439 protein-coding genes, 6 tRNA genes and 10 pseudogenes (2 of these 455 only partly in view) are annotated in these 448,177 nt (G+C 63.5%); 225 read left to right on the plus strand and 230 right to left on the minus strand.

Annotated elements, in window-relative coordinates; genetic code table 11:
• Positions 1-55, plus strand: partial view of a PIN domain-containing protein gene (locus HBNXHr_RS02455; protein WP_275883035.1) — the final stretch only. 362 nt of this gene lie to the left of the window's left edge; only the last 55 of its 417 coding nucleotides appear in the window; its start codon lies off the left edge, out of view; its stop codon occupies positions 53-55.
• A 264-nt stretch (positions 56-319) separates the two neighbouring features.
• Here HBNXHr_RS02455 and HBNXHr_RS02460 read toward each other — a convergent pair.
• Positions 320-392, minus strand: a tRNA-Pro gene (locus HBNXHr_RS02460).
• A 121-nt stretch (positions 393-513) separates the two neighbouring features.
• Here HBNXHr_RS02460 and HBNXHr_RS02465 point away from each other — a divergent pair.
• Positions 514-801: an amphi-Trp domain-containing protein gene (locus tag HBNXHr_RS02465; RefSeq protein ID WP_015788863.1), complete on the plus strand. Its 288-nt coding sequence runs from the start codon at positions 514-516 to the stop codon at positions 799-801.
• 27 nt (positions 802-828) lie between these two features.
• Here HBNXHr_RS02465 and trmY read toward each other — a convergent pair whose 3' ends face one another.
• On the minus strand, positions 829-1,425 hold the full coding sequence (trmY, locus tag HBNXHr_RS02470) for a tRNA (pseudouridine(54)-N(1))-methyltransferase TrmY (RefSeq protein WP_275883036.1): 597 nt from the start codon (positions 1,423-1,425) through the stop codon (positions 829-831).
• Positions 1,426-1,547: 122 nt separating this feature from the next.
• On the opposite strand from trmY, the gene HBNXHr_RS02475 reads away from it, so the two are divergent.
• Together HBNXHr_RS02475 and HBNXHr_RS02480 are read left to right on the plus strand one after the other, a co-directional pair.
• Complete coding sequence (locus HBNXHr_RS02475; protein WP_275883037.1) at positions 1,548-2,030, plus strand: hypothetical protein; 483 nt, start codon at positions 1,548-1,550, stop codon at positions 2,028-2,030.
• Complete coding sequence (locus HBNXHr_RS02480) at positions 2,023-2,517, plus strand: hypothetical protein (RefSeq protein WP_275739148.1); 495 nt, start codon at positions 2,023-2,025, stop codon at positions 2,515-2,517. The genes HBNXHr_RS02475 and HBNXHr_RS02480 overlap by 8 nt, the downstream gene beginning before the upstream one ends.
• Positions 2,518-2,616: 99 nt before the next feature.
• Here HBNXHr_RS02480 and HBNXHr_RS02485 read toward each other — a convergent pair whose 3' ends face one another.
• The 8 genes from HBNXHr_RS02485 to HBNXHr_RS02520 form a co-directional block, all read right to left on the minus strand.
• Entirely contained in the window at positions 2,617-2,745 is a 129-nt protein-coding gene (locus tag HBNXHr_RS02485) for a hypothetical protein (protein WP_275739150.1), read from the minus strand.
• Positions 2,746-2,891: 146 nt separating this feature from the next.
• The gene (engB, locus tag HBNXHr_RS02490; RefSeq protein WP_275739152.1) at positions 2,892-3,509 is read right to left on the minus strand and encodes a GTP-binding protein EngB; all 618 of its coding nucleotides are present in this window, start codon (positions 3,507-3,509) and stop codon (positions 2,892-2,894) included.
• A gap of 142 nt (positions 3,510-3,651) precedes the next feature.
• Positions 3,652-4,710, minus strand: a complete 1,059-nt coding sequence (locus HBNXHr_RS02495) for an ABC transporter permease (protein ID WP_275883038.1) — start codon at positions 4,708-4,710, stop codon at positions 3,652-3,654.
• Positions 4,707-5,516 (minus strand): ATP-binding cassette domain-containing protein, encoded by an 810-nt coding sequence (locus tag HBNXHr_RS02500; protein WP_275883039.1) that lies wholly within the window; start codon positions 5,514-5,516, stop codon positions 4,707-4,709. The genes HBNXHr_RS02495 and HBNXHr_RS02500 overlap by 4 nt, the downstream gene beginning before the upstream one ends.
• A 31-nt stretch (positions 5,517-5,547) precedes the next feature.
• Positions 5,548-6,711, minus strand: a complete 1,164-nt coding sequence (locus HBNXHr_RS02505) for a substrate-binding domain-containing protein (protein ID WP_275883040.1) — start codon at positions 6,709-6,711, stop codon at positions 5,548-5,550.
• 259 nt (positions 6,712-6,970) lie between these two features.
• Positions 6,971-7,645 (minus strand): Sjogren's syndrome/scleroderma autoantigen 1 family protein, encoded by a 675-nt coding sequence (locus HBNXHr_RS02510; RefSeq protein ID WP_275883041.1) that lies wholly within the window; start codon positions 7,643-7,645, stop codon positions 6,971-6,973.
• Positions 7,646-7,719: 74 nt separating this feature from the next.
• Complete coding sequence (locus HBNXHr_RS02515) at positions 7,720-9,024, minus strand: polysaccharide deacetylase family protein (RefSeq protein WP_275883042.1); 1,305 nt, start codon at positions 9,022-9,024, stop codon at positions 7,720-7,722.
• 86 nt (positions 9,025-9,110) lie between these two features.
• Positions 9,111-10,361, minus strand: coding sequence for a polysaccharide deacetylase family protein (locus tag HBNXHr_RS02520; RefSeq protein WP_275883043.1), 1,251 nt, complete (start codon positions 10,359-10,361; stop codon positions 9,111-9,113).
• A gap of 235 nt (positions 10,362-10,596) precedes the next feature.
• Here HBNXHr_RS02520 and HBNXHr_RS02525 point away from each other — a divergent pair, with 235 nt between their 5' ends.
• Positions 10,597-12,189 carry a solute carrier family 23 protein gene (locus tag HBNXHr_RS02525; protein WP_275883044.1) on the plus strand — a complete coding sequence of 531 codons (1,593 nt, stop codon included), beginning with the start codon at positions 10,597-10,599 and terminating at the stop codon, positions 12,187-12,189.
• 18 nt (positions 12,190-12,207) lie between these two features.
• On the opposite strand, the gene HBNXHr_RS02530 is transcribed toward HBNXHr_RS02525, so the two are convergent.
• The 4 genes from HBNXHr_RS02530 to HBNXHr_RS02545 all read right to left on the minus strand — a co-directional run bounded on the left by HBNXHr_RS02530 (position 12,208) and on the right by HBNXHr_RS02545 (position 17,174).
• Positions 12,208-13,587 carry a sugar porter family MFS transporter gene (locus HBNXHr_RS02530; protein WP_275739169.1) on the minus strand — a complete coding sequence of 460 codons (1,380 nt, stop codon included), beginning with the start codon at positions 13,585-13,587 and terminating at the stop codon, positions 12,208-12,210.
• A 230-nt stretch (positions 13,588-13,817) separates the two neighbouring features.
• On the minus strand, positions 13,818-15,410 hold the full coding sequence (locus tag HBNXHr_RS02535; protein WP_275883045.1) for a DUF5305 family protein: 1,593 nt from the start codon (positions 15,408-15,410) through the stop codon (positions 13,818-13,820).
• A gap of 53 nt (positions 15,411-15,463) precedes the next feature.
• On the minus strand, positions 15,464-16,606 hold the full coding sequence (locus HBNXHr_RS02540) for a signal peptidase I (RefSeq protein ID WP_275739173.1): 1,143 nt from the start codon (positions 16,604-16,606) through the stop codon (positions 15,464-15,466).
• 232 nt (positions 16,607-16,838) lie between these two features.
• Positions 16,839-17,174, minus strand: coding sequence for a hypothetical protein (locus HBNXHr_RS02545; RefSeq protein ID WP_275739177.1), 336 nt, complete (start codon positions 17,172-17,174; stop codon positions 16,839-16,841).
• A gap of 310 nt (positions 17,175-17,484) precedes the next feature.
• Between HBNXHr_RS02545 and HBNXHr_RS02550 the strand changes: the two genes are divergently transcribed.
• From HBNXHr_RS02550 to HBNXHr_RS02560, 3 genes are read left to right on the plus strand one after another with little or no spacing between them, the layout of a single operon-like run.
• Positions 17,485-18,174, plus strand: a complete 690-nt coding sequence (locus HBNXHr_RS02550) for an ABC transporter ATP-binding protein (RefSeq protein WP_275883046.1) — start codon at positions 17,485-17,487, stop codon at positions 18,172-18,174.
• Complete coding sequence (locus HBNXHr_RS02555) at positions 18,174-21,125, plus strand: FtsX-like permease family protein (protein WP_275883047.1); 2,952 nt, start codon at positions 18,174-18,176, stop codon at positions 21,123-21,125. The genes HBNXHr_RS02550 and HBNXHr_RS02555 overlap by 1 nt, the downstream gene beginning before the upstream one ends.
• The gene (locus HBNXHr_RS02560) at positions 21,122-22,846 is read left to right on the plus strand and encodes a hypothetical protein (protein WP_275883048.1); all 1,725 of its coding nucleotides are present in this window, start codon (positions 21,122-21,124) and stop codon (positions 22,844-22,846) included. The genes HBNXHr_RS02555 and HBNXHr_RS02560 overlap by 4 nt, the downstream gene beginning before the upstream one ends.
• On the opposite strand, the gene HBNXHr_RS02565 is transcribed toward HBNXHr_RS02560, so the two are convergent.
• Positions 22,847-23,854, minus strand: a complete 1,008-nt coding sequence (locus tag HBNXHr_RS02565; RefSeq protein WP_275883049.1) for a MoxR family ATPase — start codon at positions 23,852-23,854, stop codon at positions 22,847-22,849.
• 171 nt (positions 23,855-24,025) lie between these two features.
• Between HBNXHr_RS02565 and HBNXHr_RS02570 the strand changes: the two genes are divergently transcribed.
• Entirely contained in the window at positions 24,026-26,122 is a 2,097-nt protein-coding gene (locus HBNXHr_RS02570; RefSeq protein ID WP_275883050.1) for a hypothetical protein, read from the plus strand.
• Positions 26,123-26,137: 15 nt separating this feature from the next.
• Here the strand turns inward: HBNXHr_RS02570 and HBNXHr_RS02575 are convergent, their stop codons facing one another.
• Together HBNXHr_RS02575 and HBNXHr_RS02580 are read right to left on the minus strand one after the other, a co-directional pair.
• Positions 26,138-27,250 (minus strand): DUF4350 domain-containing protein, encoded by a 1,113-nt coding sequence (locus HBNXHr_RS02575; RefSeq protein WP_275883051.1) that lies wholly within the window; start codon positions 27,248-27,250, stop codon positions 26,138-26,140.
• The gene (locus tag HBNXHr_RS02580; RefSeq protein WP_275883052.1) at positions 27,247-27,525 is read right to left on the minus strand and encodes a hypothetical protein; all 279 of its coding nucleotides are present in this window, start codon (positions 27,523-27,525) and stop codon (positions 27,247-27,249) included. The genes HBNXHr_RS02575 and HBNXHr_RS02580 overlap by 4 nt, the downstream gene beginning before the upstream one ends.
• 104 nt (positions 27,526-27,629) lie before the next feature.
• On the opposite strand from HBNXHr_RS02580, the gene HBNXHr_RS02585 reads away from it, so the two are divergent.
• Positions 27,630-28,187, plus strand: coding sequence for a metal-dependent hydrolase (locus HBNXHr_RS02585; RefSeq protein WP_275739191.1), 558 nt, complete (start codon positions 27,630-27,632; stop codon positions 28,185-28,187).
• Here HBNXHr_RS02585 and HBNXHr_RS02590 read toward each other — a convergent pair.
• Genes HBNXHr_RS02590 through HBNXHr_RS02600 form a run of 3 tightly spaced genes read right to left on the minus strand, consistent with a single transcriptional unit; the run spans position 28,184 to position 30,964 of the window.
• The gene (locus tag HBNXHr_RS02590; protein ID WP_275883053.1) at positions 28,184-29,062 is read right to left on the minus strand and encodes a hypothetical protein; all 879 of its coding nucleotides are present in this window, start codon (positions 29,060-29,062) and stop codon (positions 28,184-28,186) included. The two genes, HBNXHr_RS02585 and HBNXHr_RS02590, sit on opposite strands and share 4 nt — an antisense overlap.
• A complete protein-coding gene (locus HBNXHr_RS02595) occupies positions 29,059-29,541 on the minus strand; it encodes a hypothetical protein (RefSeq protein ID WP_275883054.1) in 483 nt (160 codons plus the stop codon). Before HBNXHr_RS02595 ends, HBNXHr_RS02590 begins: the two co-directional genes overlap by 4 nt.
• On the minus strand, positions 29,531-30,964 hold the full coding sequence (locus HBNXHr_RS02600; RefSeq protein ID WP_275883055.1) for a DUF58 domain-containing protein: 1,434 nt from the start codon (positions 30,962-30,964) through the stop codon (positions 29,531-29,533). Before HBNXHr_RS02600 ends, HBNXHr_RS02595 begins: the two co-directional genes overlap by 11 nt.
• A 75-nt stretch (positions 30,965-31,039) precedes the next feature.
• Between HBNXHr_RS02600 and HBNXHr_RS02605 the strand changes: the two genes are divergently transcribed.
• The 3 genes from HBNXHr_RS02605 to HBNXHr_RS02615 all read left to right on the plus strand — a co-directional run bounded on the left by HBNXHr_RS02605 (position 31,040) and on the right by HBNXHr_RS02615 (position 34,601).
• Entirely contained in the window at positions 31,040-32,014 is a 975-nt protein-coding gene (locus HBNXHr_RS02605; protein ID WP_275883056.1) for a glycosyltransferase family 2 protein, read from the plus strand.
• Positions 32,015-32,021: 7 nt separating this feature from the next.
• A complete protein-coding gene (locus tag HBNXHr_RS02610) occupies positions 32,022-33,455 on the plus strand; it encodes a flippase (RefSeq protein ID WP_275883057.1) in 1,434 nt (477 codons plus the stop codon).
• A 258-nt stretch (positions 33,456-33,713) separates the two neighbouring features.
• Complete coding sequence (locus tag HBNXHr_RS02615; protein ID WP_275883058.1) at positions 33,714-34,601, plus strand: hypothetical protein; 888 nt, start codon at positions 33,714-33,716, stop codon at positions 34,599-34,601.
• Between the two features lie 48 nt (positions 34,602-34,649).
• Here the strand turns inward: HBNXHr_RS02615 and HBNXHr_RS02620 are convergent, their stop codons facing one another.
• Positions 34,650-36,197, minus strand: a complete 1,548-nt coding sequence (locus HBNXHr_RS02620; protein ID WP_275883059.1) for a hypothetical protein — start codon at positions 36,195-36,197, stop codon at positions 34,650-34,652.
• 207 nt (positions 36,198-36,404) lie between these two features.
• On the opposite strand from HBNXHr_RS02620, the gene HBNXHr_RS02625 reads away from it, so the two are divergent.
• Positions 36,405-37,580 (plus strand): glycosyltransferase family 4 protein, encoded by a 1,176-nt coding sequence (locus HBNXHr_RS02625; protein WP_275883060.1) that lies wholly within the window; start codon positions 36,405-36,407, stop codon positions 37,578-37,580.
• Here the strand turns inward: HBNXHr_RS02625 and HBNXHr_RS02630 are convergent.
• Complete coding sequence (locus tag HBNXHr_RS02630) at positions 37,562-38,110, minus strand: glycosyltransferase (protein WP_275883061.1); 549 nt, start codon at positions 38,108-38,110, stop codon at positions 37,562-37,564. The genes HBNXHr_RS02625 and HBNXHr_RS02630 overlap by 19 nt on opposite strands.
• A 24-nt stretch (positions 38,111-38,134) precedes the next feature.
• Here HBNXHr_RS02630 and HBNXHr_RS02635 point away from each other — a divergent pair, with 24 nt between their 5' ends.
• The gene (locus tag HBNXHr_RS02635; protein ID WP_275883062.1) at positions 38,135-38,527 is read left to right on the plus strand and encodes a hypothetical protein; all 393 of its coding nucleotides are present in this window, start codon (positions 38,135-38,137) and stop codon (positions 38,525-38,527) included.
• Between the two features lie 98 nt (positions 38,528-38,625).
• On the opposite strand, the gene HBNXHr_RS02640 is transcribed toward HBNXHr_RS02635, so the two are convergent.
• A complete protein-coding gene (locus HBNXHr_RS02640; RefSeq protein ID WP_275883063.1) occupies positions 38,626-39,888 on the minus strand; it encodes a sulfatase in 1,263 nt (420 codons plus the stop codon).
• A gap of 198 nt (positions 39,889-40,086) precedes the next feature.
• On the opposite strand from HBNXHr_RS02640, the gene HBNXHr_RS02645 reads away from it, so the two are divergent.
• Together HBNXHr_RS02645 and HBNXHr_RS02650 are read left to right on the plus strand one after the other, a co-directional pair.
• Positions 40,087-41,211, plus strand: a complete 1,125-nt coding sequence (locus tag HBNXHr_RS02645) for a glycosyltransferase family 4 protein (protein ID WP_275883693.1) — start codon at positions 40,087-40,089, stop codon at positions 41,209-41,211.
• Between the two features lie 55 nt (positions 41,212-41,266).
• Entirely contained in the window at positions 41,267-42,811 is a 1,545-nt protein-coding gene (locus HBNXHr_RS02650; protein WP_275883064.1) for an alkaline phosphatase family protein, read from the plus strand.
• Here the strand turns inward: HBNXHr_RS02650 and HBNXHr_RS02655 are convergent.
• Both HBNXHr_RS02655 and HBNXHr_RS02660 read right to left on the minus strand, forming a co-directional pair.
• Positions 42,799-43,647, minus strand: a complete 849-nt coding sequence (locus HBNXHr_RS02655; protein ID WP_275883065.1) for a polysaccharide deacetylase family protein — start codon at positions 43,645-43,647, stop codon at positions 42,799-42,801. The two genes, HBNXHr_RS02650 and HBNXHr_RS02655, sit on opposite strands and share 13 nt — an antisense overlap.
• 15 nt (positions 43,648-43,662) lie before the next feature.
• Complete coding sequence (locus tag HBNXHr_RS02660; RefSeq protein WP_275739219.1) at positions 43,663-45,006, minus strand: glycosyltransferase family 2 protein; 1,344 nt, start codon at positions 45,004-45,006, stop codon at positions 43,663-43,665.
• A gap of 730 nt (positions 45,007-45,736) precedes the next feature.
• Here HBNXHr_RS02660 and HBNXHr_RS02665 point away from each other — a divergent pair.
• From HBNXHr_RS02665 to HBNXHr_RS02675, 3 genes are all read left to right on the plus strand, one after another.
• The gene (locus tag HBNXHr_RS02665) at positions 45,737-46,819 is read left to right on the plus strand and encodes a DUF1616 domain-containing protein (protein WP_275883066.1); all 1,083 of its coding nucleotides are present in this window, start codon (positions 45,737-45,739) and stop codon (positions 46,817-46,819) included.
• A gap of 180 nt (positions 46,820-46,999) precedes the next feature.
• Complete coding sequence (locus HBNXHr_RS02670) at positions 47,000-49,567, plus strand: hypothetical protein (protein WP_275883067.1); 2,568 nt, start codon at positions 47,000-47,002, stop codon at positions 49,565-49,567.
• Between the two features lie 95 nt (positions 49,568-49,662).
• Positions 49,663-50,790 (plus strand): ORC1-type DNA replication protein, encoded by a 1,128-nt coding sequence (locus HBNXHr_RS02675; RefSeq protein ID WP_275739225.1) that lies wholly within the window; start codon positions 49,663-49,665, stop codon positions 50,788-50,790.
• A gap of 47 nt (positions 50,791-50,837) precedes the next feature.
• On the opposite strand, the gene HBNXHr_RS02680 is transcribed toward HBNXHr_RS02675, so the two are convergent.
• From HBNXHr_RS02680 to malA, 3 genes are all read right to left on the minus strand, one after another.
• Positions 50,838-51,125 (minus strand): hypothetical protein, encoded by a 288-nt coding sequence (locus HBNXHr_RS02680; protein ID WP_275883068.1) that lies wholly within the window; start codon positions 51,123-51,125, stop codon positions 50,838-50,840.
• 107 nt (positions 51,126-51,232) lie between these two features.
• A complete protein-coding gene (locus HBNXHr_RS02685) occupies positions 51,233-55,753 on the minus strand; it encodes a glycoside hydrolase family 15 protein (RefSeq protein WP_275883069.1) in 4,521 nt (1,506 codons plus the stop codon).
• A gap of 140 nt (positions 55,754-55,893) precedes the next feature.
• Positions 55,894-57,906, minus strand: coding sequence for an alpha-amylase MalA (gene malA / locus HBNXHr_RS02690; protein ID WP_275883070.1), 2,013 nt, complete (start codon positions 57,904-57,906; stop codon positions 55,894-55,896).
• Positions 57,907-58,011: 105 nt separating this feature from the next.
• On the opposite strand from malA, the gene HBNXHr_RS02695 reads away from it, so the two are divergent.
• Positions 58,012-58,368, plus strand: a complete 357-nt coding sequence (locus HBNXHr_RS02695; RefSeq protein WP_275739233.1) for a hypothetical protein — start codon at positions 58,012-58,014, stop codon at positions 58,366-58,368.
• 20 nt (positions 58,369-58,388) lie between these two features.
• Here the strand turns inward: HBNXHr_RS02695 and HBNXHr_RS02700 are convergent.
• A pseudogene (locus HBNXHr_RS02700) lies at positions 58,389-58,682 on the minus strand (universal stress protein).
• 74 nt (positions 58,683-58,756) lie between these two features.
• Positions 58,757-59,806 (minus strand): glycosyltransferase family 4 protein, encoded by a 1,050-nt coding sequence (locus tag HBNXHr_RS02705; protein ID WP_275883071.1) that lies wholly within the window; start codon positions 59,804-59,806, stop codon positions 58,757-58,759.
• A 168-nt stretch (positions 59,807-59,974) separates the two neighbouring features.
• Between HBNXHr_RS02705 and malQ the strand changes: the two genes are divergently transcribed.
• Positions 59,975-61,483, plus strand: a complete 1,509-nt coding sequence (malQ, locus tag HBNXHr_RS02710; protein WP_275883694.1) for a 4-alpha-glucanotransferase — start codon at positions 59,975-59,977, stop codon at positions 61,481-61,483.
• Positions 61,484-61,517: 34 nt separating this feature from the next.
• Here malQ and HBNXHr_RS02715 read toward each other — a convergent pair whose 3' ends face one another.
• The 3 genes from HBNXHr_RS02715 to HBNXHr_RS02725 all read right to left on the minus strand — a co-directional run bounded on the left by HBNXHr_RS02715 (position 61,518) and on the right by HBNXHr_RS02725 (position 65,769).
• Positions 61,518-62,525, minus strand: a complete 1,008-nt coding sequence (locus HBNXHr_RS02715) for an NDP-sugar synthase (protein ID WP_275739239.1) — start codon at positions 62,523-62,525, stop codon at positions 61,518-61,520.
• A 161-nt stretch (positions 62,526-62,686) separates the two neighbouring features.
• A complete protein-coding gene (locus HBNXHr_RS02720; protein WP_275883072.1) occupies positions 62,687-63,289 on the minus strand; it encodes a hypothetical protein in 603 nt (200 codons plus the stop codon).
• A 281-nt stretch (positions 63,290-63,570) separates the two neighbouring features.
• Complete coding sequence (locus HBNXHr_RS02725; protein ID WP_275883073.1) at positions 63,571-65,769, minus strand: glycoside hydrolase family 3 N-terminal domain-containing protein; 2,199 nt, start codon at positions 65,767-65,769, stop codon at positions 63,571-63,573.
• Between the two features lie 242 nt (positions 65,770-66,011).
• Between HBNXHr_RS02725 and HBNXHr_RS02730 the strand changes: the two genes are divergently transcribed.
• Positions 66,012-68,762 carry a cellobiose phosphorylase gene (locus HBNXHr_RS02730; protein ID WP_275883074.1) on the plus strand — a complete coding sequence of 917 codons (2,751 nt, stop codon included), beginning with the start codon at positions 66,012-66,014 and terminating at the stop codon, positions 68,760-68,762.
• Positions 68,763-68,795: 33 nt separating this feature from the next.
• Entirely contained in the window at positions 68,796-72,029 is a 3,234-nt protein-coding gene (locus HBNXHr_RS02735) for a hypothetical protein (RefSeq protein WP_275883075.1), read from the plus strand.
• Positions 72,030-72,050: 21 nt separating this feature from the next.
• Here HBNXHr_RS02735 and HBNXHr_RS02740 read toward each other — a convergent pair whose 3' ends face one another.
• The 5 genes from HBNXHr_RS02740 to HBNXHr_RS02760 form a co-directional block, all read right to left on the minus strand.
• Positions 72,051-73,226 carry an MFS transporter gene (locus tag HBNXHr_RS02740; protein ID WP_275883076.1) on the minus strand — a complete coding sequence of 392 codons (1,176 nt, stop codon included), beginning with the start codon at positions 73,224-73,226 and terminating at the stop codon, positions 72,051-72,053.
• A gap of 201 nt (positions 73,227-73,427) precedes the next feature.
• Complete coding sequence (locus HBNXHr_RS02745) at positions 73,428-73,709, minus strand: DUF2795 domain-containing protein (RefSeq protein WP_275883077.1); 282 nt, start codon at positions 73,707-73,709, stop codon at positions 73,428-73,430.
• A gap of 1,012 nt (positions 73,710-74,721) precedes the next feature.
• Entirely contained in the window at positions 74,722-75,225 is a 504-nt protein-coding gene (locus tag HBNXHr_RS02750) for a type IV pilin N-terminal domain-containing protein (protein ID WP_275883078.1), read from the minus strand.
• Between the two features lie 4 nt (positions 75,226-75,229).
• Positions 75,230-75,745 carry a type IV pilin N-terminal domain-containing protein gene (locus HBNXHr_RS02755; RefSeq protein WP_275883079.1) on the minus strand — a complete coding sequence of 172 codons (516 nt, stop codon included), beginning with the start codon at positions 75,743-75,745 and terminating at the stop codon, positions 75,230-75,232.
• Between the two features lie 540 nt (positions 75,746-76,285).
• Positions 76,286-76,358: transfer RNA gene (locus HBNXHr_RS02760), tRNA-Gln, on the minus strand.
• Positions 76,359-76,565: 207 nt separating this feature from the next.
• Between HBNXHr_RS02760 and HBNXHr_RS02765 the strand changes: the two genes are divergently transcribed.
• Together HBNXHr_RS02765 and HBNXHr_RS02770 are read left to right on the plus strand one after the other, a co-directional pair.
• Entirely contained in the window at positions 76,566-77,249 is a 684-nt protein-coding gene (locus HBNXHr_RS02765) for a helix-turn-helix domain-containing protein (protein ID WP_275883080.1), read from the plus strand.
• 91 nt (positions 77,250-77,340) lie between these two features.
• Complete coding sequence (locus tag HBNXHr_RS02770) at positions 77,341-77,484, plus strand: hypothetical protein (protein ID WP_275739260.1); 144 nt, start codon at positions 77,341-77,343, stop codon at positions 77,482-77,484.
• On the opposite strand, the gene HBNXHr_RS02775 is transcribed toward HBNXHr_RS02770, so the two are convergent.
• Complete coding sequence (locus HBNXHr_RS02775) at positions 77,479-78,246, minus strand: hypothetical protein (protein ID WP_275883081.1); 768 nt, start codon at positions 78,244-78,246, stop codon at positions 77,479-77,481. The genes HBNXHr_RS02770 and HBNXHr_RS02775 overlap by 6 nt on opposite strands.
• Positions 78,247-78,346: 100 nt before the next feature.
• Between HBNXHr_RS02775 and HBNXHr_RS02780 the strand changes: the two genes are divergently transcribed.
• Positions 78,347-78,946 (plus strand): IMP cyclohydrolase, encoded by a 600-nt coding sequence (locus HBNXHr_RS02780; protein ID WP_275883082.1) that lies wholly within the window; start codon positions 78,347-78,349, stop codon positions 78,944-78,946.
• A 95-nt stretch (positions 78,947-79,041) separates the two neighbouring features.
• Here HBNXHr_RS02780 and HBNXHr_RS02785 read toward each other — a convergent pair whose 3' ends face one another.
• Positions 79,042-79,710, minus strand: a complete 669-nt coding sequence (locus HBNXHr_RS02785) for a hypothetical protein (protein ID WP_275739266.1) — start codon at positions 79,708-79,710, stop codon at positions 79,042-79,044.
• Between the two features lie 111 nt (positions 79,711-79,821).
• Here HBNXHr_RS02785 and HBNXHr_RS02790 point away from each other — a divergent pair, with 111 nt between their 5' ends.
• Positions 79,822-80,214: a helix-turn-helix domain-containing protein gene (locus HBNXHr_RS02790; protein WP_275739268.1), complete on the plus strand. Its 393-nt coding sequence runs from the start codon at positions 79,822-79,824 to the stop codon at positions 80,212-80,214.
• A 15-nt stretch (positions 80,215-80,229) separates the two neighbouring features.
• Here HBNXHr_RS02790 and HBNXHr_RS02795 read toward each other — a convergent pair whose 3' ends face one another.
• Complete coding sequence (locus HBNXHr_RS02795; RefSeq protein WP_275883083.1) at positions 80,230-80,934, minus strand: queuosine precursor transporter; 705 nt, start codon at positions 80,932-80,934, stop codon at positions 80,230-80,232.
• Positions 80,924-81,100, minus strand: a complete 177-nt coding sequence (locus HBNXHr_RS02800; RefSeq protein ID WP_275883084.1) for a ribbon-helix-helix domain-containing protein — start codon at positions 81,098-81,100, stop codon at positions 80,924-80,926. Before HBNXHr_RS02800 ends, HBNXHr_RS02795 begins: the two co-directional genes overlap by 11 nt.
• Positions 81,101-81,196: 96 nt before the next feature.
• On the opposite strand from HBNXHr_RS02800, the gene HBNXHr_RS02805 reads away from it, so the two are divergent.
• Positions 81,197-81,763, plus strand: a complete 567-nt coding sequence (locus tag HBNXHr_RS02805) for a flavodoxin domain-containing protein (RefSeq protein WP_275883085.1) — start codon at positions 81,197-81,199, stop codon at positions 81,761-81,763.
• 95 nt (positions 81,764-81,858) lie between these two features.
• Positions 81,859-83,067, plus strand: coding sequence for an inorganic phosphate transporter (locus tag HBNXHr_RS02810; RefSeq protein WP_275739276.1), 1,209 nt, complete (start codon positions 81,859-81,861; stop codon positions 83,065-83,067).
• Positions 83,068-83,148: 81 nt separating this feature from the next.
• On the opposite strand, the gene HBNXHr_RS02815 is transcribed toward HBNXHr_RS02810, so the two are convergent.
• Positions 83,149-85,329 carry a twin-arginine translocase subunit TatC gene (locus tag HBNXHr_RS02815; protein WP_275883086.1) on the minus strand — a complete coding sequence of 727 codons (2,181 nt, stop codon included), beginning with the start codon at positions 85,327-85,329 and terminating at the stop codon, positions 83,149-83,151.
• 129 nt (positions 85,330-85,458) lie between these two features.
• Here HBNXHr_RS02815 and HBNXHr_RS02820 point away from each other — a divergent pair, with 129 nt between their 5' ends.
• The 3 genes from HBNXHr_RS02820 (at position 85,459) to HBNXHr_RS02830 (ending at position 88,105) form a co-directional block, all read left to right on the plus strand.
• Positions 85,459-87,222, plus strand: a complete 1,764-nt coding sequence (locus HBNXHr_RS02820) for a twin-arginine translocase subunit TatC (protein ID WP_275883087.1) — start codon at positions 85,459-85,461, stop codon at positions 87,220-87,222.
• Positions 87,223-87,360: 138 nt separating this feature from the next.
• Complete coding sequence (locus tag HBNXHr_RS02825) at positions 87,361-87,774, plus strand: MarR family winged helix-turn-helix transcriptional regulator (protein ID WP_275883088.1); 414 nt, start codon at positions 87,361-87,363, stop codon at positions 87,772-87,774.
• Positions 87,775-87,889: 115 nt separating this feature from the next.
• A complete protein-coding gene (locus tag HBNXHr_RS02830) occupies positions 87,890-88,105 on the plus strand; it encodes a hypothetical protein (RefSeq protein WP_275883089.1) in 216 nt (71 codons plus the stop codon).
• Between the two features lie 152 nt (positions 88,106-88,257).
• On the opposite strand, the gene larE is transcribed toward HBNXHr_RS02830, so the two are convergent.
• Entirely contained in the window at positions 88,258-89,103 is an 846-nt protein-coding gene (gene larE / locus HBNXHr_RS02835) for an ATP-dependent sacrificial sulfur transferase LarE (protein ID WP_275883090.1), read from the minus strand.
• 413 nt (positions 89,104-89,516) lie between these two features.
• Between larE and HBNXHr_RS02840 the strand changes: the two genes are divergently transcribed.
• The 4 genes from HBNXHr_RS02840 to HBNXHr_RS02855 all read left to right on the plus strand — a co-directional run bounded on the left by HBNXHr_RS02840 (position 89,517) and on the right by HBNXHr_RS02855 (position 94,955).
• The gene (locus tag HBNXHr_RS02840) at positions 89,517-90,548 is read left to right on the plus strand and encodes an LLM class flavin-dependent oxidoreductase (RefSeq protein WP_275883091.1); all 1,032 of its coding nucleotides are present in this window, start codon (positions 89,517-89,519) and stop codon (positions 90,546-90,548) included.
• A 101-nt stretch (positions 90,549-90,649) separates the two neighbouring features.
• Positions 90,650-92,449 carry a PAS domain S-box protein gene (locus tag HBNXHr_RS02845; RefSeq protein WP_275883092.1) on the plus strand — a complete coding sequence of 600 codons (1,800 nt, stop codon included), beginning with the start codon at positions 90,650-90,652 and terminating at the stop codon, positions 92,447-92,449.
• Positions 92,450-92,596: 147 nt separating this feature from the next.
• Positions 92,597-92,824 (plus strand): DUF2892 domain-containing protein, encoded by a 228-nt coding sequence (locus tag HBNXHr_RS02850; RefSeq protein WP_345799499.1) that lies wholly within the window; start codon positions 92,597-92,599, stop codon positions 92,822-92,824.
• A 136-nt stretch (positions 92,825-92,960) separates the two neighbouring features.
• Entirely contained in the window at positions 92,961-94,955 is a 1,995-nt protein-coding gene (locus HBNXHr_RS02855; RefSeq protein ID WP_275883093.1) for a helix-hairpin-helix domain-containing protein, read from the plus strand.
• Positions 94,956-94,977: 22 nt separating this feature from the next.
• Here HBNXHr_RS02855 and HBNXHr_RS02860 read toward each other — a convergent pair whose 3' ends face one another.
• Positions 94,978-95,685: a TOBE domain-containing protein gene (locus tag HBNXHr_RS02860; RefSeq protein WP_275883094.1), complete on the minus strand. Its 708-nt coding sequence runs from the start codon at positions 95,683-95,685 to the stop codon at positions 94,978-94,980.
• A gap of 87 nt (positions 95,686-95,772) precedes the next feature.
• Between HBNXHr_RS02860 and HBNXHr_RS02865 the strand changes: the two genes are divergently transcribed.
• From HBNXHr_RS02865 to HBNXHr_RS02875, 3 genes are all read left to right on the plus strand, one after another.
• Positions 95,773-96,756, plus strand: a complete 984-nt coding sequence (locus tag HBNXHr_RS02865; RefSeq protein ID WP_275883095.1) for an extracellular solute-binding protein — start codon at positions 95,773-95,775, stop codon at positions 96,754-96,756.
• Positions 96,757-96,868: 112 nt separating this feature from the next.
• Positions 96,869-97,621, plus strand: a complete 753-nt coding sequence (locus tag HBNXHr_RS02870; RefSeq protein WP_345893719.1) for an ABC transporter permease — start codon at positions 96,869-96,871, stop codon at positions 97,619-97,621.
• Positions 97,618-98,640, plus strand: a complete 1,023-nt coding sequence (locus tag HBNXHr_RS02875) for an ABC transporter ATP-binding protein (RefSeq protein WP_275883097.1) — start codon at positions 97,618-97,620, stop codon at positions 98,638-98,640. Before HBNXHr_RS02870 ends, HBNXHr_RS02875 begins: the two co-directional genes overlap by 4 nt.
• Positions 98,641-98,649: 9 nt before the next feature.
• On the opposite strand, the gene HBNXHr_RS02880 is transcribed toward HBNXHr_RS02875, so the two are convergent.
• The 9 genes from HBNXHr_RS02880 to HBNXHr_RS02920 form a co-directional block, all read right to left on the minus strand.
• On the minus strand, positions 98,650-99,051 hold the full coding sequence (locus HBNXHr_RS02880) for a universal stress protein (protein ID WP_015788778.1): 402 nt from the start codon (positions 99,049-99,051) through the stop codon (positions 98,650-98,652).
• A 120-nt stretch (positions 99,052-99,171) separates the two neighbouring features.
• Positions 99,172-99,660: a tRNA (N6-threonylcarbamoyladenosine(37)-N6)-methyltransferase TrmO gene (tsaA, locus tag HBNXHr_RS02885; RefSeq protein ID WP_275883098.1), complete on the minus strand. Its 489-nt coding sequence runs from the start codon at positions 99,658-99,660 to the stop codon at positions 99,172-99,174.
• Positions 99,661-99,669: 9 nt separating this feature from the next.
• Positions 99,670-100,422 (minus strand): type 1 glutamine amidotransferase, encoded by a 753-nt coding sequence (locus tag HBNXHr_RS02890; RefSeq protein WP_275883099.1) that lies wholly within the window; start codon positions 100,420-100,422, stop codon positions 99,670-99,672.
• 110 nt (positions 100,423-100,532) lie between these two features.
• Positions 100,533-101,603, minus strand: coding sequence for a 2-isopropylmalate synthase (locus HBNXHr_RS02895; protein ID WP_275883100.1), 1,071 nt, complete (start codon positions 101,601-101,603; stop codon positions 100,533-100,535).
• Between the two features lie 21 nt (positions 101,604-101,624).
• On the minus strand, positions 101,625-103,088 hold the full coding sequence (locus HBNXHr_RS02900) for a nitrogenase component 1 (protein ID WP_275883101.1): 1,464 nt from the start codon (positions 103,086-103,088) through the stop codon (positions 101,625-101,627).
• A 59-nt stretch (positions 103,089-103,147) separates the two neighbouring features.
• Positions 103,148-104,599, minus strand: coding sequence for a nitrogenase component I subunit alpha (locus HBNXHr_RS02905; protein ID WP_275883102.1), 1,452 nt, complete (start codon positions 104,597-104,599; stop codon positions 103,148-103,150).
• Complete coding sequence (locus HBNXHr_RS02910) at positions 104,596-105,483, minus strand: radical SAM protein (RefSeq protein ID WP_275883103.1); 888 nt, start codon at positions 105,481-105,483, stop codon at positions 104,596-104,598. Before HBNXHr_RS02910 ends, HBNXHr_RS02905 begins: the two co-directional genes overlap by 4 nt.
• Entirely contained in the window at positions 105,483-106,361 is an 879-nt protein-coding gene (gene nifH / locus HBNXHr_RS02915; protein ID WP_275883104.1) for a nitrogenase iron protein, read from the minus strand. Before nifH ends, HBNXHr_RS02910 begins: the two co-directional genes overlap by 1 nt.
• 355 nt (positions 106,362-106,716) lie before the next feature.
• Positions 106,717-107,454: a beta-ketoacyl-ACP reductase gene (locus HBNXHr_RS02920; protein WP_275883105.1), complete on the minus strand. Its 738-nt coding sequence runs from the start codon at positions 107,452-107,454 to the stop codon at positions 106,717-106,719.
• 181 nt (positions 107,455-107,635) lie between these two features.
• Between HBNXHr_RS02920 and HBNXHr_RS02925 the strand changes: the two genes are divergently transcribed.
• On the plus strand, positions 107,636-107,809 hold the full coding sequence (locus tag HBNXHr_RS02925; RefSeq protein WP_275739321.1) for a DUF5786 family protein: 174 nt from the start codon (positions 107,636-107,638) through the stop codon (positions 107,807-107,809).
• 79 nt (positions 107,810-107,888) lie between these two features.
• Here HBNXHr_RS02925 and HBNXHr_RS02930 read toward each other — a convergent pair whose 3' ends face one another.
• Positions 107,889-108,746, minus strand: coding sequence for a YkgJ family cysteine cluster protein (locus HBNXHr_RS02930; RefSeq protein ID WP_275883106.1), 858 nt, complete (start codon positions 108,744-108,746; stop codon positions 107,889-107,891).
• A 141-nt stretch (positions 108,747-108,887) separates the two neighbouring features.
• Between HBNXHr_RS02930 and HBNXHr_RS02935 the strand changes: the two genes are divergently transcribed.
• Positions 108,888-110,639 carry an ATP-dependent DNA helicase gene (locus HBNXHr_RS02935; protein ID WP_275883107.1) on the plus strand — a complete coding sequence of 584 codons (1,752 nt, stop codon included), beginning with the start codon at positions 108,888-108,890 and terminating at the stop codon, positions 110,637-110,639.
• Positions 110,640-110,967: 328 nt separating this feature from the next.
• Here HBNXHr_RS02935 and HBNXHr_RS02940 read toward each other — a convergent pair whose 3' ends face one another.
• Together HBNXHr_RS02940 and HBNXHr_RS02945 are read right to left on the minus strand one after the other, a co-directional pair.
• Complete coding sequence (locus HBNXHr_RS02940) at positions 110,968-112,065, minus strand: class I SAM-dependent methyltransferase family protein (protein WP_275883108.1); 1,098 nt, start codon at positions 112,063-112,065, stop codon at positions 110,968-110,970.
• Positions 112,058-113,194: a 60S ribosomal export protein NMD3 gene (locus HBNXHr_RS02945; RefSeq protein WP_275883109.1), complete on the minus strand. Its 1,137-nt coding sequence runs from the start codon at positions 113,192-113,194 to the stop codon at positions 112,058-112,060. Before HBNXHr_RS02945 ends, HBNXHr_RS02940 begins: the two co-directional genes overlap by 8 nt.
• A gap of 144 nt (positions 113,195-113,338) precedes the next feature.
• On the opposite strand from HBNXHr_RS02945, the gene HBNXHr_RS02950 reads away from it, so the two are divergent.
• The 6 genes from HBNXHr_RS02950 to HBNXHr_RS02975 all read left to right on the plus strand — a co-directional run bounded on the left by HBNXHr_RS02950 (position 113,339) and on the right by HBNXHr_RS02975 (position 117,443).
• Positions 113,339-113,650 (plus strand): DUF6516 family protein, encoded by a 312-nt coding sequence (locus HBNXHr_RS02950; RefSeq protein WP_275883110.1) that lies wholly within the window; start codon positions 113,339-113,341, stop codon positions 113,648-113,650.
• Positions 113,634-114,047: a transcriptional regulator gene (locus HBNXHr_RS02955; protein ID WP_275739332.1), complete on the plus strand. Its 414-nt coding sequence runs from the start codon at positions 113,634-113,636 to the stop codon at positions 114,045-114,047. Before HBNXHr_RS02950 ends, HBNXHr_RS02955 begins: the two co-directional genes overlap by 17 nt.
• 73 nt (positions 114,048-114,120) lie before the next feature.
• Positions 114,121-114,999: a zinc metalloprotease HtpX gene (gene htpX / locus HBNXHr_RS02960; RefSeq protein WP_275883111.1), complete on the plus strand. Its 879-nt coding sequence runs from the start codon at positions 114,121-114,123 to the stop codon at positions 114,997-114,999.
• A 298-nt stretch (positions 115,000-115,297) separates the two neighbouring features.
• Positions 115,298-115,834, plus strand: a complete 537-nt coding sequence (locus tag HBNXHr_RS02965; RefSeq protein ID WP_275883112.1) for a helix-turn-helix domain-containing protein — start codon at positions 115,298-115,300, stop codon at positions 115,832-115,834.
• Positions 115,831-116,358: a hypothetical protein gene (locus HBNXHr_RS02970; RefSeq protein WP_275883113.1), complete on the plus strand. Its 528-nt coding sequence runs from the start codon at positions 115,831-115,833 to the stop codon at positions 116,356-116,358. Before HBNXHr_RS02965 ends, HBNXHr_RS02970 begins: the two co-directional genes overlap by 4 nt.
• A gap of 68 nt (positions 116,359-116,426) precedes the next feature.
• Positions 116,427-117,443 (plus strand): SGNH/GDSL hydrolase family protein, encoded by a 1,017-nt coding sequence (locus tag HBNXHr_RS02975; RefSeq protein WP_275883114.1) that lies wholly within the window; start codon positions 116,427-116,429, stop codon positions 117,441-117,443.
• A gap of 27 nt (positions 117,444-117,470) precedes the next feature.
• Here the strand turns inward: HBNXHr_RS02975 and HBNXHr_RS02980 are convergent, their stop codons facing one another.
• The 3 genes from HBNXHr_RS02980 to HBNXHr_RS02990 form a co-directional block, all read right to left on the minus strand.
• Positions 117,471-117,803, minus strand: coding sequence for a DUF424 family protein (locus HBNXHr_RS02980; protein ID WP_275883115.1), 333 nt, complete (start codon positions 117,801-117,803; stop codon positions 117,471-117,473).
• A gap of 1 nt (position 117,804) precedes the next feature.
• On the minus strand, positions 117,805-118,560 hold the full coding sequence (locus tag HBNXHr_RS02985) for a tetratricopeptide repeat protein (protein ID WP_275883116.1): 756 nt from the start codon (positions 118,558-118,560) through the stop codon (positions 117,805-117,807).
• A gap of 412 nt (positions 118,561-118,972) precedes the next feature.
• Positions 118,973-119,437, minus strand: coding sequence for a hypothetical protein (locus HBNXHr_RS02990; protein WP_275883117.1), 465 nt, complete (start codon positions 119,435-119,437; stop codon positions 118,973-118,975).
• Positions 119,438-120,641: 1,204 nt separating this feature from the next.
• Between HBNXHr_RS02990 and HBNXHr_RS02995 the strand changes: the two genes are divergently transcribed.
• The 7 genes from HBNXHr_RS02995 to HBNXHr_RS03025 all read left to right on the plus strand — a co-directional run bounded on the left by HBNXHr_RS02995 (position 120,642) and on the right by HBNXHr_RS03025 (position 124,785).
• The gene (locus tag HBNXHr_RS02995) at positions 120,642-121,082 is read left to right on the plus strand and encodes a nucleotidyltransferase domain-containing protein (protein WP_275883118.1); all 441 of its coding nucleotides are present in this window, start codon (positions 120,642-120,644) and stop codon (positions 121,080-121,082) included.
• Between the two features lie 59 nt (positions 121,083-121,141).
• Positions 121,142-121,699: an RNA 2',3'-cyclic phosphodiesterase gene (gene thpR / locus HBNXHr_RS03000; protein ID WP_275883119.1), complete on the plus strand. Its 558-nt coding sequence runs from the start codon at positions 121,142-121,144 to the stop codon at positions 121,697-121,699.
• Positions 121,700-121,873: 174 nt separating this feature from the next.
• Entirely contained in the window at positions 121,874-122,677 is an 804-nt protein-coding gene (locus HBNXHr_RS03005) for a ZIP family metal transporter (RefSeq protein WP_275883120.1), read from the plus strand.
• Between the two features lie 49 nt (positions 122,678-122,726).
• Positions 122,727-122,879: a 50S ribosomal protein L39e gene (locus tag HBNXHr_RS03010; RefSeq protein WP_275739348.1), complete on the plus strand. Its 153-nt coding sequence runs from the start codon at positions 122,727-122,729 to the stop codon at positions 122,877-122,879.
• The gene (locus tag HBNXHr_RS03015; protein ID WP_275739350.1) at positions 122,876-123,154 is read left to right on the plus strand and encodes a 50S ribosomal protein L31e; all 279 of its coding nucleotides are present in this window, start codon (positions 122,876-122,878) and stop codon (positions 123,152-123,154) included. Before HBNXHr_RS03010 ends, HBNXHr_RS03015 begins: the two co-directional genes overlap by 4 nt.
• A gap of 3 nt (positions 123,155-123,157) precedes the next feature.
• Positions 123,158-123,823 carry a translation initiation factor IF-6 gene (locus HBNXHr_RS03020; protein ID WP_275883121.1) on the plus strand — a complete coding sequence of 222 codons (666 nt, stop codon included), beginning with the start codon at positions 123,158-123,160 and terminating at the stop codon, positions 123,821-123,823.
• 41 nt (positions 123,824-123,864) lie between these two features.
• Complete coding sequence (locus tag HBNXHr_RS03025) at positions 123,865-124,785, plus strand: NAD-dependent epimerase/dehydratase family protein (RefSeq protein ID WP_275883122.1); 921 nt, start codon at positions 123,865-123,867, stop codon at positions 124,783-124,785.
• A gap of 3 nt (positions 124,786-124,788) precedes the next feature.
• On the opposite strand, the gene HBNXHr_RS03030 is transcribed toward HBNXHr_RS03025, so the two are convergent.
• The 11 genes and pseudogenes from HBNXHr_RS03030 to HBNXHr_RS03085 all read right to left on the minus strand — a co-directional run bounded on the left by HBNXHr_RS03030 (position 124,789) and on the right by HBNXHr_RS03085 (position 142,366).
• Positions 124,789-126,222, minus strand: coding sequence for a sugar transferase (locus HBNXHr_RS03030; RefSeq protein WP_275883123.1), 1,434 nt, complete (start codon positions 126,220-126,222; stop codon positions 124,789-124,791).
• A 106-nt stretch (positions 126,223-126,328) separates the two neighbouring features.
• Positions 126,329-126,955: a hypothetical protein gene (locus tag HBNXHr_RS03035; RefSeq protein WP_275883124.1), complete on the minus strand. Its 627-nt coding sequence runs from the start codon at positions 126,953-126,955 to the stop codon at positions 126,329-126,331.
• A gap of 37 nt (positions 126,956-126,992) precedes the next feature.
• Complete coding sequence (locus tag HBNXHr_RS03040) at positions 126,993-128,708, minus strand: DUF4330 family protein (protein WP_275883125.1); 1,716 nt, start codon at positions 128,706-128,708, stop codon at positions 126,993-126,995.
• 116 nt (positions 128,709-128,824) lie between these two features.
• Positions 128,825-130,633 (minus strand): glutamine--fructose-6-phosphate transaminase (isomerizing), encoded by a 1,809-nt coding sequence (glmS, locus tag HBNXHr_RS03045; RefSeq protein WP_275883126.1) that lies wholly within the window; start codon positions 130,631-130,633, stop codon positions 128,825-128,827.
• Positions 130,633-131,826, minus strand: coding sequence for a bifunctional sugar-1-phosphate nucleotidylyltransferase/acetyltransferase (gene glmU, locus HBNXHr_RS03050; RefSeq protein ID WP_275739361.1), 1,194 nt, complete (start codon positions 131,824-131,826; stop codon positions 130,633-130,635). The genes glmS and glmU overlap by 1 nt, the downstream gene beginning before the upstream one ends.
• 102 nt (positions 131,827-131,928) lie before the next feature.
• Positions 131,929-132,792, minus strand: coding sequence for a CheF family chemotaxis protein (locus tag HBNXHr_RS03055; RefSeq protein ID WP_275739363.1), 864 nt, complete (start codon positions 132,790-132,792; stop codon positions 131,929-131,931).
• A 216-nt stretch (positions 132,793-133,008) separates the two neighbouring features.
• Positions 133,009-135,513: a BGTF surface domain-containing protein gene (locus HBNXHr_RS03060; protein WP_275883127.1), complete on the minus strand. Its 2,505-nt coding sequence runs from the start codon at positions 135,511-135,513 to the stop codon at positions 133,009-133,011.
• 446 nt (positions 135,514-135,959) lie between these two features.
• Positions 135,960-138,857: an endo-1,4-beta-xylanase gene (locus tag HBNXHr_RS03065; RefSeq protein ID WP_275883128.1), complete on the minus strand. Its 2,898-nt coding sequence runs from the start codon at positions 138,855-138,857 to the stop codon at positions 135,960-135,962.
• Between the two features lie 151 nt (positions 138,858-139,008).
• Positions 139,009-139,866 carry a CheF family chemotaxis protein gene (locus tag HBNXHr_RS03070; protein WP_275739370.1) on the minus strand — a complete coding sequence of 286 codons (858 nt, stop codon included), beginning with the start codon at positions 139,864-139,866 and terminating at the stop codon, positions 139,009-139,011.
• Positions 139,867-139,952: 86 nt separating this feature from the next.
• Positions 139,953-141,484: pseudogene (locus tag HBNXHr_RS14295) on the minus strand (lipopolysaccharide biosynthesis protein).
• A 69-nt stretch (positions 141,485-141,553) separates the two neighbouring features.
• Positions 141,554-142,366, minus strand: a complete 813-nt coding sequence (locus HBNXHr_RS03085) for an undecaprenyl-diphosphate phosphatase (protein ID WP_275883131.1) — start codon at positions 142,364-142,366, stop codon at positions 141,554-141,556.
• Between the two features lie 132 nt (positions 142,367-142,498).
• Between HBNXHr_RS03085 and HBNXHr_RS03090 the strand changes: the two genes are divergently transcribed.
• From HBNXHr_RS03090 to HBNXHr_RS03105, 4 genes are all read left to right on the plus strand, one after another.
• Entirely contained in the window at positions 142,499-143,848 is a 1,350-nt protein-coding gene (locus HBNXHr_RS03090; RefSeq protein ID WP_275883132.1) for a tRNA pseudouridine(54/55) synthase Pus10, read from the plus strand.
• Complete coding sequence (gene rnhB / locus HBNXHr_RS03095) at positions 143,845-144,594, plus strand: ribonuclease HII (protein WP_275883133.1); 750 nt, start codon at positions 143,845-143,847, stop codon at positions 144,592-144,594. Before HBNXHr_RS03090 ends, rnhB begins: the two co-directional genes overlap by 4 nt.
• 705 nt (positions 144,595-145,299) lie before the next feature.
• Complete coding sequence (locus HBNXHr_RS03100; RefSeq protein WP_275739380.1) at positions 145,300-145,560, plus strand: AbrB/MazE/SpoVT family DNA-binding domain-containing protein; 261 nt, start codon at positions 145,300-145,302, stop codon at positions 145,558-145,560.
• Positions 145,557-145,934, plus strand: coding sequence for a PIN domain-containing protein (locus HBNXHr_RS03105; protein ID WP_275883134.1), 378 nt, complete (start codon positions 145,557-145,559; stop codon positions 145,932-145,934). Before HBNXHr_RS03100 ends, HBNXHr_RS03105 begins: the two co-directional genes overlap by 4 nt.
• 220 nt (positions 145,935-146,154) lie before the next feature.
• On the opposite strand, the gene HBNXHr_RS03110 is transcribed toward HBNXHr_RS03105, so the two are convergent.
• The 3 genes from HBNXHr_RS03110 to dapA are packed head-to-tail and all read right to left on the minus strand — an operon-like array spanning position 146,155 to position 148,703.
• Positions 146,155-146,982: a 2,3,4,5-tetrahydropyridine-2,6-dicarboxylate N-succinyltransferase gene (locus HBNXHr_RS03110; protein WP_275883135.1), complete on the minus strand. Its 828-nt coding sequence runs from the start codon at positions 146,980-146,982 to the stop codon at positions 146,155-146,157.
• 1 nt (position 146,983) lies between these two features.
• The gene (gene dapB, locus HBNXHr_RS03115; protein ID WP_275883136.1) at positions 146,984-147,748 is read right to left on the minus strand and encodes a 4-hydroxy-tetrahydrodipicolinate reductase; all 765 of its coding nucleotides are present in this window, start codon (positions 147,746-147,748) and stop codon (positions 146,984-146,986) included.
• 31 nt (positions 147,749-147,779) lie between these two features.
• Complete coding sequence (dapA, locus tag HBNXHr_RS03120) at positions 147,780-148,703, minus strand: 4-hydroxy-tetrahydrodipicolinate synthase (RefSeq protein ID WP_275883137.1); 924 nt, start codon at positions 148,701-148,703, stop codon at positions 147,780-147,782.
• Positions 148,704-149,033: 330 nt separating this feature from the next.
• On the opposite strand from dapA, the gene HBNXHr_RS03125 reads away from it, so the two are divergent.
• Positions 149,034-150,722 carry a histidine kinase N-terminal 7TM domain-containing protein gene (locus HBNXHr_RS03125; RefSeq protein ID WP_275883138.1) on the plus strand — a complete coding sequence of 563 codons (1,689 nt, stop codon included), beginning with the start codon at positions 149,034-149,036 and terminating at the stop codon, positions 150,720-150,722.
• Between the two features lie 16 nt (positions 150,723-150,738).
• Here HBNXHr_RS03125 and HBNXHr_RS03130 read toward each other — a convergent pair whose 3' ends face one another.
• From HBNXHr_RS03130 to HBNXHr_RS03145, 4 genes are all read right to left on the minus strand, one after another.
• Positions 150,739-151,899, minus strand: a complete 1,161-nt coding sequence (locus HBNXHr_RS03130; RefSeq protein WP_275883139.1) for a nicotinate phosphoribosyltransferase — start codon at positions 151,897-151,899, stop codon at positions 150,739-150,741.
• Positions 151,900-151,959: 60 nt separating this feature from the next.
• Complete coding sequence (locus HBNXHr_RS03135; RefSeq protein WP_275883140.1) at positions 151,960-153,702, minus strand: Hvo_1808 family surface protein; 1,743 nt, start codon at positions 153,700-153,702, stop codon at positions 151,960-151,962.
• Positions 153,703-153,793: 91 nt separating this feature from the next.
• The gene (locus HBNXHr_RS03140; protein WP_275883141.1) at positions 153,794-155,629 is read right to left on the minus strand and encodes an Hvo_1808 family surface protein; all 1,836 of its coding nucleotides are present in this window, start codon (positions 155,627-155,629) and stop codon (positions 153,794-153,796) included.
• A 175-nt stretch (positions 155,630-155,804) separates the two neighbouring features.
• Positions 155,805-157,589, minus strand: coding sequence for an Hvo_1808 family surface protein (locus HBNXHr_RS03145; protein ID WP_275883142.1), 1,785 nt, complete (start codon positions 157,587-157,589; stop codon positions 155,805-155,807).
• Positions 157,590-157,732: 143 nt separating this feature from the next.
• Here HBNXHr_RS03145 and HBNXHr_RS03150 point away from each other — a divergent pair, with 143 nt between their 5' ends.
• Positions 157,733-158,305: a cysteine hydrolase gene (locus HBNXHr_RS03150; RefSeq protein ID WP_275883143.1), complete on the plus strand. Its 573-nt coding sequence runs from the start codon at positions 157,733-157,735 to the stop codon at positions 158,303-158,305.
• Complete coding sequence (locus HBNXHr_RS03155) at positions 158,305-158,784, plus strand: GNAT family N-acetyltransferase (RefSeq protein WP_275883144.1); 480 nt, start codon at positions 158,305-158,307, stop codon at positions 158,782-158,784. The genes HBNXHr_RS03150 and HBNXHr_RS03155 overlap by 1 nt, the downstream gene beginning before the upstream one ends.
• Before the next feature lie 51 nt (positions 158,785-158,835).
• Here HBNXHr_RS03155 and HBNXHr_RS03160 read toward each other — a convergent pair whose 3' ends face one another.
• Entirely contained in the window at positions 158,836-159,906 is a 1,071-nt protein-coding gene (locus HBNXHr_RS03160; RefSeq protein WP_275883145.1) for an aldose 1-epimerase, read from the minus strand.
• A gap of 112 nt (positions 159,907-160,018) precedes the next feature.
• Between HBNXHr_RS03160 and HBNXHr_RS03165 the strand changes: the two genes are divergently transcribed.
• A complete protein-coding gene (locus tag HBNXHr_RS03165; protein WP_275883146.1) occupies positions 160,019-161,464 on the plus strand; it encodes a dihydroorotase in 1,446 nt (481 codons plus the stop codon).
• A 66-nt stretch (positions 161,465-161,530) separates the two neighbouring features.
• On the opposite strand, the gene HBNXHr_RS03170 is transcribed toward HBNXHr_RS03165, so the two are convergent.
• A complete protein-coding gene (locus HBNXHr_RS03170; RefSeq protein WP_275883147.1) occupies positions 161,531-162,238 on the minus strand; it encodes a helix-turn-helix domain-containing protein in 708 nt (235 codons plus the stop codon).
• Positions 162,239-162,404: 166 nt separating this feature from the next.
• Here HBNXHr_RS03170 and HBNXHr_RS03175 point away from each other — a divergent pair, with 166 nt between their 5' ends.
• Positions 162,405-163,439: an ATP-binding cassette domain-containing protein gene (locus HBNXHr_RS03175; RefSeq protein ID WP_275883148.1), complete on the plus strand. Its 1,035-nt coding sequence runs from the start codon at positions 162,405-162,407 to the stop codon at positions 163,437-163,439.
• Entirely contained in the window at positions 163,436-164,368 is a 933-nt protein-coding gene (locus HBNXHr_RS03180) for an ABC transporter permease (protein WP_275883149.1), read from the plus strand. Before HBNXHr_RS03175 ends, HBNXHr_RS03180 begins: the two co-directional genes overlap by 4 nt.
• Before the next feature lie 69 nt (positions 164,369-164,437).
• On the opposite strand, the gene HBNXHr_RS03185 is transcribed toward HBNXHr_RS03180, so the two are convergent.
• A complete protein-coding gene (locus tag HBNXHr_RS03185; protein ID WP_275883150.1) occupies positions 164,438-165,217 on the minus strand; it encodes a DUF5806 family protein in 780 nt (259 codons plus the stop codon).
• A gap of 113 nt (positions 165,218-165,330) precedes the next feature.
• On the opposite strand from HBNXHr_RS03185, the gene HBNXHr_RS03190 reads away from it, so the two are divergent.
• Positions 165,331-165,699 carry a universal stress protein gene (locus HBNXHr_RS03190; protein WP_275739414.1) on the plus strand — a complete coding sequence of 123 codons (369 nt, stop codon included), beginning with the start codon at positions 165,331-165,333 and terminating at the stop codon, positions 165,697-165,699.
• Positions 165,696-166,256 carry a GNAT family N-acetyltransferase gene (locus tag HBNXHr_RS03195; RefSeq protein WP_275883151.1) on the plus strand — a complete coding sequence of 187 codons (561 nt, stop codon included), beginning with the start codon at positions 165,696-165,698 and terminating at the stop codon, positions 166,254-166,256. Before HBNXHr_RS03190 ends, HBNXHr_RS03195 begins: the two co-directional genes overlap by 4 nt.
• Here the strand turns inward: HBNXHr_RS03195 and HBNXHr_RS03200 are convergent.
• The gene (locus HBNXHr_RS03200) at positions 166,253-166,705 is read right to left on the minus strand and encodes a universal stress protein (RefSeq protein WP_275739418.1); all 453 of its coding nucleotides are present in this window, start codon (positions 166,703-166,705) and stop codon (positions 166,253-166,255) included. The two genes, HBNXHr_RS03195 and HBNXHr_RS03200, sit on opposite strands and share 4 nt — an antisense overlap.
• A gap of 153 nt (positions 166,706-166,858) precedes the next feature.
• On the opposite strand from HBNXHr_RS03200, the gene HBNXHr_RS03205 reads away from it, so the two are divergent.
• Positions 166,859-167,317, plus strand: coding sequence for a universal stress protein (locus HBNXHr_RS03205; RefSeq protein ID WP_275739420.1), 459 nt, complete (start codon positions 166,859-166,861; stop codon positions 167,315-167,317).
• A gap of 2 nt (positions 167,318-167,319) precedes the next feature.
• Positions 167,320-168,387, plus strand: a complete 1,068-nt coding sequence (locus HBNXHr_RS03210; protein ID WP_275883152.1) for a recombinase RecJ — start codon at positions 167,320-167,322, stop codon at positions 168,385-168,387.
• Between the two features lie 59 nt (positions 168,388-168,446).
• Here HBNXHr_RS03210 and HBNXHr_RS03215 read toward each other — a convergent pair whose 3' ends face one another.
• Both HBNXHr_RS03215 and HBNXHr_RS03220 read right to left on the minus strand, forming a co-directional pair.
• Positions 168,447-168,869, minus strand: a complete 423-nt coding sequence (locus tag HBNXHr_RS03215; protein ID WP_275883153.1) for a GtrA family protein — start codon at positions 168,867-168,869, stop codon at positions 168,447-168,449.
• Positions 168,869-170,317 (minus strand): sulfatase, encoded by a 1,449-nt coding sequence (locus HBNXHr_RS03220; RefSeq protein WP_275883154.1) that lies wholly within the window; start codon positions 170,315-170,317, stop codon positions 168,869-168,871. The genes HBNXHr_RS03215 and HBNXHr_RS03220 overlap by 1 nt, the downstream gene beginning before the upstream one ends.
• Positions 170,318-170,666: 349 nt before the next feature.
• Here HBNXHr_RS03220 and HBNXHr_RS03225 point away from each other — a divergent pair, with 349 nt between their 5' ends.
• Positions 170,667-171,095 (plus strand): zinc ribbon domain-containing protein, encoded by a 429-nt coding sequence (locus tag HBNXHr_RS03225; protein WP_275739428.1) that lies wholly within the window; start codon positions 170,667-170,669, stop codon positions 171,093-171,095.
• 119 nt (positions 171,096-171,214) lie between these two features.
• Here the strand turns inward: HBNXHr_RS03225 and HBNXHr_RS03230 are convergent, their stop codons facing one another.
• A complete protein-coding gene (locus HBNXHr_RS03230; protein ID WP_275739430.1) occupies positions 171,215-171,808 on the minus strand; it encodes a TetR family transcriptional regulator C-terminal domain-containing protein in 594 nt (197 codons plus the stop codon).
• Positions 171,809-172,036: 228 nt separating this feature from the next.
• Here HBNXHr_RS03230 and HBNXHr_RS03235 point away from each other — a divergent pair, with 228 nt between their 5' ends.
• From HBNXHr_RS03235 to HBNXHr_RS03245, 3 genes are all read left to right on the plus strand, one after another.
• On the plus strand, positions 172,037-172,216 hold the full coding sequence (locus HBNXHr_RS03235; RefSeq protein WP_275883155.1) for a hypothetical protein: 180 nt from the start codon (positions 172,037-172,039) through the stop codon (positions 172,214-172,216).
• Positions 172,216-173,700 (plus strand): MATE family efflux transporter, encoded by a 1,485-nt coding sequence (locus HBNXHr_RS03240; protein ID WP_275883156.1) that lies wholly within the window; start codon positions 172,216-172,218, stop codon positions 173,698-173,700. The genes HBNXHr_RS03235 and HBNXHr_RS03240 overlap by 1 nt, the downstream gene beginning before the upstream one ends.
• 120 nt (positions 173,701-173,820) lie before the next feature.
• Entirely contained in the window at positions 173,821-174,069 is a 249-nt protein-coding gene (locus HBNXHr_RS03245) for a hypothetical protein (protein ID WP_275883157.1), read from the plus strand.
• 19 nt (positions 174,070-174,088) lie between these two features.
• On the opposite strand, the gene HBNXHr_RS03250 is transcribed toward HBNXHr_RS03245, so the two are convergent.
• The 18 genes from HBNXHr_RS03250 to HBNXHr_RS03335 all read right to left on the minus strand — a co-directional run bounded on the left by HBNXHr_RS03250 (position 174,089) and on the right by HBNXHr_RS03335 (position 190,510).
• Positions 174,089-174,526 (minus strand): DUF5807 family protein, encoded by a 438-nt coding sequence (locus tag HBNXHr_RS03250; RefSeq protein ID WP_275883158.1) that lies wholly within the window; start codon positions 174,524-174,526, stop codon positions 174,089-174,091.
• 121 nt (positions 174,527-174,647) lie between these two features.
• Positions 174,648-176,393 (minus strand): archaellar assembly protein FlaJ, encoded by a 1,746-nt coding sequence (flaJ, locus tag HBNXHr_RS03255; RefSeq protein WP_275883159.1) that lies wholly within the window; start codon positions 176,391-176,393, stop codon positions 174,648-174,650.
• Complete coding sequence (locus HBNXHr_RS03260; protein WP_275739440.1) at positions 176,393-178,066, minus strand: type II/IV secretion system ATPase subunit; 1,674 nt, start codon at positions 178,064-178,066, stop codon at positions 176,393-176,395. The genes flaJ and HBNXHr_RS03260 overlap by 1 nt, the downstream gene beginning before the upstream one ends.
• A 12-nt stretch (positions 178,067-178,078) precedes the next feature.
• Positions 178,079-178,840 (minus strand): ATPase domain-containing protein, encoded by a 762-nt coding sequence (locus HBNXHr_RS03265; RefSeq protein ID WP_275883160.1) that lies wholly within the window; start codon positions 178,838-178,840, stop codon positions 178,079-178,081.
• Positions 178,837-179,286, minus strand: a complete 450-nt coding sequence (locus tag HBNXHr_RS03270; RefSeq protein WP_275739444.1) for a flagellar protein G — start codon at positions 179,284-179,286, stop codon at positions 178,837-178,839. Before HBNXHr_RS03270 ends, HBNXHr_RS03265 begins: the two co-directional genes overlap by 4 nt.
• On the minus strand, positions 179,279-179,734 hold the full coding sequence (locus HBNXHr_RS03275) for a flagellin (RefSeq protein ID WP_275883161.1): 456 nt from the start codon (positions 179,732-179,734) through the stop codon (positions 179,279-179,281). The genes HBNXHr_RS03270 and HBNXHr_RS03275 overlap by 8 nt, the downstream gene beginning before the upstream one ends.
• Positions 179,718-181,481, minus strand: a complete 1,764-nt coding sequence (locus tag HBNXHr_RS03280; protein ID WP_275883162.1) for a FlaD/FlaE family flagellar protein — start codon at positions 181,479-181,481, stop codon at positions 179,718-179,720. The genes HBNXHr_RS03275 and HBNXHr_RS03280 overlap by 17 nt, the downstream gene beginning before the upstream one ends.
• A gap of 252 nt (positions 181,482-181,733) precedes the next feature.
• Entirely contained in the window at positions 181,734-182,249 is a 516-nt protein-coding gene (locus HBNXHr_RS03285; RefSeq protein ID WP_275739451.1) for a chemotaxis protein CheD, read from the minus strand.
• Positions 182,249-183,466 (minus strand): chemotaxis protein CheC, encoded by a 1,218-nt coding sequence (locus tag HBNXHr_RS03290; protein ID WP_275739453.1) that lies wholly within the window; start codon positions 183,464-183,466, stop codon positions 182,249-182,251. The genes HBNXHr_RS03285 and HBNXHr_RS03290 overlap by 1 nt, the downstream gene beginning before the upstream one ends.
• Positions 183,467-183,826 (minus strand): chemotaxis protein CheY, encoded by a 360-nt coding sequence (cheY, locus tag HBNXHr_RS03295; RefSeq protein ID WP_275739455.1) that lies wholly within the window; start codon positions 183,824-183,826, stop codon positions 183,467-183,469. It abuts the gene before it with no gap.
• 141 nt (positions 183,827-183,967) lie between these two features.
• The gene (locus HBNXHr_RS03300) at positions 183,968-186,022 is read right to left on the minus strand and encodes a hypothetical protein (RefSeq protein ID WP_275883163.1); all 2,055 of its coding nucleotides are present in this window, start codon (positions 186,020-186,022) and stop codon (positions 183,968-183,970) included.
• Positions 186,019-186,531 carry a hypothetical protein gene (locus tag HBNXHr_RS03305; RefSeq protein WP_275739459.1) on the minus strand — a complete coding sequence of 171 codons (513 nt, stop codon included), beginning with the start codon at positions 186,529-186,531 and terminating at the stop codon, positions 186,019-186,021. The genes HBNXHr_RS03300 and HBNXHr_RS03305 overlap by 4 nt, the downstream gene beginning before the upstream one ends.
• 1 nt (position 186,532) lies before the next feature.
• Positions 186,533-187,189 (minus strand): hypothetical protein, encoded by a 657-nt coding sequence (locus HBNXHr_RS03310; RefSeq protein ID WP_275739461.1) that lies wholly within the window; start codon positions 187,187-187,189, stop codon positions 186,533-186,535.
• A 120-nt stretch (positions 187,190-187,309) separates the two neighbouring features.
• Positions 187,310-187,930 carry an archaellin/type IV pilin N-terminal domain-containing protein gene (locus HBNXHr_RS03315; protein WP_275883164.1) on the minus strand — a complete coding sequence of 207 codons (621 nt, stop codon included), beginning with the start codon at positions 187,928-187,930 and terminating at the stop codon, positions 187,310-187,312.
• A gap of 211 nt (positions 187,931-188,141) precedes the next feature.
• Positions 188,142-188,426 carry a hypothetical protein gene (locus HBNXHr_RS03320; RefSeq protein WP_275739465.1) on the minus strand — a complete coding sequence of 95 codons (285 nt, stop codon included), beginning with the start codon at positions 188,424-188,426 and terminating at the stop codon, positions 188,142-188,144.
• 121 nt (positions 188,427-188,547) lie between these two features.
• Complete coding sequence (locus tag HBNXHr_RS03325) at positions 188,548-188,883, minus strand: helix-turn-helix domain-containing protein (RefSeq protein WP_275739467.1); 336 nt, start codon at positions 188,881-188,883, stop codon at positions 188,548-188,550.
• A 385-nt stretch (positions 188,884-189,268) separates the two neighbouring features.
• A complete protein-coding gene (locus tag HBNXHr_RS03330; RefSeq protein ID WP_275739470.1) occupies positions 189,269-189,994 on the minus strand; it encodes an ATPase domain-containing protein in 726 nt (241 codons plus the stop codon).
• A gap of 90 nt (positions 189,995-190,084) precedes the next feature.
• The gene (locus HBNXHr_RS03335; protein ID WP_275883165.1) at positions 190,085-190,510 is read right to left on the minus strand and encodes a chemotaxis protein CheW; all 426 of its coding nucleotides are present in this window, start codon (positions 190,508-190,510) and stop codon (positions 190,085-190,087) included.
• 259 nt (positions 190,511-190,769) lie between these two features.
• Between HBNXHr_RS03335 and HBNXHr_RS03340 the strand changes: the two genes are divergently transcribed.
• The 5 genes from HBNXHr_RS03340 to HBNXHr_RS03360 all read left to right on the plus strand — a co-directional run bounded on the left by HBNXHr_RS03340 (position 190,770) and on the right by HBNXHr_RS03360 (position 196,866).
• Positions 190,770-191,834 carry a chemotaxis response regulator protein-glutamate methylesterase gene (locus HBNXHr_RS03340; RefSeq protein ID WP_275739474.1) on the plus strand — a complete coding sequence of 355 codons (1,065 nt, stop codon included), beginning with the start codon at positions 190,770-190,772 and terminating at the stop codon, positions 191,832-191,834.
• 6 nt (positions 191,835-191,840) lie between these two features.
• A complete protein-coding gene (gene cheA, locus HBNXHr_RS03345; RefSeq protein ID WP_275883166.1) occupies positions 191,841-193,847 on the plus strand; it encodes a chemotaxis protein CheA in 2,007 nt (668 codons plus the stop codon).
• A gap of 41 nt (positions 193,848-193,888) precedes the next feature.
• The gene (locus tag HBNXHr_RS03350) at positions 193,889-194,704 is read left to right on the plus strand and encodes a protein-glutamate O-methyltransferase CheR (protein ID WP_275883167.1); all 816 of its coding nucleotides are present in this window, start codon (positions 193,889-193,891) and stop codon (positions 194,702-194,704) included.
• A gap of 1 nt (position 194,705) precedes the next feature.
• A complete protein-coding gene (locus tag HBNXHr_RS03355) occupies positions 194,706-195,932 on the plus strand; it encodes a HEAT repeat domain-containing protein (protein ID WP_275739482.1) in 1,227 nt (408 codons plus the stop codon).
• 70 nt (positions 195,933-196,002) lie between these two features.
• Positions 196,003-196,866 (plus strand): CheF family chemotaxis protein, encoded by an 864-nt coding sequence (locus HBNXHr_RS03360; RefSeq protein ID WP_275739483.1) that lies wholly within the window; start codon positions 196,003-196,005, stop codon positions 196,864-196,866.
• 27 nt (positions 196,867-196,893) lie between these two features.
• On the opposite strand, the gene HBNXHr_RS03365 is transcribed toward HBNXHr_RS03360, so the two are convergent.
• The 4 genes from HBNXHr_RS03365 to HBNXHr_RS03380 all read right to left on the minus strand — a co-directional run bounded on the left by HBNXHr_RS03365 (position 196,894) and on the right by HBNXHr_RS03380 (position 199,563).
• Positions 196,894-197,769 carry a CheF family chemotaxis protein gene (locus tag HBNXHr_RS03365; protein ID WP_275739485.1) on the minus strand — a complete coding sequence of 292 codons (876 nt, stop codon included), beginning with the start codon at positions 197,767-197,769 and terminating at the stop codon, positions 196,894-196,896.
• A gap of 143 nt (positions 197,770-197,912) precedes the next feature.
• A complete protein-coding gene (locus tag HBNXHr_RS03370) occupies positions 197,913-198,296 on the minus strand; it encodes a 30S ribosomal protein S6e (RefSeq protein ID WP_275739487.1) in 384 nt (127 codons plus the stop codon).
• Between the two features lie 88 nt (positions 198,297-198,384).
• Positions 198,385-198,834, minus strand: coding sequence for a CopD family protein (locus HBNXHr_RS03375; RefSeq protein WP_275883168.1), 450 nt, complete (start codon positions 198,832-198,834; stop codon positions 198,385-198,387).
• A gap of 90 nt (positions 198,835-198,924) precedes the next feature.
• The gene (locus HBNXHr_RS03380; RefSeq protein WP_275739491.1) at positions 198,925-199,563 is read right to left on the minus strand and encodes a chemotaxis protein CheC; all 639 of its coding nucleotides are present in this window, start codon (positions 199,561-199,563) and stop codon (positions 198,925-198,927) included.
• Positions 199,564-199,669: 106 nt separating this feature from the next.
• Between HBNXHr_RS03380 and HBNXHr_RS03385 the strand changes: the two genes are divergently transcribed.
• On the plus strand, positions 199,670-200,713 hold the full coding sequence (locus HBNXHr_RS03385; protein ID WP_275739493.1) for a phytoene/squalene synthase family protein: 1,044 nt from the start codon (positions 199,670-199,672) through the stop codon (positions 200,711-200,713).
• Between the two features lie 33 nt (positions 200,714-200,746).
• Here HBNXHr_RS03385 and HBNXHr_RS03390 read toward each other — a convergent pair whose 3' ends face one another.
• From HBNXHr_RS03390 to HBNXHr_RS03420, 7 genes are all read right to left on the minus strand, one after another.
• Positions 200,747-201,925 carry a cystathionine gamma-synthase gene (locus tag HBNXHr_RS03390; RefSeq protein WP_275883170.1) on the minus strand — a complete coding sequence of 393 codons (1,179 nt, stop codon included), beginning with the start codon at positions 201,923-201,925 and terminating at the stop codon, positions 200,747-200,749.
• A complete protein-coding gene (locus HBNXHr_RS03395; RefSeq protein WP_275883171.1) occupies positions 201,922-202,905 on the minus strand; it encodes a cysteine synthase family protein in 984 nt (327 codons plus the stop codon). Before HBNXHr_RS03395 ends, HBNXHr_RS03390 begins: the two co-directional genes overlap by 4 nt.
• 402 nt (positions 202,906-203,307) lie before the next feature.
• A complete protein-coding gene (locus HBNXHr_RS03400; RefSeq protein WP_275883172.1) occupies positions 203,308-204,714 on the minus strand; it encodes a DHH family phosphoesterase in 1,407 nt (468 codons plus the stop codon).
• Between the two features lie 222 nt (positions 204,715-204,936).
• A complete protein-coding gene (locus HBNXHr_RS03405) occupies positions 204,937-206,505 on the minus strand; it encodes an ATP-binding protein (protein WP_275883173.1) in 1,569 nt (522 codons plus the stop codon).
• Between the two features lie 476 nt (positions 206,506-206,981).
• Positions 206,982-207,716 carry a uroporphyrinogen-III synthase gene (locus HBNXHr_RS03410; RefSeq protein ID WP_275883174.1) on the minus strand — a complete coding sequence of 245 codons (735 nt, stop codon included), beginning with the start codon at positions 207,714-207,716 and terminating at the stop codon, positions 206,982-206,984.
• A 39-nt stretch (positions 207,717-207,755) separates the two neighbouring features.
• Positions 207,756-208,877: a hydroxymethylbilane synthase gene (gene hemC, locus HBNXHr_RS03415; protein WP_275883175.1), complete on the minus strand. Its 1,122-nt coding sequence runs from the start codon at positions 208,875-208,877 to the stop codon at positions 207,756-207,758.
• A gap of 84 nt (positions 208,878-208,961) precedes the next feature.
• Positions 208,962-209,507: a CDP-2,3-bis-(O-geranylgeranyl)-sn-glycerol synthase gene (locus tag HBNXHr_RS03420; protein ID WP_275883176.1), complete on the minus strand. Its 546-nt coding sequence runs from the start codon at positions 209,505-209,507 to the stop codon at positions 208,962-208,964.
• A gap of 120 nt (positions 209,508-209,627) precedes the next feature.
• On the opposite strand from HBNXHr_RS03420, the gene HBNXHr_RS03425 reads away from it, so the two are divergent.
• A complete protein-coding gene (locus HBNXHr_RS03425) occupies positions 209,628-209,825 on the plus strand; it encodes a zinc finger HIT domain-containing protein (protein ID WP_275883177.1) in 198 nt (65 codons plus the stop codon).
• On the opposite strand, the gene HBNXHr_RS03430 is transcribed toward HBNXHr_RS03425, so the two are convergent.
• Together HBNXHr_RS03430 and pyrF are read right to left on the minus strand one after the other, a co-directional pair.
• Positions 209,816-210,523, minus strand: a complete 708-nt coding sequence (locus tag HBNXHr_RS03430) for a sensor domain-containing protein (protein WP_275883178.1) — start codon at positions 210,521-210,523, stop codon at positions 209,816-209,818. The genes HBNXHr_RS03425 and HBNXHr_RS03430 overlap by 10 nt on opposite strands.
• Before the next feature lie 73 nt (positions 210,524-210,596).
• Complete coding sequence (gene pyrF / locus HBNXHr_RS03435; protein WP_275883179.1) at positions 210,597-211,451, minus strand: orotidine-5'-phosphate decarboxylase; 855 nt, start codon at positions 211,449-211,451, stop codon at positions 210,597-210,599.
• 142 nt (positions 211,452-211,593) lie between these two features.
• Between pyrF and HBNXHr_RS03440 the strand changes: the two genes are divergently transcribed.
• Positions 211,594-212,253 (plus strand): HAD family hydrolase, encoded by a 660-nt coding sequence (locus tag HBNXHr_RS03440; protein ID WP_275883180.1) that lies wholly within the window; start codon positions 211,594-211,596, stop codon positions 212,251-212,253.
• A gap of 109 nt (positions 212,254-212,362) precedes the next feature.
• Positions 212,363-213,694: a hemolysin family protein gene (locus HBNXHr_RS03445; protein WP_275883181.1), complete on the plus strand. Its 1,332-nt coding sequence runs from the start codon at positions 212,363-212,365 to the stop codon at positions 213,692-213,694.
• A 139-nt stretch (positions 213,695-213,833) separates the two neighbouring features.
• Here HBNXHr_RS03445 and HBNXHr_RS03450 read toward each other — a convergent pair whose 3' ends face one another.
• Positions 213,834-214,199 carry a hypothetical protein gene (locus HBNXHr_RS03450; RefSeq protein ID WP_275883182.1) on the minus strand — a complete coding sequence of 122 codons (366 nt, stop codon included), beginning with the start codon at positions 214,197-214,199 and terminating at the stop codon, positions 213,834-213,836.
• Positions 214,199-214,639: a DUF2240 family protein gene (locus tag HBNXHr_RS03455; protein ID WP_275883183.1), complete on the minus strand. Its 441-nt coding sequence runs from the start codon at positions 214,637-214,639 to the stop codon at positions 214,199-214,201. The genes HBNXHr_RS03450 and HBNXHr_RS03455 overlap by 1 nt, the downstream gene beginning before the upstream one ends.
• Before the next feature lie 166 nt (positions 214,640-214,805).
• On the opposite strand from HBNXHr_RS03455, the gene HBNXHr_RS03460 reads away from it, so the two are divergent.
• Together HBNXHr_RS03460 and HBNXHr_RS03465 are read left to right on the plus strand one after the other, a co-directional pair.
• Entirely contained in the window at positions 214,806-215,006 is a 201-nt protein-coding gene (locus tag HBNXHr_RS03460) for a ferredoxin (RefSeq protein WP_275739515.1), read from the plus strand.
• A gap of 149 nt (positions 215,007-215,155) precedes the next feature.
• The gene (locus tag HBNXHr_RS03465; protein ID WP_275883184.1) at positions 215,156-215,527 is read left to right on the plus strand and encodes a 30S ribosomal protein S8e; all 372 of its coding nucleotides are present in this window, start codon (positions 215,156-215,158) and stop codon (positions 215,525-215,527) included.
• A 12-nt stretch (positions 215,528-215,539) separates the two neighbouring features.
• Here the strand turns inward: HBNXHr_RS03465 and HBNXHr_RS03470 are convergent, their stop codons facing one another.
• A complete protein-coding gene (locus tag HBNXHr_RS03470; protein WP_275883185.1) occupies positions 215,540-216,544 on the minus strand; it encodes a PhoU domain-containing protein in 1,005 nt (334 codons plus the stop codon).
• A gap of 357 nt (positions 216,545-216,901) precedes the next feature.
• Here HBNXHr_RS03470 and HBNXHr_RS03475 point away from each other — a divergent pair, with 357 nt between their 5' ends.
• The 5 genes from HBNXHr_RS03475 to phoU all read left to right on the plus strand — a co-directional run bounded on the left by HBNXHr_RS03475 (position 216,902) and on the right by phoU (position 222,265).
• Entirely contained in the window at positions 216,902-217,894 is a 993-nt protein-coding gene (locus tag HBNXHr_RS03475) for a PstS family phosphate ABC transporter substrate-binding protein (protein ID WP_275883186.1), read from the plus strand.
• 50 nt (positions 217,895-217,944) lie between these two features.
• Positions 217,945-218,949, plus strand: coding sequence for a phosphate ABC transporter permease subunit PstC (gene pstC / locus HBNXHr_RS03480; RefSeq protein WP_275883187.1), 1,005 nt, complete (start codon positions 217,945-217,947; stop codon positions 218,947-218,949).
• The gene (gene pstA, locus HBNXHr_RS03485) at positions 218,949-220,631 is read left to right on the plus strand and encodes a phosphate ABC transporter permease PstA (protein WP_275883188.1); all 1,683 of its coding nucleotides are present in this window, start codon (positions 218,949-218,951) and stop codon (positions 220,629-220,631) included. Before pstC ends, pstA begins: the two co-directional genes overlap by 1 nt.
• A 2-nt stretch (positions 220,632-220,633) precedes the next feature.
• Positions 220,634-221,497, plus strand: coding sequence for a phosphate ABC transporter ATP-binding protein PstB (gene pstB / locus HBNXHr_RS03490; protein WP_275883189.1), 864 nt, complete (start codon positions 220,634-220,636; stop codon positions 221,495-221,497).
• Positions 221,498-221,584: 87 nt separating this feature from the next.
• Positions 221,585-222,265, plus strand: a complete 681-nt coding sequence (gene phoU / locus HBNXHr_RS03495) for a phosphate signaling complex protein PhoU (RefSeq protein WP_275883190.1) — start codon at positions 221,585-221,587, stop codon at positions 222,263-222,265.
• A gap of 126 nt (positions 222,266-222,391) precedes the next feature.
• On the opposite strand, the gene HBNXHr_RS03500 is transcribed toward phoU, so the two are convergent.
• The 5 genes from HBNXHr_RS03500 to HBNXHr_RS03520 form a co-directional block, all read right to left on the minus strand.
• Positions 222,392-223,126 carry a class I SAM-dependent methyltransferase gene (locus HBNXHr_RS03500; RefSeq protein WP_275883191.1) on the minus strand — a complete coding sequence of 245 codons (735 nt, stop codon included), beginning with the start codon at positions 223,124-223,126 and terminating at the stop codon, positions 222,392-222,394.
• A 53-nt stretch (positions 223,127-223,179) separates the two neighbouring features.
• Positions 223,180-223,863 (minus strand): DNA repair and recombination protein RadB, encoded by a 684-nt coding sequence (radB, locus tag HBNXHr_RS03505; RefSeq protein WP_275883192.1) that lies wholly within the window; start codon positions 223,861-223,863, stop codon positions 223,180-223,182.
• Between the two features lie 77 nt (positions 223,864-223,940).
• Positions 223,941-224,849 (minus strand): hypothetical protein, encoded by a 909-nt coding sequence (locus HBNXHr_RS03510; protein WP_275883193.1) that lies wholly within the window; start codon positions 224,847-224,849, stop codon positions 223,941-223,943.
• A gap of 58 nt (positions 224,850-224,907) precedes the next feature.
• Complete coding sequence (locus tag HBNXHr_RS03515; RefSeq protein ID WP_275883194.1) at positions 224,908-225,261, minus strand: type II toxin-antitoxin system PemK/MazF family toxin; 354 nt, start codon at positions 225,259-225,261, stop codon at positions 224,908-224,910.
• Positions 225,258-225,494 carry a hypothetical protein gene (locus tag HBNXHr_RS03520; RefSeq protein WP_275883195.1) on the minus strand — a complete coding sequence of 79 codons (237 nt, stop codon included), beginning with the start codon at positions 225,492-225,494 and terminating at the stop codon, positions 225,258-225,260. The genes HBNXHr_RS03515 and HBNXHr_RS03520 overlap by 4 nt, the downstream gene beginning before the upstream one ends.
• Before the next feature lie 99 nt (positions 225,495-225,593).
• Here HBNXHr_RS03520 and HBNXHr_RS03525 point away from each other — a divergent pair, with 99 nt between their 5' ends.
• Positions 225,594-226,331: a hypothetical protein gene (locus HBNXHr_RS03525; RefSeq protein ID WP_275883196.1), complete on the plus strand. Its 738-nt coding sequence runs from the start codon at positions 225,594-225,596 to the stop codon at positions 226,329-226,331.
• Between the two features lie 25 nt (positions 226,332-226,356).
• Here HBNXHr_RS03525 and larC read toward each other — a convergent pair whose 3' ends face one another.
• Entirely contained in the window at positions 226,357-227,631 is a 1,275-nt protein-coding gene (gene larC / locus HBNXHr_RS03530; RefSeq protein WP_275883197.1) for a nickel pincer cofactor biosynthesis protein LarC, read from the minus strand.
• A 98-nt stretch (positions 227,632-227,729) separates the two neighbouring features.
• Between larC and HBNXHr_RS03535 the strand changes: the two genes are divergently transcribed.
• Entirely contained in the window at positions 227,730-228,614 is an 885-nt protein-coding gene (locus HBNXHr_RS03535; RefSeq protein WP_275883198.1) for a ketopantoate reductase family protein, read from the plus strand.
• Here the strand turns inward: HBNXHr_RS03535 and HBNXHr_RS03540 are convergent.
• The 5 genes from HBNXHr_RS03540 to HBNXHr_RS03560 all read right to left on the minus strand — a co-directional run bounded on the left by HBNXHr_RS03540 (position 228,611) and on the right by HBNXHr_RS03560 (position 232,420).
• Positions 228,611-228,976 carry a NifU family protein gene (locus HBNXHr_RS03540; protein WP_275739548.1) on the minus strand — a complete coding sequence of 122 codons (366 nt, stop codon included), beginning with the start codon at positions 228,974-228,976 and terminating at the stop codon, positions 228,611-228,613. The two genes, HBNXHr_RS03535 and HBNXHr_RS03540, sit on opposite strands and share 4 nt — an antisense overlap.
• Positions 228,977-229,026: 50 nt before the next feature.
• On the minus strand, positions 229,027-229,347 hold the full coding sequence (locus HBNXHr_RS03545; protein ID WP_275883199.1) for a DUF5783 family protein: 321 nt from the start codon (positions 229,345-229,347) through the stop codon (positions 229,027-229,029).
• Positions 229,348-229,438: 91 nt separating this feature from the next.
• Positions 229,439-229,720: a hypothetical protein gene (locus tag HBNXHr_RS03550; RefSeq protein WP_275739552.1), complete on the minus strand. Its 282-nt coding sequence runs from the start codon at positions 229,718-229,720 to the stop codon at positions 229,439-229,441.
• A 67-nt stretch (positions 229,721-229,787) separates the two neighbouring features.
• Positions 229,788-230,651: a 2-oxoacid:ferredoxin oxidoreductase subunit beta gene (locus HBNXHr_RS03555; protein ID WP_275883200.1), complete on the minus strand. Its 864-nt coding sequence runs from the start codon at positions 230,649-230,651 to the stop codon at positions 229,788-229,790.
• Complete coding sequence (locus HBNXHr_RS03560) at positions 230,648-232,420, minus strand: 2-oxoacid:acceptor oxidoreductase subunit alpha (protein WP_275883201.1); 1,773 nt, start codon at positions 232,418-232,420, stop codon at positions 230,648-230,650. Before HBNXHr_RS03560 ends, HBNXHr_RS03555 begins: the two co-directional genes overlap by 4 nt.
• Positions 232,421-232,640: 220 nt before the next feature.
• On the opposite strand from HBNXHr_RS03560, the gene ftsZ reads away from it, so the two are divergent.
• The 8 genes and pseudogenes from ftsZ (at position 232,641) to HBNXHr_RS03600 (ending at position 237,991) form a co-directional block, all read left to right on the plus strand.
• Positions 232,641-233,801, plus strand: coding sequence for a cell division protein FtsZ (ftsZ, locus tag HBNXHr_RS03565; protein ID WP_275739556.1), 1,161 nt, complete (start codon positions 232,641-232,643; stop codon positions 233,799-233,801).
• A gap of 97 nt (positions 233,802-233,898) precedes the next feature.
• Positions 233,899-234,072: a protein translocase SEC61 complex subunit gamma gene (locus HBNXHr_RS03570; protein WP_275739558.1), complete on the plus strand. Its 174-nt coding sequence runs from the start codon at positions 233,899-233,901 to the stop codon at positions 234,070-234,072.
• Complete coding sequence (locus tag HBNXHr_RS03575; RefSeq protein WP_015788653.1) at positions 234,072-234,509, plus strand: transcription elongation factor Spt5; 438 nt, start codon at positions 234,072-234,074, stop codon at positions 234,507-234,509. Before HBNXHr_RS03570 ends, HBNXHr_RS03575 begins: the two co-directional genes overlap by 1 nt.
• A gap of 134 nt (positions 234,510-234,643) precedes the next feature.
• A pseudogene (locus HBNXHr_RS03580) lies at positions 234,644-234,742 on the plus strand (transcription elongation factor Spt5); the annotation flags it as partial.
• A gap of 492 nt (positions 234,743-235,234) precedes the next feature.
• Positions 235,235-236,233, plus strand: coding sequence for an ABC transporter ATP-binding protein (locus HBNXHr_RS03585; RefSeq protein WP_275883202.1), 999 nt, complete (start codon positions 235,235-235,237; stop codon positions 236,231-236,233).
• A complete protein-coding gene (locus HBNXHr_RS03590) occupies positions 236,230-237,063 on the plus strand; it encodes an ABC transporter permease subunit (RefSeq protein ID WP_275883203.1) in 834 nt (277 codons plus the stop codon). Before HBNXHr_RS03585 ends, HBNXHr_RS03590 begins: the two co-directional genes overlap by 4 nt.
• Positions 237,064-237,070: 7 nt before the next feature.
• Positions 237,071-237,700, plus strand: coding sequence for a hypothetical protein (locus HBNXHr_RS03595; protein ID WP_275883204.1), 630 nt, complete (start codon positions 237,071-237,073; stop codon positions 237,698-237,700).
• A 3-nt stretch (positions 237,701-237,703) separates the two neighbouring features.
• Positions 237,704-237,991, plus strand: a complete 288-nt coding sequence (locus HBNXHr_RS03600) for a transcriptional regulator (RefSeq protein ID WP_275883205.1) — start codon at positions 237,704-237,706, stop codon at positions 237,989-237,991.
• A gap of 18 nt (positions 237,992-238,009) precedes the next feature.
• Here HBNXHr_RS03600 and HBNXHr_RS03605 read toward each other — a convergent pair whose 3' ends face one another.
• From HBNXHr_RS03605 to HBNXHr_RS03615, 3 genes are all read right to left on the minus strand, one after another.
• Positions 238,010-241,147, minus strand: coding sequence for a PAS domain-containing protein (locus HBNXHr_RS03605; protein WP_275883206.1), 3,138 nt, complete (start codon positions 241,145-241,147; stop codon positions 238,010-238,012).
• 216 nt (positions 241,148-241,363) lie between these two features.
• A complete protein-coding gene (locus HBNXHr_RS03610) occupies positions 241,364-242,341 on the minus strand; it encodes a phosphoadenosine phosphosulfate reductase family protein (protein ID WP_275883207.1) in 978 nt (325 codons plus the stop codon).
• A 74-nt stretch (positions 242,342-242,415) separates the two neighbouring features.
• Positions 242,416-242,994 (minus strand): hypothetical protein, encoded by a 579-nt coding sequence (locus tag HBNXHr_RS03615; protein ID WP_275739572.1) that lies wholly within the window; start codon positions 242,992-242,994, stop codon positions 242,416-242,418.
• Positions 242,995-243,237: 243 nt separating this feature from the next.
• Here HBNXHr_RS03615 and HBNXHr_RS03620 point away from each other — a divergent pair, with 243 nt between their 5' ends.
• From HBNXHr_RS03620 to HBNXHr_RS03630, 3 genes are all read left to right on the plus strand, one after another.
• Complete coding sequence (locus tag HBNXHr_RS03620) at positions 243,238-244,638, plus strand: NAD(P)/FAD-dependent oxidoreductase (protein ID WP_275883208.1); 1,401 nt, start codon at positions 243,238-243,240, stop codon at positions 244,636-244,638.
• Between the two features lie 385 nt (positions 244,639-245,023).
• The gene (locus HBNXHr_RS03625) at positions 245,024-246,052 is read left to right on the plus strand and encodes a PQQ-binding-like beta-propeller repeat protein (protein WP_275883209.1); all 1,029 of its coding nucleotides are present in this window, start codon (positions 245,024-245,026) and stop codon (positions 246,050-246,052) included.
• A gap of 145 nt (positions 246,053-246,197) precedes the next feature.
• On the plus strand, positions 246,198-247,373 hold the full coding sequence (locus HBNXHr_RS03630; protein WP_275883695.1) for a PQQ-binding-like beta-propeller repeat protein: 1,176 nt from the start codon (positions 246,198-246,200) through the stop codon (positions 247,371-247,373).
• A gap of 173 nt (positions 247,374-247,546) precedes the next feature.
• Here the strand turns inward: HBNXHr_RS03630 and HBNXHr_RS03635 are convergent, their stop codons facing one another.
• Complete coding sequence (locus HBNXHr_RS03635; RefSeq protein ID WP_275883210.1) at positions 247,547-247,885, minus strand: 2Fe-2S iron-sulfur cluster-binding protein; 339 nt, start codon at positions 247,883-247,885, stop codon at positions 247,547-247,549.
• 84 nt (positions 247,886-247,969) lie between these two features.
• Between HBNXHr_RS03635 and HBNXHr_RS03640 the strand changes: the two genes are divergently transcribed.
• Positions 247,970-248,413, plus strand: a complete 444-nt coding sequence (locus HBNXHr_RS03640; RefSeq protein ID WP_275883211.1) for a hypothetical protein — start codon at positions 247,970-247,972, stop codon at positions 248,411-248,413.
• 460 nt (positions 248,414-248,873) lie between these two features.
• Positions 248,874-250,241, plus strand: coding sequence for a geranylgeranyl reductase family protein (locus HBNXHr_RS03645; RefSeq protein ID WP_275883212.1), 1,368 nt, complete (start codon positions 248,874-248,876; stop codon positions 250,239-250,241).
• Between the two features lie 52 nt (positions 250,242-250,293).
• Here the strand turns inward: HBNXHr_RS03645 and HBNXHr_RS03650 are convergent, their stop codons facing one another.
• Together HBNXHr_RS03650 and HBNXHr_RS03655 are read right to left on the minus strand one after the other, a co-directional pair.
• Positions 250,294-251,571 carry an amidohydrolase gene (locus tag HBNXHr_RS03650; protein WP_275883213.1) on the minus strand — a complete coding sequence of 426 codons (1,278 nt, stop codon included), beginning with the start codon at positions 251,569-251,571 and terminating at the stop codon, positions 250,294-250,296.
• 64 nt (positions 251,572-251,635) lie between these two features.
• Positions 251,636-251,962, minus strand: coding sequence for an uS10/mL48 family ribosomal protein (locus tag HBNXHr_RS03655; RefSeq protein WP_275883696.1), 327 nt, complete (start codon positions 251,960-251,962; stop codon positions 251,636-251,638).
• 195 nt (positions 251,963-252,157) lie between these two features.
• Here HBNXHr_RS03655 and HBNXHr_RS03660 point away from each other — a divergent pair, with 195 nt between their 5' ends.
• Positions 252,158-252,580, plus strand: coding sequence for an NUDIX domain-containing protein (locus HBNXHr_RS03660; RefSeq protein WP_008527220.1), 423 nt, complete (start codon positions 252,158-252,160; stop codon positions 252,578-252,580).
• A gap of 11 nt (positions 252,581-252,591) precedes the next feature.
• On the opposite strand, the gene HBNXHr_RS03665 is transcribed toward HBNXHr_RS03660, so the two are convergent.
• The 3 genes from HBNXHr_RS03665 to HBNXHr_RS03675 all read right to left on the minus strand — a co-directional run bounded on the left by HBNXHr_RS03665 (position 252,592) and on the right by HBNXHr_RS03675 (position 253,782).
• Positions 252,592-252,921, minus strand: coding sequence for a hypothetical protein (locus HBNXHr_RS03665; protein ID WP_275883214.1), 330 nt, complete (start codon positions 252,919-252,921; stop codon positions 252,592-252,594).
• A 146-nt stretch (positions 252,922-253,067) separates the two neighbouring features.
• Positions 253,068-253,307, minus strand: coding sequence for a hypothetical protein (locus tag HBNXHr_RS03670; RefSeq protein ID WP_008527215.1), 240 nt, complete (start codon positions 253,305-253,307; stop codon positions 253,068-253,070).
• A 184-nt stretch (positions 253,308-253,491) separates the two neighbouring features.
• A complete protein-coding gene (locus tag HBNXHr_RS03675; RefSeq protein ID WP_275883215.1) occupies positions 253,492-253,782 on the minus strand; it encodes a hypothetical protein in 291 nt (96 codons plus the stop codon).
• 176 nt (positions 253,783-253,958) lie between these two features.
• Here HBNXHr_RS03675 and HBNXHr_RS03680 point away from each other — a divergent pair, with 176 nt between their 5' ends.
• Positions 253,959-254,648, plus strand: coding sequence for a hypothetical protein (locus HBNXHr_RS03680; RefSeq protein ID WP_275883216.1), 690 nt, complete (start codon positions 253,959-253,961; stop codon positions 254,646-254,648).
• A gap of 65 nt (positions 254,649-254,713) precedes the next feature.
• A complete protein-coding gene (locus HBNXHr_RS03685) occupies positions 254,714-255,763 on the plus strand; it encodes a DUF5787 family protein (RefSeq protein ID WP_275883217.1) in 1,050 nt (349 codons plus the stop codon).
• A gap of 21 nt (positions 255,764-255,784) precedes the next feature.
• Here HBNXHr_RS03685 and HBNXHr_RS03690 read toward each other — a convergent pair whose 3' ends face one another.
• Both HBNXHr_RS03690 and HBNXHr_RS03695 read right to left on the minus strand, forming a co-directional pair.
• Positions 255,785-256,273: a DUF5797 family protein gene (locus tag HBNXHr_RS03690; protein WP_275883218.1), complete on the minus strand. Its 489-nt coding sequence runs from the start codon at positions 256,271-256,273 to the stop codon at positions 255,785-255,787.
• A 75-nt stretch (positions 256,274-256,348) separates the two neighbouring features.
• Positions 256,349-256,798 carry a Mut7-C RNAse domain-containing protein gene (locus tag HBNXHr_RS03695; RefSeq protein ID WP_275883219.1) on the minus strand — a complete coding sequence of 150 codons (450 nt, stop codon included), beginning with the start codon at positions 256,796-256,798 and terminating at the stop codon, positions 256,349-256,351.
• A 134-nt stretch (positions 256,799-256,932) separates the two neighbouring features.
• Between HBNXHr_RS03695 and HBNXHr_RS03700 the strand changes: the two genes are divergently transcribed.
• The gene (locus HBNXHr_RS03700; RefSeq protein WP_275883220.1) at positions 256,933-258,999 is read left to right on the plus strand and encodes an alpha-glucuronidase family glycosyl hydrolase; all 2,067 of its coding nucleotides are present in this window, start codon (positions 256,933-256,935) and stop codon (positions 258,997-258,999) included.
• A 167-nt stretch (positions 259,000-259,166) separates the two neighbouring features.
• Here the strand turns inward: HBNXHr_RS03700 and HBNXHr_RS03705 are convergent, their stop codons facing one another.
• The 3 genes from HBNXHr_RS03705 to HBNXHr_RS03715 all read right to left on the minus strand — a co-directional run bounded on the left by HBNXHr_RS03705 (position 259,167) and on the right by HBNXHr_RS03715 (position 262,175).
• Positions 259,167-259,472: a hypothetical protein gene (locus HBNXHr_RS03705; RefSeq protein ID WP_275883221.1), complete on the minus strand. Its 306-nt coding sequence runs from the start codon at positions 259,470-259,472 to the stop codon at positions 259,167-259,169.
• 328 nt (positions 259,473-259,800) lie between these two features.
• Positions 259,801-261,168, minus strand: a complete 1,368-nt coding sequence (uxaC, locus tag HBNXHr_RS03710; RefSeq protein WP_275883222.1) for a glucuronate isomerase — start codon at positions 261,166-261,168, stop codon at positions 259,801-259,803.
• Positions 261,169-261,215: 47 nt separating this feature from the next.
• Positions 261,216-262,175 (minus strand): mannonate dehydratase, encoded by a 960-nt coding sequence (locus tag HBNXHr_RS03715; RefSeq protein WP_275883223.1) that lies wholly within the window; start codon positions 262,173-262,175, stop codon positions 261,216-261,218.
• Between the two features lie 154 nt (positions 262,176-262,329).
• Between HBNXHr_RS03715 and HBNXHr_RS03720 the strand changes: the two genes are divergently transcribed.
• On the plus strand, positions 262,330-263,121 hold the full coding sequence (locus HBNXHr_RS03720) for an SDR family NAD(P)-dependent oxidoreductase (protein WP_275883224.1): 792 nt from the start codon (positions 262,330-262,332) through the stop codon (positions 263,119-263,121).
• Positions 263,122-263,260: 139 nt separating this feature from the next.
• On the plus strand, positions 263,261-265,612 hold the full coding sequence (locus tag HBNXHr_RS03725; protein ID WP_275883225.1) for a glycoside hydrolase family 3 N-terminal domain-containing protein: 2,352 nt from the start codon (positions 263,261-263,263) through the stop codon (positions 265,610-265,612).
• 62 nt (positions 265,613-265,674) lie between these two features.
• On the opposite strand, the pseudogene HBNXHr_RS03730 reads toward HBNXHr_RS03725, so the two are convergent.
• The 6 genes and pseudogenes from HBNXHr_RS03730 to HBNXHr_RS03755 all read right to left on the minus strand — a co-directional run bounded on the left by HBNXHr_RS03730 (position 265,675) and on the right by HBNXHr_RS03755 (position 270,315).
• Positions 265,675-266,164 (minus strand): annotated as a pseudogene (locus tag HBNXHr_RS03730) (hypothetical protein).
• The gene (locus tag HBNXHr_RS03735) at positions 266,157-266,846 is read right to left on the minus strand and encodes a nucleotidyltransferase domain-containing protein (protein ID WP_275883227.1); all 690 of its coding nucleotides are present in this window, start codon (positions 266,844-266,846) and stop codon (positions 266,157-266,159) included. Before HBNXHr_RS03735 ends, HBNXHr_RS03730 begins: the two are co-directional and overlap by 8 nt.
• Positions 266,847-267,022: 176 nt before the next feature.
• Entirely contained in the window at positions 267,023-267,505 is a 483-nt protein-coding gene (locus HBNXHr_RS03740; RefSeq protein ID WP_275739612.1) for a hypothetical protein, read from the minus strand.
• Between the two features lie 3 nt (positions 267,506-267,508).
• Positions 267,509-268,099 (minus strand): Rrf2 family transcriptional regulator, encoded by a 591-nt coding sequence (locus tag HBNXHr_RS03745; RefSeq protein ID WP_275739614.1) that lies wholly within the window; start codon positions 268,097-268,099, stop codon positions 267,509-267,511.
• Between the two features lie 105 nt (positions 268,100-268,204).
• Positions 268,205-268,753, minus strand: coding sequence for a hypothetical protein (locus tag HBNXHr_RS03750; protein ID WP_275883228.1), 549 nt, complete (start codon positions 268,751-268,753; stop codon positions 268,205-268,207).
• Between the two features lie 104 nt (positions 268,754-268,857).
• The gene (locus HBNXHr_RS03755; RefSeq protein ID WP_275883229.1) at positions 268,858-270,315 is read right to left on the minus strand and encodes a glycoside hydrolase family 4; all 1,458 of its coding nucleotides are present in this window, start codon (positions 270,313-270,315) and stop codon (positions 268,858-268,860) included.
• A 210-nt stretch (positions 270,316-270,525) separates the two neighbouring features.
• On the opposite strand from HBNXHr_RS03755, the gene HBNXHr_RS03760 reads away from it, so the two are divergent.
• The 5 genes from HBNXHr_RS03760 (at position 270,526) to HBNXHr_RS03780 (ending at position 277,179) form a co-directional block, all read left to right on the plus strand.
• A complete protein-coding gene (locus HBNXHr_RS03760) occupies positions 270,526-271,707 on the plus strand; it encodes an ABC transporter substrate-binding protein (RefSeq protein ID WP_275883230.1) in 1,182 nt (393 codons plus the stop codon).
• 139 nt (positions 271,708-271,846) lie between these two features.
• Complete coding sequence (locus tag HBNXHr_RS03765) at positions 271,847-272,728, plus strand: transketolase (protein WP_275883231.1); 882 nt, start codon at positions 271,847-271,849, stop codon at positions 272,726-272,728.
• A complete protein-coding gene (locus HBNXHr_RS03770; RefSeq protein WP_275883232.1) occupies positions 272,725-273,657 on the plus strand; it encodes a transketolase family protein in 933 nt (310 codons plus the stop codon). Before HBNXHr_RS03765 ends, HBNXHr_RS03770 begins: the two co-directional genes overlap by 4 nt.
• Positions 273,658-273,679: 22 nt before the next feature.
• Positions 273,680-274,336: a fructose-6-phosphate aldolase gene (gene fsa, locus HBNXHr_RS03775; RefSeq protein WP_275739625.1), complete on the plus strand. Its 657-nt coding sequence runs from the start codon at positions 273,680-273,682 to the stop codon at positions 274,334-274,336.
• 143 nt (positions 274,337-274,479) lie between these two features.
• Positions 274,480-277,179 carry a PAS domain S-box protein gene (locus HBNXHr_RS03780; protein WP_275883233.1) on the plus strand — a complete coding sequence of 900 codons (2,700 nt, stop codon included), beginning with the start codon at positions 274,480-274,482 and terminating at the stop codon, positions 277,177-277,179.
• A gap of 16 nt (positions 277,180-277,195) precedes the next feature.
• Here the strand turns inward: HBNXHr_RS03780 and HBNXHr_RS03785 are convergent, their stop codons facing one another.
• The 4 genes and pseudogenes from HBNXHr_RS03785 to HBNXHr_RS14300 all read right to left on the minus strand — a co-directional run.
• Positions 277,196-278,035, minus strand: a complete 840-nt coding sequence (locus HBNXHr_RS03785; protein ID WP_275883234.1) for an aldo/keto reductase — start codon at positions 278,033-278,035, stop codon at positions 277,196-277,198.
• A gap of 66 nt (positions 278,036-278,101) precedes the next feature.
• The gene (locus tag HBNXHr_RS03790) at positions 278,102-278,788 is read right to left on the minus strand and encodes a triose-phosphate isomerase (RefSeq protein ID WP_275883235.1); all 687 of its coding nucleotides are present in this window, start codon (positions 278,786-278,788) and stop codon (positions 278,102-278,104) included.
• 77 nt (positions 278,789-278,865) lie between these two features.
• Positions 278,866-279,831, minus strand: coding sequence for a patatin-like phospholipase family protein (locus HBNXHr_RS03795; RefSeq protein ID WP_275883236.1), 966 nt, complete (start codon positions 279,829-279,831; stop codon positions 278,866-278,868).
• A gap of 23 nt (positions 279,832-279,854) precedes the next feature.
• Positions 279,855-279,975, minus strand: a pseudogene (locus HBNXHr_RS14300) (D-beta-hydroxybutyrate dehydrogenase); the annotation flags it as partial.
• 73 nt (positions 279,976-280,048) lie between these two features.
• Between HBNXHr_RS14300 and HBNXHr_RS03800 the strand changes: the two are divergent.
• On the plus strand, positions 280,049-280,492 hold the full coding sequence (locus HBNXHr_RS03800; RefSeq protein WP_275883237.1) for a hypothetical protein: 444 nt from the start codon (positions 280,049-280,051) through the stop codon (positions 280,490-280,492).
• 358 nt (positions 280,493-280,850) lie between these two features.
• Here the strand turns inward: HBNXHr_RS03800 and HBNXHr_RS03805 are convergent, their stop codons facing one another.
• The 3 genes from HBNXHr_RS03805 to HBNXHr_RS03815 all read right to left on the minus strand — a co-directional run bounded on the left by HBNXHr_RS03805 (position 280,851) and on the right by HBNXHr_RS03815 (position 282,480).
• Positions 280,851-281,603, minus strand: a complete 753-nt coding sequence (locus HBNXHr_RS03805; RefSeq protein ID WP_275883238.1) for a DUF6293 family protein — start codon at positions 281,601-281,603, stop codon at positions 280,851-280,853.
• A 272-nt stretch (positions 281,604-281,875) separates the two neighbouring features.
• The gene (locus tag HBNXHr_RS03810) at positions 281,876-282,253 is read right to left on the minus strand and encodes a hypothetical protein (protein WP_275883239.1); all 378 of its coding nucleotides are present in this window, start codon (positions 282,251-282,253) and stop codon (positions 281,876-281,878) included.
• Positions 282,254-282,255: 2 nt separating this feature from the next.
• Complete coding sequence (locus tag HBNXHr_RS03815) at positions 282,256-282,480, minus strand: hypothetical protein (protein ID WP_275739643.1); 225 nt, start codon at positions 282,478-282,480, stop codon at positions 282,256-282,258.
• Positions 282,481-282,776: 296 nt separating this feature from the next.
• On the opposite strand from HBNXHr_RS03815, the gene HBNXHr_RS03820 reads away from it, so the two are divergent.
• The 4 genes from HBNXHr_RS03820 (at position 282,777) to HBNXHr_RS03835 (ending at position 286,561) form a co-directional block, all read left to right on the plus strand.
• Positions 282,777-282,998: a hypothetical protein gene (locus HBNXHr_RS03820; RefSeq protein ID WP_275883240.1), complete on the plus strand. Its 222-nt coding sequence runs from the start codon at positions 282,777-282,779 to the stop codon at positions 282,996-282,998.
• Between the two features lie 89 nt (positions 282,999-283,087).
• A complete protein-coding gene (locus HBNXHr_RS03825; protein ID WP_275883241.1) occupies positions 283,088-284,419 on the plus strand; it encodes a sulfatase-like hydrolase/transferase in 1,332 nt (443 codons plus the stop codon).
• A 385-nt stretch (positions 284,420-284,804) separates the two neighbouring features.
• Positions 284,805-285,494, plus strand: coding sequence for a hypothetical protein (locus HBNXHr_RS03830; RefSeq protein ID WP_275883242.1), 690 nt, complete (start codon positions 284,805-284,807; stop codon positions 285,492-285,494).
• 65 nt (positions 285,495-285,559) lie between these two features.
• On the plus strand, positions 285,560-286,561 hold the full coding sequence (locus HBNXHr_RS03835; RefSeq protein ID WP_275883243.1) for a transposase: 1,002 nt from the start codon (positions 285,560-285,562) through the stop codon (positions 286,559-286,561).
• A gap of 389 nt (positions 286,562-286,950) precedes the next feature.
• On the opposite strand, the gene HBNXHr_RS03840 is transcribed toward HBNXHr_RS03835, so the two are convergent.
• Positions 286,951-287,181: a hypothetical protein gene (locus HBNXHr_RS03840; RefSeq protein ID WP_275883244.1), complete on the minus strand. Its 231-nt coding sequence runs from the start codon at positions 287,179-287,181 to the stop codon at positions 286,951-286,953.
• A 193-nt stretch (positions 287,182-287,374) separates the two neighbouring features.
• Here HBNXHr_RS03840 and HBNXHr_RS03845 point away from each other — a divergent pair, with 193 nt between their 5' ends.
• The 3 genes from HBNXHr_RS03845 (at position 287,375) to prs (ending at position 290,047) form a co-directional block, all read left to right on the plus strand.
• Complete coding sequence (locus tag HBNXHr_RS03845; RefSeq protein WP_275883245.1) at positions 287,375-287,758, plus strand: helix-turn-helix domain-containing protein; 384 nt, start codon at positions 287,375-287,377, stop codon at positions 287,756-287,758.
• On the plus strand, positions 287,759-289,126 hold the full coding sequence (locus HBNXHr_RS03850) for a dihydrolipoyl dehydrogenase (protein ID WP_275883246.1): 1,368 nt from the start codon (positions 287,759-287,761) through the stop codon (positions 289,124-289,126).
• A gap of 78 nt (positions 289,127-289,204) precedes the next feature.
• Complete coding sequence (gene prs / locus HBNXHr_RS03855) at positions 289,205-290,047, plus strand: ribose-phosphate diphosphokinase (RefSeq protein WP_275739650.1); 843 nt, start codon at positions 289,205-289,207, stop codon at positions 290,045-290,047.
• A gap of 28 nt (positions 290,048-290,075) precedes the next feature.
• Here prs and rpe read toward each other — a convergent pair whose 3' ends face one another.
• Both rpe and HBNXHr_RS03865 read right to left on the minus strand, forming a co-directional pair.
• Entirely contained in the window at positions 290,076-290,726 is a 651-nt protein-coding gene (gene rpe, locus HBNXHr_RS03860) for a ribulose-phosphate 3-epimerase (protein WP_275739653.1), read from the minus strand.
• Positions 290,727-290,784: 58 nt separating this feature from the next.
• On the minus strand, positions 290,785-292,722 hold the full coding sequence (locus tag HBNXHr_RS03865) for a methyl-accepting chemotaxis protein (RefSeq protein ID WP_275883247.1): 1,938 nt from the start codon (positions 292,720-292,722) through the stop codon (positions 290,785-290,787).
• A 148-nt stretch (positions 292,723-292,870) separates the two neighbouring features.
• On the opposite strand from HBNXHr_RS03865, the gene rpiA reads away from it, so the two are divergent.
• Positions 292,871-293,557, plus strand: a complete 687-nt coding sequence (gene rpiA / locus HBNXHr_RS03870; protein ID WP_275739656.1) for a ribose-5-phosphate isomerase RpiA — start codon at positions 292,871-292,873, stop codon at positions 293,555-293,557.
• Between the two features lie 11 nt (positions 293,558-293,568).
• Here the strand turns inward: rpiA and HBNXHr_RS03875 are convergent, their stop codons facing one another.
• On the minus strand, positions 293,569-294,240 hold the full coding sequence (locus HBNXHr_RS03875; RefSeq protein WP_275883248.1) for a ThuA domain-containing protein: 672 nt from the start codon (positions 294,238-294,240) through the stop codon (positions 293,569-293,571).
• Between the two features lie 226 nt (positions 294,241-294,466).
• Here HBNXHr_RS03875 and HBNXHr_RS03880 point away from each other — a divergent pair, with 226 nt between their 5' ends.
• From HBNXHr_RS03880 to hflX, 3 genes are read left to right on the plus strand one after another with little or no spacing between them, the layout of a single operon-like run.
• The gene (locus HBNXHr_RS03880; protein ID WP_275883249.1) at positions 294,467-294,811 is read left to right on the plus strand and encodes an HTH domain-containing protein; all 345 of its coding nucleotides are present in this window, start codon (positions 294,467-294,469) and stop codon (positions 294,809-294,811) included.
• A 3-nt stretch (positions 294,812-294,814) separates the two neighbouring features.
• Complete coding sequence (locus HBNXHr_RS03885; RefSeq protein ID WP_275883250.1) at positions 294,815-295,276, plus strand: PIN domain-containing protein; 462 nt, start codon at positions 294,815-294,817, stop codon at positions 295,274-295,276.
• Between the two features lie 57 nt (positions 295,277-295,333).
• Positions 295,334-296,653 carry a GTPase HflX gene (gene hflX, locus HBNXHr_RS03890; protein WP_275883251.1) on the plus strand — a complete coding sequence of 440 codons (1,320 nt, stop codon included), beginning with the start codon at positions 295,334-295,336 and terminating at the stop codon, positions 296,651-296,653.
• Positions 296,654-296,667: 14 nt separating this feature from the next.
• Here the strand turns inward: hflX and HBNXHr_RS03895 are convergent, their stop codons facing one another.
• Complete coding sequence (locus HBNXHr_RS03895; RefSeq protein ID WP_275883252.1) at positions 296,668-297,114, minus strand: acyl-CoA thioesterase; 447 nt, start codon at positions 297,112-297,114, stop codon at positions 296,668-296,670.
• A 170-nt stretch (positions 297,115-297,284) separates the two neighbouring features.
• Between HBNXHr_RS03895 and HBNXHr_RS03900 the strand changes: the two genes are divergently transcribed.
• Positions 297,285-297,794: a phosphate-starvation-inducible PsiE family protein gene (locus HBNXHr_RS03900; RefSeq protein WP_275883253.1), complete on the plus strand. Its 510-nt coding sequence runs from the start codon at positions 297,285-297,287 to the stop codon at positions 297,792-297,794.
• A 121-nt stretch (positions 297,795-297,915) separates the two neighbouring features.
• Here HBNXHr_RS03900 and HBNXHr_RS03905 read toward each other — a convergent pair whose 3' ends face one another.
• Complete coding sequence (locus HBNXHr_RS03905; protein ID WP_275883254.1) at positions 297,916-299,370, minus strand: NAD(P)H-hydrate dehydratase; 1,455 nt, start codon at positions 299,368-299,370, stop codon at positions 297,916-297,918.
• Between the two features lie 109 nt (positions 299,371-299,479).
• On the opposite strand from HBNXHr_RS03905, the gene HBNXHr_RS03910 reads away from it, so the two are divergent.
• Entirely contained in the window at positions 299,480-299,632 is a 153-nt protein-coding gene (locus tag HBNXHr_RS03910) for a hypothetical protein (protein WP_020936015.1), read from the plus strand.
• A 26-nt stretch (positions 299,633-299,658) separates the two neighbouring features.
• Here the strand turns inward: HBNXHr_RS03910 and HBNXHr_RS03915 are convergent, their stop codons facing one another.
• Both HBNXHr_RS03915 and HBNXHr_RS03920 read right to left on the minus strand, forming a co-directional pair.
• The gene (locus HBNXHr_RS03915) at positions 299,659-299,937 is read right to left on the minus strand and encodes an acylphosphatase (RefSeq protein WP_275883255.1); all 279 of its coding nucleotides are present in this window, start codon (positions 299,935-299,937) and stop codon (positions 299,659-299,661) included.
• A gap of 57 nt (positions 299,938-299,994) precedes the next feature.
• The gene (locus HBNXHr_RS03920) at positions 299,995-300,915 is read right to left on the minus strand and encodes a DNA glycosylase (RefSeq protein WP_275883256.1); all 921 of its coding nucleotides are present in this window, start codon (positions 300,913-300,915) and stop codon (positions 299,995-299,997) included.
• Positions 300,916-300,999: 84 nt separating this feature from the next.
• On the opposite strand from HBNXHr_RS03920, the gene HBNXHr_RS03925 reads away from it, so the two are divergent.
• Positions 301,000-301,503, plus strand: a complete 504-nt coding sequence (locus HBNXHr_RS03925) for a DUF555 domain-containing protein (RefSeq protein WP_275883257.1) — start codon at positions 301,000-301,002, stop codon at positions 301,501-301,503.
• Positions 301,504-301,650: 147 nt separating this feature from the next.
• On the opposite strand, the gene HBNXHr_RS03930 is transcribed toward HBNXHr_RS03925, so the two are convergent.
• Positions 301,651-301,890 (minus strand): UPF0058 family protein, encoded by a 240-nt coding sequence (locus HBNXHr_RS03930; protein WP_275739670.1) that lies wholly within the window; start codon positions 301,888-301,890, stop codon positions 301,651-301,653.
• A 275-nt stretch (positions 301,891-302,165) separates the two neighbouring features.
• On the opposite strand from HBNXHr_RS03930, the gene HBNXHr_RS03935 reads away from it, so the two are divergent.
• On the plus strand, positions 302,166-302,570 hold the full coding sequence (locus tag HBNXHr_RS03935; protein ID WP_275739672.1) for a translation initiation factor IF-2 subunit beta: 405 nt from the start codon (positions 302,166-302,168) through the stop codon (positions 302,568-302,570).
• A 45-nt stretch (positions 302,571-302,615) separates the two neighbouring features.
• Here the strand turns inward: HBNXHr_RS03935 and HBNXHr_RS03940 are convergent, their stop codons facing one another.
• Complete coding sequence (locus HBNXHr_RS03940) at positions 302,616-302,795, minus strand: hypothetical protein (RefSeq protein WP_275739674.1); 180 nt, start codon at positions 302,793-302,795, stop codon at positions 302,616-302,618.
• 88 nt (positions 302,796-302,883) lie between these two features.
• Entirely contained in the window at positions 302,884-303,294 is a 411-nt protein-coding gene (trxA, locus tag HBNXHr_RS03945) for a thioredoxin (protein ID WP_275739676.1), read from the minus strand.
• 247 nt (positions 303,295-303,541) lie between these two features.
• On the opposite strand from trxA, the gene HBNXHr_RS03950 reads away from it, so the two are divergent.
• Positions 303,542-303,946 carry a helix-turn-helix domain-containing protein gene (locus HBNXHr_RS03950; RefSeq protein ID WP_275739679.1) on the plus strand — a complete coding sequence of 135 codons (405 nt, stop codon included), beginning with the start codon at positions 303,542-303,544 and terminating at the stop codon, positions 303,944-303,946.
• Between the two features lie 123 nt (positions 303,947-304,069).
• The gene (locus HBNXHr_RS03955) at positions 304,070-304,876 is read left to right on the plus strand and encodes a DnaJ domain-containing protein (protein ID WP_275883258.1); all 807 of its coding nucleotides are present in this window, start codon (positions 304,070-304,072) and stop codon (positions 304,874-304,876) included.
• A 26-nt stretch (positions 304,877-304,902) separates the two neighbouring features.
• Here HBNXHr_RS03955 and menD read toward each other — a convergent pair whose 3' ends face one another.
• Together menD and HBNXHr_RS03965 are read right to left on the minus strand one after the other, a co-directional pair.
• Positions 304,903-306,657 (minus strand): 2-succinyl-5-enolpyruvyl-6-hydroxy-3-cyclohexene-1-carboxylic-acid synthase, encoded by a 1,755-nt coding sequence (menD, locus tag HBNXHr_RS03960; RefSeq protein WP_275883259.1) that lies wholly within the window; start codon positions 306,655-306,657, stop codon positions 304,903-304,905.
• A complete protein-coding gene (locus tag HBNXHr_RS03965; protein WP_275883260.1) occupies positions 306,654-308,009 on the minus strand; it encodes an isochorismate synthase in 1,356 nt (451 codons plus the stop codon). Before HBNXHr_RS03965 ends, menD begins: the two co-directional genes overlap by 4 nt.
• Before the next feature lie 210 nt (positions 308,010-308,219).
• Between HBNXHr_RS03965 and HBNXHr_RS03970 the strand changes: the two genes are divergently transcribed.
• Positions 308,220-308,750 carry an amino acid-binding protein gene (locus tag HBNXHr_RS03970; RefSeq protein ID WP_275739686.1) on the plus strand — a complete coding sequence of 177 codons (531 nt, stop codon included), beginning with the start codon at positions 308,220-308,222 and terminating at the stop codon, positions 308,748-308,750.
• Positions 308,750-309,709, plus strand: coding sequence for a homoserine dehydrogenase (locus tag HBNXHr_RS03975; protein ID WP_275883261.1), 960 nt, complete (start codon positions 308,750-308,752; stop codon positions 309,707-309,709). Before HBNXHr_RS03970 ends, HBNXHr_RS03975 begins: the two co-directional genes overlap by 1 nt.
• Before the next feature lie 43 nt (positions 309,710-309,752).
• On the opposite strand, the gene HBNXHr_RS03980 is transcribed toward HBNXHr_RS03975, so the two are convergent.
• A complete protein-coding gene (locus HBNXHr_RS03980) occupies positions 309,753-310,238 on the minus strand; it encodes an SHOCT domain-containing protein (RefSeq protein ID WP_275883262.1) in 486 nt (161 codons plus the stop codon).
• A 272-nt stretch (positions 310,239-310,510) separates the two neighbouring features.
• Between HBNXHr_RS03980 and tuf the strand changes: the two genes are divergently transcribed.
• The 3 genes from tuf to HBNXHr_RS03995 all read left to right on the plus strand — a co-directional run bounded on the left by tuf (position 310,511) and on the right by HBNXHr_RS03995 (position 312,283).
• Positions 310,511-311,782: a translation elongation factor EF-1 subunit alpha gene (gene tuf / locus HBNXHr_RS03985; protein ID WP_275739691.1), complete on the plus strand. Its 1,272-nt coding sequence runs from the start codon at positions 310,511-310,513 to the stop codon at positions 311,780-311,782.
• On the plus strand, positions 311,779-312,090 hold the full coding sequence (gene rpsJ / locus HBNXHr_RS03990; RefSeq protein ID WP_198408540.1) for a 30S ribosomal protein S10: 312 nt from the start codon (positions 311,779-311,781) through the stop codon (positions 312,088-312,090). Before tuf ends, rpsJ begins: the two co-directional genes overlap by 4 nt.
• A gap of 121 nt (positions 312,091-312,211) precedes the next feature.
• Positions 312,212-312,283, plus strand: a tRNA-Ala gene (locus HBNXHr_RS03995).
• Positions 312,284-312,651: 368 nt separating this feature from the next.
• Here HBNXHr_RS03995 and HBNXHr_RS04000 read toward each other — a convergent pair.
• Complete coding sequence (locus tag HBNXHr_RS04000) at positions 312,652-312,927, minus strand: hypothetical protein (protein ID WP_275883263.1); 276 nt, start codon at positions 312,925-312,927, stop codon at positions 312,652-312,654.
• Between the two features lie 282 nt (positions 312,928-313,209).
• Here HBNXHr_RS04000 and HBNXHr_RS04005 point away from each other — a divergent pair, with 282 nt between their 5' ends.
• The 4 genes from HBNXHr_RS04005 to HBNXHr_RS04020 all read left to right on the plus strand — a co-directional run bounded on the left by HBNXHr_RS04005 (position 313,210) and on the right by HBNXHr_RS04020 (position 318,361).
• Positions 313,210-314,064, plus strand: coding sequence for a hypothetical protein (locus tag HBNXHr_RS04005; protein ID WP_275883264.1), 855 nt, complete (start codon positions 313,210-313,212; stop codon positions 314,062-314,064).
• A gap of 332 nt (positions 314,065-314,396) precedes the next feature.
• Complete coding sequence (locus HBNXHr_RS04010) at positions 314,397-315,650, plus strand: hypothetical protein (RefSeq protein ID WP_275883265.1); 1,254 nt, start codon at positions 314,397-314,399, stop codon at positions 315,648-315,650.
• Positions 315,651-315,811: 161 nt separating this feature from the next.
• On the plus strand, positions 315,812-316,915 hold the full coding sequence (locus tag HBNXHr_RS04015) for an aminotransferase class V-fold PLP-dependent enzyme (protein ID WP_275883266.1): 1,104 nt from the start codon (positions 315,812-315,814) through the stop codon (positions 316,913-316,915).
• A 231-nt stretch (positions 316,916-317,146) separates the two neighbouring features.
• A complete protein-coding gene (locus tag HBNXHr_RS04020) occupies positions 317,147-318,361 on the plus strand; it encodes an inorganic phosphate transporter (RefSeq protein ID WP_275883267.1) in 1,215 nt (404 codons plus the stop codon).
• On the opposite strand, the gene HBNXHr_RS04025 is transcribed toward HBNXHr_RS04020, so the two are convergent.
• Both HBNXHr_RS04025 and HBNXHr_RS04030 read right to left on the minus strand, forming a co-directional pair.
• Complete coding sequence (locus HBNXHr_RS04025; RefSeq protein WP_275883268.1) at positions 318,362-318,688, minus strand: hypothetical protein; 327 nt, start codon at positions 318,686-318,688, stop codon at positions 318,362-318,364.
• Between the two features lie 117 nt (positions 318,689-318,805).
• Positions 318,806-319,465, minus strand: coding sequence for a hypothetical protein (locus HBNXHr_RS04030; RefSeq protein WP_275739701.1), 660 nt, complete (start codon positions 319,463-319,465; stop codon positions 318,806-318,808).
• Between the two features lie 443 nt (positions 319,466-319,908).
• Here HBNXHr_RS04030 and HBNXHr_RS04035 point away from each other — a divergent pair, with 443 nt between their 5' ends.
• On the plus strand, positions 319,909-320,355 hold the full coding sequence (locus HBNXHr_RS04035) for a zinc ribbon domain-containing protein (RefSeq protein ID WP_275883269.1): 447 nt from the start codon (positions 319,909-319,911) through the stop codon (positions 320,353-320,355).
• A gap of 469 nt (positions 320,356-320,824) precedes the next feature.
• On the opposite strand, the gene HBNXHr_RS04040 is transcribed toward HBNXHr_RS04035, so the two are convergent.
• Positions 320,825-320,897, minus strand: a tRNA-Asp gene (locus HBNXHr_RS04040).
• Between the two features lie 279 nt (positions 320,898-321,176).
• Here HBNXHr_RS04040 and HBNXHr_RS04045 point away from each other — a divergent pair.
• From HBNXHr_RS04045 to HBNXHr_RS04070, 6 genes are read left to right on the plus strand one after another with little or no spacing between them, the layout of a single operon-like run.
• On the plus strand, positions 321,177-321,404 hold the full coding sequence (locus HBNXHr_RS04045; protein WP_275739705.1) for a DNA-directed RNA polymerase subunit H: 228 nt from the start codon (positions 321,177-321,179) through the stop codon (positions 321,402-321,404).
• A 1-nt stretch (position 321,405) separates the two neighbouring features.
• Positions 321,406-322,971, plus strand: coding sequence for a DNA-directed RNA polymerase subunit B'' (locus tag HBNXHr_RS04050; RefSeq protein ID WP_275739707.1), 1,566 nt, complete (start codon positions 321,406-321,408; stop codon positions 322,969-322,971).
• A 1-nt stretch (position 322,972) separates the two neighbouring features.
• The gene (rpoB, locus tag HBNXHr_RS04055) at positions 322,973-324,799 is read left to right on the plus strand and encodes a DNA-directed RNA polymerase subunit B (protein WP_275739709.1); all 1,827 of its coding nucleotides are present in this window, start codon (positions 322,973-322,975) and stop codon (positions 324,797-324,799) included.
• Between the two features lies 1 nt (position 324,800).
• On the plus strand, positions 324,801-327,842 hold the full coding sequence (locus HBNXHr_RS04060) for a DNA-directed RNA polymerase subunit A' (protein ID WP_015788546.1): 3,042 nt from the start codon (positions 324,801-324,803) through the stop codon (positions 327,840-327,842).
• A 10-nt stretch (positions 327,843-327,852) separates the two neighbouring features.
• Entirely contained in the window at positions 327,853-329,103 is a 1,251-nt protein-coding gene (gene rpoA2 / locus HBNXHr_RS04065; protein WP_345799500.1) for a DNA-directed RNA polymerase subunit A'', read from the plus strand.
• 3 nt (positions 329,104-329,106) lie between these two features.
• Positions 329,107-329,535: a NusA-like transcription termination signal-binding factor gene (locus tag HBNXHr_RS04070; RefSeq protein ID WP_275883270.1), complete on the plus strand. Its 429-nt coding sequence runs from the start codon at positions 329,107-329,109 to the stop codon at positions 329,533-329,535.
• 79 nt (positions 329,536-329,614) lie between these two features.
• Here the strand turns inward: HBNXHr_RS04070 and HBNXHr_RS04075 are convergent, their stop codons facing one another.
• Both HBNXHr_RS04075 and HBNXHr_RS04080 read right to left on the minus strand, forming a co-directional pair.
• A complete protein-coding gene (locus HBNXHr_RS04075) occupies positions 329,615-330,229 on the minus strand; it encodes a translation initiation factor IF-2 subunit beta (protein WP_275883271.1) in 615 nt (204 codons plus the stop codon).
• A 100-nt stretch (positions 330,230-330,329) separates the two neighbouring features.
• A complete protein-coding gene (locus tag HBNXHr_RS04080; RefSeq protein WP_275883272.1) occupies positions 330,330-331,331 on the minus strand; it encodes a glycosyltransferase family 4 protein in 1,002 nt (333 codons plus the stop codon).
• A 132-nt stretch (positions 331,332-331,463) separates the two neighbouring features.
• Here HBNXHr_RS04080 and eif1A point away from each other — a divergent pair, with 132 nt between their 5' ends.
• Positions 331,464-331,748, plus strand: coding sequence for a translation initiation factor eIF-1A (gene eif1A, locus HBNXHr_RS04085; RefSeq protein WP_275739718.1), 285 nt, complete (start codon positions 331,464-331,466; stop codon positions 331,746-331,748).
• A 51-nt stretch (positions 331,749-331,799) separates the two neighbouring features.
• Here eif1A and HBNXHr_RS04090 read toward each other — a convergent pair whose 3' ends face one another.
• A complete protein-coding gene (locus tag HBNXHr_RS04090; RefSeq protein ID WP_275883273.1) occupies positions 331,800-332,213 on the minus strand; it encodes a dCTP deaminase in 414 nt (137 codons plus the stop codon).
• 128 nt (positions 332,214-332,341) lie between these two features.
• Between HBNXHr_RS04090 and HBNXHr_RS04095 the strand changes: the two genes are divergently transcribed.
• The 3 genes from HBNXHr_RS04095 to HBNXHr_RS04105 all read left to right on the plus strand — a co-directional run bounded on the left by HBNXHr_RS04095 (position 332,342) and on the right by HBNXHr_RS04105 (position 334,122).
• Complete coding sequence (locus HBNXHr_RS04095; RefSeq protein WP_345893720.1) at positions 332,342-332,980, plus strand: NAD(P)H-binding protein; 639 nt, start codon at positions 332,342-332,344, stop codon at positions 332,978-332,980.
• Between the two features lie 341 nt (positions 332,981-333,321).
• On the plus strand, positions 333,322-333,852 hold the full coding sequence (locus HBNXHr_RS04100) for a hypothetical protein (RefSeq protein ID WP_275883275.1): 531 nt from the start codon (positions 333,322-333,324) through the stop codon (positions 333,850-333,852).
• Between the two features lie 84 nt (positions 333,853-333,936).
• On the plus strand, positions 333,937-334,122 hold the full coding sequence (locus HBNXHr_RS04105) for a hypothetical protein (protein ID WP_275883276.1): 186 nt from the start codon (positions 333,937-333,939) through the stop codon (positions 334,120-334,122).
• A 162-nt stretch (positions 334,123-334,284) separates the two neighbouring features.
• Here the strand turns inward: HBNXHr_RS04105 and HBNXHr_RS04110 are convergent.
• The 4 genes from HBNXHr_RS04110 to HBNXHr_RS04125 all read right to left on the minus strand — a co-directional run bounded on the left by HBNXHr_RS04110 (position 334,285) and on the right by HBNXHr_RS04125 (position 336,981).
• Positions 334,285-334,358: transfer RNA gene (locus HBNXHr_RS04110), tRNA-Thr, on the minus strand.
• Between the two features lie 11 nt (positions 334,359-334,369).
• On the minus strand, positions 334,370-334,852 hold the full coding sequence (locus tag HBNXHr_RS04115; protein WP_345799501.1) for a GNAT family N-acetyltransferase: 483 nt from the start codon (positions 334,850-334,852) through the stop codon (positions 334,370-334,372).
• 100 nt (positions 334,853-334,952) lie between these two features.
• Positions 334,953-336,317: an NAD(P)/FAD-dependent oxidoreductase gene (locus HBNXHr_RS04120; RefSeq protein WP_275739724.1), complete on the minus strand. Its 1,365-nt coding sequence runs from the start codon at positions 336,315-336,317 to the stop codon at positions 334,953-334,955.
• A 61-nt stretch (positions 336,318-336,378) separates the two neighbouring features.
• Positions 336,379-336,981, minus strand: a complete 603-nt coding sequence (locus tag HBNXHr_RS04125; protein WP_275883277.1) for a response regulator — start codon at positions 336,979-336,981, stop codon at positions 336,379-336,381.
• Between the two features lie 225 nt (positions 336,982-337,206).
• On the opposite strand from HBNXHr_RS04125, the gene HBNXHr_RS04130 reads away from it, so the two are divergent.
• Both HBNXHr_RS04130 and HBNXHr_RS04135 read left to right on the plus strand, forming a co-directional pair.
• Positions 337,207-338,172: a D-2-hydroxyacid dehydrogenase gene (locus tag HBNXHr_RS04130; RefSeq protein ID WP_275883278.1), complete on the plus strand. Its 966-nt coding sequence runs from the start codon at positions 337,207-337,209 to the stop codon at positions 338,170-338,172.
• Positions 338,173-338,252: 80 nt separating this feature from the next.
• Positions 338,253-339,263: an NADP-dependent oxidoreductase gene (locus HBNXHr_RS04135; protein ID WP_275883279.1), complete on the plus strand. Its 1,011-nt coding sequence runs from the start codon at positions 338,253-338,255 to the stop codon at positions 339,261-339,263.
• A 293-nt stretch (positions 339,264-339,556) separates the two neighbouring features.
• On the opposite strand, the gene asd is transcribed toward HBNXHr_RS04135, so the two are convergent.
• A complete protein-coding gene (asd, locus tag HBNXHr_RS04140) occupies positions 339,557-340,594 on the minus strand; it encodes an aspartate-semialdehyde dehydrogenase (RefSeq protein WP_275883280.1) in 1,038 nt (345 codons plus the stop codon).
• 125 nt (positions 340,595-340,719) lie between these two features.
• Here asd and HBNXHr_RS04145 point away from each other — a divergent pair, with 125 nt between their 5' ends.
• Together HBNXHr_RS04145 and HBNXHr_RS04150 are read left to right on the plus strand one after the other, a co-directional pair.
• Positions 340,720-341,904: a hypothetical protein gene (locus HBNXHr_RS04145; protein ID WP_275883281.1), complete on the plus strand. Its 1,185-nt coding sequence runs from the start codon at positions 340,720-340,722 to the stop codon at positions 341,902-341,904.
• Positions 341,905-342,183: 279 nt separating this feature from the next.
• Complete coding sequence (locus tag HBNXHr_RS04150; protein ID WP_275883282.1) at positions 342,184-342,699, plus strand: hypothetical protein; 516 nt, start codon at positions 342,184-342,186, stop codon at positions 342,697-342,699.
• A gap of 197 nt (positions 342,700-342,896) precedes the next feature.
• On the opposite strand, the gene HBNXHr_RS04155 is transcribed toward HBNXHr_RS04150, so the two are convergent.
• From HBNXHr_RS04155 to cofD, 5 genes are read right to left on the minus strand one after another with little or no spacing between them, the layout of a single operon-like run.
• Positions 342,897-343,088, minus strand: coding sequence for a 30S ribosomal protein S17e (locus HBNXHr_RS04155; RefSeq protein ID WP_275739739.1), 192 nt, complete (start codon positions 343,086-343,088; stop codon positions 342,897-342,899).
• A 24-nt stretch (positions 343,089-343,112) separates the two neighbouring features.
• The gene (locus HBNXHr_RS04160) at positions 343,113-343,709 is read right to left on the minus strand and encodes a DUF447 domain-containing protein (RefSeq protein WP_275883283.1); all 597 of its coding nucleotides are present in this window, start codon (positions 343,707-343,709) and stop codon (positions 343,113-343,115) included.
• Entirely contained in the window at positions 343,706-344,548 is an 843-nt protein-coding gene (locus HBNXHr_RS04165) for a triphosphoribosyl-dephospho-CoA synthase (RefSeq protein ID WP_275883284.1), read from the minus strand. Before HBNXHr_RS04165 ends, HBNXHr_RS04160 begins: the two co-directional genes overlap by 4 nt.
• A complete protein-coding gene (locus HBNXHr_RS04170; protein WP_275883285.1) occupies positions 344,545-345,330 on the minus strand; it encodes a tRNA-dihydrouridine synthase in 786 nt (261 codons plus the stop codon). Before HBNXHr_RS04170 ends, HBNXHr_RS04165 begins: the two co-directional genes overlap by 4 nt.
• Positions 345,327-346,319 (minus strand): 2-phospho-L-lactate transferase, encoded by a 993-nt coding sequence (cofD, locus tag HBNXHr_RS04175; RefSeq protein WP_275883286.1) that lies wholly within the window; start codon positions 346,317-346,319, stop codon positions 345,327-345,329. Before cofD ends, HBNXHr_RS04170 begins: the two co-directional genes overlap by 4 nt.
• Before the next feature lie 126 nt (positions 346,320-346,445).
• On the opposite strand from cofD, the gene HBNXHr_RS04180 reads away from it, so the two are divergent.
• The 4 genes from HBNXHr_RS04180 to HBNXHr_RS04195 all read left to right on the plus strand — a co-directional run bounded on the left by HBNXHr_RS04180 (position 346,446) and on the right by HBNXHr_RS04195 (position 349,985).
• A complete protein-coding gene (locus tag HBNXHr_RS04180; RefSeq protein ID WP_275883287.1) occupies positions 346,446-346,973 on the plus strand; it encodes a protein phosphatase in 528 nt (175 codons plus the stop codon).
• Between the two features lie 153 nt (positions 346,974-347,126).
• Positions 347,127-348,350, plus strand: a complete 1,224-nt coding sequence (locus tag HBNXHr_RS04185) for an HD domain-containing protein (RefSeq protein ID WP_275739751.1) — start codon at positions 347,127-347,129, stop codon at positions 348,348-348,350.
• Between the two features lie 70 nt (positions 348,351-348,420).
• Entirely contained in the window at positions 348,421-349,440 is a 1,020-nt protein-coding gene (locus HBNXHr_RS04190) for an amidohydrolase family protein (protein ID WP_275883288.1), read from the plus strand.
• 86 nt (positions 349,441-349,526) lie between these two features.
• The gene (locus HBNXHr_RS04195) at positions 349,527-349,985 is read left to right on the plus strand and encodes a universal stress protein (protein WP_275739754.1); all 459 of its coding nucleotides are present in this window, start codon (positions 349,527-349,529) and stop codon (positions 349,983-349,985) included.
• A 79-nt stretch (positions 349,986-350,064) separates the two neighbouring features.
• Here the strand turns inward: HBNXHr_RS04195 and ndk are convergent, their stop codons facing one another.
• The 4 genes from ndk to rpl7ae are packed head-to-tail and all read right to left on the minus strand — an operon-like array spanning position 350,065 to position 351,555.
• Positions 350,065-350,547: a nucleoside-diphosphate kinase gene (ndk, locus tag HBNXHr_RS04200; RefSeq protein ID WP_015788518.1), complete on the minus strand. Its 483-nt coding sequence runs from the start codon at positions 350,545-350,547 to the stop codon at positions 350,065-350,067.
• Entirely contained in the window at positions 350,544-350,954 is a 411-nt protein-coding gene (locus tag HBNXHr_RS04205) for a 50S ribosomal protein L24e (RefSeq protein ID WP_275883289.1), read from the minus strand. Before HBNXHr_RS04205 ends, ndk begins: the two co-directional genes overlap by 4 nt.
• A complete protein-coding gene (locus tag HBNXHr_RS04210) occupies positions 350,954-351,181 on the minus strand; it encodes a 30S ribosomal protein S28e (protein WP_275739758.1) in 228 nt (75 codons plus the stop codon). The genes HBNXHr_RS04205 and HBNXHr_RS04210 overlap by 1 nt, the downstream gene beginning before the upstream one ends.
• A gap of 11 nt (positions 351,182-351,192) precedes the next feature.
• Complete coding sequence (rpl7ae, locus tag HBNXHr_RS04215) at positions 351,193-351,555, minus strand: 50S ribosomal protein L7Ae (protein ID WP_275739760.1); 363 nt, start codon at positions 351,553-351,555, stop codon at positions 351,193-351,195.
• A 285-nt stretch (positions 351,556-351,840) separates the two neighbouring features.
• Here rpl7ae and tmcA point away from each other — a divergent pair, with 285 nt between their 5' ends.
• The 3 genes from tmcA to ilvD all read left to right on the plus strand — a co-directional run bounded on the left by tmcA (position 351,841) and on the right by ilvD (position 357,627).
• Positions 351,841-354,129, plus strand: a complete 2,289-nt coding sequence (gene tmcA, locus HBNXHr_RS04220; RefSeq protein WP_275883290.1) for a tRNA(Met) cytidine acetyltransferase TmcA — start codon at positions 351,841-351,843, stop codon at positions 354,127-354,129.
• Between the two features lie 213 nt (positions 354,130-354,342).
• Positions 354,343-355,818, plus strand: a complete 1,476-nt coding sequence (locus HBNXHr_RS04225; RefSeq protein WP_275883291.1) for an MATE family efflux transporter — start codon at positions 354,343-354,345, stop codon at positions 355,816-355,818.
• 69 nt (positions 355,819-355,887) lie between these two features.
• Entirely contained in the window at positions 355,888-357,627 is a 1,740-nt protein-coding gene (gene ilvD, locus HBNXHr_RS04230; protein ID WP_275883292.1) for a dihydroxy-acid dehydratase, read from the plus strand.
• A 6-nt stretch (positions 357,628-357,633) separates the two neighbouring features.
• Here the strand turns inward: ilvD and HBNXHr_RS04235 are convergent, their stop codons facing one another.
• Positions 357,634-358,299, minus strand: coding sequence for a helix-turn-helix domain-containing protein (locus tag HBNXHr_RS04235; RefSeq protein ID WP_275883293.1), 666 nt, complete (start codon positions 358,297-358,299; stop codon positions 357,634-357,636).
• Between the two features lie 82 nt (positions 358,300-358,381).
• Between HBNXHr_RS04235 and HBNXHr_RS04240 the strand changes: the two genes are divergently transcribed.
• The 3 genes and pseudogenes from HBNXHr_RS04240 to HBNXHr_RS04250 all read left to right on the plus strand — a co-directional run bounded on the left by HBNXHr_RS04240 (position 358,382) and on the right by HBNXHr_RS04250 (position 360,453).
• Positions 358,382-359,740: a cytochrome P450 gene (locus HBNXHr_RS04240; protein WP_275883294.1), complete on the plus strand. Its 1,359-nt coding sequence runs from the start codon at positions 358,382-358,384 to the stop codon at positions 359,738-359,740.
• 139 nt (positions 359,741-359,879) lie between these two features.
• Entirely contained in the window at positions 359,880-360,176 is a 297-nt protein-coding gene (locus HBNXHr_RS04245) for a CopG family transcriptional regulator (RefSeq protein WP_275883295.1), read from the plus strand.
• Positions 360,166-360,453, plus strand: a pseudogene (locus HBNXHr_RS04250) (type II toxin-antitoxin system RelE/ParE family toxin). The gene HBNXHr_RS04245 and the pseudogene HBNXHr_RS04250 overlap by 11 nt, the downstream one beginning before the upstream one ends.
• On the opposite strand, the gene HBNXHr_RS04255 reads toward HBNXHr_RS04250, so the two are convergent.
• Complete coding sequence (locus HBNXHr_RS04255; RefSeq protein ID WP_275883296.1) at positions 360,450-361,541, minus strand: aminopeptidase; 1,092 nt, start codon at positions 361,539-361,541, stop codon at positions 360,450-360,452. The pseudogene HBNXHr_RS04250 and the gene HBNXHr_RS04255 overlap by 4 nt on opposite strands.
• Positions 361,542-361,648: 107 nt before the next feature.
• On the opposite strand from HBNXHr_RS04255, the gene HBNXHr_RS04260 reads away from it, so the two are divergent.
• Entirely contained in the window at positions 361,649-362,143 is a 495-nt protein-coding gene (locus tag HBNXHr_RS04260; protein WP_275739777.1) for a hypothetical protein, read from the plus strand.
• Positions 362,144-362,188: 45 nt separating this feature from the next.
• Here HBNXHr_RS04260 and HBNXHr_RS04265 read toward each other — a convergent pair whose 3' ends face one another.
• From HBNXHr_RS04265 to HBNXHr_RS04280, 4 genes are all read right to left on the minus strand, one after another.
• The gene (locus HBNXHr_RS04265; protein WP_275883297.1) at positions 362,189-362,671 is read right to left on the minus strand and encodes a halocyanin domain-containing protein; all 483 of its coding nucleotides are present in this window, start codon (positions 362,669-362,671) and stop codon (positions 362,189-362,191) included.
• 79 nt (positions 362,672-362,750) lie between these two features.
• A complete protein-coding gene (locus tag HBNXHr_RS04270) occupies positions 362,751-363,050 on the minus strand; it encodes a hypothetical protein (RefSeq protein WP_275739781.1) in 300 nt (99 codons plus the stop codon).
• A 75-nt stretch (positions 363,051-363,125) separates the two neighbouring features.
• Entirely contained in the window at positions 363,126-363,407 is a 282-nt protein-coding gene (locus tag HBNXHr_RS04275; protein WP_275883298.1) for a hypothetical protein, read from the minus strand.
• Positions 363,404-363,781, minus strand: a complete 378-nt coding sequence (locus tag HBNXHr_RS04280; protein WP_275739785.1) for a helix-turn-helix domain-containing protein — start codon at positions 363,779-363,781, stop codon at positions 363,404-363,406. The genes HBNXHr_RS04275 and HBNXHr_RS04280 overlap by 4 nt, the downstream gene beginning before the upstream one ends.
• A 422-nt stretch (positions 363,782-364,203) precedes the next feature.
• Here HBNXHr_RS04280 and HBNXHr_RS04285 point away from each other — a divergent pair, with 422 nt between their 5' ends.
• The 5 genes from HBNXHr_RS04285 (at position 364,204) to HBNXHr_RS04305 (ending at position 368,845) form a co-directional block, all read left to right on the plus strand.
• The gene (locus tag HBNXHr_RS04285; RefSeq protein ID WP_275739787.1) at positions 364,204-364,461 is read left to right on the plus strand and encodes an Htur_1727 family rSAM-partnered candidate RiPP; all 258 of its coding nucleotides are present in this window, start codon (positions 364,204-364,206) and stop codon (positions 364,459-364,461) included.
• On the plus strand, positions 364,458-365,660 hold the full coding sequence (locus tag HBNXHr_RS04290; RefSeq protein ID WP_275883299.1) for a TIGR04347 family pseudo-SAM/SPASM protein: 1,203 nt from the start codon (positions 364,458-364,460) through the stop codon (positions 365,658-365,660). The genes HBNXHr_RS04285 and HBNXHr_RS04290 overlap by 4 nt, the downstream gene beginning before the upstream one ends.
• An 84-nt stretch (positions 365,661-365,744) precedes the next feature.
• Complete coding sequence (locus HBNXHr_RS04295; RefSeq protein WP_275739791.1) at positions 365,745-366,431, plus strand: PHP domain-containing protein; 687 nt, start codon at positions 365,745-365,747, stop codon at positions 366,429-366,431.
• A 2-nt stretch (positions 366,432-366,433) separates the two neighbouring features.
• Positions 366,434-367,543, plus strand: coding sequence for an asparagine synthase-related protein (locus HBNXHr_RS04300; protein ID WP_275883300.1), 1,110 nt, complete (start codon positions 366,434-366,436; stop codon positions 367,541-367,543).
• 465 nt (positions 367,544-368,008) lie between these two features.
• On the plus strand, positions 368,009-368,845 hold the full coding sequence (locus HBNXHr_RS04305; protein ID WP_275883301.1) for a CAP domain-containing protein: 837 nt from the start codon (positions 368,009-368,011) through the stop codon (positions 368,843-368,845).
• 323 nt (positions 368,846-369,168) lie between these two features.
• Here HBNXHr_RS04305 and HBNXHr_RS04310 read toward each other — a convergent pair.
• Positions 369,169-369,240, minus strand: a tRNA-Ala gene (locus tag HBNXHr_RS04310).
• Between the two features lie 289 nt (positions 369,241-369,529).
• Here HBNXHr_RS04310 and HBNXHr_RS04315 point away from each other — a divergent pair.
• The 4 genes from HBNXHr_RS04315 to HBNXHr_RS04330 are packed head-to-tail and all read left to right on the plus strand — an operon-like array spanning position 369,530 to position 371,994.
• Positions 369,530-369,994, plus strand: coding sequence for a 30S ribosomal protein S15 (locus tag HBNXHr_RS04315; RefSeq protein WP_275739796.1), 465 nt, complete (start codon positions 369,530-369,532; stop codon positions 369,992-369,994).
• Positions 369,995-371,143 carry a recombinase RecJ gene (locus tag HBNXHr_RS04320; protein WP_275883302.1) on the plus strand — a complete coding sequence of 383 codons (1,149 nt, stop codon included), beginning with the start codon at positions 369,995-369,997 and terminating at the stop codon, positions 371,141-371,143.
• On the plus strand, positions 371,136-371,381 hold the full coding sequence (locus HBNXHr_RS04325) for a KEOPS complex subunit Pcc1 (protein WP_275739800.1): 246 nt from the start codon (positions 371,136-371,138) through the stop codon (positions 371,379-371,381). The genes HBNXHr_RS04320 and HBNXHr_RS04325 overlap by 8 nt, the downstream gene beginning before the upstream one ends.
• A complete protein-coding gene (locus HBNXHr_RS04330; protein WP_008527913.1) occupies positions 371,374-371,994 on the plus strand; it encodes a 30S ribosomal protein S3ae in 621 nt (206 codons plus the stop codon). Before HBNXHr_RS04325 ends, HBNXHr_RS04330 begins: the two co-directional genes overlap by 8 nt.
• A 39-nt stretch (positions 371,995-372,033) precedes the next feature.
• Here the strand turns inward: HBNXHr_RS04330 and HBNXHr_RS04335 are convergent, their stop codons facing one another.
• Positions 372,034-372,468: a plastocyanin/azurin family copper-binding protein gene (locus HBNXHr_RS04335; protein WP_275883303.1), complete on the minus strand. Its 435-nt coding sequence runs from the start codon at positions 372,466-372,468 to the stop codon at positions 372,034-372,036.
• A 125-nt stretch (positions 372,469-372,593) separates the two neighbouring features.
• On the opposite strand from HBNXHr_RS04335, the gene HBNXHr_RS04340 reads away from it, so the two are divergent.
• The 3 genes from HBNXHr_RS04340 (at position 372,594) to HBNXHr_RS04350 (ending at position 376,456) form a co-directional block, all read left to right on the plus strand.
• The gene (locus HBNXHr_RS04340; RefSeq protein WP_275883304.1) at positions 372,594-373,301 is read left to right on the plus strand and encodes a protein sorting system archaetidylserine synthase; all 708 of its coding nucleotides are present in this window, start codon (positions 372,594-372,596) and stop codon (positions 373,299-373,301) included.
• Positions 373,302-373,421: 120 nt separating this feature from the next.
• Positions 373,422-374,693 carry a HEAT repeat domain-containing protein gene (locus HBNXHr_RS04345; RefSeq protein WP_275883305.1) on the plus strand — a complete coding sequence of 424 codons (1,272 nt, stop codon included), beginning with the start codon at positions 373,422-373,424 and terminating at the stop codon, positions 374,691-374,693.
• A 71-nt stretch (positions 374,694-374,764) separates the two neighbouring features.
• The gene (locus HBNXHr_RS04350) at positions 374,765-376,456 is read left to right on the plus strand and encodes a phospholipase D-like domain-containing protein (protein ID WP_275883306.1); all 1,692 of its coding nucleotides are present in this window, start codon (positions 374,765-374,767) and stop codon (positions 376,454-376,456) included.
• Positions 376,457-376,498: 42 nt separating this feature from the next.
• On the opposite strand, the gene HBNXHr_RS04355 is transcribed toward HBNXHr_RS04350, so the two are convergent.
• Positions 376,499-378,424 carry an OB-fold nucleic acid binding domain-containing protein gene (locus tag HBNXHr_RS04355; RefSeq protein ID WP_275883307.1) on the minus strand — a complete coding sequence of 642 codons (1,926 nt, stop codon included), beginning with the start codon at positions 378,422-378,424 and terminating at the stop codon, positions 376,499-376,501.
• Between the two features lie 186 nt (positions 378,425-378,610).
• On the opposite strand from HBNXHr_RS04355, the gene HBNXHr_RS04360 reads away from it, so the two are divergent.
• The 3 genes from HBNXHr_RS04360 (at position 378,611) to HBNXHr_RS04370 (ending at position 380,086) form a co-directional block, all read left to right on the plus strand.
• A complete protein-coding gene (locus tag HBNXHr_RS04360; RefSeq protein ID WP_275739813.1) occupies positions 378,611-379,120 on the plus strand; it encodes a Mov34/MPN/PAD-1 family protein in 510 nt (169 codons plus the stop codon).
• Positions 379,121-379,549 (plus strand): FAD synthase, encoded by a 429-nt coding sequence (locus HBNXHr_RS04365; RefSeq protein ID WP_275739815.1) that lies wholly within the window; start codon positions 379,121-379,123, stop codon positions 379,547-379,549.
• Between the two features lie 84 nt (positions 379,550-379,633).
• Entirely contained in the window at positions 379,634-380,086 is a 453-nt protein-coding gene (locus HBNXHr_RS04370; RefSeq protein WP_275739817.1) for a hypothetical protein, read from the plus strand.
• A 13-nt stretch (positions 380,087-380,099) separates the two neighbouring features.
• On the opposite strand, the pseudogene HBNXHr_RS04375 reads toward HBNXHr_RS04370, so the two are convergent.
• The 4 genes and pseudogenes from HBNXHr_RS04375 to HBNXHr_RS04390 all read right to left on the minus strand — a co-directional run.
• Positions 380,100-380,222 (minus strand): annotated as a pseudogene (locus tag HBNXHr_RS04375) (pyridoxal phosphate-dependent aminotransferase); the annotation flags it as partial.
• Between the two features lie 29 nt (positions 380,223-380,251).
• Positions 380,252-381,571 carry a hypothetical protein gene (locus HBNXHr_RS04380; protein ID WP_275883308.1) on the minus strand — a complete coding sequence of 440 codons (1,320 nt, stop codon included), beginning with the start codon at positions 381,569-381,571 and terminating at the stop codon, positions 380,252-380,254.
• Between the two features lie 6 nt (positions 381,572-381,577).
• The gene (locus HBNXHr_RS04385) at positions 381,578-382,237 is read right to left on the minus strand and encodes a hypothetical protein (RefSeq protein WP_275883309.1); all 660 of its coding nucleotides are present in this window, start codon (positions 382,235-382,237) and stop codon (positions 381,578-381,580) included.
• A gap of 60 nt (positions 382,238-382,297) precedes the next feature.
• Positions 382,298-383,452: a pyridoxal phosphate-dependent aminotransferase gene (locus HBNXHr_RS04390; protein ID WP_275883697.1), complete on the minus strand. Its 1,155-nt coding sequence runs from the start codon at positions 383,450-383,452 to the stop codon at positions 382,298-382,300.
• Positions 383,453-383,616: 164 nt separating this feature from the next.
• Between HBNXHr_RS04390 and HBNXHr_RS04395 the strand changes: the two genes are divergently transcribed.
• The 10 genes and pseudogenes from HBNXHr_RS04395 (at position 383,617) to HBNXHr_RS04435 (ending at position 392,473) form a co-directional block, all read left to right on the plus strand.
• On the plus strand, positions 383,617-385,488 hold the full coding sequence (locus HBNXHr_RS04395) for a flippase activity-associated protein Agl23 (protein ID WP_275883310.1): 1,872 nt from the start codon (positions 383,617-383,619) through the stop codon (positions 385,486-385,488).
• 101 nt (positions 385,489-385,589) lie between these two features.
• Positions 385,590-386,786 (plus strand): 5-(carboxyamino)imidazole ribonucleotide synthase, encoded by a 1,197-nt coding sequence (locus HBNXHr_RS04400; RefSeq protein WP_275883311.1) that lies wholly within the window; start codon positions 385,590-385,592, stop codon positions 386,784-386,786.
• 67 nt (positions 386,787-386,853) lie between these two features.
• Positions 386,854-387,492 carry a 5-(carboxyamino)imidazole ribonucleotide mutase gene (gene purE / locus HBNXHr_RS04405; RefSeq protein ID WP_275883312.1) on the plus strand — a complete coding sequence of 213 codons (639 nt, stop codon included), beginning with the start codon at positions 386,854-386,856 and terminating at the stop codon, positions 387,490-387,492.
• Positions 387,493-387,629: 137 nt separating this feature from the next.
• Complete coding sequence (locus HBNXHr_RS04410; RefSeq protein WP_275739827.1) at positions 387,630-388,037, plus strand: NADH-quinone oxidoreductase subunit A; 408 nt, start codon at positions 387,630-387,632, stop codon at positions 388,035-388,037.
• A 1-nt stretch (position 388,038) separates the two neighbouring features.
• Entirely contained in the window at positions 388,039-388,734 is a 696-nt protein-coding gene (locus tag HBNXHr_RS04415) for an NADH-quinone oxidoreductase subunit B (RefSeq protein ID WP_275739829.1), read from the plus strand.
• Positions 388,731-390,410 (plus strand): NADH-quinone oxidoreductase subunit D, encoded by a 1,680-nt coding sequence (locus HBNXHr_RS04420; RefSeq protein ID WP_275739831.1) that lies wholly within the window; start codon positions 388,731-388,733, stop codon positions 390,408-390,410. Before HBNXHr_RS04415 ends, HBNXHr_RS04420 begins: the two co-directional genes overlap by 4 nt.
• On the plus strand, positions 390,410-391,477 hold the full coding sequence (locus HBNXHr_RS04425) for a complex I subunit 1 family protein (protein WP_275883313.1): 1,068 nt from the start codon (positions 390,410-390,412) through the stop codon (positions 391,475-391,477). Before HBNXHr_RS04420 ends, HBNXHr_RS04425 begins: the two co-directional genes overlap by 1 nt.
• A gap of 49 nt (positions 391,478-391,526) precedes the next feature.
• On the plus strand, positions 391,527-391,988 hold the full coding sequence (locus HBNXHr_RS04430) for an NADH-quinone oxidoreductase subunit I (RefSeq protein ID WP_015788468.1): 462 nt from the start codon (positions 391,527-391,529) through the stop codon (positions 391,986-391,988).
• 117 nt (positions 391,989-392,105) lie between these two features.
• Positions 392,106-392,192, plus strand: a pseudogene (locus HBNXHr_RS14305) (NADH-quinone oxidoreductase subunit I); the annotation flags it as partial.
• A 107-nt stretch (positions 392,193-392,299) separates the two neighbouring features.
• The gene (locus HBNXHr_RS04435) at positions 392,300-392,473 is read left to right on the plus strand and encodes a DUF4177 domain-containing protein (protein WP_015788467.1); all 174 of its coding nucleotides are present in this window, start codon (positions 392,300-392,302) and stop codon (positions 392,471-392,473) included.
• Positions 392,474-392,525: 52 nt separating this feature from the next.
• Here HBNXHr_RS04435 and HBNXHr_RS04440 read toward each other — a convergent pair whose 3' ends face one another.
• On the minus strand, positions 392,526-393,011 hold the full coding sequence (locus HBNXHr_RS04440; protein ID WP_275883314.1) for a DUF456 domain-containing protein: 486 nt from the start codon (positions 393,009-393,011) through the stop codon (positions 392,526-392,528).
• Between the two features lie 158 nt (positions 393,012-393,169).
• On the opposite strand from HBNXHr_RS04440, the gene HBNXHr_RS04445 reads away from it, so the two are divergent.
• The 11 genes from HBNXHr_RS04445 (at position 393,170) to HBNXHr_RS04495 (ending at position 404,658) form a co-directional block, all read left to right on the plus strand.
• On the plus strand, positions 393,170-394,276 hold the full coding sequence (locus HBNXHr_RS04445) for an ABC transporter ATP-binding protein (protein WP_275883315.1): 1,107 nt from the start codon (positions 393,170-393,172) through the stop codon (positions 394,274-394,276).
• A complete protein-coding gene (locus HBNXHr_RS04450) occupies positions 394,273-395,103 on the plus strand; it encodes an ABC transporter permease (RefSeq protein ID WP_275883316.1) in 831 nt (276 codons plus the stop codon). Before HBNXHr_RS04445 ends, HBNXHr_RS04450 begins: the two co-directional genes overlap by 4 nt.
• A gap of 147 nt (positions 395,104-395,250) precedes the next feature.
• On the plus strand, positions 395,251-395,523 hold the full coding sequence (locus HBNXHr_RS04455) for an NADH-quinone oxidoreductase subunit J (protein ID WP_275739842.1): 273 nt from the start codon (positions 395,251-395,253) through the stop codon (positions 395,521-395,523).
• Positions 395,520-395,840, plus strand: coding sequence for a hypothetical protein (locus HBNXHr_RS04460; RefSeq protein WP_275739843.1), 321 nt, complete (start codon positions 395,520-395,522; stop codon positions 395,838-395,840). Before HBNXHr_RS04455 ends, HBNXHr_RS04460 begins: the two co-directional genes overlap by 4 nt.
• Positions 395,840-396,142, plus strand: a complete 303-nt coding sequence (gene nuoK, locus HBNXHr_RS04465; protein WP_275739845.1) for an NADH-quinone oxidoreductase subunit NuoK — start codon at positions 395,840-395,842, stop codon at positions 396,140-396,142. The genes HBNXHr_RS04460 and nuoK overlap by 1 nt, the downstream gene beginning before the upstream one ends.
• Before the next feature lies 1 nt (position 396,143).
• Complete coding sequence (nuoL, locus tag HBNXHr_RS04470; protein ID WP_275883317.1) at positions 396,144-398,162, plus strand: NADH-quinone oxidoreductase subunit L; 2,019 nt, start codon at positions 396,144-396,146, stop codon at positions 398,160-398,162.
• Positions 398,162-399,694 carry a NuoM family protein gene (locus HBNXHr_RS04475; RefSeq protein WP_275883318.1) on the plus strand — a complete coding sequence of 511 codons (1,533 nt, stop codon included), beginning with the start codon at positions 398,162-398,164 and terminating at the stop codon, positions 399,692-399,694. Before nuoL ends, HBNXHr_RS04475 begins: the two co-directional genes overlap by 1 nt.
• Positions 399,694-401,184: an NADH-quinone oxidoreductase subunit N gene (locus tag HBNXHr_RS04480; protein ID WP_275883319.1), complete on the plus strand. Its 1,491-nt coding sequence runs from the start codon at positions 399,694-399,696 to the stop codon at positions 401,182-401,184. The genes HBNXHr_RS04475 and HBNXHr_RS04480 overlap by 1 nt, the downstream gene beginning before the upstream one ends.
• A gap of 202 nt (positions 401,185-401,386) precedes the next feature.
• Positions 401,387-402,343 (plus strand): hypothetical protein, encoded by a 957-nt coding sequence (locus tag HBNXHr_RS04485; protein ID WP_275883320.1) that lies wholly within the window; start codon positions 401,387-401,389, stop codon positions 402,341-402,343.
• 127 nt (positions 402,344-402,470) lie between these two features.
• Positions 402,471-403,442, plus strand: a complete 972-nt coding sequence (mvaD, locus tag HBNXHr_RS04490) for a phosphomevalonate decarboxylase MvaD (protein ID WP_275883321.1) — start codon at positions 402,471-402,473, stop codon at positions 403,440-403,442.
• A gap of 52 nt (positions 403,443-403,494) precedes the next feature.
• Positions 403,495-404,658 (plus strand): FAD-dependent oxidoreductase, encoded by a 1,164-nt coding sequence (locus tag HBNXHr_RS04495; RefSeq protein WP_275883322.1) that lies wholly within the window; start codon positions 403,495-403,497, stop codon positions 404,656-404,658.
• Here HBNXHr_RS04495 and HBNXHr_RS04500 read toward each other — a convergent pair.
• Both HBNXHr_RS04500 and HBNXHr_RS04505 read right to left on the minus strand, forming a co-directional pair.
• A complete protein-coding gene (locus HBNXHr_RS04500) occupies positions 404,645-405,652 on the minus strand; it encodes a chemotaxis protein CheW (protein WP_275883323.1) in 1,008 nt (335 codons plus the stop codon). The genes HBNXHr_RS04495 and HBNXHr_RS04500 overlap by 14 nt on opposite strands.
• Entirely contained in the window at positions 405,649-406,560 is a 912-nt protein-coding gene (locus HBNXHr_RS04505) for a ParA family protein (RefSeq protein ID WP_275883324.1), read from the minus strand. Before HBNXHr_RS04505 ends, HBNXHr_RS04500 begins: the two co-directional genes overlap by 4 nt.
• A 201-nt stretch (positions 406,561-406,761) precedes the next feature.
• On the opposite strand from HBNXHr_RS04505, the gene HBNXHr_RS04510 reads away from it, so the two are divergent.
• A complete protein-coding gene (locus HBNXHr_RS04510) occupies positions 406,762-407,259 on the plus strand; it encodes a FlaD/FlaE family flagellar protein (protein ID WP_275739861.1) in 498 nt (165 codons plus the stop codon).
• A 326-nt stretch (positions 407,260-407,585) separates the two neighbouring features.
• On the opposite strand, the pseudogene HBNXHr_RS04515 reads toward HBNXHr_RS04510, so the two are convergent.
• Positions 407,586-407,885, minus strand: a pseudogene (locus tag HBNXHr_RS04515) (IS5/IS1182 family transposase); the annotation flags it as partial.
• A gap of 124 nt (positions 407,886-408,009) precedes the next feature.
• Here HBNXHr_RS04515 and HBNXHr_RS04520 point away from each other — a divergent pair.
• Positions 408,010-408,741: a hypothetical protein gene (locus tag HBNXHr_RS04520; protein ID WP_275883325.1), complete on the plus strand. Its 732-nt coding sequence runs from the start codon at positions 408,010-408,012 to the stop codon at positions 408,739-408,741.
• Between the two features lie 391 nt (positions 408,742-409,132).
• Here the strand turns inward: HBNXHr_RS04520 and HBNXHr_RS04530 are convergent.
• The 4 genes and pseudogenes from HBNXHr_RS04530 to tenA form a co-directional block, all read right to left on the minus strand.
• Positions 409,133-409,581: pseudogene (locus HBNXHr_RS04530) on the minus strand (thiaminase II); the annotation flags it as partial.
• Positions 409,582-409,624: 43 nt separating this feature from the next.
• Entirely contained in the window at positions 409,625-411,148 is a 1,524-nt protein-coding gene (locus HBNXHr_RS04535; protein ID WP_275883328.1) for a sodium:solute symporter family protein, read from the minus strand.
• A complete protein-coding gene (locus HBNXHr_RS04540; RefSeq protein ID WP_275883329.1) occupies positions 411,142-411,891 on the minus strand; it encodes a TenA family protein in 750 nt (249 codons plus the stop codon). The genes HBNXHr_RS04535 and HBNXHr_RS04540 overlap by 7 nt, the downstream gene beginning before the upstream one ends.
• Positions 411,888-412,553 carry a thiaminase II gene (gene tenA, locus HBNXHr_RS04545; RefSeq protein ID WP_275883330.1) on the minus strand — a complete coding sequence of 222 codons (666 nt, stop codon included), beginning with the start codon at positions 412,551-412,553 and terminating at the stop codon, positions 411,888-411,890. Before tenA ends, HBNXHr_RS04540 begins: the two co-directional genes overlap by 4 nt.
• Positions 412,554-412,976: 423 nt before the next feature.
• On the opposite strand from tenA, the gene HBNXHr_RS04550 reads away from it, so the two are divergent.
• From HBNXHr_RS04550 to HBNXHr_RS04570, 5 genes are all read left to right on the plus strand, one after another.
• Positions 412,977-414,467 (plus strand): NAD(P)/FAD-dependent oxidoreductase, encoded by a 1,491-nt coding sequence (locus HBNXHr_RS04550; RefSeq protein ID WP_275883331.1) that lies wholly within the window; start codon positions 412,977-412,979, stop codon positions 414,465-414,467.
• Positions 414,460-415,812, plus strand: coding sequence for an FAD-dependent oxidoreductase (locus tag HBNXHr_RS04555; RefSeq protein WP_275883332.1), 1,353 nt, complete (start codon positions 414,460-414,462; stop codon positions 415,810-415,812). Before HBNXHr_RS04550 ends, HBNXHr_RS04555 begins: the two co-directional genes overlap by 8 nt.
• Positions 415,813-416,208, plus strand: coding sequence for a DUF1667 domain-containing protein (locus HBNXHr_RS04560; RefSeq protein WP_015788447.1), 396 nt, complete (start codon positions 415,813-415,815; stop codon positions 416,206-416,208).
• 115 nt (positions 416,209-416,323) lie between these two features.
• Positions 416,324-416,869 carry a hypothetical protein gene (locus HBNXHr_RS04565; protein WP_275883333.1) on the plus strand — a complete coding sequence of 182 codons (546 nt, stop codon included), beginning with the start codon at positions 416,324-416,326 and terminating at the stop codon, positions 416,867-416,869.
• Between the two features lie 317 nt (positions 416,870-417,186).
• Positions 417,187-418,053: a hypothetical protein gene (locus tag HBNXHr_RS04570; protein WP_275883334.1), complete on the plus strand. Its 867-nt coding sequence runs from the start codon at positions 417,187-417,189 to the stop codon at positions 418,051-418,053.
• A gap of 152 nt (positions 418,054-418,205) precedes the next feature.
• Here HBNXHr_RS04570 and HBNXHr_RS04575 read toward each other — a convergent pair whose 3' ends face one another.
• On the minus strand, positions 418,206-419,153 hold the full coding sequence (locus tag HBNXHr_RS04575) for a zinc-dependent metalloprotease (protein WP_275883335.1): 948 nt from the start codon (positions 419,151-419,153) through the stop codon (positions 418,206-418,208).
• A 95-nt stretch (positions 419,154-419,248) separates the two neighbouring features.
• Between HBNXHr_RS04575 and HBNXHr_RS04580 the strand changes: the two genes are divergently transcribed.
• Both HBNXHr_RS04580 and HBNXHr_RS04585 read left to right on the plus strand, forming a co-directional pair.
• Entirely contained in the window at positions 419,249-419,665 is a 417-nt protein-coding gene (locus HBNXHr_RS04580; RefSeq protein ID WP_275883336.1) for a cupredoxin domain-containing protein, read from the plus strand.
• Positions 419,658-420,800 carry a YeeE/YedE thiosulfate transporter family protein gene (locus tag HBNXHr_RS04585; protein ID WP_275883337.1) on the plus strand — a complete coding sequence of 381 codons (1,143 nt, stop codon included), beginning with the start codon at positions 419,658-419,660 and terminating at the stop codon, positions 420,798-420,800. The genes HBNXHr_RS04580 and HBNXHr_RS04585 overlap by 8 nt, the downstream gene beginning before the upstream one ends.
• A 27-nt stretch (positions 420,801-420,827) precedes the next feature.
• Here the strand turns inward: HBNXHr_RS04585 and HBNXHr_RS04590 are convergent, their stop codons facing one another.
• Positions 420,828-421,061, minus strand: a complete 234-nt coding sequence (locus HBNXHr_RS04590; protein ID WP_015788442.1) for a hypothetical protein — start codon at positions 421,059-421,061, stop codon at positions 420,828-420,830.
• 81 nt (positions 421,062-421,142) lie between these two features.
• Between HBNXHr_RS04590 and HBNXHr_RS04595 the strand changes: the two genes are divergently transcribed.
• The 4 genes from HBNXHr_RS04595 to purF all read left to right on the plus strand — a co-directional run bounded on the left by HBNXHr_RS04595 (position 421,143) and on the right by purF (position 424,078).
• Positions 421,143-422,222 carry a M20/M25/M40 family metallo-hydrolase gene (locus HBNXHr_RS04595; RefSeq protein WP_275883338.1) on the plus strand — a complete coding sequence of 360 codons (1,080 nt, stop codon included), beginning with the start codon at positions 421,143-421,145 and terminating at the stop codon, positions 422,220-422,222.
• Positions 422,223-422,286: 64 nt separating this feature from the next.
• The gene (locus HBNXHr_RS04600; RefSeq protein ID WP_275739890.1) at positions 422,287-422,472 is read left to right on the plus strand and encodes an LSM domain-containing protein; all 186 of its coding nucleotides are present in this window, start codon (positions 422,287-422,289) and stop codon (positions 422,470-422,472) included.
• Positions 422,469-422,642, plus strand: coding sequence for a 50S ribosomal protein L37e (locus HBNXHr_RS04605; RefSeq protein WP_275739892.1), 174 nt, complete (start codon positions 422,469-422,471; stop codon positions 422,640-422,642). The genes HBNXHr_RS04600 and HBNXHr_RS04605 overlap by 4 nt, the downstream gene beginning before the upstream one ends.
• An 8-nt stretch (positions 422,643-422,650) precedes the next feature.
• Positions 422,651-424,078: an amidophosphoribosyltransferase gene (gene purF / locus HBNXHr_RS04610; RefSeq protein ID WP_275739894.1), complete on the plus strand. Its 1,428-nt coding sequence runs from the start codon at positions 422,651-422,653 to the stop codon at positions 424,076-424,078.
• Positions 424,079-424,127: 49 nt separating this feature from the next.
• Here purF and HBNXHr_RS04615 read toward each other — a convergent pair whose 3' ends face one another.
• From HBNXHr_RS04615 to HBNXHr_RS04640, 6 genes are all read right to left on the minus strand, one after another.
• Positions 424,128-424,682 carry a DUF420 domain-containing protein gene (locus tag HBNXHr_RS04615; RefSeq protein ID WP_275739896.1) on the minus strand — a complete coding sequence of 185 codons (555 nt, stop codon included), beginning with the start codon at positions 424,680-424,682 and terminating at the stop codon, positions 424,128-424,130.
• A 56-nt stretch (positions 424,683-424,738) separates the two neighbouring features.
• On the minus strand, positions 424,739-424,888 hold the full coding sequence (locus HBNXHr_RS04620) for a hypothetical protein (RefSeq protein WP_275739898.1): 150 nt from the start codon (positions 424,886-424,888) through the stop codon (positions 424,739-424,741).
• A gap of 113 nt (positions 424,889-425,001) precedes the next feature.
• Positions 425,002-426,015 (minus strand): deoxyhypusine synthase, encoded by a 1,014-nt coding sequence (locus HBNXHr_RS04625; RefSeq protein WP_275883339.1) that lies wholly within the window; start codon positions 426,013-426,015, stop codon positions 425,002-425,004.
• 66 nt (positions 426,016-426,081) lie between these two features.
• Positions 426,082-426,651 carry a SprT-like domain-containing protein gene (locus HBNXHr_RS04630; protein ID WP_275883340.1) on the minus strand — a complete coding sequence of 190 codons (570 nt, stop codon included), beginning with the start codon at positions 426,649-426,651 and terminating at the stop codon, positions 426,082-426,084.
• Positions 426,652-426,757: 106 nt separating this feature from the next.
• Positions 426,758-429,850 (minus strand): glycosyl hydrolase, encoded by a 3,093-nt coding sequence (locus HBNXHr_RS04635; RefSeq protein WP_275883341.1) that lies wholly within the window; start codon positions 429,848-429,850, stop codon positions 426,758-426,760.
• A gap of 441 nt (positions 429,851-430,291) precedes the next feature.
• Positions 430,292-431,059, minus strand: coding sequence for a Nif3-like dinuclear metal center hexameric protein (locus HBNXHr_RS04640; protein WP_275883342.1), 768 nt, complete (start codon positions 431,057-431,059; stop codon positions 430,292-430,294).
• 177 nt (positions 431,060-431,236) lie between these two features.
• Between HBNXHr_RS04640 and HBNXHr_RS04645 the strand changes: the two genes are divergently transcribed.
• Positions 431,237-432,343: a PQQ-binding-like beta-propeller repeat protein gene (locus HBNXHr_RS04645; protein ID WP_275883343.1), complete on the plus strand. Its 1,107-nt coding sequence runs from the start codon at positions 431,237-431,239 to the stop codon at positions 432,341-432,343.
• 46 nt (positions 432,344-432,389) lie between these two features.
• Here the strand turns inward: HBNXHr_RS04645 and HBNXHr_RS04650 are convergent, their stop codons facing one another.
• The 5 genes from HBNXHr_RS04650 to HBNXHr_RS04670 form a co-directional block, all read right to left on the minus strand.
• The gene (locus tag HBNXHr_RS04650; RefSeq protein ID WP_275883344.1) at positions 432,390-433,151 is read right to left on the minus strand and encodes a hypothetical protein; all 762 of its coding nucleotides are present in this window, start codon (positions 433,149-433,151) and stop codon (positions 432,390-432,392) included.
• Positions 433,152-433,210: 59 nt separating this feature from the next.
• Complete coding sequence (gene speB, locus HBNXHr_RS04655; protein ID WP_275883345.1) at positions 433,211-434,032, minus strand: agmatinase; 822 nt, start codon at positions 434,030-434,032, stop codon at positions 433,211-433,213.
• Positions 434,033-434,407 carry a translation initiation factor IF-5A gene (locus HBNXHr_RS04660; RefSeq protein WP_275739912.1) on the minus strand — a complete coding sequence of 125 codons (375 nt, stop codon included), beginning with the start codon at positions 434,405-434,407 and terminating at the stop codon, positions 434,033-434,035.
• A gap of 75 nt (positions 434,408-434,482) precedes the next feature.
• The gene (locus HBNXHr_RS04665; RefSeq protein WP_275883346.1) at positions 434,483-436,225 is read right to left on the minus strand and encodes an AarF/ABC1/UbiB kinase family protein; all 1,743 of its coding nucleotides are present in this window, start codon (positions 436,223-436,225) and stop codon (positions 434,483-434,485) included.
• Positions 436,226-436,241: 16 nt separating this feature from the next.
• Positions 436,242-436,598 carry an Hsp20/alpha crystallin family protein gene (locus HBNXHr_RS04670; RefSeq protein WP_275739916.1) on the minus strand — a complete coding sequence of 119 codons (357 nt, stop codon included), beginning with the start codon at positions 436,596-436,598 and terminating at the stop codon, positions 436,242-436,244.
• A gap of 201 nt (positions 436,599-436,799) precedes the next feature.
• On the opposite strand from HBNXHr_RS04670, the gene HBNXHr_RS04675 reads away from it, so the two are divergent.
• From HBNXHr_RS04675 to HBNXHr_RS04695, 5 genes are all read left to right on the plus strand, one after another.
• Entirely contained in the window at positions 436,800-437,711 is a 912-nt protein-coding gene (locus HBNXHr_RS04675; RefSeq protein ID WP_275883347.1) for a hypothetical protein, read from the plus strand.
• Between the two features lie 215 nt (positions 437,712-437,926).
• Complete coding sequence (locus HBNXHr_RS04680) at positions 437,927-439,789, plus strand: ABC transporter substrate-binding protein (RefSeq protein WP_275883348.1); 1,863 nt, start codon at positions 437,927-437,929, stop codon at positions 439,787-439,789.
• A gap of 59 nt (positions 439,790-439,848) precedes the next feature.
• Entirely contained in the window at positions 439,849-440,859 is a 1,011-nt protein-coding gene (locus HBNXHr_RS04685; RefSeq protein ID WP_275883349.1) for an ABC transporter permease, read from the plus strand.
• On the plus strand, positions 440,840-441,997 hold the full coding sequence (locus tag HBNXHr_RS04690; RefSeq protein WP_275883350.1) for an ABC transporter permease: 1,158 nt from the start codon (positions 440,840-440,842) through the stop codon (positions 441,995-441,997). Before HBNXHr_RS04685 ends, HBNXHr_RS04690 begins: the two co-directional genes overlap by 20 nt.
• Positions 441,994-444,207 (plus strand): ABC transporter ATP-binding protein, encoded by a 2,214-nt coding sequence (locus HBNXHr_RS04695; RefSeq protein ID WP_275739925.1) that lies wholly within the window; start codon positions 441,994-441,996, stop codon positions 444,205-444,207. The genes HBNXHr_RS04690 and HBNXHr_RS04695 overlap by 4 nt, the downstream gene beginning before the upstream one ends.
• Positions 444,208-444,310: 103 nt before the next feature.
• On the opposite strand, the gene HBNXHr_RS04700 is transcribed toward HBNXHr_RS04695, so the two are convergent.
• Together HBNXHr_RS04700 and HBNXHr_RS04705 are read right to left on the minus strand one after the other, a co-directional pair.
• A complete protein-coding gene (locus HBNXHr_RS04700) occupies positions 444,311-444,571 on the minus strand; it encodes a hypothetical protein (protein WP_275883351.1) in 261 nt (86 codons plus the stop codon).
• Positions 444,572-444,699: 128 nt separating this feature from the next.
• On the minus strand, positions 444,700-445,467 hold the full coding sequence (locus HBNXHr_RS04705) for a hypothetical protein (RefSeq protein ID WP_275883352.1): 768 nt from the start codon (positions 445,465-445,467) through the stop codon (positions 444,700-444,702).
• A gap of 125 nt (positions 445,468-445,592) precedes the next feature.
• On the opposite strand from HBNXHr_RS04705, the gene HBNXHr_RS04710 reads away from it, so the two are divergent.
• Positions 445,593-445,766 carry a hypothetical protein gene (locus HBNXHr_RS04710; RefSeq protein WP_275883353.1) on the plus strand — a complete coding sequence of 58 codons (174 nt, stop codon included), beginning with the start codon at positions 445,593-445,595 and terminating at the stop codon, positions 445,764-445,766.
• A 69-nt stretch (positions 445,767-445,835) separates the two neighbouring features.
• On the opposite strand, the gene HBNXHr_RS04715 is transcribed toward HBNXHr_RS04710, so the two are convergent.
• Positions 445,836-446,030: a cold-shock protein gene (locus HBNXHr_RS04715; protein ID WP_008526685.1), complete on the minus strand. Its 195-nt coding sequence runs from the start codon at positions 446,028-446,030 to the stop codon at positions 445,836-445,838.
• Between the two features lie 109 nt (positions 446,031-446,139).
• The gene (locus HBNXHr_RS04725; RefSeq protein ID WP_345893718.1) at positions 446,140-447,312 is read right to left on the minus strand and encodes a lycopene cyclase domain-containing protein; all 1,173 of its coding nucleotides are present in this window, start codon (positions 447,310-447,312) and stop codon (positions 446,140-446,142) included.
• A 137-nt stretch (positions 447,313-447,449) separates the two neighbouring features.
• Here HBNXHr_RS04725 and HBNXHr_RS04730 point away from each other — a divergent pair, with 137 nt between their 5' ends.
• A protein-coding gene (locus HBNXHr_RS04730; protein ID WP_275883354.1) for a DASH family cryptochrome crosses the window boundary here: on the plus strand, positions 447,450-448,177 show its 5' portion. The gene runs 709 nt beyond the window's last position; 728 of the gene's 1,437 nt are visible here — the first part of the coding sequence; it begins with the start codon at positions 447,450-447,452; its stop codon lies off the right edge, out of view.

Below are 448,177 nucleotides of genomic sequence, written 5' to 3' on the forward strand. Positions count from 1 at the left end.
GACGAAGCACGTGATCGACGTCGAAGAGTATCGCGAGCCCGAACACGACCACTAACTCGTCTCGGCTACTTAGTTACTCACTTGGGCAATCAGCAAGCGGATTTTTGGCTTCGGACAGCTCAGCCACGTTACTCTCCCCCGAAACCGGCCGCTACGTGTCTATGAATCCGGGAAAAGCCGATATACGTAGTGGGCCGGCGCGAATGTCGAACTCGGGAAGACGGTCGCGCTCACTTCGCTCGCGCGCTGCGACTTCCCTGCTCGAATTCGCGCGGCTACACGGACTTCCCGCTCACGAGTTTGTTCGCGGGAAAGGTAGTGGGCCGGCGCGAATTCGAATCGCGGTTACGGCCACCCGAAGGCCGAAGGATACCAAGCTACCCCACCGGCCCGCGCTCTATAGTTGCCGAGGTTTGCCTTTAACTCTTGCGAGACTGGCCGAGTCGGGCGAATCAGCTATCGTGGCGTGTTGACGCTGCAACACTTATCCCCGCCGGGCACCTTTTACCCTGTATGCCCGAAGAAGTCCTCTTCGAAACCGAGCAGTCAATGTCCCGCGCAGACATCGCCACGTACCTCCGCACCGTGGCCGACAACCTCGAGGGCGGCGACGCGATCACGCTGGAAGCCGGCGACCAGTCGGTGACGCTCGAACCACCCGCCCAGCCGACCTTCGAGGTCAAAGCCGAACGCGAGGGACCGGTCGATGGCTCCGGGGAACTCTCCATCGAACTCGAACTCGAGTGGGACGAGAACGCCGACGGTGGGACCGAGGGAGACGGCGAACTCCGGATCGAGTAAGCTCCCTCACTAACGACGTGCGATCGATCAATAGCGCTCGTAGCCGTCGGTATCGAGATAGTTGTGGACGACGCTGATCGCGTGATCGGCGTGGATCGCGTTCGGCCCGAGACTGACTCGTTCGGCGTCTAACTCATCGAGCAATGCTTGCTCTTCCGCGGTGAAATCCCGGTGATCCGAGAGGACGAAAACGGGATCCTCTGGGGGTGCCGACTCGACAATCGGCCTTCCGTCCTCATGAAGCTGGAGTAGCGTCCCCTCCCCGGCGGCGTCCCGGAGGGCGGCCTCGACGCCCCGCCGGGAGAGAGAGATTCCGGGCGACGTCTCGACCGCCTGGTGGCCGATCGCGCCCTCGCGCTGTTCGAGCGCGCTCCGAACTCGGGCGGCTGTGCTCCGCTCGTCGGGGTTGAGTCCCTGCAATTTCGCCCCCTCGAAGCGAAGGGTGAACTCGTCATCGAGAATCAGCCGAAATCGAACGTCCCCACGAAGGCCGTGCGAGCGGAGCAAGGCCGCAGTGATCGATCGGCTGAGCAGATCGAGGCGGCCGGCCCCACCCGGCAGATCATCGAGCGGAAAGTCGGGCGTCGTCGGCGCTTCGTGTCCGATCACGACGAACTGGCGCATGGACTGGGATGGGACGTAGCGATGCTTACGTGCGTCGGTTGTCTGTCCTCCGCAGCTTCCTCTTGGGTCGAGTCGAAACCGGAAGGAAAACCTACATTGCCCGCCCCATCTCACCCATCCTCGTGAAACAGTGGCAGCGTGGCCTGCTCGTCCTCGGGCTCGTCGGACTCCTCGTAGGCATGGGCGTCCACTACGGCGCGGCCGAAGACGACCACTGGCCCTACCCCGACGAAGACGACCTCGCCGGTCAGCCGGCCGAACACGTCGGCGAGGAGGTGTTCCTCTTCGGGACGGTGACAGCCGTCGACGCCGACGCGGGGACGGCGACCATCCGCGTTGAGGCCGATTCGGGTTCGTTCTCGCTGTCGGTCCAGTCGTTCGACCGGACCGTCCAGCCCGGTGGCGTCGTCCAGGTGCTTGGCGAACTTACGACTGAGCGCACTGTCGACGCCGAGCGCGTCGTTGTGGTCAACGCCACGGGTGGTGCGGAGTGGTACAAGTACGGCGTCTCCGTGATCGGCGCAATCCTCGTCCTGCTCGCGTTCTTCAGATACTGGCGCGTCGATACGGACACCTGGACCTTCGAGGTGGGCCACGATGGCTGACCTGCTGTCGACCGTTCTCGTGACCTACGCGGCGTTTACGGTCGCCAGCTGGCGAATCGATGGACTGGACCGCCGCTGGATCGTCGTTGCGATGGGCGGGGCCGCAATCCCCGATCTCGTGAAGGTTCAAATACTCGTCGACGCAGATGTGATCGGGAACGCACTCGGCGTTCCGTTCTCATATTCACCAGTGGCGAGTATCGCAGGCGTGGTGGTCGTCGCAGGTATCATCGCACTCTTTTTCGGCGAGCAGTGGCGACGGCAGGCTTACGCCGTTCTGCTTGCCAGTGGGGGTTTCTCGCTCGTGATCGACGGCCTGCGTGTCTACGCCGATGGGTTCGCGAACTTCTACCTGTATCCGCTGTGGATCCGCCCGCCGACGCCGGGACTGTTTGTCTCCGCAGACCCTGCTGTGCTGGTCGTTGCGTTGCTGGTGAGTGGGGTCACGTTCGGCATCGACCGATGGCTCACGACAAACCCGTCCTGATTCGCCGACGAACAGTTTCGGCGGTGGTCGTCCGGGAATCCTCGCTGGGCGAGGACAAAACGCAGAGACACAATGTACCACCGCAATCGTTCCGGCACTTCAGTCGTCGGCGGCGGTGTCTACTGGGGGCTCACGCTGCTCGCTCATCGTCTCCCAGATCTCCGCACAGCCACACCCGTCCTCGACATCGTCGAGATGGTCGTCGTCGGCGTCGTGTGTCTCGCTCATGTGTTACTCAGATCCTTAGTAACACAATTTGACGACAGCAATATATATCTTTCGGGAGCTCGATCGGTCGAGTCCGTCGGCTGCCGGGGCGCTGCTCGTGGACCGAAGCTTCGGTGGGGGAGAGAAAACCAGCCGTCGGGGCCGACTCAGAAGAACTGAAAGAGGTCGTCGCGCTCGGCCTCGTGTAGGTGCTCCCGGACAGCTTCTTTGAGGGGGCCGATCGAGCCGCGTTTGGCGCTGATCGGGGCGATCGTCCCCTGCCATTGTTTCCAGGGGGGATGAAGCCCCAGCCGGTCGCACAGTTCGTTCAGGCGTTCGTCCCGGTCGTCGACCTTGTCCATCTTGTTGACGGCCACCACGGGCGGGATCCCAACGTCTCGCAGGAAGTGAAACAGTTCCACGTCGTGGGGAATCTCGTCGGGACCGGAGTGACGGTCGATGATGTCGATGACGCTCTTGCCATCGACGACCAAGACCCCGACGAGGATCGCGTCGGCGTTGGCTTCGACGTATCGGACGACGTCGGTTTTGATCTGCTCGCGGACCTCGTCGGGGACGCCTTTCATGTAGCCGAATCCTGGCAGATCCGTTAGCACGAAGTCCTCGCTCGTCCAGTCGTAGTGGTTGGGTTCCTGCGTGACCCCAGGGCGCTGCCCGGTGTCGAAGGTGTGGCCGGTAAGCTCGCGCATGAGGGTCGACTTGCCCACGTTCGACCGTCCGGCGAGGACGACCTCCGCGCTCCGGTCCGGTCGTGTCTCGAACATACCGCTCCTATCCTGTCGAGCGCGAAAAGGCTGTCCTGTTACTCTCAGGGGTGCGCCCGGATGATAGGGGTCTGCCGAATGTTTCGAGTCGGACAGCTTTTCCCCAACTGCCGATCCTCTTTGTCAAACGCGGCGCTGCATCTCACTCCCGGAGGAAAATATCGATCATGACGGCACTGATAATGACCACACCGGTCAGTGTCTCTTGGATATCCACCGACATATTGTTCACGACGAGTAGGACCGGGATGACGCCGATCACCAGCGACCCGATGAACATTCCGGAGATGCTGCCTTCGCCGCCAAAGAGGTTCGTCCCGCCGATGACGACGGCGGCGATGATCAACAGCTCGAATCCCCGACCAGCGGACCCGAACATTGCGCCGTAGTAGGATATCGCCAGCACGCCGGCAAAGGCTGTGACGGTGCCGGTAATGACGAAGGTCGCGATCTTGACACGGTCGGTGTCGATCCCGCTTCTGTCCGCGGCGGACTCGTCGTCACCGGTCGCATAGACGTGATGGCCAAACCGTGTCTTCTGAAGGATCAATCCGAAGACGATGAGCAACCCGAGCATCCAGAACACCTGATAGGTAATCTCGACACCGGCGACCTTGATCGAGCCGCCAAAGAGGTCGAGCCACCCGAGTTCAATCACGCCGAAGGGATCGATATCCGGGAGGCCATCGGGGAGTTGTTGGGAGCCACCGGCGGTAAGCATGTAGGCTACCCCCCGGAGAATACTCATCATCCCGATGGTCGTGATGAGCGAGGGGATACCGATCTTGGTCACGATGACGCCGTTTGCCAGCCCGACGGTCGCGCCGATGAGGAGGACGGCAACCAGTGCCGCCGGCACCGTCAATCGGTACTCGGTGAGCAACATCGCGAAGGTCAATCCACCCACGCCGTACAGTGCCCCGACCGAGAGATCGAACTCGCCACCGATCATGAGGTAGGTCATCCCGATCCCGATGATCACGTACGGGGTCGCCTGTCGCAGCAAGCGGGAGACAAGCCCGCTAAAGCTCCCCCAGTTGAAAAACAGGTCCGGTTGCGTCACGCCGATGAGTCCAAACAGGAGAAGAAAGCCCATCAGGACGCCGATCTGGCGGCGCTGGAGGAGTCCCTTGAGCCGTGAGCCGGTTTCGCGACTCACGGTTCTATCCGTCGAGCCGGTCTCCTCTGGGTTCTCGCTCATACCGGGGCCTCCTCGTCGGACGCCGCGATATCGAACTCCGCGACGGCATCCTCGTCTTTGGCGCCCATCATCAGGGCGATGATCTCGTCGCGTGTCGCCGACTCCGCGTCACGGACGCCCATCAACCGACCCTGGGCGAGCACGGAGATCCGGTCGGCGACGGTGAGGACTTGCCGGATGTTGTGACTGATGAGGATGATCGCCAAACCCTGCTCTCGGAGTTCGTCGATGACCTGAAGGACGTTGCGTGCCCCCTCGATCGAGAGGGCACTGGTCGGTTCGTCGAGAATGAGGATGTCCGGATCGGACTGCAGCGCACGGGCGACCGCGACTGCCTGCTGTTGGCCCCCGGAGAGGTCTTGGACTTTCGCGCCGGGATCGACGGGAATTTGTACCCGGTCGAGGCTCTCCCGGGCTCGGTCATACATCTCTTTCCTGTCGACGACGCCGAAGTATTTCCCGAGGAAGTCCGACCGAACCGGCTCGTGGCCCAGGAACACGTTGGCGGCGACTGTCTGTTGTTCGGCCAGCGCCAGATCCTGATAGACTGTTTCGATCCCCCGCTCACGGGCGTCGCTGTAGTCCTCGAATTCGACAGTCCGGTCGTCGATCAGGATCTCACCGCTCGTCGGCTGGTGGACGCCACAGAGCATCTTGATGAGTGTCGACTTCCCGGCCCCGTTGTCGCCGACGATCGCCATGACTTCCCCGTCACGAAGAGCGAAGTCCACGTCTTCGACCGCGACGATGTTTCCGAAGTGTTTCGTGAGCCCGACAGTGCGCAGTAGTGAATCGTCTTTGGACATAGTTGCCGTGTGGGTGGCTGTTTCGGCAGCGCTACACACCGTGGTAGTTCAGTAATTCGCCCCAGTTGCGCCGTTCGAGGGCGAAGTCGATCACGTCCTGGTCGATGATCTCCGCGCCGGTCAGGTACTCCTTGGGCGGCATGCCCCGTTCCAGATACGCGAACGCCTGGAGGACGGGGAAATACCCCTGGCTGTAGGGGTCCTGGCCGGTCGTATAGTTCATCACCCCATCCTGGATATACTCGAGCGTGTTCTGGTCCAGATCGAACCCACCGATGATCATGTCCTCCGCCATGCCCTGCTGGTCGGCGGCCTGGCCGATGAACCACGAATAGACGCCGCTGCCGACCATGCCATCCAGGTCTGGATTCGCCGTGAGGTGGTTTTCGACCGCCGAGACGCCGTCGCTGGCGGCATCGCCGTACTCGACTCGTTCGGTGAGTTCGATGTCTGTCCGCTGTTTGATGGCGTCCTCCGCGCCGTTGGCACGCGAGACCATCCCGCTATGGCCTTGGTCGGCCAGCCCGACTGTGACTTTACTCGCGTCGTCCGGCAGTTTCTCTACGAGCGCCATCCCGTTGGCATACCCCGAGGAGTACTGGTCTTGGCCGACAAAGGGCAATGCGCGACCGAACTCATCGCGCATGAACTGTCGGCCCTCCCCGCGAAGACTGTTGGTGTTGAACGTCAACACCACGATGTCGTTGTCCAGGGCGTCGTTGATGACGGTATTGTATGCTTGCGTGTTGGTGACCGTCGTGATGATCACGTCCGGTTGAGAGGCGACGACGTTCTCGAGGATGTTGACCTGCCCTTGCGCATCGAATCCACCGGAGGGGCCGGTAAAAGTGGCGTTCCATCCCAGCTGGGTCGCCGCGTCGTGAAGCCCGCCGATCGCGGGGTTCCAGAACGAGATCGCGCCGTTGTGACAGACCATCGTTACGTCTCGCTCCGGCGGATCCCGTGTGAAATCCAGGTCCGTCGGCGGCGGGTTCAGATCGATCCGCTGATACGAGGGCGCGGCCCCATCACCACTTCCATTCCCTTCTCCGTCAGTTTCCGCTTCAGTATCTCCCTGCTGGAGGCACCCTGCCAGCCCGCCGACAGCTGAGAGTGCCCCGAGTTGTTGCATCACCCGGCGACGTGAGATACCTCTTCCAGCACTGATACGCACCTGATTGTCATCTGTTGGCATGACAATTGTTGTCCTAACGCCAGGATATAATATCTATTGATTGTTCATTATGTATTGTATGTCTCTCGGGTTGTCTTTGCACCGTCCCGGTGTCTCCCCGCAGATTCGATGGATGCCACGGGGCGATCTCATGGTTCGGCCAGTGACGGACCGGTCGGTCGTCACTGACGGACGCAGTGTATTACCCGTTGCCAGCAAATACGACAGTCCAGGTATTCTTTCGTCTCCCGGTTTCCGGTGGTCACGCGCTCAGCCTCGCTCACCGCGTGCCATCCAGGGCGGCCAGCGCCTCGGCGGCCTCGCGGGCGGCTTCGAGCGCGTCTGTGGCACGGCGGGGATCGTCGGTCGCTTCGGCCTGCCGGGCGAAGGTAGACAGCGTGGCGACGAGTGAATCCCGGGCATCCTGGAGGTCGCCAGCATCACGGGTGGGCTGTGGACTCGCCCCGGGTTCGAGTCCCGGTACGTCGACACGCTGGTCGTGTTGGGGACCAGTCTCGCCCCTAGCGTGCCCTGGCGTCTCGGGTTGGGGTGGCTCTTCGTGCGCTGGACTCGTTGGCGACTCGACAGGCGGCTGGGCCGATGCTTTGGCCGTCTCTGGCTCCGACTGGGGTTTCGTGTCTCCCGTCTGGGCCCCTGACTGGGCACCTGTCTGGGCCCCTGCGTTCGTCGTTGCGTCCTGGGTTTCGGCCGTGCCGTCCGTGGCTTCGGCCTCACTGGCCGCGTTCTCGCCGGCCGATTGCTGACAGGTTGGACAGAACTCCTGGCCGTCGTACCGGAAGATGGGATCACCACACCGCTCGCAATGGGTGTCCGTCATCGTCGCCCCCTGCAACAGCAACTCGCTCATCTGTTCAGTTGCCTCGCGTTTCTTTCGATCGTGCTCGAACTGTTCGCGGAGCCGTTCGCGTTCGGCTTCCTCGTCGAAGTCGCTCATGTGTCTAGAGGGCCGGTCAATGGACAAAGACGTTGCGACCGACTCCCAGTCGGCTCAGAACCGGTTCGAACTACCTACGGTGATAGCGTCAGGGATTCCTCGTCCAGCGCGACCTCGTAGTACCCGTGGGTGTTCCAGTCGAGTTCGGTCCCGTTCTGGGACAGTGTCCCGCCGTCGACGGTCACACGCAGGTGTCGGCCTTCCGGGAAGTCCTCGGGCACTGTCCACTCCCAGACAGTTTCCTCGCCTGATTCGGTGACATCGGCGGAGGCGAACAACTGTTGACCGCGCCAGTACGCGCCGACGGTAGCGAGGGTGTCGATCCAGACGTCGCCGGCGGATTTGGCGTGTTCGATACTGTCGATGATCGCATCGATCTCGACCGGCGCGTACCACTCCTGAGTGGTCGGCGTGATCGAGTGAAAGACGAGTATCTGCCACTCACTGTTTGCCCGAGCGCCATCGATCAGGTCGATGAAGGTCTCGGCGGTGTCGCCCTCTTCGGCCACGTAACACGGCAGGTCGTACGGGTCGCTGTTGTCGTTCGGGCTAATCTCACCGCCACCAAGCTTTCGGTTGAGGAAGAGATCGGACTGCTCGGCCGGCTCGATCCACTCGCTGTCGCCGTAGGGCGCTGCCATCGTCCAGACGTCTTCCTGTCCCAGCGTGTCGATGATGTATTGGTTACACTGCTCGATCTCGGCTGCTGGATCCGAAAGTGGCTCGCCGAAGGAGCTCTCGGTCATATCGCCGTACGGATGGCTGACGGTTTGATTTCCGAGCTCGTGGCCATCCTGGCGGGCTTGCGTCCACCCCTCCTCGAACCCCGCGACGTCCTCGTTGACGTTGATTGCGAGATAGAACGACATGTTCATCTCTGTCCCCGCGAGTGCATCGTAGTGTTCGAGCTGCGAGGGTTGGCCGTTGTTGTATGAGTAGGTGACGGCCCCGTTGAATCCGGCCCAGTCGAGCACTTCCAGGCCTCCTGGGTCGCCGGTCGGCTTCGGGACCCCGTTCCGGTCGGGCGTCGGCAGCGGCGCCAGGGGCCCGTTGGCCGACTGCGGGACATCCGGGTCCAGTTCCGTCTCGGTCTCCGTCTCCGTTTCTGTCTCCGTGTCAGTTTCCGTCTCGGTCTCCGTTTCAGTCTCTGTTTCGGTCTCCGTGTCGGCTTCCGTTTCAGTCTCGGTTGGCGTCTCTGTCCCTATATTCACCATCCCCGATTGGTCCGGCGTAATCGTCCCATCCGGCGGTGTCTCTCCCTGGTTGGACGTATTGTCCTCTTGACACCCGGCCAGCGTCGTCAGTCCAGCTGCCCCCGCGATCGTCAGAAATCGACGACGGTCGATTACGGATCGTTCCCCCGTATCCTGGTCAGTCATGCACGGTCCCAAATTCAGACTCACTCTATTTGGGCTTTAGTATTTTGTCTATATTTGTCAGCCGCCTCGCGCGTCTTTTGATCCCCCTACGTCGACAACGTCAGGGACGCCTCGTCCAGGTCGACCTCGTAGTACCCGTGGGTGTTCCAGTCGAGTTCGGTCCCGTTCTGGGACAGTGTCCCGCCGTCGACGGTCACGCGCACGTGTCGACCCGCCGGGAAATCCTCGGGCACTGTCCACTCCCAGATGGTTTCCTCGCCCGACTCCGCAACCTCCGCGGATTCGAGGAGTTGGTGACCGCGCCAGTACGCGCCGACGGTAGCGAGGGTGTCGATCCAGACGTCGCCGGCGGATTTGGCGTGTTCGATACTGTCGATGATTGCATCGATCTCGACCGGCGCGTACCACACCTCGTCGGTCGGCGCGATCGTATGAAACAGGAAGATCTGCCACTCGCCGGCCTCGCGAGCGTCGTCGATCAGATCGGTGAAGGTCTCGGCGGTGTCACCTTCCTGGGCCATGTAACACGGGAGATTGTACGGATCGGCGTCGTCGTCCGGAGTGACGGCTCCGCCACCGACCCCTCTGCTGAGGAAGAGATCGGACTGCTCGGCCGGCTCGCTCCAGCCGGTGTCGCCGTAGGGGGCTGCCATCGTCCAGACGTCCTCCTGGCCCAGCGTCTCGATGATGTACTGAGAACACTGCTGAATCTCCGTCGCTGTGTCCTCGACGGGCTCGCCGAAGGAACTCTCGGTCATATCGGCGTACGGATGGCTGACGGTGTGATTCCCGAGTTCGTGGCCGTCCTGAGCGGCCAGGGTCCAGCCACCTTCGTATCCATCGAAGTCTACGTTGCTGGTGAGATAGAACGTCATGTTCATCTCGGTCGCCGCGAGCGCGTCGTAGTGCTGGAGGTTCGAGGGTTGGCCGTCGTCGTAGGTGTAGGTGACGGCCCCCTCGAATCCGGCCCAGTCGAGCACTTCCAGGCCCCCTGGCTCGCCGGTCGGCTTCGGAACCCCGTTCCGGTCGGGCGTCGGCAGCGGCGCCAGGGGCCCGTTGGCCGACTGCGGGACATCCGGGTCCAGTTCCGTCTCGGTCTCCGTTTCTGTCTCCGTGTCGGTCTCTGTTTCCGTTTCAGTCTGTGTTTCCGTTGTTGTTTCCGTGTCGGTCGTTGTTTCCGTCGGCGTCGACGTATCAGTCGATTCCGTCGGTGTGTTCTGACCTTCTGTCGTCGCTTCCTCACAGCCAGCGAGCGTTGTGAGTCCAGTCGCCCCCGCGATCGCCAGAAACCGCCGACGATCGACCGCCGTCGGTTCCCCCGTATCTTGGTCTGACATACAACAGTCCGAATTTTCGGACCCGTTCGATAAACATTGTGGTATTTTATCTTCATAGTTCTACAATAGTAATTTTTCGACAACACTTTCGAGATTATATGATCGATATAGGGGTCTACTGACGTTCGGCCGAGGTTCTGACGGGGGCTGGCCCCCGATATGGCACGTGGCACGATCGAACGAAGCGACCGTTCCGACAGTTTTTCAATCCCCTCTGTGCAGGTAGGCGACAGGCATGGGTAACACGGAGTCAGTGGACGAAACCGACTCGCTCGTGGAGTATGGCATCGAAGACCGACCGCCCCTTACCCGTTCTCTTCTGCTCGGTGTCCAGCATTACCTGACGATGATCGGCGCGAACATCGCCGTGCCCTTGATTCTCGCCGGAACGATGGGGATGCCTGGCCACGTGGAAGCGAAGTTCGTCGGCACCTTCTTCGTCGTCAGCGGGATCGCGACGCTGGCACAGACCACGTTCGGGAATCGGTATCCCATCGTGCAGGGCGCACCGTTCTCGATGCTCGCGCCCGCGATCGCCATCGTCGGGGCAAGTCTTACACTCCCCGGAATGGCCGATTGGAACGCCAAACTCCTCTTCCTGCAGGGTGCAATTATCAGTGCCGCGGTGGTCGAGGTGGCCATTGGCTACTTCGGGCTCGTGGGGAAGATCCGGGAGTACATCTCCCCGGTGGTGGTCGCGCCGGTCGTCACGTTGATCGGGCTGTCACTGTTTTCGGCACCACAGATCACTGACGTCAATGCCACCGTCCCGGGTGCACAGCAAAACTGGTATCTCCTTCTGTTGACGCTCGTGTTGATCGTCCTTTTCTCACAATATCTCAAAAATCGGAGTCGTCTGTTCAGTCTCTTTCCGATTTTGCTCGGCATCACGGTTGCGTGGCTGGTCGCGGCGATCGCGTCGGTCGCCGGGATCATCTCGTCAGGAGCGCCGGGTTTTGTCGATTTGGCGGCGATTCAGGGCGCGGATCCGATCCTGGTGCACTATCCACTGATGTGGGGCCTGCCGCGATTTGAACTGTCCTTCGCGATCGGGATGTTCGCGGGCGTTCTCGCGTCGATCATCGAGTCCTTCGCCGATTATCACGCCGTCGCCCGACTCTCGGGGGAGGGCGCGCCGTCGAAACAGCGGATCAATCACGGCATCGGGATGGAGGGGCTCGCGAACGTCTTCTCCGGGCTGATGGGGACCGGCGGATCGACCTCCTACTCCGAGAACATCGGCGCGATCGGGCTGACTGGCGTCGCCTCCAGATACGTGGTTCAGATCGGCGCGGCGGTCATGATCCTGGCCGGGTTTGTCGGGTACTTCGGCACGCTCGTCGCGACGATTCCCGACCCGATCGTCGGCGGGCTCTACATCGCCATGTTCGGCCAGATCGTGGCTGTCGGGCTCTCGAACCTGAAGTACGTCGATCTGGATTCCTCGCGAAACCTCTTCATCGTCGGGATCGCCATCTTCGCCGGGATGGCGATCCCCGCGTATATGGGCAACATCGACGCCGCGGCGGCCTCGATGGAGATTTCCGGATTCGAACTCTTCCGTCAGGGACTGATCGATGTCCCGCTTCTGGGGCCCGTCTTCGGTACCGAAATCGTCTCACAGACCGTCTACATCATTGGTGGCGTCCACATGGCCGTTGGCGGGATCATCGCGTTCATTCTCGATAACACGGTGCCGGGGACACGCGAAGAACGTGGCCTGGTCGCCTGGGAGGAGATGACTGAGAGCGACGACTCGTTCACGTCGGCAATCGAACGTGCCTCCGATCGTGTGGGGAGCGACCGCTGGCCGTTTTCCGGGGATTGAGCTGTCGCCCCGTCGCCGTTAATCGCCGACGCTGATGTTTTCGCGCAGGTCGTTCTCGATGGCTTCCAGCGTCCGCCCTTTCGTTTCGGGGACGAGCCCGTAGGTGAACGCGAACGCGACCGCGCTGAAGACGCCGAACAGCCAAAACGTCACCGACGGGCCGACGTTGGCCGTCAGGACCGGAAACGACAGCGCGACGGCGAGGTTCGCAACCCAGTTGGTGACCGTCGCGACCCCTTCGGCAGATCCGCGAACGGCCAGCGGATAGATCTCCGAGATGAGCAACCAGAAGACCGGCCCCAGCCCGATCGCGAAGAAGGAGATGTACAGCATGAGACAGACTGTCGCGGTAATGCTGAGCACCCCCGAGAGGCCCGGCAGGTAGAAGACGACCCCGAGGATCGCGAGCGTGACGGTCATCCCAGCGGTCCCGACCAGGAGGAGTGCTCGCCGGCCGACCCGGTCGATATAGGCGATCGCGACGACAGTCATCACCACGTTGACGACGCCGATCCCGACGGTCGCGAGGATCGAGGCCGCGCTGTCGAAGCCGGTCGCCTCCAGGATCGTCGGCGCGTAGTACATCACCGCGTTGATGCCGGTGATCTGCTGGAGGATTGCCAGACCGATCCCGACGATCAGGGCGGGGCGAAGCCACGGTTCGAGCAGTTTTCGGAGTCCAGCTTCGGTCTCACGTTCGACGGTCTCTTTGATCTCTTCGAGTTCCTCCTCGACGCTTCCCTTCCGGGTGCGCTGGAGGACGGCTTTGGCGCGTTCGCGCTGCCCGTGGCTGTAGAGCCATCGTGGACTTTCGGGCATCTTGAGGACACCGATCCCGAGGATGACTGCGGGGATCATCCCCGCGCCGAGCATCCACCGCCACGCGCCGTTGCCGGCGAAGAGGTAGTTCACGAAGTAGGACCCGAGAATACCGATCGTGACCATTAGCTGGTGCATCGAGGTCAGCCCACCGCGGATCCGCGGCGGTGCGATCTCGGAGATGTACAGCGGCCCAACGACTGACGCGAAGCCGATCGCGAGGCCGTCGATGAGTCGCCCCGCAACGAGCACGGGCACGGTCGGCGCGACCGCCATCAGGAACGAGCCCGTGAAGAAGACGCCCGCCGAGAGCATGATGAGCCGACGTCGGCCGATTTGGTCGGCGAGCCGTCCGCCGAGCGCCGCGCCCGCCGCCGCGCCCGCCATCGCCCCGCTCACGACGATGCCCTCGACCAACGCCGACATCTGGAAGCTCTCGTTGATGAACAGGATCGCCCCGGAGATGATGCCGGTGTCAAAGCCGAACAGGAGGCCGTTCAGCGCGGCCATCGCCGAGACGAGATAGACGAATCGGTCCCCGTCGCCACTCAACACGTTGGTTACTACGGATGTCGACATACACCCAGGGGCTCGCCAGTTGCCACGCAAAAGCGCTACGGCAATTCCCACAGGCTACTGCGGGGAACAATGCTGTCAGTTTTCCATTCGCGGAACCGTCCGAAAAATCAAATCGCTCGGTGGACATTTGACCGGTTCTCAATACCCTTGCGAACCCCTCTCAGTGCCGTTTTGGGCCGTCTTTCGGATTCGGCGGGCCCGCGCGACGAGCCGATTTCGGTGGTTCGCCGCTAGTCCTCTGAATCGCTTCCGATCAATCCCTGTAATGTTGTCAGGCGCTCCCTCAGTGTCGGGCGCTCCTGGTCGTCTGCTTCCCCTGGCTCGTCAGACTCCTCGCTGTCGGCCCCTACAGGATCGGCAGATTCCGCCTCGCTGTCGGACTCTCCATCGTGCTCAGATTCGCCGGGCTCATCAGCCTTGTTTTGCCTGTCAGGCTCCTCGCCGGCATCCGGCGGTCCTTCGCCGTCGGCGTCCGCCGGCTTGTCGGGTTCGTCATCCCGGTCGGGTGCTGTCTCACTGCCGGCGTCTGCTGACTCATCCGCGGCTTCATCGCCGTTGGCGTCCACTGGCTCGTCGGACTCTGTACCCATGTCCGGATCTCTCTGTTCGTCGGCCGGTTGTTCACGGCCGGATTCGCTTTCAGCGTCGAGTTCGCCGAGGGGCTCGGTCGTGTCCCCTTCGCCGGCACTGAACGGACTGTGGGACGCGACTCTTTCGACGAGTGGGTCCCGATGTTCCCGTTCCCGATCGGGTTTCGCCGGCGGTTCGAACCGGAACCGCTGGCCGTCGGCAAACACGTAGAACGCGCCCGTTCGCGTGTCCTCGATGACGCGGCTGTCGGTATCGATCGCGACGTTGACGAGTCCCGCAAGCGAGTCCGTCTCGGCCGTCGCCCCGCCGCGGGCGCCGGTACTGACCGCGCCGGTCGAGATCCACTCGTCGAACGACGCCCGGTCGGATCGGAACGCGAGCCATTCCCGTTCGCGATCCGAGATCGAAAGACGGCCCGTTCGAGTGGCGTACCCGAGTCCGAACACGCCCACCAGCCCAGCGATGAGCAACACAGGACCACCCATTTTTCGAAGCGGCCCGTACGTCGCCTGGACAGTGACTTCCTTCCGTTCTTTATCCGACTTCCGGACCGTCCCGGGATCCTCGATACCATAGACACCGCCGCTCGGATCGATCGGCAGGCGATACGTTCTGGTGGTGTTGACCTCCTTTCCGTTTCTGGTCCCCGAAAGCGCCACCTCGGCGACGACTTCGAGTTCGAGCTCGCCCGGTGTTCCGCCGAGGTTCTCGTCGATGCGCTCGACCTCGGCGGCGGCCCCACTCACGTTCAGCGAAAACGGGCTCTCGATCGTCTCGCCCGGGGATAGCGAATATCGGTGGTCCCGGTTCAGCTGTCGGTTTATCTCCCAGTAGACCGTTTCGGACGCCTCCCGTTGACTCTCGGCCGATCGGAGCTCCAGAGCTGTCCTGACTGTCACACTCAGGTCACCGCCGTCGGTTGCGGTGTACGTGTACGTCAGCGCCCCCGCCAATCTGGGTGTCGTCTGCGTAAAGTACGCCGATCGGTTTTCGAGCCTTTCACCCGTCTCAAACGCCGCTGTTCCGTTCACGACGGTCGCGTGATGGTGAAACTCGCCGGCCGACTCCCATTCGGATACCGTCTCCGTCACGGTCTCCGTCCCGGGCTTGGCATGGGTCGTATACGTGAGATACCCCCCCACAGCACCGACCATCACCACCACAGCGACGACCAGCGTGAAATTGTCGGCGATACCCCTCCGGATCCGAAGCCCCCGCCCCCGATCGCGCATATAAGTTCAATTTCCGATGACTATGATATAATGGTTGGGGATGGATCGGGGTTTCACCGGCGGGAAAGAACGCGTTTGAGCCGGGACGGCGTCTCGCGGGATCGGGAGCGAACCCGGCCCGAGGCGACCACGACCGTCCCGAGCAGGTACAGCGATCCACCGAGCAGGAGATCGATTGCGACGATCGGCGCCCACGGATGGAACGCATACAGGGTGGCGATCATCCCTTCCGGGAGGACGAGCAGGTACCGATGTTCGACGAGGTAGTGACGATAGTAGCCAGTTTCGGGCGGGGCCGAGAGGCGAAGCGTCGCGTTGACGGTCGAGTGCCCCCCGATGACTGTCCGCTGTGGCTCGATATCGATCCTCTCGCTTGTCGGTTCGATATACGTTACCATCGGTACGAACCCCCCATTCCCGAGTTGATATCTGGTTGATTCGGTCGTGTTCTGCTCGATGACTCGTATCCCTGGGGCGTCGCTTTCGGCGCTCACGACGCCGAACTCCTGTGGACCGGCGGGCAGAACCATCGTCGCTGTGGCCGACAGGACCACGGCGGCTGCGAAGATCCCCACGATCAATCTGACGTCCACACCCGTCTTTCGGGACGTGTCACGTCCCGACGATCGGTCGCTGCCCACGAGTACGTCGGCCACGTAGCCGAGTACCGATGCGCCGGCCAGCAGATAGGCCAGTCCCTGCGTCCCAAGCAGCGACCGGATGCCAAGGAGCGTGGCGAGGTGTCGTTGGAGTGTCCCGAGGACGTGCTGGATCGTGCTCACGGCCGTGCCGATAGCAGGGATCGAGAGAACATTCCCGCCCGGTTGCCACGCGGTGGCGACGATCTGTGTCTCGCTGACTACCGGCTCGTTGCCGTCCTGATCGGTGAACGGGTTGGCGTCGCCACGGGTGATATATCCCCGGTCAGTTTTCTCGACGACGCGATGGGTCGCAAGTCCGCCACCCTGGATTGTTTCGGCCTGGAATGTAACGACATCTCCCTTTTCGACCGGTCCGGCAAGCGCCGACGGGATGGCCACGAACCCGTCCCCCGGATCGAGTGTCGGTTCCATGCTCCCCGTCGTGACGTATCCCAGTAGCACCGGCTGGCCGAGCACCTGCCCGGCGACCATCGCGACCAGGAAGATCGCGATGACTGCCTTTCCCACCCCCGCTAGCACCCCCCGCAGTCCCATTGTCGAAGGCTTGCCCCTCATCCTATAAAATAGTTGGTGCACGGACACGATATCGATGGGTGTGTCCGGCCGATGTACCACCTCGATCTATTCTCTGGATGCTGATATGCTCACGTATCGGGGAACTCACGGCCCGGCCCTGCTTTCACTGAGCAGATGGGTGGCCTATGACGCGTGCCTGGGGGGACCGCAATGGCTCGGGGACACGACTTTCGGGCCGACTGACAACCGGTCAGAACCGATTCCGACGTACGCCGTTCCTCTTTGCCGAACGATTCGATCGTCTGAACCGATTCAGGAGGGAGCCAGCCACCGACTGGACACCCAACCCAAGGACAGTCGTCATGTAGACCCCAGTCAGAAAGTACCACGGCTTTCGGCTAATCCCGCCCCAGCCGATGTGTGCGGCGTTTCCGAACGCGAAATACACGCCGAAAAATAACAGCCCGTACGCGATTCGCTTGTCGTCCCTGTAGGCGAAAACCACGAGCAGTCCGAGAAGGACGCCGAGCTGAAACGTGTGAATATCCATATACGAACTGAATATCTCGCCCAGGATTTCGACCATTCGTCAGTCACAGGTCGCCGAACTACGGATAAAAGCCCTCTGCCGTTATTATTGATTCCGATAATGCAATCGATTTTTGGATGATATACTCATTACATCTTCATATTCGGTTCTGACTCCAAAATAATATGTTTGAAGAACAATATCCAATTATATAATGATTTATATTGGGTCCGGTGGGCTGGGATCGCCGTCAGCTTCAGCACCCGCCCACTCGTCATACCCCACAGCCACACCGCTTTCGCCTTCCGGGCTGGTCGTGACCGATCTTTCCATACAATTGATATTGGAGCGGGACGGAGTATGGACTGTGTCTGGAACCGTCTTGGCCGCGACGGATCTGCGGGTGAGACGCGGGAGTAGTGACGTGATCGCTGGGCTCTCGTTGACTGTTCGAGATGGCGAGACGGTTCTCATACAGGGAAAAAGCGGGAGCGGGAAGTCGACGCTGTTCGAGGTATTCGGCCTGTTGTCCGATTGTTCGTCGGGTGAACTCCACATCGACGGCGTCGACGTACGGGACCTTTCGAGACGGGAGCGAGCGCTCTTCCGGCGGGACCGACTCGGGATGGTGTATCAGGATTTCCAACTGGTCCCCGACCTGACCGCCCGTGAGAACGCCCGTCTCCCACAAAGTCACGGGGGCGGACACGATCCTGCATGGCTGGAGACGATCTTCGAGCGCCTGGAGATCGGCGGGATCGGCGATCAGTATCCCGCTACGCTGTCGGGTGGCGAAAAACAGCGGGTCGCGATCGCCCGTGCGGTCGCCAACAAGCCCGGGATCGTCATCGCCGACGAACCCACCGGGCAACTCGACCCGGAAACGACCGATCGCGTCATCGCGCTGCTGTTCGAGGCCCAGGAACTCGCGGGGACGACGTTGTTGACTGTGAGTCATGACCGACGAATCACTTCCCGTTTCGAGCGTGTCTATCGACTTGCCGAAGGCACGCTCCATCGACTCGAGACGGGCGAGGAGAAACCGGGTCTGGAGTGATGAGTCACAGACGCCAGTTGCTGGCGCGGTATTCGCGCCGCGATCGGCTGTCGATGGTTGTCATCGGCGTCTCGATCGCGTTTCTGACCGGGAGCGCGTTGCTCCTCGTGAGTGCGACCGACCAGTTGGGGACGATCGCTGCCGACTTCGACACGACGGGCTACGTGACCGGGTATCAGTCGATCGAGTCGGCGGCCCGAACTGCCGGGAGTGACGCGGTGTTTCCGATCGCGACGGTACCGATCGACGGCACGAACGTGACTGTCCTGGGTGTTCCACCGGGGGCCAACGAGACGATCACCGCGGCGACGCCGGATGCCGGTCTCGCGAGCGCCCTCACGAACGGTCCACGGACCGTCGAAGTCCGGGGAACGACCGTGAAACAGATCCAAATCTCGGGGAGGCCGAGCATCGGGATGATCCCCGACAGCTGGTACCTCGCCGAGAGCACCCTCGTCGAACAGTTCACTACCGACGGCGCTGTCGTGGTCGAGACCGGTGCCAACGCCGTCGAGCGGACGGGCGTCCGTGGCGGATCGATCCCGCTACGCGGGGCCGCACACTTTTTCGTCAGTGGGACGCGGGACGCCCTCTCGCTGTTCGGCGTCATCGTCGCCGGCGTCGCCGGCCTGGTGGGCGTGATCGTCTTCAGCGTCACTCGCATGAGCGTCCGGGACCGGGCGAAGACGATCCGGGTCGTCCGGGCAACGGGCGGAACCCCGCGGGCGGTCCGCGCGCTGTTTACGGCCCGGGCCACGATCGTGACGCTTGTCGGGATCACGATCGGCTATGCGGTCGGGCTCATCGCCGCTCGCGTTGCGGTCAACGTCTCCGTCTTTCTTGGGGTCCCCGTCTCGTTGAACCTCTCGCTTTCCTGGCCGGTACTGCACGTGTTGGTTCCCCTGTACGGGGGCGTCTTGCTAACGGGTGCACTGGCCGGGTATCTCGCGTCTCGACCGGTCAGCCGACTGGCGCCCGTTCAAATCCGCTCGTCAGGTGGCGATGCCCCCACTACTGGTCGCGGGGTTCGTGACCGACTGCCGGGCTGGCTCCGTCCGACGTTGCTGGGCTTTCGGGCGGTGATCCCGACGATCGCGACGATCACCGTCTTTCTGACACTGCTGATCGTCCTCGTTTCGGCGGGCACGGCCATGGCCCCGATGGTCGATTCCGAAGCCGCGACGATCGCCGAGCCGGGTTCCAGTCATCCCGTCGCAAGCGAGGTTCCGGAATCGTTTGCGACCGTCCTTGAGGGCCGGGGCATCGCTGCGAGTCCGGAGATCTTGCTGTTCTCGATCGCCGATGGGAAACCGACGCTGATGCGTGGCGTCAATTTCTCGTCGTTCGCAACTGTCTCGGACGCGTCGCTGGTGACCGGTCGCGCCCCGCGGTCGTCGGACGAAGCGGTCGTCGGTGCGGCCATCGCCGCGCGGCGAAATCTCTCGGTCGGCGACACCGTCCTGCTGGGTGGCAGCACGCGGTCGGCGTTTACCCGAACGACGATCGTCGGGGTCTTCGATGCGCCGGGGTTCTACGGGAGCCAACTGCTGGTTTCGCTGTCGACCGGACGCACCCTCAGCACACGCGGGCCACGCCAGGTCCACGTCGTCCGGGCCTCCCGGCTGCCGGACGTAACCGGCAGCGGGATCGAAGTCGTCGACGTCTCCACGCCGGGGACCGTCGTTCAGGGCCGGGACTTCCGGACGAGCATCACCGCGATCAACCTCGGCCGGACGAACGCAACGCGGTCGATCACGATCCGGGTGGCGAACGCGTCCCGGAACGTCACTCTGTCCGTCCCGCCGGGTGGTCGAACGGAACGATCGGTGACGTTGTCGATCGGACGACCCGGTTCGTGGTCGCTTGTCGTCGGATCCACGAACCAGTCGATCACGGTCCAAAAACCGGACGCACTTCGGGTCTGGTTCCCCGAGCAGGTCCGCGTCGGGAGCACACCACGGGTCGAAGTCGCCACTGCAACCGGTGAGCCGGTTGCCAATGCGACCGTGACACTGGGGAACCGAACCGTTCGAACGGATTCGGCTGGCGTCGCCCGGATCACGGTTCCGCCCGGCGGGACTCACCTTTCTGTGACCGCCGGGAGCCGAGAGGTGACCGAACCCGTCACGGGACGTAGCGACCGATCGGGGGGCGAGGACCCACTTCTGGCTGCTCTCTCGATCGAACCCGAATCGCCCGGCTTCCGGACTCAACCGACTGCCAGCGTCCGGCTCGAAAACCCCTGGAATCGGACACTCTCGACGACGCTGACGATCCGGGGGCCGACAACAAGCCACCAGCGCGCGGTTACGCTCGATCCCGGGGCCACGACGACGGTCTCGGCACAGCTATCACGACAGCCGCCGGGCGAATACGCCGTCACAGTCACCGACGAGGCGGGGGCTGTACTCGCCCGCCGGTCGATGGTCGTAACGGGTGACGAGCGACTCGTGGCCGCGCTTGCAACTCACGGCCAACAGGGGAGTACGCCGTTTTCACGCGCCGTGTCGCTGTTATTTGGGAATCTCACGCTTCTCGTCGGCGCGATCGTCAGCCTGGGTGCACTCATGACTGTCGGTGGGCTAACGGCGATCTTCTCCCGGGGCATTCATGCCCGACGGCGGACGATCGGCATCTACCGGGCGACCGGGGCGACGCCGCGACAGGTTTTCACGCTCGTGGTCCGTGACGCCGTCGTGATCGGCACGGCCGCGCTGGGAGTGGCGTTTCCGCTGGCCTATCTCGTCCTCACGGGGCTCACCTGGACCGACGTGCTGACGGTGTTCGGCGTTTCGATCCGGCCGCTGTTTGTCCCCTGGGTCGTTGTCATGGGCATGGCAATTGTTCTCAGTCTCGTGGTTTTCGGTGCGGTCCTCGCCACGGCGACACTCCTCAGGGCACCCCCGGCGAGGGCACTCACTGGCGAGCGGACGGGAGGGGACGGTCGATGACTGGTCCCGATGGTGGCTCGCCGGCCGACGCAACCGTCACCGGGGCGCTCGCCCGTCCCTCGAAAGTCCAGTATGTCCTCGGGCTTTTCGCCGTGTTCAGCGTCGCGGTTGCCCTTCGGATGGGGCCGTTGTACCGGTCGCCGCTCCCGTTCAACCCCGACGGCATTGTCTACGCTGGCCTCGTCAGGGAGACGATCAGTACTGGTTCCCTGCCGATAGATGGACTCCCTGCTGATAGCGTTCATTTCACGGCGATGCTCGCTCTCTGGGAGACGGTCGTCGGCCACCCGGCCAGATATCTCTCACAGCCGATGATCGCCATCGTCGGGGCAGTGCCCTCTCTCGTCGGGGCTGTCTTCGCGCATCGACTGACCGGCCGATTCGCCTGGTCGCTTTCGGAACGCCGGCTAGCCGGCTTGCTCGCCGGCGTCCTGCTCGCGGTCGATGGCGTCTATCTCCACCGGTCGATGCCCGTCGACGAACAGACGATCGGGCTCCTGGTCGTCCCGCTCGCTGCACTCGTCCTGGCTCGGTCGGTCCAGACTGCAAACCGCCGTTGGTATCTCGTTCTCGGGATGCTCCTCCTGAGTTTGCCGCCGTTGCACAATCTCGATAGCGTGGTCGCGCTGTTCGTCCTCGTCCTGTTCGTCGTTGTTCGTCGACTCAGCGCTCGCAATCTCGGCGTCGGGAGCCTGATTGCCGTCGTCTTTCTGGGCTACTTCGTCGGCTATTCGTGGGGCATCCCCGCGTTCACGCCGGCAACCGTTATCCAGTCACAGCGGGTCAGCTATGCCCCCGGACTGTTACTCGCCTGGCTGCTTCTCGTCGGCCTGGTGCTGGCACGCTTTGCCCGTCTCGGAAGCCGGACACAGCGATTGTTGCTCTCCGGGGCCTTCGCGAGCTTCGTTGTGATCGCGGCTGTCAACGCTGTCCAGCCCGTGTTTCCGGGTATGGGGACGACGCCCGAGACAGTCGTCTTGCTGGTGGCCCCCCTGCTGGTTCCACTGACGATCGCGGCCTGGGCGGTCCCCCTGGGCGACCGCTCGGCCCCGGAATGGGTCGCGCTGTTGGCACTGCTCGGTGCCGGGTTCGCCATCGCGGGGATGTCCTTTACGGCGGCGCTCACCCCCGAATACTACAACACCGCGTATCGTGTCCAGACGTTCCTTCATCTGCCGATAGCCGTCTTCACTGCGGTCGGGACCGGGACACTCCTGCGTCGTGCGGCTGTGAGCGTATCGTCCCCGTCGTGGCGACAGGTGTTGACGACGGTAATGGTCGTCGGGGTCGTCGGCTGTATGGCGCTTTCCATCCCGGTCGCGTTCGGTGGTTTAGAGTATCTCCCGTACAAGGGCGTCACGACCGCCGGGGAGTTCGATGCCGCGACATTCAGCGTCTCGTCGCTGCCGGAGTGGGCCAGCGACGATCACATCTCGCGTGTCTCCCGGTACTTCACGCCCCACTCATCGGGCGCGAACGCGGCGGTCCGCCGCGTCACACCGGTCTTCGACTGGATCACGGGCGGGCCCCCGCCAGACTGCCCGACAGTCGTCCAGTCCTCCTGGACAACGACCGGCGCACAGGTGTTTCCCCAACAACCGGTCGTGATCGATCCATCCCGACTCTCGACGTTCCTGCAGGTGAACGATCGGATCTACAGTAATTCGGCACCGGATCCGATCACGATCGTCCGTCCGCCCGGCCCGTCGAAAACCTGTTGACTAGCTTTTCGACGAGGGCTCGACTTCGTTGTCCTGCCGGTGTTGGGCCGTGTCATCCGGCTCCGCTACGTCCGTCACCGGCACTGACTCCAGAAGCGAATCGATCACTGCATCGATGCTTCGATCGGTCAACTCGGCGTCCGTGCTGCGGATCAAACGATGGCGCAAGACCGGCTTGGCGAGTTGCTTGATGTCGTCGGGGAGGACGTACCCCCGGCCGTGAATCGCTGCGCGAGCCTTCCCGGCGTCCATTAGTGTAAGCGTGGCTCGTGGTGACGCCCCGATGTCGATGTCGGGTGAGGACCGGGTGGCTTCGACGATGCCGAGAATGTACGCCTTGACGGTGTCGTCGACGTACTGCTCGGTCACTTGCTCACGGAGCGAACGGATACGTTCCTCGCTGATGACCTGCTGGATACGGTCTGCATCGAGCAGCGGGTTCGCATCGAAGCGATCGAGCAACTTTCGCTCGTTGTGCTGATCGGGTATATCCACGAGCAATTTAAACTGGAAGCGATCGCGCTGGGCTTCCGGGAGTTCGAACGTCCCTTCCATCTCGATGGGGTTCTGGGTCGCAATCACCATGAACGGATCCGGCAGGGAGAGGGTGTCGCCGTCGATCGTCACGTGGCTCTCCTGCATGGCCTCGAGCAGTGCGGACTGTGCCTTCGGCGTCGCCCGGTTGATCTCGTCGGCGACGACGATGTTCCCGAAGATCGGCCCCCGCTGGAGTTCGAACTCGCCGGTCGGTTCGCGATAGATCCGTGTCCCCGTGATGTCCGCCGGGAGGATGTCCGGCGTCATCTGGATGCGTTTGTACGTCAATCCGCTGGCTTCCGCAAACAGATTCGCGATGGTCGTTTTGGCCACGCCCGGGACCCCTTCGAGTAGCACGTGACCACGCGTCAGCAACGAGATGGTGAGCCGCTCGACGATCTCTTCGTTCCCGACCAGGACAGTCCCGATTTCCTCACGCAGCGCATCATATACTGCCTCCGCGTCACTCATTGTCTACAGTTCTGTTGAGATGACAGTAATATGTTTGCCATCCGGCGTGGCGCGTACATCGCTGACCGAACGGGCGAAACAAACAGGGTGTCAGAACCAGTGTATTCGAGTGTGACTGCACACGCCCGGTGGATTGCCGTTGTCTGCTGTCTCATCATTGGTGTCAGTGGGATGGCTATCACTGTCGGGGCGGCAGCTACCGGGGATGTCACGGCGGCCCAGCCGGTCGCGGAGCAATCCCCGTCGTTCGGGACGATCGTACAGCAATCACCCGCCGGGGAGGCGGAAAACGGCACCAGCGAGAATCGGACCGACCATCACAGAAACCCGACGAACGTGTCCGGGGACGGGTCCCCGTCTGCAGTCAAACGCTGGCTCGCCGGATCGATGGCGGGACGGCTCGAAGGCAGCGCGATCAATTTGAGTCAGGGCAACTACCAGCTGGCGAGTTCGGTGCTAGGCGAGGGGTTCGGTGACGACCTGGACCGGTACGTCAACGTTGCGGGTGACACCGATTCCCGCCAGGACGATCAGGTCGCGAGGACGTTCAACGAGACTCACCAGACCCAAAAACAGTATACTGCGCAAGTCAGCGAGTTCGAACGGTTGTCCGCGGCGTATCAGGCTGCCAGAGAGGCGGGTGAGATTGAGCGGGCCCGTCGACTCGCAAAGCGACTCGCACGACTGGCCACAGCAATCAACGAGACCGGCCGGACTCTCGTTGGGCGATACGACGCATTATCGAATGCCACTGGGGCTTCACTCGACGACGGACGGCAGGCTGTTTTGGACACAACAAACCGGACGGTAGCAGACGCCCAACGGGTGGTAGATCTCTCCCTGGTCCGGACGGAGCTTCGAATCACGTCGGTTTCGCCGACAGCGTCCTACGACGAGCCACTCGTAATTACGGGGCGCTACGTGGCGGCCAACGGCACAGCCGTCGGTGACACCGCGGTCGCGCTGGCTGCCCCCGGTCCCGGCTCCCAGACGACCACGGCGGCAAATGGGAGTTTCCGACTCACCCATCGTCCGACCGACCTCGAAACTGGCGTCCGGAACCTCACGGTCACTGCCACCCCCGACGACGCCTCGGTGTATCTCCCCGCTACCACGTCGATCTCCGCCGATATCTCCTCGATCGAGCCACGGATTACATTCGCTGCCGTCTTCGACCGGATCGCGTACGACGAGTCGCGAGCAGTCGCCGTCGATGTCACCGTGAGTGATCGCCCCGCCGGTGGCGTGCCAGTCGAGATCACGCTGGACGGAACGACACTTGCAACCGGCCGAACGACCGAATCCGGGACGTTTCAGTCCACTGTGGGACTCCCGGCAACCGTCCAAAACGGGACGATAGAACTCACCGCCCACGCTGGGGCGGCCGGACAGGCACTCTCCGAGGTGAGCGCGACTCGGAGGGTCGTCGTCGAACCGACGCCGACGACGCTGTCTCTCGATACGGCCAACGGCAGCGTGATTCGCGTTCAGGGCAGACTGACGACTGTCGACGGTGGTTCGGTCCCGGACCAACCCCTGGATCTCAGCGTCGACGGAGTAGTGGTCGAGACCGTCCGAACCAACGCGTCAGGTTGGTTCGCCGCCTCGACCGACGGGAACGGTGTAGCGATCGGGGACGCAGTGACCGTCACCGCCGTCTACGACCAACCGACCACGAACCTGGGACCATCGCAGGCGAGCGCTATCGGTGAGCGGACACCGCGGGGACTGAACGGACAGGAAGGGGCTGCGGGGCCGAATGATTCGGGCGGCGGGCTAGCCGGACTACCGTGGGGTCGCCTCTTGAATCCGATCGTCGTGGGTGCTGGCGTCGTTTCCGTCGCGAGCTTGCTCGTCGCCGGGTATTTCTGGCGTCGGCGTTCGCCAACACGGGCGGAACCAGCGCCACAGTCCGATCAATCCGGGACGGAGACCACACAGTCACCGGCACCGACCACGGTGACCTTAGCGGACGTCGAGACGGTGCTGGAACGCGATGGGGCCGACGCAGCCGTCGTCTCTCTGTACACGGTTGTCGGCCAATACGCTTCCGCGGACACGCGTCCGGACCGAACGCCGCGCGAGCGCTATCGTGCTGTCAGGGACACACTGTCAGCCGAGCAGTCGAGTACTTTCCAGCGGGTGACTGCCCTATACGAACAGGCGGTGTTCGCCCCGGAAACCGTCTCCCCGGACCGGATCAAGGATACGATCGCCGCGGTCAGGCAAGGATTCGTCGACGACGGCAACGCGCCGGCCGACGACTAAGGTTGATTCCGGCGATCAGGGGTCGTCGTCGACGGGTTCTTGGTGTCCGGATCGCCGCGCAGCGAGCTGTGTGGCGATCCGGGTGACGCGATCGCGATCCCAGTCCGGGTGTCGCTTCGAAACGAGGTCGACGATTTCCGATTCGGTGAGCTCGATGTCCTCGACCGTCGGTGAGCGCCGACCGAACCGATCGCGGATGTCCCGTCCACACTTGCGTAGCAGGACGACGCCACCGACGAGCGCCGTTCCGAACAAGAACTGTGCGAGTGGGCTCGACCGGATCACGTCGAGTGCCTGGACGAGCGGGGGCACCTCGCCGGAGTGAGTGTAATCGAACCGCACCCGCTCGCTCGCACTGAACAGCGCCTGTGCGAACGCCCGGTTGTCCCCGCGATCGAGCATCGAGTTGATGAACACGCTTGGATCGCTGAGGGTCAGGACAGTCCCGTTCTCGAGGGACTCTCGCGTGAGGATCGGATACGCTCGCATCGACTCCTCGTCGTCGAGGTCACCGTCCCGGTTCTCGTCGGCGTAGGCGTACGCTGAGGTCTCCGCCATGATAGCTCCATCGGTGCCGTTCGGCATCACCACCCACGAGGGGTAGTTCAACGCGAGTTCGTCGACACCATCGATCCCGCCCTCGACGCCGTCGACTCTGCCCTCGGCCGACTCACTGACGGTCGTCGCCAGCGGGAAGGCCGGCGAGCGCCCGTGATTGCGCTCGTCACGGAGTACGGTCCCATCGATCCGGGCCGTAGCCTTGATTCCGGCGAGCAACTCGTTCGCGCCGGGTCCGAAGTCTCCACTGACGAGAAGGGTTCCGCCACGTCTGACGAAGGCGTCAATCCGTTCGAGTTCCGCAGACGTGTAGGGCTCGCTCGGGCCGAGGACGACTGCGAGCGTCCCATTCCCCGGCAATCGGTCGTACGTACTCGTGTTCCCGAGGACGGCACTGTCGGTGGTTGCATCGGCGACCGCTCGAAGATCCGCCGTCCCATCCCAGCCGTAGTTGAACGCGCCGAAGGCTGTCGCTGACGTCGCGGCGCCAAACAGAATCACAACGACAACGGCGATCGTCAGGGCCAAAGCGACGGCTTCCGGAACGGTGACGTTACGCAAGCGTTTCATCGGAACACCCCCTGTGGGAGGACCGCGAGAACCCGTCTGAACACGAGATACGTGAAAACGACGAGGCCGAGCAGGATCACCCACCTGAGTCGGGTTCGCCACCGCGGCGTGAGATTGAACGGGGCGGTGAGTGCAGTCACGACGAGGACGCCGATCAGCGTGAGGACGAAGTACAGCTCATAGGAGAGTGACTGCAACGTCACGAGGACGAGCAGCACGCTCACTGCCCAGGCGAGCACGCCCACGAGATACTGTTGCCGTCGCCTCGTTGTCACGATGGGACCAGCGTGGCGCGACCGGTTAGATGCTGCGATTCAAATCATCTCGAAATCTGTGCAAAAACCAAGAGCTTTCAATCGGGATGCCGGCTTCAATAGTAATGTGGCCGTGGGGACACGCAGCCGTCGGATATCTGTGTTACGTCGGGATCGCCACGATCACCGGCGACCGTCGGTACGGACTGCCGGTTGTGGCCGTGCTGATCGGGACCCAGTTTCCCGACCTCATCGACAAACCGCTTGCCTGGACGGTTCCGTTGTTGCCGGCCGGTCGTTCGCTGGCCCACTCGCTGCTCACGACCGGGCCGGTTCTCGTTGGCGTGCTGGTGATCGCACTTCGCCTTGCCGTCAGTCGGTCTCAACTGGTGGCCGTCATCGGATTCGCGCTGGGTCACGTCACCCACGTCCTCGGGGATGGGCTCTATCCGTTTGTCGACGGCGTCTACGGCGACCTTTCGTACCTGGCCTGGCCGGCTCTTCCACTGCCGGAATACGAGACTGGCCGGAGCTTTCTCGCGCACTTCCAGCAGTTCGAGCTGACTGGCCCCGTCCGCTTCGAGTTCGCCCTCGTCGCCCTCGCGGCCATCGTCTGGGCGATCTTGCGGGTCCGGTCGGATTCCCGCTCCGCCTGGCTCCAACGGCCCTCGGAGCGCAATTAGTCGACCGCGTCGGGACGGTCGCTTCTGTCTCCCCAGACACACCGCACGATCCCGTCGGCAGCGTCGGGAAACTCGATCCGCACCGGCTCCTCGAGATGTCTCGTGAGCCCTGTTGCAAGCAGCGAGACGACTGGTTGGTCGAACGCCCCGACGTGACCACACGTACTCCCCGCGATCTCGAACCGCGCCTCGTTTTCCGCCGGGCGGATCGTCGCTTCGACGCGTCGTGCCAGCCCGAACTGCTCGACGACGGCATCGCCCAGCTGGGTCGTGAACTGTTCGAGATCCGCTGTTTCGGCTGCTATCGTTTCGAACTCCTCGTAGAGTGGTCCCCCAGTCGGGTGCAGCGAAACGCCGCGCTCGCGTTCGTCGCCGGTCACGACGAACACCGACCGGAGGGCCTGTCCGTCGGGGATCGTATAGTGGCGGTGAGCCGGGACGTACAACCGCGTGTCCCGTTCGCCGAGGGGCACGTAGAGGCGTGTCTCCTGGAGCCCGAGTTCCGTGACGATACTGGCCCCGTTCTCGGCAGTCGCGTCGAAGATCCGCTCGGTGACGCTGGCCGCGTGGAACGTTTCCGGCGTGATGAATCGGGTCAGGACTGCCGCGAAGATTCCAGTGGCACCGAACGCAGCGAGAACCGTCTGCACATTCGGGAGCAGCAAAGCGCCACCGAACGAGACGAGCCCAATCCCAACGAACGCGATGGCGGTTCGACGATAGGTGGTCCGTTTGGCCTGCTGGAACTGTTCACGGAGCCGGTCGTTCTCGGCTCGCAAGACCGCCAGTTCGGCCTCACTAACTCTGTCAGACTCGCCACCGTCGTCAGATTGCCTGCTCGGTTCGACCGTGTCCTCCGGTGTGTGCATACTCATCCTGTCTCACCGTCGACGAGCCCCAGCGCAACGAGCTCGTACCGATGGATGGCGTAACTACTCGTGGCGACGACCGCAAAGAGCGCACCCGCCGCGACGAGTACCGACTCGCTCCAGACGAACGCCACCAGTGTTGTGCCCGAGAGGATAACGCCGAACCCCGTCCCGGTGAGTATCGTGTGGATCGAGAGTCCCTGTTCTGCGAGCACTGCCAGGACCAGGAGTATTGGTCCACTTTCGATGATTGCAATCATTCCAAGCGGGGCGTTCGGAGCGACGACTCCGACACCGACTTGTGTCAGTGCAACCGCCGCGATCCGTGCGTCGAGCATCCATAGGAGGATTCCAACACCGAGCGTTGCCACCGCGAGCACGGGGCTGCCTGATCCCAGCCCCAGCCCAGTAGCGAGCCAGCCGAGTGTAGCCAGGATTGCGGCAAGCCCGGGAATGGTCGCCCCGGGAGTTTCGCTATGACTCATGGGGGACCTCCTGGCTCCGTCGTGAGCGGCCGGCACGCAATGTCGCGTCGAGCCGATCACCCGGCACAACCTCGAACGCTTGGGTCCGTGGGTATCGGTCGAGTTTCCCTCGGAACTCCTCGAAAGCGACGTATCTCCCGTAGGTCGTTTCCATCTCCGCGAGTGCGTACGCTTCGAACAGTGCGTTCGGGGTCAGAAAGGCCATGACCTGATTGCCGCGCTGGACCGCGAGTTTCACGGCCTCTTGCAGTTCTTCTCGATGCGTGTCGTCAGTCGCGATCACGAACAACCGCGTCTCTTCGGTGTTGCTCACTTGATTGACTGCCCCGAACAGCGGCTCGTCAGTGACCCGTTCGACGTGTGCTTTGCGTGAGGCGTAATAGGGCCGGAGCGTCGTTCCATACGTCGTTGTGTCGCCTTCAAGCACCGCTCCGACCGTGTTCGCCTGTCTTGTGGCTCGGTGTTTCCGGTCGCTTGGGGACTGTCGTTCCGACGGCGTGAGTTCGTACAGTCGGGTTCGGATCGACTCGTACTGATCTCGTGTGAGTGATGGAGTGGCCCGTGCGGTGATTCCGCCCTCGTCGAGCGTCGTGAGTCCGATCGGATCGTCGAGTCGCTCGGCGACGTCGGTCATCGCTACCAGTATCGTCCGCAAGTATTCGAACTTCGTCCGGCCCTCCTCGCCATCGGCAAGCGTGGCGCGGTGATCGACGACCAGCATCGTCTCGCGGTCGGCCTGGGCCTCGAACTCCCGAACGTACGTCTCGTTGAGTCTGGCGGTTGCCTTCCAGTCGATCCGGTTCGAGGGGTCGCCGGGGACGTACTTCCGAAGTCCCGCCGGATCGAGACCACTCCCGCCGCGTCGGGCACGACGGCTGCCGTACGTTGCGGCGATTTCGCTCCCGCCGGCACCGACCCGGAGATTCCGGGGAACGTGTGGATCAACGACGAGTTCGGGTGTGGCTCCGATCGAAACCGTCTCTTCGAAGCGGCCATGCCGGTCCCGGAGCGTGACGGTGGGTGCAGGGAGTGTGAACGTCCCGGCGACCGGCCAGGCAAGCTCGAACGTGGCTGTGATTTCGCTGTCGGTTGGGGCTACGGTGTGTCTCCCCGGCTCACCTCGCACCCCGGTCGGGGCTTCGGGCGCGATCTCCATCTCCAGCGCCGTGAACTCTCGCTGGACGCGGAGCGTGACTGTCGTCGATGCGTTGACCGACTCGCGATGCTGGGGGAGTATCTGGTCGACTGTCGTCGTCTCGACCGTGCGTGCGAGCCGGCGGGTAAAGCGGTACTGCTCGGTCAGGAGCCACGCCGAAAGCAGGACAGCACCCGAAAGTAACGTCGGCGCAGCGAACACGACCGCCAGTGCTGGGAGGATGGCGATCGTGGCACAACTGGCACCAAAGCGACGCGTGGCTCGCATTATACTGCAGTTGTCGGAGACGACATTGAAAGTGTTGGTGGAGAATCAATCGCGCCCGTCACGTTTTCCCGTGCGATGCGCAACCGCTCTGGGCTATCCGGGGCTCTGATTCAGATTGCGATAGATTCACTCAGCCGCTGGCGAGCGCTTGCCACGATCAACTGCTCTCAAAACCAATCAACCAGTCTGGAAGATACGAATGGCAAATCAATAGAACTAATTGTCCAACTGATGACTAACCCGGTAATGGTGCAGGTTGCCGTTATCATTCCGTATAGTCCGACACACACCGCACCTGAACAGTTAGCCCGCGCGACGCGATCTGCATCACAGCAATCGGTTTCGACGGAACTGTACGTTGTTCACGATCTCGAACAGCAGGGGCCTGCGTGGGCTCGAAACAAAGGGTTGGATGAAGCCACTGAGCGCTATATCGCCTTTCTGGATGCTGACGACGTCTGGAAACCGAACAAACTCCAGCGCCAGCTTGATCGACTCGGCGAGACCGATGCAGGCCTCTGTGTTGAGGGACCGCCGATCTCACAGCGGGCGTTCGTCCGGGGGGTTCTTTCCAACGAGATACTTTCACTTACGTCGTCTATCATTATCGACAGCGACCAAGTTGCTGTTCGCTTTGATGAAGGCCTCGACCGTCGTGAAGACCATCTGTTCATGCTAGGGGCAACCAGCCAGGGCGGAGTCTGCTTTGTCCCGGATCTCGTCGAGATCAACAAGCACGGCCGTGGCCTGACCAACGAGACGACCTTCGAGATGCACATCCGGTCAGGTCACGAACTTGCCGAGAAAATCGAAGCTCAACTCCCCGAATTTGCGGAGTATTTACCATCTCTCCGGCAAGGGCTCCGGTTCGCTGTCGCCCGCCATGAGTTTATCGACGGCTATTATCTCCGTGCATGCCGTGGGTTTCTTTCGGCGGCGGCGATCGATCCACGTTCTCCGAAGGCAACGAAAGCACTCGCAGCAAGCCTCCTCTCGCTCGTTGAGCCCATTTTGCGGCAAGTTGGCCTGAGTGTGTGGTCGCCAGAGTGATCTATCCATGAACGTCCCCCGAACAATCAGCAAACTCTTTGGCTGGTCAGTCATTGCGAACATTGTCTCACTTGCTGGCATTACGTACTTCGCCGGTCAACTGGGGAGTGCAGGTATTGGTTCGTTTTTCCTTTTTCAATCCCTGATCCAACTCGCGGCGCTTGCCGGCGGCTTCGGTATTAATATCGGTGTCGAGAAGGAGATCGGCCGGGGCCGGCCCGTTCATATCGTTTTTCCCGCGGCACTTGTGATCGTTGCCGGTATTCTGGTAGTGATGGGCGTGGTCTTGTTTTTTACTGCCCCCTATCTCGATTCGTACCTCGGCGTTTCGGTTGTCCCGGTGCTCTTTCTTGGGATTGTCCTCCGACAATTGTTTGCCGTACTACAGTCAGCGTTGCGTGGTGCGCAACTCGTCGAAGAGACCGCTGTGTTCTCCGCGCTCCGAAAAATCGTTTGGATCGTCGGTGGCATTGGATTTTTGGAGGGAGGATATTCGGTCCGTGCACCGATTTATTCGAGTATACTCGGACTTCTCTGCGTAGTTGGGATTGCTGTATATCGGTTACGTCCACGAATGCAGCGGCCAGAACTAGCGGACGTGAGATCGGTTGCATCAGTCGCGAAATGGGCGTGGATAAGTAGTGTCGGCGGTGCGGTCTATAATTGGATGGACGTCACTTTACTCGGAGTATTCCTAGGTCCCGCTGCCGTTGGGGTGTACGAAGTGGTGTGGCGGGTTGCCAGCGCAACGTTATTGTTTACCCAGGCAGTCCGACGGACGGCGTTCCCTCGCATTGTTCGGGCGGGTGGGAATGCCGATTTTGCGTCGGTGGAAGCGTTGATCACGCGCTTCATGACTCCTTCCCTCTATTTCGTATTGCCTGGTTTTGTCGGTACGCTTGTTGTCGGCCGGGAATTACTTGGGATCGTGTTCGGTCCGGAGTTCGCAGCAGGAGGCCTGATATTGGTCATTTTGATGGTAGAGAAGATCCAGCGGGCGGTATCGGTTGTCCTCATCGGGCCGGTATATGCGATTGACCGTGAGGATATTGATGCAAAATCAACGGCAGCAGGTATCGTCTCCAATCTGATATTAAACCTGGCATTGATTCCGGTGTTCGGAATTGTGGGGGCCGCAGTGGCGACGATGCTTTCGGAAACGCTAAACTTTGGAATCCACGCGTGGTGTCTTCGAAAATACGTGTCATTGCGGATCCCGTGGCGGGAAATTGGCTCCTGCCTTGGTGCAGCTGGTATCATGGGGATCGTCATTTGGGGTGTGAAGCTGATGTATCCGGTTGAAACAATTGTTTCGCTCACAGCCGTTATCGGACTAGCTATTGTGACATATGTGAGCGTGACTGCCTTCGATCCAGTCTTGCGTTCGAAAGGCCGAAGCAGTATTGCGTCAGTCCTGAACACGGAACAAGATGCCCAATAGCGTTTAGAACACCTCCCACGAAATCGTAAAACCCCTGCTTACCGCCGACTCGACCTACTGTTTTCTTGGTGCCACGTAACCGACTCTCCCGTAGAACCAGTTTCCTGTTGGTTTTTTTATTAAATCGTGCTACTACAACTGGTGGTACTCCCCTACATAGCAGATATATTTTTATGACTTCACGTTAACGCCTATATTATGAGATAAAAAACATTTAGCACCATCAAAAACATCTATGCCTGCTACTTTGTTTGCTGGATGACCCTCACCTCCTACGTCGAAGTCGGGGCCAATATTTTCGACGAGGAATGGGATTTAGCGATCATCCTGGATGGCTGCCGTGTCGACGCCTTAGAGCAAGTCGCGGACGAGTATGCGTTTCTTACCGACATCCAGACCGCCACATCACTCGGCTCGTCGTCGAAAGAATGGATGGTGAATACGTTCCAGGAAACCCACCGAAGTGAGATCGCTGAAACGATCTACATCACTGGCAACGGCTGGGAGAACGATGTCCTCCGGGAGGACGTCCCGTTCTCCAATTGGACGGTCACGAAGGGAACGTGGGCCAACGACAATCGATTGGTCGACCGATTGCTTTACCGTCCAACCGCCACCGAGGCGGATTTCGAGCACCTCATTCATCAGCAACTGACAGACATCAACGGTGTCGACGCGTTCTGCCCGAAAGAGCTGACTGACTTGACAATAAAGGCGGGCAGGGAAAACGACGCGGAACGCGTGCTCGCCCATTACATGCAGCCTCACCAACCGTATATCCATCGCGCCGCCGCCGGGAATCCGGCCACTGAAATCGACAGCGATCCGTTTGGACACCTCGGTGAGGGCAACGACGATGCCGTCTGGGAGGCGTACCTCGACAACCTCCGGCATGCCTTAGATCAGGTAGCCGTTCTACTGGCGAATTTCGACGGCGATGTCCTCATCACCGCGGATCACGGCGAAATGTTCGGCCGACCACCGTTTGCAGGCCATGGTGAAGGGATCCCTCACCCGGCATTGAAACGTGTTCCCTGGGTGAAAACGACAGCTAGCGATCAGTCGACCCGGCAGCCGGACGTCGAGATGTCAACAGAGCAGATAGACAATACAGCGGAGCGACTTTCGGCTCTTGGATATCTGTAGTGGACTTCTCACGGATCGTCGACTCGAGCGCGTCTCTACGACGGTACATCAATTACAGAATTCTAACGATATAGCCCCCGCTGAATAGATTTTGTGATTCCGTCGCTCTGCAATGGGGGGTGCTTCTTCACGATCGACGCGATAGCCTTGGCAAGTGTCTGTCTCGCTGATCGCCCGAATGTCATCCGTAGCGAACTTCCAGAGTCCGGACTCCCAGACGTAGATCGCGTGGCTTTCATATGCCGAGATCCACTCGCTTGCCGACCATTGTTGTCGGGTGTAGTGGCCTTCAGTAACAGATGTCCGATCCGGGTTTGAATACATCACCCAGGGGGCGATCGACGCTACCTGTGTGACAATAAACAGTATTGCGAGGAGACTGATTAGCAACGTTTTCATCGGTCTGCGGTCTGCCGATGTGTATATAACGCCGACTGCACTCGCGGATAGTGGAATGAGGAGAAACGAGAGAAACCGGATCGGATCGACCGCGGTCAAACGCCCCATCGACAGCGAGACGGCGTAGAGAATCGCCACCACGCCGGCTGCTGCTCCTAATCCTTGTACCCACCCGGGGAGCCTGCGTTTTGATACGATTCCACACGCGATGATACTCGCGAAAAGACCGAGAACGACTATTGCCATCGACGCAATCGTTTCGCGGACGCCGCCGGCACTCCCACTAATCCCTGCCACCTCGCCGCCAGTCGACGTTACCACCGACTTGATTACGCTCACGATTATCCATTCGGAGAAATCCAGTGTCAAGAAAACAAAAATCAGGGTGAATGAAAGTATCCCAAATATAACGAACGGGCCAACACTTGACCGGGGTTGAGTAATTGTCTTCAGCCGGTCCGGAGTCAAGCCAAATGCACCGATACTAACCGCAAGAGACCAGCAAAGCAACGAAATCAACAACATCGAAATCGATAGATGATGAGTGAGTGTGACCGCACAAATGAATATAAACCCCAGGAGATCGGTTCGCTTCGACCGACTCCACACTGTGAGCATGATGACTAGGGCAACGAAGACAATTCCGAGCGATTCGGGGACGAATTTCGACTGAAACCCGATCAGCGTTCGTGTCGAGCCGAAAATGAGTGCCCCCAAGCCCGCTCCGGACGAGGAAATCACATCCCGCAACGCCAAAAACAGGGCAACGGGAGCTATGAGACTAACTAACGGCACATACTTTGCAGCCACTTCCAGGGGGATGAAATTGGACAGGCCGGCAGTTAGCATATACATTAGCGGATACGAGTAGTTGTGTTCAAATGTACTATATCCGGGAGTATGCTCCAGTAACTCCGTTGTAAGCAGCAGATTATTATACGGATCATGTCCGTAGAGGCCGATCTCAACCGGGTCCACGACGATCAACTTCGCGAGAAGTACAGTCAAGAGAATCAGCGACAGGATCTGAACATCGGTGAGTCGGCCGATTGAAACTGCAAGCGTTGTCCAAGCGAATATCCCCACGAGAAGAATGTACCCTAGCCACAGGTTCATTTGAGGTCTGAAGACTATGAAGGTGGCAATCGCCAATAAGGAAAAATATATCGAGAAGACGCTACGTGCTGGAATCCGCATGGTACTGAGTTAATGTAGATCGATTTTAAAATAGTATTGGTTGTCCATATGTAACGTGCTTATTGGGATGTTGGATCAGCAGTCCTCATCGCGCGACGGTCATCTCCATGGTGGTCGGCGCCAGCTCCCACCCCGTTGTTCAATATCGTCCGGGAGCAAGAGGAAGAGTTACAGTCATTGAATCTACCTTTTTGATTGAGTGGTTCCATGAACGTCGCATTCGTCACCGCTGAATACCCGCCGAAGAATATTGGGGGTGCGGGCATCAGCAGCAAACTCATCGTCGATGAACTACGGCGGCAGGATGTCTCTACTGACGTCTTTGTTCTCAACGGGGACGACCGGCAAGTGAACCGGATCTCATCAAACCGGTACGAACATCCAAGCGGTGGGGCCTATCCCGTTCCCGAGGAGATCGGGGAGAACCTGAGCGTCCTTCATACACTTTCAGACTTGGCGGAGTATGATGTCGTTCATTCCTATAACACCGGTCATCTTCCCGCCGTCGTCGCACGCGCTTCCCCGCCAGTCGTAGCCACCATCAACAACCACATGTGGGTCTGTGTCGACCCGACACAGTTTTTGAAAGACGGGTGTCCACCGTCAAATCCGCGGCAAGTGTATCGATATGCGGGGACGGCCGGCTATTCCGGGATCCGACGGATCGGGCGGGTTGGCCTTGAGTACCTCGGTCGGTCCATGGCGAAACGGGCCGATGCGATCACTGTTCAAAACGAGGGTATGAAACACGTTCTCAGCCGGTGTGGCTACGCTGTGGATACCATCTCCGTCATTCCCAATTTAGTCGATCCCCAGTTCTTCGTCGAGAACGATGGGACGGAGGCCGACGAGAAGCGGACACTCGTCTTTTTGGGACGACTCGTCGAAAACAAAGGTCCAGTGCACGCGGCGAACGCCTTCGTTGATCTTCCCCGGGACATTCATCGCAACTGGGAATTTCACATCTACGGGCAGGGCCCACAAGCGTCCACAATCGAACGACTGATTGACACCAGCCCGGCGGAGGTCGATATCGAGCTCAAATACTCGCCATACCCGGAATTACCCGCTGTGTATCGGAGTGCAGATGCCCTCTTTCATGCTTCGCGATACACTGAACCCTTCTCACGGACGTGGTTAGAGGCGATGGCGTCGAACACGCCGATCATCTGTTCGAGGAATCCGAGCTCGGAAGCAGTCTTGTCCGACGTGGCAGTGCTGTATGACCTCTTCGACGAGGGTGAGCCACAAGCGACGTTGGCCGACGTATTGAGGCGAGACGACCTTCAGCGCCTCGCGCGGAAGGGGAGAGAACTGATCGAACGCTATCGACCTGCCGTCGTTTGCACCGAGTATATCGACCTCTACGAGGACGTGATCTGATTTTCGCCATTTTGGGATCGCCCGGCATAGACGGTTGTCGTGCGACCGGCGACCGATTCCCAGGAGAACTGCCGGGACGTCTGGGCGAATGCATCTATGACGCGCCTCTGGACCTCCCGCTCGGAGTCGAACTTTCGAATTCGATCGGCCACTGCGCTCCCATCCCTCTCGGCTAGAAAGGCGTCTTCACACTCGATCATGTGCCGGAACGCGGGACAATCCGTCACGATCGCCGGGACGTGCCAGCTAAGCGTGTGGCTGAGTATTCCGGACATCGACGTATGGTGTTCGTAGGCGAGCACTACCACGTCCGCCTCCTGAAATGCTTCGAATAAGGTTTCCTCCGGGACGAACTCCGTAACCCATTCGATCCGGTCGTTGACTCCAAGCTGGTCGGCTATGGACCGGATTTCGCGAAAATATTCCTCGTTCCCGATGCCCCCGACGATTCTCAGTTCGACGTTCTCGATGGACGGGAGTGCACTTATCACAACCTCGTGTCCCTTTATGGGGCGAATCCCGCCTGGCAAGAGGATCGTGTCGATCTCCCGTGGATGTCGATCGACGTTGTCGCGTGCGACGACTCCGTGTTCGATAACGGTCACTTTCGGGTGGTGTCGCTTCCAGATCAGTTGCTTTCGACCGTCCGTATGTACGATGACTGTATCGACAAAGCAGTACAGCAGTTGATGATACAGGAACAGCAGCGTTGGGGCAGGGAGGTTGTCGAAGCGTTCGTGTTGTGTCATTACGACCCGGGTCCGCAACAGGATGCAGATACCCAACAGCAGCGGGAACGAGAGCAGATATCGACCGAAGGCGTACTGCACGTGGACGACATCGCGCCTGAACAGATTGCTGAGCAGCGTTCGATTCAACAGCGCGATCCCGCTTCCTCGGAGATGAATCGGCTCGTTGTCCCACGGGACGACTGCAACGTCGCATGAGTTGCGGAGCTTTGGAACGAGAGCCCGGCTGTAGGTTGCCAACCCGCCATTCCGATTCCAGGGGGAGATAAACGTAACTGTCGGTGGCTCGCCAGTCATTATTTATACCCGAGCGCTTCGAGTCGTCGCTCGATGTTTCCATCAACGTTTTCAGACGGACGCTTCCCATCGCCAGTCTCCCGTCGGATCCGCTCTTGGACGTGCGTTTCAAGTTCGGAACGCAATCCCTGATCGGCACAGTCCGCGTACTCGACGGCATTGGACCCACAGTCACGCTCGCACCTGCAGGTTTCCTGGTGTGTCCGTACCGCATATCGCTTGAGATGGCTGTGATTGTCTTCCCCCTGAACCTGAAGAAAGACGGGCCGATCCCCGTCTCGGTCCGCAAGCGCTGATTCTCCCGGGAGATCGGCGTCCCTTCCAATCATATCCAGTATCGTGGCTGCGATATCAAGTGTACTCGTCGGCGCTTCGAGCACGCTGGCTTTGTTCCCGGGCGGTTGCACGATCATCGGCACGTGTGTGAGTTCGTCATGCAAATACCGGGGATGCCCATAGCACCCATGTTCCCCGAAGGCCTCCCCGTGATCGGCTGTGATGAGGACGATCGCATCCTCCAGTAGCTCACGCTCCCGAAGCGACGCTAAAAACCGTCCGATATATTCGTCGTTGTATTTTATCTCCCCATCATATAGGTCAATCAAAAGGCGTTGCTCATCGTCAGTGATCGATTCCGGGTCGTTGATAGCTCGCTTGTAGAGACGTTGTGCTTCCCGTCCGGAGATCTCACGGTCGGCGTACAGCGTTGCGTATTCCGCTGGTGGATTATACGGTCCGTGTGTGTCCAGGTAGTGGTTCCAGAGGAAAAACGGCTCCCCGGTATCGATGGAGTCGAGCCACGCAAGCGCCCGTCGATTGATTTCTTCCGCTCGCGCGTAATGCCGGTTCCGGAGCTTATCAAGTGCCCGCTGAGCGAGCGCAATGATTTTGTGTTGTCCCAGGTAAAGGTCGTCGTCAAACGTGTCGAATCCCCGGTCGAAGTTGTAGGACCGAGACAGGTATGGATTCGAGTGAAAGCCGGCGGTTGCATACCCGTGTTCCGAGAGCCTCGATGCGATCGTATTCGACACGAGGTGGTATTTCGAATCGATCGCGACATCCGGGTACTGGCCGGTCATCAACGCGGGGACTGCTTCTCGGGTGTGGGAACTCACGCTATACGCGTTCCTGAACCGCACCGATCCCTGTGCAAACTCGTCGAGTTCCGGCGTGGTGTTTCGTCTGTACCCATAGCAGCCGAGGTGATCTGCTCTGAGAGCGTCACATGATATGAGTATCACGTTGTTCGAGGACCCGGTCATTTGAACTATCCTATTGTTGGTTGTGTGATTTATTTGTTCTTTTTGATTTAGGAGAATTCAGTATGGCTCTTTTATCTGGCCCCACTATCCCGGCTGCAACGCAGAGGAGGCATCGCCCCGATCTTGACAAGTTACTGTACTTTCATAGGGTATATCAAACAGTGCTGAAATACTGTACGTACTCAGATGCGCATCCTGATGATCAACAAGCGCCCGCCCTATCGGAACACGGGCGCCGAGAAGGTATTATGGGGGATCGCCCGGAAACTGGTTGAGGCGGGCCATTCCGTGACGATTTTTTGTCCGACCCCTGCAGACCGGGAGAGCGAAACACATCCCGAAATCGACTTCCGATATGTGTCTACAGGCGGTGGCCCGGACAGAAGCATGATCGAATTCTTCCTGAAAGGCCCCCGGACGTATCCATCGGTATACCGCGACGTTTCTCCGGATCTCGTCTACGACAATCCATCGCCGTTTCCGTTCCACCTTGCCCACCTCTATGGGGACGCCCAGCGAATTACAAAGCTGCATGGGATCTATCGACGTCTCGCGTTCTCCTGTAAGGATCATCCGCTGGTGAAGGTCGGCACAGCTGTCGGTGATGAACTGTATCGGCTCTTTCGCGGTGAAGTTATCACGACAAACTCACTCTCGACAGCCCACCGAGCCAGACAGGTCTTTACTACTGACTCGAATCGTATCATCGCGAATCCGATCGGTATCGACGCTGCTGAATATACGTTCTCGATCCGATCCGATGAGAAACACGTGCTGAGTCTCTCGGAATTGCGCACCAGAAAACAGATCAACGTGCTCCTCAGGGCGTGGAAATACGTTGAGTCGGCCCACCCGGACGCCAGATTGACCGTCGCCGGTGACGGCCAGCAGCGGGACTCCCTCGAACGATTGGCAACCGACCTTGATTTGGAAACCGTCACTTTCGAGGGATGGGTCACGGAGGAACGAAAGCACGAACTGTTGGCGTCCGCAGCGATTTATGCGCTTCCGACGCTCTACGAGGGGTTCGGGTTGGCTAATCTCGAAGCGATGGCGTCCGGTTGTGCTGTCGTGAGCACTGATACATGGGGGGTCCGGGATTATCTTCGGGATGGGGAAAACGGGCGGCTCGTCCCGACAAAAGACCCGCCAGCGCTCGCGACGGTCATTGATTCATTACTGAGTGAGCCTGCACAGATCGAACGACTCGCAACCGCCGGCCGCGAGACTGCGGCCGAATATTCGATGGCGGAGAGCATTACTCGGGAAGTCCGACTCCTCGAACAGATTCACGAAGACGGAGATATGTTCGCCGAAGCGTGATCGCCTGGGTGATGAACCGGATGGGTTTTTAATTTAGGCCGATAATGGGTTCGTAATGACACGTACAGTTGTCATCGGGCTGGATGGCTCCAACTGGCCGCTCGTCCAGCCCTGGATCGATGCGGGTCGACTCCCGAACTTCGCCACCCTACAAAGCGAGGGGTGCCACGGCATTTCCCGCTCGCATCTCCCCCCGGTAACCTGCCCGAACTGGAAGTGCTACGCTTCGGGCAAGAACCCAGGTAGGCTCGGCGTTTACTGGTGGGAACGCATTGACACGGAGGATCAGGCGATGCAGCTTCCGGATGCAACGGACTTCATTGCTCCGGAGATCTGGGACTACCTCAATGACGAAAACGAAACAGCCGGGGTCATCAACCTCCCGATGTCCTACCCACCGCGGGACATAGATGCATTCATGATCGCCGGCGGTCCCCGATCGAGGGAGCAACACTACACGATACCCGAGACCTTGGAGGCGGAGATCGAAGAGCGGTTCGACTATCGCGTCCATCCCGAGAACGTACTGACGACGAACGAAAACGCGGACGCGGAAGTCGAGATGGTCTATGACTTACTGCGGACGCGGCTCCGTACGGCACGGACACTCCTCGAAGAACGCGACCTCGAGTTTCTTCACGTCACACTCTTTCATCTCAACGTTCTCCAGCATTACTTCTGGGACGCACAGGAGACCAGGCGGGCCTACGAGATCATCGACGAAGAACTGGAACCGTTTCTCGACGGTGAGTACAATCTCGTCCTGCTGTCGGACCACGGGTGTACCGATATCGATACCGTCTTTTACGTCAATACGTGGCTTGCGGAACACGGGTATCTTTCGACAAAAACCAGCGTATCGTCCAGACTTCACGATGCGGGTCTCACACAGGAACGCATCGCGAACATTATCCGAACGGTAAACCTCGAAAAGTACATCCGGCCGCTCGTTCCACGGTCGATCATCGAGCGATTCCCGACCGACGACGGCGTCGTTCGTGAAGCGAAACTCAACATGGTGGACTGGGGGAATACAACGGCGATCGGTAGCGGCCAGGGACTGATCTACGTGGTCGCGGACACCGACCGGGAACGGGAACGTATTCTCTCCGACCTGGAAGCGGAGCTATCGGCTGCCACGGCGTTGAACGGGGAAGCGATCACACGGGCGGTTCACCGCCGAGAGGATGTCTATGAAGGTCCGCACGTAGAGACGGCCCCGGACCTGATCTTCGATCAGCGCCCCGGCGTTCACACCAGTGAGGCGATGGGGCGGGACGAAGTCATGTCCGAGCCGACGAATTGGCGTGGCGAGAACGTCCCGGATGGCATGGTTCTGTTCCACGGTGAGGATATTCAGGCGGGTGAACTCGATCCGGTCCGGATAACGGACATCGCGCCGACGATCCTTCACTGGATGGGGCACCCTGTGCCAACCGACATGGACGGTGGGGTCGTGGATGCCGTGTTTACACCCGACAGTGACCCTGGAACACGTGATGTCACGCACCGTCCGCCGTTGCGTACCCAGGACGGGGCAAGCGAAGCGCTCACCGACGACGTGGAGGACCGGCTAGCGCAGATCGGCTATCTGGAGTAGTCGGTCCCGTTCGGCTGTAAGCTATCCGCAAGTCCGTCGAGTGTTTCGAAGGCATACCCGGCCTGTCTACTGCGTCGGAGAAATCGATCCAGCAGCTCGAACCCATGGTCGTTCCGCGCATAGATCGTCTTGTACAGCGGTGACAGCTCGCTGTAGGAGGGGGGCGTCACCAGGTCGTGCATGTGAACGTTGAAGATCAGCGTCCGCGGTGGCCTGCGTTCGAGGAGTACGGCAAACGGTTTGCCGAGGACTCGGACGTACGAAAGGGCCGTCGGGATCCGAACGGAATCAGCGTATACCGTAAACGGGATCTCGACGAGTCCAACGTCGGGGAGTACATGCGGTCGGGTCGGGAGATCGGTGTTGTCGAAGTGATTCGGCCGCCACGACGGAAACACACTCGCATCGAACCGGTACCCGTGGTCGGCCAACAGTTCATAATCGGCCGGTGTGATGTTCCCGTTCGGAAACCGATAGCCAGTCGGTTGCTCCCCGAAGAACTCCACGTAGCGCTCCGTACTTCGTGTGAGTTCCGTGCCGATCGATGTTTCCGACCGTGGTCTGTGCGTGTGGGAATGTGGGTGAAACGCCACCTCGGTTTGACTCGTCTGTAAGGTCTCAACCACGTCCGGCTTGACCTGGAGGAGTTCGGTCTGGACGAACGTTGTCAGCGGGACTCCGTGTGTTTCGAGCAAGTCAACGAGCCGATCAACGTGTTCGACGGCTCCATACCGGTTCTCCGATAGCGCCGTGCCGAAATCGCACTCGAAATCGAGCGTCAGATAGACTGTCTGTTCGTGTGGCCAGTCGCGAAGGTCACGCTCAGTCTCACTCATATCGTCTCGGTGCGTTTAATCGAGGTGCTGGTTCAGCGAGTGTAAGATAATCGCCGTAAATGAAGCGAAGACGCCTGCCAATCCGAAGAACACGGATGCGATTGCGATCCCCATCGGAAACGTTCCGGTGGCGATATAGTTCGAGAATGTCCAGTAGCCGAACCCGATGCCAAGCAGCGACAGACAGAATCCGGGGATCCCCAGAATCGTCACCGGCCGGTCCTGCTCGATGGTCCGTAGAATGTTCATCACGAGCGTGATCCCATGTGAAATCGGGTTGATGTTGCTCGCGTCTTCGACGTCGTAGTTCACCTCGGCCCCCGCTTCTTCGATATCGAAGTTATTGTGGTGGGCATGGTACAGGATGTCCGTACTTGCACTCATCGTGTCGCCGATATCGTCAGCGTCCGCCAGGCTGTCGATCGCGACGCCTGAATACAGCCGGAACCCGCTCTGGGTATCCGTGATCCAGGACGCCGGTCGAACCACGCCCAGGCTCAGGTTTGTCAATATGTTTACGACGCCGAGTCCGAAGCGCCGGTATAGCGGCGCATCGGTCCAGCCTCCGTCGGAAAATCGACTGCCGATGACGATTTCCGCGTCGGTTGCCTGTTGTGTTTCGACCAGCGCCGGAATCTCCTCCGGGTCGTGCTGTCCGTCGGCATCGACGATCACGAGCGAGTCAGCGTTTACTCGCGACGCGTTCTCGAAAATCGTCTTCAGCGCGCCACCGTAACCCTGGTTGGTTTCGTGTTCGATAACTGTCGCCCCGGCGCTGTCCGCCCGTTCCACCGTTCGATCGTCGCTTCCATCGTCGACGACGAGTACGTCATCGGCGTTTGGTTGTGCATTCGCGACCACATCGGCGATCGCCTGTTGTTCATTGTAGGCCGGGATTCCGACCAGAACGTGTGGCTCAGGGGGGAGCGGCGGTTCGTATGACGCTTCGATAACATAGTCTGCTCCGGTCTGCAGTCGTTGGGCACTTCTCTCGAAGTCAATCCTGTATTCGAGATCATCTTTGAGCAGGACTCCAGGATAGCCCGTCGTCCGTGCAAACAACGTAACGAGGTCGACAGGGTCCGCATCTGCTCGTTTCTCCGGTTGGATCACTGGCACCTCGAGTTGGGCAATGATGTCCTTGATCAGGTCAGGAATCGTTACCGAGGAGTAGATAATCACGTCGTGGTTTGCCTGCTGGGCCCGTAGAATTGAGCCGGCAAGCCGGTCCAGGTCGGTGGTCTTCCTGAATTGAATGCCAACAACGGGGCTGTCAGTCGTTGTCTGTTCCTGGGAGAAGGTATCGACGATCGAATCGGGGCTCCCCGCTTCGTGCTCGGATATATCCTGGAATTTCATTGTTTCTCGTGTGCAGTCACTGGGGTCTCTGTTTTCGGACACCGCCTTTTGATAATATTGACAAATATACCGCTTTAGAAAGGCGACTGGTCGACCCAACTGCCCCGCGACGATCTACTGGCAACACGATGTCATTGATTCGGTCTTGCGTTGCTGGCTGTTGGTACTGTTTTCCGAGCAGCAGCCGGGTTTCACTTGGCTTGTGTTGCCCGATACTTCTCCCGTAAACAACCGATAATGGCTCTCTCTGACCGACTCTCGGCGTCAGGGGTGCACGACATTGTGACCGACTGAACGTCGGATCTCGAGTTGAGCGGGGAGACCAACTCATTGACGATATGTTAGTAATGAATGTATTTAGTACTTGTTCTATAGTGGGGTATTTGCCAGAATACACATACTCTAATTTCACGTGATAGGACTTGTATACGAAATATGCCAATATCGGATTTAAATATCAATTCGTCTATTTGGGGGATGGGCGCAAACGATCGCTTGCATGTCAACCGAGGGACTACGTCGGCTTGATGGGCCGATCACGTTTCGGCGTCCGGGGTCACTGATCGGCACGCTTCGTCCCGATTCCTGTCCGATCAACTGCATCTCGAACGCGATCAATCCGCTCTCATACGTTACAGGATCTCACAATGTGGGCCGCTGGTCGGTTCGTTCAGTTCCGGGTAGCCGGACAACCGACCATCTTATTTACGTTCACCGAGTTCCTTCCGGTATGGTATCACGTTCGGACTGGCGGTTACTACTGCCCGAGCGAGTCCGACGCCTTCCGTTCGATCTGGCGTTCGTCTTTACGTCCGTCGTCGCGGTCAACGTGGTTGTCTTTCTCCCCTTTCTGCGGGAGACACCACTCGTTGTGTTCGGGGTTCCGTTTGTTCTGTTTGTTCCCGGGTACGCGTTCATCGCGGCACTGTTCCCGGAACGTAGTCAGCGGCCTGCGGAGGGGAGGGCCGAGACGCCGGACGGATCTCGATCCACGACTGACCGGGGGATCGACGGAATCGAACGTGTCGTCCTCTCCGTTGGATTGAGTACCGCGGCCGTTCCGCTGCTCGCACTCGTGCTCAACGTTACGCCGTTCGGAATCCGTCCCGTTCCGATCATGGTGACAGTCAGCCTGTTCACTGTCGTGATGACAATCATCGCCGCGTACCGACGCCGGAAGCTTCCACAGGAGCAACGCCTTCGAGTCCCGTACCGCCAGTGGACCGAGCTGGCCAGAACGGAACTGTTCGCTCCCGACAGTCGGACTGACGCCGCGTTGAACGTCCTCCTTATCGTGAGCATTCTGCTCGCGACAGCCAGTGTCGCCTACGCCGTCGCCGTCCCCAAACAGGGCGACGGGTTCACTGCAACGTATTTGCTCACGGAATCCGACGACGGCGACCTCGTCGCCGACAATTACCCGACGAACTTCACGGTCGGCGAGCCACAGTCACTGATCGTCGGTGTCTCCAACCACGAACACGAACGGACCGACTATACGGTCGTGGTGGAACTCCAGAACGTGACGCTGCTCACGAACGAGTCGGCCCAGGTCGATCGGATCCGACAGAATGCGACTCGATCGGGTGCCGTGTCGATCCACGTGGATCGGACCGTCGAACTCGACCGATTCACAGTCCCGCTCTCTCACAACGAGACCTGGCACCACGAGCACGCGGTCACGCCTCCGTTCGCCGGGGACGACCTTCGGCTGACCTATCTGGTGTATCGCGGCGATCCACCGGCAGATCCATCGACGAAGTCGGCCTATCGGTGGCTCGCACTTCGGGTCGATGCCGCCCCTGACACGTAGCGAGCGCACGCCCACCCGAGGGGTGGAGACCGTCAAACCGCGTGTGCGGTTGCTCCCCGACGCTACACAGCTATCCGCTCCATACCCAACGTCTATGTAGACCGAAATCTTGTTAATTGATAATGAGGATACTATGTCCGGATCAGTGACTGTCGGGTGTCCATCCACGGGGTATCGAACATGAGCGTACTCAAACAAGTTGCTACCGTCGTCGTGGCGATCGTGATGGTCCTCTCGATCGCCGGGGCGAGCGCCGCCTTCGCGGTCAATGGGACGATTCTGAACAGCGATCACATCGCCGGGACGTTCGAGGACGAGGGTGTCTACGAATCGGTGGCGGCGGACGGCCGCGAGCGGATCAGCGGGGACCTAGACGACACGTTCGAACAACGAGCCGACGATATTCCGGCGGGGATCACCTTCGATATCGACGGTCAAGCCGCCGCCGAGGCGGCACTGACGGAGGCGTACGTCGCCGGGGAGTTCGCCACCAACATCGACCAGTTGCTCGCCTATCTGAAGGGTGACACCGCGAAGCTCTCCCTCCAGGTCGACCTGGTTCCGGTCAAAGAGTCGCTGGGCGAGTACGTCGCGAACGACACCATCACCGTCGACACGGTCGCCCTGGCGAACGAACGGGGGATCAACGTGACGACGGCCGGGGTGACGGTCGACAGCGAGCTGCTCGCCCGGCTGAACGAAGACCGGGCGGGCTACGAACAGACCCGGATCCAACTCCGATCACAGGCTGTCGAGGGGGCGGACGTTCCGGTCTCTCTCGATGCCAACGGATCTGTCGTAGTCGATACTGCCACGTTCCTTCGACAAACGGCGTTCGACGCGGAACAGGACGGTGTCACGGTCGACACCGCGATGCTCCTCCGGATGAATGCAAACCAGTCCGGGTACGCCCACGCCCGGGTCGATATTCGATCCCAAGCACTCCGACAGACGGATATTCCCATGACAATCGCCGACGACGGCAGCGTTGCGGTCAATACAGTCAATATCAGCCAGGAGGTTACTTTCACGTCGAGTCAGGACGATGTGGCGATCGACGACGGGATGATCGCCCGGCTGAACGCAAACCAGTCCGGGTACGACGCCGTTCGTGTCGAGGTCCGCTCACAGGCACTTACGGCGTTCCCCGTCGACGTCGACGGCAACGGCACGGTCGTCGTCGAGACGGTCGACATCGCCCGGGAGATCGATTTCGAGTCCGACACTGCCGACATCGACGTCACTAACGACATGATCGAGCGGCTGAACGACGGGTCGGACGGATACGCGGCGGTCCGGTCGGACATCCGTGACCAGGTCCGGGACGAACTGCCACCGATGGCGACGTCCGCTCAGGTCGATTCCGCCCTGCGGGAGATCAATACCGAACTCACGGCGAGTGCGACCAGCCAGGCCCGTACTGACTACGGGGATAACGTCACCGAAGAGACGCTCGATGACATTATCGCGTTGCAGAACACGGTCATCGATGGGCTGACCGATCCCGATCTCACCGACTACGACGACTATGCAACCCGACGCGACGACAACGAAGCCACGCTTTCGGATTCGTTCGGTCGCGAACTCGACGATGGGCTCCGGGAGGCCAACGACGCGATCAAGACGGACGCCGCCGAGCAGGCCCGTACTGACTACGGGGACTCAGTCTCGAACGAGACGCTTGGTGACATCGTTGCCCTCCAGAATACAGTCATCGACGGCTTGACCGACCCTGATCTTGCGGACTACGAGGCGTACGCAAACCAGCGCGATGCCGACGAGACTGCCCTGGAGGAATCCCTCACCACTGAGTTAGAAGACCGGCTCGGAGATGTCAACGAAGAGATCAAGGCGGACGCTGCCGCGGAGGTCCAATCCGAGTACGGGGACGACGTCTCCGCGGAGACGCTGGCAAACATCACCGCATTGCAACATACCGTCATCGACGGGCTCACGCGACCAAATCGGACGTACGACGAGTACGCAAGCCAGCGTGACGCCGACGAAGCTGCCCTGGCGGCTTCGTTCGACCGTGAACTCGACGACAAACTCAGAGACGCCGGGACAGAGGTCAAAGAAGATGCCGCAGATCGGATCCGGAATGAGTACGGCGATGACGTGTCAGGGGACACCCTCGATGATGTCATCGCGCTGCAAAACACAGTCGTCGATGGATTGACTGACCCTGATCTCACGTACGACGCGTACGCCAGCCAGCGTGACGACGCCGAGGCTGCCCTGGAAGCGTCACTCGCCGCCGAACTTCGCAACCGGATCGACGACCAGGTCGACGATCGCATCGCACTCGGGAACGTCACCGGCGAGGGGGCCGACGCGCTCTCGACTGTCCGGAGTGGCGTCGGATTGGTCGGCTCGCTCGGACTCGTCCTGGGACTCCTCTTTTTGGCACTGGTCGGCGTCGTCTACGCCGTCACCCGATCGATCCATCGGACGGTCTCGACGGCGGGGTATTCACTGCTGGTCGCCGGCATTGTCGGCGTTGCCGTCGGGATCCTCGCGAACGCTCCGGTACTGGATCTCGTCGATACCGCCCTCGAATCGTCCGAGGACGAGCTGTCCGGCACCGGCGTCGGCGAGGCGATCCGAAGCATCATCGAGAGCCTGTTCGGTGCGCTGACGATGCAATCGGCCGTGCTTGCAATCGTCGGCGTCGTGCTCGTCGCGTTCGTCCTCGCCGACAGGCGTGGCAATCTCGAGGCACTGAAAGAGCGGGCGCGCGGTTCCTGACCCCTCGCTTTTGAAGCACCGTCTCCGTCCCGAATACACCCCTTCCGGAACCCACCCGCCAAGAGTTAAGTAGCGTCCGGGGCGTCCTGCAAACGATGACCGACGACCCCGAGGAGGGGATGCTCTCCTGGGACGAATCCGTCTTCCGGGACGAGCACGTCTTCGAGATCGACTACGTCCCCGAGACGTTTCGCCACCGCGAGAGCCAGATGGAGAGCCTGAAATACGCCCTCCGGCCCGCGGTGCGTGGTTCCCGCCCGCTGAACGTCATCGCTCGGGGCCCGCCGGGGACGGGCAAGACGACGGCGGTCCAGAAACTCTACGGCGAACTCGGCTCCCAGACGGACGTCCGGGTCGCCCGCGTCAACTGTCAGGTCGACTCGACGCGGTATGCGGTGTTCTCGCGGCTCTTCGAGAGCGTCTTCGAGTACGAACCGCCGGCCAGTGGTATCTCCTTCAAGAAACTGTTCGGCCAGATCACCGAGAAACTCGTCGACGAGGGGGAGGTCCTGGCCGTCGCACTGGACGACGTCAACTATCTCTTCTACGAGGGGGAGGCCTCGGATACGCTCTATTCGCTCCTTCGCGCCCACGAGGCCCACTCCGGGGCGAAGATCGGCGTGGTCGTCGTTTCCTCGGACCTGGATCTGGACGTTATCGAGGAATTGGACGGGCGCGTCCAGAGTGTCTTCCGCCCGGAGGAAGTCTACTTTCCGAAATACGACGAGCCCGAAATCGTCGATATCCTCGACGAACGCGTCGAGCGCGGGTTCCACGAAGGCGTCGTCGACGCGCCGATTCTGGATCGCGTGGCCGAACTCACCGCCGAGCAGGGCGGGGACCTCCGGGTCGGCATCGACCTGTTGCGCCGGGCGGGGCTGAACGCCGAGATGCGTGCGAGCAAACACATCGAGGGAGAGGACGTCGAGGCGGCCTTCGAGAAATCCAAGCACGTCCACCTCTCCCGGCACCTCACGGGCCTCTCCGACAGCGAGCGTACCCTGCTGGCGGTGATCGCCGATCACGAGGGCGAACTCGCGGGCGACGTCTACGAGACTTTCAACGAGGAGACTGATCTCGGGTACACCCGGTATTCGGAGATCATCAACAAACTCGATCAACTCGGACTGATCGAGACCAGCTATACGAGCGTCGATGGCCGCGGGCGCTCGCGTGAACTTTCCCTACAGTACGAACCGGACGCCATCAAAGATCGGTTATAGCCCACGACCGCTCTCCGGAGGGGCCGTCGGCTGTTGGTCGTCCCGTCTCAGTCCTCTACCGCAACGTCGACAGGGCTGTCAGTCTCTTCGGGTGCGTCGATGGCGACCTCGGGTTGCTCATCCTCGTCAGTGAGTGCCCAGGCGAGCACCGAAACGACGATCGACACCACGATGCTCGCGATCACGAGCCGACCGATCGATCGACCGTCGTCGGCGTCGGCAGCCTCGTCCGCGACGGTCGCTTCGGGTTCCGGTTCGTTCTCGTTGGCCATGCCGGGGCCGATTCTCGCGTTGTCGAGGTGGACCTCGAACAGTGTCAGGTTTTCTAGTACCATATCGACACTTCGCCCGGGACTGGTATATACCTGCCGTGCGCGACGCACGTGCGCCGGTGGCGTGTCGACGACCGAACTGATCGGAAAGCGTGCGGGCCGGCCCCCGCTCAGATTCGGAGCCGGCGGACTGCTGTCGTTGCGTCGCTGAGGGAGTCGTCGCTCGCGGCGGCGACGATCAGTCGGCTCTCGCCGTGGTCTACGTCAAGCGTCCCCTCGAAGGTCCCATCTTCGACCCGGATGCGCGTCGAATCCACCGGGCTCTTGACTGCCACTACCTGCCCGTCGGTCTCGCCGAAGACCTCGATACTGTTGCCGCGAAACGTCGTTTCGACCCGCAGGTCGGGACGCTCGGCGTCGTGTAGGCCCCGCTCGCGGAATCGGTCGGCGACGACTTCGGGCGTCTCGACGGGTTTGCCGGCGTCGATACCGTGGGCCAGCCGGACGTACTGGGCCATCGCCCAGGCCAGCGGCGTCGCCGACCCGGTCCCTTCGCCGAACTCCCAGCCGTAGTCGGTTTCGACATCCCGGTCCCAGACCTGCTCGGCGATCATCCGCCCCTCGTTGGCGAAGGTGGCCATCGCCCGCAGGCACCCTGCCGCGCCGAGGTCCGTCTCGGTATGGAGCTCGAACTCGCCGCGTTCGCCCGTCAACAGCGGCCATAGCCGCCCCTTCCCCGAGTGCTCGACCGACCAGGGGGCACCCTTATCACCCCGTTCGCGCTCGCCGTAGCCGTCGCCGTTGTACCGATAGAACCCGGCGGCCTCGCCCACGTCGACGCGGATCGTGTCGTCGACTTCCACGAGTGAGTTCCCGATCACGGGATCGTCGGCGGGCGTGATGCCCAACCGGACGAGCTCCAGAAAGCCGGCGTCGAGGACGTCGCGTTCGTCCAGTGTGGGTCCGTCGTTGGCCAGCGTCCGGAGGTAGCCGGCGTCCGGGTCGCCGTCGGCCGTCACCCGCACGTAGTACGGTGTCGTCGTGTGCCGATCCGTCCCGGTCGTCGTCGCGGTCCAGGAGTCGACCGACCTCGCCCACTCGTCGGCGACCGCCTGCCAGACCAGCGCGTCGGCGTCGTGATCAGTCTCGGCAGCGAGCTGACTCGCACAGGTCAACCCGGCGATCTCGGCTGCGATCGACGACGGCGAGTATCCCGACTCTTCCTCCCAACGTTCCTGGGCGGAGTCGGGGCCGTTGCGGGCGACGTAGTCGGCCGACCGGGCAACGTTGACGTAGTCGTAATCGGTGTCGGCAAAGCCGATCCCCTGGTTGGCGAGCTGGTAGGCCATCACCTGCGGGAACGAGATGTTGTCCATCTGTTCGCCACCCCACCGCGTCCGCCCGTCGACGTAGGTGTTCTGGGGGATAAAACCACGTTCGTCCTGCTGGTACTCGTAGATGTACTCGAGTTGGGCCTGGGCGATATCGAGCGCACCGACGGCCTCGAAGACGGTGAACACCTGATAGAGATCCCGTGACCACACGAAGTTGTAGCCGTACCCTTTCGGTTCGTCGGCGGGGACGGCCTCGCCCCAGGGAACCGATGGCGAGGCGATCGACGCGCCGTGGAAGGTCTTGTCCTCGACGGCGTAGAGACTCATCAGCGACGTGCGGTACTGGGCGGCAAGCGTCTCGTCGTCCGCGACGGCCCCGGGGAGGGGCTTGTCCGCCACGAAAGTCCGCCAGGTGTCGTCGTAGGCCGTGCCGACGGTCCCGAAGCCGCGTTCGAGCGCGCCAGTGGCCTCACCGAGCGCGGCAGCCGTATCCGCGTGCCGGGCGAATCCGAGTGCGATCGTCCCGGCCGTTCGGGTGCCGGTCCCCAACCGGCCAACCAGGACGACGTTCTCGCCGTCGACAGTCTCTCGGGCCGGCGGTAACTCGCCGTCACGGTACAGCGCCCGGAGTTCCTCGCTGCCGGCCGTGGCGACTGTCGCCCACTCGAAGCGACTTGCCGCTGCCATCGCGATCGCCACCGAGTACGCCTCCCCATCGGCGTCAGCCAACAGCGTGCCGTCGGTCTCGCCGGTGTAACCCGTCGGATCGCGGGCGACCAGGTGATGGTCGCCCCGGTTGCCGAGTCTGATCCCCCGGTCGGCCACGGCCGTATTGGTGAGTGCGACGTCCGTGACTGCGTAAATCTCGTATTCGGTGTCGTCGGTCGCCTCGAACGACACGTCGGCGACGAGGGCGTCGTGGCTGGGATCGGTGACGTACTCGACGGTGAGTTCCCAGGTATGGCCCTGGCCGTTGCCCCCCTCCTCGAAGACGTGACGGAACCGAAGTGATTCGTCGTCTATCGGCTCGACGCGTCGTTCTAGGGTGTCTTCGGAGCGACGGTCCTCTTTGTGGGTTCGGATCGTGTATTCGCCGTCCGCCGACCGGACCAGGAAATCAAGCGTCCGGACGTTCATGAGGTCGACCCGCGGGAATCGCACTTCCGTGAGGGCTCCGCGGGTGAGTGTCGACCAGACGCGCGAGGGGTCGGCGGTATCGTGGTCGGCCGCGGTCACCAGCCCGAGTTTCTCGCCGGTCGTCCAGGTGGGTTGTTCGTCCGGTCCCTCGATCGCCGTTCGGGCCGGGAGTGCGGCCTGGTCGTCGAGCAGCGCTGTTGTGTGCAACCGCAATGCGTGTGCCCATCCCAGCGGTGCGGCGCTGTCGAGGTCGCCGCTGTCGAAGACCTGTTCGGCGAGGTAGCCCGCTTCCGTCGTTAGTGCCCCGTCCTCGTCGAGTAGCTCGTAGAGCTCGGCCGCCTGGTCGAGGAAGCGATCACCGTCCCGGTCGTGCGCGTCGAGCAGGACGGCCAGTTTCGCGGCGGCCACCGCCCCCCAACTCGTCGAGACCGACCAGATCTTCTCGTGGCCCTGGTCGTCACGACGCCACTGATCGCCTTCGTACCGGGCCAGACCAGCGACCGGACTCCCGTCAGGATCCCGATACAGCGTCCCGATCGTCGTCTCGACGTGAGTTTCGAGGCGATCGACCAACTCCTCGCCCAGGATCGTCCCCTCGACGTGATCGTACGCGTCGACCGCCTCGACCAGCGCCAGCCCGGCGCTATCGAGCCGACGGTCGGGTTCGGCGTCGTCCAGCCGCATCACGTAGGCCCCCATCTCGTCGTCCCAGAGAGTCGAGAGCCCGGACAACACCGCTTCGGCTCCACTCAGTGCCCGCTCGCGGATCGGCTTTCGAATCGGTGCTCTGGCGACTGACGACAGCGCCTCGATATAGGTGGCCGCCGTGTGGAGTGACTGCCCGGTGGCGTCCTCCCAGAGTGTCTGACAGGGAGATGGCAACCCGTTGTCGTCGATGTCCCGCACCAGCGCGTCGACGGCTTCGACGATCGTTTCTCGGATGGAAACGGTCACGTCGTCCTCGAGGTCGCCCTGGCGCTCTCGAAGCAGCGTTGCCAGGAACGCCGTCACGGAGGCGGTCTGGTCGGCCTGGTACTCCAGGGACTCGTCGTTGTGTTCGACGTTCGCGTTCGCCCAGCCCGGTGCTAGCGAGCCGTCCGAGGCCCAGACGCGGTGGGGCCAGGTCCCGTCGGGAAGTTGCTGGCGGCACTGAAAGCGGGCGCTGCGCTGGAGTGCGTCGAGAACGTCCATCTGGAGGCGGTCCCCGGCCGCAAGCAGTCGGCGAGCGATCTCGGCGTCGTCACGGAACCAAACGTAGCCATAGCCTCCTGAATTGGCGAAGAACGTGTCGAACTCCGGGGCTGCGATGTGGCCCCCGTCTTTCGCTTCGAGCAGGTCAAGCACTCGCATGTCCGTCCGAACCAGCGACGAACGGGGCGTCTCCTGGGGCACGGTGACGAAGGTGCGGTCGCGGGCCGCTTCCCGGAGGGCGTCAGCGCTCGCGTGCTCGCGCGCACAATTGCGGAGATCCGCAAGCGCCGTCCCCCGGTTGATCTCGGCGTGATCGGAGAGCTGGCTCACCAGCGTCGTCCGGTTGCTCCGGCCGGCCCGTTTGAGGGGTGCACTCACCAGGAAGTCCCCGCTGAGGCGGGTCTGGTCGTAGGCCTGTGTCGCCGTCCCGCGCGGGAACGAAACCGGCTCATCCCCCAGGATCTCCTCGAACTGCTCGGGGCGCTGGCCCTTGATCGATTCGAGCCCCGTCGAGGCCGCCAGGTAATCGTGTTCGCGCCGGTGATAGACTTCCAGCGCCCGCGTGCCGTCGGGCCCGCCGTCGTCGTGGATCAACGCTCCGACGCCCCCCTCCTTGCCTTCCGGGGCCAGCGTGAGGAAGGCGACCAGGCTGGCCGCTTCCGGGACGGCACCCCGAAGTTCGACGTGGGTGACGTGGGCCCGCCCGAGTGTCAGGTCGTACTGGTGGACGGTGTAGGCACCCGCGTCGTATTCCGTCTCGACGAGCCTGGTGTCCCGGTAGTAATGCTGGCGGATCGTCTCCAGGTCGTCGAACCACTGGACGCCCTCCGCCGTTTCGATCCCAAGCCGCGAGCGATCGAGGCCGTACAGCCCCGACAGCGGCGAGGAGTAATCCCGTATCGATCCGTCCGGCTGGACGTGGACCAATCGGTCCTCGTACCCCGAAAAGGATCCGTCGATGGTCTTGCTCTCGTCGGGAAAACGCCCGCTTTCCCCCTTGTATTCGTTGAGCGCCGTCTTCAGCCGCATGCCTACCTACAACGTACAGGCGCAGATAAACTTGCCACTCTGTTTAACTGACGTTTCCATTCGAATATACGTCCCACGTCGGTCCGCGGCGGCAACTGGCCCCCGACTGGTCGTCCACCCAGTGGCCACACAGCGCTCCGTTACGCCAGGACTGTGTCCGGGTCCGCCGGGATCACGGCGACGGTGTCGACCGTCAGCCCCCCGGCTGTCCCGATCGACCGTCCGGAGACGGCGTCGCGTGTCCCGGTGGCCGCTGGCAGGGCAACTGTCGCTGTCCCGGAGCCAAAGTGCAACACGACGGCGACCGCGTCGTCGGTATGGACGCGTCCGAACGCGACGACACGATCAGCGTCGCCATCCTTGATGTCGTACTCGACTCGCTTGAAGTCCCCCTCGGGGCCGAGTGCCGGTTCCTCACGGCGGGTCGTCGCCAACTGCCGGACGAACGATTGCAGCGCCTCGTCGGTGTGATCCCAGGCGAGGTCGTCGCGCTTGCCGCGCTGGCCGAACTCCTGGCCGGCGTACAGCATCGGTGCCCCGGGAAGCGTAAAGAGTGCGCCCGCGGCGGCTGCGGCGGCCGCCCGGCCACACTCGACGATGTAGCGCGTCTCGTCGTGGTTTTCGGCATAGAGCATGAAGCCGGCGTGGGGTGGGAATCCGATCTCCGCACGCTCGTCGACGGCGTCGAGGATCTCTTCCGCCGGCGCGCCGTTCCCGACTCGTCGGAGAGCGGCGTAGGTCGTCGAGTCGAAGTGCATGTCGAAACACCCGCCCTGGAAATCCGGGATGTACGGGATCGTCTCGTCGAGTAGCAGGAAGTCGTCGTCGATCGCCTTCGCCCGGTCGTGGACCTCCCGCCAGAAGGTGTTCGGGACGGCCCACGCCATGTCGATCCGGAAGCCATCGACCAGCGGTGCCCACTGATCGATCGCGTCAAGGAGGTGCCGGCGGACCGGCAGGTGGGTGAAATCGAAGTTCGCGATGTGTTCCCACTCGAAGTACGTCTCTGGCTCGCCGGGGCCGCGCCACTCGTACCACTCGTGATACTCGCTGTCGGGATCGGCGACGGCCGCCTGGAAGTGGGGATGAGTCCGCGCCGAGTGGTTGCACACGAGGTCGAACAACACCGCGATCCCGCGGTCGTGGGCCGCTTCGACCAACCGCTCGTAGTCCGACCGTGTCCCCAGATCCGCGGCGATCGAGAAGAAATCCGTGATGTTGTACCCGTGGGGCGCGTGATCGTTCTCCAGGACTGGCGTCAGCCACAACGTATTGACGCCCAGCGACTCGATGTGGTCCAGGCGATCGATGATCGCGTCGAACGCGGACCGCTCGTCGCTTCCAGCACCCTCCCCGTCATCGTCCGCGTTCTGGCCCGCGAAGGTTCGGACGTAGATCTCATAGATGACCGCGTCTTCGGCCCACGCCGGCGGATCGTACAGATGGCTCGCGGAGACATCGCCAGCCGAACTCACCGCCGTTCCCGTCGCCTCGCCGCGCGCGAACTCGACGGCGTCGGGGACGCTGTAGCCGGTGTCCCCGACCGAAACAGCGTGCACCCGGAGTCGATCGCCGATTCCAGCCAGGGGAACTCGGAGTTCGGTGTCCGCGATGGCGACCGCATCCCGGCCGACGGCGTCCCGATCGTCGAGCAGAAACTCCACGTCGAGATCGGACGGCGTTTCCGTCCCGTCGGGATGGGGGATCGGCGTGGCCCGGACGACGGCTTGTGCGCCCTCGATGGCGGGTTCGAGCCGAACGCGCGGTCGGCCGCCGTCGCCAGTCGGGACCGAGACGCCGCCACTCCCGGACCCCCTGCTCACGCCCGACCGGCCGCTGGCGCCCTCGCCGCTCTCGAAGCCGCTTTGGCCGGCCGAAACGCCTGATTCGCCCCCGGTCGCCGGCGCGCGTGACGAACCGAACGCACGAACGGTGAGTTCGTGGCCGCCGTCCGGTGCCGAGAGGTGGACGACGTAGGTCCCTTCCACGTCGGGTTCGAGGTGCTCGACGGCGGCGTCACCGACGGTTACTGTCGATCCGTCCGGTCGGTTCGCTACCGTCCAGGCGTAGGCCGCATCCGGGTCGGGATCGCGGGGGGCGAGTTCGATCGCCTCGCCAACGGCGACGAAGCGAGGTGGGCCAGGGTGGTGCATCCTACCTCGTAGCTAGATGACAGACGCCTTTGTCCTTGTGGTGGTGACAGACACTGCCTTCCACCCGTCAGAACGCTTAAGTCCGGACTCGCCGGACATGTACCCATGGGTTCAGGTGCGTCATCGGGTGGGTCAACCGCGGAGACGCCCGTCAGTGTCACGACCGAGATCGAGGACGGTCGAACGATCGTGACTGTCTCGGGGGCTCGGAACGTCATCGTCGTCGTCAACTCCGCGTCCGGCGAGCGCGTTTATCTGCCGCCCGGCGAGACTAACGACGCGGGTGAATCGAGTCCATATCGTCCGACGGACAGCAGCGATAGCCCCTACGAAGGAATAGCGGACGACAGTCCCTACGGCTCGCGCCCCCAGCCGGACGCCACCCTCGGCGTCAATCCAACGGCCAACGGGTTTCGCCTAGTCCATCCCGAACCCGCCGATGACGTTCGATTTCTTCGGTGACGACTCCCCGTTGAGGCGATTCAGCGAACGACCGTCACCGGGACCGGTGCCTCACTGACCACGCTGGTCGCCACTGTCCCGAGCAGGCGGCGGCCTGTGTCTGTGCCGCTTCGATCACCCGCGCTGCCCTGGCTTGGGCCTCGTCGATCCGCTCATCTTCTCGGCATCACGCCGGCTTCACTCATCCCCGCATCGAGCGGCGTGATCACGTTCAGGACAGTAATCGGGCACTCGAATACCGCCAGGGCGTGTTCGAGTGCCGCTTGCGCCAGCGGCGAGCCGTCGAGCGCCACGAGAACGTGCGATGGAGCCACGATCCGCTCTTTGTTCCGGATGGCCTCGTCCGCTCCGTCGATACGTGGTCTTTCACCGTTCGGACCGACGACCGCTACGCGTCGAGGATATCGTGATAGAACTCGATGTGCTCGTCGGCGACGGTGTCCCAGGTCCGCTCCTCGTAGGCGGGGAGGGGGCCGGCGTCGAGCGCGCGTCTGATTCCGTTCGCGATCGAACGGGAGTTCGGTTCGACCTCGACGATACACCCCTCGGGCAGGATCTCGGCCGCCCCCGACTCGCAGGCGACGACCCGGGTCCCGACAGAGAGGGATTCGACGATGGTGATACCGAAGGGCTCCGACAGCGACGGCGAGACGAAGACATCCGCACTCGCGTAGTAATCACCCAGTTCGGCCTCGGGTACGTAGCCGACGAACTCGACCATCGCCTCGATCCCCAGGATCTCGACGAAGCGCTTGAGGCGATCGGTCAAGTGCCCGGTGCCGCCGATGACGAGGGTGACCTCCTCGGCGTCGAGTCGGTCAAGCGCGTAGACGAGATGTTCGATCCCCTTCTGGTGGGTATGTCGCCCCACGAAAAATAGCATCTGTCCGTCGATCCCCAGCTCGGCGGCGATATCGCGGCCGGTCGTCTCGACCGAGGAGAAGCCGTTGTAGATCACCTGCGGGTCGCCGTCGTACTGTTCGCGGACTGACCGACGGAGGACCTCGCTCACGGCGATGAGGTGATCCGCCCCCTCGACGATGCGCTGTTCGGTTCGAATTTCCCGATCAGGGGGATTTCGATTTCGGTCGGACGTCAGTGAATGAAACGTCGTCACCCACTCGACGTCGTGGGTACTCGCGGCCCGGGACGCCGGTCCGTAGCCGAACCAGTCGTGAGTGTGGACGATGTCGGCGTCAGCGGCGCGGTCGGCGAACTCGCCTGCGAGTCGGTTGATCCGATCCGCGACGTCGCCCTCTCCCGTCGGGACGCCGTGGATCCCGTCGCGATCCGGCGCGTACTCGGCCGGCAGCACGAGTTCGATCTCGACATCGTCGCGGGGTTGGAACTGCTCGAACAGTTCCCCGACAGCCGTGTCGAGACCGCCGCTCACGTTCGGCGGGAACCCCCAGCCGAGCATCAGCACCTTCGGTACCATTCGTTGTGAATGGTTGCGGTGGCGGTTACTTCACTGTTCGCTTCACCGAAACGGAATGTTCGGCCGAACCCCGGCCGGATTTTCGACGCCTGCCCCTCCCGGGCTGGATAAGGTGTCCGGCCCCCGCCACCCTAAATAGTCAGGGAGGTGACAGTCACCGACTTCTTGGTGTGGGCCTTCGAACCGTCGGTCATGTTCGATCGGCAAAGCGGTGTGTTCCTGCATCTCACCTCACTCCCCGGCCCGCACGGCATCGGCGACCTCGGTGCTGGTGCCCGGACGTTTCTGGACGTGCTTGAGCGCGCCGAACAGTCGCTGTGGCAGTTCTGTCCCGTAACGCCGACGGTGGGGGTGCACGGCCACTCGCCATACGCTTCGCCGTCGGCGTTCGCCGGGAACCCGCTGCTCGTCGACCTGACCGCCCTCGTCGATCGCGGCTGGCTTGGGGCGAATGCGATCGAAGATCCGCCGGCCGATCCCCACACGGTTCACTACGACGACGTGGCTGCTTTCAAGCGTGACCGGCTCCGCATGGCTTTCGAAGGGTTCGAGGCGGACGCAAGCGAGGACGCGCGGGCGGCCTTCGACGCGTTCCGGGAGCGCGAATCGACGTGGCTCGAAGAGTACACCGTGTTCGCGGCGCTGAAAGCGGCCCACGACGGGGCACCCTGGGTCGAGTGGCCGGCTGACCTCGCCGGACGCGACGCTGGGGCACTCGCCGCCGCGCGCGAGAACCACGCCGACGCGATCCGGTATCACGCTTTCGTCCAGTGGATTTTCGACGAGCAGTGGCGTGACCTCCGGGCCGCGGCCGATGAGCGCGGTATCTCGCTGGTCGGCGACCTCCCGATCTACGTCGCCTGGGATTCGGCGGATGTCTGGGCGAATCCGGGGGCCTTTCAACTCGACGAGGCGGGACAGCCGACTGCGGTGGCGGGCGTGCCGCCGAATCCCGGCGACGACGGCCAGCGGTGGGGCAACCCGGTTTACGACTGGGAGACACTCCGGGCCGACGAGTACGGCTGGTGGCGGCATCGACTGGATCGGCTGCTCTCCCTGGTGGACATCGCCCGGATCGACCACTTCAAGGCCTTCGACGAGTACTGGGCGATTCCGGCTGACGCCGATGATCCGGCAGCCGGCGAGTGGCAACCCGGTCCCGGCGCGGACTTCTTCGAGACAGTCCGTGCGGAACTGGGTGAGTTGCCGTTCATCGTCGAGGATCTGGGCTTTCTCGACGAACGTATGGTCTCCCTCCGGGATCAATTCGAGTTCCCTGGTATGCGCGTGCCTCACTACGCCGACTGGTGTCAGGAAGGCCATCGCTACAAGCCGACCGTCTACCCGGAGCACTGCGTCGCCTACACGTCGACCCACGACACGGACACCGCTGTCGGCTTCTACGAGACCCTCCCGGCCGACCAGCGCGAATGTCTGGAGTACGCACTGGCGACCGACGGCGAGGGGATCGCCTGGGACCTGATCGAGGCCGTCTGGCACTCCGAGGCGACACTGGCGCTGACAACCGTTCCGGACCTTCTCGAACGGGACAGCGAGGCGCGACTGAACCGCCCCGGGACCGACGAGGGCAACTGGACGTGGCGGGTGAGTGCCGACGAACTCGACGGGGATTTCGTCGACCGCCTGGCGTCGATCACCCGGACGGCTCTCCGCTAGTTCGGCACTCGCTCACATTTTCGCCCCGACCCGATCACTCCGAGTCGCGGTGCTGTTCCCACACCCAGGGGTCGGGTGGCGTCTGGGTGAGCGAGGTGTGGGCACCGATCTGGGCGTTCGAGAGGTTGACGTCTTCGAGCTCGGTTTCCTCGTCGATGAGCGAGGAGATGATCCGGCAGCGTTCGAGGGATGCGTCCGGGAAAACGACCGACTGTTCGAGTTTCGAGTTGACGACCGTCGCGCCCTCCATGACGTGGACGTTCTCCCCGAGGTCCGACCCCTCGACCGTCGCGTCGGGATGGACGAGCGTCCCACCGTCGAGATACCACGCGACGGCGTCGAGATAGCCCTCCGGCGTCCCGATGTCGAACCATGCCCCCTCGAAGGGGAACGCGTACACCGGTTCGCGCTCGATGAGCCACTGAATGAACCAACCGGGTTCGTCGGGATTGTTATCGCCCGAGAGATACGTATCGAAGAGTCCCACCGTCTCGGCGGGGAAGGCATAGCACGCGATCGAGACGAGGGTGCTCGCCGGATCGTCGGGTTTCTCCTGGAACGCGACGACGCGGTCGTCCTCGACGTCGATCACGCCGTACTGGGTTGCGCTCTCCAGGTCGCCGACGTCGTAGGCGGCCAGCGTCGGCCCGTCGTTGGCCTCGAAGGCGTCGACGAACGCCGAGATGTCGAAGCTGATCAGGTTGTCCCCGGCGATCACCAGCGTGTCGCTGTCGATGCCCTCGCGCTCGACGAGTTCGCCAAGCGCCCCGACGACACCGAACTTTTCGTCCTCCGCGCGGGCCTCCTCGACGGAGACGCGTGGCTTCTCGAAGGGCGAGTCGGCCAGGTGGTTGCGGAACTCCTCGGCGAACTCCTCGTTGGTCGAGACGTAGACGTCCTCGATGCGGTCGTCGGCTTCGAGTTCCCGGAAGATGCGATCGATCACCGTCGTGTCGCCGATCGGCAGGAACATCTTCGGCCGGTTCCGGGTGATCGGCCACAGTCGTGTCGCGAACCCGCCGGCAAGTACAACGGCATCCATATCGTGACACATGATACCAACGTACTTTTGTGTGCCGGTGGCCGCAACGTCTGTTCGACGACATCACTCGGCGTAGACTTCGAGTTCGAACTGCCCGGTGTCGCTCTTTCCCGGTGGAGTTATCCACCGGGTGTGTGATCATCTCGTTTTGCCAAGTTCGCTTAGGCTTCTTCGCCTGGATAAAATTTAACCGTGATGTACTTGCCCGTCGGAACGGCAAAATTCGCAGAAGCAGTGATTTCATTCCCCGACGTATCATATTCATTTTTTGTCAAACCTGACTGGATTCCGCCAGACCAGTAATTCTGTGTAATTTTCGTATCTGCATCAATAAACTCTATACCGTACTCGAAATTTTGATTATAAGCCTTCAACTTGTGTGATGATGCGGCTGCAGACCGGGTAACTGAGATTTGGAGTGGCCAAAATTCCAGTGCTCGTTGCCCATCTGGTTCGGGATACACTCCAATGTATTCGATTGGCGCTTGGAACGTATATGAGTCTGTATCGCCGCTAGAAACGATCCCTTCCACCTGTTGTCCCTCATTATCTATAATTCTATCTCCGGTTTCAACATCACTTCCGAGCTCAATTGGTGGGAATTCATTGTCCTCGCTAGAGAGTCCACCTTGATTCACTTGGTATTGCCATTCACCGTATTGCGCACTCACTTCCACTTTCCCACTCACGAAGTCCTCTGCGGTAGATTGTTCGTAGCCACCTTCCGGAAGAGGATCCGCCGCTCCAGTACCGGTCGCAGCCATTCCACCAGCGATTCCGACCGCACCGATAGCAGCTGATCGGAGGAACTGTCGTCGACTGGGTTTTTTCTCTCTCATAATCCATTTTGGATGTCCTGGCCCATTATTATAATATTTTTCTATATGGTTCTGATATTTCGTCTTCGGTGTAACTAATAATCTCGTCCATACCTTTCTCCCCAATCAGCAGGAGCCGACTGGGCTGATGACAGGCCACCGGCGTCAGGAGATAACTGTCCCGTGGGTCGTCGCCGGCCGCAACGACACTGGTCCCCTCGATACCCCTATTCTCGGAGTTCGAACCGCGCGGTGTCGACGATATCGTCGGCGGCATGGCCGACCATGAGATCGAATTCGCCGGGCTCGGCTGCCCACTCTTCGTCGGCGGTCCAGAACGCCAAGTCGCTCTCGTCGACTTCGATGGTCACCTCGGCGCTCTCCCCGGGCTCGAGTTCGACGGTTTCGAAGCCGACCAGCTCTTTCCGGGGCCGCGACCGGCTGCCGACGCGGTCATGGACGTACCACTGGACGACGTCGCGGCCGGCGACCTCGCCGGTGTTCTCGACCGTGACGGTCGCTCCAAGCGTCTCGCCGGGCGCGAACTCGTCGGTCGAGACTGTCAGATCGGTGTAGGCAAAGTCGGTGTAGCTCTCGCCGTGGCCGAAGGCGTACAGCGGCTCGTTGGGCACGTCGAGGTACTTCGAGGCGTAGTCTCTCACGCCCTCTCCCGGCGGCCGGCCCGTCGGCAGGCGGTCGTGGGCGACCGGGATCTGGCCCTCGTTGTAGGGGAAGCTCATCGGCAGATGGCCGCCCGGGACGGCCTCGCCGAACAGCGTCTCGGCGACGGCCGGGCCGCCCTCGACGCCGGGATGCCAGACGTCGAGGATCGCCGGCACCGACTCGGCCAGCCACTCGATCGCGAGCGGCCGGCCGTTCATGAGCACGGCCACGACAGGCGTGTCGGTCTCTCCGAGTGCTTCGAGCAGCCGCCGCTGGTCGCCGGGCAGGTCGATCTGACTCCGGCTCGCGGCTTCGCCCGTGATGTCGGCCGGCTCGCCCACCACGGCGACGGCCACGTCGGCGTCGGCCGCCGCGTCGACCGCCGTCTCGATCGATTCGTCCGTCACCTCGCCGGGAAGGCTGTACCCGGGCGCGTACGGGACCTCGCGGTCGAGGAACGATTCGAGACCGTCCCGGATCGTGATGACGTCTTCAGGTCGCCCCTCGAAACTCCAGGCTCCGAGGGCGTCCTCGGCGCTGTCGGCCAGCGCACCGATCACGGCGACGTCGTCGGCCGGATCGAGCGGGAGCCGGTCGTCCTCGTTTTCCAGCAGGACGAAGGACTGCCGGGCGGCCTCGCGGGCTGTCTCACGGTGCTCGTCAGCGAGCATCGCCTCCTCGCGACGCTGTTCGTCGAAGTACCGGTAGGGGTCCTCGAAGAGACCAAGCAGGCCCTTGACGGTCAAAACGCGCCGGACGGCGTCGTCGAGTCGAGCTTCGCTTACGTCCCCGTCGCGGACAAGGTCGGCGAGTTCGTCGACGACGACCTCGCTCGCCATGTCGATGTCGGAGCCGGCCTGGATCGCCTTGCGCGCGGCCTCTCGGCGGTCACCCGCGGTCCCGTGCTGGATCTGCTCGCGGAAGGACGCCCAGTCCGAGACCACCAGCCCCGGGAAGTCCCACTCGCCCTTGAGGATCCCGTCGACGAGCGATTCGCTGCCGCTCGCCGGGATCCGCTCGTGGACGTTGAAGGCGTTCATCATCGACCCGACGCCTTCCTCGACGCTGGCCGCGAACGGCGGCAGGTGGCGCTCGCGCAGGGCCGTCTCGGAGACGTTGACGGTGTTGTACTCCCGACCGCCCTCGACAGCGCCGTAGCCGGCGAAGTGTTTCGCACACGCCAGAACGGTGTCCGGCGCGCTCAGGTCCTCACCCTGGAATCCGCGGACGCGTGCCCTGGCGAAGGCACTCCCGAGTACCGGGCTCTCGCCGGCCCCTTCCATGACCCGGCCCCACCGTGGGTCACGCGAGACGTCGACCATCGGCGCGAACGTCCAGTTGTGTCCGTCGGCGCTCGCTTCCGTGGCGGCGATCCGTTCGGCTCGCTCCGCGAGGTCTGGGTTCCAGGAAGCGGCCTGTCCCAGCGGGGTCGGGAAGACGGTCCGGTACCCGTGGATGACGTCGTAGCCGATCAGGAGGGGGATCCCGAGGCGACTCTCCTCGACGGCGCGTTTCTGCAGCCGGCGTTTCGTCTCGAGGTCGGTGACGTTCAGCAACGACCCGACCTCGCCGTCGGCGATTGCGCCTTCGAGTTCGTCGCCCTCGTCTTCGGTCCCCGTGATGAAGTGTACGGAGCGCTGGTTGAGCTGGCCGACTTTCTCCTCGACGGTCATCGCTTCGAGTAGCGACTCGACGTGTTCGTCGATCTCCGCCCGGCGGTCGTCGTCGACGTACTGACCGAGCCGTTCGTCCGAGAGTTGCATGCTACTGATCACTATCTCCCGTGCCCATTTAATCTTTGCAGAATAATTTCATCCCAAAAGCAGCCACGATGCTTGAAGCCGGCCCGGTCAGCCGCTGAACCCCTTGGTCATCCGAAAAATATACGTTCATCAATACATCATATATCCGTTAAGTTGGGGGCGACACATCTGTCATCAAATACCTGCTGTCCCGGGGAAACGCGTTAGAAAGTTATTCAAGTCCCGTTTCCGTCATTCGATGTATGGCGAAGCGACACTTACACGATATCGATACGAACGTCGACTCCTGGGAGTTCGTCGACGACGCGGGGACGTTTCGACTGGACGACCCCCAGCGGTCGAGTTACCTGTATTTCCCGCTGGTCAACGAGGCGGGCATCATGTCGGCGATCACGCCGAAGCTCCACGGCGACGTCAACGCGAGCCAACACGAGTTCCTGACGCCGCCGACCGCCGTCGAGGACCTCCACAACAAGCGCTCCGCCCGGAACTTCTGGGTGTACGAACACGGCGCGGGGCCGTGGTCGGCCGCCGGCAACAGCGCCACACAGATTCCCGAAGAACGCCCCGGTGGCGCGGAGTCCGTCTCGATGGAGGGCGGCCTGCTGTATCACGAGATTACCCGCGAGAACGACGAACGCGGATTGCGCGCCGAGATCACTAACTTCGCGCCGGTCCGCGACGACATGGTCGAACTCATGCGCGTGGCCGTCACGAACACCGGCGATGACGCGAAGACGATCACGCCGACGGCTGCCGTCCCCATCTACGGTCGCTCTGCGGACAACATCCGGGACCACCGCCACGTCACGTCGCTGCTTCAGGAGACCTGGACCGAGGAGTACGGCGTCCTCGTGCGTCCGACCCTCTCCTTCGACGAGCGGGGCCACACGCGAAACGAGACGACCTACGGCGTCCTCGGCACGGAAGCCGACGGGACGGCCCCCGAGAGCTTCTACCCCGTCGTCGAGGACTTCATCGGCGAGGGTGGTAACCTCGAGTGGCCGGAAGCCGTCGTCGAGGACCTCGAGGGCGTCCCGGCCGGCACCGAGGTCGACGGCTACGAGAGTCTCGGCGGCCTCCGCTTCGAGACGACGGAACTCGAACCCGGTGAAACCGCCGAGTACGTCGTCATGCAGACTATCTGGGCGGACGACCCCGACCCTGCAACCCTGGTCGAGCGCTATGGCTCCAGCGAGGCCGTCGCCGCGGAACTCGCCGCCTGTCAGGATCACTGGCGCGAGAAATCCAGCGCCGTCGAGTTCGACACCGGCGACGACACCTTCGATCAGTGGATGCGGTGGGTCACGCTCCAGCCCGTCTTCCGTCGCCTCTTCGGCAACTCCTTCCTGCCGTATCACGACTACGGCCGCGGCGGCCGTGGCTGGCGTGACCTCTGGCAGGACATCCTCTCGCTGTTGCTGACTGAACCCGACAACGTCACCGACCTGCTGTACAGTAACTTCGCGGGCGTGCGCTTCGACGGGTCGAACGCGACCATCATCGGCGACGAACCGGGCGAGTTCACGGCCGACCGGAACAACATCCCCCGCGTCTGGATGGACCACGGTGCCTGGCCGTGGCTGACGACCCGCTTCTACCTGGATCTCAGCGGCGACCTACAGTTCCTGTTGCGCGATCAGCAATACTACAAGGACCTCCACGTCGATCGGGCCAGCGAGCAGGACGAGCAGTGGTCGCCCGAAGACGGAACGGAACTCTACACCGACGACGGCGATGTCTACGAGGGCACCGTTCTGGAGCACCTCCTCGTCCAGCACCTCACGCAGTTCTTCAACGTCGGCGAGCACAACGTGATGCGCCTAGAGGACGCCGACTGGAACGACGCCATGGACATGGCCCCCGAACGCGGCGAGAGCGTCGCGTTCACCGCGCTGTACGCCTGGAACCTGCGCGACATGAGCGACGTCCTCGAAACACTGGAGGCCGAACTCGGCGTCGAGGAGATCGAGATCGCCCGGGAGATGCAGACGCTGCTCGATACGCTCTCCGAGCCAGTCGATTACGACGACCCCGAGGCAAAGCAGGCGCGACTCGACGCGTACCTCGACACCTGGGAGCGGACGGTCTCCGGCGAGAAAACCACCGTCGCGATCGACGACCTGGCGGCCGACCTGGAAGACAAGGCCGAGTGGCTCTACGAGCAGCTGCGCGACCAGGAGTTCATCGCGAACGAAGACGGCTACCAGTGGTTCAACGGCTACTACGACGACAGCGGCCGGCGTGTCGAGGGCGATCACGACAACGGCGTCCGGATGACCCTGACCGGCCAGGTCTTCACCCTGATGGGCGGGGTTGCGACCGACGACCAGGCCGACGCCATCGTCGAGGCCGCCGACGAGTACCTCTACGAGCCGAAGATGCGGGGCTACCGGCTGAACACCGACTTCGACGAACTCAAGACCGACCTCGGGCGTGGCTTCGGCTTCGCGTTCGGGCACAAGGAGAACGGCGCGATGTTCAGCCACATGGCCGTCATGTACGCAAATGCCCTGTACCGCCGCGGGAAGGTCGAGGCCGGCCACAGGGTCCTCTCGGGCATCTACGAGCAGAGCACGGACTTCGAAGTCAGCCGGATCTACCCTGGCATCCCGGAGTACTTCAGCGAGCGCGGCCGCGGGATGTACACCTTCCTGACTGGCTCGGGGAGCTGGCTGCTGTTGACGACCGTCACCGAGGTCTTCGGCGTGAAGGGCCGACTCGGCGACCTGCGCCTCGAACCCAAACTCCTGGCCGAGCAGTTCGAGGACGGCGAGGCGACGGTGACCTGCCAGTTCGCTGACCGCCGACTCGACGTGACCTACCACAACCCTGACGCCGCCGACGTCGACGACTACGAGATCACCGAGGTCACGCTGAACGGGGATCGCGTCGAGTTCGAACGCACCGACGACGGCGTCGTGATCGACCGCGACGCCCTGACTGCCCTGGACAGCGAGGCCGTCCACGACGTCGACGTCACGCTCGAATAGGGAGCGACGGTCAGACACCACCTACACACAACCATGGACCGACATTCATTCGACGACCGCGACCGATTCGTCATCACCGACTACGCCGACCGCGACCCCTTCGCCAGCTTCCTGCCCGGCATCGCCGGCGAGATGGGCATCCCGCTGTGGGTCCTGTACGTCAACCGCGGGCAGGCCATCACCAGCATGGGCGTCGGGGACAAGGACGGCGCGATTACCGAGTTCCTGCCGGCGAACAAGGCCTACCGACAGACCCACGAGGTCGGGTTCCGGACGTTCCTCGATGTCGACGGGACGTTCTACGAACCCTTCGCACCTGACTCCGATGGCGACCGCCAGATGCACGTCGGCGCGAACGAACTCGAAATCGTCGAGACTCACGACGCGTACGGCCTGGAAACGACGGTCCGGTATTTCACCGTGACCGAAGAGCCGTTCGCCGGACTCATCCGGGAGGTCACGATCGAGAACGTCGGCGCGGAGCCGATCGACCTCTCGGTGCTCGACGGCCTGCCCGTCGTCGTGCCCGCCGGCGTCGAGGACGCCGAACTCAAGAACGTCTCCCGGACTGCCGAAGCCTGGATGGCCGTCAAGCATCTCGACTCGGGCGTCCCCTTCTATCAGGCCAATCCCACCATGGGCGAGGACGCGACGCTCGAAGCAGTCGAGGGCGGGCACTTCTACACGGCCGTCAGCGACGGCGAACGCCTCGATCCATTCGTCGATCCGGACGTCGTCTTCGGGCAGGACACCGCGCTGGATCGCCCCGACCCGTTCCTCGAAGGCGGCCTCGACGCGCTCATAGAGGCCGACCAGATCACGGTCGGGCGGACGCCGTGTGGCTTTTTTGGCACCGAGGGGACACTCGAACCGGGCGAAACGCTCTCGCTCTCGGCACTCGTCGGCCACGCCGCCGACCACGATGGCGCACTCGACCACGCCGCGCGTCTCGACGCCGACTTCGTCGCCGAGCAGCGCGAGCGCGCGAACGAACTCGCTCGCGACCTGACGGATCACGTCGCCGTCGAGACCGCCGACGACACGTTCGACGCCTACACCCGCCAGACGTTCTTCGACAACGTCCTCCGTGGCGGGTGGCCGGTTCTGCTCGGCGAGGACGACGATATCGTCCAGCACGTCTACTCGCGCAAACACGGCGACCTCGAACGCGACTACAACGACTTCTACGTCGCCCCCGAGTTCTACTCCCAGGGCAACGGCAACTTCCGGGACGTCCTCCAGAACCGCCGGGAGGACGTCTGGCTGGAACCCGGCGTCGAGGACTTCAACGTCGTCTCCTACATGAACCTCCTCCAGGCCGACGGCTACAACCCGCTGGTGCTGGAGGGCAATCGCTTCTTTGTCGAACCCGACGATCGCGAGGCGATCCTCGAGCTGGTCGAGGGTCCGGACGCCGTCAAAGAGACGCTCGAAGACGCGTTCACCCCTGGTGGACTTCTCACCGCCGCGATCGTCGAGGACGGCGGGCTGACGGTCGAGCCCGACGAGTTCCTCTCGGTCGCCCTCGAGCAGGCGACCCGGCACTTCGAAACCGCCTTCGGCGACGGCTACTGGGTCGACCACTGGACGTACAACCTCGATTCGATCGAGAAGTACCTCGACATCTACCCCGACCGCAAAGCCGACCTGTTCTTCGGCCGCGAGGAGTACACCTTCCAGGACACCCACGTCAAGGTCCGCCCACGGACGCTGAAGTACGTCGAGATCGACGGCGCGGTCCGGCAGGCCAACCCGCTCGAATTCGACGACGAGAAGCGCGAACTCATCGAATCCCGTGACGCCCGGCCGTTCGCGGTCCGGACGGCGGACGGGCACGGCGAGGTCTTCGAGACGACTCTCCTCGGAAAACTGACCACCCTCGGGCTGGTGAAGTTCGCGACGATGGACCCGCAAGGCATGGGCATCGAGATGGAAGCCGGCAACCCCGGCTGGGACGACGCGATGGCCGGGCTGCCGTCGATCTTCGGCTCGTCGATGCCCGAGACGTACGAACTCTCACGGCTGCTCGCGATGGTCCGGGACGCCATCGACGACGCTCCCGAAGACGTCGACAGTCTTACACTCCCTGTCGAGATCTACGACCTGCTGGAGGCGGTCCGTGAAGCCCTTTCGTGGTACCGCGAGACCGACCGCGCCGAGCGCGATCACGCCTACTGGGACCGCGTCGCGACTGCCCGCGAACAGTACCGTGACCGCGTCCACTGGGGCTTCGACGGCGAGACCGTCGACGTCACGCTGTCCGAACTCGACGACGCACTCGCGGCCTTCGAGGCGAAGGTCGAGCAGGGCATCGCTCGTGCCAAGGACCGCAACGACGGCGAGGTCCCGACGTACTTCCGCTTCCACGTCGAGGAATACAGCGAACGCGAGGTCGGTGACGTTCCGGAAGACCTCGACCACGCCGGTCCGTTCGTCGAGGTCGAATCCTTCGAACCCGAGGCTCTCCCGCTGTTCCTCGAAGGCCCGGTTCGCGCGCTCAAGAGCGGTGCCGAGGCCGACAACGCCGCGGCCATCTACGAGCAGGTCCGGGACAGTGGGCTCTACGACGACAAACTCGGCATGTACAAGGTCAACGCCGACCTCTCGGGCCAACCGTTCGACATCGGCCGCGCCCGCACGTTCACGCCGGGGTGGCTCGAGAACGAGTCCATCTGGCTCCACATGGAGTACAAGTACCTCAAGGCCCTGCTCCGGGCCGGCCTCTACGAGGAGTTCTTCGCGGACTTCCGTGCGGCGGCGATTCCCTTCCAGGATCCCGAGCAGTACGGCCGCAGCCCGCTGGAGAACTCGTCGTTTCTCGTCTCCAGCGATCACCCCGACGAGTCGCTGCACGGCCGCGGGTTCGTCGCCCGGCTGACCGGCTCGACCGTGGAGTTCCTCAGCATGCTCCATCACATGCTGTTCGGCGAGCAGCCCTTCGCGCTCGAGGACGGCGAACTCACGCTGACGCTCGATCCGAAACTCCCTGCCTGGCTGTTCGACGACGGCCGGCTCACGGGCACGTTCCTGGGTGAGACCACCGTCGAGTACCGCAACCCTGCGAACGAAAACACGTTCGGCGACGGCGTCTCTCCGGCGAGCGTGACCGTCGAATTTGCCGACGGCAAGGGACACAGTCCCTCGGACAGCTGGACGGCGTCCGGCGACGGCGAGACAGTCGAGGTCGACGGTGCGACGATCGGCGAACCGTACAGCCGACGGATTCGTAACGGCGAGGCCGAGCAAATCATCGTCGAACTGCGCTGAGACCGACTGGCTGGCCCCGACTCAAGCGTCCGCGGCCCACGGCTGTCCGTCAGCCATCCGATAGACGCTTCTCGCCGCCACCAGCGCGATCGCGATCTCGAGTCCGCCGGCGGTCAGGAACGCCGCGAGAAAGCCGTAGCGATCGGTGACGACGCCGCCGACGAGAAAGCCCGAGAGCATGCCGAGGCTGCCGAAGACGTTGAACCCGCCCATGGCCGCGCCGCGCTCGCTCGCCGGGACCAGATCGGTGACCAGGGCCATCGTCGCCGGCGCGACCGCCGCCCCGCAGACGCCGACGACGACCATCAACGCCGCCGCGAGGACGAACACCGGCGCGAGGCCGACGGCGATGATCGTGACGCCGTAAAGAAGCGACCCGACGACCACCGGGACAAACCGACCGACTCGATCCGAGAACTGTCCCATGTGGTACTGCAGGGCCGCGAAGGGCAAGAAGAACAGCGCCAGCGTCACGCCTGCCACTGCCGGCCCAACGTCGAAGGCATCGGTGAAGTACGCGACGCCAGTGAGCGCGAAGAAGCCGGCCGTCAGGCGATCGATGAACCCGAACGCGTAGGGCACGAACAGCGCCGGCCGACCGCGTAGCCGATCGAGAAGCGGTGCGAGTTCGATGCTACCCTCGGGCGTCCGGTCCGGGACCGTCGCCGCGAGCAGCGCTGCGCCGCCCAGGACGGCCGCACCGGCGTACAGTGGGGCCAGCGGGTCAACCGTGGACAGCAAGCCGCCAGTGGTCGATCCCAGCGCCGCACCGGACCCGATCGCGGCACCGGCAGCCCCCATGTTCCGCCCGTGGCCGCCTGTGAGGTCCATCAACTTCGTGATCGACAGCGAGAATGCGCCGATGGTGAACGCACCGCCGAGGACCCGTAGCGCCAGCACACCGCCGAAAGCCACGCCGAAGTCCGGTGCGAACGCCACGGCGAGGTAGCTGGCCGCGCCGCCCGCAGCGCCGGCGACGACCAGCGGCGTCCGTCGGCCGATGGCGTCGCTCGCCAGGCCCCACACGACCGCGACGCTGACGAACGCGCCGAACTCGGCGACCAGAAACCACGTCCGGGCCAGGATGGAGCTACCACCCCCTAAAGCGCGGACGACCTCCTCCAGGCCGGGATAGAGCAACACCTGCGAGACCAGTACCGCCCAGACGACGACCGCGAGACGCGTCCGCTCGGTCATAGGCGGTGTCCGGGTAACTGCCATCCGTCGTCGCGCTGCCCAGCACCGCTATCCGGGGCCGTCACAGCGGGCCAATCAGCCAGCACCCTCATCACCTGACTGGATGGGTCCGCCACGTTTCAATGGTCGGCCTCAACTCTTCCGGCGACGTGCCCGCCCCCACTCTTCTCCCCCGTCGGACCACGTCCGGGATCGATCGCGCTACAGCGACACTGGCTCGTACCACTCGGCGTCCGGGAGCGGTGGGTCACGATCGCTGTAGTACTTCCGGCCGATCGCCCCCTCGCTGACCGACGACAGCACCGTCTGGCGTGCCTCCCGCTGGCTCCGGAGCGTTCCGGCCTCACACCGATCGATGGCCTCGCCGACCGTCTCCTTGCCGGTCTGCAACGCCAGTACGTGATCCCCGCAATGCTCGACGACGTCCGCACACTTCGCCGGATATGACACGTCTTCGAGGGCTTGTTCGACATCGAGGTACATCACGACCCCGTTATGCGGGCGCGTTAATTGATACCATGCCATTATATAGTGGTCCTTTATATGTTCGTGTGACAGGACGGGTTCAAGTACCCGGATTGACCAGTGGGGATCGGCCTGTCCGCCGGGACGAACTCCACAGGTGGCCGTCATCCGGCGGCTGTTTGGTGTCTCTCCGCTGGTGGTCTCGCGATCCGCGGGAATCGGTGCCGTCCCGCGTGTACCCTCCATGGATGGCCGAGCGACGAGCGTTGTCAGACGGTGAAAAGCGCTTACAGGCCATCGACGCCGCAAAACGATCCACTCGTTTAACAGGCCTCTCCGCTCACTGTCGAAATGGGCCGGGACGCCCCCGTCCCCGGCCAGGATAGGTCTTGGACCTGTCTGGATCTCCATGCACGGTGGCGCGACGAGTTCGCCCCCCGAACTCGCCGCCCACCGCGTATCGACGCCGGGTTCGACCCCCTTCCCGGCATCCCCTTTCCCCTTTTCGTGAACTCATAGGGCGGTGTTCAGATAAGCACCGAGTAAGAAGCCTGTTTTCTCTGCTAATCAGCCAAATCCTGGCGGAATGAAAGGGCGAGCCAGTTTCGGGAACCCCGACGAAGTAAGCACTGCAGGGCGCGTAGCGCCCGAAGCGCGCAACGAGTCGCGGGACCGAAACTGGCGAGGGCTTTCAGAGTGGTTTCCATCTTTTCAGATCCTTATCTGAACACTATCACTCATAGGCGTGCCTGTTCTGGGCCTGTTGCTCGTTGACGGGAGTCGCCACTGTGTCTCCGAAGGGGTCGTGCCTGGGGTGCAGCCGGAATGTGACGTGGGTGTTCGGTCCTGTAGGGGATCGCACGCACGGGGAGGACACAACCATACTACTGCGAGCGGATAGACACGTATCGTGAGCAAGCCGACGTGTTTGCGCGTGCCTGCGGGAGGCTCGGCTACGCGATATGGGATACTTCGTCCGTTGCGAGCGTGTGAGAAAAAACCGCGAGAAAATAGATGCTACGGCGCTACGTCAGGGTTCGTAGGTGTTGATGACCTGGCTCTGGTCGCCTTCTGGGTCTTGCCAGATGAGTTCGACCGTCGCACCGGAGAGATCCAGCGTGTCCGGAGAGGCAGCACTCCAGTCGCTGCCCCCAGATGGGTCAAAGTCATTTTCGTCCATAACGACCTCATCTGAAGCGCCCATGTCGTCGGACCTACCCAAGTCGTCAGCAAAATTGAGATCGACATCCGAATTTGTCGTGTTGCCGACGCCACTAACGGAAAGCACGTATTCACTAGGCACGGCTTCTCCGCCGCCTTCATGCGTCAACGTGAAGCTATCGTGTCCCGTCGTCTGAATATCAAAGCTCGCGTCCCAGTTCGCGTTCGCGGGCGTACTCTCGCTTGGCCCCATGTTCATCACGAAGGTCGCGATCACTGCGGCCAGGATCACAGTAATCGCCACCATCAGGATTACGCCGATGACCGGCGAGACACCACGATCGTCGTCGAAGAGATAATCTTTCAGATTCATGGGTTTATGGCTCGTAGGTGTCGATAATTTGAGTCTGGTCGCCCTCAGGGTCTTCCCAGATCAGCTGAATCTCATTGATATCTGTAACTACACCACTATCCAGGTGAACATAGCTAGCGGGGAGATCCGCATCAGCGATTGTCGTAGAGCCACTCGCATTGAAGACTTTCACAGTATCTGATGCGGACATTTCGGAGCCTGAGCTGTAGCCATCAACGTCTGTAAATTGGATTGTTTCGGATGATCCGGCCACGTCAATTTTTAGCTTATATTCATCTACTGCAGCCGCACCACCACCTTCATGCGTCAACTGTGAGTAGATATCCACGTCACCCCCGGACGTGGCTTTTTCTTCACTCCAGTCCCAGTTCGCGTTCGCGGGCGTACTCTCGCTTGGCCCCATATTCATCACGAAGGTCGCGATCACCGCGGCCAGGATCACGGTGATCGCCACCATCAGGATGACCCCAATTACTGGCGATACGCCTGTGTCGTCGTCGAGTAGGGATTTCAAATCCATACAGTGATAGGATACACAACAGGGTATAAAAATCGGGACGGATCGTTTTGGGGTCGACAGGCTTTTTCAGCCCGTGTAATTACCGTCTCACTCCAGTATCACCGTCTGATAATGGCTCGCCGTATGGCGATTCAGTGAACAGACGCCCCGTGTTACACGATTGCTCCGGGTCGGCGGATTCGATCCGTGATTTTGCGGGGGTCTTGCTGGCATTGCACCGCCGAAAAATACTTTTGAACTTACAATTGGTGGTGTAACGACCATCTCCACCAGTCCGTCACCGGCAATGCTGCCGTGGTGGGTGCCGCCTGCTCAGGACGTCTGTTCGTCGCAGAAGTAGTCCTGGGAGGATTCGAACCGTCTGAAAGCTCGCTCCGCTCGCTTTCCGGGGTTCGAATCTCAGGGACATTTGCGACTCACGATGTTGTTCGTCGCAAAATAGTCCTGGGAGGATTCGAACCTCGGTCACTCCGCGCCGCTCCGTTCCCTGCTTCGAATCCTCGTAGATACTTCTCGCTCACGAGTTTGTTCGCGAGAAAGTAGTCCTGGGAGGATTCGAACCTCCGTCGAGGGCCCCAGAAGCCCGCATGATTGGCCACTACACCACAGGACTTCATCCGTGTATATCCGGTTGTCGTACTTGAGTTTTGCGAACCGTATCTCCCGTTAACCGACCGGGGCATATCACCTCCCGCCTGCCGCTACGCCCGGCGTCTCGACGTGTTCCTTTCGATGGCAATTCGCACAAGGAACCTCGAAGCCGGCGATTTCGGTCCGGACAGTCGAAATACGCTTGTCATTTCCCGCCCTACGCTGCGGCATGGATCGCCGGACCATCATCGCGGAACTCGACGTCACCTCCCCACGGGTTGTGCTCGGCCCGACGCTCGCGAGCGACTGCGACGTCACCGTCTATGCCGAACGGCTGCCCGTCTCCCACGAGGGGACGACCTGGTTTCACGTGACCGTCCTGGCTGCGGACTTCGACGCGTTCGAGGAGGTCCTCGCGACGGATCCGACTGTCGCCAACAGTGAGGTCTTCGCTGCCTACGGCGACCGGCGGACGTACCGGCTTACGATCGCGCCGGAGGTGCCGGTGCTGACCGAACACGTCGCCAGTTTCGGCGACGAACTGCTCGACCTCCGCTCGACGGCCGACGGCTGGCGCGTCCGCATTCGGACGACCGACCGCGGCTCGATTCGCGAATTTCTGGCGTTCTGTGCCGAGCAGGACATCGACTGCCGACTTGCTCGGGTCTTCGAAGCGAGCGATCCGGTCGGCGAGATGGCCGTGCCCGTCGAACGCGACGCCTTCGACCTTCTGGCGACCGCTTTCGACGCCGGCTACTTCGAGGTCCCACGCGAGACCTCACTTGCCGAACTCGCCGACCGCTTCGACGTCTCCGAGTCGACGATGTCCGTCCGACTCCGCCGGGCGCTGGGTCACGTCGTTGCAAGTCTCGTCGCCGCGGACGCATCTGCCGAGACGACTGACAGCGAGTAATCGGGTTTCGAGGCCACCGGCGCCTTGCTTATAAAGTCCGGAATATTTCGACAGAGATGGCATCCGATGGTACCGCCTACCATATACTGTCATGAAACGGAACGTAACTATCGATGCCCGTGGCGGCCAACACGATCGCCCTGACGTTCGGCTAACCGTCGAGATCGCCGGACGGCGACTCGTCTATGCGGAAAGCGATCTCGAGTCCGTCGGCTTTACCGCAAACGAGTTATAAGGAGACCTCTTCGAGCGAGTCGGATTCGGCGGTGACCTCCTGGTTGAACGCCGCGACGAAACCGGCGAAGTTCGGGGCGTGAGCGCGCAGGTCATGCGCCGAGGGGGGCTGATACTGTGAGAGGAGATAGATCCCGCCTTCGCCGCCGACCCGGAGGTAACTGGTCCGGCCGTCCTCCCACTTGAGTTCCCAGCGTGAGCCCCCGGAGCCGGAACTACCGCGTCTCGATCCGCCGGAGCCACCGTTGTCTGTCACGCGTGCCGAAAACGTCCCGTAGTCGCCGCCCTCGTAGCGCTGGAGCTGGCGCGCCATAGCGTCGGTCGCCTCGCGCATCTGGCCGAGGATCCGTTCGCGTTCCGCGACCACGCTATCGACCGATTCGATGGCGGGGAAGTCGCTGTTCACGTCGTCGAGCACGCCCGCGAGCGAGCGGACGTGGTCGTTGAACGCCGCCACGAACGCGTCGTAATCCGCCATCGCCGTTGCGAGGGCGTCCGGCTCGGGCGGTTGCTGGGTCGAGACGACGTAGACGTCCGCCCCCCGACCGTCGAAGCGGAGGTACTGGACGTCGCCGGCCTCGTATTTGAGTGTCCAGGTCCCCGCCTCCGTCTCGAAGTCCGCCTGGCCGTAGTCGCCACCCTGCAGTCGGGCGAGTTCGCGGGCGATCCGGCCGGCGTGTTCGGTGACTTCGGCGACCACCTCGTCGCGGCGCTCGGCGGCGGCCTCGGTCCCGACGATCTCGCTGTCCAGACCAGTCGTCATTGCCACTGGAGAGGAACTCAGAGCGGATAACGCCACCGAGTCCGATGCTGTCGATCGCGGAACCGACACCTACTTTCCGGTCTGCGTCTCAGGAGGGAACATGTACGTCGGACGATTCGTCGTCGTAGCCCCGGAGGTCGGCGCGTATCGCGTCTCCTCCCGCTCGTTTCCCAACCGCAAGGCCGTCGATCGCGACGGGACGATCACCGTCGCGCCGACGGCAGACGCCCCCGAGACGGACAACCCTTACATCTCCTACAACGCGGTCCGGCTGACCGACCGCGGCGCGGTGATCGGCAACGGCAGTCATGTCGATCCCATCGCCGAGAAACTCGCACTGGGGACGCCGGCCCGCGACGCCCTGGCCGAACCCCTCAAGGCGCTGGACTTCGAGAAGGACGACTACGACACGCCCCGGATCGCCGGCATCGTCGGCGTTAGCGAGGACGATCCCACTGCTGGCGAGGCCGGCGCAGCCATCGGGATCGTCCGTCGGGACGCGCTGGTGGTTGAGGCCGTCGAGGAGCCGACGCTCGTGGCGACCTACGAGCGTGACGACCCGGTCCCGTTCGAGCTCGGGGCGAGTGACGCCGCGGGCGCGGCGCGAGAACTCTACGACCACGAGTTCGAACACGCGGTCTGTGCGGCCGGTGTTTCCGGGTCGGCGGGCGACTACGAGACGGCGATCGTCAACGAGTGATCGACGGGTAGCGTCAGGTCCGTTTTTTCAGCGGTGTCGATACCACGTCAACCGGAGTCAGATCCGTCCCGGGCGACAATTCGGTAGTCACACATTCAGTCGAGACGATCAAGCGAGCCGTGGAGTTCCTCGTTTTGGATGTGGGTGCAAAACTGTGCACAGAGTCGACAACAGTCGATACCGTCAGTAAACGTTCGGACGCTGGTGTCCCAGCGAGCGTGCACGGATCCAAGCATCGCACTCCGCACTGATGGTTCGGTCGCGACCATGATCCGTCGCGTTCGCTCCGGTGGAATCGCATCTGTTGCAGGTCCGTACATATCATCTGTCGATAACAAATCTTCGAGAACACTCCCGATCTCGATGCCGACACCGAGGTTGTCACCGACCTGTGGGGCGATAAACACTATTGCATTGCTTGCCCGTGCAAAGGCGATACTCTGACTCGCTGCATCCATTTCATCGAGCGGGATCCCGACGTCAATAGCCAGAAACGCGTTGAAGCCACGTTCGCGCAGGCAGTCTCTCGTTTCTTCTAGGAGCCGCAGGACTTCGTCTTCGGCGTATTTACCACTGTCTTGGTCCCACGTGGCAAACGATGGGGCATCAGTTTTGACGTCGGCGTCAGACGGTAGCAACGAATCGACCTCGAACGTTCGGTATGGCCCCATCAGATAGACGAGAAACCGCTCTCTCCTGACCGGGGCGAGGGAGTCCGAGTCGCCGACAGCACGAGGAAGGTTCTCGATAATCCGCTGTCGCATTCGTGTTGAAATTACTTAATGATGGTATATAAATCTTCGTCTTTTCAAGAACTCTCTAGTCAAGAACGACTAAGTATGTGGCATCCGATTACTGAACTGAGACAGTTCCAAATGTCAGAGACTGATCGCCACCAGACAGACGAGGTTCGTCAGCCGGAGCCCCCGCTGCCGGAAGAGAGCGGATTGACGCTCGAGGAGTACCTCGCGATGCAACAGGCGATCGGCCACCAGACGCGGTTTCGAATCGTGCGCGCACTTGTCGCTAATGACGAACTGAGTGCCACCGACCTCAAGTCGACGGTCGAAGCCGAGCCCGGGAATTTCCACTACCACCTCGAGCAACTGGTCGACGTCGGACTCGTCGACAAACGGAAGCGACGAACTGCCGATAGCAAGGGATTTTTCACCTACTATCGACCGACAGCGATGGGTCGTGGCATCCTCGAGTATGGCGTCGAGGAGCTGATGCGGCGCGAACGCGAATTCGACGACGCCTACTCGTAGATGCCGTGAAAGTGATCAGTCGCTCGGGACGACGTTCGGCCCCACCTCGCGGTCCCGGACGAAATGGACGACCGCGTAGACGAACGGCGTGTCGAACACCGCGACGCCGATTTTGACGAGGTACTGACCGACGATCAACCCGGCGGCGTCACCCAGTGGTATCCCCTTGAAGAGGATGAAGGCGACGGTGATGAAGATGACCGTGTCGACGAACTGGCTCGTCGCCGTCGACCCGACGTTGCGCAGCCACAGGAGTCGGCCGTCGGTGCGGTCCCGAAGCCAGTGGAACGTGAAGACGTCGAGGTTCTGGCTGACGAGGTAGGCGAGCATGCTCCCGGCGACGACGCCCGTACTCGATCCCAGCACGCTGGCGAACGGTGACTGGTCGACGGGCGAGCCGACAAAGATGGGTGCTTCGATCGCGAGCCATACCAGCCCAAGCAGGACGAAGTTCATCGCGAAGGCGACGTTGACCAGTTTGGTCGCCTCGCTGCGGCCGTACAGTTCGGCGTAGCAGTCCGATGCGAAAAAGGTCACCGCGTAGGCGAAGGCGGCCGCGGGGACGATCAGCGTCGACCCCCTGAGCGGGATCGAGAACGGGATATCGATGCCGACGAGCTTACTCGCGGTCACCTGGGAGGTGATCAGCGCGGTCACGAAGACCGCGATCAGACCGAGCCGGGCCACCGGCAACGGCGGTGCGGATCGCTCAGTGCTCATCGGTCTGCCTCCCCTGGCGCTCGTCGATCTCGTCGAGTAGATCCAGTGTCTTCCGGATCGAGGCCCGGATCGCCTCCGAACGGTTGACGAACTTGCCGTCCTCGCCGACGTGATCGTCGAGATCCGAGAGCAGTTCCTGGGGCACTTCGACGCTTATCTTGGGCATACTGGGGACTTCTCTCAAGAATACTTTAGCCTCGCGGTTCGCTCGCGACACTCGTCACTCAGATATCTATTTACCCGCCGCAGTCGTAGATCCCCTATGCCAACTATTCTCGTGTGCTACGGAACCAGCGAGGGCCAGACCGAGACGATCGCCGAACGGATCGGCGACCGGCTCACCGAACGTGGCCACCGCGCGCCCGTCCGGAACGTGGCCGAGAACGACCTCGACCCGACCGGCTACGATGCCGTCGTGATCGGGTCGTCGATCCACATGGGGAGTCACCAGTCAAGCATCGAGGGGTTCGTCCGCGAAAACCGCGAGGCGCTCGCCGGTCGTCCGACGGGGTTCTTCCAGGTGTCGCTATCATCCGCCACCGACGACCCGGACCGGCGTGCCGAGGCCGCGGGCTACGTTGAGGACTTCGAGGACTCGACGGCGTTTCATCCGGACCGCGTCGGCCTGTTCGGCGGCGCATTGCGGTACTCGAAGTACGGGTTCCTCAAGCGGTTGTTGATGAAGCAGATCGCAAAGCGGGCAACGGGGGATACGGACACCTCGCGGGACTACGAGTACACTGACTGGGACGAGGTTGAGGCCTTCGCCGAGGACTTCGCTGCGTTCGTGGAGGGACGCCTCGGCGAAGCCCCGCCGCGGACCGAGTGAGCGGTCGCCCGCGAACCGGGGGTGTTGGCGACCGTGAGTTTGATACGAGAACCGACAGTATCTACTGACAGAGCGGACACGTTTCAGGTAGACAGATGGTCGAAGCACTTCTCGTCGTCGGGATCGTCATCACCGCGTTCGTCGCGTACAACATCGGCGGCGCGACGACCGGCCCAGCCTTCGGTCCCGCGGTCGGCGCGGGCGCGATCGGCAAGGTCGGCGCGGCCGCGCTGATGTCCGTTAGTTTCTTCGTCGGCGCGTGGACGATCGGCCGGGAGGTCGTCGACACGCTCGGGACGGAACTCGTCACCGATCCGACGATCTTCAGCCTGCCGGTCAGTATCACTGTCCTGTTTTTCATCGGCGGGGCGCTGTTGATCGGCAACCTCTCGGGTGCGCCCGCCTCGACGTCGATGACTGCCGTCGGCGCGATCGCGGGGCTCGGCATCGCCTCCGGGACGCTCGATCTCACCGTCGTGGGCGAGATCGTCTCCTGGTGGATCGTCTCACCGGTAATCGGCTTCTGGATCTCCGCGGTCATCGGCCGATACTTCTATACGCACCTTCGACGACTCATCGCGATCGATCAGTCCGAGGGACCACTGTTGACGCTCGACCGTGAGGGTGGGCTCCCCCGACCCGCTCCCGGCCCGAACACGTCCCGTCGTGAGATCGTCGGGACTGTCGTTCTCGTCGCGATCGGGTGTCTGATGGCCTTTAGCTCCGGGACGAGCAACATCGCCAACGCGATCGCGCCGCTGGTGGGTTCGAACGAGCTCAAGATGAACCCCGCTATCCTTCTCGGCTGTGCGGCCGTCGCCGTCGGGGCCTTCACGATCGCTCGCCGGACCATGGAGACGCTTGGCAACGACATCACCGATCTGCCGCTGACCGCGGCAATCGTCGTCGCTGTCGTCAGCTCGACGATCGTGATCGCGCTATCGGCCGCCGGCGTCCCGGCGAGTTTCGTCGTGATCGCGACGGTGAACATCGTGGGCCTCGGATGGGGGCGGGCGACCCGAGTCGTCAAGATCGAGGACGCTGTGGTCGGCGACGAAACCCCACCGGTGTCGGTCGGGGCGCTGGCTGCGGACGACGACGCCCCGACGGTGGGGAAACCGGAGCTGATCGAGGACGAACACGACCCGGAGCCGATCGGGGATGAACCTATGCAGGAATCTCCCGCCGAGTCGGACCTCTTCGATCCATCGACGACCGCACGGGTCCTGCTCATGCAGAATCTGGTCCCCGCCCTCGCGACGATCGCTTCCTTCGGGACGTTCGAACTGCTGTTTGTCGTCTGATACTCGGCTGACGTCGTTCCGGCAGGTATTCTGACCGCCGCTGGTCTCGGTGGCTCTTTTCGGCCGAAACGGGTTTGCCAGTCAGGTCGTCGCTGGGGTCAGTGGCCCCTTTCGTCTCCCGCCGAATGTATACAGCCAGAGGATGCCCAGCCCCAGGAGATACGAAAGCGATGCCGGAATCGCAACCAACAGTAGCGAGAACATCCCGCCGGGGGTGACCACCATCGCCAGCGCGAACAGCGCCAGGACGACCACGCGCCATCGGGCGGCCATAGTCTGATACGAGACGAGGCCGCCACGGTGAAACAGCAGCATCGTGACCGGAATCTCGGCGAGCAGGCCGATCCCCACAGTGGTGAACACCAGCAACCACCCGAAGGTATTGACCCGATACTTGACGACCATGTGTGCATCGATCGCGTCGGCGGCGAGCCACGACATGACTCTGGGTGCGATGAAGCTATACCCGATGTAACTTCCCAGGCCGATGCCGACAACGAGTGACCCGCCCCAGACCAGGAGCGTCCGTCGGTCACCGGTCACCCACTCGCGGTCTTTCAGGGCCGGCCAGACGTAATAGCAGACCAACGGGAGAATGGCCACCACGCCAAGCAGTGTGCTGACCTTGAGCTCGAACACGAGGTGCTCGACGGGATGCAACACGGCGATATCTCCCTGAGCGATCATATCGGCCGGGAGTCGCCGGAGGAAGTCCTTTCGGATGTAGTTGATGCCACCCATATAGAGTGCCCCGAACGCTGCGATAAACACCGCCATGAAGACGGCAACGAGGACGAACATCTTCGAGGTGAGTGACTCCAGAATGAACCGCAGATCGTAGTAGTACCCGCCGATATCGTCTTCGGTCGTTTCGTCTTCGGTGAACGCGTCGACGACTCCCGTTGCCGTACCCGAGACGATTCCCGAGTCGTCCGAGCTCTCTTCGTCAGCTTCGTCCGCGTTTTCCTCCTGTTGGGCACGCTCGTTGGCCTCGTCGAACCGTTCGAGGATGAGTTCGGCCTTCTCGTTGTTGCCGTTCTCTAAGGCCTGGTTGATGTAGCTGAGCGCCTCGTGCTCTTCGAGCGCTTCAAACGCTTCCGGTGGCGCGGCCTCGATCCCGGCCCGGTCGAGGTTTGTAAGATCGATCTCGGTTGGATCTCCCATCGTCGCCATCGCGATGCCGGCCTCCTGCTGTACTTGCTTGGCGACCGATCGATACCCGACCCAAGCGACCACGGGCACTGCAAGAGTGGCCGCGACCAGTGCCGCTGCGTACGACTCCGGGAGTCCCAGGGCGGTTCCGATCGTCGGGACCGGTCCGAGGTTGCCAGGAGCGATTGCGAGCCCCTCGTTGATCACACTTACGCCGCCCGCAGCGAAGAAGCCATAGACAACCGCAAAGGACGCGATCGCCGCCCCAGCGAGAACGTTCCACCGCTCACGGAGCGTGGCCGTCACGTTGACCTGCCCGCGTGATCGTTTGGCACCGACGACGAGTTTCGTGATCCGCAGACTGACGGCATAGAGCGCGACCAGCGGCGTCGCCCACATCAATTGTGTCAACGGTTCCGGTGGCGTAAACATCGCCCCTGCCGCATAGAGGCCCAACACGGCGTGCTTCCAGCGGTCCCTGAACGTCTCGTAGGGGACAATCTCGGCGTACGCGAGCGTACTCATCACCAGCGGGAGCTGGGCTGCGATGCCAAACGAAAGCGCCAGCAGGAAGATAAACTCGACCCACTTGACGATGTGATACGTCGGGACGAATCCGGCCTTGATCGCGTTTGACGCCAGAAAGCTGAACATGATCGGAAAGAAGACGGTATAGGAGTATGCGACCCCACCGACAAACAGCACTAGCGTGGCCATCACCAGCAGCACGAGCTTCCAGCGGGCAATCGGGGCCTGTGGCAACCAGCCCCGCCGTCTGAGCGCGTCACGCGAGAAATACAGGAACAACGGAACTGAAAACAGTGCGCCGACGATGAGCCCAATCTTCACCTGCAATAGAATGACATCGAACGGGGAAACGACGACGACGTTGGTTCCCTCGCGGACTTCATCAGTCATGCCCGCGAACAAATCCGCTTTGAGTCGATCCCACACGTACGTCTGCAGTATCCAGATCGTCCCCACGAGTCCGAAGACGAACGCGATAAAGACCTTCTGGATATCCTGCTGTGCAGACCGAAGCATCGCTCCCAACGTTTCTCGACCACTCGCAAGTGTGCGACGTGTACCGTCGTCGATCGCTCCGGACATCTTCGTTCGGGGGACTAACGAACTCGCCGTTATCAATTTATTCATCGACGTATCGGTCTGCCGGTGTGACTCCGTTCTGCGGACACGAAAAGAAGGCTTACAATAGGGGGGTGCAAACTCGCCGAAACGATGACCGACGGCGACAGTCCTGACGACGAGGACGACGCTCCGAATGGCGGCCATGATGCTGCCGACACCTCGAGCGATACCGCCGTCGATTCGGGCGACACCCGGGACGACGATACCGGAAGTCCAGCGGAACCAGACGATCAATCCGACGAGTCGACGGACGGTCCTGTCCCCGATGGGACCGACTCGGACCAAGCCGAACCTGCAACTGTCGAGGACACTGACGCCACCGCGGCCGATCGCGGTGATCGCTCCAGCAGCGCTGGTGAGGCAGTTTCCGATGGCGAGAGTGACACCGATTCGAGCCAACAACGCGAGGCGACAGCAGACGGCGACACGACAGACCAAGACAACGACCTAGCTACGGATCCCGAGGATATCGCGGCTGGGCCGACCGAACCGGTCGGGATCGAAGACGAACCGTCCCGTCAGGAGCCGCCACGGGAGACCTTCGACTCTGATCCCACCGAGACGACGGCCGAAAGCACAGCCCCGGATGACGAAGAAATGCCGCTGGCCGATCACATCGAGGAGATGGTCCGCCGGCTCGGCGTCGTGCTCGTGTTGATGGCTGGCGTCAGCGCCGTGGTCTTTCCCTTCGGCGAGCAGATCATCAACACCATCTGGTATTCGTTCCTGCCGGGAACCTTCGAACAGTGTCCGACGACGGGTTCGGTCGTGACTAATACGGGCGCGACGATCAGGCCGGCCTGTCCACGGGTGTACAATCCGCTTGCGACGATCCTCGCGCGATTCAAGGTGGCGACGCTGGCCGGGTTCGTCGTCGCGCTTCCGGCGTTTGTTTACGAGACGTACCTGTTCATGCGCCCCGGTCTGTTCCCCCGTGAGCGTCGGTACTATCTCGCTGCTGTGCCAACGAGTCTCGTGCTCGCCACGGTCGGGCTGGCCTTTGCCTACCTGCTTGTCCTCCCCGCGATCTTCACGTACTTCCTGTATTACTCCGAGAGCGCGGCGGACATCGCCTTTGGCTTGACAGAGACCTTCGACATTATGGTCCTGATGATGGGCTTTTTCGCTGCCATCTTCCAGATTCCACTGTTCATCATGCTCGCGATCATGATGGGTGTGACCTCCCGGCAGTGGCTGGCCGACCGCCGGTTGCTGTTCTGGGCGGCCTTCGGCGGGATCGCGTTCATCTTCAATCCTGACCCGACCGGGATGGCCCCGTTCATCGTCGCGGCGACGATGATCGCGCTGTTCGAGGGGACGCTTCTCCTGTTGTCCTGGACCGGCAGCGAAGGGCTGGTCCCCGCTCCGGATGCAGTGTCGGCTCGCCGACCCTACGCCTGGCTGCTCGCGGTGGTCACCGGCTACCTCGCCAGTGACGCCCCGCTTCCGGCGGGCTATTACGACCAACTCCCCGGATTCGTCACTGGCTTCATCGAGAGCAACGGTCTGGTCGGGATAACGCCGCTCGTCGTCGGTGGCGCACTCATTGCCGTCTACGAGGTCTTGACGGTGCTCCTGCGGCAGTATCTGCCGATGGGGCGGGTCAAACTGGCACTGTTTACCGGTCGTATATCGGTACTTCGGTTCCGTGCACCGGTCTGGCTCCTCTCAATTGTCGTTGGCTACTTCGCGAGTCCGGAGCCGTTCCTGCTCGATCGCGCGGGTGAGATCGCGCTCGCGCCGATCGAGGCGGCCGCGCTCGCCGGCGGGTTGATCGTCGCCTTCGAGATGACCCTCGCGATCTGGCGCTTCGTTCGGCCGGAGGAGGGCCAGCGTCTGCCCCTCGAGCGGTGATCGACTGCAGTCGGTTGGCCAACCGTCACGCAACTGTCCGACGATTGTGAGCGATGTTTTCGCGTCCCGGTCAGGCCAGTTACCGTGTGAACTGACCGAAATACTCTTATACTACAATTGACTACATTTGATTACAATATGCCGGTCCTCCTCAACGATCACGATTCCGACCTTACCCTTCGGCCAGGGACAACGAAGTCGGATATCGTCGCGTACCTCTATCGAAACCCCGAGTGGGGATATTCCCCGAAGGACATCACGGAATCCCTTGACATCCCGCGAGGGACCGCCACGACGACACTCAAACGGCTGTACGACGACGATTACGTCGGGAAAACCGACGACGGCTACTACCACGCCCTGAGCGAACGAGATGACATTCGACGGTATGTCTCTAGCCTTGAGCAGGCACATCGACTGTTCGGTCACCACCGCGATGCGGACGCCACGCCGGAAGCGCCCGAGAAACAGATCGCTGAAGACCGCACTGACGAGGAACTTGATGCCGAACTTGCGGCGTTAGAAGACGAGATCGGCGACAGCGATGAGTAAACTATCAGCAGGAGACGTGTGTTGGGCACAGGACCCGACGGGAGCTCATCCGAAGCGACCGATCATCGTACTCGCTCACGAGACACACCCGTTCAGTGCGACTGACTGTACGGTGATGTGTGTCGGGACGAGCGCCGGCAAGTACCAGCAAACGACACCAGAACTTGAAGACGAACATCTCAGGGACATCTCTTTCACCGACACGTCATATCTGATGCCGTGGGCGCTGTACACGATCCCACCGGGGACGATTAACGGACAGACGAGGGGAGAACTGACGGAAGAGGGGCGGAGACTCGTGAAGAAGTCACTCATCTCACTCATGCCGTGACTGGTGGGCAGTAAACCCGGCCACGGTTTGCGTGCAGTTTCCGACACACACCGGGAGTACGTCGCTCTCGCTGCTCGTTCCTCCCCGCTCGTAGTTTCCGAGGCCTCCCTTGGGTTGGCCTCGCCCTCGCTGCTCGCGGCTTCGCCGCTCGCTCATTCCGAGGGCTCGCTTCCCTCGCCCTCGCCAGGACTCACACTCCCCGTCCGATACCCCTCTAGATCCAGCGTGACGTGCTCGAAGCCCAGATCGCCGATGTGCTCGCGCGCCGCGGCAACGAACTCCGGATCGAGCGCCGCCTCGAGTTCGCCCTCGCCGACCTCGATCCGGGCGATGCCGTCGTGATCGCGGACGCGGAACTGCTCGAAGCCCCACGTCCGGAGGACGCGTTCGGCCTGTTCGATCCGGGTAAGTTTCTCCTCGGTGACCTCCAGGCCGGTCGGGATCCGGGAAGAGAGACACGCCATCGACGGCTTCTCGGCGACCGAGAGGTCGTAGTGGCGGGCGACTTCCCGGACCTCGTCTTTCGTGATGTCGTGCTCGAGCAGCGGTGAGGTCGCGTCGAGTTCCTCGACGGCCTGCAATCCGGGGCGGTGTCCCTCGCCGGGGTCGGCGGCGTTCGTCCCGTCACAGACGGTCTCGATCCCGAGTTCCTTCGCCCGGTCGTACATCGCGGAGAGGCGCATCGACCGGCAGTGATAGCACCGGTCGCCGTCGTTTTCGATGAACGCCTCGCTTTCGAGTTCGGAGAACTCGACGATATCGTGACGGATACCGATCTCCTCGGCGACACGCTTGGCTTCCTGCAGTTCGGCCTCGGGGAGCGTCTCGCTTCTGGCGGTGCAGGCGACCGCGTCCGCGCCCAGTGCGTCTTCGGCGATCGCGGCGACGACGCTCGAATCGACCCCGCCCGAAAATGCCACGAGGACGCCATCGCGCTCGGCCAGGTCGGCGCGGGCCGCCGCGAGTTTGTCCTCGACGGACCGCTGGGTGGATTCCATTACACCGCGGTACGGAATGGACGCGCAAAAGCCCGTTGTCCCGTGGTGGGGGTGGTCTTTGGTTAATCGAGTCACGGTTGGGAACAGCCAGAAAGCCCCACCCAAGGCCGGTTGGTCAGCCGGCATGGGCAGGACTGAAAGGGGCGAGGCGTGCGCGGCGGTGCAACCGCCGCGACCATTCAAGGCCGGCTCGCCGGCCTCGCGCTCGGCGACGGCGCGAACGGGCAAGCACTGTCGTCCGAGAGAGCGAAGCGCGCGACCGGCGCACCGAGCCGACCGCATCGGGGCATTCTGGCTGTTCCAGGCGATCCCTGCGAAACGACACACTACCCAGGGCGGGGCGACGGGACAGCCCCCGGCCACGAAACTGCCGGGAGCCCAACGGTTACCCCCCGGCGTCCCCGCCTTCCACTATGGATCTCTCGCTGGTCGATCTCTCGCCGGTCCCCGAGGGCGGCACCGCGACCGATGCCTACGCGAACACCGTCACCGCCGCGAAACAGGCCGAGGAACTCGGCTACTCGCGGGTCTGGGTCGCAGAACACCACGCCATGGGCGACACCCTCGCCGGAACCACGCCCGAGGTACTGCTCGGCCATCTCGCGGCCGAGACCGACTCGATCCGGCTTGGCTCGGGAGCCGTCCTGCTCAATCACTACAGCCCCTACAAAGTCGCCGAGGTTTTCGGCGCGCTCGACGGCCTCGCGCCGGGCCGAATCGACGCCGGACTCGGACGGGCCAACGGCTCGCCGGCTGCCGATCGCGCCCTCGGGACCGAGCGCCGGGTCGAGAACCCCGACGCCGAGCACCGCGAGAAGATCGAGTCCGTCGTCGCCCACCTCTACGACGCATTTCCCGACGACCACGCCTACAGCGACCTGAAAATCCCCCGCTCCGGCGAGGAGCCGCCGGTCCCGTGGGTGCTCGGATCGAGCCCGTCCAGTGCGAAAGTCGCCGGGCAACTCGGCTTGCGGTACTGTTTCGCGGCGTTCATCCGCCCGGGCTTCGCGACCCAGGCTTTCGAGACCTACCGCGAGCATTTCGAGCCCGCCGACAGCGACGGCGGCCTCGACGAACCCACGGGGATGGTCGCCGTCAACGCCATCGCCGCCGAGACCGACGCGCAAGCGGCGCGCAAGCGGGCGGTGGCCGAGGCGTCCTTCCAGCGGATGGCACGCGGGGTCGTCGGCTCGACGCCCTCAATTGAGGAAGCGATCGACGAACTCGGCGGCGTCCCGGACCCGACACCGGCCACCCTCGACCCTGGCGAGTGGCCGCGGGCCATCTCCGGGAGTCCCGAAACGCTGTCCGGGTTGCTCGAACAGCTGTCGGACCGGGTCGGCGTCGAGGAGGTCATGATCCAGCAGGTCGTCGCCGATCACGACGACGCGCTGCGCTCGCACGAACTACTGGCTACAGGGGTTGATCTCTCACCTCGCCCCTGACTGGAGCGGGCACATCGTCGGCTTGACGTGTGGCTTGTCACGGGCTCGCAAGTATACCGGCGGAAGGCAGAATTAAGCATATCTGGACCCTAGATATGGTAATGGAAACGGGTGACGCGATCGCTCGAAAAGCCTTCGAGAAGGCGGCCACCATCATGGTCGTCCTCGACGCTGACGGGGTCATCCAGCGCATCAACGACCGTGGGTGTCAGGTACTCGGATACGATCGGTCGGCCCTGCTTGGAGCAGACTGGTTCGAGACAGTCGTCCCTGCGGGTAGTGATGTCGATCTGGACGCTTTGCTTGGGGCCGTTCAGGGAAACGAGTCTGTCGACATCCACGAGAATACGGTCCGGACCGACGACGGCGAGATTCGATGCATCAAGTGGCACGTCACTGGCCTTCGGGACGACGCGGGGAACGTCACGGAACTGCTCGTCTCGGGATCGGACATCACCGAGCGCGAGGAGACCGAACGCCGGCTCCGCCGGTACGAACAGACCGTCGAGAGTTCGACCAATCAACTCGCAGTCGTCGACCGGGAGTACACCTACGAGTTGGCCAACCGAAACTACCGGCGATTCCACGGCCTGGGCGAGGAGATCCCGGCTGAACTGACGATCGCCGACGTCTACGGGACCGAAACCTTCGAAGCGATCAAGCCCGCCGTCGACCGGGCGCTGGCCGGCGAATCGCTGGCCTACGAGACCACGCGTCCCGGCCCGGACGGCGACGATCGCACGTTCGACGTCCGGTACTTCCCGCTCGTGGCTAACGACGACACGGTGGAGGGTGCCGTCGCCGCGTTGCGGGAGGTCACCGAACAGCGGGCACGCGAGCGCGAGCGTCGGGAAACCAGAGACACTTTCGAGGGCCTGTTCCACGGGATCAACGACGCCGTTTTCGTTCACGATTTCGACGGTCAGTTTCTCGCCGTCAACGAGACAGCCCGTGAGCGGCTCGGATACGACGAGGGTGAACTCCTCGGGATGACGCCCCAGGATATCGACGCCAGCGAACACGCGGACTCGATCGACGAGCGGATCGAAACGATCCTCGAAGAGGGGGAGCTGACCTTCGAGGCCGTCCACATCACGAAGGCCGGCGAGCAAATCCCTGTCGAGATCACGTCGAGTCTGGTGACGTACTTCGGCGAGGAGGCGATTTTGAGTGTTGCCCGGGACATCACCGACCGCAAGGAGCGAGAACGACAGCTCGAGCGAGAGGTCGATCGGCTCGCGGAGTTCGCCGGTGTCATCTCTCACGACCTCCGAAATCCGCTGAACGTCGCCCAGAGCCGGATCACGCTCGCGGCTGAGGAGTGTGACGAAGACCACGAGCACATCGCCCCTGTTGTCAACGCATTGGATCGCATGGAGACCATCATCGAGGACACGCTCATGCTTGCCCGGCAAGGCGAGACCGTCGGCGAGACCGAACCGGTCGCCATCGCGGACGTCGTCGGGCAATGCTGGGACGCGGTGGAGACTGCAGACGGGACACTCGAACTCGCGACGGAGTTCACGGTTCGTGCCGATCGTGATCGCCTCCAGCACGTTTTCGAGAACCTCTTCCGGAATGCCGTGGAACATGCTTCCAGGAGCCCTCACTCGTCTTCGACTCCCAGGGATGCGATCGAGCACGGTGGCGATGACGTGACGATCCGTGTCGGTCGGATCGGGGACGACGGCTTCTACGTCGAAGACGACGGCCCCGGAATTCCCGCGGCCGATTACGAGACTGTTTTCGAGCCTGGGTTCTCGATCCAGGACGAGGGAACGGGCTTTGGATTGACCATCGTCCGTCAGATCGCCGAGGCCCATGGGTGGACCGTTGACGTGACTGACGGGGCGGCCGGTGGCGCGCGCTTCGAGTTCACTGGTGTCGACATTGTCGAATGACCGGACTGGTGGTCACGTTCGAGTGATTCCACGGGCTGATCTGGGATGTCGAGCACACAGCGGCAAGTCAGCACGATGCTGGAGGGACTCTGCTTCTCGATATTGTCACAGCCACCCACAACAGGTAAATGGTCAGCCGCCGAACGTATGGGTACAATGGAACCAAACGTCGGCTCACTGGATCGAAGCGTCCGCATTGCGATCGGTATCGTCCTCGGGATCGTCGGGGCTGCCGTCTTCGCCGGCCCGCTGTCCAGTCTGGGAACGATCGTCGGCGCGATCGCGCTGGTCGCCGGGGCAGTCATGCTCGGGACGGGGCTGACCCGCCAGTGTATGCTCTATCGGCCGCTTGGCATCGACACCTGCGAACGATAGTTCCCGGCGGACACAGAACTATCGGACGAGCCGTGGCCGGAAACGAGACGGCCGTTCTCTCTCAGTGCTGGGGCAGTGACTGGGCGATCGGGCAGGACGTGAGGTTTTTTCTCACGGGGCGTCGAGACATCGATAGATGGACCTGACGGCGATCCCCGGCGTCGGCGAGAAGACCGCCGCATCGCTTGCCGAACTCGACGATCCAGCGGCGGCGATCGAGAACGGCGACGTCGCGGCCGTCGCGCGGGCACCCGGCATCAGTCAGGGTCGTGCCGCCCGGATCGTCCGCGCGGCGATCCGCGAGCGCCACGGCGACGCGGGCGAGTTCCTGGCGACGGCGCGCGCCCGGGAACTATACCAGTCTGTGCTGGACTTGCTCGAAGCCCGCACAGTGACCGACTACGCGGCTGCACGGCTCGAAACGCTGTATCCAAGCGCCAGCGACTCACGTATCGCGGAAGTCCGCGCCCTGAGCGAACGTGCGATGGAGCGCGATCCCGACGAAGCCGTCCTCGGGGTACTCGACGACGTCGAACCGCTCGAAAGACCGGGCGACGTCCGAGTTCGTGATCGATGTCTCGCGACGACAGACGGCGAGACCTACGCGCAAGCCCGCGAGGCGATCCCGGAGTTGAGCGTCGAAGTCGTCGAGGATAGCCGTGATCTGGCGGAACTCGCCCGCGGCTATGCGACAGTCGTAGCGCTCGACGATTCCTTCGCCGGTGTTGACGTCGAGGGAGACGTCCGCGTCGAACCGGATGCACTCGACGATCCGGCGTCAGTCGTGCCCGAGCGTCCGATCGCCTTTTTCGCACACAACCGCGACCGCATCCTCGCTGCGATCGCCGTCCACCGGACGGTTGCTCTCGACGCATCTTGTGACCTCGACACGCTCGAAGCCGCGCTGGATCGACTCGATGCGGAAGGGATGCCGACTGGCGACGACGAACTCCGGCGGCTTCAGACGGCTGTCGACGACCTCGACGCCGCCGTGAGCGAGGCCGAATCGGTCGCCAACGACCGCCTCCGGGAAGCGATCGAAGCGCAGGACGTCACCATCGAGGGGGCGGACCTGCTCTCGCTGGTCGAGCGCGGTGCGGGCGTCGACGAGGTGCTTTCGAGGGAACTGGCCGACGAATACGACGACGCCGTCGAAGCGGCCCGCGAGCACGTGATCGACACACTGGATCTGCGGGACGTCGCTGACATTGCGAAGCGGGCGTTCCCGGACGAACCCACGTTTCCGGTCGAGCGTGAGGAAAGCGTCGTCTCCCGGCTCCGGGAGGAGCTCACGACCGCCCGCGATCGGCGGGCCGAGCGGCTCAAGCGGGAACTGGCCGACGACCTGGCGTCGATGCGCGAACCAGCCGAAGCGCTCGTCGACGCCGCACTCGAACTCGACGTCGAACTCGCCATCGCCCGCTTGGCTGCCGATTTCGACGCCTCAATGCCCGACATCGGTGGCGATGGAATCACGATCGAGGGCGGGCGATCGCCGCTACTCGACGTGGACTTCGAGGACGTGGAACCGGTCGATTACGCGGTCGACGGCGTTCGCCTCCTCTCGGGGGTCAACAGCGGCGGGAAGACCTCGACGCTTGACCTGCTCGCCCTGATCGTGATCCTCGCGCACATGGGGCTGCCGGTGCCCGCCGAACGGGCCCGCGTCGGGCGGATCGACGCCCTCCACTACCACGCCAAGACCCAGGGGACGCTCGACGCCGGGGCCTTCGAGAGCACGTTGCGCTCCTTCGGCGAACTGGTCACCGACGCCGCAAGCGAGGGGGAGACGCTCGTGCTGGTCGACGAACTGGAGAGCATCACCGAACCTGGCGCGAGCGCGAAGATCATGGCCGGCATCCTCGAGGCGCTGGCCGAGCGCGACCAGACGGCCGTGTTCGTCTCCCACCTCGCCCGGGAGATCCGCGAGACGGCCGATCAGGACATCGGCGTCGACGGCATCCAGGCGCTGGGACTGGTAGACGGCGAGTTACAGGTCGATCGGACGCCCCGGAAGGACACGCTGGCGCGTTCGACGCCGGAACTCATCGTCGAGAAACTCGCGGAGGATGGTGGGGACGGCACTGGCGTGGCGGAGTTTTATGGCGACCTGCTGGCGAAGTTTGAGTAACGGGCCCGATGGCTCGCTCCGATCACCGCGGTACGGCCCGCGTCGCCGCTGCCTTGAACGCCGCGACGACCGCGACACCGGGTGAAAGCTCCAGGTTCGCGACGCTCGTCCGGGTGACGGTCACGCGCAGGCGAATATCCGACGCGACCTCGACGGTGACGTGGGCGATGGCTTCACCGTAGTCGATCGCCGCGACAGTGCCGTGAAACCGGTTGCGGGCGCTGGTGTCGGCGGCCGGCGGTGCCGTATCCGGGCGGTGAAGCGTGATCGCGTCCGCGCGAAAGAGGACCTGGACGGCCTCGCAGTCCTCGGCCAGCAGCGCGCGGACGGTCCCCGCGTCGGTTTCGACGGTGGCGAGTTCCCCCTCGCGGTCGAGGACGCGACCGTCGATGGCCACCTCCTCGGTCCGGGCCGAGTCGTCGAGGACGGCCTCCAGGCGCTCGAAGCGAGCAAGCAGCTCCCGGGCGTCCTCGGTCAGCCGGCTGCCACCCCCTCCCGAACCGCCGCGCCGGCGCTCGACGAGTCGCCCGACGGCCGACTCCAGATCCGTCAGGCGGGCGTGGGACCGCGAGTACGATCGGCCCAGCGCGTCGGCGGCGGCGTTCAGCGACCCCTGCTCGTCGATCGCCCGGAGGAGCGCGGCGTCCGCCCTGTCGAAGGCGACGCCGTCGATCCGGAGATGGGCCTCGAAGCCCGCATCCATGTCCCACCCTTCAAATGGACGGCCCATAGCCCTGTCGACCCGGTGTCGTTGCCTCGATTCCTGGGTTCGGGACAACCGTTATGTTCCTGCAGACACACCGCCGTTATGTCTTCGATGAAACAACGCGCGAAGGGGGCCGACGGGACCCGGACCAGTGGGAAATCTGTCCCCAGTGCCGTCGCCGGAACACACACGCGTCGGGGCATCCTGACCGGCGTGGCCGGGCTCGCGACGGGTTTGCTGGCCGGCTGTCTGGGGGGCGAGCGGACGGCATCGGTCCTGGCGGCCGGCAGTCTCGCGTCGGCCTTCGGTGAGACGGTCGGGCCGGCTTTCAAGCGGGAGCGGGGGTACGCCTTCGAGGGGGAGTACCGTGGTTCGAACGCCGTCATGCGGATGGTGGCCGACGGCCAGCGCAATCCCGACGCGGTCGTCAGCGCCGACGCGGGGTTGCTCCGGGAGCGTCTCCGGCCGGAGACGGCCGACTGGGACGTCGTTTTCGCGACCAACGCAGTGGTCATCGCCTACAACCCATCCACGCCGACCGGGTCCCGCCTGGCCGACGGCGAGCCCTGGCCGACCGTCCTGGCCGACGCCGACGCCGAAATCGGCCGGACGGACCCGGACCTCGACCCGCTTGGGTATCGGGCTGTCCAGCTGTTCGACCTCGCGGCGCGGTACTACGATCGCCCGGAATTGGCCGATCGACTGCGCGCGAACACGACGGTCGACCCCCAGGAGGCTCACCTGCTGGCGGCCGTCGAAACCGGCGACCGGGCGGCCGCCGTCGCCTACCGGAACATGGCTGTCGACCGCGACCTCCCGTTTCGCGACCTGCCGCCGGAGTTGAACTTCGCGGACCCCGCGCTCGCCGACCACTACGCCACCGCCACGTACACGACCGAGGAGGGCCGGGAGATCCGGGGGCGGCCGATCCGGTATAATGCGACTGTGCCCGCCGGCGCGCCCCGGCCCGAGGCCGGACGGGCGTTCGTCGGCTTCCTGGCGCGACGGCCCGACCTATTGGAACGGGCTGGCCTGGTCGTGCCGGCAGCGCTCCCACGGGCGAAGGGGGACCCACCCGGGGGTGTCGTGCCGTGAGTCGGGCCGTCCCGACCGGGGTGTGGTCGCCGTGAGTTACGCCGATCGGCTTCCCGCCTTGCCACCCGGCCGTGAGGAGTGGGGGTTCGACGCACGGAGACAGCGGGTTGGCCTGGCGCTGTTCGGTGCCGTCCTCCTCGCGGTGCTGGCGGTCCCGTTCGTCGGGTTCTTCGCCTTCGTGGGCGTCCCGGCCCCGGCGGCGTTCACGGACCCAGACGTCCTCTCGGCGATCCGGGTCTCGCTGCTGACGGCCCCTGTCTCGACGGCCATCGCGACGGTGTTCGGCGTCCCGCTGGCGTACGTCCTCGCCCGCGAGCAGTTCCCCGGCAAGCGGATCGTCGAGGCGCTGGTCGTGTTGCCGCTGGTCACGCCGCCAGTCGTTGGCGGGACGATGCTGCTGTCGGCCGTCGGCCGGTTCACGCCGCTTGGGCGGGCGACCGCCGCAGTCGGTCTCGACATCACGGGCGGGTACGCGGGCGTGATCCTGGCCCAGACGTTCGTCGCCGCGCCGTTCCTGATCGTGACCGCGCGCTCGGGCTTTGGGGCCGTCGACGAGGACCTCGAACGGGCCGCGCGCAACCTCGGCAAGGGGCCGCTGGCGACCGTCCGGGAGGTGTCGTTACCGCTCGCTCGCGGGAGTATCCTCGCCGGGATCGTCCTCACTTTCGCCCGGGCGCTGGGGGAGTTCGGCGCGACGATGATGGTCGCCTACCAGCCACACACACTGCCGACCCAGATCTGGGTGACGTACATTTCGGGCGGCGTCGAGGCGACAGCCCCACTGGTGATCGCACTGCTGGCTGCTGGGCTGGCGGTCGTCGCCACCCTGCAGTACGTCGGCGCGTCGATCGGGGTCGATCGATGACCCTACGCGTGTGCGATCTCCGGGTCGATTACCCGGCGACGGCCGTCGGCCCACTCTCGTTGACGGTCCCGCCCGGCGTGACCGCCGTGCTTGGTCCCTCGGGGACCGGGAAATCGACGCTGTTGTCGGCGATCGCTGGCTTCGAGGAGCACGGCGGGACGGTTATCCTCGACGGCGAGCGGCTGGACGGCCGCCCGCCGGAGGACCGAGCGGTCGGGATGGTCTTCCAGGACGGGGCGCTGTTCCCGCATCTGTCCGTCCGTGAGAACCTGGCTTTCGGTTCGAACGACGGGGACGACATCGAGACGGCGGCCAGCCGACTCGAAATCGACCACCTGCTCGACCGAGCTCCCGAGACGCTCTCGGGCGGGGAACGACAACGCGTCGCACTCGCCCGCACGCTCGTGGCCGATCCCGACGCGCTCCTGCTGGACGAACCGCTGTCGAGCCTCGATGCCCCCATTCGCCGGCGGCTACGCGTCGTGTTGCGCGAGGTGCTGGCCGATCTGGCGGTGCCCGTGCTCTACGTCACCCACGACAGACAGGAGGCGACGATCGTCGGCGACCGGCTGGCGGTACTGGTCGAGGGCGCGATCGTCCAGACCGGCCCGGTCGAAACAGTCGTCGAGTCGCCAAAGACACCACAGGCGGCCCAGTTTGTCGGCTACGAGACACTCATCGACGGGACCGTCGTCGAGCGGGGCGATGGCCGGGCAGTCGTCGATGTCGGCCCGACGACAGTTCGGGTTCCCGACGATGTCGGGGTCGACGAGGTGACGATAGCGGTCCGGCCCGCCGACGCGACGCTCGCGCCGTCGAATCCAGCAACGGCACTCGACTGCCGGGTCGTCTCGATCACCGCCCAGCACGGCGACGCGCTGGTCGATTGCGCCTGGCCCGGCGGCGATCCGATCCGGGCCCGGGTCGATCGGGCGGCAGTCGCGGACCTGTCGGCGGGCGATCGCTGCCGCGTCGGGATCGATCCCGAGGCGAGTCGGCTCCTCCCACAGGAGGGGTGAGCGGGCTCGCTACTTCGAGCGGCCGGTGATCGTCACCGGCAAGTCGGCGTCGAGCACGACCGCCTGGGTGACGCTGCCGTACAAAAGCGAGCCGAACGGCGAGCGCTTGCGACCGCCCAGGACGAGTTGGTCAGCGGGGAGTTCCTCGGCCACGTTCAGGATCTCCGAGGCGGGATCGCCGATCCGGGACTCGACCTCGTATTCGACGTCGGTCCCTTCGAGACGCTCGATCGCCGCCTCGCCGCCGGGGACGTCCGCCACCGTCTGCCCATCGGCGTCGGCCTCGTCGGCGAAGACGTACAGCACCGTCACGTCGACGGATTCGGCGGCATCAGGCAGGGCCTTGACGGTCTCGGCCTGGGCTGTTCCACGGGCGCGACTACTGTCGACCGGCATCAGTACCGTGTACATCAATCGACGAACTCGACCAGAAAGCGGAAATAATAACCGGAAAATGGCAATAGTTGCGACGTCGTTTGGGCGTCCAACCGGCAATATGAAAATAAATCAAACGTATGTCGAACGTCTCCGTCACCGAAAGCGGTCGTCCGCCCGGCGCTGCTCGACCGCGTCGTCGCTCGCAGCGATCCAGCCGTCCTCGACGCTGTCGGGCACGTCGAAGCGGCCGACCAGCGGTTTCACGTCGAGCAGCGGGGTCCCGTCGACCACGTCGATGCCCGAGACGTCGATGGTGGGGCCGTCGACGGCCTCGATCCGAACGACCGAGAGGCCCACGTTGTTGGGTCGCCGCGGGGCGCGCGTGGCGAAGAGGCCCCGCGGCCGGTCGTCGAGGAACGGCTCGACGGAAAGGGGCGCGTCCGCGGGCGATTCGTGGAAGTGATAGAGGAGGATGCAGTGCGAAAAGCCCCCGAGGTCGGCCAGGCCCTCGACGTACCTTTCTTCGAGTTCGACGGTCCCCCGGGCATCGGACCCGGCCGGCTGGATCGGCATATCGACCGCCGACTCGAACGGCGAGTGGATCGTGCCGATCGGTTCGTAGGTGATGGATTCGTCGGACATGGCTGTCGCTCACCGCCCGGGCCCGTCAATCTCCCGGTCCGACCCCGGGTTAGTCGCGGAACCGGGCGGTGACGAGCATTGTTCGGCCAGTCCGTCCAGCAGAGTGTAGCAATACGAGCGCAGGTCTTCGAGCCGGTCGGCCGCCGGGAGTAGGGTTTCCGGATCCTGGACGGACGGTCCCGGGTCGACCTCGGTCGCTTCGATCAGCGCCGCGATGCTTTCGGCAGTCGCCTCCGGGTGACACTGGAACCCGACGACCCGATCTTCGGAGACGAACGCCTGATTCACGCAGGCCTCGCTGCCGTAGAGTCGATCGGCCTCGTCCGGGATCGCGAAGGTGTCGCCGTGCCAGTGGAACACGGGGAACCGATCGGGCAAATCCGCCGTCGGCGGCCAATCGCGGGCGCGATCGGTCGCCTCGATCGGGTACCAGCCGATCTCGCGGCGGTCGTGCTCGCGAACCTCGGCCCCCAGGACCTGCGCGAGCAACTGCCCACCGAGACAGATCCCGAGGACGGTCTTGCCGGCCGCGATCGCCTCGGCGATCAGCCGTTTCTCCTTGGCGAGCCAGGGATGGGCCTCGGTGTCGTGGACGCTCATCGGCCCGCCCATGACGACCAGCCAGTCGAACTCGGCAGGTTCGGGCAGCGAATCGCCGTCGTAGAGGTGGGCCCCCTCGATCGTGTGGCCACGGTCGCGGGCCCATTCGGCAATTCGACCGGGGCCCTCGTGTGGAACGTGCTGGAGGTACTGAACGTGCATGAGCGGGGCGTCGGCCGGAAGAGGTCTCACGGTTGTCGTTCGCGCAAATACCGCCAGACTCGATCGGGATAGGCGGGCCTTTGGCCGCCACTGACAGGCGACCGAGCGGGTCAGCGGTGGTCGTCCTCGCGGGCAGGGCCGGCACCGTCGGCCCGGTCGGCCAGCGCCCGCGCGGTACTCCCGGAGTGCTTGCCCAGCGCGATCCGGCGGGACTGGCCGACGGCCGAGGGGTCCAGCCCCTCGTAGGTCGCCGGGTCCTCCAGCAGGGCGTCGACGTGGATGCCGGACTCGTGGGTGAAGGAGTGCTCGCCGACGACGGGCTGGGTGGCCGGGATTTCGAGGCCGCTCCGTTCGGCGACCGTCCGCGCGAGGGTCGACAGCCCCGTGGTGTCGATCCCGGTCTCGACGCCGTGGATCGCCTCCAGCGCCACGACAACCGCACCCAGGGGTGCGTTCCCGGCACGCTCGCCGATGCCGGTGACGGTCACGGCACCGACGTCGGCCCCGGCGGCCAGGCCCGCCAGCGTGTTGGCGACGGCGAGCCCGCAGTCGTCGTGACAGTGGACGCCGACCTCGGTGTCATCGGCGAGTGACTCATCGACCGCCCCGACCAGCCGAGCGATCGCGGTCGGACTCGCACCGCCGGTCGTGTCCGGCAGATGAACCCGCGAGGCACCGGCCCGCTCGGCTGTCCGGGCGAGTTCGCGCAAGCGATCGATCGGCGTCCGGGTCGCGTCCTCCGCCGAGACTGTCACCGCGATATCGCGGGCGAGCGCGTGTCTGACCATCGACCCGACACGATCCAGCAGGCCGCCCACGTCCCAGCCGGTCTTGGCGTCGAGGTGGCCGTCGCTGGCCGGCGCGACGATCGTCACGCGGTCGACGCCGCAGTCAGCCGCCGCGTCGATGTCGTCCGGATCAGTGCGGGCCAGCGCCAGCGTCTCGGCGTCCAGGCCCGCGGACGCGATCTCGGCGACGGCCTCGCGTTCGGCCGGCGAGATCGCAGGGAATCCCAGCTCGATCTCCGGGACGCCCGCGCGGTCGAGCCGGGTTGCGATCTCGAACGTCTCCTCCGCGTCGAACGTGACGCCCGGGGTCTGCTCGCCGTCCCGGAGCGTGGTGTCGTACAGCGTCGGCTCGCCGTCGATGTCCGGATTGTACGGACTCGTGTTTGCGTTCATGGGCGACGCGTGGATGGCACGCTAGCGCACCCCACCCTCCAGGTCGGTATCCAGCGTCGTGTTCGAGACGAGTCGCTCGTTGCCCCCGCGGAGGAAGGCGTTGACCACGTCGTCGAGCAGGTTGATCGACCCGCGGTAGCCGACCGTCGCGCGGCGATGGTAGCCAAAGCGGTCCTCAACGGGGAACCCGGTGCGCACCAGCGGGATGTCCTGCTCGTCGGCGAGGAATTTGCCCTTCGACGGGCCGACCAGCAGATCGACCGGCTCGTCGTCGAGCATGTCCTCCAGTTCCTTGAGATCGGACTCGTGGCGGACGTGCAGGTCCAGATCGTGGCGATCGGCGACCGCGAGCATGTCCTCGGTCCACGCGTCGGATTCAAAGGACGTGAGCGCGTGGACCGGTTCGGACCCGGCCTCGGCGAGGAACTCCGTGATCCCCTCGATCCAGTCCGGGTCGCCGAAGACGCCCACGCGCAGCCCCGAGAGGTACATGTGCGCGTCGACGATGGCGTCGAGCAGGCGGGCGCGCTCCTTTTTCAGACGCTCGGAGCGATCGAGGCCGGTGATCTGGGTGACAGCCTCGACGAACCGGTCGGTGTTGCGCACGCCGACCGGCATCGGCCCGACGCTGACCTGCTGGTTGTACTCCTCGCCGAGGAGCCGTGCGCCTTCGCCACCGACGTGCTTCTGGATCGCGACCGTCCCCCGGGAGTTGGCGGCGTCTTCGAGGTCCTCGATCGGCGTGCCGCCGGGCGGATGGTCGAGGTCCTCCTCGTAGAGCCCGCCGTCAAGTGGATCCGAGTAGTCGGTCAGCCACAGCGGGTTCGCGCCGATCTCCTCCAAGATGTGCCGAAGTTCGCGGATGTCGCCCGGATCGACCCAGCCGGGGATCACGTTCAGCCGGTTGGTCGGCTTGCCGGGTTCGGGGAAGCGCTGGACGACCTCGGTGACGAAGTTGTCCATCCCGGTGATGTGGGTGCCGACGTAACTCGGCGCGTTGACCGAGAGGATCGGCACGTCCACCTCGGGGTTGGTCGCCTGGTACTCCATGACGATCCCCTCGATGTCGTCGCCGATCGTCTCGGAGAGACACGTCGAGATGCCCGTGATCATCGTCGGGTCCACCCGCTCGTAGATGTTCTCCAAGCCCTCGATGAGGTTGTCCGCCCCGCCGAAGACCGTCGAACCCTCCGTCAGCGAGGTGACGCCCGTCTCGACGGGCTCCTCGAAGTGGCGGTTCATCTCGTGGCGCGGGTAGGTCGCACAGCCGTTCGACCCGTGAATCAGCGGGACGCCGCCGTGGACACCCAGCGTGCCGATCATCGCGCCGATCGGCGCGCACATCCGCACCGGATTGATGAACCCGGTGCGGTCCTGCGAACAGGCTTCGGCCTCGTCGGGGACGCCTTCGGGGATGTCGTCGGTGCTCGCGGCTCCGCCGCTCGCATTCTCCGAGGCTTCCCGCTGGTCAGCCTCGCCGCTCACGGAGGCCCACCTCCGTTCGCACTTCCCGAGGTCTCGCTCTGCTCGACCTCGCTGCTCATTCAGTCCGCCACCCCCGAGGCGTCGCCGACGTGATCGAGCACGTCCGGGCTCCCGTCGCCGCCGAACGGTTCGGCTTCCTCGCCGACGAGATCCCAGACGGGGTTGTTGACGGCCTTGTCCATGTCCTCGGCGAACCCGAGCAGGCCGCGGAAACCGGCGTAGGGCCCCGAGTCGTAGCTGTGGCCGTTGACGAAGCTGATCCCGCGCTTGTACGCGAGGAACTTCTCCTTGTTGCCCGAGATGAACAGGTCGATGTCGTAGTCAGCGAGGATCTCCTCGAGTTCGGGGCCGTTGGGGTTGTCCACGACCAGGGTGTCTTCGCCGACGCGCTCGAAGATCTTGCGATGGTCGTCCGCGTGGCCGAACGTCGAGCCCACGGCGACGACGTCCATGCCCAGGTCCTCCTCTAACATCGGCGGCCAGTGCCAGCACCGCGGGCCACCCTGGTAGATGAACACCCGGTTGCCTTCCAGGCGATCGCGGTAGTACTGGAGTCGGTCGTCGATAGCATCGAGTTCGGACTCGATGACTTCCTGGCCGCGCTCTTCGATGTCGAAGAAGTCGGCGACCTTCTCGATGGCTTTGGACATGTGGCGGGTCCCCCAGAAGGAGACCTCGATCGAGGGCGTCCCGTAGGCGTCCTCGATCATGTCCGTGATGTAGCCAGCCGAACGGGCGCAGTGAACGACGTTGAGGCTTGCCTTCGGCATCTGGCGGATGCTCTCCAGATCGCCGTCGCCGGTGAACGTGACGTTGATGTCCAGGCCCAGCTCCTCAAGCGGCGGCCGGATGACTTCCAGGTCACCCTTGATGTTGTACTCGCCGACGATGTTGATCGTCATCTCCTCGCGTTCGGGCGTCTCGGCGGGGTCGATCAACTCGTCGAAGATGACGTTGTTGCCGACGTGGTGGCCCTTCGACTGGCTGACCCCCGAGAACCCGGCACACGGGAAGAACGTCACCGGCACGTCGTCGTCGATTTCCTCCTCGGCGCGCTTTGCCACGTCGAAGCCGTCGTCACCGATGAGAGCCGGTGAGCAAGTGTTGTACACGAAGATACCCTCGGCGTCGGGGAATTCCTCGTGGGCCTCGAGGATCGTCTCCAGCAGGCGGTCCTCCCCGCCCATGATGATCTGGTTCTCCTGGAGGTTCGAGACGAAGACGTTGTCCATGTGCTGACTCGTGTCGCTGGCCAGGTGGGGCCGGTAGCCCCAGGAGTAGTACGCACACCCTGTCGGGCCGTGGGTGACGTGCAGGACGTCTTTCACGGGCCCGCCGACGACGCCCCGACAGCCGGCGTAGGTACACCCGCGCTCGGTCATGTCGCCGGGCGTCGTCGGTTCGTTGCTGTCGATACACTCCCCCGGGTTCTCCGGGTCGTACTCCTCGGATCCCTTCTCGACGACGTGGTCGTCGCGGTCCGGGATCGAATCGTTGCAGTTCAGTCTCATGGCTGTCCTCCGCTGACGTTGACTGACGCGAGCGAGCGGTCGTCGGCCAGCATGCCGGCCGCGTCGGCCCGGCACTGCTGGCAGTTGCGGAACTGGTTGAGGTGGCCGCCACACGCCTCACGGACGGCGGCCACCTGCTGGTGATCGGGCGATTCGTGCTCGGCGAACTCGGCCATCGGAATGAGTGGCGTGACGTTGTGGACGTAGGCCCCGAGGTCGGCCGCTGTCTCGGCCACCGCCGGCAGGTGGTCCTCGTTGACGCCGGGGATCAGGATGGAGTTGACCTTCACGACCATCCCGCGATCGACGGCCGTGCGGATCCCCCGCAGTTGCTGGAAGAGGAGCAACTGGAAGGCCTCCGCGCCCTGATAGACCGTCCCGTCGTAGGTGACGCCGCCGTAGATCTCCTCGCCGATCGCGGGATCGACGGCGTTGACCGTGACGGTCACCGTCTCGACGCCCAGGCGGTCCAGGCGGTCGATCCGGTCGGGCAGGAGCAGACCGTTCGTCGAGATACACCCCTTCAATTGCGGATGGCGCTCGTTCAGCAGTTCCAGGGTCTCGAAGGTCTCCTCGTTGGCCAGTGAGTCGCCGGGGCCGGCAAAGCCCGCGACGGTTATCCGCGGCTCTTCGTCGAGGATCTCGCCGACGCGATCGACCGCCTCCTCGGGCGAGAGGACATCCGAGGAGACGCCCGGCCGGTTCTCGTTCGGGCAATCGAAGCGCCGATCGCAGTACCCACAGGAGACGTTGCAGTCGGGGGCGACCGGCAGGTGGATCCGGCCGAACTCCTTGTGGGTGCCGTCGCCGTAGCAAGGGTGATCGGCTGTCGCGGACTCCTCGGCCGCTTCAACGTGCGGGTCGTCGGGTGGCTCCGCGTCCATCAGTCGGCGGCCTCCCCTTCGGCGGCGTTGGGCGTGACGACGCCGTACTCGCGCATCAGCGATTCGAGTTCCGCCTGCTCCATCGGGTCCGGGACGGTGTAGGTCTCGTTGGTCTCGATCTTCTCGGCCAGTTCCTCGTACACCTGGGCCTGCTCGACGGAGTCGTCCCAGTCGATGACCGTCTTCTTCTGGATCTCGGCGCGCTGGACGTCCTTGTCCCGGGGGATGAAGTGAATCATCTGGGTGTTGATCCGGTCGGCGAACTCCTCGACGAGTTCGCGTTCGCGTTCGACGTTCCGGGAGTTGCAAATGATCCCACCCATCCGGGCGTAGCCCCGATTGGCGAACTTCTGGACGCCGATGGCGATGTTGTTGGCGGCGTACAGCGCCATGTACTCCCCCGAGACGACGATGTAGATCTCGTCGGCGTAGTCCTCGCGGATGGGCATCGCAAAGCCGCCACAGACCACGTCGCCCAGCACGTCGTAAAAGACGTAATCGAGGTCGTCCTCGTAGGCCCCCTTCGCTTCCAGGGCCTCGATGGCGGTGATGACTCCCCGGCCGCCACAGCCGACGCCGGGCTCTGGCCCACCGGCCTCGACGGTCTTGACGCCCTCGTAGCCGTCGATCATCAGCTCGTCGAGGTTCAATTCCTCGGGGTCGCCCGCCTCCCGGACCTGATCGAGGACCGGCTCCAGGCGTTCGCCCCGGCGGAGCAGGCGGGTGCAGTCGGCCTTGGGGTCACAGCCGACGTTGAGGATGTTGTGGCCCTTGTTAGCGAGTGCTGCGGCGGTGTTCTGCTGGGTCGTGCTCTTGCCGATACCGCCCTTACCGTAGATAGCGATCTGCCGGGGTTCGGTGTCCGCGTCGTCACTCATCGGGCGTCACCCCAGTTCTCGTGCATTCGATCCTTTCGGACGTCGATTCGTTCGGTTCGGTAGTCGTTGCGTACATCGTGCGTTCCTCCCGGAAGCCGGCAATGGTTTCCGGCTCTCGGACATCCGGGCCTCTCGCGAGAGGGAACATAAAACGTTCGGCTAATTTACATCCACAATCTAGCGATACTAGGAGAATATAATGCCGCTATCCTATATGATTGACCAATTAATTGCGGAAATTGACAAGATACTCAAAAAACGTTCGATAACAGCGATAATAGATAATCGGTTTTATCTCGACAGCAGAACGATCGGACGTGAGCGTCGGGCGTCCAATGTACAGCCCGAACCGTCCCTAAAGATCCATCCCGCCGTTGACGTCGATCACCTCACCCGTGATGAACGACGACCGCTCGCTCGCGAGGAAGGCAACGACGTCGGCGACTTCCTCGACGTCGCCGATCCGGCCGAGTGGGGTGTCTTCCTCGACCTGCTCGATGATCGACTCGGGCAGGTCGGTCACCATGCTCGTCTCGATGAACCCGGGGGCGACGCAGTTGGCCGTCGATCCCTCGCGGGCGAGTTCCTGGGCGAGCGTCCGGGTGAACCCGAAGATGCCGGCCTTCGCCGTCGCGTAGTTGGCCTGCCCAAGATTACCGCCCTTGGCGACGATGCTGGAGATGTTGATCAGGCGACCGCTCTCAGCGGCCGCGATGTCGTCGTAGAAGGTCTGGGTGCAGTGAAAGGCTCCGTCCAGGTGGACGTCGAGAACGGTGTCCCACTGCTCGTGGCTCATCTCCTTGAAGAAGACGTCCTGATTGATGCCGGCGTTGTTGACCAGCACGTCGACTGTCCCGAAGGCGTCTTCGACGTCCTCGGCCATCGCTTTCACCTGTTCGGGTTCGGTGACGTCGGCCTTGACGGCGATCGCCGATCCGCCGGCGTCCTCGATCGTCTCGACGACCTCACGGGCGGCTTCTCCTGAACTCCGGTAGTTGACAGCGACCTCACAGCCCGCGTTGCCGAACCGTTCGGCGATCCCACGGCCGATTCCTCGCGATGCGCCGGTCACGACGCAAGTCTTCGCTTCCATATTGGCCGATCAACGTGACGAGTGAAAACGATTCGCTGTGACGCAAATTTAGCCAGACGCACTCTGGTGTCACCAAGTGCCTGCCCGGCCTGTCCCGTCGTGGTGGATACCATGTGGAACTCTCCCGTGTGAGACCGTTACATTGATAGGGGTATATCGTGAACAACCAGCGTGGTACACAATGTCGATGGGCGCGTACGATGACGAGGAACACGAACGCCGTGAACGCAAGAACAGTTCGGTCGACGCGAGTTTCGACGACGACCGGACGGACTACCACGGCAGTGTCGACTACGAAAGTGAGGACTCGACCGAGGAACTGCTGGAGACGTTCAAGGAGATCCAGTCCGACTGATTTGCCGTGCAAATTGGTACTGTCTGTCCCCAACCAGTAGCGATGACGCTCTCTTTGTTCGGGCCCCGCTCGAACGCGATCACTGACTTCCGTCCCACCCGGGCGTGGGCGTGGCTCCGCGCCGGGTTTCGATCGTCCGTGCGAGCGTCGGATCGGCAGCGCTGGTTTCCGCCCGTCGTCGCCACTCGGCTATGGCCTCACTGATCCATGACTCGGCGGTCGCTGCCCGCTCGCGAACCTGCTCGTACCGCCTCGGCTCGACCTCTAAGGTGCCCGGACTCGACGCTGCCGCGACCGCGATGAACTCCGCGCGGTCGTCCCGCGTCGATTCGCCATCGCGAAGCCCCGTGATGGCGTCCCCGATCCGATCCGGATCCGGATGTGCGAAGACTGTCTCCCCGATCGCCGCGGGACCGAAGTTCGGCGTCGCATCTTCCGGGGGCTCGTCGTCGAGCAATCGATCGCCGCCGTGTTCGGCCTCGACGCGTTCACACTCCGTTTCGACATCGAGGACGAGGTTCTCGCCAGGGTAGATTTCGCAGGTCTCGGGATACCGGTCGGTGTTGTGGATTCGACACTGCAACGTCGTCGGGTCGAGGAAGATGCAACTCGACAGCCAGCTCGGTTCGTGGCCGAACGGAGCTACTGGCTTCGGGACCGACCGCAGCCCGACGAAAAACGCCGGCCGGCCGTCGATCGCTGCCACCGAGACCCCGCCGACGTCGATGCCATCCTCGCTCGCGAACAGTCTGGGGACGAGTGCGTCGGCCAGCCCCTCCTCCACGAACCCGCGGATCGCCTCACGATGGAGGGGGACGAGGTTGTACTCGTCGTCGAGTGGTTCGTAGGGGCCGCGCCGCTCGTGATCGATGTCCCCCGCGGCGAGCGGCCGCCAGTCGAGACAGCAACCCGCACACCCCTTGCAATCGACCTCCATGTCCTGGCAGACGCTATCGTGAACCAAAGACGTGTGGGTGGGATCGGATCACTCGACCACGGGACCGGGCGACGGCGGGTGTTCGGGTGATCGACGCTGTCGATCGGTGTGCTTAGGATCGTCCGTCCATTTCCCAGGAGCGTGGATCCCTCCCGTATCGAATCGGCGTTTCCCGCACCCTCCTATCGCGGCAACCAGGAGGACGCCCTGCGTCGTATCCGGGCGGCCTTCGAGGACGGCAACGACGTCGTGCTCGTCCGCGCCCCGACGGGCAGCGGCAAGTCCCTGCTGGCGCGGGCGATCGCCGGCTGTGCCCGCGGGGGGAGCCAGGCCAGCGCGACCGACCCGATCGGGGCCTACTACACGACCCCGCAGGTCTCCCAGCTCGACGACGTGGCGAGCGATCCGCTCCTCGACGACCTTTCGATCATCCGCGGGAAAGGAAACTACAAGTGCATCCTCTCGGGGGAGACAGACACCCCCGTCACCCAGGCACCTTGCGCTCGCGAGCGCGAGTTCGACTGCCAGGTCAAACACCGGTGTCCATACTTCTCGGATCGCTCGATCGCCGCCAACCAGTCGATCGCGGCGATGACGCTCGCCTATTTCATGCAAACCGCCGGCTCGGACGTCTTCGGCACGCGCGACGTGGTCGTGATCGACGAGGCCCATGGCCTGGGCGAGTGGGCCGAGATGTACGCCGCGATCGATCTCGCGCCCGACACGGTCCCAGTCTGGGACGAACGCCCGCCCCCTGAGATCGACGACGTCGAGACGGCCGCCGACTACGCCGCCGGCCTCTCGCGGGTCTGTGATCGCCGACTGACCGACCTCCGATCGCAGGTCGAACTCGAACCCGAGGAGGCCGCCGAACGCGACCGACTCGAGGAACTCCGGTCGGACCTGACGTGGTTCCAGGAGGCCGTCCGCGATCCCGATAGCCCGACGACGTGGGTCGTCGACCAGCCCGACGGCGAGGGCACCCGGACGACGTGCAAGCCACTCAATCCCGAACGCTTTCTCTCACACACGGTCTGGGATCGGGGGAACAAGTTCGCGCTCCTCTCGGCGACGATCCTCAACAAGGAGGCGTTCTGTGCGAGCGCCGGTCTCGACCCCGACCGCGTGGCGCTGGTCGACCTCGAACACACCTTCCCCGTCGAGAACCGGCCGCTGGTCGACGTCACGCAGGGGAAGATGACCTACGAGGAACGCGATGCGACGATTCCGAAGGTCGCCGAGACGCTCGTCTCGTTGATGGCCCGTCATCCCGAAGAACCTGGGCTGGTGCACTGTCACTCCTACGCGATCCAGGATGCCCTTGCCGACGAACTCGAGGCGCTCGGCGTCGGCGATCGGGTCCGCTCTCACGACAGCGAGGACCGCGACGGCCAACTCGCCGCCTGGAAGCGCAGCGACGACCCGACGGTCTTTCTCTCGGTGAAGATGGAGGAAGCGCTGGATCTGGACGGTGATCTCTGTCGGTGGCAACTGCTCTGCAAGGCTCCCTACCCCAACACGCGGGATTCGCGGGTCGCGCGTCGCCTGGAAGACGGCGACTGGGCGTGGTACTACCGGAGTGCGCTCCGGACGGTGATCCAGGCCTGCGGGCGGATCGTCCGCTCGCCCGAGGATCACGGGGTGACCTATCTCGCGGATTCGAGCCTGTTGGATCTCTTCGATCGCGCCCGGACCGACATGCCGGGGTGGTTCGCCGACCAGGTCGATCGGATGGAGCGCCCCGATCTCGCCGATCCGGATCCTGACGCTGCGCTCGCTGGACTGACCGACGGCCGGTCGAGCGGTCGGTCGGGGTCGGGGGGCTCGCGCCGCTCACGACGCAGTTCCCGGTCGGGATCGAATCCCGTCGCCGATGTCTGGGACACGGAGTGATTTTGGGTCACATGTTGTCGGCTTTCGACGGGGGACGCTGCGACGAATCGTCCCGTCGATCCCGAGTGCGTCCGCAGTCACGATCGGGCAAACCACGGAACTGGAACGACCCGCTACTCGATGTAAATCCGCTTGACGGATTCTCGAACGGGATCGGTGTTTGCCGGGGCACTCGACGCACTCAAAACAGGCTGGACGCCGCGTAGGCGAACGACGACCCGACCATCAACACCACGAGGATGATCGCGAGGATCTGCTGTCGGTCCATATCGGGGCTTGAGCGCCGGGACGAATAGGTGTTACCCTCTCGGGACTGAAATGCTCACCCTCACCGGATCCGTGCGTCCACGACGACGTGTTCGACGCCCTCGCTGTAACTCTTCACCCGACGAGTGTCGAGTACTTCGACCGACCGGTCTCGATCGCTCGCGGCCGCCTCCAGCCGATCGATCGGCCGGTCGAACACCAGGTCTTCCGGCGTCGCTTCGTGAAGGTGCACGGTTCCCCTTGATTTCAGCGCGTCGAGGGCACTGTCGAGGTACTCGTAGGCGTCGTAGTAGCCCATGACGACGCGATCTGCACTGACCCCATCGACCACATCACGACAGTCGGCCCGATAGGGCTGGACACGGTCGGTCACGTCGTTGAGCCGGGCGTTCTCCAGCAGGTACTGGAACGCGGTCGGGTTGCGCTCGACGGCGACCACGTCCCCGCCGGCCCGGGCCATCGGCAGCGTGAAGTAGCCGATCCCGGCGAACATGTCGAGGACGGTCTCGCCGTCACTCACCACTTCGGCCATGCCTGCCCGCTCCTCCTTGTTGCCCGGCGAGAACATGACTTTCGCGAGGTCCAACGCGTAGCGCGTGCCGTGCTCGGTGTGGATCGTCTCCGTATCGCCCTCGCCGGCGAGCACGGACACGTCCGGCTCGCGGTGCTCGCCGGCGATCCCGTGGCGTTCGAGGACGGTGTCGGCCTCACTGTGGAGGTCCAGCAGCGCCTCGCCCAGTTCCTCGGGCCGCGGTGCGTCGCCGATCTCGACGAGGATCACGCTCCCGACGACGGCCCACGACGACGGCGCACGGTCGACCTCCGCTCCGGTCCACCCGCGCTCGCGGAGGTGATCGGCCAGCGTCCGCAGTCGAGGATCGCCGACCTGCCGGACGACTTCGTGAAAGTCGACGGTTTCGGGGACGGCCGTCACGGGGATCGAGACGCCGCCGTCGCCGTAGGCCCGGACGCGCCGGTCTGCGTCGTAGACGCCCTCGTCGGTCAGGGCGTCGATGGCTTGCTGGGCGCGGGGTTTCTCGACGACGACGGCGAGCTCACCCTCATATTCCCCGGTGAGAACCCCGGACCCTTCACTTTCGCCGGTGAGAACCCCGGACACCTCCTCTTCGTCGTCCGGAATCGGACTGTCGTCACTCATCGTTGATCTCGTCCGCCTCGTCGCTCGGGAGGACGTGCAACCCGGCTCGCGATTTCAACACCGGTACCGTCTCAGCGTCGGCGTCGAGATAGTCGGGCCGCGGGATCGATTTGGTCTCGTAGGTCTCGGGATCGAGCACCTGGACGGCGTGGTCGTCCTCGATCGCCACCAGCGTCGTCTCGACGCCGTCGGATTGATCGCCAAGCCGTCGGGCGTCGGGCGCATCGCCTGCCTCAAAGCTCGCCTCGTAGGCGTCGCCGGTCTTCAGCCGCGTTCCCTTGAGGTTGCCCTGGACGCTCCGAACCAGCACCGGTCCCTCGTCGTCCTCGGGATCGATTATTTCTCCTGGCCGGTAGGGCGGCAGACGAACGGCGTAGGTCACCCGGTAGACTTCGTTGCCGTCCTCGTCCTCGGTGATCAGCGTTTCCGAGTCCGAAAAGGAACCGCCGAACTCGCCGACGATCCGGCTGGCGATCTGCTTGCCGATGTTCGTCGTCGAGACCTTGATGTTCACCCCGTCGTCGTCCTCGCCCACCTCGGTGACGAACGCGTCACGAGCGCCCGTCGCCTCCATGTCGGCGACGATTTCGTGGGCGATCGCTTCGGCACGTTCGATCTCGTCGTCGGTCGGCGTCCGGTCGCGTGCCCGCACCTGGACGGTCGATGCGTAGGACCCACCGGCGATCCGGCCACACCGCGTGCAGACTTGCCGGGAGACCTTCACGGGGACGACCACCTCCTCGGTGACCGCCGTCCCGCGGACGACCCCCGAAAACGTCGCGTGCATCCGGATCGTGTTGCGGTCGACCTGCTCGGGCGCGACCTGCCAGGAGACGTCGGTCGCATCGAGGTGGACACCCAGCGACTCGCTGGTTTCCTCGATCGCGACGTCGGTGTAGTCCTCGGCACCGACGTCGAGCCAGCGGTTGCCCCGGTGGACGGCCCCACACCGCGAACAGACGCGGACCTCGATCCGCTCGGGCGCCTCCACGAGGTCGAACTCCTCGAAGTAGCAGGCGTCACACAGCACGCTGTCGGGATCGTGCGCGTCAGGCTGACCCGGCCGCTCGGTCGGGTCGCTCTCGATCGCATCGCCACACCGCGGACAGAACGCACCCGATCGCGTCATTACACTGCGGTAGGGGATTGGTCTGTAAAAACGGCGCGGGTTCGAATTTAGCCGACAGAACGTAGCGCTTTGATCGGTGCTTATCTGAACACCGCCTTGTATTCCGCACCAACAATTAAGATGTTGCACTTCGTAACAACAACCGTGCCCGGAGATGATCCCGCCCAGCCCGTCATCGAGGTCACGAAGGACTTCGGTGACCGCTATGCTGAGATCAATGCCTACCGGGTGCCCGAATCAGATCGGTATCCGGAAGGGATCAAGTACTCGATGCAGTATGGCAATGCTGCAGGGGAAACGATCCTTCGCTACGACAACTTCCCTGACCACCCGGATACGGCACGCCATCACAAGCATACGGCCGACGGGAGTGTCGATGACGTCGAGTTCAACGGGCTGGAGTCTCTCTTCCAGCAGTTCAAATCAGAGGTAATCGAACATGGCCACGACTGGTAACGATACTGACCGTACGCTTCACGTTCGCTTTCGCGAGGGTGACGACGAGCAACTCTCGGACACGCTCGCCGCCCTCGACCGAGGCGAGACACCCGATCCGCATCTCGAAGTGGTCTACACGGACCCCGCGGACGTACACAGCGTAACACGACCGAAATCACTGGAACTGCTGCGGGCGATTGTCCAGCACGAACCCGGGAGTATTCGTGAGACTGCACGCCTCGTCGAACGTGACGTGAGTCAGGTCCACCGTAATCTGACCGAACTTTCGGAGTTGCATTTGATCGATCTCGTCGAAGAGGGCCATGCCAAACGGCCGGTCGTGTGGTACGACGCGATCGATATCGATCTCCCGCTGGTGGCATCGGCCAGTGATTCGGACGAAGCTGTCGTGTAGTTTCTCCGTTGGGCATTCTGCCGACACCGTCACCCGGAGAGGTTTTCTTTCCCGATCACCTACGAGTGCGTGTATGCAGTGGCAACCGGACTGGGGGCTGCGCGGGCGCATGGTCGTGACGATGTTCCTGCTGTTCGCCCTCTATATCGTGTTCGTGGGGGTGCTTTCGAGCGCCGGCGTCGGCCTCGTGGGTATCGTCGTCGTGATGGGACTGTTCTCGTTCGGTCAGCTGTTCTTCAGCGACAAGCTCGCCCTGCGGAGCATGGGCGCGAAGAAAGTCGAGGAGAACGAGTATCCCGAACTCCATAGCAGCGTCTCCCGGCTGGCCCAGCAGGCTGACCTGCCGAAACCCGACATTGCGGTGGCAGACTCGTCGGTCCCGAACGCCTTCGCCACCGGGCGCTCGAAGAAGAACGCGACGGTCTGCGTGACGACGGGTATCATGGAAACCTTAGAGCAGGACGAACTGGAGGGCGTCATCGCGCACGAACTCGCCCACATCAAGAACCGCGACGTCGTGGTGATGACGATCGCTTCGTTCCTCTCGACGATCGCCTTTATGATCGTCCGGTGGGGCTGGCTGTTCGGCGGCGGACGCAACCGCCGGGGCGGTGGCGGCGGGATCTTCGTCGCCATCGCCGTCTCGCTGGTCGTCTGGATCGTCTCCTACGTCCTGATCCGCGCTCTCTCCCGGTACCGGGAGTACGCCGCCGACCGAGGCGGGGCGATCATCTCCGGCCAACCTTCGGCGCTGGCCTCGGCGCTCGCGAAGATCGACAACCGGATGGACCGCGTTCCCAAGGAGGACCTCCGAAGCCAGTCGGAGATGAACGCCTTCTTCATCGTCCCGATCTCGAAGGGGATGATCGCCAACCTCTTTAGGACCCACCCCTCGACGGAGAAGCGAATCGATCGCCTCCAGGAACTCGAACGCGAGATGGAAACGGTTTGAGAGCCGGATTCTTCCTGTCGTCGCCCCGTACGGCGGTGTTCAGATAAGCACCGAGCAAAGAGTTTGTTTCTCCTGCTTTTCAGCCGGATCCTGGCGGAATGAAAGGGCGAGCCAGTTTCGGGAACCCCGACGAAGCAAGCACTGCAGGCCGCAGCGCGGCCGAAGCGCGCAGCGAGGCGCGGGACCGAAACTGGCGAGGGCTTTCAGGGCAGTCTCACTCTGGTTAGATCCTTATCTGAACACTACCCCCCGTACAGTCGGAACTCTTATATCGAATTATGTATAACTCATAACTAGGATGGCCCAGTCCCCACCACAGTCGGGTCAGTCACCCATTCGGCAGCTACAGACAGTTGCCGACCTCCTCGAAACGCCGGCACTCGCCCGGGTTTACGCCCAGGTTTTACGGGACGGTCCGGTCACTGTGTCCGATATCGTCGACGGAGTCGACATCCCGCAGGGGACCGCCTACGAGTACGTCCGGAAGCTCGAAACGGCCGGATTGCTCGAGAAAACCCGCGACCGGCGTCCGTACGAATACGACGCCGAGCCGATCGCCCTCACGCTCTCGGCTGCCGAGGAGACGCGAACGATCACGCCGGCACTCATCGCGGCCGTTGCCCGTCGCGAAGCAGACGAGGACATCGACGTGTACATCGATCGACACGGTCTCGACGGCCTCGCTGTCGCGCTCGAGTACGCCTTCGAGTACGTCGAGGGCACGGTCAACTATCGCATTGCGGCCCGGGAACTCGATCTCTCACCCCTCGAAGCCGAGATCATCTTACAGGCGCTCGAACCAGTCGCCACCGAGTACGCTGACGAACGTACATGACGACTGTCTACGTCGCTGATACTGGTGTTTTCGTTCGCTGTGGCGGGCCTGAGAAAGACAAGTTCCAGCGGCTTCGCCGGGCTGTTCGACAGGCAGACATCTCCCTGCGAATTCCACAACGCGTCTACGAGGAACTCGGTGGCGATACTGCTGCGGAGGAATATCCTTCGGGAGACGTGCCGTATTCGGCTGGGATCCGATCGGGCTGGATCGTCGTCGCCGACGAACTCGACTACACCAATCCGTTGGTTTCGACGGTGATGGACGAGACACGCAGATTCATCGCCAGCGAGACCGACCGCGACGAGGATCGTATCGAGAAGGCGGACACGGCTCTCGTTGGGCTTGCCGGACAACTTTTGGATGCCGGCGAGGCGGACCGCATCGTGCTGTTGACGACGGACAAACCGGCGGGACGAGCGGCTGTGCGCTTACTTCCTACCCACGGCTTCGAGGACTGTATCGAGTTCCGATACGTTAGCGAAGCGTTTCTGGAGACGATCACTGCCGACGAATTTCGTTGAGATTCCGCATTCCGAAGGCGGCATATCGGAGTTATTTTCCTGCGACGGTGAGAACCTACGGCGTCCGCATGCAACTCGAGGCCTTTCCGTCCGTGTCTTTGCACAACGTCGCCGAACTCGCCCCGGCCGACTGGACCAACGGCGGCGGCCACCTCCAGCGGGTCCCGCGTTCGGTGGCCGCGAATCTCAACGTCATGGCCCGCGACCGCGTCCAGAGCCCGACGGGCAGTGAGATCCGATTCGTTCCGAAGAATGACGACGCGACCGTCGAGGTGACGCTCTCGGCCGCCGGCGAGACGACCGTCCAGCCGTTCTGGGGCCCGTTCCAGGGGGCCGAACCGTTCGAGATCGGCCCGGACCCCTCGACGCACACCTTCTCCGTCCCGGACCGCGTCCGGAACCTCGATCCGGCGGCTGCCGAAGACGCCGCGTATGACACCCGAATCTGTCGACTCCGCTTCGACGCGTGGTCCCGTGTCGCACTTCACGACGTCGCCGGTGACGCTCGTCCACCCCGAGACGCAGAACTCCCCGAAACCCGGTATCTCGCTTACGGCACCTCCATCACCGAGGGGGCGCTCTCGAATCCACACCTGGCGTACGTCGCCACCGCCGCTCGACAGCTGGGCGTCGATCCGATCAACCTCGGCATGGCCGGCTCGGCGTACTGCGAACCGGCCATCGCCGACCACATCGCCGGTCGCGAGGACTGGGACGTCGCCACGATCGCCGTCTCGGTCAACATGTCGAATCGGGGATTCACTGTCGAGCAGTTCCGTGAGAGCGCCGACCAGCTGCTCGATACCGTCGCCGACGCACACCCCGAGAAGCCGATCGCCGCCATTTCGCTGTTCCCGTATCACGCCGACGTCGTTGCGGGCGACGACCCCGAACGGGCGGCGGCCTACCGGGAGACGCTTGAGACACTCGTCACCGAATCGGCCCACGACAACCTTTCGTTTATCGACGGCTCGAAGCTCCTCTCGGTGCCCGGGCTGATGGACGACATCCTTCACCCCGGCGACGCCGGGATGGTCGAGATCGGGCACAACCTCGCCGACGAACTCGCGCCGCTGGTGGAGTGAGTCACAGGCCACGCCGCTGTCGAGCAATCACATCCACAGCAACTGTGCGTGACGGGTCCCGTCGATGTCGAGAACGTTCGCCTCATCGACGAATCCCTCCTCGATAGCCACCCCGACGGCTGTCTCACCGACGAGATTCGCTGTGTCACACCGGGCCAGACTCGCGGCGACCGCCTCGGCGCTTGCGGGGTCGCCGCCGTAGAATTCCTCGGTCACCGCAAGTGAGAGTTCGCCGTCTTCGAAGGTCTCGCCCAGGACGGCCTTGTCGCATACCGAAACGAGCAGGCCCTCCTCGGTCTCGCGCTCGGTGAGCAGGAGTTTGGCATCCGCCGGCACGTCCGTTCCCTCGTCGTCGGTCATCTTACTCGTAGAGTTCCGTCTGTGCGCCGTCGTCGATCAACTCCTCTTCGGTCTCCTGGCGGAGTTCTTCGGCCTCCTCGACGAGCTCCTCGGCGCGTTCGTCCTCGCCGACTTCCTCGTGGGCGCGGGCTTTCTCCTCTAAGAGGGTCGCGTTGCGGAACCCGAGCCGGATGGCGTTGTCGAAGGCGTCGATGGCTTCCTCTGCGAGGCCGCGTTCGAGCAGGAAGAAGCCGCGGTTGTACCACGCCTGCGGGAATCGGGGGTCGATCTCGACGGCGCGCTCGGCGTGTTCGAGCGCCTGCTCGGAGCGGCCGGACTCCCAGAGCGCGTACGCGAGGTTGGTCTCGGCCGTCGCGGCGTGCTCGGAGTCGGGATCGATCTCGATCGCCTCCCGGTAGGCCCCCATCGCGGCGTCGTACTCCTCGAGTTCGGCGTGAGCGGCGCCCTTGTTCGTCCAGGCCTCCTGTGCGACCGACTCGTCCTCGGCGTAGCGGGCGGCGCGTTCGAGGGTCTCGGTCGCCTCCTCGAAACGCTGGATCCGGGTGTAGCTGATGCCGACGTCGAGCAATTCCTCGGCGTCGACTTCGTCCCCGCCGATCGATCGCTCGTCGAGGAGGTCGCTCACGACGCGGGAGTCGACCGGGTCGACGCTGTCGGGGTCGACGTTGAGTTCCGGCGGTTCGAGGTCGAACCCCTCGTAAGGCTCTGAAAAGCCCTGGCCCTCCGAGAACTCGTGGTCGTCGGGTTCCTCAGTCATGTAGACCGTCTATGGCAGTCGAATGGTTAAGGGCTACGTCCGCGAGACGGGCGATCGAGCACGGAACGGGCGGCTGTACCGACTACTTCAGTGTTTAACTCGGGGGGAACCCGACTTGGACGAATGATCGACAGAAACCTGATTACTAAACCGAGGGCTGACTACCATCGACCCCATTCTCGAGGAATATCTCGCGTCGGTAATACAGATAGCCGGCGATCACGATGATTCCAACGAGTATCTTGATGCCGAGTGGCGGCTTCGCTGCACCACTCCGTGTAACTGTCGTATCGTTTCAATACAACTCTCACCGATCACGACAGGCTATGCTGCGTCAAACACGCGAGTCAGTGGCTGACGGCAAAGCGGGCGAAAACAGGCCGGATGGTGGGGCGATTCAGGTTCTGTTCCGTCACGTGAAGACGTAGGCCGATCCAACGAATTCATAGCCCGTCCGACTGAGGAAAACCGTCTTGCCATCATCCGAGAGAGTTACCCAGTGATCGAACATGTGTGTCTCGTCCTCGCCGCCTCCACTGGGACCGAGAGTGCCCTCACGGAACCATTTCCCGTTCGATCTGGTGTACATATACGCGGGTACCGTCTCGGTCTTCGTTTTTGGAGTCGTGGTACCGACGACGGCGGTTGAGCCGTCGGCCGCGATCGAAACGGATCCCCCGAGTGTCCTGTATTCGTCTGTTTCGTCGACAGTGAGTTTCGTCTGCCAGGACCATGGGCCGCTCTCGCGTTCGAAGACCAACACTGAACCGGTCGCCTCGTGTCCGGATTCATCGTCAGCGTCGAATACCTTCTCTCTCGGTACGCCAACCAGGGCGGTCGAACCGTCGTCCGTCAGTGCGACCGAATAGCCCATCATCAGTCGAGAGCCTCTGTCGGGGACGAACATCGCCTGCTGTGACCACTCCCCCCCGGACCGTTCGAAAACCGCTGCTTTCCCCCGATACGTTGGAACCGATTTTCCCTCGCGGGGAGCCGCGATTACGTTGGACCCGCCTGCCAGCGGACTTGTTCCGACGCTCTCACTGGCAGAACTGTCTTCGGCGTGGGGTGAACGGACGTACGGCGGACCCTGTGGCGAAGAAGTGGACATGTATGCCCCGACGAGTGCCGTTTCACCGTCGTTTGAAAGCGCGACCGAATATCCGTGATGCCGCCAGAGTATCTCTTCCATCCGGTGAAGCGTCCCCTTCCGGGACCATTCGCCATCGGAACGATCGTAAACGATAGCTGATTTCGGCGTACAGAGAAGCGCAGTCGTACCGTCTCCCGACAGCCCCACCGCTGAGCCGAATTGCGGTCCCTCTTGGCTTCTCTCCGGCGTTATTGTCCTCGTCCGGGACCACGAGCCGTCGGTGCGCTCGAAGACGAAGACCGCACCCGGGTTCGCACTGTTTGGGGCGTCGTAGCCGTACGCCCCTACGAGAATCGTTGTACTGTTGTGGTCGATAGCGACTTCGAAAAGCCCTCTTTGTATGTCACGATTGAGGATCGGAAGGGTTGTCCGAGACCATGATTCTTTGACGCGTTCAAAGACGTAGGCTGCATGGACGGTTTCACTTGCCGGTGGCTCTTCGAAGCGGGTGCCGATGACGACGGTCGATCCGTCTCCCGACGACGCCATTGACTGAAAGAAACTCGCGCTGTCACTATCCGCGGGCTGAAATGTATCGGACTGGGCCGAAGCGCCCGGGGCGACGACGCTCTCGCATCCGGCTAGCGCTGCTACGCTTGCCGTCCCGATGAGTCTCAGGGCGTTTCGGCGATTGTAATTCACATTTGGAAATGATATTGGTAGATAAAAGATCTTGGGGCGACGGAATGGGCGGTGTTTAGATAAGCACCGTACAAACAGCCAAATCCTGGCGGAATGAAAGGGCGAGTCAGTTTTGGGAATCGCGGCGAAGTAAGCACTGCAGGCCGCAAGGTGGCCGAAGCGCGCAGCGAGTCGCGGGACCGAAACTGGGAGGGCTCAGAGTGGGTTCCATCATTTCGGATCCTTATCTGAACACCGCCAGCGTTTGCGCCCGAATTATTTTGTACGCCGGGACGTACTGTGAACTATGACGAACGACCGTGCGGACCCCTCAGTCGAGGGTTCCGTGGATATCGAGGGAATCCGACGGTATCTCGCGGAGACGGACGTGGCCTTCGCAGTGCTGTTTGGGTCGTTTGCCACCGGCTCTTCTCGTGATTCTTCGGACGTCGACGTTGCCGTTCAATTTCCAGCGGCGATGACACCGAAAGAGCGGTTCCATCGGCGAAACCGCATCGACGCCGAACTGCAGGCGTATGCTGACCGGTTCGTCGACGTGAGCGACATCGAGAACCTCCCGCTGCCTGTCGTCCGTCGCGCACTTCAGGACGGCATTCGACTTGTCGGTGATCAGGAAGACATCGACGCGTATCGCGGGCGGATCGAAGCCGAATACGAGACCTCAGCTGCCAAGCGGAAACGTGAACGTCAGGAGTTCATCGACCGGCTTGCCAAAGGAGAGCTATAAATGGTTGATGAGGAGATTGTCGTGACCAAGTTGAACTCGACGGCAACTGACTGTCTCCTATGAGCAAGCGACTGTTCGTCAGCATCGACCTCGACGGCCTCGCCGAGGCGATCGCGGCCGTCCAGGATCGCTTCGAGGGTGCTTCGGGGCTGAACTTCGTCGATCCTGCACAGGCCCACGTCACGCTGAAGTTCCTGGGCGATACCGACCCGGACCGCCTCCCCGAACTCACCGATGAACTCACCGCGGCAGTCGAAGAGAGCGGCGTCGCCCCCTTCGAGGCCCGATTTGGCGGGCTCGGCGCGTTCCCCAGCGAGGAGTACATCACCGTCGTCTGGGTCGGCGTCCGCGAGGGCGGCCCGGCGATGACAGCCCTCAACGAAGCCATCGAGGATCGAACCGTCGCGATGGGCTTTGACCCGGAAGACCACGAGCTCACGCCCCACGTCACCATCGCCCGGATGGACCACGCTGGCGGGAAGGAGCAGGTCCAGACCGTCCTTCGCGAGGCCGATCCGACCGTCGGACCCCTCGATGTTTCCGAGGTCTGCCTGACCGAGAGCGTCCTCACCGACGATGGCCCCGACTATTCGACGCTCGAATCGTTCGAACTGTGACGCCTGTGGTGTGTAATATAAGAAATATGGTGTATTCTGGAACAGGGAACTGCCAATAAATATCGGCTCTCATTGGATTAGATGGCTATTTAGTCCGGACAAACGACTTAGGCCAACCAAAATTGGTTGGTATATTGATAATTCTTAAGTGCGTCCCGGCCCAACCATCGTCCAATGAGTTTGCTGGCGAATCTGACGCTGGTGTTCGTCGCGGGATTGATCACCGCGCTGGCGACCGGGCTGGGCGCGCTGCCGTTTTTCCTGGTCGAGGACATCAGCGACCAGTGGTATGTGGCGCTGTGGGGCCTCGCCTCGGGGATCATGGTGGCCGCGTCGCTCTTTGGCCTGATCTTCGAGGGGCTCGCCGAGGGGACGGCGATCGAGATCGCGATCGGGATGGCCGCGGGCGTCGTGTTGGTTGTCCTCGCCCATCGCGTCCTCGACGGTGCGGAGATCGACCCCCAGGAGTACGCGGAGGCCGATTACAAGAAGCTCGTGCTCATCCTCGGCATTCTGACCGTCCATAGCTTCCCCGAGGGCGTGGCCGTCGGCGTCTCCTTCGCCGAACTGGGTCTGGAGGGCGCAGAAGGGCCGATGATCCTCGGCGTGACGGTTCCGATCCTGGCGGTCTTCATGACGATCGCCATCTCGATTCACAACGTCCCGGAGGGGACGGCGATCGCCATCCCGCTACGGTCGATGGACGTCGGCGAGTGGCGGATGGTCTGGTGGGCAGTGTTTTCGAGTCTCCCCCAGCCGATCGGTGCCGTCCTTGCGTTCGCGTTCGTCCGGGTCGCCAGGGACTTTCTCCCCTACGGCTTTGGGTTCGCTGCGGGGGCGATGATCTACCTCGTCCTGACGGAGTTCATCCCCGAGGCGTTGGAGACGGGTTCGGATTTGTGGTATCAGGGCCGGGTCGAACTGACTGCCGGCGTCGTCGTCGGGGTGGCGATCATGGTTCCGCTCGCGCTGGTCTGAGACCCGAAAGAACACAACTATAAACGACGACAGCGAACGATGGCCTACAATGGGTAAGAAATCAAAGGGCAAAAAGAAGCGGCTGGCGAAACTCGAACGCCAGAACAGTCGCGTCCCTGCGTGGGTCGTGATGAAAACCGATCAGGACGTACAGCGGAACCCGAAACGACGCCACTGGCGACGGAACGATACTGACGAATGAGCGCCGAAGAATTCGAGGAGCGGGTCGTCACCGTCCCGCTTCGTGACGTCCAGGCAGTACCGAACGGCGAACGAGCCGGCACGGCGATGTCGCTCATCCGCGAGCACCTCGCACAGCACTTTTCGGTCGCGGAGGATGACGTCCGTCTCGACCCGTCGATCAACGAGGAGATCTGGTCGGACGGCCGTTCGAACCCCCCGAGTTCGATCCGCGTTCGTGCTGCGCGCTTCGAGGAAGCGGGCGAAAGCGTCGTCGAAGCCGAACCCGCAGAGTAACCATTGCTCCGCACGGCCTTCGCCGGATCGGCGTACGTCGGTGTCTACGCACGCGCTACTGACGAGTACCTCCTGATCCGGCCCGACGCCGAGGAAGACGTCACCGAGGCCTTTGGTTCGGAACTGTCTGTCCCGATGGTCGAGACGACGATCGGCGGGGCTGGCACCGTCGGCGCGCTCGCCGTCGGCAACGAGAACGGGCTGCTCGTCACGAGTCGCGTCACGGATCACGAACGCGACCACATCCAGGACGTGATCGACGTGCCCGTCGTCGAACTTCCGGGCCGGATCAACGCGGCCGGGAACGTGGTCCTCGCCAACGACAACGGTGCGTTCGTCCACCCTGACCTCCCCCGGGACGCCGTCCAGGCTGTCAAGGATGCGCTCGACGTGCCGGTCGAACGCGGCGATATCGCCGGTGTCCAGACGGTCGGGACGGCTGCGATCGCCACCAACCGCGGTGCGCTGTGTCATCCCAAGGCGACCGACGCCGAACTCGACCGGGTCGCCGAGGTACTGGACGTTCCGACGGACGTCGGGACGATCAACTACGGCGGCCCGCTGGTCGGCTCCGGCCTCGTCGCCAACGCCGAGGGCTACGTTGTCGGCCAGGACACGACCGGCCCGGAACTCGGCCGGATCGAGAGTGCCCTCGGGTACGTCGACTGATATCAGTAGTTTCTTGGGCCCATTCGTTCACTACTACTGTCATGAGTGGGTCCAGCGTAACCGGACAAACCGTGGTAATCACTGGGGGGGCGGGGTTTATCGGCAGCCATCTCGCCGATGCACTCGTCGAAACAAACGATGTGATCGTTCTCGATGACCTCTCGACAGGGGCACGCGAGAACGTCCCCGACGGCGCGACGTTCGTCAAGGGCGACGTTCGTGATCCGGCGACAGTCGCCGAGGTCACTGACGGTGTTGACCTGATCTTTCACGAAGCCGCCGTCGTCAGTGTCGAGCAATCGATCGACGAGCCCGAATTCTGTCACGACGTCAATTTCGACGGCACGCTTCAGATACTCGAGGCGGCAAGACGGGAAGATGCCCGCGTCGTCTTCGCCTCAAGTGCAGCGATCTATGGCGAACCGACGTCCCTGCCGCTCACGGAATCCGAGCCGGTGGCTCCACAGTCGCCGTACGGGATCGATAAGTGCTCAGCCGACCAGTACCTCCGGACCTATCACGACCTCTACGGCCTCGAAACGGTCGCGCTCCGGTATTTCAACGTCTACGGACCGCGCCAGACGGCGAGCGATTACAGCGGCGTGATCAGCATCTTTCGCGAGCAAGCCCAAGCCGGCGAGCCGATCACTGTCGACGGCGACGGGACACAGACCAGGGACTTCGTCCACGTTGCGGATGTCGTTCAGGCGAACCTCCGGGCAGCGACGACCGAGCACGTCGGCACTGCGTACAACGTCGGGACTGGCGAAGAAACCTCGATTCGGACGCTCGCCGAAACGACCCAGCGGGTCACCGACAGCGACTCCCCGATCGTTCATCGCGATCCGCGGCCGGGCGATATTGCACATAGTCGGGCCGACGTCACGAAAGCCCGCCAACGGCTGGGATACGAACCGTCGGTATCTCTCGAAGACGGCCTGGCAACGCTGGTCGGTGAGTGATCGTCACCTCTGGTCGCTATCGCCGCCGGCGATTGTCCGAGTAACGTCCGTCAATACGTTCCAGATCTGTCGAACGACGATCTGGACGTCGAACCAGAACGACTGTTCACGGATATACTGGAGATCGTACCGGAGCTTCTCGATCGGTTCGATGCTCGTGGCCTGATGTATCTGTGCGAGGCCGGTGAGTCCCGGTTTGACGAACCATCGTTTTCGCCAGGCGTCGACGGTCGTCTCCAGGTACTGTTCTTCCTCTTCTGTCCAGACGGCACGAGGTCCCACGACGCTCATGTCCCCGACGAGAATCGACCACAACTGTGGGATCTCATCGAGATGCGTCTGCCGAAGGAACCGCCCGACCCGGGTAATCCGATCGTTCGTGTCGTCGTCGGTCGGTTCGATCGACGCCCCCTCCGGCACCATACTCCGGAACTTATAAATAGTGAACGTATCCCCGAACGTGGCTGTTCGATTCTGACTGTAGAATATTGGACCGCCGTCGTCGAGTTTGATCGCCACCCCGACGACGGCGATAACTGGAGAGAGAACGACGAGTCCGCCCACGGCGAACGCGATATCGAAGAGCCGCTTGATAAGGTGGTCCTGCCAGTCCCACGGTTCCAGGTCGACGTCGACCAGTTCGCCGCCGGCCGTTCCGTCGGTCAGTACGACATCGGCGTGATCACGATGGACTTTCGCGGCGACGCCGTACTCGTAGCAAGTGTCCAGCGCCCCGAAGAACTCCGCACGATCCGGGCGATCGAACGCGAGGATGGCCGTGTCCACATCGTAATCGAACAGGATCTCGTCGAGACGCGAGAGGCCGCCGAGATACGTTAGGTCCCCAATCGCGTCGGACTCTTTCCCGCCGTCTGTCTGAGGACGCATCGGGGTGAGATCAGTATTCCCCACGTACGCCGAGGGTGGTGAGACATAGCCGATCACGGCCCCGTCGACTGCGGCTAAGATATCTTTGATCGTCTCTGGGTCGTCGCCGATGATGACTGTCCGTTCACCAGTTCCCGCCGGACGGCGGCGGATGGCGACAAACCAGAGCGGGAGCACGAAGAGGAGAAGCCCCCCAGCAACCAGCAGCGTCGCCCGCGGAAGCCGGTAGGTGTAATCGAAGTAACCTATCGTCGCAAGCGAGAGGAGGGCAAGTATCGTCCGGCGGACAGCGTCCATCCACGTATCGAGGATCCGACGCGGGCGCGGCTTGTACAGCGGAACCATTGCCACGAGAACCACAACTGTCGTCGTCGTCGCCTCAAAAAGGAGTTCGGGCCCCGTCGCTGGCGCAGTAACGAGCGTCCGGATTACCGGCATCGTCTCAAGCAACGCCCGCATCAGGGGGCCATTGACGACGACGACAGCGAGAAAAGCGAGAACGGCGGTTCCCAGGAGACTTCCCACCCGATACCGCCAGTGGCCGTTCATCACCCTGGCGTCTGATGGCGACACGGATAAAGTCTGTGACAGGTGTAACGACAGGACGAAGGCGGAACTCGCCGACGGACTCTCGGTGATTCCGACTTCCGATCGCTCAGGAATCTTCCCTGCGCTCACTCGATAGATTCGGTGGTTCAGGCGGTTCCACCAATGTCACGAGTATGTCGTATATTCGCGTCTGGGTGATTGCTTCGGCGGAGTGTGTGAGGCGAGTTCCTGCGAGCGCGAGACTCGCGATGATGAGCTGCACACCGATTGCCCCTGATGGCGTTCCGCTACCGATCAACAGACTCAGATTTGCGACGACCGCTGTGAGCCCAATCGTACTGATCACCTGAATCGGGTGGGCGCGGAGGACATCAAGCAGTCGACCGGTCACCACTGACAACACTGAGTTGTCCCAGTGTGTGAGTAGCCCGGCCATTAGCCAGTCGAGAATACCCAACAGCGGTCCGACAATCACCGTTTCCCGAAGGTCGATCACGATCACGTCGGGCTCCGGCTCCGCCGTGACCCACCGGTAGAGCCAGGATGCTCGAACGGCACATTGGACTCCGCGAACGAACCGCCCGACGACACTCCTACTAATAGCAGCCCAGGCCACTGCTTGCGTTCGACGGACTGCCGCCGTGCCGCTTGCCGTGGACAACGCACTCCTGAGTCGCGCCGCTCCCTCGGAGATAGTCGCTACAGTCCGGGAGTCTTGAACGTTCAGTCTCATCGATCGGTTCCGTGACGTGATGGCCCCTGCATCGGAATCATTCGGCGTCGAGATCGACGATGGTCGCCTCGACTGTCGTCACACCGAGGTCGAGTGTGATTCGGTCGCCTTCCTGAACGGTCCGACCCTTGAATCGGACGGCCCGGTCGTCCTCTCGAACTTGTAACGCGGCAGTGAGCGTGACGTCCTTGTTCACGGGATGTTTACGCTCGTAGATGTTCCCGTCGTCGCTCGTAAGCGTAATCACGGCCGGCTGAACCGCCACGTCGTTGATCTCAGCGATCGTCTGTCCGGCATTGGTCTCGCCCAATCCCGCGGTGACACTGTCTGCTCGGCTGGGGGCGATGTTCGTCATCTCGAGTGTGACTGTTCGGGTTGTTGCTTGACCCGGTTGTGCAAGTGTACCGGGTTGTACGATCTGACCGTCGAATTCGTATGCAACGGTTCGGAACGGCAGTGTAACTCCTCTTTCAAGCGACCGGTTCGTGCCGAATTGTGGCCGCTCACCGTATCCGAGTGCCCGGACCGTAAGTCCCACGTACACCCGTTTTCGGTCCGGATTGGCCGTCCCGTAGATAGCGACGTTCTCAAGGGTTGCAAGCGTCCGATCGCTGACGCGATACGTGTCGCCTTCCGTCATCTCCCTTGCGACGGCGGTGTCAACCACGTCGGTCACCAGCACGTCTTCGGTGGTCACTTGGAGATCCGCAGTCCCGACACGACGAACCTCACTGCTAAACTCGTAGTGGTCTGTTCGGAACGGGATCGTGGCCCCTTTCTCGATCGGCTGGGAACCAAATTTATTTCGCTCACCGTAGCCGAGCGCCTCGATCGAGAGACCCACGTGAACGCGTTTGCGATCACGCTCGTTCGTATCGTAGGCGATGACGTCCGAAACCGTCGCGACCGCCCGTCCGGCGACCTCGTAGGTATCGCCCGTTTCGATCCGACGGGCGGTGTCGGCATCCACGACGCCGGTCGCGAGTACCGATTCTGTGGTTCGATTCAGCCCGCCACCCACGCGTTCGATCGAACTACTGAACTGCGTGCCAGCGAGCGGAAGCGTTAGCACCTTTCCAGTCTCGATTCGCGTCTCGCCGAACCGGTCTGTCTCCCCCATGGTGTACGTCCGGACGCTGGCGTCGACATACACTGTTCGCTGCCCAGGTCTCTCGGCGTCGAACGCCATCATGTCCTGAATTGTCGCGATCCGGTTGCCGGCGACTCGTATCTCATCGCCCGCGGAGATCTCGTCGGTGACGGCATCGGTGACTGTCCCGCGGAGGACGACTTGCCGGTCGGCTGTCGGGAGTTCCGGCCCGGAACCGACGTCGCGGATCGTCCCGTTCAGAACGTAGGTGGGGTTTTCTACCCCAAGCCGTCGGCCTATCCTGAGTGGCTCGCCGTCGACCGTCGGCGTCGAGTTCGCGCCGTGAGTGATGCCGAGTCGGATCACTGTGTTAGTCCCGTTCCCGGCCGACGCGAAGTAGGTGTCAGTGACGTTCGCGTTCTCGTATGCACCGTCGAGCGTAGCGTTATCGCCAGACTCGACTGCCTCGACGACGTAGTCCGGCTGGACGCCCACGTCGAGCGTCACGTATTGGGTCTCCGTCGGCCCTGTCGGTCCACCACCACCACCACCCACAATCAGCGCGACACCAGCGAGACCGACGGCGAGAACGAGCAACACTACGAGAGCATCGACAACGTTTACGATCCCGAACAGTCGCCCCTGTTTGTCGATGATCTCCATGCTGTGTCAGCGCTCGGCCAGAATCTGTAAAGGGGTTTCGCTTGCGGAGGTGCCGATAAGACGTGTTCCCGTTTTTGTCTCAGCGTCCTCGTTTCAGAGGAGGACAGACTCCATCCTTACTCGACGGTCACGCTTTTGGCCAGGTTCCGGGGCTTGTCGATCGGCCGGCCGAGTTTTGCGGCTGTATGGTAGGCCGCGAGTTGCAATTGGACGTTCGTCAGTACCGCGGCCGTTCGCGGGGAACTTTCCGGGACCGAGAGGACGTGATCGGCGTAACGTTCGACGTCGCTCTGCCCGTCGGTGACCGCAACGACCGGTGCGTCCCGCGCCTCGACTTCCTTGACGTTGCCGATGGTTTTGCGTGCCTGTTCGCCGTCGCCGGTCACCATCGCAAACACCGGCGTGTTCGCCGTCACGAGCGCGAGCGGGCCGTGTTTCAACTCCCCGGCGGCGAATCCCTCCGCGTGCTTGTACGTGATCTCCTTCATCTTGAGTGCGCCCTCCAGGGCGACGGGGTACTGGAGCCCCCGACCGAGGAAGAAGTAGGCGTCGCTGTCGAGGTATTCCTCGGCGACCGCTTCGGCCCGTGATTCGTCGAGGACTTCCTGGACGTCGGCGGGGAGGTCCCGTAGCGCGGCGATGGACTCCCGGTCGTCCTTGGAGGGAACCATCCCGGTTGCGAGCAGGTTCAGCGCCGTCAACTGGGAGGCAAAGGTCTTGGTCGCGGCCACCCCGATCTCCGGGCCGGCCTTGATGTAGAAGACGTGATCACATTCCCGCGAGGCTGTCGAACCCACGACGTTGGTGACTGCGAGTGTGGTCGCGCCCTGTGAACGGGCCGCCCGCAACGCCGAGAGGGTATCGGCGGTCTCGCCGCTCTGGGTCACGCCGATGACCAGATCGTCGCCGACCGGCGGCGGCGCACTCGCGTACTCGTGAGCCAGGAACGCCTGGGCGGGGATACCGGCGTCACGGAACAGCTGTGCGCCGTATAGCGCCGCGTGATAGCTCGTCCCACAGGCCACCAACTGGACGCCGCGTGGATTGAGATACGCCAGGTCGCCGATATCGACCTCGCCGGCGAGTTCGTCCACCCGTTCGGAGAGGCCCTGGCGCAGTGACCGGGGCTGTTCGTTGATCTCCTTTTGCATGAAGTGATCGTACCCCGCCTTGCCCGTCTCCTCGGGATCCCACTCGATGATATCGACGGGCTTCTCGACGACGTCGCCGTCGATCGTCGAGACTGTCCAGCCGTCGGGATCGAGGCGGGCGAATTCACCGTCATCCAGATAGACCACACGGTCGGTGTACTCACGGAACGCCGGGACGTCGCTGGCGAGATAGTAGGCGTCGGCTGGCCCGTCGCCCTCGGCGCTACCGAGGCCGAGCACAAGCGGGGAGTCGTTACGGACCGCAAAGACCGACTCGTGGCCGGCGATCACGACGGCGACGGCGAAACTCCCCTCCAGTCGAGAGACGGCGTTTCGCACAGCGGTCTCGGGCTCAGCGCCCGCCTCACGGGCTTCCTCGATCAGGTGCGGGACGACTTCGGTATCCGTCTCGCTCTTGAACTCGTGGTCGGCACCGAGCTCGTCTTTGAGTTCCTGGTAGTTCTCGATGATCCCGTTGTGGACCACAGCTACGTCGCCGGTACAGTCGGCGTGCGGATGGGCGTTTTCGTCAGTCGGCGGCCCATGGGTGCTCCAGCGGGTGTGGCCGATCCCGACCGGCCCGGACGGCTGCTCGAGTTCGACTGCCGCCCGGAGTTCGTCGATCGTGCCCGAGCACTTGGTGACCTCGATGTCGCCGTTTCCCAGGGCAACGCCTGCCGAGTCGTAGCCGCGGTACTCAAGCGTCGAGAGTCCCTCGACGAGGACGTCGGTCGTCTCCGCGTCACGACCGACACAGCCGATGATACCACACATCAGCGCCGCACCTCCGCACCTTCCGTAACGCAGCCCTCGACGCTAACGCCGGTCGCGAGGTGGGCGTTCGGGCCGACCAGTGTCCCCGGCGCGAAGCTGACGTTCCCCTCTGCGGTGACTCGGTCGGCCAGCAGCGCACCGAGCGGTTCGTCCTCGAAGATCTCCGTGCCGACTCGCACTTCCGAGGGGCCGCCCGAGACGACGGTGTTTGGACCGACGGTGACTGCCTGGCCGATGACCGCATCGAGCAGGGTCGATCCCGGGCCGACGCGTGCGTCGTCGTCGAGGACGGTTGTCCGAAGCGTCGCGTTCGAACCGACGGTCGCGTTCCGGCCGAGCGCGACGTTCGGTCCGACTACCGCACCCGGGCCGATCTCACAGTCCGGGCCGACAACGGTCGGCGGTTGGATCGTTGCCGCCTCGTGGACGGTCGCACTCTCGTCGATCCAGACTCGTTTGTCCGATTCCGGCGGATTGATCCGTCCGTTTGCGAGGACCTCCTGTGCCAACTCCAGCAGGTCCCACGGGTAGGTCGCATCGACCCACGTCCCGTTCGTCTCGACGGCACCGACGCCTTCCTCGTCTACCATCCGCCCTAACGCGTCGGTCAACGTGAGTTCGCCGGCCTCCCGGGGCGTCGCTTCGATCACGTCGAAGATTGATGGCCCGAACGCGTAGACCCCCGCGTTGATATAGCGATACTCGCCGGCGTCCGGCTTTTCGACGATATCGGTTACCGTCCCGTTCTCGACGACCACTGCCCCGTAATCCGTTGGATCGGGCTCGTCAAGAACGGCCAACGTCGCCCTGTCGTCGCTCTCAGCGAACCGGTCTGTGACGTCCCCGATAATCGTCGGATCGATCAGCGTGTCGCCATTGACGACCACTACCGGCCCCTCGATGGCTTCCCGGGCCTGCAGCAGCGCATGGCCCGTGCCGAGCTGTTTCTCCTGGTGGACGTATATGATTGGGCACCCACGGTAGGTCGGTCCGACGTGATTCTGGACCCGGTCACGTTCGTACCCGACGACGATGACGATTTCGTTGATCCCGTTCTCGACTAACGCGTCGAGGACGTACTCCAGGATCGGTCGGTTCGCCGCAGGGAGCATCGGCTTTGGCCGATTTCGCGTCAACGGACGGAGTCGTGTCCCTTCGCCGGCCGCAAGAACAACTGCTGTATGGCAGCACATATTGGATACAAGCGGGGACTTGATTTTAATCTGATGGGTTTCCGCAAGTGCTGTCCTGTCCGTCCCCTCACGAGCGCAACTGGATGAGTCCACTCGTCTCAGTCATTGCGATCCCATCTCTTCGCTGGCGACCTGTCGGCCCCGGGACGTCATCTCGACTTCGGTCCGCTCGCGGATCGTCTCGATCACGTCGAGTTCGATCAGCCGATCGAATATCGCCTCGATGTCTGTGACGTCTTCGTCGACGAAATCCGGCAGGTCAAAGGGTGAAACCCCCGAGTGTAGCGCCATCACGATCTGTTGCTCGGTCGGCGAGAGGTCGAGGTTTGCACGGTTTCGTTCGACACCCTCCTCGAAGATCGCTTTCAGGATCGTCACCTGCTGGCCTTCACCGGCGATGTGGGTTTCGACGCTCCGATCCTCGCTGTCGGTGTGTTCGACCTCGAAGATCCGTCGTTCGCCACCGTCGACCGTTCGCTCGTCGGTCTCGACGTCACCGATATCGTCGCGCTCGATGGTGACATACTGGCCGTCAGCGACTGCGATCTGTACCGCCTCGTCGGTGAGCTTGATCTTGGCCCGTTGCCACTCAGCACCCTGGACAACGCCGCCTTTCACCGCTGGATGCTGGACATAGATGATCGTATTGTCGAGGAACGCCCGGTAGAGATCCGTCTCGAAGGCGTCCTGTTCGGGTGCCCGGAGGAGGATGATGTCGTCTTCCAGATGGAGCGTGACGTAACTCGCAACGCCGGCCGCGTTCTGGTTGACATCGTAGCGGCCACCGATGTCGTCGATGTCGCCCAGGGGGAGCACCCGTTTCTCGTCGGTGATGAGGGCGATGCGCTCGGTCGTGAGGACGATCCGGCATTGCGTCCAGTCGGCATCCTGGATGTCCCTGCCCTCCGTGACTGCCTGCAGGTACTGCCCCCGGTCGTCCATCAGTTTGCGCTCGCCCTCACTCATCGTTTGGTCTCGCTATCCTGACGCTACACCGCCCGGGTGATTATGCGTTACGGCCCTGGGACTCTCTATCGGTATCCACGTATTGACAGGTACTGGAGCACGTGTGTTTGAGAGCGCTCTCGACGACGGTCCCGCCGTTGTTCGACGTAGCAGCCAAAAAATGAAAAACTGCGCGGACAACCGCTTTCGGCGGTCAGTCGTGATTAGATGGACGCTTTACTGCTGGCGGCGGACGGCGAGCAGTGCGGCACCCATCAGGGCGACCAGCGCGATCACAGCCGTGAAGCCGGGACCGCCGGTGGTCGTGGTTTCATCGTCAGATTCGAGCTGCTCGTTGAGGTCCTCGATCGTGGAGTTCTTCTCATCGAGCAGACTCTGGAGATCCTCGTTGTTCGCTTCCAGGGTCTGGACCGAGAGGTTCAGCGAGTCAAGCTGTTCCTGAAGGTCAGACATTGCGGTGGTCTGGTTGAGGACTTGACTCTCGAGCTCCGCGATCGTGGAGTTCTTCTGTTCGAGCAGTTCCTGGCTTGCGCCGCCACTCTCGTTGACCTGCGTGCGCAGTTCTTCGATGGTGGCGTTCTTCTGCTCGAGCATCATCGTCGTCTCGTTCAGGAGCGTCTCGAGTTCGGAGACGCGCTGTTCGAGCTGAGCGACGTTGCCGGAGGTTTCCCACTCGGGCGTGTCTGCGAAGACGGCGTCGACTTCCACGCCGTAGGCTGCCGAGACAGTGATCGTCGCGTTGTCGCCAACGCTGCGGTCACTGAAGTCGTAGCTGACGTTCCACGTGCCGTCTTCACTGACTACCACGTTCTCGGCGATGGCGAGCGAGCCACCGGCGAGGACGCGGACGTCGAACTCGCTACCGGGTGCGACGTTCGCACTGCCGCGGATTTCGGAGTCTTCCCCGGGCACTATCTGGTAGGGTTCTTCGACCGTGTTGGGACTGGCGTCCGCATCGACGAACTCGAAGCTCGCCGAGACGTCGCCGTCGTTGTCCCAGTACGTGTTCCTGTCAGCGTTGATGTCGAGGGTGCCATCGAACATCTGGCCGACGTTCTTGTCTTCGAGTTCGCCCTTGTCGAGGATGAAGTAGATTCGGTCGTTGTCATCGCTCGCGAGGACTGTGCCGCCGATGTCGCCGGGGTTGTTCTGGACAGCCTCTTCGACCGACCAGTTGATGCCCGCTGCGGTACTTTCGCCTGCTTCAATGGCACCGAAGACACCACTGGCGTCGAAGGCGACGACGACTTCGTCAGAGTAGCCGTCGTCCGTGTTGTCGTTAGCGACTTCGCTGGCCTCGGTCGTGTTGCCTTCGATGGCGGCGACCTGAGTTGCGTCGTCGTCGTAGTTGCTACCGTCGAAGGCGTCGTGACCTTCGGGACCGACGAGGACGGTTGCGCCCTCAAGCTCCGGCTGCCGGAGGTTGAGCGACGCGGCGTCCTCGGCTGCACCCGAGTCATCGCCGTCCTGGGCGATGAACAGCGTGAAGGTACCGGGGTAGATCGGCTCGCCGTAACCGAGGGTGGCGGAGTCGTCGTCACCTTCGGCACTGGCCGTACCCGTGTACGTGTTGATGAGGACGGTCACGGAGCCATCGCCGTCACCGTCTGTGACGTCGATCGTTTCCTCGTCGAAGCCTTCTCCGTCGAGCAGAAGGTCGACTTGGTCCGTGCCCGTGATGCTGAGGTCGATCTCGACGATGTCACCAGCAGTCTCCTGGTAACCAGCCGAGCCGAGCTCGAGATTGGTGTCAGGCTTCTCGTTGACGGTGACGTCACCGAGGTCAACGATAATGCCTGTGTCGAGGTGGACTGCCTCGGCACTGAGGGTATCTACGGCCAGGTCTTCGGCGGTGAAGTCGGCGGACGCTTGACCGTCACTGCCGATGGTACGGAACTCGACGACATCGCCAACCTGGAAGGCGACCTTACGGTCGATTCGGTTGGATTCGGCCGAAAGCGTCGTCGTGCCGTCGTCCTGCGTGATCTCGGTATCGCTGATGGACGCCGAGAAGTCGAACGGATCGAACGACAGGTCGTACGTAGTCGCCCCTCCGTCCGGATCGAACGTGAAGTTGTATCCCGTGTCAGTGTCTGCCAGGTCACTGGTTTCGACGACCAGGACATCGCTGTTCGTTCCGGTCCCTCGTTCGCGGAGGAACGTTCCGTTTTCAGCGATGGAGATGACAGTTTCTGGGTCGTCAGCGACCAGAGCGATCCGTTCGCCCTTGTACGCAGTTTGGTCAGATGCCGACGGCGCAGATTCACCAATTGTTGTCGTCGTTTGGGTCACGTCAACCGTCGAGTTGACGAGGCCGTACTGACTTTCGATGCCGACCTGGGTGATGTTCACCGGATTAACCGATCCGTTGAAGGTAAGGTCGACAGCACCGTTATCGGCCGTGGCACCGTCAATCGCCAATCCAGCCGTTGTGGCATTTACCATGCCATTGTCACCAACGTCGTCCCCTCGGAACGAGACGTTGAATTCCGTGGCGTTGGCGGAATTGATCGACGTGTTGAATGCCACTTCAACGGTTGTCGTTGTGTCGTCAGTGTTATCCGCATAATACGATACCGCTCCCGTAGCCTCCGCCGCCGGGGCGGAGCCTGTATTTGCCGCTGCGGCTGCACCACTGAACGCGACGGTTCCAGCGAAGACGCTGAAGACCATCAGCGCTGTGAGGAACAGCGCGCGAAGTTTCTCTGTTGTATCTGTCATAGTTGTCGTGTGTCTCTGTCCCCGTCAGCGCCCTGCCACCGAGGACGCACTGCACCTGCCCCCAGTGGTAGACGGGACTGACGGTTCACGTTGTAATCCATCTACCACATATGATAAATGCTTTCTGGTTCAGACCAGGTGTGTCCAACCCCCGCAACCGGCCCGAGTGGGCTCAATCCCCCTATTTTCGCCGCTTTCTCACCTACTCTCAACGGGCGTCTCCACAAAGCATTTAAGAGGGGTATCGATATCGCCCGGAAATCGCGTGAATTCACGTCATTCTGTAGGCCGGTCGTATTTCCGTGTTTCGACACCCGGCGGTCGACTACTCGTCGACCGTCCTACAAAATTTCATTACGCACGCAATAGGTCGTCCGGATCGTCGAACGCCGAATCCAACAACTGCGAGCAAAAGCGGTACCGACGACGGATCCCGGGCGTCGTCGTTACTGGTAGAGCTTCCGGAACAGCGCGAGGGCGTCGCCGACGTCGACGCTGCCGTCGCCGTCGAAGTCGTAGGCGTCGGCGTTGGCCCGCACTGACTCGTGATTGCGATTGTTCAACAGCGAGCGCACGTCTGCGATGTTGGCGTTGCCGTCGCCGTTGACGTCCTCGTGGAGGCCGTCGCCGTCGGGATCCTGGGACGGGCCGCTGCCGCCGGGCAGCGTACCGGGCGCGGTCTCCTCGCCGTCGTCCGCACCGTCGTCTTCCTCACCGTCGCCGTCTTCGACCTCGCCGATTGTGACCGTCACGGTGTCGGTGCTGTCGTCGATCTCGATCTCCCGTTCGGCGGTCTGCTCGCCGTGGGTCGCCGTGATCCGGTAGGTGCCCTTGAATCCGTCGGTCGCGTAGACGCCGTCGGCGTCGGTGCTGCCGGCTTTCTCTGTCCACCACTCGTCGAAGACCAGGTCCTGCCAGACGCCGAAGGACGGTTTCTCGTTCCACTGGGCGTCGAAGAAGGGCGCGTCGTCCCGCCAGTGGAGGTCGTCCTTGAAGCCCCACACCATGAAGGTGTCCACGTTCGGATGGCTGAACGTCACCTTGAGGAACTGCTTGAAGAAGGTGGCCTTGTCGGCCTCCGTCCAGGTCTCGTCGGCCATGTCGAACTCGGTGATGCGGATGCCCGCACCGTGGCCGGTATACAGCTCCAGGGCATCCCAGATCTCGGTCGGGGTAAGCGCCATCGACTGGTTGAAGTGTGATTGCAGGCCGATCCCGTCGAGCCCGACGCCCTCTTCGACCAGGAACTCGGCCATTCGGTTGTGGTCCTGGCGCGTTTGCTCGATGGGGCCCTCGATGGTGTTGTAGTCGTTGATCGCGATCCCGACATCGTCGGGGGCGACGTCCTCGGCGTGGTTGTGCCACTCGGCGAGGACCGGTGCCTCGACGGGGTTGATGTCGAGTTCCTCGTCAGGACCGACACCACGGACTGCCTTGATGAACCCGGGCACGTGAGTGGTCTCGTTGTGGACCTCCCACTCGTCGATGACGCTGCCGTAGTCCTTGAAGTCCGCGTAGTGGTTGATGATCTCCTCGATGTGCTCGAACGTTCGATCGCGGACGTACTCCGGATCGAGTTCGGGATCGTCTACCTCCGACCACTCCCGGCCCATCGCCGCGACAACATCCGCCGGTACGGCGTACGAGTCAACGGCCGCCCATAGACAGACGTGGCCACGGATGGACATGTCCTGTTCGACGAGCCACTCCGTGGCCGCGTCGGCGGTGTCCTGTGCCTCCTCGAAGAAGCGCCACTTGTGGTGGTTGCCCAGGACGGCGGTGTTGAAGTTCTCCGTGATGACCTCGCGGTATTTATCTCCGGGCTCGGTGTTCGGGATCAGGTGATCGGCGGTGACCTCCGTCCCGAAGTTGAAGTCGTGTTCCTGCATGGCGACCTCGACATCGGCACCCTCGACGGCGTTGCCGCCGTCGTCGACGACTTCGACCCCGAAGTCGGTCTTGCGATGGTCCTCGATCCGGGCGTCGGCTTCTTCCTCCCACTGCTCGCTGATGGCCTCTTCCCAGGCGGGGAGGTCACCGACGGCTACTCCCTGCGCGAAGTCGATGACGGCGAGGCCGCCGATGTCGACGGTCTGGGCCTTTGCGCCGAGCCAGATCTCGGTCCACCATTCGCCGGATGCAGCGTCGCTGCCGTACTCGATCGGGAAGTAGTACCGCTTCCACTCGCCGGTGAGCGAGGGGCCCGATTTGGTGACGTAATTGGACGACTCGTTGCCCGTTCCCGTCGATTTGTAGGTGATCGTGGAATCGCCTTCCGGATCGCGCATGTACGCGACGCCGAGCAGCACGTCGCCGCTCGATAGCCCACGGTTCCCGTAGGACTTGAAGCTGATCAGCCAGTCGTCCTCGGCTGGTTCGGTCACTTCGATCCGGGTCGCCTCCGAGAACGGCACGTCGTCGCCGCTGACGTCCAGGGACTGCTGGTTGGCGAGGTCCGCACTGCCGCCGCCGAGTTCGTACGTGTCGAAGACGGCCGCCTCGGTCGTGCCGTTGACGAACTGACCGGCACCGCCGAGGTTGTATCCCTTGAGGTCGCTGATGAGCTCCGAGTAATAGGCGTCGTCAGTCTCCGACCACATCTCGTAGCCATCGCCCGTACTCGGCGCGCCGCTTGGGAGATCGCCGACCGCGACGTCTGCGTCACTGTAGTCGATCAGCGCCATCCCGCCGAACTCGACGGTCTGCTGGGCCATTCCAAGCCAGAATTCGACGTATGGGGTGCGAGAAGTTCCCGGCTGGGCCCCGACTTCGATCGGGAAGTAATAGCGGGTCCACTCCTCGCCCGGCTGGACAGTCGTGGTGCCAGTGATGTAGTTGGCATCCTGGTATTGCGTGTTGCCGTCCTCGTCCACGTACCGATATTTGAAGAAGCCCTCCGTCTCCGCGTTCTCCGACTCGCTGCGGATGTACCCGACGCCGAGGAGGACGTCCCCTTCCTCGAAGGACTGTTCTTCGAGGAATCGCTGGTAGGAGTACGTCCAGGAGTCCGCGCCTTCCTCGTTGACTTCGATGCGGACGCCCTGGGTGATCGGGACCGAGTCGTTGTCGACGGAGATCTCCGAGAGGGTGCCGCTGTCACCGGACTGGAACTCGAAACTGTCGATCGTCTCCTGTTCTGTTGCCCCATACCGGAACGACCCGGCAGGCAGATCGTACTTCTCCTGGAGCTCGCTCCGTAGTGTCTGGTGATAGTCGTCGAGATGATTGTCGGCCACCACCGACCCGATTGACCCCGATCCAACCGCCGTTGCCGCCCCGAGTGCCCCGACGGACTTCAGAAACGTCCGTCGATCGCCATGAATGTGTAATCGATCGTCTGTCATCTGTGTATAGCGCTCGATCTGTTCGTCACGATTTTACTTAGTGTTTTGGGAAAAATAGTCGTTGAATCGCCCAACTCGCCTTCGACATTCACAGAACTTTATAATTTTCTGATATTATTTCCCGTCTCGGAACATGTCGACGACGTTGCAGTCACTGCTCGTTCATCGCCTCGCTGGCCATATTACGGCCCTGGGCGTTGAGCGAGACCTCGGTACGAGTGCGCACCTCGTCGACCGCCCCGACTTCGAGGAGTTTCCCGTAGATCTCTTCGACTTCATCGACGCTGAGACCGACGAAGTCGGCCATTTCGAACGGGGATACCCCCGAGTAAAGCGCCATGAGAACTTGACTCTCCGTCTCCGTGAGTTCGTATTCGTCGTCACGCTCGGCGACGCTGACTTCGAAGAGTTTCCGGAGCACTGACGTGTGCCGTTCGGTCCCCGAGAGGTGGGTCTCGACACTTCGACCATCGTCGTCGGTGTGTTCGATCTCGACGACCGGTCGCGTCTCGCCCATGACCGATCGCGTCCCTGTCTCGACGGTCCCCACGTCGGCGAAGTCACTGGTGACCCGCTCGCCGCCGGGAAACGTCAGCGTAACCTCCTCTTCAGTGGCCGAAAACCGGGCTTTCGTCCATTCGGCGTCGTCCTGGACGACCCCGCCCACGACTGCCGGATGATTGACGAGGACGACTTCACCGGCGAGATTTGCCCGACAGTACGTGCTCGGAAAATCACTCTCGCTCGTCGGTGATATCTCGATCACGGTCGAGCCGACCCGGAGCGCGATCGCGTCGGTGGCAATCTCGATCGCATCGAGATCGTTCGGGATCGTCACCCGCCCGTGAGGCAGCGACCGATTCGACCCGTTGCCCGCCAGAACGAGCCGCTTGTCGGTCAGGACGATGCGTGAGGACTGCCAATCGGGATCGTTGACCCGCTGGCCGTCGCGGCGGACCTGCCGGTAGTCTCCGGCAACGTCCAGGATTTTTTGTTCTTCCTCACTCATGGGCCCGCGTGCCTACCCGGAAGTTAGCCACTCACGGGCATATAAGTTCTCACCGCCGAGTGCGATATCGTCCACAGTCGGTGGCGTTACCGCGATAACCGCTCGCCCACCCTTTCCCGATATCGGCCGGCGAGTTCGGCGACGACGAGCCGGTCACGCGGATCGACCCCCAGGACGGCCAGCGTCCCGAAGTAGGCTCCGATCCCGACGAAGCTACCGAGCCCTGCCACGGCCACCCCGTCGCCGAGGGACCGGACGCCAAAGAGGACCGCGAGCATGACGAGACCGGCCGCGATCGGCGTCCGGAACGCCGCGTCGAAGGGCCACAATCCCTCGAAGCGTCTGAGCAGCAGGACCTGCAGGCCGTTCTGGACGGCGATCGCCAGCGACGTGCCAAGGGCCGCCCCGGCGAGGCCGAACGCCTGGATAAAGGTATACGTCAGGGCGACGTTGAGCACCGCCAGCAGCCAGTCGAGTGCCATCCGGGCGTACTGGTGGTCGGTCATCATCAACAGCCACCCGGTCGCGCCGACCGCGCTCCCGACGAAGACACCGCCGAGGTAGACCACCAGCGGAACGTATCCACGGACGAACGGCTCACCGAACACGCCGAGGAATACCCGTCCGTAGACGACCTGGATCGCGAGGATTGGGACCACAGTCGTGACGATCAGCCGCGTGGCCGAGCCGTAGACGGCGTTCAACGTCTCAATCTTCCCCTCGCGTAGAGATCCGAGGCGACCGGTGGGAGCAACTGGTTGAACGACAACAACGGGATCCACGCGATGGCGACCAGCACGAGCACGACGTTGTAGATCCCCGCCGCCACCGCTGTCAGCAACGCGCCGACCAGCAGGAGGTCGACCCGGTTTTGAAACACCTTTCCGAGGCTGCTCATCGCGACCGGCGCGGCGTGATCGAAAAAGCGCCGAGCTTCGGCCCCAGCGCCCCGTAACGACGGCGTGATACCGGTCGATCGAACGGTGATCGGGACGCCCACCACGACGAGGATCGCCATGCACGCCACGATCGTTCCGGCGACGCCCACGACCGAGAATCCGAGGGAGAGCGCCACGAGCGCCCCGACTAACCGCGCGGCTGGCCGGAGGATCTTGTTGAATAGCACCTCCCCGCGGGCTGAGCCTGCCGCCCGGAAGGTCGCGGCGGCAATCATCACGACCCCGATCAGCCCGACGAGCGTTCCGAACAGTCCCATCGCACGAGGGAAATCGGGGTGATCGAGCGTGAGACGGTTGAGCCACGGGGCCGCGAGCCAGACGCCGACCGCGATCGCCAGCCCGAAGCCCCCCGTCGTGGCGTAGGCCAGGCCCGTGACCCGCGACTGGGTCGCTGGCTGGTCCTCGGCGGCCGGGAGGTATCGCTGCAGCGTCGGCACGCTTCCAAAAGTGACCAGCCGCACGAGCAGCCCCGCGATCCGCCACGAAAGCGCGTAGACGCCGTAGACGACGGGGTCGAGCCCGCGCGCGAGGACGAACTCCGTCGCCGTCGCCAGCGCTCGCTGGATCGAGACGCCACCCGACGTGACGACCGCCCCGTGGACGATCGTCACCAGCGCCTCGCGCTCGTCGTCAGGTATCTCCGAATCAGTTTCACTCACAGCTCGATACTACTTCGGGGGAATCAGCTCCCGCAAGTAAACGATTCGAAAGCCGTCTCACCTTCGATTCTACACCACTGCGATCGCGAGACCGCTGGCGACCGCGAGCAGCCCGAACGCCGTACAGACGGCCCAGAACGCCAGCCGACGAACCAGCGCGACCAGCGTTCCGACGGTCAGATAGCCCACGACCGCGCTGACCGCGAGTGCGACGACCGCCGCGACCGGCTCGATCCCGGGCAGCCCGGTCTCGACGAGCACCAGCACGCCGGCCGCCAGGGCGGCGGGGATCGACAGCAGAAACGACAGCCGGAGCGATCCCTCGCCGTCGTGGCCCCGGAGCAACAGCGCGCTCACGGTTGTCCCGGACCGGGAGACACCGGGCAGAATGGCCAGGCCCTGAAGCGCGCCGACGAGGACGGCGTCCACCGCGTCCGGATCCGCCCGCCGCCCGCCCGACCCCTCGGCGACGTACTGGATCAGCCCCGTCGCGACCAGCAACGCGCCGATGAGCGCGACGAACGCGCCGCCCGACAGCGTCGAGACCAGTTCTTCGAGGCTGAGATAGGCGATCCCGCCGGTCGCGAACGAGGTCGTCATCGCGAGCACGACAAAGGAGAGGTCAGCACCGGCCGGCGCGAAGGCCGTCTCGGGTCGCCATTCGCGGACGTCCCCGAGGAGATCCCGGACGTCCGCCCGGTAGTAGACTGTCGCCGCGAAAGCGGTCCCGACGTGTAAGAAGAGCGCGAACTGCGTCGCCTCCAGGGCGGTGTCGCCGACCGCCGTCCGGGCCAGTGCCAGCGCGCCCTCGCTCGACACCGGGAGCCACTCCAGGGCACCCTGGACGGCACCTAGCAGTGCCGCGAGTAGCGTTTCATCCATGACTGCATCGCCGGACAGCCGATACAAAGCCGGTTCGGTTCGTGGCGTGGACGGCTCGGAATAGCGAGCGGCCCTGATCGTGGCCGAGCGTGACTCGAAAGGGAAATACGCCCCTGCCGATACACTCCCCCTATGGATCTCCTCGCATTCGCCCGGGCCGCGCGAGCAACTGGCCCGATCTGTGACGCGTGTCTCGGCCGGCCGGTCGCCGACCGGAGTTTCGGACTCACGAACACCGAGCGCGGCCGTGCGTTACGGACCACCGTCGCACTGGACGACGACGAACCGATCGACGCTCCCGACGAGTGCTGGGTGTGTGAGGGTGCCTGCGAGGATTTCGACGACTGGGCCGACCGCGCCGCCGACGCCATCGCCGAGTACGACTTCGACACCTACCAGGTCGGGACGCGCGTCCCCGCACTGATCGAGGAGAACGAGCGCCTGCTCAGAGAGGACGCCGGCCTCGAAGCTGACGCGGGCGAACCGCTCAAGGGGGAGTTCAACCGCGAGGTCGGCAAGCGTCTGGGCGGGCAGATCGACGCCGCGGTCGACTTCGAACGCCCTGACGTTCAGCTCCTGCTCGACCTCGAAGCCGATAGCGTCGAGGTCCAGGTCAACTCCGCGTTCGTCTACGGTCGCTATCGGAAGATCAAGCGCGACATCCCCCAGACGGAGTGGCCCTGTAACGACTGCAACGCCACCGGCACCGTCGACGGCAAGCCCTGTGAGGGTTGTGACGGGACGGGCTATCGCTACGACGAGAGCGTCGAGGAACTCACCGCGCCGGTCGTCCGCGAGGCGATGGACGGTTCCCGGGCGGTCTTCCACGGAGCCGGTCGCGAGGACGTCGACGCGCGCATGCTCGGCACCGGTCGCCCGTTCGTGATAGAGGTCAAAGAGCCCCGAACCCGCGACGTGGACGTCGAGGATCTTCAGGACGACATCAACGACTTCGCCGACGGGAAGGTCGAGGTCGAGGGGCTCGCGCTCGCGACTCACGACATGGTCGAGCGCGTCAAGGAACACGACGCGAGCAAGACCTACCGGATGACCGTCGCGTTCGAGGAGGATGTCGACCGGGAGGACTTCGAATCGGCTCTCGCGGAACTCGAAGGGAAGACGATCGAGCAGCGGACGCCAAACCGCGTCGCCCATCGCCGCGGCGACATCGTTCGAACCCGTGACGTCTACGCCATCGATGGCAAACTCGACCCGGACGGCGAAGGGATGGAACTGGCTGTCGGAGCGGAAGCCGACGACTCCGGCACGTCCACAGCCAACCACGCCACGATCGAGGTCCACGGCGAGGGCGGCCTCTACGTGAAGGAACTCGTCTCCGGCGACGAGGGGCGAACCGAACCCAGTCTCGCCGGGCTGCTCGACATCGCTGCCGAGGTGACGGCACTCGATGTCCTCGATGTCGAAGGCGAGGACGAACCGTTCGAACGCGAGCCGTTCTTCCGGGACGCCCGAGCGGAATGACGGGGAGTGGCGACGGTTCGACCGCCGGTGAGGACTCCGCCGACGCGGACGAGCACGCGCCCGGCGAGCGAACGTGCCTCGATGACTGGACCGACGACGGGAGCGATCTCCGGGCCGGCGTCGACGAGGCCGGCAAGGGGCCGGTGCTGGGATCGATGTTCGCGGCCTGCGTCGTCGCCGACCCCGCCGATCTGCCCGACGACGTCGACGACTCGAAGGACCTCTCGGCCGAGCGCCGCGAGGAACTCGCGGCCGTCGTTCGCGATCGAGCGCACGCCGTGGCAGTCAGCGAGATCCCGGTCGCGCGGATCGACGACCCCGAGACCGACATGAACACGCTCACCGTCGCGGCCCACGCCGAAGCACTCGAACCAGTCGCCAGCGACGGACTCACCGCCTACCTCGACGCCGGTGACACCAACGCCGTCCGCTTCGAGCGCCGTGTCGCCGACCGGATCGAGGCCGATCTCGATCTCCGGGCCGAGCATGGCGCTGACGCGTCCTATCTGATCGTCGGGGCGGCGAGCATCATCGCCAAAGTCGAACGCGACGCCCATGTTGCGGAGCTTGCGGCCGAGTACGGCGACCTCGGCAGCGGCTACCCCGGCGATTCGACGACCCGGGACTTTCTGGAGGACTATATTGAAGCACACGGCGAACTCCCGGCGTGTGCGCGAGAGTCGTGGCAGACGAGCCGCGACGTCCGTAACGCGGCCGGGCAGGCCGCTCTCGATGATTTTGATTGATGGGCATATTCAGGGGGTGGTGTTCAGATAAGCACCGATCAAAGAGCCTATTTCTGCCGGCGAATCGGCTAAATCCTGGTGGCCTGCGAAAATCGAAGATTTTCGGGCGACCAGAAGACTACGTCTTCTGGTAAAATGAAAGGGCGAGGCACGCGTGGCGGCTGCGAGGCGGTTGCACCGCCTCGAATGGAGACGGCGACGCCGTCTCCCTGCCGCCACGGTTTGCGGAGGTCGGCGACGCCGACCTCCCTTTCCGGGAACCCCGGCGACGCAAGCCGCGAGGCGGCAGAGCCGCCTTGCGAGGCGGTTTCACCGCCTCGAACTCGCGGCGCACAGCGCCGCGCATGGCCCGTGCGAACGGGCGCTTCGCGCCCGTGAGCAGACACTGCAGGCCGCAACGCGGCCGAAGTCGTTCGAAAGACCTGCGGTCTTTCGTGATGACGAGAGAGCGAAGCTCTCTCGAACCACGCACAGCGAGCCGCGGGACCGGAACTGACGAGGGCTTTCTGGCTGGTTTCAATCATCTCGAATCCTTATCTGAACACTACCATTCAGGGTGCGAACATCCGGCTGCCTTCTCCCACGACGATATTCCTGCACCTTCGCGCTGTGATCGCTGTCTATTCCCAAATAGATTCGACCGTACGGGATCTCAGTGAGGATTGTGGGAAGATTTTTACCCACTCCCCAACTAGTCATACCCACATGAGCAAAACCGCCGAGGCCGACGATCGGGGGCGGATCGTCATTCCGCATGAAATCCGAGAGAAGCACGGCGATCGGTATCGGGTCGTTGAACTCGATGATCGGGTCGAACTCATTCCGATCAACCGGGATCCAATCGAAGGGCTTCGAGATGCCGTCGGCGATACGTTCGACGGAAATTCGATCGCCGAGATCAAAGAGCAGGCACGGACGGCCGCCAGGGAAGCTGCGGTCGAGGATCTCTCGGACTCGTCGCAATGATCTACGCCGATACCGACTTTTTCATCGCGCTGGTCAAAGACGACGACTGGCTCCAGGAGCGTGCTGTCTCGATCGCCCGGGAGAACGATGGGCAGATCTACACGTCACGGGCAACGCTGCTCGAGTTGTTGATGATCTCCGACCGATTCGCGTTCGATCGCTTCGAGGCACTCAGCTACGTCCTCGAAATCGCGGACGTTCCCGAGGACGAATCCGTTCTCTTTCAGGCGGCGGATTACATGGAACAGTACGACCTCACGGCATTCGACGCCTACCACGTCGCCTATGCTGACGCCGATCCCATCGTCTCCTCGGACAAAGCGTTCGACGACCTCACCGACGACCGTATTCCGATCGAAGCAAAATCCCAGTAATTGCGTTCCTGCACGCGGATGCTCTTCCCGCAACGCGTTTTCTCTCTTACTCCCGCAACGCGTCCTCTCGCTCGGCTCCTTCCAGCGTCTCGCTCCCACCTTTTTCATCGTCGGGTGCGCCTTCGGCGCACCACTCCTTGAAAAATCTGGACCAAAAAGGCGCTCACTCCCTTCGGTCGCTCGCGTGAACCGCGTGCCGCAGGCACGCGGATGCTTTCCGTTACTCCCGCAAGGCGTCCTCCCGCTCGGCTCCTTCCAACGTCTCCTCCTCGACGTGGGTCGCAACCACGGCCGGCTTGAACGCGCCGCCGTCGAAGAGGTCGTGCTCGCCGATGGAGGACTCGACAAACCGCTGGAATGCCCGACGTTCGGGCGGCAACTCGCCGTAGAGAATCTCCTCCTCGACTAAGTCATAGACGGGAATCCGGGGGGATAACAGCGTATCCTCGCCGACCACCGAGTTCTCGCCGACGACGAACCCCGAGGTGACACGACTGCCGGCTCCCAGTGCCACGCCGTCCTCGACGATCACCGGCGCGTCCTCGACGGGTTCGAGCACGCCACCGATGACGGTGTTCGCGCCGAGTTTCACGTCGTCGCCGATCTGAGCGCACGACCCGACGACATCGTTGGAGTCCACGAGCGTGCCGTCGCCGACGTGCGCACCGATGTTTACGAACGCCGGACTCATCAGGATCGCATCGCTGCCCACGTAGGCACCGCGTCGGATGACGGTCCCGTCAGGTGTGTTTCGGGTGCCACGCTCGCCAAGGTCAGCGGTCTCCCGAAGCGGGAGCACGTCGTGGTAGGTCACGTCGCCGTACTCGCGGGCCTGGGTGTCCCGCAGAGTAAAATTCAGCAGGATGCCCTGCTTGACCCAGGCGTTGGCTTCCCAGCTATCGCCTCGTTTTTCGGCCGCCCGAACCTCACCGGCCTCCAGTGCTTCGAGGAAGCGATCCAGGGTGGCCTGCTGGTCCTCAGTGAGATCAGCAGGTGTCAGGTCGTCCGATCGATCCCAGAGCGTCTCGATATCGCTTTCCAGACTCATGTTAGCCCTCGATTACGTCCCCGAAGGTATAGAATCCCTGGTCGCGGCTAGCGACCCAAACCGCGGCGTCAAGTGCGCCAGCGGCGAAAACCCCGCGATCCTCAGCGCGATGGGTCAGCGTCACCACTTCGTCGTTGCCCGCGAACATGAGTTCGTGCTCGCCACGGACATCACCGGCTCGTCGGACGTGGACGCCGACTTCTCCTGCTTCGCGCGGGTCGATACCTTCGCGGCCGTAGACCTCCTCGAAGTCCTCCTCGCGTTCCTCGGCGAGTGCTTCGAGCAGCGTCTTCGCCGTGCCGCTCGGCGCGTCCTGCTTGCCGTTGTGGTGGGTCTCGGTCAGTTCCACATCGTAGCCGGGCAATGCTTCCGCGGCTGCCCGGACGGTCGACAACAGTGCCTGGATCCCGCGGGCGAAGTTCGCGGCCTTCAGGACAGCCACGTCTTCGCTTGCAGCCTCCAGTTCGTCGAGTTGCTCGTCCTCGAAGCCGGTCGTCCCGGTCACGAGCGGGACGCCCGCCTCGGCGCAGGCGTCGGCGAAGGCGACGGTCGCCTCGGGGACTGAGAAGTCGACGATCGCGTCGGGTTCGTGCGTCGCCAGCAGCGCCCCGATATCAGCCGGTTCGTGGACCGGGGTGCCGGCGACCGTCCCTTCGTCCGTGGCGTCGACGGCGAAGCCGACCGTCACGTCCTCGCGATCGCCCGCCGTCTCGATGACTGTCCGTCCCATGCGACCTGCCGCGCCGGTGACGCCAACTCGTATCATACCCCTCGCTCCGTCCTCGGTCCCGGAATGGTTATCGATCCGTCGTCTCGACCGGCGTCTCGACGTCGATCGGGTCGAGCTCGTCGAGCACGTCCCGGAGGTGGGCCCGGTGCTCATCGGCGAGCCGGGTCAGGGGCGACCGGAGTTCCGGCGAGCCGTGGCCCCGGATCGCCATCGCCTCCTTGACCGGGATCGGGTTCGTCTCGATGAACAACGCTCGGGCGAGCGGCCCGAGTTCGTGATGCAACTCCCGAGCGCGTTCGAAGTCACCCGCCAGCGCCGCCCCGACCATCGCACAGGTCCGGACCGGCTCGACGTTGGCGACGACGCTGATCGCCCCGCGCGCGCCGATCGACAGCATCGGCAGCGTCAGCGCGTCGTCGCCCGAGAGGACGGTGAAGTCCTGCTCGCGGGTCCGTTCGACGATCTCAGTGATCTGGCCGAGATCGCCAGAGGCGGCCTTGAACGCCTGAATGTTCTCGTGGTCGGCCAGCGCGACCGCCGTGTCGGGGTCGATGTTCCGGCCCGTCCGTGAGGGGACGTTGTAGACGATCTGTGGCAGGTCGATCTCGTCGGCGATGGTCAGGTAATGTTCGCGGAGCCCGCGTTGTTCGGGCTTGTTGTAGTACGGCGAGATGAGCAGGAGGGCGTCCGCCCCGGCGTCTCGCGCTCGGCGGGACAGTGAAAGTGCTTCGCGGGTGTTGTTGCTCCCGGTGCCGGCGATGACTGGGACATCCTCGAGTGCTCCGGCGACGGCCTCGATCACTTCGACGTGTTCGTCGTGGGATAGCGTCGCGCTCTCGCCGGTCGAGCCGACGGGGACGACCCCGTCGACGCCGGCCGCTTCGAGCCGCCGGGCGTTCGCCCGCAGTTGGTCGAAATCGATGCGTTCGTCGTCTTCGAAGGGTGTCGTCATCGCGGGGTAGACGCCTTCGAACAGTGGTTGTGGTGGCATGGATGTGCGTGAAGTACTGGGTGATTACGGCGCTACATCAAAAAACCGACCCGAAACGAGGTCGCTACCCTCGCCTCGAGCCACTCAGGCTCGCTTCAGCTTCGGACGCGACGTGTGCCGACAACCCCTTTCGTTCCGATCGGCCCCCTCCCCGTGACTCGGCTGACCGATTGTAGCCTGCAGTCGGGGTGTCGGCGTCATGTGTCTATTTCTCCCGCCGGATGACTTAGTGGTTACGTTCGTGACTGCTTGCGAACATGAGTTATTGATTGTGAGAATTAGGTCGGCACAGTCTTCCGTGTATACACCAACCATCGGGAAGTACAGCGTATGGACTGGCAGTTGACGCTCGGTGCCGCGCCGTTGTTCGCTGCGACGCTGGTTGCCACAGCTGTCGCTGTCGCCGTCTACAGGAACCGCCACGCGCCGGGAGCGCGCGCACTTGCCGTGATCGCCGTGTTCGCCGGGTGGTGGTCGCTGTCGGCCGGTCTCGAACTCCTCTCGACGGACCCGCTCACGAGCGTCGTCCTGACGAAAGCGTCCTACTTCGGGATCGTCATCGTCCCTGTCGCCTGGGTAGTGTTCGTCCTTGCGTACACAGGCCGGTGGGCCTGGCTTTCGCGTCGCCGGATCGCCCTGCTCAGTGTCGTCCCCACGATCACCGTCGTGGCGGCGATCACGAACGATCCCGCCGGTATCCACTCTCTCTTCTGGCGCGATCTCGCGATTGTCACGGACGCCACGGGAGCGATCCCGGAATCACGATACGGCCCGCTGTTCTGGATTCACGCTGCGTACTCCTACTTGTTGCTTGCTATCGGGTCGTACTTGCTGATCGAACTCGTCGTCACCGCGGATCTGCTCTACCGGGCACAGGCGAGCGTCCTGTTGATGGCTGTCCTCGCGCCGTGGGGTGCGAACGTACTGTACCTCTCCAACCTGATCCGGACGCCGTACGATCCGACGATCCTCGGGATCGTTCTGACCTGTTGTCTCCTGCTGGTGACAGTGTATCGTCACCGCTTTCTCGAAATCGGCCCGGCAGCGAGATACCTCGCTCGAACCGAACTGATCGAGACGCTCGACGACCCGGTTGTCGTGATCGACAGCGAGCGTCACGTCATCGAATTGAACCCCACGGCGGTGGATGTGTTTGGCGTCGAACGCACGGACGCGATCGGTGGTGATCTGGCCGCTGTCAGCTCGAAACTGTGTGACTGGCTCGACAGCGACCGCGTCGAGGAAACGATCGTCTACGAAGTCGGGAACGTCGACCGGTACTACGATGTCCAAGCTACCCCACTGCCCCAGGGAACCAGCACGGACTCGGGGGCGCTGCTCGCGCTGCGGGACGTGACCGCCCGCCAGCACAACCGCCAGCAGGTCAGTGTGCTCAACCGACTGCTCCGACATAACCTCTCGAACGCCGTTACGACGATCCACGGAAACGCTGAGTACGCCGCCGCCAGAGCCGACGACGACGAGGTCCGCGACCGAATCCGGGTCATCAGGGACAACGCCGCCGCGATGATGGACAAACAGGAGAAACTCGATCGGATTCTCCGAACGTTCGAACGCGAACGGTACACGTGTACGTCTCTTGACACCCTGTTGGGGGAGGTCGTCACAGACGTCCAAACGGCACATCCAGCCGCCCGGATAACCGTCGACCTCCCCGACGCAACACTTTCGTTCGACGGCAAGGAACGACTCCGGTTCGCCCTGAAGGAACTGCTGACGAACGCGATCGAGCACACCCCGGGTGACGCCCCGACGGTGAGCGTCACCGCGACCGTTGTCGAGGACCAGGTCCAAATCACGGTCCGGGACCAGGGTCCGGGCATCCCGGATCACGAACTCGAACCGATCACCGATGGGCAGGAGACCCAGCTATCACACGGCAGCGGCGTCGGACTCTGGCTCGTCTCCTGGATCGTCCACTCACTCGATGGTGCTGTCGACTTCGAAACCGGCGAGGACGGGACGACGGTCACGTTGACTGTGCCCGGTCGTGAGTGATCGCACGGACGGTGGGTCAGTCGCCGTCCCCGAAACCCACCGCGTCGGCATCTTCCCGTACCCGACGCGTTGCGTCGTCGATGTCGAATTCCCGGACTAGCTCGCCGTCTCGAAGCAGTGGCTCGAACAACGATTCGGCGTCGGTCGGTCCCGGCCGGCCGGCGAGGCCGACCTCGTGGCCCCCATCGGGCGTCCGATAGACGGCCTTCTTCCCCGAGAGCTTGCCCCGCTTGGCGACCGGCTCGCCGTCGATCGTGACGATGTCCAGCGCGAAATCCTTCGGATCTGCGTTGGAGACGTACCCGCCGACGCCGAACCCGTCGGCAACGTCTCGGAGTGCTCGAAGGGTTGTGGGATCGAGCCCGCCGCTGAGGAAGATGCCAACGTCGTCGTGTCCGCGGGCGTCGAGCTCCCACCGGACTTCCTGGACGATCCGCCGGAAGTCCCCGCGGCGTGAACTCGTGGTGTCCAGCCGGATGCTGTCGAGGTCGGGAACGGCTTCGACGGCCCGGATCGCCTCCTCGACTTCGTCGCTGTAGGTGTCACACAGCGCGACCCGCGGGACGTCGGGGCCAACAGCTTCGTCGAAGGCCCGCCAGGCGTCCTCCTGGTTGCCCCGGCCAAAGCAGATCACCAGCGCGTGGGGCATCGTCCCGCCGGCCTCGTAGTCGATGACTTCGCCGGCGGCGACGTTGGAGATACCGTCGAGCCCCCCGAGTAGTGCGCTGCGTTCGACCATCGCGCCCAGCGACGGGTGGACGTGCCGGGACCCGAAGCTCAACACTGTCGAGTCGGGAGCGGCCCGGCGAGCACGGAGTGCGTGTGTCGCGATCCCGGTGGGGTGGGAGAGAAACCCAAGCAGTGACGTTTCCAGGCGAGCGAACTCCCGATACCGGCCTTCGATCCGCATTACCGGCCCGTGATCGAACAGTTGCCCTTCAGGAAGCGCGTCGACGTCGATGGGGTGTCCTTCCAGCAGGTGGGCGGCGTCTTTCAGCCCGGCGAGGACGGCAAACTCGCCGGTCGGGAACTGGTCGGCCGAGACCTCCGCGACGACCGACGGATTCTTCCCGGCGTGTTCGAGCGCTTCCATCGTCCGATCGAAGTAGGCGTCGGTCGCCCGTCCCGCACTGATCGCCTCGGGGCCGACGATGTCGAACGGCGTCTTCTCGGTCATCCTGCCCGTCGATTCTCGTCGCGTACAAAAAACCTCCCGGGTCGCCGCGTCGCGCTCGTGTTACCGCCGGCGGAGTGCCAGCAGTGCGACGGCGAGAAGACCGATCAGCGCACCCGTGGCGACGAATCCGGGGCCGTTCGTCGTCGTCGTGTCGGTTGGCTCGTCGGTGTCCGTCACCCCATCGGTGGTCTCGTCGTCCGTCGCCGTCTCGTCGGTAGACTCCGTGGTCTCGGTCTCGCTGTCGCCTGTGGCCGTCCCGTCGTCGGTCGCCGTTTCCGTCGGCTCTTGGACGTCCGGCGCCATCGCGTGCACTGCTGAGAGTTCCCCGACACTCGGCGCGTTGACGATCGTGAACGTGTCGCCGTCCCGATTCAGGTAGAACGCGTCGTTGAACTCCTGGTCGTCGGGAATATGGTAGACGTTCTCGTGACCGTCGACGGATTCAGCGCCGTGGAACGCAAGGAGTTGCTCGTAGCCCTCCTGGAACTGTCCGGCGTCCGCCGGCGAGTCCCAGAGCATCTTGTAGACGTAGCCAGTCTCGTTGGTCGCACTCGACTCGTCGGTCACGTATGGCATGAGTTTGTCGCCGTCCCAGCCCGCCGTGTAGGTGTGATTGTAGTCGTACGGGTCGAACTCGTCGACGCCGCCGCCAACCTGGTTGATGTGGCTATTGTAGGGGATGATCCGATTCGAGAGCGATTCGTAGCTCGGATACCAAAGCGCCACAAACAGCCCTGCCTCACCGAAGGAGGCGTGGTTGATACTCCCGTTGATCGCAAGCGGCCGCCAGCGGTCGTCGCTGGTGTCCTCGATCGACACCGGTGTCGGCTCGTCCTCGCCGTATTTCTCGGGGTGGATCGTCTGCTCGGTCGAGTTTGGTGGGCTCTCGTAGACCGCGTTCACCGCGTCCCAGCCGTCCGATTCGTGGATGTCCCGCACGAACGACGGGCCATCACTGTAGGGCTGGAGCGTGATCTGGAGGAGACCGATGTGGATGTCGGCGGTTGACCCGCCCTGTGATCCCTCGGGCATGATACAGTCGCCTTGCCATTCACCCTCACACCGTTCCTGGTAGAGGTAATCGACGTAGTTGCCGTCGCCTTCGATGATCCCGTCTTTCGCGTTGTGGAGCTCCTGGGTCGACTGGTTGAACGACGAGATGTTGAACCGCTGGTCCTGGAGGGCGTGAAACAGCTCCTGGGCGAGGGTGATCTCGTTCATCTTCGGCGTCGACGTGTTCTCCGAGACAATCTTGATCTCGCCGGCTGACGGGTCGTAGAACCCGCCCACGCTCCCGGCCTGATTCTGCCCTTGGACGCCGATCGCGTCGGTCGACTCGTTGACCATCAACAGCGCCTCGTACTTGACGTTCTGGTGGAGACGGGTCGCGGTGGTCACGTTCGCCGTCTGATTTTCGACCCGCTCGCTGAACTGCTCACGGGAGATCACTTCGACCGGCGGGGCCTCCTCGAACTCCAGGCGACGGATCTCCTCGACGCGTGCCATCCCGCGGGCGACCACCGCGTCGAGTTCAGAGTCGTTCAGCCCATCGTCGGGCGTGACGGCAATCGATTCGTTGTACCAGTAGCCGTTCTCCCACCCGAGGACGTCCGACTCGGGATCGGGCGGATGCTGGTCGGCGAGCGTGGCATCGTCCGTCGTCTTCGAGAGGTGCGTGGTGTTCGGAGGGCTGTCCGTCTGGGCGGTGGCGGCTGCGTTCGGGGACCCGGCCGCCGCGGCGACTGGCACGCCGGCCAGTGCGACCGCGAGGACCACGGCGATAATCCGTGTTCGGTGGACCATACCCCGTCTGGGGGCGAGTCGGTTAAAAATTCTCGGTGCCGATGGTCGCCTGACCAGCCCCAGGCGGAATTTCCACCCAGCTTGGCTCGTGTCAGTCTGGACGGGTAGCCATCGAGATGAGCGCGACGAGCGCGAGGACTGCCGCCCCGAAGGTAAATCCGGGGCCCGAGGCCGTCGTCGTCTCGGTCGACTGTTCGTCGGTCACGTTCCGGTTCTCGGTGGCTTCCGACTCGTCTCCGGTCTCGTCACCGCTCTCTGTCGGGGTATCCGGCTCCTCGATTGCTGTCTCAGTATCCGTGGTCGTGTCGTCTGTCGTCTCATCGGATTCTGTCGTCGATTCGTCCGCTTCTGTCGTCTCGCCTGCGGGCGTCGACTCTTCGGTTTCAGATGTCGTCTCTTCCGCTTCGGGGGCTGCTCCCTCCCGGACGGCCGAAAGTTCCTCGACGTTCGGTGCGTTGACGATCGTGAACCGATCGCCGGTCCGATTCAGGTAGAAGGCGTCACTGTACCCACTTTCGTTGGGGATCCGATATGTGTCGTTGCGTCCATCGACGGACTCCGCGCCGTGGACTGTGAGGAGGCGTTCGTATCCTTCCTGGAACTCTTGGGCGTCTTCCGGCGAGTCCCAGACCGTCTTGTAGACGTAGCCGGTCTCGTTGGTCCCACTTGAGTCGTCGGGTACGTACGGGATCAGTTTGTCACCATCCCAGCCCGCCGTGTACGTGTGGTTGTAGTTGTACCGATCGAAGTCCTGGATCTCGCCATCCGGCCCGTAATTCATGTGGTTCCGCAACGGGATGATCGAGACGGCTCCCTGGGTTTGCATCGCCGGGTACCACAGCGTCACGTACAGCCCGGCCTCGCCGACGGACGCGTAATTTGGGCCACTCTCAACCGAAAGCGGCCGCCACTCCTCGGCACTTCGATCCGGCACAGTGACATTCGCGGGTGTATCCCTGGGGTACTTTTCGGGGTGAATCGTCTGCTCGGTCGAGGCCGGCACTTCGTCGTAGACCGCGTTCACTGCCTCCCAGCCGCCCTCCTCACGGAGGTCTTGGACGAACGGCGGGCCATCGATATAGGGCTGTAAATATATCTGTAAGAGCCCATAGTGAAAGTCGGGCGTCGAGGTCGATTCTGCAGTGTTCGGCATGAGACAGCTGCCGGCCCACTCGTTCTGACAGCGCTGCTGGTAGAGCCGGTCGACGTAGTTGCCATCTCCTTCGACGATACCATCCTTGGCGTTGTGCGCTTCCCGTGTCGTGTGGTTGAATATTGCCTGCCCGAATTGCTGATGCTGGAGCGCGTGATAGAGCTCCTGGGAGAGGGTGATCTCGTTCATCTTCGGTGTCGAGGTGTTCTCCGAGACGATCCTGATTTGTTCCGACACGGGGTCGTAGAATCCGCCGATGCTACTGCCCTGATTGTCGGCCTCTACCGCCACTGCATCAGTCGACTCGTTGACCATCAACAGGGCTTCGTACGTGACGTTCATCCGCAATCGCTGCGCATCGGTCTTCGTCTCCGTACTGTTGTCGACAGTCGCTTCGAATTCCTCTCGACCGATGACCTCGACAGGGACGGTCTCCTCGAATTCGAGGCGTCGGATCTGCTCGACGCGGGCCATACTCCGGTTCACAACCGCCCCGAGTTCGGACTCGTTCAGCCCGTCCTCGGGCGTGACGGCAATCGTCTCGTTGTACCAGTAGCCGTTCTCCCACCCGAGGACGTCTGCTGCAGGGTCCGACGGGTGGGTCTCGTTCGGTTCCGTTTCGTTCTCGCTTGCCTGGGGTACGTCGCCGACTGTGAGTGAGTCACTCGTCGTCGGGGTCGGTGCGTCGGTCGCTGCCGCCGTCGCGACCGTCACCGGCTGGAGGGCCAATGCGATCACTACGACAGCGGCCATGAGTTTGGTGCGGGAAACCATGCGATCGACGATCGATCCCCCGTATACTGATAACCAGTTGCTGAACTACAGAATCTGAAGTCGACTCCGTCCCGTGAAAAGCGGGATCAGCCAATCGATCCGCCAGACCGAACTTCCAGCCGGCCTGGTGAGGTATTCACCGAACTCGATACTGATAAAATAGTGGTGGCCCGGATCAGCGACGGCGAGAGACGACCAAAACGAACCCGACGAGCGCGAGGATTGCCGCCCCGAGCGTGAACCCGGGACCGGAGGCTGTCGTCGTTTCGGTCGACTGCCGGTCGGTTCCGTCCTGGCTTTCGGTCGTCGAATCGTCCGTCTCGGCCGCCGTGTCAATTTCGGCAGTAGAGACGTCTGTCCCGGTCGCTTCGTCAGTGTCCGTCGTCGAATCGTCCGTTTCGGTCGATCCGTCTGTCTCGGTCGTCTCCTCGATTTCAGGAGCGGACCCCTCCCGGACCGCCGAGAGTTCCTCGACGCTCGGCGCGTTGACGATCGTGAACGTGTCACCGGTCCGATTCAGGTAGAACGCGTCGTTGAACTCCTGGCTGTCGGGGATCCGGTAGACGTTCTCGTAGCCTTCGACGGAGACCGCGTCGTGGAACTCGAGGAGTTGCTCGTACCCGTATTGGAACTCCTCGGCGTCGTCCGGCGAGTCCCAGATCGTCTTGTAGACGTAGCCAGTCTCGTTGGTCGCACTCGACTCGTCGGTCACGTACGGCACGAGTTTGTCGCCGTCCCAGCCGGCCGTGTACCTGTGATCGTAGTTGTATGGATTGAGTTCGCCGGGCCTGTCGTCATTCACGATATTGGTGTACGGGATGATATCGATCGCACCGTTGGTCTCGGAGCCCGGATACCACAGCATCATGTACAACCCTGCCTCGCCGAAGGAGGCGTAGTTGACTGTCCCGTTGATGTCGAGCGGTCGCCACCGGTCGTCGCTACGGTCCTCGATGGACACTGACGTCGGTGCGTCTTTGCCGTACTTCTCCGGGTGGATCGTCTGCTCGGTCGATGCGGGTGGGTTGTCGTAGATCGCGTTCACCGCGCTCCATCCACCCAACTCCTGGATGTCCCGGACGAACGCCGGACCGTCGCTGTAGGGCTGATACGTGAGCATCTGGAGGCCGACGTGGGTGTCGACGTCGGCGTTCGATCCGCTTTGTGATCGCTCGGGCATGATGCAGGTTCCGTTCCACTCGTTCTCACACCGCTTCTGGTAGAGATAATCGACGTAGTTGGCGTCGCCCTCGACGATGCCATGTCTGGCTCTGGTTTCTTCCGTGGTGGTCGGGTTACCTACCGAGGAGAGATTGAACTGCTGATCCTGGAGGGCGTGGAACAGTTCCTGTGAGAGGACGATCTCGTCCATCTTCGGCGTCGTGGCGTTCTCGGAGATGATCTTGATCTCTTCGTCGCCGTAGTATCCGAGCCAGGCGGCCCGGTTCTGCTCCGCATCGCGGATCACATTGGCCGACTCGTTGACCATGAACAACGCCTCAAACATGGTGTTCGCGCGCAAGCGCCGTGCGGTAGTCGCGTTCGACTGGTTCACGACCTGCTCGCTGTGTTCCTCTCGGGAGATCACTTCGACCGGGATCGTCTCCTCGAATTCGAGTTGTCGGACCTGCTCGACGCGGGCCATGCTCCGGGCCACAACCGCGTCGAGTTCCGACTCGTTCAACCCGTCCTCGGGTGTGACGGAAATCGACTCGTTGTACCAGTAGCCGTTCTCCCACCCGAGGACGTCTTTCTCGGGGTCCGGCGGATGCGTCTCGTTCGTTTCTGTCCCGTTCGTCTCCGTTTCGTCGTGTGTCGTCTCGGGGACGTCACCGACTGAGAGTGGGTCACTCGCTGTCGGCGTCGATACGTCGGTCGCTGTCGCCGTCGCGATCGTCACGGGCTGGAGGGCCAGTGCGACGACGACGATAGCCGCCATGATCTTGGTGCGGGAGACCATGCGATCGAACGTCGCACGCCCCCGATATTAAATACAACTGAACAACTACATACTCTGAAAGCTAACAGCGAACGCCGAAGACGGACCGTCTGCACGCCGACGCCCGAACGTCTTTTGCCCGGCCAGCCGTAGGCTGGCACGCCATGAAATTCGATCCGGACACGACCGCTGTCGTCGTCGTGGACATGCAAAACGGCTTCTGTCATCAGGAGGGGAGTCTCTACGCACCGCCGAGCGAAGACGCGGTCGACCCCTGCGTCGAACTGGTCGATCGTGCGGGTGAAATGGGCGCGTCGGTCGTCTACACCCGCGACGTTCACACCGACGAGCAGTTCGAAGACGCCCACTACTACGACGAGTTCGACCGGTGGGGCGAACACGTCCGCGAGGGGACCTGGGACGCCGAACTCGTCGCGAAGCTCAAATCCCGCGACGCCGATCTGATCGTCGAGAAACACACCTACGACGCCTTCCACGAGACCCAACTCGACGGGTGGCTCAGGGCCCACGGGATCGACGACCTGCTGATCTGTGGGACGCTGGCGAACGTCTGCGTCCTCCATACGGCCGCCAGCGCCGGACTCCGGGATTACCGCCCGGTCCTCGTCGAGGACGCCGTGGGCTACCTCGAGGAAGACCATCGAGAGTACGCCCTAGAGCACGCCGACTGGCTGTTCGGCGAGGTAATGGATCGCGAGTCGGTCGAATTCGCCTGATGACCGGGCGTTCCAGCGACTCGATCGTCCGGCGATTCCGGCCCGGCGACGGTCCCGACGTGCAACGGGTCCACCGGGAGGCGCTCCGGGCGGCGGGGACGGATCCCGAAGATGTTCCTGGCAACCAGGATCTCCGGTGGATCGCGGAGACGTACCTCCGGAGCGGGGAGTTCCTGGTCGTCGAGCGCGACGGCCGGGTCGTCGCCTGCGGCGGCCTCCTCGTCGAGGGCGGGACGGCCGAACTCATGCGGATCGCCGTCGATCCCGCCCACCAGCGATCGGGCTACGGGACCGCGATCCTCGATGGGCTAGAGGCGGCTGCCGCCGAACGGGGCTGTGATCGGGTCGTCCTGACGACGGCGGCTCGACAGGCCGCGGCGACGCAGTTCTACGCCGATCGCGGGTACGAGCGACGGGACACCCGCCAGGTTGAGAGCTACGAATTGATCGTCTTCGAGAAGTTTCTATACGCTGTCTGAACGGTGACGGCCGGGAAGCACGAGCAGGCCAGGCAGACGAGAACCGGGCGATTATCGAGTCTCGACCGTCCCGTCCGGACCGACGCGCTCGACGCGATCTTCGCCGCCGAAGGTCGTCGCGACGAACGACGTCTCGACCGTCTCGCCCGGGCCGAGCGTCTTCATCGTGCCGTTCTCGCGCTGGGCGTCCGGATAGGAGTGGCCGGGATGGGACGTCGTCGGTTCGAGGCCGGCCGTGTAGTTGCGCCCCCAGAAGGGCGCGGCCTCCACGCCGCCGAAGGGTTGCCAGTACCACAACGACTCGAAGAGGTCGGCCGGCCAGTGGATACCGAAACCCAGGTCGAGCTCCGGATTGGTGACGGCGTACCATCCCTCCTCGAACCCGCGCAGGTACGCCATGTCGTTGTGCCGGGCGTCAGTCGACGGGAACCTCTCTAGGTCGACCGTCCCCCCGTCAGCAGCCGGTGCCTCGGGCCACTCGAAGGTGGCACCGCTCTCGAGTCGGTTGTACTCGTTGCCGGGGTCGTAGTCCTCGACGTACCCCTTTTCGGCCGGGACGTCGAGGTGGGCCTGTGGCCCGATCAGCGGTTGCCCCAGCGTGAGGTGTTGCTGCCAGGCGTATTCGAGTTCGAACGCCCCCTCGTTGGTGACCGACTCCTGAATCTCGAGGCGGGCGGCGTCGGCCGGTAGCGTCAACTCGCGAGTGATCGAGAAGGGATACTGCCGGAGGTCCGTCGTGAGTTCGAGGGTCACGGCCGTCTCGTCGTCGCGGGCGATCGACGCCTCCCAGGGCACGAGTGCGGTCTCGCCGTGGTGTTCGTAGGTGCCGCCCGGGAACTCGAGCGGCCCGGCCGCGACGGGGAGGTTGACTTGCCACCCGCCCGGGTAGTGTTCGTCCCACGACGGTTCGGCCCCCTGGAGGACGCTCGGGGGCGGCGACCACTCGTGATCGGCGTGCCAGAGTACGTCGACGTCGGTCCGCTTGTCCCTGAACTCCAGGATGTCCCCGCCCTTGCCCTGTAAGACCATCACGCGCAGGTGACGGTTCTCGAGGACCGAGGCGTCGATCCCCCGGTAGGCGTAGTCCGTCGAGATCCGCGGTCGCTTGTTCCAGTCGTCCATGCCGGGACCTCAAGTGCCACGGGCTAAGAACCTGCGAACGTCCCGGGGTCTCTGCGCACCTCGGCTGTCTTACTCCGGGACACTTAGGGTCGCGGGGCATCGATCCGAATCCATGCTCATCAGGAATGCGACGCTCCCTGACGGCCGCCGCCGGGACGTTCGCCTCGACGGTGAACAGATCGCGGCCGTCGGCGAGGGCCTCTCGGGGGAAGACGATACTGAAATCGACGCGACGGGCAAGCGCCTGTTGCCGGGCATGATCGACACACACGTCCATTTCCGACAACCGGGAGCGGGCCACAAGGAGACCTGGGCGACCGGCTCGCGGAGTGCGGCCGCCGGGGGGGTGACGACTGTCGTCGACCAGCCCAATACCGACCCGCCGACTGTCGACGGCGATGCGTTCGACCAAAAGGCCGGTCTGGCAGCCGACTCGATCGTCGACTTCGGCCTCAACGGTGGCGTCTCGCCGCGGTGGGATCCCGACTCGCTGCTTGACCGCCCACTCTTCGCCCTCGGCGAGGTGTTCCTGGCGGACTCCACCGGCGACATGGGGATCGACGAGCGACGCTTCCGGGAGGCGCTCGCGGCTGCCGCCGAGGCTGACGTGACCGTTACCGTCCACGCCGAAGACGAGAGCCGGTTCAATCTAGGCGCGCGCGACCGGACCGACGCCGACGCCTGGTCGGCCTATCGATCGGCCAGAGCCGAGATCGACGCCGTCGAGCGCGTTTGTGCGCTCGCCAGCGAGTACGATGTCGACGTTCACATCGCCCACGCGAGCACGCCGGAGGCGATCGACGCCGCCGGCGAGGCCGGCGTGAGTACCGAGGTGACGCCCCATCACCTGTTTCTCTCCCGATCGAATCTCAATGATCTGGGAACGCATGGCCGGATGAACCCGCCCTTACGCCGCGAGAAGCGCCGCGAGCGCGTCTACGACCGCGTTCGAAACGGCCAGGTCGACATCATCGCAACGGATCACGCCCCCCACACTAGCGGGGAGAAGGACGCCGGCATCTGGGACGCCCCGAGCGGCGTTCCGGGTGTCGAGACAGCTCTGCCGCTGTTGCTAGAAGAGGCCCGCCGCGGTCACCTCTCGTACGAACGCGTCCGGGATCTGACGGCCGCGAACCCGGCCGCGCTGTTTGACCTGCCGAGGAAGGGGCGGATCGCCGAGGGATATGACGCCGACCTCGTACTCGTCGATCCCGAGGCCACCCGGGAGATTCGGGCCGACGATCTCCACACGACGTGTGACTGGACGCCCTTCGAGGGCTGGAGCGCTGTCTTCCCGGAGCGCACGATAGTCCGGGGAGCCATCGTTTACGAACGAACCGATGGCGAAGAGAGCTTCCAGGACCAACAAGGTCGAAACGTCCGACTGGAGCGTCCCACAGCGGACACTGACGATGAAATCGAGACGGGAGATCAGGGCGAGGCCACCGAACAGGCGGATACTGCGGGCGAAGCAACTGCGGAAATGCTCCCCGACGAATTGGTCGACAGTGATGACCAATCCCCGGAAGGGGTCGACAGCGCTGAATCAGCGGAATAGACCACCGACGCTACCTGCCTGACGGATCGGCCGACTGCACCGAATCACCATGGACGACCCGCACGGTCACTGCCGCTCGACGGTCTCGCTCAGCACCCCGCGAACGAGTGTCGCTTCCGCCCGTCTGAGGTGTTCGCCGACCGTCCCGCGGGAGACGTCACACGCCTCGGCGATCTCCCGCTGTGTCGCCGTCCGTGGGATCTCATAGTAGCCCAGTTCGAGGCCGGTCCGGAGGATCTCCTGTTGACGATCGGTCAGGCGCTGAGCCGGGTCGTCCTGATCGGCCCGGTACTCCCCCGAGCGTTCAAGCCGGAGGCTCGCTCCCGGCGGATCGGCGTCGAAGATCGCTTGCAGCGCCGACTCCGTGCCAAGCACCGTCACGCGAAGGCCCTCGGGGGTCATCTTGGCCGGCCAGTCGACCGTGATCGCCTCGCGATCGATGACCTCGATCAGGGCCTGCTCGGTGGGATTGGGCTCGTACCGCACCGAGACTAGCGGGGCCTCGCCCTCGCTCACCGAACAGGAGAGCACCCCGGGATACTCGTCGTCGATCGCTTCGAGCCGATCCGAATCGCCCCGGAACTGGGCGACGACAACGACGGTCCCGTCATCGAGGAGATTGATGTATTCGATCGTCTCCTGCGTGGCGACGTGAGCACCGTGCAGCCAGACCTCCCGCGGATCGGCCGATCCACTCCCGCCGTAGTGCTCGTCGTAGTCCTCGGCCTGGGCGGGGTCGTCGGTCGGCGAGATGACGACGGTCGCGTACCGCATGCAACCGGAGAGAATTGCCGCGGGAGATATAATTCCTGTGTGTCAGGTAGGCCTATCGTCGCCAGGAGCCGGGCAGGTCCGATCAGCCACTTTCGAGGGGGTGGTATAGCTCCCCCGTGCATGCTCGGGATAACGCCGAGGGGGCCTCCGGTCCCCATTCTGTCTGATGGTAGCTCAGACCGACGGGCAGACACGAAATAGGAACGCGATAGAAGCGACCGATCTCGCGGTGACATACGCGGACGGAACCCGGGCTGTCCGGGGGATCGACCTCGCCGTCGCGGAGGGCGAGTGTTTCGGATTCCTGGGGCCGAACGGGGCCGGCAAGACCACCGTTATCAAAGCGCTGGTGACGCTGCTTGGAACCACCCGAGGATCGGTGCGGATCAACGGCTTCGACCCGCATGATTCGCCGCGGGCGGTGCGGGCCTCGATCGGGTACATGGCCCAGGAGACCAGCGTCGACGAGACGCTCACCGCCCGGGAAAACCTGGCGTTCGCCTGCGATCTATACGGCGTCTCTCGCGGGGAGCGGGCCGATCGGATCGCGGACGTCCTCGAACTCGTCGGCCTCGAAGCCGACGCCGATCGCCAGGTGGGCACGTTCTCCGGGGGCATGGCGAAACGGCTCGACGTCGCGACCGCGCTGGTCCACGAGCCACCGATCGTCTTCCTCGACGAACCGACGACCGGACTGGACCCGCGCTCCAGAAACCGTCTCTGGGAGCACGTCCGGGCGATCAACGACCGCGGTGTGACCGTCTTTCTCACGACCCAGTATCTCGCGGAGGCCGACGCCCTCTGTGATCGGATTGCGGTCCTCCAGGACGGATCGATCGTCGCGACCGACACGCCAGCCGCACTCAAGGCCGCTATCGGCGGCGACGTCCTCGAGGTCACACTCGCGGACCCGAACGACGAGCGACGGGCCGAGGCCCGCCGGATCGCTCGCGACGTGGGCTTTGACCCGTCGGCTGTCGAGCCGACCGACGACGGGATTTCGGTTACCGCCGACCGCGCGCGATCGGCCGCCCCCGACCTCCTCGTTGCCCTCTCGGAGGCGGGTCTGGCCGTCACCGGGTTCGAGGTCCATTCGCCCACGCTCGATGACGTGTTCCTCTCGCTGACTGGCGAGGACGCCGGCGAGGAGCCGACACAGCAATCCCGGGCGGCCGCCGTCACGCCGGGAGGTGACCGATGAGCGCATCCGCCGACGATGCGAGCGCGGCTGCTGAAGGCCGCCAGCGCGCATCCGGCAACTCAGTTCCCGGTGACGTCTGGATCACGTTCGTCCGCTGGGTCCGCAAGACCGTCCGGAACCCGTATCTCGTGGTCGGCGCGCTGTTCACGCCGGTCCTGTTGCTCGTGTTGTTCACAGAACTGTTCGGCGAGGTGACCGTCGGCCCGCTCCAGTCGGCGCTGGGCGAGGACGTCTCCTATATCACCTACCTCGTCCCGGCGGTCGCGATCCTCTCGGCGATGGACGCGGCGGCGTTTTCGGGGATGGGGCTGGTCGAGGACATCGAGAGCGGGATGTTCGAGAAGACCCTCGTCGCGCCGATCCACCGCAGCGCGATGGTCTTCGGGAAGACGCTCGCGGACGTCCTCCAGATTCTCGTCCAGACGGGACTGATCCTCGTGATCGGGTACGTCGCCCTGTGGATCGATACGGGTGGCGCGCCGGGGCCATACGTCCGGACCGGGTTCGTCGGCGTCCTCGCGATCGGACTGGTCGTCGTGCTCTTCTCACTGTGGTACGCCGCCGTTTCGAACATCGTGGCGCTGGTGACGCGTGACGCGGAATCGACGTCGCTCTGGACAAACGTCCCCCAGTTGCCTCTCCTCTTTGTCTCGACGGCGTTCCTGCCGGCCGACTTCCTGCCCGGGTGGATGGAACTCGTCGCGACGGTCAACCCCGTCACCTACGGCGTCGAGGCCGTCCGGGCGATCGTGCTCGGCCAGGACACCCTCAGCGTCCTCGAGGTATCGGCGTTCGGTGGCCTCTGGAACACGCTCGGCCCGGCGCTCGCGGTTATCATTGGCCTGGATCTCGTTCTCGGCGGCATCGCCGCCGTCTTCTTTCACCGCGCGACGAGTGCGAGCGTCCGGGGCGGGCGGGCCGACGACTGACTGTCCAGTCGGCCGGGCGTCGACTCGGCGCATTCAAATACGTCGTCCATCTCCGCGGCCGTGCGGGAGTCACTCGCCGTCGACGGCGACTTCGAAGGTATGCCCGCACTCGGGGCACTCGGCCTCGTCGTGGCGCAGCGCGACACTTTGATCGCGAACTTCGCGCATGACTTCAGAGATGCGATCTTCGGCTTCGAGTTCCTCGCCGACGCTCAACTCGACGCCTTCGACTTCCAGGAGGAACTTCGCCACTTCCGTGGCTTCGTACATCAGATCGTCGAGTTCGTCGGCGGTGAAGAAGTCGCTCATCGCCCCATAGAGGAAGGTTGCGCCGGCCATCCGGACCTTCTCTTCGAAGGAGGCTCGGGCCTGATTGACCGCCTGGGGCGAGTAGGTATCGGTCATAAAGGGGACGAGTTCGGGCAGGTTCTCGCCGATCTTGGTCATCTCGACGCCGGTCTCGGTCCGGAAGTCGGCACACAGCCGGGCGATCGCCCACTCGCGGGCAGTGATGTAGGTACGTTCCCGGAGGAAATCGTTGGCGCGCTCGTAGGTGCCGCCGTCGATTTTCTGGAAGCGTTCGTACGATCGGACGTCTTCGGGAACGCCGTCGGGTTCGTCCGGGGATTCGTCGTCGGCTTCGTCCGCGTGAGCACGTGACGCCTCTTCCGGGTCAGTCTGTGGTTCCTCCTCCTCTTCCGGATCGGCCCTCGTTGCCGCGTCGGTCGCATCGGGCTGTTGGGCCGTGGTTTCATTTGCGCTCGCCGCGGGGTCGGAATCCTCGTCCGCCGGAGACGACGAGCCGTCGTTTGCGCCTTCCTCGTCTGCGGGCGGTGAGCGGTCGTCCATGCGGTGACGTTCGGCCCCGGTATGAAAAACATGTCGTCGCTGCCCCCCGTTACCTCTTTGGTACGCGTAGCGAGGAACAGAGACTTTTTAGGCGCTACCCCAATGGGAGACATATGAAAATCCTGTTGGGAGTCGGCGGGAGTGAACGCTCCCGACGCGCGCTCGAGGACACCGTCGAGCGGGTACAGGAAACTGGCGAGGCACTCGCGGTGGCGATATTCGACGCCGAGGACGTCGACGCGACGGCGACCGAGGTCGAGTCCGACGTCCGTGAGACTCTCGAATCGGCGGGCGTCGAGGCGGAGATCCACCGCCTGTCGGGACATCCCGCCGGAGAACTAGTCGGGCTCGCCGACGAGGGGGACTTTGACAGGCTGGTGATCGGCGGCGGGACTCGCAGTCCGCTCGGGAAGATTCAGCTCGGGTCGATCGCCGAGTTCGTGATACTCAACGCCGAAACCCCGGTGACACTCATCCGATGAACGACGATCGTTCCTATCCGGCGGAGGTATCCGGGCCGTTTCCGACGCCGCCCCATCGCTTCGTCGACGGGGAAGACCGGGAGATCGTCGTCCGCGTCGCTGACGACGACCGGGAAGCGTTAGTCGCGATGTACGAGGCCTTCGACTCGGAGGACCGGGCCCAGGGGATCCCGCCGGTCGACGAACAGTCGATCCGTCGGTGGCTCGAACGCGTCTTCGAATCCGACTGTCTGAACGCGATCGCCTGGCACGACGACGACCCGGTCGGCCACGCGATGTTAGTCCCGGACGAGGAAGGCGCCCACGAACTCGCAATCTTCGTCCTCGGGACCCATCAGTCCGCGGGCATCGGCACGGAGTTGCTCCAGACCCTGCTTGGCTATGGGAAACGCGAGGGCATCGAGCGCGTCTGGCTGACGGTCGAACGCTGGAACGAACCCGCGATCGGGCTCTACCAGAAAGTCGGCTTCGAAATCAGAAACACCGAGAGTTTCGAACTGGAGATGGCGATCCGGATCGCCGATCCCGGTGACGACTCGTCGGCCGCCGACCCCTAGACGGAGAGGACGGGCTGGCTTGCATACGAGAGGACGTACTCGGCAACTTTTCCGAGCATCGCCCCCGGTTCGTCGATGGCACACTGTCGCGGGATGACGATGAAGTCCGCCTCGATGTCCTCGGCGGCATCAAGGATCACGCTGACTGGATGACGACGTAGCGAACTCGCCGAGTACCCGAAGGCGGTCGACTGCGAGAGCGCGATGTCGTGGCCGTCAGCATGCACCTGTTCCCGGACCGCGCGCATGAACGCCCGATGTTCGTTCGCGACGCTATCGGCTTCGATGTTGCCGTGTTCGAGTCCCGCGGCGACTGCTTCGTCGATCACGTGCAGGACGTGTAATTCGGCCCCGTAGCGGGCTGCGATCGGCAATGCGTGCTCGATCGCCTGCTCCGATCGGTCGGTCCCGTCGACCGGAACCAGCACCGTGTCGATTTCGACGGCCATTACGCCAGCCTGCGAGTGGAGCCATCAAAAAACCCACTGGGCGTCTCGCCGTGCTTGCGCTCCGCCCCGATCGGTCCGCATCGGTCCAAGCCCACCGGGGGTTGCGGGCGGCGGTCGCTGAACCTTTATACGAGCCGACCGTCCCTTTGCTCCATGTACGATACTGTCGTTTTGGCGACTGACGGTTCCGGGAGTGCCGATCGAGCGGTGACGGTCGGCCTCGATCTCGCCCGTCGGTTCGATGCCACGGTCCACGCGCTCTATGTGACTGACGCGGGCGAGGTCACCGCCTCGCCGGCGGCAGTCCGGGACGATCTCGAGGACGCCCTTCGAGCGCACGGTCAGGACGCGCTTGCGCAACTCTCCGGACAGACAGACCAGCCCCTCGTCACGGCTGTCAGGGAAGGCCGACCCGCCGACGAAATCTGTGCCTACGCCGCGGACATCGGGGCCGACGTCGTCGTGACTGGCACGCGCGGCCGTCACGGCGAGCATGCCTTCCTGCTTGGCAGCGTCGCTGAAGCCGTCGTGAGACGCTCGCCCGTCCCCGTGTTGACCGTCCGACAGCTCGAAGGCACCCAAGCTACTGCCGCGACACGACAGGAGGCCTAAGCGTGGACGACTGGCTTATCGACGACGACCGTCTCTCGATCGAGCGCAAGTCGATCCTCCCCGGTGAGGGCTTCTTTCATCCTGACACTGTCGAGGAGGCTGAACGCGAACGTGAGGCGACAGAGACGCTCGCCGACGCCGGGACGGTCGTCATTGCCGACCCCGACGCCGATGGGCTCGCCTGCGTCGCATTGATCCGGGAAGCGGCCGGCGAGGCGGCACTCCTGGAGGCGAGTCCGCACAACCTCGCCCGTGCCTTCGAATGGACCGCCGAGTACCTCGAACCCGGCGCGGACGTCTTCGTCTGTGATCTCTGCCCCGACGACACTGAGGACATCGCAGGGCTGGCCGACATTACAGCCCGCGCTGGGTTCGTCCGGTGGTTCGATCACCACCAGTGGGACGACGACCTCGCCGCCGCCGTCGAAGACGCCGGCGTGGATCTCACTGTCGGCGAGTCCGAGGAGGCGTGTACCGCCGACGTCGCACTGGCCGAACTCGACGCCGACTTCGACGATCGGTTCGTCGATCTGACGGCCGTCACCCGTGATCACGACCTCTGGATCCGCGACGATCCCCGAAGCGACGACCTGGCCGATCTCGCCCACTGGACCGAACCTGCGGAGTACATCGATATCGTCCGCGAGCACGGTGCCGACCTCCCGGCCGAGGCCGAGGAGTTGCTCGCCGAGCGCCGCATCGAGAAGGAAGCCCTAGTCGAGAAGGCCGTCGAGCGCGCCCAGTTGCGGGAGGTCGGCCCCTGGACGGTCGGCGTGACCTACGGCCGGTGCTCACAGAACGAGGTCGCAGAGGCACTCCGCGAGCAGGGGGCCGACGCCGCGGTGATCGTCAAACCAGCCGGCTCGGCGTCGATCCGCGGGACCGACACCTTCGAGCGCGCCCATGAGGTCGCCGCCCAGGTCAACGGCGGCGGCCACCCCAAGGCAGCCGGCTGCAAGCCCGACGTCTACGACGATATGCTGGATTACGCACACCACTGGACGACGAGAGGTGCGGTGGCAAAGCAGGCGATTGTGGACGCGTTCCGGCGGTTAGAGATCGAAGAGTAGTACCGCGAGCAATGCGAGACGCGACCGACGGGAGCGTTTCTGGTGGCGTTTGACGCGCCTTACCCCCACGTCCAGTGGGTGTCGAGTGCGAACCGATAGAGTCCGCTGACGCCGATCGCGACGGCGTTGGCCAGCAAGTACGGGATGGCTGCCCACTCGACCAGGACGAACAGCCCGACGAGCTGGATCGGGATTGCCGTCCCGCGGACGACGTTCGTCTTGAGGAGGCCGTAGAGATACTCGGCGACGCCGGTGTTTTGCATCGTCTGAAACGTCCAGGCGTTGTTGAGGACGTACGAGAGGACGATCGTGAGTTCGATCGCAACCACTGCCCCGATGAGATACTCCAGGTTCCCGAACTCGACGAACACCCAGAGCAACACCATCTGGACGCCGGCCGCGAACGACCCGACGATGAAGAATCGCCGGAGCCGTGTGGCGTAGGGCCCGCTGTGAAGCGCTCTGAGTGTTGATCGTACCATCATCGGTAGCCCAGTGCTTTCAGGCGTGTCTGTAGGTCATCGTCGACTTCTGCGTCCGTCTCCGCGCCCGCTTCGGCCGACCCCGCCGCCCCGCCGCGGATCCTGCTCGCGTGCTCGTCGACGATGTCGGCAAAGTCCTCGACGATCCGTCGTTCCTCGTCGGTCATGTCCGCCGAACGGTCGTCCTGCTGGGTCGGATCCGACGGCCGATGATACAGCTCCGTCGCCCCTGTATCGACGTTCTCGATGTACGTCCACTCCCGATCCCGGACGCTGACGAGCAACTCGCCGTCGTCGAGCGAGCGCGGGATCGGCTGGCTCGTCACCTCTTCGCCGCGGACAGTGATCGAGACGACCGGCTCCTCAGCCGGTGGCTCGCCGTCCAGTAGCGTCGGGACGAGTGAGTGGCCCTCCCACGCCGGATGGGCGTCTACCGAGAGGAGGTCGGCCACCGTCGGCGGGATCGAATCGAGCCCAACCTGCCGGTCGACCCGTCTGGCCGGCGTCCCGGGTACGTCGACGAGCAGCGGAACCCGGATTAGCTCGTCGTAGAGCTTCGGATAGTGGGCGAGATGCCCGTGGTCCTGGAACTCCTCGCCGTGATCGCCGGCCAACATGACCGCGGTCTCATCGGCGACGCCGGCTTCCGAGAGCGTCTCCAGGACCCGACCGACGCTGGCGTCGATCTGCCGGACGGCAGCCTGATAGAGCGTCCGAAGGTCCGCGAGGGTTCGCTCGCCGACTTCCCAGCCCAGCCCGGTCCGGGCGTGGGCGTGGAGCATCCGGTGGGTCCCGAACAGATCGCTCGAGACGTCCCGGATGTACCGCGGAGCCGGGACGTACGGCGTGTGGGCGTCCATGTAGTGAATCCAGAGGAAAAACGGCTCGGACGTGTCTTCGAGGAACGACTGGGCGGCGTGCTCGACGTCGAACATTCGAGAGGTGTCCAGAAATGGCCGGGCGTCGGTTTCCCGCCGGAGCCAGGAACCGATCCGCCGGAGCGGGGAGGCCGCGAACTGGAGCCACGCCTCGACCGTCGGATGGGTCGCCAGGTACCGGCTGTAGATGCTCGAACCGACGCTGGCAACGAAGGGTTCGAACTCGTCGAACCCCTCGTCGTAGCCCCACTGGGACGTGAGAAAGCCGTTGGCGGCGTTGAACCCGGCCGTCGCGACGCCCGCCTCGGAGAGCACCGACGCGAGCGACGGTGAGTCGGCGATTCCGACCCGATCCGAATCGGCGAAAACTGGCCGGGACGCGAGCATCGACGGGAACGAGAACGGCGTCCAGTTGCCGTTTGCGAAGGCGTGCTCGAAGACGGTCCCGCGCTCGGCGATCCCGTCCATCACCGGCGTGTGTTGGCCCCCGTCGTACGCCCCGAGTGCGTCCGCTCGGAGCGAGTCGACCGTGATCAACACGACGTTTGACGGCTCCCCGGTGGCTTCCATTTGTCTATCGTGGCCTCCGTCGGTCCGCCGGCGATCAACTCGTCTCAGAGCTAGCTGCCAGCGCGGATCCCCTGCCGTTCGCACTCGCGTCGTCGCTGCGTTTCCGATGTGGTTGCCCCGTCCACACAGTAATTACACGGTTAGTCGCCCTCTTTAGCGTTCTGGTCTGTTTGACGACCATTCTTTGCCGTCGGCACGCCGCCGAACGGCATGCGTGACTGTATCAACCACCCATTGTTATCTCGTCACATTTCTGAATTGTAACGTTTGTGGTGGCTCGAGTGCACTTGCAGTGATGCCCGTCTGGTGAACAGAATGCTTATGGCTGACTAACCGTTCAGTTATCAGTATGAGACAGCCGAGTGAGCGAAAGCGACCGTGGCTTGCGGCCCTCCTTTCGTCGTTGGTCACCGGACTGGGGCATCTCTATCTGGGGCGATGGCGTCGTGCGCTGGGATGGCTCGTCGTGGTGACCGGTGTGGGACTGTTTTTGGTGGATCCGACAGCCATCGCGTCGCTGGCAGCCGGGTCTGTCCCGGACCCGGTGGCTCTCGGGCCACTGTTCGTCGTGAGTCTGCTTTCCGTTCTTGATGCGTACATCTTGGCACGCGCCCAGAACGTGATGCAGCGAGTCAGCAACACCGTCGAGGGGGCACGAACTCATTGTCCGAACTGCGGAAACGAACTCGATCCCGAACTCTCGTTCTGTCACTGGTGTTCGACGGAAATCGATCGGTCCACTGAATCGCAACCGGACCCGATTACCGAACGGACGTGATCCGTTCGTTGTTCCGACTGCGCGCTATTCGACACTGAGGGGCCCGATACAGACGACAGCACGGTCTCGACTGCGTTCGGTCATACTCGGATAGTTCGGACTCTAACGGGTTCTACGCGTTATGCAAAGAGAACAGCCTCGATGTATTCATCGGCCGCCCGTCGCGCCGTCGAAAGCGTGTCTGTCTCGCCGTGGATGACGGCCCGTGTCCTCGCGCCGTCGACGATCGTCATGATCGCTCTCGCGACGTGCTCGGAGTCGGCCTCGACGAAGACGCCTGCCTTGATCCCGTGGTCGATCACCGTCTCCAGCAAGTACCGGACGTACTCGTCGTTCTGCCGGAAGCGGTCCTCGAAGGCGTCGTTGTACGGTGCCTGGCTCCGCATTTCCAGCAGGGCGATCAGGAAGTTCCGGTGGTCCTTCGGATCGACGAGCAACTTATCGAGCAATAATTCGAGTCGTTGCTCGGGCGCAGTCGTCTCGACTTCGTGAATCGTCTCGACGAACTGGTCGATGACGTAGTCCAAAAACGCCGCGAGCAGGTCGTCTTTGGTGTCGTAGTGATAGTGTATCGCCGCCGTCGACTTGCCGTACTCGTCGGCGATCCGTTCGATCGTGAGATCCGCGTACCCGTGTTCCCGAAGCGCACGATAGGTTGCGCGCATGATCGCCTCGTCGGTCTCGGAAAACGACCGTTCGAGCGGGTCGGCCATCGTCTTGACGTACGTCGGATCCTAATTAACTGTTTTGACTTACACGTCAGTGACATTTGCCCACAATCCCGCCGGTATTGGGTCTCTAAAGGGGAAGATTCTCGATTCTGGACGATTCTCGTCCGCTCCCAAAGACTTTTGACTAATTGGTTAGTAAGTACTGTATCTACTGTGATCGTCGACGATTCACTCAGGACCTTCTCTGAAGAGACGCATTGTCGGGTCTGTGTGCAGCCTGTGACGGACCGCGGGCGGGACGCGGGGACCATCCCGGAAACCGGACCCCCATGGCGTCGGTTCCGTCATCCAGTCCGGGAGGCCCCCTTCGGCAGGCCGCTGAACGGGCCGGGCGTTCGAGCCATCGGCCGCGAACTGTTCACCCCTGACCTGCTGGACGGGTGTCGATAATGGGTGTTCGGGACCGCCTCGGCGCGCTGTTCAAGGGGCCCGAGGAGTTCGACCTCACGTCGGGAGCCATCGGCAAACCGTTGTTTTTCCTGTCGATGCCCATCGTCATCACGAACCTGTTTCAGACGGCGTACAACCTCGCGGATACGTTCTGGCTGGGGCAATACAGCACCGACGCGCTGGCGGCGATCAGTTTCGCGTTCCCGATGGTGTTTCTGGTCATCTCGCTGGGTATGGGAATCTCGGTCGCGGGGAGCATCCTCGTCGCCCAGTACACCGGCGCGGACGAGGAGCGAGAGGCCGAATACGCCGCGTCCCAGACGGTCACCTTCGCCGTCCTCGCTTCACTTCTGCTGGGTGGGGCCGGCTATCTCTTCGTCGATCAGTTCCTGGCGATCATGGGCGCGTCGGCGTCCGTGTTGCCCCTCGCGACGAGTTACATGGAGGTCATCTCGCTGGGGCTGGTGTTCATGTTCGGCTTTGCGGTGTTCGTCGCCCTCATGCGCGGGTGTGGCGACACGATCACGCCGATGGTCGTCATGTTCGGGTCAGTCGTCGTCAACATCGTCATCGATCCGTTCCTGATCTTCGGGTGGACCGTCGTCGAAAACGTCCCCCTCGTCGGGACGATTTCGTTCCCTGAACTCGGCATTCAGGGGGCGGCCGTCGCGACGGTGTTCTCCCGAGCGCTCGCCCTCGTTGTTGGGCTCGCAATCATGTTTCGCGGGACCCGCGGGCTCGAAATCCACCTCAGCGATATGGTCCCGGATCTCCACTATTTCCGCCGACTCGTCCGGATCGGGCTTCCCGCATCGATCGAGGGGACCGGCCGCGCGCTCTCGATGAACCTGCTTCTGTTCGTCGTCGCGACGTTCTCGGATCCGGTGGTCGCGGCCTACGGCATCGGGACGCGGATCTTCTCGGTCGTGTTCCTGCCGGCGACCGCTGTCGCTCGCGGCGTCGAGACGATGACCGGCCAGAACATCGGCGCGAACAGGCCGGCCCGCGCTCAGCGGGCTACTCGGCTCGCCGCGACGTTCCTCTTCGGTGTCCTCACCGTCGTTGGACTCGCCGTCTTCGCCGTGCCAGAACCGATCGTCTCGGTGTTCGTGGGTGCCGGCCAGGACAACGCCGAGGCTGTCGTCTCCGCCGGGTCACAATTCCTGCGATACGTCGCACTTTCGTTCGGCTTCATCGGCATCCTGCGGGCCTACACGGGAAGTTTCCGGGGTGCCGGCGAGACGCTGACAGCCGCAGCGATCGCCGTGGTCACGCTCGGGGGAATCCGGTTCCCCGTCGCCTGGGTGGGTGCCGCCGCGCTCGGTGCCCCCGGTATCTGGGTCTCGTTTGCCGTCTCGAACGTCGTCGGGGCGGCTGTTGCCTACCTATGGTATCGTCGCGGGACCTGGCGCGAGGGTGATCTGACGGAGACGAAGATCAGCACTGACGGGACCGCCATCGAGCCGACCGCGACGGACGACTGATACTGACCCCGGGAGGGGAGCCGTCCTGGCCTCCCTTTCCAGTTCTGCCGGCCGAACTGCGTTGGTGGCACGGCAGGTTTATATTGACTGACCGGTTAGTCAGTCTATCGGCTGTTCGAAATGGACGAAACGACTCCATCGGTACGAGAGCGGTTCCGGGACGCAAACGAGGATGGCCGGCTGTACCTCTGGGGCGGGATCATCGCAGCTGCGATCTCGCTCCTTATCCTGCCGATCGTCGGGCTACTCGCGATCTACTGGGGGTACAAGCTTCATGCCGAGGCAGGACGGACTGTCCCGGCGGTCGTCATCGCCGGGGCCGGCGCGACCGGCGTCCTCTACTGGATAGCCTATCTGGCGACGCTGTGAGCGCCCGTCCTGCAATCGGTCACGCCGTCTCTTCGGCGAGCCACTTCTCGCTGTAGGTCTCCCCGCAGGTACAGACGGCGTAGGCGTGGATCACGTCACCGTCGGCGTAGAGCCCGCCGACCTCCTCGTTTTGGGCTTCGGCGAACGCGAACACGAACTTGGCCGTGTGATCGGCTTCGGGGTCCTCGCCGCTCACCGGGCAATTGCCACCGGTCAGATCGTCGTGAATCTCGCCCGGCGTATCCATCGCCTGCTGGGCCAGCCCCATCGGATCCATCCCGACGACCGATTGGAACGCGCTCCGGCCTTCTTCACCCGGGAGAACGAGGACGATACCGTTCTCGACAGTCGTTGCGTGGTCTTCGAGTGATTCGAGGTTCGAGACGCTGTCCTCGTGGAGAAAGAAGGCGATGTCCTCGGGGCGTTCGCCAGCCAGAAACTCCGTCGTATCGGTCATACCTCGACGAAGTCGCCGAGGGCCAAAAGGAACGTGATCCGGGCGCTGACGGTGCCTGCTCCGGAGCAGCCCAGCGTGATTTGGAAGTCAGCGGCGCCCATCCTCGCGAGCTTGGCGGGGATCAGATGCTAATGACGCTGGAGACGACGAACTTCGTGAAGATCGCGACCAGCGCCCCGATCCACGACAGCGCGACGAAGTGCATGTAGCTGTTGAGCTTGTGGCCGCCGTCGGTCGTCCGGATCATCAGCGACGACAGCAGGGCGTTGAAGATCACGACGGTGATCAGCAGGAACTCGATGATCGGGATCTGGTACACCGAGGTGTGAATGAGCGAGCCCACCTCGAAGTTGCTCGACCCCGTCTGCAGGTTCAGGCTCATCTCCGAGAGGATGTTGACGACCTGCAGCCCGATGAAGAAGGCGAAGGTCGCGGCCGCGGAGATGCCGTACAGCACGCCGATGAGCGTCGTCGTCTCCTGGTCGCGTTGCTGGCGCAACTGCAGGACCTCGTTCATGTTCTCGCTGATGAGTTCGCCCAACTGTTTCGGGCTGCCACCCATCTTCCGGCCGATGAGGTACATCTCGCTGAACGTCTGGATCAGGTACGATCGGGACTCGGCGGTGAAGTGTCGCCAGGCCTTCTCGGGTTCGATCCGCATGTTCAGCCGTTTATAGAGGTTGTCGATGTTCTCGCTGAGCGGCCCGAATTCCTTCTCACGGAGGGATTCGAGGACCGCGCCTGTCGTCGACTGCTTGGCACCCTCGGTTGATCCGAGCGCACGGATGAAACTGGGATACTCCTGATCACGGGCCTTGATCTTCTTTTCCTCCCGTCGGATGACGAGCCCGGGGATGAGCAGCGGTGTGATCGGGAAGACCGCGTAAATCGACAGTGGCACCGGATCCCAGAAGAAAACGAGCATGTCGAGCGTGAGCGGACTGATCCCGGCGAACCCGCCGAAACTGATGAACCCGAACACGAACGTCAGCCCGACACCGACGGCAAAACTCACGTTGAGTCTGCGTTCCATCGGCGAGGTGATCTCTTCGGGGTGATACCAGACCGGATCGTAGGGAGCCAGCGAGCGGATCGCGACGAAAAAGCCAGTCTGGACGAAGATGAACAGCACGATGACAGCGCTGACGGTCATCATCGGGTTCGTCCCCGTCAGGATCGGGAGGACGACCGCGAACACCAGGGCGAACGTCATCGAGAGGATCATCGACAGGTAGAGGTCTTTCATCACTTCGAGGTTGCCAAGCGTCCCCTCGTAGAGCGTCTTGTAGTTCTCGATGATCATGTCCTGCTCCGAGAGCAGATAGTCGTCGATACTTTGGCCCGCACCCATGGTGTAGGCAAGTCGGTCGAAGAAGTCCGCCAGGGCGTCGCTCGGGACTTCTTTCGCCCGGCGGCGACACGCGTCGTCCAGACTCAGGTTCCAGGTGTCGACCAGCTCGACGACCCGTCCCATCTCCGTTGCGAGTTCGCCGTACTCCTCTTCCTCGGCGAGCGCCCGGAACACCTCCATGCGGTCGATCTTGGTCGTCGAGAGGACCGTCATGTGTGTGACCATGAGGTGAAACCGGTTGTTCAGCGCCTGTTTGCGCTGGGAGAGTCGCACTTTCGGGTAGAACACGGCGGCCCCCAGCAACAACAGCCCGAGCAGCGGGAAGGGCACCTTGATCGCCAGCGGCAGGTTCACCAGCACCGCGACGCCGAGGGTGCCGAGAAAGAAGACGAACGCGGGAAGCAGGATGCCGAGCAGGTATCGCTGGATCGGGATCCCCATCCCGCGGTAGGATTCCAGTAGCGAGGCTATCGTCCCGGAAATCGTCAGGTCGAGGGTGGCTTCTTCGGAGGCCATCAGTCTTGGCGGTGGATGTCGAAGGGGAGTCCCTCGACGCCGTCGCGCTGGAAGTTCTCGATCAACTCGTTGACCTCGTGATAGCCCAGCACGTTCTCCTGGATCGCCCGCTTGATGATGTTCGCCCGGAACTGCAGGTCGTCGTAGATGTCACGGGTGTCCTCATAGCCCAGCAGCGTCGCGATCTGCTCTTCCAGCACGAAGGAGTTGTTCATCCCCTGGAAGACGATCTCGTCCTCGACGGGGTCCCAGTAGAAGCTCTGGCGGGTGACGACCCCGTCCATCTCCTTGGAGTAGCCTTCGATCTCCTGGACCGACGTGACCCGACGGAGGACATCGTCGCCCTGCTTGACCCGGTTCTGGAACAGCGCGATGTCGGCGTTGTCCATGAACGTCTCGGGGACGTTGATCGGGTCGCCCGTGAACCGTTGGATCATCGAGACGATGTCGCTCGCGTGGAACGTCAGCATGACCGGGTGGCCGGTCTGGGCGGCCTGGAAGGCCATCCGCCCCTCCTCGCCACGGACCTCGCCCACGATGATGTAGTCGGGCCGCGAACGCAGGGCGGCGGCGACGAGGTCGAACATGTCGACGTCCGTCCCTTCGTCGTCGCCCTCGCGGGTCAACAGTTGCTGCCAGGTGTCGTGCGGGGGGAGGACCTCCGAGGTGTCCTCGGCGGTGTAGATCTTCGAATCCCGCGGGATGAACGACATGATGGAGTTCAGCGTCGTGGTCTTCCCTGACGCCGTCTCCCCGACGACGAACACCGTCTGCTCGTTTTCGAGAGCGAGCCAGAGGTAGGCCGCCAGTTCCGGAGAGAGGGTGCCCCACTTCGTAATCTGGAAGATCGACAGGGGCACCTCGTCGCCCTGGCGGATGGTCAGAGAGGGCCCCTTCAGCGAGACGTCGTCGGAGTAGATGATGTTGATACGCGACCCGTCGGGCAGCGTCGAGTCGATGATCGGGTCGCTGTCGGAGACGGGGTCGCCGATGCGCTCGCCCATGTTGCGCAGCCACTGCTCGTACTGGCCGTCCTCGCCGAAGTCGACGGTCGTCTTGATGAGGCTGTACACCGAGTGATCGACGTAACACTCGTGGGGACCGATGACGTGAATGTCCTCGTTGGCCGGGTCCCGCATCACCGGCTCCAGCGGTCCGAGCCCGACGATGTCCCGGTTGAGCCGGTAGCGGATGTTCTCGTAGGTCTCCTCGGTGACGTCGACCTTCCCGAGGTTGGTGATGTCGCCCAGCCGACTCATGACGCCGTTGCCGCTCTCGCGGCTCTTGACGTTCGTAGTCTCCTGGAGGAGTTCCTCGATCCGGTCGTCGTACTCGGCCTCCTCGCTGGGCGCGGGTTTCATCACGCTGCGTTCGAGCAGCCGGTTGCGGACTTTCTCGAAGACCGTCCGCTCGTCGTCCGCGAGTTCCGGTTCGATCGCGTAGTACTTGATGTCCTGGCCGATGTCGCCGTAGATGTGGGTGTAGATCGGGCCGCCGACGGGATAGAGGATGTTCGGGCGGTTGGTCTCGTACTCGCCGTCGGCCTCCTCGACGAACATCGGGAACTCGCCGGTGATCTGCTTGAACTTCTGGAGGTGATCACGGAGATGTGGCCGCCTGGCTGCGTGCTGGCGGAGTTCGTCCGACGGTTTGGGTCTGCCGTGATCTGTCATGTGTAGTCCTCGTTAGGCGACGCTGCGTGATTCGATGACGATGCCCGTCCCCGAGCGGACGGAGTAGCCGATGGTATCGCCGACCTGTTCGCCCATGCCGGCGAAGCGTTTCACCGAGATCTGTCGGCGGACGTCGTTACCGACCTCAACCATTTCGAGTTCGATGAACACGTCGGCGATCGCCCTGAAGGGGCCGATCGCGTCCTCGTCGAGCGTCGAGGGGTCGACTGTGAGCATGATGACCTTCCCCTCGGCGATGACGTCCCGGAAGAAACTGATGATCTCGAGGGCGGCCTGGCGCTCCTCGTTCTGGCGGACCAGGGCCTCGAACTTGGGGTCGTTCCGGAGGATGGCGTCGAAGGTGTCGATGATGATGACGTCCGTGTCCCACATCACTTCGGCGTCCATCAGCCGTTTGAGAAGGTCCATTCGATCGCTCTCCTCGTCGCCGCCCTGGAAGGTGTTGGAGTCGCCGATGTCGGCGTGCAAGAACAGCAGGTTCTCGTCGAGGAGATGCTCGACCATGCCGTAGTCGAGGCTATGCATCTGATCGAGGAAACTGCCAACGGTCAACTCCGTCGAGAGCATCGTGACCGTCTGGCCCTCCTCACAGAGCCCATACGAGAACCGCTGGCTCATGGCTGATTTCCCGGCCCCGTAATCCCCTTCGACGAGGACGATGCTGCCGGGCGGGATGCCGCCACCGAGTTCCTTGTTCAGTCTGTCGCGCTCGTCGAGACCAAGCGAGTACAGGTCAGTCGTTGCGATGCTCATGTGTTGAACTCGAACACCTCCCTGTCGCCGTTGATCGTCACCTGGACGCGGTGATCGCCAGTCGAGAGATCCGGTGCCGAGATCTCCATCCGGATGACGTTGCCCGGCCGCCAGTAGTCGCCGTCGACGACCGTAAAGCCAATATCGGTCCAGTAGGCCCCGTCGACGAGCACGTCCATCCCGGTTCCATCGGCCGGTAACCGCTGGGAACCGGTGTTTTTGACGTACAGCGTGATGTTTCCGTCCCCGTCGATGTCGTAAATCTGGGCACCGCTGTCGCTGATGATCTCGACTTCCGTCCGGACCTCCTGGCTGGCGTCGACGCCGAGATCGTCGACCGCGCCGCTGAGCTGACCGACGGTACTGGTGATCGTCCCCGCGACGCTCGCCGCAACGAGGATGCTCGCGATGAAGATGATCAAGTGCGACGCCGAGACGCTAGCCACTCAGACCCACCTCCGTATCAGCGATGCCCGGGCCGCTGATGACTTTCAGCCGGTCGGGCTGGTTCGGAACGGTCATGTTTGCGGTGAGTCGCTCGCCAGTCGCCCAGATGTCGGTCGAACTGTCGCCACCGACCGCCCGATCGAGAAACGCCGTTTGCAGGGCTCCATCGACCATAAAGTCCGTATCCCCGACACTCAACCCGGTCGCCCCGGTGTTCTCGACGGTCGCGTTCACGTAATATAGCCGATTTCCGGTGAGGTTGTACGCTACCGTCACGTCTGTCAGATTGATCGCCGTATTCTGCTGGGCGAGCAGATCGTCCTGGGCGGCCGACCGGGCGTCGTTGACTGCTTCCATCGAGTTCGAGGCGGCGCTGTAGAAGGTTCCAAAGGCGACGAAAAACGCCACCAGGAGGATCGCCGCCGAACCACTAACGCTGAATCCCATCGGGGCCACCTCCGGTCTGGCGTGGCACCTGCTGGAGGGCGATCGACTCGGCACCGCCGCCGTTGAGCTGGCTCACGTACCGCAGACTCCTGGTGTGGTGGTCGATAGTCAGGCTCGCGGCCTCGCCACCTTCGTCGAAGCCTTTGAGGTACGCCCGCAACTGGTCGGCGACGGACTCGTCGATCCAGTCGATGCGCTCGTAGTAGTCGATAGCCTCCGCCGTATCTCGAACGCCGACCTCCTCGACTAAGAACTCGAGCCACTCGACGACGATCAAGTCGGCGAGGAACCCATCGGGGAGCGCCGTGAGGTACGGCTTCCCGTCGTCGTCGTCCGCTGTCTCTGTCTCCGCCTCGGCGGTCGTCTCGCCCGCCGTCGTGTCGGCTTCTGGCTCGGTCGGTTGCTCGTGGTCGACGGCCTCTTCGGTCGCCGTCTCTTCGGTGGCCAGTTCCTCGGTCGCCGTCTCCTGGTCCGGATCGGCGGTGTCGTCGACCGGCTCCGCTGTCTCCTCGACCACAGTCTCCTCGACGGTCTCCGTCTGTTCGACGTCGTCTGCTTCGTTCCCGTCGTCCTCGATGACCGTATCGAACAGTTCGTCATCGGCAAGCCCGTCGTTTGCGTCGTCGGCTTCGTCCGTTGCGGTGACCGCTTCGTCTTCGCCGCCCGCGTCTTCCAGGATGTCAGTCGCATCGTCTTCGAGGAGTTCGTCGGCGTCGTCCTCGACATCCTCGACCGATTCTCCGGGACTCGCTTCGCCCTCCTTTTCCTCGCCTTCGGCCCACTCGGCATCGCCGGATTCGTACTCGTCTTTGAGTTCCGCGAAGGACTTTCCGCCTTCGCCGTCTCCGTCATTTTCCTCATCGTCGGTGTCGCCACCGTCATCCATCTCGAAATCGTCGTCGAATCCGTCATCGATGTCGCCGAACTCGTCGTCGTCCATCTCGAAATCGTCGTCGAACTCGTCTTCGATCGCGTCACCACTTCCTCCGGCGTCTTCGTCCGTGCCGAGGACGTCGCCAACGTCGGTATCGGCTTCCAGATCGTCGCCATCTTCGACCAAGTCCTCGTCGAAGAACCCCTCTGCGTCAGCGTTGGCGATCCCTTCGTCGAGATCTTCTTCCTCGGTCTGATCGCCGCCGTCGTCGAACAGACCGAAGGACTCGTCGCCGGGGCCGCCCAGTCCGCCCGCGTCGATGTCGTCCGCGAACGGATTGACCCCACGGGTCACCATCTCGTAGATGTCAAGCAGCTTTCGAACGTTCTCCTCGACGTCGTCGACCGTCTCCGAGATCTGCTCGTTCTCGTTTCGGACCGTGTTGACCGTCGAAGAGAGGCTCCCGACTTCAGTTTCGAGCTCGTCGAGACGGTGCTGGAGTTCGTCGGTGTCCGCACCGCCACCGCCCTCCATACCGCCGAACTCGTCGTCCTCGAACTCGCCGAAATCGTCGTCTCCCCCGCCGAACCCGCCACCCAGATCGTCCAGATCGTCGCCACCCTCCTCGGGCATCAACCCGTCGTCGCCGCCCCCGTCGACGGAACTGCTAGCGTCCCCCTCGTCGGAGAGGATCGAGTCGAAGACAGACCGGATACTCATTCCGAGCGCTCCCGTCGTCAGGATGGCGACGGCGAGTGGCTCGGCCGACACCGAGCCGACCGACTCGACGATCCAGCCGCCCGTGGCGTCGAGGAGGGGTTGACCCACCTCGCCGACCACAGCCCCGGACTGGAATAGCGAGAGAGTACTCATTGGGAAGATTATTCCCGTACGCGCCCTTCAATCTACCGTCTAGAGTATCATATTTGATAACTGATGGTTTCCTTCAGCAATATTGTCCAGAAATTAGCGTCTGACGCCTCGCGATTATGCCCATACCTTCTCGCAGAGCGGCCCTGGTATCGATATTGGGAACGCCCTGGGAGTCGGTGTGGCAGCCGGGGCGGTATGACTGTTTATTTATGTCTCACTGGAACTGGACTACGCACCGACTGTTATACCGGCTCAGAGTCGCTTTGACTCTCTATTTGCACTTTTGACGATGAGTTCGCCGGTTTCACCTTCGAGTCTGATCGAGCGCCCGTGGTCGCCGCCTACGTCCTCGCCGACGATCGGGATATCCAGTTCCGAAAGCGTCTCTTCGACGACGTTCGCGTTCCGGACGCCGATACCGGACCCGTTCTTCGAGAAGTCGAGCATGTCGCTCCCGCCGGCGATCTTCGCGATCATGCTCGATCGGTCCGCGCCGTGCGCCTCGAGTTCGCTGACCAGCGTCTCGACGCCGGTGTCGGCGAACTTCGCCGGGTTGCCGCCGTTGACTTCCTCGGCGACCGGGAGCATCACGTGAACCAGTCCCGAGACGCCGGTCTCCGCATCGTGAAGCGCAACCCCGATACACGAGCCCAGGCCGCTGGTCGTCAATGTCGCCCCGTCCGTCGAGACGTCGTACTCGGCGATCCCGACCTTGATTCGTTCGGGGGTACTCGTCTGCTCTGTCCCCGATCCGTCGTAGACCTTCATCACTGGAATATTTCCTCGGGATCCGCGTCAGTCTTTTCTGCCCGTTCGACCGCCAATGCTTCGAGTGCCTGCCGGAGTTCCTCGTCGTTTGGCAACGCGTAGATCTCACTTTCGAATTCGACGTCCTCGGTCTGCATCCGCGAGTCGATGACGAAGGCGTGGTCCTGCTGCTGGCCGACCTGGGCTGCCAGCGGGTCGATGATGGCCCGCCCCATGTCATGAACCAGCCGCGGCGGCGTATGATCGACCGACGTCTGGAGGACGTTTGCCCACCCGTCGACGAATCCACTGGTCATGATGTTGCCCAGCTCTTCGATCGCCGCCGTGTGTTGATCGGTGAGCCCGTCGCCGTCGACTTCGGTCGGCATCAGCGCCTCGGCCGCGTTTTTCGCCGAGGCTTCATCGAACAAGACGAGCAGGAAGCCGCTCGGGAGCCCGGTGAACTCGACGGCCGTCCCGACGTACTGGTCGGTACCGACCTGCTTTGGGACGTCCTCGATCCGAGCGAAGTTGATCTGGGACACTTCCGCTTCGACGTCGATCCCGGTCATCATCGAGACGTTTTCGGCTGCCTGCCTGGTACCCTCCCTGGTCATGCGGTTGAAGACGTGGAGTTTGTCCACCGGGATCGCGTCTTCCTCAGCGTCGACGTGGTCCGCCATGACCTCCGTGAGCGAGTCTTGATCCGGCAACATGTAGATGTAGAAGTCGACGGACTCGTCGACCCACTCGATCTCACTTTTGAACACGAACACCTGGTCGTCCGGGGTGGCCGTATCCGATGTGGGTAGGATCCCCTTGCCGGTCCCTTCTATGTACGTCGGTGGGGAGTGTTCGATCGTGGTCTCGAGGTAATCAGCCCACCCGTCGATAAACCCACTCATCATGATGTTGCCGATCTCCTTGACCCCACTTTTCGCCATGTCCCCGCCAGCGCCGTCCCCGGGCAGTAATGCCCCCGTCAACGTTTCACTACACGCCTGGTCGAGCACCAGTACCGTCTGGCCCGACAACTCCCCCTCGAAGTCGAATTCGACGCCGACGAACGCCTGTTCGCCGAGCGCTTCGCCGACGTTTGCCCGATCCATCAGCGTGATCTGGGTCACGTCCACGTCGGCGTCGATCCCGGTCATCTGGGACATCGACGCTGTCGCTTGCTTTGCCCCTTCGTGGGCGAGTTCATTGAACGTCCCGAGCGACTGGATGTCGACGTTCATCTATGAGGGGACAACGTCCTCGATGGCTTCCATGACGCTTGGCTTCTGGAACGGTTTCGTGATGTATCCGTCCGCGCCGGCCTTGACGGCCTCTTTCATCTTCTCCTCCTGGCCGACGCTCGTACACATGATCACGTTCGCATCGGGACTCTCTGTCTTGATCTCGTCGGTGGCCTCGATGCCGTCCCTGATCGGCATCACGATGTCCATCATCACGAGGTCGGGATCGTTTTCCTTGTACGCTTCGACGGCTTCGACGCCGTTCTCGACCTCGTCGACGATCTGATGATCCTCCTCCAAGATCTCGCGTAGCAGGTTCCGCATGAACTCCGAGTCGTCCGCGATCAATACTTCTGGCATGGGTTCTACTTCCCAGGTTGGCGAATTGCCGGGATAAATGCTTCCGTACCATTATCGTGTTTGATAGCAAACGCCGGCGTTCCCGCCGGAATTCGACGGTGTATTTACAGACTATTCGGAAGCGAAAAGCCGGGTGGGAACTCAAAAGACCGGGATCATGGCTGACAGCCACTCGGCGACCGGGAGTGCAAACTCGCCATACGTGAAGTATTCGATCCCGGCGAGGACATAAAGCGTCGTCCCGGCACCGCCGGCGGCCCCGATCGCTGCCCCGACTGGCAGGTCGCGATCCAGGACGGTATCGACGACGACCACGAGCGCCACGACCCCCGCGACCGCCAGGTTCAGCAGTGCGTGAAACTGCATCGCCTCGCCGATCGCCGGGTCGAGTGCGACGAACGCCACGGTGACGCCGGCGACCCCGGCCACCGAGGCCCCGAGGTATGCGTCGAGGAACTGCCGGATATCCGTCCTGAGGCTACGCCGGACGGCCGGCAGTCGCATCACGCCGTAGATCGCCACGGGCATGATCGGGACCAGATATCGCATCGTAATCTGAGAGTAAAGCGGGAGCTGAGGCAGGAACAGGAGCGTAAAGGCGACGACGAGCGTCCCCGCGAAGAGGTCTGTCTGGTATCGCGGGGTCGAGCGGATCGCCGCCAGCTGTTCGGGAAGTCTCTCACGTCCGCTTTCCAGCCCCCGTTTGCCGAGGACGATCGGGATCGCGATCAACGTCCCGAGCATCGGCGCGACTTCCAGAACAGTCAGTTCAATCGCTTCCTGGTCGTTGATGCCATACTGGACACCGGGGATGTGGCCACTTCGCAGGATGACGTGACTGAATCGGCCGATGTCCCCGAAAACGATGTTGATCCCCTCTGTGGCGTAACCCCATAACTCCCCGAGCCGTGCGATGGTCACTTCGACGCCGACGATCACCGCCGTCAGGACCGCGTTGAGAAATCCGATCGTGGTGCTCACTACGCCAGCTACCAGCCCAATTGCGCCACCGAGCAAGCCAGTGATCCGAGACCACATTCCCGGTCCGGGAGCCTGGGTGTCGCCCGGAGCGCCGGGAGTGGTCGTCTCAGCCGGTGTCGTCGTCCCTTCCGGCGTTGGGGCGGATTCACCACCAGTATCGACGATCACGTCGCCCCCGGGCCCGAGTTCGGCGATGTTTCCAACCTTCCACAACATCCGTGGTGGAGTGAACGGTGACCCGGTAATGAGGAGATTTGTCAATCCGAACGGCAACAGCGAGAGGACGAAGACGGCTCCGACGGCCATCAACTCTCGAACGCCGTTACGTTGCGCAGTCACGAGATCGAACGGCACGAGCACCACCAGCACAACCAGCGCCTCGGCGGCGTGCAACCATGCGAGCACCCCGACGGCGGCGTACGCCAGCGCTCGCGACGGAAGCGTTTGATCCGCGTTCCGACTCCGGCCGAACGCGAAGACGACGACCGCGACCAGTGCCGCCGACATGACGTGGCGTTTGGGGATCGTCGCCCAGAACGCGATCGGGAGCGCGAGCGGCGCCAATAATCCCCCGGCGAGGCCGACCCGTCGCCCGTGGAACTCGCAACCGAGTCGATATATTGCGACGGCGACGACTCCCGCCGCCAGGAGCGAGAGCAACTGAAGGGCGAGCAAGCCATTCCAACGCGGATCCAGCGGCGTCGACAGCCTGACGTTCGCGACGAACAGCCCCAGCGCGAGCAGCGTTCCCACGAGTGTCACCCGGGACCGATCCAGTACGCGGCCGAGTTGCGATGCGAACCCAGCCACGAGAAGGCTCCAGGCCCCTGCCAGGACCAGTCGCAATTCGGCGATTACCGAGGCCCCTTCGAGGAGCCAGTAAAAGGGCAACGCGAGTGCTGCCTGCCCGTAGTTTCGGCCGAAGACCTGCCCGCCGTGCCGGTACAATCCCGGTTGGGAGCCCAGCGTCAGCGAGTATTCGATGTGAGCAATGTTGAGACGACCCTCGGACAGGTTGATGACCGTATTCGCAATGGCGTACGTGTCCGTGATGAAAAAGCCGACCCGCCAGAGAGCCGCCAGCGAAGCGATGACTCCCAGAAACAGCGTCAGCCCGACTCGATCACCGAACAGGACTGGGACGGCACGGTGACGTACCTCTCGCCCGAGTGCACTGATCCGCTCGCGAATGTCGGCCGTCCGCTCCCGATTCACTGTTCCACCTCGATCGTGACGGATTCGTTGAAGACGGTTCGATCGGTCGACAACGACTGGACGCGGACGCTCAGAGCCCCGTCGTAGCGGTCGGCCGAGAGCTGTCCGGGGACGAACGCCACGTCGTCCAGCCGGACGGTGATGTCACCGGGACCAGCAAGCAGCCGGGTCTCCGCGTGGTCAACATCGAGTTTCGGGACGACCAGGCGGTAGACGATCCGTGGTTCGCCCTCGACGGCGTCGATTGACAGCTTCGCGTCAGGGATTCGGAGGTAAGAGACAGCGGTCCCGAAACGGCCCGGGGTGATCTGAACCGCGTCCGCATCGACAGCCACGGTCGAGACCGTCGCGTTACCGTCGCCGATCGTCGCCGGCGGACCGCTTCCGCCGAAGGACAGTCCGGGCACGAGCGGGCCGGAGAACACGAGTGTGACGATCACGACGCCGATCAGCAACTGCTGGCTCAGACTGACCGGATCGCCGAACAGTGGATCGAACGCCCGGGCCATCTCAGAGTTCGAAACCGTCCTCGCCGATCGCTTCCATGAGTTCCCCGATCGTATCGTCCGGGCCGAGCCCCCGAGCCTTGATCGCTGCCGAGAGACTTTCCGTCGGGTAACTGATCGGCACGTTCGATTCGGTGAGCAGGATGCCGAGGATCTCCTCGACGGGCGTCTCGCTGTCGATGTGCTGGGCGTACCACAGGATCAGGCTCTCGAAGATCGTCACCACGTCGTTGGACATCATCCGGCGCTGGGACACCCGGCCGTCGAAGGTCGCCGTGACGTGAAAGCCGTACCGGGAGTCCGCCGTGTTGAACGAGTCACGCAGCCACGCCTCGACGTCCGCTTCAGTTAGTTCGCCCGTGGCGGTCGCGTCGTCCTGCCACGGCTCGCCCGACGATTGCGAGGTATCACTGGCTTCGTGCGACGGTGGTGGCGACTGTTGTTCGGGTTCCTCGTCGGTGTCGCCTGCCGGTTGGCTGGGCGACGACTCTGTGGTCGTCTCGCTCGTTTCGATCCCGTCGACGTCGCCGATCGGATCGTTCGGGGAAACGACGTACCGACCGTCTTCGATCTCCGCGACGTGCTCGTCGTCGGAGATGTCGAGCTCCTCGGGGGCGAGCACGCGACCGTCGTCTTCGTCGTTGTCGTCCCCTGGTGGCATGTGTGATACTCTATGTCGGATTCCTATAACTCCGTCGGCGTGACGGCAGTGTAATCGGCGAGATTCCGTCTATCATGTCCCGTCACGCTGCGATCCGACGAAAGCAAAAAGACGTGTAGCTTAGAGGTTGACGGCGGATTTACCCGAGAGCGAATCAGGCACGACCAGCGTCACCGTGGTCTCACCGCCCGAGGAGGTACTCATCGTGATCGTGGCCGTGTCGCCACCATCGAGCGGCTGCATCGTACCCGAACCACTGAGGTTGAACAACAACACTGCACGATCTTGCTGCGAGTTCAAGGTGTCGTCAGCGCTTATCGAGCCATCGTCATCCTGGAATGTGGTGTATCTGAAGGTTTCGTCGTTGGCGTCAGCTTCTTCCGTATTACTGTTGGCAACTAACTTGTACGCACCACCTGCCTGGGTCCACTGGATCGTCATTTCTTCCAGATTTACGGCATCAGCCCCAGATGCAAGTCGGGTTGTCATGTTAACGTGGCCGACCTGCGCAGGACTGGTTCCCTCAACAACACCCTGCGTTCCGACGTGGACCAGCCGATTGGTAACCTGCTCGGCTGCCTGTTCGCCACTTTCTTCCGCGCTACTCTGGAGAAACCCGGCCGTGTTGATCAGCACGCCCGCGGCGATCGCGGCGACCAGCACCATCGCGATGAAGACGATGAGTGTGCCGATCCCGACCTGGGCTCGCTCGTTCGGTTTGTCGCTTTTGCGTTCGAACATTGTGTGCTCCGCCTGGGTTGCTCCCAGACTCTACTTCGAATGTTCCCGTACACCCTCTTAAGAATAACTTCCAAATTATCTCTTCTGAAAACCGGAATGCACGGATGAAAACCACTGGTTCAATAGGTGAGAATGTGGAACGGGACAGGTTTCCCGGAAGGAAACATCCGGGGGGATCTCCACACGGTACTAGTTTCGTGGTCCTGACCACTCACGCTTCGTAGGTGACGAGACTGTACATCACGAAGAGATAGCCGAAGGTCGTCAACCCGCTGTTGACCAACAGGAGTCCGCGCGTGCCATCGAAGTCAGTCACGAACGCGCTGATCATCGTGGCCGCCGCACCGGCCACTGCCAGGGCGAACCCAAGCGAGAGGTGTAACATCGCTCGACGTGATGTCTGGGCGTACGCACGTACTGCCATGCCGACCATCGTGAGTCCCGCAACTACGAAGACGAGGGTCAAAACTGCATAGAGGAGTTCAAGTACTGGCACTATCAGAGGGTTTCCGAGCACCCGTATTAAATCATTCCTCGAAAATATCTGCTTTGATAACGATCGACAGCGGCCTGGAGCTCCGGTATCGTAGATGGCGTCGGTCCGCTCGGTTCACGAATTACGACTCCGAGAGCGTCCGCCACGCCTCGTCGAGTTTGTTCGTCACTTCCGAGCGTTCTTCGACGTCGACCATCAGCGACTCGTCGAATCCGACCTCGATCGAATCGACGTTTCGCCGGTAGACTTTGATCCGTCGTCGATCGTCCGAGAGGACGTTATCGTGGAGTTCCAGCAAATCATGCTCGGTGAGCTCGTCGATCCGTCGATAGCAGGTCGCGATCGGGATGTCGAGTTCGTCGCTCAGATCCTGTGCCGACTTTGGCTCGTCGGTCGCGTCCAATATCTCGGCGCTGTACTTGTTCCCCAGCGTCCGCAGTAACTCGACCGATGCCATCGTTATCAGATAATGAATCAGGCCGAAAATAAAAGTATCGACGATGAAAACGCGGTGAAACAGCTATCGCAAGTCACATTCCGATTCTGTCACGAGCGTCCGCCAGCGTGGCTTTACCCATCGTTCTCACCAATTAGAATGCGGAATCAACGAGTGATACGGTCCGAAATAGGGTGAGGATTCACATTCCGGGTTTCCGTTGGTGGTGGCTCCCGTTCGGATGTGACCAGCGACTGATGTGTGCTTGGACCCAGAACTTCGAGGCGGCTCGCCCGCCCATTCACAGTGGTGGCTCGGAGTCGTTCATCCACCCATTCACAGTGGTGACTCGGAGTCGTTCATCCACCCATTCACAGTGGTGACTCGGAGTCGTTCATCCACCCATTCACAGTGGTGACTCGGAGTCGTTCATCATCGAGAACGCACTCGCGTTGTCGTGCACCTGAATGCCGCCGTGGGCGATCTCCATCGGGAAAATGTCCGTCTCGATCTCCTGTTTTCGCATCTTCGCGACCCAGACGTACCGATTAACGCCCGATTCCGTCGGGGTCTGAATGAGGTAGATGTTTCCATCCGTCAGGAAGTTCTCCAGGCCGATGTCGGTGTCGGGGAACACGGAGGATTGCTCGTTGGTCAACAGGCTGGTGAGGCCGTTCTGTTTTAGGATGTCTGTGAACTTCAGCAGATAGGTCCGGCGCTCGGCGTCGTCGTCGAAGAACAACTCGAACATGGCAAGCGAGTCCAACACGAGTCGGTCGTACTCGCCGTCCTGGATGTCATCGAGGAGGATGTCGAGCGTGTCGGTGAAGTTGTTCTCCTGTAGCAGCCGTCGTTTGTCGTAGACTTTGATGTCGCCGCGGTCCTCGAATTCGGCCCACTGGTCGAACCCGATCGACTCGGCCGCCGCTTTGAGGTCCTCACGGTTTTCCTCGAAAGACAGGAAGATCCCGCGTTCGTCGGACTCCCTGACGCCGTTGTATATGAACTGCAGACCGAGGATACTCTTGCCGGCCCCTGGCGTCCCGACAACCAGCGTCGTCGAGTTCGTGACGATGCCGCCGTTGAGAATCGAATCGAGTCCGTCAATGCCAGTTTCGGTGAGTTCTACCATCGTGGATACCCCGTGGGCGTTGCCATCTATGCCACGTTGGGGTGCCATCACTGAAAAAGGCTTCCAGATCGTCTCAGCTAAATAACCGTTTTACTCGGCATGTACCGCGACCGGATCGACCCAGATGATAAACCCGTCCTCGCGCTTGACGACGCCCTTGATCGACGCCGAGTCGGACCCGCCGGGCGAGCTGTCGACGTCGGCCTCGTCGATCTGTCTGACCTGCTGGACCTCATCGACGAGCCACCCTGCCGCCTCCTGATCCTCGATGATTTCGGGATCGAAGACGATGATCCGCCGCTCTGCCCCCTCGTCATCGATGCCGAATACGACTTTCGGGTCGACGATCGACGTCGTGCGTCCACGGAGGTCCATCACGCCCCGGACGTGCCGTGGCGAGTTCGGGACGCTCGTGACATCCCCGACATCGACGATCTCGGTGACGTGATCGATACTCACGCAGTACGTTTCCGATCCGAGCTCGAACTCGAGTACCTGGCCTAACGTGTCTGACATCTGTATATTCCCTCCCGGCGGCGCGTCGAAGTTCACTGCTGGTACCGACTGCCACCGACTGGCGCTACTGTGGATTTCGGCAAAACTACCTTAAGTGTGTCCACCAGGTTATCAACGTTGATTACGACGGCGGAGTCTTTATTTGCCCTGTTTAGCAAGGTCTCACCGGAGACAGCCACAATGTTCGGACGTCGGCCACCCGGCTGCCGTTCGGTCGGTCACATTTAAATCCGCCGCCACACAGGTCAGCACACGCAACATGTCATCACGATCATCGCCCCGGGCCGTCGTCGCCGACGACTCTCATTTCATGCGGAGCGTCATTTCCGATATCCTTGCGGAGGGTGGGATCGAGGTCGTCGCGACGGCCAGAGACGGCCGGGAGGCGATCGATGCCGTCGGCGAACACGACCCTGATGTTGTGACGATGGACGTCGAGATGCCCGAGATGAACGGCATCGAGGCGGTCGAGCGGATCATGGCCGAGCAGCCGACGCCGATCCTGATGCTCAGCGCCCATACCGACGAGAACGCAGACGTCACCTTCGAGGCCTTAGAGAAAGGGGCCGTCGACTTTTTCACCAAACCCGGCGGCGAGGTGTCGATGGAGATGTCGCGACTGAAAGATCAGCTGGTCGAGATGGTGCTGTCGGTCGCCGAAGTCGACGTCACGACCGACGCCGGTCGGACCGAACCGGCCAGCCGTTCCGAGCCGACCCTCGCGCCGGGTGACGTTCTCGAAGACGCGACGCTGGTGATCGGCTCCTCGACGGGAGGGCCGACGGTCGTCGAACAGATTCTCTCGGAACTGCCGGCCGCAGCGGAGCTGCGCATCCTCATCGTCCAGCACATGCCGACGGACTTTACCGGCCGGTTCGCTGCGCGGCTGAACAAGCGAAGCGAGTACGCCGTCCGGGAAGCCGGCGATGGTGACCGGATCGGCGGCGGCGAGGCGCTGGTCGCTGCCGGCGGCCGGCACATGGTCGTCTCGAACTACCGGAGCGGTCGACTCCGGGTGGCCCTGACCGACGAGGACCCGGTCAACAGCGTCCGCCCGTCGGTCGACGTCACCATGGAGAGCGCCGCCGAGGTCATCGACGACCCACTGGTCGGCGTTATTCTTACCGGCATGGGAACTGACGGCGCGGCCGGCATTCGAGCGATCAAGGCTGCCGGCGGCGCGACGTTTGCCCAGGACGAAGCGTCCTCGGCAGTGTACGGGATGCCGAAACGGGCCGTCGAAACCGGACAGGTCGACGAGATCTGCCCGCTCGATGACCTATCGGATCGGATACTTGAAGCGATACAACTGGAGGGACACTAACCGCATATGGACGAACAATATCTCGACGCCTTCATCCGCGAGAGCGAGGAGGCAATCACGGAGTTGAACAACTCGTTGCTCGAACTCGAATCGGATCCCAGCAACCAGGCGGCGATGGATTCGATCTTCCGGACCGCCCACACGCTGAAGGGGAACTTCGGCGCGATGGGGTTCGACGACGCAAGTAACCTGGCTCACGCCATCGAGGACCTGCTGGACGCCATGCGTCAGGGTGAAATGGACGTCACACCGGAGATCATGGATCTGGTGTTCGCGGGCGTCGACGAGATCGAAGCCATCGTTACCGAGATCGAAGAACACGGCGAATCGTCCGCCGATACAGCCGACCGGGTCGAGGACATCCGAGCGGTCATCGAAGACGGCGCTGACGCTGCCGGTGCGACGGCCGGCGACGGGGCGGCGTCCGGCTCGGACGGTGCCACCGGGGCAGACGATTCGGCCAGTGGACCGGCTGTATCGGACCACTCGATCGACGTCGAACCGATCCTCGATCGCGTTGACGTGTCCGTTCCTTCGGACGGGCCCGTCACGCTCGCCGCGGTCGACATCGGCGACGGCAACATGCAAGGTGTCGACGCGATGCTTGCGTTGGATGCCATCGAGGACGCACTCGAGGTCGTCGCGACCGATCCAAGTGCCGACGATATCGAGAACGGCGACTTCGAGGAGACCTTCTCGGTGTTCGTCGCCGCCGACGAATCGACCGTCGGCTCGGCGCTTGCCGATATCGGCCCCGTCGAATCGTCGACGGTGCAGGACGTCACGCAGGCCGTCAGGGAAGCGGACACGGCGGATTCGACCAATGAGTCAGCCGACACCGGATCGGCAAATTCGAGCGCAGCCGACACGTCCGTCGACGAGATCAAGTCCGTCCGCGTCGATGTCGATCAACTCGACGATCTCCACGGGCTGGTCGAGCAGCTTGTGACTAGCCGGATCAAACTTCGCCGGGCGGCCGAACAGAACAACGTCGATTCGACCGGCGAGACGCTCAACGAACTCGACAAGATCACGGCGAGCCTCCAGAACACCGTCATGGACATGCGGTTGATCCCGCTGCGGAAGGTCGTCGGGAAGTTCCCCCGCCTGGTGCGGGATCTCTCGCGGGACCTCGGCAAGGAGATCGACTTCTCGATCGAGGGCGAGGACATCGAACTCGACCGGACGATCCTGACCGAGATCTCCGATCCGCTGATGCACATCCTCCGGAACGCCGTCGATCACGGGATCGAACCGCCCGAAGAGCGCGAACGCAAGGGCAAGCCTCGCGAGGGCTCGATTACATTACGGGCGTCCCGCGAACGTGATCACGTCGTTATCACGGTCGAGGACGACGGGGCGGGCTTAGACGTCGAGGCGATCCGCGAGCAGGCACTCGAGAAGGGCATCCGCTCGGCGGAGGAACTCGACCGGATGGACGACTCGGCGATCTACGATCTCACCTTTCATCCCGGGTTCTCGACCGCCGAAGAGGTCACGGACACGAGCGGCCGTGGCGTCGGCATGGACGTCGTCCACGAGACGGTTTCCCAACTCGATGGCTCGGTCAACGTCGAGAGCGAATCCGGCGAGGGGACGACGGTCTCGCTTCGCCTCCCGGTGACGATGGCGATCGTGAAGGTCCTGTTCATCCAGGTCGGCGACGAGCAGTACGGCATCCCGATCAAGAACGTCGACGAGATCACTGCCGCGACCGAAGCCCGCGAGATCAACGGCGACGAGGTCATCAAACACAACGACGAGATCTACCCGGTCATCCACCTCGACGAGGCCTTCGACGTCCCGGGCGAGACGAAAAACGGTGACGGCATGTTGATCCGCGTCCGGGAGTCCGAACGCAAAGTCGCCCTCCACTGTGACGAGGTCAACAGCCAGGAGGAAGTCGTCGTCAAGCCACTGGAGGGCCTGCTTTCGGGGACGCCCGGTCTCTCCGGGACTGCCGTGATCGGCGACGGAAACATCGTCCACATCCTCGACGTCGTGACGCTGTGATCGCACATGCTTAGTGATACCCAACCCCAACCGAGAGGACGATGAGCCGCCGATCAGGATCACAGCGTGGGTTCACCTCGCTGCTCGAGTATATCGGTTCCGAGCTCGACTTCGAGTCGGACTTTTACAACGACGCGTACCTCGATCGACGTATCACGGCCCGGATCCGCCGGACTGACAGCGAGGACTATCGTGCCTACGAGCGGTTGTTGAAACGCGACGGCGAGGAAGCCGACGCGTTGCTGGATTCGCTGTCGATCAACGTCACCGGCTTTTTCCGGAACCCCGAGGCCTGGGAGCAACTCCGCCCGGTCCTCCGGGAACTGACTGACACCCACCGGACGGTCCGGGTCTGGAGCGCCCCGTGTGCCGACGGTCGGGAGCCGTACTCGCTGGCGATGCTGGCGAGCGACGACGACCGCATCGACGAGCGACGACTCGACATCCTGGCGACGGACATCAACCCGGACATCCTGACGGAAGCGCGTGCTGGCGTCTACGAGGCGTCACAGACGACCGATATCGAGTCCGAACTCGAACCGCTATCGAACGCCTCGACGTACATCGATCGCGACGGCGATACGTTCACCGTCCGTGAGTCGATCCGGGAGATGGTCTCCTTCGAGCAACACGATCTCATCCGCGGGGACCCGCAGGGCGAGTTCGACCTCATGCTGTGTCGGAACTTCCTCATCTACATCGACTCGTCGTACAAGCGACCGATTTTCGAGACGATCAGCGAGTCTCTCCGGAGTGGCGGGTATCTCATGATCGGGATGACCGAGACGATCCCGGCCCAGTGTCGTGAGACGTTCGAATCGGTCGACAAACAGCGCCGGATTTACACCAGGACGTAGCATGTCACTGTTCGAACTCCAGCGCGAAGGCGACGTCCAGGAGCTCATCAGGCTCCTCCGGGAGAGCGACAACGAGGACGTTCGGACGCGTACGGCGTCGATGCTTGGGGAGTTCGACGACCACATGGACCGGCGTGACGTCGTGAGCGCGCTCGTCCAGGCTGCCGAATCCGACGATTCGAGCGCGGTGACGGCAGCAGCCGTGGACTCGCTGGACGAACTCGGCCAGGACGCCATCGAGGCACTCATCGAGTCGATGGCCGGCGTCGACTTCGACGATGAAGGGGCAGACTGGGTTCGTGCGAAGGCCTTCATCAAGGCCCTCGACGCCGAGGTGCCCGAACTCCGGATGGCAGCCGCAAACGGGCTCGGGCAGTTCGGTGACAGCGACGCGATCGAACCGCTGGTCGGACGGTTTACCGACCCCGACCCCCGGGTCCGTGCACGGGCCGCCAGAGCGTGCGGATCGATCGGCGACCCCCGGGCCACTGACCCGCTGGAATCACTCCTGACGGACGACGCCGTGGTGGTCCGGCGGGAAGCTGCCGAGGCGCTCGGCCAGATCGGCAACCGCCAGGCGCTGGGGGCCCTGCTGGACCTCTATGACGACCCCTCCGAGCGTGTCCGACGGATCGCGGTCAACGCCTTCGGGAATTTCGAAAACGCCACCCCGGTCGACGCGCTGGTCGGGGCGCTCGGCGACGATGCGGCGGTCGTCCGGCGGACGGCCGTCTATTCGATCATTCAACTCCTCGCGAACGTCCCGACCCAAAAGAGCCACGAGATCCGCGAGACGATCGTCGACCGGCTGAGCGAGACTGACGACGCGAGCGTGGTAGCTCCGCTGGTCGAAATCTTAGAGGAAGGGACCCAGGACGCCCAGCGCCGGAACACGGCGTGGCTGCTTGGTCGTGTCGTGACCGAACCCGACGAGAGAGTGCTTGACGCGATCGTGACGGCACTCGATGACGACGATCAGATGACTTCCCAGTTCGCGGCGACGAGTCTGACTGAACTTGACGACGACAGCGTCGAAGACCGACTCCTCGACGTCGTCACTGATACTGATCGACCCACTCAGGCTCGGACGCAAGCGATCTTCGCACTCGGCAAGATCGGTGGAGACCGGACGCGCGAGACGCTCGACACGCTGCTCGACGAGACCGACGAGGAGGAGATCCGCAAACGGGCGTTCTCGGCCATCTCGAAGCTCGGAGGCCGACTGTGATCGCCTGTCAAGACGGCCGAGACGTTAATATGGCCGGCACCCAACCACCCGACACGGGTTGTCGACACCGATGAGTGAAGGCGAACGCAAACTCGCCGACAGTCGGGGAAAGTTCGTCCAGGTAGTCGAGAATGGCCGGAAACTCAACGACGTCGAGTGGATCCCTGGCCGGATTTTGCTGTCGAACAAGCGGCTTGTCCTGGCGAGCAACGACGGCAAAAAGACGATCCCGATCGCGGAGATCCGGAGCGTCAAAACCCGACAGAACGTCAACAAGGCCATCGCCAACGTCTCGGGCTACGTCTCGGTCCAGACTGGCGGTGACGTCTTCTTGCTCTCGCCCGCCGACGAGGAGTCCTTCGCTTCCGCGATCTACAGCGCCCGCCTGGATCAACAGGTCGTCCTCGCGAAACACCCCGCCGTCAAGGGCGGCGTCGTCCAGGACACGTCCTGGGAGAAAGCCCGCATCAAAGTCTCCGAGGCCTCGGTCGAACTCGCGATCTCCAGCGGCCAGTTCGTCGAGATCGACCTCGATGACGTCGGGACGATCGAGGAGACCGAGCGGACCGTCCTCGAAAAACAGCGAAACGTCCTCGAAGTCGAACACGCCATCGACGGGACGAGCGTCAAGACCTACCTCTCGGGATCCCCGAGCGACTGTTCCATCCTCGCGTCGCTCCTTCGCTCGGGCGATCAACACGTCGACTCGGACATCGAACTCACCGACGACGAACGGGAAGTGTTGATGGCGCTTTACTCGGGCGTTTCCCCCTTCGAGATTCCCGACTTCGTGGGTCTCGATGTCGAGGACGTCGAGGCCATTTTCGAGCAACTGGCCGAGCACGGCGTCGTCAAGAAAACACGCACCCGCCGGGAAGTCGGACTCAAACCCCGCGGTCGCTCGATCGCCAGCGACGTCATCGCCGATCAGTGACGCCGGTAGCCCGGTCAAACCAGCCCGTTACTCGTTGACGTCTTCGAGATGGCGGTTGACGACGACCCGCCCTTTCGACGTCAGCGCCGGTCCCGCGTCGCCGGTCGTGAGGAGTTGTTTTTCCTCAAGGTCAGTTACCAGCATCGTCACCTCGCTGGCCTCACGGTCGAGGACGTTCGCCAGCGGAATCCCCTCCATGTCGCCCGTCGAGTAGACGGCGACCAGGAGTTCGATCTCGGGGTCCGAGAGCTCGATATCCTTGAGTTCGCCCATCAGATCGGAGTACTCCAGTCGGAGGTAACGTCCGAGGAGGCTGAGCATCCGGGCGGAGGGCATCGCCGCGACGGTCGTAATCGCCTCTCCGTCGGGCATGTGCCGGACGGCCAGGACGGCACGTTCGGAGCCGGCGATCTCTCTGGTCGAGCGCTCGAACTTTGTGACTTGTGCGAGTGTCACGGTGAAGGAGTCGTTTTGGCGCTTGAACTGCACGCCCTTCGGCTGCAAGAACAGTTTCGCGGGGACGTACTCGGCATCGGTTACCCGCCCACCGATCTCGGCCGGGTGCTGTACCGTCGAGTCGGTTCCATTCAGCAGCGCCTTGAACAGCACCGTCGAGAACTTCTCGATCGTCTCGTCGTCCGCCTCGACGACGGCGACGAACCGGCTGTCACTCTTCTCGAAGGCGATCGTCACCGTCGAGTCGAAGAAGTCACCGAGATCGGGCGGGACGTGCCCCACTGCCACGTCGAAGATCGAAGACAGCGGGATCGTCGTCTTTGACTCGTCGGCCGCAAGCACCAGCCGCTTCTGACTGAGGAGCACCCGCCCCTTTACCGGCTCCGACCGGGCTGACCGTTCGGAGTTGAACGAGGCGACGAAATCCGCGATGACTGATTCCGACATGGATTCTCGTCTATCTACGCCTCGATAGGATTGGCCAACTATTGAGCGTTACGTGCGAATATCAATCGAGAGAATGCAACGCGTCGCCGGTCCGGTGGTCCGGACGGCACACTGGTCTCCCGACGATTCCGTCGGTCCGACTGTTACTCCGCGGTGAGCAACTCGCTGACGTCCCCGTCGCCGTGCTCGACGATCGTCGCGTTGACCTGCCTGACTGCGTCGCTGATCTCCCGCCCGCGAACGGTAACGCGTTTGCGTTCGCCGTCGCGCTCGGGGTTGAAACCGGTTCCACCTTCGAGCAGGATGGACTTGAGGTTCGGCCCGAGCACGTCTTCCCGAAGCGGACGGCCGGCGTCGTCGGAGCCGCCGGTCACCTCGAGGGTGAACCCGTCGAGACCGATCGCGCTTCCCTCGACCTCGTCGCCGAGTTCTCGACCCACGAAGCGGTTCGCGTCCTGTCCGTCAATGTCGACCTGATAGGTTTCGCCCGTGTCCGGATCGGCCACGGCGACAGTGAACTCAACCATACCCGAATCAAACCGGCCGCGCTAAAAAAGCCCGTCGGAACGCGGCGGTTGCCGGCCGGGACGGCTCTCGATGTCGTCTCCGGGCGCCTCACCAGGGTGCGACCAGCGCGCCGGCGTCGACGAACAGCGCCACGGCGACGACTGACGCCGCGAGGAAGAACGGACGCGCGTCGGCAGCGGGCGTGCGGACCTTCCGTTCGTCCGTCCCGTCGGCGAGTCGCGCGGCACCGATCTCCGAGAGGGCTGCGAGGGCGAGCCACAGCACGACCATGCCGACCACGAGGTGGCCCCGCGTCGTGCTGAACAGGGAATCCATGTATCCGTTGGCCGCCTGGTGACCGCCGGTCAACAGCGTCACGACCGCGCTCGCACGCGCGATCCGCTTGAACTGCGTGGTGAATCGCGACAGCGGTTCGCTATCGAGAGCCCCCTCCCTGGCCGCCGGCAGGACGGCAATAGTCATGAAGACGACGCTCCCCGTCCACACCGCAGCGAACAGCAGGTGGACGCTGCTTACGGCCACGTCTGCGAGTGTCATGGGCAAGCCAACGGCCCCGACCCCCATCAAAACACGGAATCAACACCGTCGACGCTCCTCGAAACACGGGATCGGGACTGAGGTTCCCCCTCAAAATACGGGATCGGCTTCGGTGTCGGAATCGTCGATCTCCCCGAGTTCGAGTTGATCCAGCAGGTTGACGAACGACCCCGGATCGGGGATCAGAAACAGCCTGATCTTGAACGCCTCGTCACGGTCGGTCACGTCCACGAGGCTGTCGAGGACGATCGACAACGAGTCCACCCGAACGTGAGAGAGGGCGTCCTCGGCGATCTCTTCGCCCCCGGTGAACCGGAGCGTCGGCGTCCCCATGTCGATGGTCGTCCCCAGCGTGTTGGCGATCCCGTCGATGAAGCCCGACGTGAGGATGTTACAGACTTCCTGGAGTGCGCTCTCCTGTAACTGGTTGAACTCCTCGTCGACGGTCGTCCCGGTGAGTAACTCGGCCATTTCACGGCCTGTCTCCTCGTAAAACGTAAGCAAGAAGACCCCGTACGGCGGCTCGTTGAGACGGATGCTGGCGCTGTAGATCGGATCGGTTCCGATCTCCCGGGCGATATCCGGTGGTTCGACGAACGCCAGACTCTTGATCTCGACCGTCGAGTCGACGCCGGCCAGCGATCCGAGCGAGGTGGCCGCGTTCTCCGCGCCGGCCTTGATCAGCTGGTTGATGACCCGCAATTTCCTGATGTCGATGAGCAGCGGCATCTGGTCGGTCCTACCCACACCGAACCGACACTTAGTGATTGTGTCTGACGGGACTCGGTGCTCGGATTTTTTTGTCTGGGGGGTCTATCTCCTCACGTTGATATCAATGGATTCCGGACCACCCCCTGACCTTGAGTGGTGTTACGAGGCTGTACAGGGGGTCTCTCGTACGTTTGCGCTGACCGTCGAGGCACTCGACGAGCCGATGGCATCCCAGATCGGGCTCGGGTATCTGCTCTGTCGCGTCGCCGATACCGTCGAAGATGCCGGCCATATCCCGCCTGATGAGCAGGTGTCGCTGCTCGCCACGTACGATGCCGCGCTCGATCCCGACAGCCCTGAAACGATGGTCGATTTCAGGGCCGCTGTCGATCCGTGGCTCCCGGAACCGGAACGCTCGGCGGACTGGACGGTCGTCGCGCGCGCACCGACGGTGTGGACCACGTTCGCCGATCAACCGATGGATGTCCAGGCGGCGATCGTCCCGCCCGTCAGGGAGATGGTCGACGGAATGGCGGATTTTCTCTCTCGACATGCCGACACCGGCGGGCTCCGACTTTCGGACTACGCGGAACTCGATCGGTACTGTCACTACGCCGCCGGGACTGTCGGGACCCTTATCACAAACCTTCTCACACGCGATGGGGTCTCACCTGACCGGACCGAAGCGCTGTACGACACTGCTGGATCGTTCGCTCGGCTCCTCCAACTCGTCAACGTCGCCAAGGACGTCCACGCGGACTTCGAGGAGGAGAACAACGTCTACTTGCCGGCGACGTGGCTGGCCGCGGAGGGCGTCGACCAGGAACACGTCCTTGCAGAGCGCAACCGCGATTCGGTTGCCCGGGTGGTCGAACGCACGGCCACGCGCGCCCGCTCGTTTCTGGATGACGCCCAGTCCTATCTCGAAACGATGCCGCTTTCTCACGGTAATACGCTCGCCGCCTGGTCGGTCCCGTACCTGCTGAGCGTCGGGACGCTCCGGGAACTCGAAAACCGACCGGGCGACGCGCTTACCGAATCGGGCGTCAAAGTCGATCGCGAGGAGGTATTCGCCGTAATGGCCGTTGCGAGCGACACCGACCATGAAAAACTCGGTGACCTCCGTTCCTCGATCGCGCGGGAACCATATCATCTCGTCGTCGAGTGATTGCGCTCGTTTGCCGACTGGCTCCGGTATGTCCTATCCGTCGATCGCAACTGAAAGCGCTTGCTCCAGGTCGGCTCGCAGGTCCCCGACCCCTTCGAGACCGACGCTGAGTCGAACGAGGCCGTCAGTGATGCCGTTTCGGCGTCGTTCCGCCGCCGGGACCGCGGCGTGAGTCATCGACGCCGGGTGTTCGATCAAGCTCTCGACACCCCCCAGACTCTCGGCCAGCGTGCATACGTCCGTGTTCGAGACGAACGTCTCGACCGCTTGCAGTGGCGCGTCGAGGTCGAAACTCACCATCCCACCGTAGTCATCCATCTGTCGCGTGGCAACGTCGTGGTGGGGATGTGTGGCGAGGCCCGGATAGTGGACTGTTTCGACGGCCGGTTGCTCGGCGAGCCACGATGCCAGCCCCATGGCTGTCTCGGAGTGGCGGTCCATCCGGACGGGGAGGGTTTTGATCCCGCGGAGGACGAGGAAACACGCGAAGGGGTCCGGCGTCGCCCCGACGCTGTTCTGGTAGAAGCCCAGTCGCTCGTCCAGTTCGGCGTCGTCGGTGACCAGTGCGCCGCCGACGACGTCGGAGTGACCACCGAGGTATTTCGTCAGCGAGTGCGCCACGATGTCCCCGCCGTGCTCGATCGGCCGCTGGAGATACGGCGTCGCGAACGTATTGTCGACCGCGAGCAGCGCGTCGTTCGCGTGGGTGACGCGTGCGACGGCCTCGATATCCAGCACTCGTAGAAGCGGGTTCGTCGGCGTCTCGATCCAGACGAGTTCGGTCGTGGGTCGCATCGCCGCATCCAACTCGTCGGGGTCGGTCGCGTCGACGAATGAGAATTCGAGGTCGTAGTCCTCGTAGACCTGTGTGAACAGCCGGTGGGTCCCGCCGTAGACGTCCTGGCCGACGACGACGTGGTCGCCGGCTTCGAGCAGGTTCAGGACCGTATTGATCGCGGCCATTCCGCTCGCGAACGCCCGCCCATGAGAGCCGCCTTCGAGGCTGGCAAGGTTGTCCTCCAGGGCCGTCCGGGTCGGATTCCCCGTCCGGGAGTACTCGTAGCCGCGGTCCTGGCCGGGGGCGTCCTGGGCGAACGTCGATGAGGCGTAGATCGGCGGCATGATCGCACCCGTTTCGGCGTCGGGCTCCCACCCGGCATGGATCGCCCGCGTCTCGAACACCGTCGGCTCGCTGTCACTCTCGTCGATCATTCCTTTCCCTCCCACTCGTCGAACGCCCCATAGATGTTCTTCGAGAGATATCGCTCGCTCCCGTCCGGGAAGACCGTCACGACGGTGTCATGGGGCGCGTCCCGGTCGCCCGCCGCAATCTCTCTGGCCACCCGCCGGGCGGCCACACTTGCTGCCCCGGAACTGGATCCCACGAGGTGGCCCTCCTCGGCGGCGAGGCGCTGTACTTCGGCGTGGGCTTCCCGATCCCCGACCGTCAGGAAGTCGTCGATCTCGTCGGACTCCAGCAGCTCCGTGACTCCGGGGTCGTGTGTCCCGATCCCCTCCGTCTTGTAGGGTTCCTCCTCGCGCGGCTTCCCGACCAGTGTGCCGAACGTCGACCCCGCCGGTTCGACGGCGACGACGTGGACGTCCGGGACCGCCTCCCGGACGGCCCGGGCGATCCCCGTCAGGGTCCCACCCGAGCCCACGCCGACGACGATCGCCCCGACCTCGCCGTCGAGGGCCTCGAGGATCTCCGGCCCGGTCGTCCGGTAGTGGGCCTCGACGTTCAGCGGCGTCGAAAACTGTTGGGGGACGGTAGCGTCGTCTCTGCCTTCGGCGATCTCGTGTGCGCGCTCGATCGCGCCGTCCATCCCGCCCTCGCCCGGCACGTGGATGATCTCGCCGCCGAGGGCGGCCATCAACCGTTCCTTCTCCGGGCTGAAGCCCTCCGGAACGACGAAGATCGCGTCAAGGTCGTGTCGGCCGGCCGCGATCGCCATTCCGATGCCGGTGTTGCCGGCCGTCGGCTCGACGATCGTCCCGCCTGGCGAGACCGCCCCGCGCTCCAGCAATTGTTCGACGATGTGCTTGCCGATCCGGTCCTTGACGCTGCCGCCCGGGTTGAACGTCTCCACCTTCGCGTATATCTCCGCCCCGTCGACGCTGTCGAGTTCGACAAGGGGTGTTCGGTCGATCGTTTCGAGTACGGATGTCGCAGGTTCGTGATGTGTCGTCATGTCTCTGGGCTGTGTTGCATTCGTCTGTCACCGATGCGAGCCGCCACGCAGCGTATCAACAACAGCGACAACAGCCAAGAGACGGTGAGAAGGAGCGTTGATCGTGAACCCGTGCCCGTCGGCGTGCCCGCGGCTGTCGGTGGGGCACCATCGGTTGATCCCAGTCACGCCGCCTGCTTGAGGTGGCGCCCGGAATCGAATGGGTTCGACCCATACTGACGAAAATGTGTGGGCGCTTTATGCCGCTTTCTGTTTGAGATCGCCGAAGAGGTCCGCGTCCTGACTCGAACGAGCCGAACTCGCTTCTCGACCGGCCCACTGTATTTGCTATAGCGTAATATGATTTATGCGGTGGCAGACAGACAGCTCACTGGCGAGATATTCGTCGGTCATCCGCGGATTTCAGGCCAGTTGCTCGGCGATAGCGCTCTCGAGCCGGTCGATGAACTCCTCTCGGCGGGCCGCCGGGATCGTCGCGCCGGCGGCGATGTCGTGGCCCCCGCCGTCCCCACCCACTGCGACGCTCGCCGTGTGGATCGAATCCGAGAGGTCCAGCCCCTGGCGAACGAGCGTAGCTGTCCCCCGGGCCGAAACCTTCCGCTCGTCCTCGGACTTCCGGGCGAAGGCGACGATCGGCCGTTCGCGGTCGACGCCGGGGAGTCCGAGTGCCATGCCGGCGACGATCCCGACGATCGTCTCCCGGATAGCGTCGTCGGCGTCGAACCACTGGACTGTCTCGCCCGATTCGACGCCGTTCTCGCGGACGTACTCAAGGCCCTCCGAAAGGTTCCGCCGGTGATTCGCGAGCAATCGACGGGCGCGTTCGAGGGCTTCCTCGCGGTCGCCGAGACAGACTGCCAGCCCCACGTCGGCGCGTTCGTAGCGTGCGGTCGCGTTAAGAAGGGTCGAGAACTCGCTTGCGTCCCGAAGTTCCGTGCCCTGCGTCTCTTCTGAGAGCGTATAACTCGTCCCGACGAGTGAGTCGATCCGGTCCGCCGGCACGCCACGCTCGACACCACGCTGTACGAGCCCGCTGACGACCGTCTGACGCTCTTCCGCGGAGAGATCGACCCATCGACGCCACTCGCCATCCACTTCGAGATCGATCCCGAGCGATTCCAGGAAGTCGATCGCGCCGGCTTCGTCGCCCGAAACCCCGGGAATCTGGGGTTGATCGGCGTATTCGAGCAGCTTCGGCAGCGGTCGGGTCTGTTTGCCATACAGCGCGATGTCGGTCGCCTCCTCGAGGACGCCTGCCCCCATTCCGTCCTCGACGATCGCCCGGTTGGCCCCGACGAGCTCGCCCCCGACGGCCTGCATGTCGCCGACGGCCCCGACCACCGCGAGCGCGGCGAGGTCACGATTGTCATTGTCTTCCTCCAACGCGCGTGCGAGGAGGTAACTTGCCCCAGCCCCCGAGAGTTCGGATGCGCCGTCGATCCCTTCGAGGAGGGGATTGAGGTGATAGCGCGTCTCGGCGTCGGCCGGCTGGTGATGGTCGACGACGATCGGCTCGAAATCACCGTGCTGCTCGTGGTTCGCGATCACGTCGAGTTGGCCGCTCCCGAAGTCGGTGAAAAGCACCGTCTGAAAGTCTCGTGCGGCGATCGACGCGATTTCCTCGTCGTCGAGCTGGTTTTTGAAAACCGTGGTGGTGGGGATGCCCGCCCGTTCGAGGGCCGTCGTGGCGATCCCGGCACTCGTCAGCCCGTCGGCGTCGATGTGAGAGGCCAGGAGTACTGCTTCGGCCCGTCGAAGGCGATCGGCACACTCCGCGGCTCGATCGGCGAGTTTCGGCACGGGTGCCATCGCTACCTCTTGGTTCGGACAGCGATAAAAACGTCAGGATCGGACGGATAAATCACATGCCGCTATATCAATGGTGGATGGCGCGGTATCTGCTCGTCAACCCGGAAATCGGCCGACCAGATCGTGAGCGCTTCCGGTCGATTACCGTGGTGCGCTTGACGGCGATTCGGTTGGCTCATGCCACGGGTCAAAAGTCAGCTCCGCACGGCCACAGCGACGCGGTCAGTCCGAACTTGCTGTCTCTCGATCCATCAGTGTCCGTCCCCCGATGTACAGCACACTCATCGTCGCGCCCCAGATCAGGTGGGTGAGCAACGACGGAAGCGACAGGCTCGGCAGCATCGCCGGCTCGCCGACGAGGCGCAACCAGAGTGGCATAATGACGCCTGCGGCGACGAGCCAGAGGGCGATCGCCCACCCCATCCCGACTGCCAGACACCATCTGACGTCTTCGGCGTAGGGGTCGGGGACGGACGCGAGGATTCCAGCGTACATCAACCCGAAGACGACGCTGTGGAACTCGTGGGTAATCCAGCCGACGAGTGGCTGGGCGCTCCCGTACAGCGAGCCGATGATCGGTACCACACCCGATGTCGCCTGCCCGACGACGCCCATCGTGACGCCGGCGACCAGCGACGCCACGACAGCCATCCCCATTTCGACACGGGAAACGCCGAAAGAATCGGCGGCCCGGACAGTCGATCGCCCGGGGTGAGTCCCGGTTGATGCCAGCGGGATCGCCAGATCGATCGTGGTCGTCTCGCCATCGTCGCTCGTTTCGGCGTGGCCGCCGATCGTATCGAGGACAAGCCTGACGACGTTGAGCCCGAATCCGCTTGCCGGGTCGTCGTAGTCGCCGCTGGTCCCCTCTTCGAGGATTGCCCGCTGGGAGTTGGTCAACGCCGCTCCGTCGTCCGTGATCCGGAGATGGGCAAATCGATCGTCGTACTCGATGGCGATCGAAACCTGCGTGGGGCCGTTGTCACGGTCGGCCCCCCGCCGGAGGACGTGCTCGATCGCGCGGACGAGCATTTCGTTGCCCCAGACCGTCACCGATTCGTTCGGCCGGCGTTGGACCTCGTAGGAACATTCCGCCACTTCCTCGGAGACAGTGCCGACAGCCCGATCGACCGTCGTCGTTACGTCCATCGCGTCGAGTCCGCGCCTGGCACTTTCGGTCGTGCGAGCCAGGTGTTTGACGTCTTCGACGGTCCGCTGGATACCGTTCGACTGGGTCTGTACTGTCTCGACGACGCGATCTTGCAGCTCCGGATCGTCGCGTTCGCTGAGAATACCGATCTGACCGTCGATCACCAGCACGGCGTTGAGAACCCGATCGCGCAGACTTCGGTTGAGAATCTCCAGGCGGTCGGTCTGCTGTTTGAGTTCCTCGCGCTGGCGTCGGTTCTCGGCAGCATAGACGCCCGTCAGTGCGCCACCCATGGCCCCGCCAATCAGGAAGTTCGACAGGGCCGGTTGCCATTGGACGCCACCGAGCTCCCCCATCTCGTCGACGCCCGATCCCATCAGCGTCAGGACGACGAGCAGAAACATTCCGGACGCGCCGATCGCCGTCCAGAGGGCTGTGGTTCGGACGTAGCGTCGATCGAACGAGCCGACGGTCAACGCGACCCCGAATGCCGATAGGGTCAGGCCGAGCGTCAGTGGGACGATGCCAGCAAAGGCAAACCGCAACGGTTGCTCTCCGACGGTGAACGTCACGGTAACGCGAGTCAGGCCGAACCCGATCACCGCCACGATCAACCCAGCCGGTGAGAGGCGACGGTTCACGGCGGATCTCAGTCCGAACAAAGACACGGTGTTCCAAGGGCGGTCGCTGCTGGCAAAATACCTTGGGTGGAGCAACCGGTAGTGTTCAGATAAGGATCTGTCCAGAGTGAGACTGCCCTGAAAGCCCTCACCAGTTTCGGTCCCGCGACTCGCTGCGCGCTTCGAGCCTTTCAGGCTCTGCAGTGCTTGCTTCGTCGGGGTTCCCGAAAGGGGAGGTCGGCGTTGCCGACCTCCTCAAACCGTGGCGGCAGGGAGACGGCGTCGCCGTCTCCATTCGAGGCGGTGCAACCGCCTCGCAGCCGCCACGCGTGGCTCGCCCTTTCATTTTACCAGAAGACGCAGTCTTCTGGTCGCCCGAAAATCTTCGATTTTCGCAGGCCGCCAGGATTCGGCTGGAAAGCCAGCAGAAACAGACTCTTTGCTCGGTGCTTATCTGAACACCGTCGAGCAACCCCGTTCGTTGTGAGGGAGGGCGGCTATCGATCGAGCTCGTCGACGGCTTCGGTGGCCAGTGCCTCGAACTCGGCCGTTTCGGGGACGACGTCGACCGCGATCCCCTGCTCGCTGGCGGTCTCCCGTGTCGGCTCACCGATCGTCCCGACGACTGCGTCGGCCACTCCGTCGATCACCGCCTCCCGCTGGCCTCGCTCGCCCGCGATCGCCAGGAAGTGCTCGACCGTCAACGAGGAAGTGAAAAGCGCTGCGTCGAGGGTTCCGTCGACAGCGAGCTGTACGGATTCTCCCGCTTCTTCGGGTCGGACGAGCCGATAGAGCACCGTCTCGTGGACGTACGCGCCGGCCGACTCCAGCCCGTCCAGCAACACGTCGCTGCCGTGGTCGCTGCGGGCGACCTCGACTCCCAGCCCGTCGACTTGCTCCCCGAGTGCATCGACGAGTCCGGACGAGGAGTACGTCTCGGGGACGACGTCGACCTCGATTCCGTTCGCCCGGAGTGCCTCGGCCGTCGGCTCGCCGATCGCACACACTGTCGCGTCGCCGGGCGTCCAGTCGTCGGCCACCAGTTCGGCCCCGGTTTTGCTCGTGAAGATAACGACGGCCGCATCTGTACGGGGCTGAGCTCCGGTCGGCTCGACGCTGAGCATCGGGTCGGCGATCGGCTTCACGTCGAGCGATTCGAGGAGTTCGACCGCCGTCTCCAGTCGCTCGTCGTCCGGGCGGAAGACGGCGACAGTCGGCCGGTTGTCAGTCATGTCTCTCCCTCCCGGTGCGGTGAGTGCCGGCGACCGGCCTCATGTGTCGTCGGCCTCCGCCATCTCCTTGGCGCGTTCGATCACCTCATCTGCACCGCGGTCGGCGAGGTCCTCGCCCAGCTCGCGGGCGGCGTCGACGTGGTTTTCGACCGGGAGTGCGCGTCGGTCGGCGATCTCCTCGGTTCCGTCGGGCGCGAGCACGCGGACTGTCGTCGTGACGACCCGACCCTGGAACACCGCCCGGACGCCGATCGGGGCCACGCAGCCGCCACCCAGCGTTTCGAGGATCGTGCGCTCGACGGTCGCCTCGACGCGCGTGCGAGCGTCATCAATGAGATCGCGGATCGTCTCGGCGGCTTCGCCTTCCTCGGCCACGACGGCGACGACCCCCTGGCCAGGAGATGGAACGAACTGCTCGTCGGGGAGTGCCTGGAAGTCGAGGTGATGGGTCAGTCCCAGCCGATCCAGCCCGGCTTCGGCGAGCACGATCGCATCGTATTCGGTGTCGACTTCGCGTGCCGTGGCCCGGCGTTCGATCTCGGCGAGGCCGTTGAACCAGTTGTCGAACGACTGCTCGAACGTCTGGCCCGTCGCTTTGGTTTCCTCGTCGCCATTTTCGGTGGTTTCTTCTCTCTCTTGGGCATCCAGTCGCGCCGTATACTCGGCCTTGAGGGTGGGTGCGAGTAACTTTTCCACCCGCGTATCGACGTTGCCGCGCAGTGGCTGGACGTCGAGATCCGGGCGTTCGGCGAGCAACTGCGCGCGCCGGCGGAGACTGGACGTCCCGACCGTCGCACCCTCCGGAAGGTCGGCGAGTTCGGTCCCATCGGGCGTCACCAGGACGTCGTTCGCCGGCGCGCGTTCGGGCACCGCGGCGACGGTCAACCCCTCGCGATCCTCCGTCGGGACGTCCTTCAACGAGTGGACGGCGGCGTCGGCCTCGCCTGCCCGGACGCGCTCGTCGAGGCTGTGGACGAACGCGCCGGTCTTGCCGAGGCGATGGATGAGCTCGTCACGGAGCTCGTCGCCCGTCGTCTCGACTTCGAGGAGTTCGACCTCGTGACGGCGACTCTCCAGGGCGTCGCGTATCGCCCCGGTCTGCCGGAGCGCGAGATCCGACCCGCGCGTGGCCAACCGGAACGTCGTGGCACGGCTGCTCATTAGCCGTGTGTCCACGGTCGAGCGGGATAACCTCACCGCTCGACGCTGGCGATAGCTGGCCCGGATCGAAGTGCCGCCAGCCGATCAGTACGGCTCGTCTTTCAGCCCCAACACGTACGCGAGCGCGTTCGTCGTGACGTGCAGGATGGGAGTCAGGATGACGACGACTGCCAGCACGGCCGGCGTGAACGTCTCGCCGAACCAGGTTGGCGCGGCGAGTGCGGCCAGGCCGAGCGCGCCGAGTACGAAATCGAGTTGGTCGAGGCCGGGGACGGGCGCGCCGCGCTGGCGATCGAGGCGGCGTTTGATGAACGAGGCGGCGATGTCACCGACCATCGCGCCCAGTGCCAGCGCGACGGCGGCCGGGATCGGGAATCCAGGCAGAGCGACGCCGATCGCGTCGCCAATGGCGGGTGCCGCGGCGTCGAGTGCGAGCGCCAGGGCGGCCCCCGCTGCGGTGCCGGCGACCGTGCCACGCCAGGTCTTGCCGTCGCCGAGCAGGCGCGCACCGCGATAGGTTCGCCCGCCGTCGATCGGCTGACCGCCGCCGGCCAGCACGGCGACGTTGTTGGGGAGATATGCGGGCAACATCGCCCAGAACGCGATGACGACGACCGAGAGCCACGACATCTTTCCCGGCGATACGATGGCCGTCAGTTAAAGACATCTGATTCCGCTCGTGGCGTGGTCGGTTTGATCCGGCAAGCATGTGCCCCCAGTTCTGAAGTCCGTGGCCGGCCAAGAGAGGATATGAGCAGTTCCGGTCTCTGTGGCATCTGCGGTCGCACCGGTGCCGGGTACACTTGCGATAGATGTGGCTCGCTCGTCTGTGAGCGCCACTACGAGGCGTCGGTCGGATTCTGCGTCGAGTGCGCCCGCGAAGTGGGCGGTGGCGGGCAACCGAGTGGGGACGATCAGCCGGACACCGGCGACACCTATCAGTTCTGACTCGACGACGAGAAGATCGTACACGTGAGCCACCCTATCACCCGGGCGACGGCGTTGACGAGATGGAGAGCCACCAGCAACACGATCACACCGACGACCGACGCGGCGAGTGCTTCCGGGAGCGTGTCGATGACGATGGGACCGAACCCGCCTGCTCCGGCTGAACTATCGATTGAGAGCGCCCCCAGTTCGACGGTCGACCCCTCGCCGGTCAACAGCTCGTAGCGAACGCCGGGCAACCAGTACACCAGCGGCGCGACCAGTAGCGTCAGTGGGATCACCAGCCCGAGTGTGAGCGCGACGAACGCGACAGTGCCGACGATGAACTGCGCCGGGAAATAGACAACCATCCCGTAGTTGTGGCGGTCGGTTACGACCGTCTTGGCATAGTCGCGGACCGACAGCTCGTCCGCGTCGGTGGGTGTCCAGGTCGCGTCGACGTTCAGCAGCCCTCTTGCGATCCGTGTTTCGATCACACCCGCATAGTCGGCGGCTCCGAGGACGCCGATTAGAATTGGGACGCCGATCACTAGCGGGATCAAGACGATTCCCAGAGTGATTCCAGTGAGAAACAGCGTAAAGTACGCGATCCCCAGCGGGAACCGCAGGAACATGTACGCCAGGTTGCGATACGTTCGCTTCGCCACCACGACGCCAAGGATGCGACGCGACAGCGATCTGTTAGACGTGGCCGTCATGGATCGATCTTTTGTTGCCCGGGGATACGAAAAGGCGGCCCAGATTACGCTGTCACCAACTCGCCGTAAGATTTTATCCGTCTCGATGACGGTTCAGTTTCCGTTTGAGCCGCTTTGCCGACTCGCCGGCTGCCCGGTAGTAGGCATCCGGATCGGCGTCGCCCGGCCCGCCCGCCTCCTCGCCGGCGAAGATGATCCCCCGCGAGGAGTTCACGAGGCCGACTTGTGGGTCGACACCTGGCACCTCCGCCAGCCCGTGCTCGACGGCAGCCTCGGCGTCCCCACCCTGCGCGCCGACGCCCGGCACGAGGAAGGGGAGGTCCGGAACCTGTTCGCGCAGGGATTCGAGTTCCTCCGGGGCCGTTGCACCGACGACCAGGCCGACGTTGTCGTTGCGGTTCCACAGGTCCGCGAGCGCCGCGACGCGTTCGTAGAGCGCCTCACCGTCTTGGAGTTCGAGGCCCTGGAGGTCCGCCCCGCCCGGGTTCGAGGTCCGACAGAGGACGAAGACGCCGGTCTCCTCGCGGCTGAGAAACGGCTCCAGGGAGTCTCTGCCCATGTAGGGGTTGACGGTGATCGCGTCGGCGTCGAGACCGTCCCCGTCGAGCACTTCGGCGTACTGGCGGGCCGTGTTGCCGATGTCGCCCCGCTTTGCATCGAGCAGGACTGGCACGTCCTTGCCGTGGGCGTAGGCGATGGTTTCGGCCAGCGCGCGCCAGCCGTCGGGGTCCTCGTAGAACGCGGCGTTGGGTTTGTAGGCGGCGGCGTGCTCGTGGGTCGCGTCGATGATCCGGCGGTTGAACGCCCACCGCGGCAACTCCCGGTCGGCGAGGTGCTCTGGAAGACGGTCGGGATCGGGATCTAAGCCCACCGAGACGACGCTGTCGACCGCGTCGATCCGGCCGGCCAGTCGCTCGAAGAAGGTCATATTCACCCTCCGGCCCCCCTCGACTCAAGTATTTCCATGTGGGCGACGACTTCCTCGCTCCTCTCGTGCTCGGTCTGTCAACGCGACCCAGACGTTGCGTCGAACACAACACTCAATTGTGCCTCCGCTGTATCCTCTCTCGATGACCGTCAACGCGGTGGTCTTCGACCTAGATGAGACGCTGGCCGTGACCACGCGCGATCGGGGGACGCTGATCGAGGAGGCGACCGCCGTCGCCGGCGGCGACCCGATCGAGTACACGACCTATCAGGATACCCACCACGAGGCAGTCACGAGCGAAACGCGGGCCCCTATTTTCGAGGCCGTCATCGACGACGAGACGGTCGATCCCGACGCCGTAGCCGACACCTACCGCGAGGCGGTCAACGACGCGCTCGTTCCGGTCGATGGCGCGAGTGACCTGCTCGCCCATCTCACCAACGGCGCTGGCTACCGCGTCGGCGTGTTGACCGACGGGCCGGTTCGCGCCCAGCGGAGCAAACTCGACGTGCTCGGGTGGGATGACTATCTCGACGCCAGCGTCGTGACCGGGGCCTTAAAGACGCGCAAACCCGATCCGATCGCGTTCGAGGCGATCCTCGAGGAGATGTCTGTCCGCCCGTCCGAGGCGGTGTACGTCGGCGACAAGCCGGAGGTCGACGTCGCGGGAGCCAAAGACGCCGGCCTGGCCGCGGTGCAGGTACTCTATCCCGGTGGTCCCGAGTTGCACCCGCGGGCCGACGCCGCGGTCGATCGGGACAAGCTTCGGACGGATTTGCTCGACGTTCTCGCCGGCCTGTGAGCGGGCGGCGACGTGGCCCGTGAATCCGTTCGATGATTTTTGTATATGGAACGAGAGGCATAGATATGCGCTTGTTACAATCGAGCGGTAGTCCTTGCTGGTGGCACCGATGGTAAACGTCGCGCTCTCGGCAGCACAACTCGTCTTGGCGCTGATTCTGGTGGTATTAAACGGCTTTTTCGTCGCTGCGGAGTTCGCCTTCGTCCGGGTTCGGGGGACATCGGTCGACCAGCTCGCCGAGGAAGGGCGGCCCGGCTCGGCGACGCTGCAAGAAGTGATGACGAATCTCGATAACTACCTCGCCACGACGCAACTCGGCATCACCATCGCCTCGCTCGGATTGGGGTGGGTCGGCGAACCCGCCGTGGCGGCGCTCATCGAGCCGATACTGGAATCGGTTCTGCCGGCGAGTCTCATCCATCTCGTGGCGTTCGCAATCGGATTTAGTATCATCACGTTCCTCCACGTCGTCTTCGGTGAACTCGCGCCGAAGACGATCGCAATCGCCCAAACCGAACGACTCTCGCTGTTTCTCGCCCCGCCGATGAAGTTCTTTTATTTCATACTCTATCCGGGTATTGTCGTCTTTAACGGGGCGGCTAACGCGTTCACGCGGTCGCTCGGTGTGCCGCCCGCTTCCGAGACGGACGAGACTCTCGGTGAGCGAGAGCTCCTCCGGGTACTCACACGATCGGGTGAGGTGGGGGACATCGACCTGGCAGAAGTGACGATGATCGAGCGGGTCTTCGATCTCGACGACATCGTGGTGCGGGAGGTCATGGTTCCACGGCCTGACGTGGTGAGCGTTCGGGCGGATGCCGCGCTCTCGGACCTCCAGTCGATCGTCCTCGAGGCTGGTCACACCCGCTATCCAGTGCTTGCCGCCGAGGACGGCGATCAAGTGATCGGATTCGTGGACGTCAAGGACGTGTTACGAGCGGAGGTGGAGGGTGGGGACGCCAAGTCAGTCGGCGACATCGCCCGCGAGATCGCGATCGCCCCCGAGACGATGGCACTCAGCGATCTCCTGAGACAGTTCAGGGAAGACCAACAGCAAATGGTTGCAGTTATCGACGAGTGGGGGGCGTTTGAGGGGATCGCAACGGTTGAAGACGTCGTCGAGGCGCTCGTCGGGGACCTCCGGGATGAGTTTGATATGGACGAGCGCGAACCCTCGATTCGCCCGCGTGATGATGGGGGATACGACATTGATGGGGGCGTCCCGTTGTCGAAAATCAACGACATGATCGAGGGGGAGCTCACGAGTGACGAGGTCGAAACGATCGGTGGGCTGGTACTCGAGCAACTCAACCGTGCGCCGGAACGTGGCGATCGCGTTGCGGTCGCCGGGTACGTCGTCACGGTGACGAGCGTCGAGGGGTCCCGAATTTCGACGATCCGGGTCCAGGAACGTCAAGAGGGCGATTCAGTAGTGGACTGATCGGACGTCCCCTGGCTGGCCGGAGGTCCGAACACCTTCGACCGGAACCGGATGCGCACGAATGCGGATCCGTGAGTCCGCCGAAGGTTCGCGTCTCGCCCGACTGGCGGTGACCGATTCGATGACACGCTGGACAGGCTCACCTCTCAGTGGCGACGCTGACGAGCAGATCGACGGCTCGCTTGACCGCGGCGGCTGTCGGGACGGTGACCTGCACTTGCTCGTCAGTTACGTCCACCCTCAAAAATTCATCGTCCGTGTGAGCGTGTACGGCCGATTTGCCGGCCCGGACGTGAAGGAGAAGTCCGTCCGACATCGGCTCCAGCGTGGCGAGGACGCGACCATCGGCATCGATGACTGCCGCCCCCTCGTCCGGAGCGGACGGCTCTCGGTCCTCGCCCGCCACGACAGAGAGCCGATCCAGCCCGGCCGTCTCGCGGCCGTCGATCTCCGCCCGCAGGAGCGTCGCGATGCGCTCGCCGTCGGTGACGCAATCGTCGACCATCAGAGGGCCTCCAGCGTGCGATCGATCGCCTCGTCGACGTCGATGCCCTGCCGGCGCGCGTAGAGGATCGCTGCCGTCTCCAGGGTGACGCCGAGATCGGACTGGAGGCCGTTGATCGCCGCGACGGCTTGCTGTTTGTCCGTCCCCTCGGCCACGACCGTATCGAGGACTCGCTCGAACGTCGAGCGCTCGCGGAGGATCGATTCGTCAGGCTGGTAGCCGTCGGGAACAGTCACCGACGTCGGATCGAAGGCGAGTTCGAGGCTGTCGTCGGTTGCCGTCACCAGCCCCTCGCCTTCGGCGATGTCGATCAGCCGCTTTGCCTGCTCCGGTGAGAACCAGTCACGGTCGAGGCTGAGGTCGACCACGAAGTCACTCCGCGGAAGCTGGTCGCTTCCGGCCTGGACGAACGGGGCGGCCACGGCTGTCCGGAGACTCATCGTTCGCAGGTGGTCCACAGGGACGCCTAAAGCTGGCGATCACGCCGCGCCGCCGGTGAGCGATCCGCCGTGGACCCCCACGATTCTCCGTGAGGATTCCAGAGCGCAGAGAAAACCAGTGTGCTTTATGAGTCTCAATCGGCAAATTCCACCGGAGGCAACAATAATGGCTACAGTGGAAGTCGATCAGGACCTTTGTGTCGGCGACGAGATCTGTGCGGCAATGGAACCGGAAATCTTCGAAATGCGTGACGATGGGCTCGCGTACGTCGTCGACGGACAGGAAGAGGTCGACGGCGATATGGTCGCCGCCGCCAGAGAGGCTGCGGACGCCTGCCCCGTCGACGCGATCACCGTCGAGGAATAACGCCCGCCGCAACGCGTCGTTTTTCGAAGCCGACCGATGAGACGTTTGTCCGTCCACGCCGACCCCGCCGTCCCAGCTCGTTCGTTCCGCGGACGAACCGGCGACTGCGATTCGAGAGGTTCAAGTGCGCGCTGATACTTCTCTCAAACATGAAATTCCAGGGCCGCTCGACCCGAAAACGTACTGGAGGTCGACGACGTCACGCACGGAACAAGCGCCGCCACGAACTCGGCGACGAACCGACCGAGACGGAAGTCGGCGAGCAGAAACTCAAGTTCGTCGACGCTCGTGGCGGGACCGAGAAGATCCGTGCTGTCGCAACCGACGTCGCCAGCGTCGCCACCGACGACGGGACTGTCGCTGCCGAGATCGAAAACGTCGTCGAGAACCCCGCCAACCCGAACTACATCCGGCGGAACATCATCACGAAGGGCGCGGTCGTCGCGACCAGCGAGGGCGAGGCCCGCGTCACCTCCCGACCCGGTCAGGACGGCCAGGTCAACGCTGAGCTAATCGAGTAACTCCTCTCACCGTTAGGACGGCTGAGGAACTGCTTTCTGGAGTGCGCTTTCGGCGATGTTGCTCCCGTAGTCGGCGGTCCGACTCAACGAGTCGACCACCAGGCCGAGTCGGTGGGCGCGCTGGGGGTCGTCGAACTGCCGGATCAGACTGTCGACCTCTCGGGCTTTCTCGTCGACTTCGGGGATACGCCCCCGTGCCTCGTTGGCCAGCGAGACCGCCTCGTCAGGATCGTCGGCCAGCAGGGCGTCCATCGCCGTCTCGGGCACGGAGATGGCGATCTCCCGGAGTTCGTCGAGCGCGTCAGCCTCCTCCTCGGGGACTGCCTCGATGTCGGTGGCGATGTCGGCGATCTTGTTGGCGTGGTCGGCGATACGTTCGAGTTGGCGTGCGCCGGACTGATAATCGAAGACGGTCTCCCGGGGGAAGCCCATATCGTTGGCCGCTGTCGGATTTCGCAACACGGTTCGGAACACCCGTGAGACCATATACCACAGCCGGTCGACGTCGTCGTCCCGTTCCATGACGTCGGCGGCGAGTTCGTCGTCGTTCTCGACCAGTGCGGTCACCGCGTCGGCGGACATGGTTAGCGAGACCAGCCGCATCCGGGTGATCGCGTTGTTGACCGACAGCTCCGAGGAGTCCAGCAGATCCTGGAGCACGACCCGGTCGCCGGTCTCCTCGATGACTTCCAGGCCCACGAGTCCCTGGGTGGCGTTTCTGATGTACCGGCGCTGGGTGGCGGTGATCCGGGGGGCTTCCAGGCGGATGATGTCGAACCCGCTGACGTACATCGTCATCACGGCGCGGGTCAACTCCGTCTCCTCGGTCAGCCCGCTCACGTCGAGGCTCCCCTCCGCCCGCTCGCGATCGTCCTGGGGCGAGAGCAACAGCATGTCTTCCTCGGAGTGGAACTCCACGACGCTGCCCGCGCTGACGTCGTTTTCCGTCGCCCATTCCTTGGGTAATGAGACCGTATACGTCGAGCCACCGGTGACCTGAACCTTGCGGGTCTCCATATCACCCTATATTGACCGTATCACAATAAACGCTTTCGAATCTATATATAATATTCCGGAGTCGCGACCAGAGACACACCCGAATCCGGCGTTTCGGGGCCGTAAACCCCGATCCTGTCCACACACCGTTCAATCCGCCTCGATTCACCTGGCACCCATTCGAACGACGAAACCGATCAGTCGCCAGGTCGCTCGTCCTGCATTCACATTGTACTATCCGGAAGGACCACCCAATCTGGCGGTTTGGGTGTTCTTGCCGTTTTCCACGGCGGGAAACGGACGGTGGTAAATATGGATATATAGTCTATATACTACTAATAGTAGGGTACTTATTCGTCTCGGCGGCTTTCTCGAACAATGTCACGGAAGTCAGATCGCGCCGTGTCGCGACGACAGTTCCTGATCGGGGCCGGGACGGCAAGTGCCGGCTCGATAGCGCTTGCTGGCTGTACCGAACAGGGTGGGACGACGACCGACGGCGAGGACTCACTGTCGGGTGAGTTCAGGATGACCGGGTCGAGCACGGTGTATCCCCTGGCTGTGGAGGTTGTCAACCAGTTCGAAAACGATCATCCCGAGGTGAGTGTTCCGCTCAATCGGACTGGAAGCGGGGGCGGGTTCAGCAACCATTTCTGTGTCGGGAATTCGGTCATCAACAACGCCTCGCGACCGATCACTAACGGGGAGTCCGAGCAGTGTAGCCAGAACGACGTCACTCCCCACGAGATCAAGGTGGCGAGCGACGCGGTGACAGTTATCGTTAACAGCGACAACGACTGGGTCGAGTGTTTGACGGTCGACCAGCTCGCCCAGATCTGGCGGGAGGACGGAGCCCAGACCTGGCGCGACGTCGACTCGTCCTGGCCGAACGAACCGATCAACCGCTTCGGCGCGGCGAGGACCTCTGGCACGTTCGATTACTTCAAGGAGGTGATCGTCGGTGAGGACACAAACCACACCTCGGACTACTCCGCGACCGAGCGGGACAACGAGATCCTCGCGGGCGTCCAGCGCGACCAGTACGCCATCGGGTACTTCGGATTTGCCTACTACGCCGATAATCAGGACGTGGTCAAGGCCGTCTCGATCGACAACGGCGACGGGTGCATCGAGCCGTCCCTCGAGAACGCCAGGACCGGCGAGTACCAGCCCCTGTCGCGGCCGTTGTTCACCTACGTCGCCGAGAGCGCCCTCGAGCGCGAGGAGGTCGCCGAGTTCTGTCGGTTCTTCGTCGAGGAGAGCACCAACCAGGAGCTGGTGGCCGACACGGTCGGCTACGTCCCCAACACCGAAGAGGAACGCGAGACGCAACTCGACGAGTTGAACGCTGCCATCGAGTCCGTCCAGTAGAACCATTCCGAGTCGCTTTTCACTCATACCTGGGAAATCACAGATCATAGATGAGTGCTGAAAGGAACACACCGGACCTGACCGGCGGCCCCGAGACGCGGACGACGCGTGAATCGGTCTATCATGCTCTGTTCTTCGTCTCCGCCGCCGTCTCCATTCTGACCACGGTCGGCATCATCCTCGTGTTGACGATCGACGCGGCCGGCTTCTTCTCTCAGTACTCCGCCGTCGAGTTCCTGACGGGGCCGACGTTCAACGTCCAGCGGGAGGTCTTCGGGGTCCTCCCGCTGATGGCCGGGACCTTTCTGATCACGATCGGGGCGGCCGTGGTCGCGCTCCCGTTGGGCGTGTTGACGGCGATCTACCTCAGCGAGTACGCCAGCCCGCGCGTGCGATCGATACTCAAACCGTTGCTCGAAGTGCTGGCCGGCGTCCCGACGGTCGTCTACGGGTACTTCGCGCTGGTGTACATCACGCCCGCGCTCAACGTCGTCATCGAGTGGGTAAACGGAACGCTCGGCCTCGCACTGCCGACGCTCGGGCTGTTCAACGGGCTCTCGGCGTCCATCGTCGTGGGTATCCTCATCATCCCGATGGTCTCCTCGATCAGCGAGGACGCGATGTCCGCGGTGCCGGACTCGTTGCGGGAGGCGGGCTACGGGCTCGGGGCGACCAAGTTCAAGGTCTCGACGACGGTCGTGGTCCCGGCGGCGATCTCGGGCATCACCTCGGCGTTCATCCTCGCGATCTCCCGGGCCATCGGTGAGACGATGGCTGTCACCCTCGCAGCCGGGACGAGCCCGCTGGATCTGCCGGCCACGGAATCGGCGTTCGGAATCCCGTATGTCGCCCCGACGGACATCGTCGGGCTGTACGCCGAGGGCATGGCGACGATGACCTCGAAGATGATCGACATCGCCCGCGGGGACCTCGCCGGCGGGTCGGTCAGCTACGACGCGATGTACGCGATCGGGCTGACGCTGTTCGTCATTACCTTGACCATGAACGTACTCAGTGACCGTATCGCAGCACGCTACCGGGAGGAATACGAGTGATGTCGGTCGGCTCCAATGCGTCGAACGGCTCGGCGTTCGGGGAGGTGAATCGGCTCTGGGGTATCGCCTTCCGGTATCTCTCGGCCGGCGCGTCGGTGCTGGGACTGATCGCGCTCGCGTCGCTGTTGACGTTCGTGTTCTGGGACGCCTTCGGCCTCTGGAGCGCCGGCACGGGCTGGTATCTCACCTTTGGGGCGACGCTGGTCGTCCCGACAGCCGCGTTCCTCTGGTACGCACGGACGCGTCCGGTCGTCGCCGAGGCCGCACTCGAGCTGGTCAGCGCGACGGTCGGCGGCCTGCTCGGGGCCGTCGGGGCGGTGATCGTGCTGCTCGTGATCGCCGGCCCGAACGTTTGGTTCGCGTACTTCCTCACGGTCTTTGCGCCCGTCGGGGCGCTGTACGCTTACGGCCGGTACGACGTGGACGCGAACTGGACCGGGCTCGCCGCTCTCTTCGTCCTGCTGGTCGGTCCGATCGGCGGCACGCTCGCCCTCCCGGTGTTGACGACGGTCGGCGGCCTGCTGGGCGGTCCCGGGATCGTGTTCGTCTCGATCGTGCTCCCCGGGGCGGCGATCCTCGCGTTCCTCCTTCGGTCGATGTTCGAGTACGGCCGGCGGGTCGCGCTCGGGGCCGCCGTGGCGCTGCCGCTCGTCGCGATCGCCGGCGTCCCGGCGATCGACCGAGTGGCTGTCGTCTCGCGGACCGTCTGGCTGACACTACTGGTCGTCTTCGTCGTCCCGGTAGTCGTCGCGGTCGCCAACACGGTCCGTGACCGGACCCGTCGGACCGCCTTCGCCCTGCCCGCGATACTACTTGGCGGGTTCGTCCTCGGCCGGGGGATCGTCGACGCGCTCGGCTTCCACCGACCGGAGCCGTGGCTCGACTGGCAGTTCCTCACCAGCGACCCGGTGACAGGGACGGCCGCTGAAGCCGGTCTCTATCCGGCGATCGTCGGCTCGGTGTTCGTCATCGTCCTGGTCGCCGTCCTCACCTTCGTGCTGGGCGTCGGCGCGGCGATCTACTTAGAGGAGTACGCCCCATCCAGCGGACCGCTGGCCGGGATCACCCGGATCATCCAGATCAACATCTCCAACCTCGCGGGCGTCCCCTCGGTCGTCTACGGGTTGCTCGGGCTGGGCATCTTCGTCAACATGCGACTGGAGTCGCTGTCGATCCCCCTCGTCGGGATCGAGATCCCGCTCCCCTTCGCCTACACTGGCATCGGCGTCGGGACGGTCCTGACGGCGGCGTTCACCCTCTCGTTGCTCATCCTGCCGATCGTCATCATCTCGGCCCAGGAGGCCGTCCGGGCCGTCCCGGGTTCGCTCCGGCAGGCGTCCTACGGGATGGGTGCGACGAAGTGGCAGACCGTCCGGAGCGTCGTGATCCCGGAGGCGTTGCCCGGTATGTTGACGGGCACGATCCTCGCACTGGGGCGGGCGATCGGCGAGACCGCACCGTTGATCATGGTCGGCGTCGCGACGAGTACCTCGAACCCGCCCAGCGGCTTCTTCTCGACGGTGAGCGCGATGCCGAGGCAGATCTACACCTGGTCGTCGCTCCCCGGGGACGCCTTCCAGCACGGCGTGACAGCGGCGGGCGTCGTCACGCTGTTGATCGTCCTGTTGACGATGAACTCGGTGGCGATCCTGCTGCGAAACAAGTACGAAACGGAGGCCTGACGATGTCACAAGACAACACCTCACCCGACCCAGCATCGAACGACGAGCAACTCGTCTCGACCGCGCCCGGCCGCGGTGGCCTCGGCGACGGATCCGACGCCACGCAGGGAGAGAGCCACACCGTCATCGAGACCCGCGGGCTGAACGTTTACTACAGTGATACCCAGGCGATACAGGACGTTTCGATGGAGATCCTCTCGAACCGGGTGACGGCGATGATCGGCCCCTCCGGCTGTGGGAAGTCGACGTTCCTGCGCTCGATCAACCGGATGAACGATCTCATCGACACGGCCCGGATCGAGGGCGAACTGCTGTTCGAGGGCAAGAACGTCTACGACGACGACGTCGATCCCGTCGCGCTCCGCCGGAAGATCGGGATGGTCTTCCAGCACCCCAACCCCTTCCCGAAGAGCATCTACGACAACGTCGCCTACGGCCTCCGCATCCAGGACGAGACCGAAAACCTGGACGAGAAGGTCGAGACGGCACTGAAACGCGCCGCGTTGTGGGACGAGGTCGAGGATCAACTCGACGAGTCCGCGCTGGACCTCTCCGGAGGCCAGCAACAGCGACTGTGCATCGCGCGCGCCATCGCCGTCGACCCCGAGGTCATCCTGATGGACGAACCCGCCAGCGCCCTGGACCCCATCGCGACCTCGAAGATCGAGGACCTCATCGAGGAACTCGCCGAGTCCTACACTGTCGTCATCGTCACCCACAACATGCAGCAGGCGGCCCGGATTTCGGATCAGACCGCCGTCTTCCTCACCGGCGGCGAACTCGTCGAATACGACGACACCGACAAGATCTTCGAGAACCCGGAGAGCCAGCGCGTCGAGGACTACATCACCGGCAAGTTCGGATGACGCATCATTCCATCGGCTCTCGTGGATCTTCGGCGAATCGTTCGAACATGACCAACATATATAGGACCGAACCACCCACGACCAACCATGCCACGTGAAGGATATCAGGAGAAACTCGACGAACTCCAGGAGGACGTCCTCTACATGAGCGAGGTCGTCTTCGATCGCCTCCAGACGGGACTGGACGCCCTGGAGAAGAAAGACGACGAACTAGCCGAGGAAGTCATCCACGGCGACGACGAGATCAACCAGCTCTATCTCGATCTCGAACGCGACTGTGTCAACCTGCTGGCCCTCCAGCAGCCGGTCGCCGGCGACCTCCGGTTCATCGCCGCCAGCTTCAAGATCATCACCGACCTCGAACGGGTCGCCGACCTCGCCGTCAACCTTGGGGAGTACGCCATCGATGCCGAACAGGATCACGGACCGGACGTCGACGTCCAGGCGATCGGCGAGATCGTCGTCGAGATGAACGAACAAGCCATGGCGGCCTACACTGACGAGGACAGCGAACTCTGTTATGCGATCGGCGACCGCGACGACGAGGTCGACGCGATGTGTCAGGACGCCTCCGACACGGTCATGCGCAACCTCATCGAACGCGAGATCGACGAGGACACCACCGACGAGGAGATCGAATCCCTCATGCGTGACGTCTCACGGCTCCTCCTCACTGTCCGGGACCTCGAACGCGTCGGCGACCACGCCGTCAACATCGCCGCCCGGACACTGTACATGGTCGACAACGACGACGCCCTGATCTACTAGAGACGACCTTTTTACTGCGGGGGGTCGCCACGGGCGACCCCCGCTTGCAAAAAGCTCGGCCAAAAACAGCCGAGCGCCGTCGGCGCTCGGCGAAACGCGGCGCTTCGCGCCGCGTATGCTCGTCCACTATCTTTCCTTCTCTAGTATCGCGGTGTACAGCCCGCCGTCGCCCGCCCACGTCTCCGTTCGCGTCCAGACAGTCGCTTCGAGAACGTCGTCCATCTCCGTCGGCGAGACGAGCAGGTAGTCGAACCACGGCGTCGCGAAGGTTTTGTAGCGCGTCCGCATCCTGAGCGCACCGGGGAACCGGCCGCGGTCCCGGTTGAACGCGTGGTACTCCCGATGGTGTGGATCGTCGGTGTCGTGTGGATCCCGGCTCTGTGCGAGGATTCGACCGTCCTCCGTCGTGACCGTCGCCAGGCCATCCAGGATGTCCGGCGCGGTCTCGGCAGTCCCGACCAGTCCGAAATTGGCTCCGAGCATCAGCACCGTCTCGAACGCATCGGAGACGAACACGTCAGCGACGTCTATCACGTCACACTGCTCGACCGTGTCGAGCCCGCGGTCCCGACTCACCTCGACCGCACCCGGCGAGACGTCGATCCCGGTCACGTCGTGACCCTGTCGCTGTGCGTACAGCCCGTGTCGACCGGCACCGCACCCGATATCCAGGACCGATCCACGGAGATGATCGAGGGCAGTCTGTTCGTCCGTCCCCCACTCGTCGTAGTCGCTGAAGTACATCGCCGGTCCCGCCGACGGCGCGACGTGCCCGTCGTCGCGCTCGATGATTTCGAACCCTTCCGCCCGCTCGTGGTAGTCACGTATCGCCTGCCCGTAGGCGTCCTCGTCGGGATCCATGCGCTGTTCTCAGGCGGTTCACAGAAAAATCCGGCGGGAACGATTGGCACCGTTCAGATGTCCTCGACGCCAGACATACCGGCGTCCGTAATCTGGAAACGGGCCGTGTCGCCGGTCGCCTTCGCGTGGTGTTTCTCCAGGGTGGCCCGGCGCTTGCCGCCGCGGAAGCGATCCAGCCGGAGGACGAGCGACGACCAATGATTGAGCGTGTGGCCGCCCAGGGGCCGTGCCCGATCGCCGTCGGGATCGCTGAACACCTGATTGGTAAAGGCGACGGCAAGATCGTGCTTACGGGCCAGGGCCAGCAAATGTGTGATCTGGCGGGCGACCGCCCGCAGCGCCTCGCCGTCTTCCTGTTCAGTGCGCTCCAGCCGGTAGAAGCCCGTCGCGCTGTCCAGCACGATCAGATCGACCTGGCCGCCGAACTCCTCGGCGTCGCGGACTGCCTCCTGTTGTTCCTCGAAGGTGTGGGCCTCGGTGAGGATGATCCGCGAGGCGAGGTCCTCGACATCGCCGCGGGCGTCGGCGAGTTGCTCCAAGCGGTCGATCGAGACGCCCTCGGTGTCGAGGTAGAGTGCTGACTCCCCCGCTGCAGCCGTCTCGACGGCCGCCCCCAGCGCGAGGTTGGTCTTCCCGGCCGCCGGCTGCCCGTAGATCTGCGTGACGGCACCGCGTTCGAGGCCCCCGCCGAGCAGCTCGTCGACGGCGTCACAGCCGGTCGAAATTGGCTCGCTCACTGCGCGGTCCTACTGGCGGTCCGTGCAAAAACCCCGCGGATCGACGGCCCCTGAACAGCGAGTGAGGTTGGCACCCGTTACTGCCCGTCGACGCCACGAGCGCCGTCCACATCGGCAACGTATCGGTCGAGATGCTCCCGGATGGCTTCGGGGTCTTCGAGGTCCGTCCAAGCACAGTGAATCGGCGGTCGCCACCAGCCACGGCGTCTGATCGTGAGTGTCGTCTCGGTCTGTTCGACACTCGTGATTCGATTCCAGCGGTCGAGGCGACGGATAACGGACCGCGTGCGCTCCAGTCCGGACGGTCTGGCACGGTAGGTCCAGGACTCCCCGAGGTTCAGCAGGACAAAGCCGGAGACATAGGCGATCCAACCGAAGACTGTCACGGCGATGCCACCGGGAACCAGATCGAGAAACGCCGTGAGGAACCCGACAGCGATCATCGCCAGGGAAGTCCCCACGACACCGATCCGCCACAGCCGTGGCCACCCCGCCTCCCACTCGCACTCGATCGGTTCGTCGGCGAGGATCGCGTCGATGTACCGTGTTCGGGACATCGCCGCCAGCAAGATACCGAACAGGCCGCCGATATAAGCGACGGCGAACACGGCGATCACTGCCATCTCGGTGGGGAATGCACTCACCTCGCCGGCGACGAGGTATCCAGCCGCCGTGACCCCAGCCACCACGACGAACGCCCACTGGCGGCGTGACCGCCCCAGTCGTTCGGGCAAGCCCCCCAACCGACGGACGGCAAATGCCGTCCCGATCGTGGTCACGGTCACGACGACGAGAAACGCTACGTACAGTGCTGCCGCCCCACTGATCCCTGACTGCACGGCCAGGGCAAGAGCTGCTGGGGTCACGAGCGCAGTCACGTAGAGTCCTCCCGCGAGGGCGTACGTCGTGTCGACGCGCTCCGCGACCGCCCCACCGGGAGCGGATCCCAGATCCGCTCCTCGTTCGGAGCGACTGAACGGGCCCATATCGGACTCTGTCCTTCCAATATGTTAATTATTTCGAACGTTCGAGGTAGCAGTAATATCAGTCGAGTCCGAGACTTAGTTTCAGCGCGTCGTCGATCTCCACCATCGTCCCTGTATCGAGGCTCCCGAGTACCGAGTGGATCCGCTTCTCGATCGATACGACGCGAATCTGGTCAAGCCGGACCGAGGAGTCCTTCTCGAACGGAGAGTCATTCGCCTCGACGAGTACCTCAAACGGGTATCCCCGGTACGTTCCAGTCGCCGGCGCGACGATCGTCGTACTCGCATTCGCGTTCCCAACGTCGTTCTGGACCACGACGGCGGGTCGGGTTTTCTTCATCTCGTGGCCCTCGGCGGGATCGAGTCTGCCGATCACGACATCCCCCCGTCGAACCTCGGGAGGACCACTCATTCATCGAGATCCTGCCAGGCCTCTTTCGACGTTTCGTCCCACTCTTCAGCGAGTTCAGCTGCTCCTTCGGACGCCTGGCGGTACGCGGCCGCCAGTTCGTCGTCGTCAGGGCCGTCGGATTCGACATCGACGACGGCGACTGTCACCCGCTTGTTCGCGTATTCCGTTCCGAGGTAGATCCGCCCCCGGTCGTCCGTTTCGTTGGTCTGAAGTTCGTCGGCGTCCACGTTCATGGTGCCCACTATTACCCACGGCAGTATGAATCTTCCCGTGTTGCGGTTGGAGACGACAGGCACCGAGCGTACCAAGTACGTCGGCCGCAATACTCCACCGTGATCGTTGTCGCCACTGCGGACTTCGAACTCTATCACGGCGTGGTCACGGAGCTGCGCGACCGCGGCGTGACGTTCACCACGATCGAGCCCGACGAGGAACTCCCCGAGCGAACTGAGGCGGTTGTCGTGGGCCCCGAGGAGACGATCGACGTCCCGGACGATGTCGCCGTCGTCGAGGCCGATCCCGCCGAGCCACGACGGGCCGTCGAGGATCTCCTGGCAATCATGCGGGGCGAGGGTGGGCGGATCGTCGTCGGCGTCGATCCGGGCGAGAAACCCGGAATCGCCGTCCTCGCCGGTGACGTGGTGATCGGGGCCTTCCAGGTGCCGCCCGATCAGGTCGGCGAGGTGGTCCGCCGTGAGGTCGAAGACGCGACCGATCCGCTGGTCCGGATCGGCGACGGCGCGCGACTCGTCGGCTCGCGGATCGTGGACGCCCTCGAGGACGTGCCCGTCGAAGTGGTCGACGAGACCGGGACGACGCCGTACCTCGGGACGGGAGCGAGAGGGATGGGCGACGTGCTCGCGGCCGTCAATATCGCCCGGATCGAGGGCGAGCGCGTCGATTCGATCGACATCGACCCGACTACGGGAGAACTCGACCGAATCAAGGAACGCTCCAGGGAGGAAAGCGAGACGAACCGTGCCATCGACGAACACCTGGCCCGCCGGGTCGCCGCCGGCGAGTTGACCATCGAGGAGGCGCTCGCCGAGCATCAGGTCGGGAAGGACTGACCCTCCTGGGAACGCCGCGGCCAATTCACTCGTCGAGCGCGCGCTCGGCCCGGGCCATGATCTCTCTGACTGGCCGATCCGTCTCACGCGCGACTGCCAGTGCGTCCTCGTATTCCGCACTCGCGTCGAGCCACGTCCCCTCGCGGTCGCTGGCAACCTTCACGTCGACCGGGTAGGTCTCGGCGTCGAGTTCGATGTCGACCGTCCGCGTTTCGCGCTCGGCCACCCAGCGATGCCCGGCCCCGTGCTCACGAACGCCGAGCGTGCCGGTCTCCTCGGCCAGTCGCCGGGCCACGCGATCGGCGTCCTCGGGCTTGACCACGACCTTGATCAGATGGCCGGGTCGGGATTTCTTCATCGTCACCGGGAGGATCGAGACGTCCCGCGCGCCCGCTTCGGTCAATGTCTCCTGGAGCCCACCGAGCATCTCCGGACTCACGTCGTCGACGTTCGTCTCGAGGACCGTGATCGACTCTCGCCGGAGATCGCCTGCCGTCTCGCCGAGTAGCACCCGGAGGGCGTTCGCCCGGTCGCCCGTCTCGTGATCGCCCGCGCCGTAGCCCGACGCCCGCACGTCCATGGTTGGGAGCGTCTCGACGCCGTCAGCGACTTCGGCGAGGATCGCCGCGCCCGTCGGCGTCAGGAGTTCCCGCTCGACGGGGCCACCCTGGATCGAATAGTCGGCGTCGGCAGCGATCTCGACCACGGCTGGTGCGGGAACAGTTGTGGTTCCGTGGGCCATCTCGACCTCGCCGTCGCCGGTCGACAGCGGGGTCGTGACGATACGGTCCGGGTCGAGATCCGCGAACAAGAGACTCGCGCCGACGACGTCAGCGATGGCGTCGTCGGCCCCGACCTCGTGGAAGTGCGTCGCATCGAGGTCGGTGCCGTGGACTGCCGATTCGGCATTGCCCAGGCGCTCGAAGATCGCGAGTGCGCGCTCTTCGACCGCGTCCGGCAGGGCCATCCTCTCGACGACATCGATGACCTCGTCGTAGCGCCGCGTCGGGCCGTGTCCTTCGGCAGCGTGTTCGTCGGTAGCGTGATCGTGATGGTGGTCGTGGCCGTGTTCCGCTCCATGCTCGTGTTCGTGGCGCTGGGTCTCCGCGTTGTCCGCGTAGCGAACGTCGACGTTCGCGGCATCGATCCCGCCCGTCGTCGTCCGGCCGACGACGTACTCGACGCCGAGGGCGTCCTCGACGGGCGCGAGCACGTCGGGATCCCCACCGGCATCGAGCAGCGCCGCCAGGATCATGTCGCCGCTGGCACCCATCCGGCCGTCGAACGCGAGCGTGTCCATGCACGTGCGGAGGCGATGCGCGACAAAAAGCGCTGGTGTATCGACTGCCCCCGCCGGACGCCGGTACTGACTTGTCTTCGCCGGCCCCAGCGCCACCAATGGATGTCGTCGTCTTCGGCGCGGGCAGCCTCGGGAGTCTGATCGGCGGGTTACTCGCCCGCGAACACGCCGTCACGCTGGTCGGCCGCGAGGAGCACGCTCGCGCAGTACAGGAAGATGGCCTCCGGCTTACAGGCAAGGTCGAGGACGTGGTTCACCCCCGTGCCTCGACGAACGTTCCCGACACGACCGATATAGTGATCGTGACCGTCAAAGCCCACGACACGCCAGCGGCCGTCGAGGCGCTCTCGGCGTGTGACTGCGACGCGGTGCTCTCGCTGCAGAACGGGATGGGCAACGAGGAGCGACTGGCGGCGCTCGACACCGAGATTCTCGCGGGCACGGTAACTTACGGCGCGATTCAGGACGAACCAGGGAGCGTTCGATGTACCGGACTCGGCGAGGTGGTCCTCGGCCCGCCGGACGGTGGACGGAGTGCGCTCGCAGATCGGATCGGCGACGCGTTCAAAGCGGCGGGGATCGAGACGACCGTCGCGCCGGACATGCCCCGGCGGCTCTGGGAAAAACTTGCGGTCAACGCCGGCATCAACGCGACGACAGCACTCTCTCGTGTGCCGAACGGCGCACTCAGCGACGGCCCGCTGTCGGACGTCGCGCGCCGAGCCGCTCGTGAGACTGCCCGGGTCGCGCGATCCCGGGGCGTCGACCTGGCTGACGACGACGCAATCGCCGCGCTCGAATCCGTCGTCGAGGCGACCGCCGACAACGAATCATCGATGTATCGTGATGTCCAGTCCGGCCGCCGGACAGAGGTCGACGCGATCAACGGCCACGTGGCCGAAAGCGACGTCGAAACGCCAGCCAACGAGCTACTGGCGGCGCTCCTCCGGGGCTGGGAACGGGAGCAAAACCTGCGGAATTAGAAGGGGGCGGCCGGGCCTTCGTCGTCGTCGCTGTCCAGACTGCCGCCGCGGGAGTCGCCGGGACTCGAAGACTCCTCCATCCCGCCCATGCCGCCACCCTCCATGCCGGTGTTGGCGTGGACGGTGTTGATCTCGGGGATTTCCTTTGTCATGCGGGACTTGATCGCCTGGACCGTCATCGGCGAGATGCCACACCCGCTGCAGGCCCCGCCGAGCATGATCGTCACTTCGCCAGCCTCCTCGTCGAGATCCTGGACGGCCGCGCTTCCGCCGTGCATCTGGATCTGCGGGAAGTTGCGCCGCAGGAAGTTGACGACGCGCTGTTCGAGATCGGACGACCCTTCCTGTGACTCTGTGCTCATTGTATCCTCACGTAGCCGAGCTGTGGCTTTAGGCCTTTGGACTCCGACAACTACCGCGCCTCCTCGAAATCAAAGACGGAGCGCAGTTGGGTTTCGAGTTCGCCGGTGTACTCCCCGAGGACCGTCTCCAGGCGGTCGGCGTCCACGTCGGGGAGTCGATCACTGGCATCGTCAGGCAGGTCGATCCGAAACTCGCCGTCACCCTCGTAGAAGGGCTCGCTTTCGGCGAGGATTCGCTGGTCGATCCCGTGGATCAGGTCGGAGTCGTGGCGCTCGGACATCGCTTCGAACGCCCGGCGATAGGCCTGCTGGAGTTCGGTGAAGTAGTGCTCGTACTTGTCGGTGAAGCGGTCCGGGTCGAAGTCGGTCATGTGTGACCTTTCTCGGAACGGGGCAAAAACCCGGCGTCGCCGGCAGCCTACTCGTCGAGTTCGCGCCCGGGGTCGCTCGACCGGGCAGGCGTCACTCTCGCGGTCGTTCGTCGTCGGCTGCGATCGGAATGTTGGCCCGGTTGTCGGGGAACGCGAGGACGTACAGCGCGATCCCGAGAATCCCCGCGAAGACGATCCCCGCGATTGCGATGAGTCCGTCCGATGTCGTCACGAGTTCGCCAGCGGCGAGTGTTCCGTTCATGACGAGAACGAGTACCAGAACGATGAGCGTCGTCATCACGCCGAAGGCAAATCCCGCGCCGAGTAAGAGTCGATCGTCGTCGGTGATCGCCGGTGTGGTGTCTGGGGCCATCAGTTCGTTCAGTAATCCGGCCGCTCGTTTATAACCCGTGGCCTGCCAGGTCGGGGGCCTCGCGCGTTCAGTAGAACTCCCGGACGAGCCGATCGGCACGTTCGGGCGCGCCGTCGGGAATGTCGGCCATGTTCCGATCGATCCCCTCACGTTCGCTGAAGGGAACGCTGTCCTCGTTCTGATAGAGGACGCCGATGTGTTCGGCCCCCGGGTCCATGATGCGATCCTTGGCCGCCTCGTAGTTACCGGGATCGTGATCGGTTTCGTCGAGGTTGACGATGCTGTCCCGGAAGTAGTCGTAGGTGTCGACGTCGTTGAACGTCACGCACGGCGAGTAGACGTTGACGAAGCCAAAACCGTCGTGTTCGATCGCCCGCTGCACCAAGTCGGCGTGGCGCTGGGAGTCCGAGGAAAAGGACTGGGCGATGAAGGTCCCGCCGGCAGCCAGCGCCAGCGCCTGTGGATTGACCGGCGGCTCGACGGTTCCGTCCGGCGACGTCGCGGTTTCGAATCCCTGCCGCGAGGTGGGCGAGGCCTGGCCCTTCGTCAGGCCGTAGATCCGATTGTCCATCACGACGTAGGTGATGTCGATGTTCCGTCGGACGGCATGGATGAAATGGCCCACCCCGATCGAGTAGCCGTCGCCGTCCCCGCCGGCGACCATCACTTCCAGGTCGGGGTTGGCGAGCTTGACGCCAGTGCCGACCGGGAGTGCGCGGCCGTGGACGCCGTGCAGCGCGTAGCTGTGCATGTACGTCCCGATCTTGCCAGAACAGCCGATCCCGGCGACGACGAACGTGTTGTCCGGGTCGTTGCCCGTTTCGGCGAGGGCTTTCATCATGCCGTTCATCGTCCCGAAGTCACCGCAGCCGGGACACCAGGTCGGTTGCTTGTCGGATTTGAAGTCCGTGAAGTGCGTGTCAGAACTCATCGTTTCACCTCCGGTGGGGCGCGTTCGCCGGCGATCGCCCCTTCGATCTCGTCGGCGAGTTCGTCGGCCTTGAAACGGACGCCCGTGTACTTCATGACGCGCTGGACGCGCGTCAGCGTGTCGTGCTCGATCAAGTCCGCGAACTGCCCCGTCGCGTTGCACTCGACGACGATAACGTCCTCCGCAGCCTCGACCTCGTCGGTCAGATCAGGCCGCGGATAGATATACGGCACCGAGAGGAATCGGACGTCGATCCCGCGATCGTCGAGCATCCCCAGGGCTTCCCGCATCGCCCCCTCGTTGGAACCCCACGAAATGACGAGCGTTTCGGCGTCGGGATCCCCGAACTCCCGGTAGTCGAAGGCCTCCCGGTCGCGGGCGGTGTCGACCTTCCGCTGGCGCTTCTGTACCTGTTCGACGCGGACGTCTTCCTCTTCGGTCCGGCGACCCAACTCGTCGTGTTCGAGGCCGGTCGTCATGTGTGCAGCGTCGGGCGTTCCCGGGAGCGCGCGCGGGCTGACGCCGTCCTCGGTCGCGGCGTGGGCCTTGAAGCGCCCCTTCTCGTCGAGCCACTCCTCAACTTCGTCGGGGTCGACGACCTTGCCGCGGTCGATCTCGACGCCTTCCATGTCGAAGCGCTCCGGCGAGTAGGTTTGCTCGGTGACTGCAAGCGCGAGATCTGCTGTCAGGTAGACCGGGAGCTGGTACTTTTCGGCGAGGTTGAACGCCTCGACGGTCCGGTCGAAACACTCGCCGATGGTCGTCGGTGCGAGGACGAACCGCGGGATCTCGCCGTGCCCGCCATAGAGCATCGCGTTCAGGTCACCCTGTTCCTGCTTTGTGGGCATCCCGGTCGATGGCCCCGAACGCATCACGTTCGCGATCACGAGGGGTGTCTCGCTCGTGGCGACCAGCCCGAAGGTCTCGCTCATCAGGTCGATCCCCGGCCCGGACGTGGCGGTCATCGCCCGCGCGCCGGCCCTGGCCGCGCCCAGCGCCATGTTGATCGCCGATAACTCGTCCTCTGCCTGGACGACCGCGCCGCCGAAGGCCTCGATCCGCCCGGTGAGGTACTCCATGATGTCCGTCGCGGGCGTGATCGGATAGCCCGCATAAAACCGACAGCCGGCGGCGATCGCCGCCATGCCGATGGCCTCGTCACCGTTCAGCAGGACGTAGTCCTCGTCGGTCGTTTCGAGGGAGAACTCCTCGCTGTAGTCGGTCTCTTCGCGGACGAAGTCCCGTCCGAGTCGGGCCGCTTCCCGGTTGTTCGAGACGATCGCCTCGCCTTTCTCGCCGAAGCGCTTGACCAGGGCTTCGTCGAGATATTCGACGGGGAAGCCGGCGACTTCGCTCGCGGCCCCCAGCGCGACGACGTTTCGCATGATCGCCCCGCCGGCCTTCTCGGCAAGGCTGTTGAGTGGGATCTCTAGGCCGATCATGCCCTCGGGAACTTCGACGTCGGCCATCGTCGTCTGCTCGCCGTCGTAGATGATGACACTGCCCTCCTTTAGTTCGTCGAGGTTCTCGTCGATGGTCCGCTCGGTGAGCGCGATCAGGATGTCCAGCCGATCGACCACGCTCTCGACGCGCTCGACGGCGGTCCGGACCTTATAGGCGGTGTACCCGCCCCGGATGCGCGAGGCGAAGTCCTTGGAGGTGAAGACGTGGCGACCGGCCCGCGAGAGCGCCCGGGCAAAGATCTTGCCCGTCGAGTCGATCCCGTCGCCGGCCTCCCCGCCGATGGCCCAATTGAGATCGTTTACCATGTAGGTCCGAACTATCCCGCCACCGAGAAAAAGCCTTCTGCAACCTGCAGTTTGCGGGGCGTATCGTGTTCGGGCACACTTCAGGCACGATCGGTGATGCCGGCCCCGCAAATCCGGCTGTTGGGCGTGCTCGACGCCGAACCAACCGTGCGGCTGTCTGACGTGCGTCGGACCGGAGGGGAAAGATAATTAGTCCTGACCCGCTACGAGTCATTTAAATATGGACTCTATCATCGACGACGCCATGGAGGAGACCGACGACGACCCCGAGGAGTCGCCGGTCGAGGGGAGCACCGAATCGACAGACACGTCGGCCGAGGAACCGGCGACGTCCGGCCAGATGACCGACGAGGAACTCGCTGACGTCGTTGAGGACCTCGAAACCAAGATCACGGTCGTCGGCGCGGGGGGCGCTGGCGGCAACACGGTCACCCGGATGATGGAGGAGGGGATCCACGGCGCGAAGCTGGTCGCGGCAAACACCGACGCCCAACACCTCGCCGACGAGGTCAAAGCCGACACGAAGATCCTGATCGGCAAGAAGCGCACCGGCGGTCGCGGGGCCGGCTCGGTGCCGAAGATCGGTGAGGAGGCCGCCCAGGAGAACATCGAGGACATCCAGCAGTCCATCGACGGCTCGGACATGGTCTTCGTCACCGCCGGTCTTGGCGGCGGGACGGGCACCGGCGCTGCGCCGGTGATCGCCCAGGCCGCCCAGGATTCGGGCGCGCTGACGATCTCGATCGTCACGATCCCCTTCACCGCGGAGGGTGAGCGACGGCGGGCCAACGCCGATGCCGGCCTCGAGCGCCTCCGTGCCGTCAGCGACACCGTGATCGTGGTCCCGAACGATCGACTCCTCGATTACGCGCCGTCGATGCCCCTGCAGGACGCCTTCAAGATCTGCGATCGCGTGCTGATGCGCTCGGTCAAGGGGATGACCGAACTCATTACCAAGCCCGGCCTGGTCAACGTCGACTTCGCCGACGTTCGGACGATCATGGAGAACGGCGGCGTCGCGATGATCGGTCTCGGCGAATCCGATTCGGAGAACAAGGCCCAGGACTCGATCCGGTCGGCCCTGCGATCGCCGCTGCTGGACGTCGAGTTCGACGGTGCCAACAGCGCCCTCGTGAACGTCGTCGGTGGCCCGGACATGTCCATCGAGGAGGCCGAGGGCGTCGTCGAGGAGATCTACGACCGGATCGACCCGGACGCCCGGATCATCTGGGGCGCGTCGGTCAACCACGAGTACGACGGCCAGATGGAGACGATGATCGTCGTCACGGGCGTCGAGAGTCCACAGATCTACGGCAAAAGCGAGGCCGAACGCGAGAAGGCCGCCCAGCGCATGGGCGACGACATCGATTACGTCGAGTAGCGCTCCTCTCGCTTGCGCCCGCTGGTTGCTCGTTTGCCTGCTCTCAGCGTCGAGAGCCATCAATAGATAGAAAAGCCCCGAGTTGCAACCCTCTTCCATGGACGTTCCGTACGATATCACGTCATACGTGCGGGTACTCAAGCTCGCGAGTACCCCCTCCTGGCAGGAGTTCTCTCAGATCGCGAAGATCGCGGGCGCGGGCATCCTTCTGGTCGGATTGCTCGGGTTCGTCATCTTCGTCCTCATGGTACCGCTATCGGGTGGTCTGTGATGGGGATCTTCGCCGTCAAGACCACGGCCAGTCAGGAGCGCACCGTCGCCGACATGATCATGAACCGTGAGGAGGACTCGGTCCACGCCGCACTCGCGCCGGACAGCCTGACCTCCTACGTCATGGTCGAGGCAGAGGATGCTTCGGTATTCGAACGCATTCTCGACGAGATACCCCACGCCAACGGCGTCGTCCAGGGCAAGTCCTCGATCAAGGAGGTCGAGCACTTCCTCTCGCCGACACCGGACGTCGAAGGGATCGCTGAGGGCGACATCGTCGAACTCATCGCCGGCCCGTTCAAGGGCGAGAAGGCCCAGGTCCAGCGAATCGACGAGGGCAAGGACCAGGTCACGGTCGAGCTCTACGAAGCGACGGTTCCGATTCCCGTGACGGTTCGTGGGGATCAGATCCGCGTACTCGATTCAGAAGAGCGGTAACGTACCGCGAGCAAGGCGAGCGGTTTGGCCGGTCGAGTGGAACGAGACCGGTTTTTCGCCCACGTTTTTCGAGACGGGTACCCGCAGTGAGCGGCGCGAACGAGGATACCCGTCGACGAAAAAGGTGGAGGTGCGAGGACCAGGTCACGGTCGAACTCTACGAGGCGACGGTTCCGATTCCCGTGACGGTTCGTGGGGATCAGATCCGCGTACTCGACTCGGAAGAGCGGTAACGTACCGCGAACGAAGTGAGCGGTTTCGCCGGTCGAGTGGAACGAGACCGGTTTTTCGCCCACGTTTTTCGAGGAGCGGTTCGCGACCGAAGGGAGCGAACCCGACGAAGAAAAAGGTGCCAGCGTGACGGTCGGACTGTCCGAGGCGAGCGAAACGGGCCCTGAATTATTACATCGCGGAACGCTTCCACTGCGTGTTGCGTGCTGGCGTTTTCCTACCGCCACTGGCGGTAGCTGATTTCGCCAGCATCTGATCGGCGTTCTCTGGCATCCTTCTTGACTTTCGGACAAGTCCCGAACCAGCAAACTTTGCATCGAAAAGCCAGTTTGCGACGCAAAGTTTATTGAACGGCGGGCGGATACCGGAATCGTACGCATGATCCCCGCTGTCGTGACGGCCCTTCCCCAGAGCCGACGGGCTACTGCTGGTCGCGAGCGTCGAGTCGCATCGAGAGACGGACCGAGCCGGCCGCCCTCGCGAGGTGTCCGTGGATGACGGCCATCGAGATCGACGGCCTCGGAAAGGAATATGGCGACCTGACAGCCCTCGATGGACTCGACCTCAGCGTCGAGACGGGCGAAGTCTACGGCTTTCTCGGCCCGAACGGGGCGGGGAAGTCGACGACGATCAACCTCCTGCTTGGCTTTCTCGATCCATCGTCGGGCTCGGCGACGGTGCTTGGCCACGATATCGAACGCGAGTCCCGGGCGCTTCGCCGGCGCATCGGTGTGCTCCCGGAGGCGTTCTCGCCCTACGAACGGCTCACCGCCCGCGAACACGTCAAATACGCGGCCGATCTCAAGGACGTGGCTGTCGACCCGGACGTACTCCTCGACAGAGTAGGACTCACCGAGGACGCATGGAACCGGTCTGCCGGCGGGTTCTCGACCGGGATGGAGCAGCGGCTCGCGCTGGCCTGCGCACTCGTTGGTGATCCCGAGGTGTTGATCCTCGACGAACCCTCATCCGGGCTCGATCCGCGCGGGATGGCCAAACTGCGCGAGTTGATCCGCGAGGAAGCCGCCGACGGGACGACTGTGTTCTTTTCGAGTCACATCCTCTCGGAGGTCGAAGCCGTCTGTGACCGGATCGGGATTCTGGTCGACGGTGGCCTCGTGGCCGAGGGGACGATCGACGAACTCAGAGACGGGACCGAGACGCATTCGCCGCTGGACGTTCGCGTGGATGCGGTGCCGGAGGGCTTCGACCTTACCGATCTCGATGGCGTGGCCGCTATGAGCGTCGAGGACAGCACGCTCTCTGCGCTGGTGACCGACGCCGGCGCGAAGATCGAGGTCATCCGTCGGGTCGATCAGGTCGCCGAAATCCGGGACGTCATCTCCGAGCCGGCGTCCCTCGAGGCGCTGTTCGATCGCTACGCCAACGGGGACTCAGCGGCCGAGGGGATGGTGGACGCCGACGGGTCCAGCGACGACGCTGACGGATCGACCGAGGAGGCTGACGCCGGTTCCCCGGAGGTGACAGCATGAGCCAGACGCTCACTGTCGCCCGGAACGACTTCCGTGACGTTCGGCGTTCGAAACTACTCTGGGGCGTGATGGGGATCTACGTCGCGTTCACGGCGCTGATCCTCTACGCGGAGGGGAGGGCCACAAATCCTGATCTCGCCACGGCGCTGTTCAACCAGGTCTTTTTGACGACCCTGCTGCTTCCGCTGATCGCCATCGCCGGAAGCTACCTGGCGATCGCCGGCGAGCGCGAGTCGAACACGGTCGCGTTCCTGTTGAGCCAGCCGACCTCGCGGGCGGCCGTAGTGACCGGGAAGTTCCTCTCGCGAAGTCTGCTGATCGTCGGGTCATTGCTCGTCGCGTTCGTGGTCGGGGGCCTCATCGGGGTCGTGATGTATCCCAGCCTCGAACTCGGCGTCTCGGGGACGTTTATCGTCCTGACTGTGGTGTTCGTCGGTGCGTACGTCGGGCCGTCGGTCGCCATCTCGGCGGCGACGGATACTCGATCCCGGGCGATCGCCGGTGCGGTCGGCTTCTACGTCCTTACGGACGTGTTGATCGTCTTCGAAAACTTCTCGCTGGTCGACGCGGTACGGTTCCTCTTGGCTGAGACACTCGGCCTCGAATTGGGCCAGCACTTCTATGAGTTCGTCCACAACCTCACGCCCGCCGGCTCGTATCTGAACGCGACGTATCTCATCTTTGACCCGGCGAACCACCTCCCTATCGAACCACTGGGCGTGATCCCGTTCTACCTGAAACCCTGGTTCAGTGTCGTGATCTTGCTCGCATGGACTGTCGTCCCGCTGGCAATCGGCTACTGGCGCTTCCAGGGGGCGGAACTCGGGTGATCGATCGATGAGTGACGAAGACGTCGACCCCGCGGAACTCCAGCGCCAACTCGACGATATCAAGGGTGCGATGGGACTCGCCGAGCGGTATCCCGGCCGCGCTCGACTGTGGTTGCTCGCCGGCGTGCTCGTCGGCGCAGTCGCACTCGGCGTTCAGGTGACGTTTTTCTTCCACGAGACGCTTTCCGCGATGGCTTACGTCCTCATTTGGGGCGTGTTCGTCGTCGTGGCCGTCCTGGCGCTGTGGGTGATGGCTACCAGGCTCCCCCGAAACGACGCACCCGAGACAGCGCCGAGCTGGCGCGCCCTCTTCGGGTCGCTGGGTGCGTTCCTCGTCGCGGCCACCAGCGTCCCGGGGAAGGTCGCCGGACAGGTCGGTGGGCTCGATCGCGCGACCCTGTACTTCGGGCTCGTGATCGCCGTCCTCGGACTGGCGTTGCTCCTGACTGGCGTCGTCCTTTCGGCCTACCGCGTCCGCCGCCGCGATCGCCTGGTGTTCTACGCCGGCGGCGTCTGGACGCTCGCCTTCGCCTCGATGATACCCTACGTTGCATTCCTGCGATACGTCGGCGTCGGCCTCTTCGGTGTCCTCTTTGGCCTGTATGCCGTCGTCGCGTATGCCTCCCTGACACGGTGATCCATGGACTTCGACACACTCGTCCACCAGCCGACGCGGCTACAACTCTTCGCGTATCTGTACCGGCACGGCGAGTCGAGCTTCTCGGAAATTGTTGAGGAACTCGACATGACGGAGGGCAATCTCGCCAGCCACATGAACAAACTCGAGGACGCCGATTGCGTCGCCGTCGAAAAGCAGTTCGTGGATGGCTCCCCGCAGACGACCTACCGACTGACCGATCACGGTCGCGAGAAGTTCGAGGAGCACGTCGGCCAGCTAGAGGCACTGATCGAGAGTCTCGAGGAGTGAGAACCATCTGCACCGACCCTACGGGGCTTCGACGCCGGTGATCTCGAAGCGAGCGCCGCCGTCCTCGCTGTCGGTCACAGCGACGTCCCAGCCATGTGCGTCGGCGATCTCGGCGACGATCGCGAGCCCGAACCCGGTTCCGTCCTCGCGGGTCGTATAGCCACTCTCGAAGACGGTTTCTCGTTCGTCCGGCGGGATACCCGGCCCGTCGTCGGCGACGAAAAAGCCCCCCTCCAGGGCACCGACCGTGATCTGTACGTCTTCGCCCCCGTGTTCGACCGCGTTGCGAAAGAGGTTCTCCAGCAGCTGTCGAACCCGGCTCCGGTCGGCACGGATCGGCCGGTTCGATTCGACGGACAGCGTCGCCTCGGTTGTCTCGACGGCGTCCCAGCAGTCGGCACAGATCGTCTCGAGGTCGATGCGTTCCATCTCGTCGATCCGTTCGCCTTCCCGGGCCAGTTGGAGGATATCGTCGATCAGGACACCCATTCGGTCGATCGCTTTCGCCGCGACGTCCAGGTGCTCGCTGTCGCGCTCGTCCAGGGCGAGCTGGACCCGTGCCTCGGCGACGTTCAACGGGTTGCGGAGGTCGTGGCTGACGATGCTGGCGAACTCTTCGAGACGCTCGTTCTGGCGTTCGAGCTCACGACGTCTGTCACGGAGTTCCTCCTCTCGGTCCGTCCGGATGAGAGCTGCTTCGACCATGTCGCCGAAGACACGAGCGAGCGAGACGTCGATGTCTTCGAAGGCGTCCGGTTCCGTCGATCCGATGTTCAGTACGCCGTACTCGCCCAGCGGGAGGATGATTTCACTCCGGATCGGCGTTTGGGGATTGTGCCGGCCGTTCACCGCGCTCATTTCGTCGATGACTCGTACCTCTCCGCTCCGGAAGGCGTCCCACGAGAGGCTCTTCGTCCCGGTATAGCTCGGCATCTCACCCACCAGTTCCGCGGCAGCGTCGGTCCAGGCGGCCGGTTCCAGTGTCTCGCTGTCCTCGTCGTAGAGCCAGACAGTGTTGATCTCCTGGCCCAGCACACTCGCGACCGTCTCGACGGCGTGCTCGGCAACGGCATCCTGATCCGGTGTCGTGATGAACGGGCGCGTTCGTTCGTGGAGGGCTTCGAGAGTGTCCTCGCGACGCGTCCTGTCGGTGACGTCCCGGCCCACGGCGACAATCCCACAGAAGCGCCCGTCGATAGTCAGCCGACTGAGCCGATACTCGAAGTAGATCGGATCGGCGTCGGGGATCTCCATCGTGTACTCCCCGCGATACTCCTCGCGTTCGCCATCGACGAGTTCCCGGTAGGGGTCGTCCGAACGCGCTTCGCGAAGCTCCCGGATGAACGGGCTGGGTTCGCCGACGAGCTCCGCCGCCGTCATCTCGTGGACTGCTGCCATCGCGTTGTTGACGACCGTGTACTTTCCGTTCTCGTCCATGACCGTTGCTGGATCGAGCATCGCGTCGAGGATCTGCTGGTACTGTCTGAGCTCGCGTTCGCGTTCCTTGTGGTCGGCGATGTCCCGACCGGTTCCGGCCACCCCGAGCACGTCGCCGGACGAGTCGGTCAATCGCGTCCCGGTGAACTCGTAGGTGATCCGTTCGCCCTCGGTCGTGAGCACGTCCGCTTCCACAACTGCCCTGCCAGTCGCAAGCGCCTCGTCGATCGCGTCGGCGACGCGCTCGCGTTCTTCTGGTGGGAAAAAGTCGGTCGCCGCCATCGTCTCGATCTCCTCGTCGTCGTAGCCGGTCACCGCACCGAGGCGATCGTTCCAGCGACGGAGGCTGCCATCGGGATTGATCAGGTATAGCACATCTTCGAGGCTGTTGAGTGTTTCCTCGATGAACGCACGCTCGGCTTCAAGTTTCGACTGTCGTTCCTTGCGCTGGGTAACATCTCTGGTTGCACCGACGAGTTCGACGACCGTGCCCGCCTCGACGACGGGTGCGAGTTTCGTGTGAAACTGCCTGGGTTCGTCGTGGGGACCGACCGGCAACGCCACTTCGTATTCGATCGGTTCTTGCCGATCGACGCACTCGCGATACTGGGATTCGATTTCGGTCCCGATGTCAGCGCCGTAGATGTCGGTGGGGCTTTTCCCTTCGATGTCCTCGGTCGAGTGGCCGGTCAGCGCCTCGTACGCCCGATTTACCCGCCGGATTCGAAACCGCTGCTCGGGGCTGACGTCGACCAGGAAGATCCCATCCTGGGCGTGTTCGAACACCGTCTCCGCCTGGCTCCGATAGCGTTTCCGTTCCAGCAATTGCGTGAACCACCGGGCGAGCAGCTCGAAGAACGTCTTCTCGTCGTTGGTGAACGGTTCCTCACGCGGGTCGCTGCTGACGTAACACAGTGTGCCGAACAACTCACTCTCCACGAGCAGTTTCCGGCCGATGTAACAGCCCAACTCGAAGTGCTGGTAGGCAGGATCGTCCTCCCAGCCAGCTCCTGGGGCGTCGTGAACGTCGAAGATCGAGTCGGAGTCGATCGTTCGTCGACAGTACGTTTTCGAGAGGTCGGTTACTCCCTTCTGGACGATTTCGGACCCGGTCACGCTGATCACTTCGTGTCGGTTCCGATCCTCGTCGATCTTGACGAGATGGCCGTTTTCAGCGCCGAGGCGCTCGCGGCCCAGTTCGAGCAACTGATGGGCTTTCTCGTCGGTTGTGGTGTCCGGATCGGCGGTGATATCCAGAAGTTCCCGCCGATACCGCTCGCTTTCGCGTTCCCGTTGGTCGTATCGGGCGACCGTGATCTCGGCTTCGCGGCGGGAGACGAGGTTTTCGATCCGGTTGGCAAGCACCGTGTACTGATCGGTCCCGCTTCCCTTCTGGAGGTACTCGCTCACCCCGGCCGAGATTGCCTCGCTGGCGATCGTCTCGCTTCCTTTGGCGGTGAATAGGACAAACGGGAGGTCGGGGTGGTCCTTGCGAACGGCTTTGAGAAATTCGATCCCGTCTTGGCCCGGCATCTCGTAGTCCGAAACGATGCAGTCGTAGGCATTCTCCGTGAGGCGATCCAACCCATCCGCGGCACTCGTCGCAACGTCGACCGTGAACCGCTCGTTTTTCCGCTGTAAAAATTCGGCCGTGATCTCGAGGAAGTCCGGTTCGTCATCGACGTGGAGGATACGGACCGGCTCGGTTGTCTCGCTCATGTTCGTTCCAATATGGGATGTTTTCACAATGCAAGGTAATAAGTTGTAGGCACGCCGGTACTTTTCAGTGGATGCTCGGGGCGGCCCTGAGCGGTTGTGACTGCGTGGAATTGATTGGCACTCACCGGACGCGACCGACGGGAGCGTCCGGCCTTTTTGGTCGAGCTTTTTGCGAGGAGGGTCGCCCTGCGACCCTCCGAAGTAAAAAGGTCGTCCTTACATGTAGCCGAGATCGCGCAGCCGTTCCATCAGGTCTTCCTTGTCCTGGGCGCGGCCGGCGCGCTCGGTCGTGTTGGCCATGTCCTGGAGCCAGGCGGGCTCTTCGGCGGATTTGTCCGTACTGACCTGGCTCCCGAGCGACCGGAAACCGGCGAAGTACTTGGGGCTGACCGGGACGTCTTCCTTCTCGACGCCTTCCGGCAGATCGTCCTGGCCCTGCGGGACGTACCCATCGTCCGGAAACGCCTCGACCGTGTCCGGGACCGCGAAGTGCCAGAAGGCCTCCCAGACATCCGGTTCGGCGAACTGGAGGATCGGCTGGATTCGGTCGTGGGGCGGGTAGATGTCGGGGTCGTGGCGCGGGCTGAAGAACGTCTCGTCGGCGCGGGCCTCCTGTTCGTCCCAGCGGACGCCGCTGAGGATCCCATCGACGTCGTGCTCTTCGATGGCGTCGTTGAGCGCGACGGTCTTCAGCAGGTGGTTGCCCACGTAGGTATCCAGCAGGAACGGGAACGTGTCTTCCTCGTATTCGAGGATGTTCCGGATGTGGTGCTGGTTGTGCTCGCTCAGCGCATCGACGGGGATGTCGTCACCGGGTTCGAGCCCGTTCGCCTCGACGTACTCGCCGACGTCGGTGTTACGGGCCCAGATGACTTCGAGGTCCCATTCGTCGGCCCAGTGTTCGACGAAGTCGATGAGCTCGTCGAAGTGCTGGTAGTGGTCGATGAACACGACTGGGGGGACCTCGAGGTCGAAGCGGTCGGCGACCTCTTTGACGAAGTAAAGCGTCAGCGTCGAGTCCTTGCCGCCGGTCCACATCACGACCGGGTTGTCGTACTGTTCGAGCCCTTCCTTCGTGACCTCGATGGCCTTCTCGATCTTGTGCTCGATGCTCGGATAATCCGCGGGGTCCTCGCCGTCGCCGTCCGAATAGTCGACGTCGAGATACGCGGGGAAGTCGGCTGCGCTCGTCATGCGTGTAATTACATATAATTAGACTCCGCAAGAGTCTTTCGAAACGGACAACCCAGCCCGTCGGGAGCGTCGCCTCAGTGGATGAATTCGTTGTCGCGCCAGTCGACCCCGCCTTCTCCCTCGTCGTCGGCGGGGTCCTCGGTGACGGCGACGGAGGCTGGCGTTCGTTCGCCGTCGACGATCTGGACCGCCTGTAGTTCCTCGTCGACCGCCACGATCGCCGTGAGTGTCCCCTTCTCGGCAATCTCGGCGATGCCACACAGCACTTCGAACATCGGGAACTGCAGGGTCGTGTTCTGCAGTACCGTCTCGCGGTCCCCCTTGAAGCAGGCGTACTCGACGAGTTCGGATTCGATCTCCTCCTCTTCCTCTTCGAGTGCGCCCCACTGGCCGCCACCGCCGGTCCCGCGTGGGGGTTCGGGTTCTTCCTCGTAGACGCGATTTTCGGTCACGCTGGCCTTGAGCTGGGCGGTCGGCGTGTATTTGCTGATGCTCTCATCAGTGGCGACCGCGCTCAAAATCAGCGTGTTGTTCCGTCGCGTGATCTCAACGTCGTCGATCTCTTCGGGCAACTCGGGGTCGTCGAAGTGATCGTGGACGTCTTCGAGGGGCAGTTCGAGCGTCGAGTGGAGTCTGTATACGCGGCTCGTCATGGTTTGAACAGGGAATATGGCCGTCTCGCGCGACGATTGTGTAACACCAATATTCGTGTGCTTATACGGGGCCCGGGCATATATGGCCTGCCCTTTCCACCACAGATCACCGACTCCATCTATCGCCCTTAGAGAGCCGTTGGCCCCGATACGCTCTGGGAACCGGATTGGCGTGTGCCCGGAACATGGGGCCAGTAACTCGCCGTTCCAAACGGTTTTGTTCGCCCACGCCGGTCATTTTGTATGAGCATTCACGTCGCAGTCGTTGGCGCATACGGAAGTGCCGGCGCGGCAGTCGCCGGTGATCTGGCCGACGATCCCGAGATCGAACTCACACTGATCGACGACGGCGACCCCGGCGGTGGCCTGTGTATTCTCCGCGGATGTATGCCCTCAAAGGAAGTACTCTCGGCCGCCGAGCACCGATTTGCGGCCCGGAAGGACGAGCGACTCGTCGGTGAGGTGCCGGATGTCGATATCGATGCCGTCGTCGAGCGCAAGAACGAGCATACCTCGGGATTCGCACAGCATCGCCGCGACGCGATCGCCGAACTTGCCGAGCAGGACAACGTCGAGTTCATCCACGACACTGCTCGATTCGTCGATGATCGGGTTCTCGACGTCGACGGCCGTCGGATCGAGCCCGACTACGTCGTGATCGCGACGGGATCGAACGTGGCCATTCCGCCGATCCCCGGCATTGAGGACGTCCCAGTCGGGACAAGTGCCGACGTCCTCGACCGCACCAAGTTCGGCGACTCCGCGATCGCGCTGGGACTCGGATACATCGGGCTGGAACTCGTCCCGTACCTGACCGAGGCCGCCGACATGGATCTGACTGTCGTCGAGGCGCTCCCCGACGTCCTCGAGGAGGCCGACGAGCCCTTCGGCGAGGAACTGCTCGACTACTACAAGGCGCACTTCGACGTCGACGTGCTGCTGGACGCCGAGGGCCAGCACGTCGAGCAGACAGCGGACGGCGGCGTCCGGATGACCGTCGACGCCGGTGGGGAAACGCACACGGTCGAAGCCGACGAACTGTTCGCTTTCACCGGCCGCGAGCCGGCACTCGATCGGCTCGGCATCGAGAACACGTCTCTCTCGCCAGGCGAGAGCTGGGTTGCCGACACGATGCAGGCCGCAGGCGACGACCGGGTGTTCGTCGTCGGGGACGTCAATGGCCGCGAACCCATCCTCCACGTTGCCAAGGAGGAAGGGTTCACCGCCGCGGACAATATCCGCCATCACCGTGACGGCGACACCCTCGAGGAGTACGAGAACGTCCACCACCATGTCATCTTCTCGGGGCTTGGCGTCCTCCCCTATGCCCGCGTCGGCCACTCGGTCGAGTCGGCCGAGGCTGCCGGCCTGGACTTTGTGACAGCTACCCGCGACGCCTCCAGCGACGGCGTGTTCAAGACGAAAGACGTTGCCGACGGACTCGCACGACTCGTCGTCGGCACCGACGGCACGGTCCTGGGGTATCAAGGGCTACACTACCATGCCGACGTGATGGCCAAGACGATGCAACTCGCCGTCGAGATGGAACTCGACGTCCGGGAGATCCCCGACCGGGCCTACCACCCGACGACGCCCGAAGTTCTCGACGGCCTCATCGGCGATACGGCGGCAAAACTCGACTGACCTCCATCCCGGTGGAGCCGGGGGTGGTGTATTCCATGACATGGGGCAGGATCGGCGTCGAAAAATGCGTTCGGCAGGTGAGTGAGCTGATTGTCGCTCAAAGACGGTTCTCTTCCAGAACTGGTCGGACACCATGATGATCGTGCTTTCCGGATTGTTCTCACGTTCATCGTTGGTGATTGCGACGACGCAAAGGCATTCGTTAGACTGAAATATAGGCTATTGTACCATTTGGGATATGCCCTCCGTGACACGTCGTGGAGCCCTCGCCGTCCTCGGAAGCGTCGTTGGCGGCATCGCTGGCTGTGCCAGTCTCCGCGGGAAAGAATCGCCCCCGATTCAGCGCTCGTGGCATACGGGAATTCACGAGTGCTCATCCGTCGCCATGACCGCCACAGGCCATCTCCTTGCTGGCTGGCACGGTCCGTTCCGCGACCAGCCGATCGTCGCTGGCCTGGATCGCACCACCGGGGAAACCACGTGGACGGTGACAGTCGGGAAAGGCAAAAACTCACCCATTGGTGTCGATGGCGGCCAGGCCTATGCCATTTCGAAGGCCGAAACGATGATCGCCGTCGATGCAGCCGCTGGTGACACCATCTGGCAGCGCCCGCTTGCTCCGATCGACGATGCTGACCCCGGCGTCGTCGAGTTTGCCCCGATTCCCCTCGGCGACCGTCTTGTGGTCCCGATCTCCGGCACCGAAGATGACATCCCGGATCGGTTGGTCGTGGTCGACCGCGCCGACGGTGAGACGCGTTTCATCCACCCATTGCCCGCGTCGCTGTCGGGTGCTCCTGGCGCGACAGCAAATGGGGTGATTGCACCCCTCGTCGACGGCCGTGTTCTCTTCCTCGATCGGACTGGGGCGGTCGAATGGACTCGCGAGATTGGGGCGGCGCTCTCAGCCGTGAGTGCTGTTGATGGGGCTGCATATCTCGGTGCCGCCACGGAGGAACTACTGGCGATGGACGCCACGACTGGGAGCGTACTGTGGCGTGGCCAGTTGTCAAATACCGTGTTCACTCGTCCGCTAGTGGCCGATGACCGCGTGTACGTTGGTGGTGCCGACTACACTCTCCGGGCGTTCGACACGGTCTCGGGCCAGCAGCTGTGGCGCGATGACCTCGGGAACGCCGTGACGCACGGCCCACTGCCGGTCGGTGATCGCCTGGTGACGCTGGTCGGCGGGAACCACCGCATCCGTGGCTCAAGCGGCACTATCCCGTTCGACCCGACCGTTCTCTATGTCCACGAACAGGACGGGACACGTGTCCGGACAGTTCCGCTTGATGGGCGGCCCTTCGAGGACGGCGGCGGCGTGGAGTGGGCACAGGCAGCTGGCGAGACCGTCTATCTGGGACAAACGTTTGGTCTGACACGGCTCGCCCCGGAGGCGATTACCGATGCGTGAACCCGACACCGCTGGCGATACACAGAACTCTCGACAGCCCGCAACCAAGCGAGAAGGCAGCCGGTACTACTCTCGCCGTCAGGCCCTCGTCTCGCTTACGTCGGTTGGGACGCTCGCGCTGGCCGGGTGCAATCTCCAGTCGGTGATGACAGGTGTGCAACCACTCTGGGAACGGGATTTCTCGTCTGCGATGGCCGCGGGCCCGCCAGCCGCGACTGATGAACACGTTGTCGTCGGTGGACAGGATACGCAACTGCACGCGTTCAGTGCTGACGGGGAGCGAACCTTTCGCTTCGAAACCGGTGGCCCGATCGAGGCACGACCGGCTGTCCCTGCATCGGGTGGACCGGTACATGTCCACAGCACTGACGGTGACCTCTACACGGTCGGACTGTCGGGGGCGAAGCTATGGCATGTGGAGGGCCAGGCACAGAACAGATGGCTCGATCGTCAGGGCCCGTTGCTGTTCGGCACCGCTCGGGACGGCCGTGGAGTCACCGGCTACGATGCGCGTGATGGTACACGTCGTTTCCAGCTGTCGGGCCAAGCCGATCCGTACCCTCCCTCTCCGTTCAGTAGGTCCCCCACGCTCAGTGGGTCGGTGTGCCTCCTTTCGGCTACGAACTCGGATGGAGACGAGAAGCTGGTGGCGCACGCTCCGAGGTCTGGTGAAGTGCTGTGGGAGTCGAAAGCTCGCGATGGGTCTCCCTCCGTCGTAGCTGCGGATGAGTGGGTCCTCACGGCGTATTGGCGGAGTGACTCATATTCTACCGTGTGCATGCGCCGGGCCAGCAATGGCCATATCCGATGGCAGACTGCGGTTGCTGGCGACGTCTCCAGTCATTTTGGATCGCCACTCTGGCTTGGCGAGCACGTCTATGTGCAAAGTAGCCGTGACGAACGTCCGGATGAACTCGTCGCCATCGACCGTGCGGATGGATCCATTCAGTGGCGTCGAAGCGTCGGATACGAACTCGAGAGGGTGACGCCGACTTCTGCGGGCGTCTTCGTTGCGAGCTCGGTCGTTGACCCCGACGGCGGTATCTTGGTTCGGCTGGACGCTTTTTCCCTCGATGGCACCCGGCGATGGCAGACGACGACTGATGTCCACATCGGCGGGACAGTTCAATCGCTGGGGCGTGTCGGTGGGGTTCTCTTTGTTGCCAGCGACAACGAAATCGCTGCCTATGACCCTGACAGCGGTTCGCGTCGGTGGCAATACAACCCGGAATCCTCGCAGATTGGCGTGTCGGCGGCTGATGGTGCGCTGTACATTTCACACAGAGATACCGGGGGCCTGGCGCGATTGCCAACGGATTGATCCAGGAGTACTCGATTATCTGGACCAGATTGTAAGTCGGACATCATCTACCAATGACGCGACGACGCCGAGCGTGCGCGATCCTGGTACGGCGAATTTCGAGAACTCGTCTAATGTGTGTGGTTCAATGGCGCGCTATCGTCCCCTACGTGCCCGACGCCGGAAGAAATTCGTCAGTCGTCCGCGGCTGCTTCGTCGCCCGCACCCGCTTCGACGGCCGCCTCGGCTTCGATGCTCGGGGGATACTTGCCCCGATCGAGTTTGAGATCCGACTGCGGGCGGGCCATGCAGGTCAGCGCGTAGTTCTCTTTCTCTTCCTCGGTCAGTCCCCGGGCAGCCGGTTGGGTGACCTCGCCCTCGACGATCTTCGCCGAACAGGCGAGACACATGCCGACCCGGCAGGAGTACTCCTGGGCGATCCCTTCGTCGAGACACCGGCTCAGAATAGTGTCCGTGTCCTCGACCTGGATGATTTCCCCGGTGCCCACAAACTCGACGGTGTATTCAGCCATAGGGTGGCGTACGCAAGTCCCCGACAAAACTCTTTATGGGATCGACGGGGGTGGCATCTACGTTCAACCAAAAAAACATATGGTTTGACGAGAGAAATTCTTTATATGCCGCCTGAAATATCCCGGCGAGCGGTTCTCGGTCTCGGTGGTGCCGCAGTCGGTGCCGGGCTCTTGGGTGTGGGCCTGACGAGTGGATCCGAGACGGAATCGACGGTTCCGATATTCGTCGAAAACCGCGCCGACAGTGAGTATACAGTCGTTGTTATCATCGATCTTCTGGAAGAACTCGCTACGAAGACGGTCACTGTCGCTCCCGGGAAGCGCTCATTTGCACTCCGAGTCCCGGAGGGCGAGTTCGGACTCACAGCCGACTTGGCGAACGGCGAGAGTGGATTTGATTCCACGGTGCCATCGCCGGAGGAGGACTTTTATACGGAGACGGGATTCTTCGTCGTGGTGACGGAGGCGAACGGGCACGAGCGCCGATTGTGGATCGAAAACGCCAACGGCGACTGGCATTCGAACTGATAGCGGACAATCTCGGACGGCGATCACGGTCCTCGGTGATTAGATGTCTTCCACTATCGTCGTTTGGTCCTGTCTGGTGTTTCGGTAGTCATATCGGGAGTCGAGACCACCACAGACAGCGTGAAAGCCCCGAGCCGTTCGAGTCGGGGGACCGCGACTGCGCTCCTCACTACGTTCCGGTGCTTATCGGGTCCGCCTTCCCCGAACGACTCGCCCCTTTCAGTCCCACCCACGTCTCCTGGTTGAGAAGCCTATACGGGTGGGACTGAAAGGGGCCGGGCACTCGTCGAGCGAGAACCCGCAAGCACGCCGTAGGCGCGCGCAGCGCGGTTCGCAGCCGGCGAGTGCCCGGGGGCTTTCACGCTGTTTCCATTCACCATTCTAACTATCCAACGCGATATCACTCATGATCGCTGCCCAAGCGCAAAGAGTTAACCCCGTCCGGCGTTGACCGGAGTCCATGACCACCGCCGAGTATGACGCTGTCGTCGTGGGAGCCGGCGTTTCCGGTTGCTACGCGGCGGCGACCATGGCCGAGGAGGGCCTCGACGTGGTGATCGTCGAGCGCAAGTCCGAATCGGAGGCCGGCCACATCGCATGTGGGGACGCACTCAAGGGAGCTAGCAACTTCCCCGAGGCGATCCCACGCTCGCAGATCGAACCGTCGATCACCAACTCGGTCGTCGACCACGGCCACTTCGAACTACCGAGTGAGGGCACCGCCGTCGACATCCCCGTCCCGGGTGAACTCGCCGTCATCGACCGCCTGCAGTTCGGCAAGTTACTCATCGAAGGGGCAGAAGACGCGGGCGTAACCTTCCACTACGACACCGTCGTCAACACGGTGCTCCAGGACGGCGCGCGCGTCACCGGGCTCGAGGCGATCCGCAAGGGCGATCCGGTCACCTACGAGGCCCCGGTCGTGATCGACGCCGCCGGCGCGCTGTCGATCCTCCAGGACGAGGCCGATCTCGCCGACGCGACCTTCGACACCAACGTCACCTACTCACAGTTCAGCTCCGGGTATCGGGAGATCATAGAGGTCGAGGAACCCGTCGAGTGGCACGACGCGCTGGTGCTCAAACCCACCGAGCGATCGGCGGGCTATCTCTGGTACTTCCCGCGGACGGAGACGGAGATCAACGTCGGGCTGGGCTTTCAGATGGGCGAGGAACCGATGGAACTCGTCGACGCACTCCGCCGGGACATCGAGAACCGCGCGGAGTTCAAAAACGCCACTGTCAAGGACAAACTCGGCGCGGCGATCCCGACTCGGCGGCCCTACGACTCCGCGACGGCCCCCGGGTTCATGGCGATCGGGGACGCCGCAGCCCACGTCAACCCGACCACCGGCGGCGGGATCGCCGGCGCGGCCTACGCCGGGAAGTACGCTGCTGACCAGGCCATCGAGGCCGTCGAGGACGGCGATCCCTCCGAGGCAACGCTGTGGCGGTACAACGAGCGCGTCATGGAGCACTTCGGCGGCCGCTACGCCGCCCTGGACGTTTTTTTCAAGCAGAAGACGGCATACGAGATCGACGACCTGACGGGCATGCTTGCGAGCCTCCCGATGACGAAACTCTCCGAGGCGCTGTACTCGGGCTCGGCCGACCTGAGCTGGTCGCTGAAGCTCAAGACGGCCCTCAAGAGTCGTGGCCACTGGGGCACGATTCTGGACCTCTATCGAACCAAACGCCACGCCGACGAACTCCTCGAGCACTACGAGGCATATCCGGAGTCACCGAGTGGCTTCGAGGCCTGGCAGGATCGGCGTGACGACCTCATCCAGGACGTCTACGAGACGACCGGGGCCGAGGCGAAGTACTGACTGCCGTCTGCGCACTTCTGGACAGCCGCCGGGTCCCGGCCCGTGGCGACTTTCAGGCCTTCTGCTCGCCGATCGCCAGGATCGCGTCGGTGAGGACGTCGACGCCGATCCCGATCGACGTCTCGTCGACGTCGAACGTCGCCGTATGGTGACCTCCCGGGTGATCCGTCCCGATTCCGACGAAGGTCGCTTCGCCGCCGTGCTCCTGAACGCGACGCATGAGGTACGTGGCGTCCTCGCTGCCGCCGAGTTCACCCCGTTCGCGTCGGGACGCCACGCTGTCGACAGTACCTGCGACGTCATAGACGAGCCGCCGAAGTTCCGGGTCGGGATCGGCGCTCGGGGCCTGGGCCCCCCAGTCGACGCTTCCCTCGCAATCGTGCATCTCCGCGGCCGATTCGATGACCGTCTCGGCGCGTTCGCGCATGTACTCTCTCAGCTCGGTCGTTCCGCCGCGAACTTCGCCCTCGATGTACGCCGACTCGGGAATCACGTTCGAGGCCGATCCGCCGCCGACGTTCCCCGCGTTGACTCGCGTCGCGCCGTCGGTGTGTCGCGGGATCGCGTAGAGGTTCCCGACGGCCGTCGTCATCGCCTGGACGGCGTTGCGGCCGTGATCCGGGTGACCGCCGGCGTGGGCCGATTCCCCCGCGAACTCCGCCCGGAAATTCGAAACGGCGAACATGCCCTCGATCCCGGCGACCACCCCGCCGGTCGGGTAGTCCAGACCGATGTGGATCGCCAGCAGTGCGTCCACGTCGTCGAGGTGACCACTCCCGGCGATTGCCCGCCCGCCGCCGATAACCTCCTCGGCGGGCTGGAAGATGAGTTTCAGCGTTCCCTCGAAATCGCTGTCGGCGATGGCTTCGAGGACGCCGACGCCGATGGTAGCGTGAGCATCGTGCCCACAGGCGTGCATCGCGTCGTCGTGATCGGGACGGAACCCTTCGGCGACGGGTGCGTGTTCGGGATCGCTCGATTCGGTTCGCGGGAGTGCGTCGATGTCGACCCGCAACCCGACCGTCGGCCCGTCCCCCCGCCGGAGGACGGCGATCGCACCCGTCTGTCCGCTGTCGAGCCGGTCGAGGGTCGCCTCGTCGACGCCTGCCTCGCTCGCGCGTTCCCGCCACCGGGCGAGTTCGTCGTGGTCCGGGACGCCGGCTCTGGCGGCAGTGTCGAGAGCCTCGGAGCCGACGAACACCTCGTCGACACCGATCCGTTCGATCTCCTCGAGGATGCGGGCTGTCGTGTAAAACTCCCGCCAGGCCGGTTCTGGGTGCCGATGAAGATCACGTCGAAGTTGCTTGAGATGCTCTGGGGTTTCGGTCATACGTCCGCAGAAACGTTTGTGCTATGTAAATCGCACGCGCTGTCGTCCCGTAATCGCCCCCTCTTCACCGACCGGCACCGCGGCGCTGCTCGACCGACACCTCGATGTGGACGCGCTCGGGGAACTCCCACTCGGCGACATCGCGGGCGAACTCGTCGTGCCCGATGATCTCGACCGTCCGGGTGAACACTGTGTAGTGCCAGGGGTCGAGTCGGTTGCCGTCCGCACTGAGGTCCGCCGATTGGGGAACGCGAAGCTCCTGGGGGGCCTGGGGATGGGGGCCTTTCAGTTCCACGCCCTTCTGCTCGGCGGCCTCTTTGATCTCGGTCACTACGTCTTCGAGGACGTAGCGATCCCCGCTTTCGACTGTCAACGTCATGACGAACGGCATCTCGTCTTCTGGGTCCGCGGCCGACGGGGAAAAACCCATTCCTTTGGGGCGCTCAAGCGATCGATTTCGGCCTTCGTCTCCGGACAAATTCCTGTTATATACCCATCACTATTGGGTGTGCCGGGCGGTACTGTTTGCGTCTGTCGGTTCCTGGCTTCGATATGCTCTTAAGTTCCGCATGACTAGATGTCGGTAATGATCGAGGCCACGAGCGCGGGAGCCATCCTCTTTCGCGATACGCGTGGCCAGCGGGAGTACCTGCTGCTCAAGAGCCGCCCGGGGGACTGGGAGTTTCCCAAAGGCGGCGTCGAGGGCGAGGAGGAACTCCAGCAAACCGCCATCCGCGAAGTGAAAGAGGAGGCCGGAATCGACGACTTCCGGCTCATCGACGGCTTCCGTGAGGAGTACGACTACGTGTTCGAGGCGAACGGCAACACCATTCACAAGACCGTTCACCTGTTCATCGCCAAATCCTTCGAGGCGAGTGCCGAACTCTCCACGGAGCACCACGACCACCAGTGGCGCGACTACGAACAGGCGAAAAACACCATCACCCAGGATGGCCCCCGGGAGATCTTCGAGGAGGCCCACGACTTCATCGACGAGAAAGACGTCTGAAGCGGCCGGCGTCACCCCCGGAAGCGGGGCGACCTCGTCCGCGAGCGACGTCGCGTCGGTAGCTGCCGGCTCTCGATCTCATCGGCATCATCCTTGGTGGGATCGTCGTCCACTTCGCTCTCAAGGCGACGGAACGGTTCGAGCAGCAACGAGATCGCGACATAGCCCAGACCGACGAGCATAATCACCAACAGTAGCAACGCCGGCGTCGGGTCCAGAGTGAACTCATAAAACATTGCATCCACCTGTAGCACGATGGCAGCCAGGAGTGTCGCGATGATGGCGAGCCAGCGCTTGACTCCACGGACGTGTCGGGCAAGCACTTCGATATCAGCGGGCATATGTCTCCGCTCGACTGGTTCGGTTTTATGAACAACGATATGCTATTTACGGCAACTCGCTGTCGGACTGCTCGTGATTGCAGGGGAACCGCTCACGATTTCTTTGCGGCGACTGCACTGATGAGGACAGCCCAACCCGCCCCCGATCAGGGGGACACTTCAGTATCTGGTGGCTCCCGGAACAAAGACACAATGAGATAGATCGGGCCGCCCAACAGCGTCCCGAAGACGGTCACCAGCAGCGGTGCGCCCAGCCACGTGGGTGCTGCATTGAGATCGGACAGCGTGCCCAGGGTCACGCCGGCCAGCAGGATCGCAACGACGACGAGCCATCGTTTGATCGATCGCAACTCCCGGTGGACGGCATCTCGGTCGTCAGGGACCATATTCCGGAAACCCACGTCAGTTGACAAAACCGTGACGGTCTGGCTCTGTCCGCCGGAACCGTCCCGCCGCGCGAGGACGACAGCGGGTTCGTCCTCGGGATTTGTGTCTCTCTGTGAGTCAATCGCGCTTGGGTCCCCGACGATGAATGCAAGCGGTTGGTGGAATAGGGCCGATATCGACCGATCAGTTGATCAGCGCCAGGATGACGAGGACAGCACCCATGGCCGAAATGATGATCCCGAGAAGGATGACAGTTGTTGGGAACAATTCCCACATTCGGTTGTCGTTGGGCGGCTCGTACTGACTGAAATCAAACAGATACCCGGCTGCCACTATGGCCATGCTGAGGGCGACCACGATTTGACCGGCGGTTAAGATGGTTGAGTCCGCCCGTAGCCAGGAGCCGAGAGCCAGCAGGGTGTTCCCGAGCGCGATCCCACTGAACCCGACAATCAATCGCTGCTTGTCGTTCATATTGATAGCTTTACTCGTCCAATCAAATACGTTGTGCTGGGGCGGGTTCGTTTTCGGATCCGTTCCTGGTATTTCTCGACGGGACGCGCGGTTCAGCGGCTTTCTTTCTTCGATTCGTGTGACCTCCCATCCGAAAATCCGATAGTTTTATCAGCCATTAATGAAATTCGATCTGTATGACGGGGGAGGGGGACGAACTGTCTGATCGGTGGTGTCGGGTGCTCGAATACGGGTTTTTCCTGCTGTGGGTGCTGACGATCGCCGCCGGTGGCATTTTCAGCTACGTTTCGATGACCTCCACGGCGGCGAGTGGATTCGGCACGATCAACACGTCCGTGTTTCCCGAACCGATCGCCTCGATCAGTGGCTGGCTGTTGATCGCCTTGCCGCTGTACGGCGTGCTGTATCACATCATCGCCGCGGTCGGGTTGTACGCCGACGCCAGCAAACTCCATGCAGCCGAGCTCGACTGGTATCCGTTTCCAATCCTCTATGCCGCCGGCGGACTTGCCCTTTCGGCGCTCGTCGTCCTGCCGTACCTCCGGAAGCGCTACGAGTATCTCCCGCCGAATTCATCGTCCCGGCTCTGGTTCCCGATCGTCATGTTCTGTGTCAGTGGGGGGTTTTTGGCGCTGGTCGGCTTCGGGATCGGTGGCCTGGACGTCACGGCGACACTCGTGTTGCTGGGGTTGGGTCCGCCACTGGCGTTGGCTGTGTATCACGATGCCAAACGCGTCAACGCGAGAACCGACTGGCAACCGAACCCGATCACGTACTTCATGTCCGTGCTGTTCACGACGGTCCTGTTGGTCGGCCCGTACCTGATCGGCGGACTCTACATTTATAAACGCCGACAGGTTGCGTGACTTGGGACCTCTCTTGTCCAGTGGGCATCGAAACGCCTTCGACAACGCCGTTCCTCGCTCGATCCGTGAGCGGCCAGGACTATCACGCCGAGTTCGACTTCGAACTGCGGGTCTGTCAGTGGGCCGAGCGTGCCTGGCCGCCGGGCGGCGACCGCGAGAACCCACTGGTCGTCGCCCGGCAACTCGGCACGAAACGCCGCCGCTGGGACACGATCGTCTTCGAATGTGATCCTGACGGCCTCCGTCAGCGTGCCGAGTTCGGCGAACGCGCCCTCGACTCGGATCTACTCGACGTCATCCCGCATGCGCCCGCCGAGTGGACCTACTACCGCGATGCACTCCCCGATCCCGGCTATCCCTGGCGGTACGTCCGGGAGGCGATCCACCGGGCGGCCGACCGCGACATTTTGGACGTCCGAAAGAACGGCGGGAAGATCGAGATCCGCCGGAAGTCCGTGTATCCGTCATGGGTCGAGCGCGTGATCGCGATCGAGAACAAACCGGATCTCGACGCGAGTGCGGCGCGCCACCTCGCCCCCCAGATCGAACGCGACGTCGCGATGGGACTGGCCGACGAAGTGTGGGTCGCCACGGCCGAGACGGGCGAGCGGATCGAACCCGCGTTACTGGAGAACGTCCCGGTCGAGGCCGGCATCCTCGTCGTCGATCCATCGGCTGGCGATGCCGATGTCGCCTGGAACCCCCGGACGCTCGACCCGTCGAAACCTGGCGTCCGGATTCTCGACCGCCCCTCGGGTGGCGACCACGACGCCTCGGCTGCGCGTTTCGAGTACGTCGACCCGGAGTGGAAGGCACAAAAACGCCGAGAGATCGCCGAACGCGCCTACGAACGCGGGTGGCGAAGTTACGTCGAGTCGATGCGGCCCGACTGTCGACACTTCGAGCTGAGTTGGGAAGAGCCCGGACCGACCCCGTTCTGTGCCGCCAAGGACCGACGGCAGACTGCCGCGGAGTGTCGTGGCTCGTGTAGTGAATTCGAACCCGAACCGCCAGTCTGGCGGACGAAGGGATGGCCGATCGAGGGTGGGCCGGGTGCGGTGATCAAGCGACTGCTGGCACAACGGCGTCGGCGTCAGCGCCCTGGCATGAAGTAAGTCAGAAACGCAGCAGGGACTTTACTCGCGCTTTTCGACCGTGAGTTCGTCACGTTCGACAGCCAGTCGATAGGTCGGGACAGTCGTGCGAATCCGTTCGAGAATCCCCTTGTCGGTCAGGCTGCCGAGTGCGCTTCGGACGTCGTCGACTGACGGATCTTCCCCGGCCTCACGAACGTCTTGCAGCACTGAAACGACGCTCTGGGGTTCCGCTTCGGGGCCGGCGATCACCTCCAGCACACGGCACTGTAACGCCGAGACGTGGACTGTCAAGTCGTCGTTTCCTCCCTCGACCAGTCCCTCGCGCTCGACGAGTTCGGCCGCCTCCGGCGTCGCACGGATCAGGCTGTCCTCGTCGCGATAATAGTACTCACCGAGGTCGGATTCGAGCACCTGGTGGACTTCACTGCCGCTCTCTAAGTCCCACTCCCCCTGGAGTTCGGCATTTTTCGTCGGCTGGAGGGCGACTACGTCAGCCAGGCGCTGTAGGGCCTCATCGGAGAGCGTCATCGACGGTGATTCGCCCACACGGTATTACAGCCTTCTGGATTCGATCCGTCCCAGCGGTCTGTCTCGCGTAGCCACTCACAACTCGGCGAGCGTCTGGGCGACGTCGTCCCAGTGGCTGCCCTGCCAGAAGTACTGGCTGCAGTCCCGACACTGCCAGACCGACTCGGCGTCCGGGCTGGGGACCGACGCCGGCGTCGGTTCGTCGGCCGTGACCGCATCGAGGTGACCGTTGCACGTCCCGCACCGTACGGGTGGCGTCGCGAGTGTCAGTTCGTATCCGGCGTCCTGCAACTCGCGCAACTGCTCGTTGACGTCGCGGGATACAAGCAACAGGCTGTCCGCTGCCCGCATCGCGAGCTGTCGCTCCCGGGTGAGCAGGGTGCGGTCTTCCGCGTCGGCAATCGCGAGCAACCGGTCGTCGGCTTCGACGCCGCGATCGAGTGCGTAGGCGGCGTCGTACCCGCACATCCGCAGGTACGTCGCGAGTTTCCCGAGCATCGCGTCCACCAACAGCCGATCGGCCATCTTCGCAGTGACTACGGACTCTGGCTGAAAAAGGCCCGCGGCCGTCACCGCCAGGGATACCGTCGCCCGCCCCCACCGCCGCGCACTCCCCCGATCAGTACAGTTTTGTGGCCGGGCGGTGATTGCCGGAGCATATGCCGCGGAACCAATACGACGACTGCTGGCTCCGATACGACCGCGTCAGTGAGGACCAACGCGAGTCGTATCGCCGCCGTCTCAAACACGCCTACGTCGCCGAGGAATCCCCCGAGTGCAGTGCTGTTCGGGACGAACTCCGGGAGGCGATCCCCGGGCTGCTCGGCGAGGACGTCCACCTCTGGCAGCACCGCCCGGAGACGGTCGATGGCTTTCTCGCAATCGGGACGCCCGGCGACATGGAAGTCATCGCCGAGTCGATCCCCGACGGCGCGGTCGACGACCTCGACGACGACGGCTATCTGATCCGATCCGTCGAGTACGAGGGCCAGGACTGCCTGGTCGTCACGAGCGGGGCCGATCAGGGCCTGGTCTATGGCACCTTCCACCTCCTTCGACTGCTGAACATGGGCGAGGCCATCGACGAAATCGACGTCCGGGAGGAGCCGGCCTACGCCAACCGGGTGATCAACCACTGGGACTGCCCGTTCCGCCGGACGGTCGAACGGGGCTACGCCGGCGAGTCGATCTTCGACTTCGATCGCCTGCCCGATCTCCGCGATCGCTACGAGGACTACGCCCGCCTGCTGGCCTCCCTGGGCATCAACGGCGTCGTCCTCAACAACGTCAACACCGAGTACTACCCCCGGGGTAGCACGAACGAGGCGTCCCAGGAGTTCGACGGGTGGCGACTTCTCGAATCGCGGCGACTCGAGGACCTCACCAGCCTCGCATCCGTCTTCCGGCGCTATGGCATCCAGATCTACCTCTCTGTCAACTTCGGCGCACCGAAGCGCATCGGCGACCTCGACACCTTCGATCCCCTCGACGAGGACGTTCGGCAATGGTGGCGCGAGAAGGCCGACGAGATTTACGATCTCATCCCGGACTTCGGTGGGTTCCTCGTCAAGGCCGACTCCGAGGGCCAGGACGGCCCCTACAACTACGACCGCGATCACGTCGAAGGGGCCAACGCCCTCGCGCAGGCTCTGGAACCCCACGGCGGGCGCGTCTGGTGGCGGGCGTTCGTCTACGGCTCCCACGAGGATCGCGCCATCCAGGCCTACGACACCTTCGAGCCGCTGGACGGCGATTTCGCCGAGAACGTCACCGTCCAGGTCAAGAACGGCCCGATCGACTTCCAGCCCCGCGAACCCGTCTCGACGTTGTTCGGCGCAATGCCCGAAACCGACCTCGGCCTGGAACTCCAGATCACCGGCGAGTACACCGGCCAGGGCGTCCACGCGACCTCCCATCTCCCGATGTGGAAGGAGATCCTCGAGTTCGACACGCACGCGGACCGCCAGGAGTCCCGCGTCCAGGACTTCTTCCGCGGCGACGGCGAGGGCGTCGTCGGCGTCACGTCCATCGGCGAGGACCACACCTGGACCGGCCACTATCTCATGCAATCGAACCTCTACGCCTTCGGACGGCTGATCTGGGATCCCGATCTCGACAGCGAGACGATCACCGACGAGTGGATCACCCAGACCTTCGGAGCCGACGAGGAAGTCATCGAGACCGTCCGGGAGATCCTGCTGGACTCCTGGGAGGCCTGCATCGACTACGAGACCGGCGGGCTCGGCCTGCTCCACATGATGCACAACGGCCAGGAGTACCTCGAAAACCACTACCTCCCCTCCCCCGGCGAGTGGCCGGGCTATCACGGGGCCACCGAGGAGGGCATCGGCTACGATCGGACCTCGACCGGCAGCGGCTACGCTCAGCAGTTCCGCGACCCCGTCGCCTCGCGCTTCGAGGACGTCGAGACCTGCCCCGAGAAGTACCTCCTGTTCTTCCATCACCTCCCGTGGGATCACGAACTCGAGGACGGCACCACGGTAATCCAGCGCCTCTACGACAACTTCTACGACGGCGTCGAAGAGGCCGAGCGCCTCCGTGACTTGTGGCTCTCCCTCGAAGGCAAGATCGACGACCGGCGCTTCGAGCACGTCGCGACGCGCTTCGACGAGCAGGTCCACCAGGCCGAGAAGTGGCGCGACGTCATCACGGGGTACTTCTACGACTTCGCGGAGATCGAGGACGAACAGGGTCGCGTTCCCTGAGGACTGCTGTCAATCAGTGATTGACCGACAGCACGACGGTTGGCCTACAGTGCGCTTGATTAGTATACATAGATCATCAGTGAGGGGTCGCTTCCTGTCGCACTGCCGCGAAACGCCTGCCTCAGTGCGCTTTTGATCACGACAAAGCCGAGTGAGTACCGTCCAAATCAACTCTGACAGCTGATTGCTTCGGGTGGATCGGAAAGATCTGCAACGAGGGTCACTGTCGTTCCGAACACGTCTTCGGATTTCTGCCAGATGAACGATGGAAGGACACACTCACCATCGAAGTCGTCTCTTCCAAGGTCGATTGTTCTCCGTTGGCCGTCTACACGACTGTGAACGACGATGGTCTCGGACTTCTCGGGGAGATCGGGCACGATGGTTTCAGTGTTCGTTTGACCGTTGTCCGGTGCTGGCCCGATCTCGTGTGATTCCCAGTATACCCTCTCGCCATCGGATTCGACGATCACATCGAACGCGACCGCTGTTGACGTTGTGTTCACCAGGGAGACGCCACCGAGCGTGACGTCAGGAGGTCCACCGGGCAACGAACACCCGGTGAGGGCCCCGATAGAACCAGTACTGAGTGCCAAGAAACGACGCCTGGTTGGAGGGTTCACGGAAATGAGATTATCAGACCGGACTCATAATTTATTCGGTTGAATCGATGCTATAGATCAACTCAGGACGGCCGTGGCTGGCAGCCTGTTACCGACGCGTTCAATGAGACCATTCGGACTGTATATTGGGAATTTGCCGTCCGTGCAGCTGTTTCCCCGATAGGAATATCAGCGCGTCTCAGAACCCGTAGAGTTCCTTCGGCCGGTCGTACGCCAGGTGATCGACGAGGTCCTTGCCGCGCTCCATCGACAGCTGGCCGCGATCGACCATCCGCCCGACGACGTTCGCGAGCGAGCGGCGGAACACCTCGAACCGAGAGTCATAGGAGACCACTTTCCGGGAGTCACTGACCATGCCGGCGTGGTTGGCAAGCAGGTCGATCGAGGCGACCTCCTCGAGTTGTTCCTCGATGCCCATCGGCGAGTCGTGGAACCACCACGCCGGCCCGATGGAGAGGTTCGGGTAGGCGCGGGCGACGACGGTCGCGCTGGGGTAGTGGGTCGGGTCGAGCGTGTAGAGGACGATCTCCATCTCGCCGTCGAAGGCATCGAGGAAGTAGTCGATGTCCTCGACGATATCGACGTCTTGGGTCGCGACGTCCCCGCCGGCGTTGATGCCGACCTCGTCGAACAGCGACTCGCGGTAATTCCGGACGGCTCCGACGTGCAGCTGGGTGACCCAGCCCGCTTCGGCGTTCAACTCGCCGATGAACTCGAGCATGAACGCCCAGAAGTCCTCGACCGCCGCTGGGTCGAGGTTCTCGCCACGCCGGGCGGCGTCGTAGATCTCCGCCGCCCGTTCCTCGCTGACGGGCTTGGAATGTGGGTTCGTGCCAGTCCCGATGTCACACGCCTTGCAGCCGTGCTCGCGGAAGTAGTGGTGTTGCTCTTCGAACGCCGAGAGGAAGCCATCGAAGGTGGAAACGTCACTCTCCGTGACGGCGTCGAGTTCCTCGACGAAGGTCGACCACTCGGCGTTGTCGATCTTCATTCCTCGATCGGGCCGGAACGTCGGGTGGAGTTCGACGTCCTCGACCTCCTCGGCGAATCGCTCGTGCGCTTGGAGTCGGGAGGTCGGGTCGTCAGTACTGCAGATGATCTCGACGTCCATCTCCCGGAGGACTGCCTGGGGGCGCATGTCGTCAGTCTGAAGTTGGGCTTTGGTCTCCTCCCAGATCTCGTCAGCCGTCTCCGGGGTGACTTCCTTGTCGATGCCAAAGCGGCGCTTGAGGTCGAGATGGAGCCACTCGTAGGTGGGGTTGCCGGCCATCATCGGCAGCGTCTCGGCCAGGGCGTTCCACTTCTCACGATTGGTGGCGTCGCCGGTGATCTTTGCTTCCGGGACGCCGCGCTTGCGCATGAGTTGCCAGATATAGTGGTCGGTCGCGCCCTCGACCGCCCAGATGTCGTCCCAGGTATCGTTCGCGAGGATATCGTCCAGATCGATGTGGTTGTGGGGATCGACGATCGGTCGATCGGCGATGTGGTCGTACAGGTCGAGCGCCGCGTCGGTCTCCAGTAAATAGTCGTCGTCGAGGAACGCCATGTCGTCACGTCCGACCCGCCAGCAGTAAGTAGTTACGAGATTCTCGCCTATTCCTCGACGGCCTCGAGCAGTCCCTTCATGTAGCCGACAGCGAACAGCCGGCCCATGTCGGTGTAGCCGGCCATCGTCTCCTCGCGGTCCTCCTCGCCGACCATCCGCGGGACGTGATCCGGCCGGATCGGCCCATCAAAGCCGACGTCGGCGTAGGTCTGCATGGTCGAGAGCATGTCCGTCGGCCCGTCGTCGTGCCAGGTCTCGGCGAAGGAGTCGGGCGTCCCCTCGACGTCCCGGAAGTGGACGAAGTGGATCTTCTCGGCGAGCGCCTCGATCGCCTCCTCGGTGTCGACTTCCATCGCCCCGAAGTTGCCCTGACAGAAGTTGACGCCGTGGTTCGGGCTGTCATAGAGGTCCAGAATGCGCTCGTAATCTTCGAGGGAGGTGACGATCCGTGGGACGCCACGGACCGGCGACAGCGGCGGGTCGTCCGGGTGCAGCGCCATCTTGACGCCGGCCTCCTCGGCGACGGGGACGACCTCGTTCAGGAAGTACTCCAGGTTGTCCCAGAGCTCTTCCTCGGTGATGCCGGCCTCGGGGTGGTCTTCGGCCTGCTCCATCCACTTGTGATCGTAGCCGATCCGCTTGGAGCCGCCGCGGCCGGGTAGCGAGTCGGAGGTTCGAATAACGCCCAGCGGGAGCTCCGTCCACACCCAGCTGTAGACGTCGATGTCGAGCCGGCCCATGTTCCGCAGCAGCTGCTTGACGGCCTCGATCTCCTCGTCGCGGCCCTCCTTACCCAAGACCGTCTTCTCCATCGGCGGGCGGTCCTCGACGACATCCAGCGAGAAGCCGTGGTCCTCGAAGCGGCTCTTGGTCTGCATCAGCGTGTCGTAGTCCCACCACTCGCCCTCGACGCCCCAGAAGCGCACGACGGCGGTGTCGACGCCGAGTTGCTTGGCGAAGGTCCAGCGCTCGTCGGGATGCGGCGGGAGCATCAGTGCTGTATCCATGACCGCGACTTTCGAACGTGGACAATTCTTTCTTTCGTTGTGGCCGTCGGTCCCGTCATCGAACGACGGCTCTCGGGACGGGCGAAATGCCAGCAGGGAGGCTGTATCGACGGCTTGAAGTGAGTAACTGGATTGCGATTAGACGAGGAAAACAATGACAGATCAATTTGAAGACAAGGCAGTTATCGTCACTGGCGCGTCCTCGGGGCTCGGGCGTGCGATCGCGAAACGCTTCGGGGAAGCCGGCGCGAACGTCACGAACGCGGACATCCAGCCGGACCCCCAGACCGGGGGGACGCCGACCCACGAGGCTATCAACGAGGCCGACAACGACGGCGAGGCCAAGTACGTCGAGACCGACGTCTCCTCGAAGGAGGATGTCCAGGTCGCCGTCGACGCCACTGTCGAGGAATACGGCAGTCTCGACGTGATGGTTAACAATGCTGGCGTGACTAAGATCGCCCCCGCCGAGGAGATGGACTTAGACGACTGGCGGTGGGTCATCGACGTCAACCTCACGGGCGTGTTCATCGGCAGCCAGATCGCCGGCCAGCAGATGCTCGAACAGGAGGATGGCGGCTCGATCGTCAACATGGCGTCGATGATGGGCGAGATGGGGCTCCAGAAGCGCTCGCCGTACTGCGCGGCCAAGGGCGGGGTCATCAACCTCACGCGGACGCTCGCCGTCGAGTGGGCAGCCGACGATATCTACGTGAACGCCCTCGCCCCGGGCTACATCTACACTGACATCACGGAACAGACCCAGGACTCTGCCGATTACTCCAACGAGGACATCCGCCGACGGACGCCGGTCGGTCGCTACGGGACGCCCGAGGAGATGGCCGAGAACATCCTCTTCCTGGCCCGTGACGATCACTTCGTCACTGGCGAAGTTCTCCACGCTGACGGCGGCTGGAGTGCCGACGGCTGGGGCTACCGGGAGTAGCGGCCCGTTCGACCGCTTCGTACCGGACTGGCGTCGCCTCGACGATCGATTCGATTTCTGTGTTCTGCTTGTGATTGCGTGGGTACACGTTCCGAAACGTTGAATGGTGCTACCCGAGCACGAAGGGACGTTACTCTCCATGACTGACTCCGATATCATTCAGGACTCGACGGCACCGACGGAACGCCGGATCGACGCGATACTCGCGGAGATGACCCTCGAAGAGAAGGCCGCCCAGTTGAGCGGGATTCCCCCGAAGCAGATCGGCGTGATCCCCGAGAAAGAGATGCTCGACGAGGACGGTGAGATCGACGATGACGTGGTCGAGGAGTATCTCGGAAACGGGATCGGCCACCTGACCCAGATCGCCAGTCAGGGACTGCTCGATCCCGAAGACGCGGCCGAGATGATCAACACCTTCCAGGAGTATCTCGTCGAGGAGACGCGGCTGGGCATCCCCGCGATCGAACACGAGGAGTGTCTGACCGGCTACCGGGGTCCTGGCGGAACCATTTTCCCGCAGTCGATCGGGCTGGCGAGTACGTGGTCGCCGGCGCTCGTCGAATCGATCACGGACTCGATCCGCAAACGACTTGCGGCAGTCGGCGCGGTCCAGGCGCTCTCGCCGGTGCTCGACGTCTCCCGGGACATGCGGTGGGGCCGCGTCGAGGAGACGTACGGTGAGGACCCACAGCTCGTCGGTGCGTTGGGTGCCGCTTACGTCTCGGGGCTCCAGAACGACGGCGACGGGATCGACGCGACGCTGAAGCACTTCGCGGCCCACGGAAGCGGTGAAGGCGGCAAGAACCGCTCGTCGGTCCAGATCGGCGAGCGCGAATTGAGAGAGGTACATCTCTACCCCTTCGAGGTCGCGGTTCAGGAGGCCGACGCCAGGGCCGTGATGAACGCGTATCACGACATCGACGGCGTCCCGTGTGCGAGTTCCGAGTGGCTGCTGACGGATGTCCTTCGCGGCGAGTGGGGCTTCGATGGCCACGTCGTCGCGGACTACTTCAGCGTGGACTTGCTCAAGACCGAGCACGGGATCGCCGACACCCAGCGCGAGGCCGGCGTTGCCGCACTGGAGGCAGGCCTCGATATCGAACTCCCGGCGACCGACTGCTACGGCGAGAACCTCGTCGAGGCCGTCGAGGCGGGCGAGTTGAGCGAGGCGACGGTCGACACCGCTGTCCGTCGAGTGCTCCGGGCGAAGATCGAATCCGGCGTCTTCGACGACCCGTACGTCGACCCGGAGGCTGCGTCCGAGCCGTTCGACACCGACGAGGGGACCGAGCTCGCCGCCCGGGCCGCCCGCGAGTCGATGACGTTGCTCGAAAACGACGATCTCCTGCCGCTCTCGCCCGAGGAACTTGACTCGGTCGCGCTCGTCGGGCCGCAGGCCGACGACGGCCGGGGCCAGGTCGGCGATTACACCCACGCCGCCCGCTTCGACACCGAGGAAGACGGCGATTTCGAGAGTGTCACACCACGAGACGCCCTCGAAGCCAAAGGCGAGACGGCCGGCTTCGACGTCGAGTACGTCGAAGGAGCCACCACGACCGGCCCCTCGACCGAGGGGTTCGACGCGGCCGCCGATGCCGTCGAAAACGCCGACGTCGCCGTCGCGTGTGTCGGCGCACGCTCGGACATCGACTTCGCGGACCGTGAGAACCCCGCCGAACTGCCCGACGTCCCGACCAGCGGCGAGAACTGCGACGTCACGGACCTCGAACTGCCGGGCGTCCAGGCGGAACTGATCGACCGTCTCGCCGAGACCGAGACGCCACTTATCGTCGTCCAGGTGAGCGGCAAACCCCACGCGATCCCGGAGATCGCCGAGACTGTCCCGGCCCTGCTGCACGCCTGGCTACCGGGCCAGGAAGGCGGCACCGCCATCGCGGACGTACTCTTCGGCGAGTACAACCCGAGCGGGCATCTGCCGGTGTCGATCCCCAAATCAGTCGGGCAGCAACCGGTCTACTACAGCCGCAAGCCAAACTCGGCCAACGAGGAGCACGTCTACATGGACGGCGAACCGCTGTACTCCTTTGGCTACGGGCTCTCCTACACCGACTTCGAGTACGGCGATCTCGAACTCGAGGAGGGAACGGTCGCGCCGATGGGCAGCCTGTCGGCGAGCGTCACCATCACGAACGCCGGCGAGCGGGCAGGCGACGACGTCGTCCAGCTCTACCAGCACGCCGAGAACCCGAGCCAGGCCCGTCCCGTCCAGGAACTGCTCGGCTTCGAGCGTGTCCATCTCGAACCCGGCGAGTCAAAGCGGGTCACGTTCACCTTCGACGCGACGCAACTCGCCTACCACGACTTCGATATGAACCTCGCTGTCGAGGAAGGTCCCTACGAACTCCGCGTCGGGGAATCCGCAGCCGAGATCGTCGACACTGCTGATTTCGAAGTTACGGACACGAAGGTCGTCCCGCGGTCCGCTCGGACGTATCTTACGGAGACGAGCGTCGAGAGAGTAGAGTAAATCAGCCGCCCCGGTCGACGGAAGCTTCTCATTTTCGACTGCGGTGAGCAGCCAGATCGCCATCACTCACAGAGACACTCGAATCCCTGTGACGAACGACCGACGACGAAGGCGTGAATCTCGCTCGCGAGTGCGTACGTTTCGTCGGCTCGGTCCGCCGCTGCGAGCCCGTCCTGGTAGTAGGTTTTTTTCCCGATGGTCGCGCCAGAGATCCGCCAGATCCTCGGCTGTCGATTCGGCGACGATCCCGGCGGCCGCTGCCTCGCGGTACACACCCGGGTGTGTGCCCGGCAGATCGGTAGGCTGCAGTGTCCCCCGCTCCAGCAATCGAAACTCGATCGATCGCTCGATGGCCACGAAGGACGCCTCGATCACGAGCGTGAAGTAGCCATCACGACGAAGCGACTCGGCACCGGCGAGCAACCGGCACGCTTTACGTAGCTGCAGGAGTGCAGCGTCTTCGACGTCGAGACCCTCTTCGATTTCCCGTGGTGGCCGATCGAACGCGGCTTGCACGTCGTCGATGAGCTGTTCGATACGGGTGCTACTCATCGGCGAACACCGCCTTGCGGATGGACTGCAGCCGATCGTCACCGTAGACAGTGAGGCCCTCTTCGAAGATATCCTGCAGTTTTTCTCCGGCCCGTTGGGCACTCGCGGCTGATTCGACGTACGGCTCGAAGTCGAATCGATCGCCGTGGAAACGCTCCTCACGGAGGGCAGCGACAACATCAGTCACTAGTCTTCTCGCCGTCGTTCGATCGCCTTCGATGACGACGAACAGATCGATATCACTCTGTCTGTCGGCGGTCCCCCGGGCGACACTCCCAAAGACGACGATCCCCACCAGGTCTTCGATGGCGTCGGCCCCCTCGACCGCCTCCCGGACTCGCTGGACGAACGTTCGCACCGGGGCGTGGAACCCGGGCTGTTCGATGGCGAGGATCGGGTCGTTTTTCCGGAGTCGCTCCGGGTCGATGGCGACGTAGTTCCGCTGTGGCGTTTCCCTGATGCGAACGACGCCGATGCTGTCGAGGAGATCGACAGCCCGCCAGACGGTCGATCGGGCGGCCCCGGTCACGTCGACGAGTTCGGCGATCGTGAATTCCGTCTCGTGAGCGTCCGCCAGGAGACGGAGTATCTGGTCAGCCGCCTCGATGCGGAAGACGTCGACATCGCTCTCTGGACGGACATCGATGCAGGCTTTTATCCCTTGTTTTGTATTCTCGGACACTATCCGGATTTGTACAACGAGGTATAAATAAATAGCGGCTGTGAGGGGTCGAACCGGACATGAGGGCCAGTGAGGGGAAAAATACGACGGAGCACCAAGCGCTCTGGAGGTCCGCGGCCGAGATCGTCGACACTGCTGAGTTCAACGTTACGAACACGAAAGTCCTGCGTACTGTCCTATGGCGGGTTGCTCCCCGCGTTGAGAGGTTCGTATGCGTCGGTGTGGTAGGCCACACGCCAGAGTTTGAGGACGGCACGGGTGAGGAGTGCCTCCGAAGACTGTGTGATGCAGGAGTCCTGGACCTCGTCAGGATCGGAACTCGCATCCGGCGGTGGGTGATGGTGTTCGAGTCCATTGACCCGTTTATATTCACTCCCGTGGGGATGGCTCCCCCAGCGGACGTTCACCCCGTCCGTGTCCGTATAGTGGAACGCGTAGTCTCCCCGTGTCGTCCATCGGATATCGATCCGTGCGCTGTCTGCCTCACCGAGTCCGTCGTCGAGAGTGACTTCGACACGTGACGGATCGAGATAGTCGTCGAGTCGGGCTGTCGCGAGCGGTTCCATCTCCTCGACGATATCCCGAATGGTGAGTAGTGCCGGGCGATCTATTGCTCCTCGAAGGCTATGCTGTTCCGGCTGATCGGTCGGCCCCGTCATGTCTCAGGCGGGAATGCTCTCGTCAGTCGAGCGATCGTCCTCGCCGACGAACTGCTCGGCGGTCCCGATCGAGAGGGCAGCGTTCGCGAACGCGAGGTTTCGACGGAGCGTCTTCCAGTCACGGACCGTTTCCGGATCGATCTCCTGCCCGGCGGAACCAGACTCGGACAGCGTTTGATTCGTCCGCTCGACGGCGAGTTCTTCCGGGGAATCGACGCCGTACTCGGTGCGGTACTCGTTGAGTCGCTCACGCATCTCGGTGACCCGCGTGACGAGTTCGTCAGTCGAGACGTGCTCGAGGATGTCCGCGGCCTGTTCGACGACGAGTGATTCCGGGGACCGGCAATACAGCGTGCCGCCATGCTCGCCTGGCGACGTCTCGACGAACCCCTCCTCGGCGAGCGTCTCGAGGTGTTTTCGCGCCGTCTTCGGGGTCGTTAGCGCGTCTTCGGCGACTGCATCGGCCGAGACCGGGGAGTACGCGTGGGCGACGACGTGCCGGATGCGTTCGTAGGGAGTCGTCTCGGCCTCCCATTCGTCTTCGACCACCTCGTTGACATCCGCGAACTCTTCCGGTTGACTTTGATCGTTCATGTGGACAGCTACTGGTTGGAGTAACATAGTCCTTCGGTACGGTTCTATACTCCCTTCACTCTTCGTTCCGGCATTCCTTCCTTCGAGATCTCTGTCGCTGGCCAGTCAGCAGTCGTAGGTTCGCGTCCCCTTTTTGACAGGGATTGACGTTGTGCTGTTGGCCACCGTCGAATTACCCGACAGCACGCTGATTTCAACCCCTGCCGTCTCGTTCACGGCGAGGGTTTCGTCGTCGTCCAGGATCCAGAAGACGTCCGCCGTCACGGATCCCGTTCGCGCCAGCGTCTGCGTGGTCCGTTCGGCCGTGTGATCGAGACTCACTGCGAGTGTCAGTTGTGCGGTCTCGGCGTCGACTCGCGTTCTCTCGGCCGGGATCCGGACGGACACGTCACCGAGGACACTGATACTGTCGCCCGGTGTTCCGTATCCCATACACGTCTGCACCGAGTCATTTTCCACGTCCGGGAATGTCACCTCGTCGTTCAATCGGACGGTGAGGTCGGTTGACTCGATGGTGACGTTCTCGGCCGTAGCTTCGTCAGTCACGCCGCCGAACAGCACGAGCGTCCCGACGCTGAATGCAGTCAGGACCACGAAGACAGCGATCGTACCGCGACTCGGGGGCCAATCGAGCAGCCACGGGAGCGAATTCATGCGGGATTCGAATCATCGCGGACGGACGGCATAAATCGTGGCGACCTGCGCGTGGATCGTCGTGTCTTCGATCGGCGGTGTCGCTCGAAAACGAAGCGAACAGTTTAGGCGTCGTAGGCGTCGGCTTCGGCCAGTACGTCCGAGCCGTCCAGATCCCAGTCCTGGAGGTACTCCTCCTCGGCGGCGACGAGTTCGGCGAACATCTCTCGGGCTTCCTCGGTCTGGAGCGTCCGGACCTGCTGGTCGAGCAGGAAGCCGGCGAAGGCTGCATCGACGTCGCCGGTGCGAGAGGCCTCGATGATCGTCTCGATAGTGTCGACGTGGCCGTTGATCATCGACCGGACCGGGCGGGGGAACCCGCCGGCGGTGGTCGGCTTGATCTCGCCCTCGCGGATCACGGCGTTGGTCTCGACGACGGCTCCGTCCTCGATGTCAGTGACCTGGCCCTCGTTGGGCATGTTGACGTTCGCGACCATCGTGTCCTCGCCGCCGAGTGCCGCGACCATGTCGTCGAAAATCTCGTTCGAGTGGAACAGTTCGAACTCCCGATCGCCGTCCATCCAGGCCTCGACGTTGGTGGTCTGGTTGGACTCGGCAGGGTTCCAGTGTTTGGCGCGGTAGTCGCTGGTGGTCCGCTTGACGCCCCAGCGGTTGAGTCCCTCCTTGCCGCCGACGAGGAACGACGTCGCGTACTCGACGAGGTGGCGGTCGCCCGCCGCCGGGAAGACGCCAAAGCGGCGGAACAGTTCCCAGGTCGCCTGCTGTTTGTCGGTGAACGGCGAGTCGTCTTCGAGATCTTCGGGCGTGAACTCGCGGTTCGCGCGGTCAGTATCGACCAGGTCTTCGAGCAGGGGCCAGAGGTCCCGGCCCTTGTACCGTGCTTCGTCGATCCACGTGAAGTGGTTGATGCCCTTGACGTTGACCGAGATGTCCGACCGCTCGGCCTCCTCGCCGAGTTCTTCCTCGACGATCTTCGCCAGATGATGGCGCGTCCACAGAACCTCGTGACAGAAGCCGACGGCGTTGATGTCGGGGTACTCGTCGTACAGCGCCCGCGTGACGAAGTGGACGGGGTTGGTGAAGTTGAACACCCAGGCGTCGGGACACTGCTCGCGGATCGAGGCGGCGAACTCACGATACACTGGGATGGTCCGCATCGCCCGGAAGATCCCGCCCGGGCCGATCGTGGCGGCGACTGCGCCGTAGATACCGTGGTCCTTCGGGATGTCCAGATCGTGGACGAAGGTTTCGGCCGGGTTGTACTGCGTCGAAAGGACGACAGCGTCCGCGCCCGCGAGCGCTTCGTCGCGATCCGCGACGGCTTCGTACTCCCATTCGGCCTCGACCTCGTCGCGATCCTGGACCCAGTTGCCGAATTCGGCGTTGAGCTCTGCGCTCTCGTGGTCGATGTCGTGTAGTCGCACTTCCCCCGAGAGGTCCGAGAGCGCGAGGTCCCGGAAGAACTTCGGTGCCCATTCGCGGCTCCCGCCGCCGATGTAGGCGATCGTCACGTCGTCGGTATCGATACCCTTCGCCTGTACGCCGTGTACTGATTCCGTCATTGTATGTCGTCAGGGGCTCCGGGTAGCCGATGTCCATGTGATCGTATAGTGTTTTCGAAAATCGGAACCAATTGTTCGTAACGGTCACACGACCGGGGCCGAACCGGTGGGCGTCGCGCGTTCGGTCCCGGTAGTCCTGTCGGTGTGTTTCGACATTCAACAATCGGGACAGACGTATACTTAAGAGGGTCGGCAAGCTACGTCCGGGATATGGCACAGACCCAGTCGACACAGCAGCGCTTCGAACTCTTACACCAGTTAGTGGGGGCTGAGTGGGGCGGGGCAGCGCTGAACGCGCTCGTTGACGGCTACGAGCGACGGACGTCCTACACTGTCGAGGAGACGACAACGTCGGCCGATGATCTCTCCATCCGGGTCAAGATACGGATTCTCCAGGAACGAGCCCCGGACGCCTGGATCGAATGGCCGGGCCAGCACGTCACGCCGTACATCGATTCCGGTGCAGTCCGGGACATCACCCACATCTGGGATGACAACGGCTTCGAGGAAGTCTTCACCGATGGGGCCAAAGAACAGGTCCGCTTCGACGGCACCTATCACGCGATCCCGCTGAACATCCACCGGATCAACAACCTGTTTTACAACGTCGAGATGATCGAGGAGGCTGGCGTCGATATCGACGCTAACTCGCCGCGGGCGTTTGTCGACGTCCTCGAACAGCTCGAGGGCGCACTCGATGTGACGCCCTTTTTGATGGCACTTCGCAATCCCTGGGGAACCATCCACGTCTGGGAGACGATCCTGCTCGGGGAGACCGACGCCCGGACGTACCGCGATGTCGTCGACGGGAACCCGGGGCGCCATCGCGACGCGATCGAGACGACGCTTTCGGTGCTGGCGCGATATCTCGACTTTGCCAACGACGACGCCCAGTTCGCCTCGCTGCCGGATGCCAACGCCCACTTCGTCGACGACGAGGGCGCGCTGTTCCTGATGGGCGATTGGGCCGCGAGTGCCTATGACCAGGACGCCTACGGCGAGACCTGGGACGCGATCCCGTTCCCGGGGACCGAGGGCGACTACCCGCTCAACATGGACGCGCTCGTCCCGTCGAGTTCCGAGGCGGACACGACGGCCATCGACGAGTTCCTCGCCTACGCCGGGTCACGGGAGGCACAGACCGCGTTCAACCGCCACAAGGGGTCGATGCCGCCGCGGACCGACACCGACCCGTCCGAGTTCACGCCGTTCCTGCAGGACCAGCGGGACGATTTCGACGCCGCCACCTCTCAACCGCCGTCGATCGCCCACGGGTTGGCGGTCCATCCCGAGACACTCATCGAGGTCAAATCACTGATGGCCGAGTTCGTCTCGGAGCCGGAGCCCGCGGCCACTGCCGATCGACTTGTCGACGCCCTCTCCGAAACGTAGCGGTAGCAGATGCGTCGTCGGCCGCCCCCGACTGCGACGCTTCGAACTCATCGATCAGACGTCAAAAGACGGCCACGATTCGACGGTGACTACGGCCGATAGGAAGCTTTTTACTGCCGAAATGGGAAAATCTCGCCGGGTGAAAAGTTTGCCTGGAAATAGTACGTCAGATGGCGATCTGGACGATCGAATCGAGCAGTATCGCCAGACAGCACAGGAAGTCCGCAGAGACATCATCGAGATGGTCTATGCGGCCCAGTCAGGGCATCCAGGCGGTTCGCTTTCGGCCGTCGAGTATTTGCTCTGGCTGTACAACGAGGAACTGAACGTCGATCCCGAGAACCCGGACGATCCGGACCGTGACCGTCTCATCTACAGCAAAGGTCACGCGTGTCCGGTTCTGTACGCGTTGCTCGCTCGATACGACTTCGTCGACTGTGATCCCAACGAGGAGTTCCGCCGCCTCGGCGGCGAGCTTCCGGGCCACTCCTCGCCGAAGGTCCCGGGCGTCGAATTCCCCTCGGGATCGCTCGGCCAGGGGCTCTCGTACGCCAACGGGCAGGCGATGGGAGCCGACTTCGACGACCGTGACTACGATGTCTACGCCATCCTGGGCGATGGCGAGACCCAGGAAGGCAACATCTGGGAGGCCGCGATGTCCGCGGGCGAGAAGGGACTGGACGTCGTCGCGATCGTCGACCGCAACAAAAAACAGAACGACCTTCCCGTCGCCGAGACGATGGAAATCGACCCGCTCGACGAGAAGTTCGAATCCTTCGGCTGGGACGTCTGGGAGGTCGACGGCCACGACTTCGGTGAGATCGCCGACGCCTTCGATGAAATCAACGAGGCGGACGGTCCGCGACTGTTGATCGCAAACACCGTCAAGGGCTACCCGATCGACTTCATGGAAGCCCAGCCCAACGGCTATCACGCCGGCGCGATCACCGACGACGAACTTGCGGAGGCGATGGAAGAACTTGGGTTCGACCCCGACACTGTGGAGGTGACGACCAAATGAGCGAGAAGATTTCGACCCGGAACGGCTTCGGGAACGGACTGTTGCGCGAGGCTGAGGAACGCGAGGACTTCATCGTCATGGACGCCGACCTGGCGAAATCCACCCGCGGGGGCTGGTTCCGTGACGAGTACCCCGAGCGCTGGATCAACGTCGGCATCTCCGAGCAGGATCTGTTCGCGACGGCGGCCGGTATCGCCGAGACCGGTCGGCCGGTCTTCGCCAACACCTTCGCTATCTTCTCTCAGCGTGGCTTCGAACAGGTTCGCCAGCAGATCGCCCGCCCGAAGCGCAACGTGACCGTCGTCGGCAGTCACGCCGGCGTCATCACGGGCGAGGACGGCCCCAGCGCCCAGACCGTCGAAGACATTTCCGCCTATCGCGGGATCCCGAACCTGCGTGTCATCTCGCCGGCCGACGCCGTCGAGGCCAACGCGCTCGTGACTGCCCTCGCCGAGGACGACGATCCGGCCTACCTCCGACTGATCCGTGAGTCCGTGCCCGTCATCCACGACGAGGACGAGTACGAACCCGAGATCGGCACGGGTGAAGTCCTCCGTGACGGCTCGGATGTGACGCTGATCGCTCACGGTGCGATGGTCCACGTCGTCCAGGAAGCGGCCGAAGTCCTGGCCGACGATGGCATCGACGCCCGCGTGATCAACATGTCGACGATCAAGCCCCTCGACGAGGAGCTGGTCGTCGAATCCGCCGAGCAGACCGGCGCGATTCTCACAGCCGAGGACCACAACATCTACGGCGGCCTGGGCAGCGCCGTCGCCGAGGTCCTGGCCGAGCAGCGCCCGACCCCCATGAAACGGATCGGCATCGAGGACGAGTTCGGCACCTCCGGCAACGGGCTGGATCTCTACGAGTACTACGGCTTCACCGGCGAGGACATCGCCGAGACGGCGAAAGACCTACTGGCCTGAGCCGACTAGACTGATTGCAACCATGAGAACATACATCGATTCAGCGGAAGTCGAAAACGTACGGGAAGCATACGACCTCGGACTTGTCGACGGGGTCACGACGAACCCGTCGCTGGTCGCCGGGACCGACCGGGAGTACCGGGACATCATCGACGAACTGACGGAGTTCGTCGACGGTCCGATCAGCGTCGAGGTCATCGCGACCGACTACGAGGAGATGCTCGAAGAGGCCCGGGAGTACGACACCTGGGGCGACAACATCGCGGTGAAGCTCCCGATGACTCGTGACGGTATGAAGGCCCTCCGGACCCTCTCCGATGAGGGTGTCCAGACCAACATCACGCTGATCTTCTCCGTCAACCAGGCGCTCATCGCCGCCAAGAACGGCGCGACGATGGTCTCGCCGTTCATCGGTCGACTGGACGACAACGGCCACGACGGCGTCGAACTCATCGAGGACATCCGGACTGTCTACGACAACTACGACTTCGAGACGGACATCCTCGCGGCGTCGATCCGCCACCCCTTCCACGTCCAGGAAGTCGCCAAAGCCGGTGCGGACATCGCGACCTTGCCGCCGGACGTGGCAGACTCGATGTTCGATCACCCGCGAACCGACAGCGGACTCGAAGCGTTCCTCGACGACTGGGGCGACCGCGAAAGTCCCGCACTGAAGTGACGCTGTCTCTCTAGGGATTCGCCGATCGCCCTGACGGAACATCCGTCGTTTCGCCGTCTTGTTTTGGACGGGTTCGTCACAGTCTCTGTTCTGAGAATTGCCACCGCAGCCTTTTGAATTAGGGGAGCGAACTGGTAGTATTGATGACGGATGCATCGACGGGCATCAACGTCCTGCACGTTGACGACCAAGCGGACCTCGCGGCAGTCGTCGCTGAGATGCTCGAACGGGACGCGGACATCACGGTCGAAACAGCGACGAGCGCGACCGAGGCGCTTGAGCGGCTCTCTGGGGGGCAGTTTGACTGTCTGATCTCCGACTATGCGATGCCGGGAATGGACGGCATCGAGTTCCTCGAGGCAGTTCGGGCGGACGATCCCGACCTCCCGTTCATTCTATATACCGGCAAGGGGAGCGAAGAAGTCGCCAGCGAGGCCATCACTGCCGGGGCGACCGACTACCTCCAGAAGGGTGGCGGGACCGAACAGTACGAGCTACTCGAAAACCGCATCCGGAACGCCGTTGCCCAGTATCGCTCCGGGCAGCGTGCGGCCAAACTCGATCGGATCCGGTCGCTCGCCAGCGACGTCAATCAGGTGTTAGTCCGGGCGGATTCCCGTGCGAAAGCGGAGGCTGCCGTCTGTGAACGTATCGTGGACACCGACCGCTACGAGTTCGCGTGGATCGGCACAGTCGATCCGGACACGGACCGACTCGTTGTCCGGGAACGGGCCGGCGAGAGCGACGGGTATCTCGAGGAGATCACGGTCACGGCTGACGAGAGCCCGACGGGGAAAGGCCCAACCGGGACCGCGGCGCGGGAGCGACGTGTCGCCGTCTCCCAGAACATCGCCGAGGATCCCGACCTCGACCGGTGGGCGGACGCGGCGACCGCCCGTGGCTTCCAGTCGGTCGCGGCCGTCCCGCTCGAACACGAGGATACACTGTACGGCGTCCTCACGCTGTACGCGGACGAACCGCAGCCGTTCGACGGGGACGAACGCGACTTACTTTCGGAACTCGGGGCTGATATCGGCCATGCGCTTCACTCCTTTGCCATCGACGAGAAGCGCCGCGAGGAGCGCGATCGTCGGGAGGCACTGTTCGCGAACGCGCCGACGCCTGTGGCAGCCTCACGTCCACGGGGTGAGGACCACAAGCAGTATATTACGGACGTCAACGAGTCCTTCGAGACTGTCTTCGGGTTCGAGCGCGATGCCATCGTCGGGGAGGAAGTGACGGATGTCCTCGTCCCTCCGGAGTATCACGACGAACATGTCCGATTCCGGAAGCGAACCGCGGACGGTGAGGCGATCACGGCAACCGTCGAGCGACTGACCCGCGACGGGATCCGGGAGTTCATCATGCATATCATTCCGCACGGACTCGACGACGGATCACCTGTCGGGAACTACGTCTGGTATACTGACGTCACCGATTGGGGGGAACGCGAACGGCAACTCCGGGCGTTCCGTGAGGTAGTCGAACACGCCGGTCACGCGGTGTACTGGACGGATCCTGACGGGGTTATCGAGTACGTCAACCCGGCGTTCGAAACCCAGTCCGGGTATTCAGCCGAGGAGGCGATCGGCCACGATTCGGCGATCATCAGCTCCGGCGAACACGACGAAGCGTTCTACGAGACCCTCTGGGAGACGATTCTCGACGGCGAGACCTGGGAGGGTGAGCTTGTCAACGAACGCAAAAGCGGCGAGCGGTACGTCGTCGAACAGACGATCACACCCGTCACGGACGAGGAGGGGGAGATCGAGCGGTTCGTCGCGATCAACGCCGACGTCACCGAGCGCGAGGAGCGCGAACGGAACCGCAAACAGATCAATACAGTCCTCCGGACGATCGTAGAGCACCTTCCGATGGGCGTTCTCGTCGAGGATGCCGATCGGGACGTCTTGATGGTCAACGAGCGACTGGGGGCTGTCTTGGACGTCTCCGCCTCTGCCGAGGAGTTGATCGGCCGGGATTGTGCGCGCGCTGCCGAAGACCTCAAGGGGCTGTTCGCCGATCCCGATGGATTCATCGAGGGGATAGCACGACGGATAGACACGCGCGAACCCGTGAAAAACGAGCGACTCGAACTCGAGGATGGGCGCATTCTCGAACGTGATTACGTCCCCTACACGTTGCCGGACGGCGAGGCCAACCTCTGGCTGTATCGGGACGTCACCGATCGAACCCGGAACGAGCGACGCCTGAAACACCAAAACCAGCGCCTCGAACAGTTTTCGAGCGTCGTCAGCCACGATCTCCGAAACCCGTTGAACGTCGCCACGAGCCGACTCGAACTCGCCGAAGAGACGTGTGACAGTACCCACCTCGAACACGCGCGGACGGCGGTCGAGCGAAGTCTCTCGCTGCTCGAAGACCTTCGAGCACTCGCCATCGAGGGGCGCACGGCCATCGAGACGGAACCGGTCGCGATCGCGGGGACGATCAAGGACTGCTGGCGGACGGTGCCAACGGGCGAGGACGCGACGCTTTCGGCCGAGACTGACCGACTGATCCGGGCCGACCCCGGCCGGCTGAAACAGTTGTTCGAGAACCTGGTTTCGAATGCCGTGACACACGGGGGCGACGGCGTAACCATCACGGTCGGCTCACTCGCCGAGGGGTTCTACGTCGAAGACGACGGCCCGGGCATTCCCGAGGACAGCCGCGAGACGGTCTTCGAACTGGGTCACTCCACAGCCGACGAGGGGACGGGATTCGGGCTCGCCATCGTCAGGGCGATCGCCGACGCCCACGACTGGACGGTCACTGTCACGGAAAGCGAGACCGGCGGCGCACGCTTCGAGTTCACCGGCGTCGACGTCATCGAGGAGTGAGTCCGTTCGGCGACCGCTACTCCGCCATGCCCCAGACGTCGTCGTCCCACGACCGGGCGCGGTCGTCGTAGGACGGCTCGCCACGATCGAGCTCGTCGATGCGGGCGTGGTCTTCCGCTTCGAGTTCGAAGTCGAAGAGATCGAAGTTCTCCTCGATGTGACCTCGGGAGGTCGAGCGCGGAAGCACGACGATATCCTTCTCGACCGCCCACCGGAGGGCGACCTGAACGGGCGTCTTGTCGTATTTCTCGCCCAGTTCCTGCAGCGTCGGATCCGAGAGCACTTCGCCGCGAGCGATCGGCGCGGCGGCTTCGACGACGATGTCGTTGTCCTGGCAGTACTCGACCAGGTCGGTGCGCTGGAAGTAGGGATTGAACTCGATCTGATTGACCGCGATCGGCACGTCGGCGACGTGCTGGGCAGCACTCAGCTGGTAGCGGCTGAAGTTCGAGACGCCGACGTTCCGGACCAGCCCTTCCGCTTTGAGCGTCGCCATCGCGTCCATGGTTTCTCGCACGGAGATCGCCGGGTTCGGCCAGTGGATCAGATAGAGATCGAGATAGTCCGTCCCCAGGTCCGCCAGGGTTTGCTTGGCCGTCTCGATCACCGACTCGTAGTTGAGGTGCTTGGGCAGGACTTTCGAAGTCAGGAACAGGTCCTCGCGGTCGTGGTCGGCGAGGACCTCGCCCAGGGCGGCCTCGTTCATGTACCCCTCGGCGGTATCGATATGGGTGTACCCCGATTCGAGCGCGATCTCGACCGGTTCCTGGACGGTCTCGCCTTCGAGTTCGTAGGTGCCTTTACCGACGAGGGGCAGTTCGTCGCCACTCGGCAATGTCGTGGTTGGGACAGTCATGGTTCACGTGGAAATTCACTCGCCCGATCCTTAACGTGACCGTTCCCGTCGTCCCGGGGCGCGGCGTCACCCGATCGACGCGACGACCTCGCCGATCGCTCGGAGTCGGCTTTCGGGAGCCGGCGCAGCCGCGATCGCCGAGGCCGCCCCCGTCGCGTCCACCCCGAGTTCGAACGCACGACGGACGTCTTCGGCGGTCGAGATTCCGCCGCCGACGCGGACCGGTGTCCCCGGTGCCACGTCGTCGCGCATGTCGAGAAACGCTCTGATGCGGTCGGGATGCGTCCGGGTGATCGCTCGGTCGGTCGCGATGTCGCCCGGCCGTTCGAAGAGCAACTGGTCCGGTTCGAACGCGGCGACTGCGCGCCCCATTTCGACGCTGTCGACACAGACGATCGCATCCAGCCCGACCGTCTGACAGCGCTCGATCTTGGTCTCGATGTCGGCAAGCGTATCCCGGTTTTCGGCGTGGTTGATGATCGCCCCGACCGCTCCCGCCTCGACCAGCGCTTCGGGGAGCAGCCTGCCCATCCCCCGACCCGGTTCGACTGGATCGACGGCCGGCGCGAAGACGGGCAGGTCGGTCTCGCGGGCGACCGATCGCAGGTCCGGGAGTTGGGGCGTCAGGACGAACGGCGCGCCGGTCTCCTCGCTTACCCGCTCGATCGTCCCCGCGAGCGCGAGTCCGTCTTCGCCCCACGTCCCCGGATACACTTTGAAGTTGATCTGGAAGTGTGGATACGGCAGACTCATCGACGGGGGTTACTCTCGTGGCGCGCAAAAATCCCGCGCTGGATCGCCCCCGATATCCGGCGGTTCGGGCCAGCGATTCACCGTTGGTCGAGAAACGCTCCACACTGCCTTCGACCGAGGTCCATCAACTCGGCGATGAACTCGGGATCGCGGTCGAGTTTGGTCGAGCAGTGGTAATCGCGGCCCATCTCGATGCGGTGGATCTCCGTCTGTGCGAACTCTTCGGTCGGGAGTGTTCCATCGGCGACCCACTCGTTGATCTGCCTGACGAACCCCAGTTCCTGATTCAGCGAGATGTTGCCCGACAGCTCGTTTCGTCGGTCGGCGATCTCCTCTAAGGTCGTCGGTTCGCCTTCCAATTCCTGGGGATTGATCTGGATGATCCAGAGTTCCTCGGGCTTGCGTTCGGGCGGTTGATGCATCATGTCCCGGACGGGCGGATTCTGAGAGAACAGGCCGTCCCAGTGGTAATGGCCGTGAATCTCGACGGCCTCGAAGACGTTCGGCACAGCCGCCGACGCGAGGACGGCCTCGACGGTGACGTCCTCGTCGACGAAGGTTTCGAAGACGCCCGCGTTGACGTTGACCGTCCCGACGACCAACTCCGGCGTCTTGCTCCGACAGAACTCGGGGATCGTACCGAAGTCGATGTGGGTCTGTAAAACCTCTCGAATGCGTTCTTTACCCATCTCCTTGCCTGGGACCTGATAGGGGCTGAGCTGGGGGAGGGGCCAGCCGCTCTCGCCCAGCCGGTTGATGTTTGTCAGCCAGGAGTTGAGCATCCGATCGCCGTAGTCACTGGCCGCGAGATCATCCCAGATCGCGTTCAGGAGGTCAGCCGCCCGTTCGGGGCCATCGGTTACGAGGCCATACCAGGTGGCGAGTGCGTTGAACGCCCCGCCGGAGGTCCCGCTGATCCCCACGAGTTCGAACTCATCCTCCCAGTCGCACTCAAGCAGCATCTCCTCGAGGACACCCGCTGTAAACGCCGTGTGGCTGCCGCCGCCCTGGCAGGCGATGGCCACGTTCGTTTGCTCACCCATCTGTGACTTGCTCTACACGCCACTCATTCATAGGTGGTAGTGTACACCCGCCGTCGAAGCAGAGGCCGCCGCCGTTGAGGGGCTGGCATGGCTGGAGAAGCCAAAGACGAAGCGGTTCGCGACCTCGGCGGGCGTCATCATCTTCCAGAAGAACCGGCTAGCAACCGCTGCAGCCCAGCAACACTAAAGTTTGAATACGACGTTTCCCTTCTACTGGATGGCATATCGCACCACTCTTCGTGGGGTCCTGGCCGGGCTGGCGGGGATCGGGATTGTGCTGACATTCCTGTTTGCCCGGATTGGACTCGTGTCGCCCGAAGTAGTGGTCGGCTTTGCGGTCGCAACGCTGACCGCGCTATTCGCATCGGGTGGGCGGACGGCTTTCAGGCGATTGTTCGGGCGTACCCCACCGACCGATTCGCCGGCCGACGACGCAGATTGGTGGCTCGCCCGACTCGAACCGGCGCTCGAGCCGTCCTGGAATGGATGGTCGGATCTGGTCGTGACTGTTGGGCTGGCCGTGGTTGGCCTCGGCGCATTCGGACTCATCGTCACCGTCCGCACGGACGATCCGCCGATCGAACTCCTGCTCGTCGGCTTTTTCGGCCTCACCGGCGCACTCATTTCGATCGGCTTTGCCATCAGCGGTGACGCCGGTTGAGGGTCTTTGAGTACGTCCGCGTTCCGTACGCTGCTTTGCTGGAGGACTCGAAAATACGATAGCTGATTCACACGCCCACGGGAAATGGGCGGTGTCGAAATGCACAGGGAGGCGGGATGTGACTTGGAGGGCCGAAGTGGGCAGGGACGACATCCAGCAGGGTTACTCCACCCCCGCCATCCTGCGCAATCTCAGCTAAACCCGGGTAGTTTGTAGGTTCTATCGTGATACAATACTTACTACCGATAGTAACAATACTATCTTTACAATCGATACTACCTTCAAGACAGATAGTATCTTTAACACCATGACAATCGAAACAGCTCCGTCGGCCGAGAGAGCGTTTCTGTCGGGACAGTCAGCTGTCGTCCTGTAGTTTGTGCCGGAACGCGTGGAGGACGTTCCAGCCGGTTTCCGTGAGTTCGATCTGTTTCTGGCGACCGACTGTCTCGACCGCGATGTAGCCGTCGGATTCGAGCGGATCGACGATGTTGGCGTTCAACAGTGCAAACTTGGCCTTGTCGTTGGCCGGATCGGCCTCGGTCATGAAGGATAGTTCGGCGGACTCGGCGAACGCGATCAGGTCAGACTTCTTCGCCGTGTAGGCGTCGGTGTTCGTCTCGGCCAGGTAATCGAGGACGGCGACCTGATCGTAGGAGACGGCTTCGATCGGATACGACGGGAGGACTTCGGCCTCGTCGAATCCCCGCGTTCGTGGATTCGATTCGAGATCCGGGACGTGCTCCTCGACGTGGACGTAATAGGCGGTCGCGTCGGTCGCCATGCAGGCGATCGCGCTGCCGATAGCCGCGAGCTTTCCGCCGCTGGAGACGTTGACGCGGACGACATCCTTGGCATGTTCCGCAACGACAGTCGTCACGACCGCAAGCACGTCGTAGATGTCTGCGAGGTCGGCTTCTCGAAACGCAACCGTACGACTGTCCGCTTGGAGTTCCTCGACGAGCGCTTCCTGGTAGGGTGTCAGGTCGCGGTCGTGGTGATCTCTCGCGAGTAGATAGACACGGTCGGCGTCGTGTTCGCGAATCGGCGAGAGAATCCGGTCGTGCTCGTACCCCAGGGGCACGACGTGGACTTCCTCGATGGGTTGCATGTCACAGATACCAACGCCGATTGTCAGGAACGTTTCGGTCGTCGTCGAGTGGGCGCTACTGTGAGCGTGCCTTGATCTCCCAACCCATATCTAGTACAGACTCATTTCTCGGGACTCTCGGCGTGAAGATTCTATCGCCGTTTGCCACCACGGTCAATTCGGCCCAGCGTTGCGGTCCGGATCGCAGGCCACCCTCCATCCGGTTGTCACCGAATCGCCCACATGCTCGATCATTTTCCGTCTCCGCTTTCTCCCGGGATGGGACTGCTACATCACTGAACCCGTAGTACCGCCGCCACAAGCGCCCGGAGGCGAACCTCGAGTGGCCCCACTGCGAGTCGGTCCGACAGCCGCCCGGGAACGGCGTCCGCCCCGGCGATCGCAATCACGGCACTGCCGACTCGTATCTCCGCGGTCAGGTCAGCCGCCGAGAGCACTCGCGTGAGGCGCGGTAACCGGCCGCGTTCACTCCATAGCAGACGGCACCCGGCCCACACCGACGGTACCTGGATGCGGATGCGATCCTCGACAGTACTGATAGCGAGGTCGATGTCGTCGACGGTGACCGAAAGATTGGCGGTGACACTGAGGTCGGGGCCGCGACGAGCGAGTGTCTCAACCGTTGCGAGCAGGTCACCGCTCGCTGGCACAGTTACTCACGCTCGTTGGTCGTGACCCGGACCGTTCCGTCGACGTGCCAGTGGGCGTGGTCGGCATCCTCGCCGACTTTGCTCGGAACGGCCACGTCCAAGTCCTCAAAGTCGTAGACGATTTCGGCTCCCCGACCCGTCAGTCGGTCGTACAGCCCGACCGCGAGCTCGGGCCAGTTGGTCGTCTCCTCGATGGTGTTCTCGGCTCCCGTGTCAGATTCACTCATCATCTTCAATTAAGGTTCAATACAGATATACTTGTGGCACGGGTTGAACGTGGCCCCAAAGCAGCCCTTTCCGGATTTTCGGGAATCGGGCGGGCGCAGAGCGGTCACGATCACTGAACCGAGCGGTCTCTTCGTCGTTACCAGTACCTCCGAATTGGGCGCATAATTGCACGAGGTGAGATCATTACTCCTAGTTCTTTCCATTTGTTTACTAACACATCTCAGTCACTCCAGTCCAGCCGTTGTGTCAGAATGTTGAGTTAGTTCATCGGAAGTTCTTCCTGTTCGTAGAGGTTGTGATCGAGGTTGTTCACGTACTCTGCCGCAACCAGAAGTTGGAGTCGCTGGTGAACATACTGCCGCAAGCAATCGAGTTCCGCGGGGAATATGACAACGAGAGCGTCCAGGCATTCCGGAAGGCTCTCACAGCCTCCAGCGTTACCGCTCTTGGAGTCCCCTATCTCTTCGCCGAGGAGTGGCTTGAAGTGCTTTGGTTCTCGCTATTGATATTTACTTAACATCCCGATTAAGGACCAACTCAAGACCCATAACAGGTGTAGGAGAGACGCATATCTATTTATTTGTGAGGAAGTACAACCTATCCCTCATGCCTACCATCACAGGGCTCGCTACTCGTGCCCAGAATCTTGCCCCGATCGATCTCACGACTGTCTTTGGACCTCTCTACTATCGGTATCTCTCGATACAGGCGAACCGTGCCCACTCCCCCGAAGATTCGATCAATCCCGACCCAGACCCAACGGCCCCAGATCATGTGCTGATTGTTGTGATTGATGCCCTCCGTCCTGATACCGCCCCGGATCTCCCGCTGGATTTCGACAGAGCGGTCGCCCCAGGGACATGGACGTTTCCCTCAGTGACTTCAATGCAGACGGGACTTGAACCACATGAGCACGGCGCGGTCGCCCACACCCACCCCGACGATGACCACTACGCCATGCCTGCTCAATACGATGGTTCCTCAACCTTGCCACATGTAATTGAACAATCTGGGTACGACACTTATCTCGGTGCGGCGTTCATCATGCCTTTTCTCGCCCTCCAAGGCTGGTTCCAGTTCCACCGTGTCTACGGGGACGTGGACGCCGAGCGGGTTATCAACGACTACCGTGACTGGCGAGCAAACCGAAATCGTACGTACGCGTCCCTCCAGTTGGGCGACCTTCACGCTCCGATCGAACCGCCAGAGACGTACATCAACGCCCGGAATGTTGACACAACCCTCAACGGTCTCCACTCCTTGGGAAAATACACCGACGACTACGACTCGGCCCCCGAAGACTGGCGTGAGCAGCGTCTCCGCCTTTATTGTGCCGCCCTAGATTATGTAAGCGACACGCTTCGACCGCTTATCGCTGACTGCCGTGAGGATACGCTGATCGTTGTCACCGGCGATCATGGCGAGGCCATGTGGGAACACCATGAACGCGACCGCCAGTTTACCGACTCCCGTCCCAACTACGGCGTCGGACACGGCGGGACGCCCTACGACGAAGTGGCACGAGTCCCCATTGCTCTCGCTCATCCTGATCGAACCATCGATTTCGCCGGTGGCTATCTTAGCGGTTGTGACCTCCCCCGAACGGTTTGTGCGGGACTGGGAATCGACGAACCCAGTTTTCCGGGCGAAAATTGGTTCTCAGGCGTCGCTTCTGATAGAGCGGCCCTGTGTGAGGCTACCCGTTATGGCACCGAACGTAAGGCCATCTATTGTGACGGTGAAAAGGTGATTCACTCCAAAACTGACGGAATCACTCTCGGCGCAACTCTTGACAACGGGGAGACGTTCGGCACCCTCGACGACGACCGTACTACTACCCTCCGCGATCAACTCCCGAATGCCTGGGATGATTTTGGTACCCAGACCAAGACATCTGCGATGGTCCAGAATCGGCTCGAAGCACTTGGATACCGTTAATATCAATACCCAAATGGACCTCTACTATTCAATAATCTGAGTGAACTTATTTTAGGACAACGGCTGTGTCTTTCAGCAGAACTGCAAGACAACACGGCCACTAAATAGTGTGTTATTTGACTAATATATTGAATTATATAGGGTTCCTGATATTTCTACGTAGTCCTGTCGTTGACGGGAACGAGCAAAACAGTGGATTTGCCGAGAACGATCCGTGAGTATATGTGCCGCGTAGAATCGGTCGAGAATCCACACGACGGCTCCTGCCCCGAGCGTGGTCGAACGTTCACCAGTATCAGCTTCGCCCCGAATCGGCAGTGCGTGTTCTGTTCCGCAGAAGAGTGACCGACATTTTAAAGACGGCCAACCATCATAATCCTGGGAAATGACAGACGGCGACGATGATGGACTTCCTATCGCCGACCCCTCCGACCTCAATCCTGATGTTCTCGGCGGTGTCTACGATGAAATCCACAACGGCGAACCCGCCACCATCGACGACTGGAAGGCCCGCGACGTAGAGAACCCACCCGTCGCGTGGATGAATCAGATCCTGAACGGCGGCCCGCTGGAGGACTTTGACCGCTTTGTTCTCACCGCCAACCTCGATCCAACCAGCGAAGACGACGACCCGTACGCCGGTGACCACCGGAGTATCGACTTCTCGCCGGTCATCTGGTCGCTCTCGCTCAAGGAGGCACGCAACCTTCCGAGCGACGAGAAACTGGAGTTCTACCTCAAAGGCCGAGAGGACGTCGCGCAGATGGCCGGGTTCGATAGCGTAGAGGACGTACCCCGAACCTCGACGTTCTGGCGCGCGTACGCCGACACGGACAGCAACAACCCGCGCCTCGACGACGAGGCGATGGCCGCGCTGAAGACGGAAGCCCGAAAGCTGGTCAACCACGCCAAGTGGACTGGCTTCGAGCTCCCCGATGGGGCCGAAGAACACCTCTTCAAATTCGGTAAGCAGGACTACATGGAGATCGCCCACGGCCTGCTCGAAAAGACGCTTCCGCACATCGCCTTTGGGCGTGATCCGACCCGGACAACGTACACGTCCCGTCCATCGTAAGCTTCCTCGCCCACCTTGCCCTGGAGGGCGCATTCCCCGAGAACGGCTCGGATACCTTCACCCACATGAACATCTACGAGTCCCGCGGGACCGGCGCGGACAACCTGTACCATTACGTCCGCAAGCGAAACGCCGAGGAGTGGTTTGACCGCTTCCTCCGCGTGAACGCCGAACTCCTTGAAGAAGCGCGCTCGATGGGGCATTTCGAGAATGCGAGCGAGGTCGGCCTGGATACGACCGGTATTCCGTGGTTCGGCGATAAGTCGAACAACTTCGTAGACGGCACGAAGCCCTCACGCAATTACGCCCACTCATTTCATTTCACGACCATCGGCGTCGTCGGCAACGAAGCCAGCCTGAGCCTCGCAGCCCACCACCTGAAGAACCGCACCGACCAAGACCGTATCCTGCGGACGATTCTCCAGCGTGTGAAGGGAATCCACTACTTCTCCGACGACCAGCTGGACGTGGACATCGAGCGCGCGTATCTCGACAAGGGCTTCTACGGCGGAATGCACGTGACGGCACTCCGGGAGACAGACACCGAGTTCCTCATCAAATCGCGGAAAGTGAGCGCGGTGAAGAACGTAATCGACGGGCTGGAAGAGTGGGACGTAGACTGGGGCATCCTCGAAGACTACGAAATGGGCGATCTCAAGCAGGGGGCGAGCATCTTCATCCGCTCCTCGGAGAAGCGAGCGCCGCGATACGACGAGAACACCGACGAAGAGGACAGAAAGTACGGTCGCTGGGTGGCCTTCGTGACGGACATCGACCCGGTGACGGCGGACCGGGAGAAGCTGGCGCGGGAGTTCCGGAACCGCTGGGGTGTGGAGACCCAGTTCCGCCAGTTCAAGCACAAGTTCTACGCGCCGACGAAGTCACCAAAAGGACGCGTTCGGGCGTTCCACTTCAACCTCGCGCAGTTGTTCTACAACATCTGGGTGGTCGTGAACCTGGAGCTTCGTGACCGATACGGGCTCGTCGAGCGGCGGCCTGTCACCGCGGACGACGTACTCCACGCGATTCGAGACGAAGCCTTCGAACTGGACGACCTGACAGAATAGTTATATCTGTAAATGTAGATTCACGATGAAAGAATGGAAACCGCGGGGTGCCGCAGGGACGGGATTTATTTCATTGGTTCTCATGCAATTATCGAGTCCAATTCGGAGGTACTGTTACTGCATCTCTTTCGTGTATGGCCAGCGTTTCCTGACATCCCGTCCCCTCTCGGCACATCCGGTCGGTTACCTTCCTGTGACAGCCTTTCCCACCGGACTCTATTCGCTGTGGAGTGCCAGTTCGGCAAGCGAAATGGTGCTCAGTGGCTGGCTGATACTCGGTCTCGGCCTCGTCGTCCTCGTTCACGGCACCGTCCTGCTGACGGATCTCGCCGACCGACTCGGGACGGCCAGCGGGCCGCTGATGATCGGCTACGCGGCGATCGTGCTGCTCAACCAGGCGCTGCTGGCGTCCGGACTCGCCGGCGTCTTCGATCCGACCGGATGTCTTCGAGGACATCCGTCACCAGGTCCGAGCCGTGGCGGGACTCGACGTCATCCCGGCGGTAGACGTCGCGATGGCGCGTCTCGTCGTAGATCACGATTGCCTGCAGGGTCTCGCCCGCGTGGGACTTGACAACGTCGAGACCCAGTCGGTCCGTGTTCGACGATGTCTTCGACATCGGCAGGCACACCGGGGGTTTCAGCAGGACGTATCTTTTGCATTGGGGCTTCGACTGGTACTTTCTCTCAGTCACGCCGCGGCTGAGTGTATCGTTCCCACGGACCTCGTAGTTGAATCTGTTGGTGATCTGGACTCCCCGTGCTTGCCCGGGACAGCTTAAATATGTCTCCGGTATAACGTGTTGATAGATCATGAGTTTCGACACGCAGACAGCAACGAGGGTTCTCGAACACGCGATGGCGAATCCGCCGCGCATTTTCGACCCCGGAGAGGCGTTCGATACGATTCAGGGGATCACTGGCCGGAAGTGGTACCTCCGAATCGTCTATCACTCCCTTTTGGATGGGCCGATAGGTTTCAGTGCGCTGAAGCACGCTCTCGACGGGGTGTCTTCGAAAATGTCATCGGAGAGTCCGTTCGCTCTGGAAGACCAACGTCTCGTCGCCCGTGAAATCGTCAGCGACCAACCCGTCCCCGTCGAGTACTCCGTGACCGATCGCGGCGAAGCGTTAGCACCCGCCGTCGCGGCACTCCTCCAGTGGGACGCCGCGTTCGACCGAGAGGAGGCCGACTGAATGGCTCACTACGACGTGCTGGTCATCGGTGGCGGGACGGGGAACAACGTCGCGGCGGCCGCGGCCGACGCCGGACTCGACACGGCCCTGGTCGAGAAGGGGCCACTGGGCGGGACCTGTCTGAACCGGGGGTGCAACCCCTCGAAGATGCTCATTCAGGCCGCAAACGCTGCCCAGGAAGTACGGGAGGCTGACCGATTCTTCCTCGATGCCTCCTTGGATGATGTGGATTTCTCGGCCATCGTCTCCGACATGGACGAGACACTGTCCGGACTCGCCGAAGGCATGGAAGCCGACTACCGCGAGAAAGACGATCTCACGCTGTATCAGGACGAAGCCGTCTTCGTCGACGAGCGGACCATCCTGGTCGATGACGAGCACGTCAGTGGGGAGAACGTGGTCGTCGCGGCCGGGAGCCGCCCGTTCATTCCACCGATCGATGGCCTCGGAAACGTGGATTATCTCACGAGCCGCGAGGCGCTGTATCTCGACGACCAACCCGAGAGCCTGGTGATCATCGGCGGTGGATACATCGCCGTGGAACTGGGCCACTTCTTCGAGACAGTGGGGACCGGCGTGACGATCATCGAGAGCGGCGAGATGCTCCTCGGCCGTGTGGATCCCGAGGTGCGCGAGACGTTTACGGAAATCGCCAGAGAGCGTCACGATGTACACACGGGCTATCGCGCCACAGCGATCGAGCCGCTCGGTGAGGGCGTCCGAGTCTTTGCCGAGTCCGGGGATGATGACGTCATCGAATGTTCCGGCGAGGACGTGCTCGTGGCTGCCGGTCGGCGGCCGAACACCGACTCGCTCGACGTCGCCTCGGCCGGCATCGAGACCGACAACCGGGGCTTTGTCGTGACGGATGAACGCCTCGAAACTACCGCCGAAAACGTCTGGGCGCAGGGCGACATCGCCGGCAACGCGATGTTCAAACATTCCGGCGATTACGAGACCCGCGTGGTAATCGACAACGTGGTCCATGACACCGGCCGGGAGATCGACCTCTCTGCGCTGCCCCACGCTGTGTTCACCGAACCACAGATCGCCGGCGTCGGCGCGACGGAAGCCGAACTCAAGACAGCTGATCACCCGTATGTCGTCGGTCGGCAGGCTCTGCCCGACACTCCCATGGGACGGGCGAAGAAACTGGAGGAAGGGTTCGTGAAGGTGCTCGCCACTCCCGACGGCGAGATCCTGGGCTGTCACATGCTCGGCGAGGAAGTCTCGACGATGATCCACGAGGTGCTCGTGGCGATGCGGGCAGGGTCAGGACACGTCAGCGATATCACGGACACCATTCACGCACATCCGACGCTGAACAAGGCTGTCGAGTCCGCCTTCCGGGACGCGTTGGATACCTGACGGTGTGTAACTCCCACCGTTCATCCGGGGCGAGCGAAGACCGAAGTGTCTTATTCACCTCTGACGAAGGAGGGATACATGATCACGGGGACGTCGACTGCCCAGCCCATCGCGATGGAAGTCTCGAACATCCTTGGGGAGCCACTGGTCGATCTGGCCTTCGACGGGAGCGTCGAGGCGGCCGAGGACGTCACCGTCGGCGACGACGAGCGAGTCGTCATCGTCGGCTCGACGACGTCGAGTCAGGCCCACCTCGAACTCCTGGAACTCCAGGAGCGGGCCGTCCAGCGCGATCCCGACGAGATCGTTACGGTCATCGGCTACATGGGCTATTCCCGCCAGGACAAGCTGTTCAACCCCGGCGAGGCGGTCTCGGTTCGGGCCATCGCGAAGGCCCTCAGCCCGAGCACGGATCGCGTCTACTCGGTCAACCCGCACAACGTCTCCGTACTGGATTACTTTGACGTTCCGGCCGAGCCGATCGACGCGGCCCCCCAACTCGCCGAGCCCCTGCCCGATGATCTCTCCGATCCCGTCTTCCTCGGCCCCGACGAGGACGCGGTCTGGCTCGCCGAGTCCGTCCAGGAGACATACGGCGAGGGACACGTCGACAACTTCGAGAAGATCCGCCATTCCGCGACCGAAGTCGAGATGAGCGCCGAGGACAAGGACTTCACCGACCGTGATGTCGTCCTCGTCGACGACATGATTGCGACCGGCGGCACGATGAGCGAGGCCGTCCGGCTCATCAGCAAGCAGGACACCAACCACGTGTACGTCTCCTGTGTCCACCCGCTGCTGGTCGACAATGCCCTGAGCAAGCTCTCGCGAGCCGGCGTCAAGTCGCTGTACGCGACCGACACGATCGACCGTTCGATCAGCCGCGTCAGCGCCGCGCCGCCGATCGCCGACGTGCTGTAAGCTGTTGCTGTTTTCCCGACCGTTCCTGCTACTGCGACTTGGCCTCGATGCCGACGCTTTCTCTCAGATCCGCGAGCGCCCCTGCCACGTCCGACTGGCCGAACAGCGACGACCCGATGACGAGCGTGTCCACCCCGCTCTCGACGCACTGGGGTCCCGTCTCACTGTTCACACCGCCATCGACCTCGATCTCGGGGGCCCCCATCGCGTCGAGTCGCTCGATCCGGTCGAGCGTCTCCGGCATGAACGACTGGCCGCCGAAGCCTGGCTGGACGCTCATCACGAGGACGACTTCGACGTCGTCGAGGTACGGCTCGACTGCCTCGACGTCGGTGTCGGGATTCAGTGCGATCCCGGCGTCCATGCCGTGGTCGTGGATCGACTCGATGACCGCTCCCGGATCGTCCTCGCTTTCGACGTGGACGGTAAGCCGGTCAGCACCGGCGTCCTGAAACGCTTCGACGTACTCACCCGGGTGCTCGATCATCAGATGAGTGTCGAAGTAGAGATCAGTCCGGTCCCGGAGCGAACTGATCACCGGCGGGCCAAAGGAGATGTTCGGCACGAAGTGGCCGTCCATGACATCGAGATGGAGGATCTCGGCCGACTCGACGTCGCTGACGTCGCCGTAGAGATCAGCGAAGTCCGCTGCGAGGATCGACGGTGCGATGCGACACATACCGGTCAGTTCAGAACGGAGTCGTATCAACTCGTCGCCTCGCCTCGGCGGACGAGCCCTATTCCATACGTCCACCGTCGGCCGGCCTATTCCGTTCGCCACCGCCATCGGGGACTTCGAAGTTCGATAGCAGTGCCTGGAGCCGAGCGGCGCGATCGCTGAGCGATTCGACGGTGGTGTTGATCTGGGACATCGACGCGGTCTGCTGTTGGGCCGCTGCCGAGGCACTTTCGCTTTCGGCCGCGACCGTCCGGCTGCCGTCGGCGACATCCTCGATCGCCGAGACGGCGGATTCGGTGCTCGTGGCCTGGTCGTCGGTCGTCGCGCTGATTTCCTGGATCCCCTCGTCGGTCTCCTCGGCGTTGGTCGCGACCTGTCCGAACGCCTCGGCCACTGTCTCGACGGCCTCGACCGCTTCGAGGACGTACTGTTCGGCCGTCCGCGCCTCCTCGACGGTCCGTTCGGTTTCTGTCTTGACTGCCGTGATGAGCGACTCGATGTCGCCCGCCGATGCCTGGGTCTGCTCGGCCAGACTCTTGACCTCGTCGGCAACCACGGCGAACCCGTCGCCGCTGTTCCCGTCGCCGGACGCCCGGGCTGCCTCTATGTTGGCGTTCAGCGCCAGCATGTTCGTCCGCTCGGCGATGTCGCCGATTAGTTCGACGATCTCCCCGATTTCGGCCATTCGATCGTCGAGGGATTCGACGTTCCGGACGGTAGAGTCGATCGCGTCCCGGGCCTGTCGGGCGTCCTCGATCGCCCCCTGGGCCGTCTGTTCGCCTTCGTCGGCGATGCGAGCCGTCTCGTGTGAGCGCTCGGCGACCGCTTCGGCCGAGGCTGCCACCTCCTCGACGCCCGCCGAGAGGTTCGACAGTTCCCCGGAGAGCGCGTCGAGCATCTCCCGCTGATCGGCCGTCGCGCTCGCGATCTCCGTGACTGCGTCGCTTACCTCCGCGCTCGCGCTCGCGGCTTCATCCGTCCCGGCGGTCGCGTCAGCGCTCGCCTCGGCGACGGCCTCGGCGAAGGACTGGAGTTCCGCCATCGCCGTGGCCGTCTCCGTCACCATCCCGTTGAACGCGGTGGCGATCTGGGCCATAGCCTCGTTCTCGACGTCGGTGTCGAGTCGGGCCGTGAGGTCGCCGTCGGCAGCCTGTCGAATCGTGGCGCTGTAGGCGTCGGCCGTCGCTTCGAGACGCTGGTTTGCTCGCTCGATTTCAGCCTGGCGGGCCTGGGCCTCGGCCTTCATCTCCTGGGCCTCTGCCCGTGCCTCCTCGATTTCGGCCTGTTTGGCTTCGAGATCCTCGATCTCCCGGCTCTTCTCCCGGGCTTCCCGAAGTTGTGCGCGGGCCTCCTCGCGGGAGCGCTCAGTCGAGTACCATTGAGACATCAGTGCGATGGCCAGCGCCAGAACGAAGATCCCATGGATGAACCCCCACGCCCAGGGGTTGTTTATCGCGGCGGTATGGTTGTAGACGCGACTCGGGTTTATCATGCCGAAGACGCCGTGGGTAAGCACGACGTACCCGATTCCAAGCCCGAACGGCAGCCAGTCCTCGTAGACCGCGACGACGGCCATCCCGACGAAGAAGTGAAAGTGCGCCTCGATGAACCCGCCGGAAAGGTGGACCAGCACGACCGATGTCGACAACAGTCCCGTCGTCGCCAGCGCGGTCCGTGCCCGCCGGGGGAGTCGTGGGATTGCCGCCGCCAGGGCGAGGGCGACCACGATCGCGAGTTCGGCCAGGACGTGTGTCACCGGGATCGCCGGGATCGTCGCGCCGGTCACGACCGATTCCGTCCCCTCGTACGTTCCAAGCAGAAACAGGAAGGGGACGTGTGCAAGTATCAGTACGACGATGTTCCGGTGTCGACGCCGCCAGGACGCCTGGGGTATCGACCGCCCGTTCGGCACGTATCTCACCGCTTCCCGTATTCGGCGTGTCAACCCATCGAACCGGGAAAAATCGCCGGTATTGATCGGTTCGGTGCGTTCCATACCAGTAGGCCTACGTACCCGGTGAAAAGCTCATCTTCCGAGATATCAAATTCTGAAATCGGGGGCCAAAACGAGCCTGTTTCGTCTCTTCCGAGGTGCCGCCAGCGGCGAACAGTAGCTATTTGACGCGGAGTCCTCACGTACGGATATGGACGAGGAAACTCGCGATGCGGCCAAGCGACGGGCAAGCGAGAGTGCGGTCGAAGCCGTCAGCGATGGCGACGTCGTCGGCCTCGGCAGCGGTTCCACGGCCGAGCACGCCATCCGCATCCTCGGCGATCGAGTCGAGGAGGGGCTGGACATCGTCGGCGTGACGACCTCCTTTCAGGCTCGCGAGATCGCCATCGAGAAGGGGATCGACCTCACGACGCTGGACGAAACTGACGGCCACATCGACGTGACGATCGACGGCGCGGACCAGTTCGCCGGCCCGGATCTGATCAAGGGCGGCGGCGCGGCCCACGCCCGCGAGAAGATCGTCGCCAGCGCGACCGACAGCCTCCAGATCGTCGCCGATCCGACCAAGGAGACCGACGTGCTGGACACCGTGGTCCCCGTCGAAGTCCTCCCCGACGCCCGGACGACGGTCGCGAATGCCATCCGCGAGATGGGCGGCGAACCCGAACTCCGGTGGGCCAAGCGCAAGAGCGGCCCCGTGGTGACTGACAACGGGAATCTTCTCTTCGATGCTGACTTCGGCGCGATCGACGATCCCGAGGGACTCGCGACGGAGATCGCGACGATCCCCAGCGTGGTCGAACACGGGATCTTCCCCGGCTACGCCGACGCCGTTCACATGGGGACTGAGGACGGTGTGACCGTCTTCGAGTACTGAACTGATTGATTTTACGCCCGGCCGCCGGCCCACCGCACGCCGGCCCCGAGCAGCGCCCGCGCCTCTCCTTCAAATGACGACCGGAAGTGCCCAAGCGCGGTGTAAAAGGACCGACCGTCGCCGTAGGATTGCACCCAGGCGACCGGCATGTCCCCCAGATCGGGGTGGTCCATCCGCGCGAGGACGCGCACGTCGCCGGTGACGACCTCGTAGGGTTCGTCGTAAGCCTGGAAGTCCTCGCGGTTGATTGTGATCGGGTGGTGGGAGTCGACGATCCGGACGTCGAAGACCTCCGGCTCGGGATGCTGGATGAATCGCCCGCCGATGAGTGCCTCGAGTTCGGGGTTTGGCTCCTCGCGCTCCCCGACGACGTCGTCGGGGTCTGCGGGCACAGTGGTCTCAAGCGCCGCCGCGCCGTGGACGCCAGCGTACCCACCGCCGCTCTCGACGAACTCGAGCAACCCTGACAGCTGGGCGTCGGTCATCTTGCTGTCGGTCGTGTAGTCGATCAGGATGTCGTAGTCGCTGTCGGGCAACGTTGCGAGTTCCTCGCGGTCGGTCGTGGTCTCGGCGTCGATGCCTTCGGCCGAAAGCGCCGACTCGATGTGCGGACCGAGTTCCTCGATGTCGTGGAACGGGAACGCCGTGCCGCCGAGGAGGAGTGCCTGCAGATTTTGGGTCATTGCTCTGCCCCCGTGTGATCGTGTACAGTCATCGTCTGCCGGCCACGTTCGTTCGGCACGCACAAAGAAACGCCGGTCGTGTGGGGGTTGTGTTCATAGAATGTATTGCAAGCTAACTATACCTACCTGTGTGTTGATAGTGTCTGACTGTAGGCTGCCATGTCAGCTACTCTTTGGCCAATCCGTCCGAGAAAGATTTTTCATTCCTACGTGCGTAGGGTTGGATATGGGGAAACCAGGCCCGAATCCGGAAGTCGTCGCCGAGGACGTACTCGAAGTCTTCCGCGATCGTGCTGACGATAGCGAGCCGCTTACCGCCCCGGAGATTTCGGACGATCTCAACTGCTCGCGGCGGACAGTGCTCGACCGGCTCCACGAGCTGGCGGAGCGTGGCCACATCACGAGCAAAAAGGTCGGTGGGCGGAGCCGTGTGTGGTGGATCCCGGACGACAATGCATCAGCGCACGATTTCCCGGCGGACGATCCGCTGTTCAGCGGCGAGCCATTGCTTTCTCCTGACGACCCGGTCGACGAGACCGAGATCGACGACGTTCTCTACAGCGAGGGCTGAGACGTGTCGCGGACTGTTGCTCCGGGCGCGATACCGCTTTTCATCGACACCGGTGCGTTTTACGCCCGGTTCGTAGGGACAGCACAACGGCACGATCGTGCCACGGCGGTGTTCGAAGCGATCGGCACCGGGGAGGTTGCGTATCGGCCGCTGTATACGTCGACCTACGTCCTCGACGAACTGGCGACACTCATCCTCAGCCATCGGGACCACGACGCTGCGACCGCCGCGCTCGAGCGCGTTCGCGAGTCACCGACGACCGTCATCCAGCCGGGCCGGGCGGACTTCGACCGGGCCTGCGAGGAGTTCGCACGCTACGTCGATCACGAGATCTCACTCACGGACCACATGAGCGGTGTGCTGGCTGCCGATCGAGATATCGAGCACGTGTTCACGTTCGATCCTGATCACTTCCGAACGCTTGACTTCACGGCCGTTCCCGACGACACCGGCGAGGGACTGTGAGCCATTCACCGGGAACCGACGCAAGCTTAAATATCGGTAGGCCGTAGCACGGAGTGAGTGACCGGAACAGACCGACCTACCGACGGGGCGCTCGTCGTCAAGCGGGTCGACGAGGGGTCCGCCGACACGACCGAAATCAAGCGACTCGCCGACGCCGCGGGCTACGATGTCCTGGCCACGCTCACCCAGACCCGGACCGAGGACCCCGCCTACCACGTGGGGGAGGGCAAGGCCGCCGAGATCGCCGAAGAGCTTCGCGCTCGCGACGCAACAGTCGTCATCTTCGACAACCAGCTCGGGCCCTACCAGACGTACAACCTCGGCACCGAGTTCCCCGAGGGCGTCCAACTCCTGGATCGGTTTCGGCTGATCCTCGAAATCTTCGGCCAGCGCGCCCAGACCCGGAAGGCCCAGTTGCAGGTCGAACTCGCGGAACTCCGGTACGAACTCCCGCGGGCGGAGGCCAAGGCCAGCCTCGCCCGGCGCGAGGAGCATCCGGGGTTCATGGGGCTGGGGGAGTACGACGAGAGCCGCGAGCAGGACATCAAAAACCGGATCTCCCGGATCCGCGACGAACTCGAGAAGATCGAGCGGACCGACGAACACCGTCGCGAACAGCGCCGGGAGTCGGGCTTCGATCTCGTGGCGCTTGCGGGCTACACCAACGCGGGCAAGTCGACGCTGCTCCGCCGGCTGGCGGAAGATCTGGACGTCGACGAGAACGAGGGCGTCCATCCTGACCTCGACGAAACGGCCGCGTCAGAGGATCGGCTGTTCACGACGCTGGGGACCACGACCCGCCGGGCCGACTTCGATCGCCGGGACGTGCTCGTGACCGACACGGTCGGGTTCATCTCCGACCTCCCACACTGGCTGGTTGAGTCCTTCAAGTCCACGCTGGGTTCGGTCTATCAGGCCGACCTCGTGCTGCTGGTGGTCGACGTGGGCGAGTCCGTCGAGTCGATCCGCGAGAAACTGGTCACCGCCCACGACACGCTCTACGAGCGCAACGAGGCCCCGATCCTGACCGTCCTCAACAAGATCGACACCGTCGAGGCGGCGGAACTCGACCGCAAGCGCGAGGCCCTCTCGGCGCTCGCGCCGAATCCCGTCGCCGTCAGTGCCAGGACCGGGGAGAACGTCGACGCGCTCCGCGAGCGGATCGACGAATCATTGCCGGCCCTCGAACGCGAGCGCCTCGTCCTCCCGATGACTGACGACGCGATGAGCGTCGTCTCCTGGATCCACGACCACGCCCACGTCGAGGATGTCGACTACGGCGAGGAAGTCGTCGTCGAGTTCGAGGGTCGGCCCGCTGTCGTCGAACAGTCACGGGCGAAGGCGAGCGATCTCGTCCCCGCGGAGTCGGCGTCCTGAGTTTGGTTTTCCGCTCAGCTGTCATCGCGCTCGCGTTCGAGCGCACGCTCGCGGAGTCGCCGGCAGCGGTCGCTGTCGACCGTCAGATCGGGAACCGACACGGGGGCCCCGTCCTCGTCGATGGCGACGAAGACGAACCGGGAGTTCGTCGTCGGCTCACGCTCACCCGTCCGGGGGTTCTCGCGGGCGGCGTCGAGCGCGACTTTGACGCTGGTTCGACCCGTCTCGTAGGCGTAGGATTCGATGATCACGGTCTCGCCGGTCGGGATCGGCCGGTGGAAGCTCATCTGATCGATCGAGGCCGTGACGCAGGGCTCGTTCGCGGCGCGCATCGCCGACATCGCGCCGAGTTCGTCCATCCACTTCATCACGTTGCCGCCGTGGACTGTCCCGTAATTGTTTGCGTGGTTGGGCTGGACGCGCCAGCGGTTCTCGAGGTAGGTGTCGCTGATCGTCGGCATGTTCAGGATATCGGAACCACTGGATGTGAGTGTACCGGCCGTCGATCCGCTCGGGGCGCAATTTGGTCCCACCTCCCCACTGTCTTTGGTCGATGGTATAACCGTCCGGCGTACGTACAACTGCTGTATGTATCGCCAGCTACCCAGCGGGAAAACGCCGTCTTCCACCGATGAGCGGTGATACCGCGTCATCCGCCAAACAGCAATCTTCAGACGGCGGCGAACGCTCGAAGCCGCTGGCAGACCGGTATACCCACGCGATGGGTCGGTTTGTTCATGGGATCGAACTCGCCGCCGCAACCGTTTTTGCTGTCCTCTTTGCGATCGGGGTCGCTGATCTCACACTCCAGATCTTCGGGGCTGTCGCCTCGGGAAGCATTACCGATCCACTCGTCGTCATCGGTTTCATCGATACGGGACTCCTCCTGTTGATCATCGTTGAGGTATACCAGACAGTGCTCGCGTACGTCGAAGAGAACGACATCCGGCGCATCGTCCAGCTCGTTATTTACACTGGCGTCATCGCGATGGTCAGAAAAGTCATCCTCTTTCGAACGGGCGAGTATGCGACGATTCCTGACGCCCTGTTCGCCGCCGGGTCCTATGCGATCATCATCTTCGCGCTGGTTGGACTGCTCGTTGCCGAGGGGATCTACGGGAGTGAGCACGCGAATATATGACGGCTGATACTTATGTAGGGCTGCTGATTCTTGGGGATTTAGCCCTTGATCCCGACCAGTAGCGACAGACTGTTACCCGAGCAAGGCTCGAATAGCGGGTTCGTGCGGGTGATTTTCGAGTTCATTCCGCGCGGTCACCCCACATCGCCGTCGGGACGCGTTCGAGCAAGTCCGTCGCGACGAGCCCGTATCCCCACTCCTCGACGACCAGATCGCCTGCCCGGCCGGTGACGTACGCGCCGAGTGACGCCGCCGGATGCGGATCGAGCGTCGCCGCGAGCGCACCCGTGACGCCCGCGAGCACGTCGCCGGTCCCGCCAACGGTCATGCCGGGGTTGCCGGTCCGACTGACTCGCGTCGATTTGCCGTCCGAGATGATATCCGCCGGTCCCTTCACGAGCAGCGTCGCCCCGATCTCGGCTGCCAACTCCGCCACGTTCTCGGCCCGCGTCTCCCAGTCGGCCGCGTCGTGGCCGCCCATGCGCTCGAACTCGCCCCGGTGGGGCGTACAGATCAGGGTCGCCTCGGTCTCAACGTCCGGCACGACCCGAAGGGCGTCGGCGTCGACGACTGCGGTTCCTTCAAAGTCCGCGAGGAACGCCTCGACGGCCGAAAGCGTCGCCTCGCCGGCACCCAGTCCGGGACCGAGGACCACGCTGTCGTGCTCGCTCGCCAGCTCGAGTAGCGGGTCGACGGCGGGTTCAGTGAGTTGGGTGCCGTCGAAGGGCCGGACGATCAGGTCCTCGCTGTAGCCCTGCACTTCGTCGGCGATGGCGGCCGGGACGGCGACCCGGACGAGGTCCGCGCCCGATCGAAGTGCCGACTGGGCCGCGAGTGCCGGCGCGCCGGTGTAGGGTCCGCCACCGATCACCAGCACCTCGCCGAAGTCGCCCTTGTGGCTGTCGGCCGGCCGGGAGAGTCGAAGGAGATCGCCCTGCTCGACGAAGAACTCCGCGCCGGGCGGGACGCCGATGTCGGCCACCTCGAGTGGCGCGTCGAGATCGGCAAGTCCCGGCTTGGACTTGTGGAAGGTGACAATGCGGTCCGGTCGGACGGCACCCTCGGCGAGCGTCCCCTCGCTCGCGTCGAGTCCCGAGGGGACGTCGAGACTGACGACCGTCGCGTCGGCGGCGTTGATCGCGTCGGCGGCAGTGGCCACTGGCTCCCGGAGCGCACCCGAGATCCCCGTTCCAAGCATCGCGTCGACGATCACGTCCGGGTCCGAGAGATCGAACGCCGTCGAGTCGCTGATCGTCCGGGTTTCCACGGTCGAGCGCTCGAGAGCGTTCCAGTTCTCGCGGGCAATGTCGGTCCCGATGTCGTCGGGATCGCCCAGGAGTGTGACGCGACAGTCGTACGCGCCGAGGAACCGTGCCGCGACGAGCGCGTCCCCGCCGTTGTTGCCACGGCCGGCCACGATCTCGATCCGATCGTCGGCGTCGGCGACATCGCGGATCACTCCAGCGGCGGCGTTGCCGGCCGATTCCATGAGTTGTTTCCGGGTTACACCCAGCGCGGCGGCATTTGCGTCGACGATGGCGATCTCCCGGCCGGTGAGTTCGCTCCCGAAGGTCATGGCCGGGGGTTCGAACGCTCGGCGGTTAACAGTTCAGCATTATCAGCGATTGAAGGTGGATCCGGGTGCTTTTCGGCGTCGATGAGCAACTATGCCGTGCATGCCGCTGATGTCAGATGACGACTTCTCCATCCACGACGACGACTGCGAGAAGCAAGAGAGCGGCTGGATGCCTGTCTCGGATCTGCCGGACGAGGTCACCTCCATGGACGACCTCGACTGTGCGTGCTGGGAGGAGTACGATTCGATCGCCGAGATTTGATCGGTCGCCGGGCCGCCATTCGACGGTCACCGCCTGATCTCGAAGCCGTCCAGCCCCTGGGGTTCCTCGGACGTCACCTCGACTTCGTCCACCCGGGCCGCCGGACTGCCCTCGTGACAGAACTCGACCATCGCGTCGACCCCCTCCTCGTCCCCCTCGAAGACTGCCTCGACGCGGCCGTCGGACAGGTTCTTCACCCAGCCATCGACGCCGTGCTTCTCGGCTGTGTCGCGGGTCGTCGCCCGGAAGAAAACGCCCTGTACGTTGCCGGAGACGTGGACGTGTGCGCGAACTTGATCACTCATGTGCTGCAGTTCGGACGCCGAGGCAAAAATGCCACTCCCGGGTGTCGTCTGTCGTCCTCACTCAGTCGACCCGCCGCCGTTACGGAGATGATGAAAGACGTACGTCTGGGCGTAGCCGGCGTACTGCCCGCCGAAGCGCTCCCGAATCGCCCGGGAGGTCTCGGCGTAGGAGCCCCGGTCACATTCAGGGTAATACTCCTCGATCGTCGACCGGATCCAGGTGTCAAGCGGGACCGCCTCGACGAATCCCAGCGAGAACAACAGCACGCAATCGGCCACCTTCTCGCCGACGCCGACGAACTGGGTGAGATACTCCCGGGCGTCTTCGTATGCCAGGTCCGTCGCCTCCTGGGGGTGGGCCGTCCCCTCGGCAACCATTTCGGCCGTCCGCTGAACGTACGGAGCGCGATAGCCCAGGCCGAGGTCCCGGAGGTCCCCTTCCGTCGCCTCGGCGAGTCGTCCGGGCGTCGGAAAGGCATGGTACTCCTCCCCGTCGAAGGTGATCGACTCGCCGAAGCGTTCCTCCAGCGCGCGCTGCATCTCGTGAATCCGGCCGATCCGCATCTGGGCCGAGCAGATGAACGCGATCAGCGTCGCGAAGGGAGGATCGCGGACAAGCCGCAGCCCCCAGTAGCGGTCGAAGGCGGCGTCGAGCAGTGGGTCCGCAGGTGTTGCGTCCCTGATCTCCGCGAGGTCGTCGTCCAGTCGGAGGCGTCGTCGGAGCGTTGCTTCCGCCTCGAAACTCGCTTCCCACTCCAGCCGATCGTCGACTTGCCGGACGCGAACGATGTCGTGGTCCCCTTCGCTCAAGCCCCCGTCATTGTCGATGACTGTCGCGTACCACGCGTCCCCACCGTACGCATTGCTGGTTTCGTACATCTGGCCGTCCAAACGCGTCCAGCGAAAGCTCTGGCCGCTCTCCACTGTCGACTGGAGATCGAACGCGACCGACGAAAGCGACAGCGTCCCGCGGTTCATACCACCGCTCCGGGCGAGTCACCTTTGTCCGTTTCGCGTTCGACCGGCCTAACCTTCTTATCAGAGGCGTGCAAAGTTGTTCACATGAACTGTCGAGTTGTCGTCGAAGCGGCTGTGCCCGTATACGACGTCGAAACCGCAGACGAGGCCGTGCGTATCGCCATCTCGAAGACGGGGGAGATGCTCAATCCCGACCTCAACTACGTCGAGATAAACATGAGCGGGCGACACTGTCCCCACTGTGGCGAGGAACTCGACCCCGCCTTCATCGCCGCCGACGAGAGCCTCGTCGCCCTCGAACTCGAGATGACGGTGTTCAACGTCGAGCGTGACGAACACGCCGCCCGTATCGCTCGCAAGGAGATCGGCCAGCGCCTCGAAAACATCCCGCTGGAGATCGTCGAGATCGAGGCGATCGAAGACGAAGCGGACGACACTGACGAGGACGGTTCTGACGAGAGCGAACCAGTCGAGGAAGCGTCGACGGTCGTCTCGGAGACTGCTGGGGACACTGATACCGATCCCGTGGCTGAGGACGACCGGGACGATGACGTCCTCCCGGAATTCGAGGAACTGATCGACGAATAACCCGATCGGTACAGCTGACTCCGACGCAGCTTCCTCGACAGTCACACGACGACTCGATTTTGCGGATGGCGACACGATTCACGATCAGCAACGCAGTCGCTGGCGAACGTGAGACGCCGAAAACTGTCGGGGCGCTTCCCAGCAGAGTCAGTCAGCAGTCGCGGAGACGCGCTCGGTGTCCGTCGTGGACTCCATTTCTCCGGTGATGCCCTCGGCGAGAGCGAACACGGCCGCCTTGTGGTCCGTCTTGGACTTGTGGATCGACGTCGGCTTCACGCCGAGTTCCGTGTATCGCTGGTGGTCGACTTTCGTGTCGAGTGTTTGTTCGTAGTGATCGCGTACCTGCGCAAGCAGCCCATGGAGATGGATGAGCTCCTGCTTTTTCATGGTCACTCAATCGTAACGACTGGAGGGTTATAGTAGTATCCTGAGTACTGTTACCACACTTCTCTGGTAGCGAGGGCGTTCCTAACGGTTGTTTTCGATGGATCTGTGGAGACGACTGCACCCCGATCGGCGATTCGAGACGTATCAATTATCATTATAATTCGGCAGCGGTCCAGTGGGGCGGTCAGTCGTCGGCTGACACGGCACGCCCCGTGCTGGGGAGCGTTTCGCACCGGTTTGAAAGATTTTTATTCGATCGTAGACGACGTAGGGATATGGACTACGATGACATGCTCGATCGGGCGATCGAGGACACGCCGGACATCGAGTCGGGGGCCGACCGGTTCGACGTGCCCGATCCGGACGTTCGCCAGGAGGGGAACATGACGGTATACGAAAACTTCCAGGCGACGACCCGTCGGCTCGGCCGTGAGGACGAGCACGTGATGAAATTCCTGCAGGACGAACTTGGGACCAGCGGTCACATCGACGAAAGCGGGCGCGCCCGGCTCACCGGCGAGTTCAAGCAGCGCCGGATTCAGGCGGCGCTCGACGCCTATACTGAGGAGTTCGTCATCTGCTCGGAGTGTGGCCTTCCGGACACGCGGCTCATCCGCGAGCAGGGTGCAATTTTGCTCCGGTGTGAGGCCTGTGGTGCGCGGTCCGCCACCAGCGGGTAGCTCCGATTTTCGAACGGACTGTTCCCGCCCGACACTGGACGGAACTCAGCGAAGCTCTCGCAGCGTTTCGAGATCGCGGTCGGTTCGCATGAACTCGGAGAGCCGGCGCTGTTCCGCACAGTCGGGGCACGTGAAGAGTTCCTCGGGGGCCGGAAGATCGCGCGGCGTCGATTCCCACTCTTTGCGACACTCGGGACAGACGAGTCTGACGTACGCTTCCTCCATCGATGGGTGTGTATGACACACCTACGGAAATAAGGTTTGTTGCTCCCAACGGGGGAACCCGCGCCGACTGAAGATTGCTCGACGGTGATCAGGCACCTGCGTGTCGGTCGATCAGGCTCCTGTAGTGACTCTGGTCGCGGACGCCGACGACCTGTTCGGCGACCTCGCCGCCGGCGAAGACGACCACCGTCGGGACGCCCCGGACCTGGTACTGACTCGCCAATTCCTGGTGGGCGTCGACGTCGACTTTGGCGACGGCCGCGTCGGTCTCGGCGGCGAGTTCCTCGACGATCGGCTCCAGCATCTTGCACGGTCCACACCAGTCCGCATAGAAATCCACCATGACGACGTCGTGGGTCGCGACGACCTCGTCGAAGTCGTCGATGCTGTCGACGTGAATCGGTTCGTTCGGGGCTGTCGTCGGCGCTGAATCGTCCTGTTGCATGAGTTGCTCTTTCTTGCGTTGTTTGATCGTCTCGATATCGTCTCCGCCGGTCATAGCATCCGCCGATAGGCCCCACCGACGCTTAAGTGTTGTGAATGGACCATACAATACCGCTGTGAAGCTCGTTCCCCATCTAGCGGGTGATTTCCCCTCAGATACGTGCCTGCATTGGCCCGTAAAGATCTGTTACGTCTATGATGTGACGGGTGGTCGGGCCCCGAAACCGCCTCCGTTGCAGTGTTAGAGTGATGCACAGCACTCACAACACTTTTGAACGCGCTTCGCCTAGACGGGGCTACGAATGGCAGAGTCGATCAACGAGTACCTCAAGCAGGACATGGAGTGTGAGGGGTTGCTCGAATGCATCCACGGGCTCAAGGAACTCGATAAGGAGGTGTTTGTGACCCTGACTGATACGACGGAGCCGATGACTATCGACGAGATCGCCGACGCCGTCGATCGGGAGCGCTCGACCGCGTATCGAGCAGTCCAGCGCCTCCTCCAGTCGGGCTTCATCCAGAAGGAACAGGTCAATTACGATCAGGGTGGGTACTATCACGTCTACCACCCGACGGACCCTGATCAGATCGCGGATAAGATGCAGCGGACGCTCAACGACTGGTACGCCAAGATGGGCCAACTTATCGGCGAGTTCCGCGAGAAGTACGACCCAGAGGCGGCGGTCGATCCGGCGGCTGACAGCTAGTCACGACGGTTGGATTGTGATCCGCCTCATCTTTCATGTCGGTCACGATGATCGTTTGTGCTTGCCGGCGACCGACGGATGTTTGTAGTATGGGCCGGTTGACACGACCAGGTTACCCGTCGGATGGCTCGAACGTACTACGATGTCCTCGGCGTCGAGGAATCGGCCTCAACTGCCGATATCGAGGCTGCCTACCGCGAGCGGCTCAAGGAGACCCATCCCGACGTCACGGACGATCCCGACGCGACTGACACAGTGCAGGAAGTCATCGACGCCAGGGACGTGCTGACTGACGAGGCCGAGCGTGCCCGTTACGACCGATTGGGCCACGAAGCGTACGTCTCCGGTGATCCCACTGGGATGGCGTCTGCATCGGCAAGGGGGTCCACGGACGAGGGGGCAGGGGAAACGCACTCCGCCGCGTCTGCGCACAGCCAGTCCGACGGCAGTTCGACGTCCGTCGGCGATAACACACGGGTCCGATCCGGGTCACGTGACGCGACGCGAGGTCAGTCATCCACCCCTACCGACAGAGACCGGACGTGGGCACATGGGTCAGGGGGAAGGGTCACCCAGCCGGGCGATCCGAACACGGTCCGGTGGAGTCGCCTGTTCCCGCCGAACCAGTCGGTCGTCCTGCTGCTCGCGGCGTTCATCTGTTACCCTCCCTTTGTCCTTTTTAGCGTCTACCCACCGTTCCCAGCCGTGTTTAATCTCATCGTCGCCGCGTGTACGCTGGCGCTCGTGGGCTATCTCATCTCGCTGCCCGAGATCGGCGTGCTCGTGTTCGGCTTCTGGGGTCTCGTTACAGCCGGGTCCTTCCTGATCGGGTCGCTCGGCATGATCTCGCTGTCCGGCGTCCTTGCGATGACGGCGACCTGGCTCCCACTTGGCCTCTCGATCGTGGTATTTCGACTCATTCGACACTGACCGCGAGTCACGGGTGCCCCATCCAGTCACCGCAATTCGGTCCGGACATCCTCGTGGATCGTCTCCCGGACACGGTGGCTCTCCGCTGCGTCGAAGGTAATTTCGATGATCTGGGTGCCGGGGGCGGCCAGGGATTCCCGATAGAGCGATTCGAACCCATCGAGTGACGCAGTCCGGACGAATTCGGCATCGTAGAGCTCCCCGACGGGCGAGAAATCCAGGCCGTGTGGCGTCTTGAAAAAGTCAGTGAACGGTGGGTCGAAGTCCTCGATCGGCAGCATGTGGAAGATGCCACCGCCGTCGTTGTTGAGCAGGACGATCGTCGCCTCGACCTCGGCCCGGGCCAGCGCGAGTAGTCCGTTCATGTCGTGATAGAAGGAGACATCGCCGAGGACGCCGACCAGGGGACCGTCGGTCGCGCTTGCGGCCCCCAGTGCCGTGCTGGTGACGCCGTCGATCCCGCTCACGCCGCGATTCCCCAGGATGCGGACTGATCTCGCCCGTGGCTGTCCGAACCGGTCGAGATCCCGGACTGGCATGCTGTTGCCGACGACCAAGGTCGCTCCGGCAGGAATCTCCGCTGCCACCGTCGACAGGACCGCTCCTTCGAAGTTGGCGTCCGTTGTTGTCCGATCCAGCAGTGACCAGTACGTCTCCTCGGCGCGCTCGAAGCGCTCACGCCACGCGTCGTCCCCGCCGGTCGCGATCCGGTCGGCCAGGTCGTCGGCCAGCCGGGTCGGATCGGCGACGAGCAGGTCGCTCGCCGTGAACTCGGCTTCGGTCCATTCGCCGGCCGGGTCGACCACGAACTGGCGGGCCTCGCTATCCCGGAGATAGTGCCTGAGGACCTTCGACGTGGGTGAGGCACCGAACCGAACGACGACATCGGGGTCCGGCCAGCCCCACTCCTCGCTCGCGTCGAGATACGAGTCGTAGCCGCCACAGATCCCCACGCTGTCGGCGTGACCGAATCGGTGGCCCGAGAGTGGATCGGCGAGGACAGGGAAATCGGTTGCGCGGGCGAGCCCGACCAGTGCCTCTCTGGCCGGTGTCGGTTGGCTCGCCGGCCCAGCGACGATCAGTCCCCGGTCGGCTCCCTCGATGACTCCGGCGACGCGGTCGAGTTCCTCGTCGGCAAGCGTCACCGCCCCCTGGGAAATCCCGACGAACGGGCCGTCCCGCCCCTCGACTGCCAGGGGCGCACGCTCGCCGAGATCGTCGGGAACGTCACCCTCGACGTGGACCGGTTCGAGTGGCTTTCGGAAGGGGATATTGAGATGAACCGGGCCCGCCGGCGTCCCTATCGCGTCGGCGACAGCCCGATCCGCCGTCACGCGGAGCGACCGTAGCGCTCGCGGACGCGGTGCGGGTTCGGGGAGTGTCCGGTACTGTCTGACGGCCGACCCGTAGAGCTTCGTCTGGTCGGCAGTCTGGTTTGCGCCGCTGTCCTGAAGTTCGGGTGGCCGGTCGGCCGTGAGCACGACAAGCGGCACCCGACCCTCGTCGGCTTCCATCACGGCCGGGTGGAGATTCGCCGTCGCCGTCCCCGAGGTCGTGACGACGGCGGTCGGCTCGCCACTCTGGCGGCCCCGACCGAGCGCGAAGAAGGCGGCCGAGCGTTCGTCGAGCAACGAGACCACCTCGACCTCGCTGGCCGCGAACGCGGTCGTCAACGGCGTCGACCGGCTCCCGGGCGCGAGACAGGCATATTCGACCCCGGCGGCCGCGAGTTCGTCGACGAGCACGTTCGCCCACAGTGTGTTGCGGTTCGGGGCCATCATCGTAAGGCGTCGAGGATCGGGCGGTACTTGAGCTGAATCTCGTCCCACTCGGCGTCGGGGTCGCTATCGGCGACGATCCCCGCCCCGGCAAACAGCGTGGCCCGGCGCTCTCTTGTGAGTGCCGACCGAATGCCCACGGCAAACTCCCCATCACCGGCCGCGTCGAACCAGCCGATCGGCGCGGCGTACCACCCGCGATCGAAGGCTTCAGCCTCCTGAATCGCCGCCAACGCATCGTCCGGCGGCAGTCCGCCGACGGCCGGCGTGGGATGTAACGCTTCGACCAGCGAGAGGACGTGTACCTCCGTATCGAGGATCGCCTCGATCGGCGTCTGGAGGTGCTGGACCGTGGCGAGTTGTCTGATGGTTCGTTCGCCAGTCGTGACGGTCTCGGCGAAGCCATCGAGTTGCTCGCGGATGGCTTCGACGACGAGGGCGTGTTCGTGGCTGTCCTTCGGACTGTCCGTGAGTTCCTCGGCGAGCCACTCGTCTTCGGCCCCCGTGTCCCCGCGGCCGATCGACCCCGCCAGTGCCGCTGTCTGCACCCGGGGACCGTCACGCCTGAGCAGTCGCTCGGGGGTCGCCCCGAAGAAAGTCCCCGCGCCTGCTTGCTCGGGTGCGAACGCGAAGCGGTAGCAGTCAGGGTAGGTCTCGCTGAGCCGATCGAGGGCGGCGGGCACTGACAGCGACCCTGCGAGGTCAACGGTCTGAGCGCCGGCCAGGACGACCTTCCGCAGGTCGCCCCGATCGATGCGCTCGACGGCAGCGTCGACCTGTTCGGTCCAGGCGTCGCGCTCGGGGATCTGTGATCGGGCGGCGATGCCTGGTGGCGACTCGGTCGACGGCTGGGCGTTCGTGAGTCGTTCCTGCCAGCGTTCGAGGGTTTGTTCGGCGGTACTCGGGGCGTCCGGACCGACAGCGGCGGCCGTCAGCCAGGTTTCGCCGTCGCGCTCGATGACCGAGACGGCCGGCAGGTGGAAATAGGCGTCCGGAAACCCCGTCCAGTCGGCGTCAGCGTGGCGATCGACCCCGACGTCGTGGAACGCGAAGCCACCGAACAGCCGGGGGCGGGCGAACGGCGGCAGGTTCGTGGCGACATCCTGGTTCGCAAAGAGTCCACTCGCTCGCTCGCGGACCGCTTCGAATCGGTCGCCGCTCGTCACGGAGATCGTCGCCGCGCTGCCCGTCCCCGCGACCGTCTCGTCGGGGCTAGCCCATGCCGTCCACGGTCGCCTGCGGATCTCGTCGGCGAGCAGCGTGGCGGGATCGACGGCGTCGAGTTGGCAGCCACGGATGGCGAGAACGTCGCTGGCGTGATCGGTCCCGACTGCGTCGGCACGCACTGACTCCATCTGGCCTGTCTAGGGGCACAATCCATTAAGGGCTGACGATACCCCCACCATCGGACGCTCGTTCGGACTGGCCGTCACCATCGACGGGCTCGGACGAGTCGCCCTCTCGGCGGGCGTCAGTTCAAGCAGATTCTTATACCTCCCTCCCTGTGGATGGGATACGATGTACGCGCCCAGACACGCGTCTTCGATAGCCGAGGTGAACGTGGGATGAGCGATCCGCAGGACGAAGTCCGGGCGTACACAGTTCGGCTCGAACTCGTCGACGAACCCGGTGAACTCCTCCGGGCGCTATCCCCGATCGCCGACAACGGCGGTAACCTGCTGAGTATCTACCACGAACGCGGGAACATGACCCCGCGCGGGCACATCCCAGTTGAGGTCGATCTCGAAGCGTCGCCCGAGCGCTTCGACGTGATCGTCGACGCGCTTCGGGAGGCCGGCGTCAACGTGATCCAGGCCGGCAAGGAGCGCTACAGCGAGGAACTCACCGTGGTCCTCGTCGGCCATCTCGTCGATACTGATCTCTCTGATACGCTCTCGCAACTCCGGGCGGAGAACGGGGCCGTGACCGATATCTCGCTGGCTGCCCCTCAGGGCGCCGACGAGGTGTCGAGTGCGCGCCTCCGACTCCGGACCGAGCAGGGGGCCGTCGAGGACACCCTCAGTGCGGTCCGATCGGTGGCTGACCAGAAGGACCTTCGTGTTGTCGAACCCCTCGCGCCGGGAGGTGAGGCCTGATGGATCTCGCAATCATGGGGACGGGGACGGTCGGTAGCTCCGTCGCCGAACTCGCAAGCGAGTACGGGCACCGGGTCACCGCCATGGCCAACGTCGACGCCGCGGCGATCGACCCTGACGGCATCGACACGGCGACAGCACTGGAACGCCAGCGCTCCGAGGGGATGGCACATCTCGGTGACAGCGATCCCGACGACGTGCTGGCTGCCGAGTACGACGCGCTGATCGAGGTGACGCCGGTGACGCTGGGCGACGCCGAACCGGGATTCAGCCACGTCGAGGCTGCTTTGGAGCGGGACAAACACGTCGTCCTCGCGAACAAGGGGCCGATGGCCGAACGCTACGCCGACGTCCGTGCGCTCGAAGCCGAAAGCGCGGGCGAGGTCCGCTTCGAGGCCACCGTCGCAGGTGCGATCCCGGTACTCTCGACGATCGAGGACTACGGGCCGGGAACGATGTCCGCCGTTCGGGGTGTGTTCAACGGCACGGCGAACTTCATCCTCACGCGGATGGCCGCGGAGGGACTGGGTTACGAGCACGTCCTCGCGGAGGCACAGGACCTGGGCGTCGCCGAGGCCGATCCCGCTTTCGACGTCGAGGGGACCGACGCCGCCCTGAAGTGTGTCATCCTCGCGAACGTCCTCGCGCAGGGCGACCGTGCGTTCTCCCTCGAAGATGCGACCGTCGAGGGCATCAAGGACATCCCGGGCAGCGCGCTCGAACTCGCCCGCGAGGACGGCCGGACGATCCGGCTGATCGGCGAGGTCGCCGGCGACGAGATCCGGGTGAGTCCGCGACTGGTTCCCGAGCACAGCGAACTCGCCGTCAGCGGGACGACCAATATCGTTCAACTGGAGACCGACAACGCCGGTCGGCTCAACCTCTCCGGCCGCGGTGCGGGCGGTCCCGAAACTGCGACGGCGATCCTCGCGGACGTCAATCGGCTTCCCGAGCGCTAACCACGGACTGATTGTGGCCGGTTTCCTCCGTCGCCTGACGGAGTCACTCGACGTCGAGGGCCGCCTCCGGACTCTCGCTCTCTTCTGTCTCTCGGGACGGTGTGTCCTGTCTGTCCCGTCTTTCGAGGACAGCTCTGATCGCATCCGTGTCGTCCGTCCGGACGTCTTCGGTCTCCAGCAGCGCTTCGAGTCCCCGTTCAAGCTCCCGCTCGTCGATCTCCCCTTTCGCGTACCGGCGTCGGAGTTCGTCCAATGGGTCCGCCGTCTCCCCGCCGTCACGGGTGGTCTCGCTCTCGTCGATCCCCACTGCCAGGTCCCGCAGTTTCCGTGCCCGTTCGATCTCCTCCGCCGGATCGGCCAGACTCCCGGCGAGGACGCCAGCGACCGGGACCAAAAAGAGCCAGCCGACGACGAACACCCACAACGCCGCCTGTGGCCCCGTGTTCATGTACGCGGCAATGCCGGCTGGCAGCGTCGCGACCGCAAACACGCCCGCGAGCGCTTCGAAAACCCGATGGTAGCTACCCATGCGTGAGGCTTGGGTATGCCTGTTGTATAATTGTATTGTCACGGACATCGACGGCTGATCGGACCACGCGTGATTGACTCTCGCCAGCCCGGCCCATACCGGCCGCCGGTGACCTCTATCGCCGGAACTGATGGACACAGGCCGACCGCAATCCGTGACAGCAGTTCCCAAATCGCAAGACAGCGGCGGCATGGTCTACGCTCGCTATCGAAATGGTTTTAACACCAACAGCCGAACGATTCCGATACAGCGCCTCTGCGCGTGAGATTCAAATGAGTGAGGACAAACCGCACCAGAACCTCGCCATCATCGGACACGTCGACCACGGGAAATCCACTCTCGTCGGTCGACTCCTGTTCGAGACCGGCAGCGTTCCGGAGCACGTCATCGAGCAGCACCGAGAGGAAGCCGAAGAGAAGGGCAAAGGCGGCTTCGAGTTCGCCTATGTGATGGACAACCTCGCCGAGGAGCGAGAGCGTGGTGTCACCATCGACATCGCCCACCAGGAGTTCGACACCGACGAGTACTACTTCACCATCGTCGACTGTCCGGGCCACCGTGACTTCGTGAAGAACATGATCACGGGCGCGTCCCAGGCCGACAACGCCGTGCTCGTGGTCGCCGCCGACGACGGCGTCCAGCCCCAGACCCAGGAGCACGTCTTCCTGGCCCGCACCCTGGGTATCGACGAGCTCATCGTTGCCGTCAACAAGATGGACCTCGTCGACTACGAGGAATCCCGCTATAAGGAGACCGTCCAGGAGGTCACGGAACTCCTCAAGCAGGTCCAGTTCAACACCGACGACGCGAGTTTCATCCCCTCCTCGGCGTTCGAGGGCGACAACATCAACGAACTCAGCGACAACATGCCGTGGTACGACGGGCCGACCGTCCTCGAGTCGCTGAACGACCTGCCCGAGCCGGAGCCGCCGACGGACGCGCCGCTCCGACTCCCGATTCAGGACGTTTACACCATCTCCGGTATCGGGACCGTCCCGGTCGGTCGAATCGAGACCGGCGAGATGTTCCCCGGCGACGACGTCACGTTCCAGCCGTCTGACGTCGGCGGCGAGGTCAAGACCGTCGAGATGCACCACGAGGAAGTCGACCGCGCCGGCCCCGGCGACAACGTCGGATTCAACGTCCGCGGCGTCGGCAAGGACGACATCCGCCGTGGTGACGTCTGTGGTCCCGCAGACGATCCGCCGTCGGTCGCCGAGACCTTCCAGGCGCAGATCGTCGTCATGCAGCACCCGAGCGTGATCACCGCGGGCTACACCCCGGTCTTCCACGCCCACACCGCCCAGGTCGCCTGTACGATCGAGTCCATCGATCAGAAGATCGACCCCTCCTCCGGCGAGGTCGCCGAGGAGAACCCCGACTTCATCCAGTCGGGTGATGCGGCTGTCGTCACCATCCGACCGCAAAAGCCCCTCAGCATCGAACCGTCGGGCGAGATTCCGGAGCTCGGCAGCTTCGCCATCCGTGACATGGGTCAGACCATCGCGGCCGGCAAAGTGCTGAGCGTCGACGAGCGCGAATAATGCAGCAGGCACGCGTCCGTCTCGCCGGAACCAGCCCCGCGGACCTGGACGACATCTGCGACGACGTCCAGGAGATCGCGAACAAGACCGGCGTCGAGCTGTCCGGTCCGGTGCCGCTCCCGACGAAGACGCTGGAAGTGCCCGCGCGCAAGTCCCCCGACGGCGAGGGGACCGCCACGTGGGAGCACTGGGAGATGCGCGTCCACAAACGGCTCATCGACATCGACGCCGACGAGCGCGCCCTTCGACAGCTGATGCGCATTCAGGTGCCGAACGACGTCTCGATCGAGATCGTCCTCGAAGACTGAGCGATCGGTGCTTCGGGTTTCGAACCCGACGCTCTCAGTCGATCGTCGACGATTTCCGTGCGCCCTCACGCGCAGGTCGAATCGTCGGATTCAACTATCCGTATCACGGATATCCCGTTGCGGGCTCGTAGATCAGTGGCAGATCGCTTCCTTCGCAAGGAAGAGGCCCGGGGTTCAAATCCCCGCGAGTCCACTCGTGGTTCGCGCGTTGCGCGAACACACTCGTTCCCTCGCGTGGTCTCACTCGCTGCGCTCGCGAGACCCCCGCGAGTCCATGTTTACTGTCGCTCGCAAACTCGCGAGCGATGCAATTCTGATTGCTTGAGCGGGGATTTGAGCCTGGAAGTCGCAGCGCCGAGCGATGCGAGGTCGCGAAGCGACCTCGAAGGCCGAACGGCGTCGCAGTGAGGCAGCGAGGCGATCGTCTTCCATTGTTCAAATTCCGAAAGGCGGCGAGCCGCCTTTCGACCCTCGCGGCGACGATGTCGCCGCTCAGTCCCCGCGAGTCCACTCGTGGTTCGCGCGTTGCGCGAACACACTCGTTCCCTCGCGTGGTCACACTCACTGCGAGACGTTCGCGGTGCTCACGTCTCGCACCTCGCGTGACCCCCGCGAGTCCACTCTTGTTACCGCCCGACGAGTGCGCCGTGTTCGACCGGGACGCCACCGAGCGCCCGCGAGGCCACTCTTGTTACCGCCCGGCCCATTGTCGATCCATGACCGACTTCGAGAGTCGAAGCCGAACAGGACGAGCGCGAAGAGCTTCGCCTGGACGCCACTCGCGAGCGCGAAGAACGGACTCACGAAGGCATCGTTCAGGTCGATCCGCTTTTCCATCACCCACTCACCCCCGTAGCGGCGGAAATCGGTGCGCAGACGGTACAATACGTCGAGTCAAACACCCGGACTTTGATCCGGTTCAGTCGGGTGCCACAGCAATTGCAATGCTGCACACCTGAGCGACCTGTCTAGTACGGTAAAAGACAGAGGGGGAGTGTATGGTGTGATTTATCCAGATACTAATAAAGAAAGTTAGTAGCAGGTGGGAGGATAGTTCATTCAGCAGAGCAATATTGAATAACCCAGACCAGCAATTCCAAGTACCTCACATAGATCAACATGGAAAGGATCAATCCGAAATCGGTCTTTGGCGGGACGAAAAACGAACAGGTTGACTTCGAGATCGCATTTACTGCATTTATTGTAACAATCGTTCTATCAACATCTACGAACGATCCGGGCTATCGATTTTTATCAATACTTGTTATTTTGATGAGTGGTCTTACTCTCTTGAGGAAAATGGCAGTTTCAAACCAGCATGCACCGGCACAACCTCTACTAGAATGGACTATGCCATTTATATTGACAATCACTATCGTTTCTTCTATTCATGTGTTTCTGGCAGTAGGCACTTTCATTATTGGTGTGTTAGGATGGGATATTTCAGCAATATATATTTCTGGACCATTTGTACCCCTGTCCTTCCTTGCGATATTCTTGCTTCATGAGAAGATATTCCATGATGCCAGTCTTTACTTAGCTATTCTGGGATACAACGCCGCTGTCAAGGCTGAGCGGGCAAATTCGCGATTGACTGATAATGTTAAAGACTGGTTTTTATTCTATGTTGCTCAACTGGCTTCCGTGTCAAATAGTCCAAATATCCCACCAGAACTTACCGAGTTAGATGATGAACGACAATCATATCAATCTAAGTCTATTATCGGGCTGTTCTTATTCGGAATGCTCATATTCACTATACTCTGGATGTTTGTTTCTTGGCTGTTCGGCTCTTTTGTCCTGAACCTTCTGTTCCTTCTCATGGTATTTTTTGTCAAGTATCCTATCCAGTTTTGGTATTCTCGGTTTGGGTTAGCCAGATTCCCTCTGGAGAGATTTGGGTGGTTTGATTATGTCATCATCGCACTAGGATTACTCATTTCAAATCTGACTATTCTCCCGATTTATGCTTAGGTGAGTTGCTTGGTCTTAGATAACCCCCCAGGGTTCACACGTAGAGAAATACGCTCCTCTCGATATGCACACGAGATGCTCGCCAGCGTGTGCATATCTCGCGGCTGCCGAGCCGGTCGGGATGGGTGTCCGGCATGATCGAACAGGCCGACGGGTATTGGACCGAACCGAGAGGCGCGTGCTGTTCGCTAGGCACTTTTGAGTCCGGCTGTGGCAGTGAAGCGTCAGATCGCAGACTGGCCATTCCTTCCAATGCAATCACAAAAATGTAGTTATAATTCAGTAACATTCTAACAGATACTAATATATAACCTCCAGATGGGGATACAGATATGGCACAACCAACGCCGTCGCGTCGGCGGATGCTTCGTGTGGTCGGTGCCGCTGGTCTGGCTGGGCTTGCAGGCTGTGGCGCGCTCAACAGCAACGCAGCCGATCCGACCGGAACGGACACCGAACACACGACTTCGGCGGCCAAGGGGGACGAAACAGGGGACTACGAGCGGTGGCTCCTCGCACCCAGTGAGGTTGCTTTCGGCGATACGATCCTGTTGACATCGGCCCGAGTCAACGAGATACGCAGCCATCGTGATGGCTTACCACGAATCGATGGCGGATTCGGGTTCGGTAGTGATACGATGGTCCCTGTTGACACTATTGAACGTATCCACAGTTTCGGCTCGCTGATTGCAATGACCGGGACCTTCGACGCGGAGACAGCCACGGGAGGGATTAGCGACCAATTCAGCGAGACAGACACGCACCGGGGCTACTCGGTGTATGCTGCCGGGGACGTGCAAGCGTACGGCATTGCTGATGGCACAGTCCTCGTCTCACTTTCATACGAGGGTGCCGACGTGAGGCAGAACCTCCGGGAATTCATCGATACAAGCGAGGGGGCGATCCCGCGACTGCAGGACGTAAACGATGCCGGGCAAGCACTGGTGGACGCCCTCCCTACGGGCTCGTCGGTTCGGATCCACACCGACGCGGATCGAATTCAGGTTCCTGATGCGGTAATGGCGGGCTCGACGGTCAATCTTGGTCAGTCAGAGAGTGAGGTCAGCACTGCTGTCGTCTTCGAGAATGCGGCGGCTGTCGATGCCGAACGAGTCAGGGCGACGGTCGGACACACGGCATTCTTCGACAGTCCCGACGCTGTCAGCGTCACTACCAACGGCCGGGCGGTCCTCGCCCAGGGGACAGTACCGACAGAAGAACTGCAGTCACTACAGGTCAGACTTGATGGAGACATCGCAGGCGGCCAACGGCAGATCAACGCCACGATGGACTACCGTGTCGGGAACGATGGCGGACGGCTCGTCATTACCCACAACGGCGGTGACCCTATCCCGCGAGACAACCTCAGTATCCGTGGCTCGGGGTTTGCCAACGTGCCCAACGTCGACGCCACCGAGCAAGGCCAGTGGGCCGGCACCGCCTCCGGCACGGTCGATGGCCAGCCGGCAGTCGTTTTCGGCGATACGATGACCGTCGGTGTCACTCCGTCCTATGACATCAGTCTGTGGGTGTCCTCTTCGGGCGGGAGTGAGACTGCAGAACGCAGTAGCGGTCCCGAGGCGTAGCCACCACACACGACAACCGCCACGGTTCGGTGAGGATGGGCACGCTGACCTACGGTGGCGTGTCCAGTTATTCCGGACAGCTCTGTTGGCGAAGCCGTTTCCGAACAGCCCCAACTCGCCCCGTTCCGTGGATTCACGTAGCGTCCGCCCCACCGTCCGATATGGACCTCGACGCACTCCGGGACGACATTCCTGTCCTCGAAGAGATCGCGTACCTGAACACCGGTGCGAGCAGCCCCGCCCCGCGGTCAGTCGTCGAAGCGACGACGGACTGGATCGAGTACCACAATTTCGAGGCCCCGATCGACGAGGGAATCTATCCGCACGCCTGGGACAGCTACGAGGCGGCCCGCGAAACCATCGCTCCCTTCCTTGGCGTTTCGCCGGAGACGATCGCCCTCACGTCGAGCACGGTCCACGGCATCAACCTGATCGTCTCGTCGATCGAGTGGCAACCCGGCGACGTTGTCGTCAGAACCGATCTTGAGCATCCCGCCGGCGTCCTCCCGTTCGATCGCATGGCCGATCTCCACGGGATCGAAGTCCGGACGCTCGAAACCACCGACGGGCGAATCGACCGCGACGAACTCGCGACTGCCGTTGAAAACGCTCGACTGCTGGCGATGAGTTCTCTCACCTGGAGTCACGGTACCCGGTTGCCGGTCGAGGAGGCAGTCGATATCGCCCACGACGCTGGGGCGCGAGTATTGATCGACGCCGTCCAGTCGCCGGGCCAGCGCCCCGTCGACTTCGAGGCCTGGGACGCGGACTTCGTCGCCGGGTCGGGCCACAAGTGGCTGCTCGGCCCCTGGGGTGCTGGCTTCCTCTATGTCGCGCCCGAGGCGATCGACGCACTTGCGCCGCGGGGGATCGGCTACCGGAGTGTCGAGGAGTCCGGGGCTACGTCCTACGAGTACAAGACCGGCGCACCGCGATTCGAACTCGGGACGGCCTCGCCAGCCCCGCACGTCGGCCTCGCCGCGGCGATCGACCTGCTGGAATCGATCGGGATGGAAACTGTTCAGACACGGATCGAACGACTGACTGACCGGCTGAAGGCGGGACTCGGCGAGCGGCTCATCAGTCCTCGAACGTACGAGTCCGGGCTTGTCACGTTCGACGCCGACGATCCCGAGGCGACGGTCGAACGGCTGGCCGAGGCTGGCGCCGTCGTTCGTTCATTGCCCTACCCCGACGCTGTACGGGCCTCGGTTCACGGATTCAACACGGCCGAGGATGTCGATCGCCTGCTTGCGGAACTGTGACGTGGCCTCAGCGGTGCGTGGTCGACGGATCGCCGGATCATTGACCGGCCGTGGTCGGCGCTCCCGATCCCGGGCGGCTCCTGTCGTTCGAGCCGACGGCGCGATCCCGCAGTACACTTACGTCGCCGCGATGTACGCGCGATCGACCATAGCGATGACAGGGATGCGTTCGCGATACGAGGCGCGTCGGAATCACGAACTGGCAAGTGGTCATGGACGCCCCCTCTGACGATGGCGGCCGGCATCGGCATCGTCGTCGTTGCGCTGGTCACGTCGCTGTTCATGGCCTTCACCGTCGGCGCCAACAGCAACTCCGCGCCGATCGCCCCCGCCGTCGGGGCGAACGCACTCTCGACGCTCAGGGGCGCGCTGCTCGTCGGCATCGTCGCCGGTCTCGGCGCGATCGCACAGGGCGGTAGCATCTCCGAGACGATCGGCCACGGCCTGGTCACGGGCGTCTCGATCACGCCACTGGCGGCCGCCGCGACGCTGCTGACGGCGGCCACCCTGATCACGATCGGCAACTCCTACGGCTACCCCATCCCCTCGGCGTTCACCGTGAGCGGGGCGGCCGTCGGCGCGGGCGTGGCCCTCGGGGGCGGGTTCGCGCTGGGCACGTACGCAAAGATTCTGGGGTTCTGGTTCGCGATCCCGATCGTCGAGGGCGTCATGGCGTACGGACTCGCCCGGGTCCTGCTCGGCGACCGGGTCCCGGACGCGATCAGCGTACCGCTGCTCATGGGCGGGGTCGGCTACGCGCTGGCCAACGTCCAGCTGTCGTTCGTCCCGACGCCGGCGGGCCCGCAGGGCTCGATCGCCGGCTGGCTCACCCACCGACTCGGCGGGCTTACGGGACTATTTGGCGGCGAGGCGATCGTTGCCGTCCTCTTCAGCCTCGTACTGGCGCTTGCCGTCCTCGCGGTGACCTACTGGCAACTCCTCGCGGACGTCACCCGGGGGATCAACCGGATCCTGATCGCGCTCGCACTCGTCGTCGTCTTCACCAGCGGCGGGACGCAGGTCGGCCTCGCGACGGGACCGCTGGAACCGGTGTTCTCCTCGGCGCTCGGGCTGCCGGGCCTGGCCCTGCTGGCCTTCGGCGGGTTCGGCATCCTGGTCGGCGGGTGGGTCCGGTCGCCGCGACTCATCCAGGCGGTCGCCCGCGAGTACGCCTCGCTGGGGCCAAAGCGATCGATCGCCGCGTTCGTCCCGGCGTTCCTGATCGCCCAGGCCGCGATCGTGCTGGGCTTTCCCATCTCGTTCAACAAGGTGATGATCTCGAGCATCGTCGGTGCCGGCCTCGTCGGTGGCTCGTCGAGTTCGGATGGGATCTCACTCAGAAAGACCGGCTACACGGTCGGCGCGTGGGTGGGGTCGATGGTCGGCGGCGCGGCGATCAGTTTCGCGCTCTATCGCCTGCTGGCCGCCGTGCTCGGTGCGGGGTAGTCAGGCGAGCAACGTGACGAGGTCCGAGGTCGCCGCCGCATCTTTCATCGCCGACCACGTTTCGAAGTCGGTCCGCGCGGCGACGAACGCGTCGCGCTCGTCCGCGCTTATGGCCTGGAGGCCCCCGATAGTGTCGCGCTCGGCTGGACACGCCCGGCACAACTCCTCGACGCTTTCGAAGTCCGTGTGACGCCGGACGAACGATTCCGAGAAAAACGCCTTCCCGTCCTGCGCGTCACGCGTCGCTGGTGTGAGTGCCTGTTCGACAGCGGTCGTGAGTCGAGTCGGACCGACGCTCTGGGCTTCGACCCGGAGGTCCAGGGCCATATCGGGGGTTCCGTCTGGAGCCGGGTAAATCCCGTGGTGGTCCTCGACCGCTCCAGATGTCGGCCGCGTGAGACCGCCGTAGATTTCCCCCGTTACCGACGAGACGAAGCCGACCGCTCACTCGTCACCGATCGGCCGGCGGCGGAGTTCGTCGATCTGGTCGCGCAGCCGGTCGAGTTCGGATTCGAGCTCTTCCCGGCGGTCGATGAGGTTGCTCAACTCCTCGGTATTCACGGAGAACTCTTCGTCGAGTGCCGCGTCGAGTGAGTCGGCCGTCGACTGGACGAACTGCGTGGCGACGCCGAGAATCTCCTCCGGTGATTCACATCCTTCGTAGAGATCCACCGATCCAGAGGAGACGGTGTAACGGATCAGCGGCAACTCCTCTTCGGCATGATAGCTGGTCGTCGTCTGGAGTCCAGTCACCGGATTTTGTCGGTCGTGGGCCTGTTCGCGCCTGACGATGCTGAACGGCTGCTCCAAGGCGGGATAGGAGTCGGCGAGGTCCCGGAGCCGATCGGCGGCCGTCACGTCAAGCTGGGCCTCGACGTCGCCGAAGAACTGCGCCGAGCCAGTCAGGCTCAGTGCGATCGTGAAGAAGACGCCCTGGTCGGTCTCGGCAAGCCCTCGAATCCGTTCGCGCACCGCCTCGTGTTCGCCTTCGAGCGCCTGTCGATCGAGATCGTCAAGCAGTGCCCGCACCCCTGCCTCGCGCTGTAAATACTCCTCGGCGAGCATGCCCGGGAGTTCGCCGCTGGGTTCGTCCGGCTGGTCCATGCCGAGCGTTTCGGGCCGCGATACAAAACCCTTCTCGCCTAGCATTGTCTGTATCCAATCCTGTAAGCCTCCCAGGAGTGGCTGGGAAACAGACTGAGAACAGCAAGAAAGCCCCGTGTCGTTCGACGGCTGCGACTCGCTGCGCTCCTCGCTCACTACTTTCGCTGTGGTGCTTGCATCGTCTCGCTCGTCGAACGACACGCCCCTTTCAGTCCCGCCCGTCGTGGTTTACTACGTGGGGTGGGACTGAAAGGGGCAGCCGGCTACGCGAACCCGGCCGACGTAAGCACGCGTAGCGAAGCGAGCGCGCGCAGCGAGGCCCGGGAGCGTAGCCGGCTGGGGCTTTCTTGCTGTTGAAAGAAGAGCTGACGTCACCACACTAGACGAGTACTGAACTCCATATCGGCGAAAGGCAATTGACGGGGAGGGTCGAACCAGTCCCCATGATCGAGTGTCCGTACTGTGGTGCAGACGCCGAGGACGACGCCCGCTATTGCGATCGGTGTGGCGAACGGCTCAGTTTCGCGGAGTCTTCCCGTGACGGGTTCTTACGGCGGTCGTCGATCCAGTATCTCCAGGGGGTTCGTCACGGGGCACGACCACTCGACCCCGAGGTGGCCTACCACGAAGAACTTCTCACGGACGTTCAGGCCGGCCTCGCGGACTTCTCCCATCTCACCGACGTCGACGAACTGGACCTCCACGAGATCCTGGACATCGACGACGACACGCTTGGCGATCTTACGGACGCTCCCTCTCCCGATACCGATCTGGATACAGACGTCAGACAGGCGCTCGGCGTCGCCGCACTCGTCGCCCTGCTGGAGAACTCCTATGACGGCACGACCCTCGACGAGATCCGCGCACAGGCTGCCAGCATGGACGAGTAGACGCGGCTGGACCCTTGTCGATCATCGTTTCGTTGCTCGGCCCCGAATCGTCGGCGATGAGACGCCTCGCTTGTGGGTTGAGTTCGATAAAAGGTCGCCCGGAGCGGGACTGAACGGCGACATCGTCGCCGCGAAGGTCGGAAGACGCTCCGCGTCTTCCGGGATTTGAACCCGTTCACAGACGTTCCGGGCGTGCGGCCTCACTTCGTTCGGCGTTCCGGGGCTGCGACTGTTCGTGTTCAAATCCCTCATAGACGCACAGCAAATTCGGGACGCGGCGCGATGAAACGCGCCGCTCGTCGCTTCGAATTTGCAGAAGCGTCCGGAGCGGGATTGTGAACCGAAGCCAGACGTGCTCACTCCGTTGCGCGCGACTGGCAGGGTTCAAATCCCTTCTGAGGTTGTTTCACTGCTCACGGGTGTCGAGCACACGCTACGCGGTGCTCGACGACTTGTTCGCAGTAGAAGACGCCCGGAGCGGGATTTGAACCCGCGTCACGACCGTGACAGGGTCGTATGATGGGCCACTACACCATCCGGGCCTGCTACACTACTCCGTATCGGGGTGCCATTATTAAGGCTTTCCAAACAGATCCGGACTGCGGACGGATGCCGTGGGGCGATCTGTCGTGATCTGCGGTCTCAATTCCGTTTGGCACCGACCAGAACACATTTATCCATGGTTACCCAACACACGGGTACTGGTCGCCCGCACGTCGATAGCTGTTGCCGGGCTTTTTGACAAGCGTTAAATGCCTCCCAGTAGTAGTCGCCTGTAGTATCTCGAACAGCCTTCTCCAGTCGATACAGCCACACCACACATGGTAGATGTAAGCCAACATGAACTCGTCCCGGAGCACACCATCCTCGACGACGGCGAACTCGAGGACGTGCTTGGGGAATACGACATCAAACGGACAGATCTCCCGAAGATCAAGCGCGCGGATCCGGCCCTGCCGTCGGAGGCGGAAGTCGGGGACGTCATCGAGATCGCCCGGGATTCACGAACAACCGACACTGCGGTCGTTTATCGACTCGTCGTGGAATAACATGGACACGGAAAACCGACGCACCATATCACGGGAGTACTTCTCGAGGGATCGACTCGCCGAACACCACTTCCGGTCGTTCAACGCGTTCCTCGACCGGGGCATGCAGGAAGTCGTCGACGAGAAAGCGACTATCGAAACCGACATCGGCGACAAGGAGGGCGAGGAACCGGTCTGGGTCGAGTTGGGCGACGTCCGGATCGTCACCCCGCGAGTCCGGGAGGCCGACGGCAGCGAGGAACTGCTGTACCCCCAGGAAGCCCGCCTCCGGAACATCACCTACGCCGCGCCGGTCTTCATGGAAATGGCGATCGTCAAGGGCGGCGAGGAAGAGGAAGAGCGGGTCGTCGACCAGACCGAGACCAAGGTCGGCCGGATGCCGATCATGGTCGGCTCACAGAAGTGTAACATCGCCGGCTTCTCCGACGAGGAACTCATCGACATCGGCGAGGACCCCGCCGACCCCGGTGGGTACTTCATCGTCAACGGCTCCGAGCGCGTGTTGATGACCAGTGAGGACCTCGCGCCGAACAAGATCCTCGCCGAATACGACACGAAGTACGGCGACGAGGTCCAGGTCGCAAAGACCTTCTCCCAGCGCCGTGGCTACCGGGCACTGGTGCTGACCGAACGCACCCGGGACGGCCTGCTCGAAGTCTCGTTCCCGAGCGTTTCGGGGTCGGTCAACTTCGTCACGCTCGTGCGAGCACTCGGCTTAGAGAGCGACGAGGAGATCGTCCACCAGGTCAGTGACGATCCCGAGATCGTGAAGTTCATGCTCGAAAACCTGGAGGCTGCCGAAGTCCAGACCCAGGAGGAAGCCATCGAGACGCTGGGTCAGCGCGTCGCCTCCGGACAGGGCAAAAACTACCAGCTCAAGCGGGCGAACTACGTCATCGACCGGTACCTCCTGCCACACCTCCACGAGGAGGGCGTCGACGAGGAGGAAGTCCGGATCAACAAGGCCTACTACCTCTGTCGGATGGCCGAGGCGTGTTTCGAACTCGCACTCGACCGCCGGGAGTCAGACGACAAGGACCACTACGCCAACAAGCGCCTGAAAGTCTCCGGGGACCTCATGCGGGACCTCTTCCGGACGGCGCTGAACAAGTTGGCACGCGACGTGAAATACCAGCTCGAACGCGCCAACATGCGCAACCGCCAACTGTCCGTCTCGACGGTCGTCCGGTCGGACGTGCTGACCGAACGGCTCGAACACCCGATCGCGACCGGCAACTGGGTCGGCGGGCGCTCCGGCGTGAGCCAGCTGGTCGACCGGACCGACTTCATGGGTGTGCTTTCCCACCTGCGCCGGCTGCGCTCGCCGCTGAGTCGGTCACAGCCACACTTCGAAGCGCGTGACCTCCACGCCACGCAGTGGGGCCGGATCTGTCCCTCCGAGACGCCCGAGGGGCCCAACTGTGGGCTGGTGAAGAATTTCGCGCAGGCGATGGAACTCTCCCAGCACGTCGAGGACGAACGGGAACTCAAACAGACGCTCGCTGAGATGGGGGTCGAGGGCATCCCCGCCATCGAGACAGCCGCACAACAGCCCGCGGACGATTAACATGAGTCAGGGACGCGACGCCAAAGTCTACGTCAACGGAAGTCTCGTCGGGACCCATCCCGAACCGAACCAGCTCGCCGATCAGGTACGGAGAGCCCGCCGACGCGGCGAGATCAGCGAGATGGTCAACGTCTCGGTGAAACCGCGCACCGGCGAAGTCATCATCAACGCCGACGCCGGCCGGGCACGTCGCCCGTTGCTGGTCGTCGAGGACGGCGAACCGCTGATCTCCGAGGAGGAGTACGCCGCGATCGAGAACGGCGAACTCACCTTCGAGGAGCTTGTCGAACGCGGGTTCGTCGAGTTCATCGACGCCGAGGAGGAAGAGGACATCCTCGTTGCCGTCGATACGGACGAACTCACCGAGAAACACACCCATCTCGAAGTCGACCCGCAGCTCATCTTCGGGATCGGTGCAGGGATGATCCCCTACCCCGAGCACAACGCCAGCCCGCGGATTACCATGGGTTCGGGGATGATCAAGCAGAGTCTGGGGCTGCCAAGCGCGAACTATCGGGTACGCCCGGACACGCGCCAGCACCTGCTGCATTACCCCCAGCTGTCGATGGTCAAGACCCAGACCACCGAACAGATCGGGTACGACGACCGTCCGGCGGCCCAGAACTTCACGGTCGCCGTAATGAGCTACGAGGGGTTCAACATCGAGGACGCCCTCGTCATGAACAAGGGGTCGGTCGAGCGTGCGCTCGCCCGCTCGCACTTCTTCCGGACCTACGAGGGCGAGGAACGCCGCTACCCCGGCGGTCAGGAGGATCGCTTCGAGATCCCCGACGACGAGGTTCGGGGCGCACGCGGCGAGGACGCCTATACGCATCTCGACGAGGACGGCCTCGTCAACCCCGAGACGAAGGTCGGCGAGAACGCCGTCCTGCTCGGGAAGACTTCCCCCCCACGGTTCCTCGAAGAACCTGACGACATGGGTGGGCTCTCCCCCCAGAAGCGACGCGAGACGAGCGTCACCATGCGATCCGGCGAGAGCGGGGTCGTCGACACGGTCACCCTCATGGAGGGCGAGGACGGCTCGAAACTCTCGAAGGTCAAGGTCCGCGACGAGCGGATCCCGGAACTGGGAGACAAGTTCGCCTCACGGCACGGCCAGAAGGGGATCGTCGGCCACATCGCTCCCCAGCAGGACATGCCCTTCACCGAGCAGGGCGTCGTCCCGGACCTCATCATCAATCCCCACGCCTTGCCCTCGCGGATGACCGTCGGGCACATTCTGGAGATGATCGGCGGGAAGGTCGGTGCACTCGAAGGCCGACGCGTCGACGGCACGGCCTTCACGGGCGAGGACGAGGAGGACCTCCGGGACTCTCTGGAGGACCACGGCTTTGACTCCTCGGGCAAGGAGGTCATGTACTCGGGCATCACGGGCGAGAAGATCGAGGCCGAGATCTTCGTCGGGAACATCTTCTATCAGAAGCTCTACCACATGGTCTCGAACAAGATCCACGCCCGCTCGCGTGGGCCGGTCCAGGTGCTGACCCGCCAGCCGACCGAGGGGCGTGCCCGTGAGGGTGGTCTCCGGATCGGGGAGATGGAACGTGACGTCTTCATCGGGCACGGGGCCGCACTCACGCTCAAGGAGCGCTTGCTCGACGAGTCAGACCAGGAGTGGATCCACGTCTGTGGGCAGTGTGGGATGACCGCCGTCGAGAACGTCGATCAACGGCGGGTGTATTGCCCCAACTGCGACGAGGAGACAGACGTCCACGAGGTCGAGATGAGTTACGCCTTCAAACTCCTCTTAGACGAGATGAAGGCCCTGGGTATTGCTCCGCGGATCGAACTGGAGGACGCAGTCTAACATGAGCACAGGACAATCACCCAAGTCGATCGGGCGTCTCAGCTTCGGGCTGATGAACCCCGAGGAGTACCGCGATATGAGTGCCACGAAGGTCATCACGGCCGACACCTACGACGACGACGGCTTCCCCATCGACATGGGGCTGATGGACCCGCGACTCGGCGTGATCGACCCCGGCCTGGAGTGTAAGACCTGTGGCAAACACTCGGGATCGTGTAACGGCCACTTCGGCCATATCGAACTCGCCGCTCCCGTCATCCACGTCGGCTTCTCGAAGCTCATTCGCCGATTGCTGCGCGGAACCTGTCGGGAATGCTCCCGGCTGACGGCCGTCGACGGCTCGAAGTACACTGATGGCGACGGCAACGTCGATCTCGAAGCAGCTTCGGCCGCTGCCGAGGACAAGAAACGCGAGTTCAAGGAGGAACTCCGGCGGGCGCGAGAACTCTCGAACGACCCTTCGGACGTCCTCAAGTCGGCGATCCGGCAGGCCCGCTCGGCCAGCCGGTGTCCCCACTGCGGCGAAAAGCAATTCGACGTCAAACACGAGAAACCGACGACGTACTACGAGATCATCGAGGTCCCCCACGCCGAGCTCGCCGAGCGGCTCAGCATGGCGATGGACCCGCCGGAAGGTGAGCCAGTCACGCCCGACGAACTCGAAGAGGCGACTGACGGTGGGTTCGACGCCGGTCGGATCCGGGAACTGCTCTCGGACACCTACCGCCCGGACCGCAACGACATCCCCGCGCTCCAGGAGATCGGCAGCGCGCTCCATCGGTTCAACGACCTCGAGGAGCATCTCGGCGACGAGCTCGACATCGAGAGTCCGTCGTCGTTCCTCCTCGAGGAGGACATGGACAAGCTGATGCCCAGCGACATCCGGGACTGGTTCGAGGAGATCCCGGACGACGACCTCGAGGCGATCGGGGTCAACCCCGAAACCTCGCGGCCGGAGTGGATGATCCTCACCGTCCTGCCGGTGCCGCCGGTGACGGCCCGTCCCTCGATCACGTTGGACAACGGCCAGCGGAGCGAGGACGACCTCACCCACAAGCTGGTGGACATCATCCGGATCAACCAGCGGTTCATGGAGAACCGCGAGGCCGGCGCGCCCCAGCTGATCATCGAGGACCTCTGGGAACTGCTGCAGTACCACGTCACCACGTTCATGGACAACGAGATCAGTGGGACGCCGCCGGCGCGACACCGCTCGGGGCGGCCGCTGAAGACCCTCTCCCAGCGACTGAAGGGCAAGGAAGGACGCTTCCGTGGCAGTCTCTCCGGGAAGCGCGTGAACTTCTCGGCGCGGACCGTCATCTCGCCGGACCCGACCCTGAGCCTCAACGAGGTCGGGGTGCCCGACCGGGTCGCAAGCGAGATGACCCAGACGATGAACGTCAACGAGCGCAACCTCGCGGAGGCCCGCCAGTACGTCTCCAACGGGCCCGAAGCGCATCCGGGTGCGAACTACGTCCGCCGGCCGGACGGTCGGCGGCTCAAGGTGACCGAGAAGAACTGCGAGGAGCTCGCCGAGAAGGTCGAGCCGGGCTGGGAAGTGGCTCGCCACCTGCTCGACGGCGACATCGTGATCTTCAACCGCCAGCCGAGTCTCCACCGGATGTCAATCATGGCCCACGAGGTCGTGGTGATGCCCTACAAGACGTTCCGGCTGAACACCGTCGTCTGTCCGCCGTACAACGCCGACTTCGACGGCGACGAGATGAACATGCACGCCCTCCAGAACGAGGAGGCCCGTGCCGAGGCTCGCGTCCTCATGCGCGTCCAGGAACAGATGCTCTCGCCGCGCTTCGGCGAGAACATCATCGGGGCGATCCAGGACCACATCACGTCGGTGTACCTGCTGACCCACCAGAACCCCCACTTCAACGAGACCCAGGCCCTGGACCTCCTGCGGGCGACGAACGTCGACGAGTTGCCCGAACCTGATGGAGAGGAAGATGGCCGGGCCTACTGGACGGGTCGGTCGATCTTCTCGGAACTGTTGCCGGACGACCTCGACCTCGAATTCACGAGCGAGGCCGGCGACGACGTCGTCATCGAGGACGGCCAGTTGCTCGAAGGGACGATCGACGACAGCGCAGTCGGGGCCTTCGGCGGCGAGATCGTCGACACGATCGCGAAGGTCTACGACAAGACGCGGGCGCGGATCTTCATCAATGAGGTCTCGACGCTCGCGGTCCGGACGATCATGCACTTCGGGTTCTCGATCGGCATCGACGACGAGTCGATCCCGCCGGCAGCCCAGGAGCAGGTCGAGGAGGCAATCGGCAGCGCCTACGACCGCGTCCAGGAACTCATCGAGACCTACGAACAGGGCGATCTCGAATCGCTCCCGGGTCGGACGGTCGACGAGACCCTGGAGATGAAGATCATGCAGACGCTCGGCCAGGCCCGTGACAGCGCGGGTGACATCGCCGAGGACCACTTCGCCGAGGACAACCCGGCAGTGGTGATGGCCGACTCCGGGGCGCGTGGGTCGATGCTGAACCTGACCCAGATGGCCGGGTGTGTCGGCCAGCAGGCAGTCCGCGGCGAGCGGATCAACCGTGGCTACGAGGACCGCACGCTCAGCCACTTCGAAGAGAACGACCTCTCGGCGGAGGCCCACGGCTTCGTCGAGCACTCCTATCGTGAGGGCCTCGGCCCGAAGGAGTTCTTCTTCCACGCGATGGGTGGCCGCGAGGGCCTGGTCGACACGGCAGTCCGGACCTCCAAGTCCGGGTACCTCCAGCGTCGGCTGATCAACGCCCTCTCCGAACTGGAAACTCAGTACGACGGCACCGTCCGGGACACCAGCGACACCGTCGTCCAGTTCGAGTTCGGCGAGGACGGCACCTCGCCGGTGGACGTCTCTTCGAACGAGGACTTCGACATCGACGTCGAGGCGATCACCGAGCGGATCGTCGAGGCCGAGTTCGACGATGAAAGCGAGAAGGCGACGTTCCTCGAGCGCGAGGCGAGTCCGACCAACCTCTCGGAACACGCGGACGAGTGGTGGCACGCGGAGGCCGGAGACTGAGGTGGTTACCATGACAGACACGCCAACCGAATACGATCCGATGAACCGCTATGCGGCCGTCGACACGGACATCGCGGCCGTCGTCGAGGACACGGACCTGCCGCGCCGGCTGAAAACTCGCGTCTACGAGGCCATCGAGGACCGCGACGGCGTCACGGTCGAGCAGGCCGACGACATCGCCAAGGCCGTCGAGTCGCGCTATCTCGACACGCGCGTCGATCCGCTCGACCCCGTCGGGACGGTTTCGGCCCAGTCGATCGGGGAACCCGGCACCCAGATGACGATGAACACCTTCCACTATGCGGGTGTCGCCGAGATCGACGTCACCCAGGGGCTACCGCGGCTCATCGAGCTGGTCGACGCCCGCAAGGAGCCCGACACGCCGATGATGACCGTCCATCTGGACGGCGAGTACGCCACCGAGCGCGAGCGCGCCCACGAGGTCGTCTGGAAGATCGAGGCGACGCGCATCCTCGCGCTGGGCGACGTCTCGACGAACGTCGCGGACATGCTCGTTCAGGTCGATCTCAATCCCGACACGCTCGAGGAGCGCTGGCCGACGGCCGACAGCGTCGAGAGCGTCGCCGAGGAGATTGCCGCCACGATCGAGTCCCAGCTGGGCGTCGAAACCCAGCGCAAGGAGACGGTCATCCAGTTCGGTCCCGAGGAACCGTCCTACCGGGATCTCCTCCAGCTGGTCGAGGAGTTACGCGAGATCGTCTTCAAAGGGATCGAGGAAGTCTCCCGGGTCGTCATCCGCAAGGAGGAGATGGACGAGGACCACGAGAACGACGAGGAGTTCGTCCTCTACACCGAGGGGTCGGCCTTCGGCGACGTCCTCGGGATCGAGGGGGTCGACGCCTCCCGGACAACGTGTAACAACATCCACGAGATCTACAGCAACCTCGGGGTCGAGGCCGCACGCGAGTCGATCATCGAGGAGACGATGAACACCCTCGAGGAACAGGGTCTCGACGACGTGAACGTCCGGCACCTGATGCTCGTCGCCGACATCATGACCAACAACGGGGTCATCGAGTCGATCGGCCGCCACGGCATCTCCGGCAGCAAGGACTCCGTGCTCGCCCGGGCGGCCTTCGAGGTTACCGTCTCTCACCTGCTGGACGCCGCCATCCACGGCGAGATCGACGCGCTGAACGGCGTCACGGAGAACGTCATCGTCGGCAAGCCGATCAAACTCGGCACCGGCGACGTCAACCTCCGGATGGGCAGTCACACCGGCGGCGGCGCGGCCGACTAACCCGTGACGATCTCGCTGTCGGACGACGAGCGCCGGGCGATCGTCACCGCCGAGGAGATCGCCGACGTGACTATCCGGGACTGTCTTATCGACGACGAGTACGACCGGATCGCCTTCGTCGTCAAGGCCGGCGAGGTCGGCAAGGCGATCGGTCGGGACGGCGAGACGGTCGCCCGGATCGAGGACCGCTTGGGTCGGGACGTCACGCTGGTCGAGGATGCCCCCACTCCGGAGGGGTTCGTCGCCAACGCACTCGCGCCGGCCGCGGTCTACGACGTCACGATCGAGGAGCGCGACGAGAAACGCGTCGCTTTCGCCGATGTCGACGAGGCGGACACCGGCGCAGCGATCGGCACAGAGGGGCGGACGATCGAACTCGCCCGCCGACTTGCTGGCCGTCACTTCGAGATCGACGACATCCAGCTTGCGTGACGGGCTGGATTGCATGGTAGGACGTATCTGAAAGCGTTGCCACTACGGTGGTGGTTTGAATCATTTTCGAGAGAATGGCCTACGCCAGCTGTGCGAACGCCAGATGGCCGTTGATCGATTCGATATAGGCCGAAACGACGTCGCCCTCCTGTGCGCCGGGGACGAAAATAGTGTAGTTGCCCTTCTCGGCGACACCGTCTCCCTTTCGGCCGGTGCCAACGATCTCGACTTCGTAGGTTTTGCCTTCCTCGACCGTGGGACGGTCTCGCTGTGCGCTGTTTGACGTGGTCCCAGTCTCGACCGGCCGGAAGGCCCCGCAGGCCTGGCATCGGAGCATTTCGATACCGTCTTCGGTCGTCAGGACCGTGTCCGGGAGCCCACATTCCGAACACGTGACGAACTCCGTGACGTATCGGTCGATTGCGGCGTCGAAGTCACCGGCGTCGAACGACCCGTTGTATCGGGCGCGGTTCTCGTCGAACTGGCCGCTGGTCCCGAGATCACGCTGGATCGAGCGATGGAGGTGTTCGGCCTCCCGCGAGAGGGCATCGGCGATGTCCCGGAGGTTCGTGAGGCGAGTGAACGCCCCGTCAGTCTGGGCCTCGGGATCCGGAACGGACAGCCGCTCGTCACCGTCTGCAGGCCGCTCAGGAAGCGAATCGTAGGCGCGGTCGAGTGCCTGATCGTAGTTCATACCCACAATATGTTTTCCAGACGTAAGCCAACTCTGTGAGTCGTGATACACCCCAACACGCTCCCGGCTTGTTGTTCGCCGCCGAAGTTGTCAATAGAATTCAGCTCGACAGAACCTGCCGATAGAGGTCGACGAGATCATCACCGATGGTGTCGAGTGTGAAGGCCTCGCTCCGCTCGGCGGCGCGTTGGCCAAGTCGCTCGCGCAGTTCCGGATCGCGCAACCGGTCGAGCGGTTCGCTGAAGTCCTCGGACGATTTCAGGCAGTCCTCGCCGTCCTCGAGCCACTCGAAGGTCGGGATGTCCCGGACGACCGGCGGGCGGCCACACGCCATCGCCTCCAGTAGCGCCATCCCTTCGTTTTCGTTTTTGGTCGGGAAAAAGAAGATGTCGCCGGCCGCAAACCCGCCGCGGATGTCCTCGACGTAGCCGGTAAAGGTGCAGTTCTCGGGGGCGTTCTCGACGAGCCGCGTCGTCTCGCTGGACCGAAGGAGTCGATCCACGGGCCCGCCGCCGGTCGGGTTCAGATAGCCGAACCACGCGAAGTCGAGATCCGGCATGGCGCGGGCCGTCTCGACGAACGCTTCCAATCCCTTCCGTGGGATGACGTGGCCGACGGTAAAGACGACCGGCGGGTCGAGGTCGTACCGATTCAGGTATTCTTCGCGAAGCGATTCGAAACCGGTCAGTCGGTCGGGGTCGAAGCCGTTCGAGAGGACCGTCGTCGGCGTGTCGGTGTAGGTCTCGATCACGTCCCGGTTGTGCTCGGAGGGACAGATCAGGTGATCTGCCAGTGAGTAGGCGTACTCGAGATAGGGGCGCATCGGTCGGGCAAGCGCGTTCGAGAAGGCGAAACTCTCCCGGAAGTCCTCGGCTGTCTGGTGGGCATGAACCACGACCGGGACATCCGCGCGCTGAGCCCGCTTCGCGTAGTAGATCGATCGCGGCCCCATGTTGTTGAGGTGGAGGATGTCGGCGTCCAGGACGGGTTCGGTCGTGTACTCGATGTCGCGGGCGTCGAGCATCTTCCGCTGGTTTTGGACCGACTGGGCGTGGCCGCCGGTAATGACGTCCGCCCACTCGAAGTAGTGGCTGATCAACACACGTACCGGGTTCTCACGTCCGATCGTCCAGTAGTTTCCGGAATCGATTGACCGTTATCGCTAGCCCCGCCGCATGTCACACGATACCGGGAATCGCGGATCACTTAATCGTGCCCCGTCCCTAGGGACGGTATGAGTGAAGAATCAGGGCGACGGAACCTCCGCATGCCCGATAGCAACGAAGTGTTCGCGGTCGTGACCGAACACCTCGGTGGGAATCACGTCCGGTTGCGGTGTGCGGACGGCGAGACCCGAATGGGTCGGATCCCCGGTCGCATGAAGTACCGCGTCTGGATCGAAGAGGACGACGTCGTCATCGCCGAGCCGTGGGACTGGCAAGACGAGAAGGCGACCATCGAATGGCGCTACGACAACCAGGACGCCGACCAGCTGCGACGCGAAGGCCACATCGAGTGACCCGCTCGTCGGCGTGAGGGCGGGACGACGGTAGGGTTTTCTTCTACTTCTTCACCGGGGCAGCAGCGTCGAGACTCGCGCGTTCTCCTTGAGTCGGAGTCCGGCCCCGCCGACTGTGAGCGGTACGCGCGGCAGTTCCGCAACCTGGAGCGTCGGATGGCTCGCCCCACGTTCGACGATCTCGGTCCGTGGCTGGAGCAGTGCCGTCCCCGAGAGGGATTCGTTGTACTCGATCAGATAGGTTCCCGCGTCGAGATGCCACCACTGGTAGTCGTCGTCCTCGTCGCGCCAAACTCGGGGATAAGGGTCCAGGTCCGCCGGTTGTAGTTCGCCACCGCCGAAGTCGACCCGTCCCGGGACGTCGACGGTGTAGATTTCCGTCACTGTGAGATCGACGCCCCCGTCTTCATGCACTTGCGTCGGTTCGTGGACGATGCCGTCGACCGCGTCGACGAGGTTGCTCATGTCTGGGGGGTAGTGTCGGTAGAAACAAAAAGCATCGACCGTCGGCGAAGTGCCTTCCCGGGAACCGGAAAGCAATTCACCGAGGCAGAAACGCTATGGCACTCCCTGAAGTATATGTCTCCTACATCATGGACGTCTTACTTCTCGGCGCAAGCGGGCGGATCGGACAACGAATCGCGACGGAACTGCTCGACCGCGGCCACGCCGTCACGGGCGTCTCCCGGAGCGGCGACACGGGAGGAATCGACGACCCGTCGTTCGTCGCCGTCGCGGGCGACGCGACCGATCCCGACGACGTTGCGAAACTCGCGACCGGCCACGACGCCGTCGCGTCCGCGCTCGGTCCCGACGAGGACACGCCACCGGACGTGCTCGTCGACATGATGGACGCCGTCGTCGACGGAATGGGACGCGCCTCAGTCGAGCGACTCGTCTGGACGGGTGGCGCTGGTGGGCTGCATGTCGGCCCGGAGACGCGACTCGTCGAGACCGAGGAGTTCCCCGAGGAATGGGAACCCGTTGCCCGGGCAGCGATCGACGCCTACGACCGACTCGCGGAGACCCAGGATCTCGCGTGGACGTACGTCGCGCCCGCCGCCCTGATCGAACCCGGCGAGCGGACCGGCGAATACCGGACTGCCGAGGGTGAACTCGTCGCCGACGAGGACGGCGACAGCTACATCTCGATGGCGGACTTCGCGATCGCGTTCGTCGACGAACTCGAATCCGGCGACGCTGTCCACACTTATCTGGGGACCGGGTATTGAGCGAGGGTCTGCTGCCCTTGACACCCTGCCCCTGGTGTTGGCTCCGAATGTCGTCAATCAGCCATAACTTGAGGAAATTCGCAGGTTGAATATCGTTCTCGGCACGTTCGCATGTCATAGACGGCAGTAGAGCGACGCGAAGTTGACCTCTCGGACGTGAAAACTACTGGCAGTAAAACCGGAGAAATATAAGTAGAACTAGAAAATGCATAAGGCAACTACATTTGACTAGTCGGTAGATCCGGAGCATGGACTGTTCGGAGATGCGTGCCTCACTGTGGAACGGCTAAGTTCACGGGTCCGCACGCTTGTCTCTGATCCGGGCTACTCTGGTGATCACAATGATCGGCGGGGATCAACAACTGTTCGAGGACGTGTTAGGTATCGTCGAGTACTGGGTGCCGTCGAAAGCATACGACCACGAAAGCAAGTTTCAGAATGAGCTTCAAGAGTTCTTAGACGTTGAGCTAAACGACAGCGAGGATCAAGGTCCGATGGGAATAGAGTTGGGCCCAAGCCGTGACTATGTGGTTGATCGTGAACACGGCCAGTCACGGGCTGACATTGCCGTTGACGACACTGTTGGAATCGAGATGAAGCGAAATCTCTCGAACAGTAAAGCGAAAAGAGAGCTCAGGGGGCAGATTGAAGGATATCTGGATAACTACCCCTTCGTGATCGTTGTCGCCTGTGGGTTGGAAGACACGTCCCAATGGCGGAATTTGAAGAACAAATACGAAGGCAACCAGGGTATAGTGGGAATGGACCAAGGTGGAACGGTAGCGTTTGTCCACAAAGAAAGAGACAACTATGGGAAAGACCCCGACGATCTTCGAGGTGGTGGCGGGATGTTTGGTGATGGACTTCTCTGACTATCGTAAGGATATCGGATCGCCGCGATACCGTCTCGAATACGTCAAGCAGAATCACGGCCCCCTAATCGAGAGATTTGAACGATGGCACAACGTGAATCACCGCCCGTAGAAAGCAACGAAGAGGGAGAGCACATCCCGAATCTGGATATTCGCCTTCCGGAATTTATAGCCGAGCGTACCGGTGGTGATCCCGACGACTATGATTATCCCGTCGGGACGTATCCGATCCCGGACCTCGAAGAGCAAGAACTAGAACCGGTTGAATAATCCAAGCTGTTTTCTCAAGGACCGCGACTGTGGTACCGCTGTTTCGAGAGAGGATTTCGATGCTCGAATCCGTACACATCTCGAGGAATCATCCGCCTCCTTCCAAAATCCAGAAATACCGGGACGCGTTGGGGGTTTTCTGGCTCTGAGCGTTCCAATCTAAGCCAGGGGTGGGATTTGAACCCACGCATTCTCGATTACAAGTCGAGTGCTTGAACCACCCAAGCTCCCCTGGCGCAGTCGGTAGTTATTCCTGCCCCTTTGAGTGCGTATCGCTTTCGATCGACTTCTCGACGGTCACGCGATGTGGTTCGTACCCATGGGATCGGTAGAATTCCCGGGCAGCCTCGTTGTCGGCCAGGACATCGAGCACGACGACAGTTGCGCCTTCCTCACGCAGTGTCGCTTCGGCCACTTCGAGAAGTTGCGTCCCGATGCTCTCACCCCGCCGGTCGGAAACGACGTAGAGGTTCTCGACGAGGCCGCGTGTGACTGTCCGTTCGAGCGTGTCCGACTCGATCGTGAACATCACGAAGCCGACGATACGGTCGTCCGCGCGGGCGACCCGGATGCGGCCGGTTACGACGTGGCGACTGATCGACTCGCGAACTCCGGCTCTGTTCGAGTCTGCGGCGAGGTGGGAACCGTAGGTCCGCTGGCCCTCGGCGAGTTCCACCCAGCGATCTGTGAGCGCGTCGACAGCGCTCATCGACGGCGTTTCGATGCGCACACCTCCTACAGCGCCCCCATGGGGTATGGATGTTGCGTCTGAACGCCGCGGGGACTTGCCCATCGACGTCGTGGTGGCGATCGGAGGAACTGATTTCGCCTCAAACTGTGTATTTCGACTCCGGAAGCTGGACGTATCGATCACCGCGATACGCCCACCGCTTGCGTCGGTACCGGAGATAGACGCCGATCCCGTTGGTCCCCGCCGCGATCGCCTGTCGCTTGCGTGACCCCCCGCTTTCGAGCATCCGTCGAATCGTCCGGAAGTTCCGGTCCCAGTCCGCCGGCTGCATGCCACGAACCAGTTCGGCGAACGTGACGTTCCGGCGCATTTCGGGACCGAGCGCGTCTTTCCAGGCAGCGTTGTACCGACCGAGAGCATCGCTAGCAGCGAGGTCGCCGGCGATCTTCCCCGTCCGAATGGCGACGTGATCGCCACCTTCGTGGAACGCGGAGGTGCCGCCCATCGCCCCGCCGACGACCGCGATGTTCGCCCCGGTCGGCGACTCCACCGGCCGTGTCGAGGAGATCGGGTAGGCTTCGGTGCCGGATTGTTTGCCACGGTCTTCGACGATCGGGAAGTCCTCGAGGTCGTAGTCGGGGAACTCCGTTTCGAGGAGTCGACGGATGTAGACGCGGCCCGGCGGAATACTCTCGTCGTCCGGGTCGAGCAACGCGTAGGACTCCCGGTCGGCAACGTCGTCGATGTCCATCCCGATGGGCATCGTCAGGCCGATCCTGGCGACGTTGTCATCGTTCGGGAAGATCCAGGGATAGGCCGTGTGGCCGGGCATGACGCCCCACCAGAACTCGATGTGGTCCGGGGTGAACAACTCCTCGGGCATGCGTCGGTGTTCCTGATAGGCGATGTGATTTGCTCGATCCGGAGAGAGATACTTCCCCGCGTGTTCGTCGTCCGGGAGGAACTGATCGAGAGCGTCGAGGGTCACGGTCCGCTGGGGACCGTCCGCGAGAACCAGCGCATCGGCCTCGATCGCATCGCCGCCGGCCAGCGACAGCGTGTGCGTCGGCGCGGATCCCGAGAGATCGGTTTCGACATCGGTCACACTGGTCCCGACGCGATAGTCGGCTCCCGCATCCTCGGCTCGTTGTCGAAGCCAGTCATCGAATCGGGCTCGGTGCACTGTAAACCCAAAGCTGTCGTAGGATCCATCAAGCCCGGTCTCAGTGATTGTCAACGATTCAGTGGGTCCATGGAAGGTTGCCCCGTCGAGCTCGCTGAGGATGACGTCCTCGGGGATCTCCGAGGGGTCTTCGTCCATGATGTCGACCCAGTAGTCGAGAATACCTGCGGCGTCTGTCGAGTCAGGTCCAAGCCCGTCTCTGTCAGCCCGTGGGACGCCCTTCTCGAAGAGCGTGACGTCGGCCCCAGCCGCTGCCGCCTGTCGAGCCGCTGCTGCACCGCCCGGGCCACCGCCCACGACTGCCACGTCTGTCCGCTCCATACCGCAACCGTGATCCGGTGCCTCTTAAAGGTCTTGTCCTGGGTTCGCCGTGGCCGCTCTCTCATTGCTCGACCAGTGGCGCGACCTCGAGTGGGCGGTCACCGCTGAGGACCGGCGGCAGACAGTCCGCCGCCATCGAGGCCAGCTGTGCCCGCGACGTGTCCCGTCTGACAGTCGCCCACTGGTCGTCTATCCGTCGGGTGAGTTCCGCGAACGCGTCGCTGTCGGCTGGCCGGCAGCCAAGCGACGATTCCAGGCGAGCGCGTCGTGTGAGCGATCCGAACAGCGTCCGGACCGCTGGAGGAACCTGCTGTCGAGCGGCCAACCGATCGACGACGGCCCGGAGCTCGGCCGCCTCGACCGGTTTCGTGACGTACTCGTCGATCGGCAGTGTCGCGATGGATGGATCGGGTTCCCGGCCGGTCACCATGGCGATCAACCCCTGAAACCCGTCGGCGTTGAGTCGCCGAGCGACATCGTCACCGTCAAGCCCCGGGAGGTCCCGATCCAGCAGGACGACGTCGACGGTCTCGACAGCCGCTTCGAGTGCGGACTCGCCGTCGGCGACCGCGGTGACGTCGTAGTCTTCGGCAAGCCAGAGGCGGTGGAGACACCGCAAATCCGGATCGTCCTCGACGACCAGAACCGACACTGGGGCATCCATTTCACGCTTCTCTCTCGTGGGTACGATTGTATATACTGCCGTTCGTTCGGACCGTTCATGACTGTTTAATCCCCCGATAGCGCGCGCTTGGCCGTATCTTCCGGGAATGTGCACGGAACTGCTCACACACCCGATCAGCGTTGCCGGCCACGACTCTTTTGGGCGCTGGGACCCTGTGATCGAGCATGGCTGACGCTGCCACTGGCAGTCAACGGAGGGGACAGCGTGCACAGTGAGGATCCCGACGTTCTCGTGTTACGTGAGAAACCCCACGGGATTCCGGGCGTCGCATACGCCGAGGCGCTTCGCCAGCGCCTCTCCGACGACGTCACTGTTCGAGCGGCCCGGACGCCGGCCGAGGAGCGGGCGGCCGTCACCGACGCGCCAGTCGTCTCGGGTGGGCACTTTCGCGAGGCGCTACTCGACCGGGCCGAGGCGCTGGAACTATTCGCCTGTATGTACGCCGGCTACGAGCATTTGCCCCTGGAGACGCTTGCCGAGCGGGACATTGCCGTCACCAACGCCGCCGGTGTTCACGGTCCGAACATCGCCGAGCACGTCGTCGGCGCGTTCCTTCACTTCGCCAGGAATTTCACACGCGCCCGTCGCCAACAGCAACGCCACGAGTGGCGGCATTTCCAGTCCTCGGAGCTCTCCGGGAGTCGGGTCGCCATCGTCGGGATGGGCGCGATCGGACGAACCATCGTCGAACGACTGTCCGGTTTCGACGTGACGACGGTTGGCGTGCGCTACAGTCCGGAAAAAGGGGGGCCGACCGATGAGGTCTACGGACTCGACGAGATCCACGAGGCCCTCGTCGACGCTGAGTACGTCGCTGTCGCCAGTCCGCTGACCGAGGAGACGCGCGGACTCATCGGCCGTGACGAACTCCAGACCCTGCCGCCCTCGGCGGTACTCGTTAACGTCGCCCGGGGACCGATCGTGGACACGGACGCACTCCTCTCCGCACTCCGTCAGAACCACCTCCGCGGCGCAGCCCTGGACGTGACTGACCCCGAACCACTGCCGAACGACCATCCGCTGTGGGACTTCGAGAACGTCCTCATCACGCCCCACGTCTCCGGTCATACGCCGGAGTACTACGAGCGACTGGCGGACATCGTCGCGCCGAACGTCGAGACGGTTCTGTCCGACGGCGACCTCGAATCGTTGCGGAACCGAGTCGCCTGAGATTGACAGGCAGGGACTGATTCGGCGGCCGGGAGCCCCGGGAGCACAACCTTCCTTGCCGTCGAGGGCGGAGCGCCGGTATGCGAGAGTCGAACCGCGAGTGGATACTCGCCCAGCGCCCCGAGGGGCAACCGGACATGGACAGCTTCGAACTGCGGGAGAGCGACGTTCCCGAACCCAGACACGGCCAACTACTGGTTCGGGTCAGGTATCTCTCCGTCGACCCGTACATGCGCGGGCGGATGCGCGACGCCGAATCCTACGCCGAGCCCTGGGCCGTCGGGGACCCGATGGAGGGTGCCGTCGTCGGTGAAGTCCTCGAGAGCGAGAGCGACGCCTACGACGAGGGCGATCTCGTGACGGGCAACGGCACGTGGGCCGACTACACAGTCCTCGATGCCGACAACGTAGCGCCCGTCGACCCATCGATCGCCGATCCGCCGGCTTACCTCGGGGTGCTCGGCATGCCCGGACGAACGGCCTACTTCGGCCTGCTGGAGGTCGGCGATCCCAAGCCGGGCGAGACGGTCGTAGTGTCGGGAGCGGCGGGCGCGGTCGGGTCCGTCGTCGGCCAGATCGCGAAGCTGAACGGCTGTCGGGTCGTCGGCTTCGCGGGATCGGACCGGAAAGTCGAATGGCTCACGGAGGACCTCGGGTTCGACGCCGCGATCAACTACAAGGACGTCGACGAGTATCGGGCGGCGCTCGACGATGCCGCACCCGACGGCGTCGACGTCTACTTCGACAACGTGGGGGGCCCGATCACCGACGCCGTCTTCACGAAGCTGAATCTCGACGCGCGGGTCGCCGTCTGCGGACAGATCGCCCACTACAACGACGAGGGTGTCCCGACCGGTCCCCGGAAACTCCCGCAGCTCATCGCGCCGCGCGCGACGGTCCAGGGGCTGCTCGTCGGTGACTACGTGACCCGCTTCGAGGAAGCCAGCGAGCAGCTCGGGGCGTGGGTCGCATCCGGAGACATTTCTCACCGGGAGACGATCGTTTCGGGGCTCGAGAACGCCCCGGATGCGTTCCTCGGGCTGTTCTCGGGCGACAACATCGGCAAGCAGGTCGTCGCCGTCTCGGAGTAGCGTCGCTTTCCGTCGTCAGGGAGCCACAGGATCGATCCCCCTTCAGACGGGGCGATTCGCCAGATAGCCATCGCGAGCTTCGAGTATCCAGTAGCCCAGCAGGATCGCCAGCCCCAGCTAGACGAGGTAGACGTCGAACGTGATCCCGGCAAGACGGCCGTCGGGTCCGAACGCCCTGGATCGCACCGAGCGCCAGCAGGACGGTCGCGACCGTGCCGACGACGAGTTGCACGCGCGTTTCGTGGGGGACCATCGCAGTCGGTCTCCTCGCCCCGCCAAAACAGTTGGGCCGATCAGACGTAGCCCTTCTCGAGGAGCAATTCGCCGTTGAGGATGCTCGCGCCGGCCGCGCCGCGGAGGGTGTTGTGCGCGAGGGTATTGAACTGTACCCCGGTCTCGGTTTCCTGGATCCCGCCGACGCTGATCTGCATCCCGTCCTCGCGGTTGCGATCGAGTCGGGGCTGGGGTCGATCGGGTTCCTCGAAGACCTTGATCAGGGGATCGGGCGAACTGTGGAGGTCGGCAGAGGGATACGCGGCCATCGCTTCGGCCACTTCCTCGGGGGTCACGTCCTCACGCAGGTCCGCCCAGACGTTCTCCAGATGGCCATCAAGTGTCGGGATCCGGTTGCACGAAGCAGCGACGTCAGCATCCAACCACTCCACCTCGCTGCCGTCGAACTCGCCGAGGAGCTTCCGGGACTCGGTCTCCATCTTCGTTTCCTCGCCGCCGATGTGGGGGATGGCGTTGTCGATGATCTCCATCGAAGTGACGCCCGAGTAGCCGGCCCCGGAGACAGCCTGCAGCGTCGAAACGTCGACGCGCTCGACGCCGAAGGCTTCATCCAGCGCAGCCAGCGGCGGGACCATCGTGATCGTCGAGCAGTTGGGGTTCTTCAGGAGTGCGCCGTCCCACCCGCGTTGCTCGCGCTGGACGTCGAGGAGTTCGACGTGATCGGGGTTGACCTCGGGGATCGTGAGCGGCACGTCCGGGTCCGTCCGGAAGTTCGAGGAGTTCGAGGAGACGACGTAGCCCGCCTCGGCGAAGTCGGGTTCGACGGCCTCGCCCACTGCGGAGGGCAACGACGAGAACAGCAGATCGATGTCGTCGGGAACGGCCGCGGGCTCGGTCGCCCGGACGGTCATCTCGCCGATGTGATCGGGGATCGGTGTGTCGATGCGCCATTTGGCAGCCTCGCGATACGACGTGCCGGCACTGTTTTCACTCGCAGTCAGTGCGGCGATCTCGAAGTCCGGATGCGGGTCGAGTAGCTGGACGAGTCGCTGACCCACAGCCCCTGTCGCACCCAGAATTCCGACGGTTACTGGCATGACTGGAGGATTGGGCGAGGACGAGTCAAAACTGTTTGGATCGCCGGTGGGCCGGTTGCCACCGGCCACCACATTCATCGACCCGAACATAAATCTATTTGCACGTTCCCGTGATTGGTCTCCGTATGACTGATCGTCCCCTCCAACGATCACGCGTGCTTTCGGCCCGTGCGTCACTCATCGAATACGGTGGTGTGGCACTCTTGCTGGCTGCCGTCGTCGTTGTGGGCACGGTGTTGCGGAGAGTACTCAGCCAGCTTATCCATGTCCCCCCGACCAACGATCCCATCATCGGTCCAGGAGGCGCGTTCACCGGACACATTCTCCTGGCGGTCGTCTACACCGTTCTCGTCATGCTCGTGGTCGGTGTCAGCTACGTGCTGATCCGTGACTGGACTGATCGGCCCGACCGGATCGCCGGCTCCGATCTGCTCACGATCGCCGGGACGATCGGCGCGGCCGCGTTCGTCATCGCGTACCTCGCGATCGAGTTGATACAGCAGTCGGTCACGCCGATCGCCGTCGATCTTGCCGGCCCCGCTACAATGGGCGGCCTCGCGGTCGGATATATACAGTATCGCGACGTGACCGTCCAAAGGGCGCTTCCGAGCTCTGACGCACTGCCGACTGTTCTGGGCGTCGCCGTTATCGCCGTCATCGCCGGGGGTGGCGTCCTGTTCGGTGTGGGGACTGGCCGAGACATGGGGTTCGCGTGGTTTTTCGAGCCACGGATCGGCCCGATCGAGATACTTCGAAGCGTCGTCGTCACCGGTGTGCTCGGCGGTGTAGGGTACGCACTCCTCTATAACGCTGCGATCCAGGGGCGATTGGCTGGGGTAACGGGACCTGCTCAGGCTGTGGCGGCGGTGACAGTACTCTTGCCCGTCCGCGCCTGGGCCAGGGCCAAAATCTCCTCGCTCACTGTCCCGGGACAGCGGGCGATGTCGTCGGTGCCGCTCGCTCAATCGCTCGGCAGAGCGATCGCAGCGGTGGTCGTCGGTGTCATGGCCGCGTGGCTGTTCGCACGCGGTGTGGGGATCGTCCAGTCGCGGGTGGAGAGGGTGACTCCGTTGCAGTCGGGAATCGCCGCTGTCGCAGTGGTCTCGATCGCGGCTGTACTCACAACTCTCGTTCGGGGCTATCCGGCTGTCGGCGCTTTACCGATAGTCACCCTCGCGGCTGTCCCCGCTGCCGCGGCGATCGGCTACGAACGAACGCGATCCGCGTGGACGCCCACACTCGTGTTCGGTGTGTATCTTCTTCTCGTCGATTCACGGCTTGGTCAGTACATTGTCACCGCAATTCTCTGACTAGCTTTTCTGGAACGTGATGAGTCGTGGCGAGGTCAGCGACCCGCCGCTGAAGTAGCCGGTCAGTAGTTGTCACACCTTTGTACGCCCTCACCACCCTGACAGGCGTGGGCTTGTGCGCGGTACCACTGTGGCTGCGTCGCGACCCATCGAACGCAACGGTCGTACGTACAGACGGGTCCCCCGACGCTTTACTGGTCTTTCAAATGCTAGCCTGGTCAACTGGTGGCCGTCGGCACGATCGCAACCAATTTTTACCACCGCGTCGATACCCTGGGCATGGATCGCAATCGGTTGCGAACAGTTCTCGGCGCGGCAGCCGTCCTGGGGTTCGCGATGCTTCTGGGGCTGTTAGCACTCCCCGGGTCCCCGTTTCTCGATGTGAACGCCACTCCGTCACCTGGTCCATACCCACCGGAGCAAGCAGCCAATGGCACGCCACCAACAGCGGTCTACGAGGCAAGTACCGATGTGCTGAATACGACCGTATATCCCCATCCGTCCGTGTCCCCAAAGTACATCTTCGCCGTCGAAGATCCAGTCCCCTATAGCGGTGAGGTCGAATTCGGGCTGCTTGCCGTCGGCAATGGCACTGTCGACTGGGTGCACAATGTGAGCTTGACAGTCGGCGAAGCGCTCCAATCTGCGGAGTCGGATGACCTGGACGCCGGTGTGGGTCTCCCCGGCGACACGTTCGACAGCGCACCACCAAACGCGACGCTGTACGTCATTGAGAGAACCGGCACCGAACCGTGGGAAGTCGTCCCAAATGGGACGATTCGAAGTCTCCCCTAACCCCGGGGTCGTCGACCGGCCGCCATCCGCGCCCCTGTATTGCTGACTGGATCACACGATCATCCGCTGTCTCTTCCTCGGAAGTAAAGTCGAACTCCCACGACGGGACGGATCCACAACAGTGATGAATCTGTCCAAGATTCTCGAATAGGCCACAAGTCCTGCTGGGCGAGCGGCAGTATCGTCCGAGAAGATGATCAGGCTTCGACGGCCGAACCCTGCTTGTGGGTGACGTAGCCGGCGATCCGGTTGCGCACGCCCTTCGATTCGATGTTGGTGAGCTCCTCGACGAGGTCCTTGTTGTGCTCGAAGTCCGCCGAGAACGCCCGCGGATACCGCTCCAGCAGGATCGTCCCGGTCTTTTTGACGTAGGCGGGTTTGATAGCCATGTACGCTTCTTACCGACTCGGGGCCTAAAAGGATTCGAATCGCCGGTCTCCTTCGGGGAGATCGACGGCCCCCTCCAGGCGCTGCCAGGCCACCTGTTCGCGCTCGCCGCCACATCGTTCGATGACGTCCGAAAAGTACGCTAGCCGCGCCGCGAGGCGGTCGTCGTCGTAGGCCGGAACGCCGAGTCTGGAGGCCGCGACCGTCGCCTCGATCACGGCGGCGTATCCCCGATTCGTCGTCGGGACTGTCTCGCGTTCGATCGCCGATTCGATCGGGTCGAGCCTCCATTTTACCCATTCGGTGCCGTCTTCCGTGCCGGTGTCGATCTCCTCGGTCGTCACCCGCGCCCAGGCGTCGGCCGTCGGGAGGACCGGCTCATCGATTTCCCGGACAGTCAGCGCCGCTTCGACGAAATCCACCGGATCGCGAGTGAACTGCACGTATCCCTCCCCCTCACGCTCGAAATTTTGACGCGTTCGTGTCTGCCCCCACGTCGTGGCGGTGACTGGATCGCCGGCTGAAAGCCCCAGCGCGGCGACATTATACGTCCCGTCGGGCCCCCGCGTCGTCACGACTGACTCGGTGATCCCACGCAATTCGACGGGCCACCCGTCGCTCACACGTCGGCCCCCCGTTCGAGCGCGACGAACAGCCCGCCGGCCAGGATGTCGGCCGTGGTTCCGGGGTTGATCCCCTCGGCGACGAGTTCGTCGGCGAGCGTTTCGGGATCGACACGTCCGTCCCGGGCGGCTTCAGCCCGCTCCCGGATGTCGTTGGCCGTCTCTTGTCCGTGGTTGATCGCCACGAAGGTGTCCGGGTCGGCTGCGAGCAGGTCGAGAAACACGTCGGCGGCACGAACGAGGAGCGGTCCGTCGCGGGCTGGCAGGCGATCCGCGGCGTCGAAGGTCCGCTCGAACCCGGTCGTCCACTCGCGGGCAACCCCGTCGTGATCGGCTGATCGAGCAAGCACGTCAAACAGTGACAGGTTTCGGTCCCGAATCTCGGGAACGGCATCGCTCCCACGACGAACGTCCAGGGCATCCATGTCCTCGGGTGGGTCGGCAACCGCGACATCGACGTGCTCGAACGCCCGGTAGAAGCCGGCGGCGTCCTCGACGCCGGTCCCCTCGGCGACGGCTGTGGCCCGTTCCGGAGTCAGATCCCCAAGCACGGCAGCCCGGACCAGGGGGGCGAGCAACAACAACCCGCCGAACTGGGTGTTCCCGCCGGACTGGTTGCTCATGCCGGAGACGGCATGCTCGAAGGCCACCCCGATCGGCGGCCCGTCAGGGTCGGCGAGGTCTCCAAGCCCCTCGCTCGCGCCCACGGCACCCGCGAGAAAGTGCTCGAACCGGAGCGTATCGTGATCGCGGTGTCGATCGACGTTGCCCGGTGTGGGCGTCGTCGCCACTTCGAGCAGGAGCGCGAGTTCGGCCTGTTGGGCGACGGGACGGGTCATTGTGTGGCTTCCCCTGTCGCTGTCTCGTCCGCTTCGAACCACGCCTCGGTCGCCTCTCGGACCCGCGTGAGCACTGCGGGACGATCGCTCGGTCGCCCGACGCTGACGGCGTCCGCGCCGTAGGCCAGGTACTCGCGGACCGTCTCCCGGTCGCGGACGCCGTTGTTGGCGATGACGAAGCAATCGGTCGACGCGGCGATCTCCGCGACCACGCCTTCGCTGTCCATGGCGTCGACGTGGATCATGTCCGCCCCCGCCGTTTCGACCTGCCGGGCGATCGCCGGGAGGTCCAGGCCGTCCACTTCCGTTCGGACTTTGACGCTCACGTTCGGGCCTGCCTGGGCCGCGGCCTCGACCTGTTCGGCGAGCCGGTCCGGATCGGACAGCAACGCCTGCCCGGCCCCCGTCTCGCACATCTCGGCCTGTCGGCAGTGTGCGTTGATTTCACAGATCGCACCTCGGTCGGCACAGATCTCGGCGATCCGTTCGAGTGGGGCGAGCGAACTGCTCCGGACGTTCACCCCGGCGACGAGCGGGGCATCCGCCAGCATGTCCAACTGCTGATCGGCGAACGCGAATGGATCTGCGGGCAGGAACTCCTCGCGGTCGCGCGTTTGGACCATCTCCCGGGCAGCCTCACGGGTCGGCTCGTCGACTGCCAGGCCGCCGAGAAACGCCGCGCCGACGTGCGGGATAGCTGCTTTTGCCCATGCGGCGTCGGACGCCCCGCTCAGGCTGGCGGCGGCCACTCGCGGCTCGAAGGCGAGCCGATCACGCGTCACGTCACCACCTCCAGTGCCGTCTTGACGGCCCGGGCGACTCGGGCGGCGTCTTCCCGGGTATCGAGGGTCGTGTCCGTCCGGACTGTCGGTCGATCGAGGTCGGTTCCGTCCGCGTCGTCGAGAACAAATGCGTCGACGAATGGGTAAGCCGCCGCGACACCAGCCGTCGAGGGCTCGTACCCCGCCGCATCCATGAGTTTCGCCGCGGGGCCGGAGAAGACCTGGTCCTCGACGAACGGGGAGACGGCGACCACTGGCGTTTCCCGGAGGGCAGCCGCGATCCCGTCGATGGCCGTCATCGCCCCGATACTCGTGATCGGGTTCGACGGGCCGATAACCACCGGGTCGGAAAGCGCGTCGGAGACTGCATCAGTCGCCGTTGCCGACTCGGCACCGCGAAATTCGACTGAATCGACCGCGGGGGTCCCATCGTGGGCCACCCAGAACTCCTGGAAGTGCATCGGTCCGTCTGGCGTGTGGACGATCGAGGCGACGGGATCGTCGCTCATCGGCAGGATCTCACGGTCGGCCCCGAGTGCGTCGCCAAGGATCCGTGTCGCCTCCGTGAGGGTATACCCCTCGTCGAGGAGACTCGTCCGCATCGTGTGGATCGCCCGATCGCGGTCGCCGATGTGCATGAACTCGCCGACGGCCGAAAACCGCCGCCACCGGGCGAGTTCCCGGCCGGCAGTCTGGCGGTCGTCGGCGAGATATCGCGGCCCGCCGTCGAGACCAGCCTCCGCGGTCAACGTCCGGACATATTCGTGAGTCTCGGCCGTGTCCTCGGCGATGCCCCACCAGGTAGCCGTATCGAGTATTTCGCCCGCTTGAAAGAGACACGTGTCGACATCGGGACAGACCAGCAACCCGCCGAGTTCGATGTCGTCGCCGGTGTTGGCGACGACGGTCGTCTCCGCGGGCGGAAAGATGTCGTCAGTGCCGGCGAGGAGTTTCGGTGTCCCCGTCCCGCCGGCCAGGAATGTACCCATATCGGCTGTTGCGGCCAGCGTCCTCATAAGCGTGTCTTCGGCAGCCGGACTCGTCAGTACAGTTCCACTTTCAATCCTGAGAATTGGGGACATAGACTCAAGGGTATGGACGGCGGCTGGACAGACATGGACGATGCGTATCGGTTCGCGCCGGCTGCCCCCGAAGAGGAGTACGTCTATGGGGCGGCTGCGCCGGGCTGGCATTCGGCTGTCGACCACGAGACGGCGGTCTCGGCCTGGCTCGAGTTCATGCGTGACCGGGGAATCCAACGGGTCTGCTGTCTGTTACCGGGGGGTGGTTCTGACGGGTGTCGGTACAACCTGGATCGCTACGTCGCGGTGTTCGGTGCGGACAATGTCATTCACGCGCCGCTACTGGATCGACGGCTGGGGGACACTACCGTGCTGGAGGGCACCATCTTACCGTTCCTCGAGGCATCCGTTCGGCGGGAAGCGCCAGTTGTCGTCCAGGGACTCTCGGGACTGGGTCGCACCGGACAGGTACTGGCTGCCTGGCTGGTCTATGGCCGCGGGTACGGGGCCGAACCGGCTGTCGAAACCGTCGAGGAGATGGGTCGGTTTCCCGAGGAGCCTATCGAAGACGGCCCGACGACCGAGGAGGAACTCCTCGATCACCTGGCGACTGTCGGCTGAACTGGGTTGCCGTCGCGTCCGCGGCGTTGACTGTGTCGCAATCGCCGAGTGCACTGCTTGATTCTTTATTTCTCGCTGCGTTGAGCCGGCCGTTCGACGCTGTCGACGACAGAGCCACCCACTGTTTTGAGGGAACCCGTCGTACGGGAGATCATGAAGACGATCAAGGACAGCGTGCACGACTACATCGAGGTCGAGGGCGTGGCGCTGTCGCTGCTGGATACGCCGCCACTCCAGCGACTCCGACACGTGAGCCAACTCGGCACGGTCACGCTGGTGTATCCCTCAGCCAACCACACCCGCTTCGAACACAGCCTTGGCGTCTATCATCTCGCCGATCAGGCGCTGGCCCACCTCGGTATCTCCGGCCAGCAGGCCGAACGGGTTCGGGCGGCTGCGCTGTTGCACGACGTGGGTCACGGCCCCTACAGCCACAACGTCGAGGGGTTGATTCATCGCCACACGGGCAAGTACCACGACGACGTCCACGACCTGATCGGCGACGGCGAGGTCGCACGGGTCCTGACCGAGCACGGCTTGAACCCCGATGCCGTCGCCGACCTCGTGGCTGGGGACGGTGAACTCGGCCAACTCGTCTCCGGCGAACTCGACGTCGACCGGATGGACTATCTCGTCCGGGATGCCCACCATACGGGTGTTCCCTACGGTACGATCGACCACGGGCGGCTGGTTCGGGAACTGCGCTTCCGGGACGGGGAGCTGGTGCTCGCGGAGGGCAACGTCCAGACGGCCGAGAGCCTCCTGCTCGCCCGCGCGCTGATGACGCCGACGGTGTACAGCCATCACGTTGCCCGCATCGCCAAGGCGATGCTCCGGCGTGCCAGTGCCCGGCTTCTCGAAGCGACGGAGACGGCCCCCGCGACGTTCCGGCGGATGGACGACGCGGAACTGCTCGTGACGCTCCGCTCGACCGCGGAGACGGCCGAGATCGGGCGGCGGTTGACCTACCGCGACCTCTACAAGCGAGCGGTCTGGGCCGAACGCGGCGCTGTCCCCGAGGATCTGCTGGAGATGGAGCAAGCGGCGATCCGCGAGCGAGAGCGGGATATCGCCGAAGAGGCGGGCGTCGATCCGGCGGCAGTGATTCTCGACGTGCCACCGGACCCCTCGATGGCCGAGTCGAGTTCGCGTGTGCTCGTCAACGGGACTGTGCGACGCCTCGACGAACAGTCGACGCTCGTCCGGGCGCTACAGGCGGCCCAGCGCGACCGCTGGCGACTCGGCGTCTACGCCCCACGGGACGCCCGCGAGCGCGTCGGCGACGCCGCCGTGCGGACGCTCGGGCTCGACATCGACGGCGCACGCGTCACCGACACGCCCCGGGGCATTCACGCGACGTTGGACGAGTTCGAGTGACGGTTCGTCGCTCGGCCCGAGCTTTGCACTCTCGAAACTGTCAAACCCCGCTTACCCCAACGCACTGAATATGCAACTGGAAGGGACGGTTCTTCGCGGGCGGGACTTCGAGCCGGTTGAAGGCCGCGTCGTCGTCGAGGACGGTGAGATCACCGCCGTCGAGGAGACCACTACACACAGCGAGAAGATCATTCTCCCGGCGTTCGTCAACGCCCACACGCACATCGGCGATTCGATCGCCAAGGAGGCCGGGGCCGGCCTCAGCCTCGACGAACTCGTCGCCCCGCCCGACGGGCTGAAACACCAGCTACTCCGGGAGGCCAGCCAGGACGAACTGATCGCCGCCATGCGGCGCTCGCTTTCCGTTATGGAACGGGCCGGAACCGGGGCGTTCGTCGAGTTCCGGGAGGGCGGCGTTGCGGGCGTCGAGGCGATCGAGGCGGCGCTCGACGGACTCGCTATCGAGGGCGTCATCCTGGGTCGGGAGACGATCGATGCGATGGCGGCCGCCGACGGGTTCGGGGCCAGCGGGGCGCGCGACGGGGAGTTTGGCGCCGAACGCACGGCGACCCGTGAGGCGGACAAGCTCTTTGGCATTCACGCCGGCGAGCGCGACAGCGACGACGTCAATCCCGCGCTGGACCTCGATCCTGACTTTCTCGTCCACATGGTCCATCTCGAAGCCCTCCACTACGAGCGCCTCGACGACGAGAAGGTCCCAGTCGTCCTCTGTCCGCGCTCGAACCTCGTCACCGACGCCGGCGTCGCGCCGGCACGGGAGTTGCTCGACCGCACGACGGTCGCACTCGGTACGGACAACGTGATGCTCAACAGCCCGTCGATGTTCCGCGAGATGGAGTTCGCCGCCAAACTCTACGATATCTCCGCGCGTGAGGTTCTCGGCATGGCGACCGTCGCCGGAGCCGAAATCGCCGGCCTGAACGCCGGCGTGATCGAAGCAGGCAGGGACGCCCGACTGATCGTGCTCGACGGCGATTCGGACAATCTCGCCGGTGCGGAAGATGTCGTCCGTGCGGTCGTCCGCCGGGCCGGCGTCGATGACGTGACCGACGTGATTCTCGGCGACTGAACACATTTTGGCGGATATCGACCCTTCAACTCATCTGGCTTACATTAGCTCTTAAGCCGGATGCCGGCGTACATACATAGACAATCATGTATGATCGAATTTTGGTTCCGACTGATGGGTCAGACGGCATCGAGCCCGTGATCGAGCACGCCCTGGAACTGGCAGCGGTTCACAACGCGACCGTCCACGGACTGTACGTCTTGGATACGGCGACGATGAGTCGAATGCCGATGGACACGTCCTGGGAAGCCGTCTCCGGCATGTTACGCGAGGAGGCAGAGCAAGCGCTCACAGAGATCGAGGAGCTGGCCGGCGAGGCTGTGACGGTCGAGACGACATTGGTCGAGGGGGCACCCAGCCGGGAAATCGTCGCCCGTGCCGAAAACGCGGCCGTCGACCTGATCGTCATGGGCACCCACGGCCGGGGCGGGCTCAATCGACTCCTCCTGGGCAGTGTCGCCGAGCGCGTGATCCGGTCTGCGCCAGTGCCGGTGTTGACCTATCGGGTCGGCGAACCGCCGGAAGTACGCAGTCCTGAAGAATGATGTGACGGGAGCGTTCACCCCGGAGTGACGCGACTGCTCGGTTCAGCGGTCGTTGAAAAGTCGGGCCGCGAATCGGCGATCAGTGATCGCCGGTGTCTTCGTAGACCCACTCGGCGTCGGCGCGCTCGTAGTCGACCAGTTCCTCGTCGTCGAAGAACAGCTCGATCTCGCGCTCGTTCGCTCCGGGGTCCTCGTTGTCCGAGCCGTGGATGATGTTGTGCCCCAGATCGAGCCCGTAGTCGCCCCGGATCGTGCCGGGGGCGGCCTCGGCGGGATCGGTCGCGCCCATCATCTGGCGGACCTGCCGCGTCGCGTCGGCACCTTCCCAGACCATCGCCATGACCGGTCCGGAGGTGATGAACTCGACGAGCCCGTCGAAGAAGGGCTTGTCTTCGTGTTCGCCGTAGTGCTCGTGAGCGAGGTCCTCGTCGATCTGCATGAACTTCGCGCCGACGAGTTTCAGGCCGCGCTCTTCGAGTCGGGAGACGATTTCGCCGATGAGTCCGCGCTGGACAGCGTCGGGCTTGGCCATGACGAACGTGCGCTCGTCGTGATGGCTCATGCGTCAGCCTCCGTCGGCTCCTCGGCTTCGGCGTCATCTCCGGATTCGTCGGCGTCCGCAGATTCAGCGTCTTCGGTAGCGTCGTCTTCGGCCCCGTCCACCTCACCCTCGTCGTCTACGGATTCGGCGTCCTCGGTCTCCTCGTCGGCTTCGGACGCTTCGGCCTCGACGCTTTCCTCGACTTGCTCGGCGTCGTCGTCCGATTCCTGCTCGGGAGTCGTTTCGCCGCCGGGGCCGCGACCGGCCTCCGTCCAGGAGAGATCGCGTGCCTCCCGACCGAGGTCGGCGTTCTTCTCGCATTTCGACGAACAGAAGTGGATCGTCGTCCCGTTCTTCCGGACGAACATCGTCCCGGTGCCGGGCTCGATGTCCGCGCCGCAGTAGTCACATTCGCGTGTCTGTGGCATTATTGGCCTCCGATGGCGTCCGCCTCGCGTGCGGTCTCGCGCAGCTGGAGGACGTCCCCCTCGCGCACGGCACCGAGCACGTTGCGGGTGATGATTCGGCCCTTGTTCTCGCCCTCGCGGATGCGGCACTTGACCTGCATGGCCTCGCCGTGCATCCCCGTCCGGCCCACGACCTCGATGACCTCCGCGGGCGTGGATCCGTCGTCGGTGGACTCCTCAGCGCTCATGCGTGATCACCTCAGCGGAGGTCCTCGACCTTCCCGGCGATGTCCTCGACGTCGCCGTCGGCGTCGCCCGAATCGACGATGGCGGCCGCCGCGGAGCCGACTTCGAGGCCCGCCGCGTGACCGAGATCGTCCTGGGCGCCGACGAAGAGATACGGGACGTCCTTCTCGTCAGCGAGCTCCGGAATGTGCATCACGATCTCCTCCGGCTGAACGTCCTCGGCGACGACGACGAGCTCGGCGTTGCCGCGCTCGATCGCCTTGGTCGTCTCGTTGGTTCCTTTCTTTACTCCACCTGTGTCTCGCGCGATCTCGAGCGCCTCGAGGGCGTCGTCTTCGAGATCCGCGGGAACATCGAAATCGACGTATACTGGCATGGGTTGGATCACCTCCTGCACGTGGGCTCACACTCCCCCGCCGTCGGGACCGTCCCCGGACGGGCCGATCCCGGCGTCGCCCCGGAGATCGAGGCGGCGCGAAAGTCCTAGATGGCTAGGAGTATCATCAACCCCGTGCAGGCTGTACCCGAACGTGGTCCGGCGGACGTAAAAGCGCTTTCGAAGCCGCACGGGCGTGTGAGCCCGCCACACGACCGTCGGGAGCCGCTGTCTCTCACCCGTTGGATCGATGGTTCCATGTGCGCACTCACCTATGGCGAAAGCATGATCGAGGACGTGGTCGCCCCGCTCCGCGCGGAGGCCCGGAACGCCGGCGAACGCCGGCTACTTGTCATTCACGGCGATCCCGCAAGCACGCGATCGGCCGCCGCGACAGCCGTCCAAACGGTCCTCGACGCCGACGAAACCGTCAGTACCGTCAGTCCAGTCGCCCTCCTGGCTGGTGAATCCCCCGAACGGTCTCAGGCTGGACGTTTCGATCAGACTCACGTCGAACACCTCGAACCGGCTCATGCTGACCGCCTTCTCGGCCGAACCCGTGACGTGGTCGTCCTTGACTGCCACGAACGGTGTGATCCCAGCGCCATCGGTTGCGTCGTCGGTGCGGTCGACGGTGGGGGCCTGCTCGTCTTGCTCGCCCCGCCGCTCGACCGGTGGCCCGACCGCCGGGACGCGTTCGACGAATCGCTTTCGGTCCCTCCATTCGACCGGGCGGACGTGACTGGACACTTCCGGTCCCGACTCGTCGAGACGCTTCGAGCCCATCCGGGGATCGCCATCGTCGACACCGAGCCGGATCGTGTCGAGCGGGACGGATTGACCCGTCCGGCCCCACGACTGGACGGCGACGACCCACCGGTTCCCGACAGTCACACGTTTCCGAGCGCTGCCTACGACGCGTGCTTGACGGCGGATCAGGTCGCGTGTCTCTCGGCGCTCGAAGCTCTCCGTGAAGCGGGCAACGCTGTGGTGATCGAAGCTGACCGGGGTCGCGGGAAATCCAGCGCGGCCGGGCTAGCAGCCGGGAGTCTCGCCCTCGATGGCCAGGACGTGCTCGTAACTGCCCCCCAGTACCGGAGTGCAGGCGAACTATTCGCCCGCGTCGAAGAACTCGCGGCGGCAGTCGGCGTCCCGGTCGAACCCGATCAGGAATCCGGGCCGCGGGAGATTTCTGTCGGTGACGGGTGCGTGCGGTTCGAGTGTCCACCCGACGCGATCACTCACGCCGACGAACCCGACGCCGTGATCGTCGACGAGGCTGCAGCACTGCCGGTTCGCCTTCTCGAAGCCTTCCTGGCCGCGCCTGCTGTCGCGTTCACGACAACCGTCCACGGCTACGAGGGTGCAGGACGGGGATTTTCCGTCCGGTTCCGGGATCGGCTGGCCGAGTCGGACGTGGCCGTGACCGAGCGGACGATGGACGAACCGATCCGGTACGCAGCGGGGGATCCGATCGAGGTCTGGGCCTTCCGGGCACTGTTGCTCGACGCACGCCCGCCGGTCGAGCAGTTGATCGCCGACGCGACGCCGGCCACTGTCGAGTACGCACGGATCGACTCCACCGACTTGCTCGCGGACGAGCACCTGCTTCGGGAGGTCTTCGGGCTACTGGTCGTCGCGCACTACCGGACGGAACCCGCCGATCTCGCCCGGTTGCTTGACGCGCCGAACGTCACCGTGCGGGCACTCACTCACAATGGCCACGTGGTCTCGGTCGCCCTGCTGGCTCGGGAGGGGGGACTGTCGGCCGATCGGCGGGCTGAAATGTACGAAGGTGCCCGCGTCGCGGGCAACATGATACCGGACGTGCTGACGAGCCAACTCCGGGACGAAGCCGCGGGGATGCCAGTCGGCCTGCGCGTGATGCGGATCGCCTCGCACGACGCCGTCCGGGGGCGGGGACTGGGATCACACCTGCTAACTGAGATCGAGAGCGAGTTCCGCGAGGACGTGGACTGGCTCGGCACTGGGTACGGTGCGACGCCGCCACTCGTCGACTTCTGGGCGCAGAACGGGTACCGGTCAGTCCACCTCTCGACCTCGCGCAACGAGCGCAGCGGCGAGCACTCCGCGATCATGCTGAAAGCGACTACAGCGGATGGCCGGGACCTGCTCGATCGGCACACCGAGTGGTTCCGCGACCGGATCGAGGGGACGCTGGCGGATCCCCTCTCCGACCTCGATCCCGACATCGTCAGGGCCGTGCTTCGGACCGTCGACGGCACGCCGGACCTCGATCTCTCCGTGTTCGAATGGCGCGTACTTGCCGGGTCGCCCCACGGGGCTGGACTGTACGACACGGTGCCCGAGGCCTTCGGGAAACTGGCGCTGTGGTACTGCTCCGGGTCGCATGACGAACTCGGGCTCACGGACCGCCAGGAGCGATTGTTGGTCACGAAAGCCCTTCAACACCGGTCGTGGAGCGCCGTGACTGACCAGCTCGATTTTCATTCTCAGCGGGAGTGTATGCGTACACTGGGCGCTACTGTCGGGGTGCTGGTCGACGCTACCGGTAACGACGTGGCACAGTCCGAGCGTGATCGATTCGGCTAACGCGGAGTGGATGAGGCGAACCAACTACCCAGCCAGTACGTTTTTCTCGGTCGATCAGCTAGCGGGGGTATTGATGGACGGCGCGACTAACCAGATGATTCTTCGAGCGGCCGGTAGCGCGATCTGTGCTCACGGGGATGTGGATCCGACGATCAGGCCCTTACTCGGGGACACGTTCGTGCACCTGCGGGGATGGATGCCGGGGGTCGACGTGTGAGCCTGTTCAAGGGCCAGTCCGAGCTAGAGCTGACCGAGGGCGGGATCCTGCGACCGCTGTTTTACCTCTCGCTGCCGATCGTCGTCACCAACCTGCTCCAGGTCGCCTACAACATCGCCGATACCTTCTGGCTGGCCGGGATCGCGGGCGAGGCCGGCACGGACGCGGTGGCGGGGATCACCTTCGCCTTCCCGATCGTCTTCCTGCTCATCTCGATGGGGATGGGGCTGTCAGTGGCCGGGAGCGTCCTCGTTGCCCAACACACCGGAGCCGGCGAATCCGATCAGGCGTCCGTTGCGGCGTCCCAGACGGTCACCTGGGCGATCCTGGGGTCGGCGGTGCTGGGCCTGCTCGGCTTCCCGCTGGTCGGCCCGTTGATCGAGTTTCTGGGAGCGTCGCCGAGCGTACTCCCCGGCGCGCGAGCCTACATGCAGGTCATCTCGCTGGGGCTGCCGTTCATGTTCGGTTTCTTCGTGTTCATCGCCCTGATGCGCGGGGCCGGCGACACGATCACGCCGATGGTCGTCATGTTCGGGACGGTCGTGCTGAACATCGCCCTGGACCCGTTCCTTATCTACGGGTGGACGCTCGTCGAGAACGCGCCATTCGTGGGGACCGTCGCGTTCCCGCAACTCGGGATCCAGGGGGCGGCCATCGCGACCGTCTTCTCCCGCAGTCTGGCGATGATCGTCGGGCTGGCGATCATGTTCTCCGGCCGGCGGGGCGTCCCGATCGACCCACGGGCGATGGTCCCCGATCTGGGCTATTTGCGGACGCTGCTGCGGGTCGGGTTGCCGGCCAGCGTCGAGTCCACCGGCCGGGCGCTGTCGGTCAATGCCATGCTGCTCGTCGTCGGGACGTTCGCGGATCCGGTGGTCGCCGCCTTCGGCATCGGAACGCGCGTGTTCTCGGTGATCTTCCTGCCGGCGATCGCCGTCGGGCGGGGGGTCGAGACGATGACCGGCCAGAACATCGGTGCGGGCAAGCCCGATCGGGCGGGAACGGCCGCCTACGCCGCCGCGAAGGTGATGTTCGCCATTCTGTCGATCCTCGGCCTGATCATCTTCCTCGTCCCGCGACCGATCGTCACACCGCTGTCTCCGAACGCCGAGGTGACTGCCATCGCCGTCGAGTTCATGCGCTACACCGCGCTTTCGTTCGGATTTATCGGTATCATCCGCGCGTTCTCGGGGAGTTTCCGCGGCGCCGGCAAGACCCTGATCGCCGCGGCGATCGCCGTCCTCACGCTCGGCGTCGTCCGCCTGTCGGTGGCTGCCGTCGCTTCCCAGTATTGGCTCGGCGTCCAGGGCATCTGGGCCGCCTTTTTCGTCTCGAACGTCGCCGGTGCCCTCATCGCCTGGCTGTGGTATCGCCGGGGGTCCTGGCGGGACGGCGATGTCCGGGAGACGTCGGGGACCGGATCTGGAGGTCCCGTCGAAGACGAACCCGAACCGACCGTGGGCGACGACTGATCCGACCGGAACGACGTCACGTTCGAACCGAAACCTACTCCCGGGGCAGTCACCGATCTAGCGCCAGCAATGGCCGACTCACAGAAAGACGGCCTCCGGAGTGCGGAGGTCACTGAAGGGGCCGACCGCGCTCCCCACCGATCGCTGTTTCGCGCGGCGGGACTGACCGACGAGGAGATCCACAATCCTCACATCGGGATCGCCAACTCCTGGAACGAGATCGTCCCCGGCCACGTCCACCTGGACGAACTCGCCGAGTACGTCAAGGAAGGCGTCCGCGAGGCTGGCGGGACTCCCCTGGAGTTCAACACTATCGCCGTCGACGACGGCATTGCGATGGGTCACGAGGGGATGCGCTCCTCGCTGCCTTCCCGGGAAGTCATCGCCGACTCGGTCGAACTGATGGCCAACGCCCACCAGTTCGACGGGATCATCGCGCTGGCGTCCTGCGACAAGATCGTCCCCGGGATGCTGATGGCGATCGCTCGCCTGGACATTCCGGCGATCGTCGTCACCGGCGGGCACATGGCCGCCGGCGAGTTCGAGGACGAACCGGCCGACCTCGTGACCGTCTTCGAGGGCGTCAGCCAGTACGAGGAGGGCGAGATGACCGACGACGAACTCTACGAACTCGAATGCAACGCCTGTCCCGGCGAAGGATCCTGCGCCGGGATGTTCACCGCGAACACGATGGCCTGCGTCACGGAGACGCTCGGACTCTCCTGGACGGAATGTGCGACCCACGGCGCGACCGACGATCGGAAGTTCGAGATCGCTCGCGAGAGCGGTCGGCAGATTCTCGATCTCGTCCAGAAGGACGTCCGGCCCTCGGAGTTCCTGACGCGGGAGGCTTTCGAGAACGCCGTGGCTGTCGACCTTGCGCTCGGTGGCTCGACGAACACGATGCTGCACATCCCGGCCATCGCCCAGGAGGCGGGCCTGGACATCACGCTCACCGATTTCGAGGAGATCGCCGCACGCACGCCCCACCTTGCACACATGAGCCCCGCCGGTCCCTGGCGGATGGAACACCTCCGGGAGGACGGTGGCTTGCCGGCCCTCTATCGTCGGATCGAGGATCTCCTCCACCTCGATCTTCCCACCGTCGACGAGAAGACCATCGGCGAGCGCCTAACGGAAGGCGACGAACCGGGCGAGGTCATCCAGCCCCGCGACGATCCCGTCCACGAGGAGGGCGGCCTGTCAGTGCTCCGGGGGAACCTCGCGCCCGAGGGCGCGGTCGTCAAATCCGGCGCGATGGACGAGGACATGCACCAATTCGAAGGCCGCGCACGAGTCTTCGAGTCCCAGCAGGCGATGCTCGACGCCTACGACGAGGGCGCGATCGAGCCCGGCGACTTCGTGGTCATCCGGTACGAGGGGCCGAAGGGTGGGCCCGGCATGCCCGAGATGCTCGAACCGACCTCGAAGATCAGCGGATCACCGCGTCTCTCGGGCGAAGTCGCGCTGCTGACCGACGGCCGCTTCTCGGGCGGCACGCGCGGCGCGGCCATCGGCCACGCCAGTCCCGAGGCGGCCGCGGGTGGCCCGATCGCCCTGGTCGAAGAGGGTGACACCATTCGGATCGACGTCGACGAGGGCGTGCTGTCGCTGGACGTCTCTGACGAGGAGTTGCGCGAGCGGGCCGCCGAGTGGGAACCGCCGGAACTCGAGGCAAGCGGGAATCTCGAACGGTTCGCCGCGATGGCAACTAGCGCCGCCACTGGTGGGGTCTTGGAAGTGCCGGACCTGCCGACGCCGTCGATCCAGGTGCCGTCCGATGGCACGTCGACACCGGCGGACGACTGAGTCCTGTTAGGCTCCGACCAGCGCCCCCATCACCGCCGATTCCGCCCGTCGGAGGACCGTCGAGGCCGTGCTGCGCGCGACGCCCGCCGCGTCGGCGACCGTCTCCAGCGACGCCCCTCGGGGCACTTCGTAGTATCCGAGTTCGGCGGCGGTCTCGACGAGTTCGAGCTGACGACCGGTCAACTGGCCGGCGATCGCCCCGTGTCTGCGGTCGAAGTCGCCCAGCTCCAGCACCTCGACGTCGACGCCCGGACCCGCCTCCAGCTGCTCGACGAGGGTGCTCAGCGAGTCGTCGGTGCCGACGACCGTGATGTGGGTTCGGGCGCGGCTGTCGTAGACGATCGGCGGCATGACAACGAGGTTCAGGTCGGCGAAGACCGTTCGCCAGACCCGCTCTTCCTCGCGAGTCTCCTGGCAGACGTAGATGTAGAAGCTTTCATCGTCGATTGGCGTCAGCGTGTACTCGGGAATCGAGTCGACGTCGTCGATCGCCTCGCGGTAGGCTGCCCGGTCGCCGACCGCGTAGAACAGCGCGTACTCGACGTCGCGGCCGGGCAGGACGTTCCAGGTCAGCAACTCCTCGCGCTCCATGCGGTCGCTCTCCCGGAGGAACTCCTGCATCGGATGGTGCAACTCCGCCGGCAGGTCCAGCCTGGCACGGAGGTATCGCATGCCCGGGTCGACGGCGGGGGATAATAAATAGCCTAGTGACGTCGGCCGAGCGCTGGTTGGGCCGCGCGGCTAACGAACAGCCATGGCAGAGACACAGGGGTCGTCGACCGAACGGGGCGAACAGCCGAGTGAGACGCCACCGGGACCGGGCGGGTTGCCGCTGCTGGGGAACACGCTGGATCTCTATCGCGATCCGTGGGCATTGTACGAGGAGCTGGAATCGTACGGCGATGTCGTCCACTATACGGCCGGTGGGAACGACTTCAACGTCGTTCTCGATCCGACTCTCGTCGAGCAGGTATTGTTGACCGATCACGACGCCTACGGCAAGTGGGCGTTGGGAGACGTCGGCGGCGGTATCGGGAGCGAGGGACTGGTCCTCACGGAGGGCGAGCAGTGGCAGCGCCAGCGCCGGGTGATTCAGGAGGCGTTCACGATGGACCGAATCAGGGCGTACGGCGACGCGATGGGGCAGTACGCCGCCGAGGCCGTCGAGACGTGGGACGACGGCGAGGAGATCGCGCTGAACGAGGCGTTCTCCCGGCTCACGCTCCGGATCCTGGCACACTCGCTGTTCGATTTGGACATCGACGCGGAGGCGGGGACGGTCGCCGAGTTCACGCGGACGGTCAACGACCGCATGGACGTCGACAATCTCACCGCGTTCGTCCCGCTGTGGGTCCCGCTGCCCAGGAACCGCCGGTTCAAGCGGCGCGTCGCGGCCTTCGAATCGTTCGTCGAGGAGCTGATCGAGCAGCGCCGGGCCGACGCCACCGAGCGCGATGACCTGCTGTCACTCCTGCTGGCCCACGAGGGCGACGGGCTTACCGAGACGGAGATCCGCGACCAGATGACCACGTTCCTGTTCGCCGGACACGAGACGACCTCGCTGGCGTTGACCTACGCCTGCATGGCACTTGCCACCCATCCTGGTCCACGTGAGCGGCTGGACCGAGAGTACGAGCGTGTCCTGGATGGCGAGATACCGGACCTCGCGCAGGTCCCGCAGCTGGAGGCGACCGAGCGGGCGATCAAAGAAGCGCTCAGGCTCTACCCGCCGGTGTACGTCCTCTTTCGGGAGGCCAACCGGGACGTCGAACTCGGCGGCTACCGCGTGCCGTCGGGACAGAAGATCACCGTCCCGCAGTTCTGGATCCACCGCAAGGAGGCGTTCTATGACGATCCCGACGAGTTCGATCCGAGCCGATGGACAGACGGGTTCGAGGACGAGCTACACGACTACGCGTACTTCCCGTTCGGTGGCGGTCCGCGCCACTGCATCGGGATGCGATTCGCCATGCAGGAACTGAAGACAGTGCTCCCGACAGTGCTCCAGCGCGCCGACTTCGAGTTGCTCTTGGATCCGGATCCGGAGTTCTCCATGGGGGCGACCCTGCGGCCCGCCGAGGATGTCCGTGTGCGAGTCCGAAAACGGAGCTGAAATACCGCACGCCTTCGGTCAGAACCCGTCTTCCCACCGGAAGACGCCGTTTCGCTGGACGTTCTCAGTTCACTGTCTTCGCCGAATGGTCCGGAACTGTCCCTAAGACTTACTATACGCCAGCGTAAAGCATACGTATATGTCTAACGCGAGTAGCGCGCCCGGCGATGACGAACCGGAGACGGTGCAGATCAACCTCCGGCTCAGCGAAGCGTTCCTCGAGGACATCGACGCGACCTGGAAGGAGCAGGGGTTCAACTCCCGGAGCGAGTTTCTCCGGTACGCGGCTCGCGACGCGGTGAAACACCCGGCGTTCTCCCGGGAAGGGTGGAAACAGATCGCGGCGAGCGAACACGAGATGCGGTCGGGCGAGGCGGAACTCGTCTCACGGGACGAGGTGCGTGCGATGATGGACCGGGACGACGATGCCGAGTGACGGTGACTGGACCTGGACGTTCACACCACGGGCCGCCGATCAGTTCAACAACCTCGATGCACACGTGCAGGATCGGATCGTCTCGAAACTCGACGATGTCGTCGACGGGGCGTGGCGCGATCCCGACGACTTTCTGGAACCACTGACCGGCGGGCCGTTCTCGAAACTCCGTGTCGGGCAGTACCGCCTCGCCTGCGTGCTTGACTGAGATCAGTTCGTCCTCGAAGTCCACCGGATCGAACACCGGAGTGGGGCGTACAAGGCTGACGACGACTAGAACTCTTCTTCCCACCGGAAGACGCCGTTCCGCTGGATCACCTCGCCGTCGACCGACAGCGTCGCGTCCTCGCTCGTGTCGGCGATCAGGTCGACGTGGATCGCGCTGTCGTTGCCGGATTCGCCCTCGGGCAGACAGGCGTCGTAGGCCCGGCCCAGCGCCAGATGGAGCGTCTCGGCCATCTTCTCGTCGAAGAGGATATTGTCCGTGTAGCGGTCGATGCCGCGATTCATCCCCACCCCGAGTTCGCCGAGCCGACGAGCGCCAGCGTCGGTCTCCAGTAGCGCTGCCAGCGTCTCCTCGCCGGCCGCGGCCGCGTGCTCGACGACTTCGCCGTCCTCGAAGACGAGGTGAACGTCCCGCAATCTCGTCCCCCGGACCGTCATCGGCACGTCGAAAGTGACCTCGCCCTCGGCGTCGGCGGGTGCGGTGAAGACCTCGCCGCTGGGGAGGTTATGGGAGTCGTAGGCCACGGAGGCGGCGCTGTTGACTGCTGTCCGCCCCGCGATCGAGAGCGTGAGGTCGGTGCCGGGGGCGTCGATGTGGACCTTGTCGCCCTCGTCGAGGATCGTCTTGAGTCGGTCCATCTCCGCAGCGAGTGATTCCCAGTCCCGGAGGGTGGCGTCGTAGACGAATTCTCGGTACTCCTCGAAGGCCATGCCGGCCCCCTGGGCGAGCGCGCGTGTTGGGTGCAACGTTGAGACCCAGTCGGTCGCCAGGCGCGCTTCTCGGACCTCCTCGCGGGCGCGGGCGAACGCCTGCTGACGGTCGTCTGGCACGTCGGCCATCCCGGCCGTGTTTCGGGTCCCCTTCAGCACGAGGACGCTGTCGGCGTTCTCATAGAGTGCTTGCTCGTAGTCTGGATCGGCGTCAAAATCGTCGTCGTGCGCTTGGAGATACGCACGCTGAATCTCGTCAGAGCGATAGACGTTCACCAGGTTCGCGCCTCGCTCGCCGAGTTGTTCGGCCACCGCGACAGCGAGATCGTGTGCGCCCTCGTCGACCGAAAGAACGACGTCGTCACCCGACTCGATGCGGGCGCTCCAGTCGACCAGCACTGCGGCGTGTTCGTGGATGCGATCGTCCATGCCGGCTGCACGGGCGACGGCGGTAAAACGACGGCGGATGGTCGTCACACAGCCAGTCCGTCGCGAGTTACGCTTTTTTGCTCGAATCGCTTACGTTCGATCGAACCATGTCGTGGCGCAGTCGTTTGCAGGGTCGCCAGACACAGTTTTACATCGAGTTCCTCTACGGCTTCCTGTTTATCGCCGGGTTCGCGCTGCTCATGTTCCAGTTCGATCCCCGCGTCGCCGCGTTCGAAGGGGGGCTCGTGATCGGCTACATCCTCCGCGTCTGGGAGAAGATGTCCATCTACGAGCGCATCATCGAAGAGCGTGTTTCGGAAGCCGCGGAGTCCCAGGTCGAGGCCGAACTCGACGAACAGGTTCCCGAGGAGGTCCAGACCGAACTACAGGAACAGGTCCCGGCGGAAGTCGAGACGGAACTCGACGACCAGGTGCAAGCACAGGTGACGGACGAACTCGAAGAACAGGTCGAGGCACAGGTGTCAGACGAGGTCGAAACCGAACTCGACGACCGGCTGGATGACCGGCTTGACGAGGACTCGCGGGCGAGGACCGAGGCGGCCGAGTCCGCAACTACTGATACTGGGTCTAGTACCGAGTGAGGCGGTGCGGACGAACCCCTCGGTTCCTCTTATCGGGTACTCCCGTCAGACGACGACGATCGCGCCTTTCATCCCCTGGATTCTGTGGGGGTCACAGACGTACAGGTAGGTTCCTGACTCCTCGAAGGTGTAGGCGTAGGTTTCGCTGTCACTGTTGACCTGGGGGCCGCTATACAGCGGTTCCTGGTCATCAGGCGAGGCAACGTTGTGAGCGCCGCCACGCCCGTTCCACTCCCAGACGATCGTCGTCCCCGGACTGATCGCGACGACGGCGGGGTCGAATGCCAGGTACCCGGTATTCCCGCGGGCACCGACGGTAACCGAGACTTCGTCCGCGTCAGTTCGTTCGACGCCGGTCCCGTCGAAATTGCTCGTGTTCGAGAGATACTCTTCGGCTTCGTCCGGCACGTCAGTGTATTCGGGGTAGTCGCTTTCGGTGGATTCGCTCGGGTCGTCGCTCGAGCAACCGGCCAGTGATCCACCAGCAATGCCACCGATCGCAGCGAGCACCGCCCGTCGTCGTACCATGTCGATAACCTACGGTCGCCGGGATTCAAAACCGCGTCGTTCACTACAAAACCGACAGTCACTTTTCGACCGTGCTGTCTCACGGGGTCACGCCGCCGCCGGCGTCACCCACGTACAGCGCATAGAGGACGACAAGAAACCCGGCCGCCGAGAGGCTACTTTCGATGCCGATGCAGGCACCGAAATCGAACGATCCGAACTGGTGGAGGAGCCCCCCGGCGAGTGTCCCGGTTGCGACGAGTCCGAGGCCGAGGGTAAGCGTCCGAAGGGAGGTCGAGCCGGTCCGTCGATAGGCCTGATAGGCCAGATACGTAAGGATGCCCGTACACCCGAGGACGATCATCTCCGCCACAGTGACGACAACCACACTACTTTGCATTATCTCTCCGTATCGGGATACTCCACACGCTGGCCGGATATAAACCGCCGTCAGTTACCACCTCTTGGGAACGTCTCACTCGGCGGCGTACAGCGAGTAGACGATGACAATGAATCCGCCCGCGGTCAATCCGGATTCCAGTATGACACTCGCTTCGAGCCCCAACGAGAAGATCTGGTTTCCGGCCCCGGCGAGGAACGCGCCGAGTGTAATCACGCCGAATCCAAGCGCGAGCGAACCCAGTGACTGTGACCGGGTTCGCCTGTAGGCCCGGTAGGCGAGAAACGTTATCAGGCCACCCAACAGCAGGATGAGCGTCTTCAGTGCGATGACGGTTATCGAGGCGTGGGGACTCATGTTTCTTTGCGAACCTCCGACCACAGGGTTTCGAGGCGTTCGTCGGCTGTCTGGGCCCGACGAGCGATCTTGACCTCACACTCGCGATCGTCCGAGAGGCCGATGATGACCTCCTCGAACGCGATCTCGTAGGTACTTGCGTGCTGACCGTCCGGCCTGATTTCGACGCCCTCTGTCAACAGCGACGCCTCCGTCAATAGATCGAGTTTCCGGTAGGTGGTCGACAGCGGGATGTCGCTCGCGTCGGAGATCTCCGAAGCTGTCATGGGTTCGTCGAGCTCCTCGACGATCCGGCGACACTCCGGATCGTCGAGTGCGTCGAGAACGGCCTGCAGATCGGGAGATTCGTCGGCTGCAAACGGATCGCGGACCATTTCATTCCGACCCTCCCCGTCCTCTCGGGAATGCGGGTCCGGAATGGATGGGGATGGCACGCGTTCGTCGAGACCGGTGCATATCACAGATTCGGCGCTTCACGGGAATTTGTGTTTCGGTTCGTCTCCCCTCACTCTTTCGTTACCGGATCGTCGAGCATCGCCGTCCTGACCGCTCGACACTGGCGAATCTCGACAGGGGATTCTATGCCAGTAATCGAAACGCTTCCTGGTTGTTTTGGCTTGCAAAAACCTCTCTACTTTGTGACGATAACGGTCCTGGATGCGGAAAATGTTGCCGGTTGTCCGATACAGATCCACCGATAGAATTCTTCTCGCGGGTGCATCAAAGCGATCCCTCGCGTTCCCAGCGAGTGAGAATCAGCAGGATTGGTTTGTAGGTTCCTGGAGAAGTACGGGCGATGACAGCTAATGCGGACGGTCGACGCGAGGTGATCGACCAGCCGCGCGGCCGACACTCCCGCGAGTGGGAAGTGTTCGTCCGCGAGACGGTTGAGGATCCTCTCACTCATGTTGGTAGTGTCACGGCGGCGGAGAAAGCAACTGCCCGCGAACAGGCTGAAACGCTGTTTTCGGATGTCGTTGCCGTCTGGCTTTGTCCCGGGAGTGCCGTCCAGCGGTACGCCGATCCGGAACTCGCGCCGGGTGAGAGCGCATGATCCCGGTCAGCGATCTTCTCGTCGACGTTGCGGACGATACGGGGGGGAGTACGACTGTGGGGGAGAGCGGTGAAGAAATCACTGTGGCGGATCGGCACCATCCAATCGTCGTCTGGCACGTGACTGGCGCGAATAATCTCGACCCCGAGTACGGGGACGCCGGGGCTGGCCCTGGCCACGGCGACGGCGAGTTGACGACCGCGGAAGCGACGGCCGTCATCGAGGATCTCGCCGCCTACGGTGTGGCAGCGATCCGGTTTACCGGCGGTGAGCCACTATTGCGCGACGATCTCGAACCACTGATCGAGCGGGCAACCGATGCCGGTCTCCGGACGAAACTTTCGACAAACGGAACCTTACTCACTGACGAACGGGCCGAATCCCTCGTGGCGGCTGGACTCGACGACATCGATGTCGCTATCGATGGGCTGCCGGACCATCACGACGAACTTTACGGCCGCGAGGGGGCATTCGATGACGCGCTCGATGGCATTCAGGCGGCCCAGGACGCGGGGCTCGATCCCGGTGTTCGCTTTACGCTCACCGAGGCCAACACGGCCGACATGGAGGAGCTCGTCGATCTGCTCGCCCTCCAGGGTGTCGAACGCTTCCGGTTCCATCACCTCGAGTATAGCAGCCAGGACGAGGAAGTCATCGATCTCGACGTTGATCACGAGGCCCAGCGACGTGCCGTCCGGCGAGTCTGTGATATCACGCTGGACGCCCACGATCGTGGCCACGATGTCGAGACGCTACTCGACGGCAATTATGCTGATACGGGCTACGTCTATCAGTACGCACGCGAGGAGCTGAGTGAGGACCGCGCCGCGGCGATCCGGGACCGCCTGGAAGCCGACGGCGGCGATCCCGCCGGCGAGCGCATCGCCGACATCGACTACCAGGGGAACGTCCATCTCACGCCGTACTGGCAGGAGTATTCGCTGGGGAACGTCCGGGACCGACCGTTCAGCGCCATCTGGGAGGACGAGTCCAACCCACTCCTGGCAAAGCTTCGGGACCGCAAGGAGTACGTCCCAGATCGATGCCCGGACTGTGAGTACTATGCGATGTGCCGCGGTGGCTCGCGCCATCGGGCACTCGCGGCCGAGGGCGACGTCTGGGCGCGCGACCCCCAGTGTTATCTCACCGACGAGGAGATCGGTCTGGACGCCGACGGCTCGCCCTCGTCTGCTGATTGAGCCGCTCGTTTTCCCGGATCCCCACTCCGGCGAATGCCACGGGGGATCGGGGTGCTTTTTGCCCTCGCCCGTGTACCCGGCCGTGTGCTTTCGGTCGAGTTGCATGCCCATTCGTCGCTGTCGTACGACGGACGGGATCCCGTCGAGAAATTGCTTGCCAGGGCAGCAGACGCGGGACTCGACGCGCTTGCGGTCACCGATCACGACGAGATCGCGGCGAGCCTTCGGGCAGTCGAGTTGGCCCCCGAGTACGGCCTGCTCGGGATTCCGGGGATGGAAGTGACCAGCGCCGCGGGCCACGTCCTCGCGCTCGGGGTCGACGAACAGATTCCGGACGGCCTTCCGTTCGAGACGACACTCGATCGGATCCACGACCAGGACGGCGTGGCGGTCGTCCCGCATCCGTTTCAGGAATCCCGGAGCGGAGTGATGGCAAACATCTCCCGCGCCGAGTTGGCGCAGGCTGACGCCATCGAGGTGTACAATTCCCGACTGCTGACCGGGCGGGCCAATCGCCAGGCTCGGACGTTCGCTCGCGAACACGGGGTTCCCCAGACTGCCGGCAGCGACGCCCATATCAGCGAGATGGTCGGCCGGGCCGTCACGCTCGTCGAGACCGACGAGTGCTCGGTCCCGGCGATCCTCGCGGCGATCCGGGACGGACGCACCCACATCGAGGGGCGACGAACGCCCTGGCACATCAGCTTCCGACAGGCAGCCGGCGGCGCGAAACGCAAGGCTCGGGAGCGCCTCGCCTCGCTGTTCGAGTGACGATGGCTGGCAACCCCGTCGACTCAGGGGCGACGAGACTCCAGGGAGCCGACCCGGATGTCGTCCGGGCGGCGATCGACTCGCGCGATCCACTGCCCGGGACCAGGGGGTTTGCCGGGCTGGTTGACGGCCGGCTCGTCCGGGACGTGCTCGGTCGATATCCACTCTTCGTCGAACGGAACGACCCGACGACGTGGGCGTTCGAACCGGGCAACCTTTTGGCACCGGTTGCCGTCCCGGCTGGCCACGTCCAGGACCATCAGGGATTCACGCAATACTGGACGCTCCCGGAGCCATCGTTACAGCGCGGACGCGACGCGATCGAGACCGTCCGTTCTGCACTCAAAACAGCGCTGGGTACCGTCGAGACGGGCGGACTCGCCGTCGCGTTTTCCGGCGGTGTCGATTCTGCACTTCTCGCGGCCAGACTGGATGTTCCGCTGTACGTCGCCGGCTTCCCCGACAGTCACGATATTGCGGCGGCCAGGGAGGCTGCCGCGTTTCTCGATGCGGACCTTCGCGTCGTCGAACTCGATCACGAGACGCTCAGAGCGCGCGTCCCGGATGTCGTCGCGGCGACGGGACGAACCAACGCGATGGATGTCGAGATCGCCCTCCCGCTGTATCAGGTGGCTTCGACGGCCGCCGGCGACGGGTTCGACCGCCTGGCCGTCGGCCAAGGGGCCGACGAACTGTTCGGGGGCTATGCCAAGGTCGCGAATCCATCGGCACACTCTCGCGTCGCGGCTGATACTGTCCGGGCGGCTCGTCGTGAGGGACTAGAGACACTTCCGGATCAGTTAGAACGCGACGTTCTGGCGATTCGTGCCGGCGGCGTCGAACCCGTCGCGCCGCTACTCAACGACCGCGTCGTCGAATCGGCACTTTCGTTGCCTGGATCGTTACTCGTCTCTGCCCGAGGTGACCGGAAGTATGCGTTCCGACTTGCCAGCCGGGCCTGGGTCCCCGATCGAATCGCGTTCAGGGGAAAAAAGGCACTCCAGTATGGAAGCCTCGTCGCGCGCGAACTCGACCGCCTGGCTCGGCAGGCAGGGTTCAAGCGTCGCATGGACGATCACGTCACGCAATACGTCGAATCGATCGAAGATTAAGAGAACGGCGGACCGGACGAATCGGGGGGTATCGGGCCATCGGGGGAGAAGGCCCGACACATTACGTGGCAATTGACGCGGCGTATCGCCGGGGGCAATCGTCCGATCCAATTATGTCATGTAGGAGGTTACTTGTAAAACTTTCGTATATGTATTTGAATGTGAATGACTATTCAATCATCGCATTTCTGTGTCTCTGCTTGTCGCTTTGCTCGAATCATCTCAAAGATGGACGACTTCTGTCTCCTACACACGGTATGTTACAAGCCTCCATGGATGGGGGCCCTCCGATTCGAACCCGAGAAAACCGACCTGTTCTTCCAGGGGTCAGCTGGGTGCTCTCGCTTTAGACTGCTTCGTTGGGGCACACGCCGGTCGCGTATTCGTCCACATACCACAACTACGCTTCTCGATATCATCGAATCGAAACATAACTTCTATTGAACGAGAGTCCAACATGATGGTATGGGGCTACGTGACCGATGGCGAAGAGTTGTCTCTCCCGTCCTCGTGTGGGCCAAACGCAGTCTCATCCTCGGTCTCGTCATCGGCCTGTTCGTCGTCGGCATCTCAGCGACGGTCGGCACTGGCATACCGGCTATTGATACTACGACAGCGATCATTACTGATTCCGAACGAGACATTTTCCACAACGAAGATGCCCTCGATGAAGGCACGATTCCGGGCGAACAATCCACACCCAGCGACGGAGGAACCGCAATTGCTCACGATGCCCTCACCGGGGAGGGGACGCCGAGCAGCCAGGTGGATCCGGATGCCGCCCAGACCACGAATGACCGGGAGATAGTGAACGCTGCTCGAATAAACCAGACTCAAATCGAATCCCAGGTCCATCAGTTCATCAACGAGGAACGCTCTGAACGGGGGCTAGCTTCTCTTTCTTTCAATGATGCACTACAAGAGATCGCTCGATATCATAGCCAAGATATGGCTGAAAGACGGTATTTCGCTCATACGGCTCCGGGCGGTGAGGACATGGGGGCCCGATATTCGAGGTTTGACTTCCAGTGTGAAGTGCAGATATCCGACCGGCAATATGCAACTGGGGCCGAAAATATCGCATACACCTATGCTGATACCAACGTCGTGACCGATGGCGGCACGGTAAATTACAATCGCAACGAAACTCGCATCGCGCAGGGCCTCGTCGACGGGTGGATGAACTCCCCTGGCCACCGTGCGAACATTCTCAAATCTTACTGGCAATCCGAGGGGATTGGGATTGCGATCACGGAGACGGACGAAGGCATCCGAGTCTACGCCACCCAGAATTTCTGTTGATGACCTCCCGGAGTCATTTTCCTCACAAGCGGGCGAGACTGAGCGGCGATATCGTCGCCGCGAAGGTTGAGAGACGATCGCGTCTCTCAGGACTGGGCGAATCCGGAGGATTCGCGAAGGTCGCCGAGGGAACGAGACGAACGAAGTGAGTCGAGTGGACTCGGCGGGATTTGAACCAGAGGAAGACGGTCCGGGGTGCTCGCTCACTCCGTTCGCTCCGCTCCCGGGGCTGCGACTTCCAGGGGTTCAAATCCGGCCGTCGTCGCTTTACACACCCGGCGCTGGCGTTCACTTCGTTCACGCAGTCGCCGGGAGAAGTTCAGTGGACTCGGCGGGATTTGAACCCGCGGCCTTCCCCGTGCCAGGGGGATGATCTACCGCTGATCTACGAGCCCGCGTCAACACCGCTACGTTTCCGGTGAGTTTTCTTAAACCCATCGAAGCCCGGCGTTCGGGGACGCCAACGAGTAGAAACCGTTTAGTGGCCAAGCCACCAGTTATCGCTTGGGAACACACGACCGCAAATCTGACGCGTCGCGCAGGTGTCTCAGACACTTTCGGCCTCTTTCGCCGGGCGCGACTTGGGATTGCGGACGTGTCCGGCAGGGATCGTCGGCCCGACCAGTCGGTCGCGTCGCTCGATCCGTGCCACACGTGGCGGTCTGTGGTGTTCCAATTTAGACCATGGCACGAATGCATACACGCCGCCGCGGCTCGTCCGATTCGGACAAGCCAGTGGCAGATGACCCACCGGAGTGGAGCGACGTAGACGAAGACGCGATCGAGGAGCGCGTCGTCGAGCTCGCCGAACAGGGCCACAGCCCGAGCGAGATCGGCGTCAAGTTGCGCGACGAAGGCGTCCAGGGGACACCGATCCCGGACGTCTCGCTGGCCACCGGCAAGAAGGTGACCGAGATCCTCGAAGACAACGACGCCGACCCCGAGATTCCGGAGGACCTCCGGAACCTGATGGAGCGGGCCGTGCGCCTCCGGGAGCACATGAACGACAACCCCGGCGACGCCCAGAACAAGCGCGCGCTCCAGAACACGGAGTCGAAGATCCGCCGTCTCGTCGACTACTACCACGGCGACAAACTCGACGAGGACTTCACCTACAGCTACGACGTCGCTGTCGAACTCCTCGAATAGATGTCCACCACCGGTCGCCAGTCAGGAGACGGGGCTCACGACGCCGCCAGCAGCCTCCGCGAGGCTGGACTCGTCCACCTCGCCCCTGCAGCGACCGGTGACGCCATCGCCGCGACGGGCGTCCTCGCCCGTGCGCTTGATGCCGTCGACGTCCCGTTCCAGATCAGCGTCGTCCAGACGCCAGCGGACGCCGCTCGCGCGACTGAAGCGGATCGAACCGTCGCACTCGGCCGAGCGAGTCCGGACGCGGATCGGACGCTCGGTTCGGGTCGACCGGCTAGCGTGGCGGCCTTCGAGGTTGCCCGGTCGCTCGATGCGACGATAACGGAGTCGGCTGATGTCGCCACACTTGCCGCGACGGGCGTTGTTGGGGCCGGCGAGGAGCCGACTGACCCGATCGCCGAGGCACTCGAAGAGGCCGATATCGAGCGTCGACCGGGCGCGGCCGTCCCGACGGCTGACCTCGCCGATGGACTCGCTCATTCGACGCTCGTCCACGCGCCCTTCTCGGGTGATCCGGAGGCGGCCAGGGCGACGCTCACCGAACACGACGCAGCCGACCCGGGGGACGACGAAGCGCGTCGTCGCACGGCGTCGGTCGTCGCGTTGACGGCTGTCGACGCCGCGGACGCTGACACCCGGGCCGCAATGGCCGTCGAAGACGTCCTTCGGCCATACGCGGGCGGCCCGTTCGAAACCGTCGGTGGGTACGCGGACGTCCTCGACGCCGCTGTGCGTGAACAACCAGGCGTCGCAATCGCGCTGGCACTCGGCCACGACGCAGTCTCCGAGGCAGCGCTGTCGGCCTGGCGAACCCACGCCGAGCGAGCCCACGACGCCGTTCGGGACGCGACCGTCCGGCGACACGCTGGACTCGTCGTCGCAGATGTCGACGGCCCGGCTTCCACTGTCGCCCGCCTGCTGCGGGACTTCCGTTCGCCCGAGCCGCTCGCGCTCGTCGCCGACGGCGACCGCGCCGTTCTGGCGGCAGTCCCTGAGTACGACGCACGCGCGACCCTCGAATCGGCCACCGCGTCGATCGAGCACACGGGAGACGTCATCGGTGACGCCGACCGGGCGCACCTGACTGTCTCCGGCGCAACCGAGACGCTGGTCGCGGCCGTTCGCGAGGTGACCGCCGATGCGTGAGCGCCGAGCGACGATCAGGACGACCCACGAGGACGAAGAGACGGCGTCGCGGATCGCCGCGGCGCTGGCACCGGACAACACCGCGGAGATGACGACGACAGTCGAGGCGGCGACCGTCGAGACGACGATCGACCGGGAGACGACTCCTGGACTCGCCGCGACGGTCGACGACTACGTCGTGAACCTCTCCGTCGCCGTACAGCTATCGAACGAGAAGACACACCCTACTCATGAGTGAACGATCAGTATCACGACAGACACAGGAAAAGCGGTGGTACACCGTGCTCGCGCCCGAGGAGTTCGGCCGCGAGGAACTCGGCACCACCCCTGCAGACGAACCGGAACAGGTGCTCGGCCGGACCATCGAGACGACCCTCGGTGACCTCCGGAACGACGCCGGCGAGAACAACACGAAGCTGACCTTCAAGATCCGCGATATCGGCAGCGACACGGCCTATACGGAGTTCATCCGACACGAACTCACGCGGGACTACCTGCGGAGTCTCGTGCGCCGTGGCTCCTCGAAGGTCGAGGCCTACGTCACCGTGCTGACGACGGACGACTACCGCGTCCAGATCCAGCCCGTCGCGCTGACGACCAAAAAGGCCGACGCGAGCCAGGAGCAGGCCATCCGCGAGCAGATGGTCGAGATGATCGAAGAGGCGGCCGAGGAACGGACCTTCGACGATCTGATCGACAGCGTCGTCGAGGGTCGGCTCTCGAGTGCGATCTACAACGAGGCGAAGACGATCTACCCGCTTCGCCGCGTCGAGATCCAGAAGACGACGCTCGAAGCCCATCCCGAAGAAGTCGCCGAAGAGGAAGAGACGAGCGTCGACGTCGAGGAATAACGCCGTTTCTGCTTCGGTTTCGGTTGCAACGACCGGCGATCAGTCATCTGTTTCCTCGACATCACCGACGAGGATGACGCCGGCCATGTTGCTCGACTCGTGGGGAATACAGACGTACGAATAGCGGCCGGGCTGTTCGAAGGTATGTGAGAACGTTTTGCCGGCGTAGATCGCGCCGCCACCGCTCTCGTACCACGCGTCGCGGGCCCCCTGTTCGGTCTCGTAACCGCCGGAAGCGAAGTATTCGGTTCCGTCGGGGAGCGTGTTTTCGTATGCCGTAACGGTGTGGGCGTGAGTACTCGTGTTCTTCCAGGTCACTGTCGTTCCAGGTTCGACCCGATACTCCGCGGGGAGGAAGGCGCTGCTGGACATCCCGATATCGTGGTCCGCATCGCCCGCGCCACGTCCGAGACAGCCGGCGAGGCCGGCCGCGAAGGCGCCCGTCGTCGCGAGGAACGTCCGCCGATCGACCATGCCCGACCTTGGGCCGAAGGCGACAAAGGCTTCGCGGTCCCCGCCGCCCCTGCCGGGACAGCATCGCCAGCCAGTCTCTCGGCATGGATCGAACCGACTAAGTCGACCCTGGCCAACGCCAGGATATGCAACTGCGGCCCCGATTCCTCGGGCGACTCGGCGTCGCCGACGTCGTCACCGTCGCCAACATCGTCGTCGGGTTCGTCGCGATTATCGTCGCCCCGCTGGATCCGGCGCTCGCCGCCCGGTTGATCCTCCTCGCGGCGATCGCCGACGGCCTCGACGGCCTGATCGCCCGTACCTACGGCTCGACGCCCGTCGGCGAGTTCTTCGACTCGCTCGCGGACACCGTCTCCTTCGGCGTCGCCCCGGCCGCCGTGGTCGTGAGTCTGGCCGGCGATGTCGTCCACCTCGAAACTATCGAAACCCTGGTCGGTTCCGTCGAGGCCGCACTGGTCGTCGGCGTTCCGGCGTTGTTCGTCGCTGCCGCGGTGATCCGGCTGGCGATGTACACCGCCTACGATATCGAAGAACGCGTCACGGAGGGCGTCCAGTCGACGCTCGCGGCGACAGTCCTTTCGGCAGCGGTCCTGGCCGTCGATATCCCGCTGGGCTGGCTGATTGGCGCGGTCGGCCTCCTCGCGTATCTGATGATCACGCGGATCCCCTATCCTGACCTTCGAACTCGGGATGCGTTGAGCATGGGTCTCGTCCAGGCCGGAGTAGTACTCGCCCCCGGCCTCGCTTCACGGGCGTTTCCGCGACTTCTCCTTACGGTCGCGCTGGCGTATCTGTTGCTCGCGCCACGGTTCTATCCACGGGTCGAGAAGTGACGGACGACTGGGGCTCAGTGCTGGACTTTCGACAGGATTGACTCCCTTCAGATCCCGCGATTGCGGCCAACTATGGCGGGAAGGGAAACGCTCTTGGCCGCCACAGCCCCAGTCCGTTCCATGACCAACGGTGACGACGACGCCGAGCCGGACGAAACTGACGGGGCGTCCGGAGAGGGCGAGGAGCTCGGAGTCGAGGACTTCGAGGCGCGTCTCGACGAGGCCGAGGACACGCTCGATGCTGCCGAGACGGAAGCCGACCTCGATGCCGTCGAGGAGACGCTGTCGGCCATCGAGGACGACCTGGCGGACGCCGACCTCCCGGAACCGGACGAGGACGAGGACGATCCTCAGGAAGCGCTCGAAGATCGGCTGAGCGACCTTCGGGACGGCGTCGACGAACAGCGCGGTCCATACGTCGAAGACGTCGCCGAACAGATCGAGACCGCCGCGGGGACGGTCAGCGAGACGCGTTGGACTGACGACGGCGAGGAAGCAGTGATCGCTGCTGTCGAAGCCTTCGGCGAGGCGGTCGCCGAGCACGTCGACGTGAACGGCGCGGGCGACGTCCAGGCCGCAAGCGAGGCACTCACCGCAGCAAGCGATGTCGTCGCCGATCTCGATCTTGATCCCGACGACGACAGCGAGTCGATCGCGTCGCTGCTCGACGCGGCCGAGACCCTCGCCGACGACATCGAGGCCGCCGAAGCCTTCGACGACCTCTCCGTCCGGGCAAAACTCCGCTATGAGGGGTTTTACGAGGTTATCGAGGGCGAGCACCGCAAGGACTTCCCGCCGGAGCTCAACGCCGTGCTTTCCTGGGAACACCGCTACAAGCAGAGCCGCGATCCCGACGACGTCGAGCAGATACTCCTGGCACTCGATCTCATGGACTCGGAGTTCATGGAGGAGAACATCCTCGACGCGTTCGAGCGAGTCGGCCCGCCCGAGGCGTTCGATCCGGTCCACCAGCGTGCCCAGCGCCGGGACAAGCAGGCGATCCGCGTCCTTGGGAAGATCGGCGACGATCGCGCGGTCGAGACGCTCGTGGACTTCCTCGACGGCGACCCCGCGCTCCAGCGGGTGACGTTGCGCGCCCTGGGCGAGATCGGCAGTACGGAGGCCACACAGGCGGTGGCGAACTGTCTGGCCGACGACAACGACAGCGTCCGGAGTTCGGCTGCTCGCTCGCTTGGACTCATCGGTGACACCCGCGCGGTCGACCCTCTGGCGGACGTTCTCGCCGAGGACGACGCCGACGACGCCCGGGCCAGCGCGGCGTGGGCGCTCAACCAGATCGGGACCGAACGCGCCAAAGAGATCGCCGCCGAGTACGCCGACGACCGCGCCTACGTCGTTCAGGTCGAGGCCGAGAAGGCCGCCGGCGTCTGAGCGGCCGCGGCCGGAGACAACGTCCACCGCGCCCCGCGATTTTATATACCAGAACCAACCCAGCACGTGCTGTGCGTCGTGCGTTCGCCTGTCTGGTGGTCGGGCTGGTAGTGGGGGTGTTCGGGGCCGGTATCGCGGTTGCGGGGCCCGGCCCGAACGCGACCGAGCAGACGCCCGCCAACGCCTCCATCGACGCCATCTATCCGAACCCGGTCGCCGACGGCGACGCCGGTGAGTACGTCGTCCTCTCAGTGTCCAGCGAGACGAACGTGACTGGCTGGTCCCTGGCTGACGATCACTCGACGGCACGGCTCCCGAACGCGACCGTCTCCGGCCGCTTCGCGCTCTCGACCGATCCGGCGCGGGCGCGCAACCACACGGATGCACCCGTCTACGCACTCGATGGCCACGTTCCACTGGCCAACAGCGGCGAGACACTGACGCTCCGGGACGGTGATCGAGTGCTCGACAGCGTCAGCTACGAGGACGCCCCCGAGGGGGAACTAGGCCGCGTCGCGAACGGGGCGATCGCCTGGGAACCGATCGGGAAGACGGACTTCGCCGTGCGGCGGGGCGACGGCGGACAGGTCCGGACGTTCGTCCTTCCGGACGCGGGCGGTCTGCCGGCCGACGTGCTCGCGGGAGCCGACGACCGGATTCTGCTGGCGGCCTATACGTTCACGTCGCGGGACGCCACCGAGACCCTCATCGCCGCGAGTGAGCGCGGTGTCGACGTTCAGGTACTCGTCGAGGGTGGGCCAGTGGGTGGCATGAGTCGACGGCAAGCGCGACTCCTCGATCGACTCGCTGAGGATGGCGTGCAGGTGAACGCCGTCGGCGGGGACGCCGCCCGCGTCGATCATCACCACGCGAAGTACGCCGTCGTCGACGACCGGGCGATGGTGCTGACCGAGAACTGGAAACCCGCCGGGACTGGTGGTCGGTCGAGTCGTGGCTGGGGTGTCGTCCTTTCGGACCCAGCGATCGTCGAGTCGCTCGTCGACACCTTCCGGGCGGACGCCGGGTGGCGCGATGCGATTCCGTGGCAGGAGTTCCGCGAGGGCCGGGAGTTCAGCGATCCGAGCCCCTCCAACGGGAGTTTCGCCCGCCGGTACGCCCCACGGCGACACGACGCGAGGGGTGCGTCCCTGCTCGTGGCTCCCGACAACGCCGAGGGGGCTGTCATCGAGCGCCTCGACGCCGCCGAGCGGTCGATCGATGTCGTCCAGGCCGGCGTCGGCGGGGTCAACCAGTCGTTCGTCCGGGCGCTGAAACGCGCCGCCGACAGGGGTGTCGAGGTGCGACTGTTGCTCTCGCGAGCGTGGTACGCCGTCGAGGAGAATCAAGCAGTCGCCGACCGACTCGAACGATGGGCAACTGAGGCGGGGGCGTCACTGTCAGTTCGACTGGCCCGGCCTCGCGACCGATTCGGCAAGATCCACGCCAAGGGCGTTGTCGTCGACGGCGAGACGGTGCTGGTGGGCAGCCTCAACTGGAACGACCACTCGGCGCGGGAGAACCGCGAGGTCGTCGTCGCGCTGGCGGGGCAGGGACCCGCCGGATACTTCGGTCGTGTCTTCGCCGACGACTGGCAGGCGGCCGTCTGGCGGCTGTCCGTTGGCCTCTCCGTGGTCGTGGCCGTGGCAGCCCTCGGGGCGGTTCTCATCGGTCGACGTATCGAATTCGCCGACGCCACCGGAACCACCGGCGAGGACAGGCTTCTGGCGGAGGATTTCGGCGAACTACCCGATCGAGAGTTCTGAAGATGTCGAGAATCAGCACCCAGAAGTTCGCTTTCGCGCGCGTCAGACGTCGTCGGGAAGCGCGGCCGAACTGTGGAGTTCCTCGTCGATCTCGGCGTCGGCCATCTTCTCGACGAGGGCGTCGACGACGTCCTCGCGCCGGCCCTCGACGAACTTGATCGACCCGACGACCAGGTGGCCGCCGCCGCTGACACCGCCACCTGGGATCTCCTCGCGGAGTTCGGTCACCATCGTGGGGATGTCCAGCCGGACGCCGTCGCTCCGGAGGACGGCGAAGTCGGGACCGTACCCGATCGTGATGACGGGGTCGCCGGTCTCCTCGACCTTCCGGTCGTGGATGGTCCCCGTCGTCTTGCCGGGGGCGGGGTAGGTGAACCGCCGGGCGGCGTTCTCGACGTCGAGGCGGTAGAGATGTGCGCCGTTGTCGAGTTCCTCGTGCTCGACGTGGTCTATCGCCGCGTCGAGTTGCTCCTCCACGTCGCGTTCGGCCCGCGTCGCGAGGAACTCAACGATCTCCTCGTGGCGATCGCGATCGTCACACGCGACGTTGAGGACGTCGGTGATCAGCGGGCCGCCGTCGTCGTAGCGAAGCCAGTGAGTGGCGTAATCGAGCGCCTCGCCGATGTCACGGAGGTCCGCCTGCTCGTAGCCGGCCCCCTCGGCCAGTGCGAGGTAGTCGGCCATCGCCTCGGCCTCCGAGCGGTCGGCCAGGCCGGCGACCGCCGGGACGTGCGTGAGGTCGTCGGTCAGGTCGGGGTCGATCATGCGGGCGAGTTCGACACAGAGCATGCCCGTCGTGATCCGGTAGTCCTCGTCGTGAAGGTAGGGATTGACGTGGTCGTCGACGAGGCCCTCGACCGCCTCGGGATCGGGGTGGTGGTGATCGATCACGACGATCGGGACGTCGTAGTGGGCCAGGTTCTGATAGGCCGGGACGTCCTCCTCGGTCGAGCCGTTGTCCAGCATCATCAGCAGCGGGAGCTTCTGGCCGTGGCGCTCGCGACTCTCCAGGGCGTGATTGAGGTCGCGGGTGACGTCCTCCATCTCGTAGTACGGCGCACGGCTCGGGAGGCGCTTGAGCAGGTGCCGTGAGGCGTCGGCGTCGGCATGGACCTCCTCGATGAAGTTCTCGAGGGCGACCGCGAGCGGGACGCTCGCAGCGATCCCGTCGCCGTCGGCGTGATGGCGCATCCGAACGGGGCGTCCTTCGAGCACGGCGCGACGGAGTCGGCGGGCGACAGCTTCGAGGTCATCGAGCAGTGGATCGAGTGCGTCCCACTCGACGAGCGGTTCGACATCGTGAGGGGCGGCGGCCTCCCGGGTTGACTCTTCGAGTCGAGCCTTGAGATCAACCGCGGCTTCCTCCGTGACTCGCTCCAGGGATTCGACTTCGATCTGGATGCCGCCGTCGCGTTCCTCGACGCGCCCGCGGATCTGGACCAAATCGTCGATGTCGACATCGGGGTATGCCCTGACGCCCGCGTCCTCGAAGGCGGCACACGGGACGACCGACTCGCCGTCCCGAATATGGAAGATCGTGGGGCCTCCGGTCTGTTTGATCTGGACGACTTCACCTTCCAGCCGAACTGATTCGCCGACGTTGTCAGTGAGGTCGGGACTCTCGACGTCCGTATCGGCTTCGACGGCAACGGTGCGGTAATCGCCCGGCCGACGTTCGGCGAACGCGAGATCGCCGTTTTCACGGACGTCTTCGAGGGCAACGATGAGTTTGTCGCCGCGGTTGTAGCCGCCATGGAGGTTCGACTCGTGAACCAGCCCCGAGACTTCCTCGGAGAGATCGACGAAGACGCCGTACTCGACGACGCCGTTGACCGTCGCGTGGTACTGCTCGCCCGCTTCGACGTCCTCAAACGTACAACGAGGATCGAGATCGTAGACGACCGGACGGTCGCCGTCCGAAGAATCCGGATCGGCGCTTCCGGCGTTGGAATCTGACGAAATCGGCATTGTGTATGTGCGTTCGGCGTCGTCGCCGTTTTAAGCTTTGGAAACGACCGTCAGGGCTTCTATGCTGGAGGTCGGTCGCTCACATCCGGGTTGGGACACGCCCACAGCAACGGCGGGAGACAGTGCCGATCGTTCGAGGTTGATCGCATCGGAACCCTTAGAAGGAACCCGGCCGGAACGGGAACCATGCGGCTGTTTCGCTCCGCGGGTGTCGTCGGCATCGCCGAGGCCGCCCTGTCGTTCGCGCTTGCAGCCAGTCGCGACAGCCACCCCCACGAGTACATGGGGATGCTCCGGGGCGAGGATGCGCGTTCGCTCGGCCTCGACCGGGACGGGACAGTCATCACGGACGTCCTCGTCATTCCGGGGACTGAATCGAATTCGGTGAGTGCGACCGTCAAGACGAGTATGATTCCCAATGATGTCCAGAGCGTGGGCTCGGTTCACTCTCATCCCAACGGCGTCCTCAGACCGAGCGACGCCGACCTGGCTTCCTTTCAGCGTGGGGACGTCCACCTCATCGTCGGCGCCCCCTACGAGCGCGGCGACTGGCAGGCCTTCGACAGCGACGGGGAACCGATCGAGTTGCCGGTTTTCGACGTCGAACCACCCGAGGAGTCCTTTTTCGACTTCACGCAGGAAGATATCGACCGGGAACTCCGCGAGGAGAGCGACAACTGGGAGGGACGGCGCTGAATGACCACCGTCGTCGCCCAGGGCACCTTTGACTTGCTCCATCCGGGCCACCTCCACTATCTCCGCGAGGCTGCCGGGATGGGTGATCAGCTTCACGTCATCCTCGCCCGGCGGGAGAACGTCACCCACAAGGACCCGCCGATCCTGCCGAACGAACAGCGCCGCGAGATGGTCGCCGCGCTCGAGCCGGTCGACGAGGCGATTGTCGGCCACGCCGATGATATCTTCGTCCCCGTCGAGCGGATCGACCCCGACATTCTGGTGCTCGGCTACGACCAGCATCACGACCGGGGGGACATCGCCGACGTGCTCGCCGAGCGCGGGATCGACTGCGTGGTCAAGCGGGCCAGCGAGTACGAACCCGATTACGAAGGGGCCGTCCTCTCGACGGGGCGGATCATCGAGCGGATTCTCGAAACGCGGGACTGACGTCTCCGGCCGGCCCTCTGTCGACGTGGCACTCTCCGTCCGGAGGGAAACGTTTAGGTAGTCCACACTTGTAGACGGAATAATATGTCAGTGGATACAAAGCGCCAAAACGGGCAACTCGACGTCGGGACGGGACTGATCGGCGTCGGCACGCTGGTGGCGATCGTTGGCGCGTTCCTCCCGTGGCTCACGGCCGGTGGCTGGCTTGGCGAGAGCACCGCCAGTGGTCTCACTATGATTTCGGACGCGGCGCTGCCGATCTACAGCCCGATCCTGACCGTCGGGCTCGCCGTTCTCGCCGTCGTGTTGAGCGTCGGTGTACCGGACAACGACCTCGCCCGGATGGGTGAGATCGCCGCCGGCGTCGTGATGGCCCTCGTCGCCGTGATCTTCGTCGTCTCGCCGGAGACGGTCTTCGGCGGTGGGATAGAGGGTGCCTTCCGCGATGCCGTCTCGGACCCCGGCATCGGGATTATCGCGACGCTGGCTGCGGGCATCGCGATTGCCGTCGGCGGGGCCGTAAACATGTCCGGGTGAGCGAACGATCGTGCTATAGCAAGTCTGCCTCGGCCAGTCGCTCGACAGCCTCTCTGAGTCGCTCCCGACTCGCCGCATACGAGAGCCGAACGTACCCCGGCGTCCCGAACGGGCTCCCCAGAACAGTCGCGACTCTGAGATGTGTTCTGTCTGCGGTCGAGACTATCACCCGTCGATCGCCGCTATGATCGTCTCTGTCGCAGCCGGCACCGCCTCTGCCACGAGCCGGGTCCAGACGTACTCGCTGTGAGCGCTCGCGACTGTCTGCAGGTCTGGGTCAGATTCCGTCAGTGCATCGTCCGCTTCAGTGAGCGTTCCGGCGAGTCGGGATCCGACGAACCGATCCAGTGGCTGATCGGCTCCAATCAACGTCTCGACAGCCTCGATAGCCTCCTGTCGCGTGCTCTCGATAGTCGCGGCGTCAGGAGGGAATAGATCTTCCCCGTCGTCGATACGGGCGATCACCGTCTCGAGGGCGTCGAGGGCGGCATACACCCAGTGGGTTTCGCGAAGTCGATAGGCCGGGTAGGATCGCTGGTCGGACCAGACGACTGTTCGCAAGTCGTAGTCGGGATATACTTCGCCAAGCTTCTCCCCCAATAGCGCCATTCCCGGCTCACCTTGCCGGACGTCCCGCTCGACGAGCGCGTCCCTGTCGGGCCGTCTGTACAGCTTCTCGTCCGACTCCGACGGCCGGAACTCGACCAACCGTTCTCTGGTGGGTTCAACCAGCGTGGCGACGGCTTCCTCGAGGGCGTCACCGACGGGCTCGGGATCCGTCAGGCTCGATTCGTAGCGGTCCCGAACGAATCCGGCTGCGGTCGTCCACGCCCAGGCGCGCTCGTTTGTCGCGGCGTATCGGCCGATGCGGAGGGGACTCGTGGTGCCCCCGGGGAGCATGTCGTGATCTGTCTCGGAGAGCCCGGACTCCAGGGCACCGTAGACGACGACCGCCGACTGGGTGTCGGCGGCCCGGCCCGGTAGCGCTTCTTCGGCCCGTTGTACCCTGTCTTCCGCCTGGGTGTTCGTGAGAACGACGTCGGCCGGCGACCGGTCGACAAGGACGGCTGCCCAGATGGCCGCCGCGCGCCCGGCGTGTGCCGCGGCATGGGCGGCGGCCTCGACAGTCCTGACAGTTCCGGACGCCGATCGCATCCCCTTGAGGGCCGATCGCGCTTCAGCCCGATGATCCACGATCGCCTCCCGGATCGTTCCGTTCGGGAGGCGTTCGGCAGTGAGCGGCTCGGGGACCGTTGCCAGCCGGCTCTCGACGCGCTCGCGGAGGTCACCACGCTGGGCCTCGGTCAGCGTCACCGGAATGACGGCGGGCCGATCCGGGACCGGTCGGTCGGTGACCGACTCGAGACCGGAGCGGTCGAAGGCCGGCGGGTCGTCCCAGAAACCGTTACTGCTACCGAGACAGCCCGCAGTGGCCCCTGCGGCGGCGAGTGCGAGAAGGCCTCTGCGCGTATACAGTCGGGTCATCGGTTCTCACCCGCGGTGTCGTCGGTTGTCGTGGTACCCCCCCACTGTCGCGTTGCTCTCGATGACAGCATAGTCGGTGGTGCTCCCCTCACACGGGAAGTGGCCACTCGAGCCGCCGGAGTGTAGGTCCATGTCGACGACGGCCGGCAATCGAAAGCAAAGGGCCATGCCGACCCGGGTGTCGGCCGCACACTGCTCGTCGGGCGGCCGGAGTTCACTGCAGTACTCGTACTCGACGTCGCTGTACTGCCAGGTCACCGAGTGGATCCGGTACTGGTAGCAGGACTTGGGCCGGATGTGTGTGACGTAGACCGTCTCTTCGCTGAAGTCCGTCGCGTTCAGGAACTCCCGCGTCGCGGTCACATCTTCCGACGGCACACCCGGCTGGAACTGCAAGGCCTCAACCGTCTCCGTCGATCCCACCAGAAACCTGCCACCGGACTCGTCCTCGGGTGGGTCGAGGACGCGCCGGCCGTCGGGGTTCCGGGGTTTCACAACTGGCGGATCCGAGACGCTACCTGAGTTTTCGACCGTTGCGCGGTCGGCCTCACGACGGGAGGGGTCGGTGTCGTCGTTGCTCTCGTGGCCATCGCTGCTCACACACCCTGTCAGCCCGAAAACTGCCGGCACTGCCCCGTGGAGGACCTGGCGGCGAGTTGGGGACATACCTGTCGGTGAAACGGAACAGACTAAGTACTTTTCGTATACGATACTGAACGAAAGACGCTACAGCAAGTCGGCTTCGGCCAATCGCTCGACGCCTTCCCGAAGTCGTTCCCGACTCGCCGCATACGAGAGCCGGACGTACCCCGGCGTCCCGAATGGGCTTCCCGGGACAGTCGCGACGTGGGCTTGCTCGACGGCTTTCTCGGCCCAGTCCTGGTCATCCCCATCGACAGGGAGCATCATGTAGAACGCGCCTTCCGGTTCGGGAACGTCCTTGCCGTGTTCGGCGAACAGATCCACGAGCATGTCCCGTCGCTGCTCGAAGGCCGCACACATCTCCTCGATGGTCTCGTCGGTGTTCCGGAGGGCTTCGACACCCGCGTGCTGGACGAAGTTGACTGCGCAGGTCACGGAATGGGAATGGAGTTTCCCAGCCTGGCCGACCAACTCCTCGGGACCGGCGAAATAGCCCAGCCGCCAGCCGGTCATCGCGTAGGCCTTCGAGAAGCCGTTGAGCGTGATCGTCCGGTCTGCCATCCCCTCAAGCGTCCCCAGACTCGTCGCTTCCCGACCGTCGTAGGTAATCTCCTTGTAGATTTCGTCGGAGATCACCGTGATATCGTGCTCGACGGCGAGATCCCGGACGCCCTCCAGTGCGGCGTCGGAGTACACCGACCCGTGGGGGTTGCCCGGCGAGTTGACCACCAGGATCTCCGTCTCGTCGGAGACGGTCGCCGCGAGGTCGTCCAGCGCGGGTTCGAGGTCGAAGTCGTGGGCGGCGGTGTCGACGCGAGTCAGGCTCCCGCCCGCGAGTTTGACCATCGCCTCGTAGGAGACCCACGCGGGATCGAGCAGACACACCTCATCGCCGTCGTCGATCAGCGACTGGAAGACCTCGTACAGCGCCTGCTTGCCGCCCGGCGTCACGAGGACGTTCTCGCTCTCGTACTGGGTGAGGCCGTCGGCGTGCAGTTTCTCGACGATGGCATCTTTGAGTTCGGGGATGCCATCCGAGGGGGTATAACCAGTGTTGCCCGCATCCATGGCTTCCTTGGCGGCGTCTTTGACGTTCTCGGGCGTATCGAAGTCCGGTTCGCCCACGCTCAGGTCGACGACATCGACGCCGTTGGCCTCCAACTCGGCGGCGAGGTTGCTGATCGCGATGGTCGCGCTCGGTTCGACTCGTGTGACGCGTTCGGCGAAGTCCATGTGTATCTCTCTCCGTTCGGGTCGCCGGCGACAGTTCCTCACGAACCGGCTCCCGCGTTTCGTGGTGGGTGATGACCGCGCGGTGGGTAAAGGTGTACCGCTCGACAACCGCGTTCGGATCACTCGTCCAACCGGAAGGATTCTAATCCCGGGGGGCCACACCAAGCGATATGCCCGAGGTTTCAGCCGCCGATTCGCCCTCCCCCGACGGACTCGCCCGGATTCGGGCAACCGTCGCCGCCCATCCCGTGGTCGTCGCTGTGCTCGCGATCACGACCATCGGGTTGCTCGCCCGCTTTGCCATCCTGGGATCGCGGATCGCCCACTGGGACGAGGCTCGTGTCGCCTACTGGGTCGATTACACGTTCGAGACCGGCCGCTTCGCGTACAACTCTCATACGCACGGCCCGGTGATCCAGCACCTCTCGCGGTATCTCTTCGGCATTCTGGGACCCAGCGACACCACGATCCGAATCCCGGCCGCGATCATCGGCGGCCTGCTCCCCGTATCTGCACTGCTCTATCGTGAGCACCTTCGGGACGTAGAGGTCGTCATCCTGTCCGGATTGCTGTCGGCTAACGCCGTCTTGCTGTACTATTCGCGGTTCATGCGCAGCGATCTGCTGGTCGCGACGTTCATGTTCACCGCGTTTGGCCTGTTCGTTCGGTTCTACGACACTCGCCGGATCCGGTATCTCTACGCGGCGACTGTCTGCATCGTGCTTGGATTCGGGTCCAAGGAGAACGCACTGCTATACGTTCTCACGTGGCTCGGTGCCGGGGCGATCCTCCTCGACGTCGCGCTCTACCGGCCCCGAAACTACCGCGGCGGGCTCGATCTCGTCGCGACGAAGTTCGCTCAGCTCCGAAGCCGTCTGGGGGCCGTCCGTCAGCAGCCCAAGTTCTACGCCACACACACCCTCGGAATCGCCGTCGTGGCTATCGCGTTGTTCACCTTCCTGTTCGCACCGCGTGGCGGTGGTCTCGACGGGGTCTATCATCCGCCGGCAGGACTGAGTCTATGGGCGGTGCTCGGTAGCCCCCTCCAGATACCGGACCTCGTGATCGACACGTTCTCGTACGTTTTCTATCCCGGTGGGGAGTACTTCGCGTTCGGGGACATGCACGCAGTCCTCTTCGATCGCAAGGGCCCGCCAGTCGTGGAAGCCACAGCTTCGACGTCAGCTCTTGAGGTTGTTCCCTACCGGCAACGCCTGTTCGCGATGGGGGGCGGTCTACTGGCGAAGGCTCCGGTTGTCATTGCCTTCGGGCTCGTCGGCGTGTTCTACGAGCGCTATCTCGCCGAACGCAGTCGGACGCTGGTGCTGTTCATGTTCTTTGCCGCCCTGTTCTCGCTGATCGGCTATCCGCTGACGCTGTCGATCGACACGGGCTGGAAGTGGAACATCACCCACGTCGTCGTCCCGCTGGCGATCCCGGCGGCCGTCGGCCTCGGCATCGTCGGCCGGTGGGCGATCACGGCGTATCGACGGCACGACTGGATCGACCTCGGCCTGTCCACCGTCGTTCTTGTGCTTGTCACGCTGATGATCACTGTCACCGCTGTCTCCGGTGCGTATCCTCCAACCGATCGCTCTCCGGACAACCCACTCGTTCAGTACTCACAACCCGCCGACGACCTCCGACCGACGACCGATCGGATCCAGCAGGTCGCCGCCACCCACGCGGGGACGGATGTCGTGATCTACGACGGTTCGAGGGCTGGCGAACCGTATCTCAGGGAGGACCCCGATGATGCCAGCAAGGATTTCCGGCCGACCTGTACCGACTGGCGGGAACCGCTCCCGATCAACTGGTATCTCGCCGCCTACGACGCTGAAGCCGAGTGTGAAGACAGCAGCGAAGGTCTCCTCGACCGAATCGAAAGCGACGATCCGCCACCGATCGTAATGACTCGGGACCAGGATACTACCGTCCCCGAGGAGGCGCTCGAAAGGGACTACCAGCCCTACTCCTATCGACTCCGGACCCACGGCTCGGAAGCGACGTTTTACGTCCACGAGGACTTCCGTGAGGAGTAACCCGGGCTAGGACACTGGCAGTTCGTCCCTGGCCTGGCGTTTCCGGCTATCGGCCGGCAAGGCAACCCTTTTGCCCGCGCTGGTGAAACCGCGACTCACTAATGACTACCACGCTACCAGGCCCGACCGTCGGCGTCGTCGGTGGGGGGCAACTCGGCCGGATGCTCGGCGAGGCGGCCGCCCCGCTCGGGATCGAGGTGATCGTCGTCGATCCGACGCCCGACGCGCCCGCGTCACCGGTCGTCGCCGATCAGATCGTCGCCGAGTTTGACGATCCTGACGCGCTCGCCGAACTCGCCGAGCGCGCGGATTTCCTCACTTACGAGATCGAACTCGCCGGGACGGGCGTCCTCGAAACGGTGAGCCGGGAGACGGGGACGCCCGTTCACCCGAAGCCCGAGACGCTGTCGCTCATCGAGGACAAACTCGTCCAGAAGCGTCGCCTCGAAGACGCCGGTGTGCCGGTGCCCGAATTCCGCGGTGTGGACTCCGTCGACGAACTGCGCGATGCACTCGACGAACTGGGCTATCCGGCCATGCTGAAAGCCAGAGAGGGTGGCTATGACGGCCGCGGGAACGTCCCGATCGAGTCGCCCGACGACGTCGAAGCGGCCTTCGAGACGATCGTCGAGGCCGCGCCAGCTTCGACACCCGAAGATCCGTCCGGGGCGGCGATGGTCGAGGGATTCGTCGACTTCAAGCGCGAACTCGCCGTCATGGGTGTCCGGGGCGACGGCGAGCGCGATACCTTCCCCGTCACCGAGACGATCCACCGCGAGGAGATCCTCCGGGAAACTGTCTCACCACCCCGCGCAGGCCCGGCGGTCCGCGAACGCGCTTGCGAGGTCGCCCTGGACGTCCTGGATGTTATGGAGGGCCGGGGCGTCTTCGGCATCGAGTTGTTCCAGGGTCCCGACGACGAGATCCTGCTCAACGAGATTGCGCCGCGCCCGCACAACTCCGGCCACTGGACGATTGAAGGCGCGCTCACCTCGCAGTTCGAACAGCACCTGCGGGCCGTGGTCGGCTGGCCGCTCGGGGCGACCGATCGACGGTCGCCGACGGTAACTGCGAACGTCCTCGGCGACGTCGACGAGCGACAGGATGCGACGCTCCGGAGCGTTAATCGGGTGCTCGAAACCGACGGCGTGTCGATGCATTACTACGGGAAAGAGGCGGTCTCTCGTCTGCGGAAGATGGGGCACGTGACGCAGGTCGGGGACGACGACGCCGACCCGGGCGAGCTACTCGAACGGACGCGTGAGGTCCGCGACGAGCTGACGTTCCAGCCGAGTTGAGACGGACTGGAACGACATCTGACTCCATCCCGACACGCTTAGGCCACCTCCGCGAGCACACTCGCTCATGACGAGCGAAAGCGTCCAGTCACTGATCGACCAGCTCGAAGCAGAGGCGGAGATGGACCGTCCCACCGATGAAACCCCGGAGATCGGGATCATCATGGGTTCGGATTCGGATCTCGACGTGATGGCCGGCTCCGAATCCGGCCGGCCGGGTGCCTACGACGTCCTGACCGATGAACTCGACTTTGTTGAACAGACTGACTACGAGGACGCGCCCGACGCGCGGTTCACCTTCGAGACGTTCGTCGTCTCGGCCCACCGAACGCCCGAACTGATGTACGCCTACGCCGAGACCGCCGAGGATCGTGGACTCGATGTCATCATCGCCGGCGCGGGCGGGAAGAGCGCCGACCTGCCGAACATGACCGCCTCGATCGCCTACCCGCTGCCCGTCATCGGCGTTCCCGTCCAGGAGAAGTCCCTCCCGTCGGTGATCGGGATGCCCCAGGGCGCGCCGATCGTGGCCGTCGACGCCGGGAAGTCCTTCAACGCCGCCCTCTCGGCCGTCCAGATCCTCGCCCGACACCATCCGGAGCTCCGGGAGCGGCTCGTCGAGTACCACCAGGGGCTGAAACAGGACGTCGGCGAGGTCTCGCGGAGCCTCCACGAACTGGGGACGCCCGACTTTCGGGAGAAGTGACGGCGTCGGGTCGGATCCTTGGCCGACCTCGACCGAATCTGCCGAAAACGGCAATATAGGCCGCCACCTCGCGCGTTTCCGGCTGAAACACTGAACCCTTATGTGGGACCGCCACCAAGCGATGCCAGAGTGCCCACATGAGCAATCCATGGATCGCAATCGGGGCGCTGGCGCTCGTCGGGCTGGTCGTCCTTCTGGGGATGCTGGCGACCTCGGCGTTACTCCGGCCGAGTGTGCCCGAACGAAGCAAGCGTGCCACCTACGAGAGCGGTGAGGTGCCGACCGGCGGGACCCGCATTCAGTTCAACATTCAATACTACATGGTCGCGTTGCTGTTCGTCGTCTTCGACATCGAGACCGTTCTCATCTTCCCCTGGACGGTCATCTACAGCGACGCCGTCGAGGCAGTCGGCCTCTGGCGTGCGCTCGCGCCGATGGTCGCGTTCATCGGCATTCTCGTCGTCGGTCTCGGCTGGGCGTGGCGCAACGGGGCCGTCAGATGGGTAACCAGTCAACGCGCGGGACGACAGCGGATCGAATCATAGCATGAGCCAGAACACACATCCGACAGAGAGCACCGGCACGAAATCCACACGGGAGGCCCGGATGGGCGAGGGCGTCGACGATCGGTTCAACTCCCGGCTCCGTGAGGCGCTGGGCTCGACACCGTTCATCCTCACGAAGTTCGACCAGTTCATGAACTGGGCCCGGGGCTCGTCGATGTTCATGCTCCAGTTCGGGATCGCCTGTTGCTCGATCGAGATGATGCACACCTACTCGGTGAAACACGACCTCGATCGCTTCCACGCTGGCGTGCCACGGGCCTCCCCGCGGCAGGCCGACGTGATGATCGTCCCCGGGACGATCGTCTCGAAGTTCGCCCCCCGGATGAAGCGCGTCTACGATCAGGTCCCGGAGCCGAAGTTCACCATCGGGATGGGGTCGTGTACGATCTCCGGCGGCCCCTTCCAGGAGGGCTACAACGTCGTCAAGGGGGCCGAGGAGGTCATCCCGATCGACATCCAGATCCCCGGCTGTCCGCCCCGTCCCGAGGCACTGATCTACGGCGTCGCCAAACTCCAGGAGCGCATCGCCAACGGCGAGTCCTCGCCCGTGGTCGTCAAGCCCTACGAACTCGAGGAGTTCGGCGACTTAGAGCAGGACGAACTCGTCGAGAAACTCACAGATCAGATCGACGAGGACGATCTCGTCATGCGGTACAACTGGGCTGATTCGCCATGAGCTTACAGGAACGCACACCGGCCGAACCGGACGTGGGCGTGACCGAGGACGGACTGGACTACGACGAACTCGCTGACTTGCTCGGCGAGCACGTCCTCGATCGCGAGGAGCACGTCAACGCCGAAGGGTTCGTGATCCGGCCCGATGAGGTCGAAGATGTCCTCTCGACGCTGAAAGACCGGGCGGGCTTCGATCACCTCTCGGCAGTCACGGCCCAGGAGTACGACGACCGCTACGAGTCGATCTACCACCTCAAGAAGTACGACGACCCGACCCAGGAACTGTCGGTCGTCGTCCCGACGAGCTCTGACGAGCCAGTGAGCCAATCGGGCGCATCGGTGTTCGATACTGCCGACTGGCACGAGCGGGAGGCCTACGACCTCGTCGGCATCGAGTACGACGACCATCCGGATTTACGGCGCATTCTCCTTCCCGAGACCTGGCAGGGCCATCCGCTCTCGAATGAGTACAACCAGACCCAGCCACAGGTCGTCACCCTTCGGGAACACGCCAATCCACTACAGGAGGACAAACAGAGCCCCCAGGACCCCGATACGATGTTCGTCAACATCGGGCCCCACCACCCGGCGACTCACGGCGTCCTCCACGTCAAGACGGTGCTGGACGGCGAGCAGATCGTCGACATCGACCCCGATATCGGGTATCTCCACCGCAGCGAGGAGCAGATGTGCCAGCAGGGCACCTACCGCCACCAGATCATGCCCTATCCCGACCGGTGGGACTACACGCCCGGTGGCCTCCTCAACGAGTGGGCCTACGCCCGTGCTGCCGAGGATCTAGCTGAGATCGACGTGCCGGAGTACGCGCAGGTCCTGCGGACGATGAGCGCCGAACTCACGCGGATCGCGGCCCACATGCTCGCGGTCGGGACCTTCGGGCTGGACCTCTATGGGGACTTCACAGTCATTTTCATGTATGCCGTCCGGGACCGCGAGGTCGTCCAGAATCTGCTGGAGGACCTCACCGGCCAGCGGCTCATGTTCAATTACTTCCGGCTGGGTGGCGTCGCCTGGGATCTGCCCGAACCCCGCCAGGAGTACCTCGACAAAGTCCGGGAGTTCATCGACGACCTTCCGGAGCGACTTGAGGAGTATCACAACCTCATCACGGGTAACGAGATCTTCCAGATGCGGTGTATCGACACGGGCGTCCTCCCGCCGGAGGTCGCCAAGTCCTACGGGGCGACCGGGCCCGTCGCGCGCGGTTCGGGCGTCGACTACGACCTCCGCCGGGACGACCCCTACGGCTACTACGACGAACTCGACTGGGACGTCGTGACCGAGGACGGGATGGACAACTACGCCCGCATCCTCGTCCGACTTCAGGAAGTCGAGGAGTCCGCGAAGATCATCCGACAGTGTCTCGATCTGCTCGAGGACTGGCCCGAGGAGGACCGCACGATCCAGTCGAACGTGCCCCGGACGCTCCGACCCGATCCCGACAAGGAAGTCTACCGGGCGGTCGAGGGTGCGAAGGGCGAACTCGGGATCTACATCCGCAGCGACGGCACCGACAAGCCCGCGCGGTTCAAGATCCGGAGTCCGTGTTTCTCGAACCTCCAGACGCTGCCGGTGATGTCGGAGGGCGAATACATCCCTGACATGGTGGCGTCGCTCGGCAGTCTCGACATCGTGCTCGGGGAGGTGGATCGGTAATGTTGCTCCAGGCAACGACGCTGACCGATACCATCGCCGATCTACTTGGCTCGGCCGGATTGGACGCCGCGAACCCACTCGTGGTTTTCCTGGCAGGGCTGCTCGCAGCGGCCCTCGTCGCCGTGATCGTCTTGCTCAACGCGGCACTGGCGGGCCCGTGGGCGAAGCGGAAGATCACGGCGTCGTTCACCGACCGGATCGCGGTCAACCGGATCGGGCCGATGGGGATCGGGACGATCGTCGTCGACTCCGTCCGGCTCCTCTCGAAGGAGTTGATCATCCCCGAGGATGCCGACCGACCGGCCTACGATCTCGCGCCGCTCCTTTTGGCCTCGTCGGCGCTGCTCGGGTTCGCCGTGATCCCGATGGGATCGGGCATCCAGGTCGCCGACCCCGAGATCGGGCTGGCATACGTCTTCGCCGTCGCGTCGATCGCGTCGCTCGGCCTGCTGATGGCCGGCTACGCCTCGAACAACAAGTACTCCTTTCTCGGAGGGCTGCGCGCGGTCGCCCAGAACCTCGCCTACGAGATCCCGCTGGTGTTGACCGGCGCGTCGGTCGTCATCTTCGCGGGCTCGCTGCGTCTCAGCGAGATCGTCGCCGCCCAGGAGGGGACGCTGTTGGCTCTTGGCCCGGTGGCGATCCCGAACTGGTTTGCCTTCCTGAATCCCTTCGCGTTCGCGTTGTTCATGGCCGCAAACCTGGCGGAGGTCGGCCGCAACCCCTTCGACATTCCGGAAGCGCCGACCGAACTCGTCGCTGGCTACCAGACCGAGTACTCAAGCGTCTACTTCGTCCTGTTTTATCTCGGTGAGTTCATCCACATCTTCCTCGGCGGGGCGATCATCGCGACGCTGTTCCTCGGCGGTCCGGCTGGCCCCTTCCTGCCAGGGATCGTCTGGTTCTTGATCAAGATCTGGGGCGTGTTCCTGTTCACACAGTGGGCGCGCTCTGCCGTCCCCCGCGTCCGCATCGACCAGTTGATCGAGATCGGCTGGAAGGTGATGCTCGTACTCGCGCTGGTGAATCTCGTGCTGACGGCGGTCATCGTCGGGGTGGTCGCCTGATGTTCGCTGACGGGTCCCCGACACGCGTTCACACTGGTGGTGACATGACATGATCGGCGTCCTCAAAGGTATGGCAACGACGATGAAACACGCCCTCGACGGCAAGACGTTCACCGTCGAGTATCCCGAGACCGCACCCGAAGTCAGCCCGCGGTTCCGCGGCGTTCACAAGTACAGCCAGGAGCGCTGTATCTGGTGTCGCCAATGTGAAAACGTCTGCCCGAACGACACCATCCAGATCGTGATGGACGACCAGCGCAACGGCGAGCAGTACAACCTCCACGTCGGCCAGTGCATCTACTGCCGGCTCTGTGAGGAGGTCTGTCCGACCGACGCCATCGTGCTGACACAGAACTTCGAGTTCGTCGGCGATACGAAGGACGACCTCGCGTACGACAAGGAGGAACTCAAGAACGTCCCGTGGTACAAGGACATCGACCCACTGGAGTCGCGGGAACCGGACCGTGGCAGTTGGATCGGTGAAGGCGAAGGCGAAGTGGATTATCAGTAGGAAGCATACGCGGCCGAAGGCCGCGTTTCGCGGGACCGAGCGAAGCGAGGTCCCGATGTTTTTGGTCCAGCTTTTTGCAAGGTGGGTTCGCGGAGCGAACCCGCCGCAGTAAAAAGGTGGAGGATCGTCGACCCGCTGGAGTCCCGGGAGCCGGACCGTGGTAGTTGGATCGGTGAAGGCGAAGGCGAAGTGGATTATCAGTAGGAAGCATATGCGGCCGAAGGCCGCGGTTCACTCGACGGAGCGAGGTCCGCTGCTTGAAACCCGCATTCGGGTCGGTTCTTTTGGGCCTGGAGACCCTTCTGTCTAGTATGTCGGACCAGCAATACGTCTACACACTCCACGAAACGGAAGGGAACAAGCAATCGATCGGCGACCTGGACGCCATCATCAACGAGTACGCGAGCGAAGGATGGCACCTCACGGAAACGATCGCGCGCAACGGCACGACGATTGGACTCGTCTTCGAGCGCGAGGTCTCGTGACGAACGAGATCCGAGATCGCCAAGCCGATAGCTTTCGGGGCACCGACCGACCTCAGATTACGAGCACAATGAGAAACGCCACCAGCATCGACAGCGTTAGGACGAACTGCATCACGCTCGAGCCGAGCGTTCCCACCAGAGCGTAGGCCGCGGCCGTCAGACTCTCGCTCCGCGCTCGCCCCCGGTAGAGTTCGAGGACGAAGACGGTGGCCGTAATGCCGAGGACGATTCCCACCGGCCCGAGCGGGAAGAACAACAGCACGCCGACGACCGCGCCGAGCAGGCTGCTCAGCGTCGAGGCACCGCCGGCTTTTGCGGCGATCGCCCCTGCCAGGTAGTCCACCACGACGACGAGCACCCCGACGGCGAGGAAGCCAGCGAATGCAAACACTCCGGGAGTCACGTAGCCCGTACTCCACCAGTACACCACAATCCCGCCGATCGAGAGCAGGCCCGCGGGAACCATCGGCACGAAACTTCCGAGGACGCCACCGAGTAGCAACGCCAGGGCGACCAGGAGGAAGACGGTGATCTCCATGGGGCACAGTCGACGCCCGGCCTTGAAGTGCCCACCGACACGTCGAGGTCGACCACTGTGGCTGTTCGACCGTCGCGAGGCCGTGCCGAACACCGAGACGGGAGCACTCACGACAGGCAGATTTACCTGACCGCCTGGCGAACCCCGGGACGACCTCAATGTCCGGTTCCCGCCACAGTGCTGACCATCCCGCCGACGAACCGCCCGACAACACTGCTACCGGTGACGGCCAGGCGACCACTCCCGAAACAGCCGCCGGTGACGGTCAGGCTCCCACACCCGAGACGGCTGCACTCTACGTGGACGGACTTTCGAAGACCTTCGGTAGCGGGGAGGACGCAGTTACCGCGGTCGAGGACGTCTGCTTCGCGGTCGAACCCGGCGAGGTGGTCGGCCTGCTCGGGCCCAACGGCGCGGGCAAGACGACCACGATCAAGTCGATTCTCGGACTGGTGCTTCCCGACGAGGGTGACGTTCGGATCCAGGGGGTCGACGTCGCTGACCGCCCACGCCGAGCCTACGAACACGTCGACGCGATGCTCGAAGGCGCGCGCAACGACTACTGGCGACTCACCGTCCGGGAGAACCTGCGGTATTTCGCGGCGATCCGCGGGCACGATCCCGACGCGCTCGATGATCGCCATACGGAACTGCTCGAGGCGTTCGACATCGCCGGCGAGGCCGACACGGAGGTCCGTGATCTCTCGCGTGGGATGAAACAGAAGGTGTCGCTGGCGAGCGTCCTGGCCGGGGACGTCTCGGTGGCGTTTCTCGACGAACCGACCCTCGGGCTGGACGTCGAGAGTTCGCTGACCCTCCAGCGCGAACTGGTCCGGCTGGTCGATGAGCGCGACCTGACGCTGGTCGTCTCCAGTCACGACATGGACGTCATCGAGGCCGTCTGCGATCGGGTGATCATCATGAACGAGGGACGGATCGTGGTCGACGACACGGTGGGCAACCTGCTCGACGGCTTCGAGACAACGGGGTACCGCATTACTGCACGCGGTCTGGACGAGCCGACGCTTGCCGATCTCCAGGATCGATTCGAGCTGTCGGCCGTCGAACGGCTGGACGGCCGTGTTCGCTTCGAAGTGGCAGCCGACTCGGCGACCTTTTATCGGCTGACCGACGCGCTGGAGGCGGCCGATGTCGAACTCGGCGGCGTCGAGACGGTCCAGCCGGACCTCGCGGAGGCGTTTCTCGAAGTGACCGGAAACGGTGATTCGCTGGCCAACGGGACCACGAGAGGGACGGAGCGATGACTGCTGGTGAAGGTGGTCGCCGGGGCGAGGTCGTCGGCAACGAACCCACACGATCTGGCGGGTACTACCACCTGCTGAAGGCCGTGATCTACCGGGATCTGGTGGTTTGGCTCCGATATCCCGTCAACGCCGCGACCGGCCTGCTAGTGACCCTCATCTTCTTCGGGTTGATCTTTTACGGCGGGCGGCTGGTTGCCGGCCAGGCCATCACCGACTCTATCGCGGGACTGATCGTCGGGTACTTTCTGTGGACGCTCGCCCAGGGGTCGTACTACGGGATCACGAGTGCGATCCAGGCGGAGGCAAGCTGGGGCACCTTAGAGCGTCACTTCATGACACCGTTCGGGTTCGGCCCGGTGATCCTCGCGAAGTCGATTGCTGTCATTCTCCGGACGTTCCTCACGTCGGCGGTCGTGCTGGCGGCGATGCTGGTGATGACCGGCCGGAGCATAGAACTGCCGGTGGTGACGGTCATCGTCGTCGCGACGCTTGCGGTCGCCTCAGTGTTCGGTCTCGGGCTGGCGATGGGCGGGTTGAGCGTCCTGTATAAGCGGATCAACAACCTGGTGAACCTTCTGCAGTTCGTGTTCATCGCACTGATCTCCGCGCCGGTGTTCGAGATTCCCTGGACGCGGGCGCTCCCACTGGTGCAAGGAAGTGCGCTTTTGCAGGTCGTCATGCGCGACGGCGTTCGACTCTGGGAACTCGATCCGCTCGCGCTTGCGATTTTGGTGGGTACTGCCGGCCTCTATCTCGGGGCTGGCTACGCCATGTTTGTCCTGACGACCAGACGGGCGCGGCGTCTCGGTGTGCTCGGCGACTACTGACTGCCACATATCCGCAGCCTGTCAATACAGTTTGTCCTGATTTCCGATGGACTGCGGGCTCCCGGCCCATATATCGGCTGTAATTGCCGGAATCTTTGAACGATAAGGTAATCTTCAAAGGGCGTGCGGGCGCATTGGGGTAGTAGCATGGGAGTACTCGAACTGATCGCTTTTGGGCTGTTCGCACTGACGACTGTCGGTGCCAGCCTGGGAGTCGTGCTGGTACGTGACGTCTGGCATGCGGCGCTGATGCTTGGGATCGCCTTGCTCAGCGTCGCCGTCCACTACGTCATGGTCCAGGCACCGTTCGTCGCCGCGATGCAGGTACTGGTGTACGTCGGCGGCGTCCTCATCCTGATTAGCTTCGCCGTCATGTTGACGCGCCGGAGCGATCCTGACTCGGGCGAGGTGGCACAATGAGTCGACCGCGTCTCGCGGCTGACCTGCGGGCGAGCCACGGCGTGGCCGCGGTCGCGCTGTTCGCCGTCCTCGCCGCGGTGTTCGTCACCGCGAACTTCCCGGAGGCGGCGGGCTTCGAAGCCGGTCTCAGCGTCACCGAAGGCATCGGTTACGCGCTGTTCGACATGGCCGGCCAGTCCGGGCTCGTCTCCGAGGGCTTTTTGGTATCGTTCATTCTGATCGCGGTCGTCCTCGATGCGGCACTGGACGGCGCAATCATGCTTGCGCGAGACGAAAACGGGTCGGTACTTTCCGGGAACGACGGAGGTGAGGCGTGATGGTCGGTGTCGTTCCGTACCTCCTGCTGTCGGCTGCTGTCTTCGCTATCGGCGTCTTCGGCGTGTTGACGCGCCGGAACGCCCTGATCTTCCTCATGTCCGTCGAACTGCTGCTTAACGCCGCGAACATCAACTTCGTGGCGTTCTCGCTGCACTATGGCAACCTGACGGGGCAGGTGTTCGCACTGTTCGTGATGGCGCTGGCCGCCGCCGAGGTCGCGGTCGGCATCGGCATCATCCTCGTCCTGTACCGTAACTTCGGTGATATCGACGTGACCGCTCCGACGACGATGCGGTGGTAACATGACAGGAATATTTGACTTCGCTCCGGCGATCGCATTGCTCCCGCTGGCCGCCTTCGTCGTCGTGTTGCTCGGCGGCAATTACCTGCCAAAGCGCGGCGCGCTGGCCGGTATCGCCGCGCTGGGGGGCTCGCTCGTCCTCTCGGCGCTTTCGCTGGTGGCCGTGGCCAACGGCGATCCGTACCACGCGGAACTCTATACGTTCCTCTCCGGAGAGGGCGCGATCAGTCTGCACTTCGGCATCCTGATCGATCCGCTCTCGGCGCTGATGCTCACCCTCGTTTCGTTGATCGCCCTGCTGGTGTTCGTGTTCTCGCTCGGGTACATGAACGACGAAGGAGAGGGCGGCCTTCGGCGGTACTACGCCGAGCTCTCGCTGTTCGCCTTCAGTATGCTCGCCTTCGTCTTCGCGGACAATCTCCTGATGGCGTTCATGTTCTTCGAACTCGTCGGGCTGTGTTCGTACCTGTTGATCGGGTTCTGGTTCCGCGAACCCGGGCCGGCATCGGCCGCGAAGAAGGCCTTCCTCGTGACCCGTTTCGGGGACTACTTCTTCCTCGTCGGCACCGTCGCCATCCTCTCGATGTTCGGCACCGGGCTGTTCGTCGGCGAGGAGGGCTTCCCGAAACTCGCCCAGCATGCGATCGACGGGGGCCAGACCTTCTACGGGCTGGGCGCGGAGACGGCCATCACGCTCGCCGGTCTGCTGGTGCTCGGCGGTGTGATCGGCAAGTCCGCCCAGTTCCCGCTACACACGTGGCTCCCTGACGCGATGGAGGGTCCGACTCCCGTCTCGGCGCTCATCCACGCCGCGACGATGGTCGCCGCCGGCGTCTACCTCGTCGCGCGGATGTACGGCTTCTACCTGCTTTCCCCGACCGCCCTGGGCGTGATCGCCCTCGTCGGCGGATTCACCGCGCTGTTTGCGGCGTCGATGGCGCTGGTCAAACAGGAACTCAAGCAGGTGCTCGCCTATTCGACGATCTCCCAGTACGGGTACATGATGCTCGCGCTGGGCGGCGGCGGGTACGTCGCGGCGGTTTTCCACCTCACGACCCACGCGATATTCAAGGCGCTGCTGTTCCTGGGTGCCGGGTCGGTCATCATCGCCATGCACCACAACGAGAACATGTGGGACATGGGTGGGCTCAAAGACAAGATGCCCGTGACCTACTACGCGTTCCTCTCGGGATCGCTCGCGCTTGCTGGCATCTTCCCCTTTGCCGGCTTCTGGTCGAAGGACGAGGTGCTCTACGAGACGCTGATCCACGGGCTGGGCGGCTCGCCGCTCCTGCTCGCCGGCTACGCGATGGGACTGGCCGCCGTCGCCTTCACCGGCTTTTACACCTTCCGGATGGTCCTGCTGACCTTCCACGGCGACGCCCGGACTGAACTGGCCGAGGATCCCCACCCCGTCCGGTGGAACGTCAAACTCCCGCTGGCCGTGCTCGGGATCCTGGCGGCTGTCGGCGGCGTCATCAACCTCGCGCCGGTCGAGAAGGTCACGGGCGTCCACCTGACGTTCCTCCACGACTGGCTGGGGAGCGCCACGGAACTACTCTCGGTTCATCACTACGAAGTGCTACTTCACGATTACGCGCACTACACGGCCGAGAACCCGCTCGGCGAGGTCGGAACCGTCCTCGCGGGCGCAGCGGTTTCGCTCGGCCTCGCTCTCCTGGGGGCCGGCATCGCCTATCGACTCTATGCCGTGCCGGATCCCGAGGAACACACGGACCGGCTCGGCGGCCTCAAGACGTTGCTCATGAACAACTACTATCAGGACGAGTATCAGGTCTGGCTGGCCCGGGGCGTGACAGTGCCGATCGCCCGCGCGGCCGACACCTTCGATCAGAGTATCGTCGACGGCGTCGTCAACGCCACCAGTAGCGTGAGCCTCTTCGGCAGCGAACGGGTCCGCCGGATCCAGTCCGGCGTCGTGACCAACTACGCCTCGCTGGTCACGTTCGGGCTGGTCGCGTTGCTGGTCGCCTTCGCACTGCTCGGGGGGTGGCTGTAATGTTGCTCGAAGCCCTCCTCGTGAGCGTGCTGGTCAGTGCCGGTGTCGTTGCGCTGGCCCCGAACCGCTACGCCGGGAAACTCGCCGCCGTCCTCAGCCTCGTTCCGCTGGGCGGGAGTCTCTACCTGTGGTCGGCCTTCGACGGGGCGAGCAATGCCCTGCTCGGTAACGACCCCGCCTTCGAGACCCAGTTCGCCTGGTTCGACCTGGGGCCGTACGCGCTGCAGTGGCACGTCGGCCTCGACGGCGTGAGCCTGCCGCTGCTCGTTCTGACGACGATCCTCACGACGGCCGCGATCGTCTCGGCCTGGACGCCGATCGATGAACGGGAGTCGCAGTTCTACGCGCTTGTGCTCCTGCTCGAGGCGGGGCTGTTGGGCGTCTTCGCCGCGCTCGATTTCTTCCTGTGGTTCGTCTTCTGGGAGGTCGTACTGGTCCCGATGTACTTCCTGATCGGGATCTGGGGCGGCCCGCGCCGGAAGTACGCCGCGATCAAGTTCTTCGTCTACACGAACGTGGCGAGCCTGGTGATGTTCATCGGCTTCTTGGCGCTGGTGTTCGGGCTCGGCGACAGTGTCGCCAGCCTCGACTTGCCGGTGATCGCACAGACGCTCCAGGAAGAGGGTGCGCTCGGTAGCTTCGCCGGGTTGGAGCCGGATGCACTGAAGGCGACAGCCTTCCTCGCGATGTTCGCCGGGTTCGCGGTCAAGGTCCCGATCGTCCCGGTTCACACCTGGCTGCCCGACGCCCACGTCGAAGCGCCGACGCCGGTGTCGGTGCTGCTCGCCGGCGTCCTCCTGAAGATGGGGACCTACGCCCTGCTGCGGTTCAACTTCACCATGCTGCCCGACGTCGCGGCGGCCAACGCGACGATCATCGGGATCTTCGCCGTCGTGAGCGTCATCTACGGCGCGATGCTCGCGCTGGCCCAGCGCGACTTAAAGCGGATCGTCGCCTACTCCTCCATCTCGTCGATGGGGTACGTCCTGCTGGGGCTGATCGCCTACACCGTCCACGGCGTGGGCGGGGCGACCTTCCAGATGGTCAGCCACGGGTTCATCTCGGGGCTGATGTTCATGGTCGTCGGCGTGGTCTACAACCAGACCCACACCCGGATGGTCGGCGACATGTCCGGGCTGGCGGATCGACTGCCGGTGACCGCGGGGGTCTTCGTCGCGGCGGCCTTCGGCTACATGGGGCTGCCGCTGATGAGCGGGTTCATCGGGGAGGCGCTGATCTTCATCGGCGCGTTCCCATCGGACGTGCTCCCGGGCGCGCCGCTGTTCACCGCGCTTGCGATGTTCGGTATCGTGATCGTCGCCGGCTACCTCCTCTTTGCGATGCAGCGGGCGCTGTTCGGGCCGTTCGAACTCGCAACCGACTACGAACTCTCACGCGCGCCGGTCCAGGACGTCGCGCCGTTGCTCGTCCTGCTTGCGTGTGTGATCATCCTCGGGATCCATCCTGACCTGTTCTACGGGATGATCCAGGACGCGGTTGCGCCGGTCGTCGAACTCGGAGGTGGTGTCTGATGGCAGCCATAGAACTCCCACAGTGGGCCGCGCTCGCCCCCGCGCTGGTGCTCGGGCTGACGGCGTTGGTCCTGTTCGTGATCGACAGCATCGAGCCGGAACCCGACACGACGAACACCGGCCTCCTCACCGCGGTGGGACTCGCAGGCGCACTCACTGCGCTCGGGTTCAACGTCTGGTATCTGGCGGCCGGAACCGGCCAACCGGGCGCGATCGAACTGTTCGGCGACCAGTTGATCGTCGATGGCATGACTCTCGTCTTCGGGACGATCGTCGCCAGCGTCCTCGCACTGGTTGTTCTCGGGAGCTACGACTACTATACTGGCGTGCCCTACCGGGCGGAGTACTTCTCGCTACTCTTCCTGGCGGCGACCGGGATGACCCTGCTCGGCGCGGTCAACAGCTTCGCGACGGCACTGCTCGCCCTCGAACTGGCGAGCCTGCCGTCCTACGCGCTGGTGGCCTCGCTCAAGGACAACAAGGGTAGCGTGGAGGGTGGACTGAAATACTTCCTCGTCGGCGCGCTGTCCTCGGCGATCTTCATCTACGGGATCAGCCTGGTCTACGCCGCGACGGGCCACCTCGCGTTCACCGAGGTCGCGGCCGCACTCGGGGACGCCCCGGCCGGCATTCTCGGCGTCGGCGTCGTGATGGTCGCCGGCGGCGTCGCCTTCAAGACCGCGAGCGTCCCCTTCCACTTCTGGGCCCCCGAGGCCTACGAGGGCGCACCGACGCCGATCTCGGCGTTCCTCTCCTCGGCGTCGAAGGCCGCCGGGTTCGTCCTCGCGTTCCGGCTCTTCACGACGGCGTTCCCCCATGACCTGATCAGCGGCACCATCGACTGGCTGCTCCTCTTCCAGATCCTGGCGGTCGCCACGATGGTGCTTGGCAACTTCGCAGCCGCAACCCAACGGAACGTCAAGCGGATGCTCGCGTACTCCTCGATCGGTCACGCCGGGTACGTCCTGATCGCGCTCGCGGCACTCACACCACAGGCCGACGGCAGCCTGGTGCTCGGGGCCGGCATGCTCCACCTGCTGGTCTACGGGTTCATGAACACCGGCGCGTTCCTGTTCGTCGCGCTGGCGGAGTACTGGGACGTCGGCCGGACGTTCGAGGACTACAACGGCCTGGCGCGGGAAGCCCCGGTCGCTGCCGTGGCGATGACGATCTTCCTGTTCAGCCTCGCCGGCCTGCCCGTCGGGGCGGGCTTCATCTCGAAGTACGTCCTCTTCGGCGCGGCCGTCAACGCGGGGCTGTGGTGGCTGGCCGCGGTCGGTGCAATCGCCAGCGCCCTCTCGCTGTTCTACTACTCGCGGGTCGTCAAGGCGCTGTGGTTCGAGGAGCCGACCCAGTCCTTCGAGATCGAATCCTACCCGATCGGGCTGTACACGGCCATCATCGTCGCGGCGGTCGTGACGGTCCTGCTCCTTCCGGCCTTCGGCTTCCCGAGCGAGAAGGCGATCGCCGCCGCGGCCGCGCTGGTGTAATCGACTGGGCCGGAGACGAACGGCCACTTTAATCCTGCGACCGTTTTGACCGTTTCTCCGATTTTCGACCGAGCGGTACCCGGTTTGACTGTTTCTCCCCGCTAAAACGACATGAAACGCACTGTCACCTGATAAACTGACGCGAATAGAGATAAACGAACTCGGGGCCTTTAGTGATACACCTTCAACAGATCCGACTGCGATGTCAGACCGCACAACCCGCGTGACGCGTCGTACCGTCCTGAAGACAGCCGGCGTGGCCGCCACCGCCGCGGCGGTCCCCACGGTCCTCGCCAGCGAGTCGGGCTGGACGAGTGTCGCGTCTCCCACCGGAAACACCCTCTACGACGTCGAATACACCGCCGAAGGTGCCTACGCCGTCGGCGCCGGTGGACTCGTCCTCGAGCGGACGTCGAAGGGCTGGCGGAAGGTACTCGACGGCGGCCCGACCGGCAACGGCAACAGCCTCTACGGCGCGGACGTCACCGACGACGGGCAGCGGCTGTGGTTCGCTGGTTCCTCGGGCGCGATCGGCGCCTACGACGTGCAGACGGGCAACCTGGAGAACTACAGCGCACCCATGGACGTGACGAACAACTTCAACGATATCGCCGTGACCGGCCGGGCCGGCGAGGCCAACGTCTACGTCGCCGGCGACTCCGGGAAGATGTACTACAGCTTCGAGAACGGCGAAGAAGGCAGCTGGGAGTACGTCACGCCCGCGAGCGGCTCGAACATCAACGCCGTGGACTTCTACGACGAGAAGAGCGGCCACATCGTCGACGGCAACAAGACCGTCCTGCACACCCAGGACGGCGCGACCTGGAACAAGATCGGCCTGGCCGACGCCAACGTCAACTTCTACGGCGTCGACTCCGACGGCCCCGACGACGTCTGGGTCTCGGGCGGCGGCGGCATGGTTTTCCACTGGGACGGCGTCGAGTGGACGCCGACCGACACCGGCGACGCCGGCCTCCGGGACCTCGAGGTCGCCGACGGCGAGGGACTGACCGTCGGTGGCGGCGGGGAGGTCTATGACTACGACGGCTCGAAGTGGACGGCCGACGCGACGCCGACCGGCCAGAACCTCAAGGCCCTCGTCCAGGGTGATCCCCCCATCGCGGTCGGTGCCGGCGGGACCATCGTCGAGTACCGCTAGTAGTCCGTCGTCTGATTTCTGCGGGGTAGTCCTCCCGCGTAGCGAACCCGTCGGCCCGTCGCTTTCGGACGACCGCCCGGGTTTCCGATTACGCGGCATCTAAGTGCAACCCACTGCACCCCCACGTATGAAAGCGACAGCGACGGCCCACCCGATCCAGGGGCTGGTGAAGTACCACGGGATACGCGACCCCGAACTCCGGACGCCGTATCACGACTCGATCAGCCTCTGTACCGCGCCGAGTAACTCCACGACGACGGTCGCCTTCGAACCCGAGCGTCCCGAGGATGAGTACGTCATCGACGGCGAACGCATCGACGGGCGCGGAGCCGAGCGCATCCGGACGGTCGTCGATCACGTCCGTGATCGGGCCGATCTCGACAAGCGCGTCCGCGTCGCAAGTGAGAACAACTTCCCGTCGAACGTCGGCTTTGGCTCCTCGGCGTCGGGATTCGCGGCGCTGGCGATGGCCCTCGTCGAGGCAGCCGGGCTGGACCTCTCACGCCCGGAGATCTCGACGATTGCCCGACGTGGCTCGACCTCGGCGGCGCGGGCGGTCACGGGCGGCTTTTCGGACCTGCGGGCGGGCAGTAACGACGCCGACTGCCGTTCGAAGCGACTCGACGTCCCCTTCGAGGATGACGTTCGGATCGTCGGCGCGGTGATCCCTGCTTACAAGGAAACCGAGGAAGCCCATGCGGAGGCCGAAGACAGCCACATGTTCGAGGGCCGACTCGCCCACGTCCACGAACAGTTGGCGGACACGCGCGACGCGCTCGGGACGGGCGACTTCGAGCGGACCTTCGAGATCGCCGAACACGACACGCTCTCGCTGGCGGCGACGACGATGACCGGCCCCAGCGGCTGGGTCTACTGGCAACCCGAGAGCCTCGAAGTCTTCGAGACGGTTCGGGACCTTCGCGACGACGGGGTTCCCGTCTACTTCTCCGGCGATACCGGCGCGAGCATCTACGTCAACACCACGGCCGAGTACGTCGACCGCGTCGAATCGGCGATCGAAGCACTCGGGATCGAGACGCTCACCTGGCACGTTGGTGGGCCCGCCCGCGTCCGCGATCCCGACGAAGCACTGTTCTAGGCCATTTTCGGCCCGTCCGTGCCTTTAGGCTGTTGGCGCACTAACGGAACGTATGCGCGTCGCTATCTTCGGAGCGGGATACGCCGGGCTGGGTGTCGCTCGACGGCTGGAACGATCATTACCCGACGACGTCGAGTTGATCGTCGTCGACGAGTCGGGCGAACACGTCGTCCGCCACCTGCTTCACCGGGGCATTCGCTACCCGGACGAACTTGCACACATTCGGCTTCCGCTGGGACTCGTCCTTGAGCGCGCCACGATCAGAGAAGCCCGCGTCGAGGCCCTCGATCATACCGCGGGCGTCGCCACCCTGACCGACGGTGAGACACTGTCCTACGACTTCGGGGTTGTCACGCTCGGTGGCGATCCGGAGTTCTTCGGGCTGGAGGATGTCGCCGAGTACGCCACGCCGCTGCACCGACCGGCCGATGTCGACACGATCCGGGATGACTTTGAGGCCGTCCTTGCAGACGGTGGCCGCGTCGTCGTCGGTGGCGGTGGACTCACCGGCATCCAGACGGCGGGCGAACTCGCGGCGCTCGCCCGTGAGCGCGACGCGAGCGAGACGGTCGCGGTCACACTCGTCGAGCAGGCCGACGCGGTACCCCCGGGGTTCGACGACCGCCTGCAGGACGCCGTCGGGGATGCACTCGAATCGGCCGGCGTGGAATGCCACACGTCGACGACGATCACCGGTGCCACCGACGATGCGGTTACAGTCGCCGATGGCGACCCGATCCGGTACGATCAGTTCGTCTGGGCCGGCGGCATCCGGGGGCCAGCGGCCCAGGACGGCGACCGACCGACGGTGCCGGCGACGCTTCGACTGGGGCCGAACGCGTTCGCACTCGGTGACGCCGCAGACGTCGTCGACGCCGACGGGACACGCGTGCCGCCGACGGCTCATGCGGCGATCCGCCAGGCCGGTGTCGCGGCGACGAACGTCGCTCGCGTGGTCGAGCATCGCCTGGCACCCGGCGGGTTCGAGCCGCGGCTTGAACGATATAACGACGATGAAATGGGGTGGCTCGTTAGCGTCGGCGACGACGCGGTTGCCAGAGTCGGGCCGACGATCCTCTCAGGGGCCCCAGCAAACGCAGTCAAAACGACCGTCGGGGCAGGGTATTTGACAAGTATCGGTGCCGTCGAAGACGCCGTCGCACACGTTCAGGATGCAGTCGCACACGAATCTGCGCGCGACGTTACTCCTCAGTGACGTCCAGGGCGAGCTCCGGCGTCGTCCAGATGACGAATTCGTCCCCTCGCTCGATGACTCCGTTGATGTACGGTTTCTCGACAGGGGGTTCCTTGACGTCTGACTCCGCGATAAGCGACACCTGGTCGACGGCGTCGACGAGCCACCCGATCTCTCCGTGATCTTCGAACGTATCGGCGTCGAAGACGATGATGAGTTGGTCATCGGCGTTCGTCTCGATGTCGGCCGCGATCTTCGGATCGAGAATCGTCGTGATCTGGCCCCGCAGGTCCACGACGCCATTGACGTACTCCGGGGTGTTGGGAACCCGCGTGACGGTCTCCTCTCTGACGATCTCTTCGACGTATTCGATGTCGAGACAGTAGCGCTCCTCGCCCAGCCGGAACTCCAGGACGCGTGTCTCGGCTTCGGTCGTCTCTTCGACGTCGGCTCCGGCGATGGTTGCACCCGCCGGCGCTGCCGCGTTGTCCCCGGCTTCTGCGTCCATCTCGCCGGCTTCGTCGCTGCCTGATTCGATGTCGGAGAGGTCGTCAGTCTCGAATTCCGCCGCCGCCTGGGCCGCCGCCTGCGCTGCTGAGAGGGCATCGTCCGCCTCGTCACTGTCCGTCCCGGCCGGGTTCGATTCTCCCGCCGGTGGCGCTTCGTCTGTGTCCCCGTCCGGCGGAGTCTCGGCGTCGTCGCTCGCAGCGGCGTCGGTTGTCGTCGCCGGGTCGTCCGTCATCTCACCCCGCTCGTCCGGTTCGGCCGGGCTCTCGGCGGCTGCTCCGCCAGTGGCTCCGCTCTCCCCTTCGGAGTCCGGCACAGAGTCTGCTTCCGCGGGGGAATCGCCTGTTTCAGTCTCGGCGGGTTCATCAGCGCTCGTCTGTTCCGCGCTGGCGTCGGTTTCGTCGTCCGCCGTGTCCTCGGGCGCATCGTTAGCCTGTCCACCACGGCGACCCTGTCGCAGTTGCTTGATACGCTCCGCCCTGTCCATTCGATCGTCTTCGTCACTCATGCTGGCACCTCGGCGGCTTCGATCCCGTACTGTGTTTCGATCCCTTCGGCGATGTCGAGAAAGACCGATTCCATGTCTACCGATTGCTCGTAGGCGAAGATAGATGTGCCGGCCGAGAACGCCCGCTGGAGGGCGACCCGCTTGCGGACCTCCCAGATCGGATAGTCCTCGAACACCGTCTCGAGCCATTCGAGCATGGCCGTGTCTTCGTTGGTCTGCTCGACGCGGTTGGCGACGACGCCCACCGTATCGACGTCGATGTCGACCTGGGATTCAAGCGCGGCGATCTGATCGACGAGGAGTTCGATGGCCCGCTCGGAACTCGCCTCAGTCAACGCCGGCACGAGCACGCTCCTGGCTGCGTAGATCGCCGTATCGGTTAGTTTCCCGTAAAACGGCGGCGAGTCGATGATAATGACGTCGTATTCCGGCTTGACTGTCGACAGCGCCAGATCAAGCAGTTCCAGTGCGTGATCGCCGGGCACCGTCTCGGGTGTTACGTTGATCGCGAGCGACGATAGCGCCGCCGGGTCGATATCGACTGTCGGATCGGTGTTCGCCCACGCCATGAGGTCGGCGATCGTCAGTTCGTGTTCGGCCTGGAGGAGATCGACGCTGCTGGGAACGACGTCCATCTCCTCGTGTTCGACGATCAGGTCATCGATGGACGATCGCATCTCTCGGTCGGTCAGGACGTCGAACAGCGTCGGCGGCTCGGCGTCATAGGAGTCGAGGAGGCCGAGTCCCTCGGTGGCGTTTCCCTGGGGATCCATGTCCACGAACAGAACGTCGTGGCCCCGCTCGTTGAGTGCTCCGGCGACGTTGATCGCGATCGTCGTCTTGCCCGTTCCGCCCTTCGCGTTGGTCACGCAAACAGTGGCGGGCCGGGCCGATGTGTCGCTGCTCATCGTCAGTTATCGGAACGCTCGGGTTCGATAGCTATAAAAATACGCTCGCGGGTATCAAATGCTGAAATCAGAATGGGCGCTGTCCCGCCTTCCTTCGAGTCTCTACTCCCCCGTGTCGCGGCGTTAGGGCCGTCTGACGCCCGTCACATCCCACTGCAAGATTTAACACTGAGTAGCGTAAATGATGGAGTATCAAAACCTATGTCGATCAACCCCCGGGATTACGACCTCGACGAACTCCGGAAGATGGCCCGCGAACGCGGCGGGGCCACGATTCCGGTCGGTGACGACGAGGAGGACGGATCCACGCCAGCCCCGGATTTGGACGCCGGCGGCCTGAGCGGTGACGTGCTCGGCGACGACGCGTATCGCTCCCAACTGTACCGCCAGTTGCTCCCACTGGAAAGTATGGCCGGCGGCGACCCTGAAAAGCCCTACTTGCGTTCCCTGCCCGAAACGTACGCGGGCGAACTCATCGTCTTCGAGTGGCTATCCTACCTGCTCGAAAAAGCCGGGTTCCGTGGCGCAAACGAGGCCATCGACTACTACGTCGAGGTCAACTGGATCACCGACGATGTCGGCGACGACCTCGATGACTACCTGCTCGGCCTCGACGAGCGTTCGGCCGACGGCGATCTGACCATCGACGACCATCTGTTGAGTCTGGTCCACATCGGCAAGCTGGCGTCGATGCAATGATCTGACGCGGTCCGTCCCGGGTCTCTGTTGTCCGTCTCTTCGTTCTTGTGGCTGTTTCCTTCGGAGCTGAGAGCTCCTCAGCAGATGACGAAGCGTTCTTGCGCTGGCCCGTCAGTCATCAGCCGGGCTCTCGGCACCGGAGCCGTCGAGGCGGCGGATGCGACGCGATAGCGCGTCGTGGTCGACGGTGGACGTCGAGAGTTGCGCGGCAACGAGCGCCAGCAGCGTCGAGAGGATGAACGCGCCGGCAAAGGACGTGAGATAGAGCCCATCGGCGGCTGGGAAGCACTTACGTCATTCGCGGCTTCACCACTCCAGCCCGCCTACGCCGCATACACGCGGAGCAGGCGGCGCAGTTCACGCAGCCGGAACTCTTTCTCTAACCGGTGGAACGAACTGTAGTCCGGTGCCTCGTCAAGAGCAAACACGGCAAGAGCACCGGGCATTTCGTTGAGGGAGTCTTCAGTCTCGCGGTGACTCTTTTCAAGTTCGACGTGGTACAGAATCGGCACTCTGCACCCACTTGGCGTACCGCCCGCGCCCTCCGGCGCGGCGGGTACCTCCGGTTCGTCAACGTAGTGGGTGACTCTCTTATTCCAGCGCCTTCCATCGGGCCAATCGATCACTCCGAACACAGTCCTCAGCTTGCATTCTAGTTTCTGATGGTTGTATTTGATTTCGATAGTGGGATATAGAAAGATATAAATTTATTGCGAATCATCATCAGGATATCTGTCCGATAAGAGTGACATGATTGGTCGCCGTAAAGTGCTAAAAACGTCTGGAAAACTCCTTGCCGGAGGCGCCGTTCTCGGGACGGCGACCTCTCCAGTGAGTGCTGGTGGTGATGATCTTCATCTCGCCGAGGATTTCGAAAAGGTTCTTCATTTGTATATTGATGAGACGCATGAAGGCGCGGTTATTGACGGAATATCGGAAGTTTATCAGCCAAAGTCAGGAACCGGTCTCGATCCGGAGTATTACCGAGTCGTGCATGTTGTCCTCGACCTCAATGCTGCGGGGTTAAATCATAATAAGGCAAGAATTCAGATAAAAGGAAAGAATGGCGCAACTATAGCCATGCTGAATAATAGAGCAGCGGTTGTTCCAAGCGGTTCTATCGGTAGCCAAAGCTATTTCATCAGTCTCGGGGCCGGAGTATCCGCTGACAGTTTAAGCGTTACGGCTTCTCAAACTATGGCCAGAAGTGATCTGCACATTAGAAATAAGACAAAACCTGAGCAGGAGCTGTGTGATATTCGGTATGATTTTGGAGGAGATATACCCAGTGACTACGTTGCCATTGACGCAACGGCTGTCTTTTACGCTAACACACTAGATATAGCGGAGGAATTCGTCGAAGTTGACTGGATGGTTGATTTAAAAGACAAAAGCCATTGCGAAATCGAACCTAGGACGAATTGCTATTATGATAAAAATATCCTAGAAGGCACCAAATCCCACCATTACTTCAATCACTAAATTGCGTGTTGAATTACTAAATATCGCCAAGATAGATCGTTAAACCGAATGCGTTGATGCGTGAGGACTTTGTTGCCAACGTCAAACCTATCGCTTCACAGAAAAACCTGTACTAGTCGGTCAAATAATCACTGGTGGGTAAGACAAATCCACCCCGTCGGAAGTGGACAGCGGATTCGCTAACTATGTCCTCGTTTCTTTGCCTCAATTTCGCATCTATCGGTAGTTATCAAATAAGTTTATTTATACGAACACGAAGGATCTGAGCGAGCTACCGGCTGTTTCTGCAGCGGCGTGACTAAAACAGCTTTGAGAACGAATATTTGCGCTTTTACCTATCTAAAGATACATTTGAAGTTGTCCGAAACTGCCTAATCTTGGGTGGCGTCGCTCACACAGACCTTTCCTCATCTCGCCAGGCGGCGTCCCAGAAGCGATACTCGTAGCGCGCCGAGGTCTCGAACAGCTCCCGATAGCGCTCCCGGTCCTCGGGGGTCGATTCGGCAGCGACCATGTCCATCAGGTCCAGACACCACTGGGTGAGTTCCGTGAACTCCTCGCCGGCGTAGGTTTTGATTCACTCGGCGTAACGCTCGTCGTCGGGACGGCCCTGGGCGTCAAGCCGCGTTGCGGTCTCGTTGAAGCCCCACAGGGCAACAGCGCAGCTACCGTGTCTCCAAACGTCCCGATAGCGGCCGTCCGCACAAGGAAGTCCGTATGCCCCTGGACCGTCGGCGGCTCGGTCGCTTCGAGTTCCGCCTCGCTGATCCCGAAATCGGCGGCGTACTCGCGGTGGAGATCCATCTTGGTGTTAATTGTCGCGTCGAGCAGTTCGGCGAAGCGCCCCATCTGAGCGAGCGACGAACCCTCTTGCGCTGGCCCGTCAGTCATCAGCCGGGCTCTCGGCACCGGAGCCGTCGAGGCGGCGGATGCGACGCGATAGCGCGTCGTGGTCGACGGTCGACGTCGAGAGTTGGGCGGCAACGAGCGCCAGGAGCGTCGAGAGGATGAACGCGCCGGCAAAGGACGTGAGATAGAGGTCATCAGCCACTGGCAGGTTGGCTCCCACGATCGGGATTGCCGTGATGTACTCGCGAAGATCCGGGAAGTACGCCAGGCCGAAAGCGAGTCCGGCGAGGCTGCTGAGGAGCGCGCCGGTTCCGGTCAGTCGGCGCGAGTAGAGGCCATACAGGAGCGGGAACGCGACGGCGGCTCCGAGCAGATCCGCGAGGAAGAACAGCCGGAGGACGCTCCTGGCCCGCAGGCTGACGTAGATGGCTGCCACGGCGATGACGACGGTAAATGCCCGTGCACCAAGCGCGAGCGTCCGGTCGTCCGGATCGTCGATCAGGCGCGGCAGGTCAGCGGTCACGAGGCTCGAAAGGGCGTTGAACAGCGTGTCGACGGAACTCATCACGAGCAGCAGCGCCAGGAGGACCACGGCCAGGACGAGCCACTCGGGGAAGGCCTCGTTCAGCAACAGGAAAAACGAGAGGTCCGCGTTGTACCCCTCGCCGGCGGTCACGACGTTCGCGTGCCCGGCGGCGACGACGCCGAAGAAGGCCGCGCCGAGGACGATCAGGCCGTTTGCGAGGGACGCTCGCAGGAAGCTCCGCTCGACGGTTTCACTGTCGCTGCCGGCGTAGATACGTTGCCACCAGGTCTGGTTGATCAACTCCGCGCCGAGGATCGCAAACGAGAGCGCGAGGCCGAACTGTAACCCTGGCCAGAAGCCCGGATCCAGCAGCGTCGGGTTGGTGGCGACGATCCCATCGTAGACGGCACCGGGACCGCCCAGGGCGAACACCGCACCGGCCGCGGCGATGACGAGCAACGGCATGACGATGATCGCCTGGAGGGTGTCAGTGAAGATACTCGCCCGGAGGCCGCCATAGCCCGTATACAGCAGGACGAACCCGCCGACCAGGACGGCGGTCTGCCACTGCGGCACGTCGGCGACCATCGCGAGCGCCCGGGAGATGCCCGTCAGTTCGGCGGCGAGGAACACGAACATGTACAGCCCACTCACGGCGAGGACGAAGGCGTACATCGACGCCCCGTATCTGGCGTGGGCGTACTCCGTCAGCGAGTGGCCGTCAGGGATGACCGCCCGGACGCGGGGACCGATCTTTGCGTAAGCGAGCATTGGCAGGGCTTCGCCGATCGCGTAGCCCACGACCGCGGCGATCCCGAAACTCGCACCGGCCTCGGGGGCCGACAGCAGAATCCAGACGCCCATCACCGAGGCGACGAGCGTCGCCGTCATCCGTTTCTCGCCGACCGAATCGCGGGCCGTGATCAGATCCTCGACCGAGCCGACGCGACCCCGGGAGTGCAACAGGCCGAGCCCGGAAAACGCGACCAGTGTCAGGACGGTGAGTCCGAGGGCGACGCCAGTGCTCACCATGGATCCTCACCTCCGGCGTCGGTGTCCTGGCTGCCGTAGGCCGTCTCGAAGAACGCCCGCTCCAGTTCGACCGTCCGCCGGAAGAGTCGGTCGAGCCGTGCCCGGCGTCGGGGTGAGGCGGCCGCACCTTCCCGGTCGAGTTCCTCGCGCAACCACCCGACGAACGACCGGAATCCGTCGTTGGCATGGAGGTCGATCCACTCCCGCAGATAGAACGCGTCCGGGTCGGCGTCGGCCCGCGGGTCGGCCCAGGACAGGTAGACCCATTCGGCGGGGACCAGGACGGCCAGCGTCTCGGCGTAGCCACCCTCCCGGGCCGCCCGCCCGAGCAGATCCTCGAAGGCCCGGGTGGTCGCGGTCGGCTCGGGGTTGGCATATGTCGACTCCGGAACGTCCAGTGCCGCAAACGAGCGCTCGAAGTAGTCGTTCTCGTCGTCAGTCAGGACGGCGAGAAACTCGACGAGGCGCGAGCGGGCGGCCATGTCCGGCGCGTCCCCGACTGCGTGGCCGAACGTGCCGACGAGCGCATCGAGGAAGGCGTAGTCCTGCATGAGGTACCGACGGAAGACGGCGTCGTCGATCGTGCCCGCGGCGAGTTCCTCGACGAACCGGTGGTCGACGGCCGCCGACCAGTCGGGCTCCGCGCGAGCCCGGAGCCACTCGGTGAATCGCGCGTCGCCACGATCGGCGGCATAGGACTCGAAGCTGTCCGGGACTGCCTGCGTGGGGGTGGCGTCGCTCATATCGACCACGCCTCCTGCCGCCAGGCGGCGTCCCAGAAGCGATACTCGTAGCGCGCCGAGGTCTCGAACAGCTCCCGATAGCGTTCCCGGTCCTCGGCACTCGATTCAGCGGCGACGGCGTCCATCAGGTCCAGACACCACTCGGTGAGTTCAGTGAACTCCTCGCCGGCGTAGGTGTCGATCCACTCGGCGTATCGCTCCTCAGCCGGCCGGCCCTGGGCGTCCAGTCGCCTTGCAGTCTCGTTGAAGCCCCACATACAGGGCAACAGCGCGGCCACGGTGTCGCCGAACGTCCCGACGGCGGCCGTCCGCACCAGAAAGTCCGTGTACCCCTGCGTGGTCGGCGATGGCTCGGTCGCTTCGAGTTCCGCCTCGCTGATCCCGAACTCGGCGGCGTACTCGCGGTGGAGATCCATCTCGGTGTTGATCGTCGCGTCGAGCAACTCGGCGAAGCGCCCCATCCGGGCGAGTGACGGTGCTTTCCCGGCCCCAAGCGCGAACACGCGCCCGTACTCGATCAGGTAGACGTAGTCCTGGCGGACCCAGTGTTTGAAGGGCTCGGGATCCAGCGTCCCCTCGCCCAGCTGGGCCACCATGGGATGGTCGACGATGGCGTCCCAGTACTGCTCGGCAGTCGGTTCCAGATCGTCGGTGAAGCTCATAGATGATGCGTGGAACTCGATCGGCTTATAACTCACTAATACTACCAAATTATACAACGAAACGAGGGTTTTCGGAGTTCCGGCCTGCCAGCATAGACACGGAGATCAGATCAAAAGCGACGGGAACGGGGAGATCTGTGACACGCCTTCGAGAATGAAAACCCACAGCCGTCGAAAATCTCCGAAAAGGAGTTCACAGGGGCTGGGAAAGCTGAGAAAGGCTAATATGGCGTAGCACGTCCAAACGACTAGTAGTCAGTAACGAGCGGGTCATCCGTCCGTCCAACAGCCTGGATGTGGACGGATCGGAACTGAAGGCCGTTTCAGGTCCCGTCTCGTGAGCAGTCACCGACCGATCCGGGTCGCTGTTCCCGTTGACAGGGCGGCGGCTGTGCGCTGTCCAGGGCGACACGGAGTCCAACAATGAACGACCGGACTGACGTAGCAGTCATCGGCGGCGGCGTCAGTGGTACAGCTATCGCTCGCGAACTTTCCCGGTACGAACTCGATGTCACGTTGCTCGAAGCAGCGCCGGACGTCTGTACCGGGACGAGCAAGGCCAACACGGCCCTGCTACACGCCGGCTTCAACGCGAACCCGGACAAGCAGAAAGGACGGCTCAACGTCAGAGGGAACGAACTCTATCACGAGCGGATCCAGCACGAACTCGACGTCCCGATCGAGTGGCGCGGCGCGCTCGTGGTGGCAACCGAGGAAGCCGAGCGGCCGAAACTCGAATCCCTGTTGGAACGGGGGCGTGAGAACGGCATCGAGGACCTCGAAATCGTCGATGGCGAGCGCCTCCACGAACTGGAACCGCACCTCACCGACGACGCTATCGCCGCCCTCTGGGCCCCGACGGCCGGGATCGTCAATCCCTTCGAGCTCACGGTCGGGTTCGCCAACAACGCCGTCAGCAACGGCGCGACGGTCGAACTGAACGCCGAGGTGACGGACATCGAGGAGGCCAGCGGGGCGTTCCGGGTTCAGACAGCGCGGGGCGACATCGAGGCCAGCATCGTCGTCAACGCGGCCGGGTTGTACGCCGATGTCATCTCGGAGATGGTCGGCGTTGACGACTTCGAGATCACGCCACGGCGCGGCGAGTACTATCTCTACGATAAGGAGACGGACGTCGACGTCCAGCGGACCGTCTTCCCTGTCCCCTCCGAGGTCAGCAAAGGGATCGTCGTCACCCCGACCGATGAGGGCAACGTGATGATCGGCCCGAACGCCGAGGAGGTCGATGACGTGACCGAGAAGGCCACGACTCGCGAGGGACTCGACGAGGTTCTTGCGGGAGCCCAGGAGACCGTCCCGGACCTCTCGAAAGACGACGTCATCCGGGAGTTTGCGGGGCTTCGGCCGGCGATCAAAGAAACCGGCGACTTCCGGATCCGGACCGAACGCCGTGACCCCGGGTTCGTCAACGTCGCCGGGATCCAGTCGCCGGGCCTCGCCTCGGCACCGGCAGTCGCCGAACTCGTCGTCGATCTCGTGGGCGACCTAGCAGGCGGGCTCACGGAGGACTCGACGTTCGATCCACAGTACTCACCGCCGCCGAAGACCCGACACATGAGTCACGCCGAGCGCGCGGCACTGATCGAGGAAGACCCAGCCTACGGACAGATCATCTGTCGGTGTGAGATGATCACCGAGGGTGAAATCCGGGACGCCATCAACGAACCGGTCGGCGCTCGGACGATCAACGCCGTCAAGCGACGGGTTCGCCCAGGGGCCGGTCGCTGTCAGGGTGGCTTTTGCCAACCTCGCGTCGTCGAGATCCTCGCCGAGGAACACGGCGTCGATGAAACTGACATCAAACTTGAAGGCGACGGCTCGGAAGTCCTGATCGGCGACACCAAAGAACTGCTGTTGGCCCAGGACAGTGAGGAGGTGCATGCCGATGACTGAAACCGAGGCTGAGGCTGAGGCAGAGCCCGCTGAATCGACCGAGTCGGCCGCCGCGGCCGAGAGTGCGATCCGACGCGAAGCACACGATCTGGTCGTCGTCGGTGGCGGCCCGGCCGGACTGGCCGCGGCCCAGGAAGCCTACGATCACGGGGTCGACGACATCGTCATTCTCGAACGGGACTTCGAACTCGGCGGCATCCTCCAGCAGTGCATCCACAACGGCTTCGGCCTGCACTACTTCGACGAGGAGTTGACGGGGCCCGAGTACGCCCAGGAGTTCATCGAGAACGTCGCCGAGCGCGGCGTCGACATCCGGCTGAACACGATGGTCCAGGAAGTGACCGACGGGAAGACCGTCTACGCTGTCAGCGAAGACGTAGGGCTGACCGAGATCGACGCCGAGGCTGTCGTCCTGGCGATGGGCTGTCGGGAACGGACGCGAGAGGCCCTGGACATTCCGGGAGACCGCCCGGCCGGCGTCTTCAGCGCCGGAACAGCCCAGCGCTACATCAACATGGAAGGGAAGATGCCCGGCGAGAAGGCAGTCATCCTCGGCTCGGGCGACATCGGTCTCATCATGGCTCGACGGATGTACCTCGAAGGGGCTGAGGTCCCGGCAGTCCTCGAAGTAATGCCGTACTCGGGCGGACTGACCCGCAACGTCGTCCAGTGTCTGGAGGACTTCGACATTCCACTACGAACGCAACAGACCATCACCGAGATCTACGGCGACGAACGCGTCGAGGGCGTTACCGTCCAGGAGGTCGACGACGACTTCGAGCCGATCCCCGGCACTGAGTACGACATCGAGTGTGACACCGTCCTGCTGTCTGTCGGGCTGATTCCCGAAAACGAACTCTCGGAGGGTGCCGGTGTGGATATGCACCCCGTCACTGGCGGGCCGGTCGTCGACGACGGTCGGGAGACCAGCGTCGAGGACATCTACGCCTGCGGGAACGTCCTCCACGTCCACGATCTGGTCGACTGGGTGACCGAGGAGAGCATGATCGCCGGCCGATCGGTCGCCAAACAGCTCAACGACGAGATCGACATCCGCGAGGAACCGATCGAGATCGAATCCACCGGCGCGGTGAGCTACGTCGTCCCGGAGCGGATCAGCAAATCCGACGCCGACCGCGAGGAACTTCCGTTGTATCTGCGGGTCTATGCGCCCATGAACGAGGTCTTCGTCACCGTCGAGAGCGGCGACGAGCAGTTGGCTCGCGAGTTCGAGCGCCGTGCGGAACCCGGCGAGATGATCACGGTCGATCTCGACGCCGAGGCGCTCGAAGACCTCCCGGAGAATCGTCTCGTGGTTGACGTCGTTCCAAAGGAGGAGATCTAGATGAGCCCTGAAACCGTCGAGATAACCTGTATCGCCTGCCCGGTCGGCTGTGACGTCTCCATCGAGGTCGAGGGTGGGGAGATTCAATCGATCGAGGGCTTCACCTGCCCCAGAGGCAAGGAATACGCCAAAGAGGAGTACCGGAACCCGACGCGGATCCTCCCGACGACGGCACGCGTCGCGGGTGGCGTCCTCCCACGAGTGCCCGTCAAATCCGCCGAGCCGATGCCCAAACCGGAGCTGGAAGCTGCCATGCGTGAGATCGCTGCCGTCGAAGTCCAGGCCCCGGTCGAACTCGGTGACGTGATCGTCGAAAACGTCTGTGACACCGATGTCGACATCGTCGCGACCCGCGACCTCCCGGCAGCCGACGAGGGGCCGAAAGCCGCCGACTGATCGGTGGGCCAGCCGAGACTGAGACCGCAACGACTTCCTCGGACGCGGCTCCCGTGGTGGCAGTTCCATCGCGTGGACCGTCACGTTCATTCTACCCGATCGAATATCCATCCCTATGCGCGTTCGAGACTGGCAGGACATCCTCGCGGACGTGGTCGAGAACGACCGAGATCCGGACGGATGGCGCGCCGTCGGCGGCGATCGCGCCGGCGGCATCGGTGAGGACCTCTATCTGGGCCACCCTTCCGTGGGTGTCTATCAGCTCAAGACCTACGCGAAAAACCCCTACGAGGTCCGGGGGGTCGGGGCGGAAGTCGCCCGCAGCCTCGACGACGAGATCGAGCCGCTGTTCCCCGAGAAGGGGGCCGGCCGCTTCGGCGTCCAGCAGCCGGTCGAGGACGAACGCGAGGCCAGAGAGAAGGCGAACCAACTGGAGGCAGTCGTTCAGGAACACGCCCAGGCATCGACCTCCCCTGATGCGTTGTTCGAGGACCTCATGGACGCCCTGGACAGCCCGGCCTACGGCCCGATAGAGTTCGACGCCTACGGCCGCCCCGACGCGATGGACGACCTCACGGAAACCTTCGAGGAGGCCGAGGAGTTACTCGACGCCGAACTGGAGGACCTGATCGACGAGAACGTGGGCCGCGGGTTCCAGTGAGTGATCGTTGGTCGAGTGAGTTTGTTCGGATGATCGTTGTGCGCTGAGGCGTTCTCAAGCGATACATAGAGCGATCATCCAGTTCCGGTTGGGGATCGATAGTATCTGTAGATTTGATAGTCAATTCGAGGAATATATGCGGTTGGAGTGAAAAATGATTCAGCATGTCGCCCAATCCAACGAGACGACAACTACTCGCGGCCGGTGGTCTCGGGGTCGCAGCCCTCGGTGGAGGTGCACTCGCCTATGCCGGTTCACGTGCATCGAACCAGGGCCCGACCGGGAGCGAGTCGCCCCTGCAATGGATCGGCGATGGCATGGATTCGGAAAGCGAGTCAGGGTCCCAGCCAAGCTTCTACTGCTGGTCGCAACCGCGGTATGAGTCCCGCAAAGCTGACCTCCCGGAGAGCGCAAAACAGGACTGGCAGGATGGATCGGCGTACCTTCCGAGCGATACGTTCCGCGAGGCTATTTCCGTGGAGACGGCTGTGTTTTCGAACTATTCGCCCGGTCGTGGCTTCGCGACGTCCGGCACCGTTGACGTGGATACGCTGGTAAACGCCGAATTTCCAGCGCGGGAAATCTTGCGGGGACGGGGGAACGATCCCGACGTCGCTTTCGAGAAACGAGAAACGCATCGTGGACTCGATGTCTATCGCCAGCAGTTCGTGTCTTCCGGCCTTTCCCGGGCGATCGCGGTAAACGATTCGACGTGTGTGGTTTCGAACCTTCACGAGGAATCCTCTAGGGCTGTTGACACCGTGAAATCGATCGCGGACAACTGGTTCGATGGCTCACAACGCCTCTCCGAGACGAGCGACGCATTCGATCGGTTTACCTCGTTGCTTGATCCCGGGTTCGTGGCCAACATTTCGATTGGAGAAGCCCACACCCCGAGGGGAACCACTATCGCTTTCGACGGTGACACTGCCGTCTCCAGAGAAGTCGTCTTGGAACCGAAGATTCAATCGAACATGTGTGAGGAGCGTACCGTAGAGCAAAAAATCGAGGGCGTTATGGATCAGCCGATGAGAAATCGATTCGATTCCGTCTCTAACGTGAACGTGGACATCTCCGACGGTGCCGGCGTGGTCGAACTCTCGATCCCGATCGAAGCAGTCGATCCCACCTGGGAAACTTTGGATTTCTACAGGCGAGGAGTTTTTGCCACATGTGTGGACTGAGTGGTGTCGATCGCGCTCCCCTGATCGAACATTGAGACGATCCCCGGCACAGCATCGTGGGACGGGTGGTCGATTTACATTGCTCCTTCCGTCTTGCTGTTCGATCACATAGGGGCAAGACAAGAGTCCACGGCGCTACCCGGGAGACGATCTCAGGGATCGACCCGATCGAGCCACCGGGTGGGCGTATCGAGTTCGTCGTCGGTAGGGAGATTCCCTGGTTGCTCCCAGACGGCGTGAGCGCCATCGATCCCTCTCTCGGCCGCGACGGCCTCGAAGAAGGCCTTCCCGCGCTCGTATTGCTGGCGCTTCAGGCCCAGCCCGAGCAGTCGCTGGATGAGCCCGGCGACTGGCCCACGGTTGTTCCGCCGGCGGTCGAGTGCGTCCCGGAGGTCCTGGTAGGGCCGATCGAACGCGTCGTCCATCACGAGTTCGGCGTACCCCTCGACGGCCGTCATCGCCGTGTTGAGTTCGGCGAAGGCGTCGCGATCTATCTGGCCGTCGGCGAGGTCCCCGACAGTTTCCTCGACGCGGGTTTCGAGATACGACGACAGCCACGGCGCGGCCCCGAACTCCGCGGCGTGGGTCACTTCGTGGAACGCGATCCAGCGCCGAAACCGGGCGAGTGGGACGTTCAGTTGGTCGGCGATTTCGACGATGTTGGGGTGGACGAAGTACAGTTCGTGGGGGTCCTCACCGAGCAAGACGGGGTCGTACTGCCCGAGGACGTTCCGTCCGAGAAAGCCGAGCATGACCGCCATCGTCGTGGTGTTTATTGTGCGGGCGATGCCCGGAATCTCGTCCGCACGGGCCTCGATCGGCCCCATCACTCGCTCGAAGGTCCCGATGTTCGCCTCGATCCAGTGGTTGCGGTTCAGGATCGTGACCGACTCGGGTAACTCGAAGGCAGCGTTCGTTGCGTCAGTGACCGCGTCTCTGGCTGCCCGAACGTCGGCCGCGTAGGCCTCTTCTTCGGCCGCCGTCAGAGATACCGACCCGGGATCAGTCGCGGCTGTCGCCGCGGCAGCGGCCGCCTCCCAGTCGATCGGGCCCGTTCCTGATGCCGCTGTGACTGCACGGAATCCGTCGAGGAGACTCATACTGTCGGTAACCCGTCGCCGAAGATAGGGCTTCCCCCTTGGGCAGCCGTCGTAACGGTTATAGCCCGTTGCCGGCAATATTGGCCTGTTGTACGATGGCATTACATCGACGTCGTCTACTCGGGATTCTAGGGGTGGCGCTCGGGTCGGGGCTGAGTGGGTGTCTCGACGCGTCGGGAGAGGACGAATCGACGGGCACCGACAGAGACCATCGGACGACCGTCACGATTCGCGACGGGGCGTTTTCCCCGCGTTCGTGGGAGGCAGCTGCGGGCCACGAAGTGACCGTCGTCTTCGAGAACCACGACGACCGGGAACACAGTTTGCGGGGGGACTTCGGCGACTTCGAGGTTCGCGTGCCGGCGGGCGAGACCGTCAGCCGGACGGTGACTGTGCCGGAGAAACCGGGCGACTATGCGATCGAGTGCAACGGGACCATGGGCGCGTTCGAACTCGAAGCCGTGCCCGCGGATATGCTGGGTGGCTGTAGCCTCGACGAGTCCAATGAGTGAACTCGCCCTCGCGCTGGTGGCGGGCGTCGGATTCGGCGTCTTCTTTCAGAAGGGGCGGCTCTGCTATGCGAGCGCGCTCTCGGACTTCTTTCTGTTTCGATCGTCTCGGGTCGGCGGCGGCATCCTGCTCGCCACGCTGCTGACGACACTCTCCTGGAGTGGTGCGTATCTTTTGGGCGGCAAAGCCGGTTTCTGGCTCCCCTCGTGGGGGTTCTCTGGGCTGATCGGCGGCGCTATCTTCGGCGTCGGGATGATCCTTGCGGGTGCCTGCCTGACGAGCACGCTCTGGCGCGTCGCCAGCGGCAGCGGCCAGTACGCGCTCGTGCTGGTGGGCATCCTCGTGGGATTCTTCCTCACCGGACTGGCCCACCCTTGGCTCGCGGAGTTCTATTTCACGCCGCTGTGGCTCGGAACTGGCGGGACTGCCTTCGCCGCTCCCGTCCCCGCACCGCTCGTGGCGGTCGCATTCGTCGGCGTCGTCGTCCTCGCGTACGCTGGGGTCGCTGGATCGACGACGCGCCGATTCGACGGGTCGATCGACGAAGACGAGGGGCGGATCGACGGGTTTCGCGAATCCGTACGCGTTGGATTGGCGGGCCTCGTTGCAGGCGCGCGCCAGTACGTCGGTGCGCGAGCTTCGGGGATCGATCTCGGCCGTGCGCTTCGCCGACCATGGGATCCCCGGACCTGCGGGATCGGGATCGCGCTCACGGCGACACTCTGGATCGGCGTGTCGAGCGTCTGGACCGTTTCGGGCCCACTCGAGGACTGGGTCGCGTTCGGGTTCGTGGCGATCAGTACCGACCTGCTGGAAACTGTCCCCGGCTTCGACGCCGCATACTCCGGCAGCATCTCGCCGGGGATGGGCGTCATTGCCGGATTTCTCCTCGGTGCCTTTCTCGCGGCACTCGCCGGTGGCGACTTCGAGTTCACACCGCCGTCGCGCTCGGCTGGCGTCACGCCCGTCGCTGGCGGCGTCCTGATGGGCGTCGGTGCAACCCTCGCCCCCGGCTGTAACGTGACGAACCTCTACACCGGCGTGGCATCACTGAGCATCCACGGGATCGTCGCCGGAACCGGCATCGTCCTCGGTGCGTACGCCAGTACCCGATTGCTTTTTCGTGCCCGGGGATAGCACGGCTGTTCGCCCGGTCCTCACAAGTCAGGCTTCGATTTCGATATCTTCGCCGTCGCCGGCAAGCAGTTTTCGGGCAAGAGCAATCCCGATGGCCAGGACGGCAAGTCCCAGGAGTGGAATGCCGAGGCCCGCGCCACCTGACTCGTCGTTTTCGTCCGTCCCGTTCAGTTCACCGCGGTTACTACCTCCCTCGTACTCGCTTCCGGCGGGGATCGACCCGTCCTCGAAATGTAGTTCCATGAACGTGAACTCGTCCATACAGGGGGCTCGACGAGTACTCCCAAAGAAGTTCCGCCGGGCAGGCGAGGTTTTCTTGGTGGGGCCACCCCGAATGGTCGCATGGACGACCCACAGCGGGACTTTCTCGAATCGCTCCTCGACACTGCCAGCCCATCGGGCTTCGAAACGCCCGGCCAGCGCGTCTGGATCGAGTACGTCTCACAGTTCGCCGACAAAGTCAGGACTGATGACTACGGCAACGCCGTCGCGGTCCACGAGGGCGACGGGGATCGCGAGATCGCGATCGCCGGCCACGGTGACGAGATCGGCTTCATGGTCCGGGACATCACCGACGATGGGTTCCTCCAGTTGTCCCGGATCGGCGGGTCGGATCGGACGGTCACTCGCGGCCAGCACGTCACTGTTCACACCGATGCGGGACCTGTCTCCGGCGTGGTCGGCCAGACGGCGATCCACCTGCGTGATCGCGAGGACGACAGTATCGACGACGTGGCCGAACAACACGTCGACATCGGCGTCGCCGACGGCGAGTCCGCTCGCGAGCGCGTCGAGATCGGCGATCCAGTGACATTTGCCTCGGGCCTCGAGTCGCTCGCGGGGACGCGGCTGTCGGCCCGCGGCATGGACAACCGCGTGGGGATCTGGACGGCTGCCGAAGCGCTGCGAACGGCAAGCGACGCCGACGCCTCGGCGACGGTCTACGCCGTCAGCACCGTCCAGGAGGAACTCGGACTCCAGGGCGCGAAGATGGTCGGGTTCGATCTCGATCCCGACGCCGTGGTGGCGGTGGACGTCACGCACGCGACTGATACGCCGGACGTGCCGGGGAAACGATCCAACGGCGTCGAACTCGGTGCCGGACCGGTTGTCGCGCGTGGCAGTGCGAACCACCCGCGACTCGTCGACGCACTCCGCTCTGTGGCTGACGAGGAGGGTCTCGACGTCCAGCTCGAAGCGACGGGCATCCGGACCGGCACTGATGCGGACGCCTTCTACACCCAGCGTGGGGGCGTCCCATCGGTGAACCTGGGGCTGCCGAACCGCTACATGCACACGCCCGTCGAAGTGATCGACACGGCGGATCTGACGAACGCGGCCACGCTGCTCGGTTCCTTCGCCGTCGCCGCCGAGTCGCTTGCGCCCTTCGGCGTCGAATTCGACACCGAGTCGCGGGCCTAGTCACCGGCAACAGGTCGTTTCGAAAGCCGATACGTTTATCAAGCCATCGCTGTCTCGTATCCGTATGAGTGATCAACCACGTGACGTTCTCGAAGAGACTGTCGGGTCGACGGTTACGGTCGATCTGAAAGGCGGCGAGGTTCTGGAAGGGGAACTTACTGGGTACGACCAGCACCTGAATCTGGTGCTGTCGGCGGGCGAAGACACAACGATTATACGCGGCGACAACGTCGTATCGATACACCTATGACCGGGAAAGGAACTCCGAGCCAGGGCAAGAAGAACAAGACGACACACGTCAAGTGTCGGCGGTGTGGCGAGAAGTCCTATCACGTCACGAAAGGCGTCTGTGCGTCGTGTGGATTCGGCAAATCCGCCAAGCGGCGTGACTATGCCTGGCAGGAGAAGGCCGGCGAATAACCCGATCGATGGACGAAAAGTGCGGTGTGGTCGGCATCTCGCTTGCGGATCGTGAGGCGGCTCGCCCGCTGTATTATTCGTTGTACGCACTCCAGCATCGCGGCCAGGAGTCGGCCGGGATCGTGACCCACGACGGCTTTCAACAGCACAGCCACATCGGGATGGGACTCGTCGGCGATGTGTTCGAACCCGACGACATCGATGGACTCGCCGGCTCAGTCGGGATCGGGCACGTCCGGTATCCGACCGCAGGCAGCGTCGATTCGAGTTGTGCCCAGCCCTTTACCGTCTCCTTCAAGAGCGGGTCGCTCGCGTTGAGTCACAACGGTAACCTCGTCAACGCCGACGACGTGCGGGACGAACTCGCGAATCTCGGCCACGCCTTCACCTCGGACGGCGACACGGAGGTCATCGCCCACGATCTCGCCCGGAACCTGCTCGAAGCCGACCTCGTCAGAGCAGTCAAACGGACGATGCGGCGAATCCACGGCTCGTATTCACTGACGATCACCCACGACGACACCGTCCTCGGCGTTCGTGATCCACAGGGCAATCGGCCGTTGTGTATCGGGGAACTCGATGATGGCTACGTCCTCGCCTCGGAATCCTCGGCTGTCGACACTCTCGATGGTGAGGTCATCCGGGACGTTCAGCCGGGTGAACTGGTCGTGTTGCAGCCCGACGGCGAGGGGTACGACACCTATCAACTCGTCGAGAACGATCGGACGGCTCACTGCTTTTTCGAACACGTCTACTTCGCCCGTCCGGACTCCGAAATCGACGGACAACTCGTCTACGACACCCGCCGTGAACTCGGACAGAAGCTCTACGAGGAGTCGGGCATCGACACCGACGTCGTCCTGCCGGTGCCGGACTCGGGACGGGCGTTTGCCTCCGGCTACGCGGCGGCCGCCGAGGACGTCGAATTTGCCGAGGGTTTGATGAAAAACCGCTACGTCGGTCGGACGTTTATCATGCCGACGCAGGACGAGCGCGAACGCGCCGTCCGGTTGAAACTCAACCCGATCAAGAACACGATCGAGGGCAAAAGCGTCACGCTGATCGACGATTCGATCGTCCGCGGGACGACCTCGACGCAGTTGATCGACCTGTTGCGTGATGCCGGGGCCGAGGAGATCCACCTCCGGATCGGCTCACCGCCGATCGTCGCCCCCTGTTATATGGGGATCGACATGGCCAGCCGTGACGAGTTGATCGCCGGTGACCGTTCGGTCGAGGAGATCCGCGAGACGATCGGTGCCGACAGCCTCTCGTATCTCTCGATCGACGCCATCTCCGAGACGCTCGGGACGGATCGCGACGACCTCTGCCTGGGGTGTGTCACCGGCGAGTATCCCTACGACATCGACGGCGAGGCCACCGACCGGGAGATCGAACGACCGGTCATCGATGAGCCGAGTGTCGCTGACGATTGACCGTCCTTCGAGAACAGCGGTCAGTCTCGATGCTCGACCGATCGGTGGACTACCACGGAGCAACGTACAGCGCGACGTATACGACCAGGCCGAGCGTGAACGACACCGCCCAGAGCGTCGCGGCGATTCGGCCGACGCGTGGATGTGGAGTTTGGGGAAGCTCCCGGCGGTCGTACCCGTAGGCCAGTAATAACACGTAGTAGACGAGCGGCAGGCAGACGATCGCGAGCGTGACGTGGATCGCGAGGACGAGCAGATACACCGGTTCGAGCACTGATGGGCCGTCGAAGGTGGCCGTCCCTGCGACGGTAATTCGGTACAGGTAGCTGGCGAGAAACGCCACAAAGAGCCCGAACGCGGCCCCCATCCGTCGGCGGTGAGCGTCGATCGCACCCCGGTGGACCGCTCGAATGCCGGCCCCGATCGCGATGAGCGCGAGTGCGCTGAGTGCGGCGTTCAGGTGCGGGAGCGCGTCGACGGCGTCGGTTCGGGGGAGCCACGACGACGGCACCACTCCCCCAACGACGCCGAAGATCACTACCAGTGAGCTGATCGTGAGGACGGTCGTCACCGCCACTGTCCGCTCACGCACTATCGATTGCATACGTGTGACTGGCGAGGCGTTCCCAAAGGCCGTTACGATCGGCGAACTCCCCCCGCTCACCGCCAACCGGTCCGGTCGACGTGGTAATCCGACTGAATCCAGGCGTCGAAGTTCACCCGATCATAGATGATGTACAGCTGTTCGTCCGTGTGTTCGGCGTCTATTCGCGGTCGGTTCGTCCCCGACGAGTTTCCCGGTGACTCCATGCATATATCCCCCGATTTTGTATTGGTAACCCCGGTTTCCTATTCGTTCGATCCGATACACCTAGTCCTCTGAACACTATAATAAAAAACTATCGCCTGTTTCACGGGCAGCGTTATTTCCCGATCCGCTCGCGGGCCGCCGCCACGAGCAGCGGGAACGTGATCGTCGCGTCGGCGTATACCGAGGCGTTCCGGGCGGCCTTCTCCAGTTTTCCCCACGACCGCGCCTCGTCGAGCGTCGCCCCGGAGAGCCCGCCGGTCTGTGGTGGATCCATCGTCAACTGGACGGCGTAGTCGTAGGCGTCCGGACTGACCAGCATCGTCTGGAGGACGAAGTTCTTCGGGACGCCGCCGCCGACCACCAGTGCGCCGGCCTGATCCGCCTCGTAGGCGATGTCCGAGATGCCGGTCATGTCCGCCAGCGCGTCGAGCGTGAACTCGCTCGTCTGGCTGTACATCCAGGCCTGGAGTCCCAGCACGGAGTCCTGGACGGCGGGGCAGTAGATCGGGACATCGTTCTCGTAGGCTGCGGCGGCGATGCCGGCCCCCTCTTCGACGTTTTCGCGGTCGTTGACCGCGGCGTTGGCCCGGCCGAGTTCCTCGGTCAATCGTTGGATCGAAACGGCACCCTCCTCCTCCAGCGCCGGGAACACCTCCGCACGGAGGTGCTCCTCGAAGGTCGTGAAGAACTCCTGGGGCAGATAGACGTTGTAGATGCGATCGACGCCCTCGTCGCGCAGCTGCTCGTCGTGCTCGCGGGGCGTCGCGTCCTCGGCGACGGCCTCGCCGTGGTGGTGTTTGCCGCCGATCGCCTCGATGGTGTCGTGCGTGAGGTTCGCGCCCGTCGTCACCAGCGCGTCGACGTGGCCGTCCCGGATGAGGTCGGCGACGATCCGGCGCATCCCGGCGGGTACCATCGCACCGGCCAGTCCGAGGAAGTTCGTCACCTCGTCGTCGAGCATCTCGCTGTAGATGTCGACGGCCTCGTGGAGCGTACTCGCGCCGAAGCCCCCGTTGCCGTACTCGTCGGCGAGTTCGTCGACGGTCATGCCGGCTCGCACCTCGGCGTGGCCGATCGGATCGTGATGGAACGTCTCCCGGTGATCGTCCGCGTGGTCGTCAGTCATGCTCGACTCTCGGCGGGCGAGGCGCTTGAAGCGTACGATCGCGCCCTGAGTCAGAAGTGTCCCCCTCTACTCGGGCTGGCTTCGAACCAGCCCCGCTCCACAACAGTCCGAGCGATACGCCTCGTACTCTCGAACGAACGCACAATCGCGATATCGCCGGGCGACTTCCGTGCCACAATCGCCACACCGGAACAGCCACTCTGGGGTGGCGAACGTTCGACACCGCACGTCGGTCTCGACCTCCCGCGCCCGGCGCTTGAACGCCGCGCCGTGGTCGGTCGTCCCGTCGCGCTGGAACTGCTCGACGTGCAGCAGTTCGTGCCGGAGCGTCGACTCCCACTCTGCCCGCGAGAAGGCCTCGAAGGCCTCCCAGGAAAGCGAGACCGTACAGGGAAGCGGTCGCCCGTCGCTGTCCGGGACCCGGTTCCAGTCGATCGGCTCGCCGATCGTCGCGTCCGGCACTCGCGGTCGCTTGACCGCAGCCGCGCGTCGGCGCGCTCGCGTCGAAACGTCCCACTCGACGAGGTCGAGACGCACGTCCAGCAGCCACTCTCGACGCGCCTCACGGGCGTACTGCCGCGAGAAGGCGACCAGGTCGTCGTGGCTCTCGATCGCGTCGTATGCCAATCCCGCCATCGACGGCTGCTCGGGTGCGCTCCCTTTGAGAGATGCGATCCACTGCTCACGATACGGCCTGTCTCGATGGGACGGAAACAACGAAAACGGCGGGCGGATGGGCCGATCAGAACTCGTGGGTCCGGCGCTCGCTGACGTATTGGCCGTCGCCGCCGTCGTCCCAGACGAACCGGAAGTCGATCGTCGGTCCGTCGTCCGCCGTCTCGCGCGTGTGCACGTGGATGTCGTCGCCGTCCCGGTGATCCATCCGGTAGCCGACCCAGCTGTCGGTGCCGGGGTCAGTGAACTGGATGTCTGCCCAGTCTGCCGCGTTGGCGGGCTCGAAGGACCACTCGTGACGCTCCGCGTCGACCCGTGTCACCGTCGCTGACCAGCCGTCGCCCGCAGTACCTGCGTACTCACCGTCCCCACTCTCGCCACCGCCGTCGTCCTCGAGAGTGAACTCGACCCAGTTGACGTTGAACTCGCTGTCGTCCATCGACAGCCGCAGGACCTGCTCGCCGGCGGTGAGTTCGACGCCACTGATCGTCACCGTCGTCCAGGATTGCCAGCCACCCGTCGCCTCGAAGCTGACGGCCCCGGTCACGTCGCTGCCGCCGACCTCGGCGTGGAGTGTGCCGCCGCCGACCTGCGAGGCAACCCGGAAGTCCACGTCGTAGGTTCCGGCCTCCTCGACGTTGACAGTGTACTCAAGCCACTCGCCGTCGGCGATCCAGCCGACGTTGTACTCGCCGCCAGTGGCGTCACTGACTGTCTCAATATCGACGGACTCGCCAGTGCGGACGGCACCGCCCTGGTTGGTCTCGGTCGTGTCGTTGTAGGCCACGTCCTGGCCGCCTTCGTCGTACTCCTGGGCCTGGATTCGACCGGGGATCGCGTGGGGAGCGCCGCCGTAGGGCGACTGATCGGCCGGTTCCTCGCCGCCATTGTCGTCGCCATCGCCCGTGGTCGTCGCCATCGAATCGGCCGGCACGTCCAGCGTCGTGCCGTCGCTGAACGTCACCGTCGTCGCGGAGTCGTCGGCGTTGTAGGCGACGTAGGTCCGCTCGCTGCCGTCGTCGAAGACCGTATACAGCGGCGTGTCGGCGGTCACGGTCGGATCGGGCGATCCGAGTTCCCGGAGGGTGTACAGCCAGTAGCGCGTGTGTGCCGGCTCCTGGGCATCCTCCGGCGTGTAGCTGTCCGCGCGGGATTCGAAGCGGTCGATGGCGTCCTGGGGGTCCGAGAACGCGCGGTACATCCAGAGGATGTCCGGCCAGTAGGTGAACTCGCCACCTTTGAGCGCCGCGATCTGCTCGAAGTTCCGCTCGGCCAGTGTCTCGTCCCACCCCAGGTGCATCGAGAAGCCCGACAGCGGCAGCATGTTAATCCCGTAGACGGCCTCGCTGTCAGCCGTCCACCATGTCGAGTGTGCCGCGCCCATCCCCCAGACGATGCCGGCGAAGTTCGCCTCCCAGTCGTCCGGGAAGTGTTGTTGATCGCGGTCCATCCAGTACTCCTGGATCGCCCGGGCCTGCATCGCGTACAGCGCCATCCCGAGGTCTCTGATCTCCGTGTTGCCCGTGTATTCGCCCCACTCGATCATCGCCGCGTAGGCCATCATGGCCTCCGACGAGGATTCCTGGTTGTTCCCGAGGCCGAAGCTGCCCGAGCCGTGGGCCCAGGAGTGGCCCTCGTAAACGCTGAAATTCCGGTTGAACGGGTAGCGGTCGTCGGTCCGATCCGGATTGGCGTAGTCGCGGATCAGCTCCTCGACCATGCCGCCCCAGTTCGATCGCTCGGCCCAGGCCGGATCGTGCCGGGCGACGCGTGCCGCCGCCCAGACGTAGTGGCCGAAGTGGAAGTGGTGGTCGCTGAGGTCCGCGATCGACCCGTGACTTCCCGGGTATCCCTGGAGGGCCCCGACGGAATCGTCGTAGTAGAACGTCGCCTCGTCGCTGGGGGTGAACCACTCCTCGAGGCCGTCCTTGACCGTCTCCAGGAGCGCGTCCCGCTTGCCGGTCATCCCGACCTGATCGGCGACCGCGGCACACTTCGCCATCCGACTCGCGGTGTCCTTCCCGAAGCGGTAGGTGTCCTGGGTGATGCCGCCGTTGATCGACTCGCTCACCTCGTTCAGGCGCGTCTCCAGGCGCGCTCGATCATAACTCCCCTCATCCGGGAGGAACGGGAGCATGCCGTTCCACCCGTACTCGACCGAGAAGGAGTCACCGGTGAGGATTTGCATTTCGCCCCGTGCCGACGGATACGTGGCATCGAGCGTGGGCTCGGCGGCATACTTCCACTGGTGGGGAAAGAGGCCGGCAACTGTTCCCGATGTCGGGCTGTCCGGGAGCTCTTCGACCTCGAAGTTGAAGGTGGTCGTGATCGTCGCGTCGCTCTCGCTGTACTCCCACTCAAAGCGCGTGTCCCGGAGGACGTTGTACGCATAGTCCTCGTACGTCTCGAGGAAGCTACGGTCCGGCAGTACGGCGATCGAGCAGTACTCGGCTCCAGTCGTCATCGTCGTGGACCCGACGCCACCCCAGTCTGTGCCATCCGGGGCGTACAGCCCGTAGTCGTTGCCGTTGACCGTGAGCCCGACGACGTTTTGCTCGTGGGCCCAGACGTCGACGGCGGCACCGAACTCGATCTCGACCCCGCCGCTCGCGGGTTCGCAGTAGACGAACGGTGAGCCCTGTGCCATCGTGACCCGGAGGGCACTGCCGGTCCCCTCGCCGAAGACGGCACTGACCGACCAGTCGCCGTGATCGGAAAGCGCCAGGTCGGTGTAGCCGTCGCTGTCGGCGTGGCTGATCGTCATGTCCATGACGTCGTCGATCACCACGTCACCGACCTGGTCGGCACTGTCCCAGCTTGTCGTCCAGTCGGTCGGATGCCCTACCTGGAGGCCCGCTTGCTGGGTCTTGTACGCGAGCGGATGGGCGGCGATCGTGACGTCCTCTCCGGTGATCCCTTCGAGACCAATCACCGAGTACCAGTCGTTCGTTGGAATGGGCCCGTCCCCGAAGTCTGTTGTCGTATGGCGCGTGAACTCGTGGGTATCAGCACCCGCCGGTGGTCCATCGTGATACCCACCTGTACCCACGATTGTTTCGGCACTGGCCACCCCTGCTGGCATGGTCCCAAGCGTCCCGGCCACCCCGAGGGCTTTCAACCAGTTCCGCCGTGAGAGGTCGAGGTCGGGATCTTCAGCCATCAGCGGTTCCCCCCGATCGATCCCAATCGGACATCTAGCCGCGATGTGTTTCGGTTTGGTCTGGCTCTCCGTCCGTGGTTCGCTTTCCGCACCCTCGCCGTTCGGCAGTTGCGTATTGTCATTGTCTGCTCCGGTAGGCATCGACGGCCACACTACGACATTCGTCTTCAGTGAGGGGCCAGACCGAGAGGCCGCTACTCGGTCGTACTGCTATTAATGTCTCTCCCACGGCCGTCGACTCACCCCCCGACTGTGCCCCACGTCGTGGATCTCGCTCAGCGGTATCGGTGCCGTATCAAGCGCTACCGTGTTGTGTTAGTTCATAGCAATAAATAAACGTACTTGTTTTCGTCCGTGTCCCCACACCCATCTGGGCATTGGCCGGACAACGCTTTCTCGCCTGCTATCGGCCTGCCGTCCATCGGGCAGCGCTTGACTCGGCTACAGGCCGGTCGGATGGTCGACGAACGTCGTCGCTACGCCCCACTCCTCGGCGAGGCCGGCCAGCGCGCGCACGCCGAAGGTTTCGGTCGCGTAGTGACCCGCCAGGAAGACGTGGAGGCCGTGCTCGCGCGCCCGGTGGTAGACCTGCTGTTTGCCCTCGCCGGTCACCAGTGCGTCGACGTCCTTCGCCGCGGCCTCGTCGATCCAGTCCGTCCCGCTGCCGGTCACGACTGCCACGTCCCGTATTTCGTCGGGGCCGAAATCCAGCACCTGCACGCTTTCACCGCCGGTGTCGAGTTCGCTCGACAGTAGCTCGCGGAGCTCTCCCACCGTAACCGGCTCCCGTGCCCGGCCGCGCTGGCCGATGTACTCGCCGTCGATCTCGCCGAAGGGGGCTCGATTCCCCAGGTCGAGGACGTCGGCGACCCCGGCGGCGTTACCGAGATCCTGGTGGCCGTCTAGCGGGAGGTGGACGGCATACAGGGCCATGTCGGCGTCGAGGAGCCGCTCGATGCGACGGTACCGCAGGTCGGTCACCCGGCCGCCGCCACCCCACAGCAGTCCGTGATGGACGACCAGCAGATCAGCGCCCGCCTCGGCTGCCCCCTCGATCGTCTCGACGGCCGCGTCGACGGCGAACGCGACCCGCTCGACGTCCCGTTCTTCGGGTCCCACCTGGAGGCCGTTCTCGCTGGCGTCGATCCCGGCGTAGGCGGCGACGTCGAGTCGGTCGTCGAAGCGCGAACACAGTTCTTGACAGTCCATACGTCGGCTTCGACGGGGCCGGCCGTAGTGATTGTGGTCGACTGGCGGACGGTCGACACTCGCGTCGGTGGCCGGTCTAACATTATCCCGTGGTCGATCTCCGCGTGCGAGGCCGGGGTTGATCGGTGCGACTCGAAACCCCCGAATTTTATCACTCATCGAGAAGAATTCGGGACGATGCCCTCCCGCCGTTCGTACCTTGCAGGCCTTGGCGCAGCCGCCATTTCGGTCGCGGGATGTGCCTCGCTTCCGTTCGTCTCGCCGGTCAGCGGACGCTGGCGAGCCATGCTCGGGTCCGAATCCACGGCGCTGAACGCACCGTTGGCCGTCGGTGACGGGGCGATTTATGCCACCGACGACGACGGCACCCTGTGGGCAATCGACGCCGAGAATGGCGATGTCCGCTGGGCCGAGCGAATCGTTGATTCCGGCAGCCACGTTTCCACTGGCCCGGGTGCCGGTCCGGGTCTCGTCTGTGCGGGTCGGCCACCCGTCGCGTTCGATCCCGACGGCGAGCGGCTGTGGTCCGCGCCGACGGACGCGCTGGCGGAGTCGTTGCACGCGGCCCAGCCGGTCGTCGGGTCGGACGCGGTGTTCGTGCGGACGACTGACGGGATCACTGCTGCATTCGATCGGTCCGACGGGGATCGACGCTTTCGCGTCGACCTCAATGCAGGCGAATTCGGGGTCCTGGCAGCGGCGGACGGTCGCGTGTTCACGGATGCGGACGACTCGCTGGTCGCGCTCGATGCGGACGACGGAGACCGTCTGTGGGAGCAAGCGGTGAATGCCCCCGATGGTCTTGCTGTCACGGACGAGTTGATTCTCGTCGCTGACTCGCAGGACGGTATCCGAGCGTTCGACGTCGCGAGTGGCGAGCAGCGGTGGCAGTACGATCTTCCGGAGGCGAACGCGGTGGCTGTGGCGGATGAAAGGGCCGTTGCGGTGGGCGGTTCCCCTGCCGGTGGTGGATCGTCCGGGCCGACGTCCAGCGATGTTTCCGGACCGCTCGTGGCTCTCGACATCGAGTCCGGTGACAAAGAGTGGCAGGTCACGCTCGACCGCTTTGCTTGGTTTCCGCCCGCGATCGGATCAGATCGGGTGTACGTCTCGCGGGTGGCCGGCGGTGTCGTGGCGTACTCGACGTCGGGAGAACACGTCTGGACGCACGAGTTCGGCGAGGACGCCAACCTGGCTACCGGTCCGGTGCTCCACGACGAGCGGCTCTACGTCGGAGTGGAGGATAGCAGTGAGGCGTACGTGGCTGCGCTGGCGGTAGCGTAACCCGGCTGTCGGCGTTCTATTTCAGGTTTTCCGTTGTGGAGGTCTGTTACTTCTCGCTGCTGTCCGGCCGGAACAGCTGACTCCCGTCGCGGTCGATCACACCGCGATCAACCAGCGCGTCGATGATCGCCTCGGTTTCGCGGCGCTCGATCTCGTAGGCACTGCCGGCGATCGTCGTGATCTCCTCGATTTCGAGCGGGAAGTCGCGGTTCTGGAGCAGTCGGACGACGCGGTTGTACGACGACCGGTCGAAGTCCTGAGCGGATGTCTCTCCAGTAGCGTCCCCAGTATCTGCAGCGTCTTCGTCATCTGTATCCTCTCTCTCTCCTGTATCGGTCGTGTCGTCGTCTCCGCTTTTGCTGTCATCAGCGTCCGGCGTCTCCTCTCGCTGATCCTCGTTGCTCACGACGTCACCTGCTGTCGGCTCGTCGTCTTCAGGTGTCCCTTCCACCTCGATGAGCGACGGCTCGTCGTCGTGGCCGAAGCCTTCGATCAGCGAGCTATCCGCTGGACGGTCATCAGTCGACTCGATTGCTTCCGTTGGTTGCTCAATATCATCGGCGGCGTCGGCGCTCTCGGACGTGACGGCATCCGGACTGCTCCCCGCGAGCGTCGTCTGGTCAGGGTCCGTCGCCGCCGCGGCCACGCTGTCGACGATCGTCGAGAGCTTGCGCCGACACTCCGGGCACAGGACAACAGTCTGCTGGTTTTCGACGGACGGACGCAGATCGCGGGGCACGACGGGGTACTCTTCGAGCGGTGCGTCGACCGCGACGCCACAGAAGTAACACGACGCCAGTCGATCCATGTGATCTACTCGCGGCCGCGGTGGCAAAAAGCTACGCAGTTTCGACGCTGGCCGAGCACTTACTCACTGTCGTTCGCCGCGTGCTCGTAAACGAATGCTCGCAGGAGCTTCGCCGCCAGCGTGGCGGCCTGGCCCTCGTCGCGGTCGTTGACCTCGACCACGTCGAAGCCGTCAGCGTGGGGTGCGACCGACCGAACCACGTCGTGGATCTCCCGTGGCGTCAGGCCGAACGGCTCCATCGTCCCGGTGCCGGGCGCGAATCCGGGGTCGGCGGCGTCGACGTCGACGCTGAGATAGACCGATTCGTCCGCGAAATCGGGTGTCCATTCGCTCACTTCCTCGGGCGGGACGACCGTCACGTCCGCGGCGTCGGCGCGCTCCCACTCGGCTTTGCTGCCGGCTCGTGCCCCGAGGATTACCGCGCGATCGGCGACCTCCAGGGCGTGGCGGGTGACCGTCGAGTGACTCAACGGGTTGCCGGCGTAGCCCTCCCGGAGGTCTAGATGTGCGTCGAGACAGACGAAGACATCCGGCTCGACGCTTCGGACGCCCGCGACGCTGACGGTGTGCTCGCCGCCGATCAGGACGGGAACGATTCCGTCGGCCCGCAGGTCGTCGAGTTCGCCTTCCAGAAAGGTGAGATACTCGGCAGCGTCGTCGACAGCCCCGGCGGCCCCGACGTCGCCGTGATCGCTGACGGCGCAGTCGGTGAAGTGACTGTCAGTGTGGTGGTCGTAGTCCTCGAAGGTGGCCGCGAGTTCCCGGACGCGAGCGGGGCCAAACCGGGTGCCGGGCCGGAACGTCGTCGAGACGTCCAGTGGCGCACCGACGACCGCGTAGTCGGCCGTCTCCCGGTCGGCACTCACGCCGGGGAAGGCCATCTATACGATCTTTCGCTGCTCTTCGAGTTCGAGGTACTCGATCTCGTCGTCGGGCGAGAGACTCTCGTCTTCGGGGACGCGCATCGTGAACGTCTCGTAGGTTTCCAGATCCATGACCTGGGCGTCGTTGCCCGAGACCGAGACGACCTGGCCCTGTTTGCGCTCGATGATCGGGACCCAGATCTTCGCGTCGACCGGCTGGGAGAGGCTGCGCTTTTTCCCGTCGAAGACGCCCTTGCCGTCGATGCGGGCCTTCGCACTGCCGTGTTTGCCGGGTTTGGCCGTACTGTAGGACGTGATCTTACACGGCTCGTCGTCCATCATCACGTAACTCCCCTCGTCGAGTTCCCGAACCTCGGTCTGCTGTTTTGCCATGTGGCGGGATTATCCGGGGACGAGTATAAACGGTTTGGAACGCGTCGGGGTGCGTTTCGGTCGGTTTCGATCGCGTCAGGTCCAACGATCTTCCTCGGCCACTTTCGCGTCCGCCTCGTCGATCGGTCCGTCGGCCCCGATCGGTGGTGACTCTGTCTGCTCATTCGACTCTCGCTGTCGCATCTTCTGGCGGGTGAACTGCGGCGTTGCCCGGATCGACCGGCGCTTGCGGAACGACCGATAGAGCGCAAACAGCGACACCGTCGTCACGAGGGCGGCGAGCAGTGTGGCTCGCACTGTCGAAAGTGAGTACAGCACTGACGTCGAGACGAGTCCGCCGGCCGCGATCATCCCCAGGATCAGCCGAGTCGCCAGAATATCCAGGAGATTGTCCGAGTCCTCGATGTCCGCCCGGACGTAGAAGTCGTCGCGGTCGATCCGATCGAGCGTGGTTTCGAGCTTCGGTGGCACCCTGACGGCTGACCGACCGGCGTCCCGAACCTCGGTGACGCGATCGGAGACGAACTGTCGGGCGCTCTCTTCGAGGTACCCCTCCTCGCGCAGGAAGTCAGTCGCGACCGAGATGAAGTCGAAGTCGGGGTCAAGCGTGACGGCGACCCCCTCGACGACAGTTGCGACTCGGAGGACCAGTGCCAGGTTCTCCGGCAGCCGAAGCGGGAACTCGTAGATCGTGTCCTCGACGCTCTGGATGATCTGCTGGACGCGGTACTGCTCGATTTCCTCCCCGCGGGCGTCCGCGATGGCGAGTTCCATCACGTCGGCCATGACCTGCCGATCGACCTCCGGGCTGAGCGTCCCCATCTCGATGAGCGCATCCAGGATGGCGTCGATGTCCTGCTCGGCGACGGCCATGTAGAAGTCGATGATCCGGTCCTGGAGGAACGAATCGACTCTGCCGCTCATCCCGAAGTCGTAGAATACGAGCGTCCCATCGTCTTGCACGGCGAGGTTTCCGGGATGGGGATCGGCGTGATAGACGCCGTCCTCGACGATCATCTGGAAGTACGCCCGTTCGAGCGTTTCCGCGAGTTGCGTCCGGTCGATGCCCTTCTCGTCGAGTTCCTCGACGTCGTTGATCTTCGTGCCCTCGACGTACTCCATCGTGAGCACGCGCTCGGTCGAATGGGATTCAACCACCGGGGGAATACGAACTCGGTCATCGCCGGCGAAGTTCTCCCGGATCTCGGTCAGCATCCGGGCCTCGCGTTCGTAGTCCATCTCCTGGCGGATCGTCTGGTCGAATTCGTCCGCGAGCGTCTCCAGGGAGAACGACCGGGCGTCATCGACGAAGTAAAGCAAGATCGGGAGGAGCCACCGCAGCACCCGGAGGTCGGCCTGGACTAACTCCTCGACACCCGGGCGTCGGACTTTGACGGCGGCCGGATCGCCATCGATTTCGGCGTAGTAAACCTGTCCCAGGCTCGCCCCGCTGATCGCCTCGGTGTCGAAGTCGCTGAAGCGCTCCTCAACGGGACCGAGCTCATCCTCGAGGACGACCCTCGCGTCGTCCCAGTCGGCCGGCGGAACCCGATCCTGGAGTTTCGAGAACTCGGTGACGTACTCCGGGGGCAGGACGTCCGGCCGGGTCGAGAGCATCTGCCCGAGTTTGATGAACGTCGGCCCCAGCGTCAGCAACGACTGCAACAACGTCGATGCGCGCTCGTGGCGCTGGGCCGACGACACCGACCGGCTCGATCCGAACAGGAGGAACCGGCGGCGGTCGCGGGCGTACGTCAGCGCCAGCGGCAGGAACTCGACGAAGACGGTGAGGAACCGTCGATAGGAGCGAAGGGACACCGACTCGACACCCGCCTCAGGCGTCCTCGATCGGGATCGGCTCGGTTTCGGCCTCGGACATCTTCGGGAGAGTGATCTCGAGGACGCCACGGTCGACTGCACCCGAGATCCCGTCGGCCGCCACGTCCGGCGGCAACGGAAGCTCCACGTCCAGGAACAGCGATCGATCTTCGGCGACGTACTCGAAGTCGGTCGGGACGTCCTTGGCTCGGCGCGCCTCGATGCTGAGCCGGTGGCCTTCGGTCTGTGCGTCGACCGTGTCGGCGGTCGCCCCGGGCAGGTCGATCACCAACAGGTAGGCCGACTCCGACTCCAGGAGGTCGGCAAAGACGGCGTCCGGAAGGTCCGACAGTGCATCGCGGAGTGCTGACATACCAACCCCTTTGGACGGTAGGGCCAAAAACACGGTGGTCCCGTCACTCTCGTCGATCACCACTCGCACTTTCGGCTGTCACATGTCCCCTGGGCGATACAGGGGGGTTCGGGCGGAATCGCCACGAGACAGATCGGGGAGAGCATCGAACGGTCGACATCACAAAGGTTAGAAGTCCACGCACGAAAAATCAGCCCAGTAATGACAGCCGACGCCACGGGAGACGTCGAGACCCTCGTCGAGCGCGCCGAGGAGGAGCCGACGTCTGTGACGGTCGCGGACATCCGCCCGTACCTGGAGGCCGACGAGGATATCACGCGCAAGCGGGCACTGGACGTCTGCCAAGCAGTCGCCTACGTCGACTCCGAGCGGATCGCTCCGCTGATCCCGGACCTGCTCGACTTTGTCGAGGACGACTTTCTCGCGGTCAAACACTCGGCGCTCGGTGCCATCGGCCATCTCGTCCCGGACGAGCCGGACGCCGTCGCCGAGGGGGCCGAGAAGCTCACCCGCGAACTCACCGGAGAAACGCCGCTGACACGGTTTCTCGCGGCGAAATCCGTCGCATTGCTTGCCTTCGAGCGCCCCGGTGCTCTCGTCGACCACGTCGAGGAACTCGTTGCGGCCTTGGGTCAGGAGGGGCCAAGACTTCCGGACGAATCCACGGAGTCTCAGTTTACGGCCTCGGACGATCCTGTCCGCGAGGAGATCGGGAAAAACGTCGCTCAAAACGAGAACGCCCGAGAGCTCGCCGCTAAAGCACTTGTCGCGGTGGCCGAAACCGATCCCGACGCGATCGTCCCCCACCTCGGGGCCCTTCAACCGTACGTGGACGACCGAAACGAGATCGTCTCCGGCCCCCTCATCGAGATCGTCTCGACGCTGGCGGCTGATGACTACACGATCCCAGACGGCATCGCCGAGCGTGTCGAATCCACGCTCCCCGACGGCTCGACGCAACTCCGGGCGCGATCACTTCGAGCGCTTGGCTATCTCAGCGCGACTGACGCCGCCGATACCGTTCGGACAGTCGCCGAGGAAGCCGATGATGAGGAACTGGCCGCCTTCGCAGCGGACACCGCGGAGTGGCTCGAATCGGCCGACGACGGGTGACCGGTGACTGACTCGGAAAACCGATCACCGCCGATATGTCGATATAATGTTTCCGATATTATATGCATCTCACGTCACAGTCGATTAGTCGACCCGTCATGTCTATGACGGATCAATTCCCAGGTATAATTCATATAGGCCGGTAAATAAACTCTCCCTTGACATGGATAGATAACAATATTTATTATGATGCGGTATCGACTTTTCCCCGGACAATGGCTACAGAGGACTCTCCCGATAAGTTCGAGGATGTGGTGAACCGCCGTAACTTCATGCGGATAGCGGGTGTGACGGGCACCGCCATGCTCGCCGGGTGTGGTGACGGCGAAACCGACACAGATACTGGAACAGAGAACGGTGGGACCGAGAACGGTGGCACCGAAAACGGTGGGACCGAGAACGGTGGCACCGAAAACGGTGGGACCGAGAACGGTGGCGAAACGGACGTCCAAGACGTCACGGTCAAATCCGTCGCCGCCCGTTCGATGGACCTACTCGACTGGAACGCCCAGTATGCCGGGTGGCCGAACATCTGGGGGCGCTGGCTCGTCTACGAGCGCTATGCCCAGTACAACATGGTGGAAAACGAGTGGATCCCGCGGCTCATTGAAGACTGGTCAATCGACGGGACGACCGTCACGATCAACATTCGGGACCCGCACAACTACGCCGACGGCGACCCGGTGACCGCCGAGGACATCAAAGTCAACACCGTGATGAACCTCGCGACCGGGGCCGCGTTCGCGGACGTCTTCGAGTCGTTCAACGAACCCGACGAAAAGACCCTCGAGATCGAGACCAACAAGGAAGTCAACCCGTCGATCCTCGAGTTCACGATCCTCTCGCAGTTGCAGCAGGCGAAGATGGCCGAGCCCTACGACGAACTCTACCAGCGCTACTGGGAGGACAACGAGGACGGCGTCTCCAGTGACATTCAGGGTCGAGAGCCCCAGGAGCCCGACTTCGTCTCCGGGATCTTCGGACAGCAGAGCAAGGACTCGGAGCAGTACATTCTGGAGCGCAACCCCGAGCACCCTGACGCTGGCAACGTCAACTTCGAGCGCTACCGTTTCCCGACCTACTCGGGCAACCAGAGCAAGTGGGAGGCGATGATCGGCGACAGCGTGGATACCGTGATGAGTATCTTCACCCCGTCGAACATTCGGACCCAACTCGCCGACCACTGGCAGGAGTACAACTTCCCCGGCTACTGGGGCGTCGGCTACGTCTTCAACTTCGACGAGGATGTCGCGCCGCACCTCTCGCAGCGACCGGTTCGGCAGGCCATCACGCACGCCATCAACCGGGAAGAGGTCGTCACCGCCGCGGGCGCACAGGTCAAAGAGGCTTTCCCGACCCCGGCTGCCATCTCCGCGAACGTCCAGGACGAGTGGATCGACGTGGGTGGCCAGTTCTCAGCGATGCAGGGTGGCGCAGAGAAGGCTGCCGAGATCATGCAGGACGCCGGCTACGAGAAGAACGGCAACGGGAACTGGGCCATGGACGGCGAGACCGTCACGTTCCAGGTCGTCGTCCCGAGTAGCTGGAGTGACTGGGTCACCGCGACCCAGGCTGTGGTCCCACAGCTCCAGGACGCCGGATTCGACGCGGAGATCAACCGTGTCAACAACATCAACACGGTCGTCTCGAATGGCGACTTCAAGATGGCGGCGCGTCCGTGGTCGCCCGGCAACGCGCGCTCCTCCTTCCCGTACTTCCCGCTGAACTGGGTCTTCGGTCGTGCCTACAACAACGCCCACAGCTACCCAGGTGGCGAGGAAGGCAACGAGATCGAGGTTCCGGCGATGGACGGCGACGGCACCATGTCGGTCAACGTCCAGCAGCGACTCAGCGACCTCTCGACGGCAACCGGCGACGAAGTCGGGGAAATCGTCGAGGAACTCGCGTGGGTTTCCCACCAGGACATCCCGTACCTGCCGGTCATCAACAAGCGAGAGCAGTCGTTCATCAGCACGCGGCGGCTGTCGGCCCCCGAGAACGATGAACCGGCGGGCAACGTCAAGTGGCCGCCGTTCTACGCCCCGCGTATCGGAAAGATGCAGTGGCAAGGCGAGTAAGGCGCGCCCCTGTCGTATCGGCCTGATCGAACAATAATTTATCAAATTTAGAATACCCGATGGTAAACTACTACCTCAAACGGACGGCGAAGGCGATAGTGACGATCTATATCGTCATCACCCTGAGCTTCGGCCTCACCCGAATGCTTCCGGGTAATCCGGCAAGCAGAATCAGAGGACGCCTCTCATCGATAGGGTATACCGAAGAACAGATCCAAGTCGTCCTCTCGAACCTTGGATACAATCCGAACGTACCGCTTCAAGAAAAGTTCGTCGAATACATCGCTGGGCTCCACCAGGGTAGCATGGGGTCGTCTATTCAGGTTTCGGGTGGTGGTGTTCCCGTCACGGAAATTATCGCGTCCCACCTCCCGTGGACGATCCTGATCACCGTGGTTTCGATCGTCCTCTTTTTCGCGATATCGATCACGCTCGGCGCGGTCATGGCCTACCGGGAAGGGTCTCGCTTCGACTCGGCCAATTCGGCGCTCGCGATCTTCGCCAGTGGGATCCCCTTCTTCGTCATGGCGATCCTCCTGGTGTTCTTCTTCGGGCAGATCCTCGGGTGGTTCCCGACCGGACGGCGCTACTCGCTTGATGTGGATCCCGGATTTAATCTCGCGTTCCTTCACAGTGTTCTCTATCACGCGACGCTTCCGATCGCGGCGATCGTCCTCTCGCGATACGGCGTTCGCGCGCTCGCGATGCGTGGGAACAGTATCTCCATTCTCGGGAAGGGCTACGTCGAGGTCGCAAAGCTCAGGGGCCTTCCCGAACGCGTCATCGCGCTCCGGTACGTCGGCCGCAACGCCGTCTTGCCGATGTACACCGGGATGTTGCTGTCGTTCGGGTGGGTCCTCGGCGGGACGATCGTCCTCGAGGACGTCTTCCAGTACCAGGGACTCGGCTATCTGTTGTTCCAGGCGTACGACTACCGTGATTACCCCGTCCTGATGGGGGCGTTCCTGGTAATCACACTGTCGCTGGTGGTCGGCATCTTCCTGGCTGACCTCTCGTATGGGTTCGTCGATCCGCGGATCAAGACGGGTGATGAAAGTGAGTCATTCTGAATCGGAGACGTCGACAGACGAACTGCAATGGACCTACGACGCCGAGGACGCCGTCGAGGTGACGCTTCGCGATCGGATGCAGGAGTTCTATCGGAACCGCATCTACGAACCGGGCGTCGTGGTGTTCGACGACTGGCGGTTCATCGTCGGGGGATTTATTCTCCTCATGTACGTCCTCGTCGCGACGATCGGCGTCTGGCTGGTCCCCTATCCGGACCAGCCTAGTCCGTTCACGCCGGATCTGCGACTGATGCCCGCCTTTGACTGGCACAGCCTTCTGAACATCGGTGGGTTCAACCTCGCGTATCCGACGTTCCACGACATCGCGTACCCGCTCGGAACGACCAAGACCGGTCGATCCATCTTCGGGCTCGTCATCCACTCGACGCCGAAGATGCTGATCATGGTCATCTCGGGCGGTGTCTTCGCAACCGTCATCGCGACGGTCCTCGGGACGGTCGCCGGGTACAAGGGTGGCCGCGTCGACGGCGCGATCTCGATGTTCATCGACATCGCGATGACGATCCCCGGCCTGCCGCTCGTGATGGTCCTCGCGCTCGCGCTCCAGGATCTGGAACTCTTCGGGATCGGCCTCGGCTTCGAGCAGCTCGGTTCGCTTCCGGAGCCGCTGAACATCCTCCGGCCGGCGACCATCGGGATGATCATCATGATCAACTACTGGGGCGGGCTCGGACGGGCGATCCGCTCGCAGGTGTTGACGCTGCGCCAGGAGAACTACGTCGAGGCGTCCCGGACGATGGGCGTCAGCTCCTGGAAGATCATCTTGAAGGACGTGATCCCGAATCTGATGCCGTACATCCTGATCAACTTCGTCAACGCGGCCCGGTTCGTGGTCTTCTCGGCCGTCGGGCTGTACTACCTGGGCGTCCTGCCGACGGACGTCGCCAACTGGGGCGTCATGATCAACGACTCCTACGAGCAAGGCGCGATCGCCGGGCTCAGCATCTGGAACTGGCTGTTCCCGCCTGTCATCGCCATGTTGATCCTGGCGCTTGGGCTGATCTTGCTCTCCCAATCGCTGGACCGCGTCTTCAACCCGCGGGTCCGGACGAAACTGTCGTCGTTCGACGAAATTGATTCTGATGACGACGATATCGAGGAGGTTATGAACGAATGAGTATTGATAACGCGACTGCGGAGTCTGACGAACAGCCACTCGAAGTCGAGAAAGTCGAGAAGCCCGACCCGATCATGCGCCTCAACGACGTTCGGGTCACCTTCGAGATGGATCGGGGTATCTCGCGGGTCCTCGACGACATCAACCTGGACATCGGTCGCGGCGAAATCCTCGGCATTGTCGGCGAGAGCGGTGCGGGCAAGTCCACGTTGGTCTCGGCGATGATGGACTCCGTCGAGGAACCCGGCGTGCTCGAAGGGTCGATCGAGTACCGTCCTTCGGAGGGCGAAGCAGTCGACATCCTCGATTTCAACGACGAACAACTTCGCCAGTGGCGCTGGGAAGAGGTCGCGATGGTCTTCCAGGGGGCGATGTCTTCGTTCAACCCTGTCAAACGGGTCAAGGCTCACTTCGTCGAGACGCTGAAGGCCCACGATCAATCGGTCGAAGCGGGCATGGAGCGGGCGCGCGATCTCATCGCCGACCTCTACATGCAACCCGACCGCGTGTTGAACGCCTACCCGCACGAACTCTCGGGTGGGATGCGCCAGCGCACGCTGTTGGCCCTGGCGATGGTGCTCGATCCCGAGATGTTGATCATGGACGAGCCGACCGCCGCGCTGGACCTGCTGATGCAGCGGTCGATCCTCCAGCTCCTCCGGGAGCTGCAACAGGAGCACGACATTTCGATGGTGTTCATCACCCACGACCTGGCGCTGGTGGCCAGCCTGGCCGATCGCCTCGCGGTGATGTACGCCTTCCGGATGGCCGAGGTCGGACCCAAAGAGCAGATGCTCAGAAACCCCGGCCACCCCTACACGCGGATGCTGTTGAACTCGACGCCGGACATCGACGCGCCGATCGATCAGAACCGCTCGATCGAAGGGTCGAGTCCGGACCCGTTGAACGTCCCCCAGGGGTGTTCGTTTCATCCCCGGTGTCCGCTGGCTGAGGAGGCCTGTCTCGAGGCCGAACCCAACCAGTTCCTGCTCGAGGACGACCACGGGGCCGCGTGTTTCCGCTGGCAGGAAGCCCAGGAATCGATGCCGCTGGTGTACGAGCAGGACCTCGAAAGCGTCGAAACCAGCGAGGGGGCGGAAACTTCGACCAGCGCCAGGCGCTCGTCGGACGAGGAACCCCTGATTTCCGTCAACGATCTCGAGGTCCACTTCGAGCAGTCAGAAGGGCTCATCGAGTCGCTGTTCGGTGACGAACCGGATGTCGTCCGCGCAGTCGATGGGGTCAACCTCGACATCTACGAACAGGACGTAGTCGCGCTGGTCGGCGAGTCGGGTTGCGGGAAGACGACGCTGGGGAAGTCGATCCTCGGCCTGCAGGAACCCACCGGTGGGTCAATCGAGTACCGGGGGGTCGATCTCTGGGAGGCAAAACGGGGCAACGCCGATGTCTCCTGGGACGAGATCCGGAAATCCCTGCAGATCATCCATCAGGACCCGGGGAGTTCGCTCAATCCCAATCGTCGGCTGAAATCGATCCTGTCGGTTCCGCTCAAGCAGATCCACCCCGAGATGTCCACCGGGGAACGGCTGGATCGCATCTACACCCTGATGGAATACGTCGGGTTGACGCCGGCAGAGGAGTACGGCGAACGGTATCCCCACCAACTCAGCGGCGGAGAGAAACAGCGCGTCGCGCTGTGTCGGGCGCTGTTGATGAACCCGGACCTGATCCTTGCCGACGAGGCCATCTCGGCGCTGGACGTCTCCCTGCGCGTCGAGATGATGGATCTGATGCTCGAACTCCAGGAGGAGTTCGACACCTCGTTCCTGTTTATCTCCCATGACCTCTCGAACGCCCGGTATCTTGCCCAGAAGTCCGGCGGCCGCATCGCCGGGATGTATCTGGGTGAGTTCGTCGAGATCGGGCCGGCCGAGGCGATCACGCAAAACCCCTCCCACCCCTACACGGACGTCCTGCGGTGGGGGACGCCCAATATCGATCCCGAGAAGGCTGAGATCGGCGAGATGCCGATGCGGAAGATCGACATCCCAGATCCGATCAATCCGCCCTCGGGCTGTCGGTTCCATACCCGCTGTCCGGAGGCCCGCGAAGCGTGCATCAAGGAGAAACCCGCCGACCAGCAGATCGACGCCGACGGGTTCCACACCGCGAGTTGCTTCCGGGAGTACGGTGAGGACCACCCTTACTGGGATAGCGATCCGGTCACCGACGAGATGATCGACGACTGATCGGCCGCCAATCTTCCGCTTTTCGCCCGTCCCGTTGGTTGTCCGGACAACCGGTTTCCAGTACCCGTTGCGCTGGAGCGTGATATCTCGATAAGACGCTTGGTTATTCGTCTGGACGGTCTTCCGGCCGCCACTCGCCACGTCGCCGTTTGTTTTTCGCACAGCGCCACTGGAGGAATACCGTAATCGAAGTTGCTACCAGTACGAGGATCAGGTCGATCAGCGCGATGTAGTACGACGGCGATCCCACAGTCGTGAACGCCAGCGAGAAGACTGTGAGGACCAGCAGGACAAACAGGGCAGCGAACAGGAACCGGAGACGAGGCATGTAATCACAGACGGTGGTCCAGAATTCCTCTTTCATACACCTACCGAGTACAGGGTCAGCGGCATAACTATTGGCTATCCCTTTCGACGGGCCCGGTGGCACGGAGGGCCACGCTCACACGCGACCACTGGCCGGCCCGGCCCGTCTCGTGGGACGATCTCACGTTATACGACCACCACTGCCAGTGCCAGCAGGCCCACCCCGATGACGACCGGAACGCTGCCGATCTTTGCCACGTCCCAGGCGACGCCGCGTTCGCGGCCGTCCGCAATGAGAAACCGGCGGACACCGTCCCCGTTGATGACGACGTTTACTTCGCCACCACGATGGCCCGCCCCGGCGTCGTAGTGGGCACGGCCATAGACGTAACACTTCTCGCCAGGGTCGAGCCGTCGTTCGACGAACCGCTGGTCGTTCCCGATCTTGAGTTCCGTTACGCCGAGATCGATCGTGCCGTCCTGGGCGGCGACGTCCGGATTCCCGGCGACGAACTCGGCAAGTCGATCGGGCAACGGCGTCCCGCCGGGGACCGTGACCGTCTGTTCCTCGAGGTGACGAACCGAGCCGGCGGGTTCGACGCGACAGCTGGCCGTGTCGTCGGCAAGCCGGAACGGCCCGCCCACAAGCCCCTCGTCCAGGGTTTTCCAGTGGGTGTTCGTTCCCTCGCCTGCGTTGGTCGTCCGGTGTTCCTGTACTTCCCATTCACAGACGAGGCTCGGTGAGCCGGAGATCGGTGATTCGACCGTTCCCCCATCCGGCTTCGCGATTCCCTGGACTTCGACCGGGCCGAGTTCGTTCGGCAGCTCGAAGACGGCAAGGGGCTCACCGCGATGGATCTGCCACGCGAACCACAGTTCTCGTGCCCCAAGCGCGATCAGCGCCAGGCCGGCGACGCCGAGGAGGCCCACAAACAGGAGGGCGAGTGATGCCATCCCTTCTGACTTCTTGCGCATCTGGAATCAACGTTGTGCTCCTGTAGACTGATCGATGATTGGCGGGGAACCGGCCCCTATGCGACCGGGTGAATCTTATTGTTCAGGCCGCCGCGAGGTTTCGTATGGAAGACGAAGCCTGGCGCTCGATCGACGTGATCCACGACAACAAGGGCGAGCCACACGTCCTCCAGCAGAAGGTAAAGGTGTTTACGGCTGGTGTTACCGAGGAGTCAAGCGGCTACACGAAGCCGACCGTAGACCATCGACTGGTCCCGCTGGCCGACGTCACGAAGTGACCCTCGCGACGAGCCAGGGGCTCAGTGGGATAAATAGTGTATTAGGAAATCGCGAGTCGCGTCGAAGCCTTACTGGCGGACGACGTTGGTCGCGCGGGGGCCCTTCTCGGCCTGTTCAATGTCGAATTCGACTTCCTGTCCTTCCTCGAGGTCCGGGCCGCCGACGTCTTCCATGTGGAAGAATACGTCTTCGTCCGCATCCTCAGTCTCGATGAAACCGTAACCGCCAGTGTCGTTGAAGAAATCGACCGTACCAGTTGCCATTGCAATTCTACCAATGGGAGCCCGATGTATAAGGCTTCCGAGAGATGGCGTACCACGGGTTATCGGGACACGACCCGTGGGTGTGCAAGCCATCCACGCACGGCGATTATCACTCGTCACTTTCGCGGAGCGATTCGTGGATGCCGAGTACCAGTGCGGGGACGACGAGCATGAACAAGTGTTCCTCGATTGGGATCGCCAGCAGGTCGATCCCGGTCCGTAATTCGATGGCGAACACGCCCACTTCGAGCGTGTACCAGTCCCAGACGTACGCCAGCGGATAGACGACTGCGATTGTCCGGCCGGCCCGCGCGAGAGCGTCGGCCCGGACGAGCAACGCCAGTCCGAACGCGCCAAAGGCGATCTCGGTCGCGAGGTAGGTGTACGGGCCGAGGACGCCGATGTCGATGGGCAATGGACCGGTCATGGGCCGATACCACAGCGCGACCAGCAACAGCGCGAGGAAGACGTACGCACCACGGACGAGCAGCATCGTCGCCAGACGTGGCTCGGCGCGACGCGCGATAGCGGCCACGGCCCCGAACGCGAAGACTGCGAGAATCGTTCCCGTCGGGAACACACCTACGGCAGCGAACACGGCCACACCGAGCAATCCAGCCGCCAATAGCCCTTCCGCCAGTCGGCGTGCGCGCGTCGGACCGAGGACGACGGCTACAGTTCGTTTGTCGATAGAGCGGTCGTACCCCAGATCCTGGGCGTCGTCGATGATCTTGATCCCCAGGAGGACAGCAAGCAACACGCCAGCCAGTCCGAGGACGGTCGGGGTCACTGTGCCGGCCCCGGCGGCGTAGGCACCCACGAGCGACAGCGCGATCCCGGCCGGGTAGCCCCCGGTCGCCGTGACCGGGTTCGTGTCCAGTTGCGGCGCGTGAAAGTACCCCAGTGCCCACGTCGGCGCGGTCAGCGCGGCGGCCGCTACTCCCGCGGTCAGGAAGACGCCTGCCAGCGCCACCGCGAAGAGGATGCCGGCACCGACCAGCGCCAGTCGACACCCGCCGACCGATAGCGGGTGGTCGTCGTCCTCGCCGCGGACGAAGAAGTCGACGTAGCCATCCTTGACGTGGGCGGTGTAGACCGCTGCGAAGATCGCTATTGCGTGGGCCGCGACGACTGTCGGCGTGAACGTCCCCGTGGCTCGGGCAGCGAGTAGTGAGCCCGTCAACGAGACGGCCACCGGCGGCAGCATGAACACCGGATGGACCTGTGACGCCAGCGCACGGACTGCCGCCGCTGGACCGGGACGGTGACGGGCGATCGACATACCTGTTCCTCGGTATCGATCCGCAAAGACGTGTCGCCGCGTTCAAATGTTGCTGCGGAACCGATGGTTCACCCACCGTCGGCCCCGACACTGGTCTCGGCCCCGGTGTCCAAGTAGATCCGGCCCGATGGACGGCCATGCCCGAGACTGCCGTCGTCTGGCTACGTCGCGACCTGCGAACGCGGGACAACCCGACGCTCGCGGCTGCCTGCGCTGCCGATCGCGTCCTGCCCGTCTACTGTTTCGAGCCGCGCCGGTACGGCCAGCGTGCCTTCGGCGGAGCAGCGTCGTTCGAATACGACGGGATCGGGGCCGGTCGCGCACAGTTCGAACGCGAGGCCGTCAGGGACCTCCGTGACCGACTTCGAGAGACCGGCAGCGATCTGTTCGTCCGCCACGGCCGCCCCGACGCGGTGCTGCCAGCGATCATTGATCGCATCGACGCCGACCGCCTGCACTGCCAGACCCTCGCTATCCCGGAAGAGCGCACTAGCGAACAGCAGGTCCGGGCGGCGCTACCGGAGGCGGTCACTGTCGAACGCCACTGGACGCACACGCTCCACCACGTCGAGGACCTGCCGACCCCCTACGACGAGATGCCCGACACCTTCACCCCCTGGCGACAGTCAGTCGAGGCCGAGAGTCGCGTCCGGGAGCCGATCGAGGCACCCGCGGTGCCGCCGGTTCCAGCGGACGCGCCACATCCGGGGCCGATCCCGAAACTCGCCGATCTCGGCGTCGTCGGCGACGTCCCCGACGACGACCGAATGCCCCTCGACTTCGAGGGCGGGGAGACCCCGGGGCAGCGTCGGCTGGAACAGTACGTCTGGGAGACGGACTCCCTCCGGGCGTACAAGCAGACGCG

Origin of the sequence: Halorhabdus sp. BNX81, from assembly GCF_029229925.1 — an archaeon.
In the GTDB taxonomy this organism is placed as follows: Archaea; Halobacteriota; Halobacteria; order Halobacteriales; family Haloarculaceae; genus Halorhabdus.

Excerpts from the sequence above, each read along its gene's own strand:
- HBNXHr_RS04075 (WP_275883271.1), bottom strand. The coding sequence starts at position 330,229 with ATGAACTACGATCAGGCACTCGACCGCGCCTACGATTCGCTTCCTGAG.
- HBNXHr_RS02955 (WP_275739332.1), top strand. The coding sequence starts at position 113,634 with ATGGCCACGACTGGTAACGATACTGACCGTACGCTTCACGTTCGCTTT.
- HBNXHr_RS03650 (WP_275883213.1), bottom strand. The coding sequence starts at position 251,571 with ATGACCGAAACCCCAGAGCATCTCAAGCAACTTCGACGTGATCTTCAT.
- HBNXHr_RS03615 (WP_275739572.1), bottom strand. The coding sequence starts at position 242,994 with ATGACGAGCCGCGTATACAGACTCCACTCGACGCTCGAACTGCCCCTC.
- HBNXHr_RS03745 (WP_275739614.1), bottom strand. The coding sequence starts at position 268,099 with ATGAACGATCAAAGTCAACCGGAAGAGTTCGCGGATGTCAACGAGGTG.
- HBNXHr_RS02560 (WP_275883048.1), top strand. The coding sequence starts at position 21,122 with ATGACTGGTCCCGATGGTGGCTCGCCGGCCGACGCAACCGTCACCGGG.
- nifH (WP_275883104.1), bottom strand. The coding sequence starts at position 106,361 with ATGAGTGACGACGCGGACACCGAACCCCGGCAGATCGCTATCTACGGT.
- HBNXHr_RS04680 (WP_275883348.1), top strand. The coding sequence starts at position 437,927 with ATGGCTACAGAGGACTCTCCCGATAAGTTCGAGGATGTGGTGAACCGC.
- HBNXHr_RS02830 (WP_275883089.1), top strand. The coding sequence starts at position 87,890 with ATGTGTGTCGGGACGAGCGCCGGCAAGTACCAGCAAACGACACCAGAA.
- HBNXHr_RS02895 (WP_275883100.1), bottom strand. The coding sequence starts at position 101,603 with ATGAACGCAAACACGAGTCCGTACAATCCGGACATCGACGGCGAGCCG.
- thpR (WP_275883119.1), top strand. The coding sequence starts at position 121,142 with ATGAGCAAGCGACTGTTCGTCAGCATCGACCTCGACGGCCTCGCCGAG.
- HBNXHr_RS03845 (WP_275883245.1), top strand. The coding sequence starts at position 287,375 with ATGAGTTTCGACACGCAGACAGCAACGAGGGTTCTCGAACACGCGATG.
- HBNXHr_RS02845 (WP_275883092.1), top strand. The coding sequence starts at position 90,650 with ATGGAAACGGGTGACGCGATCGCTCGAAAAGCCTTCGAGAAGGCGGCC.
- HBNXHr_RS04015 (WP_275883266.1), top strand. The coding sequence starts at position 315,812 with ATGGACCTCGACGCACTCCGGGACGACATTCCTGTCCTCGAAGAGATC.
- HBNXHr_RS02570 (WP_275883050.1), top strand. The coding sequence starts at position 24,026 with ATGGCTATCACTGTCGGGGCGGCAGCTACCGGGGATGTCACGGCGGCC.
- cheA (WP_275883166.1), top strand. The coding sequence starts at position 191,841 with ATGGACGAACAATATCTCGACGCCTTCATCCGCGAGAGCGAGGAGGCA.
- HBNXHr_RS02680 (WP_275883068.1), bottom strand. The coding sequence starts at position 51,125 with ATGGTACTAGAAAACCTGACACTGTTCGAGGTCCACCTCGACAACGCG.
- HBNXHr_RS03895 (WP_275883252.1), bottom strand. The coding sequence starts at position 297,114 with ATGCCGACGATCAGCGACACCTACCTCGAGAACCGCTGGCGCGTCCAG.
- HBNXHr_RS03680 (WP_275883216.1), top strand. The coding sequence starts at position 253,959 with ATGACGGGGGAGGGGGACGAACTGTCTGATCGGTGGTGTCGGGTGCTC.
- HBNXHr_RS03360 (WP_275739483.1), top strand. The coding sequence starts at position 196,003 with ATGAGTGAAGGCGAACGCAAACTCGCCGACAGTCGGGGAAAGTTCGTC.
- HBNXHr_RS02695 (WP_275739233.1), top strand. The coding sequence starts at position 58,012 with ATGGGTTCAGGTGCGTCATCGGGTGGGTCAACCGCGGAGACGCCCGTC.
- HBNXHr_RS04245 (WP_275883295.1), top strand. The coding sequence starts at position 359,880 with ATGTCTAACGCGAGTAGCGCGCCCGGCGATGACGAACCGGAGACGGTG.
- HBNXHr_RS03825 (WP_275883241.1), top strand. The coding sequence starts at position 283,088 with ATGCCTACCATCACAGGGCTCGCTACTCGTGCCCAGAATCTTGCCCCG.
- HBNXHr_RS03600 (WP_275883205.1), top strand. The coding sequence starts at position 237,704 with ATGGACTTCGACACACTCGTCCACCAGCCGACGCGGCTACAACTCTTC.
- HBNXHr_RS04120 (WP_275739724.1), bottom strand. The coding sequence starts at position 336,317 with ATGGAGCGGACAGACGTGGCAGTCGTGGGCGGTGGCCCGGGCGGTGCA.
- HBNXHr_RS03510 (WP_275883193.1), bottom strand. The coding sequence starts at position 224,849 with ATGGGCCCGTTCAGTCGCTCCGAACGAGGAGCGGATCTGGGATCCGCT.
- HBNXHr_RS04505 (WP_275883324.1), bottom strand. The coding sequence starts at position 406,560 with ATGAGCAGCGACACATCGGCCCGGCCCGCCACTGTTTGCGTGACCAAC.
- HBNXHr_RS03085 (WP_275883131.1), bottom strand. The coding sequence starts at position 142,366 with ATGGATGAAACGCTACTCGCGGCACTGCTAGGTGCCGTCCAGGGTGCC.
- tenA (WP_275883330.1), bottom strand. The coding sequence starts at position 412,553 with ATGAGCTTCACCGACGATCTGGAACCGACTGCCGAGCAGTACTGGGAC.
- tuf (WP_275739691.1), top strand. The coding sequence starts at position 310,511 with ATGAGTGAGGACAAACCGCACCAGAACCTCGCCATCATCGGACACGTC.
- HBNXHr_RS04595 (WP_275883338.1), top strand. The coding sequence starts at position 421,143 with ATGGACGACCCACAGCGGGACTTTCTCGAATCGCTCCTCGACACTGCC.
- HBNXHr_RS04365 (WP_275739815.1), top strand. The coding sequence starts at position 379,121 with ATGACCACCGTCGTCGCCCAGGGCACCTTTGACTTGCTCCATCCGGGC.
- HBNXHr_RS02795 (WP_275883083.1), bottom strand. The coding sequence starts at position 80,934 with ATGAGCACTGAGCGATCCGCACCGCCGTTGCCGGTGGCCCGGCTCGGT.
- HBNXHr_RS03105 (WP_275883134.1), top strand. The coding sequence starts at position 145,557 with ATGATCTACGCCGATACCGACTTTTTCATCGCGCTGGTCAAAGACGAC.
- HBNXHr_RS03090 (WP_275883132.1), top strand. The coding sequence starts at position 142,499 with ATGGATCTCCTCGCATTCGCCCGGGCCGCGCGAGCAACTGGCCCGATC.
- phoU (WP_275883190.1), top strand. The coding sequence starts at position 221,585 with ATGCCACGTGAAGGATATCAGGAGAAACTCGACGAACTCCAGGAGGAC.
- HBNXHr_RS04590 (WP_015788442.1), bottom strand. The coding sequence starts at position 421,061 with ATGGACGAGTTCACGTTCATGGAACTACATTTCGAGGACGGGTCGATC.
- HBNXHr_RS04715 (WP_008526685.1), bottom strand. The coding sequence starts at position 446,030 with ATGGCAACTGGTACGGTCGATTTCTTCAACGACACTGGCGGTTACGGT.
- HBNXHr_RS04640 (WP_275883342.1), bottom strand. The coding sequence starts at position 431,059 with ATGGACTGTCAAGAACTGTGTTCGCGCTTCGACGACCGACTCGACGTC.
- HBNXHr_RS04260 (WP_275739777.1), top strand. The coding sequence starts at position 361,649 with ATGTCGTGGCGCAGTCGTTTGCAGGGTCGCCAGACACAGTTTTACATC.
- HBNXHr_RS04385 (WP_275883309.1), bottom strand. The coding sequence starts at position 382,237 with ATGTCCCCAACTCGCCGCCAGGTCCTCCACGGGGCAGTGCCGGCAGTT.
- HBNXHr_RS02650 (WP_275883064.1), top strand. The coding sequence starts at position 41,267 with ATGACACGTACAGTTGTCATCGGGCTGGATGGCTCCAACTGGCCGCTC.
- HBNXHr_RS03955 (WP_275883258.1), top strand. The coding sequence starts at position 304,070 with ATGGCTCGAACGTACTACGATGTCCTCGGCGTCGAGGAATCGGCCTCA.
- HBNXHr_RS02555 (WP_275883047.1), top strand. The coding sequence starts at position 18,174 with ATGAGTCACAGACGCCAGTTGCTGGCGCGGTATTCGCGCCGCGATCGG.
- nuoL (WP_275883317.1), top strand. The coding sequence starts at position 396,144 with ATGACAGGAATATTTGACTTCGCTCCGGCGATCGCATTGCTCCCGCTG.
- HBNXHr_RS04325 (WP_275739800.1), top strand. The coding sequence starts at position 371,136 with ATGCGTGAGCGCCGAGCGACGATCAGGACGACCCACGAGGACGAAGAG.
- HBNXHr_RS03560 (WP_275883201.1), bottom strand. The coding sequence starts at position 232,420 with ATGGTAAACGATCTCAATTGGGCCATCGGCGGGGAGGCCGGCGACGGG.
- HBNXHr_RS03755 (WP_275883229.1), bottom strand. The coding sequence starts at position 270,315 with ATGACGGAATCAGTACACGGCGTACAGGCGAAGGGTATCGATACCGAC.
- malA (WP_275883070.1), bottom strand. The coding sequence starts at position 57,906 with ATGCACCACCCTGGCCCACCTCGCTTCGTCGCCGTTGGCGAGGCGATC.
- HBNXHr_RS02890 (WP_275883099.1), bottom strand. The coding sequence starts at position 100,422 with ATGCACGTTCAGTACCTCCAGCACGTTCCACACGAGGGCCCCGGTCGA.
- HBNXHr_RS03185 (WP_275883150.1), bottom strand. The coding sequence starts at position 165,217 with ATGGACGACCGCTCACCGCCCGCAGACGAGGAAGGCGCAAACGACGGC.
- HBNXHr_RS02985 (WP_275883116.1), bottom strand. The coding sequence starts at position 118,560 with ATGACTGAGGAACCCGACGACCACGAGTTCTCGGAGGGCCAGGGCTTT.
- HBNXHr_RS03585 (WP_275883202.1), top strand. The coding sequence starts at position 235,235 with ATGACGGCCATCGAGATCGACGGCCTCGGAAAGGAATATGGCGACCTG.
- purE (WP_275883312.1), top strand. The coding sequence starts at position 386,854 with ATGACGAGCGAAAGCGTCCAGTCACTGATCGACCAGCTCGAAGCAGAG.
- HBNXHr_RS03055 (WP_275739363.1), bottom strand. The coding sequence starts at position 132,792 with ATGAGTGAGGGCGAGCGCAAACTGATGGACGACCGGGGGCAGTACCTG.
- HBNXHr_RS04475 (WP_275883318.1), top strand. The coding sequence starts at position 398,162 with ATGTTGCTCGAAGCCCTCCTCGTGAGCGTGCTGGTCAGTGCCGGTGTC.
- HBNXHr_RS03920 (WP_275883256.1), bottom strand. The coding sequence starts at position 300,915 with ATGAACCGCGGGACGCTGTCGCTTTCGTCGGTCGCGTTCGATCTCCAG.
- HBNXHr_RS04560 (WP_015788447.1), top strand. The coding sequence starts at position 415,813 with ATGAGCCCTGAAACCGTCGAGATAACCTGTATCGCCTGCCCGGTCGGC.
- HBNXHr_RS03645 (WP_275883212.1), top strand. The coding sequence starts at position 248,874 with ATGACCACCGCCGAGTATGACGCTGTCGTCGTGGGAGCCGGCGTTTCC.
- HBNXHr_RS04045 (WP_275739705.1), top strand. The coding sequence starts at position 321,177 with ATGGTAGATGTAAGCCAACATGAACTCGTCCCGGAGCACACCATCCTC.
- HBNXHr_RS03590 (WP_275883203.1), top strand. The coding sequence starts at position 236,230 with ATGAGCCAGACGCTCACTGTCGCCCGGAACGACTTCCGTGACGTTCGG.
- HBNXHr_RS04300 (WP_275883300.1), top strand. The coding sequence starts at position 366,434 with ATGGCTGGCAACCCCGTCGACTCAGGGGCGACGAGACTCCAGGGAGCC.
- HBNXHr_RS02535 (WP_275883045.1), bottom strand. The coding sequence starts at position 15,410 with ATGCGCGATCGGGGGCGGGGGCTTCGGATCCGGAGGGGTATCGCCGAC.
- asd (WP_275883280.1), bottom strand. The coding sequence starts at position 340,594 with ATGCCAGTAACCGTCGGAATTCTGGGTGCGACAGGGGCTGTGGGTCAG.
- HBNXHr_RS03010 (WP_275739348.1), top strand. The coding sequence starts at position 122,727 with ATGGGTAAGAAATCAAAGGGCAAAAAGAAGCGGCTGGCGAAACTCGAA.
- HBNXHr_RS03220 (WP_275883154.1), bottom strand. The coding sequence starts at position 170,317 with ATGGAAGCCACCGGGGAGCCGTCAAACGTCGTGTTGATCACGGTCGAC.
- HBNXHr_RS03795 (WP_275883236.1), bottom strand. The coding sequence starts at position 279,831 with ATGGGTGAGCAAACGAACGTGGCCATCGCCTGCCAGGGCGGCGGCAGC.
- HBNXHr_RS04005 (WP_275883264.1), top strand. The coding sequence starts at position 313,210 with ATGGAAAGGATCAATCCGAAATCGGTCTTTGGCGGGACGAAAAACGAA.
- engB (WP_275739152.1), bottom strand. The coding sequence starts at position 3,509 with ATGTTCGAGACACGACCGGACCGGAGCGCGGAGGTCGTCCTCGCCGGA.
- HBNXHr_RS04480 (WP_275883319.1), top strand. The coding sequence starts at position 399,694 with ATGGCAGCCATAGAACTCCCACAGTGGGCCGCGCTCGCCCCCGCGCTG.
- HBNXHr_RS03450 (WP_275883182.1), bottom strand. The coding sequence starts at position 214,199 with ATGGTCGACGATTGCGTCACCGACGGCGAGCGCATCGCGACGCTCCTG.
- HBNXHr_RS02575 (WP_275883051.1), bottom strand. The coding sequence starts at position 27,250 with ATGAAACGCTTGCGTAACGTCACCGTTCCGGAAGCCGTCGCTTTGGCC.
- HBNXHr_RS04575 (WP_275883335.1), bottom strand. The coding sequence starts at position 419,153 with ATGAGTCTCCTCGACGGATTCCGTGCAGTCACAGCGGCATCAGGAACG.
- HBNXHr_RS04360 (WP_275739813.1), top strand. The coding sequence starts at position 378,611 with ATGCGGCTGTTTCGCTCCGCGGGTGTCGTCGGCATCGCCGAGGCCGCC.
- HBNXHr_RS04585 (WP_275883337.1), top strand. The coding sequence starts at position 419,658 with ATGAGTGAACTCGCCCTCGCGCTGGTGGCGGGCGTCGGATTCGGCGTC.
- HBNXHr_RS03170 (WP_275883147.1), bottom strand. The coding sequence starts at position 162,238 with ATGCGGTACGCGACCGTCGTCATCTCGCCGACCGACGACCCCGCCCAG.
- HBNXHr_RS02880 (WP_015788778.1), bottom strand. The coding sequence starts at position 99,051 with ATGTACACGGTACTGATGCCGGTCGACAGTAGTCGCGCCCGTGGAACA.
- HBNXHr_RS03880 (WP_275883249.1), top strand. The coding sequence starts at position 294,467 with ATGGGGAAACCAGGCCCGAATCCGGAAGTCGTCGCCGAGGACGTACTC.
- HBNXHr_RS02660 (WP_275739219.1), bottom strand. The coding sequence starts at position 45,006 with ATGAAATTCCAGGATATATCCGAGCACGAAGCGGGGAGCCCCGATTCG.
- HBNXHr_RS04195 (WP_275739754.1), top strand. The coding sequence starts at position 349,527 with ATGTATGATCGAATTTTGGTTCCGACTGATGGGTCAGACGGCATCGAG.
- HBNXHr_RS03060 (WP_275883127.1), bottom strand. The coding sequence starts at position 135,513 with ATGACAGATACAACAGAGAAACTTCGCGCGCTGTTCCTCACAGCGCTG.
- HBNXHr_RS03290 (WP_275739453.1), bottom strand. The coding sequence starts at position 183,466 with ATGAACGTCGACATCCAGTCGCTCGGGACGTTCAATGAACTCGCCCAC.
- HBNXHr_RS02825 (WP_275883088.1), top strand. The coding sequence starts at position 87,361 with ATGCCGGTCCTCCTCAACGATCACGATTCCGACCTTACCCTTCGGCCA.
- HBNXHr_RS04030 (WP_275739701.1), bottom strand. The coding sequence starts at position 319,465 with ATGGACCAGCCGGACGAACCCAGCGGCGAACTCCCGGGCATGCTCGCC.
- HBNXHr_RS02755 (WP_275883079.1), bottom strand. The coding sequence starts at position 75,745 with ATGGATTTGAAATCCCTACTCGACGACGACACAGGCGTATCGCCAGTA.
- HBNXHr_RS03330 (WP_275739470.1), bottom strand. The coding sequence starts at position 189,994 with ATGGTAGAACTCACCGAAACTGGCATTGACGGACTCGATTCGATTCTC.
- HBNXHr_RS03660 (WP_008527220.1), top strand. The coding sequence starts at position 252,158 with ATGATCGAGGCCACGAGCGCGGGAGCCATCCTCTTTCGCGATACGCGT.
- HBNXHr_RS02855 (WP_275883093.1), top strand. The coding sequence starts at position 92,961 with ATGGACCTGACGGCGATCCCCGGCGTCGGCGAGAAGACCGCCGCATCG.
- HBNXHr_RS04090 (WP_275883273.1), bottom strand. The coding sequence starts at position 332,213 with ATGAGCAACCTCGTCGACGCGGTCGACGGCATCGTCCACGAACCGACG.
- HBNXHr_RS04165 (WP_275883284.1), bottom strand. The coding sequence starts at position 344,548 with ATGACCCGTCCCGTCGCCCAACAGGCCGAACTCGCGCTCCTGCTCGAA.
- HBNXHr_RS04705 (WP_275883352.1), bottom strand. The coding sequence starts at position 445,467 with ATGGCATCACTCGCCCTCCTGTTTGTGGGCCTCCTCGGCGTCGCCGGC.
- HBNXHr_RS03850 (WP_275883246.1), top strand. The coding sequence starts at position 287,759 with ATGGCTCACTACGACGTGCTGGTCATCGGTGGCGGGACGGGGAACAAC.
- HBNXHr_RS04710 (WP_275883353.1), top strand. The coding sequence starts at position 445,593 with ATGGAAGACGAAGCCTGGCGCTCGATCGACGTGATCCACGACAACAAG.
- HBNXHr_RS03620 (WP_275883208.1), top strand. The coding sequence starts at position 243,238 with ATGAGCATTCACGTCGCAGTCGTTGGCGCATACGGAAGTGCCGGCGCG.
- pyrF (WP_275883179.1), bottom strand. The coding sequence starts at position 211,451 with ATGACCTTCTTCGAGCGACTGGCCGGCCGGATCGACGCGGTCGACAGC.
- HBNXHr_RS02545 (WP_275739177.1), bottom strand. The coding sequence starts at position 17,174 with ATGGTCGAAATCCTGGGCGAGATATTCAGTTCGTATATGGATATTCAC.
- HBNXHr_RS04510 (WP_275739861.1), top strand. The coding sequence starts at position 406,762 with ATGTCGATCAACCCCCGGGATTACGACCTCGACGAACTCCGGAAGATG.
- HBNXHr_RS02510 (WP_275883041.1), bottom strand. The coding sequence starts at position 7,645 with ATGAGCGACTTCGACGAGGAAGCCGAACGCGAACGGCTCCGCGAACAG.
- HBNXHr_RS03520 (WP_275883195.1), bottom strand. The coding sequence starts at position 225,494 with ATGAACGTGGACGCCGACGAACTTCAGACCAACGAAACGGACGACCGG.
- HBNXHr_RS04625 (WP_275883339.1), bottom strand. The coding sequence starts at position 426,015 with ATGACTGACGACCACGCGGACGATCACCGGGAGACGTTCCATCACGAT.
- HBNXHr_RS02750 (WP_275883078.1), bottom strand. The coding sequence starts at position 75,225 with ATGAATCTGAAAGATTATCTCTTCGACGACGATCGTGGTGTCTCGCCG.
- HBNXHr_RS03905 (WP_275883254.1), bottom strand. The coding sequence starts at position 299,370 with ATGACCTTCGGGAGCGAACTCACCGGCCGGGAGATCGCCATCGTCGAC.
- HBNXHr_RS04305 (WP_275883301.1), top strand. The coding sequence starts at position 368,009 with ATGGGGCTACGTGACCGATGGCGAAGAGTTGTCTCTCCCGTCCTCGTG.
- HBNXHr_RS02910 (WP_275883103.1), bottom strand. The coding sequence starts at position 105,483 with ATGGACGCGGAGCCACCCGACGACCCGCACGTTGAAGCGGCCGAGGAG.
- HBNXHr_RS03750 (WP_275883228.1), bottom strand. The coding sequence starts at position 268,753 with ATGAATTCGCTCCCGTGGCTGCTCGATTGGCCCCCGAGTCGCGGTACG.
- HBNXHr_RS04255 (WP_275883296.1), bottom strand. The coding sequence starts at position 361,541 with ATGGACGATCGCATCCACGAACACGCCGCAGTGCTGGTCGACTGGAGC.
- HBNXHr_RS03355 (WP_275739482.1), top strand. The coding sequence starts at position 194,706 with ATGTCACTGTTCGAACTCCAGCGCGAAGGCGACGTCCAGGAGCTCATC.
- HBNXHr_RS04240 (WP_275883294.1), top strand. The coding sequence starts at position 358,382 with ATGGCAGAGACACAGGGGTCGTCGACCGAACGGGGCGAACAGCCGAGT.
- HBNXHr_RS04550 (WP_275883331.1), top strand. The coding sequence starts at position 412,977 with ATGAACGACCGGACTGACGTAGCAGTCATCGGCGGCGGCGTCAGTGGT.
- HBNXHr_RS04095 (WP_345893720.1), top strand. The coding sequence starts at position 332,342 with ATGGACGTCTTACTTCTCGGCGCAAGCGGGCGGATCGGACAACGAATC.
- HBNXHr_RS02780 (WP_275883082.1), top strand. The coding sequence starts at position 78,347 with ATGTACGTCGGACGATTCGTCGTCGTAGCCCCGGAGGTCGGCGCGTAT.
- HBNXHr_RS03715 (WP_275883223.1), bottom strand. The coding sequence starts at position 262,175 with ATGGATACAGCACTGATGCTCCCGCCGCATCCCGACGAGCGCTGGACC.
- trxA (WP_275739676.1), bottom strand. The coding sequence starts at position 303,294 with ATGACCGGCGGAGACGATATCGAGACGATCAAACAACGCAAGAAAGAG.
- HBNXHr_RS04145 (WP_275883281.1), top strand. The coding sequence starts at position 340,720 with ATGACTGATCGTCCCCTCCAACGATCACGCGTGCTTTCGGCCCGTGCG.
- HBNXHr_RS03420 (WP_275883176.1), bottom strand. The coding sequence starts at position 209,507 with ATGTCGTGGCTCTCGGTCGTCGTCATCGCGTTCTGGGCGATGTTGCCC.
- HBNXHr_RS02705 (WP_275883071.1), bottom strand. The coding sequence starts at position 59,806 with ATGGTACCGAAGGTGCTGATGCTCGGCTGGGGGTTCCCGCCGAACGTG.
- HBNXHr_RS03400 (WP_275883172.1), bottom strand. The coding sequence starts at position 204,714 with ATGGCACCCGTGCCGAAACTCGCCGATCGAGCCGCGGAGTGTGCCGAT.
- eif1A (WP_275739718.1), top strand. The coding sequence starts at position 331,464 with ATGAGTGAAGAATCAGGGCGACGGAACCTCCGCATGCCCGATAGCAAC.
- HBNXHr_RS03970 (WP_275739686.1), top strand. The coding sequence starts at position 308,220 with ATGAGCGATCCGCAGGACGAAGTCCGGGCGTACACAGTTCGGCTCGAA.
- HBNXHr_RS03555 (WP_275883200.1), bottom strand. The coding sequence starts at position 230,651 with ATGAGTTCTGACACGCACTTCACGGACTTCAAATCCGACAAGCAACCG.
- HBNXHr_RS03550 (WP_275739552.1), bottom strand. The coding sequence starts at position 229,720 with ATGGCCCCAGACACCACACCGGCGATCACCGACGACGATCGACTCTTA.
- HBNXHr_RS02590 (WP_275883053.1), bottom strand. The coding sequence starts at position 29,062 with ATGAGTATGCACACACCGGAGGACACGGTCGAACCGAGCAGGCAATCT.
- HBNXHr_RS02655 (WP_275883065.1), bottom strand. The coding sequence starts at position 43,647 with ATGAGTGAGACTGAGCGTGACCTTCGCGACTGGCCACACGAACAGACA.
- speB (WP_275883345.1), bottom strand. The coding sequence starts at position 434,032 with ATGGCCTTCCCCGGCGTGAGTGCCGACCGGGAGACGGCCGACTACGCG.
- HBNXHr_RS04620 (WP_275739898.1), bottom strand. The coding sequence starts at position 424,888 with ATGGAGTCACCGGGAAACTCGTCGGGGACGAACCGACCGCGAATAGAC.
- HBNXHr_RS04495 (WP_275883322.1), top strand. The coding sequence starts at position 403,495 with ATGCGCGTCGCTATCTTCGGAGCGGGATACGCCGGGCTGGGTGTCGCT.
- HBNXHr_RS03610 (WP_275883207.1), bottom strand. The coding sequence starts at position 242,341 with ATGACGAGCGCAGCCGACTTCCCCGCGTATCTCGACGTCGACTATTCG.
- HBNXHr_RS03630 (WP_275883695.1), top strand. The coding sequence starts at position 246,198 with ATGACAGGTGTGCAACCACTCTGGGAACGGGATTTCTCGTCTGCGATG.
- ftsZ (WP_275739556.1), top strand. The coding sequence starts at position 232,641 with ATGGACTCTATCATCGACGACGCCATGGAGGAGACCGACGACGACCCC.
- rpoB (WP_275739709.1), top strand. The coding sequence starts at position 322,973 with ATGAGTCAGGGACGCGACGCCAAAGTCTACGTCAACGGAAGTCTCGTC.
- fsa (WP_275739625.1), top strand. The coding sequence starts at position 273,680 with ATGAGAACATACATCGATTCAGCGGAAGTCGAAAACGTACGGGAAGCA.
- HBNXHr_RS03440 (WP_275883180.1), top strand. The coding sequence starts at position 211,594 with ATGACCGTCAACGCGGTGGTCTTCGACCTAGATGAGACGCTGGCCGTG.
- tmcA (WP_275883290.1), top strand. The coding sequence starts at position 351,841 with ATGATCGAGGACGTGGTCGCCCCGCTCCGCGCGGAGGCCCGGAACGCC.
- HBNXHr_RS03160 (WP_275883145.1), bottom strand. The coding sequence starts at position 159,906 with ATGGACGACTGGAACAAGCGACCGCGGATCTCGACGGACTACGCCTAC.
- HBNXHr_RS04060 (WP_015788546.1), top strand. The coding sequence starts at position 324,801 with ATGAGCACAGGACAATCACCCAAGTCGATCGGGCGTCTCAGCTTCGGG.
- HBNXHr_RS02675 (WP_275739225.1), top strand. The coding sequence starts at position 49,663 with ATGACCGACGACCCCGAGGAGGGGATGCTCTCCTGGGACGAATCCGTC.
- HBNXHr_RS03175 (WP_275883148.1), top strand. The coding sequence starts at position 162,405 with ATGGTAGCTCAGACCGACGGGCAGACACGAAATAGGAACGCGATAGAA.
- HBNXHr_RS03575 (WP_015788653.1), top strand. The coding sequence starts at position 234,072 with ATGGGGATCTTCGCCGTCAAGACCACGGCCAGTCAGGAGCGCACCGTC.
- HBNXHr_RS02610 (WP_275883057.1), top strand. The coding sequence starts at position 32,022 with ATGAACGTCCCCCGAACAATCAGCAAACTCTTTGGCTGGTCAGTCATT.
- cofD (WP_275883286.1), bottom strand. The coding sequence starts at position 346,319 with ATGGGTACATTCCTGGCCGGCGGGACGGGGACACCGAAACTCCTCGCC.
- HBNXHr_RS03760 (WP_275883230.1), top strand. The coding sequence starts at position 270,526 with ATGGCACAGACCCAGTCGACACAGCAGCGCTTCGAACTCTTACACCAG.
- HBNXHr_RS03130 (WP_275883139.1), bottom strand. The coding sequence starts at position 151,899 with ATGACCGAGAAGACGCCGTTCGACATCGTCGGCCCCGAGGCGATCAGT.
- HBNXHr_RS03875 (WP_275883248.1), bottom strand. The coding sequence starts at position 294,240 with ATGACCCAAAATCTGCAGGCACTCCTCCTCGGCGGCACGGCGTTCCCG.
- HBNXHr_RS03365 (WP_275739485.1), bottom strand. The coding sequence starts at position 197,769 with ATGTCGGAATCAGTCATCGCGGATTTCGTCGCCTCGTTCAACTCCGAA.
- HBNXHr_RS03390 (WP_275883170.1), bottom strand. The coding sequence starts at position 201,925 with ATGATCGACGAGAGTGACAGCGAGCCGACGGTGTTCGAGACGCGGGCG.
- HBNXHr_RS02875 (WP_275883097.1), top strand. The coding sequence starts at position 97,618 with ATGACCCTACGCGTGTGCGATCTCCGGGTCGATTACCCGGCGACGGCC.
- HBNXHr_RS02635 (WP_275883062.1), top strand. The coding sequence starts at position 38,135 with ATGTCGATCGACGTTGTCGCGTGCGACGACTCCGTGTTCGATAACGGT.
- HBNXHr_RS03205 (WP_275739420.1), top strand. The coding sequence starts at position 166,859 with ATGTACGATACTGTCGTTTTGGCGACTGACGGTTCCGGGAGTGCCGAT.
- HBNXHr_RS03465 (WP_275883184.1), top strand. The coding sequence starts at position 215,156 with ATGAAATTCCAGGGCCGCTCGACCCGAAAACGTACTGGAGGTCGACGA.
- HBNXHr_RS04460 (WP_275739843.1), top strand. The coding sequence starts at position 395,520 with ATGAGTCGACCGCGTCTCGCGGCTGACCTGCGGGCGAGCCACGGCGTG.
- HBNXHr_RS03625 (WP_275883209.1), top strand. The coding sequence starts at position 245,024 with ATGACCGCCACAGGCCATCTCCTTGCTGGCTGGCACGGTCCGTTCCGC.
- HBNXHr_RS04670 (WP_275739916.1), bottom strand. The coding sequence starts at position 436,598 with ATGTCAGCACTCCGCGATGCACTGTCGGACCTTCCGGACGCCGTCTTT.
- purF (WP_275739894.1), top strand. The coding sequence starts at position 422,651 with ATGGACGAAAAGTGCGGTGTGGTCGGCATCTCGCTTGCGGATCGTGAG.
- HBNXHr_RS04125 (WP_275883277.1), bottom strand. The coding sequence starts at position 336,981 with ATGGATGCCCCAGTGTCGGTTCTGGTCGTCGAGGACGATCCGGATTTG.
- HBNXHr_RS03790 (WP_275883235.1), bottom strand. The coding sequence starts at position 278,788 with ATGAGTCTGCCGTATCCACACTTCCAGATCAACTTCAAAGTGTATCCG.
- HBNXHr_RS03285 (WP_275739451.1), bottom strand. The coding sequence starts at position 182,249 with ATGAAGGTCTACGACGGATCGGGGACAGAGCAGACGAGTACCCCCGAA.
- HBNXHr_RS03430 (WP_275883178.1), bottom strand. The coding sequence starts at position 210,523 with ATGACGGCCACGTCTAACAGATCGCTGTCGCGTCGCATCCTTGGCGTC.
- HBNXHr_RS03150 (WP_275883143.1), top strand. The coding sequence starts at position 157,733 with ATGAAATTCGATCCGGACACGACCGCTGTCGTCGTCGTGGACATGCAA.
- larE (WP_275883090.1), bottom strand. The coding sequence starts at position 89,103 with ATGGAATCCACCCAGCGGTCCGTCGAGGACAAACTCGCGGCGGCCCGC.
- HBNXHr_RS03265 (WP_275883160.1), bottom strand. The coding sequence starts at position 178,840 with ATGAGCATCGCAACGACTGACCTGTACTCGCTTGGTCTCGACGAGCGC.
- HBNXHr_RS04180 (WP_275883287.1), top strand. The coding sequence starts at position 346,446 with ATGGACGATGCGTATCGGTTCGCGCCGGCTGCCCCCGAAGAGGAGTAC.
- HBNXHr_RS04520 (WP_275883325.1), top strand. The coding sequence starts at position 408,010 with ATGATTGGTCGCCGTAAAGTGCTAAAAACGTCTGGAAAACTCCTTGCC.
- HBNXHr_RS03225 (WP_275739428.1), top strand. The coding sequence starts at position 170,667 with ATGAGACAGCCGAGTGAGCGAAAGCGACCGTGGCTTGCGGCCCTCCTT.
- HBNXHr_RS04340 (WP_275883304.1), top strand. The coding sequence starts at position 372,594 with ATGCAACTGCGGCCCCGATTCCTCGGGCGACTCGGCGTCGCCGACGTC.
- HBNXHr_RS03445 (WP_275883181.1), top strand. The coding sequence starts at position 212,363 with ATGGTAAACGTCGCGCTCTCGGCAGCACAACTCGTCTTGGCGCTGATT.
- prs (WP_275739650.1), top strand. The coding sequence starts at position 289,205 with ATGATCACGGGGACGTCGACTGCCCAGCCCATCGCGATGGAAGTCTCG.
- HBNXHr_RS04395 (WP_275883310.1), top strand. The coding sequence starts at position 383,617 with ATGCCCGAGGTTTCAGCCGCCGATTCGCCCTCCCCCGACGGACTCGCC.
- HBNXHr_RS03605 (WP_275883206.1), bottom strand. The coding sequence starts at position 241,147 with ATGAGCGAGACAACCGAGCCGGTCCGTATCCTCCACGTCGATGACGAA.
- rpoA2 (WP_345799500.1), top strand. The coding sequence starts at position 327,853 with ATGACAGACACGCCAACCGAATACGATCCGATGAACCGCTATGCGGCC.
- HBNXHr_RS03470 (WP_275883185.1), bottom strand. The coding sequence starts at position 216,544 with ATGGAGACCCGCAAGGTTCAGGTCACCGGTGGCTCGACGTATACGGTC.
- HBNXHr_RS02540 (WP_275739173.1), bottom strand. The coding sequence starts at position 16,606 with ATGGGACTGCGGGGGGTGCTAGCGGGGGTGGGAAAGGCAGTCATCGCG.
- HBNXHr_RS04695 (WP_275739925.1), top strand. The coding sequence starts at position 441,994 with ATGAGTATTGATAACGCGACTGCGGAGTCTGACGAACAGCCACTCGAA.
- HBNXHr_RS02930 (WP_275883106.1), bottom strand. The coding sequence starts at position 108,746 with ATGGAGGTCGATTGCAAGGGGTGTGCGGGTTGCTGTCTCGACTGGCGG.
- HBNXHr_RS04285 (WP_275739787.1), top strand. The coding sequence starts at position 364,204 with ATGACAGCTAATGCGGACGGTCGACGCGAGGTGATCGACCAGCCGCGC.
- HBNXHr_RS04565 (WP_275883333.1), top strand. The coding sequence starts at position 416,324 with ATGCGCGTTCGAGACTGGCAGGACATCCTCGCGGACGTGGTCGAGAAC.
- HBNXHr_RS02585 (WP_275739191.1), top strand. The coding sequence starts at position 27,630 with ATGTGGCCGTGGGGACACGCAGCCGTCGGATATCTGTGTTACGTCGGG.
- HBNXHr_RS03540 (WP_275739548.1), bottom strand. The coding sequence starts at position 228,976 with ATGAGCACAGAGTCACAGGAAGGGTCGTCCGATCTCGAACAGCGCGTC.
- HBNXHr_RS03040 (WP_275883125.1), bottom strand. The coding sequence starts at position 128,708 with ATGGAGATCATCGACAAACAGGGGCGACTGTTCGGGATCGTAAACGTT.
- HBNXHr_RS04370 (WP_275739817.1), top strand. The coding sequence starts at position 379,634 with ATGTCAGTGGATACAAAGCGCCAAAACGGGCAACTCGACGTCGGGACG.
- HBNXHr_RS02865 (WP_275883095.1), top strand. The coding sequence starts at position 95,773 with ATGAAACAACGCGCGAAGGGGGCCGACGGGACCCGGACCAGTGGGAAA.
- HBNXHr_RS03515 (WP_275883194.1), bottom strand. The coding sequence starts at position 225,261 with ATGAGTGGTCCTCCCGAGGTTCGACGGGGGGATGTCGTGATCGGCAGA.
- HBNXHr_RS04685 (WP_275883349.1), top strand. The coding sequence starts at position 439,849 with ATGGTAAACTACTACCTCAAACGGACGGCGAAGGCGATAGTGACGATC.
- HBNXHr_RS03370 (WP_275739487.1), bottom strand. The coding sequence starts at position 198,296 with ATGGTTGAGTTCACTGTCGCCGTGGCCGATCCGGACACGGGCGAAACC.
- HBNXHr_RS03140 (WP_275883141.1), bottom strand. The coding sequence starts at position 155,629 with ATGGTTTCCCGCACCAAACTCATGGCCGCTGTCGTAGTGATCGCATTG.
- rpiA (WP_275739656.1), top strand. The coding sequence starts at position 292,871 with ATGGACGAGGAAACTCGCGATGCGGCCAAGCGACGGGCAAGCGAGAGT.
- HBNXHr_RS04725 (WP_345893718.1), bottom strand. The coding sequence starts at position 447,312 with ATGTCGATCGCCCGTCACCGTCCCGGTCCAGCGGCGGCAGTCCGTGCG.
- HBNXHr_RS02995 (WP_275883118.1), top strand. The coding sequence starts at position 120,642 with ATGACGAACGACCGTGCGGACCCCTCAGTCGAGGGTTCCGTGGATATC.
- HBNXHr_RS02530 (WP_275739169.1), bottom strand. The coding sequence starts at position 13,587 with ATGTCGACATCCGTAGTAACCAACGTGTTGAGTGGCGACGGGGACCGA.
- HBNXHr_RS04335 (WP_275883303.1), bottom strand. The coding sequence starts at position 372,468 with ATGGTCGATCGGCGGACGTTCCTCGCGACGACGGGCGCCTTCGCGGCC.
- HBNXHr_RS03975 (WP_275883261.1), top strand. The coding sequence starts at position 308,750 with ATGGATCTCGCAATCATGGGGACGGGGACGGTCGGTAGCTCCGTCGCC.
- HBNXHr_RS04020 (WP_275883267.1), top strand. The coding sequence starts at position 317,147 with ATGGCGGCCGGCATCGGCATCGTCGTCGTTGCGCTGGTCACGTCGCTG.
- HBNXHr_RS04290 (WP_275883299.1), top strand. The coding sequence starts at position 364,458 with ATGATCCCGGTCAGCGATCTTCTCGTCGACGTTGCGGACGATACGGGG.
- HBNXHr_RS03240 (WP_275883156.1), top strand. The coding sequence starts at position 172,216 with ATGGGTGTTCGGGACCGCCTCGGCGCGCTGTTCAAGGGGCCCGAGGAG.
- HBNXHr_RS04210 (WP_275739758.1), bottom strand. The coding sequence starts at position 351,181 with ATGAGCGCTGAGGAGTCCACCGACGACGGATCCACGCCCGCGGAGGTC.
- HBNXHr_RS02485 (WP_275739150.1), bottom strand. The coding sequence starts at position 2,745 with ATGAGCGAGACACACGACGCCGACGACGACCATCTCGACGATGTCGAG.
- HBNXHr_RS02735 (WP_275883075.1), top strand. The coding sequence starts at position 68,796 with ATGGACCGACATTCATTCGACGACCGCGACCGATTCGTCATCACCGAC.
- HBNXHr_RS02860 (WP_275883094.1), bottom strand. The coding sequence starts at position 95,685 with ATGGGCCGTCCATTTGAAGGGTGGGACATGGATGCGGGCTTCGAGGCC.
- HBNXHr_RS02640 (WP_275883063.1), bottom strand. The coding sequence starts at position 39,888 with ATGACCGGGTCCTCGAACAACGTGATACTCATATCATGTGACGCTCTC.
- HBNXHr_RS02775 (WP_275883081.1), bottom strand. The coding sequence starts at position 78,246 with ATGACGACTGGTCTGGACAGCGAGATCGTCGGGACCGAGGCCGCCGCC.
- HBNXHr_RS03915 (WP_275883255.1), bottom strand. The coding sequence starts at position 299,937 with ATGAGTGATCAAGTTCGCGCACACGTCCACGTCTCCGGCAACGTACAG.
- HBNXHr_RS04485 (WP_275883320.1), top strand. The coding sequence starts at position 401,387 with ATGTCAGACCGCACAACCCGCGTGACGCGTCGTACCGTCCTGAAGACA.
- HBNXHr_RS04050 (WP_275739707.1), top strand. The coding sequence starts at position 321,406 with ATGGACACGGAAAACCGACGCACCATATCACGGGAGTACTTCTCGAGG.
- HBNXHr_RS03805 (WP_275883238.1), bottom strand. The coding sequence starts at position 281,603 with ATGCAACCCATCGAGGAAGTCCACGTCGTGCCCCTGGGGTACGAGCAC.
- HBNXHr_RS03785 (WP_275883234.1), bottom strand. The coding sequence starts at position 278,035 with ATGACTGTCCCAACCACGACATTGCCGAGTGGCGACGAACTGCCCCTC.
- HBNXHr_RS03930 (WP_275739670.1), bottom strand. The coding sequence starts at position 301,890 with ATGAAAAAGCAGGAGCTCATCCATCTCCATGGGCTGCTTGCGCAGGTA.
- HBNXHr_RS03840 (WP_275883244.1), bottom strand. The coding sequence starts at position 287,181 with ATGTCGAAGACATCGTCGAACACGGACCGACTGGGTCTCGACGTTGTC.
- HBNXHr_RS04650 (WP_275883344.1), bottom strand. The coding sequence starts at position 433,151 with ATGGATCGACTGGCGTCGTGTTACTTCTGTGGCGTCGCGGTCGACGCA.
- HBNXHr_RS03535 (WP_275883198.1), top strand. The coding sequence starts at position 227,730 with ATGGATGTCGTCGTCTTCGGCGCGGGCAGCCTCGGGAGTCTGATCGGC.
- mvaD (WP_275883321.1), top strand. The coding sequence starts at position 402,471 with ATGAAAGCGACAGCGACGGCCCACCCGATCCAGGGGCTGGTGAAGTAC.
- HBNXHr_RS03250 (WP_275883158.1), bottom strand. The coding sequence starts at position 174,526 with ATGACCGATACGACGGAGTTTCTGGCTGGCGAACGCCCCGAGGACATC.
- HBNXHr_RS02495 (WP_275883038.1), bottom strand. The coding sequence starts at position 4,710 with ATGAGCGAGAACCCAGAGGAGACCGGCTCGACGGATAGAACCGTGAGT.
- rpe (WP_275739653.1), bottom strand. The coding sequence starts at position 290,726 with ATGTGTCGCATCGCACCGTCGATCCTCGCAGCGGACTTCGCTGATCTC.
- rpl7ae (WP_275739760.1), bottom strand. The coding sequence starts at position 351,555 with ATGCCAGTATACGTCGATTTCGATGTTCCCGCGGATCTCGAAGACGAC.
- HBNXHr_RS03180 (WP_275883149.1), top strand. The coding sequence starts at position 163,436 with ATGAGCGCATCCGCCGACGATGCGAGCGCGGCTGCTGAAGGCCGCCAG.
- HBNXHr_RS04605 (WP_275739892.1), top strand. The coding sequence starts at position 422,469 with ATGACCGGGAAAGGAACTCCGAGCCAGGGCAAGAAGAACAAGACGACA.
- HBNXHr_RS02645 (WP_275883693.1), top strand. The coding sequence starts at position 40,087 with ATGATCAACAAGCGCCCGCCCTATCGGAACACGGGCGCCGAGAAGGTA.
- HBNXHr_RS03070 (WP_275739370.1), bottom strand. The coding sequence starts at position 139,866 with ATGAGTGAGGAAGAACAAAAAATCCTGGACGTTGCCGGAGACTACCGG.
- HBNXHr_RS03950 (WP_275739679.1), top strand. The coding sequence starts at position 303,542 with ATGGCAGAGTCGATCAACGAGTACCTCAAGCAGGACATGGAGTGTGAG.
- HBNXHr_RS03325 (WP_275739467.1), bottom strand. The coding sequence starts at position 188,883 with ATGGCATCGGTCGAGTTACTGCGGACGCTGGGGAACAAGTACAGCGCC.
- HBNXHr_RS03195 (WP_275883151.1), top strand. The coding sequence starts at position 165,696 with ATGAACGACGATCGTTCCTATCCGGCGGAGGTATCCGGGCCGTTTCCG.
- HBNXHr_RS02525 (WP_275883044.1), top strand. The coding sequence starts at position 10,597 with ATGGGTAACACGGAGTCAGTGGACGAAACCGACTCGCTCGTGGAGTAT.
- HBNXHr_RS03935 (WP_275739672.1), top strand. The coding sequence starts at position 302,166 with ATGGACTACGATGACATGCTCGATCGGGCGATCGAGGACACGCCGGAC.
- HBNXHr_RS02665 (WP_275883066.1), top strand. The coding sequence starts at position 45,737 with ATGGTATCACGTTCGGACTGGCGGTTACTACTGCCCGAGCGAGTCCGA.
- HBNXHr_RS02515 (WP_275883042.1), bottom strand. The coding sequence starts at position 9,024 with ATGACTGACCAGGATACGGGGGAACGATCCGTAATCGACCGTCGTCGA.
- HBNXHr_RS02620 (WP_275883059.1), bottom strand. The coding sequence starts at position 36,197 with ATGCGGATTCCAGCACGTAGCGTCTTCTCGATATATTTTTCCTTATTG.
- HBNXHr_RS02990 (WP_275883117.1), bottom strand. The coding sequence starts at position 119,437 with ATGATGGGCTATTCGGTCGCACTGACGGACGACGGTTCGACCGCCCTG.
- pstA (WP_275883188.1), top strand. The coding sequence starts at position 218,949 with ATGTCGGTCGGCTCCAATGCGTCGAACGGCTCGGCGTTCGGGGAGGTG.
- HBNXHr_RS03740 (WP_275739612.1), bottom strand. The coding sequence starts at position 267,505 with ATGACGGGGCCGACCGATCAGCCGGAACAGCATAGCCTTCGAGGAGCA.
- HBNXHr_RS03005 (WP_275883120.1), top strand. The coding sequence starts at position 121,874 with ATGAGTTTGCTGGCGAATCTGACGCTGGTGTTCGTCGCGGGATTGATC.
- htpX (WP_275883111.1), top strand. The coding sequence starts at position 114,121 with ATGCAGTGGCAACCGGACTGGGGGCTGCGCGGGCGCATGGTCGTGACG.
- hemC (WP_275883175.1), bottom strand. The coding sequence starts at position 208,877 with ATGAGCAGCCGTGCCACGACGTTCCGGTTGGCCACGCGCGGGTCGGAT.
- HBNXHr_RS03145 (WP_275883142.1), bottom strand. The coding sequence starts at position 157,589 with ATGGTCTCCCGCACCAAGATCATGGCGGCTATCGTCGTCGTCGCACTG.
- HBNXHr_RS02790 (WP_275739268.1), top strand. The coding sequence starts at position 79,822 with ATGTCAGAGACTGATCGCCACCAGACAGACGAGGTTCGTCAGCCGGAG.
- HBNXHr_RS04345 (WP_275883305.1), top strand. The coding sequence starts at position 373,422 with ATGACCAACGGTGACGACGACGCCGAGCCGGACGAAACTGACGGGGCG.
- HBNXHr_RS03770 (WP_275883232.1), top strand. The coding sequence starts at position 272,725 with ATGAGCGAGAAGATTTCGACCCGGAACGGCTTCGGGAACGGACTGTTG.
- HBNXHr_RS02945 (WP_275883109.1), bottom strand. The coding sequence starts at position 113,194 with ATGACGCGATCGGGTGCGTTCTGTCCGCGGTGTGGCGATGCGATCGAG.
- HBNXHr_RS03110 (WP_275883135.1), bottom strand. The coding sequence starts at position 146,982 with ATGAGTCTGGAAAGCGATATCGAGACGCTCTGGGATCGATCGGACGAC.
- pstB (WP_275883189.1), top strand. The coding sequence starts at position 220,634 with ATGTCACAAGACAACACCTCACCCGACCCAGCATCGAACGACGAGCAA.
- HBNXHr_RS03830 (WP_275883242.1), top strand. The coding sequence starts at position 284,805 with ATGACAGACGGCGACGATGATGGACTTCCTATCGCCGACCCCTCCGAC.
- HBNXHr_RS04700 (WP_275883351.1), bottom strand. The coding sequence starts at position 444,571 with ATGAAAGAGGAATTCTGGACCACCGTCTGTGATTACATGCCTCGTCTC.
- HBNXHr_RS04410 (WP_275739827.1), top strand. The coding sequence starts at position 387,630 with ATGAGCAATCCATGGATCGCAATCGGGGCGCTGGCGCTCGTCGGGCTG.
- HBNXHr_RS04190 (WP_275883288.1), top strand. The coding sequence starts at position 348,421 with ATGCAACTGGAAGGGACGGTTCTTCGCGGGCGGGACTTCGAGCCGGTT.
- HBNXHr_RS03720 (WP_275883224.1), top strand. The coding sequence starts at position 262,330 with ATGACAGATCAATTTGAAGACAAGGCAGTTATCGTCACTGGCGCGTCC.
- HBNXHr_RS02600 (WP_275883055.1), bottom strand. The coding sequence starts at position 30,964 with ATGCGAGCCACGCGTCGCTTTGGTGCCAGTTGTGCCACGATCGCCATC.
- tsaA (WP_275883098.1), bottom strand. The coding sequence starts at position 99,660 with ATGTCCGACGAATCCATCACCTACGAACCGATCGGCACGATCCACTCG.
- HBNXHr_RS03965 (WP_275883260.1), bottom strand. The coding sequence starts at position 308,009 with ATGGAGTCAGTGCGTGCCGACGCAGTCGGGACCGATCACGCCAGCGAC.
- HBNXHr_RS04400 (WP_275883311.1), top strand. The coding sequence starts at position 385,590 with ATGACTACCACGCTACCAGGCCCGACCGTCGGCGTCGTCGGTGGGGGG.
- HBNXHr_RS04445 (WP_275883315.1), top strand. The coding sequence starts at position 393,170 with ATGTCCGGTTCCCGCCACAGTGCTGACCATCCCGCCGACGAACCGCCC.
- HBNXHr_RS03865 (WP_275883247.1), bottom strand. The coding sequence starts at position 292,722 with ATGGAACGCACCGAACCGATCAATACCGGCGATTTTTCCCGGTTCGAT.
- HBNXHr_RS04235 (WP_275883293.1), bottom strand. The coding sequence starts at position 358,299 with ATGCGATACCTCCGTGCCAGGCTGGACCTGCCGGCGGAGTTGCACCAT.
- HBNXHr_RS03425 (WP_275883177.1), top strand. The coding sequence starts at position 209,628 with ATGAGCAGTTCCGGTCTCTGTGGCATCTGCGGTCGCACCGGTGCCGGG.
- HBNXHr_RS02480 (WP_275739148.1), top strand. The coding sequence starts at position 2,023 with ATGGCTGACCTGCTGTCGACCGTTCTCGTGACCTACGCGGCGTTTACG.
- HBNXHr_RS02615 (WP_275883058.1), top strand. The coding sequence starts at position 33,714 with ATGACCCTCACCTCCTACGTCGAAGTCGGGGCCAATATTTTCGACGAG.
- HBNXHr_RS03655 (WP_275883696.1), bottom strand. The coding sequence starts at position 251,962 with ATGCCGTTCGTCATGACGTTGACAGTCGAAAGCGGGGATCGCTACGTC.
- HBNXHr_RS02730 (WP_275883074.1), top strand. The coding sequence starts at position 66,012 with ATGGCGAAGCGACACTTACACGATATCGATACGAACGTCGACTCCTGG.
- HBNXHr_RS04615 (WP_275739896.1), bottom strand. The coding sequence starts at position 424,682 with ATGCAATCGATAGTGCGTGAGCGGACAGTGGCGGTGACGACCGTCCTC.
- HBNXHr_RS03350 (WP_275883167.1), top strand. The coding sequence starts at position 193,889 with ATGAGCCGCCGATCAGGATCACAGCGTGGGTTCACCTCGCTGCTCGAG.
- HBNXHr_RS04105 (WP_275883276.1), top strand. The coding sequence starts at position 333,937 with ATGGCACAACGTGAATCACCGCCCGTAGAAAGCAACGAAGAGGGAGAG.
- HBNXHr_RS03335 (WP_275883165.1), bottom strand. The coding sequence starts at position 190,510 with ATGTCAGACACGTTAGGCCAGGTACTCGAGTTCGAGCTCGGATCGGAA.
- HBNXHr_RS04600 (WP_275739890.1), top strand. The coding sequence starts at position 422,287 with ATGAGTGATCAACCACGTGACGTTCTCGAAGAGACTGTCGGGTCGACG.
- HBNXHr_RS04275 (WP_275883298.1), bottom strand. The coding sequence starts at position 363,407 with ATGAGTCCCCACGCCTCGATAACCGTCATCGCACTGAAGACGCTCATC.
- HBNXHr_RS03700 (WP_275883220.1), top strand. The coding sequence starts at position 256,933 with ATGCCGCGGAACCAATACGACGACTGCTGGCTCCGATACGACCGCGTC.
- HBNXHr_RS03940 (WP_275739674.1), bottom strand. The coding sequence starts at position 302,795 with ATGGAGGAAGCGTACGTCAGACTCGTCTGTCCCGAGTGTCGCAAAGAG.
- menD (WP_275883259.1), bottom strand. The coding sequence starts at position 306,657 with ATGATGGCCCCGAACCGCAACACACTGTGGGCGAACGTGCTCGTCGAC.
- glmS (WP_275883126.1), bottom strand. The coding sequence starts at position 130,633 with ATGTGTGGTATCATCGGCTGTGTCGGTCGTGACGCGGAGACGACCGAC.
- HBNXHr_RS03245 (WP_275883157.1), top strand. The coding sequence starts at position 173,821 with ATGGACGAAACGACTCCATCGGTACGAGAGCGGTTCCGGGACGCAAAC.
- HBNXHr_RS02805 (WP_275883085.1), top strand. The coding sequence starts at position 81,197 with ATGCCAACTATTCTCGTGTGCTACGGAACCAGCGAGGGCCAGACCGAG.
- HBNXHr_RS03230 (WP_275739430.1), bottom strand. The coding sequence starts at position 171,808 with ATGGCCGACCCGCTCGAACGGTCGTTTTCCGAGACCGACGAGGCGATC.
- HBNXHr_RS03065 (WP_275883128.1), bottom strand. The coding sequence starts at position 138,857 with ATGACAGACGATCGATTACACATTCATGGCGATCGACGGACGTTTCTG.
- HBNXHr_RS02740 (WP_275883076.1), bottom strand. The coding sequence starts at position 73,226 with ATGACCGAGCGGACGCGTCTCGCGGTCGTCGTCTGGGCGGTACTGGTC.
- ilvD (WP_275883292.1), top strand. The coding sequence starts at position 355,888 with ATGGCCGACTCACAGAAAGACGGCCTCCGGAGTGCGGAGGTCACTGAA.
- ndk (WP_015788518.1), bottom strand. The coding sequence starts at position 350,547 with ATGAGCCATCACGACGAGCGCACGTTCGTCATGGCCAAGCCCGACGCT.
- cheY (WP_275739455.1), bottom strand. The coding sequence starts at position 183,826 with ATGCCAGAAGTATTGATCGCGGACGACTCGGAGTTCATGCGGAACCTG.
- HBNXHr_RS04155 (WP_275739739.1), bottom strand. The coding sequence starts at position 343,088 with ATGGCTATCAAACCCGCCTACGTCAAAAAGACCGGGACGATCCTGCTG.
- HBNXHr_RS02815 (WP_275883086.1), bottom strand. The coding sequence starts at position 85,329 with ATGTCCGGAGCGATCGACGACGGTACACGTCGCACACTTGCGAGTGGT.
- HBNXHr_RS02565 (WP_275883049.1), bottom strand. The coding sequence starts at position 23,854 with ATGAGTGACGCGGAGGCAGTATATGATGCGCTGCGTGAGGAAATCGGG.
- HBNXHr_RS03670 (WP_008527215.1), bottom strand. The coding sequence starts at position 253,307 with ATGGTCCCTGACGACCGAGATGCCGTCCACCGGGAGTTGCGATCGATC.
- HBNXHr_RS02800 (WP_275883084.1), bottom strand. The coding sequence starts at position 81,100 with ATGCCCAAGATAAGCGTCGAAGTGCCCCAGGAACTGCTCTCGGATCTC.
- HBNXHr_RS03125 (WP_275883138.1), top strand. The coding sequence starts at position 149,034 with ATGGACTGGCAGTTGACGCTCGGTGCCGCGCCGTTGTTCGCTGCGACG.
- HBNXHr_RS02520 (WP_275883043.1), bottom strand. The coding sequence starts at position 10,361 with ATGTCAGACCAAGATACGGGGGAACCGACGGCGGTCGATCGTCGGCGG.
- HBNXHr_RS02685 (WP_275883069.1), bottom strand. The coding sequence starts at position 55,753 with ATGCGGCTGAAGACGGCGCTCAACGAATACAAGGGGGAAAGCGGGCGT.
- HBNXHr_RS03315 (WP_275883164.1), bottom strand. The coding sequence starts at position 187,930 with ATGTTCGAACGCAAAAGCGACAAACCGAACGAGCGAGCCCAGGTCGGG.
- HBNXHr_RS04535 (WP_275883328.1), bottom strand. The coding sequence starts at position 411,148 with ATGGTGAGCACTGGCGTCGCCCTCGGACTCACCGTCCTGACACTGGTC.
- HBNXHr_RS04630 (WP_275883340.1), bottom strand. The coding sequence starts at position 426,651 with ATGGCGGGATTGGCATACGACGCGATCGAGAGCCACGACGACCTGGTC.
- HBNXHr_RS03310 (WP_275739461.1), bottom strand. The coding sequence starts at position 187,189 with ATGCCACCAGGGGACGACAACGACGAAGACGACGGTCGCGTGCTCGCC.
- HBNXHr_RS03675 (WP_275883215.1), bottom strand. The coding sequence starts at position 253,782 with ATGAACGACAAGCAGCGATTGATTGTCGGGTTCAGTGGGATCGCGCTC.
- HBNXHr_RS04025 (WP_275883268.1), bottom strand. The coding sequence starts at position 318,688 with ATGGCCCTGGACCTCCGGGTCGAAGCCCAGAGCGTCGGTCCGACTCGA.
- HBNXHr_RS03570 (WP_275739558.1), top strand. The coding sequence starts at position 233,899 with ATGGACGTTCCGTACGATATCACGTCATACGTGCGGGTACTCAAGCTC.
- HBNXHr_RS03035 (WP_275883124.1), bottom strand. The coding sequence starts at position 126,955 with ATGAGACTGAACGTTCAAGACTCCCGGACTGTAGCGACTATCTCCGAG.
- HBNXHr_RS03925 (WP_275883257.1), top strand. The coding sequence starts at position 301,000 with ATGAACTGTCGAGTTGTCGTCGAAGCGGCTGTGCCCGTATACGACGTC.
- HBNXHr_RS04425 (WP_275883313.1), top strand. The coding sequence starts at position 390,410 with ATGTTGCTCCAGGCAACGACGCTGACCGATACCATCGCCGATCTACTT.
- HBNXHr_RS03375 (WP_275883168.1), bottom strand. The coding sequence starts at position 198,834 with ATGACACTCGCAGACGTGGCCGTAAGCAGCGTCCACCTGCTGTTCGCT.
- HBNXHr_RS03100 (WP_275739380.1), top strand. The coding sequence starts at position 145,300 with ATGAGCAAAACCGCCGAGGCCGACGATCGGGGGCGGATCGTCATTCCG.
- nuoK (WP_275739845.1), top strand. The coding sequence starts at position 395,840 with ATGGTCGGTGTCGTTCCGTACCTCCTGCTGTCGGCTGCTGTCTTCGCT.
- HBNXHr_RS03260 (WP_275739440.1), bottom strand. The coding sequence starts at position 178,066 with ATGACAGATCACGGCAGACCCAAACCGTCGGACGAACTCCGCCAGCAC.
- HBNXHr_RS04035 (WP_275883269.1), top strand. The coding sequence starts at position 319,909 with ATGATCGAGTGTCCGTACTGTGGTGCAGACGCCGAGGACGACGCCCGC.
- HBNXHr_RS04205 (WP_275883289.1), bottom strand. The coding sequence starts at position 350,954 with ATGCCACAGACACGCGAATGTGACTACTGCGGCGCGGACATCGAGCCC.
- HBNXHr_RS04100 (WP_275883275.1), top strand. The coding sequence starts at position 333,322 with ATGATCGGCGGGGATCAACAACTGTTCGAGGACGTGTTAGGTATCGTC.
- HBNXHr_RS03385 (WP_275739493.1), top strand. The coding sequence starts at position 199,670 with ATGGATTCCGGACCACCCCCTGACCTTGAGTGGTGTTACGAGGCTGTA.
- HBNXHr_RS02605 (WP_275883056.1), top strand. The coding sequence starts at position 31,040 with ATGCGCAACCGCTCTGGGCTATCCGGGGCTCTGATTCAGATTGCGATA.
- HBNXHr_RS03725 (WP_275883225.1), top strand. The coding sequence starts at position 263,261 with ATGACTGACTCCGATATCATTCAGGACTCGACGGCACCGACGGAACGC.
- HBNXHr_RS03015 (WP_275739350.1), top strand. The coding sequence starts at position 122,876 with ATGAGCGCCGAAGAATTCGAGGAGCGGGTCGTCACCGTCCCGCTTCGT.
- dapB (WP_275883136.1), bottom strand. The coding sequence starts at position 147,748 with ATGATACGAGTTGGCGTCACCGGCGCGGCAGGTCGCATGGGACGGACA.
- flaJ (WP_275883159.1), bottom strand. The coding sequence starts at position 176,393 with ATGGCCTCCGAAGAAGCCACCCTCGACCTGACGATTTCCGGGACGATA.
- HBNXHr_RS03695 (WP_275883219.1), bottom strand. The coding sequence starts at position 256,798 with ATGGCCGATCGGCTGTTGGTGGACGCGATGCTCGGGAAACTCGCGACG.
- HBNXHr_RS03155 (WP_275883144.1), top strand. The coding sequence starts at position 158,305 with ATGACCGGGCGTTCCAGCGACTCGATCGTCCGGCGATTCCGGCCCGGC.
- trmY (WP_275883036.1), bottom strand. The coding sequence starts at position 1,425 with ATGCGCCAGTTCGTCGTGATCGGACACGAAGCGCCGACGACGCCCGAC.
- HBNXHr_RS03910 (WP_020936015.1), top strand. The coding sequence starts at position 299,480 with ATGTCAGATGACGACTTCTCCATCCACGACGACGACTGCGAGAAGCAA.
- HBNXHr_RS02905 (WP_275883102.1), bottom strand. The coding sequence starts at position 104,599 with ATGAGACTGAACTGCAACGATTCGATCCCGGACCGCGACGACCACGTC.
- HBNXHr_RS04540 (WP_275883329.1), bottom strand. The coding sequence starts at position 411,891 with ATGAGCGACGCCACCCCCACGCAGGCAGTCCCGGACAGCTTCGAGTCC.
- HBNXHr_RS03835 (WP_275883243.1), top strand. The coding sequence starts at position 285,560 with ATGAACATCTACGAGTCCCGCGGGACCGGCGCGGACAACCTGTACCAT.
- HBNXHr_RS03800 (WP_275883237.1), top strand. The coding sequence starts at position 280,049 with ATGGCATATCGCACCACTCTTCGTGGGGTCCTGGCCGGGCTGGCGGGG.
- HBNXHr_RS03460 (WP_275739515.1), top strand. The coding sequence starts at position 214,806 with ATGGCTACAGTGGAAGTCGATCAGGACCTTTGTGTCGGCGACGAGATC.
- HBNXHr_RS02595 (WP_275883054.1), bottom strand. The coding sequence starts at position 29,541 with ATGAGTCATAGCGAAACTCCCGGGGCGACCATTCCCGGGCTTGCCGCA.
- dapA (WP_275883137.1), bottom strand. The coding sequence starts at position 148,703 with ATGCCACCACAACCACTGTTCGAAGGCGTCTACCCCGCGATGACGACA.
- HBNXHr_RS03815 (WP_275739643.1), bottom strand. The coding sequence starts at position 282,480 with ATGAGTGAATCTGACACGGGAGCCGAGAACACCATCGAGGAGACGACC.
- HBNXHr_RS03380 (WP_275739491.1), bottom strand. The coding sequence starts at position 199,563 with ATGCCGCTGCTCATCGACATCAGGAAATTGCGGGTCATCAACCAGCTG.
- HBNXHr_RS04635 (WP_275883341.1), bottom strand. The coding sequence starts at position 429,850 with ATGGCTGAAGATCCCGACCTCGACCTCTCACGGCGGAACTGGTTGAAA.
- HBNXHr_RS02745 (WP_275883077.1), bottom strand. The coding sequence starts at position 73,709 with ATGTACCTCGATGTCGAACAAGCCCTCGAAGACGTGTCATATCCGGCG.
- HBNXHr_RS03455 (WP_275883183.1), bottom strand. The coding sequence starts at position 214,639 with ATGAGTCTCCGGACAGCCGTGGCCGCCCCGTTCGTCCAGGCCGGAAGC.
- HBNXHr_RS03595 (WP_275883204.1), top strand. The coding sequence starts at position 237,071 with ATGAGTGACGAAGACGTCGACCCCGCGGAACTCCAGCGCCAACTCGAC.
- HBNXHr_RS02785 (WP_275739266.1), bottom strand. The coding sequence starts at position 79,710 with ATGCGACAGCGGATTATCGAGAACCTTCCTCGTGCTGTCGGCGACTCG.
- HBNXHr_RS04500 (WP_275883323.1), bottom strand. The coding sequence starts at position 405,652 with ATGAGTGACGAAGACGATCGAATGGACAGGGCGGAGCGTATCAAGCAA.
- pstC (WP_275883187.1), top strand. The coding sequence starts at position 217,945 with ATGAGTGCTGAAAGGAACACACCGGACCTGACCGGCGGCCCCGAGACG.
- HBNXHr_RS04690 (WP_275883350.1), top strand. The coding sequence starts at position 440,840 with ATGAAAGTGAGTCATTCTGAATCGGAGACGTCGACAGACGAACTGCAA.
- HBNXHr_RS04150 (WP_275883282.1), top strand. The coding sequence starts at position 342,184 with ATGGATCGCAATCGGTTGCGAACAGTTCTCGGCGCGGCAGCCGTCCTG.
- HBNXHr_RS04135 (WP_275883279.1), top strand. The coding sequence starts at position 338,253 with ATGCGAGAGTCGAACCGCGAGTGGATACTCGCCCAGCGCCCCGAGGGG.
- HBNXHr_RS02980 (WP_275883115.1), bottom strand. The coding sequence starts at position 117,803 with ATGACCGACGACGAGGGAACGGACGTGCCGGCGGATGCCAAACTCCTG.
- HBNXHr_RS03305 (WP_275739459.1), bottom strand. The coding sequence starts at position 186,531 with ATGGCCCGGGCGTTCGATCCACTGTTCGGCGATCCGGTCAGTCTGAGC.
- HBNXHr_RS02840 (WP_275883091.1), top strand. The coding sequence starts at position 89,517 with ATGGATCTCTCGCTGGTCGATCTCTCGCCGGTCCCCGAGGGCGGCACC.
- HBNXHr_RS04280 (WP_275739785.1), bottom strand. The coding sequence starts at position 363,781 with ATGGTCCGCGATCCGTTTGCAGCCGACGAATCTCCCGATCTGCAGGCC.
- HBNXHr_RS04555 (WP_275883332.1), top strand. The coding sequence starts at position 414,460 with ATGACTGAAACCGAGGCTGAGGCTGAGGCAGAGCCCGCTGAATCGACC.
- HBNXHr_RS03395 (WP_275883171.1), bottom strand. The coding sequence starts at position 202,905 with ATGACGACACATCACGAACCTGCGACATCCGTACTCGAAACGATCGAC.
- HBNXHr_RS02625 (WP_275883060.1), top strand. The coding sequence starts at position 36,405 with ATGAACGTCGCATTCGTCACCGCTGAATACCCGCCGAAGAATATTGGG.
- HBNXHr_RS04450 (WP_275883316.1), top strand. The coding sequence starts at position 394,273 with ATGACTGCTGGTGAAGGTGGTCGCCGGGGCGAGGTCGTCGGCAACGAA.
- HBNXHr_RS04580 (WP_275883336.1), top strand. The coding sequence starts at position 419,249 with ATGGCATTACATCGACGTCGTCTACTCGGGATTCTAGGGGTGGCGCTC.
- HBNXHr_RS02670 (WP_275883067.1), top strand. The coding sequence starts at position 47,000 with ATGAGCGTACTCAAACAAGTTGCTACCGTCGTCGTGGCGATCGTGATG.
- HBNXHr_RS04440 (WP_275883314.1), bottom strand. The coding sequence starts at position 393,011 with ATGGAGATCACCGTCTTCCTCCTGGTCGCCCTGGCGTTGCTACTCGGT.
- rnhB (WP_275883133.1), top strand. The coding sequence starts at position 143,845 with ATGACGGGGAGTGGCGACGGTTCGACCGCCGGTGAGGACTCCGCCGAC.
- HBNXHr_RS04185 (WP_275739751.1), top strand. The coding sequence starts at position 347,127 with ATGAAGACGATCAAGGACAGCGTGCACGACTACATCGAGGTCGAGGGC.
- glmU (WP_275739361.1), bottom strand. The coding sequence starts at position 131,826 with ATGTGCTGCCATACAGCAGTTGTTCTTGCGGCCGGCGAAGGGACACGA.
- HBNXHr_RS03900 (WP_275883253.1), top strand. The coding sequence starts at position 297,285 with ATGAGCGGTGATACCGCGTCATCCGCCAAACAGCAATCTTCAGACGGC.
- HBNXHr_RS02920 (WP_275883105.1), bottom strand. The coding sequence starts at position 107,454 with ATGGAAGCGAAGACTTGCGTCGTGACCGGCGCATCGCGAGGAATCGGC.
- HBNXHr_RS04270 (WP_275739781.1), bottom strand. The coding sequence starts at position 363,050 with ATGCAAAGTAGTGTGGTTGTCGTCACTGTGGCGGAGATGATCGTCCTC.
- HBNXHr_RS02500 (WP_275883039.1), bottom strand. The coding sequence starts at position 5,516 with ATGTCCAAAGACGATTCACTACTGCGCACTGTCGGGCTCACGAAACAC.
- HBNXHr_RS02765 (WP_275883080.1), top strand. The coding sequence starts at position 76,566 with ATGGATCGCCGGACCATCATCGCGGAACTCGACGTCACCTCCCCACGG.
- HBNXHr_RS03780 (WP_275883233.1), top strand. The coding sequence starts at position 274,480 with ATGACGGATGCATCGACGGGCATCAACGTCCTGCACGTTGACGACCAA.
- HBNXHr_RS04380 (WP_275883308.1), bottom strand. The coding sequence starts at position 381,571 with ATGACCCGACTGTATACGCGCAGAGGCCTTCTCGCACTCGCCGCCGCA.
- HBNXHr_RS02465 (WP_015788863.1), top strand. The coding sequence starts at position 514 with ATGCCCGAAGAAGTCCTCTTCGAAACCGAGCAGTCAATGTCCCGCGCA.
- HBNXHr_RS03275 (WP_275883161.1), bottom strand. The coding sequence starts at position 179,734 with ATGGGATTCAGCGTTAGTGGTTCGGCGGCGATCCTCCTGGTGGCGTTT.
- HBNXHr_RS04420 (WP_275739831.1), top strand. The coding sequence starts at position 388,731 with ATGAGCTTACAGGAACGCACACCGGCCGAACCGGACGTGGGCGTGACC.
- HBNXHr_RS04675 (WP_275883347.1), top strand. The coding sequence starts at position 436,800 with ATGACAGCCGACGCCACGGGAGACGTCGAGACCCTCGTCGAGCGCGCC.
- HBNXHr_RS02770 (WP_275739260.1), top strand. The coding sequence starts at position 77,341 with ATGAAACGGAACGTAACTATCGATGCCCGTGGCGGCCAACACGATCGC.
- HBNXHr_RS03665 (WP_275883214.1), bottom strand. The coding sequence starts at position 252,921 with ATGCCCGCTGATATCGAAGTGCTTGCCCGACACGTCCGTGGAGTCAAG.
- HBNXHr_RS04570 (WP_275883334.1), top strand. The coding sequence starts at position 417,187 with ATGGATTCGGAAAGCGAGTCAGGGTCCCAGCCAAGCTTCTACTGCTGG.
- HBNXHr_RS03135 (WP_275883140.1), bottom strand. The coding sequence starts at position 153,702 with ATGGTCCACCGAACACGGATTATCGCCGTGGTCCTCGCGGTCGCACTG.
- HBNXHr_RS02925 (WP_275739321.1), top strand. The coding sequence starts at position 107,636 with ATGTCGATGGGCGCGTACGATGACGAGGAACACGAACGCCGTGAACGC.
- uxaC (WP_275883222.1), bottom strand. The coding sequence starts at position 261,168 with ATGGCGTTCCTCGACGACGACTATTTACTGGAGACCGACGCGGCGCTC.
- larC (WP_275883197.1), bottom strand. The coding sequence starts at position 227,631 with ATGGACACGCTCGCGTTCGACGGCCGGATGGGTGCCAGCGGCGACATG.
- HBNXHr_RS03475 (WP_275883186.1), top strand. The coding sequence starts at position 216,902 with ATGTCACGGAAGTCAGATCGCGCCGTGTCGCGACGACAGTTCCTGATC.
- HBNXHr_RS04000 (WP_275883263.1), bottom strand. The coding sequence starts at position 312,927 with ATGGAAAAGCGGATCGACCTGAACGATGCCTTCGTGAGTCCGTTCTTC.
- HBNXHr_RS04415 (WP_275739829.1), top strand. The coding sequence starts at position 388,039 with ATGAGCCAGAACACACATCCGACAGAGAGCACCGGCACGAAATCCACA.
- HBNXHr_RS03280 (WP_275883162.1), bottom strand. The coding sequence starts at position 181,481 with ATGAGTACTCTCTCGCTATTCCAGTCCGGGGCTGTGGTCGGCGAGGTG.
- HBNXHr_RS04315 (WP_275739796.1), top strand. The coding sequence starts at position 369,530 with ATGGCACGAATGCATACACGCCGCCGCGGCTCGTCCGATTCGGACAAG.
- HBNXHr_RS03545 (WP_275883199.1), bottom strand. The coding sequence starts at position 229,347 with ATGACCGACTTCGACCCGGACCGCTTCACCGACAAGTACGAGCACTAC.
- HBNXHr_RS04010 (WP_275883265.1), top strand. The coding sequence starts at position 314,397 with ATGGCACAACCAACGCCGTCGCGTCGGCGGATGCTTCGTGTGGTCGGT.
- HBNXHr_RS02940 (WP_275883108.1), bottom strand. The coding sequence starts at position 112,065 with ATGAGTGACGACAGTCCGATTCCGGACGACGAAGAGGAGGTGTCCGGG.
- HBNXHr_RS02720 (WP_275883072.1), bottom strand. The coding sequence starts at position 63,289 with ATGGCTGCGACCGGTACTGGAGCGGCGGATCCTCTTCCGGAAGGTGGC.
- HBNXHr_RS03635 (WP_275883210.1), bottom strand. The coding sequence starts at position 247,885 with ATGGCTGAATACACCGTCGAGTTTGTGGGCACCGGGGAAATCATCCAG.
- HBNXHr_RS02975 (WP_275883114.1), top strand. The coding sequence starts at position 116,427 with ATGCAACTCGAGGCCTTTCCGTCCGTGTCTTTGCACAACGTCGCCGAA.
- HBNXHr_RS04320 (WP_275883302.1), top strand. The coding sequence starts at position 369,995 with ATGTCCACCACCGGTCGCCAGTCAGGAGACGGGGCTCACGACGCCGCC.
- HBNXHr_RS02820 (WP_275883087.1), top strand. The coding sequence starts at position 85,459 with ATGACCGACGGCGACAGTCCTGACGACGAGGACGACGCTCCGAATGGC.
- HBNXHr_RS04645 (WP_275883343.1), top strand. The coding sequence starts at position 431,237 with ATGCCCTCCCGCCGTTCGTACCTTGCAGGCCTTGGCGCAGCCGCCATT.
- HBNXHr_RS04435 (WP_015788467.1), top strand. The coding sequence starts at position 392,300 with ATGTCGGACCAGCAATACGTCTACACACTCCACGAAACGGAAGGGAAC.
- HBNXHr_RS04660 (WP_275739912.1), bottom strand. The coding sequence starts at position 434,407 with ATGGCAAAACAGCAGACCGAGGTTCGGGAACTCGACGAGGGGAGTTAC.
- HBNXHr_RS04455 (WP_275739842.1), top strand. The coding sequence starts at position 395,251 with ATGGGAGTACTCGAACTGATCGCTTTTGGGCTGTTCGCACTGACGACT.
- HBNXHr_RS02965 (WP_275883112.1), top strand. The coding sequence starts at position 115,298 with ATGGCCCAGTCCCCACCACAGTCGGGTCAGTCACCCATTCGGCAGCTA.
- HBNXHr_RS02970 (WP_275883113.1), top strand. The coding sequence starts at position 115,831 with ATGACGACTGTCTACGTCGCTGATACTGGTGTTTTCGTTCGCTGTGGC.
- HBNXHr_RS02850 (WP_345799499.1), top strand. The coding sequence starts at position 92,597 with ATGGGTACAATGGAACCAAACGTCGGCTCACTGGATCGAAGCGTCCGC.
- HBNXHr_RS04265 (WP_275883297.1), bottom strand. The coding sequence starts at position 362,671 with ATGGTACGACGACGGGCGGTGCTCGCTGCGATCGGTGGCATTGCTGGT.
- HBNXHr_RS04430 (WP_015788468.1), top strand. The coding sequence starts at position 391,527 with ATGATCGGCGTCCTCAAAGGTATGGCAACGACGATGAAACACGCCCTC.
- HBNXHr_RS03030 (WP_275883123.1), bottom strand. The coding sequence starts at position 126,222 with ATGAACGGCCACTGGCGGTATCGGGTGGGAAGTCTCCTGGGAACCGCC.
- HBNXHr_RS03215 (WP_275883153.1), bottom strand. The coding sequence starts at position 168,869 with ATGGTACGATCAACACTCAGAGCGCTTCACAGCGGGCCCTACGCCACA.
- HBNXHr_RS03025 (WP_275883122.1), top strand. The coding sequence starts at position 123,865 with ATGAGTGGGTCCAGCGTAACCGGACAAACCGTGGTAATCACTGGGGGG.
- HBNXHr_RS02505 (WP_275883040.1), bottom strand. The coding sequence starts at position 6,711 with ATGCCAACAGATGACAATCAGGTGCGTATCAGTGCTGGAAGAGGTATC.
- HBNXHr_RS03980 (WP_275883262.1), bottom strand. The coding sequence starts at position 310,238 with ATGGGTAGCTACCATCGGGTTTTCGAAGCGCTCGCGGGCGTGTTTGCG.
- HBNXHr_RS03690 (WP_275883218.1), bottom strand. The coding sequence starts at position 256,273 with ATGACGCTCTCCGATGAGGCCCTACAGCGCCTGGCTGACGTAGTCGCC.
- HBNXHr_RS02810 (WP_275739276.1), top strand. The coding sequence starts at position 81,859 with ATGGTCGAAGCACTTCTCGTCGTCGGGATCGTCATCACCGCGTTCGTC.
- HBNXHr_RS04330 (WP_008527913.1), top strand. The coding sequence starts at position 371,374 with ATGAGTGAACGATCAGTATCACGACAGACACAGGAAAAGCGGTGGTAC.
- HBNXHr_RS03410 (WP_275883174.1), bottom strand. The coding sequence starts at position 207,716 with ATGACTGACAACCGGCCGACTGTCGCCGTCTTCCGCCCGGACGACGAG.
- HBNXHr_RS03500 (WP_275883191.1), bottom strand. The coding sequence starts at position 223,126 with ATGGATCCCGACGAGGACGCCTACGGGCAGGCGATACGTGACTACCAC.
- HBNXHr_RS02715 (WP_275739239.1), bottom strand. The coding sequence starts at position 62,525 with ATGGATGCCGTTGTACTTGCCGGCGGGTTCGCGACACGACTGTGGCCG.
- HBNXHr_RS03165 (WP_275883146.1), top strand. The coding sequence starts at position 160,019 with ATGCTCATCAGGAATGCGACGCTCCCTGACGGCCGCCGCCGGGACGTT.
- HBNXHr_RS03190 (WP_275739414.1), top strand. The coding sequence starts at position 165,331 with ATGAAAATCCTGTTGGGAGTCGGCGGGAGTGAACGCTCCCGACGCGCG.
- HBNXHr_RS03200 (WP_275739418.1), bottom strand. The coding sequence starts at position 166,705 with ATGGCCGTCGAAATCGACACGGTGCTGGTTCCGGTCGACGGGACCGAC.
- HBNXHr_RS02725 (WP_275883073.1), bottom strand. The coding sequence starts at position 65,769 with ATGCAACTCTCGGACGAACGGCTCGGTCAGTACGTCGACGACGACCGC.
- HBNXHr_RS04355 (WP_275883307.1), bottom strand. The coding sequence starts at position 378,424 with ATGCCGATTTCGTCAGATTCCAACGCCGGAAGCGCCGATCCGGATTCT.
- HBNXHr_RS03340 (WP_275739474.1), top strand. The coding sequence starts at position 190,770 with ATGTCATCACGATCATCGCCCCGGGCCGTCGTCGCCGACGACTCTCAT.